Below are 461373 nucleotides of genomic sequence, written 5' to 3'. Positions count from 1 at the left end.
GAGATCAAGGGGACAAAAAAGGGGGCTTATTTTATGGGGTTGTTTGTGAGGCCTGGGACAATTCACCCAAAAGATCAGCGGCCCACCGATAGATATTGTTCTCAGCGACCAAGACTTTTAATCTGGCCATGCGTCGCTTTTGTTCTTCAAAAGGTATCTCAAGGGCGATACGAATTGTCTCGGCGAAGTCGGTTTTGGCATAAGGGTTAAATTGCAGAGCTTCCTGAAATTCGCGAGCGACACCAGCAAACTCGGAAAGGAGAAGAACTCCATCACCCTTTTCCCTTGCCGCCACGAACTCCTTGGCCACCAGATTCATGCCGTCCGACAAAGAGCTTACGATGCAGACTTCCGCCATCCGAAGAAAGGTATAAACGGTCTTTGGGTCATGGTGTTCCTTGAAAAAAATAACCGGTTTCCAAGCGCCTTCTGCATGCTTCCAATTAACCTGATCGACCAATTTCTCAACCTCCGTGACAAAGTCTCGATAGCGCGGAATGTGGATTCTGGAGGGGGCGCCCAACTGGACAAAGCTGATTTTTGTCTTATAGGCTGGATATTTCTCAAAGAATCGGTCGATTGCCCCCAGCCGTTCCGGGATCCCCTTGGTGTAATCCAGCCGGTCGACGCTCACGACGATCCGCGTGGTCCCAAGCTCCAACTGTTCCCTAAAGCCAAGTGACTTTTGCTGAAACTCTTCCTCGGTGGAAATCTTTCTCTCCGCCCATGGCTGAATGCTGATTGGGAATGGTTTGACAAGCGTGGCCCCCTTGTCATGGAGGACCGCGAAACGGTCCCACTCGATTCGGACCGGCAGGAGACTGTTCACCGTGTCAAAAAAATTGTTGCAATAGGATTGGAGATGGAATCCGACAAAGTTCGCTCCAAGCATTCCTTCCAGAATCTCCCTCTTCCAGGGACAGACCTGAAAGATCTCCGGTGTCGGCCAAGGGATGTGCCAGAAGAGGCCAATGATCGCATCGGGACGCCGCTGCCGAATGAGCTTTGGCAATAGCGTGAAATGATAATCTTGCACCAGGATGAACGGCCTCGTTTTGCCGAATTCCCGGACCACGGCATCGGCGAATTTCTCGTTGACCTTCTGGTAGGTCTGCCAGTCTTTTTCCTCAAATTCCGGGCGATAGTTGGTGAGATGGCAGAGGGGCCAGAGCGCCTCGTTGGAGAATCCGTAATAATACCCCTCTTCCTCCTCCCGCGAGAGCCAGATCCTCTTGAGTGTGTAGCAGGGTGACTCGGGAGGAACCAAAACCTTTCCCTCCCGATCCACCGTGTCGCGGTCACCATCTCCGGCCCCATGGGCGATCCAGAGGCCGGAGGTTGCCCGAAGTACCGGATCCAGCGAAGTTACCAGTCCGCTGGCCGGGATGATGACCTTGTGCCGACCTTGCTCTTTCACATGCATGTACGGTTCACGGTTGGAGACGACGAGGAAGGGCCTGTCTCCGAAATGGGTCACGGCATGGGCCTTCAGTCGGGCCGGCGTCCACAAGTTATTTGCCTGTTTCTCCTGAGAAACATCGCGAGCCGTCTCCTTGGCGGCACGGAGCCTTGCCGTCAATTTTTCTACCTCGCGGGTGACCGGTTTTAAGAGAGATTCCGTAGGTAGAGGCAGAGATTCGCTCGGTTCCTTTGCTGACCTCATCCAAGACAAGACCTGTTGCACCGATCTCTGGAAAGAACGCCGCGACAGAAAATAGGTGAGTGCCGAGATGAAAATAGCCAGAATCGCCAGGGTAAGAGTGGTCCAGGTCATGGCAGACAGGACCCGTTTGTCAATATAGGAGGCCTCGTGAACGACAGCGAGCGTACCGACAAAATCTCCTGATCGAATTTTAAGAGGAAAAATGAGGGTATGAAGCATCATCCCTTTTTCATCACGCGTGAGTACCTTTTCCTTCTGATCTGTGACGACTTCTTGTATTTCCGGGTCTTCACAGGCCTTGAGGTCAGCAAGGGCGGCCGATCGAGCGACCAGTTTTCCATCAAGACCACAGACCATGATCCCCATGGTCCTCCCTTGTCCGGAAAGTCTCTCTGCCAGGTCTTCTTCATCGGGTGTTGGTGGATTCCGGATGGCGCGCATCGCCCCGACCGAGAGACTCCTGGCGATCACCCGGGCGCGACGATCGAGATCGTCGATCAATTGAGTTCGTTCCCGCGTGACCCGAAAATAGGAAAAGAGAATCAACCCCACAAAGAGAACACCGACGACCGGAAAAAGAAATTTGACAAGAGTCTTCTGCATAAAGATCATTTGTACGCTATCCTATCTGTTTCGTATGAACCGTCCGGATCGGAAACGGGATTTCGATTTTCTCTGTTTGATAACGCTCGTGCAATCGTTTGACGAATTCGTGCTTGATCAAGTACTGGTCGACGAACTCCTTGGCCCGCAGGATGACGGTAAAATTAATGCTGAAATCCGCAAAGGTGTGATAACGGATAAAGGGTTCAAACGCTGGCACCCCCCCTTGCACTTCTTTCAACACCTCTCTGGCAACGTCGATGGTCACACGTTCCACCTGCTTTAGGTCGGACTCATAGCTGACCCCCACCTCGACAAGAAAGGACATTTCTTGTTCCGGCTGGTGAAAGTTAGTGATGATCGTCGAGGCCAATTTGGCATTGGGGACAATAATCATGTTGTTCGGAAGAGCCCGGATCGTCGTGTTACGCCAATTGATGTCGGTCACATAACCCGCCTCTCCCGAGTCGAGTTGAACATAATCGCCGGGTCGAACCTGTCGCGAAACCAGGATATGAAGGCCCGCAAAGAGGTTGGCCAAGGTCTCTTGCAGCGCCAGGGCAACCGCCAAACCGCCAACTCCCAAGGCCGTGAGGATCGGTGTGATCGATATTCCGAGTGACTGCAGAATGACCAAAATTCCGATGGCCAGAACGGCCACCCGCGCCAAATTGGTAAAGATGGATGTGGAGGGTAAAGCCCCTTTCCCTTTTCGTGAGTACAGTTCAACAAGGCCGACGGCTATTTTGGCCAAGGCCAGGGTGACAATAAACATGGACAAAACGAGCAGGGCCTTCTGCAGAAGAGGCGCCATTTTCAATGGGATCGGAAGATACAGAAACGCCAGATAAAAACCACCGACCGCAAAAAGTGCGATGGAAAATCTTTCGGCGACTCCAACGATGATGTCATCTCCTTCCCACGGCGTTGTGCCTGCAAATCTTTTGAACCTTGCAAGCACGACCTTCTTAAAGAGAACACCGGCAACAAGCCCGCTGACAAGATAGACGAGGGGATAAATCCACTGGATCCAGTTTAAGTTTTGCATCACCATAAACCTTTCAAGAAGGGAAAAATCTGTCAACTCATCCTTGACTCAAGAGACTCGCCGTATTGATCACCGCCATGTGCGAGTACGCTTGGGGGAAATTTCCCAAGAGCTCACCCGTCTCCGTGTCGATATCCTCGGAGAGTAAACCCAAATGGTTGGCATGCGAGAGGATATTTTCAAAAAGAAGATGGCCTCGTTCCTTCTCGCCGATCGTATAAAGGGCTTTAGCGAGCCAGAGGGAGGCAAGGATAAAGGCGTTTTTCGGTTTCCCAAAATCGTCGGCGTTGGTGTAGCGGAAGGCAAGACCGTTTTGCATCAGCGATTTCTCGCACCGGCCGACCGTGGCGATCCAGCGGGGATCGTCCTTCATCAGAAAGCCATACTTTTCCATGAGCAACAGGCTGACATCCAGATGTTCGGAACCGTAAGATTGCGTAAAGCTCCCGATGGACTTGTTCCATCCCTTTTCCTCAATCTCTCCCCGGATCTGGTCGGCAATCGGCCTCCAATTGGAAACGGCATAACCCTTTCCCAACTTTTGGGCAATCTTGATCCCGCGATCCAGCGAAACCCAGGAGAGGACCTTCGAAAAGGTGAAATGGGCTTTCCGGTGCCTGAATTCCCAGATCCCGGCATCCTGTGTCATCCAGTCCCTTGCGGTTGTGTTGACGAGGAATTTGACCAGCGACCAGACCTCATCCGGCATCTTTTCGAATTCGTAGTGGAAGTAGTAGAGATAGAGGGTGTTCATGATCTCGCCAAAAATGTCGTTCTGTTGCGTGTGACAGGCATTGTTACCAATCCGCACGGGGCCGGAGTTTTTATATCCCTTGAGATGACTGAAGGTTTTTTCCTCGAGGTCGGTTCTCCCGTCGATTCCGTAAACGATCTGGACCTTCATCTGCTTGCTCTCCAAGAGACGCAGGAGGAATTGGATAAAGGCGCGCGCCTCTTCAAAATGACCGATCCCCTTCAAGGCCTCCAACATAAGGGAGGCGTCGCGGAGCCAGCAGTAGCGGTAGTCCCAGTTACGCCCGCCATGGAGGATCTCCGGGAGGGAGGTGGTTGGCGCGGCGATGATCGCCCCCGTTTCTTCATAGGTCATCAGTTTCAGGACCAACGCCGACCGGAGAACCGTTTCGGGATAGAGGCCTGGCAAGCGGCAATGGCCCGACCAGGTCTCCCAGTAGGTTTTCGTCTTTTCAAACATCTCGTGGGCATAGGCGAGCGTGGGGGGCTCAATCTTTTCATGGTAGGTGAGGAGGAAAAACTCTTCTCTCCCGAGTGTTACTGGTCCCCCTTGCAAAATCTCTTTTAAGGGGAGGCTGGAGTAGAGGAAGAGGCTTTCGAGGCCGCTGGAGGCGGTGATGACCGACTCTCTCTCCCGAACGTTTGTCTCGCCTCTGGCGTAGTTCATTTTGGGGTGAAAGGAAACCTTGAGCAGAGGCCGGCCGCGAAGGGGCTTCAAGATTCTGATGATTTCGACAGGCCTCCGGTAGTCTGCCCCCTCGCGGTAACGAGGCATGAAATCGAGCAGGGCGAATGCGTTCTCGCCGTCGTCAAACTCCGTTTGGAGAATGTTGGTTTGGGGCACATAGACCTGCGAAATCTTTGCGGTGCCGACGGGAGAAACATGGAAATGGCCCCCTTGAGCGTCCAGAATCCTGGCGAAGGCCGAGGGGCTGTCGAAATTCGGGAGGCAACACCAATCGATGCTCCCATTTTTATCAATCAGGGCAGAAGTTTTACAATTGCCGATGATACCGTGGTGCATAAAGTTATTTCCCCTGGGCCATCTCCTGGATCCGTTTCTTGATTCCATCACGAACGATGCGAATTCTTTTTTTCAACTCTTCGGAACTTCCGGGTTTTACCACTGGGTCCTGAAAGTGCCAGAGGACTTTTTGTTTTGCCTGAATCTCCTGAACAGCTTCCCATGCTGGTTCCGCCAGGACAACCACAAGATCAAAAAAAATATCTTTCATCTCCGTGAGTCTCTTCGAATATTGCCCGGAAAGATCAACGCCAATTTCTTGCATGACCTCAACGGTGATCCGATTCAACTCACCAGGATAAAGGCCGGCACTCGTTATTGAAAATTTCCCCGGGAGGAACGTATGGGCCAGCCCCTCTGCCATTTGACTCCGACAGGCGTTGTATTCGCACACGAAGAGGATTTTCACGGGGGGGAGAATAGCAGGGTGATCAATAGGTACAAGGGAAAAAGGAGGTACTACTTAAGCGGCCTTTCGCGTCAGGTGATTGACCCTTTTTTCGAGGGTGGTGATCTTTCGGGACAGTCGGACCACCTCATTCTGACTCGGGATGCTGAGGATGGAGAGCACCTGGGCCTTCGTCTGCCGGGCGGTCAGCTTGGCCCGGGCCAAGAGATCACTCCCCTGTATTTTTTCGACGATCTCACCCAGGTTCCTTTTGGCTTCACGAACGATCTTATCACCGCTCAGCTCTCTCAAAGGCAGGAGTTCAAGTTCGTGGGCCCGGTCGAGGATCTCTTCACCGACACGGCGGACTTCCCTTTCCAGACCATCGTAGATTTCACCGGCATGGACCCGGTTGGCTAGCTCTTCCAGATTCTGGCGTAACCCAGAAACGACTTTTTTCTTGGGACTCATGAGTCACCTTCCTTTCTAAGAACAACCTAACACGACGCGTTAGGGGGCGTCAATAGAATTTTACGCGACGCGTTAACTATTTTATAACTTATTGAAAACACTTAATTTATCTCTTTTATGCGAAGCTGGATAACACGATTGCCATTCCACTCATTCCATTCGGGGGTGTAGGTTACGTGGCACAATGGCTGTGTGGGGATCTCCCCCCTGTAATTAAAATGGATGCTGTCTAAGGTGATGTTGTCCTGGCAGAGGATCATTTTCAGGTGGTTTTTACCAACGATTTTGGCTGATCGGATAGTGACTGAAGAAGTCCTGAAAACCGGTTCGGGGTTGCCATAGCCGAATGGTTCCATCGCCGCGAGTTCTTCGATCAACTGTGGGGTGAGGTCGGAGAAGGGTAAAGAGAGATCGACCCGGTGCCCTGATTTCCCGTCCAGTTTTTTTAGTTTTTCAATCGAAACCTGGCTGAATTGATCGAGAAAAGGTTGAAGATTTTGTTTCTTTAAGGTCAGGCCGACAGCCGCTTTATGTCCCCCCCATTTATCCAGGAATGAAGAACAATCCAGGAGACAATCATGCAGGTCAAAACCCCGGATCGACCGACCGGACCCTTTCACATCGTTTTCTCGGATGGTGAGGACTAACGCCGGCCTCGCGTATCTCTCCGTCAGGCGGGCGGCAACAATCCCCAGAACCCCCTCGTGCCATCCCTCCCTGGCAAGGGCGATCCCCGCCCCATCAGAAGGAGGGCGAGCCTCCAAAAGTTCTTCAGCTTCTTGAAGAATCCCTTCTTCAATCTCTTGTCGCCGACGGTTGATCGACTCCAGTTGTCGGGCCAGGGCGCCGGCCCTTAAAAGATCGTTGGTGGTCAGGAGTTCTAGCGAAAGGGAGGCATCTTCCAGACGCCCGGAGGCATTCAACCGAGGGGCCAGACGAAATCCAATATGACCCGTTGATAATGAGGCTTCTTTCAGCGAGGCCTCCTCCTTTAATCTTTGAAGGCCGATCCGGGAGCTGTTCGAAAGGACCTTTAGACCTTCTCTCACCAGGAGACGATTGACCCCGATCAAGGGGACGATGTCGGCGACGGTTCCCAAGGCGACCAGATCAAGATAAGGGATGAGCGGCGATTCCAGGGGAGGGGAGCCGGGCTGGCGCAGTGAGGCCCGGAGGGCGGCCACCAGGTAAAAGGCGAGTCCCGCAGAACAGAGAGGTAGTTGTCTGGCTTCGTCCCTCTCCTTTTTTGGATTGATCAGGGCGATCGCCCCCGGATCGGTCTCCGGCGTTTCATGGTGATCGAGGATGATGACATCAATCCCTTTTTCTTTCGCAAATCGGATCGGTCCTTCGGCCTTTGTCCCGTTGTCGATCGTGATGAGGAGACGACCTCCTCCGTCAGAGACTTTGTGGATCACCGGATGACTCAGTCCATAACCGTCAGTGAAGCGGTTTGGAAGGAGTGGAGAGACATCACCCCCCTGGGATTGCAAAAAGAGTTGAAGGATCGCCGTTCCGGTCACCCCATCCACATCGTAATCGCCAAAGAGAAAGATTTTTTCCCGGTGTGAGAGGGCCTGACGGATCCGGGCAACCCCCTTCTCCATATCGGGCAGGGAAGAGGGGGGCGGGAGATTTCTCAAACTGCCGTAGAGGTAACGACTGATCTCTTCGGCGGTGCGGAAACCGCGGTTGAAAAGGAGTTGGCAGACTGTTCGACTTAAACCTGTCTTTTGGGATAGACCCTGAGGGTCCTCGGGGATCTCTGTCAGGCCTGTTTTCTTGCCTGCCACCAGACCTCCAGGCGCGGGACCCATTTTTTCAGGAAGAGGTAGACAGGACTGGCGACAAAAATGGTTGAATAACTCCCGGCCACCACACCGATAATCATGGCGAACCCGAACCCTTCGATCTCCCCCTCTCCGAAGAGGTAGAGGATGGTTACAACAAAGAAGACGGTCAGGCTGGTGATAATCGTTCGGGAGAGGGTTTCGTTGATGGAGAGATTGACCAGTTCCGGAAGCGGCATCTTCGGGTGTTTTTTTAAATCTTCGCGCACCCGATCGTAGATGATAATGGTGTCATTCACGGAGTAACCGATAATGGTGAGGAGTGCGGCAACCGTCGTGAGGGTAAATTCCCGGCCGGTCAAGGCAAGGCCGCCGACTGTGACGAGGACGTCATGGATCAGGGCGATGATCGCACCGGGGGCAAAGTAGAAGTCGAACCGGTAACCGATGTAGATCAGGATCAGGAGACAGGCGACGATCAAGGAAAGCTGCCCTTTTTTACGCAGTTCTTTTCCAGCCTTGGGACCCACCGCATCCTCTTGTTCCAAGGTGGCCGAGACCCCCTTTTGCTGAAATGAGGCCTGAACCCTTTTTGACAGCGCTTCGATGGCGATCCCTTCTTTTTGCTGGAATTTCAGGGCGAACCGGTTTTCCTTGTCGGGACCGACCCGTTGGATGGTAAAATCACCCAAGAGTGCGTCACCCAGGAGTTTGGGATCCAGCAAGGAACGGAGCCTCTCTTCAGAGAGAGCCTCGGTGAAACGGTACTGGAGTTTGATCCCGCCGGTAAAGTCGGTGCCATAGTGGAGACCTCTGTAAAAGGTCAGGAAGAGGGAACCGGACACAAGGATGACGGAGAGGGTGACAAAGAACCGCTGGTAACGGATGAAGGGAAACGATGTCAGGCGGAAGTTCATGTCAGATGCTCACCTTGGCGTTTTGTCCTCGAGTCGCCCAGTCCTGAAAGACCCTGGTGACGACAATCGCCGTAAACAGGGTTGTCAGGATGCCGATCATCAGGGTGACGGCGAATCCCCGGATCGGGCCGGTGCCAAATTGGTAGAGGACGAGCCCCGAGAGGAGGGTTGTCAGGTTGGAATCAACGATGGCGCTCATCGCATTTTGATAGCCGGCCCCCACGGCGGCCTTGGCCATTTTTCCTGCCTGCAACTCCTCCTTGATCCTTTCAAAAATAATCACATTCGCGTCCACCGCCATACCGATGGTCAGGACAATGCCGGCAATACCGGGAAGGGTCAAGGTCCCTCCAAAGAGGGTCAGGGCCGCTAAAACAAAAAGGATATTCAGGAGCAGGGATAGATTGGCATAGAGACCGGAGAGCTTGTAGTAAAAAATCATGAAGAGGATGACAACCAGGGCGGCGGCCAACGACGAACGGACCCCCTTCTTGATGGAATCCAGCCCGAGTGAAGGGCCAATGACGGTCTTGGTCAATTCCTCCAGTCTTGCCGGAAGCGCCCCTTCGCGGAGGACAAGCGTCAGATCTTCGGCCTCCTTCAGCAGGGCGTTATAATTGCCCCAACCGAGGGTGATCTGGGCCTCGCCGTTCGGGATCTCGCTCTGGATGACCGGGGCCTTGGTGACATTGCCATCCAGCAGGATAGCCAGTCGCCCCTTGATATTCTGTCGCGTCAGGTCGGCAAACAGCTTTGTCCCCAGATTATTGAAGGAGAGACTGACGTACGGTTCATTGTTTTGGATATTGACTTGGGCGTTTCGGAGCATATCACCGGTGATCTCCGCCTTCTTTTTGAGAAGATAAGGGGTTCCCCCGACCGTCTTTCGGGTAATCGGATCAACCTGAATCTCAAAGGCGACTTCGGCATCGGCAGGGATCTTGTTCTTGAGGGTTTCATTGATTTTTTCCACAATCTGTCGTGAGAAACCTTCCGGGAGATTGAGTTGCGAACGGACTTCAGAAACCGATTTCTGGAGTTCGGCTGTTGAAACCGTCTCATCCACCATCTTGAATTCCAGCCGCCCGGCCTTCTTGATGATTTCTATGGCCCTCTCCGGATCTTTAATTCCGGGGAGTTCGATGGCGATCTTGTTGCCTCCCAGGCGTTGGATGGTCGGTTCCGCCACCCCATACCGGTCGATCCGGTTCCGTACCGTTTCAACGGCCTGACGGAGTGTCTGGTCATGCAGGTTCTTTTGATACGCCTCGGAGAGGTGGTACGTCAGCGTCGTGGCCGCCTCCGTTTCAAGCGTCAAGGTTTCACGGTACTGTTCCTTGAGATACTCTTTGACCTTCACCCGATCCGGTTCGTTCCGGGCCTCGAGAAGGAGACGAAGCGGCTTGTCCTGACGGTCAACCTGGGTGAGTCCTTCTTTTTCATCGTAGTTGCGTCGGATTTCCGAGGAGATCAGATCAACCCTGTTGGCAAAGGCCTCGTCCAGTTTGACCTCCAGTTCGAGGTAGATCCCCCCCTTGAGATCAAGTCCAAGGTTAATCTGCTGGTCCGGAAATAATTTAAAATACCAGGGGTGCAGGAGGCCGTCTGGCGCCTCTTTCTTCTCCTTGAAATTTCCGAAGGTGGGAATCAGGAGGTAGATGGAGAGGAGGGTGGCTGTGGCAATGGAATAGAGTTTCCAGCGCATCTATTTGGAAGACTCACCCCTGGGTGAATCACCCTTGAGTGAATCACTCTTGGGTGAATCACCCTTGAGCCGGGCGATCTGTGCCTTTTCTATCCGGATCCGGATGTTTTCGGCAATCTCCAGGGTGACGGTATTGTCGGCGAGACCGTGGACCCTGCCATGGATCCCGGAGGTGGTGACCACCTCATCCCCCCTCTTGATCTGGCTCAGCAACGCCTTGTGTTGTTTCTGCTGTTTGGCCTGGGGACGGATGATGAGGAAATAGAAGATGGCAAAAACAAGGATCATCGGGACAAACATCCCGAGGGTCCCTCCAGGACCTGCTTTTGTTGCCGGTGTTGGGGAACTACTGGTTTGGGCGAGGGCTATACTTTGCATAAAACTCCTTTTTGAATTGAGAGTACCTGTTTTCTTCGATCGCCCGCCGGATCCTTCTCATCAAATCCAGGTAGAAATGAAGGTTGTGGATCGTGTTGAGACAGGGCGATAAAATTTCCTTCGCCAAGTATAAATGGCGCAGGTAGGCTCTACTATACTTTTTGCAGACGGGGCAAGAACAATTTTCGTCAATCGGACGGGGGTCTTCGCGGTACTGGGTCTGTTTGATCTGGATCGGGCCGGAAGGGGTAAAGAGCTGGCCGTTTCGGGCGTTGCGTGTCGGGATCACGCAATCAAACATATCGACCCCCCAGCCCACTGCCTCCACAATATCTTCAGGAAGCCCCATCCCCATGAGGTAGCGTGGCTTGTCGGCCGGCAGGAGAGGGGTGATTTCACTCCCGATCGTGTAGCAAGCTTCTTGGGGTTCGCCGACAGAGAGCCCTCCCAGCGCCAGGCCGTCAAACGGGTGTGAGGCCAGTTCGTCAAGACAGTTTTTTCGGAGATCCGGGTAAAAACCCCCCTGGATGATGCCAAAAAGCAAAGGACGGTTTAAAAATCCCCCTGTTTCCCCCTTTGACAAAGGGGGACGGAAGGGGGATTTTGCAATCAGCGATTTCTTTGCCCATTCCAATGAGAGGCGCATCGATTTCTCCGCCTCTTCCCGTGTGGCCGGGTACGGGGTGCATTCATCCAGCACCATCGCGATATCACTCCCCAACGCCTCTTGAATTTCAATTGCCCTTTGTGGCGTTAGAAAATATTCATCCCCATCAATATGAGATTGAAAACAGACGCCCTCCGGCAGGATTTTACGCCTGAGGGCCAGACTAAAAACTTGATAGCCTCCGGAATCGGTCAGGATCGGTCGTTGCCACCCCATGAACTGGTGAAGCCCCCCCAGCTTTTCCACAACCTTTTCCCCCGGCCGGAGCATCAGGTGGTAGGTGTTTCCCAGAATGATCTCGGCCCCCAGCGCTTCCAACTCCTCCGAGGTTACCGCCTTGACGGTGGCGGCGGTCCCGACCGGCATGAAGACAGGGGTTGCAATCGTGCCGTGGGGAGTTGTTATTTCTCCCCTCCGGGCTTGGGTGGTTCTCTCCTTATTAAGGAGGCGGAAGGGGGGCATCGGTTTGCACTTGATTTCACAGCTGGAATACGATTTCAATGATTACTTATGACTTCCCACCTGAAGGCCGAGAGCTTTGATCCGGGCCAGATTCATCGGAAGAGCTTTGGTTTGAAGGAACAGATTAAGGGGCAGCTGACGAAGGATTATTACAGCGATATCGTTTCCAAGATCCAGGCGGCCGGGAACCTCTGGACTGCCGGGGATCTGACTTTTCATCTGGCCAGCTCTTTTGGTTTTTGTTACGGTGTCGATAGAGCGGTGGATCTGGCCTATGAGACGCACGAGCGTTTTCCGGATAAAAAAATCTACCTGACTGCGCAGATCATTCACAACCCCCGTGTCAACAATAACCTCCAGAAGATGGGGGTTCGTTTCCTGACAGACTACGATGAGGTGGCGAAAGAGGATGTCGTGGTGCTTCCCGCCTTTGGAGCGACCGCTTCACAAATCCGAAAACTGAAGGAAAAAGGATGCATCTTGGTGGATACCATCTGCGGGTCGGTCCTGAATGTCTGGAAGAGGGTGGAGAGTTATGCCGAGGAGGGATTTACTGCGGTGATTCATGGGAAGGTTTATCATGAAGAGACGCAGGCAACCAGTTCCCGGGTTTTGGCCTACCCCAACGGGAAATATCTGGTGGTTTTGAACATGCCGGAGGTGGAGACTGTTTGTGACTACATTCGTCGTTCAGGGGATAAGAAAATATTTCTCCAAAAATTTGCCAAGGCGGTCTCCCCAGGGTTTGATCCAGACCAGGACCTCCGGCGTGTCGGTGTTGCCAATCAGACCACGATGCTGATGAGCGAATCGCTGGCGATTGCCGATCGATTGAAGGAAGCGATGGTGAAGAGGTACGGCGAAAAACATGTCCATGACCATTTCAGGAATTTTGATACCATCTGCAGCGCCACTGAAGACCGTCAAAATGCGATCCTGAATCTCAAAAAGGAAAAACTGGATCTCATGGTCGTCATCGGCGGCTACAATTCCAGCAACACGAATCATCTGGCCAAGATGGCCTCCTCCTTTGTGACCACGTATCATATTGAAGACGCCGATTGTCTTGTTTCCCCCCAGGCGATCCGCCACAAACCGTTTGGCCAGTTTGAGACTGTCATGACTGAAAACTGGCTCCCGTCAGGCCCTCTTCAAATCGGCATTACCTCCGGTGCCTCCACCCCCAACCAGGTGATGGGGGAGGTGGTGGAAAAGGTCCTTTCTTTTCGTCAGTCCCTTTAAAAAAAGGCAACTTTAGCCCGGATCTTGCCGAGAATAGGGGTGTATGGGCCAGCAATTCCCCTGTCTTCAGGACCGCCGCATCCAACGCGATGACGATTTTCCGATCCGGCTGACCTATGTTGGGCGGACAAAAGAGGGAGAGTTTCACTACTCCCGCATAGAACCTTCCCGAACGAAGAAGTCGGAGCCTTCTCCTCCCTACGATCTCTATATTAGGGTAAAAGAGGGGCGGCTCACCTACCGCTTGGAAGACAAGGTCGGGATTTTCAAAAACCTTCCAATTTGCCGTACTGCCGTCATTCTCCCGAATAATATCCTGATCTCAGAACAGCGGGAGGAGGGGGAATGTTATAGTCCCGCGGTGACGATGGTAGAAGAAGGGGTCACCCTTGTCTTTGGTGAGGTCTCAGCGCCTGAAAATCCCCCAACCGCCCAGTGCGCGCTTGATCCCAACAATCCTCCCAAGAGGGCGAGTCTCTTTTTTACCGACCCTCAGTGTGTTGCGGTCTGTTCCTCTTCTGAAACTCCCCGCCCCTAGATAATGAGCATGCAATCCCCGTAGGAGAAGAGCCGGTATTTTTCGCGGATCGCTTCTTCATACGCCTTCAAGATAAATTCCCTTCCGGCAAAAGCGGAGACCATCACGAGGAGTGTGGAACGGGGGCGGTGAAAATTGGTCAGGAGGGCGTTGACGATCTGAAACCGGAAGCCGGGGGTGATGAAGAGGTTTGTTTTTATCGCCGGGGCAAGAGCCCACGACTCCAGTGCCCGGACGGTGGTGGTGCCAACCGCGATGATCCTTCGGCCTTCTTGTTTGGCCCGCAAGACGGCGTCAGCCGTTTCTTCGGGGATCTGGTATTCCTCCCCATGCATCGGGTGATCCAGGATATTTTGTGTCCGGATCGGTTTATAGGTGTCATGGCTGATATGGAGTGTCAGAAAGGCCTGTTGCACGCCGTTCTCTTTTAGTTTTTGCAGAATCTCCCCCGTGAAGTGAAAACCGGCCGTGGGGGCTGCCTTGGAACCGGGGACAGAGGCATAAACGGTTCGGTACCGTTGAGTGTCCTCGTCGGTAAAATCGGTCCGATGTTTTCGTTTGATATAAGGGGGTAGGGGAGGAACCAATCCTCCCTCAAAGGGGACGAGATCGGCCTCCGCATTGTTCATCACCAACAGGTCTCCCTTTTTGAAAAATTGGGGGACCCCACGAAACGAATGGTGGGACCAACGCCGGTCTCCCCGATCAAGAACCATGAGGTGGGAATCATCCCTTTTCTCAAGCGGTTTTTGCGCCACGGATTCCTTGGGGAAGTGATAGTCAAAAAGGGAGAGATCCATCATTCGAAATCAACCGGGGCTCTCTGCCATGGTTGAATCACCGCCTGAGGGTAGTAGAATTTCAGGATCTCGGAGTAGGGGAATCCCCGTTCCGCCATCCCTTTGGCCCCCCATTGACAAAGCCCGACCCCATGGCCGGAACCATGCCCGGAGAAAATATAGGCCTCTTCCTCTTCTTTGAAGTCGAACCAGCTGCTTTTAAGTCTTTGGTAGCCGACGGTACGTCTGAAATCGTTGGCGGTGATCAACCGGCTTTTGCCGTTTTGTCTGATCGAGAGCTGTTGTACACGACCGGCGGGGTCCCTGTTTTGAATGGTCAGAGTCATTGTTTCTTTGCCCTCTTCTCCTTCGGTTTCAAATAACAACGGGGTGATCTCTGCCTTCGGGATTCTTTCTTCCCAACTGAAATTCGGGCAGGCCTTGCAGTAAGGGTCTTTGATCGGTGCCGGCAGTCCCGAGTCAAGTCCTCCCCAAACTGAAGAGGCGGCCTCGGTTTGTCCCCCGCAACAGCTGTGGTAGTAGGCGGGGATGAGACCGGCCTCCGGCGTTGGCATCTCTCCGGAGGTAAGGACCTCTCCGGCCGTCTCGGCCACCGCCTGCCGGAATCTTTTGGAAACCTTGGGTGAAGGGTGACCCTTGGAGGGGTTTTTAAAGACCTGATCTTCCACAGTGGTTTCCAGGTCATAGAGTTCGCTTCGCGGATTTGATCGACGGTAGAGGGCATAGGTCCGGGCCGCTACCGCTTGGGCCTTGAGCGCCTCTATCGGCCAGTCCTCGGGGACCTCTCCGGCCAGGACACCCAGAAGGTAATTTTCCAATTCAATTTCAAGGACTTGGAGGGGCTCTTTCTCCACGGCGACCCGAAGCAGGATAGACTCTCTCTTCAAAGGGGAGGCACAGGCGGCAACCAGTACCAAAAGGATCGCCAGTCGGGTCAGGTATGGGGGGATCGGAAGCACCGGGGCACCCTATCATGGTTGTTTGGAGTTATCAATAAGATGACCTTCTGCGTCATCAATTGACAAAGCCCCCTTTTTCCCCGATAGTCATCGGCTATGTCCAGAAGGCCCTCCGTAGAGACGAAGATCATACTGGGGGTCGCCTTGTTTTTAGCCATTTCCCTCTTTGTCTTGGCGGAACTTTTGCTCTATCCGGGGTTTCATCTTGCCGAACGGTTTGGCAGGATTGGTTTTATCCTCCTCTTTTTCTTTTCCTTCTCCCTTTTTACGGTGGTGGCTCTCTTCTTACTGACCTATTGGTTTGTGACCCGTCCTCTGGGGACCTTGATGTCAATTATGCAGACGGCGGAGGAAAAGGATTTTCTGGTACGCGCCCCTGTCCTCTCGGAAGACCTCATCGGCCGGCTCTCCCGTGTTTTTAACCGGCTCATGGAGCGGATGACCACCCTGGATGTCATCAAACTGGAGACGGAGAGAAAATTGATCCAGGTGCAGGAGGAACTAAAGTATCAGGAGGTTTTGGAGGAGAAAAACCGGCGTCTGACTCTCCTCTATGATATTGCGAGGGCGATCAGTGCCACCTTGGAATTTGAAGAACTCATTCATGTCCTGACCGACGTTATTGCGAGAAGGCTTGGCTTCAAGGAGTTCGCCATCCTCCTCTGGAATCCCAAAAAGGAGGTCTTGATCGTCCGAACCACCTTTGGTTTTAAAGAAGAGGTCAAACTCCAGGACATGACCTTCAAACTGGGGGAGGGGGTGAGCGGGATGGCCGCCTTGACCAAGGAGATTATCTACATCCGTGATACCAAAAAGGATCCCCGTTATCTTCATTACAAGGGGCAGAAGAAGGAGGATGGTTCCTTTGTCTCAATCCCCCTCCTCTTTAAAAACAATCTGGTGGGGGTCATGAATTTCTCACGGCCCGGTGTCAACCAGTTTTCGGACGAGGAGAGGGAAATGCTCCAGGCGGTGGCGAGCCAGATTGCGGTTGCCCTGATCAATGTTGATCTTTATGCCAGAACCAAGGATCTCTCGATCAAGGATGAACTGACGGATCTGTACAACCGTCGTTATCTCCAACAGATCCTTCCGATGGAGATCAAACGGGCCAAGCGATTCTCGCGCCCTGTCTCCATTTTGATGGTCGATATCGATTCCTTCAAGAAGTACAATGATGCCTACGGCCATCTGGAGGGGGATGTTGTCCTTCGGGAGTTTGCCAGGCTTCTGCGTGAAAACCTGCGCGAGGTAGATGTGATCATCCGTTTCGGGGGGGAGGAATTTTTGGTCCTTCTGCCGAATACGAACCGGGAACAGGCCTTGACAGTTTCTGATAAACTTTTGGGGTGGGTCCGCCAGCATCCGTTTCCGAACCGACAAACGCAGCCGACAGGACATTTTACAGTGAGTACCGGACTCTCCTGTTATCCCGAGGATGCCCAATCGGCCGACGATCTGGTCGACCATGCCGATGTGGCCCTCTACCAGGCGAAGGGACAGGGGCGTGATCGTGTGGTGGCGTATACGGAGTTTACGAAGGGTGAGTCACCCAAGGGTGATTCGCCCAATGGGGTATCACCTAAGAGTTCTGTTTCAGCTTGAGCCCCAATTTTTCCATCACCTTCTGCATATCCTCCCAAACCGGTTTTTTCATGTTTGGGTTCCGCAACAGAAAGGCGGGATGGTAGGTCGGCATCAGGGAGACCCCCTGCCAATTAAAGAAACGGCCGCGCAGTGAGGTGACCCCCTGTTGGGTTTCCAGGAGCGTTTGGGTTGCCGGATTGCCCAAAGTGACGATGACCTTGGGACCGATGGCCAAGACCTGTTTGATGAGGAAGGGGGAGCAGGTGGCGATCTCATCCGGTTCCGGGGTCCGGTTATTGGGAGGACGGCATTTAACAACGTTGGCAATATAGACATCGCTTCTTTTCAGCCCCATCGCCTCAATAATTTTAGTCAGCAGTTGCCCGGCACGACCCACGAACGGTTCCCCCTGGATATCTTCATCATGCCCCGGCCCTTCACCGATGAACATCAATGCGGCACTCGGGTTCCCGGTACCAAAGACAATCTTGGTCCTCCCTTGAGAAAGTTTACAGCGGGTGCAGTCGCCGATTTCCTCACGGATCTTGACAAGAGGAGTGCCCTTAAAAACGGTTTTTTCTTGGCGGGGGATATGGGTCATGCCAGAATCCTTTAAAGCCTGCAGATTTTTCTTGAGTGCCTTGATCACGAGGGATTTAGGGGACAGGGAATCCATTTGAGTTTTCCTTCCTTGGGGACTATGGTTAATCAACCATAAGTATTTCTAACTGTTAGCAGAAATAACTATACCTGCTAACAGTTGAAATGCTGTACCATCCCCGGCATGATCTTTTTGGCATTAATGCTGTTTTTTCTCTTTCCTTTGAGCGCGTACGCCTGGGGGCCGATTGCCCACCTGGACTACGCCCAGGAGGCCTTAAGACAGATAGCGATTCTGGCCCCTTCCGTCAAGGAAGTCCTTTCACTGTGCCCGAAAGATTTTCTCTATGGGGCCCTGGCCGCCGATATCACGGTCGGGAAGAGTTATGTGGACACCATTTATAACTGCCACAGCTGGAGGGTTGGTTTTCAGATCCTCAAGGCGGCCAAAAACCAGGCCCAGAAGGCGGCCGCTTATGGCTATCTGGCACACTTGGCGGCGGATATTATCTCCCACAATTTCTTTGTCCCTTACCATACCTTGAAGAGTTTCCGGACACGGACCCTGGGGCATGTTTATTGGGAGATGCGGTTCGATGCCAAACGCCCAAAAAAGGTCTGGGCCTTAACCCGCGAAATCGGCAAAGGGGATTTTTCGGAGGATGACGCACTCTTTCAGGGGATGATTAGGAGAACCCTTTTTTCCTTCCGGACCAACAAAAGGATTTTTAACAGTATCCTGACCCTTCACCGGATCCGGCACTGGCAGGGGATGATGGCGAGGATTGACCGGCGGTCCCGGTGGGCGCTGACCGATGCCGATGCGAAAGAATTCCGGGGACTGGCCGTCCAGGCAGTAATTACCTTTCTGACCCGTTTGGAGAAGGCCCCCTGCACCCGTGTGGATCCTACCGGCAAGGAGCGGATCGCCTATGCCTCAAGGCTGAGGCGACAGATGAGGAGAGATTATTTACGCGGGAAATCGACAGAAAAAGAGGCGGTCCACTTTTTGGCCTTGGCCAAGAGACAACTACGCGAAGGGATTTATAATCGGCATGCCACGCTTCCCGAGTGGACCGCCTAGCGTCTTGCTGGCGAAGCACTTCCTCGGAAACTCTGTCTCAGGGCGTTGACAATTTCCTGGGAGGGGACGATCGCCCGATTTCGTTGGCTCCCGGAGGAGAGAATGGTTCTGGCATCCGTGGAGATGGTTGGCATCATTGTTGAGGCCGGGAGTGTCGGGGGTTGTGTGATAACCGGAGCGACAAGAGGGGTGGCGCCGGCAGGATAGGTTATGTTGCTGGCGGCCACGACAAGCCCGTTGTCATCCCGGTTTTCGGCAAAGACGATAAAATTATGTCCCTCTGCGAGAGGGGTTGGAAGAAGAACCGTTGCCTGGACCGGATTGGACTCCGGGCTTACCTGCACTTGGGCGTCAGGGGGCAAGCTGTCAAAACGGAGATGAACGGTATCCCCCTGGTCCGGGTCGTAGGCGTTGATGGTTACCGGAGTGGATCCGCTGGCCGGCGGAGGGACGATTTCAATGATCGGGGGATGATTGGGGACCGCTTTTTCCTCTGAGACGGTCTCATTTTCTGTCTTGATTGGCATACAGAGTCCTTCAACACACTCAAGACCATCGCCGCAGGTCACGTTGTAACAAGGGTCCCCTTGGGCCTCGGTCTTGGTATCTTCCCCGCGCGGCAGACTGGCCGGGATCGAAAGCGGAGGGGCATCCGAACCGCCTCCTTTGGGGGAACAACCGAGGACTACCGAGCCAATGGCTGTTAGGAAGGCGATGGTTAAAAAGAGCCTTAATGGATGACGATGCATAAAACCCCCTTACCTTACTGAAGGTAGCAACCTTTGTGCCAAGGCAGTGAATCATATTTTATGAGTTAAATCAATAGGTTGAATTAAAGGAGTAGACGCCATTCTCTCTCATTTTGAGAGAGAATTCTCATTTTGAGAATCTTTTTGAAACGGCCTGCAGGATCTGTCGGGCGAGCCTTTTTTTAGGAGTGAGTGGAAAAGGGGTTGTTGAATTTCGTGACAAAAGAATGGCGCTATTTTTTTCGTCCTCAAAACCGGAATGAGGTCCCCCTACTTTGTTAACGACCATCAGATCACAATTTTTCTTTTTCATCTTGGCCCGGGCGTTCGGGATCAGTTTTTCAGTTTCAGCGGCGAAGCCGACCAGAAACTGATTTTTCCTCTTTTTCCTGCCCAACGCCTCAAGAATATCTCGTGTTGGGACGAGAGAGAGGGGCCATCTTTTTTTAATTTTTAATTTCCTATGGGAGATTCTTGCCGGACGCCAGTCGCTCACGGCCGCGACCATAAAGATGAGTCTGGCCTGATGGTATTCTTTCATTACGGCGCGATACATCTGGTTTGCCGTGGTGACAGGGATTAATTTTATTTTTTGGTCCAGCATTGGAATCAACGATATTGGCCCGGAAATCAGGGTGACTCTGGCCCCAAGCCCTGAGGCCTCATTGGCGATCGCGTACCCCATTTTCCCCGAAGAGGGGTTGGAGAGGAAGCGGACAGGATCCAGGAACTCACGCGTTGGCCCGGCGGTGACCAGAACCCGGAGACCTTTGAAATAATTATTTGATCTTACTGATTTTAGGTGTGGCAAGGGTGGTTCACCCAAGGGTGATTCACCCAGAGAATTTCTCGATTTCACGGATGATCTCTTCCGGTTCCGGAAGACGTCCTTTCCCCTCATAACCACAGGCCAGGGACCCTTCCGCCGGTTCCAGGAGATGGTAATGAAATTTTTTGAGCCTCGTGACATTTTCCTGGACGATCGGGTTTTCCCACATACGCAGATTCATCGAGGGGGCCAAAAAAACAGGGGCCTCTGTCGCGGAGACAATGGTTGTGAGGAGATCATCGCAGATCCCGTGGCTGATCTTGGCCAGGATATCAGCCGTGGCTGGGGCAATCAGCAGAAGATCGGCCTTATCAGCCAGTGCGATATGACCGATCTCACTTTCTTCGGTGAGGCTGAAAAGATGGGTGCCGACTGGATGACCCGAGAGGGTTTGGAAGGTCATCGGGGTGACGAACTCCTGGGCCGCCTTGGTCATCACGACAAAGACCTCCGCCTCTTTTTCACGGAAACGGCGGACCAGATCGCAGGCCTTGTAAGCGGCGATCCCTCCGGAGACACCGAGCAGGATCTTTTTTCCTTTAAGAAGCATTTTTATCTTCATCCCACAGTTGTCTCTAACGGTCAAGTATGGTAAACCCCCACCCCATGCTGACTTTGGAGGAGAAGAGGGAACTCCTGCAGGTTGCCCGACAGACATTGCAAGATTATTTTGAAAATAAAAAACTGACGGCTGTTTCTCCTTTGGAATCTCTGAAGGAAAAAAAGGGGGCCTTTGTCACCCTCCACCATGAGGGGAAACTCAAGGGGTGCATCGGCCATCTTGCGGCTGACGAGCCGCTATTCCTTGTCATCCAGAAGATGGCGATTGCCGCAGCGACGGGGGACCCTCGGTTTCCACCTGTTTCTCCAGAAGAGCTTTCGGCGATGGATATTGAGATTTCCGTTCTCTCTCCCTTTCAGGAGATTCATTCTGTGGAGGAAATTGTGGTCGGTCGGGATGGGTTGTACGTGGTGCAAGGTCCTCGCCGGGGATTGCTCCTTCCACAGGTGGCCACAGAGTGGGGGTGGGATCCGGAGGCCTTTCTGGCACAAACCTGCGTTAAGGCGGGATTGCCTCGGGAGGTCTGGAAAAAGGGGGGGGTCCTGATTTTTTCCTTTACAGCGGAGGTTTTTGGAGAAAAAACAATCCAGGAAGAAAAGAAATCATGACACCTCGAGAACGCTTTTATAAAGCGCTCCTTTTTATCGGAACCGTGATCTACTATGTTGGTGGGTATCTTGTTGTGAACTATCTCAGTTTTCAACGGGGTGTCTTTCATGACGTGATGCTGCCGGGTGAAGATAAAATCCCCTTTATCCCCTGGTTTATTTTTGTCTATGTCTCGAGCTATCTCGTTATCATCTACCTTTATCTTAGGATCCAGAGTCTTTCCTTCTTTCAGAGGGCCATTTTGGCTTTTTTGATCTGTGTCACGATTCATCTGACAATCTTTGTCCTTTTTCCCGTCCGTTATAACTTGCGTCCCCTCATTAACCCGGAGGTCTCCTGGTTGATGGAGATCATGGATTTTTACTATTGGTTGGACCTGCCTTATAATTGCTTTCCGTCACTCCATGCCTCCAACGCCTTTTTGGTCTACCTCCTTATTAAGAAATACGGGGGAAGAGAGGCCTGGTTTATCGGGACTATGGCGGTGCTGATCACGATCTCCATTGTTCTGGTCAAACAGCATTACATCCTGGATGCCGTTTGCGGAATCCCCGTCGCCTTTGTTTCCCTCTGGCTGGCCTTTTTGAAAAGACCTCAGGAATCGACCCAAAAGGCTTTTTCCACTTGACGCGACAGGCTTGAGGCCGCTAGTTAAGGAGATATTTTTATGGAATACAAAACCGTTCCTGAGTTGTTGGCCTCCTTAAAAGATTGTCTCAAGATCCAGTCGGCGCAAAACGTCCAAATTTTGTCTCGGAAAAACCTCCATCAAAAATTGATTGATGATCTTGTCTGGAATGCCGTTTTCAATGTCGATCAGGAATTAAAAAATATGACGCGCGCCCTGATCCGGAATATTGCCAGGGCGGCCGGCGTTTACCCCGCCTCCATCCAGAGTTTGTATGAGGCAATCGGTCAAGGCAAGGTCGGTCATTTTACAACACCGGCCATTAATATCCGGGGCCTGACCTATGATCTGGCAAGGACGATTTTCAAGGCGCAGATAAAGAAAAAAGCGTTCCCGGTAGTCTTTGAGCTGGCCCGTTCCGAGATGGGGTACACCTTTCAGACACCGGCGGAGTATGCCACCTGTGTCTTAGCGGCGGCGGTGAAAGAGGGGTATAAAGGGGCGGTTTTCATCCAGGGGGACCATTTTCAGGTCAGCGCGAAAAAATATGCTAAAGAGCCAGAATTTGAACTTCAGGCGATTCGTGGTTTGATTGACGAGGGGATCGCTTACGGATTTTTTAACATTGATATCGATACCTCGACCCTCGTTGATCTCTCCCAGCCGACAGTGAAGGAACAACAACGGGTCAACTTTGAACTCTGCGCCGATTTCACAAATTACATCCGTCAACGAGAACCGAGAGGGGTGACCATCTCCGTCGGCGGTGAAATTGGTGAGGTTGGCGGGAAAAACTCGACTGTTGAAGAGTTTGAAATCTATATGGAAGGGTACAAAGAGACCCTTGCCAGGGAAAACAGCAAGGCCAAGGGTGGTTCCCCCAAGAGCGATTCGCTCAAGGGTGGTTCACCCAAGGGTGCGAAGGGGATCACAAAAATTAGCGTGCAGACAGGGACCTCTCACGGGGGGATCCCTCTGGCCGATGGGACCGTGGCCAAGGTCAAGATCGATTTTGATGTCTTGAAAAATATCGGTGCGGTGGCGCGCAAGAAGTATGGAATGGCTGGTGCGGTCCAGCATGGGGCCTCAACCCTGCCGGAAGAACTGTTCGACAAATTCCCCGAGGTGGGAGCGACCGAGATCCACCTGGCGACCGAGTTCCAGAACATGATCTATAACCATGAACTCTTCCCCGAGGCGTTAAAGCAGGAGATCTACTCCTATCTCCGAAAAGAGATGGCAGGAGAAAAAAAGGAGGGGGAGACCGAGGAACAGTTTCTCTATAAAACGCGCAAGAAGGGGTTCGGTCCCTTCAAAAAGCAGATCTGGTCTCTTCCTGAAAAAACCAGGGGTGGGATCATGGAAAAACTCCAGGCCAAGTTTGAATTCCTTTTTGACAAACTGAATGTCTCCGGTCGTGAAGCGGAGGTGGCGAAGTTTGTCAAAATTGCCGATATCCCACTGCCGCTTCCCAATAGCCTCCGCCCGGCGAGTTAGTTCAATTCCTTCAAAGCCTTTTCGATTCGGTCCAACCCCTTCTGGATGTTTTCCATCGAGGTGGCATAGGAAAGGCGGATATGTTGATCGGCGCCGAAGCCGCTTCCCGGGACCAAGGCGACGAGCGCCTTCTCGAGAAAATAATTGGCGAGATCATCGGAGCCATTGATGGTCTTGCCGTTATATTTTTTGCCGAAATAGGCAGAGATATTCGGGAAAACATAAAAAGCCCCTTGGGGATTGGTGCAGGTCACCCCAGGGATCGAGTTAAATTTGTTGACGATATAATCACGCCGTTTCTTGAATTCGGCGACCCAACTTTTCAAGAAATCCTGAGAGCCATTATACGCCTCGACGCAGGCCCATTGGGTGGCGGCATTGATATTGGTTGTGACCTGTCCCTGGACCTTGGTCATCGCCTGGATAATTTCCTTCGGGCCGGCGGCAAAACCCATCCGCCAACCGGTCATCGAATAGGCCTTTGAGGCCCCGTTAAAGGTGATGGTCAGGTTTTTAATCTTTTCGTTGAATGAGGCGATGCTGACATGGCGGAAGCCATCGTAAACGATCTTTTCGTAGATCTCATCCGAGTAACAGATAATATTGTGGCGGACGAGGACCTCGGCAATCACCGCCAGTTCTTTTTCACTGTAGGCCGATCCGGTCGGGTTGGAGGGGGAATTCAGGATAAAGACCCTTGTTTTTTTAGTGATCGCCTTTTCAAGCTGCTCCGGTGTGACACGGAACCCGTCTTTTTCAGAAGTGGCCAGGATGACGGGGGTGGCTTCATTCAGGAGGACCTGATCAGGGTAACTGACCCAGTAAGGAGCCGGGATGATAACTTTATCGCCTGCTTCCAACAACACCTGGCAGGCGTTGTAAAGGGCATGTTTGCCGCCGGCAGAGACGATGATTTCATCACGGGAGTACGTGAGATGATTGTCCCGCTTTAATTTGGCAATGATCGCCTCTTTGAGTTCGTTGATCCCACCGACGGCGGTATATTTGGTCTTTCCAGCCTTCAGAGCACGGATCGCCGCCTCCTTAATAGGTTCCGGGGTGTCGAAATCCGGCTCACCGGCGCCGAAGCCAACGACATCAATCCCATCAGCCTTCATCTGTTTAGCCTTGGCGTCAATCACAACGGTGGGTGACGGTTTGATCTTGTTGACACGCGCGGCCAGTTTCATTTCGGTCCTTTTTTTAGTTTTTTTAAAGCCTTTTCAACCAGGGGGGGAATCATCTCATTGGCGGAACCCCCCAGAAAAACGATCTCTTTTAAAAGAGAAGAACTCAAGTGCGAAAATTGTGATTCAGTCATCATAAAAACCGTTTCAATTTCGGGGGCCAATTTCTTGTTGGCGAGCGCCATCTGGCATTCATATTCATAATCGGTGATATTGCGGAGCCCTCGGAGCAGGATCGTTGCCTTTTTAAAACGGGCATAGTCGACGAGCAACCGGTCCTCAAAGGTGTCAATCTCGATGCCGCTCCTCCCCTTGAAAATCTCTTGGAGCATGGCGACCCGTTCAGGAGCCGTGAAGGTTGTTTTTTTTGAAGAATTGACCGCAACGGCGACGATCACCTTGTCGAAGAGTTTTAAACCCCGTTCGATGATGTTGATGTGACCGTTGGTAGGCGGGTCAAACGAACCGGCGCATAAGGAAGTTTTAGGCATATTTCAGAAAAGTAATATTCGTTTGTCCGTAACGGCGCTCATCCGTGATCTGCAATCCCTCCGGAGGAACCACCCCTTCCCGCGGCGAGTGTTCTACGATGATCATCCCCCCCGGAGCAAGGGTTTTCTCACGGGCCAAAAAACGGAGGGTGGTGTTGACCAACCTCTGGTCGTAGGGGGGATCGACAAAGATGAGCGAATAAGTATGGTCATTTTTTAATTTTTTGAGACCCCAGGGAATTTCCGCCTTTACAATTTGGCAAGAGGCCTCCGTGCCAGTCCGTTGGCTGTTTTCACGGATCAGTCGCAAGGCCTGAGGTTCATTGTCCACAAAAGTGACCCATGCGGCACCGCGTGAGAGGGCCTCAATGCCGATATTTCCGGTTCCGGCAAAGAGGTCCAGGACGCTTGTCCCCTCGATATCCCCCAGAATGTTAAAAATCGCTCCCTTCACCTTGGCTAGCGCCGGCCGGATCTTGTTGTTCTTCGGTTTCTTGAGGGATCGCCCCTTTGCTTGACCTCCAAGGATCTTCATCGGTCCGGTTATAGTTGAAAAAAAGGGGTGAGACAAGGTTCATTGACACTTTTGAATAGAAATCCTAAAGGTTATCCTTAATATGAAAAAAGCGGTTCTCTTGCTGATCGGTTTTCTTGTTGTCCCGCTGTTTGCTCAGGCCTCCGATTACCTTTACAGAGGGAGGGTGGAATTTATCAAGATTGAGGGGGCGGGCAAAAAGATCCTCAAAAAGCAGACTCTCACCCATCCCCATCACTTTGACGATAATCAAATGAGGGGAATACTCTCGGCGATCAAGTTCAGCAAGAAGGCAATTATCATGAAGAGTGTCGACAGAGAGCGGCTTTTCAATGATAAGGCGGTGGAATTCCTGCTCCCTTACTTTATTCGCGCCTTTGACCAGATGAACGAAAAGGAACTCTTGGCCTTTGCCTACATTGATCAAAACCCGAAATTCCTGATCCGGAACGACCGGCTGACAACCGCCAAGATGTTTGTGGAAGGGGGAAAGCTCCATATCCGGTTTTCCAAACTTTATGCCAAACTTCTGGGGGATTACCAAAGGAAGGGCTCAGAACACCTGATCAACGACGCCCGGGGGATCAATGTTTCCCTGGAGTACGGTCCCGGTGTGGAACCTTCCGCTGAGGGGGAGGAAGAGATCACTCTCAATCTCGCCTATGATTTCACCAAAGACCCGCCGGCTCTGATTGCAGGGACCGATAAAGATAAGAAAAATAAAAAGGGAAAGGGCGCAGAAAAAAAGAAACCGGAAAGTCAGCCGACAACCCCAGCCCCTAAAGCAGAAGCAGGCAAGACTCCTCGGGAACGGTTAAAAGAACTGGATCACCTGCGGAATGAAGAACTGATTACGGATAAAGAATATCGGGAGAAGAGGCGAGAGGTTTTGAAAGACTTGTAGTTATATCAGCCTTCCTAAAGTCTATTCTATAAGTATTCTATTATAAATATAAGTTTATAATTTTATTGACATTTATTATATTTTATCTATTCTAAATAGATGCCGAAAGCACCCGTTGTGAATCAACAATTGGCCTACAAGAAACTCCTGACACATTTGTCTCAATCGGGGCCATTGAAGGCTAAAAACCTCTGTGAGGTCCTCAGCATTAGCCAGCCCGCCTTCTCTCGACTGATTGCTTACGGTCAAGGCCCTATCATTCGTATCGGTCGTGGGCCTCAAACGCTTTATGCGTGTCATCGGCTTGGCAGTTGGGGCGATCCCAAGATTCCCATTTGCCTTATCGATGAGCAGGGAACACTCAGCCGCATAGCCACTCTACACCCAATTTCCCCAAAAGGTTTCTATCTGGAGTCGCACACTGAAACACTCTCGACTAAAATCTACGAACACCTCCCATATTTTTTTGAGGACTTACGGCCTTCTGGTTTTTTAGGTCGGCTTGTTCCCCGACTTTATCCGGAACTGGGATTCCCAAATGATATTTCTATTTGGACAGACGATCATTGCCTCGTTTATCTGGCTCGTTGCGGCTGGGATCTCATTGGAAACTTTATTATCGGAGAGAAATCTGAACAGGATTATGTAACGAACCTTATAGAGAGGACGGATGTCGTCGATGACTCTCTCCGTGAAGAACATTATCCGCATGTTGCCGAACTTGTCTTGTCTCAAGGGATACCAGGCTCATCAGCCGCGGGAGAGCATCCCAAATTTCTTTCCATTCGCAAAACAAAAAACGGATTACTTCCCGTCATTGTAAAATTTTCTCCCCCCGTTGTAGATGCGGTCAGCCAACGGGTAGCTGATTTACTTGTTTGCGAATATATAGGACATGAAGTTTTGAGAAAATACGGGAAAGCGGCTCCTCAATCTTGTTTAATAAGAGGTGGTGGCCGGCTCTTTTTGGAAGTAGAACGTTTTGACCGAAACAGATCAGGAGGCCGTTTTGGAGTTGTATCGCTACGTGCGCTGGATCTTGAGTTTGTTGGTGCACTTAAGTCGTGGCCGGATACGGCAAAGTCATTGTTTAACAAAAAAATAATTGATCAGGCCGCCTATCAAGAGATTGTTTGGCTTGATCTGTTTGGCAAGTTAATTGGCAATTCCGACAGGCATCATGGCAACATCTCTTTTTTCTGTAACGGAGAAGAAATCGCCGGCCTGACGCCGGTCTATGACATGCTCCCAATGATCTATGCGCCTCAACAAAATCAATTGGTCAACAGAACCTTGATTCCAACCCCTCCAAGATCAGACGAAATGCCTGTATGGAACGATGCCTTGTCCGCCGCTCGCTATTTTTGGGATCAAGTACAACACCATTCGATGATTTCAGAGGATTTTAAGAAATTGACTGCTAGCAACGAGTCAATTTTAAGGGATTTCTAATTCCCGGTGGAGGTGGGTCAGTTTCTCGCAACCGTTTCGCGTAACAAAAACCACATCTTCAATCCGGATCCCGCCGCGGTCCGGATAGTAAAGCCCCGGTTCCACCGTGACCACATTTCCCTTTTTTAATTTTTCAGAAAGTCGACTGATCCTGGGTGGTTCGTGGATTTCTAACCCCAAGCCGTGACCGGTCGAATGGATATACCCTTGAGGTTGCCCATTCACGGTTTTTGTCGGGAAACCTCTTTTATCCAAAACATCACAGACCGCTTGATGGACCTTCGCGGCCTCAACACCATGGCGGATTAATGGAAAAGCTGCCTCCTGGGAGGCCTTGACCGCGTCATACATCGCCTTCACAGCCGGTGAGGCCTTTCCTTTGATGACAGTGCGCGTGATATCTCCGTAATAACCTGTTTTTTGGGAACGGGGAAAGACATCCATCACAATCGGTTCATTCGGTTTTAAAGGGCCAGTTCCGGTGCAATGCGGATCGGCCGCCTGTCGACCCGAGGCAACAATCGTTTGTTTGGGAATGAACCCGTTTTCAAAGAGATTCGTATCAATGATTTTTCTTAAGAGTTCGGAAGTCACGATCGTACCGTCATGCACAATCCGGTTTTTGCGGATCCGACAAGAACGGAGGAAATCTCTAGCTTTTTCGATCGCCTGTTCAGTGGCTCGGAGGGAGGCCGTAATTTTTCTTTTTTCCTCCTGGGTCTTGATCGCCCTCCCTTCGAAAAAAGGGCCCTCCTTAATAGTGATCTTGTATCCTTTCTTTTTTAACTGATTGACGGTGCCCACCCCCATGTAAAGGGGGACGAGGAGGTTTTTGATGCGGAACTTTTTAAAAACGCGGTCGAGGGAACCGATTGCTGAAAGGGACAGAACCTTGTCTACGGCCGCCTCCTTCTTGGCGCGCGAGTACTCCAGATCGGAGGCGACAAGGAATTTCTTCCCGCGCCATTCAAAGTAGATGATCGGGTCCGGTACGAAAAAATCGGTCGCCCAAAGAAGGTCGGCGTTGGTTTCAGAATCGGCGATTAGGAGTTTGGCGACAGACACCCTCTCAACCTATATCTTTCCCTTTTGACTTTCAACGGTTCATTCACTATGGGTACAGGCGATGCCGGAGGTTGATCAGACGACCCTTCCCAAGGTTTACGAGCCTCATGAAGTGGAAAAAAAGTGGTACGCCTTCTGGCAGAAGAAGGGGTACTTTCATGCTGATGCCTCGTCAAAATCCCCGCCGTTTTGCATGGTGATCCCTCCTCCTAATGTAACCGGTTCGCTCCATATGGGGCACGCCCTGAATTCAACCCTGCAGGATATTGTTTGCCGTTATAAGAGAATGAAGGGGTTCAACGTCCTCTGGCTCCCGGGGACCGACCATGCCGGGATTGCGACGCAAAATGTTGTGGAGAGGGAGTTGGCTAAAGAGGGGAAGAGGCGGCAGGATCTGGGGCGGGAAAAATTCATTGAACGGGTCTGGCTCTGGAAACAAAAATATGGCCGCGAAATTTTAACCCAACTGAAACGGCTCGGGACCTCCTGTGATTGGGAGCGGGAACGTTTCACGATGGACCTCGGCCTTTCCAAGGCGGTTCGTGAGGCGTTCGTCACTCTCTACGAGGAAAAACTGATCTATCGGGATAAATACCTGATCAACTGGTGCCCCCGTTGCCGGACCGCCCTTTCGGATCTTGAAGTCGAACACCAGGAGATGGAAGGGCAGTTGTGGTACATCAGGTATTCCAGCGAAATCGTCGTAGCGACCACACGCCCCGAAACAATGTTGGGGGATACCGCGGTTGCGGTGAACACCTCGGATGAAAGATACCAGAAGTTGATCGGCCAAAAAATTCTCCTGCCGATTGTCAATCGAGAGATCCCGATCATTGGGGATCATCGGGTCGACCGTGAGTTTGGAACCGGTGCCGTTAAAGTGACACCGGCCCACGATTTTAACGACTTTGCCCTCGGGAACGACCACAAACTCCCACGGATCAATATCTTTACTGAAGATGGGCATATGAATGAAGGAGCGCTACATTTCAAAGGACTCGACCGCTTTGAATGCCGAAAAAAGATTGTTCAGGAACTGGAAGAAAAAGGATTTCTCGAAAAGATCGAAAAACACCGGCACAATGTGGGGCATTGTTACCGATGCCGGACGGTGGTGGAGCCGTATCTTTCCCTGCAGTGGTTTGTAAAAGCAAAACCTCTGGCCGCCCCTGCCATGGAGGCGGTGAAGAAGGGGAAGACCCGTTTTATCCCTGAGAACTGGCAGAACACCTATTTTGTCTGGATGGAAAATATCAAGGATTGGTGCATTTCGCGCCAGATCTGGTGGGGGCATCAAATTCCGGCCTGGTATTGCGAAAATGAAAAGTGCCCCGTTATTGTGTCTCGTGAAGACCCAAAGCAATGCCCCCATTGTGGCAACACCAAACTGGAACAGGACCCTGATGTCCTCGACACCTGGTTTTCCTCCGCCCTCTGGCCCTTTTCAACCCTCGGCTGGCCGGAGAAGAGTGTTGAACTTAAAAAATTCTACCCGACCGCCCTCCTGGTCACCGGTTTTGACATCATCTTTTTTTGGGTCGCCCGGATGATGATGATGGGGTTGAAGTTCATGGGGGAGGTCCCCTTTAAGGAGGTCAACATTCATGCCTTAGTTCGGGATATTCAGGGGCAGAAGATGAGCAAGTCCAAGGGAAATGTGATTGACCCGCTGACCGTGATGGACCAGTTTGGCACCGATGCCTTCCGGTTTACCCTTGCCTCCCTTGCGGCTCAAGGGCGGGATATCAAGCTCTCGGAAAAAACCATTGAGGGGTACCGGAACTTTGCGAACAAGATCTGGAATGCCTCCCGTTTTGCCCTGATGAATTTGGGGGAAAAGGTCGGACCGGTGGATGAATCACCCTTGGGTGAACCACCCTTGGGGCTTTATGACCGATGGATTCTTCACACCCTTGATTATTTAACAGTACAGGTTGATCGAGCCTATCAGGAGTACCGGTTTGACGAAGCGGCGCACCTCCTCTACGACTTTTTCTGGCACGATTTCTGTGACTGGTATCTGGAATTTTCAAAAACGGAGAGCCACCAACCGGTCTTGCGTTTTGTTTTGGAAGAAGTTTTGAAACTCCTCCACCCGATCATGCCGTTTATTACAGAAGAGCTCTGGCAGAGGTTGAAGACAGAGGGAGAGAGTCTGATGACGGCCTCGTTTCCCAAGGCTGGCCACTACCGGTTTGAGAAGGAATCGGCCGAGGTAGAACACTTAAAAGAGGTCGTCACCGCCATCCGGACCATCCGGAGTGAAAACCGGATTAATCCCGGGGCGGCTATTCCGGTTGTCCTTTCTGCTTCAGGAAAGGGATTGTCCGCTATTTTACAAAATCATTCCAAAGTTATTGAAAGGCTGGCTCGGGTTTCGACACTCAAGGTTACAACAGAGAAGGTTAGTTCAAAAGGGATGGCTCACGAGAGTGGCGCTGGTTTTGATGTTTTTATTCCGCTGGAGGGGTTGATCGATTTTGAGAATGAAAGAAAACGTTTGGCAAAAGAAATCGGAAAACTGAAACAGGAAGTCAATGCGATTCAGAACAGACTAGCCCAGTCTAATTTTGTCAACAATGCCCCGCCGGAGATTGTGGCCCAGGAGCGCGAAAAGGAATCCCTCGTTCGTGTCAAACTGGCCAAGTTTGAAGAAACCTTAAAAAATCTAGCATGATGTCCGTCTTTTTCAGGAGAACGGGTGGCGAGGGTCGGGTGCCCGGCCGAGCGGAACGGGTGAGCCCGGTTGGGCGGAAGGGTGAATCACCCAACCCGAGACAGGACCCGTTCTTTGGGTTGCTGATTGTTTTCTTATTCGTTGTTGTAGGTGTTGCCTCCGCTACTATCCCAACTAAAATCGGGAAGGAAATCATGATCGCCTCCGACCACAAATTGGCCGGAAAGGCAGGGCTGATTATCCACGAAAAAGGGGGGAATATCATTGACGTGGCGGTTGCTGCCTCTTTTGCCATTTCCGTGGTGAAGCCATATTCCACTGGGATCGGCGGAGGTGGTTTTCTCCTTTATTATGATGCCGATTCTCAAAAAACTCATGCCTTTGATTTTCGCGAAAGGGCCCCTCGCAAGGTGACCCGTACGATCTACCTTCACCAGGGAAAACCGATTCCTGAATCCCACCTGGGCCCTCGAGCCGTGGCGGTGCCGGGGGTTGTAGCCGGGTTGGTTGAAATCCATCAACGTTTCGGCCGACTGCCTCTTGCGATCGTCATGGAACCGGCGATCCACCTCGCCGACGAGGGTTTTTTGGTTTATCCCGATTTTCAGCGGATGATTGAAAAAAAGAAAAAGTGGATAGAAAAAGATCCAGCCCTCAAAGATGTTTTGATGCCGAATGGGAAGGTCCCCAGAGTGGGGGAACTGTTTTTACAGAAAGATCTCGCCCAGACCTTATGTTTCATTGCCAACGAGGGGGCTCGGCCGTTTTACGAAGGGGTGATCGCTCGGAAAATCGATTCCTGGATGCGCCAACAGGGGGGGCTCATGAACCTGCAGGACCTTCAGCACTATCGGGTCAAGGAAAGGGAACCGGTTTCGGGGGAGTACCGGGGGTACCGGATCGTTTCGATGTCTCCCCCTTCCTCGGGGGGGATTCATATCCTTCAGATGCTCAAGATGTTGGAGGCATTTCCTCTGGAGCAGATGAAACCGAAAAACCCCGATTTTTTACATCTCTTGGCGGAGGTCATGCGGCGGGCCTATCGTGACCGAGCGGTTTATCTGGGGGACCCGGATTTTTTCCCTGTGCCCCAAAAGAGACTCTTGTCCCCTGATTATATCCAGAAGCAGTCGGCATCCATTGATTTGACAAAGGCAACAGACAGTCAGGAGATTCCGTTATCTCCCATCGAATCCCACGGGACCACCCATCTGAGCATCGTTGATAGAGCCGGCAATGCGGTGGCCACAACGCAGACAATTAATACCGGTTTTGGGGCGTTGGTGATGGTGCCCGGTACCGGGATTATCCTGAACAACGAAATGGATGATTTTTCCATCGCCCCCGGTGTCCCCAACCAGTACGGACTTGTCGGGAGCGAGGCGAATGCGATTGCCCCCGGCAAGACCCCCCTCTCCTCCATGTCCCCAACCCTGGTTTTCAAAGAGGGCCATGTTGTCTTGGCGGCCGGGGCCCAAGGGGGTTCCCACATTATTACCGGGGTCCTGCAGATGCTTCTTCAGTATTTTGATTTTCGCCGCCCGATCGGCCAGGCGGTCGCAGCCCCTCGTATCCACCATCAATTCCTGCCGGATGAGATTCTTTTGGAGAAAAAATTGTCGACTCCTAAAATACTCTCTTCCCTCAAAAAGAAGGGGCATTCTTTGGACCCGTGGGAGGACCATGGGGCGAATGTGAACGTGGTGGTGTCTCAGGGAGGTCAGTTGACCGGGGTGACTGACCCTCGGGGCACCGGCAAGCCGGTGGGGCAATAAACTCTTAGAGGGCAAAACCGATAGTGATATAAAGGATAAAACAGACCGCCCCGATGGCGGCCGCGTACGGGATCTGCGTCCGGATATGTTCCACATGGTCCGTATTCGAGGCGATGGAAGAAAGGACCGTCGTATCGGAGATCGGTCCGCAGTGGTCGCCAAAAGCCCCCCCCGCAAGAACCGCCCCGGCGACGATAAACGGGTCCATCCCGGTTCCGAGGGCCAGAGGGACGGAGACCGGCATCATGATCGCCCAGGTCCCCCAGGAGGTGCCGGTGGCGAACGACATCATTGCCCCGATCAAAAAGGTGATCGCCGGGAGCCAGCTGGCGGTGAGGTAAGGTTTCAGTGTTTCAATCAAAAATACGGCGGTTCCCAGTCCCTCGGGCGCCTTGGCCTTCATAATATCCCCGAGCGTGACCGCCATCACGATAATGATCGCCCCGATGATCGCCGCCTTGCCCCCCTCAATCGCGATGTCCATAAATTCGGTAAAGGTCATCAACTTCTTGGAGACATATTTTACCAGGGCGGAGAGGATCCCCAAGGCAAAGGCGAGGTTCATTACCTGGAGTGAATTAATGGAAATCTTGGGGAGTACCGGGTACCACTTGGCGTAATAATTGTTCCACATTCCCAGAATCAAAAGCGTAAAGACGGATACCAATAGGGGAAGAAACATGTCGGACGTATCTCCCTTCCGGGCCATCTCCTTGGAAGCCTCTTCCGCCTTCGGATCGATCATCGGTTTGGAATTTGGTTTATGGATCAGCCCTTCCTCCTTCACCCGTTTTTCAGCCCCCTTCATCGGTCCAAAATCGGGGATCACCTTGAGAGAGAGGAGGAGGACAAACAGGATCATCCCCCAACAGTAAAAATTATAAGGCATCGTCTGGACAAACCCTTGCAGGCCGTTGCCGGCACCGACCGACGGGATGTTTTCTTCAACCAGCACGGTCATGTAGGCGATCCAGCCGGAGACCGGGAGGAGTGCCTTGGTCGGGGCGGACATCCCGTCGCAATAGAAGGCCAGTTTTTCGCGGGAGATCTTCATCCGGTCGAAGATCGGCCGCATCATCGTCCCGGTGACGAGAATGCTGAAATAGGCGCTGGTAAAAATTGAAAGCCCGATCAACCAGGCGGTGAGAAGCGCCCCGACCTCTGTTTTGATCCGCTGGGTTGCCTTTTCCGCAAAGTGGAGGGCCCCACCCGATTTATCCAGAACGGTAATTAGCGAACCGAGGAGGATGATGCTGACCAATAGATCTCCACGGCCCGAATTTTTAGCAATGCCGAACCCCTCCAATGTGGGTGAGGCAGCATGCCCTGCGATCGTTCCCAACGTATTGGGGATGGCGTAGAGCAGAGAGTGGAAAATTCCGTTTACCCTATAGTCAATGATCCCGGCGCAAATGGCGAGCCCGACGAGCAGTGACTCGATGACCCGTTTGGTCCAGAGGGCAAGGGCCACCGTGATGACGATCGGCAGGAGTGACAGCCAACCGTAGTGGATAATCAAAGGGAGTGATTCAGGCATGAGACCGCCGACTACACTAAAACCCTTTTCGATGCAACTTTATTTGCCGCTGGTTAACGCCACGGGGGGGGAATACAAGAGGCAGGGGGCTCTTCCGGCAACTCACAGTCAAAGCGGTACCGGATCGCGGCCGTTTCAAGAGGGTCCAGCGGTTTGTTGGGATCATACATCGCCGAGTCACTGGATCGGTAGAAGAGCGGGCCTCTGTTCGGGTCGGAACCAAAGTAGAGACAACCGGCATCCTGAAAATAATCCTCGGGGTTGTTTACGCCAAGTTTCATGGCCCAAGCCCTTCCCTCTTCGGGACTGGTGGCACAGTGGGGCCAGCCAAGTGGCGAACCGAGCGCCTGTTCCACCTCCGGCCGCCGGAGAAGCTCTGTCAGCAGATTGACTCGCACCGTAGGGATCGGTCCGGAGAATCCTGATTGTTGGGCTATTTCTTCCAGCGGCTCCTGGAGATCGAGGAGTTCCAGCAGATCATAATCCCTGTCAAGAAGGGCGAGGATACTTCCCATGGCGGGGAGGTATTTCCCCCTCTTGTGAAGGTCCTCCTGATAGAGGTCGACAAGATGCCCCGCCGCGTGTGGGAATTCGTGACCGGCGTAGGTCTGGACCTCGTGAGGGGTCAGGTCTCTCTGGCCCGCGGCAACGGCTGGCGGGATTGGGAGATAAATACGGGCCGAGCGGAAGCGGTGGAAGAGGTCCTCAGCCAACTGTCTGAAATTGACCGCACCCAGGACGATGGCTTTCAATCTTTCAGGGTCTGAAAAGAGATTCTCAGGATTGGAGAGAACCGCATCCCGTACCCCTCTGGCATCCAGGGAGGCATAAAGCTGGGCCGGGAAAACAGCCTGCAACTGCTCAACACTGCTGATATCAAACCATGTCCCTTGGGGACGGCACTCCGTGTTCAAGAGATTGACAAAAATCAGGTGGTCCATGGCCGGTGCGGTGACCCCCTCGTAGGTCTGGAGTGCCGCCTCGATCCGGGCATCAGCGGTGTCAATACCATTGGGTGAATCACCCTTGGGTGAACCACCCTCCGCCGCAGAACACATCTCACTCGCCCCTCGGGTCAGCGGTTCTCCTCTTCGAGGCCACCAGAGCCAGAATTGGAGCCGGGCCCGGTTTTCAGGACTGTCGAAGGGGGCTGTCTCCAAAATTCCTCGTGCCTCCTCCCTCGGATCGGCGATGATCGATTGGGCGATCGCTACGGCCCTCTCCCTGGTGAACCAATGTGTTGAGACATCAAAGTTTGTTGGGACAAAGACGACGTTGAAGCGGCCGGAAAGAAATTGATCGTAGGTCTTTTGGTCGGGGCCCACCGGGATAAGGTTGCCCCGGGCCGGAATGATTTCCGCCTTTGGTTCTCTCCGCAAGATCCCTACTGGATTAGCGCACGACATGCGCCGCAATCATCGGCCTTGAAGACAAAAGGTTGCTTGCAAAATGGCTCCGGGTGCCGCTATGGTTGATTAATTAAAAATTAATCAACCATAAGTATTTCTAATCCCCTACGGGGATTGAAATGCTATAAGGTAACCCTGTGTCATTCCTTAAACTTTTTGCCATTTTTCTCCTCTCTGGCCTGATCGTTGCCGGGGCCCTGTATCTGGCTCTCCTTCCGATCACCTCCTTTCGCTTTGTCAATCCCGGCCGAACCGCCCTGATGATGGAGCGTGGGGGGAAGGTCGATCAGGTCTGGGTTCCGCTGTCACGGATTTCAACGAACCTTCGCCGGGCCGTGGTTGTGGCGGAGGATGGCAACTTTCTCAATCACCACGGGATCGATTTTCAGGAACTCAAGGCCTCGTTTGAAAAGAACATGAAAAGACAGCGGTTTGCCCGGGGCTTTTCCACCCTCACGATGCAGCTGGCCAAGAATCTCTACCTTTCACCACAAAAGACATTGTTGCGGAAGACGCTCGAAGTCCTGATCGCCTTGAGGATGGAACAGATTCTTTCCAAGGAGAGGATTTTGGAGCTCTACCTGAATGTTGTAGAATGGGGGGACGGGATCTATGGTGCCGAGGCGGCGGCCCGTTATTATTTCCAAAAACCAGCGTCCGGTCTTTCCGCAGGGGAATCGGCCTTTCTGGCGGCGATTTTGCCCAATCCGCGGCGCTGGGGAGACTGGCCCCCGAGTCCTGCCGTCCGACGTCGTCAACAAGTCATCTTGACAAGACTGGGGATTGGGGAGAAGCCGGTTACCAAAACAGCTCCCCCGGAAGAGGCCCCGGAGATTCCGGAATTGCCGGAGGAGGAAAATGGTGTTGCCACTGAGGATCTTGCTCCTGGAGGGGGACCATGACTGACCGGATCCAAACCTTGATTGACTTGGCCCTGCAGGAGGATATCGGGAGTGGGGATATCACCACCGACGCGCTTTTTGGAGCGGAGCCGATTCAAAAAAAGGGGATTATCTTGGCCAAACAGGATTTGGTTGTCTCTGGACTAGAAATCGCACGACGGGTTTTTGCCGTCGTTGATCCGACTGTCGCTTGGAAGGAGTTGTGTCATGACGGGCAGGGGGTCAAGGGGGAGACAGTACTGGCCGAAATTTCGGGCAAGATCCAAAGCCTTCTCAAGGGAGAACGAACCGCCCTCAATTTCCTCCAGCACCTCTCCGGCGTTGCTACGTTCACGCGTCAGTTTGTGGAGAAGGTCAAAAAATATCCGGTGCAGATTTTGGATACGCGAAAAACAACCCCCGGTTTCAGGGCCCTGGAAAAGCATGCGGTTCGAGTGGGGGGAGGGAAAAATCACCGGCTGGGGCTCTATGACCGGTTCCTTATCAAGGATAACCATCTTCAAGGCTGTTCACTCGCTGAGGCGATTGGCAGGGCCAAGGCGAAAAATCCCAATAAAGTACCGGTCGAAGTGGAGATTCAATCAATCACTCAGATTGAAGAGGCGATTAAAGCTGGTGCCGACATTTTACTTTTGGACAATTTTTCCCCAAAGGAATTAGAAAAGGCGGTCTCCCTTGTCGCGGGCCGGGTCAAGACAGAGGCCTCCGGTGGTGTGACGCTGGAAAATGTCGTTGATTACGCCAAGAGCGGCGTCGATTTTATTTCAATCGGGGCGCTCACCCACTCCGCCCCGGCGGTGGATATAGCATTTGAAATTGAAAGTTAGGAGGGGATGCGAGCCTTCTTTAAAACCTCTTCGGCCAGCGCCTGATAGTTTTCAGCGCCGGTGGAGGAGGGGGCGAAGCGGAAGACCGGTTGTCCTTCCAGCTGGGCCTTGTTCAGGGCGGTGTTGACGGCAATCATCGTCTTGAAAATCTTGCCGTTAAAATGCTTCTTCATGTTTTCTGCAATCAGGTCATTCATCGTGACGTTGCGGCCATCGACACGGGTGAAGAGGACCCCCAACATCTGCAGTTTCTTGTTCAATCGTTCATTAACCGTCTCCAGCATCTCCAGGAGATCGGCAACCCCTTCAAAGGCGAGGACGCTCATCTCGCACGGGACAATCGCGTAGTCAGAGGCGACCAGGGCGTTGACGGTCAGGTTGCCGAGGGAAGGGGGACAATCAAAGAGGATCAGGTCATGATGGGTCCGCGCCGTTTCCAGGGCCGATTGCAAAATAAATTCCTTGCCGATCTTGGTGGAAAGGATGTTTTCTGCCTCCATCAACGCCTTGTCACCCGGGGTCAGGAAGAAATTTTCCAACTCCGTTTTGGTGATCGCCTCCATCACCTCCCCCTTTTTGGAGGTCAATACCTTGGAAAGGGGGGTGTACTCGAGGCCGTCCGGGATCAGGGAGCCGAGTGATTTTTCCACGTGGCCTTGTGGGTCCAGGTCGACGACCAGCACTTTTTTCTTGTAAAAACTGGCGAGCGCCGCCCCAAGGTTAACAGCGGTGGTTGTCTTGCCAACCCCTCCTTTTTGGGAACAGATGGCGATCGCCTTGGCCCGTTTGTTTCCCTTTTCGTACTTCGCCCCTTCGACCGCGATCAATTCTTTCAATTTCTCCGCGAGTGACATGATACCCTTGGGACTATGGTAAAAGGGTTGCCTTTTCAAGCGGAAAATAGGAGCGGGAAGGGGATGATTTCCGTCTATCTCCATATCCCCTTTTGCGAGGTCAAATGCGGCTATTGTGACTTCTACTCCCTCCCGCGCGGGCATGAGGATTGGGACCTGCAAGGGGAATACGTGGAGGGTCTCCTTCAAGAGATCCGGTCCCGTTGTTCGGGTCTTGGAAAAAGGAGGTTGAAAACCCTCTTTTTGGGGGGAGGGACCCCCTCTCTCCTGCACCCCAGCCTCCTGGAAAAAATTTTGAAGGGATTGACCGAGTTTTTCGATTACTCTTCGACGACAGAAATCACTTTTGAGGCGAATCCGGGGACGGTCGGTGAGGAGAAGCTTCGCGATTTTCGTTCGCTCGGGATGAACCGGATTTCGTTCGGCATCCAGTCATTTCAGGATCGGTTTCTCAAGGTATTGGGGCGCTATCACCGGGGGCAAGACTCCCTTCGCGCGGTCCAGGAGGCGCGGGCCGCCGGTTTTGAGAATATCAATATCGACCTGATCTTTGGTCTGCCGGGGCAATCGATGGCTGACTGGAGGGAAGATTTAAAAATCGCCGCTTCGTTGGAGACGCCGCATCTCTCGGCCTACAATCTCACGATTGAGGAGGGGACGCCTTTTGCGAAATTATACCCTATAAAATCCCCTCCCTTGATGGGAGGGGATGAAGGGGAGGGTGGCCCAAGGATCACCCTCTCCCCAACCCTCCCCCATCGAGGGGGAGGGGACAAAGGAGACCTTCCCTCCGAAGAGGACCAGGTCCGGATGTTTCAAGAGACGCGGGAGTTTTTGGCAGAAAAAGGTCTCCAGGCTTATGAAATCTCCAATTTTGCCCGACCGGGATCGGAGTGCCGCCATAATTTAAATTACTGGGAGTATGGGGAGTATCTGGGGTTTGGGGTCAGTGCCGCGTCGTTTATCAATCGACAACGCCGCACCAATGTTCGTGACCTGAAACTTTACCTGGCGGGGGAGTGGGAAGGTTCTACCGAAACGATCTCGCCCCAGCAGGCGATCGGGGAGTTTCTATTCTTGGGACTTCGGCTCCAGGAAGGGATCTTGAAAAAACGGTTTGAATCCCTCTTTCAAAGAGGCGTTGAGGAAGTCTACCCCGATCTCCTGAAAAAATGGGTCGCCCAGGGGCTTCTCTCTTCTACCGAGGAACGGCTGGTGTTGACGCCAAAAGGGGTTCTTTTTGCCAATGAGGTCTTTGTTGATTTCCTCCCCTGATTGGTTTATCCCCATCGTTCATGGAACATCGAGACAGGTCCAAATTTACCCGTGAGGCTAACGCCGCTTCCAAGTTAGGAGGGCTGGAAAAAGGGGGGACTCCTTTAGAAAAAGAGCCCCCCGCAGAACCCTCCAAGACCGAAGAGTTGAAAAAACAGTTGGCCGAGGCCGGGGACAAGTACCTCCGTTTGGCGGCCGAGATGGACAATCTCCGGAAACGGGCTGATCGGGAGCGGGAGGAATTATTGAGGTACGGCAACGAACGGCTCTTGAAAGAGATTCTTCAAATCAAGGATCACCTCGAACTCGCCCTCCAACATAGCGAGGGGGTTTCTGATATCAAGGTTTTGCGGGAGGGGGTCCTCCTGACCGAAAAGGAACTGGACAAGATTCTGAAAAAAGTGGGGCTCCACCCCGTCCCGACAGTGGGGGAGCAGTTCGATCCGGCGATCCATGAGGCGATCAGTCAGGAACCAACGACGCAAGCGGAACCAGGAACGGTCGTTCGGGAATATCAAAAAGGATACCTCTTTCATGAAAAACTCCTTCGGCCGGCCAAGGTGAGTGTGGCGGCCGCACCTTCGCAGACCGCACCTCACGAGGTGAAAAACGAAAAAAATCCTGAAAAGTAGCCTTGCCTTGGTCGCCCTCCTTGGACTCGTTTCCTGCGGAGGCGGAGGGCCGGTCGGGCCGCGGGCCAAGTACGCCGCCGAGGTGACGCCAGCTGTCGAACGAGAATACCGGCAGGCCGAAAGGATCTATCAGGTCGGCAACTATTCCGAGGCGGCCGGCCGTTTCCAATCCTTCATCGACAAATACCCGTACAATCGCCTGACCGACCGGTCGTATTACCGGTTGGGGGAGATCTATCTGCACTCCAACCAGTTCTCCGAGGCGCTCAGGTTTTTTGAAAAGGTGACCTCCCGTTCTTTTGATCCTGATCTGGGGCCACAGGCGATGTATAAGGAGGCGGTCTGTCACACCCGGATGAAGGAGTATGGGGAATCGAAGACGGTTCTCCGTAAAATTCCACACAAGTATGCCAATGTCCGGCTTCGTATCCGAATTGGTTCTCTCTGGATTGAGGACGCCAAACAACTGGGAGAGGCGGAGAACGAAAAGAGCTTGGGTTTCCTGAACCTTTATGACGCCTATAAAGACTCGTCCTTTTCCGGAAAAGTTGGCGGGGCCCCGTGGATTGTTGAAAAACAGGAGGTGGTCGATTTTGTTGAGAAATGGGTCAGGGAGGGGAATGAGGACCCCGACCGTTTGCAGGATTGGGCCAAAAATTTTTCAGGGAGGCCGGTTGGTGGGGTGATCCTCTGGAAACTGATTCAGACCCACAATACTAAGGGAAATTATGCCAAGGCCAAAAGTCTCGCCCAAGAATTTGCCAAGACCTATCCGAAACATGAGTACCTTCCGCTGGTTCGTTCCCTGCTGTCGGAGACGGAAAAAAGGACCGGGACCGGTGATGAGGTGGTTATCGGTGTCTTGCTCCCCCTCTCCGGCCGGTTCAGCGTTGCCGCCGAGTCGGTGTTAAGGGGGCTGGAGTGTGCCGCCGGGGTCTTCGATCCTTGTGAGGTGACGGTTCACTCTGCGAACAGTGTCCGATTGATAGTCCGCGATTCAGGCGAAGGGGAAGCCGAAAAGGCAGTCGGCCAACTGCAACAGTTGGTGGCTGAAGGGGCGGTGGCCGTTGTCGCCCTTTTGATCCGGGACGAAACCGAAACGGTAGTCCAGGAGGCCAATCGTCTGGCAGTTCCCTTGATTGCCCTCTCCCCCCGGGAGGCGGTTTCCTGGGGCGATTATGTCTTCAGGAATTTTCTCACCGTTTCGGAACAGGTGGCGACTATCGTTCAATACGCCTGTAGCCGGAAAAAGGTCGGGACCTATGCCATTCTCTACCCGGAGACACCAGTCGGGAAGGAGTTTGAGAAAAACTTTGCCGAACAGGTGAACGAGTGCGGCGGCAAGGTTGTAACCAAACAATCCTACCTGCCGGACACCACTGATTTCATGACCCCCCTCCGGAACCTCAAGATGGGGGTGACCCATTACGGTTTGGGCTCCGGCTACGGGTTTCAGGCCCTTTTCATCCCGGATACCTATAAGAATCTCCTTTTGATTGCGGACGCGATGCGGTTCGTGGAGATGAAGGGACTCCTCCTCCTTGGCTCCGCTGGGTGGGATCACCCCTCACTGGCCGCTGGCGACAACGAGCTGTTGACCAATGCCGTTTTTCCGGACGGGTTCTTTATCCATGCCTCCAGAAAGGCGACTCATGAGTTTACCGATTCCTTCAAGGCGGCCTATGCGATGGACCCGACCTTTTTGGAGGCGTATGCCTATGACTCCCTCAAGATAATCCTCGCTACCACAAAGGGTGCTTCACCCAAGGGAAGGTTTGTGAGGGAAGAGATCAAGGATTTTTTGAGCCGGCTTAAAGATTTTTCGGGGGCCACCGGTATGATCACCGCTGAAAAGGGGGGGGAGCTGAAAAGGAAGCTTTTTCTTTTGACCCTGGCCGACGAGGGGATTCGGGAAGTCGAGTGAAAAGGACAATCGCCTCAATCGGAGGGGAGTTTGCCTTCATCCGGAAGATTGCGGCTGGTTTGACGCCGAGGGGCAGTCTTAAGGTTGGGATCGGGGATGACTGTGCCGTTATCCGATCCGGCTCTCGGGATCTCCTCCTGACCACTGACATGCTAGTGGAGGGGGTGCACTTTCGGAGAGAGTGGACTTCCCCTTACCAGTTGGGGCGTAAGATTCTTTCTGTCAATCTTTCGGACATTGCGGCGATGGGGGGGAGGCCGTTGTACACCCTTTTGGCGGCGGCGGTTCCTCCCCGGACGCCTGTTTCCTTTTTGGACGAGCTACTCCGTGGATTCAGGGCTGTCGCCCGGAAGTTTGGAGTACAACTGGCCGGTGGGGATACCAATGCCACTCCGGGCGGGATGGTTTTTTCGGTGACGGTTGTTGGCCAAACTCTCGCCCCACCGGTCCTTCGTTCAGGGGCGAAGGCAGGGGATGATATCTATGTGACAGGTCCCCTTGGCCGTTCGGCACTGGGATTGGCACTCTTGAAAAAGGAGAATCGTTTTAGAGGGCGCCATGAATATCGCTCCTGCCTCCGGGCACATCTCGATCCAGAACCGCGCATTGCCGAAGGGGCCTGGCTGGCCCGGCATCGGATTCCTCACGCAATGATCGATATCTCGGATGGTCTTCTTTCGGATCTTCGCCATATCCTGAAGGCCAGTCGCGTTGGGGCGGTCTTGGAATGGGAGAAAATCCCCCATATAAAACGGTTTGAAACCCTGGCCCGGAAATGGTCTCTTTCCACCGAGAGACTCCTGCTCACCGGCGGTGAGGAGTATGAACTCCTTTTCACCGCCCCCCCCCGTTATCGAACGGTTTTAAAAAGGTTTTACAGGATTGGGAATATCACAAAAACCATTGAAAATATTGAGATTATTGGTTTAAAAAAAGGGGTGAGCCCCCCCCCTGTTTTAGGGTATAATCATTTCTCATCTCACCCATGACACCGCCGATAACCAATAGCCTCCTGGTGATATTCCTTCTTCTGGGGTTTTCCAGCTTTTTCTCCATGGCGGAGACCGCCCTCTTCTCACTTTCATCGCAACAGGTCCAGAAGATGATTCAATCGAAGGTCTTGGGAGCGAACCTGATCAAAAAATTTCAGTCTGATCCGAAACAGGTCCTGACCGCCATCCTTTTGGGCAACGATCTGGTCAATATTGCCATCTCCATCCTGGCTACCGAGATCCTGGTTCCTTATTTCAAATTCCTCGACAAGACCCTCTTCTTCCTGATCTCAGTCGGGTTGACCACCTTTGTCATCCTCCTGTTTGGTGAAATTGTCCCCAAAAATATTGCCATTCGTGCCGCCTCTCTTTTGGCCCCACTCATCGTCTTCCCCTTGCAGATCTTTCTCGTAGTGACGCGTCCGATCAGAAAGGTTCTTGTCTTCATCGCCGATCGGATCAATCTCCTTTTCGGGGTCACGATTCATGGTGGGCGCCGGATGATCATGGAGGAAGAATTCCGGGCCTTGGTGACCATGGGGGAAGGGGGAGGGGTTGATCCCCTGGAGAAGAGGCTCATCGACAACCTGTTCAAGTTTTCCGAGAGAAAGGTCGGTGATCTGGGGCACCCTAGAGAGCAGATTGTCTCGTTTCCCGTTGAGACCAGCCTGGAGGCTGTTTTGTCGGTCCTGAAAAAGAGACGTTTCTCCAGAATCCCTGTCTATGAGGGGACGAAACAGAATATCATCGGTGTTTTGTACATTAAGGATCTTTTAACGCTTCAAAGAGATTCGGGGGCCTCGGGTGGATCACCCTCAAGTGGAGCACCCTCGGGTGGCACATCCTTCTCGCTCCGTCGTTTTCTCAACCCCCCCTTATTTATCGATCCGGGTCTCTCCGTGAAAGATTTGTTGAGGGAATTTCAGAGCAAAAAGATGCATATGGCCCTTTTGAAAGAGCAAGACAACCTGGTGGGGCTGATTACGATGGATGACCTGCTTCGCTACCTATTGGGGGTTTCATGACCTGGGTTCTGGTGATTACCTTCTTTTTGATCTTCCTCATACTGGAGGGGTTCTTCTCCGGTTCGGAAATGGCGATGGTTTCCTGTGACAAGATCCGCCTTCGTCACGCGGCGACGCTCGGTTCCCGATGGGCCCTGATGGCACAGAGGTTTGTTTCCGAACCCGAGTTTCTTTTTTCAACCACCATTGTGGGGACCAATCTCTCTGTGGTGGCCAACACGTTCCTCATCACTTTTTTCATTCATCAACGCTGGGGGGCGGAATACGAATTCCTGACACTCCTCCTCTCACCGGTCATCCTGGTGTTTGGAGAGCTTATTCCCAAAAGCCTCTTCCAGAACAGGGCGGATCTGTGGATCACCAGAATCAGCCTGCCGTTACGGTTCTTTTCATACCTCCTGTACCCCTTTGTCGTTTTCTTCTCCAGACTCACCCGCCTCCTCCTGGGGAAGGTGGTTGAGGAAGGCCGTGGTGGAGGATCCCTTTCGCGGGAAGAGCTGAAGGATCTTTTGAATATGGGGGAGGCCAAGATGCTCATTTGGGAGAGGCGGCTTCTGTTTCGCCTCTTCAATTTTACCGAGATTCGCGTGGAGAAGGTCATGACCCCTCTCTCCCAGGCCTATGCCATCAAGAGCGATGCGACGGTTGCCGAGGTCATGGCGGAGCTCTCCGAGGAGGGGTATTCCCGGGTTCCTCTCTATGACAAGAGGGTCCATAACGTCATCGGCATCCTGGAAACCTCCGAACTCCTTTTCTACTCGGATAAGAACTTTCCCGTGAGCCAGATGATGAGGCCCCCCTTTTATGTTCCCTCTTCTATGCCAGCCGGGGAACTCCTCCAGATTTTTCAGAAGGAGGGGAAAAACATTGCCATCGTGGTGGATGAATTCGGGGCCACCATCGGTCTGGTCACCCTGGAGGATCTTGTCGAAGAAATTGTGGGTGAAATTGAGGATGAGTATGATGAGGAGACCCCGCTCATCCAGCGGATCGGTCCAAAACAGCACCTGCTTTCTGGCCAGGTCCGTCTCAAAGAGATCGAGGAAACACTGCACATCACGCTGCCTCCGGGAAATTACGAAACACTGAACGGATTCCTGCTCGCCTCTTTTCACCGGATCCCCCAGCAGGGGGAGATCCTCCACCATGGCGAATTAAACTTTATGATCAAGCGATCAACGGCGAGGAGCATCCTCGAGGTTATCCTGGAAGAAGGATGATGCCCCCCGAAAATGAATCACACCCCACATTGGTGATTGATCGTCTGGCTTATGGTGGCTACGGTGTTGGCCGCCATGAGGGGCGTGTGATTTTTGTCCCGTTCGGTCTCCCGGGTGACACCCTTCGAGTGTCCATTTTTAAAGACCAAAAACGATATGCCTATGCCGCCATCCAGGAAATTGTCAGCCCTTCGCCGGATCGTGTCGCCGCCCCCTGCCGGCATTTTTTCACCTGCGGCGGTTGTCAATGGCAACATCTCCCGTACGAAAAACAGCTTTATTGGAAACAGGAAATTCTCAAGGAAACCTTGGAGAGATTAGGAAGGATCAAAGAACCCCCGCTACTCCCGATTATTCCATCACCCAAAGTGTGGCACTACCGGAATCGAATCCAACTGAACGTCGGGGACAAGGGTGCTTCACCCAAAGGGGAGATCGGTTTTTACAGGGCCGATGGGGAGGGGGTTGTTGCGATTGAAGAGTGCCCGATTGCCGATGAACGGATCAATGCGACGCTGAAATCGATCAACCCCCGTGAGATTCGCAAAAGGGGGTGGCAGGTGGAGTTGATGGTGGATGAGGAGGAGGGGAGTGTGCGGTTGGAGACCGGCAAGGGGGCCTTTTCGCAGGTCAATAGCGAACAGAATCAAAATCTTGTCTCTGCGGTGGTTGGATTGATGGCTGTTCGGGAAGGAGAGGAGGTCTTGGAACTCTTTGCCGGAAATGGCAATTTCAGTTTTCCGCTTGCGGCACAAGGGGCCAAGGTGACGGCGGTGGAGCAGTCGCCGGGGGAGGCGATTTCCGTCTCACAGGTCCCTCGTCATGAAGTTCGGTTCATTTATAACCGGGTGGAAAAAGTAATGAGAGACCTTGTCCGACAGAAAAGAAAATTTGATTCTCTCCTTTTGGACCCGCCGCGAAAGGGGGCAAAGCTGATCCTTTCAGAGATTGTTTCACTGGCCCCCCGGAAAATTGTTTATGTCTCCTGTTTCCCGCCGACACTCGCCCGCGACTTGCAATTCCTGACCCGCCACGGCTACCGCCTCGAAAAAATCCAACCGATAGACATGTTTCCACAAACATACCATATCGAATCAGTTTCTTTATTGCAGAAAAACTAGGGTCGCACTATAGGTAAATCATGCCTCAACGCTCCGGTGGTGACCGCTTCGGGATGCATCGTGTTTTTTCTCCTCGGGGATCTCTTCCCCAGGCCGCTGAAAAGGTAGACCCTGCGCTCCCCCTCTACGACAACGAAATTTTAATCGATGTGGAAACTTTAAATATCGATTCAGCCAGTTTTCACCAGATCAAGGCGGAGGTAGGGAAGGATCCAAAAAAAATAGCTGAAAAAATCCGGGGGATTGTGGAGAGACGTGGCAAGATGCACAATCCGGTGACGAATTCGGGCGGGATGCTGTTGGGGACGGTTAGGGAGGTTGGGAGGAAATTAGAGACGGGTGGCGAGGGTCGGGCGCCCGGCCGAGCGGAACGGGTGAGCACGGCTGGGCGGAACCCGAGACAGGACCCGTTCCCAAAAGTAGGTGACAGGATTGCGACTCTCGTTTCGCTCACGCTGACCCCTTTATTCTTGAAAGAGATCAAACAGGTTTTTGTGGAGAAGGAACAGCTCTCTGTCTCCGGGCATGCGATTCTTTTCGAATCCGGTGTTTTTGCCAAGATGCCGGCTGACATTCCGGAACCGATCGCCCTGGCGGTGCTGGATGTCTGTGGGGCGCCGGCGACGGTCCCACGGATTGTCAAAAAAGGGGATACCGTTGTGGTCCTGGGGGCGGGCAAGGCGGGGATACTTTCTCTCTATGAGGCCAAAAAAAAGGTGGGCAAGAGCGGCTTTGTCTTCTGTCTTGAAAAAAATAGTGAATCTCTGGCGCAACTTGAAGACTGCTCCTTTGTCGATGAGGGGATCTTGGTGGATGCCCAGGACCCTGTGGCGGTTTATCAAAAAGTTCGGGCCATCACCAAGGGGAAGATGGCGGATGTGGTGATCAATACGGCGAATGTTCCCAAGACCGAGATGGCAGCCATCCTCGCCAGTCATCCTGGCGGGCTCGTCTATTTTTTCAATATGGCGACGAACTTCCAGGCGGCGACCCTTGGGGCTGAAGGGGTCAGCCATGATGTCCGGTTGATGATGGGGACCGGGTACATCCCGGGCCATGCCGAGTTGGCATTGAACATCCTTCGTGAATCGCCGGAGGTTCGGGGTTGGTTTGAAAGACGACTCAGTTAACGATTTCCTTTTTTTGCGGCACCTAACGCCGCCTCCTTCATCATCTCTCTCTTTTTGGGATCAAACCAGTCCTTCTGGATCTGCGGGGAGAGGGTATGGAGCGGGTCAAAATAGAGGAAAAATTTTCCCGGTTTGACGGAAGGGGCGGTGTAAACAGAGATGCCGGTCTCACGGTCATAGCATTCGTAGCTGTGGATCGCCCGTTTGCCACCGCCGCCCGGGGCATCAACGACAAACGTCGGTGTATTAAAACCGGCGGTTGACCCACGGACCTGTTTTTCGATCTCAAGCCCGGTTTTGAGAGAGGTCCGAAGATCTTCCACCCCGCGCACCAGGTCGTGCATATAGACATAGTACGATTGAACATTAATAAAGGAGAGTCGGCGGGCGAGCAGGACCATCGTTTCGCTCGAGTCATTGACCCCACGCTGGAGGACCGCCTGGTTCCGAACAATGATCCCGTCTTCCATGATTTTCCCCATGACCCTTTGGGTGATTTCTGTGATCTCTTTGGGATGGCTGAAGTGGGTATGAATGCAGACCTCAGTGTGCTGTTTCCGCCCTCTCCGAACCATTTCCAGGACCGTTTCGTACCAATCCGGGTCCGAGAGAACCTTCATTGGCATAATGGCCAGGCCCTTTGTGGCGATCCGGATTCTGCGGATTTGAGGCATGGCGAGTAGCGTTTCGCAGATCAGACGAAGCCGGACCGGAGAAAGCATGTAGGCGTCACCGCCAGAGACGACGATATCCTCAAGCTGTGGCTGGCTCCGGATGTAGTCGAAGATTTTCCGGTAACGGAGTTCATTTTGGGTCATCGCCACCTTCTCCACCTCGTCCGTATCCAACCCGACGGCGTAACTGCGGGTACAGTAACGGCAATAGACAGGACAGGTATCCAGTGCCAGGAAGAGTGCCTTGTCCGGGTACCGGTGTGTGAGACCGGGGACGGGGGAATCTTCCTGTTCATGGAGGGAATCGAGGTTCAACTCCGGATGATCGGGGAGCAGACGGCTGGCTAAGGGGAGGAACTGAAGTCGCAACGGGTCCTGATAAGGGTTGTTCCAATTGATGAGACTCATGATATAGGGGGAGATGCGAATCGCCATCGGTGCCCTGTGAAATCCTTTCGCCAGATCTTCATAGAATTCCCGGCAGACCATCTGGCGAAGGGTGTCCAGCACCTGGGCTACGCTCGTAATGGAATGTTTGAGTTGCCACTTATGATCGTTGAATGTTTCTGCCGAGATATCGGCATAGGCGGGGATCTGCCGCCAAAACTCACCGCCAAGAAGTTGCCGATGGGAAAGGTCTAAAGTCACTAGGGGGAATCTTAATGGAATTTGTTGATTAAATAAAGAGAAACAGTTAAAAAGATTCTCCATGTCCCGTCTGAATCTGGATCGTGATAAAATTGAATCCTGCCACCATGTGGCTCGGCAAATCACCCGCCAGGTTCAGGAATTTATCAACCGCCACACCACCGTTTCTATCGAACGGGCGACCCTTCGCTTCCTGGGGATTGAGGAGGCGATCAAATCGATGCCGGTGGTCAATCTGATCGTTGACCGTCTGCCGAAGGAAAAACTGGCCTTGGGGATCTCCACCTGGTTTGGCCGCGCCTTGGCCCATCACCGTTCCAGTTCTCCTTTGAGTCTTGCCCTGCGGATTGCCGATGGCCGGGTCAATCTTGGAGAAACACCGGAGGTCCCTTTTGAGCGAGTTCAACAGGTTCTCCAGAGTGCGGTCATCCGGGGCCTGCGCCGATTGGATGGTGCCCGTGAGAAACGGCAAAAGGTGATCGACCAAACCAAGAGAGAAGATCGGCCCCTGAAATACCTGATTGTCGCGACCGGCAATATTCATGAGGATGTGGAACAGGCCAAGTCGGCTGTCCTTCAAGGGGCCGACTGCATTGCCGTCATCCGCTCCACGGCACAAAGTTTGCAGGATTATGTCCCTCATGGGGCGACAACAGAGGGGTTTGGCGGGACTTACGCGACGCAGGAAAATTTCAGGATCATGCGAAAGGCATTGGATGAAGTAGGGGAGAAGATCGGGCGCTACATCCGGTTGACCAACTATTCCTCCGGACTTTGCATGCCGGAGATTGCCGTTATGGGGGCGTTTGAAAATCTCGATTTTTTATTGAACGATGCCATGTACGGAATTCTCTTCCGGGATATCAATATGAAGAGGACCTTCACCGACCAGTATTTTTCACGCCTGGTGATTGCCCGCGCCGGGATTATTATCAACACCGGCGAGGACAATTACCTCACCACGGCGGAGTCGTACCGGGCCTTCCCTCAGGTCTTGGCCTCCCAGTTTATCAATGAGCAGTTCGGGCTCTTGGCCAATCTTTCCGAAGAACAGTTGGGGCTGGGGCATGCCTTTGAAATGGACCCGACCCTCGAAGACGGTTTTCTCTACGAGATTGCCCAGGCCGAAATGGTCCGGGAGATTTTTTCGAAGTCACCGGTCAAGTACATGCCGCCGACACGACACAAGACTGGCGACATCTTTTTTAGCCATACCCTGGATGCCCTCTTCAATCTGGTCGGGGTCATGACTCATCAGGAAATCCAGTTGTTGGGGATGGCGACCGAGGCGATCCACAACCCGTTTTTGCAGGACCGATTTATGAGCCTAAAAAGTGCCAACATTATTTTTAACAATGCCCGACATCTGGGGGATGAAATCTATTGGAGCCCAAACGGTAAGGTGATCCGGCGGGCCCGGGCGATGCTGGAGGAGACTCATACTCTCCTCAAGAAGGTAGAACAGTGCGGTCTGATGAAGGCGATTGAAAACGGTCTCTTTGCCAACATGTCTCGTGCCGTTGAGGGAGGGCGTGGTCTTGACGGTGTGGTACGGCAGGATCACCACTACTTTAATCCGGTTTGGAAGGCGCTGGAAAAGAAACAGACCCCTGATGAGGATGAAGCCAGAGTGGTTCACCCCAGGGGAGTTCCCGCGAGGGCCGAAGGAGGAGGGGCGCCGAGGAAACGATTTAGGGGGAGGCGACACCATGGCCGCTGATCCGAAAAATTTGAAACCTTATGGGGACCATCTGGGGGATGGTGGGGTTCAGGTCAGTTTTACCCTGCCGGTCCCTCCCTCCGATGCCGCCAAGGAGGCGGCGCGTCTTTATGCCGAAAAGATGGGGCTGGAAAAGGTCCAGGTGACCTGCATGGAGGGGATCGGTCCCGAGTTCACTTTCTTTGTCGTCTATGGGTTTTCAAAACTGACGATTAATTTTGATAAAATTATTGTCCCGAAGATGGAGATCCCGCGACTCACGCACAAGGAGATCGAAGAGGTTGCCCACCAAAAATTGGGGTGCTCCACCCCAGGGTGTTCCACCCAAGGGCGACGGATTGTTGTGATCGGCGGCACCACCGGCTCCGATGCCCATACGGTCGGGATCGATGCGATCCTTTCGATGAAGGGGCTGGCGGGGGACAAGGGGTTGGAATCGTATTCCTGTTTTGAGGTCCACAACCTCAGGGCCCAGGTGGATAATAAGGTATTGGTGGAGCAGGCGATGAAACTCAAGGCGGAGGCGATTTTGGTTTCTCAACTAGTGACACAGCAAGACCAGCATATTAAAAATTTAAAGGAGATGCTGAAACTTCTTAAGGAGGTGAAGAACAGGGCGCTTCTGGTTGTAGGAGGGCCACGGATGACCCACAAGATTGCACATGAGATCGGGTTTGATGCCGGTTTTGGTCCCGGGACCAAACCCTCAGAGGTGGCCAGTTTTATTGTTCATGAACTGATCCGGAGGCAAAAAGATGGGCAAGAAAAAAGCAAAAGTCGGCTGGAAGGCAAAGGTCCGGGTGCCTCTTCGAAAAAAGGACGCTCACTATTCGGGTGGCTTGGTGGCGGGGGCGAAGATTCTTGAGCTCTTTGGGGATGCGGCGACCCTGCTTTGTCTTCGCGAGTCGGGAGGGAAGAACGAAGGACTCTTCCGGGCCTACCAGGAGGTGGAGTTCCTCGCACCGGTCTACGCCGGTGACACCGTTGAAGCGACCGCTACGATTGTCCGGATTGGCAACAGCTCACGGACGATGAAGTTTGAGGCGTATAAGTTTGGTCGCCCTAAGAAATTAGTGACACGGGCGATCGGGACGGTTGTGGTCCGTTAAGGAAGCCGGTTTTTGACCCATTCGAAAAACCGCTCAGTCTTTTGCGCAAAGGCAAAGGCCTCTCTTTCCGTAAAACGTCTCGGTTCATATTCAATCTGGTGTTTTTCGTTCAAAATTTCAGAAAGCCGGGAGGCGTTTTTCCGGTCCTCCTGGTTTTCTGAAACAGCATGGATGAGAAGAGCCACGGCATCCTGATGAAGTTTACTGGAACTTCTTTTTCCTGTCAGAAAAACGGTCAAGGCATCACTGGCACTGATCGCCGCATGAACACCGTTCAGCAAAACAGCATCCCATTCCTGGTCTTGAAGACAAAGATTCATGGCGTTATAAAATTGGAGTGCCTTTCCCCAATAGTTTTTGAACTCACTCTTGGGAAGAGTGGTGGTGCTTATCTTTTTGGCGGCCATAGTCTAATACCTCCATGAGTGGGAGACCTGCAAGGCTCCGCCCCTCCTTGACGACATTACGGATCAAGGGGTCCTTTTGTCGCACCTTTTCCCGTAACTCGTTGACGGTCATCCGTTTAAAACTGGCAAAATTACCATAGGCCCGGACAATCCTTTCTGCAAAAGGGGCAGGGTTTGGGAGCTTCCCTTTTTCAGGATCGATCAGGAGAAGGTCGATATCACTTTGAGCGGTTTCTTCTCCCCTGGCAACGCTTCCATAAATAATCACCGCAAGAGGTTTGGGGTTGAGAGATTTAAGAATTTTGGCCCCCAGTTGTTTCAAGAGGTTGCCTTCAAACTGAAGCAAGGGGTGGATAACTTCCTGAACAAGGATGTGGGAAAGGTTCAGTCGGTAAAGATGGGACCTCCCGGCAATCGATTCGGTTAAGACCCCTTGGGCCACAAGCTCTCTCACGACCTGTTGTATTTTGAAGGAAGAGGTGGAACAGAGAACGCCCAAGGCCCTTCCTGAGAGTCCCCCTCTGTTTTGGGAGAGAACAGAAAAAAGACGGATCTTGATGGGGTCGGCCAGCAGTTTTTCAATGATATTTTTAAATTCCATATGATATATTAATATACCATATAGAAAGGCCTGTCAACCTAAAAAAACTGGTTATGCCGGCGATCGGGACGGTTGTGTTGAGGTAACGGACTCTTCTGCCGGTTTTTCTTCTTTCAAGTGTCTATTCAGTGTAAACCAGTTGATTGGAAGTTCCTCCTTGTCATGAAAATGAAGCCAGAGGAGGACGACGTTCCCGACGGTAAACACCATCATGGACAGGTTGCCGATGATCACCGCGGGGAGGAAAATACCGGCCAGAATAAAAGACGAAGAGAGGGAAAGGATGTAGGCGATCGCGACCATCGCCTTTTTAAAATGAACTTCGATGCCGATCGTCCTTTGCGGTTCCGGGTACCAGTGGATCAGGTCGCAGACCTTCATCAGGAGTGATTGAAACAACAAAAAGAGAAAGAGCCACTCGGGTACCGTCAACCCCTCTCTCCAGTGAAAAAGTTGCAGGAGGATGACGGCCTCAACAACCCCCAAGGTCTCCAGGAACCGGACAAAACCGCTGGATCGATTGAAGAAAAAACGGAGCATCAGGGCCAACCGCGTATCATTTTGGGGTTGCCTTTGTAAAGCGAGAAGGACTAGCCTGCCTAAAAAATAGGCACCCTTATGTTTCTGGCTTGGGAAAAAATCGTTAACAGTCTTGCCGATGGGATCCTTGTGTTGGATGCGGCACGGAAGGTGGTTTACGGTAATTCCATGGCGGCCCGTCTGGCTGAAAGAGAACCGGCGGCGATTCCGGGTTTGTCTTTCTCCGAACTCTTTTCCGAAAAACCGGTGATTCGCGAGCCGGTAGAGCGGCTCCTTGAAAAGATGAGTTCCGGCAGTGTGCGTGATCTTTCCTGGCTTTCTGCCAGCGGTCACCCTTTCTTTTTTGATATCCAGGTCTCTCCCCTCTGGGAAGAAAAGGGTGAGTCACACAATGGTGTGTCACCCACGGAGGCCTTTTTTGGCTGGACGCTGGCATTTCAGGATATCAGCCCCTTAAAAAAACTGGAGGAGCAGAAAAGAAAGGTGGATCGGCTGGCGCTCATGGGGACGATCGCCGCCGGCCTGGCCCACGAGATCCGAAACCCGCTCTCCGGCATCAAGGGGGCGGCCCAGCTGATTTCCCGCCACAGTACGGGGAACAAGTTGAAAGAATTTTGTGAGATTATTTTGAGGGAATCAGAACGGGTCAACCGTTTGGTTGGGGATCTTCTGGATTTTGCCAATCCGAAGGAGATGGCGATGGGGGCCGTCAATATTAATGAAATTCTGGACAGGGTTTTAAAACTGGAAGAGAAAAATTGTCGTGTCTCCAAAGTGACGGTCATTCGGGAGTATGACCCCAGCCTTCCCTTTGTTTGGGGAAATGCCGACCGGCTGATACAGGCCTTTTTAAATTTTGTGAAAAATGCGGCCGAGGCGATGCCAAAAGGAGGGACCCTGCGGGTGGTTTCCAAGATGATGACCGATTATCGGATTCGCCGTGAGAACCAGACCAGTACACGGATGGTGGCGGTGGAGATCCACGACTCCGGTGTGGGGATCCCTCCGGAGAATCTGGACAAGGCGTTTACCCCCTTTTTTACGACGAAGAAAAGTGGGAGTGGTTTGGGACTCGCGATTTCCCAAAAAATTGTGCATGAACAAAAGGGAACGGTGCAGATTAAAAGTGTCCTTGAAAAGGGAACGACGATTGCTGTCACCTTGAGAGTGGCCCATGACTCTTGAAGGAAAATCAAAAAAGATCCTCGTGGCCGACGACGAAGAGAGTGTCAGGATCATTCTCAGCAACGCCCTAACGGCACGAGGGTATGAAGTCCTCCTTGCCGAAGATGGCAAAAAGGCGTTGGCCGTTCTTTCCAGTCAGGCCTGTTTTGCCGGCCTTGTGGATCTCCGGATGCCCGAACTCTCCGGTCTTGAGGTCCTGGATCGGACGCGCACCCTGCCCAACCCGCCGCGCCTGATTATGATTACAGCCCAGGATACGATGAAAAATGCCGTTGAGGCAATGAAACGGGGGGCCTTTGATTATGTCGCCAAGCCGTTTGACATTGAAGAGATCGAGATCCTGGTCGAAAAAGCCTGGAAAATTCAGTCGCTCGAGGAAGAGGTTGCCCAACTCCGAGAGGAGGTGAAGGAGAAGCACGATCCTGGCCGTACACTCATCGGGCAGGGCCGGCCGATGAAGGAGATTTACAAGATTATCGGTAAATTATCGGCTAATGACGTGACGGTTCTGATTCAGGGAGAGTCCGGAACCGGCAAGGAGCTGATCGCCCGGGCGATTCACCAGAACAGCCTGCGGGTCCGGAAATCGTTTGTGCCGGTCAATGTCGCCGCCATCCCCCGCGACCTGCTGGAGAGTGAACTGTTCGGTTACATCCGTGGGGCGTTCACCGGTGCCGAGAGGGACCATGCCGGCTATTTTGAGGAGGCCGAAGGAGGAACCCTGTTTTTGGATGAAATCGGCGATATGCCGGTTCCTCTCCAGGCCAAATTGCTTCGAGTCCTTCAAGAAAAGGTGGTTCAACGTGTCGGGGCGGCCGTCGGGGTGCCGGTTAATGTCCGGATCATCGCGGCCACCCATCAGAATCTGGAAAGACTGGTGAAGGAGAAAAAGTTCAGGGAAGACCTCTATTACCGGCTCAATGTGGTTCCGGTCAAAATTCCTCCCCTCCGTGAGAGGCGTGAGGATATCCCGGTTCTTGCCGATTTTTTTGCCCAGAAGTTCTCCGAGGAACTGGGGACCGGAAAGAAAAAGATTTCCAAAGAGGCTATTCGGAAGATGCAGAAATATGACTGGCCCGGTAACGTGCGTGAACTGGAGAATATCATCAAGCGAGCGATGGTCTTGAGCCCCTGGACCACCATTACTCCGGAAGTGGTGGAACCGTTCATGGCCGATACCCTGGGTTCGGCGGATATGGATGAGATTGCCCTGGAAGAGGTTGTCCGAAAGAAGCTCTCCTCCTTCCTTGCCAAATGGGGGTCGTATGATATGGAGGATCTCCATCCCCTGATCATGAAACGGGTGGAAAAACCGCTCCTTGAACTGATTTTGGAGAGAAGCCGGGGGAACCAGATCCGCGCCTCCCGGATTTTGGGGATCAACCGAAACACGCTCCGGAAAAAGATAAAGGAGCTCAAGATCGAACCCCCTTTTGTCAAAAAAAGGGAAGTTGAGGATTAAAACATGGAATCATTCGTCGGGAGTCTTTCTCTTTATTCGTTGATGATCTCGGTGTCTGTTTTTAGTGGCAGTCTGATCCCGCTGGCGCTTTCCTGGACCAAGGATCATCTTCCGGTCTTTCTCGCCTTTTCCGCCGGTGTCATGCTGGGGGCAACCCTCATGCATCTTCTGCCGGAGTCCTACGAGTTGATGGGTAAATTCTCTTCCTTCTGGGTCTTGGCCGGTTTTCTCTTTTTCTATACCTTTGAAAAATTCGTGACGGTCCACATTTGCGAGGCGCTCGATTGCGAGGTCCACTCCATGGGGATCACCGCCATCCTTGGACTTTCAGTTCACGCCCTGGCGGATGGGATCGCCCTGGGTTCCGGACTTCTGGTTAGCGGCTTGGGGTTGATTGTTTTTCTGACAATCTTCTTTCATAAACTCCCGGAGGCCTTCGCCCTGACCTCGATCTTGATCCATGAAAAATACCCCCGTTCCCGTATCGTCCTGTTCAATCTCCTTCTTGTCGTCATGGTTCCGTTGGGGGCCTTGCTGGTTCGCGGGCTTGTTTCTTCCCCAAATTCAGCCACTGCTGGAACAGCCCTCGCTTTTTCGGCCGGGACGTTTTTGCATATTTCCCTTTCTGACCTTCTGCCGGAGGTTCATAAGTACGCGACACGCCGGAATTCCATCTTTGTCGGTTTTTTAATGGGGTTGACAGCGATGTTTATTTTGTTTCGGGTGATGCACTAAAAAATGAAGATTCAAGGATTGTATACCATCGTCGATAACTCCCTCACACCGCAATATTCTCACCTCTGGCTTGCCGAGCAGTATTTGAAAGGGGGTGCCCGGACCCTCCAGCTGAGAGACAAGAAAGGCCCCCCCCCTTTTGAAACGGCCCGTCAAATCATGGCTCTGAAGAAGAACTATGATTTCACCTTTATTGTGAACGATTACCTGGAAGTGGCCCTGGAGGTGAAGGCGGATGGCTGGCATGGGGGGAAGGACGATCTCCCGATCATCGAGGCCAGAAAACTACTGGGACCGGAAAGGATCATCGGGTATTCTTCCCATTCTCTGGAAGAGGCGCTGGTGGCTGAACAGAACGGGGCAGATTATGTCGCCTTCGGCGCCATTTTTCCAACAACTACAAAGCAACCCGGTCATCCGATACAAGGGTTAGAAAAACTGCATGAGGTCTGCCGACAGGTCAAAGTGCCGGTTGTGGCGATCGGCGGAATCCATCGGGTGAATGTTGACGGTGTGATTCAGGCGGGGGCGAGTGCCGTCGCGATGATTTCCGGTTTGACGAAGGCCAAAGATATTGCCGAAGAGGTGGCGTGGTATGTTCAAAAGATCGGGTAGGGGCGTACGGCCGTACGCCCTTACATTTTTATTCCTGATTGTTTCCTGCCGTTGCGGGAGTGAGGCGACCTCCCAATCGCAGGTTATTCTGACCAATAGTCAAAGCTCCTTCACGGTGACCGTTGAGGTTGCTGACACCGATGCCAAGAGGAGCCAGGGGTTGATGTCCCGAACCAGCCTGGCCGCGGATGCCGGGATGTTGTTTGTCTTTGACCAGGATGTCGCTGAAACTTTTTGGATGAAAGATACCCCCCTCCCGCTGGATATTATTTTTATCGGGAGTGATCTAAAGATTATTTCGATTGCTAAAAATACGACCCCATTCTCGGAGGCGTTGATTTCTGCGGACGCCCCGTACCGATACGCCCTCGAGGTTAATGCCGGATTTTCGGAATCTCACCAGATTACGGTGGGGAATGGGATTGTATTGAATCTTTGAAAAATCCCCCTTAATCCCCCTTTGTCAAAGGGGGGCAGGGGGGATTTCATTATGAGACAGCAACCAACATTATTGTCGATTGCCGGCTCGGACCCTTCCGGCGGTGCTGGTGTTCAGAGAGACCTGACTGTCTTTCACGACCTGAAATTTAGGCCCCTTTCGGTGATCACCGCCCTCACGGCGCAAAATGAAAAATCATTTTTTTCGCTGAATCCTGTCTCTCCGGAAATTTTGGAGGACCAGCTTCTCGCCGTGGAGACTCAAAAAATCTCAGGGATCAAGATCGGGATGTTGGGGACGGCGGCGATTGTTGAGAAGCTAGTCTCGTGGTTGAAAAATTGGAATGGTTCGACAGGCTCACCATGTCCAGATAGGAGTAAAATGGACACCCTGAGCTTGTCGAAGGGTGAAATTCCTATTGTCCTTGATACGATCTTTCATTCGACAACCGGTGGGATTCTTTTGGACGACGAAGGGATCGCGCTCCTTCAGGAATCCCTCATGCCTCTGGCGACGGTGGTCACCCCGAATTTAAGCGAGGCCTCACGACTGATCAATCATCCGGTGACAAACCTGAAAGAGATGAAAAAGGCGGGCGAGATGATCCTCTGGTCAATGAAGCGGGGGGCGGAGGAGGAAAAGGAGCAGGCGGTCCTGATCAAAGGAGGGCATCTTGATGGGGCGCCGACCGATCTTCTTTTTGACGGGAAAAAGTTTGTGACGATCAAGGGAAAGAGGCTCCCAGGTTCCCTCCACGGCAGTGGTTGTCTTTTGTCCTCCGCCCTGACGGCAAACCTTGCCTCCGGTTTTTCTTTTGAAGAGTCGGCCCGCCGGGCGCGGCGGTACCTCAACCGGTTTTTTTCTTGTACGCCTTCATCAAGCGGGTTGTGACCGGCCCAGGGGTTTTTCCGATTTCCTTTCTATCAATCCTTCGAACCGGTAAAATCCCTTTGAGGGAACTGGTGATAAAGACCTCATCGGCCCCGAAGAGTTCCTTCCGCGAAACGGGACAGGTTCGGGTGGGGATCTTCAGCCGTCGGCCAATTTTAAAAACTTTTTGACGGGTAATGCCGTCCAAGAGCCCCTCGGAAAGGGGAGGGGTGATGAGCCTTCCATTTTTCACAAGGAAGATGTTGGAGGAACTGCACTCGGTGACCCGGCCAGCCTTGTTCAGGAGGATCGCCTCGTGGGCCTTCTTTCGTTTCGCCTCCTCGGCCGCTTTTTCTTTTGTCTGGCGTGGCAATGTCTTGTGGGATGATCGCAGTGGTGAGTCATTCTTTACGGAGCGGGCGATGATAAGTTTGGCCCCTCTTTGATAGAGGGAAGGAGGAAAGAAATGGTGAGGTTGCAGGGTCACTCTCACCTTGGCTCGCTCAATACCAAAGTGACGGGCAGAGCGGAGGAGTCGGGTCAAGTGCTCCTTGAGGAAAAGGATCTTTCCCTTGCGGAATTGAAGTGTTTCAAAAAGGGTCGGTATCATCGGTCTAGCGCCCTCATGATCCCCGAGGCCTTGGCCAAAGTTTCCTGGTACTCCGCTTCCGGGTCAGAATCGGCGACAATCCCTCCGCCGCTATGAAAAAAGGCGTTTCCCTCCTTTAGGGTGAGGGTCCTGATCGCGATATTGAAGTGGGCCGACTGATCGTCCCCAATAAATCCGATGGCGCCGGTATAGACCCCGCGGGGGACTGTTTCCAGCTCGCGAATAATCTCCATCGCCCGGATCTTGGGGGCCCCGGTAATCGAACCTCCCGGAAAACAGGCCTTGAGGCAATCGACCGCATCTTTCCCTTCTTCAAGCTCCCCTTCAATCGTGGCTACCAAGTGATGGACATTAGAAAAAGATTCGGCACGGTAGAGTTCGCTAACCTGAATAGACCCTTTTTTACAGACCCGCCCCAGATCGTTTCGTTCAAGATCGGTGATCATCAAGAGTTCCGCCCGGTCCTTCCGGCTCATGACCAACTCCTCTTTCAGTCGGGCATCTTCTTCCGGTGTTTTCCCTCGGGGCCGGGTCCCCTTGATCGGACGGGTGGTGACAAGTAGGGGCGCACCGCCGTCTGCCCTTACCCTAAGAAACAGCTCAGGGGAGGAGGAGAGGATCTGAAAATCACCGCCGTTTAAGTAAGCGGCATAAGGGCTTGGACTGACCTCTCTCAACCGGAGGTAGAGGTCCCATGGGTCGCCCCCGTACTTCGTTTGGAAACGCTGAGAAAGATTGACTTGGTAACAATCACCGGCGGCGATGTAATCTTTTATCTTCCGGATCGCTCTCAGGTATTCTTCATGGGTAAAGTTAGAGAGGAAATCAATTTTATCCCCCCTCCCTTGATGGGAGGGGATGAAGGGGAGGGTGACCCCGCGATCACCCTCACCCTGACCCTCTCCCATCGAGGGAGAGGGGGCTGTTTTAAGAATTTCGGTGATCTGAGATTCGTGGTTTTCGGAAAAGACGAACATCTTTTTTTGAAGATGATCAAAGCAAATCCCCTTATCATAATAACCGAGTAAACAAGGAGGGAGCGAATCTTTTTGAGGCATAGGTTGAGGGATCCGTGTTTCCAAAAGGGGATAAAGATCGTACCCCAGGTAACCGACCCAACCGCCGCTAAAGGGTGATTCACCCAAGGGTGATTCACCCAAGGGAAAATTTAAATTTTTATCCTGGTGGTTTGTTTTTAAATATTTTTTTAGGAGTGGAAACGGATTTTCCCGGATGACCTCTTTTGGTTCAAAAACGATCAATGAATAACGCCCGAGCCCGCAAGAATCGAGCAGGATTGAAAAGGGTTGATCTTTAAAGAGGGGGAAGATAGAGCAGGGGTCGCAGTAAGGGATTTCTTTAACAGACATGAGGGGGATCCAAACATGGTGAGGCGAGGGAAGTCAATGGCGGCTCTGGCGGTCCTTTTCTTTTTGGCCTCCGGTTTTTCAGCCTTGGCACAGGACGAAGGGATTGTTCCCATGAAAAATCCACCGCCGCACACCTTGCATCTCTATTGCCTTTCTACCGGCCGGTTCAGGGCCAATTATGCACAGATGGTCGCTGGCGGTCCCTGGAAACCGGTGGAGCCCCCCGTCCCCGTTTATCTGATCCGTCACCCGGCCGCCTGGATCCTCTTCGACGCCGGTTTTGGGACAAAAACAAAAGAGGATTTTCTCTCTTTTCCGGAAAAGCTGATTCCCTTTTTCCTCAAATTTGACTGGAGGCCTGAGGATTCGGTGGTCTCACAATTAAGACAGATCAATCTTTTCCCGGACGACATCCGGTTTATCCTCCTGTCGCACCTTCATAGTGATCATGCCGGCGGGATCCGTGATTTCCCGAGGGCGACCGTTTTTGTCTCCCAGTCTGAATGGGAGGCGGCGCAGGGGGGGCATTGGTCTAATTTCCGTAAAGGGTATATCGCCTCCCAGTGGGAATCGGAACGGAGGCGGATCGCCCCGATCAATGATAAAGTAACGCCGCCGTACCAAAATTTTGAACATGCCCATGACCTGTTTGGCGACGGTTCGATCATCCTGATCCCGACGCCGGGTCATACCGCTGGCCACTGGTCGCTCCTCCTCAATTTTCCATCCGGCAAAAGCATGCTCCTGACTGCGGATGCCGCTTGGACCACCGAGAACTATCAAAAACCGGCCCGCCGCGGTTTTTTTGCCCGTTATCTAACCCAACATGATGAGGCCAAGGAGTGGGAGAGCCTGGGTCAGATCCGAAAATTTACTGAGAACAACCTCGAGGTCATGGTGATCCCCGGCCATGACCCTACCCTCTGGCCTTCGCTCAAAAAATTCCCAGAGTATTATGAATGATGAACAAGGGATGAAAGTCGCCCTTCGGGAGGCCGACAAGGCGGCCCGAAAGGGGGAGGTCCCGATCGGTGCCGTAGCTGTCTATCAAGGTAAGGTTTTGGCCTGTGCCCATAACATCCGGGAGAAAACCTTGGACCCCGTCGGGCATGCCGAGATCCTTCTTTTAAGAAAAGCGGCCAGAAAACTAAAAAGTTGGCGGATGCCGGGATTGGAAATTTATGTCACCCTGGAGCCCTGCCTGATGTGTCTCTCCGCGATGCATCAGGCCCGTGTCTCCCGTGTCTTTTTTGCGGCACCCGACCCGAAGGCGGGGGCCTGCGGGTCGGTCTGGCCGATGCATCGAGACCCTTATTTTCAGAAGATGCCGGTCATCGGTGGCGTTCTGGCACCCGAGGCCCTTCGACGACTCCAGATTTTTTTTAAAAAATTAAGAACCAGACCGGTGCCTGGTACAAAGAGAATGGCTGGTGCCAGGCACGCGTGAAAGTCGTTGAAGAATGAAGAGATTTTATAGACAGAACACCCTTGACTCAATAGGTTTTTCCTGAAAAAGAAGGACCCTCAAGTGAACAAAACGCCAAGGCTGGATTGTGAAACCTGTAAGTCCCGTATCTTGGGGGTCCTCTGTTCCCTTGAGGGGGAGTCCCTTCATGAATGCGACCAGCACAAGACGACCAATTATTATAAAAAAGGGCAGACCATTTTTTATGAGGGAAACCAGGCCTATGGCCTGTATTGTGTTTTTACCGGCCGGGTGAAGCTCTACAAGACAGGGATCGACGGGCGCCAGCAGATTGTGAGGATCGCCGGCCCGGGGGCCCTTCTGGGGTATCGTTCCCTCTTTGCCGAAGAACCTTACCATGCCACGGCGGAGGCGCTGGAAGAGGCGACGATCTGCTGCATCGACAAAAATGCCTTTTTCCCGTTAATTTCAAAAAATCCGGAACTGGCGGTGAATCTCATTAAAAAGCTGGCCAAGGAACTCCGGCAGGCGGAAGATCTGGCGACCAGCATCGCCCAGCGTTCCGTTCGTGAACGGATGGCGGAACTCCTCCTGATCCTGAAAGAGACCTATGGGAAAACGGTTAAGAAGGGGATACAGATCGACCTCAAACTCTCCCGCGAAGAGATGGGGGAGATGATCGGCATCACGCAGGAGACGGCGATCCGCCTCCTCTCCGAATTTAAAAAAGATGGGCTGATCGATGTTCAGGAGCGGGAGATCACCATCCTTGACCCGAAGGCACTTCTCGAAACCGCCCGGATTGAAGTCTAGAGCAAAAATGCTCTGAGGCCTGATCATAATCATATTTTTTCCTGCGTCTTGTCATTTTCCATTGAGGGCTGATTTCCTACCCTCAGGGGTATGCAGGAGGAAACCCTTCTTTCGCTCAAGACCCACTGGAACGAACTCTTAAAACAGGGACAGCCGCTTTCTTTTCGGAAAGGGCAGGTCCTCTTCTACGAAGGGCACATCCCCTACGGTCTCTTCATTGTTCAATCAGGGAAGGTTCGTTATACCAGGGAGAGCGGTTCCTGCCGTGCAGAACACCACGTTTCTTCTTCAGAGGGGGAGGTCCTGGGGCTCTCTCATTTCTTCGAGGAGAACCCCTACTGTTGCACCTGCACCGCCTCCCAGAATTGCCAGGTGGTCTTTATCTCCAAATCGCAGTTACTGCCATACTGCTAACCGGTTCCAAAATGATTTACAAATGATGAGAATCATGATCTTACCTGATTGAAATCATTTTTTTGGACGGGGCATGAGGTAGTTTTACCGCGTATTCTACCGAGGTTCGTTTTGCGATGAAACGTTTCAACCTTATTATTATGAAAGGGGGGGTTATGAGGACAAGCCTGAAAAGAGTGCTTCTCGGGTTCGGACTGGCCATCTTTATCTTGGTGGCCGGAGTCTTCGAGAATGAGGCCCATGCGATTCCCGCCTGGGCGCGGCGGTATAGCGCCGACTGTTCCATGTGCCACACGATGATTCCCCGGCTCAATCCGATGGGGCACAAGTTTCGAAGGTTGGGGTACCGGATGCCGGACGAGTTTGACAAGCAGGAGTCGGATCTTTCCTGGGATGAGATGGCCAAGATGACGAATTATTTTTCTGCCAGGGGTCGGGCGAGGGTCAACTTTCAGAAGACCGCGGGGGCCAAGGCTGATTTTGACTTTGAAATGCATGATGTGACCCTGTTTTACAGCGGTCCGGTGTCGCGAAACGTGGCTTTCTTCTTTGAACTTCCCTTCGAACCGGAAGAGGGGCATGCCTTTTTGGAGGTCGGTTCCATCCATCTTAACTTTGGAGGGTCGGATAGTTTCTTCTTTTCACGGGTGGGTCAGTTTCACCAGTTTTCACGGGTAGGCTACGGGGGATTGGATCGTCCGATAGGTCTGAATAATCCCCGTGTTTTTGACGTTCGGGTCAACGGCTTCCGGCCGCGTCATGACGGGGTAGGGGCCGAGGCAGGCTATTCTTACCATAATTTTACAGGGCTCGTCCAGGTGACCAATGGTCTTGAAGCGGCAGGGGGAAGCGTTCTGGATAATGAAGATCCGAACAACCACAAAGATCTTGCGGCCCTGTTGGAGTACATGATTCCGGAGAGCGATGGCAGTGTCTCTCTTCTTTATGTTTACGGACGGGCTCCGAATCCGGTTAACGACAAGGGGGTGGATGTCGCCGGCGCTGCCAATACCAAGTACCACCGTGCCTATCTTTTTGGCGATTACACCTTTGATTCTATCGGACTCAAGCCTCTTGTGGGCGTGGGAATGGGGTTAGATAACCAGTTTGTGAGCGGGATCGGTTCCGCCACGGCCGCCTTGGTCTCCGCTGACAACAGCTTCTCCTGGTTTTCCTTCCTGGAGCTGGACCAGAGAATCAAGGACAACCTCTATGCGGTGGTCCGTTTTGATTATGACGATGTGACCAACAAGGCGGAGGCCGGGGGGACTTCCAAAACCTGGATGGGAACAGGGGGGATTGCCTGGTCTTTCCAGAAATTCCTGAGGGTCTCGGCGGAGTATCAGGCCACGGACAGCTCGGTTCAAAATATGGCCCACCAACTCCGGGCGGAGACGCAGCTTAATTTCTAGTTGTTGGTGATTAACCGTGGTTTTCAAAAGGAGGCGATTTATGGAGAAGGCGATAGTTTTGGCCGGTGCCGTCCTGCTCTGGTCGGGGATGGTCTGGGCCGATGGGGCGGCGGTTTATCAGAAGTGCAAGGGGTGTCACGGGGCGGAGGGGAAGGGGAATGCGGCGATCAAGGTCCCCGCTTATGACACTTCCAAATCCGATGCTGACATGATCAAGGTGATCCATGAGGGAAAGGGGAAGATGCCTTCCTACCATGGCAAGCTGACCGATCCGGAGATTGCTGATGTGGTCAAGTATATTAAAGGCGGTTTAAAATAGTTTTTTGGCTTAAGGAAGTTCGGGCAGGAGGGGTTATGAAAAAAGCATCCGCGGTTTTTGCGGTTCTTGGTTTCTTCATGGTGGTCGGGTTTGTTTATGCGGATGGGGCGGCGATCTATCAGAAGTGCAAGGGGTGTCACGGGGCGGAGGGGAAGGGGAACGCCGCCATGAAGGTGGCCCCTTTTGACACCTCAAAGTCGGAGGCCGATCTGACCAAGGTGATCCATGGGGGAAAGGGGAAGATGCCTTCCTATAAGGGTAAACTAACCGATCAGGAAGTGGGGGATGTGGTCAAGTATATCCGGACATTGAAATAGAAAGGTTGTAGTGAAGGGCCTCCGTGGCAGGATCATTATCGGGGTAGGGGTGGTATTAGCGATGGTTGTGGGGGGCGGGTTCTACCGTTCCTACGATTACGTTCAGCACGATGCCCGCTTCTGCCAGTCGTGCCATATTATGGAGACGGCCTACAAAAAGTGGTCGACTTCTCCCCATCATCTTGTTACTTGTCACGAGTGTCATCATCAGTCTCTTTCGGCCAGTGTTCATCAGGTTTGGTTTTATTTGACGAAAAGGCCCCGGCAAGTCGTTCATCACCCCGAATTAGATCACAAGGTTTGTGCCCAGTGTCACTTAAGCCAGGATCCCCAGTGGAAATTAGTTGGGGAGACCGCAGGGCACAGGGTTCACTTTGAAAAATTAAGAATTGATTGTTTGGACTGTCATATGGGCGGTGTTCATGAATTTCTGAAACCCACTGATTCCTGTCTCAACTGCCACCCCGATAAGACAGAGGGTCTTGGGAAAAAGATGGCCTTCATCCACTGCACCAGCTGTCATAACTTTCTCGCCAAGAGGGAAAGTCTGTTGCCTAATCGAGAGACCTGTCTCGAATGCCATCAGAAAATTGGCATGGGGTCCCATCGAAGGATGAAAAAAGACGCCGCCTGTACGGAGTGCCACAAACCTCACCTCTGGAGGGTTCAATGAAAAGGTTTCTGTTGGTCCTCTCGCTATTTTTAATCTGTCGGGCCCTCCACGCCTCTCCGGAGCTCGCCAAGGAGGGATTCACCTCGGCGAAAGTTTGCGGGGAGTGTCATGTCGCGATTTATGAAGGATGGAAGGAATCGATGCATGCCAATGCCGTCACTGACCCTGTTTTTTACCCAATCTTTCTGGAGACCTCACGGCAGACAGGTGGCCAGACCGATTTCCTCTGTCTTTCCTGCCATGCCCCCACCGTGCGGCAGACGCGTGATACCCATCTGACCAACCCGATCACCCTGGAAGGGGTCACCTGCGATTTCTGCCACAGTGTCACGGAGTCCAAACCAGGGGCGGCCGATCCCTTGACGGTCGTGATCGGCAAAAAGAAATGGGGGCCGTTGAAAGGAATCACCTCCCCGGCCCATGAGGTCTCTTATTCCGATCTCTTCGAACAGTCTCGCCTCTGCGGCAGTTGCCACGAGTATACCAATAAGAATGGAGCCCCCCTCTTTGAGACCTTTTCGGAGTGGCAAAAAAGCCCGCAGGCCAAGGGTGCTTCACCCAAGGAGGGAAAAACCTGTCAGTCCTGTCATATGCCCCCGCTCAAGGGGCTTGTAGTTCCCCCACGGGTGAAACCGACACAGGAAATTTACATCAACAGCCATGAGGCGGCGGGGGGGCACTCGATTGAACAGGTCCGGAAGGCGGTGACCTTGAGGATCGGTGAGAGTCGGCGGGAGGGGGACAAGATCCACGCGACTGTTTATCTGGAAAATGTTGGGAGCGGTCATAAGGTTCCGACCGGGATGCCGACGCGGAAACTTGTTTTGCGCCTGCAGGCCTTTGTCGGGGGGGCCCCGCTCTATGCTGCGGAGCGGATCTTTCAAAAGATTCTGGTAGACAAGAAGGGGGAGGTCATCACCAAGGATGCGGACCTCTTCCTCAAGGCGGTCAAGGTCTCCCAGGACAACCGGCTGGAACCGGGAGAGGTCAGGGCGGAGGATTTTACCTTTTATGCCCCGGAAGGGAAGAAGATTGAAATCCGGTTAAGTCTCTACTATTTATACCAGCCAAGGATTATCCACGAAACGGAGATGAAAGTTATTCTTGGCGAGGAAAAGACCACCCTTCCCGAGAAATAAAAAGATTCTATGGAAACCTTTTTAAAAAAAAGGAGACGATTTCTCCATTACTGTCTCGGTTTCCTAGGGACGATCTTTGCCGGCGGCCTCCTCTACCCTGTCTTTTCCTATCTGCAACCTCCCTCCCGAAAGAAGGGGGGGGATATTGTCAAGATTCCGCTGAGTGAGCTCCCGCCGGGGGGGATGAAACGTTTTCATGTCCGAGGGATCCCTGCCGTGGCGATCAACTCCAAGGAGGGGTATGCCGCCTTTTCACTCGTCTGTTCCCACCTCGGTTGTCTGGTGACCTGGGAAGGGGGCAAAAACGAATTCTTGTGCCCCTGCCACGGCGCCAAGTTTGGTTCCAATGGATCGGTCTTGTCTGGTCCTCCTCCCAAGGGGTTGGAGCGTCTGAACGTGGAAGTCAAGGAAGGGGAGATATGGGTTTCTTAAAGGGGATTTTTTTGATGGTTCTGACCCTGATAGTCTTGGGCGAGGGGAGTCTTTTTGCCGAAGAAACCAAAACGGAGTCTGTCTGTATCTCCTGTCATCAGGCGATGGGGGATAAGCTAGCCGTTCCGGTAACCCTGTGGGAGGAGAGCATCCACAAAAAGATGGGGAACACCTGTGAGGGGTGCCATGGCGGCGATCCCGGCGATGAAGGAAAGGCGATGGACCCGGCCTCCGGGTTTGTGGGGGCTCCTAAGCCAAACCAGATTGCGGAATTTTGCGGGCGTTGCCATGTGGGGGTCAAGGAAAACTACATGAAGAGCGCTCACTATGCCGCTTCTCTCCACGGCACCGGACCAAACTGTGTTACCTGCCACCACAGCCACGATGTCCAGAAGGCCTCGTTGGAGCTGATTGCCGAACCGCTCTGCTCCCAGTGCCACAGTTTTAAAAATGCCCAGAAGATCAGAAAAGCCTTTGTCTCGGCGGAGCTGGGACTCCAGGAGAAGAAAGAGACGATTCGTTATGTGGAACGGCGCGGGATGCCGGTCAAGCGTCTGGAGGAAAAACTGTTCTCGCTCCGGAACTCGCTCCATCAGATGACCCACACGCTGGACCTTCCAGAAATTCAGGTCAAGACGACCGGTGTCTTGAAGGAGCTGGGGGAGATGGAGGGGGAGATCGAGGCCTTCAAGAAAAAAATCCACACGCGGTGGTGGGTGGGGAGCCTTTTTGCCGGCTTTTTAATCCTCCTTATTGTTGTCTTGATCCTGCTTTTAAAGAATTATGAGGAGGAAGATCAGTGAGAAGGGTGATTCACTCAAGAGCCTTCAATATCTTTAAAGGGTGGCTCGCCACCTCGGCGCCGATCCCCGGTGAATTTTTCGAAAAGGTCTCGAGCGAACCGGTTCCTCATCACCTCAAGAGATGGTGGTTCTGCCTGGGGGGGACGCCGGCCTATCTCTTCATTATCCAGGTGGTGACCGGGATCCTGCTCACCTTTTACTATGTGCCGGATCCGGGGCATGCCTATGAGAGCGTTCAGCATATCACCTACGACATCTCCTTTGGCTGGGTGATCCGGAGCATCCACAAGTGGTCCTCCCAACTGATGATCATTGCCGTTATCCTCCATGTCATGAGGATCTTTTTCACCGGGGCCTACCGGAAGCCGCGCGAACTGAACTGGATGTTCGGTTGCGGGCTCCTCTTCTGCACCTTGGGTTTTGGATTCACCGGCTATTCCCTGATCTATGAACAGCTCTCCTATTGGGGGGCGACCGTGGCGGCCAACATCACCCAGAATGTTCCCCTGATCGGAGAATACCTGGCCCGTTTTATGAGGGGAGGGGATTCGGTCGAGGAAAATACGCTGACACGGTTCTTCATCTTTCACATCGCCCTGTTGCCGCTAACGATCACCCTGCTGCTCACAATGCATATTGCGCTCATTCGCTTGATTGGGGTCACCGAATACCAGTTTGAGGAGGACAAGGGGAAACCGAAAAAACATTTTCCGTTCTTTCCGGATCACTTCCTGATGGAAACAATTATCGCCCTCTTCATCGCCCTCCTTCTCACCTTATTGGTTGTCTTCTTCCCGGCCGGCCTAGGGCCGCCGGCCGACCCGTTCCTGACGCCGCAACATATCAAGCCGGAATGGTATTTTTACTTTACCTTTCGGTGGCTCAAACTGACCTCGTTGCAGGTGGGTGTCCTGGGGACCGGTGTTGCCGCGATGGTCCTTCTCTTTTGGCCGTTTATTGATCGGTTCCTCGTGAAAAAATTTCCCGGGAGGGATCTTTCCATTTTTCTGGGGGTCATCGGGGTGATAACCCTCCTTGTCCTCACCATCTGGGAGGCGCTCGTTTAGATGTTATCGCTCAACGCCAAGAGACGGGTTGTGGGGGCCTTGACGATCCTCTTTTTGGTTTCGCTCCTTGTTGTGGCTTATCTTGAGAGTCGGCATGCCTTATGATCAGGATCATCCCCTTCACTGACAGGTATCATAGTGATCTAGTTTCTCTCCTTTAGATTAGAGTTCAAATCCTGACAATGAAAACGGCACTTTTCAAAAAGCGGTGGGGGATCTTTGTTGCCTTGGGGCTTCTGCTCCTGATCGTGGTTATTCTCCTTCTCCGATTCCGAGGGGTCTCTCAGCCGATCGCCTTTAATCACAAGGTCCATGTGGCCGGTCTCGGGCTCGATTGTACCCATTGCCATGTCGGGGTGGAGACAACCCCTTTCGCCACCTTGCCCACGGCCGAGATCTGTCTCGGTTGTCACAGCACCCCTCTCTCCCAAAACCCTGAAGAGGAAAAGGTCCGCCTCTATGGAGAAGAGAGGGGAGAGATTCCGTGGCAGAGGCTGACCCGTCTGCCGGACCATGTCTACTTCTCTCATCAACGGCATGTCACGTTTGGCAAAGTTGCTTGCGAAGCGTGTCATGGCAAGATGCCGGAGAGGGTGACGCCCCCTTCACGGGCGCCAGTGGAGCTTTCAATGGATGATTGTCTTGGCTGTCATCGGCAGAAGGGGGCCTCGGAGGATTGTATTTTATGTCACCGATAAAAAAGACGCGAGCCCCTGAAGGTGGTTTTACCCGCAGGGATTTTTTGAAAAATGCCACTCTCAGCTCTTTTTTTCTGATGCTGGCGCAGTCGGGTCTCTTGACCGCCGCTGTCCTCAAGGAGATCGAACAGGCGATTGAACGGGGGGAGGAGAGCTGGGTGACCTCCGTTTGTCAGCTCTGTCCCGGCTCTTGCGGGATCCGTGTCCGCAAATTTGGTTCCTGGCCTGTGTCGATTGCCGGCAACCCCCTCCATCCGGTCAATCGGGGGACCCTCTGCCCCAAAGGGGTGGCGGGGATTTTATCCTTTTACGACCCGGACCGGATCCGGCAACCATTAAAACGAGCCGGTCACCGAGGTGAGGGGAAATGGCAGGAGATCTCCTGGGAAGAGGCGATCGCCGCGGTGACGGAACCGCTCGCCCGTCTCCGCCAAAAAAAGGAATCCCACAAGGTGGGAATCCTCGGGGGACGTTACCGGGGACTGATGCGGACCCTTTTTGATAAATTCCTCGAGGCGTACGGTTCCCCCAATTATTTTGATAACAGTTTTGCGACCTGGCAGGGGCCCGTGGAGGCGATAGAAAAGAGTCACGGCCTCTCGGCAGAACCGACCTATGCCCTTGAAAAGGCAAAAATCCTTTTCTCCTTTTCGGCGCCGCTTCTCGAGGCGGGTCGTTCCCCGGTGGAAAATCTTCGGGGGTGGGCGACCTTGCGCCGGGGCGACCCGGCTTCTCGCGGAAGGGTCGTTCATATCGGCCCACACCTTTCGGTAACAGCGGCCAAGGCGGATCTCTGGGTCCCGATCCAGCCGGGGACGGAAGGACTGCTCGCCCTGGGGTTGGCGGCGATCCTCCTGAAGGAGGGGCTCTATGACGGTCTGTATCTCGGAAGCCACAGCAGTGGTTTCAATAATTTCAAAAACACCATCCTGGAAAATTACCCCCCCGAAAAAATGGCGGAGTTAACCGGTGTTCCGATCGACACCATCATCCGTCTGGCGCGCGAATTCGCCTCCGCAAAACCGGCCATTGCCGTCTGCGGCCGCCTCGAACCGAAAGACCAGCTGGCGATCCATACCCTGAACGCCTTGGTCGGGAGCATCAACGTCCCCGGTGGTGTCCTCATCCCCCAAGAGGCCGACTATTGGGTGAAGCACCAAAAATTCCAGCCGGTCGTCAGAAACGCCATTGCCCAGTTAGAACTCCTCTTCTTTTATTACACCAACCCCCTTTTCTCAAACCCACAGGGTGATTCACCCCAGCCGGAAAAAATGCGGGAGACGCTTGACAAGATCCCGCTTCTTGTCAGTTTTTCCCCCTTCATGGACGAGACCACCGCTTACTCCGACCTCGTCCTGCCGGATCACCACTTTTTGGAAAGGGATCAGGATTGCCCCGCCTCCACCATGCAGGGATTCCCATTTGTTGGTCTCTCCCAACCGGTTCGTCCCCCACTCTACAAGACCCGGCACACAGGGGATCTGATCCTGCAGTTGGCAAAGAGGCTCGGAGAACCGGTATCCAGCGCCCTTCCTTGGGACCGCTTTCAGGATTTTCTCAAAGAGGGGCTCAAAAATATATACGATTCCCAGAGGGGGGATCTCTTTGGGACCTCCTTTGAATCTTCATGGACCTCCCTCCTCGCTCGTAGCGGCTGGTGGTCCCCCTCTTACCAGAGTCTTGAGGATTTTGAGAAAGGCTTGAAGGAAAAAGGGGGATGGTGGGACCCATCCTACACCTATGAGGAGTGGGGGAGGGTCTTTGCGAATCCGGAGGGGAAGTTTGCCTTTGCGACCGACTTGCCTCCGGCGGTTCCCCCTAAAAGTCGGGACGATTTTCCACTCACCCTCCAGGCTTATCCGCTGATGGCCCTTACCGGGGGGAGGAACGCCGGACAGGCCTGGCTTGCCGATATCGCCGGGCCACATCTCCAGATCGGCTGGAAGAGCTGGGCCGAGATCCATCCGGAGACGGCGGCACGGTTCGGGGTCAAGGATCGGGAAATGATCTGGGTCGAGTCCCCGGTGGGACGGATCAAGGTGGTTGCGAAGGTCTACGAAGGGGTTCACCCGAGGGTGGTGGCGATGCCGTTCGGGTTCGGTCACACGGCGATGGGGCGTTATGCGGCAGGGATCGGGGAGAATGTCCGAAAAATTCAGGAGGGTGATTGGGCAACCGCAGAGATGCCACGTGAGAGGATCACGGCGGTGAAGATCTACAGGGTTTAGGTAGGGGCGGGGTCACCCCGCCCGTACAAGGAGGAGATTGTGACTCGGTGGGGAATGGTGATTGATCTCGATAAATGTACCGCCTGTCAGGCCTGCGTGGTGGTCTGTCAGTCGGAGAATAATGTCGCTCCCCCCACCCCGCAGTTGCACGAACAGGGACGGTCGATCCATTGGCTCCGTCTCCTTCCGATGAAGGAAGGGGAGTACCCGCATCTCCGGCTTCGACTCCTTCCCCTCCCTTGTCAGCATTGTGATCGCCCTCCTTGTACCAAGGTCTGTCCCGTCTCCGCCACCTACAAGAGTGAGGAAGGGATTGTAGGACAGATCTTTGCCCGTTGCATCGGTTGCCGGTATTGCACCACCGCTTGTCCCTACACCGTCCGGGAGTTTAACTGGCGGAACCCGCAGTGGCCGGAAGAGATGCGCCCGATGAAGAACCGTGATGTCTCGGTTCGTCCAAAAGGGGTTGTTGAAAAGTGTACCTTTTGTTCCCACCGGCTTCAGAAGGGGAGGGAAAAGGCCCGCGTGGAGGGGAGAGAGATGATCTCGGAGGATTATCTCCCCGCCTGTGTTGAAATCTGTCCCTCCCAGGCGATGTTCTTTGGGGATCTCGATGATCCAAAAAGCGAGGTCTCCCAACTGGTCCGTAGCCGACGGGCCTTTCGCTTGATGGAGGACCTCGGGACGGAACCGAAGGTAATTTACCTGACTGAGGGGGGTGTCGAATGAAGACGAACGAGATGGATCTCGTCCTCCTCAAGCCGGTGTTGGAGACGACCCGCCGGTTCTGGATCACGGCCGGCATCCTCTTTTCGGTCTGGTTGGTCGGCGTTGGGGCCTACCTCTACCAATTTTTTGGGGGACTCGGGGTGACCGGGCTCTCCCGCCCGACCTATTGGGGGCTCTACATTACCAACTTTGTCTTCTTCATTGGGATCTCTCATGCCGGGACCTTGATCTCCGCCATCCTCCGTATTGCCCAGGCGGAATGGCGTCGTGCCATCACGCGATCAGCAGAGGTGATTACCGTGATGGTCCTCCTCTTTGGTGTCGGGAATATCTTGATTGACCTGGGCCGCCCCGACCGTATGCTGAATGTACTCCGTCACCCGCACTTTACCTCGCCGCTCCTCTGGGATGTGACGAGCATCACCTGCTATCTCACCGCCTCCTGCATCTACCTGTACCTTCCCCTGATTCCGGATATCGCCCGGCTCCGTGATTGCGGCCTCAAGTGGCCGCGGTTTTACCGAATTTTGGCCCTCGGCTGGCAGGAGACACCCCGGCAGAAGCGGATTCTGGAGGTCTTGATCTCCATCATGGCCGTCGTTGTGATCCCTGTGGCGATTTCGGTGCACACGGTCGTCAGCTACGTCTTTTCCATGACGATCCAACCGATGTGGCATTCGGCCATCTTCGGCCCCTATTTTGTCGTCGGGGCTATTTTTTCAGGGATTGCCGCCTTGATTATCGCGATGGCCATCATCCGGAAGGCCTACCATCTGGAAGAGTACCTGAAAAAAATTCACTTTAACTATCTGGGGATTCTCCTTCTGGTGATGAGCCTGCTCTGGTTTTATTTCACCTTTTGCGAACACTTAACCGTCTTTTACGGCAACGAGCCGCGGGAGATGGAGATCTTTCGTTCAAAACTGTTCGGTCCTTACGCCTTCTATTTCTGGACGATGGTGGTCTGTTGTTTTATCGGTCCCCTGATTATCCTGGCCAACCGAAAAACCAGGACCGTCTCGGGGACTGTTATCGCCTCTGGCCTAGTGACTATCGGAATGTGGCTGGAGCGTTTCACCATTGTCGTCCCGAGTCTTGTTAATCCACGCCTACCCTACACCATGGGGCGCTACCATCCGAGCTTGGTCGAGCTGGCGATCACCGCCGGCTGTTTTGCCGCCTTCATCCTCCTTTATATGATCTTTACCAAGATTTTTCCGATTGTTTCCATCTGGGAGATTGAAGAAGGACGGGAGAGTTCACTCCAAGAGGTTCATGAACGGGTGAAAGGATACCTGCCGGGTGCAGAAGAACCGAGTCTCAGTGGGAGGGAAGGGTGATGAGTTATCTTTGTCTCTTTATTTGTTTGATTGTTCTTTCTCCTCTGACTGCCTTTGGACAGCCAAGTTTCCCGAATAATCCAGCGGAAGGGGCGCGGCTCTTTTCGGAGAAAGGGTGTTTCCGGTGCCATGCGATCCTGGGGGAGGGGGGGCATGTCGGGCATGACTTGGGTCGTGTCGACATCGGCGGTTCCCAGTTGGCCATTGCCGGTGACCTCTTAAACCATGCCCCGACGATGAATGCCAAGATGGCAGAGATGAAGGTCATCTGGCCAAGGCTGACAGGGGCCGAGGTGGAAAGTCTGGTGGCCTACCTTTACTATGTTCATTACTTTGACCAGGCCGGGAATACGGTCCGCGGGGAAAAGCTCTTTTCAGGCCGCGGTTGTCACTCTTGTCATTCTTCCACAGGTAAGAATGCTTCGGCCCCTCCCCTGGCCGCCTTTCCGCGGGATCTCTCCCCCATTTTTCTCGCCAAGGCCCTCTGGAACCATGGCCCCTCGATGAAGGCCGCGATGGCCCAAAGGGGAATCTCTTGGCCAAAATTTGAGGGGACGGAGATCATGGACCTCGTGGCCTATCTCAAAGGGGCGGCACGGGGGGAAGCGGTCTCCTACCACGCCCCCGGTAATCCAAATGAGGGAATCAAGGTTTTTCAGAACAAGGGATGTGTTCGTTGCCACGGTAGCGAAGCCGGCGCCGCCCGGATCGATCTTTCCGAACGCTCTCGCGGGTTGAAAAAGAGCCTGACACAGGTGGTTGCCCGGATGTGGAACCATGCCCCCGATATTTTTGGCCGGATGCAAGAGGTCCGGATGGCGGTTCCCCGGTTTACTGAAAAGGAGATAGCGGATCTTGTCGCCTCCCTCTACTTCCTGAACTACTTTGACCCCCCTCCCGATTCAGCGGCCGGTCAGAAGCTCTTTTCTCAAAAGCAGTGTTCCGTTTGTCATTCAGCAGGGGGTGGGGCGCAAGGGGTCGGCCCCGATCTGTCGGTCACCCGGAAGGCCTCGTCGGTGATGGAAATGGTCGCCTCGATCTGGAACCATGCCCCTTTCATGCAGTCGCTGATGAAGGAAAAGAATATCCCCTGGCCAAAATTCGAGGAGAACGAGTTAAACTACCTGCTGGGGTATCTCCAGTATGTGAGGAGTTCTACTCCTCCTGCAAAGCCTTAAAAATCATCACTGACAACGGTTCTCTTGGCCGAGGTAACCGTCTTGGGCATACTGATCCCACCGATGTAATTCCCCGCCAGTTTCAGATTGGGACAATTTTTTAAATTCTCCTCCAGGGCTTTTAAGATTTTACCGTACCCCAAATTATATTGCGGGATTGCCTGATGATGGCGGCGCAGATGGATTAAAATTGGTTCAGCACGAAGATCGAAAATCTGCTGGACCTCGTTCAAGATAATGGCTTTGACACGGTTTTCATCCTCCTGAACCAGCTCTCTCTGACGGGCGCCACCGGCATAGACGGTGAGGTAATGGTGTCGCTTGTCGGGGAACAGTGAGGGAAAACTGCCGGAGTTCCACAAGACACCCAGGATTTTCCTTTCTTCGGAGGAGGGGATCAGGATCCCGAAGCCGTCAAAGGGGTAGTTTTCACTTTGAGGAACCTTCAGATGGATCGTAATGACCGGGGCGTAATCAATCGCCGACAGGGGGGCTGCGAGACCGGCAAAGTTTTTCTTGAGAAGGGGTGCGGAAACATAGGCAGGGGTGGTGAGGTATAACCTGGAGGTCTCGTACTCCGCCTTGTCGGTGACCACCCTAAATTTGTTTCCATCGGGGGAGATCTCCTGAACTTTTTCGGAGAGACGGATCTTTTCATCCCCGACCTGCTTTAAGAAACGGTGAAAGATTGATTCAAGCCCATTTTTGAGCTGGTAGGATTGGGGTGTCGTCCTGGCTGTTTTGCGTTGGCTAATCAGGTACCGGAGGAGCGACTCTGATTTTCCCTCCGCCTCGGCCATTGTCGGGAAGGCTTGGGCGAGCGAGATCTTTTTGGCATCGCCGGCAAAGATCCCGGAGACGAAGGGATCGACAAAATAGTCGGCGACTTCACGGCCAAAATGCCTTTCAAAAAAATCCCAGGCTGATTCTTCTCCGGAGGGTCGGGGAGGGGTGTAGAAAAACTCCCGTAAAAATCGAAGCCGGCCTCCAAACGTCAACGCCTTTGTGGTCAAGATCTCCGGCGGTTTTGAAGGGAGTTGGGTAATCTTCCCTCTCTTAAGGATAAATCTCTTTTTTGAGGAGCGGGACGGTTCCAGGATTTCTGGTCCCAGGCCGAGCAGTTCTAGTAATTCAAGAATTTCCTCTGTCTGGTTGGTGAATGAGTTCGGCCCAAATTCGTAAGAAGCCTCGGGGGTCATTTTAGTTTCAATCTTTCCCCCGAGTCTCGGGGCCGACTCGAGGAGCAGGAACTCAGCCGATCTTTTCCAGAGGTGGGTGGCGATCGTGATGCCCGAGAGCCCGCCGCCTATAATGAGATTGTTGATCTTCACGGCACGCCGTTAGTCCCATGACAGGTAGCGCAAGAGGCGATTCCGTCACTCAAAGCCTGGTCATGGATGGCGTCGATGTCGATCGGGATCCCTGTCCGGTTGATCCGATGGATATTTTCCAGGTTGTGGCAGAGGGTGCAGTCGGACCGCCCCCAGCCGGCCTCATGTTCCCCCTCGGTCAGGACCAACCCCTGATCGGTCGACAGGAGGTTGCCATAATTCTCCCCTTCATTCACAGGACTCCCGCCGCAGGCCATCAATAGAACGATGAGGCAGAAAACGACAGAGCAGGAATGGGTTCTCTCCCTCATCTATTCGAGTTCCCCCTTCCCGAGTGGCAATCCTGGCAGAAATTCACCAGGTGGCAGGCATCGCAACGGTGTGGGTTGGCCCGCGCCTCGATCGAATGAAAGAATTTGAAATTCCGGCGGTGCATCCTCTGCTGAATGGTATCCCGCCTCTTGTGGCAGTTGATGCAGAAAATCGCATTGGCATGACATTGGGTGCATTCGGCCGGGTTCTGCTGGGCGAGCGTCTTGTGTTTGTTCAGCCAATCCATCTTATGGCTGGCCGGCTTTGGAAAGGGTGTTCCACCCGAACCAGTTTTATGGCAGACGTTGCAATCATTGTTTCCGGGGAGGGGGGGGTTAGGGTTGTTGTGACAGGTGTGACAGCCGAGACGGTTTATTTTTCTCCGGTCGGTGTAAGAGTCCGGATCGGCGTGGCAGGTTTCGCACGGGATCACCCCCTCAAACATCGGGGTATGCATCTCGTGGTCAAAGAGATCAAAGGGGTGAAATTTTTTCTTTCTGGCTTCGGCGGACAGAGAAAATGAGAGAAAGAAGATTAGAAGGAAAAATAAAATAGGTTGTTTATGGTTCGACAGGCTCACCATGTCCGGACACCCTGAGCTTGTCGAAGGGTTAATTGAACCGGTAATCAATTTTAAACGACCCCCGTGTGTCTTTGTTGAAAAGATTATTCTGGTTAAACTCAAATCCGCCGGAAACGGTCAACCCCTTGACGACCTCATACCCTGTCCAGGCGATCGTTGAAAAGGCGTAATCGTTGTCATTGGTCACTTTTTTGTATTGACTGTAGTCCACGCCAAGATCGGCAGTCCACTTCTCCGTGAACTGTTCCTGCCCGAAGAAGCGGATCCCGTGCACCTGCCCCCCAAAACTCTTGGCAAAATAATAACCGGGCCCAAAGGTGAACCCGATCGTATCGATATTGATCTCCAGCGAGGTATCGAGAAGGTGCCCATTTTTGCGGATCCCTTCCTGGATCGCGACACTCTGGTAGGCATAGGTCTCCACAAAATCAAGCCAGCCGGGGACGAGGGTCACGGTGGAAGAGAAACGGCCGCTAATGAGTCCCCCCTTGGTAAAAGTGCCAAAAATAGTCCGCCGGTCGTACTTCCGGTTAATGTCGTAGTAGTCGAACTCGGCATTCAGCGCGAGCCGGTGGGAGGGATAGATGTCCACCCCGGCCGTCCCTGAGTTGACCGTCTTGCCTGTCGCATCGTACTCAAAGAGGCCGTAGATCATGGGGGAACTCTTGACATTGAAACGATGTGAGATGTTGAGGCCGGTAAAGACCTGGTCGTTTTGAAGATCGGAGAGCTGAATGCTATTCTTTCGCCAGGCGACATGGAGGGCGCCGCGAGTACCGCCAAGGTCCCTCAGGGCGAGGGAGAGACCGGTCAAGAGGCCGTCATCCTTGTTGAAATCCCCCCTTTCCACACTCCTGGGGATGCCGCTGTAGAGGGTTACGGCGAGGGGGTCGATGGCGGTGAGTGTCAGGCGGATCGCATCGAGTGTCTCGACAGAAAACCCCTGATTCACAAACTGCCGGCCGAAATCGATCTTGAGCGGCTCCGTCGGGTTGATATGGAGGACCGCCTGGTAGAGGTCGTAATCGTTTATTTTTTGATCGAAGTCGCGGAAGAGGCGCATGTTTGTTTCGGACGAGAGTCGCCAGGAAGGTTGGGCGACCGCAAAGCCGAGGTAGCCATTGATCGGGACCTCCGTCTGGCCTTCCGAATTTTTCCGGACCTGGCCGAGGAGAGAAGAATCGATATGAAAATCGGCCGATTGCCCCGATAGTGGGAAGAGGAGAAAAAGAGTGAAGGGCAAAACAATGTTTTTAAAACTACTCATCGAACTCATCGCAACGGCCGCGGTAATCCCTATAGCAGTCTGTTGTAAATGTCCAACTCTGTTCGGTCATCTCATTACCGACAAGATCCTTGATACCCGCCTGGACGGTAACCCGGTATTCTGTATCAGAATTCAAAGGGTGTCTCCCTCGTCCGGAGGGACGAGTGATCGTCATGTAGATGGTTCGGTTGGTACAACAGTCATAGCTACTGGGAAAGGTTCCCCAAGAGGGGACCGATACCCCCGACACCGTTCGCAGGAGGAGGCTATTCAGCCGGACACTCGACGGATCCACCGGTTCATTGAAGGTGACAGCGATCAACTCCAGATCGAAGGAGACACCGATCGCATTGGTCTCCGGGCTTCTTGAGGCAATACTGGGAGGGGTCGTATCCGTCCTGAATCTCCAGGTGACCCCGCCCAACGGCCTTCCCCACCAGTCGGTGACGGCGGTCGTCAGCCGAGCTTCGTAATTAATTCCCCGGAGTAAACGAGCCGCGGGATTGAGCGTTGCCGTCCGGCACCAGTTGCTACTGCAACTGACACTGGCGGTCAGAGGAGACCCGTCGGGAGTCAGGTCGTCACGGAGTTTGGTCAGGGTGAAGGTTTCTCGATGAACGGTATCACTCCTCATCGATTTATCAAAACGGACCACAACATCCGTGTCGAGTAATATATTTTCTTGTCCCGGGGAAGGGGTTTTTTGGGTTACGGTCGGGGGGAGGCCGTTATCCGCCTCGGAAGGGGTGGCACAATCAGGAACAGGGGTTACGGCGGTCCCGGCCCCATGACAAAGGACGGCACATGTCGAGGAAGAAGGATCCTGTGTCTGGAAGGAGCGATACCCCTCGTAGTGGCAAGAACCCTCCGTTCCCCCGCCACAGGAGGCCCGGATCGCCGCGAGAGGGGTGGATCGGTCAGGGGGGTTGCCAGCCGCATCCACAAAGAGTGGGGAATTACCAAGAAGAAGAAAGAAATGTCCCAAACCGGTCACGTTTCTTCGATTGGTTGCCGGGTTACATTCGATGACCGGTTCCCAGGGGAGACCGTCATACACCCTGTGGGGATAGACCCCATGCCCCTTAAGGCTCGGATCGGCTGGGTCATGGCAGGTTTTGTAGCAGTCCGATCTCGTCGCCAACGAATCTCGGGTGTCCGTTGCGGAGAAGCTGACAAAGTCCCCATGGCACCTCTGGCAGGGGATATCAGCCGAGATGGCGGTCAGTCCGGCAATTCGGGAAAAATACCGCCCATGCCCCTCCTTCTTCCAGGCCCTCCCCTCCACCCTTCGATGGGTAATCCCTGCCGGATGACAGCCGATACAGGTTTTTCCGTTAAGGACGGTATCGTAATTCAGTCCATGGCAGGAGGCGCAGGGGTTGGGATCTCCCGCGGCATCCCTCCGGAGGAAGGTCTGGGCATGGATGGCCCCCCTTCCGGGGGCAACCCACTGAGGATCGGTATGCGGGTAATCGGGATGCCCCGGGTGACAGTCAAAACAGGAGACCCCGGAGGCGCCTCCTGTGTAGTCGGGGCGGCCGTGACAGGTAACGCCACAGGAGCCCAGGCCATTCATCTTAAGAAAATTGCCATGGACTGTTTTCTCCCTCCATCCTGGAGGATGGGGGTAGGCGGGGTGACAATCGAGGCATCTTCTTTCGCCGAGGGGACGATCGTAGTTATTCCCGTGACAACGTTGACAATCCGATTCCTTATGCTCTCTCAATTTCTGGCGGAAACGAGGGGCATGGTTGGCACCTGTCTCGGGCGCTACCCAATTGAGGTCAGTATGCGGGTATTCGTGGCAACCGGAACAAGAAACCCCGGAATCCCCCCCCTCAAAATTGAAACCGTGGCACTCCGTGCCGCAATTGACTTTGCCAAACGCGAGCATCGTCAAACCATGTTTTGAGGGCTCCCTGTATCCCGGAGGATGGGGGTAAATCTTGTGACACTTCAGACAGGAGACCCCGCTGATCCCCCCCAGCAGGTCCTTGCCATGACAGCTCTGGCAGGCCAATCGGGCTCCAAGAAAGGCCTTGCCATGTTTTTTCGGGCTGGGCCATTGGGGAGGATGGGGCCAAAAGGTGTGGCATAAGGTACAGGAAATCTTCGAGAGCCCCCCTTGCAGGTCTGTCCCATGACACTGGGTGCCACAGGCCTGTTTTCCCTCCTTGAGGACTAAGGCCCCATGGGTACTGACCCAGTCCTTGGCGTGCGGTTGATACTTGTGGCAGGAATGACAGGCAGGGGCAGACCCGGGTGGTGGTGACGATGACAAGGCCTGAAGATCGGGATTCTCCTCCTTGTGGCAGTTAAAACAGGCCTGTGGGCCAAACTTGAGGGCCCAATCCCCATGACTGTCGGCCTGTGACCAGTTTTCAGGATGGGGAAAAAGGTTGCTCGGGAGCTCTCCCCCCGCCGACGGCAGAGGAATACCCCCTTGATCCGGGGAGGCCCAATCTATTTTCCGTTCCGCACAGGCGATGACCCAAAAGAGGAGGCTGCCCCAGAGGGCGATTTTGATAACCTGCCTTCCCTGCCGCTGATGGAGGGCCACTAAAGGTTTATCTCCTTGAACACCAGTCTACGGGATTACCGGTTTTTTTCTTATGACTCATGTCACCTGAGGGGATGACCTTTATCATGCCATTTTACCAAATATAAAGCGAGCATAGAAGCGTCATGTTTCTCATTGTTGAGAAAAAACTCTTTTCATCGACGACCTTCCTCATGAGGGTCTTGGCGCCAGACCTTGTCCGGAGCGGTCAGCCGGGCCAGTTTGTGATGGTTCGTTTGAGGGAGGGGGGGGAGCGGATCCCGCTCACGATTGCCGATTTTGACCGCAAAAAAGGGATCGTGACGCTCGTCGTCAAGGTCGTGGGGAGGACGACCGGGGAGATGGCGGCACTCCCGGAAGGGGGGGGCCTGCAGGACCTGATCGGGCCGCTCGGTTCACCAACGTTGATTGAAAAAAGGAAAGTTGTTTTTGTAGGGGGAGGGCTGGGGGTCGCCCCCCTTTTTCCGGTCTTGCGCGGTTTCAAGGAGGCCGGGTCGGGGACAACGACAATTATTGGATTCCGTTCCAAGGCGGATTGTTTTTGGCTGGATCGCTTTCAGAAATACAGCGATCACCTTGTGGTGATGACGGAGGATGGGAGTTTCGGCGAGAAGGGGACGACGGTCGATGCCCTCCGAAAGGTTTTATCTCGCCCCTCCCTGCCAAATGAGGTTTTGACGATTGGCCCCCTCGGGATGATGCAGGCGGTGGCCGAGGTGACGCGGCCCCTAAAAATCAAGACCATCGCCTCGATGAACCCGATCATGGTGGATGGAATCGGGATGTGCGGTTCCTGCCGGGTGACGGTGGATGGCAAGGTGTTGTTCGGTTGCGTGGATGGCCCGGATATGGATGCCCACAAGATCGATTTTGAGGAGCTCAAGACGAGACAAAAGCGTTTTTGCGTCGAAGAAGAAAGCTCGTGGAAGAGGTATCAGGACGACTGCGCCCTTGAAAAAGGAAGGGTGAAGATTTCTGCAAAAAATCGACGAGTCAAATCACTGAATCTCCACCGCTTGCCGATGCCCGAGGCCCCGGCAGAGTCTCGCAGGAACAATTTTGGCGAGGTCAACCTTGGTTACAGTTTGGGGATGGCCCAGCTGGAGGCGGAGCGGTGTCTCTTTTGCAAAAAACCGCTCTGTGTCCCCGGTTGCCCGGTCGGGATCGATATCCCCGGGTTCATCCGTCAGATCCAGGAGGGGGATCTTGAAAAGGCCTATACCATTTTAAAACAATCCAATCCGCTCCCGGCGGTTTGCGGAAGGGTCTGCCCGCAGGAGACCCAGTGCGAGATACGGTGTGTGGTTGGCAAAAAAGGGGAACCGGTCGGGATCGGTTTTCTGGAGCGGTTTGTGGGGGATTGGGGGTTGGAACAGAAGACCTCACCCGGTCCGCTGGAGGCGGACCACCCTCTCCTTAGTAAGGAGAGGGTCAGGGAGAGGTCTGATCACGCGGTGGCTGTTGTCGGCTCCGGTCCCGCCGGGATCGCCTGCGCCCAAGACTTGGCGCGTGCTGGTGTTGCGGTCACCATCTATGAGGCGCTTCACACCGCTGGTGGCGTTTTGACTTATGGAATACCGCCGTTCCGGCTTCCGAGAAAAACGATTGAACAGGAGATCAAGACTCTTCAAGAACTGGGGGTCCGACTGGAGTTGAATACCGTGATCGGCAAGATTTTCACCATTACCCAGCTGATGGGTGAGAAAGGATTTTCCGCCATCTTTATCGGGACAGGGGCCGGCTTGCCAAAGTTTATGGGGCTCCCCGGCGAACACCTGGGCGGGATCATGAGCGCCAATGAGTTTCTCACTCGGGTCAACCTGATGCATGGCTACGAAGGGGCCGACACCCCTGTCGGGATGGGGCAGGAGGTGGTGGTGATTGGGGCAGGGAATACCGCCCTTGATGCGGCGCGGATCGCCCTTCGCCTCGGGGCACGACAGGTTTCGATAATCTACCGGAGGACCGAACGGGAATCCCCGGCACGGGTGGAGGAACTCCGTCATGCCAAGGAGGAGGGGGTCGTTTTTCGCTGGCTGACCAACCCGATCCGATTTTATGGGGATGAGAGGGGTAGGGTCAGGGAGATGGAATGCGTCGAAATGGTTTTGGGAGAACCGGATGAATCGGGCCGCCGGTCACCGCAACCGAAACCGGGGAGTCGGTTCCGAATACCGGTGGATACGGTAATCTATGCGCTGGGGACGGTTTCGAACCCGATCATCAGCCGCTCTGCCCCTGAACTCAAAACCAATCCCCGCGGCTATCTTGAGATTGATGACAACGGGATGACCTCAATGCCTGGTGTCTTTGCCGGCGGGGATATTGTGACCGGCGCCGCAACCGTCATCCTGGCCCTGGGGGCGGGACGGAAGGCGGCCAAGGGGATACTGGAATATCTTGGGCTCCAAAAACAATCGAAGGAGGGAAGCCATGGCCTCACAATGCCCGCAGTGTCACCAGCCGGTGGATGAGGATATCATCTGCTGTGCCGGTGTCGAATTTCAATGGAAGTGTCTTTCCTGCCAGAAAAGGACACGCGGCTTTGTCCTTCCGTTTGGTCTCTGCCCGCTCTGCAATGGGCGGTTGGTCCAGGTTGAAGAGAGGTCAAGAAACTCGGATGAACGTTTTCTTATCCTGCAGGAGGCGGTTCAAATCGAGGTCTCCGCCTATCACTTTTATAGACATCTTGCGGAGGCGGTCGATGATCCGAAGACGAGTGACTTTTTCGAAAATTTTTCAATCATGGAAAAAGACCATGCCCGGGAATTGATAGAAAAGTACCATATCCATCTGGGGGACGAGGTCTATCAGGAGACGAACCGGCCGCTCCCGCAACCTTTCTTTGACGAGCTTTGTTTTTTTGCCGATACAGGGGATCTCTGCAAGCTCTACAATTGTGCCTTGACACTCGAGCACAGGACTTATCATTTCTTTCGCAACAGGGCGGCCTCCCTACCGGAGGGGAAGGAAAAGGAGCTCTACCTCGAACTGGCGGCGGAGGAAAAAGACCACATCGCCCTCTTGGAATCCGAGAGGGATAGAAGAAAGGAAGTTTCATGAAATTAACAATCAAGGACCAACGGACCGGGAAGGAGTACGAGGTGCCGATTGCGAACGGTACGATTGAGGCCAAGGTCTTGAATGAGATGGGTCTCCTGGTCTACGACCCGGCTTTTTTTCACACTGCCTCCTGCAAAAGTTCCATCACCTATATTGACGGTGACAAAGGGATACTCCTTTACCGGGGGTACCCGATCGAACAATTGGCGGAGAGGAGCCAGTTTCTGGAGGTCGCCTACCTCTTGCTCAAGGGGCAGCTCCCGACAGAACCGCAGTTGATGGCCTGGGCGAACGAGGTGACCAAGCATACGATGGTCCATGAGAACTTGAAAAAGTTCATGGATGGTTTTCTTTATGATGCCCACCCGATGGGGATGCTGGTTAGCACGCTTGCCGCTCTTTCCACCTTTTATAAGGATGCCAAAAATATCAAGGAGGCCGCCTCCCGTCATTTACAGATGATCCGTTTGATGGGGAAGATGATCACGCTGGCGGCCTACAGCTACCGGCATAGTATGGGGCTTCCCTATATCCTTCCGGATAATGATCTGAGTTATGCCGGGAATTTTTTGAACATGATGTTCAAGATGACGGAGTCTCGTTATACCCCGAACCCGGTTTTGGAAAAGGCGCTCGATCTTTTGTTCCTGCTCCATGCCGATCATGAACAAAATGCCAGCACCACCGTTATCCGGAGTGCCGGGTCTACCCACCCGGACCCCTTCACCGCCGTCTCCGCCGCCGCCGGGACCTTGTATGGTCCGTTGCATGGTGGGGCGAATGAGATGGTCCTGGTGATGTTAAAACAGATCGGTTCTGTGGACAAGATCCCTGCCTTTATCAAGAGTGTCGTTGCGGGTGAGAAAAGACTGATGGGGTTTGGTCATCGTGTCTACAAAAATTTTGACCCCCGTGGGAAAATCATCAAAAGAATGGCTTATGAAGTCTTTGGGGTGACGGGGCGCAATCCTTTGATTGACATTGCCCTCGAATTGGAGAGGATCGCCCTTCAGGATGACTACTTTGTTAAACGGAAGCTTTACCCGAATGTCGATTTCTACTCGGGGCTTATCTACCAGGCGATGGGATTTCCCGTGGAGATATTCCCGGTCCTCTTTGCCATCGGGAGAACTCCGGGATGGCTGGCCCAGTGGGAGGAGATGATTCTCGATTCGGAACAGAAGATCGCCAGGCCACGGCAGATCTATACGGGGGCTCTCCAACGGGATTATATTCCCATTCATGAAAGGTGAGGCTCCTTCGTGGGGTTTCTTCAAAAAAAACTTCTCTCCCGTTTGACGAAGGGGGAAACGATCGATCTCCGTGCCGATGGCAAGGCGGGGAGTGGTCTCGTGATGATCCTTCAGGCCTTTGCCGAGGCGGTCTCTCTCGAAGGGACCTATCAGGTCCAGGAGTGGCCTCTCTTCAGCTCGGCCAGGAAAGGGGCTAACGTTCGTGGTTTCCTGAGGATCGCGAAGGGGGAGATCCAGATGACCTGCCAGATCGAAAGACCCCACGTGGCCCTTCTCCTGAGCGAGAAGACCGGAGAGGAACTGGATTTTGCGAGCGGCTTGTCGGAAGGGATGTTTGTTGTGAACAGCGAACGGTCCCCTGAAGAGACGGCCACCTTCTTTCGGCTCTCTGGAGAAATTTATACGATTGCCGCCAACCGGTTGGGTCTGGAATATCTGGGGCATTCGATCCCGAATATTTCCGTCCTGGCGGCGTTGCACAAGGCGCTCCCCTTGGTCTCTGACGACACAATGAAGACGGCAATTCGCCATATCAACGAGAAGAGAAGACTCCCCGAAAAAATTATCCAGGCCAATGAGCGTTGTTTTACCGCTTCCCTCCAGGAGGTTCAGGATAGAGAACTGGTTCGCAAAGAATTGGACCACCCCCTCCCTGTCTTTGACAGGTACGAGGATTATCCCACCGCCGCGCAGAGCCGCCTCCGGACCAGTTTTTCCAACAAGACCGCCAACTATGCCAGGGCCGGGAGGCGACTGGTCTTCCGTGACCCGACCGATCGTTGCACCGGTTGCAGTCTTTGCATTGTCAATTGCCCCGAGGGAATTATCCGGTTTGAACCGGACCCAAAACGGGGGGTTCGGGTGACCGGCGCGGACACCAATCAGTTTTGTAAACTCTGCCGCGAATGCATCGAAGTCTGTCCCGTCGATCTCTTTGACGAAGTCGGGATTGAGGCGTTGACATGAGGCCGACTGAAGAACTCTACGGATTGTCGTTTCCCCATATCATTGATCTGGATCAGGTCAGGAAGAGGCATCACCCGCTGTATGACCGGCAAGAAAGGGTGCAAATGGATGGGAATACCGCCTCGGCCACGGCGGCCCTGCAGTTTTGGCGTGCCGTCCTCTATGCCGGTTTTCCCATAACCCCTTCGACCAAGTGGCTGGAGACGGTTGCCTCCCTGGTGAATGCCGGAAAATTTGTGGTGGAAGAAAACGGCCGGAAGGTGAGCACCAAAAGAGTCAAACTCCTGGAGGCGGAACATGCGGTGGCGGATTATCTGGTGGGAGCAGCCGCCGCCTGTCGCGAACTGATTTTTATGACCGCCACCTCGTCGGTCGGGCTCGACCATATGACAGAGACGACCAAGTCTCTGGGGGCGAGCGGTCTGGGAAACGTCATGCTGGTCAACGTCTACCGGGCCACCGCCAACTTTCCGATTTGCATCGAAGGAGACCCCTCAGATGCCTTGTCCCACCGGGATGATGGCTGGATCCAGGTCGTTTGTCGCGGCAAACAGCAGATCTACGACACCATGATCCAGTTGCCGGTGGTCGGGATGGACCCCGAGGTGATGATCCCGACGATGCCCGGATTTTACGGCCTCAAGGACAGTCACCGGAGCGAGCCGTTTTGGGTCGAACCGGACCGGAAGATCCATGAGTTTCAGGACGGTTTTTTGCCGAAACAGTGTCCTCTGCCAGGGTTGATTGGCGGAGAAACAGCGATGGGGAATATCGTGACGAGCGCCCACTTTCAGGGATTCAAGTGGGAACAGAAAAAACGGATGGATCAGGTTTTGGCCAGGTTTCTGAAGGTAGGGAAAAAATTTGAGCAGGAGTTTTCCCGGCCGGGTCTTGTTCCTTTTGAAAGTTATTTTATGGAGGATGGCCCGTCGCGTGTTATCGTGGCGATGGGTCCGGATGCCGGGACCGCCTACGAGGTGATCCAAAAAAAGAGAAAGGGAGGGGAAAAACTGGGGCTCGTGGTGATCCGGCTCCTGACCCCGTTTCCTTCAGCCCTGCTTCGGGAGTTACTCCAGGGGTCGGCAGAGGTGGGGGTGGTCAACAACGCCTTTCATTCCGAAAGAGGGCACTTGACCACCCTTGTCTCCGAGGCGTTGAACAGTCTTCCGATCAAGACCACCGGTTTTTTTGCCGGGCTGGGTGGTGCGGATATTTCAGTCGGTTCCTGGGAGAAGATGATCGAACTCCTCCCAAAGATGAAGGTGGGAGAGAGCTGCTTTGTCCATCAAGGGGAAGCCCTGTGACAGAAAGAAAAAAAATCCCTTACAAAGAAATGGCGGAGAAGGAAAGTTGTTTTCGCCCCGGCTCGACCCTCTGTGTCGGTTGCATGGAGTCGATCGCCTTTCAGAACATCGGCCGGGCGACCGATAACGGGATCAAAACCATCTACACCCTGGGGACCTTTTGCGGGGAGGTCTCGACCCTCTACTGGCCGGATGTGATCGCCTGGGGGAGGGGGGATGAATCGCCGAAAGAGTTTTCCAAATCATTTTCGATCATCCATAACGTTTTTGAGTCGGCGCCAACGGTGGCGGAAGGGATCAGGGATACCGCCGACCTGCTGACAGACCTTGGAGCATTGAAACAGCCGGTTCAGGTCGTTTCAAACTCGGGAGATGGCGGGGCCTTGGTGATTGGCCTCCGTTCCCTCCTCCATACGATCCAACGGCGTTCACGGATCACCATTGTTGTGCTGATCAACGAATTTTTTGCCAACACCGGTTTTCAGTATGCTGTCACCGCAACCCCCTATGCCGATACCGCCACAACCCCCTCGGGGGATTTTATTCCGGGGAATTTGAGCGAGCCGATCAACCATATCGGCCTTGCCTTGATGGCGGGGGCCGGTTTTGTGGCGCAGGTCTCTCCCGCCTTTCCGAAGGAATTCACCGAGGCCTGTGAAAAGGCGCTCGCCTGTCCGGAGACGGCGGTGATTTTTGTTCCTTCCCCCTGCATCACCGGTTGGAAATATGAGGAGGGGAGAACCGTGGAGCTGGCCCGGCTCGCCTCCGAGACCGGTCTCTTCCCCACCTTTATCAAGGAGAAGGGGAAAGAGGGTTTTTTAAAACATGTCTCGCTGGACCCAGCCCGCCGGACGCCGGTAACGCGATTTCTATCACCGCAACGCCGGTTTCATCACCTGGTCCGTGAAGGGAAGGGTGATTCACCCAAAGGCGGAGAACCGGTGGTTATTGAAGGGCGGGAAAAGGAGATTGCTTCCATCCAGCAGTGGGTGGACAAAAACCTTAAAATCCTGAAGTGCCTGACGACCTGGGATGTTTAAATTACTTTCCCGGCTCGGACGGGGGAGTACCCATCGGTGCCTCACCCATAGGTGGGTGTTGCCACATCCCTGATCCTGTCCCCGGCCGGGCGCAACTCTTCTGGTAGCAGAGGTAGCCCAGACAGAGGATCGAAAGGAGCGAGACGATCACGACAAGGCCGCCGAAAAACTTTCCGGTCTTCTTGCAGAAAAACTCGGTCCCACAGGCCTTGTTGAGGAGAAGAAGCCCCGATACCAGGGCGATCAGGTTCAGGGCGATGGCGGCATGGGCGCCAGAAGCAAAATGAGACGGCATCATCATAAGTCCTCCCTTTTTAGCGGGGGCCCCGTACGACCTTCGGTCTCCGATGGCCCCCGTACCCCCGCGTTCGTGCCGGCTTTAGCCGGACACTCACTTTAGACAAGCCACCTCATAGCATAAGAATTGCCGGATGTCGAAAAAAAATAATGGTGAGTAAAATAGTATGATTAAGATCATGGCCTCTGGTTTCCTTCCTCTATAAGGAAGGGGCCATGCTTCATTGGCTTCCCGAAAATATCTCTACCTACGGCCACCGGATTGACGGGATCCTTCAGGCAATCGCCTGGATTGTCGGGGTCTGGTTTCTCCTTGTTGAGGCGGTCCTCTTCTATTTTTTGATCCGTTACCGGCGCAGGCCCGGTGTTTCGGCCACCTATCAACCAGGGACAAAATGGAGGCCGCTCCTCTGGCTCCTGGTCCCAGCCATTCTGATCCTCGGTTTTGATCTGGGGATTGATTTCATGCAGGGCCCGGTCTGGACGGAGATCAAACAGTCTCTGCCTCAACCGGATCAAACGATCCGGATCAAGGGGCGCCAGTTTGTCTGGGAGTTCACGCATCCGGGGCGGGACGGACGGCTCGATACCGCGGACGATATTCTGGCGACCAATCAACTGACCGTTCCGATCAACACAAAAATCCAGTTTGAACTCCAATCGGCCGATGTCATTCACAGCCTCTGGATCCCTAACTTGAGGCTCAAGCAGGATGCCGTGCCGGGGAGGACGATCCCTGGTTGGTTTGAGGCGACTAAAGAAGGGACCTTTCCGGTCGCCTGTGCGGAGCTTTGCGGGAGCGGTCATGGGGTGATGAAGGGGGAGATGCGTGTCCTGAATGCGGCCAATTACCAAAAATGGCTTGAAGAGGAGACAAAAATTGGATCACGCTAAAGAAAGTTTTTGGAGGCGCTACGTTTTCTCTGTCGATCATAAGATGATCGGCAAGCAGTACCTGATCACCGGTCTCCTGATGACGCTCGTCGGCGGGTTTCTTGCCTTTTCCTTCCGGCACCAACTGGCCTGGCCGGGGGAATCGGTGCCGCTCATCGGCCCGATCGGACCGGATCAATACAACGCCTTCGTGACGATGCATGGGACCATCATGGTCTTCTGGGTCGCGATGCCGATCCTCCTTTCCGGATTCGGCAACTTTCTCCTCCCCCTGATGGTTGGGGCCCCCGACATGGCGTTCCCACGGCTGAATGGGATGTCGTACTGGGTCTTTTTCTTGAGCACCGTGGTCCTGATCGCCTCCTTCTTTGTCCCGGGAGGGGCCGCCTCCGGGGGGTGGACCAGTTACCCGCCGCTCTCTGCTGAACCGGGATACACCGGTGTCTTCTGGGGTGGTCATCTCTGGATCCTGGCGGTGGCGCTGGAATTTACCTCGATGCTGATGGGGGGAATCAATTTTCTGACCACGACGATCAGCATGAGGGCCAAGGGGATGAGTTTTTTCCGCCTGCCGATCTTTGTCTGGATGATCAATATCGCCTCACTCCTCTTCCTGTTTTCGGTCGGACCGCTCATTGCCGGGGCGTTGATGTTGCTTGCCGATCGTCTACTCGGCACCGGTTTTTACCTCCCGGCCTCCGGCGGGGACCCTCTTCTTTTTCAACACCTCTTCTGGTTTTTTGGTCATCCGGAGGTGTACGTCCTGCTCCTCCCTTCCCTGGGGATCCTGGCTGAAATTTTTCCCGTCTTTTCAAGAAAACCGCTGTTTGGTTACAAGGCGATTATTTATTCAACCATCGTCGCAGGAATTTTGAGTTTTCTCGTCTGGGCCCATCATCAGTTTATCAGTGGTATTGATCCAAGGCTTGCCGCCCCTTTTAGTGTCACCACCATCCTGATCTCCGTGCCGTTTGCGATCATGCTGTTTGCCTTCATTGCGACGCTCTGGCGCGGTTCCATCCAGTTTTCAACAGGGATGCTCTTTGCACTTGGGATGATTGCGGAATTCATGGTGGGGGGGGTGACCGGAATTTTTAACGGCTCTTCCGCGGCTGATATCTACCTGCACGATACCTACTTTGTTGTAGCCCATTTCCACTTTACCCTTTTCCCGGTGACCTTTTTGGGGGCGTTTGCCGGGATCTATTACTGGTTTCCAAAAATGGTTGGGCGATTTTTAAACGAGACCTGGGGGAAGGTCCACTTCTGGGTCACCACGCTTTCCTTCAATGTGGTTTTTCTCCCGATGTTTGTGATGGGGCTCGCGGGGCACCAGCGGAGGATCTTTGATCCAACCCTCTTTGACTACCTTCAGAAGCACCAATACCTGCACGTGATTGCGACGATCGGGATGATGGTGATGTTTGCCGGGCAGATTCCTTTTGTCATCAATTTTGTCGTGAGTCTCTTCCGCGGCCGAAGGGCGGATCGGAACCCTTGGTCTGCGGCGACGCTTGAATGGGTGGCTCCCTCCCCACCGGGGCACGGCAATTTTGATACAGAACTTCGGGTGGTCCGGGGTCCTTATGAATACAGCCTCCCCGGCCAGCAGAAAGATTGGTTGGGGCAGACCGAGTAATATGAATGAACAAAAAAACAGATGGGGGGTGTCGGGGGGAGAGCGGTATCTCCCACCGACTTTAGCCAGGGTCGGGCTTTGCCCGCCCTGGCGAATGGGTATCTGGTGGTTTCTCGGTTCGGAAGTCGTGGTCTTCGGGGGGCTGATCGCCTCCTACATCCTCTATCGTTTTCATCATCCGGAATGGGGGGTGGAGGCGGCGCATACCCTCTCTTCCATCGGGGCGATCAATACCGTTGTCCTGCTGACCAGTAGCTTGACGATGATTCTTGCCCATCACCGTGTTGAAGGGAAAGAGCTTGCGGGGGCCATCCGATTTTTGGGCGTTACCATTTTACTGGGCTGTCTCTTTCTCGGGTTTAAAAGTTACGAGTATCACCACGAAATCAAGAACGGTTTTGTCCCGGCCAGAAGTCTCTTCTGGTCTTTTTATTATCTGATGACCGGCCTTCACGCCCTGCACGTGATCGGCGGGCAGGTCGCAAACCTGGTCGTCTGGCAGGGGTTAAGAAAGGGACGGAGTCTTCACAGGATTGAGTCAGTCGGGATTTACTGGCACTTTGTGGATGTTGTCTGGATCTTTCTGTTTCCACTCCTCTACCTGGCTTCTTCGGGAGGGGTCCGATGACCGAGAAATTTCTTGTCACCATCTGGGCCGCTCTTTTAGGGTTATTGGGGGTGAGCCTGGTTCTGGGGCATCTTGGCAACGTTTTTTTGGCGACCGTTTTGATCTTTACCATTGCCATTTTTAAGGCGTGGCTGGTGGGGGCCTATTACATGAGGCTTAAAGAGGAGCCTCGTTACATCTTGTGGATCCTTTTAGGGGGGGTCGGGCTCATCGTGATTCTCTATTTCACGCTGGTTCCGGATATCATCCATGTCTACGGACGATAGATCGACAAAAATAGCCATGGCCTTCTTTCTGGCGGCGGAGGGGATGTTCTTTGCCGGTTTGATCAGTGCCTATTGGGTTTTAAGGGCCCAGTTTATCTCATGGCCGCCGATGGGACAGCCTCGTCTTCCAATCACTGTTACCGCCGTCAATACTGTTATCCTCTTGCTCAGCGGTCTGGCGATGGGGCAGACCGGCGCGGCCTTGAAGCGGGGAAACCTTGCCGGGTTGGTCTGGTGGTTGGGGCTTTCAGCGCTGGGGGGGCTCTTCTTTTTGGGGATCCAGGGGTACGAGTGGATTCAGCTGATCCGGTTTGGGTTGACCACCGCCCTGAATATTTACGGAGGGACCTTTTATATCATTGTGGGGGCCCATGCCGCTCATGTCATGGCGGCGTTAGCTGTTTTACTGGTTGTCTTTTTCAGGGCGGTGTATCGTCGTTATTCGGCACTAAACCAGGCAGGGGTCATTGCCGCCCGGATGTTCTGGATTTTCGTCGTCCTTGTCTGGCCGATCCTTTATGCGCTCCTCTATTTTTAGCATCCTGTCTCTTTTCTTTCCTGCCCTCGCGTTGGCCTGCCCCTCCTGTTACTGGGCCGATGCCCGGAATCTCTGGGCCTACTACGGGAGCACAATCCTGATGAGCCTCTTGCCACTCCTCCTTCTCGGCGTTCTCGGGTGGTGGGTTTATCGGTTGATGAAGTAATATCATTTAAAATAAACCACTTCCACGCGTGCCTGGTACAAATGACCCTCGTGGTGCCAGGCACGCGTATAACGCATTAAAATATAATGTTTATTTGGAGAGTCCTAGTCGACGCGCGAAACTTTCCGAGCCGATATAAGCTGCTTTGCTAAATTCATGTTTTTTTTGATCTTCGCCGGGAAGGATCATGGTCACAAAATTTTTATAGTTTTCTTGCCTTATTTTGTCTTTACTTCCCAAAGCTAAGTAACTGACATGTGAATCGAGTATGGAATTGGGTTCTCCAAAGGCATAAAATCGATAACCACCCCATTGCCAATTATCCGGTTTCTTGATGATTCCCGCACGAATAGGGTTTCGATCCATGTATCGCATAAGGCTCAAGGCGTATAAGTCTGTTTGCACAGGGATGCTTGTATAGCGGTCCAGCCAGAAATGACCTTTCCTATTCTTGCGCTGATTGTAGTCCTTGGCATAGTTCCAATTAATGAGGTGCATTGTCTCTTGGAGAGGAGTCTTCTCAGAAGGCTGGAGTAGCAGATGAACGTGGGAATTCATGAGGACATAATTATAGAGTTTAAAGCGATGCCTCTTTTTAAAAAAGGAGAGGGTGTTTAAATACCTTTCAAAATCTTCCTTGGTTTCAAAATGAAACGCCTCATTATTACAGCGGACAATAATGTGATAATGAAGTTGGTTTTCCTGAATTCGTGGTAGTCTTCCCATGCCAAAGGTATAAGCAAACTACATGCCAAGTTTTTTGAGCACGGAAGTCTGAAGAAGTAGTTCGATTTTCGTACTGACAGTTCGATTTTAGGACTGTTAATACCTTTGCTGATCAATATGTTTAAAGCGTGCCAGGCACCGGGTATTTTGCCAAGTCTTATGAGGTGGTTTATCTCAGTAGTTAGCGCTCCCTTTTATTTGGGACCGGCTCTTTTTCTCGCCCCATTTTCTTATCCAGCGGCGATGGGATTGATGAAGAGATGGGTTTCGCTTCAACTCCATATTTTTAAAATACAGGTTCACGTGGAAGACCGGAATCAGGGGGTCTACAACAATCCGCCATATCTTTTTGTCCATTTAAATCAGGCGAGTCTCATTGAGGTGTTGCCCTACGTTGTAGCGATGCCGGTTCCTTTCCGGATGTTTATGAATATCGGATATGTCCTTTTACCTTTTGTGGGTTGGCTTCTTTGGCTTTTAGGAGGGGTGGCGATCTTTCGTCAATGGCGTTGGCAGGCTTTGAGAGGATTGAAGAAAACTGCCCGTCGTATGCGTCGAGGGATGAATTTTGGAATTTCCATTGAAGGGCAGAGAAGCCGGGATGGTCAGTTACAAAGGTACAAAAAGGGTGCCTTGATTCTGGCGAGAGAGGCAGGGGCGACCCTTGTTCCATTAGTGATGCGAGGGGCGAGAGAACGATTGCCATTTGGAGAGTGGCGTGTTCGCCCAGGATCGGTTGAAGCCGTTTTTGATCAAGTAATCACTCCTGTAGAAATCGCTTCCTTGGATAATGAAACCCTCCTTCACCGCTTGAAAACAATAGCCGAAAGAGAGACCCACTTTTAACAGTAAATTTTTCTACTATTTTTCAATATGTTACACGCGTGCCTGGTACAAATGACCCTCGTGGTGCCAGGCACCGGTGTTAGCTCTTGATCCCCTTTGCAAAGATTTGCAACGTCTTCGTGTAATCCCCAGGCTGGATTGCGACTTCAATGAGGGAAAACCGGTCAGAGCGATGGGCGGTTTGCAGGGCTTCCTGGAATTCCTTGGGTGTCTTGACGGAAAAACCGTTTCCTCCCCAGCCGCGGGCCATCTCAGCATACGGCCAGTTGGGGATCTTGTTGTACCCTCCTTCTGGGAGAAACGGCTCCAGCATCCCCCATCGGTTGTTATTGAGAAGGATGACGATCGGGTTGATCTCGTAGCGGGGGCATTGGGCCAACTCCGTCCCTGTCATCTGGAAGGCCCCATCACCAACAAGGATCAAGGGCCTCTCGCCGGTTCCAATCTGAATTCCTATTCCAGAAGGGACGGCGAACCCCATCGTGGTATAATAGGCGGGGGCCATCACCCTTTTAGCGTTTAATTCGTAAGAGATAAAAAGAGAGTCTCCTGTGTCGGCCACAACAATCATCTGTTCCTGGGTCTTAAGAAAATAATTAAGGTGATCAATCACCTGCCCAACGGTAATCGGCCCATTCCCTGTGGGAGGGGGGGCAATGTCAGGGGGGGGTATTTTTTCAAAATGCCGGGCCTTCTGTTGGACAGGGCCTTCTAGAATTCGATCCAGAACTTTTTCGAGAGGGGCATTTTCGTACTTGTGGTGCTGTATTTTAACCTCTCGGCCGAGGCAGAGCATCACATTCTTTGGATCGACATCTTTCAGGCGCACCGCCATGTTTGTATCTGTGAGGATAACCCCCAGCATGAAAAGACAATCCGATTTCTCGACGGTTTCACGCACCAAAGGAGGGCAGGCGGCGCCGAGGTAGGTGCCAAGGTATTGGGGATGGTCGTACGGGTAAGTCCCGCGGGCGAGGAATGTGGAAACCACCGGGATGCCCCACTGCTCTGCAAACCGGACCACTTTACCGGCCAATTTTTTGCGATGGACCTCAATGCCGACGACCAAAACCGGTTTTTTGGCCCGGCTGAGCCGGTCGCCAATTTCGTGAGCCGCTTCTGTCACCGCCTCCTCATTAACCGTCAGGAGAGGCCTCTTTTTTTCTGTTGGGACCCGAATCTCTTGATGGATGGCCCCTCGGGGGATCTCCAGATAGACCGGTTTCATGTACTGGAGAGTGCATTCAAGGGCGTGGTCAATTTTTTGCGCCGCTGTGGCAGGATCGTCCAGAACGGCGGCGTATTGGGTGACCTCTTCAAAAATTTTTAACTGGCTTGAGGGGGATTTGACCTGGTGATGGACCAGGATGCTTGCCCTTTCTTTTTCTTCCCGACTCGGTCCACCGCTCAAAACAAGGAGAGGGGCCATTTCTGCATAGGCACAGGCGACCGGATTGAGGACGCTTAGACCACCTACCCCATAAGTAACGCAGACAACCCCCAGTTTTCCGGTGGCTCGCGCGAAAGCTTGGGCTGCAAATCCAACACCTGGCTCCGTGGAGAGGGGGATGAATCGAAACCCATTGGTCGTCTCCAGTTCGTGACAGAGGTCTAGAATGTAGTCACCGGGGATCCCAAAAAGGGTAGAGACACCGAGTTCTTTGAGGGACTGGGTGAGATAGTTGCCCAAGGTTGTCATGAGGCTCCCATTATCAAAGGATTTTGAGTCAGGTCAAGTTGAGATCCTGGGCCTGTCTTGTCTGACATCTTTGAGCGTTGTCTCTTTGGCCCAGCGGAGGAGCCTCCCTTTCATCCCTTTCCATTGGTTGTGAAGGAGACAGGGGTTCTTCTTGGGGCATTTTTTCCAGCCGAAGAGGCAGCGATTCGATTCAAACTCGGAACCGACGGCGGCCAGAATCTCGGCAAAACTGATTTTGGAGAGGGGACGCGTCAAGAAAAACCCCCCTCCGCGGCCGTGCCTCGCTTCGAGGAGCCCTGCCTTGACAAGCTGTCTCATCACCTTGGAGAGAAAGGCCGGAGGAACATGGGCCTTTTTGGCAAGATCCCTGGCCCGAAAAGGGCCGCGGGATCTCTGGACCGCCATCTCCGCCATGACACGAAGGGCATATTCAGCAGTTTGCGCCAAGAGCATGTTTTCAACCTAGAAGTTTTTTTATCCCCCTCAACTGATCACAATCATGTTGAGAACTGATTCTCATCATTACCGCTGTTTGAATGATTATCATAATAGATATCATCATCCATTATTACCAGGATCTTGTGTCAACGAATGGGGGAAAGATCAAATGAAACGGATCGACAGGCGTCAATTTCTCAAGATGGCAGGGGCTGGCGGGGTGGCGACCGCCTTTCTTTCCTCTCAGGCCTATTCCTTCCTGAAACCGATTGTTGGGGTGGACAATCCGCTGGAGTTCTACCCCAGTCGCGATTGGGAAAAGGTCTATCGGGATCAGTACCGGTATGATTCCTCTTTCACCTTTGTCTGTTCCCCCAATGATACCCATGCCTGCCGGGTCAGGGCCTTTGTCCGGAATGGTATCCTTGTCCGTACAGAACAAAACTATGATGTCCAGCGGTATTCCGATCTTTACGGCAACAAGGCCTCCCCCAATTGGAATCCGAGGATGTGTCCCAAGGGGTATACGCTGGCCCAACGGATGTACGGGCCGAACCGGCTCAAAGACCCGCTAGTGCGAAAAGGGTGGCGTGAATGGGCGAAAGACGGTTTCCCCTACCTGACACCGGAGTTGAAGAAAAAATATAAATTCGACAGTCGTGGGAGCGATCAACTGCAGGTGATCTCCTGGGATGAGGCGTTTGATCTGGCCGCCTCCGGGATGATTGCGATTGCCAAGATGTATGATGGTCCGGAAGGATCGAAGCGGCTTGCCGAAGAAGGGTACGTTCCTGAGATGGTCCAGCGGATGGAGGGGGCCGGGGTTCGGGCCCTTAAATTCCGCGGCGGGATGGGACTCTTGGGCGTCATCGGCAAATTCGGAATGTTCCGTTTCTCCAACATGATGGCGCTCGCCGACAGTCATATCCGGGGGGTTGATGAAAAAGAGGCGAAGGGGGGACGCAGTTGGGACAATTATACGGAACATGGCGATCAGGCCCCCGGTTATCCTTTTGTCCACGGCCTTCAGACATCCGATTGCGATTTCAACGACCTTCGCTTCACCAAACTGCATATCCAGTGCGGCAAGAATCTGGTGGAAAACAAGATGCCGGAATCCCACTGGTTCATCGAATCGATGGAACGCGGCGCCAAGGTGGTGACGATCACCCCCGAGTACAGCCCGCCGGCGACTAAATCGGATTACTGGATCCCGGTCCGCCCTGCCTCGGATACGGCCATCTTTTTAGGTGTTGCAAAGATCTTGATGGATCGGAAGATGTATGACGCCGACTTCGTCAAACAGTTCACCGATCTCCCGCTCCTGGTCCGGACAGACAATTTAAAACGCCTCCATGCCTCCGAGATTTTTGCTGGTTATCAGTCAGGACTCAGGGAAGAGGGGGCCAGTTTTAAGGAACAAGGGCTGAAAAAAGATCAATACGAAAAGTTGGGGGACTTTGTCATTCGCGATGCCTCGAATGAATTTAAAGCGGTAACCCGTGACGATGTCGGAGGGCATCTGAAAGAAAAGGGGATCGATCCGGTTCTGGAATGGAAAGGGGCCGTGAAGCTAGTGGATGGCACAACTGTCGAGGCGATGACCCTCTGGGAGGCGTATAAAATCCATCTGAAAGATTACGATCTCGACTCCGTTGCCGAGATCACACAGGCGCCGAAGATGCTCATCGAACAACTGGCCAAGGATTTTGCCACCATCAAACCGGTAGCGATTCATATGGGGGAGGGGATCAACCACTGGTTCCATGCGACCGAGGTGAATCGGTCCACCTACCTGCCGCTCATGCTGACCGGCAACATCGGGAAAAACGGCGCCGGTTCATTCACTTGGGCTGGCAATTACAAATCGGCAAATTTTCAGGCCTCTCCAGAGACTGGCGCGGGGCTTGGGGTTTGGGTCGCCGAAGATCCATTTCACTCCGCGCTCGATGCCGGCACTCCGGGGAAAAAGGTGCCGGTCAAGAATTATGCCCTGGATGAAGGGGCTTCGTACTGGGCGCATGGCGATCATCCCCTGATTGTTGAGACGCCAAAGTTTGGTCGCAAGATTTTCACCGGTAAAACCCATATGCCGACGCCGACAAAGGGGATGTGGTTCACCAATGTGAATCATATCAACAACTCCAAGTGGGCCTATCAGGTCATCAAGAACGTCCTGCCGACCTGCAACATGATTGCCGTGACCGACGTCGAACTGAACGGCACGATTGAATACTGTGACATCGCCTTCCCGGCCAGCTGGTGGGCGGAGATCGAAAACTATGAAGTCACCTCTTCCTGCTCCAACCCGTTCCTCCAGACCTGGAAGGGATCGCTCAAGCCACCTCTTAACACGAAAGATGATGTGACCATACTGGCCGGTGTGGCCAAGAGGATGGGGGAGATCTTTAAGGACAAACGGTTTGAGGATTACTGGAAGTTTGCCCTGAACGGAAAGACGGAGGTGTACATTCAAAGACTGCTGGATGCTTCGTCAACTCTGAACGGTTACCAGTTCAAGGATATTATCGCCGGCAAATATGGGGAACCGGGGGCGGCGCTGATGCTCTTTCGGACCTACCCGCGCGTTCCTTTTTGGGAACAGATCCACGAAGACAAACCGTTTTTTACCGATACCGGGCGCCTCAACAGTTACTGCGATATTCCAGAGGCGATTGAGTACGGGGAGAATTTCATCGTCCACCGCGAAGGGGTGGAGGCAACGCCGTACCTTCCCAACGCGATTGTTTCGTCGAACCCGCTCGTCCGGCCGGAGGACTATGGGCTTTCAAAAGAGGAGATGGAGGCGGAGGCCCGTCATGTCCGGAACGTGAAAATGCCCTGGAGTGAGGTCAAGCAAACGAAAAACCCGCTTTGGGAACAGGGGTTTCATTTTTACTGTGTGACGCCAAAGACGCGCCACACTGTTCATTCCCAGTGGTCGAATGTGACCTGGAACCGGGTCTGGGCTTCCAATTTTGCAGATCAGCTCCGCGAAGATAAACGACAGCCGGATGCGGCCGATCACCAGGTCCATATCAATCCCCAGGCGGCGAAGGATTTGGGGATCAACGATGGGGACTATGTCTATGTCGATGCCAACCCGGCCGATCGTCCCTACATCGGGTGGAAGAGGGAAGACCCGTTCTACAAGGTGGCGCGGCTGATGCTCCGGGCGAAATACAACCCGGCCTACCCGTATCATGTGGTCATGATCAAACATGGGACCTGGATTGCGACTGAACGGACCGTGAAGGCCCATGAAACACGCCCCGACGGAAGAGCCCTGTCCGAAACCGGTTATCAGGCCAATTTCCGCTACGGTTCCCAGCAGAGCATTACCCGTGAGTGGGCGATGCCGATGCATCAGACCGACACCCTCTTTCACAAGGCCAAGATCGGCCAGAGGTTTATTTTTGGAGGAGAGGCGGACAATCATATGATCAACACCGTCCCCAAAGAGACGCTTGTTCGGGTGGTGAAGGCGGAAGATGGCGGACTTGGCGGGAAGGGGAAGTGGGAAGGGGCGACGACCGGTCATACGCCAGGGGAAGAAAACAGGGAGATGCAGGTCTATCTGGCAGGCGGGTTTGTGAAAAAGGGGTAACCATGGCTGAAAAAGAGTTTGAAACCGAAGATCCGTTTGAAATGGTCCAGGCCTTTTTGGAGGCACCGGCCGATGACCGGTTTTACGAGGAGATGACCCGGACCTTTGTTGAGGAATACCTGATGATGGGGTGGGATGATGAGGAGGTTTTCTCTCTTTTTAAAGATCCCTTTTACCGCGGAACGCATGATGTCTTGAAAAAGAAGGGGGAGGAGTTTGTGAAAAATATTATTCATGAGGTGAGAAATGGCTAAGGTTTACAACTGGCAGATCGGGCGCGAGATGGATTACCCGTATGAAGGGGTCCATCCCAAAAGACAGTTTGCCGCCGTCTTCAATACCAATCGATGCATTGCCTGTCAGACCTGCTCGATGGCCTGCAAGTCCACATGGACCTTTTCCAAGGGGCAGGAATATATGTGGTGGAACAACGTCGAGACAAAACCGTACGGCGGCTACCCTCGAAACTGGGATGTGAAACTCCTCTCAATGCTGGCCAAGGCGGACCCCAGCGGACAAAAAACCATCTTTGAAGCAGCCCCAGAGGGGCAAAACGTTTTGGGGTATCTTCCCACCGATCGTGAATGGAAGGCCCCAAACCTCTACGAGGACACATCGACCAAATACAATTCGGGAGGTCCGCTCGGTCTTTCCGGGGAAGGGGTCAGTCTCCCTGAACATAAGGCCTGGTTTTTCTATCTCCAGAGGATTTGTAACCATTGCAGCTATCCAGCCTGTCTTGCCGCCTGTCCAAGAAAGGCGATCTACAAAAGACCGGAAGACGGGATTGTTCTCATCGATCAGGAACGGTGCCGCGGCTATCGCAAATGTATGGAGGCCTGCCCCTACAAAAAGCCGATGTTTAACACCGAGACCCGTGTTTCGGAAAAATGCATCGGCTGTTACCCGCGCGTGGAAGGGAAAGACCCGTTGCTCAAAGGAAAGAGGATGGAGACCCGTTGCATGTCCGCCTGTGTCGGACAGATTCGCTTGCAAGGGCTTGTTGATCTGAATCAGGACGGGTCTTGGACGGAAAATCGCAAGAGCCCCCTTTATTACATGATCAAGGTGGCGAAGATTGCATTGCCGCTCTACCCGCAATTTGGAACGGAGCCGAACATTTATTATATCCCGCCGCGCTGGGTCCCAAAGGCCTACCTCCACCAGATGTTCGGCCCCGGTGTGGATGGGGCGATTGACAAATACCTGGCACCCGATCGGGAACTGCTGGCAGTCCTCCAACTCTTTCGTCGAAGCCAGGAGATCATTTTTCGCTACGAGATTGAAGAGGGGCCGAAGGTTTATGAAAACTTGATCCATGGAAAACCGTTTACCTTGTACAACGATACGGTCATCGCCTTTAGTGAGGATGGGAAGGAGATTTTCAGAACGACCGTCGAGGAGCCGGTTCATATTCGGCCCAAGGAGAGAACCAATGCGGTCTAACTTTTTAAAACTTTTTTCAATCCTTCTACTCTTTGGGGAGATGACCGCCTGTGCCAAGGTAAAAATGGATCCGGAGGCGGAGGGCCAAATCACAAAACTGGAAGCCCAGGGAGATCTGATTTTGGTGAAACGGATCCAGGAGACGGTGCCGATCGATCCCTTCGATGCGGCCTGGCAAGAGGCCAAGGCTGTGACCATCCCCCTCGGTCCGCAAATCTCTGTGTCTCCCCGTTCCGCTGGGGTGAATCACCCTGATGGGGTGAACCACCCCTATAAGAAGTTTGACCTGACCGTCAGGGCCCTTGGCAACAATAAGGAGGTCGGTCTCCTCCTTTCCTGGAAGGATGCCACGGTGGATGACCGGGAGAGTGGTGTCACCCTTTTTAGGGATGCGGTTGCTGTCGGATTCCCGATGAATCACGACGGGTCTCCCCTTCCTTATATAGGGATGGGGAATCCAGGGAACCCTGTCAATATCTGGCACTGGAAGGCATCTTTGGAGGCTCCGGACGGGCCAAACCCGATCCTCCGCAGCGATCTGCTTGAGGCCGGTTATCCGATTAATCACCGAACGGGTGAAGAGGCTGGTAATCCAAAATCGATCTCTCGAAAGGCAGATTACGTGGAAAATCTGCTCGCCGAAGGGTTTGGAACCCTGACCTCGACCCCGTCCGAGGGGCTGATGGGGCGTGGCCTCTGGAAGAATAATGAATGGCAGGTGGTGATCAAGAGACCGAGGAATCCGAAAGGGTCAGCGGTGGCTTTGAGCAAGGGGTTTGTTCCGATCACCTTTGCCGTCTGGGATGGGGCGATCAGTGAGAGGAACGGGATGAAGGGGCTCACCCGATGGCGGTTCCTCCGGTTCGAGGGAGAAGCGGTTCCGAAGAGGGCCCTTCAAAACCTGGTCATCGATTCGATTCCAGGGGCCAATGCCTCCCGAGGAAAACAGCTCACAGTCGATCTAGGGTGTGTTTCTTGTCACAACCTGCCATTGAGTCCCGCGACCAATGTCGGTCCTGACCTGACCCACGCCGGGATGATCCATCGTATTGAATACCTCCTGGAGTCGGTGAAAAATCCGAATGCCGTTATTGTCCCCGCCCCCGGTTACTACGATCCTAAAACCTTGACGTCCACGATGCCGTCGTTCGGTGACCAGGTCCCGGACAAGGATTACAATGATATTGCCGAATACCTAAGGAGTCTCCAATGAAGAGTGATTCACTCAAAGACGAGGCCTTAATCTATAAAATTCTTTCCTCTGTTTTTCACACCCCGGACGATTTGTTCCTTCGAGGATTGAGTGAGACCGCTCTCTTTCGCAAGGCGCTCAAAGGGGCGTCGCTCAAATCACTTCAGGCGGAGCATACGCGTCTCTTCTCGCTGACCGTGGCTGGCGGAATTACCCCCTATGAAACCGAATATGGTCACAAGGATATCTTTTTCAAGACACAGCGAATGGCCGATATCGCCGGGTTTTACCGCGCCTTCGGTTTTGAGGTTGCCGACTCGGCCCACCAGCGGGTGGATCATATCGGCGTCGAGCTGGAGTTTATGCACTGGCTTAGGCTCAAGGAGAAAAGGGGCGAGGAAAAAGGATTGCCTCAACAGGCCGAGTTATGTCGGGAGGCGGCAGAGAAGTTTATGACCGACCACCTTGGACGCTGGGGCTCGTTTTTTGGGAGTCAGACGGCCGAGTCGGCCCAGCACCCCTTTTATCGTGAAGTGGGCCATCGGCTGGCACAGTTTGTGGAGTCAGAGTGTCGGCGTCTGGGTGTCACGCCGGAAAGGGTGATTCACCCAAGGGTCATTCACCCTGGAGTCACCGGCTGGAGTCCTGACCCAACCATTTCATCAACGCAATTTGAATGTGGAGGATGCCAAGATGTCTCCTGAAAGGGTGCTTCACCCAAGTGTGACCGATTTTTTTGCAAAAGATCACGACCGCCTGGATCTTCTCTTCAAGAATTATCGGGAGATGAAGAGGACAAATAGGGGTGAGGCCAAGAAGAACTTCGTGCAATTCAAGTTTGGCCTGCAAAGACATATTATCTGGGAGGAAGAGATTCTTTTTGCGATTTACGAATCAAAAACCGGGATGAGGGATGTCGGGCCGACGGCCGTGATGCGCAAAGAACATCGCCTCATCGGTCGGGCGCTGGAGGCGATCCATGGCAAGGTCGGGCAGGGGAATCCGGATACGGAAAAAGAAGAACAGGATCTGCTCGATCTCTTAAGCCCTCACAATATCAAGGAGGAAAAAATCCTCTACCCGGCGATCGATAGTGTGATCAGTCCTCAGGAGCTCTCTTCTGTCTTTCAGAAAATGGAGTCTTTGCCGCCGGAGCGGTATGAAAAATGTTGCTAAGGGTGATTCACCCAAGGGTGGTTCACCCGAGGAGGTTTTATGCGTTTAGGACCATGGGAGATTGCGATCATTGTGGGGGTGCTGATTCTTATTTTCGGCCCGAGCAAACTCCCCGCCCTGGGAAAGGGGCTCGCTGATTTCTTAAAAAATTTCAAGGGGGGGATGAAGGAGGCCGAGAAGGAGACAAAGGAGATTAAGGACCAGTTAAAACTTTAAAATGTTTCTGATCTTGTCCCCCTAAACCCCTCGACTTCGCTCGGGGCATGGGGAACGGGACGGGGCGATGTTGGAAACGGCATCGCCTCCCGATGTAGGGGCAATCGATGAATAGCCCTTGCTGAATTGGAAAAGAGCCTATGATTACCGCCAATGAGGCACATAAAATCATCCTTGAGAATGTTGTCCCCCTTGGGGAAGAGGCGTTGTCATTGTGCCAAACGCTGTTCCGACGGCTCGCCTCGCCCATTTTTGCCCCAATTTGTCTCCCGCCTTTTACTCATGCCGCTATGGATGGTTTCGCAGTGCGTAGCGGCGATACAAAGGCGGCTTGTCTCTCCTCGCCGGTCTCGCTCGAAGTAGCCAACACGGTTGGGGCAGGTCCTGTAAGGGCGACCGGCCGGTCGCCCTTACTTTCGAACCAAGCCGTTCGAATTATGACGGGGGCTCCTCTTCCAGCAGGAGTGGATGCGGTTGTTCCGTTCGAGGAGGCCCAATCCGAGGGGAAAAGTTGCCGTCTCTTTAGGTCTGTTGTTCATGGCGATAACGTCCGCAAGGCGGGGGAGGATGTTTTAAAAGGGCAAAAGATTTTGGAAGTGGGTGAGCGGATCACCCCCAGGACCATTGCCCTTCTTGCCTCTGTTGGGATTCAAAATATTTCTGTCTTTCGTCAACCCCGGGTGGCGATTATTTCCACCGGCAGTGAGCTTGTCGAACCGGGGCGTCCGCTTTGTGATGGAGAAATTTATAATAGCAACGGTCCTGCCCTGATCTCTTCTCTTCAGGAGATAGGGCTTGAACCGGCTGTGGTCTCGAAGGTGTCTGATATCGAGGAGGATCTGGCCCAAACAATCCAACAACAGTTGAAGTATGATGTTTTGATCACCATGGGAGGGGTCTCCGCTGGTGACTACGATCTGGTTCCCAAGGTTCTTCAAAAGCTGGGGGCCAGGATCCTTTTTCATAAAGTGGCAATCAAGCCTGGGAAGCCGTTACTTTTTGGAACCAGAGGTAAAACGGTTGTCTTTGGTCTTCCGGGTAATCCAGTTTCTGCCTACATGGTCTTCGACCGGTTTGTAAGGCCAGCCCTTCTCAAGATGATGGGGGCCCGCCAACCTTTTCGCGAGAGGAGGGTTGCCGAGGCCGAGGAAGAACTGGCCGGGACGAAAGGAAAGGAAGATTATCTACGTGGGGTCGTCAACTATATTGGGGGACACTACCTCGCCCGGTCAGCGGGGGTTCAAGGGTCGGCAAGGCTTCTGCCGCTCGCCAGGGCAAATGCGACGCTGATCATCCCGGCCTCCCAAGAAAAAATTCATAAAGGGGAGTCGGTTGAGATCGAACTCTTGGAGGGGGAGCGATGAAGATCAAACTGCTTTTTTTTGCGACGCTCAAAAATCGGTTTCGGTCGGAAGAGGCAACTGTCGAGATTGATCGACCCTGTCCCGCCCAGGAGCTCTTTCTCAGGCTTTTTAGTGATCGTTCCGAGGCGGGACGGTTTCTCCCGTCAACCCGTTTCGCCGTCAACTGTGAGTATGTGCCGTCGGAGACGCTGGTTCACGATGGTGACGAACTTGCGTTTATCCCCCCGGTGAGTGGAGGCTGAAATGATTGAGATCACAGAAAAGCCGATCGAGGTCTGGAAACTGTTTCAATCGGTCGCCACGAAGTCGGCGGGCGCCATCGTCCCTTTTATCGGCACCGTTCGTAGTGAGGATGGTATTGAAGGACTGTTTTACGAGGCGCATCGATTGATGGCAGTTCGTGAGATGGAAAAAATCGTACAATCGGCAAAAGAAAAATGGCCCATTGAAAAGATTGCTGTTGTTCATCGAATCGGGTGGGTGCCGGTGGGGGAGGCGTCTCTGGTTATTGCCGTTTCCTCTCCCCATCGAAGGGAGGCCTTCGAGGCCTGCCAGTTTATCATTGATGAAATCAAAAAAGGGGTTCCGATCTGGAAAAGTAAGGAGAAAAAATATGCCCAAAATTTCTGACGTGACCGGCGTCATTCTGGCAGGTGGCAAATCATCCCGCTTTGGCTCCAACAAGGCGTTTGCCCTTTTCAAGGGGCGGCCTCTTATCGAAGGAATTTTGGAGGTGATCGGTTCGGTATTCGGCGAAATTCTTTTGGCCACCAATACCCCCGAAGTTTACACTCATCTTCAGTTGTGCCAAAAGACGGGGCCGCTGACGGGGCCCCTGATTATACAAGACGAGGAACCGGACCAAGGGCCGCTTGGGGGGATTTTTGCCGCCTTCCGCCATACCACCAACTCCAGGATCTTTGTTGTCGGGTGTGACATGCCGCTCCTTGATCCGGCGGTGATCCGGCAGATCGTTGCGGTGGAGGATGAAATCGAGGCGGTGATCCCTTGGGTGAAGCACCCCCATCATCATGGAGAGCCGCAGTACCTGATGGCCCTCTATTCGCGGCACGTTTTACCTCACGTCTGTCATTGTCTTAAAACGGGAAAACTTTCGATGAAGGAATTTTGCACCCAGTTGACTCAGGTCAGGTGGTTTCCTGTCGAGGGGGATTCCTGTCTGAGTGTGAACAGGCCTGAGGATTTGAAATTATTGGAGGAACGGCATGCTGATTGATCGTTTTGCCAGAAAGATTGATTACCTCCGTCTCTCCGTGACAGAGCTTTGTAACATCCGATGCTCCTACTGTATGCCGCTTGAGGGTGTTGTGCGAGCCTGTCATGAGGAGATCCTTTCCTTTGAAGAGATTATCCGGTTGGCGAGAATCCTGGCCGGTTTGGGGATCCGGCGTATCCGGTTGACCGGGGGGGAGCCGCTCGTCAGAAAGGGGCTCCCTGAATTGGTGAGAGAGCTCAAGGCGATTCCGCAGATCGAAGAAGTTCTGCTCACAACCAACGGGATTCTCCTCGCGCCACTCGCCAAAGAATTGAGAAAGGCCGGCCTTAAAAAGGCGAACATCCATCTGGATAGCCTCGATCCCGAAATTTTTAGAAAGATTACCCGATGGGGAAATCTTGGGGATGTCTTGAAAGGGATCCAGGAGGCAAGACGGGTCGGTCTTTCACCGATCAAGATCAACATGGTGGTTCAAAAGGGGATCAACGATGGTGAGGTCGAGAAACTCCTTGAATTTACCGCGCGGAATGAACTTGTCCTCCGTCTGATCGAACTGATGCCGATCGGACCGGCCCGACAGCTGGCACCGGGGCTTTTTGTTCCCTTGGAAGAGGTGAAGAAACGCCTCAGGCAGAGGTTCACCTTAATCCCCTCAACGGAACGGGTGGGGAGTGGCCCTGCGGTCTATTATAAGGTGGGTGAATTGGGGACGCTGGTCGGTTTCATCAGTCCGGTGTCCGAGCCGTTCTGTGGCAGTTGCAACCGGGTCCGGATCTCCAGCGACGGCCGATTTCAGGATTGCCTCGCCTATGACGGTTCTTTTTCCCTGCGGGACTTTCTCCGCAATGAAAATTTTACCGACGAGGGAATTGCCAATGAGGTTGTTTCTCTCTTGCAGGGGAAAAGGGAAGGGCACGACGGTTTTTGTCAAAGCGATGGGGAGCGGACCCCCTGCATGTTTGGGATCGGGGGATGACTGAAAGGAGGGTTTTATGATCGACATTTCGGAAAAGATTGAAACACTCAGGACAGCGATCGCCGAATCGAGAGTTTTGGCCAGACAGGAAACGATCGCGCGGGCGGAGAGAGGAGAAACCCCCAAAGGGGATGTTCTTGATGTGGCCCGTGCGGCCGGTGTCATGGCGGCCAAGAAGACCTGGGAATTAATCCCCTACTGTCACCCGCTACCCCTGGATTACGTCGGCATCCGGTACGAATTGGGTGATGGAAAAATTATTATCAGGACGGAGGTGCGGACTGTTGGCAAGACCGGTGTTGAAATGGAGGCGCTGACAGCGGCCTCTGTGACCGCGCTCACCATTTATGACATGCTCAAAGGGATTGATAAGGAGGTCGTCATCGGCGAGACCAGGCTTCTGGAAAAACATGGAGGGAAGAGCGACTTCAAAGAAGAGTTCTTAAAACCGCTCTGCGCCGCTGTCCTGGTGACCTCTGACGGCGTCTCGTCCGGGAAAAAGGAGGACAAATCAGGGAGGATCATTGCGGAGGAGGTACAAAAATTTCCGGTCACTGTTCGACATTATGAGGTCGTGCCGGATGATAAGACCGAGATCCGGAGAAAACTGCTCGGCTGGACGGAGGAGGGGATCGATCTGATCCTGACAACCGGTGGCACCGGTCTGGGGCCGAGGGATCTGACCGTGGAAACGGTGCGTGAATTGATCGAACGGGAGGTTCCGGGGATTGCGGAGGCGATCCGTTCCTACGGCCAGCGGCGGACCCCCTATGCGATGCTCTCAAGAGGGGTTGTTGGCGTGCGCGGCAAGACACTGCTGATAACACTCCCCGGTTCTTCGCGCGGGGTGAAGGAATCGATCGCCGCCGTTTTTCCAAACGCCCTCCACATTTTTAACATGATGAAAGGGGGAGGGCACTGATGGAGCTCTGGATCGTTCTTGTTCCTCTATTCTTTCTGACCGCCCTGATTTATTCCATGGCCGGTTTCGGCGGTGGCTCTACCTATCTGGCCCTGCTCGCTTTTTTTTCGGTTCCTTATCAATCCATGCCGCAGACGGCGCTACTCTGCAACCTGGTGGTGGTTTGCGGGGGTTGTTGGTTTTTTATAAAAGGGGGACATTTTTCGCTGCGACGAGTCCTGCCGTTTGTGGTGAGTTCGATCCCGATGGCTTATTACGGGGGAACAGTCCCGATAGGGAAAAAATTGTTTACCCTCCTTTTGGGGATTTCCTTAGCCGTTGCCGCTTTGCGAATGCTTTTATCCGGGTACTCTTTTGAAAGACGAACAGAACTCTCTTGGCGAAACGCCTGGGTTACGGGGATTCCGATCGGTGCTGTTTTGGGTTTTTTTTCAGGCTTGGTCGGGATCGGAGGGGGGATCTATCTTTCCCCGCTTCTGATGATTCTCGGATGGGCCGATTCCAAAGAGGCCGCCGCGGCCGCCAGTTTTTTCATTCTGGTTAATTCCATGGCCGGCCTGATCGGGCAGTTTTCAAAAAGCGGACTCTCTTTTGAGATCTCGGAGGTTCTTCCCCTGTTGGTTGCCGTTTTTCTGGGGGGGCAGATCGGCAGTCGTCTCGGTTCTCAAAAACTCCCAAGGCTTGCCATCCAAAGGATCACCGCCCTCCTCATCCTGTATATTTCGGGGAGACTCCTTCTCCAAAAATAAGTATCCTTTTCAAAACGAGCCAGTTATTAGGTAAACCACCTTGGTATGAAAAAGATCCCGCGCACCGTTCTCCTGTTGGGCCTGGTCAGTTTCTTCAACGATTTTTCAAGCGAAATGGTCTACCCGTTGCTTCCGGTTTTTCTCTCCAGCCTCCTCGGGGCTGGTCTGGTGGCGCTGGGTCTGATTGAAGGGGTTGCCGAGGCGACCGCCTCCCTTTTAAAAGTTGTTTCCGGACTCTGGACAGATGCGGTAAAAAAAAGGAAACCGCTCATCGTTTCTGGCTATGGGCTTGCCGGGTTGGTTCGGCCATTGATCGGGATTGCCCGTTCGTGGCCGTTTGTTTTTGCCCTGCGGTTTTTTGACAGGGTAGGGAAGGGGTTGCGGACGTCACCTCGTGATGCCCTGATTGCCGATGTCACTCCTCCCGAACAGAGGGGGACCGCTTACGGTTTTCACCGGGCGATGGATCATACCGGTGCGGTGGTCGGTCCCTTGGTGGCGGCCCTCTTGCTGATGATCCCCGGTTTTGGTTTGCGAAAAATTTTCCTTCTCACCGCGATTCCCGGGGTGATCGCACTTCTGATCCTCCTCCTGGGGTTAAAGGAAGATAAAAAAGATTTTACGACGGAGCCGGTTCAACCGTTCAATCTCTCTACCGGGTGGCGGCGATTGACTCCCAATTTTAAATTCTTTTTACTGGTGCTATTCCTTTTTGCCCTCGGTAATTCTACCGATGCCTTTCTGATCCTCCGGTTGTCCAAGGCAGGGGTTACCGCGAGCGGGATTGCCCTTTTGTGGTCCTTGCACCACCTCTTTAAAAGTTTTTCAACCTATTGGGGAGGCCGATTTTCCGACAAAATCGGTCCTCGCCCGATGATCCTTATTGGCTGGATTTTTTATGCCGCTGTTTATTTGGCTTTTGCCGTTTTTCAATCCCCCACGGCGCTTATCACCATTTTTCTGGCGTATGGGGTTTACTTTGGTTTGGTGGAACCGGCCGAACGGGCGCTCGTTTCAAGGCTTGTCCCACCGGAACTCCGCGGGACCGGATTTGGGTTTTATCATTTTGTTGTCGGGATCGCCGCCTTTCCGGCCAGCTTGATCTTCGGCCTTGTCTGGCAGCAGTGGGGCGCGGCCAGCGCCTTTTTGATGGGGGCTAGCCTGGCCTTTGCCGCCTCGGTTTTATTGTTCTTGAGGCCGATACGGGTTTAGCTTTTTCAACAGTTTTTAGTAGCTCCCCTACCTTGGTTTCTAGGTCATCCCCAACCTCCCGGAAAAATTCTTGGGAACGGCCAAAGGGATCTGGGATCTGCCAATGAATGATCGTCTTGGTCTTTACGGCGGGGCAGTAATCACCACACCCCATCGTTACTGCAACATCGAACTCCTTGATGGGGATGTTGCTAACGCCTTTTGAGTAGTGTTTTGAGATATCGATCCCTTTCTCTTCCATAAATTCGACAGCCTCTCGCGCGACAAACCCGGCCGGATTAGATCCTGCGCTGTAAACGATCAAGTCTTCCGGTCCGTAGGCTCGTGCAAATCCTTCGGCCATTTGACTGCGGCAGGCATTTCCGACACAGATAAAAAGGATCGATTTCATTTCTTCTCCTAAAAAACCTGGTTCATCAACCAACCGATCAATAGCACCTGCGGCACGGTCAAGGCGACCATCCAGAGTGAGGTTTTCCACCCTAAATTGGTCCAGACGAGACCGATCTCGGTGTAATCAGTCACCACTCCCCCCATCAAAAAGGTGAAGGTATTGCCAAAGGCCCCGGTCTGCCGGTAAATTTCAAAGGCCAATGGCGCTGATCCTTCGGAACAGACTTCAATGACTGTTGCCGCCGCGAGTGTCAGGAGGAGGCCGGTGAGTGAAGGCCCCAGGTAGGTATGAAAAAGGTGAGAGGGGACAAAGGCACTGATCAGGCCGGCCAGCGTAATCCCCAAGAGAAGCCACCAACCGATCATGTTGGCCATGGCCACCGCCCCTTTGAAGATTTCTCTCGCATCGGAAATGAGGGTCTTGCCATCCCACTGACGTTCCTGCCACCGGCGGTAAAGATCGGTGCGGATCGAAAAATCAGGATCGATCATGGCCGTGTTCTTATTCGTTTCAATCCATCCCCAACGATCCAGGAGTTGCAGGAGAAGACCGGTAGTGATCGCGACTCCTAGGGCGGCACCGATAATCACCAATCCCTTGCCATGAAAAAATCCGATCAACAGGAGTGTCACCGGCAGATTGGCCCAGGGGCTTCCCAGGAGGAAGCTGATGACTGCCGGTCCCGAGGCCCCTTTTCTGTGGAGCTCTATTGCGATCGCCAGGATGCCGTGACTGCAGGCGCTCATCAATACCCCGAGGCCGGAGGCGTAGAGAATGGTTTTCTTGGAAGGACGGGCCAGGATCTTGGAGACATATTCGGTCGGGATATACCGGTCGATGACTCCCGCCAGCAGGAAACCAAAGGCGAGCGCCCACCAGATCATTCGGAGGTAACCACGGAATGACTCCTGAAACGGCCTCAAGGGGGGAAAGACAAACCCGCTACTATAAAGGAGGAGGTCTGCCAGACCGATGAGGAGGAGCTTATTCCCTAGAAAACGTTTTCCCCATCCGGGCGAGGCGGCTCTCGGAGACTCGTGGCAACAGGGGTCACTACTCGGGGACATGCGGAGAGGGAGAGATTCGAACTCTCGATACCCTTTTAGGGTATATCGGTTTTCGAGACCGACGGTTTCAACCACTCACCCACCTCTCCAAAAGCTCTTTTAATATCTTCTTACCTTTCCGCCTAAGGCGGATCCGCCTCTGGCGGACAACCACTCGGCCACCCTTCCAAACTCTCTTCCCATAATCTGCCCGAACGACGAAGGCAAGTTGGAAACAAAAACTTGAGGTTGAAGCCTAATGGTGATTGTAGTATGGTTGATTAACTTTTAGTGAGTACATTTTTGTTAATAAACCATAAGTATTTCTAACTTTTTATCCGCACTATCGTACAAATAAAAAGTTGAAATGCTATAGAAGTGAACCGATGAACAAGCTCACTTCCAAAAAATGCGGTCCTTGCGCCGTCGGGATCCCGCCGCTCCAAAAAGCAGAGATTATCCCTTCTCTCAAGGGGCTCCCGGGTTGGGTCCTTTCGGATGATGAACCTTTCCGCCTGACACGGGATTATCAGTTCACCAATTTTAAAGAGGCGATGGCGTTTGTAAATAAGGTTGCCGCAGTGGCGGAAGAAGAGGGGCACCACCCCAATATTTTGGTCCACGGCTGGAAAAATGTCCGGCTGGAAGTCTATACCCACAAGATCGGTGGCCTGCACGAAAACGATTTCATCCTCGCGGCCAAGATCGGTCAGATTATTTGATCGCCCGTCGGAAATTAAGCCCAGGTCTGTTTTATTTTTCTGAAAAAAGTCCCAGAAAAGGCTTCGTGGCGTATCCGGCCGATGTCGTTTGGCTGTTCAGACTGCTGATCTCAAAAATCGCCTGATAGCTGGAGGAGTCGGCCTTGGCACGCCCCCCCTGGGTGGAGGCATCCAGAACCTGGTAATGTTCACTCCCTGGAAGTGGAACGTTCTCCGTCGCCCGTTCCTCTCTATCCTCCCCCAATTTACAACCGGCCAGAAAAAACAACCCGAGGCAGACTAGAAGGAAAGGGGAACGAAGCCGGTTCATTAGAGGATCTCCATCAACGTAATGCTCACCGTCACGGTATCATTGCTGACGGTTCCCGTTGCATCAGAACTGTGACAGAGCCGATAAGTGGTAGCGTTGGTCGTTGACGGGCTGTCGACAAAGATCGCCGAGGTGCTTCGAAATTCGGTCGCGTTGGTGGTAAAGGTCTTCAGATCCCCCCCGACCTGTGTCGCCCCCCCCGCATTACAGCCGGTCCCGCCGCGCCAGACCTCAAAGACGTTGACCTCATCATCGGAATTATCGGAATCGATGTTGACGCTAATCATTACCAAGATACGACTCGCCGTGCTAACCGGTGTGATGGAGGGGTTGCTATCAGTAATCACCTCATTGGCATCGGTCAAACTTTGGGAGGTGGTATCCGTCACATTCACAATGTTTCCCGGCCGGATGGCGGTCAGTAACGCCCCGTCCACCGCCGGGATCTGGGCCGATCCGTTCAACTGCACAATTTTATCAGCGGTTGTCCCGACATCGACCGCTACATCATCGGCATTGACTACAATCCCGGTCCCCGCACCCACCGCGAGCGTCCCCGACCCGGTAATCGCCCCTCCCGTCAAACCACCCCCCGAATCGACACTGGTCACGGTCCCCGTACCACTGACAGTTGCCCAACCCGGATTGGCCCCGGCCCCGTTAGTTTTCAGAAATTGCCCCGACGTCCCGGCACCCAGTCTTGCCCAGTTGGTACCGTCGTAGTACAGGACATCTCCCTGGGCATCGGAGCCGAGGGCGATGTCGGTACCATCAATCGAATTGTCGGCAACAGTCGGTGAAGAACCGGTCCCGGTCAGATCCCCTCCCCAGGTTGTGGAGGAGACTGAATCGGCTACCGTACAACTCTCCACCGCCCCCGAGGCATTCACTCCTAAAGGATAACTCCCTGCCGCACAGTTCGATCCGTTCGCCGCCAACGCCGTCGCCGTCGAGACATTACTCGTCGTGAGGGCCAAGGTCCCTGTGGAAGAAGGCAGTGTCAGGGTGACATTTCCGGCAACCGTCGCCGGGGGCTGGACCGTCACCGTCTCCGTCCCTGCATCGGTCTCTTCAAAAACGATCGTATTTTGATTGAGATCCAAACCAGCATCCCATCCCGCCCCGACCTTGATTGCCGTCTCGGTCGCCTCGGTATCCCCGGTAATCCCGCTGATGTCCAAACCCTGAACCGTATTCCCGGTGCCACTGTGGTTGGCGTTTGTCAGGTTGAGGTCAAGGGCCGTATAATCATCCGAACCGTCAAAGGCCCCCAGAGTGCTGGTGATATCCAACGGATTGGCAGAACCACCCGCCGCATTCGTACTCGTTGTCGCAATCGTCGAACTGGAACTGATCGCCCCGGTCGTCGTGAGGGAGGTGATATTTTGCAACGCCCCACCGCTGGTAATCCGTATGGTTCCACCGGTCTGGACCGTGCCGGTATTCATGATATTAAAACTGGTATTCCCCAAATCGTTAATCGACCAGTTGCCGCTTCCTGCCGTGAGGGTATCCCCGCTCGCGACCAGAACCGATCCGTTACCACCATCGAGCGTGAGATCCTGACCGGTACCGGAGGAGACGATCACCGCCGAGGTGCCGGAATAGGTCGAACTCAAAATCGTCCCGTTAATCATAACCTGACCATCCTCGCGGACGGCAAACCGACTAGTCTGGTTTCCAAGACTGTCCTGATTGATCACCTCCAGGATGTTTTCCCCATCCGCCATATTCGCGTCGTCATAAAGGATCCGGAGGGCGGTACCGGTGGTAAGCGAACTGTCGGTCTGGATGGTCAGCGCGTTCCCGGTCGTCACCGAGGTCCCATCGATATAGGCAAGATGGGTATTGGTCAGCAAGCTGGTGACATGGAATGGGTACGAGGGGGTCGCTGTCCCGATCCCGACACGGTTATTACTAGCATCCACTTTCAGGGTATTGGTATCGACCGTCAGGTTCCCGCTGTTGGTCAAACTCCCGGAAATAAGCGCTCCGGTGGTGACCACCCCGGAGGTGACAAAACCACCGGCTGTAATCATGCCGAGACTGGTTTCATTCACATTTTTCCGCATAAAGCCGGATGTGTTGGTACTGCCGCCCCCGATTGAATCACAACCACTGCGGGTACAGGTCTTGAACTGGTCGGCTGCCGCATCGTAGAAAAACCGTCCCGCGAAGGTTCCCGGGACACCGGGTCCCAAGAAGAGCTCCGAAACATACGCCGTCCCTTTGGGAAGGATCAGGTTTCCCTCTTCCACCGTCAGGTCCCCATTCCTGGCACCCCCCCCGCCCGAACCACCCCCCGCCGTATTGATGGCGAAGGCGCTATAGGTAAATTTTTGACACGGCTCCAGTTTTTCAAAAGGCTTGTTTTCTTCCTTGAACCAGCTGCAAAGGTAGAGTTGTTCTTCCGTATCGAAGATTTCCGAGGGCAATTCCTCCATGCCGGGAATCGCGTCATCCCCCATCACCACGCTAAAAAAACCGGCCTTGACATCCAGATCGATCGCCCCGGTCGGTTCTCCGACCCCTCCCGACCGGTTGTCGTGGCACCAAAGGTAGGAACCGGCCCCCTTGCCGGCATCGCCCGCAATGCAAAATTTGAAGGAGGCAGGCCCATCGATCAGGACCCCTTGGTCATCCGCGATGAACCCCTGGTAACCGATCTGGATCGGGGGGGAGGCAAAAACTGTTTGAGAACCAAGAAAGAGAATCGCCCCGAAGAACCCGAAAAACACCTTTGGGTGAATCACCCTTGGGTGAATCACCTTTGGCGAGAATGGCCGAAACCGCATCGTCTCTCTCCTCTAAGATACCCTAGAAGCAAGAGATGTGCCAAAGACAACTTAACCCCTCAGTTTTTTGGTATACCCAATTTCATCGAGTTTCTAAACAGTTATAACTATCCAAGATCCTTATGGGTAGTCGAAACCGGGAGCCTCCCCCCAAAAACCGTTGGATTTTTGACGATCACACCATTTTTTTGACTCTCGACCCAATGCGGAAGGGGGGGGATTCGTTCCTCCCCCGTCGTTTCACTCCTCCTCCGGAACCCGGCCGCCCTCGCTGTCGCTCGCCGTGGAGTGAGCCACGGCTCGCTTTTCGTCCACTGGACGCGCTTCGGGTCGGCTTCGAATCCCCCCAACAAAAAAGTCGGCTCGCCCCAAAGGGGGCGCACCGACTTTTGCGGAAGGGGGGGGATTCGAACCCCCGATACGGCTTTTCAACCGTATAACGGTTTAGCAAACCGCCGCCTTCGGCCACTCGGCCACCCTTCCCGCACTACCGCTCATTTAATCCAAACAGTCTTTACGTTCGTAAATTCTAAAATCCCTTCGCGTCCCAGTTCGCGGCCATAGCCGGAACGTTTGATCCCTCCAAACGGAAGACGCGGGTCCGAGTGGACAACCCCGTTGATGAAAACAGCCCCCGCTTCAATCTGGGAGGCCAACCGTTCCGCTTTTGCCAAATCTTTTGTCCAAAGACTGGCCCCGAGACCATACGCGGTTTTGTTGGCCAGCGCAACCGCCTCATTTTCGTCCTTCACCGTGGTCAGAGAAGCGACCGGTCCAAAGGTCTCTTCTTCAAAGGCGCAAATACCGGGACGGACCTCTTCAAGAACGGTGGGAAGATAGAAAAAACCTTTTTTCCCCCATCGCTCTCCCCCGACGAGGACCTTGGCCCCCTGTTTTCGTGACTCCTCAACCTGACGGACCAGATTGGTCAGGAGATCGGCCCTGGCGATCGGACCGATCGTTGTTGTCAGGTCCATCGGGTCCCCGATCTTCTGTTCCTGCACCGCCTCCACCAGCGCCTGCTCAAATTTTTTGGCGATTTTTTCGGTGACCAAAAACCGTTTGGCGGCAATACAACTCTGCCCGGAATTTTGCATCCGTGCGGCAATGGCGGCAGGGATTGCTGTTTTCAAATCGGCATCCTCCAACACGATGAACGGGTCCGAGCCCCCCAACTCCAGGGCCACCTTCTTTAAGTGTTTTCCGGCCAGTGCGGCCACCTGGCTTCCGGCTCGGTCGCTTCCTGTCAGCGAGACCCCTTGAACAAACGGGGATTCAATCAGTCGGGCGGTGGTTTCCAGACTGGCGAAGAGGGAGCAGAAAATCTCTTTCAGACCGGCTTGGGTGAATAATTCTTCAATCGCAATGGCACAGCCGGGGACATTGGGGGCATGCTTGAGAATAATGGCGTTCCCCGCCACGAGGGATGGGACGGCACACCGAAAAACCTGCCAGAACGGAAAATTCCAGGGCATGATCGCCAGAATAACCCCCAACGGGTCGTACCGGATGTAGCTTTTTGAGGCATCGGAGGTGACCTCCTTCGGGTTGAGGTAGTCGGCGGCATGATCGGCATAAAAATCGGTTACCCAGGCGCATTTTTCCACCTCGGCCTCCGCCTGACCGATCGGCTTTCCCATCTCCTGGGTGATAAGGGGGGCCAGACGGGATTTCCCTTTTTTAAGTCCCTGCGCCAGATTTTTAAGGAGGGGAGCCCTCTCTGACAACGGAATCCGGCGCCAACGATGAAACCCCTCATGGATCTCCTCGGCCGCCCTTTCCGCCTCTTTCCGAGGGGTTTCGGGGTAGGTCTTGCAAAGCTCGCCCGTTGCCGGGTTGATTGATTGAAACGGCATCGGGGGTGATCTACAAGCCTTCGTCCTCCTTTTCAATTGAAAAATAACCCTTCTTAGCATACTCGAGAGAGAGGGGCGGATGGCGACGTGAGCCCCCATTAAGGAGGGGTGGCCGAGTGGTTGAAGGCGCTAGTCTTGAAAACTAGAGTACCCGAAAGGGTACCGTAGGTTCGAATCCTACCCCCTCCGCATTTTTTAATTTGCCGGACCTCTTCCTTTTTGTTACCTTCCTAAATAATGCCTCTTTATTGTGCCCGCTACCTCCTGCCGATTGCTGGTGACCCGATTGAAAAAGGGGCCCTTCTTGTGGAGGGAGCCGATATTGTGGCTGTTGGAACCCAGGAAGAATTAATCCGGCGGTACCCGAAAACAGAACAGATCGATTTTGGTCCTGCGGTTTTGATGCCGGGGTTGGTGAACGCCCATGCCCATCTGGATCTGATGACCAGCCGGTTGCAGTGGTCAGAACCCAAGTTCGTCCAATCCATTATCGCCCTGGTCGATTACAAGAAAAACTTGAGTCCGGAAGGACGGCGGGAGTCGATCCAGACAGGACTTGTCCGATCACTCCAATCCGGCACCACCTGTGTGGCGGATGTTGGGGGGTATTTTGATCCGGGGTCTTTGGTGGATGGTCTGGGTCTCCGGCTGGTGGCTTTTTCCGAGATCCTCCTTTCCCAACAGGAGTCAATCCACAAGGTTTTTGAGAGTTCGCTTGATTTTGTGGAGGAGATGAAAGCAGCCGGCTCTCACCGGATTCGTGCCGGTGTGGCGCCGTACGCCCCCTTTATGCTCTCGCGGCATCTTTTAAAGGTGTTGGCCCAGCATGCGATGGAATCGAAGATCCCGTTGCAGATTCATGCGGCCGAATCGTTTGCCGAGATGCAGTTTTTCTACGATTCCAAGGGGGAGGTGGCGGAATACCTCTTTGGTCATGCCGGTTGGGGCAAGAATCTGCCGCCACCGCACCGCAAGACACCGATCGAATACCTCGCCTCCATTGGTTTTCTGGAGGCGGGCCCCTCGCTAGTTGGCTGTCTGCACCTCTCCGAGGGGGATCTTCGGCTGATCCGTCAGGCCCGTTCTTCGGTGGTCCATTGCCCCCGCAGTAATATTGATCTCAAACTGGGAAAGGCGCCGATCCGCAAGATTCTGGATGCCGGGATCCCGGTCGGGCTGGGGACCGACCTCAGTTTCAACCAGGGTTCCCTGAAGCAGGGTTCCATGAAGCATGGGTCGGTCTCCCTTTGGGGAGAGATGAGGGCGGCCTTGGAACTCCATGGTTCGGAAGGGACACCGGTTACCAGTGAGGAGGTTTTGGAGATGGGGACGCTGGGGGGGGCTACCGCCTTGGGTTTAGAAGGGGAGATTGGATCGCTGGAGGCTGGGAAAAAGGCTGATTTTATCGTGGTGGCCGCCAAAGAAAATCTCTCTTTGGGGGAACTACCGGCTTGGTTGATCGGTCATACGCAAGAGGGGAGTGTCAAAGGAGTTTACCTGGAAGGGCGTCCTCTCAAAAGTAGTGACAAGCATGTCTGAAAAGATCGTCGCTACCAATCGTAAGGCCGGTTTTCATTATCACCTTTTAGACAAGTATGAGGCAGGGATGGTCCTCTTGGGGAGCGAGGTCAAATCGCTTCGGGACGGACAGGCGAATCTTGGCGATAGTTATGTGATGCCTAAGGGGAATGATCTTTATCTGGTAAATCTTCATATCAGCGTCTACCCGCCGGCCAATATTTTAAACCATGAACCGCTCCGTTCCCGGAAACTTCTTTTGCATGAACGGGAGATTGATCAAATTTTGGGGAAGATGAAGGAGAAGGGGCTGACGGTCGTCCCGACCAAGATTTATTTTAAAAGGGGCCGGGCCAAGGTGGAGATTGTTTTGGCCAAGGGGAAGAAATTTTCAGACAAGCGGGAGTCACTCAAGAAAAAAGTTCATGACCGGGAGATGGAACGGGGGATTAAGGGAGTGAAGAGGGGCTAGGAGGGTTGAGTCGTCTGTCAATGGCGATCAAGGCCTGGGCGTAGCTGGCGGGGTAACGGGGGATCAGACCAGAAAAAATAGAGAGCAGAACGGCCGCCCTTTTTTCGTAAGCGGCATTGTCCGTCATGTTGTGGAGTCGGAGGAGATTCAGGGCGGCGATGGAGTTTCCGGAAGGGGTAGCGCCGTCGTTAAAATCTTTTTTACGGACGATAAGAGCGGTTTCTGTAGAGGCGCTGAAAAAATACCCGCCGCCTTCAGGATCCCAAAAAAGTTCATCCTGTTTGGTTTGTAATTCTTTAGCCCATTGCCTCCAGTGACGGTCGGCATCGGCTTCATCAAGGTTGAGGAGCCCATGGATCAAAAAGGCGTAATCGACCAATGTCCCGTCAAAGCGGCTCTCCCCCTCGCGCCAACGACGGAGGAGTCTGCCGTCTCGCCAGAGTTGCTGTTCGATGAACCGGGCCGCCTTTTGGGCCGCCTCGAGGTATCGAGACTCCTTCAAAATCGAGTACCCCTGCGCCATCGTGGCGATCATCAGGCCGTTCCAGGAGGTGAGGACCTTGTCATCTTTATCCGGCGGCTTGTGCCTGGATCTCTCTTCCTTGTTCAAACGATAATACTCCCCCTCTTTGCCCACTTGACCGGCGTCTTGCGCTGAATAAAAGCCCCCTTCTGGATCAGTCATTTCTTTCAAAACATAATCAAGTGTCCCGCGGGCAACCTCGGCATAAAGTTTATTTTTGGGTGACACCTCGTTAGGTGACGCACCCTTTGTGACTTGATACGCCTCCAAATAAGTCGATGAGAGAAGGGCGTTGTCGTAGAGCATTTTTTCATAATGGGGTTCATTCCAGTCGGCGCGTGTGGCGTAACGGTGAAAACCACCCCCGATCCGGTCATAGATCCCGCCACTGGCCATCGCCTCCAAGGTTTTGGTGGCGATGGCCAGTGCTTTTTCGTCGCCGGTCCGTTGGTGGATCCGAAGCAAAAGGGAAAGACTCATGCTGTGCGGGAATTTTGGGGGTAGCCCGAACCCCCCATGAACGGCGTCAAAACTCCCGGAGAGTTGGGCCAACGCCTCTTTCAGGAGGCTTTCATCGGGGGGCTGGCATCCCTGGGTGTCACCCCCCTTAATATTACAGACAAGTTTGGCGCTGTCGTTCCCTTCTAAAAATAAAGTCAGTTCTTTTCCGGATTCGATCAATTTATCTGGCTCCTCTCCCCACGCCTCTCCGATCTTTTTCAGGAGTTCTGTAAATTGGGCGCGCCAAAAGAAGGTGCCGCCAAAAAAAGGTTTTCGGTCTGGGGTCAGAAAGACGCTCATCGGCCAGCCGCCGTGACCGGTCAATCCCATGACCGCATCCATGTAGATCTGATCGACATCCGGGTGTTCCTCGCGATCGACTTTGATGCTGATGAAATAGTGATTGAGAACGTCGGCGACTTCCTGCCGCTCAAAAGAATCTTTTTCCATCATGTGGCACCAGTAACAGGTGGCGTAACCGATCGAGAGAAAGATCGGCTTGTTCTGGTCGCGGGCCGCCTGGAACGCCTCCTCTCCCCAGGGGTACCAGTCGACCGGGTTGTCTTTGTGTTGAAGGAGGTAGGGACTCTTTTCTTCGCCAAGCCGGTTCATGAGACGAGTATGGGGAATGGGGGTTGCCAAAGCAATCGCTTTTTGTCTAAGATCCTCCTCACCTTATGGGACTCAAAGAACTCCTGGGGGGCGCTGTCGTGACCACCAAACTCTCCGAGATGGTTGCTTGGGGGAGGAAGAATTCCCTCTGGCCGCTCCCGTACGGGACCGCCTGTTGTGCGATCGAATTCATGGGGACGGTCTCCTCGGTTTTTGACATCTCCCGTTTTGGGGCGGAACTGGTCCGTTTTTCCCCTCGCCAAGCCGATCTTTTGCTCGTGTTAGGAACGATCAACTACAAACAGGCGCCGATCTTGAAACGGATTTATGAACAGATGTGTGAGCCGAAGTGGGTGATCGCCGCCGGGGCCTGTGCCTCTTCCGGTGGTTTCTACAATAATTATTCTGTGCTCCAGGGGATCGATGAAATTATCCCGGTCGATGTTTACGTTCCCGGTTGTCCCCCACGTCCCGAGGCGATCTTAAACGGGATCCTCAAGATCCAGGAAAAGATCGAGGTGGAGGCGAAACGATTGAGAGAGGCCTCGTGAGACCCTTCGTCAGACTCAGGGTGATAGCACTCTTTTTCTTGCTGGTCTCTCCCTTGGTCCGGGCTGGTGACCCTGCCGCTGATGAAAAATTTTTGAGGCTCAAAACCCCTGAGGCCCTGGCTGTCCGGAAAAAGGCAGAAGAGGAGTGGCAAAGGACGGCGACCTTAAAGGGGGATGAGGCCTTGATTCAAAAGGCCCGCGCCCTTGATATTTTGACCCCCTACTTTTATGAAGAGGCGGACGCCAAGTGTTATCGCTACCAACGTCGGTTGTCGGCGACCCCGGCCTGTTTTGAAAAAGAGGTGAAGGGTCTCAATGAAAAATATGGGTCCGGTTCTTTTGAGTATCTGGGGGACCAGATCTTGATCCAGTACACCGGGCTCCACTATCGGCAGTTGCTGGAACAGTACCCGAAAAGTCGTTATCAGGATGAGGCCTCGTTTCGTTTGCTGAGAGGGGGTGAGTTGATCAACAATGATCCGGAGGTCGTTTTTGCAAAGGTCGACAATTGGTTGAAGAAATACCCGAAGTCTCCTCTCGCACCACAGGCCTGGCTCCTCTTGGGTCGTTTGTATGCCGATGGCTGGTATCTTTTCAAGACAAGGACCTTTGTGGCGATCGGCATGCAGGTGGATGACCAGGCTCTTGATGACATGGCGATGCGCTATAAAGGAAAGGGGCTCTGGGCCTTCAAACAGGTGATGAACTTGTTCCCGCAATCAAAAGAGGCGGTGGTGGCCAAGAAGGAATACGATCTGTTGGTCCATGACCAAAACGACGGGGTTTTTTACGGGTTGAGTTACTAATGAACCTCGAACTTCTAGAAAACCAGTTTGGGCCTCTCGAAAAAAGCGAGGCGTTGGGTGATTGGACCCTCCTTGTCCCCAGGGAAAAGAGTCATTCACTCCTTTCCTTTCTCCGGGATACGGAGGGGTATCAGTTTGATTTCTTGATGGACCTCTGCGGTGTTGATTATCTGGGGCGCCAACCCCGCTTTGAAGTGGTCTATCATCTCTATTCCCTGGCGAACAATCACCGCCTGCGGATTCGGGTGGCATTGCCCGAAGAAGACCCGGTGATTGATTCCGCGGTAAATCTCTGGAAGACGGCCGATTGGCAGGAACGGGAGGTCTACGACATGCTGGGGATCCGGTTTACCGGGCATCCACAATTGAAAAGAATCCTTCTGCCGGAGACCTTTGAGGGGTATCCTTTGAGGAAGGATTACCCGATGGGAAAGAGACAAAAAATTCCGGTACCGGTGGAGACCCCTTAATATGGGCCAGACCGCAGAAAAAAAACCACAAACCATGGTTCTCAATATGGGTCCATCGCACCCGGCGACCCATGGGGCGATTCGTATCAATATTGAGCTGGATGGGGAGACGATTGTCCGGGCCCACCCGGAGATTGGCTACCTCCATCGGGCCTTTGAAAAACATTCCGAACATGGGACTTGGACAATGGTCATCCCTTACACGGATCGCCTTAACTACTGTTCTTCCCTCATGAACAATGTCGGTTACTGCCGGGCGGTTGAAAAATTGTTGGGGATCGAAATTCCGGAGAGGGCGGTCTTCATCCGTGTCATCATCTGTGAGTTGTCGCGGATCATGGATCACCTGGTTTGTATCGGGACCTCGGCCGTGGATCTCGGGGCCCTGACCAATTTCTGGTATTTCTTCAATGTCCGGGAAAAAATTTACGACTACACGGAAAAAATGTGCGGCACACGGTTGACAACCGCTTACACACGGATTGGTGGGCTGATGAGGGATCTTCCGGATGATTTTATCAAAGGGATCCGACAGGTCTTGAAAGAGTTGGACAAGGCGATCAAGGAAGTAGCGACTCTTCTGGAGAAGAACCGGATCTTTATTGACCGGACGCGGGGGATCGGCGTTATTTCCAAAGAGGAGGCGATCAGCTACGGTTTTACCGGGCCTTGTCTCCGGGCCTGCGGTGTCCCCCACGATGTCCGTAAAGCGGAACCTTATTACCACTACGATGAATTCGACTGGGAGGTCCCGACGCGGCCGAACGGAGACACTTATGATCGGCTTATGATCCGTTTTGATGAGATGCGCCAGTCGCGGCGGATTATCGAACAGGCATTTGATCGTCTTCCGGATGGCCCGGTGATTGTGAATGATCCCAAGATCGCGCTCCCTCCGAAGGAAAAGGTTTATAACAGCATCGAAGGATTGATGAATCATTTTATGTTGATTATCGACGGGATCAAGCCGCCCAAAGGGGAGGTTTATTCGGCGACAGAGGCGGCGAACGGAGAACTTGGATTTTATATTGTGAGCGACGGTGGGCCGAAGCCATATCGGGTTCGGGTTCGTCCCCCCTGTTTCCCGATTTTTTCCGCCTTTCCAAAACTGGTGGAAGGGGGAATGATTGCGGACGCGGTAGCGGTGCTGGGATCATTGAATATTGTGGTGGGAGAATTGGATCGATAATGGAATTCACGCCAGAAAACAAAAAAAAGGTTTCCGAAATCCTAAAACGTTACCCGGAAGGAAAAGTGGGACGTCAGGCGGCGCTCCTGCCACTCCTCCGACTGGCGCAAGAACAGTTTGGTTTTGTGAGTGAAGAGGTCATGACTTATGTTGCCTCAATCCTGGATATCCCGCCGGCCCAGATCTATGGGGTGGCCACCTTTTATACCCTCTTTAACAAGAAGCCTGTCGGGAAATACCACCTTCAGGTCTGCACGAACCTTTCCTGTTGTATGGAGGGGGCTGAAGAGACCTTAAGTCATCTGGAAAAGAGGCTCTGCATCCGATCGGGTGAAACAACTCCGGATGGGAAGTTTACCCTTTCAGAGGTGGAATGTCTGGCCGCCTGCGGGAGTGGGCCGGTTATTCAGGTGAATGAAGAGTATCACGAAGATTTAAAGACAACGGAGAATGTTGATCGGTTATTGGAGAGATTGAAATAGTTATGGATCTTGTCCTTACCAAAAATTTTGACCTTCCTGATGCCTTCAGTCTTCCGGTCTATGAAGGAAGGGGAGGGTACTCATCCTTAAAAAAACTCTTTTCCCTAAAACCGGATGAGGTAATTGAAGAGGTCAAAAAATCGGGATTACGGGGAAGGGGAGGGGCCGGTTTTTCTGCCGGGATGAAGTGGGGGTTTATCCCGAAGAACAGTGGAAAAGAAACTTATCTTTGTGTGAATGCGGATGAAGGGGAGCCGGGGACCTTTAAAGACAGGGCGCTTCTCCTCAAGGACCCGCACCGTTTGATTGAGGGGACCATTATTGGGAGTTACGCGATCGGTTGTCATACCGCCTATATTTATATCCGTGGGGAGTTTTTCAGAGAGTACAAAATACTGGAACAGGCGTTGTCAGAGGCAAAGGCCAAGAGGTATCTGGGGGAAAATATCTTGGGAAGCGGTTATGATCTGGAGATCTACACCCATCGCGGGGCGGGGGGCTATATCTGCGGTGAAGAGACGGCGCTCATTGAATCTCTGGAAGGAAAAAGAGGGTACCCCAGGATCAAGCCGCCGTTTCCGGCGATTCAGGGCCTGTTTGGTTGTCCGACGGCGGTCAATAATGTGGAGACCGTTTGCGCCCTTCCCTATATTATTGAAAAAGGGGCCGGGGCTTACAAAAAGATGGGGACTGAAAAAAGTTCCGGGACAAAGCTTTTCTCTATCTCCGGTCCTGTCAATCAACCGGGGGTCTATGAAGTGGAGATGGGGTTCCCGCTCAGAAAATTTCTTCAGGAGCAGGCAGGGGGATTAAGGCCCGGGAAGATCCTGAAGGGGGTGATCCCGGGTGGTTCCTCGATGCCGATCCTGAATGCCGAAGAGGTGGAGCAGGTGACGCTGGATTACGAGTCGATGAACAAGTTCGGGACCTTTTTGGGGAGTGGCGGGGTGATTGTGATTGATGAGGATTATTGTCTGGTCAAGGCGCTCCGGATCCTGGCCCGGTTTTATGCCCACGAGTCCTGCGGGCAGTGCTCCCCCTGCCGGGAAGGGACCGGATGGGTTCATAAGATTCTTAAAAGGATAGAAGAGGGGGAGGGGAAGGCCTCCGATCTGGACCTCCTTTTGGATATCTCCGACAACATGATCGGGCAGACGATCTGCGTCCTGGCTGATTCAATCGCGATGCCAACCAAGGCGTTCATCACCAAATTTCGCAAGGAATTTGAGGACCACATCTCCCTGAAAAAGTGTCCCAAAACGATAGCTTAAATAGAGTTATAAATTACCCATAATTATTTATCATTATGATAAATAATGGCTTGACCCCTTCCCGGAGTATCGGTATACTACCTTTGTATGTCAGGGTCTATAAAGTGGGTTTTTCTCCTCTTCCTCTCCACCCTATTGCTGACCGGCCAGGTGAGCGGCGGTGGTGGTTGTGGGGGGACGGTCGGGGATGGGAGTGAGGAGACCCAGGCCGCTGGTTCCGGGGGTACCGATACCGATAATGACGGCGTCGCCGATTCCGAAGAGGGGACCAGTGGGGTGGCCGCAATCACCCTTGCCGTCACCGGGACCTCGATCACCCCTTCCAATACCGACGGGAGTATTACCGCAACCACAGGGCTGACCGCCCAGGTCTGTTTCGATCAGACAATCCAGAGTGGTTTTTTCCTGGTGACGACCGCCGCCTCCGTCCAGTTGACCTGTGGTGCCACAACGGCGACTTCCGGGGCCGCGGCGGTTGACGGAACAAATAGTCGGTGTGTGAACTACTCCGGCTTTACGGTGACCCTCCCGACCGGGACGGCCGGTTGTACCTTGAGCCTCACCCATACCGACAAGCCATCGAATGTGACGATCAACGATCAATCCGGTAATGCCACGACTGCGGGTGCCAATCTGGATACCTTCGGCACCGACGGAACCGCGCCGACCTTTGCGGGGGCCACTTCAATCGCGGATAACGGGGAGGGTACCCGGGCCCAGTGTCCTCTGACCTGTTCCTGGTCTGTGGCCTCGGATAATATAGGCGACGCTTCCGGGATCATCTATAGCGTCTATGCGGCAGTGAGTGCCGACTCCGACTGTAACGATGCCGCCGATCTCACCGCTGTATTTGGTGCCACCCCCACGACGGTGACAGGGACGACCTCGGCTGCAGTAACTGTCGATGGCGGCGGCGCGTCGGTCCCTTGGGTCTGTTGTGGTGTCCGGAGCCAGGACCCGTATGGCAATGGGGAAAGCAATACCGTTCTCGCCGGGGGTTCGATCACCTGTCCCTTGCTCTAAAGTTTCAAAACTCGTAGGTCCCTTAAATAGGCTTGACGCTCCCCCGTTTCCCCGCTATTTCCCTCCGAGCTATTAGGAAAAATTCGGTTGGGGGGATATGCCCAAGGTTACCATTGACGGCCAAAATCTCGAGGTTCGGGAAGGGACGAATCTGATTGAGGCGGCCCGCCAGGCCGGTATTGAAGTCCCCCACTATTGTTACCATCCAAAACTCTCGGTTGCCGGCAACTGTCGTATGTGTCTTGTCGAGATCGAGAAAAGTCCGAAACTACAGATCGCCTGCAACACCAAAGTCGCCGAGGGGATGGTGGTTCATACCCGAAACACGAGGGTTGAAAAGGCCCGCCGTTCGGTCCTTGAGTTTATCCTGATCAACCACCCGATCGATTGCCCCGTTTGCGACCAGGCGGGGGAATGCAAGCTTCAGGAGTATTACATGAAGTATGACCAGTCCTCCTCCCGTTTTCCGATTGAAGAAAAAGTCCACAAGGAAAAGGCGATCGATCTGGGGCCCTGGGTGATGCTCGATATGGAGCGGTGCATCCTCTGCAGCCGGTGTGTCCGTTTTTGCCAGGAGGTGGCGGAAGAGGAGGAACTTTGCATCGCCGAACGAGGCGATCATTCCGTCTTGACCGCATTTCCAGGGAAGAAGTTGGAGAACCCTTATTCGGCCAATGTGGTGGAGGTCTGCCCCGTCGGGGCGCTGACCAACAAGGATTTCCGTTTCAAGTGCCGCGTCTGGTTTCTGGAAAGGACCGAATCGGTCTGCCCCGGCTGTTCCATGGGGTGCAATATCAACATCGATCAGCATGAGGGGAAGATCTACCGCTTGACCCCGCGGGTCAACGAAGGGGTGAATGAGTGCTGGATGTGTGACGAGGGGAGGGTGACTTATAAGCCGGTGAATCAGGAAAATCGTTTGCGGTTTGCAAAGATCAAGGAGAAATTTGTCTCACCGGATGAGGCGCTCCGTTCCATTCGTGAGATGATGACCGGTGTCGACCCAACGCTCGTTTGCGGTATCGGTTCGGCCCAGTTTACCAATGAAGACAACTACGCCCTCATGAGGTTTTTGAAAGAGTGCGGCGTCGCCCATTTCTTTTACCACCGTTCTGAACCGCAGAATCCTTCCTCCGATGATTATTTGATCCAGGCCGACAAGAATCCGAATACCACGGGAGTTACGGCCCTTGGTTTTAAAGAGATCGGTGGGGATCGTCGTTTCAAGATCGTTTTTGCCCTGGGCCCCCTCTCGGAGGAGAAGTTGAAGGGGATTACGCTGGAAAAACAGAGAAAGGTTATCGTTTTTACGGCGTGGGATGAAAATCCCCCCTCACCCCCCTTTGTCAAAGGGGGGCACGAGGGGGATTTTGCCGACATTGTCCTGCCGGTTCCAACATTTGCTGAAACGGACGGGACCTTCACCAACTGTCAGGGAAGGGTGCAGAGGATCCGGCCGGCCTTCCCTCCGCGTGGAGAGGCACGACCGGTCTGGCAGTGGCTCTCTCACCTGACCCGTTTCCTGGAGAGACCGGTCCCCTCCTATGACACCGCGAGGGGGCTCTTTTTGGAGATGACCCAGGACAGTGCGGCCTTCAAGGGGATGGATTATGAGAAGATCGGGGGTCAGGGGATGTTGTTGAAAAAATAAATGGAAATTCTATTTTCACTGTTAAAAATTATTATTTTTCCGATGCTGGTGATCAGCCTGATCCCTCTCCTGATCTGGATGGAGCGGAAGGTCTCCGCTTACATCCAGGATCGCCGTGGTCCGAACAGGGCCTCTATCTTTGGGGTCCGGTTGTGGGGAATGATCCATAATATTGCCGATGTCATTAAACTGTTGACCAAGGAAGATATTATTCCGGCGGGGGCGAACAAATTTTACTTTGTTTTGGCCCCGGCGATCCTGATGTTTGTCTCTTTTGTGGCGGTGGCGGTGATTCCCTTTGCCGATTCCGTTTATTGGGAGGAAGGACAAGTTATCTCCATGCAGCTGGCTGACCTGGATGTGGGCCTCCTCTACATCCTCGCCATCAGTTCTCTGGCCGTCTACAGTATTATGCTGGCTGGCTGGTCCTCCAACAACAAATATTCGTTTTTGGGGGGTCTCCGGGCCTCCTCGCAGATGATCAGTTATGAGATTGCGATGGGGCTTTCCGTTGTGGCCCTGTTCATGATCTCCGGTTCAGTCGGCTTAAACGAGATTGTCCGGGATCAGGGCCCCCTGCCCTGGCATTGGAACTTTTTCAGGCAACCGCTCGCCTTTTTTGTTTTTCTGGCCGCCTCTTATGCAGAGACCAACAGAACCCCTTTTGACCTGCCCGAGGGAGAGTCGGAGATCGTTGCCGGCTATCATGTGGAGTATTCCAGTATGAAGTTTGCGATGTTTTTCATGGGGGAATATGCCGCGATGGTGATCGCCTCCGCCGTGGCGGCATCGCTTTTTCTGGGGGGCTGGCAGGTGCCGTTTCTTTCAACCGAAAATCTTCGATCGATGGCCCCTGTCTTCCTCCATCCGTCTTTCTTTGCCGCTGTTCTTCAGATGACCACTTTTCTTGCCAAAATTCTCTTTTTCTGTTTCCTCTTTGTCTGGGTCCGGTGGACTCTTCCCCGTTTCCGGTACGATCAACTGATGAGTTTTGGATGGAGGGTCATGCTCCCGCTGGCGCTTCTCAACATCCTGGCGACCGGCGGGTTCATGATTGCGTGGTATTGATGGAGACATTTTTCTTCTATCTCTTTGCGCTGGTGACTTTAGGGGGGGCGATTGGGGTGATCGCCCTTCCCAATACCCTTTCTTCCGCCATCAGCCTGGTCGTGAGCCTCTTTGGCCTCGCCGGTCTTTATGTTCTCCTCCAGGCCCATTTTGTGGCGGCGATGCAAATCCTCCTGTATGCCGGGGCGATCATGGTCCTTTTTGTCTTTGTGATTATGCTATTGAATCCCGGGCGGAGAATGGTTGTCGGCCGCCTCCCCTTTATGGCGCTCATCGGGATCCTGGTGGGGGCGTATCTGGCCGTGGTCATGGTCTTGAGGATGGTCGGTCTGGCGGACCCACAGGTAACACTACCTCCTTCTTTTGGTTACCTCCGTCCGTTGGGGGAAATCCTTTTTTCCATCTATCTCGTCCCTTTTGAGGCGGCGTCGTTTCTCTTGCTGATTGCCATTGTTGGCGTGGTGGTGTTGGGAAAGGAGAGGTTTTCCCAATGATGACCCATTACCTTATTTTGAGTGCCTTGCTCTTTTCTGTCGGTGTTGTCGGTGTCCTCTGCCGTCGCAACGCCCTGGTGATTTTTATGTCGGTGGAGCTGATGTTGAACGCCGCCAATCTTGTCTTTCTGACCTTCGCCCGTTTTCAGGGGAACCTCCACGGACAGGTGGCGGCCTTTTTCGTGATGGTCGTGGCGGCGGCGGAGGTGGCGGTGGGACTCGCCATTCTGGTCAAGGTTTTCAAGGATCGTGAGACGGTGGATCTGAATGAGATCTCGTTCATGAAGGGGTGATTCACCCCACGGGTAATTATGGAATCACTTATTTTAGGTATCCCGCTTTCGCAAATTGTCTGTTGGATCCCCGGTCTTCCGTTGCTGGGAGCGATCATCAACGGGCTCCTGTCGCTCTTTGCCGTTCGCCGCAAAAGGGGGGTTCCGCGATCACTCGTTTCCCTGTTCGGGGTTGGTTTTCCCCTGCTCGCCTTCGGCCTCGCCCTCGTTGTCTTCTTCCTCTTCAAAGAGATGGCGATCGGCGAAAAGGTCGGGCCTCTCTTCCCCTGGATGGAGGTTGGCCGGTTAAAGATAGAGTTCTCCTTTTTCATTGATCGTCTCTCCCTGGTGATGATCCTCGTCGTGACCGGGGTTGGTTCCCTGATCCATCTTTATTCAGTTGGTTACATGACCGAGGACCCCGGGTTCAGCCGGTACTTTTGCTACCTCAACCTTTTTCTCTTTGCGATGCTCCTCCTGGTGCTGGGAGAGAGTCTGCCGGTAGTCTTCATCGGGTGGGAGGGGGTCGGTTTGTGTTCCTACCTCCTGATCGGTTTTTGGTTTACCGATGCCGAAAAGGCGACTGCCGGGCTCAAGGCCTTTGTGGTCAACCGGATCGGGGATGCCGGTTTTTTAATCGGGATGTTTCTCCTCTTCAAGGCGGCCGGGAGTCTCAGTTTCCCGGTTTTAGCCTCAAGGACCGATCTGTTGGCCCCTGTGGCGACGATCGCTTGTCTCGCCTTCTTTGCGGGTGTCTGCGGAAAATCGGCCCAGATTCCTTTGTACGTCTGGTTGCCGGATGCGATGGCCGGTCCGACACCGGTTTCCGCCCTGATCCATGCCGCAACGATGGTGACCGCCGGGATCTATCTGATCAGCCGGCTTTCATTCCTCTACCTCCTTTCCCCGGTGGCGATGAATGTTGTTGCCTCCGTCGGTGCCGCCACAGCCCTCTTTGCCGCGCTGATTGCCTTGACACAAAGGGATATTAAAAAAGTCTTGGCCTACTCGACGGTTTCGCAACTGGGAATTATGGTGATGGGGGTTGGTGTCGGGGCGTTTGCCGCCGGGATTTTTCATCTGATGACCCACGCTTTTTTCAAGGCCTGTCTCTTTTTGGGGGCGGGGAGTATCATTCATGCCCTTTCGGGGGAACAGGACCTCTTCAAAATGGGGGGGTTGAAGGGGAAGATGCCGGTCACCTTTGCCACCTTTGGTATGGCGTCACTGGCGCTGGCCGGAATTTTTCCCTTCGCCGGTTTTTTTTCAAAGGATGAAATCCTCTGGCAGACCTTTGCCCAGGGCCACAAGATCCTCTGGGGTGTTGGTTTTCTCACCGCCGGTCTGACGTCATTCTACACCTGCCGCGCCCTGGCCCTCGCCTTTTTGGGCAAAGCCCGGGAAAAGTTTCATCCCCATGAATCCCCTCTCTCCATGACACTCCCGCTTGTTTTTCTAGGACTCCTTTCTCTTGTCGGGGGGTGGATCGGGATTCCGGAGGCGCTCAAGGGAGACAATATTTTTTATCAATGGATCGTCCCGGTCTTTGCCTACCCCTCCGTTGTGGAAGGGGCCGGGAAGGGGTCTCACGGGCTGGAACTGATTCTTTCGGTGGTGACGCTCCTCTTTGCCTTTCATATGGGGTTGGTGGCCCTTATCCTCTATTCGCAGAAACTGGGGAGGGTGACACAAATGGCTCGTCGTTTTTTCTGGTTACACCGGTTCTCAGAAAACAAATTTTACATCGACGAAATCTACGAACGTCTTGTCCTGAAACCGCTCCTTTTCATTTCCGATAAAATCCTCTGGAAGGGGACCGATGAAAAGGTGATTGACGGGCTTATGGTCAATGGTTCGGGCCAGGGTGTCCGGCTGGGGGGGCAGATCTTGTCGCTCCTGCAGACCGGACGTTTGCAGAATTATGCCTTATTCTTCGGGATTGGGGCAATCGTACTGATTGCTTATTTTGTATTATGAACTTTTTTATGACCCATCTGCTTTCGTTTCTTGTCTTTTCCCCGCTCTTGGGGATTCTCCTCCTTTTGTTTATTCCCAGCGAGAAGACAGGTCTCGTCCGGCGGATCGGTTTTCTTTCTTCCCTCATTCCATTTTCCCTTTCCCTCGTGCTTTACAGCCGCTTTCCGGATTTCTATCCGCTTGATTCTGTTTTTACCTTCAAGGAGTTGTCTCCATGGATCCCGTCATTGGGGATCTATTACAGGCTTGGCGTTGACGGGATCAGTCTCTTTTTGATCCTGCTCACCACACTCCTTGTACCGATAGTCCTGGCCGCTTCCTGGACCGATACCCAGCGCAGAGTTCGCGAGTATTTCATTTTTTTCCTGTTGCTTGAAGTAGGGATGATCGGCGTCTTTGTGGCCCTGGACCTCTTTCTCTTTTATATCTTTTGGGAGGTGATGCTGGTCCCGATGTATTTCTTGATCGGGATTTGGGGAGGGGAGAGACGCCTCTACGCGGCAATCAAGTTTGTCCTGTACACGATGGTTGGGTCTCTCTTGATGCTGGCGGCGATTTTGTATCTCTACTTTGCCGCCGGGCACTCGTTTAATCTGACGGATTACCTCAATCTTTCTCTTCCGGTTTCATCGCAAAAATGGCTTTTTGGGGCCTTTGCCTTGGCCTTTGCGATCAAGGTTCCCCTGTTTCCCTTTCACACCTGGCTTCCGGATGCGCATGTGGAGGCGCCGACCGGTGGCAGTGTGATCCTGGCTGGTGTCTTGCTCAAGATGGGGACCTACGGACTCCTCCGGTTTGCCTTTCCCCTTTTCCCGGCGGCCGCCTCCTATTTTTCACCGCTCCTGATTGCCTTGGCCGTAATCGGAATTCTCTACGGGGCGCTCGTGGCGATGGTCCAGACTGATATTAAAAAACTGGTTGCCTTTTCTTCTGTTTCGCACATGGGATTTATTGTCCTTGGCCTGGTGGCCGGGACGCCCGAGGCGGTTTCCGGCGCGGTCCTTCAGATGGTCAACCATGGGCTTTCCACCGGGGCCCTCTTTCTTTTGGTCGGGATGATTTACGAACGGCGGCATACCCGTAAAATTGAAGATTACGGGGGGCTCGCCTCTCTCCTTCCCTGGTTTACCACCGCCTTTATTATTGTTTCTCTTTCTTCAATCGGGCTTCCGGGGACAAACGGGTTTATCGGTGAATTTCTGATCCTGCTCGGGACATTCCCAACACACCCTCTGGCGGCGAGTCTTGCGACGCTAGGGGTCATCCTTTCCGCTGTTTATCTCCTCTGGATGATCAAGAGGGTTTTCTTTGGTGCCCTCCAACATCAGGAGAACAAGGCCCTTCAGGATCTTTCCTGGCGCGAGGTGGGGCTCTTGTTGCCGATCCTCCTCCTCATTTTTCAAATCGGTCTAACCCCTTCCGTCTATCTCCGCAAAATTGAACCGGCGGCCAAGGTCTGGGGGCTTGCCAAGAAGGGGGTTCCGGAGGTGATGGTGCGATGAGTCTCTGGCTCCTTATTATTGCCAAGGCGTTGGTTCCCTTCCTGGCCCTTTCGGGGGCCGGTCTTGTGTTACTCCTCTTTGCGGCCTTTTTACCCCGGCAAAAGGGGGTCCTCTTTTTTGCCCCTACCCTGGTTGCGATTGTTGGGACTTTTGTTCTTGCCTGGCAGGCCTGGTTGAGCGGTTTTCCGCTGGAAAGCGGCATGGTCCTCTCGGACAAGATCGCCTACGCCTTTGATCTTGTCTTCCTGATCGCTACCTTTTTGGCCCTCCTCCTTTCCAGAGAGACGGAAGAGGGGAGTCGTCAGGGGGGAGAGTACTACGTGCTGATCCTCTTTGCGACAGCGGGGATGATCTTGATGGCCCATAGCGGTGACCTGCTTCTTCTATTTATCGCCCTCGAGATCATGAGTATCGCCGCCTATATCCTTGCCGGTTATAGCCGAACTCTTAAGTCCTCTGAGTCGTCGATGAAATATTTCATTTTGGGGGCTTTCGCCTCCGGTTTTTTACTGTATGGGATCGCCCTTATCTACGGAGCGACCGGGACGACCGATTTCAGGATGATTGCTGAGGGGGTCAACCCGAGCCAAGGGACTTCCCCCGACCCGTGGTTGATCCGGCTCGGGATCGCCCTCCTCCTGATCGGGCTCGGTTTCAAGGTGGCCGCGGTTCCTTTCCACTTCTGGACGCCAGATGTCTATGAAGGGGCGCCGACCCCGATCACCGCCCTGATGGCCTCCGGGGTTAAGGCGGCCGGGTTTATCGGACTGGTCCGTTTGGCGATCGCCTTTGCCCCCTACCCGCAGATCCCATGGACCACGGTTATTTCAGCGCTCGCCATCTTGACGATGACGGTGGGGAATCTGGTCGCCTTGAAACAGAGCAACATCAAAAGGATGTTGGCCTATTCCTCGATCGCCCATGCCGGTTACGCCCTTGTAGGGCTCGCAGCCTGTCTCAACAACGGCCTGATCCGGGAAGAGGCGTTGGCCTCTGTCTTCTTTTATATGGTGGCCTATTCGTTGATGACGATCGGTGCCTTTGCTGTGGTTGTGGCAGTCGGACGAAAAAAAGGGGATGTTCAGAGTGAAACAGTTGAGGAGATCGGGGATTATGCTGGTCTTTCCGAATCGCACCCACTCTTGGCCGCGGTCATGGCGCTCTTTATGATCGCCTTAACCGGCATCCCGCCGACGATCGGTTTTATCGGCAAGTTTTATCTCCTCCGGGCCGCTGTGGAATCAGGACTGATTGGCCTTGTGGTGATGGCGGTCCTCAACAGTGTGGTCTCCGCTTTTTACTATTTGGGGGTTGTTTCGGTGATCTACTTTAGGAAGGAGCAGGGGTGCTTCACCCAAGGAGAATCGGTTGCCCCAATCTCCACCCCTCTCCTGATTGCCCTTGGGCTCACCGGTGTGGCGGTCGCCTACCTTGGCCTTTTCCCTGAGGAACTCTTTGCCTTGGCAAGACAGTCGTTTCAGGCGGCGGTGTTTTGAATCAGGAATTTTTCGGCCTCAATAACAAACTCCTCTACCTTTTTGAGAGTAATTGGGTTAGTTCTTTTTTCATGCCACCTTCTTTCCCTCTTTACGAATATTTAAAAGAAGCGGTTCCATGCCTTCAAGAAAGTCTTTCTGACTGATCACTATTGTTGAGAAGAGAACAGGGCGATCCCTTCCAAAGGTAGCCTCATAGGCAAGCTCAAAGACCGTATTGCTGTCATGCTCCCGATTTTCAATCGGATGGAGGACGATCAGAAGATCCACGTCGGAATCTGCTCTTTGGTCCCCTCGGGCCCAGGAGCCGTAGATCCAGAGTGAGGCGAACCGTTTCCCGAACCTCTTTCTCAAACCTTCTAACAACCGGTCAAGACAGTCCTGCCAGGGGAATTCCGTTTCAGAAATTGGTCTTGATTGTGAGAGCCAGTTGTCGACCGCTTCACGATCGAAACGCCAACTCCTCCCCAGTTTAACGGCCGGGATCTTTTTCTTTTGGGCCAACTGGTAAAGAGAAGAACGGCTTCTTTTAAGGTGAGAGGCCGCCTCCTCAAGGGTCATCCATTGTTTCATAATAGATATTATTAAATAGTAGTAAATAATAGTCAATAGTAATTAAACTCCTTGAATTCCCCCCTTTTTTGGGGCATAAGATCCTTAGGATGTCCAAAAAGTCCCCATCCGTCTGGGTTTTTTCCACCTACTTTGCCGAAGGGTTCCCTTACATGGTGGCGAAGGTCCTCTCCTTCGTCTTTTTCACCGATGCCGGGGTGCGGGAGGCCTGGCTCGGGTTTTTAAATTTTTTAGGGATCCCCTGGAACCTCAAATTTTTGTGGTCGCCGTTTGTGGACCTGGTCGGTACCAAGAAGGGCTGGATGCTCAAGGTTCAGTTTTTGCTTTCGATTTTTATGTTTATTCTGGCCTTCCTCGCGGGATTTTATCATAGCCATCCCTCCAATAGCCTCCTGGCCGCCATCGCCTTTGTCTTTTGTGCCCTCGCCTTTCTGGGGGCAACCAACGACATCACGATTGATGGCTATTACATGGAGGGGTTGACCGACAGGGAGGATCAGGCCGCCTATTCGGGGCTACGGACCTTGGCCTACCGGGTGGCGGTGGTCTACTCGCGTGTCGTCCTGGTCGGGTTGGCGGGGGTGGCCAACTGGTTTTGGGGGTTTGGGGTTGGGGCCGTTACGATGCTCGCGTTTTTTCTCTTCCACCGGTTTTTTCTGCCTGTTGTTGAGGTCCAGAGAGGTGAAGGGAAAAAGATTAATTTCGGTGACGCGTTTCGTTCTTACCTGAATCAGGAAAAAATTGTTTTGGTCCTCTGTTTTGTGGCGACCTATAAATTAGGAGACGAAATCCTGTTTGCGATGAACACCCCGTTTTTGATGCGGGAGCTTTTAGTCTCCAAGGTTCAACTGGCCTGGCTCTCTGGCGCAGTTGGAGCCGCCTCAACCGTTATCGGTTCGCTGTTTGCCGCCTGGTGGATCAAAAAGAGGACACTCAAAAAAGCGATCTGGCCGCTGACCCTTTTGATGAACATCAACATTTGGGCGTATGTAGGCTTGGCCTATTTTAAACCGTTGGCGACGACATCCACCGGGATAACACTGATCGCCCTGGTCCATGGTTATGAGCAATGGGCGGCCGGTCTCGGCGGAACGGTCCTGATGATCTACCTGATGCGGCTTTGTAAGGTGGAGTTCAAGGCGGCTCATTACGCGATCGGGTCGGCCATCATGTCACTCGGCTCTACGTTTATCGGCGGGTTTGGCGGCTTTCTCGTGGAGGCGTTTGGTTACACCACCCTTTTTATCCTCGGTTTCCTGGCCTCCATCCCCTCGATGCTGATGCTCGTCTGGATCCCTCTCCATGAAGAGGAGTGATTGGGCACCCTTCCTCTTTTTAAGTTGCTTATTATAACAGAAATGGTATAAACTATATATGTACGTTCGGGTGATTCCTGTTGCAGCGCGGGAGATAGAGTCTGAGTCCCAGGAACTGAAGGAAAGCATTTATGAAAAAGAAACGGCGTTTTTTGAGTCTAGATGAATTTGGCAATGCCATCGGTCTGAGTGCCCTAGACAAAGCAGTCGTCCGGCAAAAAAACCGAATGATTGATTGTCTTAAGGTTGCTCGCCTCAGAAAGGGTCTCTCTCAAGGTGAATTGGCAAGAAGGCTTGGCACGAAACAACCGGCGATAGCCAGGATGGAAGCAGGTTGTGTTGGTGAAGTAAGTTTTGACTTCCTTATTCGGGTTGCGCTAGCGCTCGGAGTCCCTCTCGAAGTAGTCTCTACAAGGAAGGCCGCTTAAAGACCACCCGCCGGCAGGTTAAATGAAAGGACGCCATTTTCGGTTTCCAAAAAGAGGGTAGCGTCATAGTAAAAATAGCTTTTAACAAAAGCGGCCGCTGTTGGGGCAAACCGGGAATAAAAGGGGCGAGAGACGTCGTTGCCATCACGATCTTCCCAGTGGTAGAAATAGTCCCCGTCATCAACAAGTTTGAATGAATCGCTAGCCCAAAGCTCAATATGGTTGTTCTCATTTTCCCAAGCAATAGAGTCTGGGGAGGAGTAGAAGCTGTCGATCCTGAATGAACTGGGCCACCCTTCAATCGGTTGTTCTTCTGGAACAGAGACCCCTGGGGCATAGGATTGAAATTGGTGTACAAATTTTGTTCTTATCTCGATCCCATCCAGAGGGTTATCATCTCTGATAATAGCGACAGAATCTCTTGGCAATGTCCTCGAGAGAAAGAATGCCTCACCGGGATCACTCAGGGATCTGATCATATCCTCCGGAGGAGGTAGTGACGTCAGCGGATCAAGAATTTCCCTCAGGGAGTGATAGGGAGTTTCAACGCCGTCGATAAGCCGTGTTGTTGCCATAACGAACCTCCTTGCTAATTTGACTGCAGGTATCATCGGTGAGGACTTGTTTAAGTTGCCTGATTTTTAGTCTTAATTAGGGGTTTACAAACCCAAAAGAGCTCCTATATTAAGGAGGTATGGTGATCTATGACCTCCAATGCCCGTTGGGGCACAAGTTTGAAGGCTGGTTCCCAAGCCCTGAAGCGTATGAAAAACAAAGGGAAGGAAGCCTTTTGACCTGCTCTGTCTGTGGGATCCAGGATGTCGCCAAGGTCCCGAGTGTGATTCACACAACGGCGAGTCAGGTACACACCTCTAGGCTGGAGACCGTGCGTGAAGGTGCTTCACCCAAGCCACCTGTTTTAAAAAAGGGGTCGCAGAACCCCCACCCAACCATTATGAATGTCGATCCGGTTGTCGTCCTCAAGGCGGTCCAGCAGTATGTGAAGACTAATTTTAAGGATGTGGGGAACCAGTTTACCGAGGTGGCGACACGGATGACCAAGGGGGAGACCCCCCACGAAAATGTCTATGGGACCGCTACACCGGATCAGTGTGACCGGTTGGAAACAGAAGGGGTCCCATTCTTTCTCTTCCCCACACTCCCTGAAGAGTTCGAGAATTAAGGGAGATTCACCATAAACTTGAACCATCCTGTTATCATCACCGCCGCGCTGGTTGGTGCGGAATTGTCCCGCAGGGAGACCCCCACTCTTCCGTTGACCCCCGAAGAGATCGGTGAAGCGGCCCATCTCGCCTGTCAGGCCGGGGCGGCAATTATCCACCTCCATGTCCGCGATAAAAAGGGAAGACCAACACTCGACCTCAAGGTTCTGAAACAGGCTATTGTTGAAATCTGCAAGCGGTGCGATCCGGTGATTCAGGTCTCGACCGGCGGGGCGGTGGGGGATCCCTTTCCAAAAAGGATCGGAGTCCTGGAGAGCTCTCCGGAGATGGCCTCCCTCAATATGGGGACGATGAATTTCGGTGATGATATCTTTTCAAACCCGATCCCGTTTATCCATCAACTGGCGGGTCAAATGAAAAAGAAAAAAATCGTTCCAGAGATTGAGATCTATGACCTCTCCCAGATAGAGCTCGCCTGTTCGATGATTGAAGGGGGACTGATTTTGAAGCCGGCCCACTTTCAATTTGTGCTGGGGGTCAAAGGGGGATTGGCGGCCACGGTTGAAAACCTAAAACTTCTGGTTTCCCGTCTTCCTGCGGGTTCCACCTGGACCGTTGCGGCGGTCGGGCGTCATCAGTTCCCGATGGTGGAGGAGGCGATCCGTCTGGGAGGATCGGTCCGTGTCGGTCTGGAGGATAATATCTATCTCGAAAAAGGGGTCTTGGCCAAGGGAAGTCATGAACTGGTTGAAAAAGCGGTTGCCCTCGTCCGGAAGTATGATAGAACGGTAGCCTCTTCCGTAGAAGCACGGAAGATCCTATGCCTGGGATCGGAATAGTCCTCAATCCTCATTCAAAAAAAAACCGTCAGCAGCCGGAAAGGATGAAGCGGATCGCCTTCATCGTGGGGGAAAAGGCCTCCTGCGCCCAGACCAACGATTTTAATGATATTGAACGGGTGGCTAAAGGATTTAAAGAACGGGAGATCGACATCTTGGGGATCAGCGGCGGGGATGGGACCAATCACAGGACGTTAACGGCGTTCTTGAAGGTTTATGGTGAAAAACCACTCCCCAAAGTTACTTTCTTGCGTGGCGGGACCTTGAATACGATTGCCGCAGGGTGCGGGATTTATGGAAGCCCCGAAAAAATCATCGCCAACCTCATCTATAAGTACCATGAGGATGAACCATTCGAGATCAAACGAGTTCGGATGATGAAAATCAACGGGCATTACGGTTTCATCTGGGGGTGTGGGGTTATTTATCGTTTTATGGATGATTATTACAGCGATGTTCCTGTCTCTCCGGCCAAGGCGGCAAAGACCCTTTTCAAGTCGATCGGTTCGGCAATTGTTAATGGGCCTTACGCCTGCAAGATGTTTGAACGATTTGGGGCCCAGGTCCGGGTGAACGGCAGGGAGTGGTCTTACAAAAACTATTCGGCCCTCTATGCGGCCTCCGTCCCTTACCTGGGGCTCAGTTTCAAGACTTTTTATCTTGTTGATAAAGAAGCTGACTCTTTTCATGCCATCGGTTTTTCCCTGCCCCCCCGTAATATCTTGCCTTATGTCCCTCTGATGTTTTTGGGAAGACCCTCGGGGTGCCCCAATCTCTTGGAAGAACCGGCGCAAAAGATGGAGATGGTCTTTGAAGAACCGATCCCTTACACCATTGACGGGGATATGCACTCGCCTGTTTCCCAGATCACACTGTCCACCGGTCCCCAACTGGAGGTGATTGTCCGATGAGTCTTTCCCGTTTGGCAATCGGGCTCATGAGTGGGACCTCGGCCGACGGGATTGATGCCGCCCTGATTGAGATCTCGGGAAAGGGTGATTCACCCAAGGGACAACAGCTCAAGGTGAAGTTGGTCAGTTTTCAGGCTAATCCTTTCCCTCAACGGCTTCAACAGAGGATTTTAAAAACAGCGCAGTCGAAGACTGTCCCTCTTCAGGAGGTCTCCCAGCTCAATTTTTATCTGGGGGAGCTATTTGCCGAGGCCGCGGTAAAAATCTGCAAGAAGGCCGGGGTTTCACGGTCCAAGGTTTCCGTGATCGGTTCCCATGGGCAGACGGTCTGTCACCAGCCAGAACCGAGGCGTGAGGGACGGTATCTTCTCCGTTCGACCCTGCAGATTGGCGAGCCGTCGGTGATCGCGGAGCGGACCGGAATCACAACGGTCGCCGATTTTCGTCCACGAGACATTGCCGCCGGAGGGCATGGGGCCCCCCTGACACCCTACTTTCATTACCTGCTCTTCCATCACCCTCGCCGTTCCGTGGCGGTCAACAATATCGGCGGGATCAGCAACCTGACCTTCCTGCCGGCAGGAGGGACGATCGACAAAATTCTGGGTTTCGATACGGGACCGGGGAATATGGTGATGGACGGCATCATCTCAAAAATTTCCAGGGGGAAGAAAAGCCATGATGAAGGGGGAAGGGAGGCCAAAAAGGGGCTGATCGATCTTAACCTGGTGGCCCGTCTTCTCCATCACCCTTATTTTCGCAAAACCCCTCCCAAGACGACCGGGAGGGAGGAGTTCGGACAGGATTTTGTCGATCGGTTTTTTAAAGAGGCCGGGCGGCGTCATCTAAAGCCTGCCGATATGCTGGCAACCGTGACTGCTTTTACTGCCGTCTCGATTGCGGAGGGTTACCGCCAGTTTGTGCTGAAAAAAAATAATAAATTAGATGAGATCATTTTTTGCGGCGGTGGTGTTAAAAACAGGACATTGATGGCGATGATCCAAAGAGAACTGGAAGGGGTGACGATCAGCACCTTTGAAGATTATGGCCTGGACAGCGGCGCGGTGGAGGCGACCTGTTTTGCCGTTTTGGCGGATGCCACCCTCCATGGCTGGCCGGCGAATATCCCTTTAGCCACCGGGGCCTCCCGTCCGGTCGTGTTGGGGAAAATCATCCCAGCCTAGAGGTAAGATAGTTTGATCAATCCCTTGGACAAATCCTGATCTGCCTGCCGGTAGCGTTCAATCGTCCCAAGGTCCATCCAGTAACCGTCATAAGGGAAGCCGTAGATCTTCTGCCCCTCCCGGAGGGCTGGCCGGTAGGCGTCGTTAATAATGCAGGCCTCTTTCCCTTTGGGAAGAGTGGAGAGGAGTTTGGAGCTGAGGATATGCACACCGGTAAACATCATTGCTCCTTCGGGAACCTTGTCGGTAGAGGCAGGATTTTCAACGATTTCCAGGATCCTATTTTTCCGGTCTGACTGAATATAACTATAACTGGAACCTGCCTCCCGTTTCCTTAAAACCATGGTGGCGATCCCTTTCTTCCGCCTATGGAAGGAAAGCAATTCTTTCAGATTGAGGTCGATGAGAATGTCACTATTCATGACGAGGAATGGTTTCCCTTCGAAAAAATCTTCCACCTTTTTGATGCCACCCCCTGTCCCGAGGATGGCATCTTCATACGAATAAATTATTCTGACGCCGTAACGGGAACCGTTTCCCAGTTCCTCCTGGATCATTGTCCCGAGGTGGTGCAGGTTGATCAGTATTTCGAGAATGCCATGTTTTTTCAAAAGTTTGACCTGGTAGACGATCAAAGGGATCTGATTAACCAAGATAAGCGACTTGGGTGTCTGGAGAGTGAGCGGCTGAAGGCGTTTGCCAAGGCCGGCGGCGAGGATCATCGCCTTCATTTTAGGAAAATTCGGGGACATATTTTTTTAAGAGTTCAAAAAACTCTCCCAATGATTTTTGTCGGGTAAACGCCTCCTTCACGTAGGCCAGAGAGGCAGGGATGGACGGCAGAAACCCTCTGTTCCCCTTGACCCTGTCAATATAGACAAAACGGCCGGCATCCTTCAGTTTCCTCTGGATCGTGACCCAGTCGAACATCATGCGGAGGGAGGAAAAATCGAGGGAAACGGTCTCTCCCCGTTTTTCAAGGTAATCGTGCAAAAGCTCGTCGACCAGATCCGGTTCAAGGACGATGTAGGAGTCACGGAGGAGGGCGACCAGATCGTAAACCATCGGTCCGATGAGGGCGTCCTGGAAATCGAGCAAGTAGAGTTTCTCACGATGGATCATCAGATTCCGGCTCTGGTAGTCGCGGTGAGTAAAAACGGTTGGCATCTTTGTCAGGACGGAGGCGATCTGCCGCCGGTATTTCTCGAAGAGGGAAAGATCGGAGGCACCTATTTTCCTGTTGAGGCGAATTTCTATTCCATATTCGCGAAAGTGGTCCAGCTCCCAGTTGAAAAGAGTCTCGTCAAAGGAGCGTTGGAAGGCGATGCAACGGCCCTTTTCGGAGGCCTGCCTCGCCTGCGAGTCAAGGCGGGTTCGTCTTTGCATTTCCACCAAGAGGTCAATCGCCTTCTTGTACCAGGATTCCTTTTCCTTGGGTTTTAGAGAGACCCTCTTTTCCAGGGTCTCATCCCCCAAGTCTTCGAGGATAAGAAACCGGTTTTTAGAATCATAGTGATGAACCTGGGGGACAGGGAGGCCAAGCCCACCCAAGTAGCGGGCGATCTCCAGAAATGGAAGGTCTCGCGGTTTTTCCCTCAAATTTGTAATCTCCTCCGAGACGCTGGCCTGGCCTGCCGGGAGTTGCATCACGATGAAGGTTTTTCCAGGGCCCAGGTTAGCGCGGAAATAGGTTCGGTACGAGGCGTCGCCATGTAGTTTGGTGAGTTGCCATGAATCGGCTTTTTGACCGAATTTCTCCTCAAAGAATTGTCGGAGCTGTTCTTTCATCAGGGAAGAATCGTGATCTTAAGATCGCTGTTAGTGTTGTTTCCAAGGACAGAGAGGGTAACCCCCTGTTCCCCATCGGGGAGGTCGTTGGGAATGGTGACAGTCAACTTCTCAGCGGCTCCCTCAACAGTCCCATCATTCAGCCCGTAGCTTGAGCCGTTGACCGACCTATTTCCGAGGATGACCGTATTCTCCGCCGGGGCAATGGAGAAACCATTCCCATAAAGTGTGAGCGTTTCTCCGCGGTGGAGGCTTTGGGGATCCACCTTTTTCAGGATTGGGGGGGTCTGGCTGACGATGGTTTCAGGGAAGTCGTCCCCGGCCTCACAGGAGGTGAAGAGACCAGCGGCCAGGAGGGGGATGAGGAGGAACCGTACCATTTTTTCAAGATCTTTTCGGCCGGTTTCCCCTTGGGGGTATAATTGGGGTCTTGCAGGCCTCCGGCCCCGTACCAATTCCAAAAATAAACGCCGCCAAATGTGGGGTAATTGTGCCATGCCTGAAAAAAGGCCTCGTAACAGAGCGCCTGTTCCTCTACATCAATAGCGTCAGTCCGGGTGTAATCCCAAGGGTAGATGCTTGTCCCGTCAATGGAAGGGTAACCGATCTCGGTGAAGATGATTTTTTTACCCTGTTTTTTTTGCCAGTTCTCAAGAGACCTTTGTATCTCCTTCCAGCGGCCCACCAGTCCGGCCAAGGTCGGGTTCTTTACAGCGCTGAGCTCGTAGTAGCCGGTTAACCCCAGATAGTCAAGGGCGGACCAGAATTTCACCGGTTCATAGTGGTCCCAGTTAGCGGAATAGATCAGTTTTCCAGAATAGCGGGACCGCACCTCCCCAATCAATTTCAACCAGAACGTCTGCTCTCCTTCCAGGGAGCAGAGCTCGGATCCGACAGAAAAGAGTTCTACTTTTCCTTCTGAAGCCAGTTTGGCGTAGTGAAGGATGAACCGGCGGTAGTTTTCAAACCAGCGTTCCTTATCAGCAGGTTTGAGTGTTCCTCTCCATTGTTTGGGTTCCCGGTGCTCCAGCCGGAGGATCGGAAAGAGAAAAACCTTCAAACCGGCGGCATGCGCCTGGCGGATAGTCTGTCTTAATCGTTCATCGGGAAAGGTTTGAAAATCGCCCTGCCGGACGGTCTTGGAGTAGATCTCGCTGGCCGTGACATTTTTCTGGTACCAGGAGACGACGAGGGAGACCGATTGACCGCCGACCGCCTTTATCTCCCGAAGGTGACCGGAATAATCGTAATAAGGCTCCTTATAGAAGAGCCCGAGGGCCACCCCTTTTTGGTAGGGAGTGGCTGTCATCGGTATCAGGACCATTACGAGGATCAGTAATGTTTGTTTCATCAATTAGCGGTGGTTTTGTATGGTGTGGATCTTTTCGGAAAGAGGAAGGGGGTAAAATTGACGGACTTCAAGAAGGAGATCATAAAGCGAAGAGGGGTGCCGTTTGATCAGGAGCGCGGAGTAGCGTCTGGCCAAACGATTGGCGGTCTCGTACCGTTCTTTTTCTTCGGCGCTGAGGTGAGGCAGGAGTGAATAATTTTCGAACAACGATTCCGGCAGATCGCGGGCCTCTTGTTGTTTTTCCTGCCCCTGGAGGAAGAGGGAGGACAAAACAAATTTGTCAATCTCCCCCTGGAGTTCCAATTCCAATGGGCGGACCGGTCTCTGTTCTGAAACGCGTTGCATCAGGAAGACAAAATGACTGACCCCTTCCGCGGCGGTGCAGAAATCGCTGAAGTTTCTTGAGTGGACTTCTTTCCAGGGGTCATTTTTTTCAAGATTGGCCAGAACCCGCTGGTCTATAAAAAGGGCCAGTTCCAGATTTTCGGACCGTTGGTAAATAAAAAGGACCTCCTCCGTTTTAACCTGGCCTCGAACCGCTTCTGAATGGGTCAGGAAACGGGAGATATCCACAATATGGGGGAGGGAATAAACCTTTTCCAGCGTCTGTTGGAGTCTTAAAAGGGTGTCCATTTTATTGGCTGATTTTATAACCCCCCGCCCGGTAAGGAATGATCCCTTCCTGATGGAGCCGTTCGAACGCCCTTTCGCTCCCGGTCTTCAGCCAGGTTTCATAGAGGCGGAGGATATCAAGATGAGATTTGAGTGTGCTCTCCTCACTTACTTCCGAGAGGACGTCGACAAAAAACAGAAATTTTTCGGCCAATTCGAGAAAAATATCGCGCAGGGCTCGTGGCGATTTGGGGGCCTGTGACAAGGTTTGATAGGCAGATCCCCCCATCTTGATGTAGTAGTCGATATCGACCAGCTGACGGGAAAGGCTGTTCGGGAAAAAACCGGCAATGTAGAGGGAAAAATCACCCATCTTTTTAAGGATAGTGACCTTGGAGGTCTGGTCGGCATCAAAGGCCCGCTGGAGCATTAGGGCGAGCGGCTCTTCTTTAAAGGTATCCGACCTGTTTTCATAAACCTTCTCGGTCTTCAGGAAATCTCTGAGGAGATTGACAAGGTAAAACTCGGCCTCCTTCGTGGCGACGACCTTTTGTCGACCGATCGCCTTTCGTACAAGCTCGTAAAAATACTCCTGCAGGCTCGTGACGGCGTCAATCTTCTCTTTCTCGCGTTGTGTCATACTGATATTGTCAGTATACCATGAATGGCAGGGGGTGGCAATCTAGCTAAGAAGCGTAAGAAGCTACCCTAAAGCGTCAAAATTCTTTTAAAAATTATGCGATGGATCAGAGTGAAGCAAGCTTTCCTGCGAAATAGAGTGGGACGCTGGCCAATTGGCGGGTTTTGGAAAATGGGTTTGCGGACAATTTGATGGCGACCGATGGTGAATATTTGATTATAAATTGCTGAAGGCTTTTGGCCTGGGTCCTGTGCCCAGCCTTTACCTCCACAGGAACAATGACGTTATTCCTGTACATTAAAAATTCGATTTCGGAATTTCGTTCAGTCCATGAGTACAAATCACCCACACCAGAGGCCAACAATTCCTGTGCGACAAAATTTTCGGCCAGATATCCCTTTGTGATGCCGTAATCCTGTTCCAAAATGGACTGAATCGGAAGATGCAACATGGAACCAAGAACCCCAACATCAAAAACAAACAGTTTGAACAAGTTGTTTTTGCAAAAAGCTTTCAGGGGAATTTCGGCCCTATTGCAAATGGATACTTTGATGATGAGGCCGGCATTTTCAAGCCAGTCGATGGGACCCTGTAAATGGGCAAAACTTTTCTTTCCCGGAATGACATGGTTAAAATGATACCTCTTTGTGGAGGCGTCCACCTGGGCGGACAATTGGATTGGAATATTTTCAAACACAGAAACAATATGAACCGAATTGCTCTTGCCGGAATGCTTTGCAAAGTCCTTACTGAAACTGTCCGTCAGAATCTTTTGCATTCTTCGGACTTCGTCAAATGCAGCCGGCTTATTTTCTTTGCCTGCAAGGTAGGTTAACACCACCTGCGGCATGCCTCCGGTCACATAGTAGTTTAAAAGCTCCCGCCACAATTGTTGATGGGCCATCCCGGCAATGGGATGATCGATGGAGGCGTTATCGTAGGCCTCCACCAACATCTTGTTTTCACCCGCTTCTAGAAATTCCCGAAAATTCATTGGAAAGAGATGCAGAAAATCGACTTTCCCGACGGGAAAGGATTCTTCCGACAGTTTTATCCCAAGAAGGGATCCGGCTGAAACGAGGGATAGTTCTGGCATTCTTTCGCAAAAATATTTTAACGAGGTCAACGCCTTTGGGCATTCCTGAATCTCATCAAAAAAAACGAGGTCCTCCCTGATATGGATCGGAGTTTTTTGGATATAAGACAGTTCCTCAATAATCCTTTTTGGGTCGAAGTTCTTTTCAAACAGGGAATGCATTTCCCTATTTTCTTCAAAGTTGAAGGTGTGGCATTTTTTAAAATGGCTCTTTCCGAATTCAGTGATAATAAAGGTCTTGCCAACCTGTCTGGCCCCTTGGAGGATCAATGGTCTTCTTTGGCCGTTTTTCAGCCAGCTTTCTAATTTTAAGGTGATATTTCTTTTCATGGTTGAATAGTACATAAAACAGATACTTTTTGCAACGTTTTTTTCTCAACATCGTGTCTAATCAGGAGGCAAACGACAAAAGGTCTCTCTCGTAGAGTCTTTTCAGAAGGGTTAAGGCCTCATGGACGAGGGTTTCATCGGGAATATCAGGACAGGCGGCGCCGAGCCTGTCCAAGGCCTCTCCTATCGTTGTCGCGTGATCGGCGAGGAGGATTTTTAGAAAATTTGACTCTATCCGGTTCAATGTCAGGCCGCTGGATGACTGAAGGCGAGGACTCATGACCACCCTGGCCTCGGCCAGAGGGAGGTCTTCGTACCGAGCCAGTTGCATGGCGCGCGACGTTGATTGACTCTCAATGGGGAAAAAGGCCTCCGCCCTGATTCCGTCACGAAGGAGTTTTGCATAGATCGTCTTTTTAACGAGGCAATCGACCGACTTATCTTCTTCCCGACTCAGAGGGCAGCCGCTCCGGCAGAGGCGCTGATAGGGGCAGACCTCGCACTCCGGATCGACAGGTCGTGATCCATAGAGGAATTGTCTTTTGGCCACAATCTTTTCAAAATTCTCCTCAAACCAGTTTGCAAAGATTCCGGGCTCGCCGTAATTCTTGTTGCAGGAGTAACAGTTCCCTTCGATGTCGAACTCGTAAAACTCGCAGTTGTTCCCGTCATGCATGCAAAGGTCGGGCATGAAGGCCTGGAGGTGTTTGATGTTCCGGCTTTCATAAAGCCAGTCTGCAAATGTTTTATTTTCCTCCGCGGAAAGGCCGAATCCGTGCTCGCCCAGTTTAAAGGTCAATCCCTGGACAACCGGTTTTACGGACTCAACCCAGAGGCCAAAGTCCTGCAAATGTTTTATCGTCAGAGGAGTGATAACGGAGAGAAGCCCCACTTCAAAGTTGTACCGTCGGAGCGTCTTGATATTGTCCATGACCCGGTCCCAGGTGTCATTCCTCTGTGGGTTATGAATCGAAGCGCTTCCATCGATGCTGATTCCCACAAAGAGCTGGTTGGGATCTCCAATAACCTCGAGAAGTTTGTTCAGGTAGGATTCTGTAAACCTTGTCCCGTTGGACTGGATGCGAACCTGGTTTCTGGTTGTCTCCCGGAAGATTTGAATGACCTCTCCCAGGGCCTTTGCCGAGAGAATACTGGGCTCTGCCCCATGAAGAGTGATGCTTTCAAAGGGAAATACTTCTTGCCGGATTTTTTCAGAAAAGCGCCGGGCGGAGGTGACCGCTTGGCTGTCGTAGTTCGCCTGATGATTTTTATTATATTCCGGAACATAGCAGTAGCGGCATCGCAGATTACAGACCTTACTGACGGCAAAGTAGCAGTGCATATCGCGTTAGATGCCTACCCGGAACAAAGGTTTTTGACATGACGAAGATCATGCAGACTTTTGTTCCAGTATGGCATCCAAGCCTGGAGAGGGAGGGAATATGGACAAAAAGAAACTGCTGGTTTCAGCACTGACGGTTGCCGGATTTCTGGCGACCAGTTATGCCGCAAAGACAGGATCGCTAGCCTTCGCTGGTGACAAACCGGCCCAGGGGAGTGAGGCGAAAAAGGAAGAGGGCAAGAAGATGAAGCAGGGTTCTTGTTCTGGTGGTTCTTGCGGGGCCGCAAAGGACAAGAAAAAGGAGGAGGCCAAGGAAGGGAAGGAAGGCTCCTGCGGTGGGATGAAGGATAAAGGAAAGACCGACAAAAAGGAGTCGGGTAAACAGGGTTCCTGCACCGCAAAGAAGTGATTGAGTTTTTCGGATTGAAGGAGTTAAAAAGGCCCTTGGGGGGTTATCCAAGGGCTTTTTTTCGGGGACTATTTTACAAAAATACCATCTAACTCTATGAAGGAAGAGACAACCCTCTTGGAGGGACTGAAAAAAGGGATGGAGTCGGCCTATCGGGGGTTGGTCGAAGGGTACAGCGACCGACTCTTCCGGATCATTAGTCGTTTTGTGCGAAACCCAGAAGAGGCAAAAGAGGTATTGCAAACAGTATTTCTGAAGGTGATCGAAAATATCCAAAAGTTTGAGGGGAACTCGTCGCTCTACACCTGGCTTTACCGGATTGCGGTGAATGAGGCCCTGATGAGGATTCGTAGCCAGAAGCCGAGGCGGGAAATCTCGTGGGAAGAGGTTCTCCCCCACTACGAGGATGGGATTCGGACCTTTGAGGTTCCCGATTGGTCAAAGTTGCCCGACCAACAGTTGGCCGATCGGGAGCTACAATTATTTGTCCAAGAGTCTGTTGCAGAGCTTTCCGAAGACTTGAAGGCCGCTTATCTTCTCAAAGATGTTGAACAACTTTCGGAGGATGAGGTTTGTACCATCTTGGACCTGACCAAACCGGCGATGAAGAATCGGGTTCATCGTGCGCGGTTATTCTTGAGAAAAAGGATTGAGGAAAGATATGTCCGTTAAAACAAAATTCATCCGGGCGATGTTTGCCATGATGCATCTTCCGACTTGTGAGGAGGTCGAGCAATTTGCCTACGACTTTTTGGAAGGAGCCTTAGATTCATCGACCATGAAGGTGGTGGGGCGACACCTCAAGGCGTGTAAGAATTGTCAGCGGTTCATCGCGGCCTATCGCAAGACGGCCTCGTTGGGGAAAACGTTTCAGAAGCCGTCGCTCGATCCGGAATTCAAAGAGAAACTGTTTGAGTTTTTAAGTCATCAAGGAGGACGACCATGAGTTCTATTCAGGAATTTTTAATCCCATTGAGTGTCGCCTTCGTTTGCGGAATGATCTTGGGACTGGAACGGGAGATGTCGCACAAACCGGCCGGACTCCGCACCCAGGTCCTTGTGAGCCTGGGGACGACCCTGTTTATTATTTCTGGACAGTTGTTTGGCGGAGAGGTGGTCCGGCTTGCCGCCAATGTGTTGACCGGCTTGGGGTTCTTAGGGGCCGGTGTCATCTGGCAACAGAAGGGAAATGTCCGGGGACTCACGACGGCGGCACTCATCTGGGTCAATGGGAGCCTCGGTGTCGCGATCGGTTTCCGACAGTATACCTTGGTGGCATTCGGAGTCCTGCTCACCCTCGTTGCCCTGCGGTTGTTGGGATTCGTTGAGGAAAAAATAAAAAGCAAGTGTCGCGTCTTTCGTTATGAGGTTGTCACAAGAGAGAACGAAAAGGTCTTGGAGGTGATTCAGGAGGCCTTGAGCCGCTGTCATTTTCAAGAAGACCCGCTCACCTTTGAAAAAGGGGCCGATGCGGTCACGGTTCGTTTCGCCTTTTGTAACCCGTCGTTACGGCATCAGGAGTTCGTCGAAAGACTTCGCAAAATGACCGATGTCCTTGGGGTCAAAACGGAATGACTGGTGAAAATCACCGCTTAAGATTTCATGATTTTTTTCACCGCGGCTGAAATATTTCCCAGACAACAGGTCCCTTGCGGGTTGACAGCCTCGCACCGACAGTTACCAGCTTTTATTTGCGCCATTAAAAAATCCGGTATTGTTGTCTTCCCTGTTTTTTTGATCTCCTGTTCGATATCCTGCCTAAAAATATGAAAACAGTAACAGATCGGTGAAGAATCATACCTCTCTTTCACGGGAGATGCCGGAGTTCGGCCTCTCTCCTTCTCGGCAACTTCACAAACTCCATTGGCGCATTTTTCTTCCATTTTATTCCTTATGGGGTGATCAGATGTGGCCCGATCAAAAAAATCGCCGTCAATGCTATCGAAATCCACAAGAGAACCTTTGTCCATTTCTGACTGGTCGGGCTACAGAGCTTCAGATTTTCGCAAGCAGGCTGTTTTCTCCCATAAACCAGATAAAATGCTGTCCCCAGCAGGATGATGGTCAGAACCATGAAATACTTTTGATAAGGGACCAACACTGTTGCAAATCCGACAGTCCCCGTGAGTCCAATCAATAAGAGTGGCAAGGCACAACAAGAGCCAAAAAAGGCGGCTACACTGGCCCCAACAGCGGCGATGCGTGATAGTTGCATAAAGTCCCCCCTCTCTACCATACTTTGATGCCGTCTCTCAACTTTCGTCTCGAAGGAACCAAAATGATATGTTTTTCTGGATTACCGCGATATAGACCTTCTTCCCCGGTGTGAACCCGCTCTACTCGCCGACCCCCTCCTAGCATTTTAGGAGCCCTTCAGAAAGCCACCTTTGGAGGTATTGCGTTACAACAGTCGTTGCCTTGGCAGGCCCCATTTTTTTAGTTATGGAGGCGCACAATTCTGCAAAAGAGGCCCTTCGTTGGATCTGGCGCAACATTTTATGTTCCAAAGGGGCGATAGAACGATAGTAAACCTTGAAATGATGCCGCCAGAGGGCGAGCCGAACCGGTTTCTTCTTCAGGGGAATCCACGTTTCATGAATCTTATCCACCGGCCATGGAGAAGCGATCATCTGAAAAGAAGGGACCAGCGCCAACCGGAGCCGCGGCCATTCGGTTGGGTTTAGTTTTTGTAACTCTTCTTGGGTGAGTGGGATTGCATCGGGGGCATCAAAGGTGGTGAGCAGGGCCTGTTCGAATCGGGCCAGATCACTCAGGAACGGAAATTTTTTGTACCGGTTCTTTTTAAGAAAAGCGGGGAATTTTTGACCGGCGTAACGGAGCGAGTAGTGGGTCGAAGGGTGCTTATAAAGGTAGCGGGTGATCAGGTTGTGAAAGCCGGTTTCTCCAAGGAGTTTTAAAATTCCGGGAAAGTCTTCCTTCAGGCTGTCCCGGATCCGGTAAAAATACATATTGGCATAAATGTCCAGACGGTTGGCAGCAGAGAGACGGTGGTCTCCATGGATCGGAAGGACAACCCTGGAATTTTTCTGGAGCGCTTTAGCGACGCCGTCAGGCGCTCTGATGAATTTCCAGAGGAGTCGCTGTGTCGTCTTGAGAGATGGTTCGGGCTGGTGCCTCATTGAAGGTGAGATACATTTTTTTCGCCTTCTTGGCCACCTCAAAAAGTTTGGGGAAGGGGGGGATATGATCGTCCCACTCAACCAGTGTGGAAACCGGTCCAAAACGGCGGATCGCCTGTTTATAGAGACCCCAGACCTCCGGCTTGATCGGGTGATCATGCGTGTCGAGCAGGTGGGTTCCTTTATCGCTATGACCGGCCAAATGGTACTGTTTGACCCGATCGACGGGGACAGCATGGAGATATTCTTGAGGATCAAAGGAGTGGTTTACCGCGCTGACGTAGATATTATTGATATCGAGCAGGATAAAACAGTCCGCTTCCCTGGCAACGGAAGAGAGAAATTCCCATTCGGTCATCGTGGAGTGGGTAAACTGCAGGTAACTCGAAACATTTTCCAAAAGGAGCGGTCTTTCCAAAAAGTCTTGGACCATTTTGACCCGACGGACGACGTGGTCTAACGCCTCTTCATTGTAAGGCAGAGGCAAGAGGTCGTGGGCATTGTGGCCGCCGGTTCCAGTCCAGCAGAGGTGGTCCGAGATCCATTGGGGTTGGACCCGTTCGGCGAGTGACTTTAGATTTTTGAGATAGACTTTATTGAGAGGGTCAGTGGAGCCGATAGAAAGCGAGACGCCATGCATGACGACCGGGTAACGCTCTTTGATCTGGTCCAAAACAAAAAGGGGCCGGCCTCCGGGCACCATGTAATTTTCTGAAATGACCTCAAACCAATCGATGGGAGGTTCATTCTTGAGAATGTAACCATAGTGTTTTGTCCGAAGACCGACCCCAAACCCCAAGAACGGGAGATCCTTCGCTTCGCTCAGGATGACCCCGCCTTGCGAGGTCATTTTTTCATCTTGGCCTTGGCGGCGTCGCATTCGGCCTGAGTCATCATCATGAACCCTTTTCCTTTGCAACCGTTCTTCCCGCCGCAACCGTGATCGACCCCTTTGCATTCTCCCTTCCCCTTGCACTCATTGCCCCCTTCGCAATGGACCTTGGCCGCCTTGGTATCACTCTTGGACTCTTCAGCTAAGACTTTACCGGAGATAAATAACCCGGCGACAGCGGTGGCGACCAGCGCCCCAGCGAGCTTCTTGTTTTTCATAAGACCCTCCCGAAAAAATTTGAACGAGGGCCAACCCCCATGATCGGCCCTCTCTATTTGAATGCCGATGCTTTATATCAGCTTTTCGAGGGGAGACAAGAAAAATCTAAATCCTCTGCTTCTAGTGGTGGACTAAGGGGTAGACAACAAACCCAAGGATCGCGGCGGCCAGAACGATCAGCGGCTCCTTGATCTTTTTGGTTCTAAAAAGAAGAGTCACCGTCACGATTGCGAGTAGGGCCGTCGGCATATCGGAAATCGATTTTCTTCCCAAAATGATCACAGCCCCTGCAATCGCTCCTGTGGCGGCGGCAGTCACCCCCGCCACAAAGGCCGCGATGTCGGGCCGTTTCCCATATTTCTTGAAATAGGGCGCCGGAATGATCGTAAACAGATAACAGGGCAGAAAAGTGGCGAGGGCCGCCAGACTGGCCCCCGTAAAACCAGCCACGAGAAAGCCGATGAATCCCACGGTGATCACGACAGGCCCCGGGGTAATCATGGCGACGGCGACCGCGTCCAGAAACTGTTTCACCGTGAGCCACTGGTACTCATTGACCACGCCGCCGTATAAAAAAGGAACGATTGCCAGACCACTGCCAAAGACCATCGCCCCCGCCTTGGCAAAGAAGCTGACAATTCTCAACAACGTGTCGTTGTTGGCAGGCGGAGTCCCGATGAGGAACGGAAACAAGAACGGTGGGATAAATCCACAAACGGTTCTTGTGAATTTAAAAGATGTCGGCGGTTCTTTGATCAGCCAGGCCAGGATCCCGGCGCCCAGGAAAAGCAAAACAGTTTCCGTCTCTGTGGCGATCGTCACCACGGCGGCAACCAGATAAATCAGCCAGAGGAGTTTGTCTTTCCCGATCGTTTTACGGGTCAGTGTGTAGGCGCTGTGGGCGATGATACCGATGACGCTCGCCCCAACACCGTAAAAGACCGCCTGCATCCAGTTCAAGCCGCCGTAGATTTTATAGGCCAATCCTAAGGCGACGACCATGAGAAAGGAGGGAAGCACGAAGGCGAGGCCCGTAAGTGTGGCCCCCAAGATCCCATGGTTGATGTAGCCTAGATAAATTCCCAGTTGAGCGGCAAGAGGCCCCGGTGCCAACTGCGCCAGAGCCAACCCTTCTTTATAATCGTCTTGAGAGACCCAGCGCCGTTCTTCCACCAGATCCCGGTGCATATAACCAACCAGCGCGACAGGGCCTCCGAACCCGATGGCGCCCAAACGGAGAAAATAGAGGACCAGTTGCCTGAGGGTGTAATTTTGCTTTTCCGTAACTACGACCTCTTTTCAAATCTCCACTTCCCCTTCAAAGACCGTTTCGGCCGGGCCGATCATCTTGACATGGTTGGTGGTGCGGTCCCATTCGATCTCCAGTTTTCCTCCCTTGAGGTGAACGGTGACCTTCCGGTCGATAAAGCCATTCAAAACGCCGGCTACCGCTGAGGCACAGGCGCCGCTCCCGCAGGCGAGCGTTTCCCCGGCCCCTCTCTCCCAAACACGCATCTCCATCGCCTCACGGTTCAAGACCTTGACAAATTCGATGTTCGCCCTCTGCGGGAAAAGGGTGTGCCGTTCCAGGAGCGGCCCATATTTTTCTACCCGGAAGGAGCTGATATCCTCCATAAAGATAACGGCGTGAGGGTTCCCCATCGAAACGCAGGTGATCCGGAACTCCTTTCCTTCCACCCTGACCGGCCGGTTGATGGCACGGCCCGAGAGATTCACCGGGATTAATTTCCCCTTCAGGATCGGTTCCCCCATATCGACAAGAATTCTATTTTTTCCAACGACCTTTACCTTTTGCAAACCGTTGCCGGTTTCGATTACCAGTTCTTTCTTGCTGGAGAGTTTCTTTTCCGCCACGAAGCGGGCGAGCGCCCGGAGGCCATTGCCGCACATCCCGACCTCTCCGCCGTCGGCGTTGAAGATCTGCATCCGGAAGTCGGCCCTGCGGGATTTGGTCAAAATTAAAATCTGATCGGCGCCGATCCCGTACCGACGGTCACAGAGTTCACGCGCGGTGACCTTGGGGTTGGGCAGACGGGACGTAAGGCCGTTGATAAAAATAAAGTCGTTGCCCAACCCATGCATCTTGGTAAACGGCAGTTTCATCTCAAAAACCTCGGGACATGCTCGCCGCGGAGCAGGTCTTTATACTCTTCCCTCTGCCGGATGATAAAAAAATCGTTGCCATGCACCAACACCTCGGCGGCGCGTGGACGGGAATTGTAATTGGAAGACATCACAAAGCCATACGCCCCGGCACTCATGACCGAGAGGTATTCTCCGGGAGTGACCGCGGGGAGGGGACGCTCTTGGGCCAGAAAATCCCCCGACTCACAGACCGGGCCGACGACATCCATCTTCTTTTTGGCCCCTCCCTTTCTGGAGACAGGCCAGATTTCATGATGAGAACCGTAAAGAGAAGGGCGGATCAGGTCGTTCATCCCGGCATCCACGATCACAAAATCCTTCGGGCCCTGTTTTTTGCGATACAAGACTTTAGTCAACAACACACCGCTATTGCCGACGATGACGCGCCCCGGTTCAAGAAGGATGGTGCCACCAAGCCCCCCGAGTTCCTTTTTCATCGCCTTTCCGTATTCCTCCGGAAGCGGCGGCTTCTCGTTGGCATAGGGGATCCCCAGGCCACCGCCGAGGTCGAGAGTGTCAATTTTGAATCCTTGATGGCGAAGATTTTTTACCAGCTTGGAGACCTTTTTCAGCGCCTCGACAAAGGGACCGACTTGCGTGATCTGGGAACCGATATGGGTGCTGACCCCCTTTATTTCAAGAAAGGGGAGGGAACGGCTCTTTTGATAAAGGAGAAGACTGGTCGGAAGCGAAACGCCAAACTTGCTTTTTTTCAGACCGGTTGCGATATAGGGGTGCGTTTTCGGATCAATCTCCGGATTGACGCGGATCGCAATGGGGGCCTTTCTCCCCAGCTCTTTGGCGACTCTGTTCAGGGTGATCAATTCTTCCTCAGACTCCACATTAAAGAGGAGGATTCCGGATTGAAGAGCCTGCTTCATCTCGGAGGCGGTTTTTCCGATTCCCGAATAAACAATTTTATTGGCAGGGATCCCGGCCGTCCGGGCCCGGAAGAGCTCGCCGCCGGAGACAATATCGGCCCCTCCCCCCCTCTTGGCAAAGAGGCGGAGGATTGCGAGGTTTGAATTCGCCTTGACGGCGAAACAAATCAGATGGGGTAGATCGGCAAACGCCTCTTCAAAGACATCAAAGTGACGGGTGAGGGTGGCGTTGCTGTAAACATAACAGGGGGTTCCTGCTTCCTCGGCCAGTTTTTTGAGCGGGACCTCTTCGCAATAGAGTTCTTTGCCATGGTACTGAAAGTGGTGCATAATATTTCATGGTTCGACCAAGCTCACCATGCCCCTATAATTCTAGAAATAAAGGACACCCTGAGCCAAGTCGAAGGGTCACCTCAAATTCTTCTCTAATCTCCGAATTTCGTTTTTGACCGCATCCGGGGCAGTTCCACCGACAACCCTTCTTCGGGCAATCGCTTTTTCGGGTGTCAGAAAACTCGCTACCTCCGGCCCAAACTTCGGTGAAAATCTTTTCAGTTCCGGCAATGCCAAGTCTTCCAGGGTTTTTTCTTTGGAAAGGCAATAACGAACGACCTGCCCGACAATCTCATGGGCCTTTTTGAACGGGACCCCTTGGGTGACGAGGTAATCCGCCATATCGGTGGCGAGGAGGAAGCCATCCTCGATCGCCTCTCTCATCCGTTGCGACGAGGTTTTCATCCGAGTCATCAGGGCCCGAAGGAGGTCCATACAGTCGATCACCGTATCAAAAAGGTCGAAGAGCGGTTCCTTGTCCTCCTGCATATCCTTGTTATAGGCGAGCGGTAGCGATTTCATGATGGTCAACAGCGCCATCAGATGGCCATAGACCCGTCCCGTTTTTCCGCGGATCAATTCCGGGACATCGGGATTGATCTTCTGCGGCATCATGGAGGAACCGGTACAGAACGATTCCGGCAGACGGATAAAACCGAATTCGGCCGAAGACCAGAGGATCAATTCCTCCGAGATCCGTGAAAGATGGCTCATCAGGAGGGAGGCGACGGCGGCCGACTCAATGGCAAAATCCCTGTCGGAAACGGCATCGAGGCTGTTGTGGCAGAGATCGAAAAACCCAAGTTCTCTCGCCACCCGCAGACGGTCGATCGGAAAAGTTGTTCCTGCCAACGCCCCGGCACCGAGCGGCAGGGAGTTAACCCTTTTGAGACAATCCTGGATCCGCCCCTTGTCCCGTTCCCACATCTCAATGTAGGCGAGCAACCAGTGGGAAAAGAGGATCGGTTGCGCCCTCTGCAGGTGGGTGTAGCCCGGCATCATGATGCCCAAAGACTCTTTGGCCCTCTTGAGGACAGCCCTCTCCAGTTGGATTAAGGATTCCCGCATCTCCAAAAGCCGGTCGCGGCAGTAGAGCCGAAGGTCGAGTGCTACCTGGTCGTTCCGGCTCCGGCCGGTGTGGAGTTTCCCTCCCAATGGTCCAATTTTCTTGATGAGGGCCTGCTCAATATTGCGGTGGACATCCTCCAGATCGGTTGAAAATCGGAGCCTGCCGGAATGGACCCCCTGCAGGACCTGATGGAGCCCCTTTTGGATCTTCCGGACCTCGGTGGGGGTTAACACCTTGGCCCTCCCGAGCGCTCGGGCATGGGCCAAAGACCCCAAAATATCGTAGAAATACAACCTTTTATCGAAATCGATGGAGGCGGTGAAATCAAGGGCGAGCGGGTCCAACCGTTCTTTGAAACGACCGCTCCATTTTTTGGGTGATGAAGGCATAGGGAAGCGCAAACTACAGTCATCGGTCGGTCTTGTCAACTAAAGGTCGTTTGCAAAACCGCTTGACAGGAGCGGGCAACTTTCGCATAATGGCGGATATCAGCTGGTGAATCCCACGAACTGACCTGGTTGGAATAACGAAGAGAGTAGAGCGATTTTCACCCCTAAACATTTCATTTCATGACAGGCCGAAGACCCCATCCCTCAGCGCATCGTTCTCTCAGCAAAGACCACCCGAATAACCGGTCTTTCGAGGAGATCAGTGCGGATGAAATCGTGACCACCCCCCCGGAAAACAGAGGGGATGTCATGAACCTCAAGGACCTCAAGCAGAAGAAGATCAATGATCTGATTGAACTCGCCCATTCGTACGCCGTCGAAGGAGCGGCCGGGATGCGGCGCCAAGAACTGATCTTTGCGCTCCTGAACGCCCAGACCGATAAAAACGGGATGATCTTTGGTGAGGGGATTTTGGAAATCCTGCCGGATGGTTTTGGATTTCTGCGTTCTCCCGATTACAACTACCTTCCCGGTCCGGATGACATCTATATTTCCCCTTCACAGATCCGCAAGTTCAATCTCCGGACGGGGGATACCGTTTCTGGGCAGATCCGGTCGCCAAAAGACACGGAGCGGTATTTTGCGCTTCTGAAGGTGGAGCACATCAATTTTGAAGACCCGATCGTGGCGCGGGACAAGATCCTTTTTGATAACCTGACCCCGCTCTACCCGAACCAGAAATTCAAGCTGGAACATGCCCCCAAGAATTATACGACCAGGATTCTTGACCTGTTGACACCGATTGGCAAAGGGCAAAGGGCCTTGATTGTGGCGGCCCCGAGGACCGGCAAGACGATGATGCTGCAAAATATCGCCAACGCAATCAGCGCCAATCATCCGGAATCGGTTCTGATTGTCCTGTTGATTGATGAGCGGCCTGAGGAAGTGACCGACATGCAACGATCTGTCAAGGCGGAGGTGGTTTCTTCCACCTTTGATGAGCCGGCTTCCCGCCACGTGCAAGTAGCAGAAATGGTTATTGAAAAGGCCAAACGTCTCGTCGAACACAAAAAGGACGTGGTGATCCTGCTCGATTCGATTACCCGTCTCGCCCGTGCCTATAATACGGTGGTTCCTCCCTCCGGAAAGATCCTTTCCGGCGGCGTCGATTCCAATGCCCTCCACAAGCCAAAGCGGTTTTTCGGGGCAGCCCGGAATATTGAAGAGGGGGGGAGTTTGACCATCATCGGCACGGCCCTGGTCGATACCGGTAGCCGGATGGATGAGGTTATTTTTGAAGAGTTTAAGGGAACCGGCAACTCAGAGATCATGCTCGACCGGAAGCTGATGGAAAAACGGATCTTCCCCTGTATGGATGTGAATAAATCAGGGACCCGAAAAGAAGAGTTGCTCCTCGCTGAGAACGTTTTGAACCGCGTCTGGATCCTGCGCAAACTGCTTGCCCCGTTGAATGTCGTCGATTCGATGGAATTCTTGACCGACAAGATGGAACATACCAAGACCAATCAAGAGTTCTTGGATTCGATGAGTCAATAATTTTATTTCCTAAAAACCGCAATCCCGTTGGCCACCCCGGTATCCCCCGCAAAATGGTAGGTGAAGGAAGAGGTGGTGAGGTAGAGTTGTGTCGAACCGCCGCCATCCAGGTTCAGCGCATACGAGACGCCCAAGCCTCCCTTGTTTTCTTTACGGGCCACCAATTGGGCCAGGTCTTGGGTCTCTGTAATCGTAGAGCCGGTGACCGCCAGGATCACTTTATTATCAGGGGTGATGGCTACCAGGGAACGACGTGACGGGATCGCTTCCTTGAGGCGGGGAATCGTTCCGTTGACGACGAGCCGGGGCCCTGTCTGCAAGGCCATTTCAGTGGTTGGGTTTATACCGAAATCCCTACGGTGGGTAATGAACGGTTTCCCCCCCTCCATCAAGAAAACCCCCCATTCCGTATTTCGCACAGTCTGGATCAGTTTTTTATTCTGAACGAGAAGACCCAGTGGTTTGGCGCTTTCATCAAAAAAACTTCCGTTAATGACAAGTAACGCCCCACTTTTTTCGGAAAATTCACGAGCTGTTAGTTTGGGAGAGCTGTAATCGGAGGCATTGACCAGATCAAACCTGAAATTTTTAGGATCGATCCGAAAGGCATGAAGGGTAAATTGTGTGCTAAACTCCCCCTGTTTTGTATCGATCCGGAGGTATTCGATCCCCTCTTCTATCTTTTGCCAGGGAGGGGCCGCTTCAGAACAGGAGGGTTGACCCAAGAAACAAATAAAAAGAAAAAAAGACTTGAGAATTTTTTTCATCATTGAAATGTTTTAGCGGACCTCGGCCAACTGGACATCCACACTCATGCCGTTTGAGAGCCCTTCTCTTTCCGAGACAACGACGACATCCTCTTCCTTGAGCCCCCGCGTGACAGTGATGAGATTGTCCCTTTTCTCCCCAATGTTGATGGAAACCTTCTGGAGGGTCCGACCGTCAAAGCGGTAGACGTACTTTGTCCCCCCTTCTTCCCAGACGGCATCGGCCGGGATGTAAGATATCTTGATGGGACGGTTTGTGACGATAGAAACCTCGGCCGACTGTCCCGGCTTCAGGTTGCTGTCATCATTGGCCATGGTTGTTTTGATCTCCATCATCCGGGCCTCGTTGATCTCAGGACCGATCATCTGGACTTCTGCCCCGAATTCCCGGCCGGGGATGGCGTCAAAATGGGCCTTGACCGGTGTTTCTCGGGTCATAAAGTCGACGAACTCCACAGGGAGCTGAAAAACGAGCTTGATCGGGTTGAATTTGATGATTTCGACGATGCTGTCCCCCTTGTTCGCCAGGGAGCCTTCCGTGGCACTTTTTTTGGAGACAAGACCATCAAAGGGGGCGGCGACGACAACGGTCGGGTTTTCAATCTCCTCTAAAAGTTTGATCTCTTCCCTGGCCCGTTCCAGGGTGGCCCGCGCATGGGCGATTCTGTCATCCAGACCGGTGAACAGGACCTCGGCCATCTTTCCTTCTTCAATCAGTCTTTCCTTGTTTTGTTGCAGGTGGTTGTAATCGCTCACAGCGGTCTCCGCTTCTTTCAGTTCCGCCCGGACAAAATCGAGACGCTGTTTATGCTTTTCATCGGCAAATCGGACAAGGTTCTCCCCCTGGTTCACCTTCTGGCCTTCTTCGACAAAGATTTTTTCAATCTTGACCTGTCGGTCTGCCTTGACCTCAAGCCGGTCGATCGGTACCAAACGACCGGTTGTCTTCATCTTCATATTGGTTTCTTCGGTCAGGACCCTCACCACCATCACCCGCGGTTTTTCATCCGTCTTCTTTTTGAGAAGACCCCCTTTTTCGGGCATCTCAGTCCGGAAACAGCCGGAAGAAACAAAAAGGAGGGCCAAAAACCAAGCCCTTGAAAGGAGACTTCCCATGGCCCTCCATTATAGAGGGAGTGACCTAAAAGGCAAGGAGATTTAAGAGGTTATCAGGTAAGGGGTGGGGGGCTTTTGTCTTGACGTCCTTGGAAGGGCGATGTTAGAAAGCGCTCTCCTCATGGAAAAGATTGTTTCCCTGGCCAAAAGAAGAGGGTTTGTTTTCCAATCCAGCGAGATCTATGGTGGCCTGAACGGTTTCTGGGACTACGGTCCGATCGGGGTCGAACTCCGGAAAAATATCAAGGACTGTTGGTGGCGGCAGGTTGTTCAGGAACGGGATGACGTGGTGGGGCTGGATACCTCGATCGTCGCCCACCCCCAGACCTGGGTGGCCTCGGGCCATGTGGAAAATTTTACGGATCCAATGGTCGATTGCAAGAAGTGCCATCGCCGTTTTCGCACCGATGAGATTAGCAAAAAAACATGCCCTGAGTGTGGTGGTTCCCTGACGGAGGCCCGGAAGTTCAACCTGATGTTCAAGACCCATGTTGGCGCCGTGGAAGAGGATTCCTCTATCGCCTATCTCCGTCCGGAGACCTGCCAGTCCATTTTCACCCAGTTTAAAAATGTTGTTGTCACCAGCCGGCAGAAGATCCCGTTCGGGATCGCCCAGATCGGAAAATCATTCCGAAACGAGATCACCCCGAGGAATTTTATCTTTCGCTCGCGGGAATTCGAGCAGATGGAAATGGAGTTTTTTGTCAAGGCCTCGGAGTCTGCTCATTGGTATGAATACTGGGTGGAAGAGCGGTTTCGGTGGTTTCTCGCCTTGGGGGTTCGCAAGGAAAAGTTGAGGAAGAGGGTGCATGCCAAAGAGGAATTGGCCCATTATGCCAAGGGGTGTACCGATATTGAGTACGAATTCCCCTTTGGCTGGTCGGAGCTGGAAGGGATTGCCGACCGGGGGGACTGGGATCTCTCGCAACATATGAAGGTTTCCGGCAAGGATCTTTCTTATTTTGATGAAGAGACGAAGGAAAAATTTACCCCTTGTGTGGTGGAGAGCTCGGTCGGTGTGGACCGGACCTTTCTGACTATCCTTGCGGATGCCTATCATGAAGAGATGGCCCGAACAGGGGAGGGGGGAGAAGAGGCGCGGGTGGTCCTGCGGTTTTCCCCCAGGGTCGCTCCTTACAAGGTGGCTCTTTTTCCCCTTTCCAAAAAACTGGGAGGACCGGTCAGGAAGTTGGCCCACGAACTCCGTCGCCATCTAGCCACTGATTATGATGAGGTTGGGAGCATCGGCAAACGGTACCGGCGGCATGATGAGATCGGGACCCCTTATTGCCTGACCTATGACTTTGATTCGGAAAAAGACCAGAAAGTGACCCTTCGGGATCGGGACACGATGAAGCAGGAGAGGATCGAGATCTCCCAGGTCCGGGATTACTTGGAAGATCAATTGAAGGAGGGAGTCTGATGAAGGAACAAAATTGGGTCTATTTTTTTGGGGGGGGGAAGGCGGAGGGAAACGGCCGGATGAAGGATCTCCTGGGGGGTAAGGGGGCCGGTCTCGCTGAAATGACTCTCTTGGGAATCCCGGTCCCGCCCGGTTTTACACTGACCACTGAGGTTTGTACCTCTTATACCGAAAAGGGGGGAGAACTTCCGGCAGGGCTCGAAAAAGAGGCGAGGGAAAAACTTGAGAAGGTGGAGAAGATCATGGAGGCGACATTTGGGGACAGGCACAACCCGCTCCTCGTCTCCGTCCGTTCCGGGGCCCGTGTTAGCATGCCGGGGATGATGGATACCGTTTTGAATCTGGGGCTCAATGATGAAACGGTTCAGGGACTGGCAGAAAAAACAGAAAACCCACGCTTTGCCTACGACAGCTACCGTCGTTTTATCCAGATGTATGCCAATGTGGTCTTGGGGCTGGACAGCCGAATTTTTGAGCGGTTGCTGGAATACAAAAAAGAGTTACGGCCTGTCAAACTGGATACGGAGTTGACCGCCGCCGATCTCCAGGGGTTAGTGCAGGATTACAAGAAAAAGATTGAGGAGTCTGGCAAACTGTTTCCGCAGGACCCGTGGGTCCAGTTATGGGAGGCGACGACGGCTGTTTTCCGCTCGTGGAACAACAAGAGGGCGATCGAATACCGCCGGATTCATAAAATTCCAAATCACTGGGGGACGGCGGCTAACGTGCAAGCGATGGTCTTTGGCAACATGGGGGAGGACTCAGCCACCGGTGTTGCCTTTACGCGGGATCCCTCCACCGGGGAGAAACGGTTTTTTGGGGAATACCTGATCAACGCCCAAGGGGAGGATGTTGTGGCCGGGATCCGGACGCCCAAGGCCCTGAATCAGACGACTGATTCCCTGGAAAAGACGATGCCGGAGGTCTATCAGGAGCTGACAAAAATTTATCAAAAACTGGAAAAGCATTACCGGGATATGCAGGATATTGAATTCACCGTTCAGAAGAGAAGGCTTTGGCTCCTCCAGACCCGAAACGGGAAACGGACAGCGCCGTCAGCAGTCAAGATTGCGGTGGATATGGTGAGGGAAGGGTTGATTGATGAAAAGACCGCGATCCTCCGGGTGGAACCTTCCCTGTTGGATCAACTTCTCCACCCGATGATCGATCCGAAGGCCTCTAAGAAGGTGCTGGCCCGCGGGCTTCCGGCATCGCCGGGGGCGGCGGTTGGCTCGGTGGTTTTTACGGCCGATGAAGCTCAAGCGGCGGCGGAACTTGGTGAAAAAGTGATCTTGGTTCGTCTGGAAACCTCACCGGAGGACATCCATGGCATGCATGCCGCCGTCGGGATTTTAACGGCGCGGGGGGGAATGACAAGCCATGCGGCTGTTGTTGCCCGCGGGATGGGGAAATGCTGTATCGTCGGTTGCGGCGAAATGGATCTGAATGTCGATAAGGATCAGTTCACCATCGGTTCTACCGTTGTTCGAAAAGGGGAAACGATCACGTTGAATGGAAGCAGTGGTGAGGTGATGCTGGGGGTGGTGCCGACAATTTTACCGGAACTCTCCAGTGATTTTGCAACCCTGATGGGGTGGGTGGATAAAGTCCGGCGTCTCAAGGTCCGAGCCAATGCCGACACGGCGACCGATTCTCGTGTGGCGCGTAATTTTGGGGCGGAGGGGATCGGGCTTTGCCGCACGGAGCATATGTTTTTCGAACCGGACCGGATCGAGGCGGTCAGGGAAATGATTCTTGCGGAAGATGAGGGAGGACGCCGGAAGGCGCTGGCCAAGATTCTTCCGATGCAAAAAGGGGATTTTTTGCAAATTTTCGAGGTGATGGCCGGTCTTCCAGTGACGATCCGTCTTTTGGACCCTCCCCTCCACGAATTTTTGCCGCATACGGGTGAGGAGATCGGCCTCCTTTCCAAAAATATGGGAGTCCCGGTGGAAAGGCTTAAGGCCAAACTGGAGTCACTCCGGGAATTCAACCCGATGCTGGGTCATCGCGGGTGTCGTTTGGGGATCAGTTACCCGGAGATTTATGAGATGCAGGTGGTGGCGATTATGGAGGCGGCCTGTGAGCTGGTTCAGAGGAAAGGGCTGTCGGTGAAACCTGAGATTGAGATCCCGCTGGTCGGGCATGCGAGTGAGCTTCAGGTGTTGCGTAATATTTGCCGCAAGGTTGCCGATCAGGTGATGGCTGGCAAAAGGCAGAAGATTGACTACAAGATCGGGACGATGATCGAACTCCCCCGTGCCGCCATGACCGCGGATGAAATCGCCCCGTTTGCCGATTTTTTCTCCTTCGGGACGAATGACCTGACGCAAACGACGCTCGGTTTCAGCCGGGATGATGTCGGCAAATTTCTGCATGACTATCTGGAACAGGGTTTGCTGGATGGGGATCCTTTCGTTTCGCTGGATCTCAAAGGGGTGGGTGTTCTGATGCAACTCTGTGTGGACAAGGCAAGGGAGATCAAACCAACCCTGGAGGTTGGGATCTGTGGGGAACACGGGGGGGATCCGGTCTCCGTGGAGTTTTGCCACCGGATCGGTCTGAACTATGTCAGTTGTTCCCCCTATCGTGTCCCCGTGGCCCGGCTTGCTGCCGCCCATGCTGCCTTAAAGGAGACCTCTGTTGCGGAAACTCTCAAAGCCGATTAGCTTCCTATTTCTTCTCTTGGCCGGGTCCGCTTGCACCGAAACCCTCTTCACCAAGATTGGCGACCAGGTTGCCTCGCCGACTGCTGTGGCTGTTGATCCTGCCGGCCTCCGGGCCTATCTTGTCAATTCCAACCAGCGGCTCAAGTATCTGGACACAACCGTCATGGTCCTGAATATCACCAATCCGCAATCACCCACCCTTATAAAAACGGCCGCGATCCCCAATTTTTCGGGGCAGGCCTCTCTGGATCTGGCTCAAAAAAGACTCTATGTCCCCAACCGTCTTTCGGAAGACAACCTGGATCCGGACGACCGGCTCCTCCAGATCAATCTGGACGAAGGCTCGCCGGATTTTCTCTCCGTCACGGAACTGGCCTCGGGGGACAGCCCCTTCGGGATTGCCTGTTGTGATACCGGGGGTCGTTTCTATGTGGCGACGAACGGCGGGGCCCTGTTGCGGTACGATCCAGCCGGGAATCTTGCCACCTTTACCAGTCTCCAGTTTAGTGTGGACCTCTCCTCAGGGGAGACTGTGGAGGGGAAAGGGGCCTCGGAGGTGGCCTTGATTGGAGACCAGGCCTTTGTCACCACACGGGGAGGGGAGATTTTTGTCGTGAACCTTGCGGAACTGGGAGGCACGACCCAGTCTCTGGATTATGTGATCACCAGTGAAACAGAGGATTTCAGGGGGATTGCGACCAATGGAAAACTTCTCTACGTGGCCGATGGCAATTTTGACAATCCTTCCCTTTTGGTGATTGACCCTTCCGATCTGAAACCGTCCGATTCGGTGGCGACGACCGAAGTGGCTTTGAGCACGGTTGTGAAGCAGACGATGCCGCTCGGTCAATCGACCGATGAGGTCTTGAGTAATCCCAACGAGGTTGTTTATTTTGATGCCCGCAAGGAGGTCTACGTCTCTGATCTTGGGAAGAACAATATTGTCGTCGTGAATGTCCTCACTGGGGAAATAGCGGCAACCCTTAATTTAAACAGTAATGGTTTTGTTTCGGACCAACCGTTCGGTCTGGCCCCTTTTAGCCTGGGGGGGACCGATTATCTCTATGTCACAAACCTCGCCTCGGACAACCTTCTGGTTGTTGATTTGGCCACCCGTACCGTCGTTGGGAAATACCCTTAAGGGTGAATCACCCAAGGGCGAATCGCCCTAGCTTCTTGCCAAAAGGACAATCCCTGTGACCGTTGTCAGAATACCGACCACTTTGGTGATCGTTATTGTCTCCCTGAAGAAAAAGATCGAGAGGGTTGTGGCAATAAACGGCGAAGCCGAGATCAGTGTTGAAACCACGGAGACTTCCCCCATCTTGATGGCGGCAAAGTAGGCGTAGAGACTTCCGATCCCGCAGAGGGAAGAGAGGACGATCCAGAATAGGGTTTTTGGGGCCAGATGACTTATTTCTTTCAGGTCCCCGGTCATTCCGGCGATGAGTCCATAACCGACGAGCAGTATCCCCATCCGGACGACAAGGAGGGAGAGGGCCCGGGTCCCCTGCATCGCCATCTTGTCGAAAAGGGGGGTCACCCCCATCAACACCATGGTGACCAGTGACAGGTAAACAGGTTTCATAGAACCTCCTTGGGTGAATCACCCTTTACAAATAAGGCCCCTTTATGCTAAATAGTCAATAACCTTAATGAAAATAAGACGCCTCTCCATGGTCGGGTTCAAATCGTTTGTCGACCCGACAACGGTCTCCTTTGATTCTCCGATCACCTGTGTTGTCGGGCCGAACGGTTGTGGGAAATCGAACATTGTTGATTCCATCCGCTGGGTCATGGGGGAGATGAGTGCCAAGAGCCTTCGCGGAAAATCGATGGAGGATGTGATCTTTGCCGGGTCGGAGTCCCGGGCCCCTCTGGGGATGGGGGAGGTCTCGCTCACCTTTTCCACGGAGGACGGCCTTGTCCCGGTGGAGTATGCCAGTTTTTCGGAAATTACCGTAACCCGTCGTCTCTTCCGATCGGGGGAGAGTGAATATCGGATCAACAATACCCAGTGTCGTCTGAAGGATATCATTGATCTCTTTTTGGGGACCGGCGTTGGTCACAAGGCCTACTCGGTTATTGAACAGGGAAAGATCGATTTTGCCATCAATGCCAAACCGGAGGATCGGCGACTTCTGATTGAAGAGGCGGCGGGGATTTCCAAGTTTAAACTTCGCAAAGAAGCAGCCCTGCGCCGGATGGAAGGGACCCGGCTGAATCTCACACGGCTTGCTGATATCCTGACCGAGGTCAGGCGCCAGATCGTCTCCCTCGATCGTCAGGTCAAGAAGGCGGAAAAATTCAAGGAGGTCAAAAACAGGCTCCGCGAGCTGGAGGTCCTGTTGGCGGCCGCCAAGTTGAGGGAGATCAACCGCGAGGTTGGGGAGCTGGAGACCTTGCTCACCGACTGGCAGGGGCGGGAAACCGAATCGGGAGCCAAGGTCGCCTCTTTTGAGGCCAACCTGGAGACGCGTCGTCTTTCGCTCACCGAACAGGAACAAGAGCTTTCGCAGTTGCAGGAAAAAATCTACGAAGTCACCAACCAGATTCAGCTTTTGGAGGCCAAACAGGGGTTTCAGGAGAAAGAAACTCAAAATATCCAGAAACAGATTGAAGGGTGGCTTGCTGAAATTGCTCAGGCCAAAGAAAGACTCCTGACGCTCGAGACGGAAAAAGAGGGGGAGCAGGAGGAGATCACCACCATTCTTGCCGAGGAAAAAGAGGTCACGGAACAGAGGACCACGGCAGAAGCGGAATGGAAAAGGCTTTCCGAAGAGCAGGTTTCTTTGCAGAGACAATTGGAGGAGGAAAAGGGGCAACTGTCCCTTTCCTTGAGGGAGATGGCGACGGGGGAGAGCCGCAGGGAGGGGCTTGAGGGGCGGAGGATTGATTTCAAGGCGCGGATGGCACGGCTTGAGGCGGAGATTTCCGAGATCGGTCACCACTGCGCCGTGGTGCAGGAGCGGGTTCATGAGGTCCGTCGTGTCCTGGAACTCAAGCGTCAGGAACAGGGGCAGTTTACAGGCCAGATTAACGATGTGAAGAAGGCGTTGGTGACGGAGCGGGAGGCTCGTGAACTGGCAGAGATGGAGCTTGTTCAAAAGAAGGAAGAGATGGTTTTAAGACGCTCACGACTCAAGTCTTTGGTGGATCTTGAGAGAAATTTTGAGGGGTATCAGGAAGGGGTGCGATCGATCCTCCGGGCCCGCAAGACGGAGGGAAAAATGGCGGGAATCATGGGGGTTGTTGCCGATTATGTGGAATCCCCTCCGGAGTACGAGACGGCGGTCAGCGCCGCCTTGGGCGAAAAGTTGCAATCGATCATCGTGAAGAGTCATGAAGAGGGGGTCGATGCGATCTCCTACCTCAAGACCGAGGGGCAGGGACGTTCGACCTTTATCCCGCTCGGGATCCGGCATACGGAGAACGATTCCTTCCCACGCCACGAGGAAGGGGTGATCGGTCCGATGCTGGAGTTCATCCGGGTGAAAGGGGATTTTGAGAAATTGGGTTCCTATCTCTTTGGGGATTTTGTCCTTGTTGATGATCTGGCCAGGGCCCTTTCCCTCTGGCGGTCCAATGGTCACAAGAAGACGCTCGTGACGCTCGATGGTGAAGTTGTGGATCCGCATGGGGTTGTCAGCGGCGGACGCGGGGGAGATTCCGGCAAGCTGATTTTGGAGAAAAAGCGGGAGATGCAGGAATTGAGAGGGGAAATTACCGAAATTGAGGCCGAGGCGGATTGGAAGGAAGATGTTGCCAACCAGAAGGCGGCCAAGGTCTCTTCCCTTGAAATCTCCCTGGAGAACGCTCAGCGGGAGTTTTATGAAGTCGACAGGACGATCGGGGCGTTGGAAAAAGATCTGTCTCATGAAGAGTCCGAGGTTTCCCGTTACCTTGAGAGGAAGGCGGTGCTGGAAGGGGAACACCGTCAGCTGGGCACCGAGATGGCCGCCGTCGAAGAGGAACTGAGGCGTTGTTCAAACCAGAAGGGGGATCTGGCTACCGTCAAGGATCAGAAAGAGACGGCGATTCGTGATTTGCAGGAGCACCTCAAAGAAATCACTACCGCGGTGGAACAGCAGGGACTCACCCTGACCAATCTCAAGGTTCGGACAGCAGCCGTTACGGAAAAGAAGGGGCATCTTGAAGAGGGACTCAAGAGGGTGGAGGGGGGGCGTCACGACCTTCAGGAGATTCTGGACAAAAGGTTGTCCGAGATTACCGGTGCCAACCAACAGCTGGTTTCTCTCAAAATGGAAATGGAGGCGGACAATACCGGTCTGTCGCAGCAACGGGTCTCCCTGGAGGAGTTGCGCGGCCATTATGAGGAAAAGAAGAAGGGGTTTGAGATCCTCCTGGAAGAGCAAAGAGGGGAGGAACTCTCGATGCGGGATATCCGCAAGGAGTATGATCTGGCACGGAGCCATACCGGTGACCTGAAGGTCACCTTGACCCAGATGAAATCGGAACGGGAGCATATCACGGGCCAGATGCTGGAAAGATATGCCGTTCATCTTGCGGAAGGGGAGCTTCCTCTCGTTCCGGAGGGGTTCGAGGCTTCTATCACCTCTGCTGAAGCGGTGGAGCTCAAAGACAGGATGGATAAAATGGGGGATGTCAATCTGGGGGCGATCCCTGAATATGAAGAGTTGAAGAATCGTCACGATTTTCTTTCCAGGCAGTATGAAGATCTGGAGAAATCGCTCGATGCCCTGCAAAAGGCAATTTCGCGGATTAATCAGGCAACTAAAAAGCGGTTTGAGGAGACGCTGGCCCTGGTTAATGAGAAATTCCAGGTCCTCTTTCCCAAGCTGTTCAAGGGGGGACGGGCCGAACTCTCACTCACTGATCCGAATGATCTCCTCACCAGCGGCGTGGAGATCATGGTCCAGCCTCCGGGCAAGAGACTCCAGCACCTTTCACTCCTCTCCGGTGGGGAGAAGGCCCTTTCCGCAACGGCCCTTGTCTTTTCCATCTTCCTCGTCAAACCGTCTCCTTTCTGTATTCTGGACGAGGTCGATGCCCCGCTCGATGAAGTCAATGTCGGTCGATTCCATGAATTGATCCGCGACCTGACCGGCCGAACGCAATTCATCCTGATCTCCCACAACAAACGGACGATGGAGATGGCCGATACCCTCTATGGAGTAACCATGGAAGAGCCGGGCACTTCCAAGATTGTCTCTGTTAAATTAGACTAGAAAATAGAGTTCGTTAAGCGAACGCGGGAGAGTCTTGTTCTTCCTGGCGTGACTCATCTCTTTGACCATTCCTGTTTTGTCCCCCGTCCTGCCGATGACCGTCTCGGTTACCTGGACTTCGTGCAGGAGGTCTGATTCGTGCCTCCCCCTTGCCGGAAGAAGGGAGGGATGGGGCATTGGCCTGGGTCAGATAAGGCCTTGATGAGGCAATTGACCCTTGCAGGATTGCGGCAGGGGGGACCTCGTTGGTCACCGTGCCTGGGATGCCATCCCTGGCTCGGTCTTTCCCGCTCAAACCTGACAGGGCGACGAGGGGAAGTCTCTCTGGCGTTCCCTCTTTCCTTCTTGCCTCGACTCGGGACTCATCCAGCCACCGTTCAAAAATTTTTCTCAAATCAGAATCCCGAATAGCTGTGACAAAATTACCCCCCTCCTCAAAAGGGTTGCTGTTGCCCGATACGGCAGAAAGGGTGTTAGCCGGAACGATCGGTTCTCCGCGTTGGTCTGGAGAAACTCCAGGGGTTGAGGGAGTCGATGGGTTGGTGACAACTCCGGTCCGCCTTGCCGCCGCCGGTTCCTCTCCTGCAAGAATTGAGGCAATGACTGCGGGTGAAGTTTTTCCTGTTTCTACTTCTGCGAAGGATCTTAGCGCTTCGATCGCTTGTCGATCAGTCTCCCCGATTGGGGTGGCTTTAACAGAGGCCACGGAGAGGATCGTTTCCTGGGGGAGAGGGGTTCCCTTCAGTACTGGTGCAGGACTTGTGGATTCGGCAAGCATTGTTTCGTTGGAGATCGGTTGGCTTTCGACCCTGTCATTGGGGAGGGGCAATCGGTTTTCCGACGAGGCAACGAGCGGTTCTTGAAGCTCCGGATGTTGCAACTCAATCTCATCCAGCTGGACCCGAAGGGCGGCGATTTCATTTCTTGCCGCTGTTTGATCCGGAGGGGTTGTTGCTTCGAGGTAGGCGACAACCTCGCGTCCCTGTCGAACCATAATTTTAGCGGCATCTTCTTCAATGAGTCCGGCTCGGATCGCTGTTAACTGATCCCTTGGGTCCATTGTAGAAACATAAAGATCATAACGTTTAGCTGGTTTTGGTTCGGGGGTGGGAAGAAAACAGGCGAGGGGGATTTTGGTAAATTCATCGATGCTCACCAGCGCGGTTTCTTCCGAACAGACCGCCTCACTCGGGTCAGAAAAACTTTGTTCAGTATCGTAGGTAGCTTCTAATGAGGCAGGAGATTCGTTGATTCTGCTGCAGTCCGACATATATTAAGGAGGCTCTCCCACCCCTATTATCGTTGAGGCCCCGGGGAAGGTTTCGGTTTTTTTGATGATCTTCGAATAAAAAAGTGATATTAAATGGCAAGGAGACGGTTTTTGTAAAAAGGCCATTTCTTTCAACAGGTTATGATCGAACAACATTTTTCTCTCATCGTCTTTCTCGGGGCCCTCGCGATCTTTCTTTACGGGATGAAGATAGGTCGAATTGGCCTGCAACTGGCCGGTGGGGAACGGCTCCGGGCGATGATCGCCTCGCTCACCGAAAACCGGTTTTATGGTCTCGGGGTTGGTGCCCTGACTACCCTGATCCTTCAGTCCAGCACCGCCATGACTGTTATGCTGGTCGGGCTTGCCAGCAGCCAACTGATCACCTTGGCCCAGGCGATGGGGGTCATTCTTGGGGCCGACGTTGGCACGACGCTGGTGGTCTTCCTGCTCTCCGTCAGGAAAATTGCGGAATATGCCCTTTTGATCCTGATTGTGGGTGTCCTGATTGACCTGATCGGCAAGAAAAAAAGGACCCGTTATGTCAGCATGATCTTTTTGGGATTCGGGTTCGTCTTTTTCGGGATGAACCTGATGACCCAGGCGATGGCCCCTTTGAAGGAAAACCCCTGGGTTGTCCCGTTCTTTGATTTTCTCTCCCGCTACCCCCTGTACAATTTCATCGCGGCGACCGTTTTCACGGCCCTTGTCCAGTCCAGTGCCGCCACGATAGGTCTTGCCATGGCGCTGGCCTTTGGAGGGACCCTTTCTATCGAGGCGGCTGTCCCGATCATTTTTGGGGCCAATGTCGGGACCTGCGTCACCGCCTTTATTGCGAGTCTCGCGGGAGGAAATACGGAAGGGAAGAGGGTCGCCTGGGCCCACCTTATTTTTAAGGTCGGCGGGGTTTTGGTCTTTGCCCCGTTTCTCGTTCCATTCCTGGAATTGATCCGACAGGTCAGTCCTTATATCTCCATCGGTCCGCCGAATGTGGCGCGGGAACTGGCCATCGCCCATCTCGTTTTTAACGGGGTTGTTGCGATCCTCTTCCTCCCCTTCATCCGACAGGGGGTCTGGATTGTTCAAAAACTTTTTCCAGCGACGGAAGAGGACAAGAAGAAGAAATTCGGACCCAAGTATCTGGACCCGACGGCGCTGGAGACACCGCCGCTCGCCTTTGCCCATGTGAAGAGGGAGGTCTTGAGGATGGCGGATATCGCCTACGAAATGTTCCGGGGCATCCCTTCCGTTTTTGAGAGGAATGATCTGGACAAGATTGATGATCTGGAGGCGATGGATGATCATCTGGATCTTTTGAACAAAGAGGTGAAGTTTTATCTGGCCAAGATTTCACAAGGGATGTTGTCGGATAAGGAATCTGTTCTGGAACTCAATTTTTTGGCCATGGCGAGCGACCTCGAGGAGATTGGTGACATCATCAACAAGCATTTGATGGAACTGGCCGAGAAGAAGATCAGAAAGGGGAGGGAATTTTCTGAGGAAGGCTGGGCAGAGATTAAGGACTTTCATGCCAAGGTCTCGGAGAATTTCGATCTGGCGATTTCCGCCATAACAACGGGGGATGAGGCAATGGCCCAAAAGGTTCTTCGGCATGATGCCCATCTTCGTGACGTGGAGAGGGAACTCCGTCAGGCCCACCTGAACCGGCTTCATCAAGGTTTGAAGGAAACTTTTGAGACCAGTTCTATTCACCTGGACATTTTGGCCAATTTTCAGAGAATTAATGCCAAGATTACTGCCATTGTGACCCATGCCTTTCCCCAAAAAGATTTATCGTTTTGAGACAGTTGGATCGACCAACGAGGTTCTCAAAGAACTGGCGCGAAAAGGGGAACCGGAAGGGACGATTGTCGTTGCCGATTGTCAGACGTCTGGTCGAGGGCGTGAGGGGAGGGTTTGGGAATCCCCGGCTGGCAAGAATCTCTATTTTTCTATCCTTCTGCGACCGGAGATCCCGGCTGAACTGGCCCCGCAATTGACGGTGATGACCGGCAGGGCGCTGGCTGATTTTCTCAAGAAGGAGATCCCGATAGAGGTCACCCTCAAATGGCCGAACGATGTCTACTATCAGGGGAAAAAACTGGGGGGGATTCTTTGCGAGTCAGAAATGAAGGTAGGGGCGCATCACGATCTGCCCCTATTGGATTTTGTTGTGATCGGTATCGGATTGAACGTGAATAGCACACTTGACGATTTTTCCGATGAGTTGCAAAAAACGGTCACCTCTCTATTCTTGATCACAAAAAAAGAATTTGATCGAGAAAAACTCCTCAATCATTTTCTTGTTTCAGAGGAGCTGTCGAAGGGCTGGATGGACAATCTCCCCGTTTGAAATGTTGATCCCTTTTTGAAGGGAAGGATCAGTCTGGCAGGCCTCTTCCAGGCCGAGTGAGGTTATTTTTTTAAGGTAGGGAAGCGTCACCGAAGACAACGCCTGTGTTGCTGAACGGCCGGCGAGTGACGGGATGTTCGTGACCGCGTAGTGAAGAATGCCATCGACCCTATAAACGGGGTTGGCATGGGTTGTCGGGTGTGTGGTGGCGATGCACCCTCCCTGGTCCACAGCAACATCGACGATCACAGAACCCGGTTCCATCGAGCGGACCATCGGCCGGGTTACCACCGTGGGGGCCTTTTTGCCTGGGACAAGGACCGCTCCAATCACGAGGTCTGAATACCTCACGGCCTCCGCGATCATCTTTGGGTCAGAAAGATGGGTCGAAAGACGTTCGGGGTAGAGATTTTGCAATTTTAGCTTTTCTCTGGAAAGATCAAAGGCGGTTATCCGGCCGCCGAGCCCATGGGCCATTGCCAGGGCGTTGCGACCGACGATCCCGAGGCCAAGGATGGTGACCTTTCCCAAAAATTTTCCATGAATTCCTGAGAGCAAGATCCCCTTACCGCCAAGATCCTTGCGGAGATAATTAGCCCCGATAACGGCGGCCAGCTTCCCAGCCGCCTCACTCATCGGGGCGAGGAGTGGGAGCGATCCATCCGGGAGCTGGACTGTTTCGTAACCGATAGCGGTTATCTTTTGTCGGCAAAGAGAGTGGGTCAGCTTCGGGTCTGCAGCAAGATGCAGAAATGTAAATAAAATTTGACCGCGCCGATAAAAATGGACCTCCTGAAGGCTTGGTTCCTTGACCTTCCAGATCAGGTCAGCTTTTTTATAAATTTCGGCCTTTTGAGAAATGATTTTTGCCCCGGCGGAAAAGTATTCCTTGTCCGAAAAACCGCTCCCCAGACCAGCCCGTTTCTCCACAAGGACTCTCTGCCCATTCTGCACAAGTTCCCTCACCGCTTCCGGGGTGCCGGCGACCCTGTTTTCACCAATTTTTGTTTCTTTGGGGATCCCGATCAACATTCTCTTTCAAACGATTCCTTTAAGTAGCGAGCTTTGCTTGGTTTTTGATTCTATCGAACGCCCCTTTTTTAGCAACCTTTTTATGGCCAAAGACGATATAAGGGCCGCTGTGAAAAGATGCTTTGCCCAACAGTCTTGGCGCGTTTTCTTTTTCCTCCTTTTTGCAACGCTCCTTCTCGCTCAATGTGACGATGGTGATGACCTGCTGGATCAGGTTCCGCAACCGAGCGTCACCGCCTTTTCCATCAATAACGCCTCCGATTTGATTGGTGGCCCTGCAGCCCAGGGGGCGTTGGGTGACTTTCTGCTCAAGAATAACAAGATCCGCGTGATTGTCCAGAATGGTGGGCGGACTGCGGGAATCAATCTCTTTGGAGGGAATATCATTGATGCCGACCGGACGAGGGACCCGAAAAAGGAATCGGGCAAGGACCAATGGGGGGGGATGATCCCTCTCCTCAACAGGGAATGGACGGTCAATTATTTTTCGTTTGAAGTTGTTTCTGACGGGAGTGCAAATACCCCTCTTGTTTTGAGGGCTACCGGTGCGATGGATGTCCTGGACTCCCTGAAGGGGGATCAGATTACCAACGCCGTCAACCTGCTGGAAGAGACCGATTTCAAGGCGCCGTTTCGACTCTCGGATGTTAACGATCCTTTTACCTTTTCCAGCCTGAAAGACCTCTCCCTTTTCGTCACGACGGACTACCAGATCAATCCCGGTGAGGAGTTTGTGACGATCAAGAGCTCAATCTTTAACGAGGGAGAAGAGCCGGTATCCCTTCCTGTGGGGGATCTTCTGCTTCCCTCTGGAGAGCTGGAAACACTTTTGCCAAAATCCGGTTTTGCCGGTTCGGCCGTTTTGGATTCAGCATCAGCCCTCTTGTACGGGGCGACCAACAGGCTTTCGAATGTCTCTTATGGATATTTCTATGACCCGGCGGTCTGGCAAAAGGCGAGTGGTCTGGCGGTGGATGGTCTCCAGACTGTTTATCTGAAGGACGGGGTTCCCGACCTGTTACGGCCCAGTGGGGTCTCATCGGTTTCGGTTCCGCCCCAAGGGGCTTTGGAGATTGTTCGGCATTTTGCTGTCGGAACGGGGGATACCGGTTCAGTCCTTTCAATCGGTCTTGTCGCCCTCAAGATTCCGAATACGGCGGTATCGGGTCGTGTTGTGGACTCCTCGGGACAGAAGGTTGAGGGGGCGTTGGTCGCTTTTCTCGATGAGGAAACCGGCGGGACTGTTGCTGTCTTCAAGACCGCTTCCGATGGGCAATTCGGCGGATTGCTTCCCAACGGGAGTGATGACCGTTCGCGACATTTTGGTTCAGGGAGATACCGGATCCGTGTTGAAAAAGAGGGATACCGTGGGGGGGTTGTTGATAACGGTCAGGAATTTGCGGGGAGCTGCAAAAACCTGGCAGAGGAGACCGATCGGGTTGACCTTGGGTCAGGAGCTGTTCAAGATATTGAATGTACGCTAGGGGTTTCTGGAACCGTTGTGATCAATGGCGTTGTGGAACGGATCTCGGGGGGACTTATCCCCACCAATGCCCGTCTCACGATTGTCGGTAAAGATCCGTCTCCCTCTCAGGGGATTTTCCACGAAACAGCGGGCCACCCCACCCCGTATGGCATTGTTGGCACCCACCTGATCAACCCCAATGGAACGATTGACCTGACACAGCAGGCGCAGTTTTCACTGGAACCGGGAAGCTATCTTTTTGTCTTTTCCAAGGGGACGGAATACACCCTGGATCTGCGGTCGGTGACCATCGAGGCTGGCAAGAGGACGCCCCTGACGGCGGTGCTTGAGCGGGCCGTTGGAACTCCCGGATTTATCGGCGCCGATCTCCATACCCATTCCCTGAAAAGTCCCGGTTCGCACCTTTCTTCAGATCTGCGGCTCCTCAGTGCGGCCGCTGAGGGGTTGGATCTTGTCGTCCTGACCGATCGGGACTCCCTCACGGACCCTTCCTCTTTAAAGAAATCGCTGGAGCAGGCGACCCTTCTGCCCAAACAGAAATTAGCCGTCGGCACCGGTCAGGAAATTGCGTCCTTAGTCGGTCGTCTCGGGACTTTCCCGATGACGGCTCAGCCTCTGCTCGCTACAGGGGGTGCTTATGACGGTACGTTGACCACAAAAGATCAAATTTCTCCCAAACCGGATCGGGTCAAATCAATGGCCGAAATCATTTCTGATCTGAAGGCCCTCGAGGGGGAACGATTTGTTCAGATTCATCAAGTGATGGATCCTGCCCAAGGACTGTTCTCTCTGACCCGACTTTTGACCACTCCTGGCTTTGGTCAACCGCTGGCCAGTTTTGCCGATCCGATCCATTTCCGTCTGGAGCCGAACACCAATAACCAGGGGGATTTTGTGGCCCCGTTTCCGTACGGTACGTCGAGCGCCTTTGCAAAAGGGTTTGATGGTATCGAGATTGTGACCGGGTTGCAAAGTGGTGTTCATGGTTGGGATGACTCCTTCAATTTTTTCCGGGCAACGACGCTCCCGACCTGGTTCAACCTCCTTAATTTAGGTCTTGTGGTGACGGCGACGGGGGGTTCTGATTCGAAGGGGTTGCTTCGGGACCCGATCGGATGGCCGAGAAGCTATATCGCCTCCGGTGTTGATCCCGCTGATCATCAAGGGACTGCTGATGATCTCAGCATGACCGATATCGCCCATAATCTGAAGGGGCACAAGGTGGTCATCTCGGCAGGTCCTTTTCTTCAGGTCCATGCCTCGAGCGGTAAAGTACGGGGAGAGGTGGGCGATCTTTTAGCGTTGACGCCCGGTAGTCTCGTGAATCTGGAGATCAACTTTGAAACGCCGGTCTGGGCCGAAGTGGATACCGTCGAGATTTTCGTCAATACCAACCCAAAACCGGCCGCAACCAGTGGCCTCCAGGCTGGCAGGGGAATTATTGATCCCGCCACTCTTTCACCTTATACCCAAGGGGCGGCGAGTTTTGCTAATGAAAAGGCACCCCAGTACCAATACAGCCCCACCTATCTTTTTAGCACTACCGATCAGTCACTTATACTGGAAGGGAAGTTGGGCAGTGACGGGAAGGTCATTGCAAAAAAAGGAACGGTGACCCAGACGATTACGATTAGTCAGGATTCCTGGATTGTTGCGATGGTTCGTGGTTCTGGCGGCACCCGGTCACTCTTCCCCTTGGTTCCGGTTGGACTGGATTCCGCTAAAATCCCGTTCGACACCGATTTTTTCACCAGGATCCCGGGGACTGTCGATGCAATCGGCGGCATCCCGGCCTTCGCCATTGCCAACCCGATCTTTGTGGATATTAACGGTGACACCAACAACGATGGCGAACCGTTCGAAGGGATCTCTATTCAGAACGGCTCCTCTCCCCTCGTTAATCCTTAGCCTTCTTATTTTTCCACGTCTTCTTTTTTGCCGGTTTCTTCTCATCCAGGGTAAAGCCGCGGACACCCGCCGTTCCAAAGGTATCTGTGGCTGAGGGGGTGATCAGGCTCTTCGTTGTTTTCTTTTTTTCTCCTCCAAAGACAGACAGTGTGGGTAAGAGAAAAGTAACGATGACTGCAGAGATGATGAGACTGTGACAGTTCATAAAACCTCCTTTATACACTATAGTGTTAACGTCATCCCCTCGCGGGCCAAACATATTTTTTGCTTCTTTTTTTGGATTTTTTTTTCAAGTTTTCCTAATATTTTGTCATCATGAGCCGGGTCGTGGTGAAAAATAACAAGGTGTTTAGCCTCCACCTGGCGTGCCAGTTTCAAGAGATCGCTGATGGAGGAATGACCCCACCCTTTGTGAGAGGCGTATTCCTGGTCCAGGTATTGTCCGTCATGGATCAAAAGATCAACACCCTGGAGATTCCGGATAAGGGGTGATTCATTCTTCACTGTGGTGTGATGACGGAAACGGGAGAGTGGCTCCCGGTCGGTGATGTAGGCGATCCTTTTTTTGGAGGGAAGGGTGATGAAGTAACCGAGTGTCATGCCGGGGTGGTTCAGGCGAACCGATTCGATAGTGAAAGGGGGGATGGTTCTCCTTTGGTTGATGGTTCTGAAAAAGAGGGAGGCCGGCATTTTGTCCAAGGGGATGGGGAAAAACTCGCGGGCCAGGAAGCTGTTCAAGAGTTGATGGAGACCCTTCCCCCTCCCGCCCGGTCCGTAGAGGTAGAGCCTCCTTCTTTGATAGAGCGGTTTAAAGAAGGGGAGGCCGCAGATATGGTCCATGTGACAGTGGGTGATGAAGAGGTGGATCTTTTGCCTCTTTTTGGCCTGTTCCTTTCCCAACGGGTGGAGTCCGGTCCCGGCATCCAGGATCAGCGTCGTTTCGCCAGAGGTGACCTCGAGGCAAGAGGTGTTGCCGCCGTAGAACCCCGTTTTTTGGCCCGGAACAGGGATAGAACCGCGGACCCCCCAAAACCGGATTGTTGTTTTCATCGGTTAAAACCAGCCCCTTTTTTTGAAAAAAGCGTACAGCCCGACCCCGGAGGTGATCATCAGCCCCAGAACGATGGCGAGGCCTAACGGGTGTTCACTCCCCGGCAGGGGGACGTTCATCCCGTAGATGCCAGCGATCAACGACATCGGCAATGTGATCGAGGCAAAAAGGGTCAGGACCTTCATCGTTTCGTTCATTTTTTGAGAAAGGGCGGCGTTATAGGCATCCAGCGATCCGGAAACCAATTCTCGGAGCGATTCCAACTGCACGGTAGCAATCTGGGCATGGTTGTAGACGTCTCCCAGAGACTGGCGGCAACTCTCCGAGATAACCGGGATCTTGCGCCCCGAAAGGCGCATCAGGATATCTCTTAAGGAAGAGACGGTTCGTTTGAGGGTGATGATATTTCTTTTGAGGTCCAAAATGCGGGTGTTCAACTTTTCGTTAAAGGCAATATGGATCTGATCATCAATCGCTTCGGAGGTTTGATCGATGGTGCGAAGCATTTTGCCATAATCGTCAACCAGATTGTCCAGGACGAGAAAAAGCATGAATCCCGTCGTTTGGGCGAAACGGAACTCACGGGTGTAAGTGGCATTAAAGGCCTCGAGGGCCGGTATCGGATCCGGAGCGACTGTCAGACAGTAACGGGGGGTTAGATGGAGCATCAGGCGGCGGGCTCCAGCCGGTTCCTCTCCCTCGCGCGGCGGTAACCAGTAATAGAGGGTTAGGGTGATATGGTTTTCTGCCTCTGTCAAATCGGGGAGCGACTCCACAGCGGTCAGTTCACCGACCAGCTCCTCGGACAGGTCCAGTCTGGCCCTGGCTTTTTCCAACAGGGCTGATTCCAGCGAGTTGAGATGGATCCAGTAAATCTCCTCTGGTTTTTCTGTTTTAAAAGAAAAGGAGTCCAGCGGTTCTTTTTTGATTTCGCGGGTGGTTAGATTAAAGGTAACTGCCTGTGTTGGAAGAGAAGCCATGGAGCCCTACCTTTATAAAGAAGAACAGAGACCGGGTCAATCAGGAAGAGCAGGATCAGCCCTTCCACCCGGTAACCTCATAGATCTTGACACTCTGTTCCTTCCCCTTCACCTTCACCTCATCTAAGGTACGGGCGATTGCCTTCTCCCGGATCCGTTCGTAGGTAAATTCACTGACGATCAGTTCGGTGTGGTAAGTCTTGTTGAGCGATTCCAGCCGCGAGGCCAGGTTCACTCCATCCCCGATGACCGTGTAGCTCTGGCACTTCTCCGAGCCGATGTTCCCCACCGTGATCGGAGCGGTATTAATCCCGATCCCGATCTTGAGGAGTGGTTTCCCCTGACTTTGCCAGCGGGCCCGGATCTCCCCCACCTTCTCTAACATCGCTAAGCCGGCACGGACCGCCTTGGCGGCATGGTCTTCTGTTTTTACCGGCGCCCCCCAAAAGGCCATGACCGCATCCCCGATAAACTTGTCGAGTGTCCCTTGGTGCTGAAAAACGATATCGACCATCGCCGTGAGGTATTCATTCAACAGGGCGACAACCTCATCCGGCTTTAATTTTTCAGAGAGGGTGGTAAAATCACGGATGTCGGAAAACAAGACGGTGAGGGTGGCATTCTCACCCCCCAGTTTGAGTCCTTCGGGATGGTTCAGGAGTTCTTTTAGGACATCCTCCGTGAGGTATCTGGCAAAGGCGTTCCGTAAAAACCTTTTTTCGCGGCCGGTGGTAAAGTAGTTCCAACTGATCAAGGTGGCGGCATTGACGAGGAGAACAGTTTGCGTCAGGGCGATCGGGACCCAAAGCCCTGACTTTTGAAAGGCAAGAATCCCGCAAGTTGTCGCCAAAATGCTGGCGAGCGCCGTGACCAGCAGTTCTTTGAGGGGTGATTGGGCCATCACTATCCCCAAGCCTGCCAGCAGGGGAATCAGGAGGACGAAGAGGATGACGGCGGGGGGAGGGGCCCGTCGGATAAAGTCACCATGCCAAAGGTTGGAAAGAGCGGTGGCGTGGATCTCCACGCCCGGATAAACAGGGGAGTAGGGATTGGCCCGGAGGTCGAAGAGCCCCGTGGCGGTGACACCGATGAAGACGACCTTGTCCTTGAAGAATTCAGACGCCTGTTCGTGCAATCCAGCCTCAGGGCCCCCGCTCTTCCATTCCTCGCGGGCCTCAAGGATCTTGTCCGCCTCAATATAGGGAAAGGCCCCCTTGGGTCCGTACCAGTGGAGGTTGAAGGTCCCGTTTTTGAGGAGAGGGATCTTTTCAGGCTGGATCTGAAGAGAAAGTTGTTGGGCGACACCGAGGGCCAGGCTTGGGTAGGTTTTCCCCTCGGAGTGATAGAGGTGCTGGTAACGTCGTGTTGGACCGTCGGGGTCGGCGGAGAGGTGGACGCCACCAATGCCAGCCGAGGCCTTGAAAAGGGAGGCAAAGGGGAAAAGCGGTTTTCGATTCTCGGGAAAGTCGGCGGCCAGGACGACTTTTCCGGCCTTGTGGACCTGATCCACAAAGAATCGGTCTCCCTGGGGGTCCTTGGCATTCCTTTCAGGATACAGGATGTCTATCCCGATGGCCCGAACACCGATCGCCCGGAGGTATTCCACCATTTCCCCCATGACCCGGCGGGGCCAGGGCCAGCGGCCATATTTCGGTTCCATCGCCCGGAGGGCGGTATCGTTGATGGTGACAATCACGATGGAAGGGTCCGCCTTGACAGACCGCGGGATATTCCTGAATTCCGCATCCAGGATCTTTCGTTCCATCAGGTGGAGCCAGGCCCCGGCGTTGCGGGGAGATCCGTAAAAAAGAAAGAGAAAAAAAACAGAAAAGAAAAGGGAGAGGAGACCTGCCAAGAGGATCTTTTTTCCCTTTTCCATTTTGGTCTTAGATAGTATAGTCACCCCGTTCTTTCAATGACTTTAATGACGCCCCTTCGGCACAAAAAAGAAGAATACGGCTCCACGATCCTGGCGCTGACCCATTCCTTTTTCCAAACGGTCATTTTTGTCACGATGACCTCGATCTATCGGCTCTTGGGATTTCGCAAAGAGGAGGTGACACTGCATCATGCCGAGGTTTTTCTCGTATCCACGACACTCCTTCTCTCCTCTCTGATCGCCCTTTCACAGATCGTTTTGTGGCTCGGTTGGGTGGTGGTTGTTTTGGGAAATTTACGGATTATCCAGATCATCAGCTTGAACCTGATGACACTCATGTTTGATTTTACGCCGACGGGGGATCCCTCGATTGCGGTGAAGAGGGCCCGCTGGCATCTGGTCGCGATCGGGTTTTCGTTTATTGATGCGGTGTTGTCATTCGCCTTTATGTACCAGTTTTTCGACCAGCGGTACCAGATTTTGAACAACCACTTCCCCAATTTTTTCCATTACGTCTACTACAGCGTGATTACCATTACTACTACCGGTTACGGGGATGTCTTTCCGGTGGTGCTTCTGGGTAAATTTATCGCGATGTACGAGGCCTCGGTTGGTCTCTTCTTCCTCGTCTTCCTGGTGTCCGGCGCGGTGGGACGACTGCAAAAACATGTTTAATTTTTTTTGTTTTTCATCGCCTCAATCAAAATCTTGGCGATTTCGGGACGGGAAAATTCTGGTGGGGGGAGTTCGCCGCGGGAGAGGAGTTCACGGACCTTGGTGCCGGAGAGGATGACGCGGTCTTCGGCGGCATGCGGGCAGGTCTTGTTCGAGGCCATCTCTTCGCATTTTTTACAGAAGAAACTGTGATCAAAGAAAAGTGGGGTGATACCAATCTCCTCCGCAGTAAACTCGTCAAAAATAAAGTGGGCGTCGAAGGTGCCGTAGTAGTTTCCGACGCCGGCATGATCCCGCCCGACGATAAAATGGGTGCAACCGTAATTTTTACGGATCAGGGCGTGAAAGATCGCCTCGCGCGGCCCGGCATACCGCATTGCCGCCGGATTGACCGCCAGGACGACACGATCCTTGGGGTAATAATTCTGGATCAGGAGTTCGTAACACTTCATCCGGACATCAGCTGGGATGTCATCTGATTTGGTTTCTCCCACAATCGGGTGGATCAAAAGTCCGTCGCAAACCTCAAGGGCTGACTTGGTCAGGTACTCATGCGCCCGATGGATCGGGTTCCGGGTCTGGAAGGCGACCACCCGCCGCCACTTTTTCTCTTCAAAGATTTTACGGAGCTCAGCCGGATCTTTGCGATAGTCTGAAAAATCAGGGTAGGCGACACGGTTGAGGACCTCCACCTTTCCAGCCAGAAAAACCTCCCCCTGTTTTTTGATGGCGGCGACACCGGGGTGGGACTCCTCTTTGGTCTTGTAGACCTTTTCCGCCTCCAACTCCTTTTTGGCGAGGTATTTCTGTTCGAGGAGGAGGAGGGCGAATGCGGTCCCCGCCTCATCGGTCAAGACGACCGGCTTGTCCAGAGGGTACCGGGCCGCCTCCTCTTTGGTGGCCGAGAGGGTGACCGGGATCGTCCAGGGGAGTCCATTGGCGAGTCTCATCGTGTCGACAACGGAGAGGTAGTCTTCCTCTCCCATGAACCCTTCAAGGGGGGAGAGGGCCCCGCAGGCGATCATATCGAGGTCGCTCTTTTCACGGTCGGTCAGTCGTTTTTGGGGGAGTGAGGGGATCAACCTCATCCGGTCTTCCCGCTCACGGCCAGCCAACGCCCTATTGACGAGCTTTCCCCCATGGGGAGGGATCGGTATTTTCATGATCGTGGGTTCTGTCATATTTTTGGCAACTTGTCCATGGTTAAGCCGATGAAGGCGCTAGCTGGGGGTATCGAATGGGCTTTCAGGGTATTCCACCCAAGGGGGCAGGCGGGGGTCCGGTACTTTATTGCTCTGAGGCCTTTGATCCAAAGGACCCCCAAGATCTTACCACCCTTGAGTCTCCTCCCTCTTGGTCTGAAGAGAGACCCGAGGACCAGATCACCCCGGCCTCTCTGGAAGAGGCGATCGGGATTGGTTACCGGCAAAGGGGTTTTGCGGCCCAGGATGAGGCGATCCGTGCGGCCGAAGAAACGGTTCAGGGGGCTCAAGACAGCTATTTTGCCCTCGTCCGGCGGTCCTCTGAATATTCTACTTTTGATCGTCGCCTTCTTGCCGCGGCGGCACGGTTACACCAGGCCGAGACCGAACTCGCCCATTTCCAGAAAGATCGCCGGGGGACGATGACGGAGCTGGTCCGCTCTGTTTTTTCACAAGCCGCCCAAAGACCTGTCTCCGAAGAAGAAACTGAAGAAGGATTCACCGCCGCGACCTATGAACGGGTAGCGATCGGTTTTGAAACCGTCGGCGAAAGGCCGGAGGCCCGGCATTATTATACAGCGGCCAGCCGTGTTGCCGAGACGATGGCGGGCAGGGCCTTTTATCAGGTCCAGGCCTTGGCGCAACTGGATGAGGAGGAACTGGCCGATCACCGTGGTGAAATCGCCCGGATGTTCGACAGCCGTCTTCCGGCCCTGAAGGCCCTCGTTTTGAAACAGGAAGGGAGTGACAGAAACATCGGGGAAGACCTGGCCGCGACGACCGCCTTTCTCAGTCGGCTTCGGCAGTCGGGGAGTGTCGAGGAGGCGCTGGCGATCGAGGCCGATTTTCAAAGGGCCAACCCGCGGGCCCATACCGCGGCCTTGAACAACCTGTCTGGTAATCACCAAAATCCTTACACCCCAGAGGTTTCGATCGAGGAGCTGAAGAATGCTGGCTATGACCTAACCCACGATCTCTCGTTACCCCCTGGCTCCCTCTGGGAGGTTCAAAAGGGGCGCGCCGAGGCCTTCCGTCTCCTCCACCGGATCGACGGGAAAGGTTCTTCCAAGGGTGGTTCACCCAAACGCCTCTTTGAAACAGGGGAGCGTTTTGACAGGATGGTTCGCGAGCGTCTCAGCGAAACAAAAGGCCGCCTGCCGGTCGGCGAGGCGTACCTCTATGCCACTCTTCTGGGGGAGATGCTTATTGCCGCCACCGTCCGGGGAGGCAGTTTTGAAAAACTCCTGCAGGAGAATGAACGGGAAGCCCTGGACCGGCAGGCGGCCTTGTACGCCAACCGGGTCAAAACAATCGGGGAACAACTAAGACCTTATGAAACCGGAAAAACCGGTAAGGGTGTGTCACACAATGGTGTGTCACCCAAGGGTGCTTCGCCCGACCCCGTCTATGAAATGAGGGCTTCCTTGGAGATGCGGCTCGAGTTTGACGGCCGGATGGCCCGTCACCTCTACCCGGAGGCGCTTGATGAAGCCCTCCCGTACCTGATGCAGGTTCACGGCGATTCCGCACGCGTCCAGGATCGTCTGGCGGTGATCGCCGCCCTGTATCCCGATCATTTTGACAGAGGTTGTCTTGTGGCCGGTCTTGATTTTTCAGAAACCGAGGCGGGTCGGGAGGCCGCCTCGCGGGAAGAGGCGATGTTCCTGACCACCGGTGGGTATGAGGAGATACTCTACTCCATGGCGGCCGGTGTTGGTGGTGGTGCGGCCGGGTGCGGTGTTGCCGGTTTTATCGGCGGCGCGGCCGGCTTCTTCGCCCCTATTCCGGGAGGGATGGTTGGCGGCGCGGCCGGGGGTTGCAAGATCGGCGCTGTTGTAGGGGGTGGCGCTGCCGCCGCAGGATTGACCTATTCCCGTGTCCGTGGAAAAGTAGAAGCCCATCAGGAAGAGATCGCCGCGGCCCTACAGGCGGGGGTCTCCCAGGTTGGGCGTCGTGAAGCGGAGAGTTACCGGCTGGCCTCTCGTCTGACGGTCGGTCTCAACAGCCTCTGGGGCCTTCCGTTGGGAGGGGTGGGGGCGGAGGCTGTCAGGGTCGGGTTGCGTCTGGCCGGTAATACGGTTCGTCTGACGAAAGGAGCCCTGATGGCGCTGAGTAGCACACCCCTGGCTGTGGAAAGGGGGGCCTTGGATCTTGGGGCGTTGGGACTGGCCTCTCTCGCCTCTCTTCCGCGGGGAACACAGGCGATGATCGCTGGCGGCACCTTGCTCAGCGCTGACTATCTGGCGATCGATGAGGTCAGCCTGGAGGGGGTCCAGTGGGGGGCTGATTACCATATCGATACGGTCGTCGGGCTCGCCGGGACCCTCCTGTTTGGTGCCGGTCTTGGGTCGCGTCTCTTTCAGAGCCGGGAGTTTGAAAAAAGATTTTACCAGTTCCTTGTTGAAGGACGGCCGCAGGTGGCTACCAATCCGGCGCTGTACAATGGTTCGCTCTGGGCCAGGGTCTGGACGGAGGCAGGACTCCTTGTCGAGGGGGGTGGCACCCTTCAATGGGCCGGCTTTTCCACGAAAGAGGGGGTCAAGAGGACGCTGGGGGCCCCTTTCAATGCGTTGTTCCAGCCCCTGGAGCGGTGGAGCGTTCCGGTCCTCGCGGCTGATTTTACCGTGGCCCAGTTTACCGATACGGAAGGGTGGGATGATTCCCATGGCATCCGTCGGACCCCCCACTTGAGTATTGTGGGGGGATTGGCCCTGGCCTTGGCCGGCGGCAATCGGGCGGCGATCCGCCTTTTTGGAATCCATCCGGAGGCCCAACGTTTCTACTTTGCCCTCGACCGCTTTCTGGATATGTACATGTTGCACTCATCGGGCAATACCAATTTTCTCGAGGCCGACTGGTACCGGGTCGGGATGAAATATGTCAGCGGCTGGGGGGTTGGCCAGGTCCGCGGTAACATGCTTCGCTTTGCCCTCGCGCGGGCTTATGGGAACCGTTTCCTGGAAGGGGTTCGCCTCGAGATAGGCAACTGGAGAGGCCCCCTCCGCCGGCTGTCTGAGGTGGGTGAGGCGGAGAAGAGCCTTCATGCCAAGTTGCTGGAGGCGAGCGACCGTCTCCACTGCCGGGTGAGGCTCGATCGTTCCGGGGCCTTGATCCGGGAGGATGGAAAGATCCTGACCGGTCTGACCCCCGCGGAGAAAGAGGCCCTGGTGGCTGTTGTCAATGAAGGGCGGGTACCGGGCCATCGGGTGGCCAATTTTGAGGCGCTCTTTCACGGGGGGGCCGGGAGCCTTCTCCTGGCGGCGAGCCCTATTCTTAACAAAAGGGGGATCGCCGCCTTTTCAGTTCTTCATGACACGGTGATTGGAACCACTTATGATTATGTGCGCGGTGAGTATCTCCTCTTTGGTGACGGGGCGGGGTATGCCCTCTGGACCCTCCTGCGGTCGATCTCGATCCTTCCGGTCCGGACATTCCTCAAGATCCGGTTTGGCTGGCACAGCGGCGCCGCCGTGGCCATTGATCAGTTCCCCCGGATGACGATTGACCCTTACTTTACCAACTGGACAAGGCTCTACGCCGGCGCCGGCCTCTGGTGGTCGCATTACGACGACCAGGCGGTTGCGCCGCAAGATCTCGGGGCCTTTCTGGCTTTCCATACCGGCAATGACTATTGGGCGGCCAACGGGATCGATTCCTGGAACCGGAATCACTTTCCACTAAACGCGTTGCCCGGTCTGGGGGATCCGGAGGAACCGGTGGTGGACACCTTTGCCGATGGATACCGCCTGTTGACGGAAAAACTGATGAAGGGAAACCTGGACAGGGATTCCATGGAAATGGCGGACATCCTGGTTTCTGAATTGATGGATGAGGCAAAAGGACGGATCGCTGAGAAGCTAAATGGAGTCAGTCTCCCCCACAAGGTGGCAGGGAACGGGCAGACGGTCGTTGAGCATGCCGAGGTCTATGCCGCGGTTGCTTGGGCGGTCCGCCAAGCCAAGGGTGGTTCACCCAAGGGTGGTTCACCCAACCCGGATGCCTTCAGCGAGACCTTCAGGCGCCACGGTTCCTGGATTGAAAAGGTCTTGGGGGAGGAGAAGCCGGCAACCCCTGCTGATGTTGCCAGACTGGCGACGAAATTTGGGGAGTTCACCTGGTTTGGCGAGAAGTTAAGAATGATCCCGGGGGTCGGTCCCTCTATGCCGACCTGGCCGGAGGGGCGTTCCAAGGGGTATGACCTGACACAGGGGGATATGGTTCTCTTTAAGGAGTAGGGGCCGCCCCTACTTGTTATTTTTATGTCGATGGGTCGTCGGTGTTGCGTTCCAGAGGAGACCGGCAATCAGCGCGGCGGCGCAACCGGCCCCAATCCAGTAGCCAAATCCCCCAGCCCAGCCGTAGTGATCCAAAAACCAGCCGGTCCCGACGCCGGAAAGGCTCGCCCCGGCATAGCCGAAAATACGGGTGAGTCCGATTGCCGAGGAAGCGGCCTTGCGCGAGGCAAAGTCAGCGGCAAAGACCCCCTGCAGGAACTGCGGGATGTAGATCCAAAAACCGATCATCGCGATGGCGATACCATCGACCACCGGCCGGCCGGCCGGGTTGACGTAGAAAATCACCAGTCCGATGACCGAAAAAATAAAACCGACGCAACAGATCGGACCACGGCGCCCTTTGGTCCATCGGTCGGAGATAAGACCACCGATGATCGGACCGGCGATCCCGGCAATCTCAAGAAGGCTCACCACGATCCCGGCCTTGGCGATCTGGCTCCCCTTTTGCTCCACGAGGAACTTGGTCGCCCAGTCGAAGGCACCGAACCGGACGATGTAGAGGAACATATTCATCAGACCGATCATCCAGATGTAATGGTTGTTGAGCACCCGGTGGAAAAGGATCTGACGGACCGTCTCCGGTTCGTCGGTCACCTCCGTGCCATCCTTGTTCAGCTCAATGTCGTTACGAAACTCCGCAATATTCGGAAGCCCCATCGACGGGGGGGTGTCACGGAGCCGGTTCCAGAGAAAAAAACCGGTGACGATACAGAGAGCGGCCGGGACGTAGAAACTGGAACGCCAGCCGTAGTGTTGAATTAAATAACCGGCCAGGATCGCAATGACCGCCCCACCGACCTGGTGGGAGATATGCCAGATACTCCAGGTGAAACCGCGCTCCGAGACGCTGTACCAGTTGGCAAGCAGTCGGGCACAGGGGGGGAACCCCATCGCCTGGACATAACCATTGATCCCCCAGAAGATGGCGAGGGCCCAGAGGGCCGAACTCATCCCGAAAAAGATGTTCATCAGCGCGGAGAGGAAAAGACCGACCGCCATAAAATAACGGGGGTTTGCCCGGTCGGCGATGATTCCGTTCACAAAACTGCCGATACCGTAGGTCACATAAAGGAGAGAGCCCAGGATCCCCAGTTGCGTGTTGCTGTACCCGAGATCGGACGACAGCGCGGGGAGGGCGATCGAGATGTTCTTGCGGCAGAAGTAAAACAGGGCGTAGCCGACAAAGAGCGAATACATGACCCGCCGCCGCCAGTATTTGTATTTTTTCTTGATCTCCTCGGAGTCGGTGATGCGCGGGGCCGGAGGTTGTGTCGCGAGGGCGTGATAGATCTCTTCCAGAAGCATGGGGCCTTCTAATCGGTCTCTCCGAAAAATTCAAGTCAGATTCTGACTTGTCAGATTCTGATCCCCAGAAGCGGCCACCAGAGGCGGGCGGTCGCCATCAGGGCGAGCCAGGAGATCAGATCCATCAAGAGGGCGGGGAGGACAATATCCTTGATCCGGAAATACCCGCCGGAAAAGGCGAGTGCCATAGCCGGGGTGCTGATCGGGAGGGCATAGCCGAGTCCGGCGGCCGAGGCGACGGTGTAAACAATGATCTTTGGGTCGATCCCGACGGTGGGGGCGATCGAGAGCCCCAGCGGCACAAGAATCGCCACCACAGCCGAATTGCTCAACGCCTCCGTCAAGAGGAGAGAGACGAGTGAAAGGAGGGAGACCAGAAGCCATGGGGAGCCGAGGTGCGGAAGGACCTGGGTTTTGACCAGCCAGAGACCGGCGCCGGTTGAGTTCAAGATTGTACTGAGGCCGATGGCGCCGCCGTACATCAGGATAATTCCCCAATCCACATTTTCCTCCAGGTCTTTCCACTCCACCACCCGGAACATGAAGAGGAGGACAACCACCAGGATTGAAATCGTGGCCATCCCAAACCGGTTCCCCCAGAGGGTCCATCCGACGATCGCCCCGACCACGAGAAGCGCCAGGAATTTCTCCTCCAGAAGCGGACGGCCGCATTCGCGGAGCTTGGTGGTGATCAAGTCATCGGCGTTGGCCACGGAATCAACATCAATAGTATAAAAACGGGTCAAGACAAGATACCCGGCAAGAAAGGTGATCAGGACGACCGGAAGGACCGCCGAGGTCCATTGGAGGAAGGTGATGGTCTCCTGTCCCGCTTCCTGTAGCATCCCGACCGCCAGCGGGACGCGTCCCCCTCCGAGCATCGTGGCAATTCCGCCGATGATGCACCCCCAGGCCATCGCCAGAAAGAGGAGTCTCCCGTAGGAGCCACCGTAGGGGATGAACTGGAGTGTCCGGGTGATGACGAGGATCAGGGGAAACATCATTGCCGCCACCGCGTGCTCGCTCATCACAAAGGAGAGGAGGGCTGACGCCGCCATGATTTGCAGGAGGAGTCTTTTGGGGGAGTGACCGGCGCTCCGGAGAAGGAGGAGGGCGATCCGGGTCGAGAGCCCTGATTTCAGCAAAGCCGCCGCGAGGATGAAAACGCCCAGGATAAAAAAGACAGGCTCCGAACCGAAAAAACTAAAGGCCTGTTTCGCCGGCATCACCCCCATCAGGACCGGGGCGATCAGGGAAAAAAGGCCGGTGATCGGGAGCGGGAGGAGGTGAAAGACCCAGAGGACAAGACAGGCCAGAAAGACCACCAGCGCCCGGAACCCCTCGAGCGAAAGTCCTTCGGGGGGAGGGGATTGATAAAAATGGTACAGGCCATACCCGAGGAGGAGATAGACCGGGAAACGCCACCAGCGGGAGGCGATGACGACCGGGAGTGGGCGCGTATCGATCTTGACCTTCATGGGGCCGGGACCTCCCGGACCCTCAAGTGCCTCCGGAGACTGGCCAGCCCCAGCGTGACAATCCTTCCGAGCGAGGTCTCGTAAAAATTCTGGAGCGCCAGGGGATAACGGGCCGGTTGATCTGAGAGAAAACGCCCTTCCAGCGGCGTTAGGATGACATCTCTCTGCTGAACCCAGTGGGGGTTCAGACCGGTTTGGGTCAGTTTTTCGAAGAGGCGGGCGTAGAGTCCTTGAATCTCCTGCGGGGTGATTTTCCACCGGGAGGAGAGCGGGCTTCCGTCAAGGGGGGGGAAGTAGACAAGGATCGGCACAACCCCTTTGCCGATCAGGAGGTCGATCCTCTTTTGAGTCTCTTCCAACGGTTCGAATCCGATCACCAGGTGGGAGAGAACCGCCCCTGCAGGGAAGATTTTGGCGGCCTGCTCGAGTGCCTTCCAGTGAAGGTCCCTCTGTTCCTGGAAGGTGGCCGGCCGGGTCTCATCCGGATTGAAAAAATCCAGGTCGTAGTAAAGGGCATCCACGCCAATGGCATAGGTTTTGTCGATCCATTCGAGGGAGCGGGGGAGGGCCAGGTCGAGGGAGATGAGGATGTGGAGATGTTTCCGCAGTTCGACAACCCAGGGGGTGAGCCATTCGACACCACCGTCGTCTGAGGTGACACGTCCCGAAGAGAGGTTCACAAAATCGCACCGTTTTTCCTCAAGCACCATTTCAATCGCCTCGACAAGGTCTTTCTTGGTGAAGGGAGGGTGTTCATTGAGGGCCTTGGTCGAACCGCAGTAGCGGCAGGAGAGGCCGCTCAAGCCAAATCGGCAGGGCCCTTTGGGGTGGACGGCAATCAACCCTCCGTGGACTGTGAGGATTTCCTTGATGGCAAGACCGGAAGAGGTTTTTTTCTCATACGCCTTGAGGGGAGGGGTCCACTGCACCGGAATGGTCTCCCCATTTTTTTCGAGAAAGAAGCGGTTATTCCTGTTGTGGAGGGAGTAGGGGGATCTCTCCTGGAGGTGGATGCTGACCGCCAGTTTTTCGGGAAGGGTGAGATGCACCAGACCGAAAGGGTTTGCCAGCGGCTGGAAAAGACCCTCACCCGGCCGGATCCCATAGGCCATCAACTCCAACTTCAGGACCGCTGGATTCATCGGGCCTGGCCGCCGGCAATGGCCGGGATGATGGAGACCTCATCCCCCTCCTTGACCGGTGTCGTTTCTCCCTTCAGGAAGCGGACATCTTCGTTGTTCACATAAAAGTTGATGAACCGACGAAGCGTCCCTTTTTCGTCATAGAGTCTTTCCTGGATTCCGGGAAACTGCCGGTCAAGATCGGCCAATACTTCCTTGACACTCGTTCCTTTGGCCAAAACCTCTCCTTTATTGCCGGTCAGCTTTTGCAACGGTGTAGGGACTCGAACCTTGATACCCATGATAGAATCCTCCTTTTAATTTTGGACAAATAGTTTCTTTGACTCATCCCAACAATACTCTTTCATCTCCTGGAACTTCCCTTTTGAGACGGAAACAACAATATAACTCACTCCCGGAATCATCGGTTCCCCCCACGGGGCGGCGACGAGGCTGTCTTCCTCCGAAAAATAGGCCTCATGATCGGTATGCGAGTGCATGATCCCCTTGATCTCTAACTCCTGTGCGGTAGCACCGTCAAAGATTTTTTGCTGTTGGGCCGGATCCATGAGGTAGGCGGTCCTGGCGGTCCGGGGGTAGGTTTCCGGGTGCCGGGCATGCATTTCATCGTAAATATTGCGGCAAGGATAGTAGTGGCTCGCGGTCTTCTCATTTTTGGAACCAACCAGCAGGCCGCAGGTCTCATTGGGATATCCTTGTTCGGCATGACGGATGATTTGGTTCCAAACAGGATGGGGGATAGTCAACATATCATTCCCCCAAATACCGGCTGCCATGATCCGGGAAAAGGGTGACGATCTGCCCCTCCTTGAGGGTCTCGGCAATCTTCAAGGCCCCCAGCATTGCCGCCCCTGAGGAATGACCGACGACAAGCCCTTCTTCTTTGGCCAATTGCAGGCAGAGTTCATAAGCAGGTTCCGTCGGCAAGAGAAACTTTCCATCCAGCTCCTTTTCCTTGTAGATGCCGGGGACGATCGCCGATTCCATATGTTTGAGCCCCTCCAGCCCATGCAGGGCATGATCCGGTTCCACGGCGAATATTTTTACTTTTTTATTGTAGTCCTTGAGGCGTCGTCCCGTCCCCATGATCGTACCGCTGGTTCCGATGCCGGCGACAAAGTGCGTTACCCCTCCTTCCGTCTCTTCCCAGATCTCAACACCGGTGGTTTCATAGTGGGCCTGGGGATTGACCGGATTGTTGTACTGATCCGGCATGAAATAGTCCCTTTTGTGTTCCGTGTAGATTTTTTTGGCCAAACGGATCGCCCCGTCGGAACCTTCCATCGGGGAGGAGTAGGTGATCTTCGCGCCGCAGGCGGTAACCATCTCCCTCCGTTGCCGGCTGACATTCTCAGGCATGACCAATTCTGCTTTGTAGCCGAGGGCCGCTCCGATCCAGGCGTAGGCGATGCCGGTATTGCCGGAGGTGGCATCGATAATTGTTTTGTCCCGGGTCAGGAGTCCTCTGCGGATCCCCTCCCGCAACATCTTCAAGGCAGGGCGGTCCTTGACAGAACCGCCCGGATTGAAATATTCCACCTTGGCGAAAATTTTCACCTTTCCTTCACGGACCGCCTTGATGCCCTGCCCCAACTTTCGGATCCGAACAAGGGGTGTCCCCCCGACACGTTCTGTGATCGATTCAAGCTTCATCATGGAAGTTAAGACTCCACCACTGTCATCTCGATCGGTTCCACCTTGAGTCCCCGTTTTTTAAAATAGGCGAAGGCCTTCTGGATCTTTTCCTCAGGTCCTTCCATCTCCACCGCCATCAGGCCGATCTTCTCGGAAACCGAGGCGGACCGGATATTGAACCGGACCTTGTAATGGTCGTACATGTCGCAGATGATCGCCTCCTTCGTCTGGGAGGCCGGGAAGGTCAGGTAAACCTTCCGTCGAACCGTTTTTTTTGTTTTCATAGCCCACTCCCTCCTTGTTTAAAGCTGTTTGTAGAGCCGGTCAAATTCGTCAATCGTCGGGCCGATCAGGTACGGTTTCCCTATTTTCCCAGCCACCGCCTCCTGGGTCTTGAGACCGTTGCCGGTGATGCAGAGGGCCAGCGACTCCTCCTTTTTGATCCGTCCCTGGCGGATCAGTTTTTGGGCAACCCCCAAGGTAACCCCTCCCGCCGTTTCGGCAAAAACCCCTTCGGTTTCGGCGAGCAGTTTCATCGAGGCGACAATTTCCTCATCGGTCACATCTTCTCCCCAGCCGCCGGAATCCCGCATCGCCTGCATGGCGTAGAAACCATCGGCTGGGTTGCCGATCGCGAGTGACTTGCAGATTGTATTCGGCCGGACCGGTTTGAAGAGGGTTGCCCCCTCCTTGACCGCGGTAGTGATCGGGGCGCAACCGCTCGCCTGGGCCCCGAAGACCCGGGTAGGGGTGTCTGGCGTGAAACCAAGATTGTGAAATTCATGGATCGCCTTCCAAATCTTGGTGATGAGGGAACCTCCGGCCATCGGGACAACGATGTTGTCCGGCACCTTCCAGCCGAGCTGTTCCATCAGTTCATAGGCAAGGGTTTTCGACCCCTCTGCGTAATAGGGACGGATGTTGATATTGACAAAGGCCCAGTGGTATTTGGCACCGATTTCACTGCAGAGCCGGTTGACCTCATCATAGGTCCCCTTGATGCCGATCAGATGGGTTCCGTAGATCATCGTTCCCAGGATTTTCCCCTGTTCCAGGTCATGGGGGATAAAGATGTAGCTGGCAAGGCAGGCGGCGGCAGCGTTGGCGGCGACGGAATTGGCCAGATTTCCGGTGGAGGCGCAGGCGACCGTTTTGTAATTAAACTCCTTGGCCTTGGAGAGGGCCACAGAGACCACCCTGTCTTTAAAGGAGAGGGTGGGGAAGTTGACGGCATCATTTTTGATATAAACCGCTCTCATCTTGAGGGCCCGGGCCAGATTGGGGGCCTTGATCAAGGGGGTAAAACCGACCTGCCGGCCGACCGTCGGCTCCCCGTCAATTGGCAGGAGTTCCCGGTACCGCCACATGTTCTGTTCGCGTCCTTCGATGACCTTCCGGGTCAACTCTTTCCGGATGGCGTCGTAGTTGTAGGAAACTTCCAGGGGACCAAAGCAGTACTCACACACATGGATCGGTTCTTTGGGGTATTCCGTGTGGCACTCGCGACATTTGAGACCCTTCGTGAAGCTCATGGAAGGCCTAACAGACTACTGACAAGAGGCCTCTTTTGTAAAGGCTGTATTTTCTTCAAAAAATATGCGATAGAGGAAGGGTCCGACCATGCGGAAGAACCTCCTTTGTCTCTTTTTTATAATTCTTCCCACACTCCTTTATGGAGCGACGTTTGATCCTTCTCTCCGTTGGTCCACCCTGAAGACGGACCACTTTGCCATCCATTTTCATGAAGGGGAGGAGGCTCTCTCCCAAAGGGCGGCCTCTTTATTGGAAGAGGCGTATCAACAGTTGGGAGCGATCTTTGGGGTCTATCCCTGGGGGAAAACGCAGGTTGTCATCGTGGACAATCATGACCAGGCCAACGGCTTTGCCACGGTCCTCCCTTATAACAGCATCCTCCTTCGGGTGGTTCCCCCTTCGCCGGAGACGGCGCTGGGGTATTATGACGACTGGCTGAAGGAGCTCGTCTTTCACGAGTACACCCATATCCTGCACCTGAACGATGTTGGGGCCCCGATGAAGGGGTTGAAGTTTCTCTTCGGCAAGATGATTGCGCCCAACGGTCTGACTCCCACCTGGGTTGCCGAAGGGATCGCCTCTTTTTTTGAGACCGAGATGACCGGGGCGGGGCGGGGGCGGGCCAGTTTTTCCGAGATGCTTCTCCGGACCGACACCCTCCACGGGAAGTTCCTGAACCTCGACCAGATGGCCGGGACCCAGTATGACTGGCCCGGGTACCTGGCGGGATACCTCTATGGGGTGAAATTCTGGCAGTTCCTTTCCGACAAACAGGGGAAAGATAAATTAATCAAATTCTCCCACAAGTACGGCGCCTCCCCCCTCTTTTTTGGTCTCAGCAACAAGGCCTGGCGTGCGTACGGCAAGACGTTCCGCACCCTTTGGCGAGAATGGAAGGCAGAATTGGAGAAGAAGTATGCCGACCAGAAAAAAATCCTGGAGGCCGAGGGTCTGCGAGAAGGGGAACCGGTTGTCACCGGGAAAGACAGTTATCTCCATCCCTCCCCCTCTCCGGATGGTCAGAGCCTTATTTACCTGGAGGAGTCGGTCCATCGGGCCCCCTCCATCCAGAGTCTCGTTTTGGCAACGGGGGAAAAAAAGAGGGTGGTGTTAAAAAAGAGCGCCTCCGGATTTCGTTTTGAGCCGTCAGGCCGGAGGGTTGTCTTTTCGAGTCAGGGGCTGGTGAAGCGGTATTCCTATTTTGAAGATCTCCATACGATTGACCTCGAGACCGGGAAATCGGAACAGCTCACTCAAGGAAAAAGGGGAAGGGATCCCGATTTTTCACCGGACGGCAAGAGACTCGTTTTTGTTGTTCAGGAAACAGGGCGTTCTTCTCTCGCTTTTTATGACCTGGCCTCAAAAGAGACAGCTATTATCTATGAAGGACAGATGGCAGAACAACTGGACACCCCCCGTTTTTCTCCTGACGGCAAGCGGGTGGCTCTCTCTATCTGGAAGGGTGGTTCACCCAAGAGGGGAAAAAGGGACATTGCCATTTTTGATACAGATAAGAAAATTTTTTCGCCGGTGACGGATGATCCCGCGATGGAGACCGGTCCGGTTTGGGACCCTGACGGTTCTTCGCTCTATTTTTCTTCTGACCGGAGCGGGATTGCCAATATCTACCGGCACACGTTCAAGACGAAGAAAACGGAAAAAATCACAAACGTTTTGACAGGTGCCTTCTCACCGACAGTTTCCGCAGACGCGAAGAGTCTTTATTTCCAGTATTACCATGGACGGGGGTATGAGATACGGAAAATCGCTCTAGGAGAAAGTAGGGACGGGTTGATCGGCAGCTCTCGCAGGCCCGATTCACGAAAGCCTTCTAAGGACAATCGGGCCGAGAGTGCAGATAACGGTTTCGCGGCATTTGAGCGAAACCGATTATCGGTGCCAGACAACCCGTCCCTACTTTCTCCACCCAAACCCTATTCCCCCTGGGGCCCCTCCCTCCTGCCGCACTACATCATGCCGAACGCCCTCTATCTGGACGGTTCACTCTTTGTGTCGGCGATGATCGGTTCTCATGATCCCTTGGAGCGGCATTTCTGGTTCGGGGGGCCGACCTACCGGACCGATGCCCGATTTATCGGGTTTAACGCCGATTATTTCTACAACCGCTGGACCCCCTCGTTTTTTACCGGGGCCTCGCGGTATGCGGTCAATTACGGGGATATTTTCAGGATCGGGTCCGACTATTTTGAACAACGCTGGCGCGGACACAGTGGGATCCGGATCCCTCTGGATGGTGCGGGATCGCACCGGACCTCGGTCTCCTACTTTTTTGAGGGTCGGGACAACCTCTCCACAATCCCGACAGGGACGGCGGTCCCGACGGAGGGAAGGTATGCCGGCCTCCACTTCCAGTACAATTGGGATACGCGGGGACAAAAATTTTATCCGGCCTCCATCAGCCCGGAGGGGGGACATCGCCTCAACATGAATTTTATGTTGACCGATGAGGTCCTGGGTTCCAAGGCTGGCCTGGAACAACAGCTCTTTTGGGGGGAGGAGCGGCTTTTTCTCCCCCTCCCGTGGCAACACCATGTGATAGCCCTTCGGTCGGCCGGTGGCATCGCCCTGGGGGACCAACTTTTTCAGGGCAACTTTGGCCTTGGTGGGGCGATCGGTGAGGGGTTTCTGACCGGCACCTCCAGTCGTGTCTTTTCCCTCCGCGGCCTTCCCCTCGTGACCTTTTCCCGTGACCGGGCGATGGTTATCTCGGCAGAATACAGGGTCCCGCTCTTTCGTCTCCAGAGGGGGCTGGGGACCTTGCCGCTTTTTCTCAATAGTGCCCACCTGGGACTCTTTGCCGATTATGGAGATGCCTGGAACAAGGATCAAAAAACAGGCGGTTTTGTCGATTTCTTCAAGGACTTCCTCCTGGGGGTCGGTGCCGAACTCCGGGGAGACTTTGTCATCGGGTATCATATCCCGGTGACCGGCCGGTTGGGGTATGGGATTATTGTTGTCAATCAGGCCCGCGTCGCCGGCCTGACCGATCCGATTCTGGGCAGTAATATCAAGAATGGCGTTTTGATTCTGGAACTGGGGACCTCATTTTAATAATTCATTTTGGCACTTCTTAAGGGGGTGGGGGTGCCGCCGACCAGTTTCCTGAACTCCTCGGGGTCGGTAGCGTGGCCTTTCGCCTCTTCGAGGGAGACAACCCCTTTCTTGACCAGTTGGGCCAACGCCTGATTCATCGTTTGCATCCCGGATTCCGCTTGGCCAACCTGCATCGTTGCCGGGATCTGATGACTCTTGTCTTCACGGATCAGGTTCCTGACGGCAGAATTGGGGATCAGGATTTCCATTGCCAGGATCCGGCCTCCGCCGATCTTCGGAAGAAGAGTCTCTGTTAAAACCGCCTCCAGGATAAAGGAGAGCTGGGTCCTGACCTGTGCCTGTTGATGAGGGGGGAAGACGTCAATGATCCTGTTGATCGCCTGGGCCGCGGTATTGGTATGGAGAGTGGCAAAGACAAGATGCCCTGTTTCTGCGGTGGTGATGGCGGCGGCGATGGTTTCCAGATCCCTCATCTCCCCGATCAGGATCACATCGGGGTCCTGACGGAGGATGTACTTCAGGGCTGTCTTAAAATCCTCCGTGTCCTGACCGATCTCCCTCTGATTCACGAGCCCTTTTTTGTGGGGGTGGAGGTACTCAATGGGATCTTCGATGGTCATGATATGATCGTGCCTTGTTTCATTGATAGATTCGATCATGGAGGCGATCGTTGTCGATTTGCCGGAACCGGTCGGGCCGGTGACGAGGATGAGGCCGTGCGGTTTGGAGATCAGTTGTTGCACAACAGCCGGGAGACCGATCTCCTCCATCGAGGGAATTTTAGCCGGGATCCTCCTCAAGGCCGCGGCGAGATTCCCTTGATCGTGGTAAAGATTGGCCCTGATCCGGGAGGCCCCCATGGAAAATGAAAAATCGAGCTCATTCCTCGTTTCAAGATCCTTTTTTTGTTTTGGCGTTAACAGGGAGTGGCAAAGATCTTTCACGGAATCCGGTGTGAGCACCGGTGCTTCTAGCGGGACAAGATGACCGTCAATCCGAATCTGCGGCGGACTCCCCACCACAAGATGGAGGTCCGACCCCCTTTTTTCTTCAAGGAGGGTGAAGAGCTCAGCCGAGGTGGGAAGAGAAGCCATCTCCCTGAATGATAACATGAAAGAAAGAGACCAGCCAACCTTAATTGACCTGTCCCTTGAGTTCCAGTATAATAACCTATTGAAACTCCGGTAATTTTTAAAATGCAGACCGAACCGAGCTACAAGATGTTGGATGGGATGGGGGGGGACCTGGTGGTTGCCGGGCTCGTCACGCCGGAGCAGTTGGCCGTTGCCAAGGTCAGTCAGGAAGACCTGGGGGTCGATTTGGCCCAGATCCTTATCCAAAAAAAATTCGTTACCGAAGAACAGATCCTCCAATTTCTCAGCCAGGCACTCCATATCCCCTTTGTCTCTCTCGCGGAGACAACAATTTATCCGGAGACGGTCAAGAGGGTCCCGCTCGCCTTGGCCAAACGTTATACCGTTTTCCCCCTCCGTCAGGATGGGGAGAAAATTGTTGTGGCGATGGCCAATCCTTTGGAACTGGCCGCCTTGGATGACCTGAAGGCGGTTCTCCATGCGGAGGTTGACCCTGTTCTCTCTTCCAGGGGGGAAATCCTGGAGGCGATAGACCACTACTACTCCAGCGACTGGCGGCGGGAGGCCTCTGAAAAAGGCGATTCGCCCAAGGGTGTGTCACACAATGGTGTGTCACCCAAGGGCGATTCGCCCAAGGGTGTGTCACACAATGGTGTGCCACCCAAGGGATTGTCGGATCTGGAGGTCATCGGGATTGGAGATGATGAGGGGATGACCGGTCTCTCTGAAAAATTACAGGAGATCGCCTCCGGGCCAAAAATTGTGGCCTCTGTCAACCAGATGATCAGTCGTGCCTATTCCGAACGGGCGAGCGATATTCATATCGAACCGGTACAGGATTCGCTCCGGGTCCGTTACCGGATTGACGGTTTTCTGGAAGAGAAACAAGTCCTGCCCCGTCCGATGCATCTCCCGATTATTTCACGAATCAAGATCATGGCCGGCCTTGATATCGCCGAAAGGAGGATCCCCCAGGATGGCCGGATCCGCATCAGTCTCCTGGGGAACAGACTGGACTTAAGGGTCTCCACCTACCCGACAACCAAAGGGGAAAAGGTGGCGATCCGGCTCCTCTCCAAGGAGAATCTGATCACCATTGAGGACCTCGGTTTTAGCGAGAAGGACCGGAAACTTTTTTCGGAACTGGTCGCCAAGAGTTATGGGCTTTTTCTGGTCACAGGGCCAACAGGATCCGGCAAGTCGACGACCCTCTATGGGGGTCTCTTGCGAATCAATTCCCCGGAAAAAAATATCGTTTCCATTGAGGACCCTGTGGAAAGCGAGATTCCGGGGGTCAATCAAGCCCAGGTCAACCCGAAGGCGGGGATCACCTTTGCCACCGCCCTCAGGGCTATTTTGCGTCAGGATCCGAACGTGGTGATGATCGGAGAGATTCGTGACGCCGAAACAGCGGACATTGCGGTGAGAGCCGCGATGACAGGGCATATGGTCCTCTCGACACTCCATACCAATACGGCGTCGGGGGCCTTGTCGCGGCTTCTGGATCTGGGGGTCGAATCCTTCCTCCTCTCTTCGGCCCTTGTCGGTATCCTGAATCAACGGCTGGTCCGGAGAATCTGCACCCATTGTCGTGAAGAGGTTTCAATAGACAAAACCCGTTTAGGCCCCTGGGTCAAGCTTGTGAAAACAGCGTTTCGGGGGCAGGGGTGTTCCCATTGCCGGATGACCGGTTACAAGGGGAGGGTTGGCCTCTTCGAACTGGCACCGATCAATGATGTTATCAGAGACCTCATTTATCGCAAGGCCTCCGATACGGAAGTCAGGGACCAACTCCGCAAGATGGGGGTGAAGGATATCCGCGAGGATGGCTTTGAAAAGGTCAATGCGGGGATGACAACCCTTGAGGAGGTTTTGAGGGTCACCGAGGAGGTGGTGTGACCGTCTCTGATTTTACCTATCGGGCGAGAGACCCTCGCGGCCTCCTGATCGTTGGGCAGGCCAAGGCCGAGAGCCGGGAGGAACTGGAATCAAAACTGGCCTCCCAGGGGCTGATCCCGATCCAGGTCAGGAAGAGGAGTCTGAGGTTACCCTTGGGTGATTTACCCTTCCGCTTTGAAAAAGCCAAATTGTGGGATCTGATCTGGAACCTGATTTATCGTGTCAGCCTTGAAGAGTTGATTGTCTTTACCCGGCAACTCCAGATGCTGGTCAAGGTCGGGATGGGGATGGAGGAGATTTTTGGGATTCTGATCGGCCAGACAAAAAACAAAAAGCTGAAAGCCGCCCTTTCCCAGATCCAGACCGATGTCCAGGCCGGGTCATCTCTCTCCAAGGCATTGTCCAGACACCCAAGGGTCTTCAATGAGGTTTATGTCAACATGATCATGGCCGGTGAGGAGGCGGGACTTCTGGATAAAGTCCTGCTGGATCTCACGACCTTGCTGATGAAAGAAAATGAAATCCGGTCGGGGGTCAAATCGGCGCTCCTTTACCCGAAGATCGTTTTTGGGGCGTTGGTGCTGGCTATTGTGGTCTTGATGATAGCCGTTGTCCCCAGGTTTGCCCAATTCTATGCGACCTACAAGGCAGAACTCCCACTGGTGACCCGTTTGTTGATCGGGGCCAGCAACTTTGTCACCGAATACTGGGCCCTGGCACTTCTCATCACCGGTGTCGGCCTTTTCCTCTTTTATCGTTATAAAAGGACGGCCAAGGGACGACTCACCCTCGACCGTCTCCGGCTCAAACTGCCGATTTTCGGCCCCCTGCACCTGAAGATTGCCAGCTCCCGCTTTGGTCATATCTTTGCGGCCCTCTACCGGAGCGGTCTCTCAGTCACAAGGGCCCTGGAAGTAGTCGGGGGGACCCTGGATAACCACCTCATCTCGAGAGAGATCCTCAACCTGAAGAGTGAGATCGCCATCGGAAAGACCCTCTCCGAGGCGATGAAAAAATCCCCTTATTTTTCAACAATTTTTATTGAGACCACCGCCGTCGGTGAAAAGGCAGGGGCCTTGGATGAGATGCTGGAGGGGTTGTCAGCCCACGATGATATAGAAATAGCCTATACAATCAAGAACTTAACAACTCTTTTGGAGCCGATGATGCTGGTCTTTATCTTTGGGGCGGTCGCCTTTCTGGCCCTCTCCATCTTCCTCCCGATCTGGAACCTCTCGTCAGTAGTCCTCCCGCATTAAAATAGCAATAAATTGACAATATTTAATAACCCATCTATAATTTCAAATTGATAAGGAGGTGTGTATGAATAGACTTGTCTCAGGGCGTAGGCGACGTGAGAAGGGGTTTACGCTGATTGAGTTAGTCCTGGTGATCGCTATCCTCGGGATCTTGGCGGTAGCGGCCCTTCCCTCGTTCATCAATATCGTAGGGAATGCCGAGACCTCAGCCCGGGACGGTGTTGTGGGTGCGGTCAGGGCGGGGATTGCCAATCAACGGGCGCTGAACGTGGCCCAGGGTGGTGCGGGAAACCCCCCGGCGACACTTGATCCAGCCGGTAATGCCGCCTGTGGTACGGCAAACCGTTGTTTCACCGGCGTCCTGCAGCAGGGGGTTGAGGATGGGCGGTGGGCCAAGAATGGGCTCGCCTACACCTATACCCCAACAGGGGGCGGTGCGGCCGTTACCTTCACCTACACCGCGGCGACAGGGACCTTCCAGTAAGAGAAGGGGGTGATCCAAGGGTATGACCTCAAGGCCTCGAAAGATGTCGGGGTTTACCCTGATCGAGCTGGTCCTGATCCTCTTTCTGGTCTCCCTCCTGGCCCTCGTTGTTGAGATCCCGACCCTTTCCAATCAGCAGGCCTTGCAATCGGCGGCCCTGAAGGTCCGGATGGATCTTCGCAAAACCCAGCAACTGGCGATGACCAGCGGGGTCAACTGCGGGATCAATTTTTTTCAGGATGGGACTTATACGGTCTATCAGGGGGGGGTTGGGGTTGCGGCGATCGATCCCCTGACGGGGGGTCCTTATCAGGAGAACCTCCCGGTCCGCTTCAGGAACGTCTCCATCCAGTCCCCCTATCAGGTCGAATTTGATCCGGTAGGCCGCCCGGTGATCGGCGGCGGCGGGACGTTGACCCTTCTGAATGGAGGGACAACCAGGCCAGTCCAGATTATTGCCAATACGGGGGCGATTAATCTGCCATGAAATTAACAGGCCCGAAATCAGCTGGTTTCACCTTCATCGAGGCGATATTGGTCGTTGTGATTCTGGGGTTTGGCCTTGTCGGCCTGATGACCCTCTATTCGAACATTTTTACAACCTCTGTTGTCACCGACCAGACCCTGACGGCGACCTACCTCGCCAATGAAAAATTAGAAGAGCTGATTGCCCAGAGGGAGTTGAACGGTTATGCCTCCCTGGCTACTGGGACAACAACGGAGTCACCGGTTGCCAGCTTCCCCAATTTCAACCGGACGACGGTGGTCAGTTTTATCACCCCTTCCGGAAACAGCTTTATCCCTTCAGGAGTCGATGTCGGTTACAAACAGATTGCCGTGACGGTGACCGGTTTTGGCCAGAGCCGTCTGGTTCTCACCTTTGTGACTAATTGGGTGCCTCTATGAGAAAAAGGGGGAATCAGGGATTTGGGTTATTGGAGACCATTCTGGTGATCGCCGTCATTTCCGCAATTTTTGCGGTGACCGCCGAACTCCTCCTCCGCGGGTTATCTGCCTACCAGCTGGTCAGTTCCCGTCAGGATATCCTTGAACGGGCAGAGCTGGCGATGGATCGGATGGTCCGCGAAATCCGTTTATTGGGGATCTCCAGTTTTCAGGGTCCCCTCGGTGGGACAACCCTCACCTTCAGGGACACCACCGGCACCGTGACCAATTTCTCCCTGAATGGTAATACCCTTTCCCGAGGCAACGATTCCCTGGCGACAGGGATCTTTAGTCTCAGTTTCAGTTATTGGGACAAGAACGGGAATTCAACCAATGCCGTATCCAAAGTGCGGAGGGTTGCCATTGGCTTGACACTGATGCCGAATGACAGTCAGACCAATAATATAACCCTGCGGTCTCAGGTTTTTCCGAGGAACTTTGTTTATGGGAATTTTCAATAACGAGCGTGGTGTTTCAATCATCGCGGCCGCCGTGACCCTGGCAATCCTCAGCCTCTTTGGTCTGGTGGTCAACTATACCCTGGTTCATAACAGTTCCCTGGTGACCAATGCGGTGCAGTACGACGAGGCCTTTTATATTACGCAGGCCGGCATTGAGTATGGTCTGAAAAAGGTGGGGATGGGGCAGTCTCCGGTAGTCAACCCGCCGGGACTCACCTTTGGCAACGGTTCTTTCACCATCGGGCAGAGTGGCAGTCTGATGACGGTGACCGGGACGGTGGGGACGCGCACCAGTATTCATACCGTTCAGATTGTCACCCAGGCGGATTGTGCCGCACTGGATGTTGAGGATGCCGAATGGAAAAACGGTCAAAATTTGATCCAGCATGTTACTGTTGAAAAAGAATGTTCCGAGCTTTCACAGATTGTAATTGATAAGGTGATCGTGGAGTGGACCTTGCCGCAATCTTCCGAGCATCTGACGAACATCAAGATTGAGAATACGAACAATTCCTTTTTACCAACGGGGATTCAATCCGGCGGATTGGCCGAGCTGGTTGACGAAGCGATCACCGGGGGAGGTCGTGCCATTTTTAACGAGATTGGGTTTGACACCGATCTTCGGGGAAGAACCTTTACACTCACCGTGGTGATGGCGGATGAATCAATGCTGACCGGAACGTTTCTGCCGGAGGATTAGGATTGTAACTCGGGGCAATTTCTATATCCTTCAAGAATTTCAGGATTCGCCAACGCCTCGGTGTTGGTGACCGGTTCTCCATGGATCAGGCGGGTGACTGCCAGTTCCACCTTCTTCCCGCTGATCGTGTAAGGGACCCCTCGAACAGCAATAATTTTTGCCGGGAGATGCCGGGGGGTTGTTGTCTCCCGGATCGTCTTTCTAATCTTCTCCTTTAAGGGATCATCGAGTTGGACCCCCTGGACTGGGACAACAAACAGGATGATCCTCACATCGTTTTGCCACCGTTGCCCGATCACAAGACTGTCGGCAACCTCGGGGATTGTTTCTACCTGACGGTAGATCTCGGCCGTTCCGATCCGAACACCCCCCGGGTTTAGCGTCGCATCGGAGCGCCCATAGACAATAATCCCTTTTTGAGGGGTAACCTCGATGAAATCACCGTGGTGCCAGACGCCGGGGAATTTCTCGAAATAGGCCCCTTGATACTTTTTCCCATCAGGATCGTTCCAGAAGAAGACTGGCATGGAGGGGAAAGGAGCGGTACAAACCAGTTCCCCCTTTTGACCGATGACGCCCTTCCCATTTTCGTCCCAGGCCTCGACCTTCATCCCGAGCCCCGGACACTGGATCTCGCCGGCATAGACTGGCAGACAAGGGTTCCCGAGCATGAAGCAGGAGATGATGTCGGTGCCGCCAGAGATAGAGGCTAAAAGCAGATCCTTTTTGATATTCTGATACACCCACTCAAAGTTTTCTACGGAGAGCGGTGAACCGGTGGAGAGGAGGGTTTTTAGTTTTTGTAAGGGCGTCCGCCTGAGGCGGACGCCCTTACTTTTTCCAGGGGTGATCCCGGCCTGTTGGCAGGCGGTTAAAAACTTGGGGCTTGTTCCAAAGATGGTTATTTTTTCCTGGTCTGCCATCTGCCAAAGGGCATCGAGATTGGGGAAAGAGGGGCTCCCATCATAGCAGACGATTGTAGCCCCAACGGCCATTGAACTGACAAGCCAGTTCCACATCATCCAGCCGCAGGTGGTGAAAAAGAAAATCGTATCCTCTCTTTTAAGATCGGTATGCAGGGCCAGCTCTTTGAGATGTTGCAGGAGTGTCCCGCCAGCCCCATGAACGAGGCACTTCGGTTTTCCAGTGGTCCCTGAAGAATACAGGATGTAAACCGGGTGATCGAAGGGGAGAGGGGTGAAATCGATTTCGACCGCCTTGTTATCGATAAATTCGTTCCATGACACAAATCCCCCCGTTCCCCCCTTTGTCAAAGGGGGATGAAGGGGGATTTTTTCCCCGACAAAGGGAATGACGATCGTTTTTTGTAGGGAGGAGAGTTTTGGAATAATGGTTTCCAAACGGGCCATGAGATCATGTCGTTTCCCGTTGTAGGTGTACCCATCGACCGTAAAAAGAACCTTTGGTCCGATTTGTTGAAACCGATCCAGAACCCCCTGCACCCCAAAGTCCGGGGAACAGGAGGACCAAATAGCCCCCAGACTGGTCGCGGCCAGCATCGCCACAATCGACTCCGCACAATTAGGAACATAGCCGGCTACACGGTCACCAGTTTTAACGCCGGCTTTTTTCAGGGCCGAGGCACACCGAGCCACTTTTTGATACAATTCCTTGTAAGTGATCGTTTTCCTCTCTCCACTCTCTTTGATGGCGATCAGGGCTATTTGGTCATCTCGGTAGCGGAGGAGGTTTTGTGCAAAGTTGAGCCGGGCACCAGGGAACCACTCCGGTCGGGGGACCCCCTTCAGGGGTCTCTTTTCCCCGATGACCTGTCGGTAGGGAGTGGACGCCTCAATTTTGAAAAATTGCCAGAGGGATTCCCAGAATGGAGCGGTCTCTATGACCGACCAGTGATGAAGCTCGGCGTAAGAACGGAATTTTAAGTTTTTTTCTTTATCAAGAAATTGAAGATAAGAGGTGAAGTTGCTTTTTTCGACTCTCTCAGCGGTTGGGGTCCAAAGGGGGGAGACCATGATGGCTGCTACGTTTATCATTAGTTAGAGTTTAGAGGCAAATAAAAATGTGTAGATTTTAGGCTTGTAATTAAATAGCCAATTGGCTATAGTTACTCAGATGCGGGTGTCGTTTTATCTTTCGGCTTCGGGGAGAAGTCCGGTTGAAGAGTTTATCTGGTCCCTTCCAAAACCGGATCAAGCCCGCTTCGCAGATGTCTATAACGGCATTCGGGAGTTTGGCCTTCACTGTCCACGGGTTACTTTCAAACAGCTTCGTGGGAAGCTCTGGGAGGTTAAGTTCCAGGCTTCGAGAGGAGGGTATCGCATCTGTTACGTTATGATCCAAGGGGATAGCATGGTGTGGCTTCATGCCTTTAAGAAAACGACACAGAAAACACCACTCCGCGATTTCGAACTCGCGGAGAGGCGATTAAAGGAGGTTTTATGAAACCAAGAAAACAAGCCTACAAGGTAGCAGATTCTTTTTTTGAGCGTCTGCTCAAAGATCCCGAAATTAGGTTTCACTATGAGGAAGAGCGGGCCAAGACGTCAATCGCTATGGTGGTTAAGGCGGTGCGCATCCGAGCCAGACTCACCCAAGCCCAGCTCGCCAGGAAGATCGGTACGACACAGAGTGTGATCGCGAGACTCGAGGGGGGTGGTGACTGCCGGGTTCCGTCGCTCTCCCTCCTAGCTCGTATTGCGGTAGCCTGTCACGGGGAGCTCGAATTCGGGTTTAAGTTCAAGAGGGCGGCTTAAAGTTGATATAAACTATGATATCCCGTATTGCACATATACTAACGCGCTTCAGCATGCGTTGGATGCCCGATTCTTTTGTCATCGCCATTATTCTTGCCCTTAGTACGGCCTTGTTGGTGTGGGGTACAACGGCGTCTACCTTTCTTGATATTGTTCGGTATTGGGGGGATGGCTTTTGGTCCCTCCTTTCTTTTGCAATGCAGATGTGCCTCATGATTATGAGTGGTTACGTTTTGGCAACCTCTCGTCCTATTCGGCTCTTCCTTGAAAAGATAGCTGCCTTGGTGAGAACTCCACGATCAGCGGTTGGTCTAACAGCGTTTGTTTCAATGTCTCTTGGTGCGATTAATTGGGGGTTAGGGCTGGTAACCAGCGCCATTCTTGTCCGAACTATTGCGAAGTCAGCGGCTCAACGAGGAGTTAAAGTTGATTATCGTTTGCTTGTTGCTTGTGGTTATTTAGGGATGGCTACCACATGGCACGCAGGATTATCTGCATCAGCGCCGCTCCTCATGGCAACTCCTAAAAATTTTCTGGAGAAGGACTTTGGTCTCATTCTTACATCGCAGACAATCTTTCATCCATTCAACATATTTCTTCTCATTGTTACCATCTTGGTTCTTACTTTCATGGCAAGTCGTTTGCACCCTCCTGAATCAGAAACGTGGGTTGAAAATCTGATTGGAAATGAACCAACGGGAGGGCATGAAGAGATTGGAAGAGTTTTGTCCCCTGCCGACCGGATTGAAAATAGTTGGCTGTTTAATTTTGCCGTTGGTGGGATTGGATTAATTTGGTTAGTCGATTACTTTTGGCGGCAGGGAGCGGCATTAACTTTAGACGTTGTTAATTTCGTGTTTATTACGCTGGCTATTTTATTTCATCGGACCCCACGGTCATTTTTGAGAGCGTGTGAAGAAGGAGGACGTTACCTTTGGGGTGTTGTCATTCAGTTTCCGCTATACGCCGGTATTTTCGGCATGGTCAAATTTTCAGGGTTTCAAGATGTGGCAGCTTCTGCAATTTCTCGGATCGCCACGGTTGATACTTTTCCTTTACTCAACTATTGGTATTCGGGTCTTTTAAATTATATCGTTCCCAGCGGCGGTTCTAAATGGGCTATTGAGGCACCTTATGTTCTCCAGGCGGCAAAGCAATTAGGGGTGTCTCGGGGGCTCACCGTTCTTTCTTATGCTTGGGGAGATATGATGACAGATGCGATTCAACCTTTTTGGGCTATCCCATTACTCGGAATAGCGAAGGTACGGTTTTCAGAGATTATGGGTTACTTGTTGATGTTTTTTATCGTTTATGTGATTTTTGTGTCGCTCTCTTTTGCAATAGTTCCCTATCTCAACCTGTTTTAAAGGATCAATCGCGGAAGTTGATAAATTGCAAGGGGATTGGAAAATCAAAACCGCGCACCGTCTGGATGACCCCCTGAAGGTCGTCTCTTTTTTTCCCGGAGATACGAACCTTATCGCCATCGATCGAGGGTTGCACCTTCAGCTCGAGCTCCTTGATCTTCCGGACGAGTTCTCTCGCCCGGTCAGTGTCGATACCGTTGACGAGCTTGATGGTGCATTTGAGCGACTGCCCCCCTGCCGGTTCGATCTTGCCAACCTCAAACGACTTCAGGCTGATACCGCGCTTGACAGACTTGTTTTGAAGGATATCGATCAACGCCTTCATCTTGTAATCGTCATCCGAGAGGAGATGAATTTCGTCTTTGTCCAGATTGATCTCGCTCTTGCTCCCTTTGAAATCGTAGCGAGTGATAATTTCCTTTCGGGTCTGGTTGACGGCGTTGTCGACCTCCTGTCTATTGATTTCGGAAACGATGTCAAAAGAGGGCATTTCTTCTCCTTTAAGGTTTGACCGGATAGACCTTGAATGTCCCCAATCCGACTGCGACCAGTCTTGTCCCTTCAAAGACCTTTGCCTCTGTGGTGATCGTGCTCTTTCCACGGAAGAGCACCGAGGCATTGGCCCGGATCGCATCCCCGACCATCAGAACCTCCAGAAAATTAACCTTCATCTCAATCGTGGCCAACAGCTCATTCTCTTTCAAGGTGCTGCAACTGGCCGCCCCCATCGCAAAATCGATGAGAGAGGCGACAACACCACCATGGGCGCGCGCCGCAGGGCTCAAGTGCTTTTCTTTCAAAGTGAGGGTCGTTTCGGCATACCCCTCTTCGATCTTCTCCAGGTGATAACCGAGAAAATCGCCGAAGTGATCCTTTTCGTTAAAAACTTTTCGAATGTCCCTGATCACAACAATGAAACCCCCGTCATTTCTTTCGGTTGATCAATCCCCATCAGCTTGAGAATGGTGGGTGCTATATCACAGAGTCTTCCCCCTTGGCGAAGCAATTTTTTTCCTTCCTTCCCCTGGTATTGGGAATCGATGAGAATAAAAGGGACCGGGTTGAGAGTGTGTTGGGTGTGCGGTTCTCCCTTGTCATCCACCATCTGTTCACAATTCCCATGATCAGCGGTGATGATGAGACTTCCCCCCTTTGCCAAGACCGCCTTGGCAATCGGACCCAGACAATCATCGACCGTTTCGACAGCCTTGATAATGGCGGGGGCTATAGCGGTATGCCCCACCATATCCGGATTGGCAAAATTAAGAACGATAAAATCAGGGCTGTCGCCCGTTATTTTTTTTAAAACCTCTTCGGTTATTTTTCGAGCTGCCATTTCCGGGATCTGATCATAGGTCGGGACCTGACGGGGGGAGGGGAGCAGGATCCGTTCCTCCCCGGGAAAAATCTTTTCTTCTCCGCCGTTAAAAAAATAGGTGACATGGGCATATTTCTCAGTTTCGGCAATGCGGAGTTGCTTTAAACCGCCGTCCGCCAGGACTTCAGGGAGGATTTTCTTCGGGACCTCCTTGGTAAAGGCGACCGGCAGTTTAAAGGTGGCATCGTAGGCCATCATGCAGGCAAATGTTGAGAGTTTCGGATGATCTTTAAACTCAGGGCCCCGTTCGGCTGCGCCTCCGATGGCCCCGAACCCCGCACTCGGACTAGCTAAGCTAGATCCTCGCTTAAACTCCGGGTCTGTTAAGGCATGGGTGATCTGCCGGGCCCGGTCGGCCCTAAAATTAAAGAAGATCACCGCATCGTTATCCCTGATCCGGCCGACCGGAGTTGTGTCCGGGTGGCAGAGGACAATCGGTTTGACAAATTCATCAGTTTCCCTACGGTCATAGGCCGCCCTGACTGCCCCGATTGGAAAATATTCCTTCCTCCCCACGCCGTTTGTCATCGCCTCATAGGCCGCTTCGGTTCTATCCCATCTTTTATCCCGATCCATCCCCCAGTAACGCCCCATCAGTGTCGCCACCTGGCCAATCCCAACTGATTTTAATTTCTCGCTCAACCGTTGTATAAAATCAACACCGCTGGTTGGCGCCGTATCCCGCCCATCCATGAAACAGTGGATGAACAGTCTTTTGATCCCCTCCTTCTTGGCAAGATCAATCAGCGCAAACAGGTGGTCGATGTGGCTGTGGACCGCCCCGTCCGAGAGGAGCCCGATCAGGTGCAAGGCGGACCTGTTTTTTTTGGCTGCATGGATCGCCTGGAGGAAGGCAGGGTTTTTAAAGAAAGAACGGTCGCCGATCGCGGCATAAATCCTGGAAAGCCCCTGATAGACAATCCGTCCGGCACCGATCGTCATATGGCCGACCTCGGAATTTCCCATCACCCCCTCGGGGAGACCGACCGCAGGGCCTGATCCTTCAAGCGTTGTCCATGGGTAGTTTTTTAAAAATCCGGAATAGTTCGGCAGTTGAGCCATCGCCAGGGCATTGGATTCTTTTGTTTCCCTGACCCCCCAGCCGTCCAGAATGATGAGGACCAGCGGCTTCATTATTTCAGATTAAACTTCACCCGTTTGGCATCGCTCCAGAGTCTTTCGAGGTCGTAAAATGATCTCTCCTCTTCGTAAAAAATATGGGCGACCACGTCACCATAATCCAACAGAACCCAGTGGCCGTGAGTGTACCCCTCAGAGCCGATCAGCTGGATTTTTTTCTTTTTGAGGGTCTCTTCGATGTTGTTGGCGATGGCCTGGACCTGCCGGTCTGACGACCCGCTGGCGATCACGAAGAAATCGGTGAAGGAGGTCAGTTCCCGAAGATCAAGGACGGTGATCTGCTCCGCTTTTTTGTCGTAGGCCGCCTGGGCCATAAGACGGGCGGTTGTTCGGGTCTGGGTTTTATTCACGCGTTTGTCCGCTTCCTCTCACGATGAATTTGGTGGTGGTCAATTCTTCCAACCCCATCGGGCCGAAGGCATGGAGCTTCGTTGTCGAGATTCCGATTTCAGCCCCTAGCCCAAGTTGCCCGCCGTCGTTAAAACGGGTTGAGGCGTTATGAAGGACAACGGAGGACTGCAATTCATTCAAAAATGTTTCCGTACTTTGCGGGTCTTGGCTGATAATCGACTCTGTGTGACTGGAACCATATTTTCGGATATGGGCGATGGCACCGGGCAGATCTGGGACCACGCGTATCGAAAGGATCAGGTCGAGGTACTCGGTCGACCAATCCTTTTCACTTGCCGGCTTGAGACCTTTAAGAATCTTTCGTGTGGTGGGACAGCCCCGGATTTCAACCCCGGCCGAACGGTATCTTTCAATCATCCGGGGGAGGAATTGGGGGGCAATCTCCTTGTGAACCAAAAGTGTTTCCATCGCGTTGCAGACCCCCGGTCGCTGGACCTTGGCATTGAAGGCAATATTTTCGGCCATCGCCAGATCGGCCGATTGATCGACAAAGATGTGACAAACTCCCTTGTCATGTTTGATCACCGGTATTCGTGAGTGTTCTGCCATCCATTTCATCAAAGCTTCACCGCCGCGTGGAATCACCACATCAATCCATCGGTCCTGCCGGACGAGGATCTCCATCGCCTTCCGGTCGGTGGTTTCAAGAATCTGCACAATCTCTGGATCAAGCTTGTGGGAAGAAAGAACCTCCCGAAGAATCCTGGCGAGGGTGATGTTGGAGTGAATCGCCTCGGAACCGCCCCGGAGGATGATGGCGTTGCCCGATTTGAGACAGAGCCCGGCGGCATCAACGGTGACGTTGGGGCGTGATTCATAAATGACTGCCACGACTCCCAGAGGGATCCGCACCTTTGAGACCTGCAGTCCGTTCGGTCTTGTCCATTTTTTAACGACCTCGCCCACCGGATCAGGGAGGGAAGCAACCTCTCTTAAGCCCTGGGCCATCTCGTGGGTCCGTTTGGTGTTCAATCGGAGACGGTCGATCAATGCCGGGGAGAGTTTCTTTTTTTCTGCAAAACGAAGATCCTTGGCATTGGCCTCCTGGATCCTCTTTTCGGAGGCCAGGAGCTGGTCAGCCATCTTGTTCAGGAGCCGGTTCTTGAGTTCTGTCCGGAGAACGGCAGCGGTCTCAGAGGCTTTTTTGGCCCTTTGGGCTATTTTTAGGATCTTGTTTTTCACGAAAATCTTTTTGTGAGGAACAGGGTCCCCACGATTTCCCCATTGATGACCTGCCTCATGATCCCTTTGGTTTTTCCATTAGCGATCAGTGTTGGGATTCCAAAACGACCGGTCAGTTTAGCCGCCTGGATCTTTGTCTGCATCCCGCCAATACTTGTCGCTCGTGAAGTTCCAGAGGCCTTCCCCTCCGTTTTTTTATTAATGCCTTGAACGGTGGTAATCAGTTTGGCGTCGGAAAATCGGGAAGGGTCCCTGGTATAAAAACCGTCCTGGTCCGTCAGGATGATCAGAAGATCGGCCTCGGCCAGTATGGCGACATGGGCGGCCAGGTTGTCATTGTCCCCAACCTTGATCTCCTCCACGACGACTGAATCGTTTTCATTCACAATCGGCAGAATTTTGTGTTTCAGGAGTTTTTTGAGGGTATGCTTGGCATGGAGAAAACGTTTTTTATTCTCCAGATCATCACGAGTAATCAGGATCTGGCCGACCTGAACCTTGGCGCGGGCAAAAAGTTTTTGGTAGGCCTGCATCAGGATCGGCTGACCGACGGCGGCACAGGCCTGGAGTTCGCTGATTTCCTTGGGTCTCCGGCCATACCGGAGTTGATGAACCCCTGAGGCAATCGCCCCCGAGGAGACGAAGACAACCCGAACCCCTTTTTTTAAAAGAAAAAGGATCTCTTGGGTCACCCGTTTTAAGAGGGCAGGGGAGAGCGAGCCCCCCTTGCCGGCAAGGATACTGGTGCCGGCCTTCACGACGACGGTTTTAACTTTTTTTAGTTTTTTTCTTCCCATAGAAAATTTCTTCCAACCGTTTTAAAAGGGGCTTAACCCCTTCTCCCACCTTTGCGGAGAGCGGGAAAACTTCGTACCCCTTCTTTTCAAAAGACTTCCGGACATCATAGAGGTCTCTTTTGGCCTCTGGCAAGTCGATTTTTGTGAGGAGGACGATCCTCTTTTTCTCGGCGACCAAAGGGTTGTAGGTTTTCAGTTCTTTTTCAATCAGGTTGAAGCGGTCTAGCGGGGGTGAGGATTGGTCGGAGAGATCAACCAGATGGATCAGGAGTTTGGTCCGTTCGGCATGGCGCAAGAATCGAAAACCGAGGCCGCTTCCCTCACTGGCCCCTTCAATCAATCCGGGGAGGTCAGCAATGATGATCCTAAGATGATTAGCCAACGGGACCATCCCCAAGACCGGGATCTTTGTTGTAAAAGGGTAATCGGCAATGGTGGGGTGTGCCGAAGAGATGGATGAGAGCAGCGTTGATTTGCCGGCGTTGGGAAGGCCCAGGAGGCCGACATCGGCCAGAAGTTTCAGCTCAAGAAATAGTTCTTTCTCTTCACCGGCGGTTCCTTTTTCTGCTGTCCGGGGGGCACGGTTGGTATTGGAAAGGAAGGAGGCGTTCCCCCGTCCCCCTTTGCCCCCCTGCGCAATGAGGATCTGTTCGTCCGGTTTGTCCAGATCGGCCAGGATATTTCCTTCTCCCCCCTTGACAAGGGTGCCGACTGGAACACGGATGATCAGATCCCGGCCACTGGCGCCATGCTTGTCTTTCCCCTGACCGTTCGCCCCCCGTTCGGCCTGGAAATGGCGTTTGTACTTGAAGTCGAGGAGGGTAAAAAGACCGGGGTCCGCCTTAAAAAAGAGACTCCCGCCATGACCGCCGCTCCCGCCATTGGGTCCGCCGCGCGGGACATACTTTTCCCTGCGGAACGAGACACACCCATTCCCCCCGTCACCCGCCCTGAGCGAAATTTTAGCCTCGTCGATGAATTTCAAGCCGGAAGGACAGAGACGCGGCGCTTTTCACCAGCCGCTTCGTACTTAACAATACCACTCACCTTGGCAAACAGGGTCCAGTCACGGCCGACACCGACGTTCTGCCCCGGCAGGATGCGGGTCCCCTTTTGCCGGACGAGGATGGAGCCGGCAGGGATCGTCTCCCCTGCAAAGACTTTAACCCCGCGTCGTTTGGCCTGACTATCGCGGCCGTTTGAGGAGGAACCGCCCCCTTTTTTGGTGGCCATGTTACGACTTAATCTCCGTTATTTTCACAGTGGTAAAATGCTGACGATGACCGACCGTTTTTTTAAACCCTTTGCGCTTCCGGAATTTCAAGGAAAGGACCTTCTTCCCGCGACCTTGGGTCATCACTTCACCGATGACCTTGGCCTTGGCAAGGGTCGGGTTTCCGATGAATGACTCCCCCTCACCCCCCACCATGAAGACCTTATCAAAGGTAACCTTCTTCCCCTCTTCCTGGGGGAGTTTTTCGACCTGTATCAGGTCCCCTTCAGAGACCCGGTATTGCTTGCTTCCTGTCTGAATCACAGCGTACATAGGAGGGGGGCTTTAATCATTTTCCGCCTTGCTTGTCAACTCTCGAAAATGTCGAACTGTTCAAGGTGGTAATCCTCCCGTCCCTTGACAGAGGCCTTTTTGCCGGTCGCTTTTTGCCATTCTTCCAGCCCCTGGGACTCCTCGTCCGCCAGCAGGGCGGCGACCGAGGGGTGGACCTGAACGGTGACCACCTCTTTCCGGAAGTCGGGGGAATTTCTTTTGAGTTCTCTAAAGATCTCATGGCAGACGGTCAGTTTGCTCTTCAGGTACCCCCTTCCCTCGCAATAAAAACAGGTTTCTGTGAGGAGTCGGCCGAGGCTCTCGCGGGTCCTCTTTCGGGTCATCTCCACGAGCCCCAAGTCGGTGATCTTGGTAATGGTGGTCTTCGCCCGGTCGGCCTGAAGGACCTCTTTCAAGGTCTGGTAAACCTTGTCACGGTTGGTGTGGCGTTCCATGTCGATAAAGTCGATGATGATGATCCCGCCGATATCCCGCAGGCGGAGCTGGTAACTGATCTCCTTTGCCGCTTCGAGGTTTGTTTTGAGGATGGTGTCTTCGAGGTTCTTCTTGCCGACAAACTTGCCGGTATTGACGTCGACAACGGTCAAGGCCTCAGTCTGGTCGATGATGAGATACCCGCCCGATTTGAGCCAGACTTTTTTCCCCAGGGCGCGGGAGATTTCAATTTCGATCCCGAAGGTATCGAAGATCGGTTCGGGCCCCTGATGAATTTCCACCACATGTTTCATCCGGGGCATGAAGCTCTCGATGAAATCCCGGACCTTTTTCCCCTCGGCCTCCGAATCGATGACGACACGGTCGACATCGGGGGTGAAGAGATCACGGATCGCCTTCAGGACGATCCCCAATTCGCTGTGGATCAAGGCTGGCGAGGGGCTCTTGTCTTTCTTATTGCAGACCTCCTTCCAGAGGTTCTGGAGGTAGTCGACATCCTGTTGCAGGTCTTTGAGACTGGCCCCTTCGGCCATTGTCCGGACGATGAGTCCCCCTTCTGCGGGGCGGATCTTTTCGAGGAGGTGACGCAAACGGGATCGCTCGTGATCATCACCGATCCGTCGGGAGATGCCCAGGTGATTGACGGTCGGCATGAAAACCATGAACCGTCCCGGAAGAGAAACATGGCTGGTGAGCCGGGCCCCTTTGGTGCCGATCGGGTCGCGGGCAATCTGCACAAGGATATCCTGCCCCTCTTTGATCAACTCTTGTATTTGCGGGATCCGGCGTTTTCGTCTTCTTTCCGGCTGTAGTTTTACGGAAGCTTCTTCGCCATCCTCATTCGTCCCTTCGACCTCGTTGAAACTGGCCAGTTCCGGGACGATATCGGTGACGTAGAGAAAGGCCGTCCTCTCCAGGCCGACATCCACGAAAGCGGCCTGCATCCCGGGGAGAACCCGGACGACCCTGCCTTTATAGATATTGCTGACGTACCCCGCCTCGCGGGATCGTTCTATGTAGAGTTCAGTAATGGTGCCGCCCTCCAACCGGGCGACACGGGTCTCCGTGGGGGAGACGTTAATGACCAGCTCGCTTGCCATGCAAAACCTCTTTTTGTAATTTTCAAAACCTTCGAAATCATGACCATAGATTTAAAAAATTGATCAAAATTAGTTAGTTAAAACGAAACCGCCCAACTATAGGCAATCTTGCTCGAATTGGCAAGGGATTATCTGTCGTACTCCAGTGAGGCTTGGGACGAGGTCAGTTCTCGAGTTTTAGTCCAGACTCCCTCCTCTTTTTTAAAAAGTTGGAGGTGGAGCCTCGCCTGCAGGGTTTTGAATTCGGCCTGCTCTTTCCGATCAGCGGTTTGATACGGGAGCCTGGCAAAACTGTTTTCCTCCGCCTCCAAATCACCCACCAGGTAAAATTTTCTGTTTTTGGCCTCAAAGTGCCAATGATCCGGGGCGATGTTGTTTTTATTTTTGAGCCAATGGTGGGGGAGGTTGAAACGATAATCCTCATGACCGATTCGCAGGACCATCGCCGTCAATAAGGGGGCCTCTTTTCTTTGGAGTGGGGCCGGTGTCGCCGCGATCTCAAAGAGGGCCTCGTTGTTGTCGAACTGGTTGGCAAAACCCCAGAGGTAGGAAGGGTGGGGCTCATTCCCCCAGGCGTGGGACTGTTGCCCGACGGCGTTGGAAAGGGTGAAGGTTTCGTTACCCAGCCGGAGCCTTCCGTTAAAGCGGAGCAACGGATTGGGGGTCAGTATTTTTGTCCTTGGGAAAGGGAGACTATAAAGGAGGCGGGGCAATGGGAGAAAACCCTCTTCGCAAGGTTCCCAGCTGAGATCCCATTCCATTTCTTGGCCTTTCTCTTTGAGAGAGGCCCGGCAACCGTTGTGAAATATCGCCGACCCGCCAATCTGGAGGAAAAAGAAATCCTGTTCCCTCATGACCTTGTGGAGAGGGAAGTCATTCTGAAGGACAGTGTTCTTGAGACCCCTGAGATCAAAGAAAACCCCCCAGACCGACCCAACCGGTGCTTCTTTTTCTGAGGTCAGTGTATATCGTCCCAGAAAGGCGAACCGTTTTTCAGGGTCTCGCAATTCAAAAAAGAAATTTTCGTAAAATGGTTTTTTTGAAAAATCCCAGCGGATAATATTATCTTTTTCCGAGGTCATACGATACACCCGACCAGATCATACGGGTCGGCGCTGGTAATTTCAACAGTGATGAATGGGTTTTTTGTAGGGGTGTGATTCATCACGCCCTTTCCTTTTAATTTAACAACCCCATCGATCTCCGGCGCCTGATTTTCAAGCCGAGCGTGATTTTTCTCACGGATCGCTTTTAGACTCTTGCCGATCAGGGCCCTGTTTTTCTTCAAGCTGATTTTTTGTTGGAGTTCCATGAGGGCCCCTTTCCTCTCTTTTTTGACCGAATCCGGGACTTGGTTTGGAAGCAGGGCCGCTTCGGTCCCTTCCTCGATGGAAAAGGCAAAAACCCCAACCCGCTCCAGTTCCGCCTCCCTGATAAACCGGCAGAGCCCCTCAAAATCTTTGTCTGTCTCACCGGGATAGCCGACAATAAATGTCGAGCGGATCGTCATCTGGGGGATTTCTTTCCGGAGCCGCTCAATGATGCTCCAGATGTAACGGGAGTTGGATCCCCGATGCATCGATTGTAAGAGTCGATCGCTACTATGCTGGAATGGAATGTCGATATACTTGCAGAGGGTCGGAGTTTCTTTAAAAATGGAGACCAGTTCGTCCGAAAAGCGGAGCGGGTAGGCGTACATCAGCCGGAGCCAGTGATCCCCTTCGATCTTTCCCAGTTCCCTCAATAATTTTTCAATCGTTGTCCCATTGTGGAGGTCATTCCCGTAGTCGGTAGTGTCTTGGGCGATCAGCGAGATCTCTTTCACCCCTTGATTCAGGAGATTTTCGACTTCCTTTCTAATGTCCGGGATGGAACGACTCCTCTGACGTCCCCTCAGTTTGGGAATAATACAAAAAGAGCAGGTGTGGTTACACCCCTCCGCAATCTTGACGTAGGTCGAGACCCGGTCAGTCAAGAGGCGCGGCATCGCCGCTGTTGGGATGTAGAGCGGCTCATGGATGTAGGCCCTTTCGGGTAATTTTTCTGAAATGAGGTTGCCGAGTTTTGCATAATCATCGGTCCCGATCAAGAGATCGGCTTCTTTAAGTCCCTTGGCCAGCTCTTGGCCGTACCGTTGGACGAGGCAACCGGCCACGACCAGCTGGGCCCCCTTCTTTTTCTCTTGCCCCAGTTGAACCACGGTTTCGATCGATTCACGGGAGGAGGCCTCCAGAAAACCGCAGGTGTTGACGACGACAACATCAGCTTCCGTTTTATCGGTCGTGACGGTATACCCCTTGGTGAGGAGACTGCCGATCATGATCTCGGAGTCGACGAGATTCTTGGGACAGCCCAAGGATTCCAGATAAACCTTTTTTTCCATAAAGATTAAAAAAGCGATTGTTGTTGCGGCGGTTCGGGGTCTTTCCAGTTAATTTTTACAGGGAGGCGGTGGAGTCCATCCTTGGATTGATAAAAGACCTCCCCATTTTTTTTGCCGTACTCGTAGATCTCACGGGTCAGCCGGACATCGTCGAGGCAATAGGCCTTGAGTTTATCCATTTCGCCGTTCCGGAAATAGGCAATCGCATCCAACCCTTTGCCGCTTTTGCCAACCCCCAAGGTCGCCTGAGCGACTGACTCAAGGCTGACCCGATGGCCCAAAATCTTTTCTAATTCATCCATGATGTCTAGGATCGGCAATTTGGCCGGGTCGATTTTCAGGTAGGGGGCGAGGACTGGGAAATCAAAGCGGCGGATATTAAAACCGATAATTCGTGAGGTTTTTTGGAGTTCGTTTTCCAGTTCAGGGATCTCTTTTTCCTCAAAGATCTTGAACTGGTTTTTTTCGTAAAAGTAGGTCCCAACCACGGAGACACCCAGGAGGTGGAAATTATTCCGTCCCCCCACTTCATCGAAGGTCTTTTGCGTCTCCAGGTCGAGAACGATCTGATCGGCCGGCATGGTTACCCCTTAAAGAGCGATCCAAGCCTATTTTAAGGAAGGGGGCAAGCGCATTTTGTAGGGGCAAGGCGGCGCCTTGCCCCTACTTGGGGATCATTTCTCTCATGTCGGGCGGGAGAGGCGCCTCCACAAAGAATTCGCGGCCGGTTTGGGGATGACGGAACCGAAGGGAGGTGGCATGGAGACAATGCCGGCTTTTTTCGGTACCGGGTACGTGGGTAACGGGTTGATTTTTGTAGATTTTATCCCCAACGACCGGGTGTCCGATGGCGGCTAAATGGGCACGAATCTGGTGACGACGGCCGGTTTTGATCCGGATTCGGAGCCACGTGGACGGGTCCTGTCTCAGGTTCCGCCCAGCCGTGCTCACCCGTTCCGCTCGGCCGGGCGCCCGACCCTCGCCACCCGTCCTCGTGGCTTGAACCGGTTCATAAAAAGTCACGGCCGATTGGGCCCTGTTCCGGACCGCCTCCTTCTTGTTCCGGTAAACCTTTACCCGTTTTGAACTTTTTGGGTCCGAGCCGATCGGAAGGTCAATTTCCCCCTTTGCCAAAACCTTACCCCAGACGAGTGCGAAGTATTCTTTTTGAACCTGATTACGGCTGAAGAGTTCCCTCATGGCCTCCCAGCATTTTTGATTCCGTGCGATGACGACAAGACCAGAGGTGTCATTATCCAGGCGATGAACGGCCCCTTGATCGGGGAGCAAAAGGATTTCGGGGTATTGTAAAGCGATCAGAGAGGTTGTGGTTTCACCAACCCCTTGTGTTGGCAATCCGGCCGGTTTGTTGACGATCAACAGGTCAGGGTCTTCGTAAAGGATGGGGATCTCCGGATTCATCGATAATGGATATCGATCCAATGGGTGACGATATTGCTGGCGGCATGGAAGAGCGTGGAGGCGAGGATCGAACCGGACCGTTCACGGAGCCACCCAAAAAGGAGCGCCGGGAAGAAGATGGCAAAATGCCACCACTGGACCGTAATAAAACTGTGGGAGGTGGCAAAAATGAGCGCGGTGAGAAACCATGCCGGGCCCACCGCCGTTCCCAGAATCCTCCATTTTTTTTCGAAGTGACGGTTGAGAAAGGATTGCAGCCATCCCCTGAAAAAAAATTCCTCCGGAAGGGCAACGAGAAAGACCTGAAACAGGCCAAAGGTGAGTGGTTGCGGGAAGGAAGCCTCATGAAAAGACATTTTCATGAAAAGTGTGTCGTAAAAATGGGCCGCGACAACAAAGACAGGGAAAACCGCCAAAGAAGTGATGAAGAAGAGTGTAATCGCCCGACGCCATTCATCCTCGGCGTTATAGAGAAAATCGACAGGGGACTTCCGGTACCACAGATACCCCAACGGGAGGTAGACGAGGGTCATCGCCGAGAGGAGGGGGAGGAGGCGGGAGATCCAGGGGATACCCCGGTTGAGGTAAAGTAGTTTGAGAAGGACCAGCGCTACGACAAAAAGAAGGGCGGCCTCAAGGATTTCCTTTTTACGCGAAGTCATGCAATCCTTTCTTCTTTAGGGTGGTGTAAAGAATCAGGCCCAGGATGAAGAGCGGGATCCCCATCAACTGGCCGGTGGAGAGGGTGTCGTTGAAAAAGAGGATGCGATCGGTGTCCCCTCTTAGGAATTCGATAAAAAAGCGGGGGACAACCCAAAAAAGGATCATCAGTGAGGCGGTTTGTCCCTCAAATCGGCGGTGTTTGTAAACCCAGTTGATGCCGAGAAAGAGGAGGATGGCGTGAATCAGCGAGAGGATCTGTGTGGGGTGGAGGGGGAGATCGGGATAATAGTAAAAGGCGGTTGAATTTGGGTTCGTGAAGCGGATTCCCCACCAGAGTTCGGTCGGTTTCCCATAGCAACAACCGGTCATCAGGCAGGCGATCCGAACAAAAATCTTGATAACCGGCATGGCGGCGGCGGCCATGTCAAAGTAAGGCCAGAAAGGGATCTTTCGGACCTTCAGATAAAGGATCAGGGACAATGGGACGGCGATGAAGGCCCCCCAGGAGACAAACCCGCCGCGCCAGAAGTGGAAGACCCGGATCGGGTCGTTCCAATAATAGGCGGGATTTTCGACAAGGATATGAAAAATCCTCGCACCGAGAATGCCGAAGATCATCCCCAGGATTCCGAAGTCGATCGCCACCTCGGTTTTTAGTTTTTCTCTTTTGCAAAGAAAGTAACCGCAAAAGGCACAGGCTAGGATGGCCACCATGATAAAAAAGAAAAAAGAGGGAACCCGGAATGAACCTATCGTGAAGAGGATCGGTCGCATGAATCACTCCCGGTTGAAGCCTCTTTCCTGAAGGTGAAGAGGGCAAAACCAACAACGGCCAGCGTAATGGCGCTGTCGGCGACGTTGAATGCCGGCCATTCGAGGAGAAAATGCAATCGGAATGAACCGAACTGCCAGTGTATCATCTTATCGTACCAGTGGATTGAAAGAAAGTCGACCACCTCGCCTCGGGCGAATCGGTCCCAGAGATTCCCGATCGCCCCGCCAAGAATGAGGGAGAGACAAACATAGGGGAGAAGGTGTTTTTCCTTCAATCGGGTATAGTAAAGGATGATCAGAAGGATCGCAACCAGGGAGAGGATGCAAAAGAAGGGGTGGCGAATTGATTCCGGCATCCCCCTGAAAATACCGAAGGCGGCCCCCTTGTTGGTGACATGGACGATATCGAAAAAATTCGGGATGATCGGGATGGAATCCCTCTTCACCAAAGATTGCACCACCCAGGCCTTGCTCCACTGATCCAGAAGGAGGATGATCGGGACGATCAGGAGGATTTTATATTTATTGATCAACGGAGTACCTCGCGACACCGGTCACACAAGAGTGGGTGTCCCGGATTTTTGCCGACCGAGGTTCGGAACGCCCAGCAACGGGCGCACTTTTCCCCTTCGGCCTTTTCAACGGTGACAAGAAGGTGAGGGATCTCGGTGCTTTTGTAGAAAACCGTTCCTGGAGCGGGGTTTTCAAGGGGTGTCTGGCTCCGGGTGACCTGCGAGACGATCAACAGATCGGGGAGCATTTTTTCAAAATTCTGGAGAAGGGCCTCGGTCTCATCCTCGGCTGAGAGGGTGACCCGGGCCTCCAGGGAGTTGCCGATTACCTTGGCTTGGCGGGCCATCTCCAACCCTTTGGTGATCTCGCCCCTCACCCGCCAGAACCGGCTCCATCGGTCCCCCAGCGCTTCATCGATCCATCGGGACTGGCTGGTGGGAAAACGGGAGAGGTGGACCGAGGCCTCCCCACCCTTCCAGGGGGGGATTTTGGCCCAGATCTCGTCGGCGGTAAAGGACAACACAGGGGCGATCAGGCGGGAGAGGGTGGTGATGATTTCAAAGAGTGCCGTCTGCGCGGCACGGCGATCCGGACTCGTTTTGGCAAAAGTGTAGAGACGATCCTTCAGGATATCGAGATAAAGACTGGAGAGGTCAACGGTACAGAAACGGTTCACTTCATGAAAGATCAGGTGAAAGGCAAATTCTTCGTACCCCTGTCGGGTCCGTTCAATCAGCTTTTGGGTGGTATGCAGGGCCCAGCGGTCGATCTCCCAGAGGGAATCGGCCGAAACCTTGTCCTGGTCCGGGTCGAAATCGGAGAGATTTCCCAAGATGAAGCGGGCGGTATTCCGTATCTTGCGATACGCCTCGGCCAGTCTTTTGATGATTTCATCCGAGATCCGGATGTCACCCCGGTAATCTTCCGCCGCGACCCAAAGGCGGAGGACATCAGCCCCATTATTCTTCAACATCTTGTCGGGCGGGAGATAATTTTTGGCGGATTTGGAATATTTTTTCCCTTCTCCGTCGACGACAAACCCATGGGTCAAGACTGTTTTGTAAGGAGGGACACCCCGTGTTCCCAAAGAGGCGAGCAGTGAGGAATGGAACCAACCCCGGTGTTGGTCGCTCCCTTCCAGGTAAAGATCGGCCGGGAAGGAGAGCCGTTTTTCGGCAACGGCGGCAAAGCTGACTCCGGAATCAAACCAGACATCCAGAATATCTTCTTCCTTCCTCAAATTTTTTCCATGGCACCGGGGGCAGTCGGTCCCCGGCGGCAGCAGTTCCTCAGTTTTCTTGTCGAACCAGATATCGGTCCCTTCCTTTTCAAAGAGAGAGACGATCCTGTCGATTATTTTTTTGTCCTGCAGGATTTGGCCGCACCCTTCGCAGGTGAAGGCAACGATTGGTACACCCCAGCTCCGTTGCCGCGAGAGGCACCAGTCGGGTCGGTTTTCGATCATGCCGTAGATTCGTTCCCTTCCCCACGCCGGCACCCAATTGACTCCGCGGATCGCCTCCAGGGCCTTGCCACGGAGATCGTTGTGGGAGAGCGAGAGGAACCACTGTTCCGTGGCCCGAAAAAGGACCGCTTTTTTGCACCGCCAGCAATGCGGGTAGGGATGAGAGAAGTTTTCCTCCTTGACGAGGGCGTTTTTTCCCTGGAGCAGGTCCACAATTTTTTTATTGGCCTCAAAGACAAAAAGCCCTTCCAGTTCTTTCAGGCCGGCCTCTTGGGTAAACCGTCCACGGGCATCAACGGGGGTCAAGAGGGGGAGATTGTAGTTCTTGCCGATTTCAAAATCTTCCTCTCCGTGCCCCGGGGCGGTGTGGACGCAACCGGTACCGGCATCCATGGTGACATGATTTCCGAGGATGATAAGAGACTCCCGCGGCAGAAAAGGGTGATGACACTTTTTCCTCTCCAATTGTTTGCCGGAGAAACGCTCAATGACCTCCGGTTCCCCTTCGAGGTCCAGGGTCTTCATGAAGTTGGTGGCAAGGGACTTGGCCACAATGAAAATTTCTCCGGAAACTTTGATGGCGACGTAATCATAATTGGGGTGGAGCGCGACAGCCAGGTTGGCTGGGAGGGTCCAGGGGGTTGTCGTCCAGATAACGAGTGAGGCTTTTTGCCCGGTCAATTTTGGCAGGCTGGCCTTGGCCTCATCGGTCAGCGGGAATTTGACGTAGATTGAGGGGGAAGAGACCTCTTCGTACTCAATCTCGGCCTCGGCCAAGGCGGTCTGGCAGGAGGTGCACCAGAGGACCGGTTTTTTTCCCTTGTAGACCGACCCCGCGGCGACAAATTTGCCAAACTCCCTCGCAATCGTCGCCTCGTAATCAGGGCTCATGGTGATGTACGGGTTGTCCCAGTCGGCCAGCACCCCGAGTCGACGGAACTCCTCTTTTTGAAGGGTGACGTACCGTGAGGCGTATTCGCGGCAGGCGCGCCGGATATCCCCTTTGCTCATTGTTTTCTTTTTTGGCCCCAGTTCTTTGTCGACCTGGTGCTCAATCGGGAGGCCGTGACAGTCCCATCCCGGGATGAATGGGGATCGAAAGCCATTCATATTTTTATATTTGACGACAAAATCTTTGAGGATCTTGTTTAAAATATGACCAAAATGGATATTACCGTTGGCATACGGGGGGCCGTCATGGAAGGAAAAAAACTCTCCTTTTTTATTCTTTTCCAAGATTTTTTGGTAGAGGGAGCCTTCCTGCCATTTTTTGAGGAGTAAAGGCTCCCTGTTGGCAAGATCCGCTTTCATGGGAAAAGCGGTCTGAGGGAGATTCAGGGTCGATTTATAGTCCATTATTGACGAGAAAAGGCTATTCCTGGAGCCCGATATTGGTTACCTGGATGTCATCCGAGCGGAGGAGATCAGCCATCCGGGCCAGCACCTTCTTTTCAACCCGACCAGATGATTTGAGGTTGGGGACAATGCTGCGGGGTTGGGCGGTAATCGTTACCTCCGATTTTCCCTCCCGTTCTCCGATCTCGACAACCAGCTGGTAATAGGCGCCGACGGTTCCATAGTCCGGACGGCCGAACAGTTCCACGTAATGGGAGTCGATGGAGGTGGAACGCCAGCCTGTTTTCAGCGTCCGTTTTTCCTGGTTATCATAGGCGATCTTGTAACCCAGGGTCTTCAGGACCTCCTTGGCGGCAGTGTAGGTTTCCTGCTCGGAGGCCGGAAAGGCCTGGCTGACCGGGTCGACTGGCCGATCCTTGCCGTAGATGAGTGGCTTGGTACACCCTGCCAGTATCAGGATGCCAGCCAGAAGGGCGAGGGTTTGTTTCTTCATACAGATCTCCTTTTTTTCAAATAAATAGAGTAGATAATCGCGGCCGAAATCAAGAGACCACTGATCAATTGGGAGGTCGAAAGGATTCCGGGGATAACAAATCCGCGAATCGCATCCCCTCGAAAGACCTCTAACACCGACCGGCTGATACCGTACAGGACCACGTAAGAAAGAAAGATCTGTCCCGTGAATTTCTTCCGGCGGCGCAAGGCAATCAGGATCAGGAACAGGGCCAATTCAGCGGCTGATTCCATCAGTTGTGTCGGGTAGAGCGGGATCCCAGCGGGGGCTAGCGATGTGCCATTATGGGGGAAGGTAACAGCCCAGAAATGGCTTTCGGTGACGGGGCGTCCGTAACAGCAGCCGGCGGCAAAACAGCCCAGTCGCCCGATGGCGTGCCCCAAGGCGACCCCCGGCGTGAAGAGATCAGCAACCACCAGGAACGGGGTCTTTTTTCTCTTGGCATAGTAGAGGCTGGTGCCGATGGCGGCAATCAGGCCGCCATAAAAAACAAGCCCCCCCTCCCAGATTTTCAAGATATCCAGGGGGTGGGAGAGGTAACGGTCGTAATCAACAACAATATAAAGGACGCGGGAGCCGATAATGGCGGCAACCACGATATAAAAAGAGAGGTCAAAGACGAAATCGGGGCTTAGGTTAACTTTTTTGGCCTCATGGGCGGACCACCAGATGCCGGCCAGAAAGGCGGTGGCGACGAGAAGGCCGTAGGTGTAAATCGGGATCTCATGGGAGAGGAATGGGAGCGGTATCTTCAGCAGAATCGGCAACATGCGGAGGATCCTAGTGGACCGGTTTTGGGTTGTAAAGGAGATTTAAGGCGCTGTTTTCTTCTGGAGGATCCAGCCGGAGAGGGGGGCGCCGCCGGAGCCCTGGAGGGTGATCTGTTTTGAGGGTTTCGCAACCTGGATCATCTGTGTTGTGGTGGGGCTCAATTTCAGGGAGAGGGGAAAGGCGATCCCTGGGGTCACCGGAGGACCTGTGAGGATTGTCCCCCGGCTGTCCGGTGGGGCACAGATCAGGCAGACGCCGGTCGGCAGTCCGGTCTGGGGATGATCCTTTTGGGCCTGGTAATTGAAACGGGAATCGGTGCTGAGACCGGTGTTCGTGAGAGAGAGTGCCGCCGTCCAGGTGTTGTAAAATTCGGGGAACTCGTCAAAGGCTTCACTGGTTCCGGCAAAGGACTTTTCAAGGTTGGCCACACCGGTCTCTTTATTGGTGACGAGATTTCTCAAGAAGGCCTCGCCGTCGGCGCTCTGTTCGTAGAGATAACGGAGGAAGAGGTAGCCACAGCCTCGTGCGGCCAGGCCCGGACTCCCTGACCCGACCAAGGATGTCTTGGAGAGCGAGTTCAGGCAGATTTTAACGCGACTGAAATTTTCCAGGGGAAAGCCGGTTAAGTCTTCGAAGAGATGGGCCTTCCATTCTTCAACGGAGGCGATCTCGACGCTCCCTTTTTGCACCAGGACCCGCTGGTTGAAGCTGATCATATGTTCATATTCGTGGGCGAGCACGCCAGGAAGGATCTGGTCGACCACAAACGAGACGGAGAGCGAGTTTCCAAATTTGCCGTCCGGGTCGGGGACGAAGGTATAGAAAATTTCCTGGCAGTTGGAACCGGACCCTGAGGTGCAGACTAAGTCTCCGGGATAGAAGAAACCGGTGACCATCCCTCCGGTACTGGCCATCCGGTTGATCACCGGGGTCATCAGGATCGTGATATGCCCATCTTTATTGACGTCCGACTCCGAACCGAGGACCTTTCGTTCATACGGGACGGCCACCGCTTCATAGTCATAGGCGAGCCTCTTGATGTCCGCGTCGGTCAAGGCCGAGGGGGTATCCAGATCAACGTAAACGTAAACAGTGCTACTGATGTAGCGCAGTTTGGCCTTCACCATACTGTACTGGCTGAGGGAAGAGAGCGAAGAGAGGACATTGAAATAGTTGATCGAGCCGAGTGTCGGGGCCGAGGGGGGATAATATTGAGCGGCCTGAAGGTTGGAGAAACCTCCCTCCTGAACAAGGGTGGCCATCTCTTTTTCGGCATCACGCAGAAGCCGGTGAAATTCTTCTGCTGTCGAGGCCTCTTCCAAGGCCCGGTCGGAGAGGTCGATTGTTTCCGCGGTCAGGGAGGAGAGAGCGGCGCTGTCGCTATTCATCGTGACGGAGACCGCCTGGTCCGAGACGGTTGAGGAATTGATGATCAGGAGGTATTGGTCATTGGGTTGTCCCCCTTCAAAATTAAGGACTGCCTGGTTGTCCTCCGAAAACGCCAGCGGTTGGACATCCCCCAGGACCAGATTGGCAATGGTATTGTTTCCATCACTTTCTGTCTCACCGGCGCCGGCGGAACTGCTGTTGAGGATGGAATCTTCACTGCCGCAACCGGCAAGAAAGGTGAGGAGGAGGGGGACCAGGATTCTTTTGAATGGGGGAGGGATAGATCGCACACCCTCCTATTTTGCAATCCGAGTGCCAGATACCTAACCCACCCCCACTTTTAAAAATTACTGATAATAATCATGGTGTTGAACTTATAGAATAATTTTTATAGGGGATTAATAAATTAAAAATGATAAACAAAAATGGGTCTAATTTAACCCTTTTATAGGGATCATTCTGTTTTCTTTTTTGATTTTAACAGGTTAGAGCGTCAAAAAAGCGATAATAAAAAATCAATTTTGACGCAATAGGACAATATCTGTTTTCTTTAATGATTCAATGTAGTTATTCACTGGTGAGGATCTCAAAGATCATTCCCATCGCCTCATTCTTGTAGGTGACGGCGTGAAAGTCTTCCAGGTTGGGATTCCCACGGATGAAGATATCGAAGGTCTGGGTGTAGCCGATCGGGACGGTATGCGGGTATTCCATCAAGCTCTTTTTTTCCTTGGGGAGGTCCGACCAGACCTTAGGGTCCTTCAGGCGGAGACTGTTTGTGGCCTTCAGTTTTCGACCGTTGAGGGTCTCAATGACCCATTTGTCTTTGATGGCATCCATCGGGATCGGGTCCATTGAGTTGTTGGTCAGGCTGACGATGACGATCTTGTACCCTGGCATCAGTTGGTCGAGGGAGGGTTCGTAACGGGCCTCGATCGTAATACCGTAAGGGGTCATCATGTAGCCCGACGGGCCGGAGATCTTTGTGGGCCCTTGAGACCGTTGCGAGCTCCGGCTGGGGACGCAACCGGAAAAAAGAACTAACATTAAAACAACAACAGGCTTCTTAAGCATGGGAGCCTCCAAGTTTATCGACAATCTTATCGGCAAAATGACAACTGGCCCAATGGCCTGGGAGCCACTCCTTGAAGGGGGGCTTTTCGGTGCGGCATTGAGCCTCCCTATAAGGACAACGGGTATGAAAGGGACAACCTTCGGGAATCTCCGTGGGAGAGGGGACCTCTCCGGTCAGGAGGGTTCGTTTTCGCCTCTTCTCCGGATCAGGGATAGGAATCGCCGCAACCAGTGCCTGGGTATAAGGATGGAGCGGCCTGGCTAACCCTTCGGCCGGAACCAGTTCCACAATTTCCCCCAGGTACATGACAGCCACACGATGGGAGAGCATTCTCACCAGTTTGAGATCGTGGGAGACAAAGAGGTAGGAGAGATGGAGCTGTTTTTGAAGATCCCGCAGGAGGTTGACAATCTGGGCCCCCACCGAGACATCGAGGGCCGATACCGGTTCGTCGGCAATCACCAATTCCGGAAGAAGGGCCAGTGCCCTGGCGATCCCGATCCTTTGCCTCTGCCCCCCGGAGAACTCATGAGGGTAACGGTCAAGATTGTCGGCGGCCAACCCGACCGTGGCCAGGAGTTTTTCCAGTCTCTCTCTTTTTTCCTGGCGGCGGACCATTTTGTGGATCACCAGAGGTTCGGCAATAATCTCACCGACGGTCATGCGGGGGTTCAACGAGGAGTAGGGGTCCTGAAAGATCATCTGGATATGGCGCCGGAAGGGACGCATCGCCTTGAAAGAAAGCGGGGTCAGATCGGTCCCTTTGAAAAGGATTTGTCCTGAATCAGAAGGGATTAATTTCAGGAGGGCCCTCGCGAGTGTTGTCTTCCCGCAACCGGATTCACCGACAAGCCCCAGGGTTTCACCCGGCTGGATTGACAAGGAGACGCCGTTTAAGGCCTTGACCGACCTCTGAACTCGCGAGAACAGGCCGCCCCGGACCGGGAACCGTTTGACCAACCCTTTTACTTCTAGCAGGGGTGTTACACCCAAGGGAAGTGACACCGTACCTTATTTCCTTTCTTGCCGGTTGGTTTCTCTTCTAACTCCGGTTCTTCCTGACGGCAACGATTTTCGACCTTTTCGCAACGGTCCTGAAAAGAACAACCGGGTGGTAGTTTGGAAAGATCGGGGACAGTTCCGGGGATCACCTGTAGCCGTGATGGGCCCTCGTTCCATCGCGGGATAGCCCCAAGGAGGGCCTTTGTATAGGGATGCCTTGGGTTCGCGAAGATCTCCCTCGTTGGTGCGCTCTCGACGATCTTGCCGGCATACATCACCATCACCGTTTCCACCGTTTCCGCCACCACCCCCAGGTCGTGGGTGATCAGGATCAAGGCCATCCCCAGTTTTTTCTGCAATTCTTTCAAAAGTTCCAGCACCTGGGCCTGGATGGTCACGTCGAGGGCCGTTGTCGGTTCATCGGCGACCAACAGTTCCGGCTGACAGGCGAGCGCCATGGCGATCATCCCCCTCTGCCGCATCCCCCCGGATAGTTCATGGGGGTAGCTTTTGGCCACACGGATCGGATCCGGAATCCCGACCAACCGGAGCGATTCCAGCATCTTTTCCCTTCCCTCCGGAGAGGGGCATTTTTGATGAATGGCGATCGCCTCTTCGATCTGGTTGGCGATGGTAAAAACCGGGTTCAGGCTCGTCATCGGTTCCTGAAAGACCATCGCGATCTTCTGGCCTCGGATCTTTCTCATCTCTTCCTCGGGGAGTTTGAGGAGATCGGTGGAGTTGTTCATCAGGATCTTTCCGCCAATGATCTGTCCCGGCGGAGAGACCAGGCGGAGGAGGGAAAGGGCGGTGACCGATTTTCCGGAACCGGATTCTCCGACGAGGCCTAAAGTTTGCCCGCGGTTGATTGTAAAACTGACGTCATCGACCGCCTTGACGGTCCCGCGGGAGGTCAGAAAATAGGTTTTGAGATTTTCAACGGTTAATAATGGTTCCATTACATTTTCAACCTCGGATCAATGGCATCCCGGAGTCCCTCCCCAACCAGGTTGTAGGCGGTAATTGTTATAAAAATGGCCAGTCCCGGGAAAAGGGTCAACCACCAGGCGATGTCAATAAAATCCCTCGATTGAGACAGGATCTCCCCCCAGGAAGGGGTTGGGGGCTGGACGCCAAAACCGAGGAAGGAAAGGCTCGATTCGATCAGAATAGCGGACGAAACCCCGAAGGTGGCCGAGACCAGAACTGGCGCCAGGCTGTTGGGCAGGATATGGCGAAAGATCAGTCTCAGGGCACCGGCTCCTGTGGCCTTGGCGGCAATAACGAAATCCTGATCGCGGAGTTTTAGAAATTCGCCGCGGACCAGTCTCGCAATGCCGGTCCAGCTCGTGATCCCGATGACGATCATGATATTGATGAGTGAAGGGCCGATAAAGGCGAGGACGGTCAGGATCAGGAAAAATGTGGGGAAGCAGAACATCACCTCGATGAGGCGGGAGATCAGCATATCGACCCACCCCCCAAAGTAGCCGGCCAGGGCGCCGAAAATAACACCGATGATCACGTAGAGGGCCACGGCAATAAAGCCGACGGAGAGAGAAACCCTGGAGCCATAGATCATCCGGGAGAGGACATCGCGCCCCTCTTCATCCGTGCCGAGCCAGTGGTCTACCGAGGGGGGGAGGAGGATGGAATTCAGATCATACTCCGTGGGGGAGTAAGGGGAAAGGGAGGGGGCCAGAAAGGCCAGGAGGAAGAGGAGCCCGATAAAGATGAGCCCCACCACCGCCAGCCGGTTTTTCTTAAACTGATCCCAGACGAGAGAGGTGGTGGATTCTTTTTTCATGACTGCCTTCTTTCAAAACTGATGCGGGGATCGACCATCACGTAGAGCAGGTCGGAGATCAGGATGCTCAAAAGTGTGAGAAGCGCCTCGATGGCGGCGATCGCCATGACGGTGGGGTAGTCGCGCGAGAGGACCGCCTCAAACCCCAATTTCCCCATGCCGGGGATGGTAAAAATCTGTTCCACGATGACACTGCCGCCAATGAGACCGGGCAGGAGTGTCCCCATCAGGGTGATCATCGGGATTAGGGCGTTCCGTACCGCATGTTTCCAGACAACCCACCTTTCGGGAACCCCCTTGGCGCGTGCGGTCCGGATGTAATCCTGGCGGATCACCTCCAGGAGTTGGGCCCTTGAGAAACGGGTCATGAAGGCAAACCCTCCCAGCGTGAGCGTTATCACCGGGAGGACGAGGTGCCAGGAGGCGTTGCCGATCTTCCCCCACCAGGAGAGTTGTTCGATCCCTCGTGAAAAGAGACCAACCACCGGGAAGAGGTCGAGGTATTCTCCACCGCCGACAAACATGATCAGGATCATCGCGATCCAGAAGGAGGGAAGAGAATAAAGGATAAAGAGGAAGAGTGTGATGATCTTGTCGGTTCGGCTGTCCGGCCGGACGGCGGAGAAGACCCCCAAGGGGATGGAGATCGTATAAATGAGAAAGATCGAAATAAGATTCAGCAAAAGTGTGATCGGCAACGCCTCGCCAATCTTTTTCAGGACAGGGCGATGGTCTTTATACGATTCCCCAAAGTCGAATGTGACAATCCTTTTGAGCCATTGGAGGTACTGGACCGAAAATGGTTTATCGAGACCGTAGAGTTTTTTTGTCTGTTCGATGACCTCCCGGGAGACCGTTTCGCTCTTGATCCCCTCACCGCCGAGTTGTTGGATCTTGAGGGAGACCGGATTTCCCGGCGCAAGCTGGATGATCAGAAAGGTAACGAAGGTAATCCCCAAAAACGTCGGGACGATCAGAAAAAAACGTTTTAGGAGGTAGGCCAGCACGTTGAACTGACAATCTAATCAAAGATCCTCTGGATCACAAAGGTTTTTTTGCGGGCCTTCACGGCCATTGTGGGAATGGATTTGGAGCCGCCGGGCCAGGAGAGTTTGAGGTCGTAGGTCCCTTCGGGAAGGGCGAAACGCGCCACCTGAAAAGAGCGGGGAAGTGTGAGCCAGGAACGAAGATCGGCACGGTTGGTCGCCAGAACAAGAACACCCAAAAAAATTCCAAGGTCCCGATCCACCTTTGTCCCAACGGCGACGGCGGCCCCTTCTTTGACGGCCAGTCTGGCAAGACCGCGCGCGATCATCCCCCCCTTTTGATCGGCTAAGGTTTTCTTCGCCGCTTCATCGACCCGGTAGAGGGGGGTTGTTTGGGCCAGTTCTGTTTTATCTGTGGGTGACACACCCTTGGGTGAAGCACCCTTGGGTGAAGCACCCCTGAAGACAGAAACCAGCACGGGGTTTTTCAAATCCTTCGGGTATCTCGGCAATGGAAGAACCTGAAGATTTATCTCTTCTTCGGTCGATTCCTTTTCAGGCACGACCCCTTCTTCTATCAGAAGGATGACCTCTCCCTGATCCGGAGGGAGGGGCCGGTAATCCTGTCTGAACAATTTTTGCCATCGGGCCTTTTCATTCAGGAATCCAAACAGCGTGGCCCCCTTCAGGAGATCCTGGGGGAGGGAAGGGAATGAGGGGACTATCTTTTGGGTGGTTTTGTAATCGATGTAGGCATCATTGAGTTTGCCATTGGCCTCCCAAACCAATCCTGAAAGGTAGGTGGCAAAGGCGTTCCTTAAATAACTCTTGGAATTATCCTTAAAGAAGTCTGAAAATTTTGTGTGGACCCGACGGACTTCCACCAACGCCTCATCCGGCTCACCTAACCCGAGGTAGTTGAGGACTTGGAAGAGGTGCATCAGCAATCGTTCAAAATCCTCTCCTTTATAGGGGATCAGGTTGTCATTGGTGACAAGCGAGGCGGTTTTCGCCAGTACCTGCGGGCTGTTCATCGCCTCCGAGAGTCGGATCGCCTCCTCGAAGGTTTTTAAACTTTCCTGGTAGCGACCGGCGGTGTGGAGGATGACAGCCTGATCCATCAGGTAGAGAAGACGATCCCGGTGGGGTGGTTTCTGTTGCTGGTACCACTTCAGGGCCTTCTCAGGATCCCCCCTCTGGAAGGAGTGGCGGGCGCCTCGCGATTGATGGACATACCCGCCTCCACAGGCAGTCATGGACAAAGCAAGGAGTAGGGTTACCGCGAGCCGCAATTAAAATCCGGTGAATTTTTTGCGGAACTTCTTCTTGATCTCGACCTCATCGGTCCAGGCAATGATATTGGTGGCCAGGTCGGTCATTTCCAGGGTCGCCTTGTAATAGACGATCTCCTGGCGCCCGACCGGTTGTTTGATCGCCGAGATATTGCCGGAGATCAGGTAATCGGCGCCAACCTGACGCCCCCTCTTTTTGGCGGTTTTCTGGTCGATAAAATCACCGGACTGGTATTCGACCTCTTCTTTCACCGCAGGGCGAAGGCTCTCATTGACGAATTTTATCTTTTTCGATTTGAAAAGGGCGGTTCGGATTTTGTCCGAGAGCGATTTCATATCGATATGCTCGTCGGTGGAATTGGTGATCAGGCTCATCATGACCGTTGGGGAAGCGGCAGAGGCGGCGATTCGTTCATCAGCCAGGAGTGACTCAGTCAGCTTTTCGGCGATCTGCTGGAGATCCGCCTCCACAAATTTGTCGCTCCTTAAGATCACCGTATTGGCCGGGATATAGGCCCCCTTGGCATACTGTCGGCCACAGGCGGTCAAAAAGGGAAAAGTGACCAAACAAAAACCAATAATCAGTCGTTTCATAAGACCTCCTTGGTGGTGGGGAAACTAGCGACTCTTTTTATCTTTGTCTAGGGTGTTTCTTGATGGGTTTCTTGATAAGCGCGGAGACCGTGAAGGGCATGCATCATCGGTGCGAATAGGTCGGAATAGGTAGGTTCTTCCGGTGTGTAGGTTCCTGTTGTTTTAGCGGCCTCGGTGAATCGGGAGATTTCCTCCACCTCTCTTCTGCGGAGATCAGCAGAAACAATATTCTTGATGAGGTAGGCAAGAACACGGACGGCCCTTTCACCACGACGTTCCATGGTGGGGGTCCTGTGGGATCGGATGTAACTGTCTGTTCGGTAGAGCAGTTCCACAGCATGACCAAGTCGTGCTATCAAGATGTTTAATTTGGGGATGGAATTCATATCCCCGCGATGAAAGTCAGAGACCAATGTTTCAAGATTCGTACCCACCTCTCTCAGGTGAGCATCGACATCGAGCATTTTTTCAAAGTCGTTCCGAAATGAAATCTGAATTGACGAGCCATCGGGTGATGTAAAAGATTTTCCCTCTCCCCAGAGATCGGTGAGCTTGTAACCATAAATGTGTATTTCTGGGTATCGGTAGGCCAAGACAGAATAGGCGTCCAAGAGATGAATCGCCGCTTCAAAGTTTTCTTTGGCACGAACATCGATGTAATTAGCTATGGAATCTTGCGCTATGGCTGCCACAGTGACGGCACGGCCACTACTGGGGTCTTGGATAGGTAGGGGGCGATTGGGATTGTCCTCAAACTGGGCGGCAAAGATGAGACTCCAGGCAGGATTATTATCCTGGGTCCCTTCTGGAAAGGTTTCATTAGGAATAAAAAAGTCTTTGTGTGAGCTATGAATAAATCGTTCATAAACGTCAGGAAAGGAAAATTGAGACATTCGGAGGCCTCTTCTAACCACTTCACTTAAACGACTGATGTCAGATTCAGCAGCATTGGCATGCAGAGAATTACGAAAACGCCCACTGGATTGATCAAAACCACTCCTCGCCGTGAGTTCAACCCAATTTCGAAAGTAACGATTCTGCGGTCCTAACCCAAGGGCCCCATGATAGGCCATGCTAGTCAGTCTTTCTCGAGGAAATTTTTTAGTCTCCTCAGAGGAGACCGCAAAGTTTTCGTAGGTCGTTGTGACCTGGTCAATGGCGGCTCCCGTTTCCTCAAAAAGGGTGTCACGACAGATGGCATCGACAAGATTAGGATCGAGACGATCCTTATAGGGAGCGTCCATATGAAGGAAGCTGTAGACCTGTATACGATCAGCAAAGCAGAGTGCTGCAGCAATGAACCGTCTTTCCAAGTTTTGCGAAGCCCTTATATCTTTTGCGAGAAGACTGCTTTGAATCTCCTCCCATTTTGGAATTCCTGGAGTGTAGTGATCCGCTCCGAGTGCCGATAAAGTGGTGTCGTAATCTTTTTTGGTGAAGTGGGCGGTGGAAGCTCTTGATTCATTGAGCTCAGCCATCCGCCGGAATATTTGTAAGCTGGGGTCGATGTCCTTAGCGCGAATATCTGTAGCCATTCTTTCTCCCATGACTCGTGAGTGTTGGAACAGGGTTATTATCGCAAAAAATTAGGAAGAGTTGCTTGAAAAGGGTGATTCACCCAAGCAGGCTCCAAAGAAGGTGTTATTCCAGCTCTAAGACGGGCCGAACCGTCCATTCCAGAGGATCAACACCGGCGGGATAGACCTGGACATTCTCGAACCGCCGGTCGAGGGCGAGCAGGTGAGGGCTGGCGTAGAGAAAGGTATAAGGTTGTTCCTCATCCACGATCTGATGGAAACGACGGTAGAGGTTGGCCCGCTTTTGTCGGTCGAACTCCCGCCGCCCCATTTCGATCAGGGTGTCGGCCTCCCTGTTTTCAAAACCGACGAAGTTGGATCCTTTCACCGCCTGGGAAGAATGCCAGACCTGATACGGGTCCTGCTCAAAACCAAAGACCCAACCCAGGGTGACCGCATCAAACTTTCGGTCGTCTAAGTTTTTGATGAAGAGGGCCCACTCCAGTTTTCGAATCTCCATGTCGATCCCGACCCCGGCAAAGTCTTCCTTGAGAATAGTCGCGAGCCGTTCGGCGAAACGGCGGCCTGAAGAGATGAGAAACTCAAAACGAAAAGGGACCCCATTTTTATCCAACCACCCGTCGTGATCCGTATCCCGCCACCCAGCCTGGGCGAGCAACTCCTTCGCCTTGTCCGGGTCATACGGAATCGGTTCGATTTGAGGGTTGTAATCAAGAGAGTCGACATACGCCGGGCCGGTGACCACTCGGCCGAGGCCAAAATTGAGTTTTTCCAATATCTGTTGACGATTGATCAGAAAGGTCATTGCGCGACGGACCCTTTTATCCTTAAAGAAGGGTTTTTTATTGTTCCAACCGATGAAACTATAACCGGGAGTGGTATACGATCTTTTCTCAAACCGGTTGTTAAAACGGGAGGAACCTGTCTGGCGCACCCACTGGATCGGACGAAGTCCGGCGAAATCAAGCCCTCCTTTTTTGAGCACTTGAAGGGCGACTGTATCTTCGGCCACAATTTCGAAGTCGATGCCGTGAAGGGCCGGCTTCTCTCGCCAATATCCCTCGTTGCGGGCAATCCGGATCCGATCACCGGTTTTCCAGGAGAGAAAGCGAAATGGGCCGGTGCCGATCGGGGTCCGGTTCAGGGGATTCTTGTTAAAGTCGGTTCCCTGGTAAAGGTGCTTGGGGATGATCGGGATCGTCCCGGTAAACTCCAGCGCCAGAAAGTACGGTTCTCTGTAGGTAAACCGGACAACAACGGGAGAGAGTTTTTCGACCTTGAGAATATCCTTGTAATACACCTTGAGATGCGGGTCGTCGACCGCCGGGTCCATGATTTTTTCAAATGAATAAAGGATATCGTCGGTGGTAAAAGGGGTGCCGTCATGCCAGAAGACGTCGTCCCTTAAGGTGTAGGTGAACTGCCGGTGATCGGGTGAAATCTCCCACCGGGTTGCCAGTTTTGGCCTCCAGGCGAGGGTGGCATTATCTCTTTCAATCAAGGTTTCATAGATGAAGTTATCTATCGTTCCGGCATAGGCATCGGTAGCCAGGATCGGGTTCAAGGTATCCGGTTCAGCACCGAGGTGCCAGATCAGGATGGAAGGGTCTTTCGGGACCTGAAAGTGGCAGCCCGTGAGCAGGATCAAAAAAAGGCTAAAAAGTGTCGATTTGTTCCGCATCAGCCGGGAGATCGATTTGAAATATTTTTGGTTTTAACGGAGGGTTCAGCTCGATGCCATCCAATTCAACGATAAGACTTCGGTGCGATTTCCAGAAGATGATCTTCAATTTCTGGGGAACCGGTCTGTCATGAACCGTTGTCCATTCCAGGAACCGGATCTCCAGGGAGGGGAGACGGGAACTATCGAGTGCGAGAAACTGCAATGGCCTCAAGGTCTCCGCATCGATTCGGATTCTTTGCCCCTCCTCCTCAAGAAGAAAGATCTTCCCATTTTTGATCAGGTTGATTTGATAGTCCGTTTCGTCGTGCAACGGGAGTACCCCGGCCAGGAGCGGGACCATGACCTCCGGGTCGAGGGGGAGTTCCAGGTATTTTGCAAAAAGCCCCTCCTCGGCCGTTCCCTGGACGTACTTTTTTTCCTGGGGCCAAAAGAGAGTGGCCTGAATTCCGTTAGAGACAACCTGACTCAGCAATAAACCAAAGTCGTTGGTGGTATCGATCCGGAATGAAGCCGGGAGCAAAAGGAGGATAACCCTGTCGGCGGAGGGGCTGAAAAACCCCCCTCCTGAACGGACCTTGAGAAGGGCCTTAAGCCCCTTGATCTCCCGCTGTGCCTTCTGTTCCTTAAAGATCTCCTGGAGCGAGGTGCGATGGGAGGGCCTTTTCACGGCCGAAAGAGAGGTTTGGTGAGAACCACAGCCGACGGCGAAAAAGAGGATCAGGAAGGCAAGGAGGGTGCTAAGGCTGTGACTTGATCTTTTCAATCTTTTCCCGGAGCCGTTCTATATCCCTGTTTTTATCCTGGTCCAACTCTTTCTTTTTTGAAAGAAGCCCCAGCGATTCTTCAAAATAACGCAGGGCGATCTCTCTCCGGCTTTTTTTCAGGTACAGATCCCCCAGATGCTCGACAATCGCCGGTTCCTGCGGGATCAGTTGGTAAGCCTTCCCAATGTAGAGAAACGCCTCGTCAAATTTCCCCTTTCGGAAGTAAACCCACCCAAGGCTGTCGGTAATATAGCCGTCTTCCGGCTTGAGTTCCAGCGCTTTCTTCACCAATTTCTCGGCCTCGTCCAGGTGGATCCCTTTTTCGGCATAGGTGTACCCGATAAAATTCAGGGCATGGGCGTTGTCGGGGGACAGTTTCAAGACCCGCCTCATCGCCTTGATTGATTTTTTAAACTCCCCCGTCTTGTCGTAGAGAATCCCCTGGGCGTAAAGGAGGCGTGATTTGTCTTTTACCCGACCAATCCCTTCCTCCAAGACCCTGATGGCGGCAAGGTTTTCTCCACGATCCCTGTATATTTCTGATAAATATTCGTAGAATTCACTGATCTCCGGTCTTTTCTTCAGGGCCTCCCTCAGGATCTCCATCGCCTCCTCCTCCTTTTTGGTCTGGACATGGAGGTAGGCCCGGTGGAGTCCGGCCTCCTTATAAAAATCGCCGGAAGCGGGTATTTTGCCGAATTCACCGAGGGCCTCTTGGATCATCCCCCTGTTTTCATAGATGACCCCAAGGTAGTAGGTGATCTTGTCGAAATTGGGATAATCTTTGAGGATGGATTGGAAGTGACTGATTGCCTCTTTGTAAAATTTTAGTTCATATTGGAGAAGTGCCAGCCGGAGCCGGAGTGTAATCTCCGAAGGATTTTTCCGCACCGCCTCTTGGAGGACCTTCAGGGCCTCCCGTTTTTTTCCTTTGGCGAGGTCAATGTCGATAATGGCTGCGAGGGCCTTGGTATTGTCCGGCTCGATCTTCAGGATTTCGCGATAGGTATCGACCGCCTTGAAAGGCTGGTTCATGAAATGAAAATAGAGGGAGGCCCTGAAGAAAAGGGCATTGGTCTCCTCCGGATTCCTGCGATGGTAGGCCTCCAGCACCGTGAGGGCCCGGTCAAAATTTTTCAATAGGGCCAGTTCCTGGGTCAGGAGCAGGACTGTTTCCTCCGAATCCGGTTTTTCCTTGGTGGCTTTTTGGAAGTAGTGAGCCGCCAGGGGGTGATCCCCTTCCGCCGAGGCGATTTTACCCAGCAGGAGCAGGGTCTCTACGGCATGAGGGTTTTCCGCCTCCAATTGTTTGGCGATCTCTTTGGCCTTGTTGAGCTCTCCCTTGTCGCCCAGTAGCGAGGCCTTCTGGAAGAGCAGGGTTTTGTCCCCCGGTTTTTGGCCTAAAGCTTTTTCCAGGTATCGGGTGGCCTCTTTGGCCGAACCGCCGTTAAGAGAGATCTGATAGAGGAGGTAAAAGAGTGTAGTTTTTTCTTCGTTGGGAGGGCTCGCTAAAAGCCGGACAGGGCTGAGGAGCATCCCGAGGACCAGTAAAAAGGTGAGGAGTGGCATTTCTTCCTCTATTTTAGCATTGTTAGGAAGGGGGGGTCAAGAGCAGGCAAAACTCTTTGTTCCCCTCAGGGCCGGTGAGTGGGGATTCGGTGACCCCGCAAGCTTTCAGGTTGAGGGTGGAGGCCAAGGCGCGGATTTTTTCAATCACCTGCCGGTGTTTTTCAGGTTCGCGGACGACCCCCTTTTTGCCGACTTGACCCTTGCCGACTTCAAAGTTTGGTTTAATGAGTGCCACAATACTCGGACATGGTGAGCGTGTCGAACCATGACTCGCTAGTATTTCCTTCACCTTCGGCAACACCAGTGTGAGTGAGATAAACGAGACATCGATCACCGCCAGATCAATCGATTCCGTGACTTGATGTCTGTCCCAATAACGGATGTTGGTCCTTTCAATAACAACCACTCGGGAGTCGGTTCGGAGTTTCCAGGCGAGTTGTCCGTAGCCAACATCGAGGGCATAGACTTTTTTCGCCCCCCGTTGGAGGAGACAATCGGTGAAACCGCCGGTGGAAGCCCCGACGTCGAGGGCAACGAGGCCAGTGACATCCAGATTAAAGTAATCGAGGGCATGCGCCAGTTTGATCCCGCCGCGACTGACAAAGGGGTGTTCTTTAGTTGCGTCTTTGGATAATGTAACTTGCGATTTCACGCAGGGCCTGAGCCTCGTTGCCAAAAGGGCGTAATGCCTCATGGGCCGTTTCAATCAGTTCTTGGGCCTTCTTTTTGGAGGCGGCCAGCCCCAAGACGGAGGGGTAGGTGACCTTTTTATTTTTGGCGTCCCCTCCGGCATTCTTCCATTCTTTGTTCTCCCACCCCTCGACATCCAGAATATCATCGGCGATCTGAAAGGCGAGCCCTATCGCCTGCCCAAACCGGGAGAGCGCTTCAATCTGTTCCGGTGTCCCACCGCCGACCTTGCCTCCGGTGACGACAGCCACCTGCAGGAGTTTTCCTGTTTTGTGCCGGTGGATATTTTCCAGTTCTGCCGCCCCAACGTCTTTCCCCTCAAATTGCAGGTCCAGCATCTGCCCGCCGGCCATCCCTTCAAAACCGGAGGCGAGCGAAATATCACTAATCACATCGACCAAGATGGCGGCTGAAATTCCTATTTCCCGCCCCTTTTGGGAAAGAATCCGAAAAGCCTCGGTGAGCAGGGAATCTCCCGCAAGGATCGCGGTCGCCTCGTCAAACGCCTTGTGGGCGGTGGGGCGTCCGCGGCGAACGTCGTCGTTATCCATTGCCGGCAGGTCGTCATGGATCAGGGAGTAAGTATGGATCATCTCCAGGGCACAGCCAACCGGCAGGGCCCGCTCCATTTTTTCTCCGCAGGCTTCACAAGCGGCAATGGCGAGGATCGGACGGACCCGCTTTCCCCCCGCCATCAGGCTGTACCGCATTGCTTCTTTCAGACGATCCCCGGGCGCGGCAGGGAGCCACCGGTCCAGCGTTTCATCGACGAACCTTCTTTTTTTATCCAGATATTCTTTAAGGGACATTATTCTTCTTCCGATTCAAACGGCTTGATCGATTTTTTTCCGTCTCTGTCTTTGATCAATATTTCAATCTTCTTTTGGGCCTCGGAGAGTTTTTCTTCGCAAAATTTGGAGAGTTTCATCCCTTCTTCAAACGCCTTAAGGGAATCCTCCAGCGAGGTTTCTCCCTCTTCCAACTTCTGGGCGATCCCCTCCAGTTTAGCCAGCGCCGTCTCGAATTTTTCAGGGCCCTTGGCCATGGCGGGAGGGTCATAACGCCCCATGCCCCTTCTAGTCAACCGTCAAAAGCCGTGGGCTAGAAGCCTCTGGCTTTTTCCCGATACATCGGTCTACATTCCTCCCCATGATACAACTCTACCAGTATGAGGTCTGTCCTTATTGTTGCAAGGTGAGGGCTGTTTTGGATTACAAAAAAATCCCTTACCAAAAGATTGAGGTCAATCCAATGACCCACGACGAGCTAGCCGGTTTCCCGGAGGCGGTGGCGCACGACAAAGTCCCCGTTTTGGTCGATGAGGGGCAGGTGGTGGTGGAGTCAAACGAGATCATCCGCACCCTGGACCGGAAATTTCCAGAAAGGCCGATTTTTTCTGAGTTAAAATCTGCCGAGCAGGCTCGGTGGATGAATTATGCAGATGAAGAGCTGGTTCAAATCCTTCCCGCCAATATCTACCGCAACTTTTTTGAGGCGCTCGGTTCTTTTCGTTACATCACCAAGGTTGGTAAATTTCCCCGGTGGAAGCGGTACACCCTCGCCCTCGGCGGGGCTGTGGCGATGACCATTGTGGCGCGCAAAGGGATGAAGAAGCGCGGCATCACCGACCCTCGTCAGGCGCTTTGGACCGTTTTGGAAAAGTGGGAGGAGGGACTCAGTTCCAAAAAATTTATGGGGGGTGAGGCGCCGGATGTTTCCGACCTTGTCTGCTACGGGGTTTTGAGCAGTGTTCGTGAGATGAAGGTCTGGCCCTTTATCTCCCGCCAGAAAAAATTATTGGATTGGTTCGAGAGGGTGCGGTCAGAAATACCACAGCAGTGAGGCTTGGGCCCCCATCGAATGGGCTTGAAGGCTGGCACCGCTTGATCGGATATCGGAGAAGTGATAAATAAATTCAGGGCTCAAGGCAAAACGCTTGCCGAGCCGGAATTCATACCCTGCCGCAAAATCAGCCCCGAAAGAGACGTCACTACTGGCTGAAACGGTGACTCCGGATGCAGAGGCAGAGGCGGTGGAAACGCTGAAACCAACCCCCGGCCGGATATAAAAATTGGAAACAGGAAACCACTGCACGGCAAAAGAAGAGTTATAAATCGAAAAATTGACATTGCCATCCTTGGTATAGATAAAGGAGCCATCGTACATCAGCAGAATATCCTCCGTGACCCCCCCGCCGATTTTGAAGTCGCCCAGAAAGTCGGCGCGGGTATCCGTGGCGCCGCCACCGCGGGTATGAAGCATACCGCCCCCCAGACCAAACCCGATCAAAAACCCTTTTCGGTCTTTATTCCCATTTTCTAATTCACCTGCCCCAGCGTGAGTGGCAACGCCAAGAGAGCTGATCACAAGGGCAACAGCGAGAAGAGTTTTTTGAAATCGCATGGGGAGTCTCCTTTTTCCTGATGTTTAAGTTCCAGCACGACTAACTATGGGACCGGCCGGAGGTTGTCAAGAAGGGCTTGCTTTACCAAGCAACCATTGGGGAGAGGGGACGAGAAAGGGGGTATGGGTTACCCGATGAGAGTGCCAACTGGCAGTGCCCCTGTGCCAAACAGTCCGGCACCTGTTCCTACAGGACCGGCCCGGGTTTTAAGACCCAATGTTCCGGCATGGAGCAGACCGGTGGTAGAGGAATCGGTGGAAAGATTGGCCCGTTTGGAGGCGGGGGGTGTCGCCCGCGGTGCCGGTTTCCGCTGGCTTGGGTGGCTCACCCGTTGGGCCGGGCCTCTCAGTCTGGCCGCCCCTTTTGTGGAATTTGCCCGTGATGCCCATCAATATGCAGCGATTTACGAAGAGGCTGAACGCGAGCGGTGGCTGACCACCGTCTTTGCCTCTCCGATGATTGAGGAATACCCCCCCACAACATTGGTGCTGTCTCCCGCAATGCCGAAGCTTGTTCCGGAACCGCTTTTTGTAGAAAAGAAAGGGGTGCCTCTTCCACCCGCGAGTGGAAATCAAGTGGCCCGTGCCAGTGCGGATGCGCCTCCTGCGGCCCCTTCGTCCGATCCTGTTTTTGACGAGCTGGACAAACTGCGAGCCAAAAAAGAAAGAGATGGGAAACCGTTTGATCTGCGAAAGGTAACCCCGGAGATGATTGCCCGGATGACCCCTGCGGAGCAAATCGCTGTGGCCCGAAACTGTTTTGAGGCCTACCGGGCCAAGGCGATAGAACTCTTTCACGCCTTGATGGCCTCTCAAAATCCCGAGGAGTGGCAACAAAGATGGACCGATTTCAGGACGGAAACGGATTATCTGCTGGCACTGGATAAAATCCCTGGCACGTCGGAGGTGGCGACCCTCTACCGCAGTATTTTTTATTCAATGAAACCATTTGCCAAAGTGGCTCAGACAGCGGAAGCGGTTCGTGTCCTTAGGGAACGAGGTGTGGAGAGGGGTGAACCGTATTCTTGGGACGATGCCCGGGCATTGCTTCGGGGCGCGGCCGATTTGGAGACACAGGTGCGACACCGATGGTTGAAAACCGGTATTTTTTACGAGGCAACCCCCGGGTACCATGAACTGGCGGCGAATATTTTCCGTTTTTTGATGGGGAACTTTACCGTTTGTACCCCGCTACCGGATGGGAGCGGCTATCTTTTTTCCGGACTGATTCCGGCGATGAAAAGGACCTATGGGACGAACCCCAATTTTTGGCCCCCCTGGCCGAATGTCGATCTTAATTTGGGCGTTCCTTTAGATATGCTTGGTTGGTCCCACCAAATCCGGACAATCAAAGACGATTCCGGTGCCTTTCGGGATATCGAGTTTAGGCTGACTTTCAAGAAACCGTAGAATTTATCAAGCAACCGTTTGGGAGAGGGGACGAAAAGGGGGTATGGGCTCTCCACCACCGTTTGTGACCGCAGTCACCTTCCCGCGAAAGACACTGGTTTTCTACTACCGCGATCAGGTCCCCCGGGCCGGGGTTGAGCGCCAGATCTATTTTTTTGACAAAAATGGGAACCAACGGCTGGATGACGGCGACGTCAAGCTCTCGATCATTGCGGGAAGCCCCGAGCCGGGAGCGGCACCGGAGGGTTCAACACGACAGGTGATGGAAGACGAGTACCTGCAGAGGGGTCCTGTCTCGCGGGAAGACTTGAGGATGTTTGGCAAGGGAGTGAGTCGGCTTTTTAAGGAAGCCCGGGAGGAGAGAGGTCGTGTCCTTAGTTTTATCCGGGCGAGGTCAGAGGGAAAATGCCAGGCGCTGGTCCCTCCCAAAGAAGGGGAGCCTTCTTCTGCGGAACAGCGGTTTATCTGGAGCGATGCTACTTTTGATCCCCCATTTTCCATCAGTACCACCCGAGCGACTCCGGAGAACCGTTACCGGTCCGGCGATTTTAAGGGTCTTCCCAAGACGGAGATTGTCGATTTAAGTCGTAGCGACGGCAAGGCCCCGGCGGTCCAGGTCGACCCGGGCCGGTGTTGGAACGCCTCATCCCTCGGTTTTGAAAATGTCAGAGGTTTGATCCGTGGTGCCGAGGTCTCTATCGATACCGGTACTGGTGATTATTCGGGGACGGTGATCGCCCCCGAAGAGGTTGTCCTTAAAACCCTGGGGCTTCAGGATGACGATCGTTTCAATGTCTCATACAGCCCGGAGAGCGGGGCCTCCCGCCTCCATGTCGATCTGGAAGCGCCACGAAAAGTCCGCAAACCAAAATAAAAAGTTTAATTGGTGCCTGGCACCACGAGGGTCATTTGTGCCAGGCACGTGTATAACTTATTGATAAATATAGTATTTAACTATACTACGACTATTAATAGTCGTATTATATTGACGGTGTATTGTTGCATGGATTAGAATAGCAGTTGTGAATAACAAGTTAAACGTATTCTCAAAATTCGCAGTTTTTGGAGTGGTTGGGAGGGATCAAGTTAAAAATGATTTGCCTATGGTGCGAGCACTGGCACGTGATGGGGTGGTGAGAAAGGCCTGCAAAAAGGGGAGAGTTTTTTACGAATTGACCGAACAGGCGGTTTCTCTTTTGGAAGGGTATCGCCATAAGCTTTTGGCAGAGGCACAATTGAACTTTCAACTCTATCCGCGTCGCTACTTATTCTACACAGCTCTTTTAGAAGATTTGAGATTTTTGGATACCTCTAACCCGGATGCCAGCAGTTTTCAATTCTTGGGAGATTGGCGATTGAAAGAACCACCGTTGGTGTCTCAGCTTCAGCTATCGCAACGGCGATTTTACGAAAAAATGGGACTGGTATGACAAAAAAGAAATTGGAACAAATCGGTGTCGCTACATTGCCGGCTTTGTTTGAAAAAATTGAAAAAGTCTTGGCCAGAGAAGGGCTGAAAATCAAAATCATTGTTTTGGGAGGGTTGGCGATTATTGCCCAAGGATTTCGGGACAGGGCTACTTTGGACATTGATATTGCTCCAAGCTCGGATGCTCAGGTTTTTGAGGCTGTTTGCAATCAACTGGCTATTCCCGTCGATATCGTTACTTTGGCAACAACAGTCGATTTCAAGAGTGTGGTAACTCACAACATCTTTACAGGCAAATATCTCACGATGGATGCTGTTACAGCACCGGACCTCATCAAATTAAAACTGGAACGTTTTTATAAACAGGATCCGGATGATATCTATGCAATTCTTGCAAAGACAAAAATGCCCTATGAGGATTTCAAGGCACTTGTTTTAGAGATGTTTCCCGATTTTATTGGAGATCGGCAAAAACTGATTCTATCGGCCGAGATCGTGGTGGAGCGAATATTTCCGGAACAAGTAGGGGATTTTAAGATGGCCCCTAAATCGAGCGACAGTTTTAATAAGGGACAAACACAATGAGCTCAGAAAATGAGGGCAAAGCCTATCAAGAAATGGAAAAAGCCCGATTGTTTGATCGGGTGATTGGTCAATCGACGAAGATCCATCAGCGGTATGAAGAAATTTGGTCTCGTGTGAGGCCTCATTGGATGGATTCGAATCTCACCTTTAATCTTTACGAAGGCGACCGACACCCTGACTACAAAAAGCGGTTTGAAGAAGGGATGAAAAACTCACCTCATAAAGAGGATATTGAAAAGGCTGTGAACCAAGCCAACATTTCTTGCCTGACCCTCACCTTTGATAAAGCCAGATTTATGATAGAAATTTCTAAGAAAGTTTAATTGGTGCCTGGCACCACGAGGGTCATTTGTGCCAGGCACGCGTATAACTTGTTGATAAATAATTAGAAATTAATCTTGACCACCCCCGCCTCGGCGGAGCCGTCGTGGAGTTGGATATTCAGCAGCTCCTCCTTTTTGAGGCCCTGGGCCTTTTTGAGGGGGAGGGGGGATCCTTTGCGGGTTACAATCGCATAGCCGCGGGCGAGGATCTTTCGGGGGCTCAACCCCTCCAGATGGCGTCTGAGGCCGGCAAAGTTTTCCCGCCTGATCTCAAGCCCATGATTTGTTCCAGCAATCAGTCTTTCTGTTGTCTGGTCCAGCCGGAGTGCCAGTTCCGCCAGTCGCCGTGAGGGATCCCCCAAGAGGTTCGTCCATTGGCGGACCTGGAGTCGACCGTTTTCCAAGGTCTGCAAGATCGCGCGGCGAAGCCGGTTTTTAAGTTGTCCTGTCGTTTCTTCGAGTTCCTCTTTAACCGGAACGGCCAGTTCGGCCGCGGCGGACGGGGTTGGGGCCCGCAGATCCGCGACGAAATCGGCGATCGTGAAATCAGTTTCATGGCCAACGGCAGAGATAATAGGGATTTGCGATTCGAAGATCGCCCGGGCGACGACCTCTTCGTTAAAGGCCCAGAGGTCTTCGACCGACCCGCCGCCGCGGCCGGCAAGGATCAGGTCAATCCCTCTCTGTTGGTTCAATTCCCGGATCGCCTGGGCGATCTCGGGTGCTGCGTTATCTCCCTGGACCGGGACGGGGGCAACCAGGATCTCGATATTCGGAAAACGACGTGTCAGAATAGTCAGCATATCCCGGATCGCGGCCCCTGTCGGCGAGGTGACAATCCCGATTTTTTTGGGGAGAAAGGGGAGCGGTTTTTTGTGGGCCGGGTCGAAGAGCCCTTCCGCCTCCAGCTTCTTTTTCAGCTGTTCAAAGGCGAGCTGCAGGGCACCGACCCCCTTTGGCTCCATATGCTCTGCGATGATCTGGTATTCGCCGCGTGGCTCGTAGACCGCAACCCGGCCGAAACAGATCACCTCAAGGCCATCTTCCGGCCTGAACTTGAGCCGACTGTTCGCCCCACGGAACATCACTGCCCGTATCTGGGCGGTCGCATCTTTCAACGAAAAATAAAAATGCCCCGAGGCGGCGGGACGAAAGTTTGAAATTTCTCCGGTGATGCAGATCTCCGGGAAGTTCGATTCCAGCAATTCCCGGATCTGCCGAGTTACCTCGGTGACCGTAAAAATCTTTGGGGTGATGTCGGAAAAGTCCCGGGGGGCGAGTGGCATGAGAGAGGCTTAACAGGGAAGGGGGAACGGGACAATCGAAAAAATCAGGCCGCCTTGACGATCCGAAGGCGGCGGGCGGGGTCTTTTTCCAGAACTTTCATGATCTTGGCATCATTTCGTGTCTTGCGGATCTGACTGTAATCTTTGTCCACCAGATCACGGCTCATGGTGATGCCGTAGGCGGCAAGAATTTTGGAAACCTCGCCAAAGCGGGAGAGGATGGTATTGCGAACGGAGGTGAAACCGTGGCTGGCCGCCTTCGCCCGGTCCCAGAACGACATCGGGTTCATCCCAAAAAAGAGGGAATCGTCGTCGTGGGGCTCGATCAGGATGAGATCCCCCTTAAAGTTGGGGTCAACGCGGATCTGATCGATGAAATACCGGATGCGTGTATGCAGAATCGTCCGGAAGACCTGATTGAGAATCATCAAGAGGCCGTGGGAGGAAAGATACCGGTTCTTGGCGACATAGCGCCCCTCCTCTTTAAGGTACTGTAACATCAGCTTGTTGGAGTAGGGACGGAACGGGTTGTAGCAGATGATCAATTCCGCTTTCTTCTGGATCGCAACATCCATGTTGGTCGTTCGCCGGACGGCGCCATCGGTATAATCAACTCCCTGAATCCGAACCGGCTTGTAAAGGAGGGGAACGGCAGTGGATGCCTGGACCGCCTTTGAAATGGTTACGTCATTTTTTTCGTCCGGTCCAAAGATCACCCTCTCTGCGGTATCCAGGTTCGTAGTGACCACATAGAGGGACTTGCCCCGTTTCTTTTTCATTGCCGTGAAATCATTGGGTATCCGGTTTCTCTTCATGTTCTTCCGGAGGTATTTTTCCAAAGGGCCGTTGTCGAAAAATCCCGAAGGGATCATCTCCCATAAGGAGGGGATCTCCAAAAGACGTTTTTGCAATATCTCCTTCAGGTTGGGTGAAGCACCCTTGGGAGGGCGTTGGAACAAGGGAGAGGCCAAACGGGGGAGGTAGGCAAGACTTTGGGTGAAGAAACGCAAGGGGCGTTCGGCAAATTCCAGCCAGTTGGGTTGATAGATATGCCATGGGGAGAGCTGGCTGAAGAGTTTGGAGGAACCGTCCAGGCTTTTCAGCATCTCTTCCGGCGTGATTCCGCCGGCCAGCGCGGCGGCGAGAAAACCACCGGCCGAGGCCCCGACATAGATGTCAAAGTCGGTGACTTTGCGGTTGACCAGGAAATCGTTTAAGGCCTTGAGACCGCCGACCTTGAAGGTCCCGCCGGTAATGGCACCACCGGCAAGGACAAGGGCAATTTTGGGATTCGGTTTCGGGCGGGAAAGATCACTCTTTTGGACGATCGTCAGGCCCATTCAGTTGCCCTCAACTCTAACAACGCTTCGCGTCAAAATCAAGGAAAATCAGCTCTTTTTTAAGGAAAATCTATTTTTCCAGTTCGGCGAGTCTCTTTTTGGGACCAGGGATTTTTTTATTGTAGCGAAGGGCTGTTTTGTATTCCTGGATCGCCTGGGCCTTCTCATTCTTCAGTGCGGCGATCTCACCACGGTAAAAATGGCCGGTCGCCAGCCACTGATTCTGCCGGCAGTCCTGAAAAAAGAGGTCCAGTTCGCGAGAGGCCTCATCCAAGTTTTTTTGCTGCCGGACCCCGTTGATTGCCAGATGCAGATGGGTCTTGGTGATCGCCGGGTCAATTGCCAGGATCTGGCGGAATTCTTTTTCAGCCATGTCAAATTTCTTCTGGTGCGAGAGGGTGCTTCCATAAAGGGTTTTCAAGATGATGTTTTGTGGGACCTGTTGCAGGAGTTCCTCCAAGAGCGAGAGGGCCTCTTCCTCTTTTTTTTCTTCGACATGGATGAAGGAAAGGGCCATCGTGGCGAGGATTGGGGTAAAGTGGCCATGGTCCATGGCGTTGTGGACCGCGGCGATTCCGATCGTTCGACGATCGGCAAAGAATGGGAGGAACCAGAGTCGTTTGGTAAAAACGCTCCGCCAGTATTCATATAAGCCGATTCCCAGATCGGCATCGGCAAATTGGGGGTCGCTGAATTTGGCCTTCCTCAGGAGACGGATCGCCATGACCCCGTCATTCAAGCCCCCCCACCAGTCCCCCCGGTGGGCCTTGTCAAATCCGGAGACCCCCAGGGCTCCGCCGGCCACAAGGAGTTCCCAAGGGGAGGCGCTGTTACTATTGTAGATTTTGACGGCCCGTTTTCTCCCTTCCTTCTGCCATGGCTCGTAATTCTGTTCGAAACGAAAATCGAAATTTTCAAGGTTTTGCACCTGGTAAAGGGACATCATGGCAAAGTAGCCAAGAAGGTTATCGGGATAATCCTGAATCATCTGACGAAACATCTTTTCCGCTTCTTGGTATTCCCTTTTGATCAAGAGGTCTCTCCCGACAACAGCCAACTGTTGTTGGAGGGGGATGGGGAATGAGGCGGCGATTGCGGAGGGGGAATTACCCCAAGGTCCAACAGCTTGGAAAATGAGGAATAAAAAAAAGACCGATTTTCGAAGAGACACGAGGGTGATTGTAAAAGTGCTTCCTTGGACTTGTCAAACTTTTTCCCGATTGCGCTGGCTCTCCAACGGCGGTATACTTCCCCCAGTTTCATGAAAGACCTGAAACTTTCCCTGCTTCTGATTGAAGAGTGTGAAAAAGATTGTGACCGTGTTCGTCAAAATATCCTGAAGAATCTGCCAGAGGCCTCGTTACTGATCAAAAAAAATATCACCGAATCCCTCCGCCTCCTTGAAAAAGGGGGGGTTGATCTTATCCTCACGAACCATCGCCCGCCATCGATCGATAGCTTCGCGCTTCTCCTGAGGCTTCATGAAAGGAGACTCAGGACTCCGGTGGTCCTGATCGTTTCCGACGGGAATGAGAAGATTGCAGCCGAGGCGATTAAGCAGGGGGCCTATGATTACCTCACGCAGGAGGAAATTCAAACGGTTTCCCTGGGGCATATTGTGTTGACAGTCTTGGAGCGCAAAAGATTAAGGGACGAGATCGAGGTGACGGCGCAAAAACTGAAGGATCTGGCGATCCGCGACGGGCTGACCGATCTGTACAACCACCGGTATTTTTATGAAATGGTGACCAACGAATTTGAGCGTTGCCGGCGTTACCATCACCCCTTGTCCCTGTTGATGCTGGATATCGATTACTTCAAGTCGGTGAATGATACCTACGGCCACCGGGCGGGTGATTACGTCCTTACCCACATTGCCGGACTGCTCCGGCAATCCTTCCGAAGTGTGGATTGGGTGGCCCGTTATGGTGGCGACGAATTTGCTGTTATTCTCCCGGAGACCCCCTTGTCTCAGGCGATGATGCTGGCCCACCGGATCCGGAAGAAGATCGAGGCCCACCCTTTTTCACCCCCGCCGGGAGAAGTGGTCTTCTACCTGACGGTGAGTATCGGTGTTTCCTCGCTCTCCGAGGGGGCCATGACCAAGGATGACCTGATCGCCTTTGCGGACAAAGGGCTCTATGAGGCCAAGAGCCGGGGGCGTGGGACGGTCTGCACCCACAAGGATGCCCGCTCCGAAATGCCCGTGACGATCAATGCCAGGGCGTTGTCGGAACTGGTCGGCAAGATTCACGAGATCACCGAGGAGGTCAAAAAGGGATACCTCGAGGCGATTTTCCAATGCCTCCAGCACCTCTCCCTTTCCCAGCAGCTTCTCAATCAACATTCGCTGAAGGTTTCATTTTTGGCCTCGCAACTGGCCGAACGCCTTTCGCTGGCAGAAGCGGAGATTGGCAAGATCCGTTCGGCCGGTCTTCTGCATGATATCGGCAAGGTGGCGATTGATGAGAAGATCCTGGTCAAAAAGGAAAAACTCTCTTCACAGGAATACCAATTATTGCAAAAACACCCGACCTTGGGGGCCCAGATCCTGCAACAAATCCGGTTTGTCGAAACTGAGGTTCCGATGGTCCTGCACCATCATGAACGGTATGATGGTTATGGGTACCCGTCACGCCTCAAGGGGAGCGAGATTCCAACAGGGGCCCGCATTTTGGCCATTGCCGAGGCCTGGGACAGTATGACAAATGATCAACCGTATCGTTCCTGCCTGACGGTGGAACAGGCCCTTGAAGAAATCCGGCGCGGCGCCGGGACGCAATTCGACCCTGATTTCACCCATGTTTTTGTTGAAATGGTCCAGGGAGGTTGATATGTTCCCTCCATGCTGGATCTGAATGACTCCCCGGTTGATCTTACACTCAAGATGATCCGTTTCCGGACGATCAGTCCGGAGGATTGCGGTCTTCAAAAAGAAATCGGTCGATATCTGCAGGCGGCCGGGTTTCAGGTCCGTCATCTTGACTTCGGCAAAGTTTTTAATCTTTATGCCACCTATGGGACCGGTTCCCCCAACATTTGTCTCGTTGGTCACACTGATGTGGTTCCGCCCGGTGATGAAAAGAAATGGTCGACCCCTCCTTTTGAGGGAAAGATTGTCGAAAATCGTGTTGTCGGGCGCGGTGCCTGTGACATGAAGGGGGGGGTGGCCTGCCAGATGGTGGCGGCCAAACAGTTTGTTGAAAAGCGGGGCAAGAATTTCAAGGGGAAGATCAGCCTCGTGATCACCGGCAACGAAGAGACCTCGACGGAAGAGGGGGCTTTGAGTCTGTTGGAGCAGTTGCAGAAAGAGGGGGAAAAGATTGATTATGCCCTCGTTGGGGAACCGACCAATCCCAAGGAATTAGGGGAAGTGGTCAAGCAGGGGAGGCGCGGGATTATTCATGGGGATGTGGTTATCCAGGGGAAGCAGGGGCATGTGGCCTATCCCCATCTAGCCAAAAATCCTCTTCACTGGACCTTAACCTCTCTTGAGAGAATCGTCGGTTTTGACCTGGATGGGGGAAAGCCCAGAGAGGGTTTTCCACCGAGCAATTTACAGATAACCGATCTGCGGATGGGGGCAGGGGCTTACAATGTCATCCCTGGGGAGCTCTCTTTCAAGTTTGCCATCCGTTACAATCCGGCCTGCCACTTTGAAAAAGTTGAAAGGGAGTTCCACCAAATACTGCAGTCTGTCGGCCTGCCCTACAAAATGGGCATCCGCAACGAGGCTACTCCCTTCTTTTCCGAGAGTTCAAAGATGAAGGCTGTTTTAAAAGAGGTGATCAAGAAGGGGACCGGACGCGAACCGGAGTTTAACACAGAAGGGGGGACCTCCGATGGCCGGTTCTTCGCCCAGTTTGGGATCCCTGTGATGGAGTTTGGCCTGGCCGGCGGTTCCCTCCATCAGGTGGATGAATGGGCCCGTATTGCGGACATTGAAAAACTAACGCAGATTTACGAAGATTTTCTCGCCGCTTGGAGTTAGAAGCGGTAGGTTGCCTTGACGAAGAGGATCCGGACATTCCAGGTGGTATCTTCGAAATCGGTGAGGATGTTCACCGAGAACTCCGGTCCCAGGAAGAAGTTGTGAAGGATCTCGTAGTCAAAACCGAGGTCGGGAACCGAGATGTTCATCGCCTTTCCCCCGTTGACATCGAAAACACCACCGAGCCCTAGTCCGGCATACGGTACTAACTCCGGAAGGGGGGGGATATCAAAGTGATAACGGCCTCCCGCGGTGACAGCAAAGGCTGTCGTTCCCCGTATGAGGGTGTCGACGTCCAGCCCGAGGGAGATATCCTCCCAGAGGAAGTACCGGACCCCGGTATTGATATCAAACTGGACCGGGGAGCGAACGGTTAAACCAAAACCACCGCCGACATCAAAATGGCCCTGCCGTGAACTGGACTCTTGAGGAGCCTGGTAACTCCTTTTTGCCTTTCCGGCGGCCGAGCCTGAGGAAGCCAAGCTGACAACGGCCAACACAGCAACAACCGCGAACAATATTTTTTTCATAGTGACCCCCTTGCTAACAAAAAGGAAGCGGTCTGTCAATAAATTCAAACATTGAACCGGAAATAGAAAATATCCCCGTCTTGCACGGTATAATCTTTCCCTTCCAGGCGGAGCAATCCTTTCTCTTTTACTTTTAGTTCGGAGCCGTTGGCGATCAGATCGTCATAATGATAGGTCTCCGCCTTGATGAACCCTTTTTCAAAATCGGAATGGATAACACCAGCCGCTTGTGGCGCCTTGGTCCCGCGGGTAACGGTCCAGGCCCGGACCTCCTGTTTGCCGGCGGTGAAGAAGGTGATCAGGTTCAAAAGTTTGTACCCCTCGCGCGCGAGCCGGTCGAGCCCCGATTCAGAAAGGCCCATTTCCTTTAAAAAAGTGGTTCGCTCCTCCCCTTTGAGCTCTGCAATCTCCGCCTCGACTTTGCCGCAGATCGGGATGGCGACTGTCCCTTCCCTGCGGGCCGCTTCAGTCAGTTTCTTAACCGATGATGAGAGGCCGGTCCATTCTTTCTCCGAGACATTGGCAACGTAGAGGAGCGGCTTGGCCGTGAGGAGAAAGAGATCCCTTAACATCGGTTTTTCCTCGTCACTGAGAGAAAGCGAACGAGCTGGTTTCCCCTCGTTCAGGGTTGTTTTGAGACGTTCCAGAAGGGGGAGTTCCGCGATCGATTTTTTGTCGCCGGACTTGGCGGCCTTGCTGGTTTTGCCGAGTCTTTTTTCGACGGTTTCCAGATCGGCCAGGGCGAGTTCCGTATGGATCACCTCCAGATCTCTTAACGGATCGATGGATCCGGAGACATGGACCACGTCGGGGTCTTCAAAACAGCGGACGACATGGACAATGGCGTCCACATTGCGGATATGCCCCAGAAACTGGTTACCCAACCCGGCCCCCTTGGAGGCGCCGGCTACCAGTCCTGCGATATCCACAAACTCAATGGCGGTCGGCGTGGTCTTGTCCGGCTGAAACATCCTGCTCAAGGTCTCCAGACGGGGCTCCGGAAGCGGCACGACACCGATGTTCGGATCGATGGTGCAAAAAGGATAGTTGGCCGCCGCCGCCCCGGCCGCCGTCAGGGCGTTAAAGAGGGTCGATTTGCCGACATTCGGAAGACCGACAATACCGCATTGCAAACTCATTCGGCTCCAGTAACATATTTCCCTTTACTTTCAAGGTTCTTATTTTATAATTTTCCCAACTTTATGGCGGTGAGAAAAAGCTCTTCCGAAGACCATTCCCGCGAAATTTTCGGTCTCTGCTTTTTGGCCATTGGCATCTTCCTGTTGCTCTGTCTCTTTTCCTATCGGGCGAGCGATCCTTCCCTCAACTCTTTGGGGCATTCGAAGACGATCCACAATCTGGGAGGGGTCGTCGGCTCCTATGCCGCCGATCTTTTGGTGACCCTTCTCGGCTACGGGTCCTATTTCCTGATCGCCTCCTTTTTTGTTGTCGCTTTTACCGCGATCGCCTCCAAGAAGGGGATTTTTACCTGGAGCCGTCAGGTCGCCTTTCTCGTTTTTGTGGCCCTTTCGGCACTCTCCTTTCACCTGAAAGGTCAGGAGGTGATGATCGGGGGGAGGCCGCAGGATGCCGGCGGACTGGTCGGCTGGTTTTTGGGGGCGCTCCTGACCCGGACCCTTGGGATGACCGGGACAACCCTCCTGATCTTCTTTGGTGGGCTCCTGACTTTTCTCTGGGCGACCGAGATCCGGGTGATGCGTCTGCTGGCCTTGTTCAAACAGATTGCCTTGATCCTTTCCCAAAGGCTCTCGTCACTCACCTTCTTGGCGATGGCTCGACTGTCAAAGCTCTCTGCCAAATGGCGTCAGCGGTTTATTCAATGGCAGGTCGAAAGAAAGAGGCTTCAAAAAATTGACTTTGGACCGCGCGTTGTGAGGGAACCAACTGTTCAACCGGTGCCGAAACGTGTTGTCAAAGAGAGACTCCCGGTTTCGCCATCCGTGGTTTCCCCTGTTGAGGTTGCCAAAGAGACAAAGCCGCCGGCTTTCACCCCGGAACCAGCAGTGATGGCAGGGTTGGGAACCGAACCCAAAATTCTCCCTCGGGCGGACGCTGATCTCAAAAGGAAAAAACCGGAGCAGATGGAGATCCTCCCGGCTTCCGCGGAGTTTGTCCTTCCTCCCCTCTCTCTCCTGGATTCTGAAGACGGGAGTGACGCGGCACCGGTGATCGATGAGGATTCCCTCAAGCTCAATTCGCGCCTCCTCGAACGGAAACTTCTCGATTATGGTGTGGAGGGGCGGGTCACCGAGATCCATCCGGGACCGATCATCACGATGTATGAGTTTGAACCGGCGCCGGGGGTGAAGGTCAACAAGATTGTCAATTTGGAGGATGACCTGGCGTTGATTATGGGGGGGAAGTCGGTTCGTATTGTCGCCCCGATCCCCGGCAAGCCGGTGGTCGGGATCGAAATCCCCAACAGCAGTCGTGAAACAGTCTGGCTCAAGGATGTTATCGCCCACTCCAAATTTCAGAAAAACGGGTCAAAACTGACACTCGCCCTCGGCAAGGATATCGAGGGGATCCCTTATGTGGCGGATCTGGCCAAGATGCCGCATCTCCTGGTAGCCGGTGCTACCGGTTCAGGGAAGAGCGTTTCGGTCAATACGATGATCCTTTCCGTTCTTTACAAGGCGGCCCCGGAGGATGTCCGGTTCCTGATGGTCGATCTCAAGATGCTGGAGCTTTCCATTTATGAGGGGATTCCCCATCTCCTGTTACCGGTGGTGACCAATCCCAAGAAGGCGTCACTGGCCCTCCGTTGGGCAACGGAGGAAATGGAACGCCGCTACGAACTCCTCTCACAAAAGTCGGCACGGAATCTTGCCGGCTATAACAAGGTGGTTTCCAAAGAAGAAAAACTGCCCCTGATCATGATCGTGATCGATGAATTGGCCGACCTGATGATGACGGCGGCGAACGATGTTGAAAAATCGATCACACGGCTGGCCCAGATGGCGCGCGCGGCGGGGATCCACCTGATCTTGGCAACGCAAAGGCCGTCGGTGGACGTCTTGACCGGTCTCATCAAGGCAAATTTTCCGGCCCGTATTTCCTTCAAGGTTTCTTCCAAACACGATTCCCGAACGATTCTGGATACGGTTGGTTCAGAACACCTCCTGGGGTACGGGGACATGCTTTTTATGTCTCCGGGGACGTCCGGTCTGCTCCGGGTGCACGGTTCCTACGTCTCCGAAACGGAGATGATGAGGATTGTTGAACACCTGAAGAAACAGGGGACACCGCAGTACGATGAGTCGATCCTGAAACCGCGTGAGGGGGAGGAGTCCGGGGGGGAGGGGACTGGGGACAATCTGGAAGATACACTCTATGATGAAGCGCTGTCGCTTGTTTCCCAGACACGACAGGCTTCGATTTCGATGATTCAACGTCGGTTAAGGATTGGTTACAATCGTGCGGCCCGCTTGATCGAACGGATGGAAAAAGAAGGGATTGTCGGGCCGGCCGATGGGGCCAAACCAAGGGAGGTTTATGTTTCAAATCTTGCCCAGACTTAAGATTGGAGGAGCTCTTTTCCTCTCTCTCGTTTTTGTCTCACCAACACTCTTGGCGAAGACCAAGAAGAAGGTCCCAGAAACTGTTCCTGCCGAAAGTTCGCCGGTTGAAACTCAACCAGCCTCCGCCACCGGTACTGCCGGCGTCACCGGCACTGCCGGTCAGCCGGAATCGGCTGTTTCCATGCCGGAATCATCCGGGGCTGTTGAGCCGGCGCCACCGGCGCCGGTAACGGAAAATGAGGGATTGCTTCGTGAGGGGGATATCCCGCGAAAAGTGGAAGAGGCCTACCAGGCAACAGAGAACCTAACCGCCAATTTTGTCCAGAAGACCCGGATGGAAATGCTCGTCGAGCTGGTGATCAAGGAAGGGAAGATGACCTTCCACAAGGGTGATTCACCCAGGGGTGAAGCCGGACAGGCCGGTCGGTGGCTGATTGAATACAAGAAGCCGGAGGCGAAGCAGTATATTTCCGATGGCCACACCTTGTGGGTCTACCGCCCGCAGGATAAAGAGGTTGAGGTCTATGAAAACATCGCCGATCTGGTCTCCCAGGAAGGGCTGGCCTTTCTGGGAGGGCTGGCCAACCTTCAAGCCGTTTTTGAGGCGACCGCCAAGAAAAAACTGCAGGGGGAGGATTATCAATTAACCTTGAGGCCGAAACAAAAGGGTGTGTCACCCAAGGGGAGTTTTAAAAAGATTGTCCTGACGGTCAGGCCGCCGCGGTTTCTTGTCACCGAGGCGATCCTTTATCCGGAATCAACCGAAACAGGGAGCGTGACACGGTATTTCTTTTCTGAGATCAAGACCAACACCCGGCTGAAAACGGATCTGTTCCAATTCAAGCCTCCTGACGGTGTCAAGGAACTGCGCCCCTAGATGACATCGGCATTCCTCTCTCTCTTCTTTCCTCCGCGATGTCTCGCCTGTTCTGTGTCTATCCTGCCTCGCACCAGCTTCTCTATAAAGCTCTGTTTCGATTGCCAGAGGTCCCTCCAGTGGATCCAGCCACCGACCTGCCCGTTATGCGGAGAATCGTTTACCGGGAGGGAGGGGATTCCCCATTTTTGCCCTGTTTGTGAAAGGGAAGGGAAAAAGAGGGGTTTTGATGCCGGCTTTTCAGCTGGTTTTTATCAAGGGTCCTTACTCGCCCTGATCCGGCGGTGGAAATATGATCAGAAGGAGGGGATTGGCCCTTTTCTGACTTCTCTTCTGGGGGAACGACTTCCCTCCTTTTGGCAGGAAACGGCTTTTGACAAAATTGTTCCAATCCCCCTCGCCCCTTCACGGTTGTGCCAGAGGGGGTTCAACCCATCCTGGGTGTTGGCCAAAGGGCTTTCTCGAATTTTTGCGAAACCGGTCGATCCCTTTTTGTTATGGCGTCAGGAAGGGGGCGCGGCCCAGGTCGGCTTGAGCCGTGAAGAGCGGCTGAAGAATGTGAAGAGGGCATTTTACATTTCTCCAGGAAAGAAAGAGGCCTTGAAGGGAAAAAGGGTGCTTCTTGTGGATGATGTTTATACCACCGGGGCGACACTCTCCGAGGCCTCCCGCCTCTTGAAGAAAGAGGGGGCGGAGGCGGTTTCTTTTGTGACATTGGCGAGGACTCCATGAGAAGTCCGGTCACGGAAAAGATGAGGCGGGTGATCCGGAAGATAGCGCTGGAGGCGGGCGCCATCCAGATGAGGCATTTTGGTAAAAAACACAGAATCCGTTTCAAGGGGGAGATCAATCTGGTGACGGAGGTGGATGTCGCCTGCGAGAAAAAGGTTGTAGGGGAGATCCTCAAAAACTTTCCGGATCATGAAATCCTTGCCGAAGAATCAGGACGAAGTGACGCTCGCTCCGATTATTGTTGGGTCATTGACCCTCTGGATGGGACAACGAATTACGCCCATGGCTATCCCCTATTTTGCCATACCGTCGGGCTCACCTATCGGGGAGAGGTCATTTTGGGGGTGGTCTATGAGCCCAATTTAAGGGAATTCTTTTTTGCCGAAAAGGGGAAGGGGGCCTGGCTGAATGGTCGAAGGATTCGGGTCTCGCGGACAGCTCCTTTGAAAAGGGCCCTTCTGGCAACCGGGTTTGCCTATAATATCGGAGAGATTTACAAACGGAGCCTCGCCCAATTTGAGGGTTTTTTGGTGACGGCTCAGGCGGTGCGGCGGGATGGGGTGGCGGCGGTCGACCTGGCCTATATTGCGGCAGGGCGTTTTGACGGTTTTTGGGAAACCGGTCTCTGGCCCTGGGATGTGGCGGCTGGCACCCTCCTTCTGAAAGAGGCGGGGGGTGAGGTGACCGGTTTTGAGGGAGGGCTCTTCGACCTTCAGGCCAAGGAGATCTTAGCTTCTAATGGACGGATCCATCAAGAAATGGTAAAAGTGTTAAAGGATGTCCATCGCGGCTGAACAAGGCCCAAAAGTCCAGCAGGAGATCTACCAGGCCTTTGGACTGATCAAGGAAAAGAGATTGGCAGAGGCCGAAGAACTCCTCAGAAAAGAGATTTCGGAGACAAGCCCCCCGATGGAGACGGCCCTTCTTCATTCGGTACTGGGATTTCTCTACAGGGTAAAAGGGGAGGCGAAGGCGGCCTGGCGCGAGTATGAACAAGCGGAACGACTGATGCCGGGGGACCCGGCCCTCAAGATTATCTCGGCCCGTTTCTTGATCGATGAATTTGCCCAGTATGACACCGCCCTCAAAAAGGCCAAGGAGGTCCTGAAACTGGCCAAAGGCTCCCCCTCTTTTGAACACCAGGCGAGGACAACGATGGGGCTTGCCTGCCTCCGGAAGGGGGACCGAAAGAAGGCGGTGACCTTGTTCAAGGAGATTCTCCAGGAGGGCTTTGAGGGGATGGTGAGTGCGGAGAATATCGACTTTCACCTGGTCGAGGCCTTTATGAAGAGGAACCTGGAGAAACCGCTCTGCCACGAGTTTGTCAAGAAGGGGCTGGCCTTGGCAAGGGCCAAGAATGAGGCCAAAATGATCACCTTTTTGGAGCATCTTTTAGAGGTTTTTGAGCTAGCCCCACCCGTAGAAGTTAAAAATTACACATAATATCAATTAGTTGTAATAAATTACTTGGTGGGATACAGAAAAAGGTGATATTCTACTCCTACATTTATATAAACGATAACAAAGGAGGGTTATTATTATGATTCATCTCCTCAGAGGAGTTAGGGGGCTGGCCCTGGTGGCTGGCCTGTTGGTCTTTTCGGTGGTCGGTTGTGGCGGTGGTGGTGATGACACGACTGACGATACCACAGCCACCGGTGATGGGACATCGACGGGGGCTGTTGCCAACACGTTGGCCCAGAAGACCTACCCCAACGAGTTGTCGGTGACCTCGCCGACCGCTTCGACTTCCTCGACTTCCTCCTCCGTGAGCGCCCTCCAGGCACAGGAATCGTCAACAGAAGAAGTCGAAATGAAACCGCCGGATGAGGCGGCCAAGGATACCAAGAAGATTATCGATGCCTCCAGTGAAGAGAGTTGCACCTTCAAATTTCAGCAGTTTGGCGGCCGGTCGGCCGATTGTTATGGTCCGACAGCTACGGTGAACAAACACCCGAATGCCATCAACGCCCAGGAATCAGGGGATGTCCAGCTCCCTTCGGGGGACTTGGGGATCATGAAGGAGTCCAGCTCCAAAAAGAATGAGGCCTGTGTCGCCTCCAAGGTGAATTCAGTTGTGAGCGAGCTCAAGTCGACGATGGCGATGTTTGTCGACTCGACAGGGATGTTGCCCGCCTTCCTCTGTCAGGCGAAGTTTGACAAGGTGGCCTTGCCGGAACCAGGCAAGAGCGTCGATATCTCAGAATCGGCCAAGAAGGTCTTTGCCCGTGTGGACAAGGATGAAGGAGCTGAGAAGGGGGGCGAAGAAAAGGGAACCCCCCCAGGGGGTGGCGGCGCTCCTCAAGGAGGCGGTGAAAAGAAGGGAAAGAAGGGACTCAGTAGCACGGTGACGATCTCCAGGGATGCCGCTGACAAGAATGGGAGACCGGTCTACACGATTGAAATCTCCGGAACCCATGCTATGGGATCGATGTTGGCCAGGCTCAAGAATATCGCCCTCGATGATCAAGGAACCAGTTATGAAGGACTCCTGCAACTGATGTTTTCTTCTTCCTGGTTTAACGCGGGTGGTGGTTGCTCCTCAGGCACCTCTGGGATGACGGAGGGGCAGTCGATCGTTTATAACCGGACCGGGGATGTCATCAAAGCGGTGGTCCGGAGGGCCCAGTTTTGTGGGACTGCCAAAGAGGCTACCGTCTTTGGCAGCGATGGTCAGATCAACCTCAAGGATAAGGGGTGGGGCAACGACGGGAACTATACCGTCTTTAACGTCAATCTCGCGGACGGTACCGGTAAATTGGTGACCGCTTGGCAGGCCGGGAGTGGTGATGATGCCACCCGTGTCCTGAATGTGGAATCCTCAAAAGGGGCCGATGGAACAACCAGCGGTTGTGGTTATTTCGGCTTTGGTCCTCCGGTGACGGCGACGAGTGGTTTGGGGACGATTACAAAGATGATCTGCAACTGGGCCGGCCCCGGGAACAACCATACCGGCTTGAAGAAGGCGCAGAAGCAGTGTTTTACCAGAAACAGCGACGGGGTCTTTGTCTCCGATGCCAGTAAACTCAGGATCACCTATGCCCCGACGAACTCCTGTGACAAGGTGGCCGGGGATTTCAGCTACACGTTGAATCTGCCCAGCGGGAATACCTCTGTTGCCGCAGGGGATGCGGTGACGAATAATCTGGTTGATATCGAGAGTATGGGTTTTACCGCCCCGGAGGAACCGGCGGTCCCGTAACGGAAGCGATTTTTAGAGGGGGAAGGGGAGTCTTATTTGAGAAAGACTCTCCTTCCCTTGTTTTTTGTGGGTGAAGGAACCGCCAATCTCCCGGACAATTTCCCCAGTCCGATCAATGACCGACGAACGCCCCGCTTTTTCGCCGCTATTTTTGACCCCTATTTCTAGGAACCGGTCTCCTTTCTTAAGCCAAAGATAGAGATGCCCCCCCTCCGGCATTGATTCGATGGAAGAGGTCAGGAGATTACGGAGCGCCTGGGCGAGAGGCCCCGGGGCTATGGGATAGGGGGGCAAGGTTTCATAATCCCGGTGGATCAGGATCTTTCCCTCCATCTGGGGGGAGAGGAGGGCCAGGACCCGTTCCAGGAGATCACGCAAGGAGACCGGGGCACCGGCCTCAGCCTTTGTTGAGGAGAGCAGGCGGATCTCGGTTAAGCCCCTCTGCCCGTCGCGGATTCCCCTTTCCATCTTGTCTAATAATGGATCAATATCGGCAAGAACGCTCTCCAGCCTGTCTTTCCCCTTAAACTGTTCCAGTTGTTTCAGCTCTTCGGAGGAGAGGGTTGTTTTTGTTTTGAGTCGAAGGGTCATTTCTTGGAGGTAGGAGACATAGTCCCGAATGGTGGTGATCTCTCTGGAAAGAAACCCAAGAGGTGTCCCGATTTCCTTCAAGATCCCATCGACAAAGGCGGCCGGGGAAACAGAGCGTTCCAGGGCCAACCAGTCCCTCCGGCTCTTTCTCAAGGCTTGCCAGAGAAAAAAAACGACACCCCCCAGGGCAATAACAACGACGGACAAAATGAAGATCGGCATGGCGACTGTCCGCATATCCTATTTTAAGGATGGAGGAAAGGGTGATTCACTCAAGGGTGATTCACCCAAGGGGGAATCAGAAAAGAGGGACCCAACAGGAGGACCATATCGGTTTCGAAGGCGCTCCCAGAAGCGGTCGGTACAGTGAAGAAATATTCCCGAACCTCCGTAATAAAGGAAAACCAGGGGGCGCCGGTGTAGATCTTCATCCCCCCGCCGATTGTCCCGGCCCCGCGGAAGGAGTTGGAGATGCGGATCGCCCCTCCTCCAATAAGGGTGTAAAAATCGACCTCCCTGATTTTTTTGCCGCTCCGGTAGGCCCCCGGGAGGGCGATCTTAAAGGTTCCCCCGGTCAGGTAAAGATTATTGTCGGTGACCGCCGATCCGAACTCCCCCTTCGGATCGTAGTTGACCCGCGAATAGCCGAAGTCAGCCCCCAACGAGAGGGCATCAGTTAAGTGAACATAGAGTCCGGACCCAACAATAAAGGAGTGGTCCATCTTGTCGCCGAAATATTCCCCGCCAAGGAGGGGGATTTCAAAACGGGTGACCGCCGCACCGCGCCGGTCAAAGTCAAGCTCGGCCGGGATCTCTCCTTCTTCGAGGGCCGAGGAGGTCAACGGGGCGAGCAGGGTGATGAGGGTAAGGATGAAAAGGGACGTTTGGACATGGCGAGCTTGTCGAGCCATTATGATGACGGGAGGTTTGTCTCTTCGAGACCAGCTTCTTGGGTGACAGAGGTGGAGGGAGACCTATTTTTGAGGGCCTGCTTGGCCAGAGTCATCCCAACCTCCCAGGCGGCCCCTGGGAATTTATGGCAGTCAGCCACCACCTCTTCAAACGCCTGGACAAACCGCCGGACCTCTTTTTCACCGATGATCAGTGGAGGGAGGAGTTTAACGATATCGACATTGTGACCGGCGACCTGAGTGAGTATTCTATGCTTACTCATGAGAGGGACAACGATCATCTGCCCAAAGAGTCCTTTGTTTGCCGCGTGGATCATCTTCCAGCCGACCTTCAACTTGAGTGAACGGGGGGGGCCGAATTCGATCGCCATCATCAACCCCTTGCCCCGGACCTCCTGAACCATTTCATACCCTCCGATCGCCTTCTGAAGTGAGGAGAGCAGGTGGGCACCTTGCTTCTCTGCATTTTCAACCAACTTTTCTTCTTCGATTACCTGAAGCGTTGCCAACCCGACCACCATGGCGAGAGAGTTTTTGCCAAAGGTGTTGGAATGGACGACGCAACGGTCCATCCGGGAGAAGATCTTTCTGTAGACCGCATCCCGGTAGAGGATCGCCCCGACCGGGATAAAACCGCCGGAGAGCGATTTGGCCACAGTGACAATATCCGGTTCCAGGCCCCAGTGTTGAAAGGCAAACCACCGGCCGGTCCGTCCCAGCCCTGTCTGGACCTCATCGAGGATCAAGAGAGTCCCATGCTGGCGGCAAAGTTTTTGGGCCTCGGGGAGAAAATGGTCGTCGGGGAGATGCACCCCTTTTCCCTGGACCGCTTCAACGAGGAAGGCGGCAACATCTTTTCGGGACAGTTCTTTTTCTAATCGGACCAGATCATTTCTCGGGATCGCTGTGGCCGGCAAGAGTTCGCCAAAACCGTCGCGGAATTCAGGATTCCCCATCGCCGAAAGCGACCCCAGCGTGAGGCCGTGAAAAGAGTGATCCAGGTGGAGGATCCGTTCTCTCCCCGTGGCGGCCCGGGCGAACTTGATCGCTCCTTCATTCGCTTCTGTTCCGGAGTTTGTAAAGAAGACCTTGTCCAGATGAGGGATCAGGGAGAGCAGTTTTTCAGCCAGGAGGCCGGCCAAAAGCGGGGCATCCATCTGGACCATGCTCGGCAAGTTTAAATCCAGCGCCTCTTTGATAACCGCTTTGATGGTGGGATGACTGCGCCCGATATTGTAGGCGCCGTAACCGGCCAGAAAATCGAGGTAGCTTTCTCCTTTTTCATCGAAGAGGGTACACCCCTCCGCTTTTTGATAGCTCTTATCAAACCCGATTGTCCTCAGGACCCTGACAAATTGCGGGTTGACGGTTTGCGCGAACAGGTCGAGATTTCTTCCCTGGTGTTTTTCCACTAGCTCTTTCACGGAGAACGTCATAGGGAGAAAAAACTATATAAAGGGGCTGTAGATGGCAACAGTGAAGTTGGGTGTTGTTGTGGGGCTTTTCCTCTCGGCGATAGTCTGGGCCGCAGGGCCTCGGGTGAACCACCCTGGGGTGAATCACCCCTGGTGGGAGGATCCGCGTTGTCCTGGTTCGGGGGACCCTGCCCCCCCTATTTTAAAAGCCGACCTGCCGCGCCTGAGCCGGGAACTGGAGGGGCTTCGTGATCAGCAGGGAAGATCCTTTTGGCAGACAACACCCGACCGGGCCCTGGCCCTTTTGGAGATAGTGGATGCCCAGCCTCCGAAGACGAAACTGGAACAGTTTTTTCAGTTGATGTTTCTCATCCAGAAACAGGCTACGGATAAACTGCCCCTGGAAGTAACGCCTCCGGGGATTACCGAGGTGTTATTGGCCGCCAGGGTTTTTAGTGACCCCGCTTTTCCTAAAGAAATTGTGAAGGCGACACTGGCCATGACCGACCGCCAGCGCCCGCCGGTCTACCGTGTTTATTTTGAAAAACCGGAGGTTCGGTTCCCTTTGAATGAGGGGAAGGGGTTTTCCATCTGGCAACAGGGGAAGTGTCAGGTGGCCAAAGAACTTGTTTTTCAGAACGGTTTCTCCTTCCGGCTCCGGAGAGCCAGACATCGGGATAATCTGGTTGTCTATGACTTTGATAAGGTCCAACTCTACGGTGATTTTGGGGCCCGCCGGAAGTTTTTTTCGGTGGATCTTTCCTATGTTGATCTGGAGAAGGTGGAATTTGTTCGTGGGACGGATGAGGGGAAGGTCACGGTTCGGGTCTCAAAACGGGAATTTGATGAACGGAAACATTCGGCCCTGTTCCGTTTTTTGGGAACTTTGATTCCGGATACATCGCGACAGCGGATTGATTGGTAAATTATAGATTCTTGACAAGGACTAATGGTTTTTGAATAAGTAATCCCGCTATGCCTGACACGCCGATCGAAGAATACGCAGTGAGCGAGGCCTGTATCGCCTGCGACGCCTGTTGCAACGATTTTGGGGACGTTTTCAAGATGGATGCGGATCATACCCGGGCGGTGGCGTATGCCCCGGTGGCCAAGGGGAAGTACAACCCCTGGGACATCCTCTATGATTGCCCCGTGGATGCGATCTCTCTGATCAAGGGGGAACTTCCCCCCCCGCCGGCAGATAAGAAGCCGGCCTCTGCTAAAAAGAAGGAAGAGGAAGGCCTACCTTCTCAAGTTCTCACCGACCCCCGTCCTTGGGAGGAACGATGGGCCGAGGTGGCGGGACTCACTGAAAGCGACTGGGAACGGCGCAAGCGTTACGGTTTTGCCGATTACTTTGAAGAGACGCCGGATCAGTTCCTCTTCCGTTTTGCCCTCCCGGAAAAAGTCCCGAATCACCCCTTGAAGTTCAAGTGGAACCTCCCGGACAAGATGCCGGATTACAAGCTCTCCGTTGACTTGAAGGAGCCGACCCTGCTCCGGGTGAAGGCCTGGCTGGAGGACCAGCGGGTCAAAAAACTCTGCGGTGCGGCCAACTCGTTCCCGGATCGCTGGCTTCGTGAGATTCGCCTTTCGCAACCGGTGAAAGGGGTCAGGCAGAACTACAACGCCCAAGAAAAACTCCTCGATGTGGTTATCGATAAGGTCTAATACTTGGCGACGCTAGCCCCTTTAACGGATACCCACGCACATCTCAATTTCCCGGAATATGTTGGGGAAGAAGAAGCTGTTCTTCAACGGGCCCAAGAGGCTGGGGTCGGGATCATCATTAACATTGGTTTGACCGAGAAGGAGAGAGATCCTGCTGATGCGGTCGCTTTGGCCAGACGTTACCCATTCATTTATGCCGCCGTCGGGATCCACCCGCATGACGCGGCCTCCGCCACCCCTGAGGCGATGGCCCATATTGAAAAACTAGCTGGTGATAAAAGGGTCGTTGCGGTGGGGGAGGTTGGTCTTGATTTCTACTACGAACATTCTCCCAAAGAGGTCCAACAAAATGCCTTAAGGCAGTTTATCCGGATGGCCAAAAGATTGAAAAAGCCGCTGGTGATCCATTGCCGCGATGCCTTTCAAGAATTGAAGCTGATTTTTCAGGAGGAAGGGGCTAGCGACGTCGGTGGCGTTCTTCATTGTTACACCGGGGATGAACCGTTTGCCCGTTGGGCGATCGAAAATAATTTCTATATCTCCTTTTCCGGGATCATTACCTTTAAAAAAACGGAAGGGTTGCAACAGGTGGCGAGGGTTTTACAGGAAGACAAAATCTTGGTTGAGACCGATTGCCCATTTCTCGCACCGGAACCGTTTCGCGGCAAAAAAAATGAACCGGCCTATGTCCGCTATACCGCTCAGAAACTGGCCGAGATCCGGGGGGTGAGCCTGGAAGAGATGGCGGCCTTAACGACCCGGAACGCGATTAAATGTTTTCGCTTGCCGATTAAATTTTAATAATCAAGTAGTTAGAGGCGTGCCTGGCACAAATAGGGTGGCTGGTGCCAGGCACGCGTAGAACTAGCTAAAATATAATGATTTTTTATCTGAGCTGCTCAATCTCTCTCAAGAGTTTTTCTGCGTCTTGCTCCTTCGGGGTTTTCTGATAGGCTGTCACGACACTTCGCATGGCGATCCCGGCGGAGTGGAAGCTCTTTTCAACGATCTTGAAAAGCGGACCTAAGTTTTTTTGGAAATCCTTATCCTCGGATCGGACAAAGTCCCCGGCCTGGTCTTCCGGTTTCGGGTATTTGTAGCTGGTGAGGAGGATCGGTTTGGCCAGGAGGCGGGTGAGGTGGGATGTTTCGGAGGAGAGGCGATTACTCCGGTCCCGTAGTCGGATCGCATAATCTTGAACGGTGGAAAATTTTTCCGTCTGGGTGCCGCAGAGGGGGTCAATCAACCTCCCTCGTTTCGTCCAGGTGGTGGTATAATCCTCAAAGAAAAGGTGGAGATTGCTGACCAAACGGCTGATCGTTCCGATGATGGAAAATTTTTCTTTTTTCCCCCATAAGAAATAGGACCGCAGGCCGAGTGAGGCAATCTCCGGGGAAACTTGAGCGGCATGAAACGGCTGGTGAAGATCCTGAAGGTAGTGAAAGGAACTGGCCAGAAATCGCCAGGCCCAGTACTCTTCACCCCAGGAACGGGCGAGCAAGGCGAGGTCATAATAGGTCTGGGCCCTTCGCGAGGCCTGCCCCAGTTGGCGCAATGGGAAACCAAAGGTATCGTTAAAGTGAAACGGGTTGAAGGGAGGTTTTTCAATATGCCGGAAGGCCTGGGAATTAACGCCGGTTCCGGAACCAAACCAGACCTGGTCCCGATAGAAATCAGTTTCTAAATTCTGATCCCGCCCGTCATCCGGATCGATGGAATGAAGCCTTAAAATGGCAACCGGTTTGATCGATCCCCCCATGACCTCTTCGTCAGAAAGGGAGTTCAGGGGGACCGAAGGGTTGATCAGCAAAAATTTTGAAAAATCTTGTTGTGATTGTATCTCCGGTTTTAGTGAGCGAATCTTTTCGAGAAAAGAAGAAATCGGTCGGATGACACAAGGGGTAGAAAGCCCGGTGGGGTCAGCAATCTCTTTCAGGGCCGGTGCCACCATCGCCTGATGGTCATAGTCGCTCCATCCAAGGGCGATTCGCCCAAAGGTGGTGAGGGGGAGGAGAAATAGCAGAACGGCCAGAGGTTTATAAATCATCCCAGATCTTTTTTTCAAATTGTTCACCGTAGAGTTCGTTTAATTCCCAAAGGAGACCAGGGCTGGTGACATTAATCTCTGTCAAATAACCGCCGATCAGGTCAATACCAGTAAAATAGACCCCCTCTTTGAGTAATTTTTTGGCTATCTGTTGGGAGAGCTTTTTTTCTGAAAGGGTGAGGGTTGTTCGTTCCAACGTCCCCCCAAGGTCGGGGCTTGTGATAAACTGACCGGCCGGCGGGACTTTTTTGAGGGCCCCGAGGATCTTGCCGTTCCAGAGGAAAACTCTTTTTTCTCCATCGTTGACCGCCTCCAGGAATTTTTGCGCCATAACCGGGGTTGAAAGGTTTTGAGTCGCCCTGAGCAGAATAGCCTCAGCCTCTGTCGAGGCTATTTCCCGGAATGGTTTGAGGCGTTGGATGCCACGGCCTCCAAAGCTGTCCATCGGTTTGATAATGACCCCTTCTTTTTGCGAACGCCAGAAGGAAATCAGATGGGGCAACTGCGAGGAAACGATTGTGGGGGCGATCCATGGGTTGAAGAAAAAAATCGACATCTTTTCGTTCCAGTCCCGCAAGGCTTCTGGAGCGTTGACTATTTTTACCTTTTTGGGGGCCGCCGAAAGGATGAGAGTGGCGTAATAGTAGGCCATGTTCCAGGGGGGGTCCTGCCGCATCCAGATCTGGTTGAACTCTTTGAGGGAGAATTGTTTTTCGCCGTGAAACTCAAAAAAAGGGGAGTCGGGGAGGACCTTGACCTGTCGGACGAGCGCTGTCGGTTCCCCCTTTTCCATAAACAGTTTTGAAACTTCGCCGTAATAAACGGTATACCCTCGACGGTACGCCTCCAGCATCAGGAGGTGGGTGGTATCCTTCTTAAGGTCATACCCTTCGTAGGGGTTCAGGATAAAAAGAAGTTTCATAAGACAAAAGCCCCTTATCCGGTGTCGGAAAGGGGCTTTGTATAAGACCTTCGGGTGACACACCATTGTGTGACCCACCCTTGATCAAAGCTCTTAGTTTGTCTTTGCCTTGGCCTTCTCTTCGACTTTCTTGGCTTCTTGGCCAGTAGCCTTCTTGGCCTCGTCTGCCTTCACGACATCCTTGGTGGCATCCTTCTTGACGACTTCTTGCTTGACGGCTTCTTTGGCGGCGGCGGGAACCTTGGTTTCTTCAGCCTTGACAGCGCCAGCGACAGAGATTCCGAACAATGCAACGAGCAACAGTGCGGTCTTCTTCATGATCAATTCACCCCCTTCCCTGGAAATTTCACCTTTTCAAGTGTGCGGGGGTCGTACCCCCTTTTGGAAATCTTGTCAAGAGGCCCCCGGAAAGGCAAAACCCCCTTCGATTTCAGGCGATAAGCCTTCAGCGAAGAGGGTTTCATCCTGTTAGACTAGAGAACAGCCTTCTTTAGTTCCTTGCCGGGCTTGAACTTTGGCACATTGGCGGCCTTGATATCGATCTCGGCCCCCGTCTGTGGGTTACGGCCCTTCCGTGCCTTTCTCTTGCTCACGGAAAAGGTCCCAAATCCGGTCAGGGTGATCTTGTCCTTCTTTTTCAGTGACTTGGTGACGTTCGCGGTCACCGAGTTGAGACATTTTTCAGCTACCGCCTTGGAGACCTTGCAGTCCCGGGCGACATAGCCGATTAATTCTGCCTTTGTCATTTGATTTTCACCTCCCCCCTTTTAAAAATTTTACTCGACTGGAACTTTTGAAAAACCGTGGTGGGTTGAAACAGGTTTCGCATTTCTCTCTTCGTCAGTTCGGGCTTTCCCGATTCACCCGCTATCCTCATCACCGACTCCCGCAAGTCTTTGTTAGTCCTACATTTGCGGGCACCATCAACAGCGGGGGCAGGTATAATACTATTCTTCTCGGGGTGTCAAGAATAAAAAATTGAAAGTGAATCTAAAATTGACATTTTCGGTTTCTCCAGCATAATTCGCCATTCTTATGGTTCGTTCCGCCGAAATCGTTCCGGTTAATATCGAAGATGAAATGAGGGATTCCTATCTGGATTACGCCATGAGCGTGATCATCGGGCGGGCGATCCCGGACATCCGTGACGGCCTCAAACCGGTCCATCGCCGGATTCTTTATGCGATGTATCAGGAAGGGCTTCTTTCCAACAAGAGGTACTCCAAATCAGCCGGTGTTGTCGGGGAGGTTTTAAAGAAGTACCACCCCCATGGGGACATGGCGGTTTATGACGCCCTGGTCCGGATGGCGCAGGAATGGAACATGCGCTACCCGCTCATCGATGGTCAGGGGAATTTCGGTTCCATCGATGGTGATCCTGCGGCTGCCTACCGTTATACCGAGGCCCGTCTGACCCGCCTGGCCGAGGAGATACTGGCGGATATAGAAAAGGAAACGGTCGATTTTATTCCCAATTTTGATGATTCCACCCAGGAGCCGGTGGTTCTCCCCTCCAAGGTTCCGAACCTTCTGGTGAATGGCTCTGACGGGATCGCCGTCGGGATGGCGACCAAGATCCCTCCCCACAATCTGGGAGAGGTGATTGATGGTCTGACCGCCCTGATCCAGAAACCGGACACAACCGTCAAGGAGTTGATGAAGATCATCCCCGGCCCCGATTTCCCGACAGGGGCGTTTATTTATGGGAGAGAGGGGATCCGCGAGGCGTACGAGACCGGCAAGGGGATTATCCATATGCGGGCCAAGGCGATGATTGAACCGGTGGCCCGCGGTGACCGGGAAAATATTGTCATCACGGAGATCCCCTTCCAGGTCAACAAGGCCCGTCTTATTGAAAAGATAGCAGAACTCGTGAATGAGGGGAAAATCGAGGGAATTTCCGACGTTCGTGATGAATCGGACAAGGACGGGATGAGGATCGTTGTCGAACTCAAGAAGGGGACGGTTGCCGGTGTCATTCTCAATCAACTTTATAAGCATACGGTCATGCAGTCGACCTTCGGTGTCATCATGCTGGCGATTGTCGGTGGACAGCCAAAGACCCTGAATCTCAGGGAGGCCCTGGTTCTCTTTCTGGACCATCGCAAGGAAGTGGTCAAACGGCGGACCGCCTTTGAACTCAAAAAAGCCGAGGAGAGGGCGCACGTTCTGGAAGGGTTAAGGATTGCCGTTGAACATATCGATGAAGTGATTGCCCTGATCAAGAAGTCCAAGTCTCCGCTGGAGGCGAGAGAGGCGTTGATGAAGAAGTATTCGCTCTCGGAGATCCAGGCCCAGGCGATCCTCGATATGCGCCTGCAGCGGTTGACCGCCTTGGAACGGGACAAGATTCTGGAAGAATATACCGAGGTCATTAAATTGATCAAACGGCTGAAGGAGATCATGAAGAGTGAGAAGCTAGTTTTGGAGATCATTCAGGAAGAACTGAACGAGATCAAAAAAGGGTATGCCGACCCACGGCGGACCGAGATTCAGGGGAAGACCCAGGAGCTTTCCGTGGAAGACCTGATCGCCGAAGAGGACATGGTGGTGACGATTTCCCACTCCGGTTACATCAAGCGAAACCCGATCTCGATCTACCGGGCCCAGAGGAGGGGAGGGAGAGGGAAGGTCGGCATGGAGACCCGGGAGGAAGATTTTGTCTCTGATCTCTTCATTGCCTCGACCCATGGGTATCTCCTCATCTTTTCCTCCCGCGGCAAGGTTTACTGGCTGAGGGTGCATGAGGTTCCTCAGGCGGGACGGACTGCCAAGGGGAAGCCGCTGGTGAATTTGGTTCCGATGGCCTCTGATGAAAAACTGGCCGCTATTTTAACGGTGAAGGAATTTGTGGAGGGGAAATATGTCGTTTTTGCTACCAAGAAGGGGGTTGTCAAAAAGACGGAGCTGATGGCGTATGCCAACCCAAGGGCGAGCGGGATTATTGCCCTGGGGATTGAAGAAGGGGATGACTTAATCGATGCCAAGCTGACCGATGGCACTTCAGATATCTTCATGGGGACCCGTCAGGGGTTGGCGATTCGCTTTCATGAGGATCAGGTGAGACCGATGGGGCGTTCCGCGGTCGGTGTGATCGGTATCCGTTTAGACAAGGGGGATGAGTTGGTCGGTATGGAGGTGATTCGCGAAGGGGCGGCGATCTTGACAGTGACTGAGCACGGTTACGGCAAGAGGACGGAGACGGCGGAATACCGGACCCAAGGGCGCGGCGGGATGGGGATTATTACGGTGAAAACCACCGACAAGAACGGTCTTGTGGTAGGGGTCCAACAGGTGACGGAAGAAGACGATGTGATGTTGATCAGTGACAAGGGGAAGATCATCCGCCTGCCGGTAAAGCAGATTTCAAAAATCGGCCGTAATACCCAGGGGGTTCGACTCATCCACCTGGAAGAGGGGGAGAGGGTCGGCGCCTTTGCCAAACTGGCTGAAAGGGAAGAGGAAGAGGGGTGATCCGGAACACCCTCGGGTTATTCTTGGCCTTGTTTCTCTTCCTGGCCTGTCAAAAAGATTCCCCCCACAAAGAGCTCCTCAGGGCGGAACGACTCCATAACGAAAAGCGATATGCTGAGGAGATTGAGGTTTACCGTTTTCTGATGGATCGTTACCCGCAATCGGCGGAGGCGGTTGCCGGTTCTTTGAGGATTGGGGAGATTTATCAATATTCACTGGCCGATCGTGATCAGGCCCTGAAGGCCTATGCCGAGGTAGCGGAACGGTGGAAGGGGAAGGGGAGAGAGGCCCTCACGGCGCTGGAACGGAGGGCTTCGTTGTTCGAGGCCGAGGGGGACTCCCTCTCGGCGATCGGCGAGTATGAGCGGCTCCTCAGTCAACGATCTGACTCCTCCCGGACCGACTACTATCTGTATCAGCTTTCTTCCTGTTATCTCAAGACCCAGGAATATGCCAAGTCCCAGTCAGCCTTGGTCCGTCTGATCAAGGATTTTCCAAAAAGTGATTGGATCGATGGGGCCTGGCTCGACCTGGGGGAGAGTTTTTTCCTGCAGAACAGGTTTGACAAGGCACTGGAAGCCTATCAGCAGTTGATCAGCAACTTCCCTAAAAGCCCTTACTTGTTGAGGGCTCGGTTCAGTTCCGCCTTGGCCCTGGAAGAGATGGCGGAATGGGACAAGGCGTTGAAGATCTATGAAGAACTTCTCTCGACCTACCCGAATCCGAAGATGATTGAGCTCAAGATTGACAAGCTTAAAGAGAGGCAAAAGAATATGAAGGCTGATCTGCCAAAGGGACAATCACCCTTTGGGTCCACCGGAAGGGGCCGATTCCGGAACCGGAAGTGATTCAGGTGGTTTGGGGGTCTCCTTGTCTGGAAGGTATTTCACCCTGGTTTTCTTCTTGAGATCGGCCAGAAGCTCATCACGGACCGTCCCCTGAATTCTGAAACGGATCCGTGCCTCCGCCTGATCCAGCGGTTCCATCTTTTTCTCCTCCAACACCTTGATCAGGTGAACGCCGTTCTTGCTAGTGATCGGGTCGGAGAGTTCCCCCTCCTTGAGGAGAAGGGCTTTTTCGATCAGGCCCGACCAGCCCCATCCCTCCAGACGCTTGTCACTCAAGGTGACATACCCCAGTGTTCCGCCAATCTTCTTGGTCCGTTCATCTTCAGAGGCCTGTTCCGCAACCTTCTCGAAGGCCTCTCCCTTGCCGAGCCGCTCTTTCAATTTTTGAACGATCGCTAACGCCTGCTCAGCGGTTCGGATTGTCTTCTTGGCCTTCTTTGCCGCCGCCTCTTCTCCCTTGGTGGTGAAGGAAACATAGATATGGGAGAGCTTCAACCTCTCGAATTCATCTTTGTGATTGTCGTAATAGTCGCGGACTTTTTTATCGAGCTCATTATCCAGCGCCGCCTGGGCGACGATCATCTTCTTGTAGAGATCGATTCGGTCGCGGGTGGCCTCATCCCTCTGGAGGTTCCGTCTTAACCCCTCCTGGTAGAGGAGGATTTGTTCGACATAATTTTCAAGAAGTTTCTGTTTCCCCTCGGGGGAACTCATCCGTCCTTTCAGCCGCGGGTTGGCCCGGACGATCTTGTCCAGATCGGCTTCAGTGATCTCTTCCCCCCCCACCTTGACAAGGGTCCTCCCTTTGGAGTGACAACCGGCAAATAAAACAAGAAGCACGAGACCAGAGGCAAAAGATCGGAAAAGAGAGGTCATTGGAAGCCCCCCTACTATAAAGGATCGTTTGGTCTTGTCAAAGAATTTTTCTAGACAATGCTGAAATCAGAAAAATTTTTAGGTTTTTCCCAGAGGACCTCGACTGTTTTTACTTTTGCGGCGGGCGGTCCTTGATGACACCACTCGATCATCTTCTCTACTTTTTCTTCCTCCCCTTCAAGATAGGTCTCCACCTGGCCTGTGGGGAGATTGCGGACCCAGCCGGTCAGTTTCAGACGGAGGGCCTCCTGTTCCGTGCAGATGCGGAAACAGACCCCCTGCACACGGCCAGAGATGATGAGATGGGCACAAACGGAAGGCATGAAGCATTCGTCTAACCCGTTTTCATTCTGTTGCCAACAGTCGTTTTTTCATTTACTCTGCTACGAGTGAAATGCCTCGGCCTCGATTTTGGGGAAAAGACGATCGGGATTGCCGTCAGCGACGATCTCAGCCTGACGGCCCAAGGGGTGACCACCCTCTACAGAAAGAGTCTCAGCCAGGATATGGCGGCGTTGGAACAGCTGGTTAAGGATTATCAGGCCTCGCAGATTGTTATCGGTCTTCCCCTCAACATGAATGGGACGGAAGGGGGAAAGGCGCGGGAAGTCCGGCAATTTATGCAACAGCTGGAAAGACATTTTGGCGATAAGGTGTCGGTGATTCCGTGGGATGAAAGGCTTTCAACGATGGCGGCGGAGAGAGGGCTTTTGGAGGCCGACCTCTCGCGGGCCAAGCGGCGCAAGGTGATCGACAAGATGGCCGCCGTCTTCATCCTGCAGGGGTACCTGGATTCAATAATCACAGACGTCCGATAAGGCTATGAAACGATTTTTTGCCGTGACGATTGTTGGTCTTCTCTGCGGGCTCTTTGTTATCGGGGTTAACATCTATTATTACGGTAATGTGGTGCCGGAGCCTGAGGGGGGGATCGGGGTTGAGACTCATCCTTACGAGGTGGAGGAAGAGAAATATTTCTCATTCGAACGCGGAACCCGCTTGAGCGAGATCATCCGCCGCCTGGAAGAGGGGAAGATCATCCGGGACAGTTTTCTGTTTAAGGTCTATGTGGTGGTGCATTGGGCCGCCTCCAAGATCCGCGCCGGTGATTACCTTTTCAAGCCGGGTCTGACCCCCTCACAGGTATTAGATCTCCTCCTCAAGGGGGATTTTAAGGTTTACGAGATCCGGATCATTGAAGGTTGGACCCTGAAGGAGATCGCTTCCTATCTGGAGGGAATGGGGCTTGTGAGCCAGGAGCGGTTTTTAGCAAAGTGTCGGGATCGGGTCTTCATCCAGTCACTGGGTTTTGAGGCCTCTTCCCTGGAAGGGTATCTCTTTCCGGAGACCTACCGTTCGTACCGGAAGACAACCGAGGAAGAACTGATCCGGAAGTTTGTCAGTCAATTCAAGAGACGATTTGGCCCGGAGCTCCAGGCGAAGGTGCGGGAATTAGAGATGACGGAACAGGCCGTCCTCACACTTGCCTCGATCATTGAAAAGGAAACAGGCCGGAGGGAAGAACGACCGATTATTTCCTCTGTCTTTCACAACCGGCTGAGGGAAGGGATTCCGCTGGCGGCCGATCCCACGGTGATCTATGGGGTTCCCAATTTTAACGGCAACCTGAGAAGGAGTGATCTGGAGACTCCGACCCCTTACAATACCTACCTCTTCAAGGGGCTCCCCCCGGGACCGATTGCCAGCCCCGGACTGGATTCGATCTTGGCGGCCCTCAACCCGGCCCAGACCGAATATCTTTATTTTGTTGCGAAAGGGGATGGGACCCACGAGTTCTCAAAGACGCTGCAGGAACATGAGAGTGCCATCAGGAAATATCAGATTACTCAAAACAGGCCGCTGTGACGTTGCCGATTGTAATAACCTTCCCTTCGGGACTGATGAAGATGGCGCTGATCCCCTCGATCTCCCTGAAAATAGAGGGGGCGCTGGCACCGAGAACGAAGCCGCCGGTTGCCAACCCGTCGGCAAAAACAGCCTCTTCGGCAAAGACGGTAACACTCTGCCAATACCAGGTCGCCTGCTTGGTCTGGGGATCAATGATGTGGGGTCCCCGTTCGTAAGTGCCTGAAGTGGCAACCGCCTGATTGCTCAGGCGAAGATTACAGACTTTTGTGCCCCGGGGGGCGGTTGGGTCCTGGATACCGATCTTCCAGGGGCCGTTGCTATCTTCGCCAGCCGCCTTCAGGTCGCCACCGGCATTCACCAGGGTGTTGTCAAAACCGTTCTTCCGGATGGTCTCTATCATCTTGTCGATAATGAACCCCTTGGCGATTCCGGAGACGCCGATCGTCATCTCCGGTTTTTTCAGGAAAACCTTCGGTCCCTCGGTATCCACAAAAACATCCCGGTAACTGGCATTTTTGTTTTTTGAGGCAAAAGTGATGTCAAAGGCGCCGCGGGTCAGGGCCGAGACCTTGCCGGAAGTCAGAAGGAGATGGACAAGGTCATCGTTCGCCTTGACCCATTTTTTTCCCGCCTGCCGGTTGATCTCACTGACGACGCTCTCTTTTTGAAACTCGCTCAGTTCCCTTTCCAGGCGGCGGGCCTCATTGAATGCGGCCTCCATCGCCTCAAAGGCCTTTGGCTTCTGTTTTGCGTCGGTAGTAATCTTGATGATGACAGGAATATTTTCCATCATCAGTTGTTCTCTGACGAAACGTTGGGGGGAAGGGGAGGCGGTGATCGGGATAAAAAGGAGAGTGAAAAGGATCTTAGACCGCATGGATTTTCTTTGTTGAATTGGGAAATAGGATTTTTTTCAGGTACTGTCCCGTATACGAATGCTTGTTCTGGGCAATCTCTTCCGGGGTCCCCTGGGCGATCACCTCGCCGCCGCCGTCCCCCCCTTCGGGGCCGAGGTCAATCAGATGATCTGCCGTCTTGATCACATCCAGGTTGTGTTCAATGACGACGACCGTATTGCCCGATTCCACAAAACTGTTTAAAACTTCCAGCAGTTTTTCAATGTCGGCAAAATGGAGCCCGGTGGTCGGTTCATCCAGGATATACAATGTCCGCCCGGTCGATCGGCGGGAGAGTTCCTTGGCCAGTTTGATCCTTTGGGCCTCACCGCCGGAGAGGGTTGTGGCCGATTGGCCAAGTTCGATATAGCCGAGGCCGACATCGATCAATGTCTTTAATTTGTGTTTGACGACCGGGATATTTTCAAAAAATTGAAAGGCCTCTTCGGCGGTCATTGAGAGGGTATCCGAGATATTTTTTTGCTTGTAATGGATCTCCAAGGTTTCGCGATTAAACCGTTTCCCCTTGCAGACCTCGCAGGTGACATAGACATCCGGGAGAAAGTGCATCTCGATTCGCAGGATGCCGTCCCCTTCGCAGGCCTCACAGCGTCCCCCCTTGACGTTGAAGGAGAAGCGTCCCGGCTTGTAACCGCGCATCTTCGATTCCGGCAGTTCGGCAAAAAGATCCCGAATCGGCGTAAAAAGACCGGTGTAGGTGGCCGGGTTGGAACGGGGGGTCCGGCCGATCGGTGACTGGTCGATGTTGATCACCTTGTCGATATGTTCCAGTCCGTCGATCGTGTCGCACCGACCGGCCTGTTCCTTGGAATTGTAGAGCCGCTGGGCGAGTCCCTTGTAAAGGGTATCGTTGACGAGGGTGCTTTTGCCGGAACCGGAGACGCCGGTGACGGCGACAAAAAGTCCCAGGGGAAAAGGGACGGTGATATTTTTCAGATTATTTTCTATCGCCCCTTTGATCACCAGTCTCTTTCCATTGGCCCGGCGCCGTTTTTTGGGGAGAGGGATTGCCCTCTTTTTGGAAATGTAGAGACCGGTTACCGATTTCGGATTGTGGGCGATCTCCTGTGGGGTCCCCTGGGCCACGAGGTATCCCCCGTGAACGCCGGCCCCGGGCCCCATATCAATCACATAATCCGCTTCCATAATCGTGTTTTCATCATGTTCGACCACAAGGACGGTATTCCCCAGGTCCCGCAATTTTTTGAGTGTGGCGAGGAGGCGGTCGTTGTCCCTCTGATGCAGGCCGATAGACGGTTCGTCGAGGATGTAGAGGACGCCGACGAGTGATGAGCCGATCTGTGTCGCCAAACGGATCCGCTGCCCTTCGCCGCCGGCCAACGTTCCCGAAGAACGATCGAGGGTGAGGTAATCAAGCCCGACGTTCGCCATGAAGGAAAGCCGCTCGCGGATTTCTTTTAAAATGCGGCCGCCGATTTCAATCTCCTTGCCGGAGAATTTTTGCTGCTGGATCCAGGTGAGACATTTTTTGACCGACATCCGGGTAACCTCGCAGATCGACTGACTGCCGACCTTGATCGCGAGGCTCTCCTTCTTGAGGCGGGCCCCGGCGCAGGTGGGGCAGGGGCGGATATTCATGAACCGTTCGATATCTTCGCGGATCCAGTCGGATTCCGTTTCTTTGTAGCGGCGGGCGAGGTTGGGCACAACCCCCTCAAAGGCGGTGGTATAAAATTGTCGTGCCTCGCCGGTCTGGTAACTGAATTTCAGTTCTTCTTCCCCGGAGCCTCCCAGGAGCATCTCCTGAATCTTTTTGGGGAGATCCTTGAACGGGGTGTTGATGTCAAACTTGTAATGTTGGGAGAGTGTTTCGATCAGTCCCCAGTGGTAATCGGAGGAACGGCCGGACCAGGGGCGGATCGCCCCTTCCCGGAGTGAAAGGTTTTTGTTGGGAACGATCAGGTCCGGATCAAAATACATCTTGGTCCCGAGGCCGTTGCAGTCAACACAGGCCCCGGTGGGGGAGTTGAACGAAAACATCTGCGGCGTGATCTCCGGGTAACTGATCCCGCAATCGATACAGGCAAATTTTTCAGAAAAGAAAAAACTCTCGCCCCCCAGGACTTCCACCTTGGCAATCCCGTCGGCGTAACGGAGCGCCGTTTCCAGCGAATCGGCCAGCCGCTGATCCATTTTTTCCCTGGGTGACACACCATTGTGTGACTCACCCTTCAAGATCAGTCGGTCGACAATCAATTCAACGGTATGTTTTTTCTTCTTGTCCAGTTTGATTTCGTCATCCAGCTCGAAGGTCTCCCCATCGATCTTGACCCGGACAAACCCCTTGGCCTGGAATTCCTTCAGTTCCTTGCTGTACTCCCCCTTCCGGTTCCGGACGACAGGGGCGAGGATATGGATTTTTGTCCCCTCTTTCAGTTTGAGGACCTGATCGACCATCTGGGAAACAGCCTGCGCCGTTATTTTTTTTCCGCATCGGTAGCAGTGGGGGATCCCGAGCCGCGCGTAGAGCAGACGGAGGTAGTCGTAAATCTCCGTGACGGTGCCAACGGTCGAACGGGGGTTGCGGCTGGTGGTTTTCTGTTCGATGGAGATCGCCGGAGAGAGCCCTTCGATGGTATCAACGTCCGGTTTTCCCATCTGTTCCAAAAATTGGCGGGCGTAGGCGGAAAGGGATTCGACATAACGCCTTTGTCCCTCGGCATAGATGGTATCAAAGGCGAGTGAGGACTTGCCGGAACCGGAGAGCCCGGTGATGACGACCAGCTTGCCGCGCGGGATGACGACATCAATATTTTTGAGATTGTGCTGCCGCGCCCCGCGAATGATGAGTGATGCCGGTTCCACGAATCCTCCAGCCTAGTTGAGACAATCCTCTTTTTCAAGAAGCGTTTTTTTAAACCCGCACTATTATCGCCTTCTCCCCTTCGAGGTTGCGAACGAAATTCTAGGAAAAAATCTTGTTGTCAGGGCTGATGGCGTCTGGTATTCTTTTGGCCATGTCGCTACGGTTTGCCATTGATGTGATCCCGGAAGAGGATGGGAAAGGGTATTATGTGGTTGTTCCTGCCCTGCCGGGCTGTTTTTCCCAAGGCAGGACGGTGGAAGAGGCGATGCAAAACGCCAAAAAGGCGATTGCCCTCCATGTTCAAGCCCTTAAAAGACAGGGCGAACTTGTTCCCACACGGGAAAGGACCTTTCATACGGTTATTGAGATTGCCGCTTGAGCCCTCGTCTTCCCCGCATTACGGCCAAAGAACTTATAAAATTACTGAAGAGTCATGGCTTTGTCTGGCATAGTTCCAAAGGATCACACCAACATTTCATTGGCCCCGGCTTGTTGAAGGCCATTCTCAAACAGGCGGGGTTGGAGTGGGGGGAATAATTCCTGGTTGATTGCCGGTTCCTGTCGAGATAGTGATACTCCGATGAATCCCAAGGAACGATTCTTGAACGCCTGTCGGCGGGAGCCGGTGGACCGGCCACCGGTCTGGATGATGCGGCAGGCGGGGCGGTACCTGCCGGAATACCGGGCGATCCGGGAGAAACAGTCGACCCTCCAGATGATGAAGAATCCTTTGGTCGCCTGCGAGATTACCCTCCAGCCGGTCCGGCGGCTCGGGGTCGATGCCGCCATCCTTTATAGCGACATATTGATCGTTCCGGAGGGGATGGGGCTGAAGCTCGATTTTGTCCGGGGGGAAGGCCCCACCTTTGAAGAGCCGTTTCGCGCCGAAGAGGACTTGAAGAGACTTGAAAAGTCGGTTTTCACCCGATGTCGTTTTGTGGGGGAGACGATTCGATTGATCAAAAAAAATATTCCCGCCAATTTTCCGCTCTTGGGTTTTGCCGGGGCGCCGTTTACGGTCGGGACCTACATGGTGGGTGGCGAAGGGGCCCATCATGGTGAAAGGTTGAAAAAGATGGCCGATGAAGAGCCGCTCTTATTTCAGGCGCTGATGGCAAAGGTCACGGAGGGGACGATTGATTACCTGCTCGGTCAGGTCGAGGCAGGGGTGGATGCAATCCAGTTGTTCGATACCTGGGCCGGTTCGCTTTCTCCCGATGAGTACTCTCGCCTGGCACTGCCGTACGAACAAAAAATCCTCAAGGCGGTTCGGGGCGAAAAACTCCCGACGATCCTCTATATTAAAGGAGGGGGACCTCTTTTTTCACGGATGGTCGGCAGTGGCGCCGACGTCTTGGGGATTGATTGGAAGATGAGTTTGACCGAGGCCCGTCGGCTGTCAGCAGGAAGGGTGGCGATTCAAGGGAATCTGGACCCGGCGGTCCTTCTGAAACCGGTTTCAGAAATTGAGACGGCGGTTGAAAAAATGATCGGGGAGTGGGGCCAAGGCCCGGGGTATATCGTTAACCTTGGCCATGGGATCAGGCCGGACGCCCCGGTTGCGCATGCTCAGGCGTTTATCGACGCGGCGAAGAAATTTGGGCCGAGGACGGTTTGATGAAACAAAACTTGACCGATCTGTTAAAAAAATACGACGTTCCGGGGCCGCGGTACACCAGTTACCCGACCGTCCCAGCCTGGACCACTGCCGTCGGGGTGGATGATTATCAGAAAGGTTTGAACGGTTTGAGATCGGGCGAACCTTTGTCACTCTACTTTCATATCCCCTTTTGCGAAAACCTTTGCCACTTCTGCGGCTGTCTCACACTGATTACGAAGAAGCATGATCGTTCGAAGGATTATGTTGATCTCTTGTGTGAAGAGGTAGAACGGGTGACCGCCTTGATCCCTGAGGGGGCGAGAGAGGTGACGCAGTTCCACTTTGGTGGCGGGAGTCCCAATTTCCTTCAGCCTGAGGAATTGAGTCAGGTGGTTCAGGTCGTCCGTAAGAGGTTTCAGCTGTCACCGGGGGCGGAGGTGGCGATTGAAATGCACCCGCGCACCAGCACACAGGCCTTTTGTGATGTCTTGAGGGATTTAGGGTTTAACCGGATCTCGCTCGGTGTGCAGGATCTGGACCCCAAGGTGCAAAAGCTGATCAACCGGAATCAGACCTATGAGATGACGGCGGAGATGGTGACCTATCTTCGAAAACTGGGGTTCGAGTCATTCAACATTGACCTGATCTACGGCCTTCCAGGTCAGTCGATGGAGGGGTGGCAAAAGACGCTGTCACAGGTGGTTGGCCTCCGTCCGGACCGGCTGGCGGTCTACAGCTATGCCCATGTCCCTTGGGTCCGACCGGTCCAGCGTTCCTTTAAAGACAGTGACATCCCGCCGCCCGAGATGAAACTCGCGCTCTTTGAAGAGGCGTATCAAACCTTGACCAATAGCGGTTACCGCCTGATCGGGATGGATCACTTTGCGTTGGAGGAGGATGAACTCTGCCGTGCGCTGGAAGAGGGGACGATCCACCGGAACTTCATGGGGTATTCCACGCGGGCTGACGCCCACCAGATCGGCTTTGGGATGAGCGCCATTTCTTATGTAGGAGGCAACTATTTTCAAAACAACAAAGAGTTGATTCCTTATACAAAGGTTGTTCACGAGGATAAACGGCTGGCGACCTTCCGTGGTTCCCTGCTGAATCAGGATGACCGAATCCGACGCGACCTGATCCGACGGATCATGTGTCAGGGGAAAATTATTTTTAAGGAATTTGAGTCCCAGTGGGGCCTCCGGTTCGGCGATTATTTTGCGGAGGAGCTCCCGGCCCTCAGGACCTTTACTGACGATGGTCTCCTGGTGATCGACGAGGAAGCCATCCAGGTGGAAGGGGAGGGGTTCCTTTTCCTCCGGAACATGGCGATGGTCTTTGACCGTTATCTGCTGGGAATCCAGCAGAAGGCCTTTAATCCTGTTTTTTCAAGGACGGTGTAAAATGGGTTATCTCTGGATCAAGGCGTTTCATATCATCTTTGTGGTGACCTGGTTTGCCGGTCTCTTTTACATCTTTCGTCTCTTTGTCTATCATGTCAAAAACCATCAGGAGCCGGGCATGGCTGCCTCCTTCGGTCTCATGGAAAAGAAACTGTTGGCGATCGTCATTCATCCCTCTTCATTTCTCGTCCTTTTTTTCGGTTTTTGGCTTATCTGGAAAAACCCGGCCGTTATGGCGCAGGGGTGGTTTCGCCTGAAGATGGTACTGGTTATCTTTCTAATCACCTACCAGCTCATGGCGAGCATGACCCACAAGCGTTTCCTGCAGGGGGATTATTTTCTCTCGGAGGCGGCCTGCCGGATTATTAACGAGGTGCCATCGGTCATCCTGATTCTCACGGTGATTCTGGCGATTGTGAAACCGTTCAGTGGAACACTGTTCAGTGGCACACTGTTATGACAGGAATCTTGCTGGTCAATCTGGGGACACCGAGTGCGCCGACAACGAAGGCGGTTCGGCGCTACCTGAAACAGTTTCTTTCCGACCCCCGGGTGATTGATATTAACCCGATCCTTCGGTTTGGCCTGGTCCGCTTTCTCATTTTACCATTTCGATCCCCGCGATCGGCACGGCAGTACCAGAAGGTCTGGACCGCTGAAGGTTCCCCCTTGTTGTGCCGGACCGAGGCCTTGCGGAAGGCGGTTGCTGAAAACCTGGGAGAGGATTACGTTGTGGAAATAGGGATGCGGTATGGCACCCCTTCGATCGAATCCGGGTTGAAGAAATTGATGGAGAAGAAGGTTTCTTGCCTGAAGGTCCTTCCGCTTTTTCCCCAGCAGGCCTCTTCTTCCACCGGTTCCGCGATTGAAGAGTTTTTTCGGGTTGCCGGAAGGCTCCGGCAGATCCCGCCGGTCCAGATCTTGCCGCCATTCTACGATTGTGAAGGGTTCCTCGATAGTTTTGCGGAGATCGGCCGCCCTCTGGTCGAAAAGGCAAGGCCCGATCATATCCTTTTTAGCTTTCATGGACTCCCGGAGAGGCATATCGCCAAGGGGGACCCTTACCAGATGCAGGCCCTTTTTACCGCCCGGGCGATAGCCCGTCGACTGGGCCTCGCCGAGGGGAGCTACAGCGTAACCTTTCAGTCCCGTTTGGGGCGAACCCCCTGGATCAGGCCGTATACCGATCGGACCCTTCTGGATCTGGTCCGGCAGGGGAAGAAACGGTTTTTAGTCTTTTGCCCCTCCTTTGTGGCCGATTGCCTGGAAACCTTGGAAGAGATTGCGATCCGGAATCGCGAGGCGGTCCTGGCCGCCGGCGGCGAGGAGGTTATCTTAGTCCCTTCCCTCAATACCCACCCCCGCTGGGTGGAGACGGTTTGTGATCTAGTAAGATAGTGGTTATTCAGCCGCCGGGAACCGTTTCAGAAGATTGGGGGCGAGGCCCCCCTCAGAGGGTAGTTTTTCATGTCCCCATCGGCTCCCGTTATGGGTCAGGATCAGGATGGAAGGGAACCCTTCCACTCTGTAGTCCCCGACGACAAATTCGTTGGGTTTCAGAAAGGAGACTTCCGGGTGCAGAAATGCCTGGAATGGGAATTCGACCCCGATAAACTGGACCATTCCGGCCAATCCCCGGGCTGCCTCGGTAATAGCCGGCTTCTGTTCTTGGCAGTGGGAACAGTGGCGTGCCCAGACGAAGAGGGCGACAGGTTTTGCTTTATCCATTTTTCCCAATTGTTCCTCAAATGCCCTCTTGCCGAGGACACTGACAAACGGCGCCGGGAGATTGACCGATTCCTCAAGCGGTGTCCCGCCATCAGTCCCGGTTACTTGAGTTGGAGCCTTGCCCCTTTCTGCCGGTCGTGCACAATCGCCGGCATCGGGGGCTCTCTCCTCGGCACACCCCCATACCGACCTGGCAGTTCCCGCCCCCGGAGGCCCCTTTCTTTCATGTCTCGCAATAGCTTCCACCGCCTTCATGTCCACACCATAACCGTCGGCCTTTCTCAATTTCTCCAGGACGGCAGGGTCAAAGGTCCACCCTGGGTGACGCTCGGCAACCTGGAGAAACCGATTGAGCCCTTCTCTTCCCCCGTTGCTCCAATTGTCTTTGATGGATCCCTTCAAACTCTCCCATTCAGAAAAGGTGAGAATATCATCCTTCTCCATCGCCTCTTCGAGCCGTCCCTGAATAACGGTGCTCTCATCATCCGCTTGGGCTAGCAAGACCGGTTGCGGTTTTGGAGCGACAGGGCCTTTGGGGCCGGAACTAGGGGGGGTAGCCATAAGGAACCTCCTTTAATCTTAAGAATAGTATACCTGAATTAAAAGAGGTGTTAAATAGGCAAAATCTCGCGGGCCGCCTGGAGGAGTTTTTTGACCTTTTCCGGTTCATCCGCCTCCGCGTAGAGCCGGAGGAGCGGTTCGGTCCCGGAGGGACGGACCAGGAGCCAGCTTCCATTGGCCAGTGTGTATTTACAGCCGTCCACCTGATTGGTGTTGGCAACCTTCTGGCCGGCCAGGGTCTCGATCTTTTTTGTGGGAAGTTTTGTCCGGACCTTTTCGACCTCTGTCTCGCTTAAGTGCAGATCGTTTCTTTCAAAAAAGTGGGGTCCGACCTCCTGATGAAGTTCACGGATCAGTTCGCCAAGACGTCTTTCGTGATGGGCCATGATCTCGAGGAGCAGAAGGCCGGAGAGCAGGCCGTCTCTTTCATAGAGGTGCTGGCAAATGGCGATCCCGCCTGATTCCTCTCCCCCCATCAGCGGTTTTTCGACCTCGAGGAATTTTTTGCAGATATGTTTGAAACCGATGGCGGTTTCATGGAGCGGAAGCTGGTATTTCCGGCAAAGCTGTTCAATCATCCCTGTCGTTGAAACCGTTTTGACGATACCTCCCTTCCAGCCTCGGACTTCAACAAGGTGCCTCAAGATCAGCGCGAAGATATGGTGGGAGTCGACGAACCGGCCGGTTTCGTCAACCGCCCCAATCCGGTCGGCATCGCCATCGGTCGCCAGGCCGACATCCAGTTTTTTGTCACGGACGGTCTGGATCAACTCTTTTAGATTTTTCTCGATCGGTTCCGGATTCAAACCGCCAAAGGAAGGATTTTCCTCCTGATGGATTTCGGCCAAGTCTTGCTTCAATACCTTGGAGAGAAAACCGGTCCCTGCCCCATAGAGGGGGTCAAAGCCGATCTTCCAGTGGCTTTTTTGGATCTTTTCAAGGGCCACAAACTGTTGCAGGGCGGTAACATAGTCGTTGCCAGGGTCAAAACCGGTGAGGAGCCTCTTTTTTCCGGCCTCTTCCAGATCAAGCATTGAAGGAGACCTCCCCTTTTTTTCGTTCTCTTCGATCTTTGTCTCTACCGCCATCGTTGACTCGGGGGAGGCGGCGCCGCCGTACGACTCCTTGAATTTTACCCCATTCCAGATAGCCGGATTGTGGCTCGCCGTGATTATGACGCCGGCCGTTCCCTTTTTGTCTTTGGTCAGCCAGGCGATGGTAGGGGTGGGGCAAAAGGAGGAGGAGCGTTCTACGAGGAGACTGTTCGCGGTCAGGACAGAGGCGATCGTATTGGCGAACTCCGGCGACTGGAACCGGCGGTCATACCCAAGGATGATGTTGCCGGCCCGTTTTGGGAAAACCCTGTTTTCCTGGACAAGGTCGGCGAACGCCTGGGCGACGCGGGCGACATTTTCAAAGGTAAAATCCCGCCCGATAATCCCGCGCCAGCCGTCAGTTCCAAATTTAATAGACATGTTGGACCATTTCAACCGCCATTCGGATTGCCGCAATCATACTTTGCGGACTGGCTATCCCCCGCCCGGCAATATCAAAGGCGGTACCGTGGTCCGGGCTGGTCCGAATGATCGGAAGCCCCAGAATTATATTCACCCCCTCCTCGAAGTGCAACAGTTTTAGAGGGATCAACCCCTGGTCGTGATACATCGCAATCACCGCATCAAAGCGGCCGTTGGCCGCTTTATGAAAGAGGGAATCAGCCGACAACGGCCCGGCCACGTTTATTTTCTGGCGACACGCCTTGAGGACTGCCGGCTGGATAATTTTTTTCTCTTCCGGGCCAAAGATCCCCCCCTCACCGGCATGCGGGTTCAACCCGGCAACGGCTAATTTTGGTTTCTTGATCCCGAAGTATTTTTTTAGCCAGTTGTTGGTCAGTTCGATTGTCTCAAAAATATTTTTCTCTGTTAAAAGTTTCGGAACTTTGGCCAATGGTTCGTGAATAGTGACGAGGCTTACCTTCAACTGAGGTCCTGACATCATCATCACCACTTTTTTGGTCCCGGTCAGTTCGGCGAGTAGCTCGGTATGGCCGGGGTAGTGGTAACCGGCCTTGTTCAGGTTTGCCTTGCTGATCGGCCCGGTGACGATCGCCGCGATTTTCCTTTGCATCGCCGCCCGCACCGCCTGCCGGATGTAGAGGTGAGACAACCGGCCGCATTCTTTATCGGAAAGGGTTTTTGTCTTCTTCCAGTCAAAAAATTCAGAAGGACCAAAAAGAACCGGCTCACAAATTTTTCGAATCTCCCGTGAGGCAAGCGCCTTTTGAACCACCTCCGGCCCGATCCCCTTCGGGTCCCCCATCGTGATGCCGATCTGTGGTTTTTTCATTGGATAATATCAATGTAGGTCTTTTGGCGGATCTCCTGGAGGTATCTTTTCAGTTCGTCCTGCCCGCGTCTTTCATAGAGGTTCATCTTGGCCTCATTGCTGGTAAGGCGGGGGTTGGCCTTCTGGTATTTTTCAACCTCTTCCTCGGAGACCTTGATCCGCGGGTAAATCACCTGTCCCAAAAACTTCATTTTTTTGACATTCTGGCTGATCTGCTTCTTGTATTGTTCATAGGAAACCCCCTTCTTGGCCAGTTCAGTCTTGAGTGCCTCAGGGGTTGTCTTGTTCTGCGCCAGGATACTGCCGATCGCCTGTGACAGTTCTTCAGAACTGACCGCAATCTGAAGGCTTTTGATCTCGTTCTGGATCAGTTTTTCATCGACCAATTCTTCCAGGATCTCGCCACGGGTCTTTTTTTCCTTGTTGTTCTTGTAGAAAATATCAACGTCGGACGAAGTGATGATTTCGTCCCCGACGATGGCGACAACCTTGTCCACCACCTCGGCTCGGACGAGGAAGGAGGGAAGGGTGCCTAGAACGATCAATAAAAAGGAGAGAAACCTCACTTTCATAACGAATCAGCCTCCGGATGCAGGACCACCGGCACATTTTTCCTCAAGTCGGCCAAGAGTTGCTCCATCAACTTTTTTTCCTTTTCCTCAAGAAGTTTTTCAATGATTGCCTTCTTGGCTTCTTCCAAGGTTGGCTGTTGCGGCCGTCTTTTCTCAACGACCTTAAAGACATGAAAACCATACTCTGAAGGAATCACGGGGCTGACCTCTCCCACAGGGAGTTTGAAACAGGTCTCCTCAAATACCTTTGGAAAAGAGCCGCGCGAAAAAAATCCGAGATCTCCCCCCTTGTCACGATCCGGGCTTTCCGAATACTGTTGGGCGAGCGCCACAAAATTCTCTCCTTTTTTAATCAAGGCCAGGATCTTTTCCGCCTTTTCCCTGGAAGAGACGGTAATCTGCCGGGCCCTGACCTGTTCCGGAACAGCTAACTCGGACCGGCGTTCATGGAAGGCCCGTTGTACCTCATCTTCCGAGATCCTGAGTTTGGGTCTTATCTCCTTGGAGAGCCATTTGGCAAGGATCAATTTCCCCCTTTGACGTTCACGCCAGAGGGAAAGCGAAATTTTGGGGGAGCGGGGTCCCGACTCTTTTAATTTTTCACTCCATTCCTTGTTCGAGATCGTGACCCCTTGACGTTTGGCCTCGCCGAGCAGGAGTTTTTCATCGATGAGTGCCTGAAGGAGCTGTTTTTTGAGAGAGGGTTGTGTTTCGGCGCCGGACTCCTCCTGAATCAGCAAAAATTCAGGGAGGGTTATTTTTTGGTCTCCGATTTCAGCAAGGGCCGGCCCTTCCTTATTCCGGGAACAACCAAATAAACTGAGAAGAGTCAGCGCCAAGAGAGATTTTTTAAAAAAAGACATAGACCCTTTCGTTAACACGTAGCCAGGAGTTGCTTCAAGAATTTTTTGGCCTCTTGAAGGATGGCTGCAGGAGAATCCAGTGGTTTTCTGTAGAAGAGTTGTGATTCGGCAGGGCGAATCGCCCTGAATTGATACTTTTTGGGTTCCTTTTGGATCAGCAGGAGGAGTCTTTCTGGCGAAAGGGGGGTGGTTGGGTCAAAAGAAAAGGCAAATTTGGTCTTGTCGTATCGGATCTCCTTGATCCTTAGTTTCTTGGCAAGGGTCTTGAGTTCACTCAACATCAGGAAGAACTCTGCCTCTTGGGGAAGGCGCCCGAAGCGATCAGCCATCTCATCGGCAATCGTCGAAATCTCCCCTTCATCACCGGCACTCGAAAGTCTCCGGTAGAGGTCGAGACGGAGCGGGGGGTCAGGGATGTAATCATCAGGAAGAAAGGCCGGGATCGGGAAATGCATTTCGGGATCGATTTCTTCTAAAACCTGTTCCCCCTTTATTTCCTGCACCGCCTTTTCGAGGAGTTCGGTGTAGAGATCATATCCCAGCGCCGCCATCTGGCCTGACTGGGCCGTCCCGAAGAGATTCCCGGCGCCGCGGATCTCCAGATCGTACGAGGCCATCCGGAAGCCGGAACCGAGCTCAGAAAATTTTTGGAGGATCTTGAGCCTCTTTCGCGCCTCGGGCGTTAACTCTTCCGCCTCCGGGAGCAAGAGGTAGCAATAAGCCCGGTGGGCCCCCCGTCCGACCCGTCCGCGAAGCTGGTAGATTTGCGCCAGACCGAGGCGGTCCGCATGGTCCATCAAAATGGTATTGGCATTCGGGATATCAATTCCCGATTCGATGATGGTGGTGCAAAGGAGGATATCAAATTCGTGGTGGGAAAAGCGGAGCATCGCCTCTTCCAGTTTTTCCTCATCCATCTCCCCATGGGCGATCTCAATCCGGACCTCCGGTAAAAGGTGGGAGATTCTCTTGCGAACCGTCTCAATGGACTGGATCCGGTTGTGGACGAAGAAAACCTGCCCCTTTCTCCGGAGTTCCCGGAGCAACGCCTCCTTGATGATCGCCTCGCTGAAGGGGGCGACGAAGGTCCGGATGGCGAGCCGGTCGACCGGCGGCGTTTCGATGATGCTGATCGGCCGTATTCCCACCATCGACATGTAAAGGGTTCTTGGGATCGGTGTGGCTGAAAGAGAAAGGAGATCAATATCTTTTTTGAGCTTCTTCAACCTTTCCTTCGCGGCGACCCCAAAACGGTGTTCTTCATCGATCACCAGCAGGGCCAGATTTTTAAACGAGACATCCGGTTGAAGCAGGCGGTGTGTGCCGATCAGGATGTCGATCTTTCCCTCAGCGGTTTCTTGCAGGATCTTTTTCTGTTCCTGAGGAGACCGGAAACGGGAGATCATTTCAATCTGTACCGGGTACTCCTTAAAACGCTCCTTAAAGTTTTCCCAATGCTGGAAGGCCAAGACCGTTGTGGGGACCAGGATTGCGACCTGTTTAGAGTCCTGCACTGCCTTGAAGGCGGCCCGCATCGCGACCTCTGTCTTGCCATAGCCGACGTCTCCCAGAATCAGGCGGTCCATCGGTTTTTCGTTTTCCATGTCGGAGAGGACCTCCTGAATTGCCCGGAGCTGGTCCGGTGTCTCTTCAAAAGGGAAGCTCGCCTCAAACGCCTCGTACAACTCGTCAGGAGGGGAGAAGGCAAACCCCTTGCCGACCGAACGGGCGGCGTGGGTATTGAGGAGCTCCCCGGCGATCGCCTGGATCGCTTTTTTCGCCTTCTCCTTTGTCTTGGCCCACGATTTACTCCCCAAGGTGTCGAGCCTCGGCGGCGGGCCGTCACCCGAGACATACCGTTGAACCTGACTGAGCCGGTAGACCGGGAGGTAAAGTTTGTCCCCCTTGTCGTATTCAATGATGAGAAAGTCACCGGCGATACCGGCAATCTTCATCGGGGTGAGCCCCTTATAAAGACCGATCCCATGATCCCGATGGACGATCGGCGCTCCTTCTTTCAGTTCAGCGAATGAGGAAAAGAAATCAGAGGAGGGTTTCTCGGTCGGCTTTTTGATCTTGGAACCAAAGATCTCCTCTTCGGTGATGAGGACCAGTTTTTCTGCCGGAAACTGGAATCCCCCCGAGAGCTCGCCACTCTTCAGTTCAATCGGGAAGAGGTTGGGAAAGTAGGGGGTGAACAGGTCTCGGAACCGTTTTCCTTGAGCCTCTGTCCCGGCGACGAAGAGGACCCGTTCGGTGAGCGAGAGTTCACCGAACTTTTTAGCAAGAGGGGCCAGTGGCAGTTCTCTCTTTCTATCGTGAGGGATCCGGTTTTTGAAGTCGCTATTGTCTCTCATCCCGAGCGAGATCGTTTGAGACCGTTCGTCCAGGATCTCCAGAGGCTCGATTGGAACCGGCCTCAACCGGGCGATCTGTTGTCCCAGGGCTTCTTCTGTCAGGGCGATTTCGGTGGGAAGAAGCGTCCCTTCCTTTCTTTCGGAGGATTCATAAGCCCTCTTGAGGTCTTCCCAAAACTCCTTCAAGTGATCATTGATCCTTTCCGGATCATCGAGGATCACCAAAGGGTCATCGGGGAGGTAATCAAAGAAACTGGACCTCTTTTCTGAAAGTGATTCCTCATCAACGAGTCCCTCCTTCGGTGGAACCAAAGTGATTTCCGGCAAGGGTCTCGTCGATTTTTGGGACTCGGTTTCGAAGAGACGGATCGATTCAACCTGATCCCCAAAAAACTCCAGTCGGACAGGGTTATCATACAGAGGGGTGAAGAGGTCCACGACCCCTCCGCGAACGGCAAAGGTCCCGCGGCGGGTGACGAGCGTTTCCCGTTCATACCCCCAGTCGGCCATCGTTTCGATCAGGAGGTCTCGCGGGGTTTCTTCCCCCGTTTTGAGGGAGAGCTGTTTTTTCTGGAGCGATTCTCGCGGCGGCAGGTAAAGCGGGAGGGCGGTGATCGGGGCGATCAAGACAAGATTTTCCCGTTTTTGAAGTGCCTGCAAGGCCCGGAGGCGGGCCGCCATCAGTTCCGGGTGAGGGGCGATCCCAAAGTAGGGGAGGGTGTCACGGGCCGGAAAAGGATAAACCTCCCCCTTGCCGGGAGGGTTGAGGAAGAAGCCCAAATCGTTTTCAATCGACGAGGCCTCTTTGCCGCTCGGGGTGATCCAGAGGATTGTCCTTTTCACCTCACGGACCAGTTGTGCGAGCAGATACCCCTTGCCCGCACCGACCACCCCGGTGATCTTGACCGGGTCCCTCCCGTTTTGTATCGCCTCAAAGAGCTGACAGAACGGATTGTGTAAATCCAACCGGCCCCTTATATAAGGTAGGGATCGGTTTAGCAACACAGAGTGTTAGCAACAAAACAGGTGCCTTTGACCGATAATTTGATTATAATTGTAAAATACTATGGCTGTTGATCCTCCCACAAAACCACCGATCTCTCCTTCTCTCTCTCCTGAGGTTAAACCGGCTGGACCTCACGAGGGGGTACCTGCCGCGCCCGTTTCTACAATTCCTGCCGTGAGGATCCAGGATGCCTACCGGCCGACGTTGCCGCGCAGTGTTATTCAGGCCATGCAACGGTTTATTTCCCGACAAGACCGAGGTGGAAATATTGTCGATCTGATCAAACAGAATTTGCCGAAGGGTGATTCACCCAAGGGGGCTTCGACCCCGGAGGCGAAGACCACCTATTCCGTGAAAGAAGGAAAGTTGGTGGCGGTGAACCCGGGGAAGATCCAGAAAGAGGTGAAAGAGGGGGGGGAGAAAGGGGAGGGGCGGGAGCTCTCCTCCTTCGAAAAGATCTTTGTCGCTCGGTTCACCAAGGGGTTGTCGCTGGGGGAAGAGCAACCGTCCGGCCGTCTGGTTTTTGGGAAAAAATCGCAAACGGAATGGTCCACCTTCTTTGAAAAAATGAGCCCCTTTGCCTTTGAAAAAACGGCGACGCTGGAGGGTATTAAGGAGATGATTTTTCGCGGCCTCTTCGGGCAGAGCGTTGTCTCCGATCTCCTGATGACGAGCGGCAAGATGGATAAATTTGCCCGTCTGCTGATGACCTCTGAGGGGATGACGACAACGCTCGCCAATCTCACTCCGGGTGAGGCGATCGCCCCAGGTCTGGTCACGACCGGCAGTGAGGTCACCTACACCGCCCTCTCCCACAAGCCGGTCAAACCGGAGCCGGCCGATCTTGCGGCGCGGGGTGTTGCCCAGGCCAGGGAGCAGATGAATAGTTTCTTAAATATTTCGTCTCAGGCGCAAAATTTGGCCCTGAGGGATCTCAATCTTCAGGAAAAGTATGGACCGGAGAGAACACGGGACCAGGGAGAGATCGTTGGGACTGGAGAACCGCTTCGCAAAAAAGGGGGGCTGTTGTCCGCCCTCTTTGGGCGAAAGAAAAAGAAAGGTTTTGGTTTAGGGGACGACGAAGAGAGTGGCGTTCCCTTTTTTGTCCCCTGGTTTTTGGGACCGGCGAAAAGACGGGATCGCACCATGCCGGGCAAGCCACGATGGTTTATTATCCTGACCTACCTGACCGCGATCGCCGCATTTCTTCTGGCGATCACCTTTGCCTTAAAATTTCTTCTCTAGCCAACCATCGAAGGGCCCAACTGTTTTCCACCAAGGATATGGAGGTGGAGGTGAAAGACCGACTGCCCCCCTTGGGGATTTGTGTTGAAGACGGTCCGGTAACCCGGTTCCGCAATCTTGAACTGGCGCGAGAGTTTTTGAGCAACGGAAAAGATATGGGAGATGAGCGACAGTTCCTTTTCGGAAAGTTCGTTTAGGCCCGTGACATGTTTTTTGGGGATGACGAGCAGGTGGACCGGTGCCTGGGGGAATTTGTCCTTGATCGCGACGACCGTCTCATCCTCATGCACCAACGGCACCGGGATTTTTTTTGCGGCAATCTGGCAGAAAATACAGTCAGCGGTCATTTTTTATAAGTTTGTTTCGGGTCGAATATTTTTTTACCAACGACCTTGATTGTTCCCTTTTCCACTTTTCGAAAAAAACAGCTCCGGTACCCTTCGTGGCAGGCGGCGACCTTCTGGTCCACCTTGATCAGCAGACAGTCCCCATCGCAATCGTAAAAAATTTCTTTCACCTGCTGGGTATGACCGGACTCCTCCCCCTTGACCCACAGTTTTTTGCGCGAACGGGAATAGAAGGTGACGTAAGGGCCGGCAACTGTTTTTTCGAGCGCCTCCCGGTTCATGAAGGCGAACATCAGCACCTCTCCGTTTCCGGCATCTTGAATAATCGCCGCCACAAGGCCTTGATCGTCAAATTTGATTTCCGAGGGAATCATGATTTGTGGGGGGCCACGCAGGCCGCCCCTACATCATTTTTCTACAATTTCAACCGACTGAATCTTGTCGCCGACCGCAATTTTTTTCACGACATCCATGCCGGAGGTTGTCTGGCCGAAGACGGTGTACTGGTTATCCAGAAACGGGGTTGGTGCAAGGGTGATATAAAACTGGCTTCCGGAAGAATCACGCTTCGGGTTGACCTCATCCCCCAGACGCGCCCAGGCCAGGGCCCCTTCAACATGTTTGTGGGGATTCCCTTGAATCTCCGCCTTGACGGTATAGCCGGGCCCGCCGCTTCCATTCCCTTGCGGGTCGCCCCCTTGGATCACAAAATTAGGAACCACCCGGTGAAAGGTGAGGCCGTTGTAGAATCCCCCCTTGGCGAGCTGGATAAAATTGGTGACGGAGAGCGGCGCCTCCTTGGCAAAAAGGTCCAGCTTGATCTCCCCCTTCGCGGTGTGGATCACGGCGGAATATTTTTTGCCTCCGTTGACTGTCGGTTGTGTCGGTGCGGAGAACTTCTTGGTTTGGGCCTCGGTCATGGTCCACGCTCCTGTGAGGGTTAAGAGAACGGCGATTGTTAGGATGAGGTTTTTCATGTCGGCCCTTGTAGCATATTGTTAAGGAAGGGGCAAGAGGGTGAGGTAAATTGTTAAAAAGTGGCTCGTGGTGCCGGCCAGGACAAAAAGATGCCAGATTTCATGAAACCCGAACCGGCCGGGCCAGGGGTTCGGTTTTTCCAGATAGAAAAAGAGGGAACCGACCATGAAAAAGAGCCCCCCCAAGGCCAAACCGATCAGTCCTCTCCACCCTATTTCACGGATGATTGCCGGGAAGAGCGGGACGGAAAGCCACCCCATGATCGTGTAGTAGACCACCAAAAACCACTTGGGGATGTTGGGGCGGGTCGCCTTCAGGATAATCCCGATAAAGGCGGCGACCCAAACGGTGGTGAGGAGAATCCAGCCGGTTCTGTTGCGGAGCAGGATCAGGCAAAAGGGGGTAAAGGTCCCGGCGATCAGGATGAAGATGGCGTAGTAGTCGAACTCTCGCAGGAGGTATTCCACTTTTTCACTCGAATCAATCCCGTGGTGGAGACTGCTCCAGACAAAAAGGTTCAAGAGACCGAAGCCGTAGAAGGTAAACCCAAGAAGGTGCCAGACCTTGCCGGCCATCAAGGCCGGGACGATGAGGAGGGCGCACCCCAAGATAGAAAGAAGAGAACCGGTCAGCGAAATAAGTGTCGCCGCCACCTCGTCGGTGACATGCCGACTCCCATCCTTGCTCAATTTTCTCTCTAGGAGGGGGCGGGTCAAAAATCCCATGAGTGAGAGGTAGTATAAGGCGATAAAATTAGCAACTCGCACTTCGGCCTGCCGAAGAACTCCGAACGACGGAGGTTCCTATGGCAGATGGTGGAACGACACCGGCAAAACCGGCCCCGAAGCTCTATTGCAATCAATACCTGCAACCGGGGGGAAGGGTTGAAATCGAACAGGATTGTACCCTTCCAGCGGGGAATAAGCCTCCGCAGGATATGTACGCCCTGCTCAAGCAGGCGGTGGAACAGAACCGTCTCCGCAAGTTTCAAAAATGGGCCTTTAGTGATTATCCGGTCTTGGCCTTTGAGGACCCGGCACTTGTCAGTCGTGCCAAAACCAAAGGGCATGAATCGGAGAGCTGGATTATTGTCTCTGTGGAAAAGATGGAAGATGGTTCAGAGGCCGTCTTTATGAGTTACTACTACTCAGGGAGTAGCCGGACCTGGGTGATGGACCCGGAACTTCTAAATCCTCTTCAGGAAGCGCTCAAGACTGCCCGGAAGACACTATTGGGGAAAGAGTAGCCCCTTCAGTAGTCAGTCGGACGGATTTCGCAGAATTTTGGTTTCCAGCCTTCAACAAGACTTAGATAGCAGATGGCTGAAAGAATACGGAGATACAGGGGAGGAGTCCTTTTTGGTTTTTCTTCAGCCACCGGTTCAAAGGTGGGGGTGATGGCTGGGCCGAGGTTCCTGCCGGCCAAAATCCTGTTCAGTTCCGCCAAGGCCTCTCTTCCGGTGGGGGCAACGGCACATTCTGTCTTCGATATCCAAAGGTTTGGCGAAGGGACTCCTCCGAAGATGTCTGTGTATTCTTGATATGTTTGACAAGCCTTAACCGGCATGATGCCGGGATTCTCGTCTTGAATTTGGAAGAGTTGCCTTGATTTTTCCCTTCACCAACGCCTCTTTCTGGGCGCGGGTCCAGGTTTTGAGCTGGGCCTCCCGTTTCATGGCGGCTGATCGGGTCGGGTGGGTCTCAGAATAGAGGAGTTTCTTAAAGCCGAAGGCCCGTACGAACTTGGAACCCTTGCCGCTCCGGTGTTCCCCCATCCGTCTTTTTAGATTGGTTGTATAACCAATGTAATAGTGACCGTTGGGGGAACCACCCTTGGACGCTTCGAGGATGTAAACGAAGTAGCGGGTCACGGCCAGTTTTTTAGATGCGGACAGGGACTTTTCTTCCCGCAAGGTATTTTTTGGTATCGGCAACGGTATATTGTTTTTCGTGAAAGATCGAGGCGGCCAGCACTGCATCCGCCTTGCCTTTGACAAACCCTTCGTAGAGGTGTTCCAAGGTGCCGACGCCACCGGAGGCGATGATCGGGATGCCGACCGCTTCACTCACGGCACGGGTCAGTTCCAGATCGTACCCTTCTTTGGTCCCGTCGCGGTCCATGCTGGTCAGCAAGATTTCCCCGGCGCCGAATTCTGCCATCTTTTTGGACCATTCCAACGCATCCAGACCGGTCGGCCTTCGGCCGCCGTGGGTGTACACTTCCCACTTAGACGAGCGGGTGGCGAAGGTCGGGCGCCCGGCCGAGCGGAACGGGTGAGCACGGCTGGGCGGAACCTGAGACAGGACCCGCTCACTCGTGGCGACTTGTTTCGCGTCAATCGCCACCACAAGGCACTGGCTCCCGAACTTTCGGCAGGCCTCGCGCACAAATTCCGGGTTTTCCACGGCGGCCGTATTGATCGAGACCTTGTCGGCGCCGGCATTCAAAAGATCACGGATATTTTGCAAGGTTCGAATACCCCCGCCGACCGTTAAAGGCATAAAAACCTTCTCCGCGGTTTTTTGAACGACATGCAGAATAATGTTTCTCTTTTCGTGAGAGGCGGTGATATCGAGAAACACCAATTCATCCGCCCCTTGGCGGTCATACTCCTCGGCCACGGCGACCGGATCCCCGGCGTCGCGAAGATTTAGGAATTTTGTCCCTTTCACAACACGCCCTTCTTTGACATCCAGGCAGGGGATGATCCGTTTGGTCAGCAAATTTTCAAAGCCTCCTTTAGATCAATTTTTCCTTCGTACAACGCCTTCCCCAAAATCGCTCCTTCGATGCCAATCTCTTTCAATCGTTTCAAATCCTCCAGTGAAGAAATCCCTCCGGAGGCGATGATTTCAATCCCGACCGCCTCCCTCATTTTTTCCAGGGCCTCAAAATTGGGGCCGCTCATCATCCCGTCCCGTTGGATATCGGTGTAAATAATCTGTGTCGCCCCGACCTCTTCGCAATGCTGGGCGAGGGCGATGGCTGTCTGGTCGGAGGTTTCCCGCCAACCTTTCACCGCGACCTTTCCCTCTTTGGCGTCAATCCCGACGGCGACACGATCCGGATACCCTTCGCACAAAACCTGAATCAGGTCCGGGTCTTCAATCGCGGCCGTTCCGATGACAATTCTTCCGGCCCCGAGGGTCAGGTAAATCTCTGCGATCTCTTCGTTCCGAATCCCTCCACCGATCTGTACCGGGACAGAGACCGACTGGAGGATCGCCTCGAGGAATGAGGTATTCTTCGGTTCCCCGGAGAGGGCCCCATCCAGATCGACGACATGAAGCCATTCGGCCCCGGCGGCGACCCATTTTCGAGCCGCCTCGAGTGGGTTGTCAAAATAGACCTTGACCTTTGCAAACTCCCCTTGGGTGAGCCGAACTGCCTTGCCCTCTTTGATATCAATAGCGGGATAAAGGATCACGAGATCATTATAAATTTTTTGGGCCGACTGACAAGGGGTGATTCACCCAAGGTGATTCACCCAAGGTCCTATTAGGGAGGGGAGTTGTAACGCGTCGCATCCTTCAAATAACAATAAATTATTTCTTATTAAGTTTAATTATACATCTTTTAATACTATTAATGATCTTGACAAATCGCTTTTTGATGATTATCTACTCAACGCGTCATTTTTTAGGCAACTGATTTCAACGAATTAACGATAAATGAGGTTGTTAAGGATCAGTATAACGCACAATGTTAAGAAAGAGGTCACGAACCGTATGAGTCCATTCAGGATCAAATCAGGGGTCTTGGTCAGTCGGGTGTCATCCCCTCAGGAGAAATCGGTTGGGGCGCTCTATAACAGCTTTCTCTCCGGCAAAGGGGCGCTCATGATGGAGGGTTTTATACTTTGCCTGTTGCGAAGGCTTCGAGCAATTTAAGGCCTGCCGCCTGACTTTTCTCCGGGTGAAACTGGCAGGCGAAGAGGTTGTCTTTGGCAACGCTCGAGACAAACTCCCCGCCATAGTGAGTGGTTGTGGCAATCACCGATTTTTCTTTTGGAACAACAACGTAAGAATGAACGAAATAAAAATCTGTCCCGTCCTTGATATTTTTTAAAAGAGCATTTTCTTTTTTCTTCTTGATCTGATTCCACCCCATATGAGGAATTTTGAGTGTTGCCGGAAGGCTTAAGCGGACCACTTTTCCTTTGAGGATCCCTAGTCCCTCGTGCCGGCCAAACTCTTCTCCCTCTTCAAACAGGAGTTGAAGCCCCAGACAGACCCCCAAAAAAGGGCGGCCACTGGCAATAAACTCCTTAAGCGGTTCGATCAGGGAAAATTTCTTGAGGTTTGCCATGCAGTCGGCAAAGGCGCCGACCCCCGGCAGTACCAGCCGGTCCGCTGTTTTAATTTTTTTGGGATCCCTGGTGATCTCAACCGTGGCCCTGACCGTTTCCAGCGCCTTGGCAACGCTTCTCAAATTCCCCATGCCGTAATCGACAACGGCGATCATCTACAAACGACCCTTTGTGGAGGCAACTCCCTTGATTCGAGAATCTTTTTGCACCGCTTGTCGGGTAGCACGAGACCAGGCCTTGAAGATCCCTTCAACGATATGGTGTTTGATCCGTCCATACGGAACATTGATATGCAGGTTGACCTGCGCGGTATTGATAAATGCCTCGAAAAAGTGTTCCACCAGTTCCAGATCGAAAGTTTTAATCTTTCCCTTTCGGATCGGGACATTGTAAACAAAGGCCGGCCGTCCTGAAAAATCAATGGTGACAGAGGCCAGGGTCTCATCCATCGGCAACGTGAAAAAGCCGTACCGGGAGATCCCTTTCTTGTCTCCCAATCCCTTCTTGAACGCCTCGCCAAGGACGATCCCGATATCTTCGACCAGGTGGTGGTCATCCACATGGGTGTCGCCGGTCGCCTTGAGTTTAAGGTCAAAGAGACCATGCTTGGTAAAGAGTTCCAGCATATGATTTAAAAAGGGGATCGGCGTTCGGATCGAGTAGCTCCCCTTGCCGTCGAGGTTCAATTCAAGGACAATCGAGGTTTCTTTGGTCTTTCGAGAGACGTTGACTTTTCTCATCGAGATCTCACTCTGACAGATTCGGCGTGACCCGTCAATCCCTCGACGAGGGCCAATTTTTCAATCATCGGTGTGATCTTGGCCAACCCTTGGGCGGAGGCCTCAATCAGGCTGGACGATTTTAAAAAATCACCGACCCCCAATGGTGATGAAAATCGGGCAGTGGCGGCGGTTGGCAGGACATGGTTCGGCCCGGCGGCGTAGTCCCCCAAAGCGACGGGGGAATAGTGGCCCAGAAAAATGGCGCCGGCGTTTTTCACAAGCGGCAAAATTTTTCGGGGGGACCGGGTCATCAAGACCAGATGTTCGGGGGCCAACCGGTTTGCCTTTTCGCAGGCCTCTTTCAGATTTTTCACCCGAAGACAGCGCCCATGATTTTCAAAGGAGGCCTCCAGGATCTTTTTTCGCGGCGACCGGGGGACGGATCGTTCTACTTCCCTTTTTACATTCCGGATCAGCGTTGAAGAGGGGGAGATTAAAATCGCCCTCGCCTCCGGGTCATGTTCCGCCTGACTGATGAGGTCAGAGGCGACCCAGTCGGCGCGGGCCGATTCGTCGGCGATGATGACGACCTCCGTCGGTCCGGCGATCATGTCAATCCCCACCTGACCAAAGACCAGTCTTTTGGCCGTCGCCACAAAAATGTTTCCGGGGCCGACAATCTTGTCCACCTTTGGGATCGATTGCGTTCCAAAGGCTAAGGCCGCCACCGCTTGAGCCCCTCCGATCTTGAAGAGGCGATCGACGCCGGCAAGTTCTGCGGCGATGAGGGTGTAGGGATTAACGACTCCGCCTGGCCAGGGAGAGGCCATGATCAGCTCGTTGACTCCGGCCACCTTGGCGGGGATGCTATTCATCAGGACCGTCGAAGGGTAGGTGGCCCGTCCACCAGGGACGTAGATACCAACTCGGCTGATCGGTTCGCACTTTTGGCCGATACGGATTCCCTCAAGGGTATAACCCCACTGTTTTTTGAAAAGGACTGATTTTTGGTGCTCGTGGAAATGGCGGATCCGTTTGGCCGCTTTTTTTAAGGCCTGTACGATGACAGGGTCGGCTTTTCGCCAAGCCTCCCTCCGTTCCTTGCCAGTGACTTCGAGATGGTGAGATTTTGGGAGCCTGTCAAAACGCCGTGTGTAGCCGATAAGGGCCTTGTCCCCCTCTTTTTGGACCCTGGAAAGGATCTGGAGGACTATTTTTGTAACGGACCGGTTAATATTTCACCTTTACTCGTTTGAGTTTTGCTCCGAGTTTGCGGAGTTTCTTTTCAATCTTTTCGTAACCACGGTCGATATGATAGACACGGTGAATCTCGGTGATCCCATCGGCGGTGAGTCCGGCGAGGATCAAGGCGGCTGAGGCGCGGAGGTCGGAGGCCATGACCGGGGCGCCGGAGAGTTTCTTGGTGCCGCTGACGATCGCTGTCTTTCCCTCGATCTTGATATTGGCCCCCATCCGGATCATTTCCAGGGCATGCATGAAACGGTTTTCAAAAATTGTTTCTGTGATGGTTGAATTCCCTTCGGCAACCGTCATGCAGGCCATAAACTGCGCCTGAAAATCAGTGGCGAAACCGGGAAAGGGGGCGGTAGTGATATCGGCCGCCTTCAGTTTCTTGGGTCCCTCGACCCGGAGCCCTTCCTTTTCCTGTCGGATCTTGACACCCGTCTCGGTCAGTTTGGCGATGAGTGATTCCAGGTCGGAGGAGTGAGTGTTTTCGATCAGAATATTTCCCCCCGTAATGGCGGAGGCCATCATGAATGTGGCCGCTTCGACCCGATCAGGGATGACGGTATGTTCTACACCTCTCAACTCGGGCACCCCTTCAATCCGGATTGTTTTTGTCCCGGCCCCGTCGATTCGAGCTCCCATCTTGATCAACGCATGAGCCAGATCGACCACCTCCGGTTCCTGAGCGGCGTTCTCCAAAATTGTTTCTCCGTCGGCAAGGGTGGCGGCCATCATCAGGTTTTCGGTCCCGGTGACGGTGACGGTATCAAAATTGACCCTTGCCCCATGCAGTTTTTTGGCGGTGGCATTGACGTATCCCCCTTCAATTTCTATCTTTGCCCCCATCTGTTCGAGTCCTTTCAGGTGGAGGTTAATCGGGCGCGCCCCGATGGCACAACCGCCCGGCAGGGAGACCTTGGCCTTGCCGAGACGGGAGAGCAGGGGGCCAAGAGCCAGAACGGAGGCCCTCATCGTCCGGACCAGTTCGTAAGGGGCCTCGTGGCTGTGAAAACCATTGGCGGTTACACAAAAGTCGCCGGTATGATTGATCCAGCCATTTTTTAATTTCATCCCGAAGAATTCCAGGAGTTGGGTTGTGGTTTGGATATCCCGGAGATTGGGGATGTTGTGAAAGGTATTCCAGCCTTCAGTGAGGATGGAGGCAAACAGGATCGGCAGGGCGGAATTCTTGGCCCCGCTGATTTTAACTTTGCCCTTTAGGGGGCGCTCTCCTTTAATAACAATCTTGTCCATCAGCCGTTCTTTATATAAAATTTACCGTTTGGCAATCAGGATCCTATCGATTCCCTGATAGTCCTTTAGAAAGGTCATTTTTGAAAAAGACCAATTCTGTTGTTCCCTTTGAAGGGACTCCTTTTGTTTTTCTCCAATCTCAAGGATGAGAACTCCTTCCGGTTTTAGATAAGAAGCGGCCTTGGCAAGGATCCTGCGGATTATCGCCAGGCCGTCTCTCCCGCCGAGCAGGGCCTCTCTCGGTTCGTAATCCCGAACCTCCGGTTGGAGTCCGGCAAACTCGGTCTCGGCGATGTAAGGGGGGTTAGAAATAATGAGATCATATAAAGGTGTAGGGGCGGGACTTGTCCCGCCCTTTCTTGTAGGAAACAGGTCGGTCTTGATCCATTCAATCTGATTTTCCACCCTGTTCCTCCGAGCATTTCCTCGGGCCAGTTCCAACGCCTTTGCGGAGATGTCGGTTGCTGTGATCTTAGATCTCGGAAGATTTTTGGCGAGGGCAATGGCGATGCAACCGGAGCCGGTGCCTATGTCGAGAATTCGCCAGGCAGGGGATGGATTGGATGGTAGCTCTCGCAGGCCCGATTCACAAAAGCCTTCTGGTTTTAATCGGGCCGAGAGTGCAGATAACGATTTTGCGGCGTCTGAGCAAAATCGATTATCGGTACCAGACAGTCCATCCCCTGCCTGTTGCAATGCCTTTTCCACCAACAGCTCAGTCTCCGGCCTTGGAATCAGCACATCCGGTGTCACCTTTATTTTGAGTCCCCAGAATTCCGTCTCCCCCAGAATGTATTGGAGTGGTTCCCGTTCAGCACGGCGCGCAATCAGCTCTTTAAATCGGGCAAGATTTTTTTCTGAAACTTTTTTATCGTGGCTGGTATAGAGATCGATCCTCCCAATCTCTAACACGGCGGCCAGGAGGAGTTCGGCATCCAGGCGGGGATTCGGGATCCCCTTTTTTTCAAAGTAGGGGGTTGTTTCTTGGAGGAGTGAAAGGATGGTCCACTGGGGGGGTGTCTCAGGCACGCTACTCTTGGGCCGCCTTGAGGGCCTCCGCCTGAAAATAATTTCTGAGAGGCGATATGACCTCTTCCAAATGCCCCTCCATCAGATGGTCCAGTTGGTGCAGGGTGAGCCCGACCCGGTGATCGGTCAGACGATTTTGCGGAAAATTATAGGTCCGGATCTTTTCGCTCCGGTCCCCGGAACCGACCATCGATTTTCTCACCTTGGATTCTGCCTCTTCCTGTTTCTTCTGTTCCATCTCGAGGAGGCGGGCTTTGAGAATCTTCATCGCCTTTGCCCTGTTTTTAATCTGGGACCGTTCATCCCGGCAGACCACGACGAGTCCGGATAATTTATGCGTGATCCGAACAGCGGAATCGGTTGTGTTGACCCCTTGACCGCCAGGGCCAGAGGCGCGAAAGACATCGATCGTCAAATCTTTTTCGTCGATTTGCACATCGAGGTCGTCCGCTTCGGCCAAGACGGCGACGGTGACGGCGGAGGTGTGAATCCGGCCGGAGGTTTCGGTTTTTGGGACACGCTGAACCCGGTGGATGCCGCTTTCATACTTCAAGTCACTGTAGACATTCTGTCCGGAGATGAGGGCGATGACCTCTTTGAGACCGCCGATCCCTGTCGGGCTGGAATCCATCAGTTCCACGCGCCACCCCCGGGTCTCCGCATATTTGGAGTACATCCGGAAAAGGTCGGCCGCGAACAGGGCGGCTTCGTCCCCCCCGGTGCCGGCCCGGATTTCAAGGAGGATATTTTTTTCGTCGTTCGGGTCTTTCGGCAGGAGGAGGAGCTTCAGTTTTTCCTGCACCGCTTCTCTTTTGGTTTGCAACCGGAGCGATTCCTCCTTTGCCATTTTTTTAAGCTCCTCGTCTTTTTCCAGGAGAAGCGTCTTGTTTTCCTCGGACTCTTTCAGAATTTTTTTGTAACGGCGGTAGGTTTCAATCAATTCCTTGAGCGAGGCATGCTCCTTGGAGAGTTTTCGGTATTGGGAGGGGTCGCCAATCACCTTCGGGTCGCTCAGACGTTCTGAGAGTGAATCGAATTTCTTTTCAACCTCGTCTAATTTTTGAAACATTTTATGAGCGGAAAAAGACTAATGTTTTTTGGCTTTCACTTCTGGCTTCTTGGCGTAACGCTTCTGGAACCGTTCCACACGTCCGGCGGTATCGATCAGCTTGTGTTTGCCGGTAAAGAAGGGGTGGCATTTGGCGCAAATGGTGACCGAGATATCCTTGACCGTCGAGGCGGTCTCAATGATGTTGCCGCAGGCGCAGGCGACCTTCACGTCATGATATTGGGGATGAATCTTCTCTCTCATAGAGGAGGGGCCTCTAACATGGGGTTTGGGGCGTGGCAAGGGGGAATTTATTTGGCGACTTTATCCAGATAGGCGAGGATTTGTGGGTCTTCGACGGGTGGTCTCCCTTGGGTGCCGAGGGAATTGAGGTTTGGTGAACCGATCATTTCAAAACGGTCGATGGAGCGTGATTGCTGGGCCATCTGCCCCATGGAGTTTGACTTGACCTCCAGCACCTGGTCCCTGCCGGTGACGGCATCGATAAACCGGCGCAAAAAACTTTGGGGTGGTGATTGGCGAATAGAGGGTGACATACCGTATTATTAACAAAGCAATTTCCATGCCAAAAACACTCTTTTTTGATGTCCGATTGTAGCTACAACTAATTGAAATTAATAGGCTTTATTTTTTAGACAGTTCCGGCTCCGGTTACAGGGAGATTTCTAGGGGGGTCAGGACCCCGAATTGGTACTGTTTGACAACAAAGGGGAACTTCTTGTAGGGGAGGGGGATGTCTGCGGTTCAACTTGTCTTTGAAAGAACCAGGAAAATTGCCTTCTCAAAACATATCGGGGCCTTGGGGTTCGCGGTTCTGATCGGGCTTGGGGCCTCATGGAAGGTTTCTCTTCCTTTCACGCCGGTACCGATTACCGGACAGACCCTTTTTCTCCTCCTTGGGGCCGCTTTCTTGAAGCGATATTATTCGCTCGAAATGGTCGGGTTCTACCTCCTCTTTGGAGGGCTTGGGCTTCCATTTTTTGCCGGTGGGGTCGGGGGGTGGGGTTATTTTACAGGGGCGACAGGGGGGTATCTGATCGGTTTTGTCCTCGCCTCCGCCCTGCTCGGTTTTGGAATCGACCGTTGCCCCAAACGGTGGCAACAGCTTTTGCTTTTCTTCGTTGCGGCCAAGGTCATTTTTGTCCCTGGTCTCCTTTGGCTCAAGCTCTTTTTAAATATCGATTGGGCCAAGGCGATCGCCTTGGGCTTCACCCCGTTTGTGATCGGCGATTTTCTCAAAATTGGTCTCGCTTTTTCCCTCTATTCCCTGCCTTCCTTACGCGTAAAAAACTAGCAACCTTAGGTCCTCCCTGGCGATATTCACTACAACGGGAGGTTTTATGGGCCAAGATGGACCAGTCAGGTCACCAATAAGTACGGGGGTTGAGGTTTCTTCCCTCGGCCTGTCCGCGGAAGCGGCAGAGCAGGTTGCCACAATTGCCAGGGGAGGTCCCACACCCAAGCTGGATACCTTTGAAGAATTTCGGATGGCGCTTGCGGTTCCGGGGGCGAGGGAAAAGGTGGCTGGTGCCTTTGCGATGGCGATTCGGATAGTCCCTCCCCAGATCAGTGATCGGTCTGTCTTGGTACTCGAACAGGGGACCCTCTATCGGTACAGTTTTACTAACAATGCCGACACTAGTTTTCCAAAATATCAGTATACCAGTGTGGCTCGAATGAATCTAGTTACGGGGCAGCAAGAAGAAATTCCGGGTGATTTTCGACCTTGTCAGTCCAATTTTGGCAGGGCGCTCGAGATTGCCACCGATGGAAGAGATGTTTACATCCTGTTTGAAGGGTATCGGACCGGAACCCTTGGGACCCTTGTTGCACGGAATGTTGTCGGCCGTGTCGTTGTCAATGAGAAGCTGGATCGGGTTATCCATATTGTCTATCTGGGAGGCAGGCATTCGATTCCGGAAGATAAAGGCAATGACCCGAAAGGATTTTACATTTCGACCTATATCTATGGAGGGGGTGCCCTGCTTGCCGTGCAAACGAGCCGACCATCCAGTAGCGGGGTGACCGGCATTTCATCCCTTTATTCAGCGGCTATCGATAACGAATGCGGCGCCCCTTAACCGGCCATAGTCAATCCGCCGGAGGCAGAAAGAACTTGACCAGTGATGTAATTGGCGGAGGGGGAACAGAAGAAAAAGACCGCCTCGGCCACTTCAGAAGGTTCCGCGATCCTGCGGAACGGAATTAGATTCACAAACTGCTCCTTGATTTTATCCGGGATACAATCCTTGTAAAGCTGGGTGTCGGTCGGGCCGGGGCAGACGCAGTTCACACTGATCTTATAGCGGGCCGCTTCTCGCGCGAGCGCCTTCGTTAATCCGATAATCCCCCCCTTGGCGGCGGAATAGACAACCCCCCGTAATTGCCCGACACGACCGGCATCCGAAGAAATATTGACGATCTTTCCCCCTCCCTGCTTGGCCATCTCTTTCAGACAGGCATGGCTGACCAGGATGGAGGCCTTGAGGGAGATGTCGAGGACCTTGTCCCAGTACGCCTCATCTTCTTCAATAAAGAAGCTGTCTTTCGACCAACCGATGTTGTTGACCAGGATATCGACTTTTTGCCATTGTTGAACAATAGCTTGCACCGCCGATTCCACCTCGGCCCGCTTTGTACAGTCGGTTTTAAAAAATAGCGCCTTTCCTTTGGTTCGTTCAATGGCGGTAGCGGTTGCGGCGCCGCTCTCCGCATTCATCTCTAAAATGGCGACGGCGGCTCCTTCCAGCGCCAGTTTTTCGGCAACCGCCTTGCCGATCCCCTGGCCACCCCCGGTGACCACGGCAACTTTGTCTTTTAAGACCATGCGGTTGTGGTACAGAAAAATGTTTCTCATTTCAAGCAGAAATGCTAGAGAGCGGATGACTTTAACATGAAACGTCTCACGATCATGCTGGCCAGTGGTTTTGGAGTCGGTTATTCCCCGGCTGGCGGGACCCTGGGTTCTGTTTGGGGACTTCTCCTCTTCACTTGTCTTCATTCCCTTCCTCCTCTGACCTATGTCCTGACGTTAGTGACATTCTTTTTTGTAGCGGTCTTTATTTCTTCCCAGGCGGAGCGGATCTTTGGGGAAAAGGATTCAGGCAAGATTGTGATCGATGAAATGGTCGGGATGATGATCGCTGTTTCCTTTCTCCCCTTTAGTTTTCAAAATCTTATCCTAGGTTTCATTTTCTTCAGGGTTCTGGATATTTTCAAACCGTTTCCGATCAGGGTGCTTGAAAAAAAGTTAGCCGGTGGGTTAGGGGTAGTGATGGATGATGTCGCTGCCGGTCTTGTCGCCAATCTTCTCCTGCGTGCCATCACGCACTGGTTATGAAGATCGAAGTGATCACCATCGGTGACGAAATCCTCTCCGGAAATATTGTTGATACCAATTTTGCCTGGATCGCCGAAAAACTCTGGTCGGCCGGGCATCAACTCCATGGACACAGCTCGGTACGGGATGAGCCGGAAGAGATCAGTCGTGCCCTGCTGGCCGCGGTTGGGCGTTCCGAAGCGGCCTTGGTCACCGGAGGGCTTGGGCCGACGACCGACGACATTACTTTGGAAGTGGCTGCGAAGGCCTTCAGTTTACCGATGGTCATGGATCAAGAGGCGTTGCAAAATATCCGTGACCGGTTTCAGAAAATCGGCCGGGCAATGACCCCCAACAATGAGAAACAAGCCCTTCTGCTGAAAGGATCGCGAGTCATTTCCAATACGATCGGTACCGCCCCTGGTTGTCAACTCCACTATCAAGGAACCGAATTTTTCTTTATGCCTGGCGTTCCTCGGGAGATGAAACAACAGTTTGAAGAAACAGTTTTCCCATGGGTCCAAAAAAATGACAAAGACAAGAGAGGTTTTTACCAGAAGGTCCTGCGTTGTTTTGGCAAGCCGGAGGCAACGATCGGTCATGAGCTGGAGGGGATTGATCTGACGGGGGTTGATCTGGCGTACAGGGTTTCATTTCCGGAAATCCTTCTCAAGGTTTCCGCCTGGGGAAAGAAAAAAGAGGAGATTGCTAAAAAAGTGGGGGTTGTTGAGAAAGAAATTCGAAAAAGACTGGGGCCGACCGTTTATGCAGAAGGGGATGAACCGTTGGGTGAATCACCCTTCGCCAAAGTGGTAGGGGAATTATTGGTGGCTTGTAAGGCAACGCTTGCTGTGGCGGAGTCTTGCACGGGAGGGTTTTTGGCCAGTCTGATTACCGATGTCCCGGGCAGTTCCCGTTATTTTGAGAGAGGGGTGGTGACCTACAGCAATAAATCCAAGACGGAATTGTTGAGGGTCCCGGAGGCGCTCCTCAAGACCTTTGGGGCGGTCAGTTCAGAGACCGCCTCGGCGATGGCTTTGGGGATTCGAAAATCGAGCGGCGCCACTTACGGGATCGGCATTACCGGTATCGCTGGGCCGGAGGGGGGAACGGCGGAAAAGGTTGTTGGGACAGTCTTCATTGGGCTTGCTACTCCTGAAGGGACCGAGGCCAAAGAATTTCACTTCCCGACCAACCGGGACTGGTTCAAGAGGGTCGCGGCCTTCATGGCGCTGGACCTGTTGCGACGGCACCTTCTAAAACTCAGTTGACACCCCAAGGGTCGCGATATACGGGGGAGGGTGAGGGGGACCAGAAAAGGGGAAACTATGCAAACACCAGTCGAATCACCCAACAAAGAAAAGGCGCTTCAGTCCGCGATCAGCACGATTGAAAAACAGTACGGCAAGGGTTCCATCATGCGCCTTGGCAAGAATGAATCGCTGGGTGCCGAAGTGGAATCGGTTTCTACCGGTTCACTGGCCCTCGATGTTGCGCTCGGGATTGGTGGTCTGCCCCGCGGCCGTGTCGTTGAAATTTTTGGTCCGGAATCCTCCGGCAAGACGACCCTTTCCCTCCATGTGGTTGCCTCCGCCCAAAAAAAGGGGGGCGTTTGCGCCTTCATTGATGCGGAACATGCCCTGGATGTGACCTATGCCCGAAAGTTGGGGGTCAAAACGGATGACCTTTTGATCAGCCAGCCGGATACCGGGGAGCAGGCGTTGGAGATCTGTGAGATGTTGGTTCGGAGTGCGGCGGTGGATGTGATTGTGATCGATTCCGTGGCGGCTTTGGTTCCCCGATCGGAGATTGAAGGGGAGATGGGGGATATGCAGATGGGTTCGCAGGCCCGCCTCATGAGCCAGGCGTTGCGCAAGCTGACCGGCTCTGTTTCCAAATCGAAGACCCTTCTGGTTTTTATCAACCAGATCCGGATGAAGATCGGTGTGATGTACGGCAACCCGGAAACAACGACCGGCGGGAACGCCCTTAAATTTTATTCCTCCGTTCGACTGGATATCCGGCGGATCGGTGCGATCAAACAGGCGGAACAGGTGATCGGTAACCGGACCCGCGTGAAGGTGGTGAAAAACAAGATCGCCCCGCCGTTTAAAGAGGTGGAGTTTGATATTATTTATGGTCAGGGGATCTCTCGTGAAGGAGAGCTTTTGGACCTTGCGGAGTCACAGAACCTGATCGAAAAGAGTGGGACCTGGTATTCCTACAAGGAGGAACGGATCGGTCAGGGACGGGAGAACGCCTGCGCCTATCTGAGGGAACACAAGGATATCGCCAACTCCCTCGAAAAGCAGGTCCTGGAGAGATTCGGCATCGCCCGAAAGAGTGAAGGCAAAGAGTCCAAAGAAAAGCCAGAGATCAAAGTCGATTCCAAATCAGAGATCAAGAAAAAGGTGACCGCCGAAGCGAGGGTTTGATCGGTTATCGCCAATTCCGTCTTTGGGGCCATTCGAGCTGGTCTACCCACTTGCCTCAGGTGTGGTAATCAGTTGTTGATTTACGTATTCGAATCAAATACCATATATCTATGGCTCCTAAAGAGAGGTTAAGGACCGTCCGTTTTTCACCCGATGAGGGAAGGCATGTGGATGAATATCTAAATAAAAACAGGTTGTTTGAGAGTTTTTCCTCACTCGCCCGTGTGGCGACCCTCTCATTCATAGAGCAGGGGGAGGCGGTTCAGTTAAACCCGGTTCGTTGGCAGGAACGGAAAAAACCCTCTTTTCTTTGGGACTATGATTTGGGCGAAACGGAGGTGCGGGAGCTACTGGGTCAGCCGGGTCTTTCCGATAAAAAGCGGTGGCTTGTCGAACGAATCTTGACCCAGGCCCGCTTTGACGAGGTCTTTGATTACCTGACACTGGATCAAATCAACCGAGCCCTTCCTTCCCTCCGCCTTCCTTCCAAAATAAGGGAGCGTTGGGACTATGCCCTCAAACGTTGGGGCCGTCATGAATAATCCTGAGATCCTGACCCCTCTCCAAAAAAGGCTTCTTTCGGTCCTCTTTGCCGACGAATGGTTCCGCAGATATTTTTACCTCACCGGCGGGACGGCTTTGACCGCCTTTTATCTCCATCATCGTTATTCTGAAGACCTCGATTTTTTCAGTCACGACGTGGAGCTAACCCCGATCCCTCAGTTGATGGAGGCGGCGGCCAAAAAGTTGGCTGTTTCCGTGGAACGGGTCCAAACCAGCCCCTCCTTCATGCGCTACCTGTTCGGAGGGGAACTGAAGGTGGATGTCGTTGCCGACGTCGGTTTTCGAGTCGGGTCGCCGGAGTTGGTGGGGGATTATATGGTGGATACGATCAAAAATATTGCGGTCAACAAGGTCGGCTGTCTTTTGGGGCGGCTGGATGCCAAGGATTACGTCGATCTCTATCTGATTTTGAAAAAATACCCCGTGGGTGAATCACCCTTGGGTGAAGCACCCTTTGATATTTTTGAACTCCTCTCTTTGGGTCAGAAAAAAGATGCAGGCCTGGAACCTTTTGTTTGGGCCTCTCTTATTACTGATGTAAAAACGCTTACCCTTTTGCCGCGGATGATTACGGAAGTGACTCTGAGTGAGCTTAGAGATTTCTTCCTTTCCCTTCGGGATCAGATCCTTGACAAGATTCAGCCAGAAAAAAAGCGACCATCTAAATCTTAGCAGGATTGGCAATGGTAACGAGGAGCACCGCTCCAACCGCTACCAGCCCTGCCATTTGCGCCGCTTGGGCGTACCGGTTTGCCTGCCAGGCACGACCGGCATCGTTGGCGGAGTCTCTTACCGCGATGGCGGTTTCGGTGAACCGGTTCACTGCATTTTCAACAACATTGCCGAAGCGATCACTAAGACCAAACGATTCGCGGTAGGCAAAGGTGGGTACCACAGATTCCCAAAGAAGACTTCTTTCGATATCAGCGCCGACAGCATCGGCAAGGACCGGCCTGGGACTTGGAGCCGATTCAACAGCAACGGGAGGGGGTGGGGGAGGGCAGTGTCCATCTCGTAACCATTTTTCATATCCTTTGGTTGTCTGGTAGGAGCTGGTGCCATCGTTGTGGAATACCTGATATCCGGTCGCGCTCTGTGCGTCATGTGTGGGAAAAGGTCTGACAGAACTGATCGGCTGGGGTGAAACACTGGCAAGCCAGGTTTCTAGGCTTGCCTGGAGGAGGGGGGGGTTGTTGGCGTCGGCGGCGCCGCCAGCCTCGAGGCCGGGGCCACAGACCCTTTTAAGGATCTCCTCAAACGTCAGTAACGGGGGGACTACCAATCTCATGTTTGATTCTTCGTATTTGGGGGACAAAGGTTGCTTGTTATTTTTCCCGAGAGATTTTTAGGGTTGTTTTTGACCTGCTTTTTAACGTATCTTCCATAAACTAATGAAATCCTCCGAGATTCGGGAAAAGTTCCTCCGGTACTTCGAAAAAAATAGTCATACCCGTGTGCCGTCGGCGCCATTGATCCCCTTGGGGGACCCGACGCTTTATTTCGTTAATGCCGGGATGGTCCCGTTCAAGAACGTCTTTATCGGGCAGGAAAAACGGCCGTATACCAGGGCCGTCTCTTCCCAAAAGTGTCTCCGTGTCTCCGGCAAGCATAATGACCTGGAAAATGTCGGGAGGACCGCCCGGCACCACACCTTCTTTGAGATGCTTGGCAACTTTTCCTTCGGTGATTATTTCAAGAAAGAGGCCTGCCGGTTCGGGTGGGAGTTTTTGACCAAAGAGATGGGTCTTGCGAAGGAAAAACTTATGATCACCATTTATACCGATGATGATGAGGCGGAAGAGATCTGGCATAAAGAAATCGGCGTTCCCAAAGAAAGGATCCGGCGTTTTGGGCAAAAGGAAAATTTCTGGGCGATGGGGGAGAGTGGCCCGTGCGGCCCCTGTTCCGAGATCCACTACGATCACGGAGAAAAACAGGGGTGCGGCAAGAAGAGTTGCACCGTGAACTGTGAGTGCGACCGGTACATGGAGATCTGGAATCTCGTCTTCATGCAATTCAACCGGGATGACAAAGGGAAACTTACCCCCCTGCCGAAGCCGTCGATCGATACCGGCATGGGGCTGGAGCGGCTCGCCTGTGTCGCCCAGGGAAAACACTCTAACTACGAAAGCGACCTCTTCACGCCACTCATCAAGGAGTGCGAAAGACTGACCGGCAAAAAATACGGCAAGGGTGCTTCACCCAAGGGTGATACCGAAACCGATATCTCCATCCAGGTCCTCTGCGATCATATCCGGTCCGCTACTTTTTTAATTGCAGATGGGGTCCAGCCCTCCAACGAAGGGCGGGGGTATGTCTTGCGCCGGATCTTAAGAAGAGCCATTCGTCACGGCAAACTTCTTGGGCAGACGAAACCATTCTTTTACAAACTGGCTGAGGTGGTTGTTCGTGAAATGGGCCAGGCCTATCCGGAGATCCGGGAGCATCGGGAGACGATCGAAAAGGTGATTGAAGGGGAGGAGGAGCGGTTTTTGGAGACACTTGACCGTGGGCTTTCGATGATTGAGGAGGAATTGGCGAAAATCAAGAAGAGTGGTGAAAAGAAACTGGCCGGTTCGGTCGTTTTCAAACTTTATGACACCTACGGTTTTCCGAGAGACTTAACGGAGCTGATTGCGGAAGAGAAAGGTTTTTCGATCGACCGGGACGGTTTTGAAAGTGAGATGGCGAAACAGAAAAAACGGGGGAAGCAGGCCTGGAAAGGTTCTGGAGAGAAGGGAAGTGGAACGGTGTACCAGGTGCTTCTTCAAAAAGAGCGGCGAAGCCGCTTTGTGGGGTACGACCGGTTGCAGTCCCATTCTCCGGTCATGGCGTTGGTTTGTGGAGAAACGATCCTTTCGAAGGTCGCCTCCGGGGAAGAGGTGGAGGTGGTGACAGAGGAAACCCCTTTTTATCCGGAGGGGGGAGGGCAGGTCGGGGACAAGGGGTTGATTACCACAAAAAAAGTTCAGTTACAGGTGGTCGATACCCGTAAACCGGTTGAGGGGATCATTGTTCACAAGGCCGAGGTGGTTGAGGGGACGCTTCAAGAAGGGGATGAGGTCGACCTTGCAGTCGATGCCCCGCTTCGCGAGGCAACCATGGCTCACCACTCTGCCACCCACCTGTTGCATGCGGCGCTCCGTCTGATTTTGGGCAAGCATGTCCGGCAGGGAGGGTCGCTCGTTACCCCCAACCGGCTCCGTTTTGATTTCAGTCATTTTGAGGCGGTCGACCGAAAAAAACTGCAAGAGATTGAAAACCTCGTGAATGAAAAAATCCGGGCCGATCTTGCGGTTACCCACGAACTCTTGGCCTACAAGAAGGCGATTGAAAAAGGGGCGCTTGCCTTCTTTGGGGACAAGTATGGGGATATCGTTCGCACCTGCCGGATGGGGGATTTCTCGATGGAGCTTTGCGGGGGGACCCATGTTCGGGCGACCGGCCAGATCGGTCTTCTTAAAATTTTGTCTGAATCCTCCGTTTCTGCCGGGACGCGCCGGATTGAGGCGGTGGTTGGAGGGGAGGCGCTTGCGTATCTGCGGCAGTTGGAGCTGAATCTGCACCAGGCCGGCCAGTTGCTCAAAAGCAGTCCGGCTGAGGTCGCCTCCCGGATTGAAAGACTGATAGAGCAGGTAAAAAATCTGGAAAAGGAGATCCAAAAACAGAAGGTTCAGGCGTTGAGTAGCCAGCAATCTTCAAACGAGAGAGTGGAAGAAATTAAGGGGGTCAAATTATTGACCGTTCAAACCGAGACGAGTGACGGAAAACTGTTGAGGGATCTTTCCGACAAGGCGATTGGGAAACTTGGTTCAGGGATCGCACTTCTTGTCGGGAGTGGTGAGGGGAAGGGTGATTCACCCAAAACCTCTCTCATTGTCCGCGTTTCTAAAGACCTGACCTCAAAATACGATGCCGGCAAGATTGTGAAAGAGCTCGCCCCGCTGATCGGTGGCTCCGGTGGCGGCCGCCCCGACATGGCTCAGGCGGGAGGAACTGATTCATCCCATTTGGATCAGGTTTTTCAGAAGGTAAAAACCATTTTATAGAAGAGGGTTAAACAAGGAGGGATCTTATGCCAGAAGAAGAGGTCGGTTTCGTCGAACACTGGTTCGGCAATGTTGGGGTTGCGGCGATCAAGGTGACGAATGGCAAGATCAAGGTGGGGGATACCCTGCACTTTAAGGGGCACACCTCTGATTTTCAGGAGCCGGTAGCCTCCATTCAGATCGAACACAAGAGCGTTCCGGAGGCCAAAAAGGGGGACGATATCGGGATCAAGGTCTCGCAGAAGGCCCACGAGCACGACAAGGTTTTTAAGGTAGTCCCGTAAAAGACAGAGGGCTCTTTAATCCTAAAGGCAGTTGGCCCCTTTTCTCTTTTCTATCTCGGAGGTTTTTGTGAAACGGACCGCATCAAAGCCGATTTGCTTGGTCGTGTCCGTTTCATCCGTCAGATCATCGAGCTTGATGAATTCGCCTGTTCCCCCATTGAAGGCGTAACTGCCAAGATCGATCCATTGGTCAAAATAGAGGGATTGATCGATACGACAGGCCTCGGTCGTCTCCCTCAGGCCGTCATCAGGGTTGTCCCTGTGGAAGATTTGATAGAGCGCTTTCTTTGTGTAGGCATGGTTTTTGGGGATAAACGCCTCCACCTTGTAAAAACCATTCTCAGAAACGTTGGGCGTCCAGTCGGCCCAGTTTTGGACGACGGCGGTGGTGGTATTCCCGCTCGCATCAGGCCCATTGTTCCAAGTGTAGAACATGTGGGGGTTAGCCGCGGGGTAACCGATCTTTGCTGAGAGCCAGTAACCTTCATGTTCCGGAGTATCGGAATGGAGATCGAAACCTTCCGAGAGATCATCGATGATAAGAATTCCTTCAGGAAGAGGCTCCTGACGATCAAGAATGGCTTGGGCCGTGCTGAGGCTTATATTGTTTGGGAGCCCTAAAGAGGGATCGGAAGGGTCAAAGATTGCGGGAGAGTAACCGTTCTGTTTGAGATAATCAATAATCTCTGTAATGGCTTCAACAGTTGTTCGTCGCTCGTGGAGTAGAATAACATTATCCGTCTTGATTTCCAGAGTCTTGAAATAATTTAGCAATTCAGTTCCTGTCTTCTTCTGCTTGTCGAAATTCCAGTCCGTTGAATCAACGTCCCAATGAAAAATTGCCATATTAAGGCTGAAGGCGGCTAGTTCTACATTTGTATCGAGCCAACCCGGATCGGAAAATTCACCCTCACCACGTTCGAAAAAGTTTCTCAGAGAGCACCATTTTACCCCCCCCGAACAGGGAGAGGCAACGCGTCCCCCTGGCGCTCGGAAAAGAGAAGGTCCTCCATGAACGTACAACTTGATAAGATAGCGGCGGATTTCTGCAGAGGCGGCTTCCCACTGGTTGTTGTTGACTAAATGGCGAATGGCGGAAACGGCGGCATTCTGGATAAGATTATTGGTCTTTGTTAATTCAGTACGAATCTCTGAGTCAGACTGACCGGCAAAGTTGGCAATATCATGATAGTAGCTATGGTTCCCTATTTTATGCCCATCCAAAAGGAGTTGTGTTACCAGATCGGGAGAAAATTCAATGAGACGGCCGACTTGGAAAAAAGTAGCTGTCACATCTTTTTCGTCAAGTTTTTCGAGTAAGTCAGAAAGGATCCTTTCATCACGTGGCCTCTCGGGTTCACGGTTGATTCCAAAGATCGCATCATCCAGAAATTCTTCAATCTCACCCGAGAAACTGTTTGGTAAAGGACCGTCATCAATAGTGAGGTAAACGTTTCCTTTGACACTGAGGTGAGGTACTGTGAAGTGTGTAATTTTTGTTGTCACTGTTTGATGAATCGTATCAATGGTTATCGGGACTTCTTCTTCATCGAGAAAGAGGATAATATCTTGAGATCCTTTCCCTTCCGGTATTGGCAATTCTTCATAGGGAAGGATGAGGGTTACAGGTTGGGTGAATGTTAATCCATCAGGTTTAAGGACGTAAGCGGGATACCCGCCAACTGCCTTCTCCAGGCTTATTTGGGTATCTGACTGGAGAGCCCCGGCAGGGATGACAAGCGACGCCCCATCCCCCAGCTCGATCGTTCCTCCGCCGGTGGCGGTCACCGGTTCAATCACCGCTGTCGGTTGAAATTCCCCCTCCGGGGTTTCAATCCCAATGTAAATTGCCTCCATCTCCAGAGAGGGTTGCAGGTACCATTGGTTTTGTCCCGGGACGTAGTGGATATTTTTGTCCGGATCCATATCCAGAATCAGCTTGGTAATCTGCCCCGCCCGGATTTCAAACGGGCCGTTTAGTTTAAGGCCTGTCTGAAAACCGCTCGGGATCCGGAGCGGTTGCCACGTACCATCGACCAACACCCTTGGGTTGTCGGCCAGGTGCAGGCGGATCTGTTCATAGGTTCCGACGGCGAGGGACGATTGGGCCAAGACCGCCTCAACACCATCTTTTAAGGTGAGGAGGTCAAAGATCTGCGATCCCTTGCTGATGGTCTGCCACTGGTCATTAGCGGGACTGATTTCTACAAAGGAGACAGGGATCTCCACTTTTTCGATATTCCCCCCCGCTGACGGTTTGTCGTGGAGGGAAACCGACATCTGTCCCCGCGTTTGATCCCATTGATTGTTGAGGAGAGACTCCGATTCAGATCCTTCCCCCGGATTGTCAGAAGAGTCATCGGTGGTGTCGGCGGGACAACCGCCGCAACCGGTCAGGATGAAGCCAAGCAGGACAATAAGAACTTTGGACTTCATCGGTGCGACCCCTTTTTCGGCTTTGCACCGTTCGGGTGGGGTGAACCACCCTTGGGTGAACCACCCTCGCAGAGTTTGAGGTACATCTTGGCGGTCGGGTTGCCGGGGTCCCGTTTTAAGACCTGCTGCCATTCTTGCAGGGCCTCTTTGGATTTTTTGAGGGAATAGAAAGTGACTCCCAACTGGTTCCGCGCCAAGACCGAATGCGGTGTACTCTTAACCGCCTCTGCCAGTTCGGCGAGCGATTCCTTCAAATTCCCGTTTTCCCGATAGGCCACTCCCAGTTTTGTCTTGATGTCGATAAATGTGTGGTTCAAGCCCAGGGCCTTTTTGTATTCGTCGATCGCCTCTTTATAAAACCCGATGCCACGGTAGGTGTCCCCAATGTGGGCATGCATATTGGAGAGTTTTCCCTTGATCACCGGGTCGATGGGGGCGGACGTTTTGGCCCGTTTGGTGATCCGGCCATAGAGGGCCTTGGCCTTTTTATAGTTTCCAAGATCATTATAAAGGACGGCGAGATTGAGGGTGGCCTCTGTGTAATTGGGATTAACCAGCAGGGCCTGTTCAAAACAGTCAATGGCGCTGGAGAACTTGCCATCTGTATGATAGATAATACCGAGCATATTCAGGACATCGGCAAACTTGTGCCCCTGACGAAGGATTTTTAGAAAGTATTGCTCGGCACGAGGGTAGTTTTTGGTTTCATAGTACTGTTTGCCGGCATCGAAGAGTTCTTTGACAGAGGTGTCCATTGCGGTCCTTTTCTAACTGAGTCCCAGCTTGCCGGCAAGCTTTTTTCTAAAACGGCCCGCCGGGTACTTCTTTTCAAGCCCCTCCAGGGCCTCCAACGCCTTCTCCTTCCGGGAGAGTTTGAGGTAAGAACGGCCCAACCAGTAATAGGCCCTTTCATCCAATCCCAGGTCCCCGTACCGTTTGATCACCTCCTCAAAACGGTTGAGGGAGGCAAGATACTCGCCAGTCTTGTAGTAAAACCGGCCGATATAAAGGTGTCTTTTTGCCAGACGCCGCCGCGCCGCCTCCCACTTCTCCCGGGCAACATTGGTGTAGTCGCTCCCCGGGAATTGCCCCAAGACCGCCTCCAGGTAGGCGACCGAATCATCCAGGTATTCCTGGTTCCGGTCAATCGCCTTTGGCGAGGCCTTCAGGTACGAGAGACCGGTCCGGTAATAGACGTAATCGAGCCGCGGGTGGGTCGGGTGAATCTTGATGAAGCCGGCATACGATTCCGCGGCGACGAGGTATTCCTTCTGGCGGAAATAGTTGTCGCCGATATGAATCTCCGATTCAACCGCCTCCGGTGTCCCCGGAAACCGGCTTTTTAAGAGCTCGTAACACTTGATCGCTTCTTCGTAGTCGTTTTTGAGGGAGAGCCCGTCACATTCCATCTTGGCAGAAACAGGGTCGGTTTTCCCGGCGAGGAGTGGTCTCTTGGAACAGGAGATCAGGCCGGTGAGGGCCAGGAACGACAGTAAAAGAGAAATGCGGAAAAACCTTTGAGAAGACACGCCGGGGAGTCTAGGCAATCTGCGGGGATGATTCAATCAATATTTTCTTCAGCTTCCCTTTAACTTTTTCTTCCAGCTGGCGGGCCCGTTCGCGGGAGATCTGGTAGAAGTTGCCGATCTCCTGAAGGGTGAGAGGGTCATCATTCATCAGCCGTTTTTCCACGATGAATCGTTCACGGTCGTTCAATTGGGCGACGGCCTGCTGGACCTTATCTTGAAGAACAGTTCTTTCCTCAGCTCGGGCCAGAGACTCTTCCTGGTTGTCGGCGGAAGGGACCTGGTCCAGGTAGGTGGTCTGGCTGTCATCGCTGAGTGGGGTGTCTAGTGAGAAATCCCGCAAGAATGCCTTTTTTGCCTTGTCCATTTTGTAAAAAAGTTTCCTTTGGGCCTGCGTTGTCCCGATCTTGACAAGGCTCCAGGTCTGCAGGATGAAATTCCGGATGGTGGCGCGGATCCACCAGACGGCATAGGAGATCAGACGATACCCCTTGGCCGGGTCGAACTTCTTGACCGCCTTCATGAGCCCGATGTTCCCTTCCTGGATCAGATCCCCCATCCGGATCCCATAAGAGGCGTACTCATAGGCGATCTTGACGACGAACCGGAGGTTGGAAGTCACCAGTTTATGGGCCGCTTCGACATCCCCGGTTTTTTGATAACGGCTCGCCAATTCGAACTCCTCCTCCTTGGAAAGGAGAGGAAACCGGCTGATTTCAACCAGGTAGGTCGAGAGCGAACTTTGCGGTACCGGCAGATTACGATTCATAGAACTCTCCCTCTTGACTCGCTAAACCTCCCTCAAGTATAAGGACCCCTCATCTTTTTTGTCAAGGGGTGGTTCACCCAAGGGTGCCTCACCCAAGGGTGGTTCACCCAGGGGGGGGTATGGGGGACGAACAACAGCAGGCGATTGATTTTTCCACCTTTGTCTTTTCCTTGGCCGCCTCGGCCCAGATCCAGCTCGGGATGGTTCCGGATCCGACGACCCAGAAAGAGGCGCCGAACCTCCCGATGGCCCGCCAGACGATCGATCTGATCGCGCTTCTTCAGGAAAAGACCAAGGGGAATTTGAGCGAAGAAGAAAACCAGTTGATGGAAGCTGTTTTGCACAACCTGCGTTTGCAGTACGTGGAGCGAACCAAAAAGGGGGTTTCTGGATGAGGGGGCTATTTTCTGCCAAAAGGGTGTTCTTTATCGCCCTGCTAGCGGTGATGACCGGTCTTTTTATCGCCGTCCGGATGGATTGGGTCAGCCGCCTTCGGGCGGTAGAGTACTTCCAGGAGGGGAGCCCTCCCCGACAGATTTCCCCAGAAGGAGTTGCGGCGCCGATCCAATCGGTTGGTTTTAACATCGGTGGTCTTCCCTCCTTTGTGGACCTGGTCAAGAAGGTGAAACCGGCGGTGGTGAACATCAGCACCAGCAAGACCTTCAAACGCCAGCGCCGACCGGACAATTTCCGCCATTTTGGCCCCAACGATCCCTTTGAGGATTTCTTTGACCGGTTTTTTCAGGGACCGGCCGAAAAGACCCAAAAAAGCCTCGGCACCGGTTTTATCATTAACAAGGATGGGCATATCCTCACCAACAACCATGTGATCGAGGGGGCGGATGAGATTCAGGTCACCTTGGCCGACAAGAGAAAACTGAAGGCCAAGGTTGTGGGGAACGACCCGAAGACCGATGTGGCGGTGATCAAGATTGACGGGAAGGATCTTCCCTCCGTGGTGCTGGGAGAATCCGATCGTCTGGAAGTCGGGGAATGGGTGGTGGCGGTGGGGAATCCGTTCGGCCTTGAACTGACGGTGACCGCCGGGATCGTTTCCGCCAAGGGGCGTGTAATCGGGGCGGGGCCTTATGACGATTTTATCCAGACCGATGCCTCGATCAATCCGGGTAATTCGGGAGGACCGCTTTTCAACGCCGACGGTGAGGTGGTGGGGGTCAATACCGCAATTGTCGCCTCGGGCCAAGGGATCGGTTTTGCGATCCCGATCAACATGGCGAAGGATCTTGTCCCACAGCTCATCACCAAGGGGAAGGTGACGCGAGCCTGGTTGGGGGTTGGGATGCAGGATATCACGCCGGAGCTCGCCAAGTCGTTTAGTCTGCCGGATCAAAAAGGGGCGTTGGTCGCCAATGTTTTTGCCAAGAGCCCGGCAGAAAAGGCCGGACTGCAGTCCGGTGATATCATCCGGAGTTTTGATGGGCATGAGATCAATGAATCGCATGAACTGCCGGCCCTGGTGGCCCGGACTCCTGTCGGCAAGACAGTGGCGGTGAAATACCTGAGGGACGGGAAAGAACGTGAAGCTAAAGTGACCTTGGCTGAGATGGAGCAGGGGGAGAAGAATGCCCAGACTGAGAGCGAATCAGAAGGGCTGGGGGTCACCGTTCGGGAGATCATGCCGGAAGAGGCGGTAGAATTAGGACTGGCTCAGGGCAAAAAGGGGGTTTTTGTCGTGAATGTGGACCCCTCAGGGGTGGCGGCGAATGCCGGGATCCGGAGGGGGGACATCATCCTTGAGGTCGATGGCGTCAAGATCAACAGCACGGCTGATTTCAAGAAAGCGGTTCCTGCCAAGGGGGTGATTCGTCTCTTTGTGAAACGGGAGGAGGCGACGATCTTTTTTGCGTTTACGAGATGAGACTAGACTCTTTCTTTCAAAAACTTTTCAATTCTCAAATTAAGCAACTCTGGCTGCTCTTTTGAAGCGGGGGTTTGGTTTTACCAACGCCCCCGTGCCCCCACTGGTTCGTTCGGACAGGCAGAGCCTGATCCTCACTTACGATCGTGATCGCAACCGGAGTCGTTCGTTGAGAAATTTTTCGATTCTCAAATTTAACAATTCCGGTTGCTCCACGAGGGCGGCGTGGGTTCCTTTTTTGACAATCAACAATTCGGAGCGGGGGATCAGCCGGCTCATTTTTTTGGAGATCCAGACCGGGGTGAACTGGTCATCCTCACCGGCGATGATCAAGGTCGGGACCCGGATCTTCTTCAAGACATCTTCGGTGGAATGTTCGTGATAGCTCTTCCAGAGGGTGGAGAAAAAGAGCGGGTCCATCGCGAGCACATGGTTCACATACCGGTCGCAATCTTCATGGCTGATCATCCCGGTGTGCATTACTTTCAAGATGCCTCCGAGAAAAAACGAGGCAGGGTTGTTCAGAAAGAACCGGCTGATCAGGTTTGCTTCTCGCGGGAAATGGATTCCCAGCCAGTAACAGGCCTGAAAGATGTACCGCGAGAGGCGCATGTTATAAAAGGTATCCATCGGGTGGCCGTAGGTCCCAAGGCAAGGGATCAGGGCCCGAACCCTTTCGGGATAACGGCGGTAGAATTCCAGAATCACCTGAACCCCCAGGCTGTGCCCGGTGAAGATCGCCTTTTTGATTTTTAAACGGTCAACCACCGCCTTCAAGTCTTTGACCAGGGCGTCGACGGAGTAATTTTTGATATTTTTATTCAGCCCAGAATGGCCATGCCCGCGATAGTCCCAAGTCACGATTTGATAGGACCCCTTGAAAAATCGTTCCAGATAGACCCAAAAAAAAGTGGAGACCCCAAGCCCGTTGCAACAAATGATCGGGTTTCCTTCACCGACAGAGCGGTAAACGATCGGGGTTTTATCGAAGGAAAAAGTCTTTCCTTCCGTGACAGAGACCTGAGAAGAGAGTCGCCCCCGGCTTCTTTCCGTTACAAATCGCTGGGTGGTTGCCATGCGCCACGAATCTTATAACTCTTGCCAAAGAAGGCAAGGGTGATAAATCCTTGGGTCATGAAAACCGAAATTGACCTCCATGGCCTGCGGTTGGAGGAGGCGGAGGCCGAGGTGATGCGGTTTGTGGATCAGCTCCAGTATCATGGGGAGGCGAGTGGGCGGATCATTCACGGTTTTGGGGTGATTGCCGAAAAATTGCCGCAGTGGTTGCGGAGCTACCCGTATGTCAAAAGTTTTGAGCGCACCCCCTTTAATCCGGGAATGACCACAGTTTTTTTGGAGGCAAGATAGAAAGTGGCTCGAAAGTCCTCTTGCCAGGGATTTACTTTACGAAAGACTTTATGAAAACTTTATGAAAAACAGTTGACTTTATTGAACGCTTTATGGAGACGGACCAACTCATGGAAATACTAAAACTTTCCTCCCCCGCCAAAATTAATCTCCGGCTCAAGGTCTTGGGCCAGCGGCCAGATCGGTACCATGATCTTTCGATGATCATGACGCGGGTTAGTCTGGCGGACGAGATCCAGCTAGAGAAAACCTCCGCAGGGGTTGAACTGATTTCTGAATCCCAAGAACTGCCGGCAGATCGGACCAATCTGGCCTACCGGGCGGCAGAACTCTTTTTTCAAAAGACAGGGTGCCCCGGGGGGATAAAGATTATTTTGAGGAAAAATATCCCGGTTGCCGCCGGGCTTGGCGGAGGGAGTAGTAATGCCGCCACAGTGATTAAGGGGTTGGCCCAACTTTATGATGTTTCACTGGAAGACTCCTCCTGGATCGAGGAGACCAAAAAGTTGGGGGCCGACATCCCGTTTTTTATGAAGGAGGGGCCCCAGATCGCCGAAGGGGTGGGGGAGAGGCTAACCCCCTTAAAAAACTTGCCCAAACTGTCGCTTATTCTAGTGAATCCGGGATTTCCGGTTTCCACGAGGGAGGTGTTTGAGGCGTATAGTTCCCCGTTGACAGGAACCGGCAAGGTTGCTAGCTTGCCGCCGCATTTGGGTGATTCACCCTTCGGCTCTTTGGAAGATCTGCTCCCGTTTCTGGAAAACGACCTGGAGAAAGTGGTTCTCGATCGTTACCCGGTCGTGGGGGAGATCAAAAAGGAATTATCAAAAAGGGGGGCGGCCGCGAGCTTGATGAGTGGTAGCGGGCCGACCGTGTTTGCGGTCTTCAGGGATGAAGAAGGTAGGGACCGTGCGTTGAGACTCTTCGAAGAGAAGAGACCTCCCGCCTGGAAGGTTTTCCCCGTAGAAGTGGCGTTCTGACTACTCGGGGACGTGGACTCGAACCACGATTCTCGCCTTCAAAGGGCGGTGTCCTACCATTAGACGATCCCCGAAAACGAACGAAAGTGTAAAATATTTATGGCACCCTATCAACAATTAAAAATCTTCTCCGGCACCTCGAATCCCGAACTGGCCAAAAAGATTGCCGGTCAGATTGGCGTTCCGTTAGGGAATATGGTGATCCACCGTTTCTCGGACGGTGAGGTCTTTGTGGAGATCGATGAAAACGTCCGGGGGATGGATGTCTTTATCGTTCAATCCACCTCGTACCCGGCGAATGAACACCTGATGGAACTCCTGATCGTCATCGACGCCCTGAAGAGGGCCTCGGCCGACCGGATCACAGCGGTTATGCCTTACTATGGTTACGCCCGTCAGGACCGGAAGGTGCAACCCCGAACGCCGATTACGTCAAAATTGGTAGCTGACCTGCTGACGGCGGCTGGGACCGATCGGGTCTTATCGATCGATCTTCATGCGGGTCAAATCCAGGGTTTCTTCAATATCCCGTTTGATCATCTCTATGCGACGCCGATCTTTCTGGACTATCTGGCCAAGGAGAAGATGACTGAAAATCTTGTCCTGGTTTCACCGGATGCCGGAGGAACGGAGCGGGCCCGGGCGTACGCCAAACGGCTCAATGCGGAGCTGGCAGTGATCGACAAACGCCGGACATCCGCCAACAAATCTGAAGTGATGAACCTGATCGGGGATGTCGAGGGACGGAATGCGATTATTATTGATGATATTGTGGATACCGCCGGCACGTTAACACAGGCGGCGGAGGCGGTGAAGAAAAAGGGGGCCAAGAAGGTGTTCGCGGTCTGCACGCACCCGGTCCTTTCCGGTCCGGCGGTTGACCGGATTAATCAGTCGGTCCTTGAAAAGGTGGTTGTGGCCGACACCATCCCGCTCGGGGAAAAGACAAAGTTGACCAAAAAGATTACCGTGCTTTCGATCGGCAGTTATTTGGGAGAGGCGATCCGGAGGATTCATACCGGCGATTCAGTTTCCGGATTGTTTGTATAATTGAGGATAAAAAAGGAGAGGTTGTTTTATGGAACAGTTGCACCTGCAGGCGTTTGAGAGGGAAAAGGTCGGCAAGTCCGAGGCCCGGAGGCTCCGGGTCAAGGGGCTGGTGCCAGCGGTTCTTTATGGCAAGGGGATAAACCCGAGGTCACTGTCGCTCAAGGGGGAAGAACTGGACAAGATCCTTTCCACCTCGGCCGGGATGAACGCCTTGATCACCTTGAATGTAGAAGGAGATAAGGATGCTCCCCCCAGGGGTGATTCACCCAAGGTTGCCAAGAAGGGGGTGCTGGTTGTCATGTTGAAGGATTATCAGGCTGATATCATCAGCCGCCAACTGACCCATGTTGATCTTCTCAAGGTGGACCTCAAGGAAAAAATTACCGTCATGATCCCTGTCCACCTGACCGGAAAATCACAAGGGGTGGTGAAGGGAGGGTTGATCGAACAGGCGAAGAGAGAACTGGAAGTGAAATGTCTGCCGACAAATATCCCGAACCATATTGAAGTGGATATCACCCCGCTGGATATCGGGGATTCCATCCATATCGATCAGATCCAACTCCCCGAAGGGGTTGAGGCGATCCGGGAGACCAACTTTACCATCGTTGCCATTGTGGCCCCGGCCGCGGAAGAAGTAGCCCCAACCCCGGCCGAAGGTGCTGTCCCGGCCGAGGGAGCAGCAGCTCCTGCTGAGGGTGCTTCCCCCAAGGGTGAATCACCCAAACCAGGCGAAGCCCCGAAGGGTGGTTCACCCAAGGGTGGTGCTGCCCCCAAGGGCCCGGCTCCGGCAGCGGCTAAACCTGAGAAGAAGTAATGGTGGGTCGTCTCAAGGTGATCGTCGGGCTGGGGAATCCCGGACCCGATTACGAAGGGACGAGGCATAATATTGGGTTTGAGATTATTGAAGAGATCGCGGGTGATGCCGGGATCTCACTTAAGGAAAAAAAGTTTGAGGGGGGAAAGGTTCTTTGCGGAAAGGGAGCCGTCGGCGGGCAGGAACTCCTTCTCACCCTTCCCCAAACCTTCATGAATCTCTCGGGAGGGGTGGTCCGGCAGGTTCTGGATTATTACCGTTGGTTGCCGGAGACAATGTTGGTGGTTCATGATGATATTGACCTCCCTTTTGGTTCTTTGAAGTGGGGCTACGATTCGGGCTCGGCAGGGCATCGCGGGGTCCAGTCGGTTATCGAGGCGTTGGGGAGTTCTGCCTTTCACCGGTTGCGGTTCGGGGTGGGAAGACCAAATGGTGATGTTGTCGGTTATGTCCTTAGCCGGTTTTCAAAGGAGGAAAAGGTTCGATTAAACGATTTAAAGAAGGAGTCAGTCAAATTAATTGAGAAGTTTATAAAGGAGAGCAACGATGCGTGAGTATGAGATTGTCTATATCCTGAAAGGGAATCTGGAAGGCCCGGCGGCGGAAAAGATCGGGGAGAAGATCAAGGAACTGGTGGGACGGAACAAAGGGATTCTCTTGGGTCTCCGTTATCTGGGGAAGAAAATGCTGGCCTACCGGATTGAGAAGGAGACGAGAGGGAATTACTATCTTTTGAGCTTTCTCGGGGAAGGGGCCATTATCACCGAGCTGGAGAAGATCTTCCGGTACACCGAAGAGGTGATTCGGTTCCTGACGGTCAAGGTGTCGGATGAGGTAGATGTGGAAAAGCGAAAAAAAGAATTCGAGGCGAAAAAGTTTCAGGAACCGGCTTTCGGTTCCGAGGGGAGTGTCACCCCCCCAGCGGGTCCGTCCTCCAGGGTTGAGACCGCGGAAGAAGGGAGGGCTCGATGAGGCCGACCTACAAGAGTTCTTCCTCGAAGGGGGGGTTCTCCAAAGGGGGTTTTTCCAAGGGGGGCTCCTCCAAGGCCGGTTCGGCCAAGGAGATGGATCCGAGTAAAAAGAAGATGATGGGGACAGGCCGGAAGAAGGCCTGCCGTTTCTGTTCGGACGCCCAGATTATTTTGGATTACAAAGAGCCGAGACTTTTGGGGCCGTTCCTCTCTGAACGGGGCAAGATCGTGCCTCGCCGGATGACCGGCAACTGTGCTTTTCATCAAAAGCGGGTCACCGAGGCCGTCAAAAGGGCGCGGATCTTGGCGCTGATTCCATTCATGGCCGCCCAGCGGTAGAAGATTTTTGTGAATTTTCACTTCTGGCGAAGGCTGGCGTTGATAGTCCTGGGCGGTTTGGCGCTTTATGGCAGCGGCCTTTTTGTCATCTTCACGCCGCTTCCCTTCTTTTATTTCTGGCAGAAAAAAGACCTTTCTTACAACCGGGGGTGGGTCCTCGCCTCCTTTCTCATCTCCGGCCTCCTCCTCTTTTTCTTCTATCACACGCTCCTGCCGGTGGCCTATTATAGCCTGTTTTTCCTGATCGGCATCCTTTTGGCCGAGGTCCTTTTTAAAAATCTGGAAATTGGCAAGGGGTTTCTTCTGGTTCTCGGGGCTGTTTTTCTCTGGAGTCTCCTCCTTCTTGCCGTTTTCTGGTATTGGTCCGGGAACCCGATCCCGGAGTTTCGTGCCTCCCTCCTCTCCCTGGTGGAGCAGGTCCTTTCCTTAAACCAGAAGAAGTCGTCCCTTTCGGGTGAGGAGCTGCTTTTCATGACACAGTACAAGGAGGTCTTTGTGGACCGTTTGATCCGGACCACCCCCTCTCTCTTCTTGGTGAGTCTGGCGACGGTTATCTGGGTGAATCTGGTGATGGCCCGCCGGTTTTTTAGGCTTTCAGGCCATGATCTGACCTCCTGGAAGGTCAATGACAAGGCCGTTTGGGGACTTATTTTCATAGGGATCTTGTATTTTGCCAACGCCTATTCTATACGGATCGGCTGGTTGACCGATGGAGTGATTAACGGCCTCGTCCTCTATGGGATGCTCTATTTTATGCAGGGGATGGCGGTGGTCGCCTCGTTTCTGGGGCGGCGTCCCTCCTCTCTTTTTCGGATGGCGGTCTATTTGGTGATTTTTCTGTTTGTGCAAACCGTCGGTTTTATGGTGATTGGCCTGGGGCTATTTGACATCTGGTTTGATTTTAGGAAGGTCAGAAAGGGGTAATTTATGGAAGTGATCTTGAAGGAAGATATGCCGAATCTTGGCAAGGCCGGTGATATTATCAGGGTCAAGGAGGGGTACGGGAGAAACTACCTCCTCCCCCAGAAGAAGGCGTTGATCGCCGATGAGCAGAATAAGAAACTCTGGGAACAGGAAAAAAAGAAGAGAGAGGCCAAACGGGCAAAAGAGATCGAAGAGGCGAACAATTTTGCGAAAAAATTGGCGACGCTCGTCTGCACGATTACCAAACAGGCTGGCGAAGAAGATAAATTATTTGGCTCAGTGACGGCCATGGATATCGCTCAGGGTCTGGCCAAGGAAGGACTGGCCGTTGATAAAAAATTGATCCATCTGGAAGAGCCGATCAAGCAGTTGGGGTCTTATACGGTGGGTGTGAGGCTTCATGCCGAAGTCACCGCCATGGTGAAGGTGAAAGTGGTGAAGTGATGACTGCGGAAAGGGCCGCCAAACTGGAAATCCTCTCGACGCGGGTCCCGCCTCAGGACCTCGATGCGGAGCAGTCAGTCCTGGGGGCGGTGCTCCTGGAAAACCAGTCGATCAACCGTGTTTTGGAAATCATTGTCCCCGACGATTTCTACAGGGAGTCCCATAAAAAAATCTATCGCGCGATCCTTTCCCTTTTTGAAAGGAACGAACCGGCCGACCTCATTACCCTCAAAGAAGAGTTGATCCGGCAGGGAGACCTTGAGGCCATTGGCGGTGTCGCCACCCTTTCTTCGCTGGTCGACAGGATCCCGACGGCCGCCAATATCAGTCACTATGCCAAAATTGTCCGGGAAAAGTCGATCCTCAGGAGGTTGATCCAGAGCGCGACTGATATTATCACCCAAGGGTATCAGGGGGGAGGGGACGCCGACTGGTTTCTGGATTATGCCGAGAAGAGCATCTTTGAAATTGCCCAGAAGAAAATCAAACAGCCGTTTCATGCGGTGAAGGATATCGTCAAAGACAGCTTCAAGGCGATCGAAAGACTCTACGAACGAAAAGAACTGATCACCGGGGTCCCGACCGGTTTTGTTGAAATTGACCGTCTGACGGCCGGACTTCAGGCCTCAGATTTGATTGTCATTGCCGGTCGTCCCTCAATGGGAAAGACGGCCTTGGCGCTGAACATGGTGGTTCATGCCTCGACGGTGGCCAAAGTCCCTTGCGCCGTTTTTTCACTGGAAATGTCCAAGGAACAGCTGGTGCAGAGGATGCTCTGTACCGAGGCGAGGGTTGATTCTTCCAAACTCCGTTCCGGTTTTTTGTCCGAAAGTGACTGGCCCAAACTGACCCGGGCCGCCGGGATCCTCTCGGAGGCCCCCATCTTTATTGACGACTCTCCGGCTCTTACGGTCCTGGATATGCGGGCCAAGGCAAGGAGGCTCCAGAGGGAGCATGGTTTGGGGCTGGTGATTGTCGATTATCTCCAGTTGATGAGGGGGTATGCCGGGTCCGAGAGTCGTGAAAGAGAAATCTCGGAGATCTCCCGTTCCTTGAAGGAACTGGCCAAGGAACTCTCCGTTCCTGTGGTGGCCCTTTCCCAGTTAAACCGGATGGTTGAGAATCGCAAACCGCCGATTCCGGTCCTGGCCGACCTCCGCGAGTCCGGGGCGATTGAGCAGGATGCCGATGTCATTGCCTTCATCTACCGGGAAGAGGTTTATGACCGGGAGAGTCTCAATAAAGGGGTCGCTGAGGTGATTATTGGGAAACAGAGGAACGGCCCGACCGGGTTTGTGAAGCTGGCCTTTCTTTCTTCCATCACCCGCTTTGAGAATCTGGCCCGGGAGTTTGAAGCGGCGATGCCTCCCCCTGATTTTGAATCGTGACGCCATTAGTTATTGCCACAAGAAATAAGGGAAAACTGGAAGAGATCCGCAAGGCCCTGGCTTCTTGCCCAATAAAAATTCATTCACTGACGGAATTCCAGGAGGTTGGAGAGATCGTTGAAGATTCCCAGACCTTTGAGGGGAACGCACTCAAAAAGGCGAGGGTTGCCTGCCAGGTGACAGGGTCTCTGGCCTTGGGGGATGATAGTGGGCTTGTTGTTCCGACGTTGGGAGGAGAACCGGGAGTGCTTTCTGCGCGCTACGCCCGCCTCGACTCGTCGTCTTTGGCGAGGCGGGCCGGGCCGGCCGCTACTGCTGACGACAATAACAAAAAACTCCTTGACGCCATGAAGAGGATTCCTGTCGAAAAAAGGGGGGCGATTTATGTTTGTGTCTTGGCTCTTGTGCTACCAACGGGAAAGGAGCGTCTGATAAGGGCTACCTGTGAAGGGGTCATTGCGGAAGAACCGAAAGGGGACGGCGGATTTGGCTACGACCCAATTTTTTTCTTGCCAATCTTACAGAAGACAATGGCCCAAATCAGCCTTGAAGAAAAGAATCGGCTGAGTCATCGCGGGAGGGCCTTGGAAGAGCTCAAGAAAATCATCCCCTATTTCTTATAACGCGCTGTTTTATAATGAGTAATACTGCCTTATCGAACGTCTCAGCATTGTTCACAGAGCTGTGGATAACATTTTTTTGAATGTTTTTTATAGTAGTTTCAGGGTGTTGAATTGTTCTCCATCCACAGGCAAAAAAATCGGTTGTTTGTCCGAACGGGGTGTGGTCAAAGCGAACCATCAAGTTTGCTCTTTGAAAAATTATCGTTTAGGGGAAGGTCGTCGAACTGTAACTCTTCCTCCGTCAGGAAGGTGTCTCGAGTCTCTTGAACCTGCCGAGGCCAGGGGACCGTGAGGTCACCCGCAGGCAGGGGAATCCGGAGCCAGGGGGGGCGGGGCATCTGAAAGGGGGAGTTGAAAGCGACAATAAGGTCAGAAAGGAGTTTCCTCCGTGCAAATGGAGGAAATAGGGAACGCCCCGAGGGAAACTCTAAACTCCCTGAATCTTCAGGCCCTTGTGGTCTGGGGAACAAAGGAGAAAAGAGGAAGATCTTGGAAGCAGGATCTCAGGGGTGGGACCGAAGCCCTTATGGGCCAAGGAAATTCCAGGGGAGGACAGGTAACCAAAGGCCGCGGTAATCCTACCGGCCAAAAGTTACCGGCGACGACTGGGTGGCAAAAATCCCTGAAGCTGAGGTACTTTCGGTTAACCAGTCTACGGCTGGCTAGCTGAAAGGAAGCCAACAACAAGAGGGAATGCGGTGCCGAAAGGCATACGGCCTACCGGTCGGGCTTCAAAACTCTAGAGGAACCAAACTTTCCATCCTAAACGATAATTTTATCCCCCTCTCCCTAAAAGGAGAGGGGGATTTTTTTTGGGGGGAAGGGGGCGTTTAAGGAAGAGGAGTGGGCCCGCCTTGCGTCGCCGCAGGCGAGGCAGGCGAGGGGGAGGGCGGAGGCGGCGAAGCAAACGGATTCTGAAAAAGCGCGGCGTATGGAGAGTCGCCGTGGATGAAGATCATTGTTTGATCTGTTATTGTGCCAACGTTGATCCTGATGAGGTCCTCGGCATCCCGCTCCCCCTTTTTTCCGTTATCGGTGTAACTGACGACAAGGGGGATGGTCGATGGTTTCCTGTTTGTAGAGGGTTCTGTCCCTTCTTTTTCAAAATCGTAGTATCCCCCTGTCTTCGGATCAAAAAAATCGGTCACCGCGCAAAATCTGGGGGGCTTTTTCCCATCGGAGATAGCCCGGCAATCTTTCTGTTTCTCCGGAGAGGAGAAATAGGCACCGGCAAAACGGATCAGTTTATCCATCTCGGACAAGGTATATTTGGCGTTGTAGGAGGCGAGGTCGATCGTCACAGGGACCGCCTGGATACCGTGTGAGTCGATGACGAGTTCCGCTCTATCGAAGGTCAGCCTCTTCGGATCATCCGCAAAATTGGTGTCAACGATCCTTAGAAAAGGAGGATTTTCCCCTTGGTTACAAGGGCAGAGGGATTCCTCCAGTTCGATGGAGTCTCCCCTCAAATGGATTTTCTGAAAGGGGAGCCTGTCAATATCGATATCACCAAGGAGCCGTGCCATCTTGTAACCCTTATCGGCAGGAGAAGAGATAAAGTTGTGTAATCTTTATAAAAAATCCGCTGAAATTTTATTTCCCAGGAAGGATGAAAGCGTGTACAATAGAACCTGTTATCGTTTTTCTGACAACTAACCTAAGGGGGGGATTATGAGGAAAGAAAGAACGGTTCTTGTTTGGGTGATCATGGTCTTGGCCCTGATCACTGCCGGGGTCGGCTGTGGGAGTAGCAGTAGTTCGGATGAGACGACAACCACCAACAAAGGGGTCACCCCGTCGGTGACGGTCACCGGTGACAGCCAGTATAACCTTTAACCATTAAAGAGGGGGAAGATCATGAAAAGAATATTGATTGTCCTGGCAGTGGGAGGAGTAGTCTTGGGGATGAGGGGGACGGCGAAGGCGGCCTGTACCGATGCGGCCTCCGTCACGACCTGTACCCAGAGTGAGATGATGTCGCAGGAGATGCCGACCTCCGTCAAGATGTGTTTCAAGTCGGTTGATTTCTGTCCCGTCAAGGATGGGAAGCCGTCGTGCGAGACGGCAGACCGGGATAACCTGTTTACGGCTGCGGATGGGGCCGAGATTGATGTGATGAATCTTGGGAGTGGTCTGGACCTGTCCGGTGTGAGCGGTCTCACCATGGGGAGCCTCCAAAAGAGCACCTCTTACCCTTGTGCCGTGGCCAATGTCTCGCAGATTCTCATGACGACGGCAGGAAGCACCTGTAATATGACAGCGGCTCTTGCTCAGGAAACAGGGGTCTCTGATTTTATGACGAACATGTACATGCGGGGGAGCGATTCTTGTCCCGGGGATACGAACTATCCGTCAACACTCCCGGTCAAGACAAACACGGACACCACAGCCTCATTCAAGTTTAATGTGCAGATGGCGCAAGGAACCCCGCTGTTCATTTTTAAACCGGTCAGTGGGGCCTCTATTGATGAAGGGCAAAGCGGAACGGTTAGCTTAAGTATGTCCGGCGCGGCCCCCAGTGGGGGGATCTATTGCGGGGTGTTCAAGAAGAATGATCCTCAGGAAGGGGGAGGTCCTGACGGCGGTGGGGGGAAGGGGACCAACAATGGGGATGGAACGGCGACTTTCACGCTGAGCCTTGCGGCCAGCAGTGAGGGGGTTGCCTATAAGCAGATCGGCTGTTTTCAGGATGTCAACAACAGTGGCCCCAATACGGGGCCTGATTCATCAGACACGGTTTGTGCCACCAGCGGTTTTTCGCTGAAACTGGGGGAGACCTCGTCACAGACCTGCACCTTCGCGGCGAATCAGCAGGGAGTTCCTTAAGGGAAGTGGTGTTTTGTGAGGGGATCAAGGCGGCCTCCGCCCTAGGCGGAGGCCGCCTTTTTACTGTCGGGGCGCTCGGATTTGAACCGAGGACCCCCTGCTCCCAAAGCAGGTGCGCTACCGGGCTGCGCTACGCCCCGTTAATGTTGCCATCCTAGCAAATTTATCTAAAAATGCAATTTGTGATTGAAACCGAAGGGGGATGGTGTTTAATTGCCCTGAGGGAGGTCCTATGTCAAAATCAGCGCAGCAACTCTTGCAAGAGGCCAAAACGAGGGTCAAGGAAGTGACCCCTCAGGAGGCGAAGGAAAGATTAAAAAAGGGGAATCTCCTCTTCCTCGATGTTCGCGAGCCCCAGGAGGTCGCCCAGGGGAAGATCGAAGGAGCCTTGCCGATCCCGCGCGGCCTTCTGGAACTCCAGATTGAAAAAGTGGTCCCCAACCGCAATCAGGAGATTGTCTGTTATTGCGCCGGCGGTGTCCGCTCTCTCCTGGCCGCCGATACCCTCAAAGAGATGGGGTATGAGAACGTCTCCTCAATGATTGGTGGGTTTAAAAACTGGGTTCCCTAAAGTGGGCTCCCCCTTTGTTGTCGTTCTCACCACCGTTCGATCGAAAAAAGAGGCGAATCGTCTTGCCACGCTCTTTTTGAAAACCAAACTTGTTGCCTGTGTGAACGTGGTTCCCGGGGTGACGTCGCACTATTCATGGGATGGAAAAATTTGCAAGGATACCGAATTTCTTTTGTTCCTCAAGACGGCAAAGACCAAGCTCGCACGATTGGAAAAGGTATTGGTCCAAAACCACTCTTATGAAACTCCGGAGATGATTGTTTTGCCGATCCAGTATGGTTTGAAAAAATACCTGCGTTGGATTGAAGAATCGCTACGTCCGACTCATCAGAAATAGAACAATCAATCCCAGAACCAGAACAACAACGTTGAGGGCAACGGAGTACTGGTGCGCCCGGTGGAATTCCTCGAGGAGAGAGGGTTTGAGCGTCTCCTCGCTGGTCGAACCGAGTTCTTCCTTGAGAGAACGGGCCTTGGGATAAACATTGATGGTGTTATAGACGGTGATGGTGGTCATGATGACGAGGAGCAAAACCCTTCCAATCGGGAAAGGGCTGTCTTTAGGAGGAGCCAAGAGGAGTGTCAGAACGGCGGTGAGCCCGCAGAGGATGCCAATCCTGAAATAGACCGGGAAAAGAAGACTGACCACCTTGCCCCCTTCTTCCTTTCCCATTTTCTTGAAAAGGGTCGGGGCGACTGCCGCCGAGAAAAAGAGGATTGTGCCGATCCAGAGGGCCAGGGAGAGAAGGTGCAGAAAGGAAAACAGCATTAATTTTTGTCCCGTATCTTACGAGTTGCCTTCCGCGGCCGAATATACCATAGAAAAAAGCCAATGGTACCAAATTCTCCGGTGCTTCACTTTTTTCACCTTCTCGGTCTCTGCATCGCCCTGGGAGGGCCGCTCTTCTTTAATTTTATCCTCTACCCCTCACTCAAGTTTCTTCCGGAGAAAAAAGAACGGCACCTCCTACTGGCCCAATTGATCCGTTACTATCACCCCTTTTTCCTGGGGGGGCTTTGTCTGATTTTCCTCTCGGGGGCCTTCCGGTTGACCGACCTCAAGGAGGGGTTGGGGGGTTCCTATTTTGACCAGGTCGGAGGACTCCTGATGTTCAAATTCGGGATGACGCTCCTTATCTTTAACACCGCTTGCATGCAAGCGATCGGGACAGGGCTTAAATATGGTCGGATGGTGATGGGGGTGATCCCGGGTGACGAGGCGACCATAGACCGTTACGCCAAAAAAATATGGCGGGTCTCACTCATCAATCTTTTGCTAATTGCGGGAACCGTGGTCGGGATCTTTTTTATTTCCCGGCGGTAGCAAAAAACTCCTTGGAACCCCTTGGATCCGGTTTCATCGTCTTGGCACCGGGCTTCCAGTTTGCCGGGCAGACCTCGCCGGTCTTGGCGGTGGTCTGGAATGCCTGAATGACCCGGAGTGTCTCCTCCACGGAGCGTCCGACTCCAAGGTTGTGAACGACGGCGTACTGGATCGTTCCTTCCGGATCGATCAGAAAAAGACCGCGGAGGGCAACACCGCCAGGGAGTAGCACACCAAAGTCCTGAGCGATTTTTTTGTTGATGTCGGCCAGCAGGGGGTAGTTGATCTTTCCCAATCCCCCGTCGGTTCTTGAGGTCTTGGTCCAGGCGAGGTGGGAGAACTTGCTGTCCACCGAGCAGGCGAGCACTTCACAGCCGAGCTTCCGGAATGATTCGTAACTGTCTGAAAAGGACGTAATCTCGGTCGGGCAGACGAAGGTAAAATCGAGCGGGTAGAAAAAGAGCACCACCCACTTTCCTTTGTAATCCGCCAGTGAGATCTTTTTGAACTCTTCCCCGACAACCGCCTCGGCGGTAAATTCAGGGGCCTTCTGACCGACTTGTAACATGGTTGTTCCTCCTTTTGGGGTGAGGGGTCCCTATACCAGACCATTTTGGTCGGTGTAAAGTCCCTATTTTTGGCCCTTCCCGCCGGAGCAAAACCAGTCGTAATCGATCAGTTCCTTGATGGTTGGTTTGTCGCCGCAGACCGGGCAGGTGGGGTCGCGGCGGACCTTCATCTCCTTGAATTGCTGGCGCAGGGCATTGTATAGGATTAGTCGACCGATCAATGGTTCGCCGATGCCGAGCAATAACTTGATCGTTTCAATCCCTTGAATGGAACCGATGATTCCGCAGAGGACCCCCAATACCCCTCCCTCGGCACACGATGGGGCCATGTCGGGCGGCGGCGGTTCCGGGTAGAGGCAGCGATAGCAAGGGCCTTGACCAGGGCTAAAGATGGTTACCTGTCCTTCAAAGCGAAAAATGGAGCCATCGACCATCGGTTTTTTGGCAAAGACGCAGGCGTCGTTCAAGAGGTAACGGGTCGGGAAATTATCACAGCCGTTCACGATGATGTCGTAGTCGGCGATAATCTTCATCACATTGTCACGGGACAACTTTTCACGGTAAGGGATCACCCTGGTTTCTGAATTAATACCGGCGATCCTCTTTTTGGCCGATTCCACCTTCGGTCTGCCGACCTCTTCTTCCGTATGGAGGATCTGTCGCTGAAGATTCGTCAGGTCGACGTCGTCAAAGTCGATGATCCCCAGCGTCCCGACTCCGGCGGCGGCAAGGTAGATGGCCGTCGGGCAACCGAGCCCTCCGGCACCGATCAAAAGGACCTTCGATTCGAGGAGCTTGACCTGGCCTTCTTCGCCGACCTCGGGAAGGAGCGTATGTCGCGAGTAGCGGCTACTTTGAGCCGGTGTCAGCCCCTTTTTCCTGGCAACCGGGAGACCGGAGTTTTTCCAGCGGGTAAAACCGCCGGCCATCGAGTAGACTTTTTTATACCCCATCTCCTGCAGTGTTTTTGCCGCGAGCGCCGATCGAATGCCGCCAGCGCAGTAACAGACGATCTCGGTTGACCGGTCAGGGACCTCCTCCTCGATCTGCAACTCCAGAAAACCGCGAGGGATCGTGACCGCCCCCGGCACCAACCCCGCTTCAACCTCCTCCGCCTCACGAACGTCGATCAAAACAATTTTCGGGTTTTCCCGCTTCTTGTCCTGGACCTCGTCGGGGGAGAGTTCTTGGGTCTCCTTTTTGGCCTTTGAAATCAATCCGTCCAATGAAGACATGGAAGCCCCTTACTAAGGAGTATAGCCGACAAAGTCAACGCTTTCTAGTCGGTTGACAGCCGAGCTTTTTATTTCATAGTATCGGAACCTCTTAAAAAGAAAGGGAGCCTCCTATGAGAGTTACCAGGGAAGGGGATTACGGGCTTCGCGCGGTCGTTTATCTGGCCACGACGGCTGGTCGGACGGTATCGGCGGCGGAGATCTCCAAAAAACAGGAGATCCCCCCGAAATTTTTGGTGAGGATCATGCCGAAACTGGTGCGGAAGGGGGTTGTGGTCTCTGTGTACGGTTCGAAGGGGGGGTATCGTCTTTCCCGACAACCGGCGCAGATCAGTTTTCTGGAGGTTCTTGAGGCGATTGAAGGGCCTCTCGTCATGAATGAGTGTCTGGGAGAGAAATGCGATTGTCTCCACGAGCATCTTTGCACGATGAAGAATGTCTGGAAGAATGCCCAGGTGAAACTGATGGATTATCTTGGCAGCGTCACCTTTGACCAACTGAGAGAAGGGATTGCTAGATGAAGGGTGGTTCACCCAGGGGCAGTGCACCCAAGGCTGTGCCTGATGTCGTCCCCGAAAATATCGATCAGGAGATCGATTATTTTGAGGCGATGGTCAAGAAGTTCAGGGCCGGGGAGGTCAGTCAGGACACCTTTCAGAAATTCCGTCTCCAGCATGGCATCTATGGGCAGAGGCAGGAAGGGGTCCAGATGGTCCGGATCAAGATCCCCGGCGGTCTTTTGAATGCCGACCAGATGGAATGCCTGGCCGATCTTGCCGAAACGATCGGTCACAACAACGCCCATATCACCACCCGGCAGGACATTCAGATCCATTATGTGAAATTGGAAAATGTGCCGATGTTGATGAGAAAGCTGGCCGCCGTCGGGATTACCACCCGTGAGGCCTGCGGCAATACGGTGCGGAATGTAACCGCCTCTCCAAGCGCCGGCGTCGATCCCGAGGAAGTTTTTGATGTGACCCCTTACATGGCGGCCTTTGCGGCGCATATGATCCGAAACCCGATTTGCCAGAATCTTGGAAGAAAATTCAAGGTCGCCTTTGACGGCGGTGGGGTGATGACCGCACTGCCGATGCTCCATGAGATCGGTTTCATTGCCTGTGTCCAGAAAGTGGGGGGCCGGGAGAAAAGGGGATTCAAGGTCTACACAGGAGGTGGTCTTGGTTCGAGCCCCAGGGTCGCCAAACTTTTTTACGACTTTCTAGCGGAAGAAGAAATAATTCCGTTTGGGGAGTCAATCATCAGGGTCTTTGACCGGTACGGGGAACGGAAGGTCCGGATGAAGGCGAGGATGAAATTTCTGATTGAAAAGTTTGGGTTTGATCAGTTCAAGAGACTTGTCGAAGAGGAACGGAAGAGCCTGGAAGTTCCTCCGGAATGGAATGAGTATCTCAAACATCTTGATGATTGGGTTGAGGAGCCTCCGAAGATTGATGAAGGCTCTCCCCCTTTGTCAAAGGGGGGTGGGGGGGATTTCTTGGCCTGGAAGAAGACAAACGTCTGGCCGCAGAAGCAAAAGGGATATTCCATGGTTGAGATCCGTCTGACGACGGGAGATATCTTGCCCAGGCAAATGCGTCCCCTGGCACTCCTCTTGCGCTGTTATGCCGGCGGGAAGGTCCGGACGATGGTCCACCAAAATCTCCTGATCCGTTGGGTTCGCGATCAGGACCTGCCCGCTCTCTATGAAGGATTAGAAAAAATAGGGCTGGTCAAAAAAGATGCCCAGACGGTTTATGACATTACCGCCTGCCCCGGGACCGATACCTGCCGTCTGGGGATCTCCTCCTCCATGGGGCTTGCCCGGGTGTTGGAAGAGCGTCTCTATAAGGAGGATGGGGCGATTAATGCCGCCGCCCGCAGTTTAAGGATCAAGATCAGCGGTTGCCCCAATTCCTGCGGGCAACACCATCTTGCAAGTCTCGGTTTTTACGGCGGCGGGATTTCAGTCGATGGCCATGTTGTCCCTGCTTTTCAGCTGATGCTGGGGGGAAGTTTCGGCCGTGAGATGGTGGTTGCCACGCCGATCTGCCAGATCCCCTCCAAGAATATCCCTGAGGCCGTCGTTCGTCTGATCCAGCATTTTTTAAAGAATAAAAAACCGAAGGAATCCTTCAGTCAATATTATGACCATCTTGGAAAAGAAACGATAGTGACGCTCCTCGAGGATCTGACCAAGATTCCCCCTTATGAAAAACGGCCCGATTTTTATACCGATTGGGAAGGAAAAGAAGAGTTTGCCTTGCAGAAGGGGGTGATCGGGGAGTGTGCGGGGCAGACGGTGGCCGATGTTGTCCCGAAGGTCGCAGGTGGCGAGACCTCTTTGGCTACCGCGAAGGCCCTTTTGGGTCATGGAAAATTTGAAGAGGCGGCCGATAAGGCGTACGAGGCGATCGTCAAGGCGGCGGATGGCCTCCTTTATTATCGTCTGGTACAGACCTTCAATGATGTTGAGACGACCCACGAGTTTGAAAATCATTTTGTCAGGACGGGACTGCTCCCGCAGTGGAAAAAATTTCATCAGCAACTCCAGCATCTGCGGAAGGAAAAACCGACCGAAGAAATTGCCGAAAAACTTCTTGAACAGGCCGGCCGGTTTGTGAAAGAGTGCCTCGAGAAGGAACCTGAAGTAGCGGCGAATTCTCCCCGGAAGGGGGCGGTAAAGCCGGCGGTCCCGGATAATCTCTATGTTTAAGGAGCCCTTTCTCAAGGGGGAAGTGGTGATCATCACAGGGGGCGGCACCGGTCTTGGCCGTTCGATGGGGCTCCGTTTCGCGGAGCTGGGCGCCTCGCTGGTTCTGACCAGCCGAAAGAAGGAAAATCTTGAAAAGGCCGGCGCCGAGATGAAACAAAGGGGGGCCCGCTTCGGGCACGCGCCTCAGGTCCTTACCATCCCTTGTGATATCCGCAAGCCGGAAGAGGTCGAGGCAATGGTCGAGAAGACCATGAAGGAGATGGGTCGGATCGATGTATTGATCAACAACGCCGCCGGAAACTTTTTGTGCCCGACCGAGATGCTCTCTTACAATGCCTTCAATGCCGTTGTTGGGATCGTTCTCCATGGAAGTTTCAACTGCACCTTGGCGGCCGGTCGAAAGATGATTGAGTCAGGCCGCGGCGGCCGGATTTTGAGCATCGTTACGACGTATGTTTGGACCGGCTCGGCCTACGTGGTCCCTTCCGCCTGTGGCAAGGCGGGGGTGGCCGCCATGACCCAGTCGCTCGCGGTCGAGTGGGCCCGATACAAGATCCGTCTCAATGCGATTGCCCCAGGTCCGTTTCACACCGAAGGGGCCTGGAAAAATCTTGTCCCCCCGGGGGTTGAAGAAAAGATGCTCCAGCGGATCCCTCTTCGTCGTCTGGGTCGGCACGAAGAACTGGCCGATCTGGCCGCGTACCTCATTTCCCCCTATGCCGCCTATATCAACGGAGAAATTGTGACGATCGATGGGGGAGAATGGCTCCAGGGGGCTGGCCAATTTAACTGGGCGAGCCAGTTGACGCCTGAAGACTGGCAGGCGATGACATCCAGGAAGTGAGGCCTCGTTTTGTGATGGAATCTCCTCATGTTTAAAAAACTCAAAAGGAGATTTGCTAAAGAGATTTCTTTCCGGTTTCTGATCACCTTCCTTTTGGCCGGAGTGGCTCCCCTCGTTCTCTTTCTTTTGGTGATCGTTCTGGTGACCCTCGGGACCAACGAGCCGCTCTCTTTTGCCAATTTTTCTTTTCTCTCCCCTTTCTACAGGCTTGTCATCTTTGTGGTGGTGATCAGCTTGACAACAGCCCTGGCCGTTTATGTTGTTAACAGGAATGTCGCTAGCAGTCTTCTAAGGCCGATTACCCTCCTTCGTGAAAAAGACCGTCAGGTCACCGCCGGCCGGCTGAGAGAGTCGCTGATCCCTGAGGGGGAAATTCCCCCCGATGAGCTGGGGGAAGTCATCCGTGTTCGGAACCGGATGATCCAGCGGTTGGTTGCGGATGAGGAAGAACTTGTTCGCTCTGAACGGTTTGTGGCGATTGGGCAGTTGGCCAGCTCGATCGCCCATGAACTCAGGACTCCCTTTATGGTTTTACAAAATGCTGTTTCCGTTCTCAAGCTTTCCGGCCTCGGGAAGGAGGAAGGAAAAAACAAGGAATATCTGGACATGATTGTCCGTCAGGTGGCCGCTTCTGACCAGATTGTCGAAAATCTGCTCCATTTTGCCCGCGACAAGGAGGCGGTGCCGCAGGTGGTTTCGCTGAACCGCCTGGTGGAGGAGAGCCTCGATCAGGCGAGGCCGCCAATCTCTGTTCAGGTCCTCTGTCATCTGGATCCCGCGACCCCTGTCGTCAACGCCGATCCCGGCCAATTGAAGCAGGTCTTTATCAATCTGATTCTTAATGCGATTGAAGCGATGCCGGAAGGGGGAGGACTGGAGGTCAAGACCCTTTCCGACGGCCCGAGGGCGCTTGTTCAGTTTAAAGACGGTGGGTTGGGGATGACGGAGGAAACGATCTCCAAAATTTTCCAGCCCCTCTTTTCCACCAAGCCAAAAGGGACCGGTCTTGGCCTGACGATCTCCAAACAGCTTTTGGAGAAAAATAAGGGGGAGATCAAGGTCCAGAGCAGTCCCGGCAAAGGGACCCTCTTTGTCCTTTCATTTCAGCGGGCCTGAAGCCGTTTCCAATTTTGTTTTCCTTTTAGCGGGTTCATGCTAGAGACCTCTTCCGTGGCCTTCCGTCCTCTCATTATCGGCACGCGTGGCAGCCCGTTGGCCCTCTGGCAGGCCCACTTTGTCCAGAAGGGTCTTCAGGCCAAACACCTAGGGCTTAAGATTTCCATCAGGGCGATCAAGACCAGCGGCGATAAGCTTAAAAAGGCCTCTTTGGCCAAAATAGGGGGCAAGGGGCTTTTTATCAAGGAGATTGAAGAGGCCCTGCTCGCCGGCAAGATTGATCTGGCGGTTCACAGCATGAAGGATCTCCCGATTGATCTCCCTGATGAACTTCAGATCTTTGGCGTTCTCAAGCGGGAGGACCCTCGGGATGTCTTTGTCTCCAAAAAGTACGATTCGATCCTGGGGCTTCCGCGACGATCGGTGATCGGCACCGGTTCGCTTCGCCGTCAGGCCCAGCTCAAGAATTTCCGTCCCGATTTCAAAATCGTTCCGGTCCGGGGGAATGTGGAGACCCGCCTGCGCAAGATCGGCAAAGGGGGTTGTGACGCCATGATTTTGGCGGCAGCCGGGTTGATCCGGCTCGGTTTCACTGCAAAAATTCGGGAGTATCTCCCGACAACCTTGATGATTCCGGCGGTAGGGCAGGGGGTGATCGGTATTGAGGGAAGGGTGGGGGACCCGGAGGCGGAGTCATTGGCCCGTTCCCTCAATGACCCGGTGACTGAGGCCTGTCTCTTGGCGGAAAGGAGCTTTCTCAAGGAGCTGGGGGGGGATTGTCAATCACCGATTGCCGGTTATGCCGAACCAAACGGCCTGGCGATGGAACTGACCGGGCTTGTGGCCTCTCCCGACGGGCGGGAGTTGATCCGGGATCAGGTGACCGGGTTTGTGAAGGATCCGGTCTCCCTTGGGAGGCAGATGGGGCGTTCGCTCCTGGCCAAGGGGGCCAAGGAAATTTTAAAAAGTTGCCGTGATGAAGAAGAATAAAGGAAAGGTTTGTCTGGTCGGGGCCGGGCCGGGTGATCCGGGACTCATCACGGTGAAGGGGCTCGAATGCCTGAAGAAGGCGGCCGTTGTGGTCTACGATCATCTGGCAAATCGTTCGCTTCTTCAGAATGTCCCCCCCCTGGCAAAAATGGTCTACGTTGGCAAAAAAGGGGCTTTTCATTCGCAATCGCAGGAAGGGATCAATGCCCTTTTGGTGCGGGAGGCCCGTCGCGGCAAAATTGTCGTTCGGCTGAAGGGGGGAGACCCTTTTGTCTTCGGTCGCGGAGGGGAAGAGGCAGAGGCGTTGGCTGAAGCCGGGGTCCCCTTCGAGGTAGTGCCCGGGGTGACGTCGGCCATCGCCGTCCCGGCCTACGCCGGCATCCCGGTGACCCACCGCGATTTTGTCTCGGATGTTGCCTTTGTGACGGGTCATGAAAAGGATGAACAAGGGGCCTCACCTCCGGATTGGAAGGCCCTCGCCAGGATCGGCACGGTGGTCTTTCTGATGGGTTGGAGAAATCTGGCAGAGATCGCCCGAAAATTGGTGGGGGCGGGCCGGGATCCGAAGACACCCACTGCTGTTGTCGAATGGGGGACCCTTTCCCGGCAAAGGGTTGTTGTTGGGACGTTAGCCAGCATTGCTGGAGAGGTGTTTCGGGCCAAGATCAAACCGCCGACCGTGATTATTGTCGGTTCCGTTGTGAATCTCCGCAGGAAAATAAACTGGTTTGAGAAAAAACCGCTCTTTGGCAGGAGGATTCTGGTCACCCGGCCTCGGAGTCAGGCCGGTGAACTCTCCCGACTCCTTTCGGCGGAAGGGGCTGACGTTGTTGAATTCCCGGCGATTGAGATCCGGCCGCCGAAAAATTTTAAGGCGTTAGACAAGGCGATCCGGAATATCCGAAGATTCGATTGGGTTCTCTGGACCAGCGTGAATGGGGTTCAGGCCTTTTTTGACCGTTGGGTTCATCTGAAAAAAGATATTCGGGATCTTGCCGGAATCCGTTTTGCGGCGGTTGGCCCGGCAACGGCCAAGGCCATCGAAAAATTTCATCTCAAGGTGAGTGCCGTTGCCGAGGAGTACAGAGCCGAAGGGCTTCTTCGGGCGATGAGCCGACATCCCCTGAAAGGGAAAACAGTCTTGGTGGCAAGGGCCGAGGTGGCGAGAGTCCTCCTGCCTGAAAAATTAAAAAAAATGGGGGCCAGGGTCACCGAGGTAGCGGCCTACCGGATGAAATTTCCCGTTCATCGGCGAAGAGAACTGGTTCAACTGATGACCAAGCCTCCGATCGACTGTCTTACTTTCGCCAGTTCAGCGACGGTTGAAAATTTTTCGAGATTGTTGGGGAAATCCCATTTTCACCTCGCCAAGAGTATTCCGGTCGCCTCCATCGGCCCCTTGACGACACGAACCGTTCGAAAGGCCGGATTTTCCAGGATTATCCAGCCGCGCCAGGCCACAATTCCTCACCTGGCGAGCGCGATTCTGGACAAATTAAAAAAACAGACTAGGATGGACTGATCCTTATGGCACGTGAAAAAAAAGACCTGTCGGACTTGGCCAACTACAAAAAGTCGACTCACCTGATTCATGGCAAGTTTCATACCGACAAGTGGGAGTACAAACATCATGTCATTCCTCCGATTACCTCCTCGGCCGCCTTCCGTCTGGACACCTCGCAACGGGGGGCCAAGGGGTTCTTTGAATTTGCCTGTGACCATCTCCATAAAAAAAGAGAGGTGCCGATCTACATCTATGACCGTTTGGATGAACCAACGCGGGGGTTGCTGGAAGAAAATCTGGCGTATGCCGAAGGGTCTGAAATTGCGGTCACCTTTTCTTCCGGCATGGCGGCTGTTTCCGCCGCCTGCTGTATTTTACTAAAAGCGGGGGATGAAGTTCTGGCGCATGAGATCCTTTACGGTTGTACTTACAGTCTGCTAACCAACTGGTTGCCGAGGTTTGGAATCAAGACACGTTTTGCCAATCTGACCAAAGATTCGTTTGAAAAAAGGATCACCCCCAAGACCCGTGTCGTCTATTTTGAAACCCCGATCAACCCCAACCTTCAACTGATCGACATCAGGAAGATTCGCGAGGTGATTAACCGGGCCAATGCCAAGCGGGATGAGAGGGAGAGAATCAGTATGGTGATCGACAACACCTTTGCCACACCGTTTTGCCAGAGGCCGCTGGAGATGGGAGCCGATATCGTTGTCCACAGTTTAACGAAGGATATTGGTGGGTTCGGGACCGACATGGGGGGGGCGGTGATGACGTCCGAAAAATATGAAAGCCCGCTCTTTCTGTTTCGAAAAGATTTTGGGGCTGTGATCTCTCCCAAAAGTGCCTGGCCGATCCTTGTTTATGGTCTGCCGACGCTCCAGCTCCGGATGAAAAAACAGGAGGAGACGGCGCTCAAGATCGCCTCTTTTTTGGAAAATCACCCAAAGGTCGCCAGGGTCTCTTACCCGGGGCTCAAGAGTTTTCCGCAATACAAACTGGCCCAGCGACAGATGACCGATTACGAAGGGCGATTTGCCCCCGGGAGTATGATCTATTTTGTCTTGAAGGAGAAGGGTGATTCACCCAAGGGTGGTTCACCCAAGGGTGGTTCACCCACAAAGGGAGGGAACGAGGCCGCAGAGAAGTTTATCGATCATGTGGCCCGAAAGGCCTACACGATTACGCTCGCTGTCAGTCTCGGACAGATCCGGACCTTGATTGAAAATCCGTTTTCGATGACCCACTCGGCCTTGCCGGAAAAAGAAAAAACCAAAAAGGGGATCGAACCGGGGGGGATCCGGCTATCGATCGGTCTTGAGGATGCGGACGATTTAGTCCTTGATCTCAAGAAAGCTTTGACTGTTTGTTAAGATTAATTTCCTTTAAACTCAGGCATCCTCTTTTCAAGAAACGCGGTGACCCCTTCGCGAAAGTCATGGGTCCGGGCCGATTCGACAATCATCTCTGATTCCAGCGAGAGCTGGTTGTGAAGGCTGTTGTGAAAACTGGCGTTCAGGAGTTTTTTTGTCCGGGCGAAGGCCTCTGTCGCCCCCAAAGAAATGATCTCGGCGATGGTCTCGGTTGTTTTTTGAAGATCGGCGGCCGGGACAATTTTATTGATCAAACCCAGGGCGAGGGCCTCTTGGGCTGTCAGGTTCTGGCTCGCCAAAAAAATCTCCATCGCCTTTTTAAGCCCAACATGACGGGGGAGAAAATAGGTGGATCCTCCATCCGGTGAAAGACCGATCCGGCAGTAGGCAAGATTGAACTTCACATCATCGGCGCAGACGACGAGATCACAGGCGAGTGCCAGACTCGTTCCTGCCCCTCCGGCCGAACCATGGATAGAGGCCAAAACAGGCAGAGGGAGCGCCCTTAGTTTTTCAATCATGGTGTGGAGTCGGTCGGGCATCTCTTTGTTGACCGGGGTCTCCGATTCCAATTGGGACCTGAAAAACTTGATATCCCCCCCGGCGCAAAAACAACGACCGCTTCCCTTGAGAACAACCAGACGAAGTCCTTTTTCCTCTTCAGCCTTTTTTACTGCCTGAAACAAACCCTCAATGAGGGCGAGGTTCATCGCGTTGAGTGACTCGGGACGGTTGAGCGTGATTTCGGCGACGGTTCCTTTTCTCTGGTAAAGAACGGCATTGGTTTGATCCATAGAAACCTCCTTAAAGTTCATTTTATTTCATACTTGAGATCTTCGCATCTTTCAAATACGAAAAGACCCTCATGCTCATTGTCCTCAAAAAAGATGCCACCCAGGCCCAGATCGATGAGATCATGGAGAACCTCAAGCGGGCAGGGCACAAGCCCGACTTTCTCCCGGGGTCCGAGAGGGTGGCGATCGGGATCCGCGGGAATACCGGTTACATCGATGAATCGACAATTCCGCCGAATGATGCGGTCAAAGAGATTATCCATGTCACCAAGCCGTACAAGTTGGTCTCGCGGGAATGGAAGGCCGAGGATACCACGGTCAAGTTGCCCCATGGGGCGGTCTTTGGTGGAAAAAACCAACCTGTCATTATTGCCGGTCCTTGCAGTGTTGAGTCGGAACAGCAGGTGGAGGAGACGGCCGAATTTCTTTCCAGGCTGGGGGTCAAGGCGATGCGGGGCGGTGCCTTCAAACCAAGAACCTCCCCCTACGCCTTTCAAGGGAAGGGGGTGGAGGGGTTAAAAATTCTCCAGAAGGGGGCCCACCGGCACAAGATCTCGGTGGTCACGGAACTTTTGCATCTGGAATATTTTGATGAGGTAGTCGCCCATGCCGATATGATCCAGGTCGGGGCCAGGAACATGCAAAACTTTGAGATGCTTCAACGGTTGGGTAAAATCAAAAAACCGGTCCTGCTCAAAAGGGGGATGGCGGCGACGATCGAGGAATTTCTTTTAGCGGCAGAATATATCCTGGCGGGTGGCAATCAGCAGGTGGTCCTTTGTGAAAGGGGGATTCGGACCTTTGAGACCGCCACCCGGAATACGCTCGACCTGAATGCGGTGGCCTATATCAAGGAGGTCTCTCACCTCCCGATCATCGTTGACCCTTCCCATGGGACCGGCAAAAGCAGTTTGGTGCCCCCCCTCTCCCGGGCCGCGATCGCCGTCGGGGCCGATGGGATTATCGTTGAAGTCCACAAGGAACCGGCCAAGGCCCTTTCCGATGGGTACCAATCGCTCAACTTCCGGCAGTTTGAAGAACTGGTCGCCTCACTCCGTTCCGTACCTGCTTAATAACTCTTCGATATTTTTGACGACCACCCGCTGGTTGCCATTATCGGCGATGAAAAGGAGGTTTCCCTCGATCCAGAGGCGTCGGGGCCAGGCGAAGCCGTCTCCGGAGAGCGGTCTGTTCCCGTTGGTGAAGTTCAAGGTCATGTTGTCCTGACCTAGGACCGCAATGGCGCTCGGCCTGTCAGCCGCCGGCTTCTGAAAGACAAGAATCCGGTGGTTTCCACTATCCGCGACGAAGATCAGATTTTTCCAGAAGACGGCCGAATCCGGGAGATTGAGTGAAAAGGCGGTCGGTCGGCCGTCCGGATTGGCGACGCCGATCGTCGCCGTGGGGAGGGCCATCGGGTCTTCGGGGATAGTTTCATAATAGAAGACCCGGTGGTTGGGGGTGTCGCTGATCAGCAAACGTGTCCCATCCGAAAAGGCATGCCTCGGGATATAGAATCTCCCCGAGCCGGTGGTGGTGCAATCCCTTTCCCCGAAGAGGCGGGTGGCTGTAAGAAGCCCCCCCTCAGGCGGGAGGGTATTGAATGATTCCAGACTGAAACCCAAGACCCGGTAGCGTCTTTTGGTGGGGTCGCCTTGGTATTTTCCGGTATCCATCACCCAGAGCTGTCGGCCGTCACTCACCACGGAACTTGGGCTGAACCGCCCGCAGGTCGGGTTGGTCAGGGGAGGGTCGGCCGCGTCGGTCGGACTGGACTGACCGAGGATCTGAGGGGGGCCACTGGGGGCCCCTGTGGTTGGGTCTCTCCCCCAGATGAGGACTCGGTTATTGCCGCCAGCCACATAGATCCGTGAATTATCGGCCGCGACCGATTGGGGAAAAACCATCGTCTCCCGGTTGGGGGAGGCCTCCCCTTGTTGGGAGAGGTCTTTTTCAAAATCCGCCTGTCCCAGGACAAAGGAGGCCTTGGCCCCGGAGAAGAGGGGAATTCCCTTGTAACCGATCACCCGATGGTTTTCCGGATCGGTAATCCAAACCCCTTTCCTGTCGGCCCAGATACCGTGGGCACTGTTGATGAGCGAGGCTGAGGGAAGGGCATGATTGGTTCCACGGGAATCATAACGGGGCTGGCCGATCAGCCCGACGGCCGTGAGGTTATTCCCTTCTTCACAGAGGTTGAACTCGCGCACACTCGAGTTGGCGACAGCCACGAAGAGTCGGCACCCTACAGGAGGCGCTGTCGCGGCGGAAAGCGTCAGGGTCTTGTTGAGCCGGTAGAGGGTTCCTTCCGGGAAAAGGTCCTGATTTTTCTGTGTAAAATTTTCGAAGCCAAGGACCCGGTCTGCCACAGGACAAAGGGGGGTTCCCGTGTCGTTGTTCAGGGGGACATTATTGTCATCAACACACCGAGGGACCTCCGGAGACTGGAGATTGGCTGTGAAGTCGATCGGAAACCGGAGGAGCCGGTGGTTGAGGTGGTCGGAGACCCACAACCCCTCTTCCGTGGCGTAGGCCGAGACAGGGTAGACAAGGGTTGTGGCGTTGGGGATCCCCCTCTCCTTGTCGATGGTGTTGAAGGGGTGTAACCATCGCCCCGCATTATTGGTATTGTTTGTGGTAGGACCGGGTTGACCGATGACGAAGTCGGCTGAGGCGTCGTTCTCCTGCGGGATCTGGTTAAAAATCAGGACCCGGTTGTTCCAGGAGTCGCTGATGATCAGTTTCCCGTTGAAGGTGGAGACCCCATGGGCCGCAAAGAGGCTGTTGGCGGCGGGACCGGTATCCCCGCCCCCCCTGTTCTGGGCGGCTGAGATGAAATTAGCCTGTCCGATCACGACGTCAAAGCCCTGACCGTCTGTTGTGGGCCAGTTTCTCTTGATCAGGATCCGGTGGTTTTCCGAGTCGGTCACAAAGAGCGATCCTGTGGGAGGGTCCACCCAGACCCCGGTGGGACTCCGGAGCGACTTGTTGGTCGGTCCTCCCCCCTGATTTGGCAGATTCCACTGCGGGTTCGGTTGACCGATCACCACGTCGGCCGCATCGCCGTTCTGGAGCGTCTCAAAACGGTTCCAGATCAGGACGCGGTGATTCTTGGTGTCGGCAACAACCACCCTTCGCCCGTCACACCAGACGCCGCGGGGTTCGCTCAATGTCCCCAGGTGAGCGGTGCCGCCGCGGTTGGCCGCCGAAGAATAGAAATCGGTTTGCCCTAAAACAAGATCTGGCTCCCCTTTTTGGATATTATCGCCACACCAGCGGAGGACCCGGTGGTCTCCGGCATCGGCCAGCATGACGCAGACCGTTCCATCCGGTTTCTGGCAGGCAAATGGTTGATAGTAGGTATAACCGATCCCCTTTTGTTTCCCAATATTGGTGCTACAGTTGGGTTGCCCCAGACAGAGGGTGTTGGTCACTTTCAGCGCAAGGGTGGCGGCCTGAATCCCTTCCTTTCCGGGAATGACGAGGGAGTAGATCGCATCCTTGTCCACAGTGACCGTATGGGAGCCTTGGGCCGGGAGCGGAGAGGCGAGGGTTTCATTATCCTTGAGGAGTGAGGCGGTAAATGGTTTTTCGGTTTCCCATTCCAGGGTGACCTCGGAACCTTTCAGGACCTCAATCGTCCTGGCCGTTGAAGAGGGGGAACCGTCGGCGCCGATCAATCTGAATTTGAGAATCCCCCCGGAGTAAGATTGGAGGCCGTTATTTTGTGAATTGCCTTGGGGAGAACTCCCCTCAGGGGTCTGATTATTGGGGGAACCAGAACCCCCCTCTTTTTCGACCGTGACATATTCGACCTCTTTCTCCACACAGGCGGCGAGAAGAAGGCTGACAAAAAGAGTCAAGAGAACCGCTCGGAGGGACATACCTTGCTAGAGATGCAAGAGGGATGCCAGGGAGACGGAGAAACTGACTAAAAAACAGAGTTAAATCATTTGGTTGTAACGAGGAAGAAAGGAGAACCGTTCTCAAAATGAGAATTTTATCAAAATGAGAACAGTCTAACGACGTTCTTCCCGAATTCGAGCCAGTGTATGGACCATAATTTCAGTTCGGTTGAAGAGGCTGGCGGTATCCATAAACTCGATCCTTTGACCCGGCGTGTGGACGCTTCCTCCCTCAACGCCGACGGAATCGAGGGTAGGACAACCGACCGCTTGCGTGATACTGCCGTCCGCGGCACCGGCCTCCGGTTTTTCCACGAAAGGTCTGCCGGTGATCCTCGTCGATTCCCGTGCATAAAGGGCGAAGAGTCCTCTCGCCCTCTCAAAGGCGGTAGCGGTTTCCGGGGTATCCCTTTTGGGAGGACGGTGAAACTGGATGTCCGGTTTGGTCACGACCGGTTTTCCCTCGGCCGTGTGAACGTCAACCTTGGCGACAATTTCTGCCAGGTCTTTCCGGATAAGGGCCTCTTGGGACCGGTTTTCGTAGCGGACCTCAATCAAGGTATCGGCGCAACTGGGGACCGTATTCGCCCCGGTACCGCCGCGACTCCGTCCGATATTAAAAAGAATCCCGCGGTAAGACTTATCTCTCTGGGCCCGTTTTTGATACTCCCTGTTCAGGGCGTCCACTGCTAGTTCGGTGAAATTTCTTTCCAGAATCGCACTGGCCCCTTCTCCCGGTTTGGAGGAGGGGGCCGATTTTCCTTCAAAAAGGAGGCGGATATGTCCGATTCCCTGCCGTTCGATCGCCATCGAATCCCCGGCGTTTCTTTCAAAGACAAAACAGCCGGCCTGGCCGGCCGCCAATCTTTCAATATGTTTCCGGGAATCGAGCGAACCGATCTCCTCATCGCTACCCAGAAAAACGGTTACGTCAAAATCATCCAGAAAGCCCAACTGGTCCAGAGTATAGAGGGTAAAGAGGATGACAACGATCCCTCCCTTCATATCGGCAATGCCAGGTCCCACATAGCGAGGAATACCCGGGTTGTCGGTACCCTGCGGCTCCATCCGGATGAACCCCCCCTCCTCCACCCTTTTGAGGGGGTAGACCGTATCCGTGTGCCCGACCAGAAGGATCGGGATCGCCCCCTCTCGTCCTTTTCGTTTGGCCAGGAAATGGTTGCCAACGGTCCGTTTTTTGGGCTCCGCACGTCCCTGCTCGTCACAGACAAATTCAGCGGGATAATCTTCCGGTCGGATCGTCTGAGTGGTGAATCGGAGCGCCTGGAAAGCGGGATCCAGGGTGTCGATAACATGGCTAACCCCCTCGGGGTTTTCACTGTAAGAAGTTGTTTCGACGAGGGTCCGAAGGTACCGGATCATTTTTCTCCGTGTCTCCGGCTCTGTCAGAATACTGTTGGGGGAGGTTGTTGTTTCGGTCCACCGGTTGTCACTCCCGATCCGGACTTTCTTGACTTCGAGGGTTTCCCTGTTTTCGAAGATCATCTCGGTGGTTCTTCCCGGATTGGCGGTTCGGAACGTATAGCCGGCAAAATCATTCCCGAAAAAGGCGGTTCGGATCGCCCCCAACAACGCCGGCTGGTTGGCGAATAACCTCCCCTGTTCGGCGAGGAGGTATTCTGTCTGAAAATCGATGACTCGGTCTCCGTTTCTATCCATCGAACTGTACTGCTCCGGCGTGGCATCGGGAGGGAGCGGGATGCTGGAAATGGGGACACTCTGATTGATGGTATTCGGCTCACCCATAGGATGGTTTCTGTACCCCCTTAAATCGGAGGATCTGGGAGGAAGTTGCTAGAAAAAGAGGGGTTTCCCCCCTTAAAAAACACAACTTTTGGGGGAGAAAGACGATACAGGGCACGGTGTTATAGCTATGGCCCCACCGACCCCTGCTGATAACGTTGGACGCTGGTTTCTGGCCCAGCTCCCCCCTCCTCCCGCCGGTGAGCTTCCTGAACCGGAAGAGGTGGCCCCTTATCGGGAATTTGAGGGGGCGCCGCCGAAGCCGATTCCCCTCCCCCCTCCTCCCGCCGTACCTCCTCCTGTCTGGAGAGAGACCGCCGACTGGCTCTCCCAGGTGGGGGGGGGTTATGCCCTTGTGGCGGCCGCTTCACGCCGATTCCAACCGAACGGGTATTTTGGCAATTATGCCCGTTTCCGTAACGCCGGTTTCATCGGACTCGGGAGTTTCGGCTGGCAGGCGGGGCATGCCGGATACGAACTCTTTTTTGAAGAGGGGGGGGAAGATCCTGTTTTCAACTACCTGTTGGTTGGGGGGATGGGGCTTGCGGTTATGAACGTCAGCGTCGGTATGGCACGGGAACGGATAGTCCACCGTGTTCTCCAGGGAGGGTTGGCCTTTCCGGATGCGGCAACGGTGGCACAGCTCCGCTACCTGACCGGCACCCAGATCGGTCTTGGGGCTGTCAATCTGGGATTTGACGCCCTGACCGCTACCCACTTGAGGGAGCGGTGGCGTGAGGAACCGGACTGGCAGAACGGGATCGCCCTCGGTATCCAGGCAGGCTCTGTTGTCTTGTTTGGTGTCGGCCGTCACGATCTGGAACGGGCCAAGGTTTGGTTCAAGCGGCGGCAGTCTTGGGATGTCGAGGCGGTCGGGGAGACGGTGGCCCGAAGGATTCTGGCGAGCGGCATCCGGGTCAATGGGGTAACCGCGCAGGATGTCGCCAGTGACCCCTATTATCTGGTGGCGTTGTTTTTGGACCTGGAAGGACTGCCGGAACACCTGACTTACGGTGCGGCGGAGAGGAGCCATGGGCAGGTGATCGGAGGGGATTTGAGCCGGATGCAGGTGGCCCGCCAGATTATTGAGAAAACCGGTCCGGACGGTCGTCCGCTCCTGGGGGTTGTGCAGGACCCGCGGAGTTTCCCTTATGCCGATATGATGCCAGCCGTCTTGAGGCATATGGGGCGGGAGGTCCGGCAAAAAGACCTGGAGAAGGCGGTTCAGCGGGGAGAGTCGGGGCGGTGGTTGCGATGGTTGATTGATGAATATTATGACCAGGCGGTTCTTGCCGGCCTGAGGGTAGGGGAGGAGGTGGAGTTCATGCCGGGCCCGAGCCGTTCGAACCCCGGACATCCGATGGAGATCGACGAGATCATGACGGAATTGATGTCGGCACTGCAAGGCCAGGGGTGGGTGGCAACCCGGTTGCCGGCCAACCCAATCCGGATGGGGAAGGGGTCCAAGGTTTATCTCAATGCCATTGTGAGTTTCCGTGTCGGCGGACACCAATGTCGCATTATTTATTCCCAGGCCTCGGGAAACCCGATCCTCTATGCCTTTGTGGATAACGGTTTTATCAAAATCACCCCCAGAGAACTGGGGCCTGTCGATGACGCCCCGATTACGGTTTTTAAACGGTTCAAGGTGAACCTGAAACAGGCGCGGGCGGTTTTGGCCAGACGCCTGGGAGTTTCTTCGGAAGAGGTGAAGAAGGCCATCAAGGAGGGTACCACCGACTACAATGGTTTCTTAAAGGATCTCTCCGGGAATCTGCACAATTGGAGTTTTCGGCCGACTGAAGGAGCGGCGGGACGTGTTCACTGGGACAGTCTCCGGTATGCGGAAGGGGAGGATCCCGAATATTTCCTGGGGGTTGTCAGGAAGGAGGCCGGAGAGGAACCGGGTGACGGTTCTTTTGCTGATATTGAGCAGGCCTATGTGCAACTCCGTGCCGGGCTTGAAAGACTGGTGGATCCTCGTCCTTTTGTGAACAACGCCTCGCACACCCGTCTTGCCTTGGCACGGGACGGTTTTAGTCCGAATCCCCCCGTGGAACTTGAATTCGGCCGTGATTGGATCGGCGGAATCGAGTTGCTCTATCACGGGATGCGGGCGGGCGGTTTGTATGATGAGCTGATGACAACAACCTATCGTGTTCTTGAAGAGACCGGGGCGTACGGGTGTCACAGAGGGGATTGCATGGCTCATCAGAATCATCTTTCCTTTCCTCCGTCTATCGATCCGGCCGATCCGTCAAAACCTTTTGAACCGGTGGTTCGTGTCGCACGGGCCTATTCACGGTATCGGGCCGATTTAGTGGAGGCCTTTCCGCCGGCCCCCCAGAGATCGATGTATATCTCACCCCCCCGCAAGAGGGAGGCTTCGGCCCTCCCCAAGACGCAAGTAGCGGAGGCCTGGGCCGAGGTGGAAGGACCCTTTTGGAGCCGCTACCCCAACGAGGGGGATGACGATTATTTTGTCCGGATCGGGGAGCGGATCGCCGTCCTTTGGGACCGTCATACGGGGGAGATTAATCTCGACAACATTGTAACCGCCCGTGCCCGAGTGGCGGGTGATCCGAACCCTCAGCTGAAACTGGTTTCCCGCAGTAATCCTCCCCCAACGGTCGAATTCCGGACACGGGATACGCCGGAGAAACTGGTTGTGGGTGCCGATGGGAACCCCGATCTTGTGGTCGATCCGGAGGGACTGGCCTTCCAAAGGCGGGTCTGGGCCGCTTTTTTCCAGGCCGTCTCCTCTGGGAAGACGCTGGAACGGTCCCACCCCTCCCGGGTCGGCATCTCGCGCAAATAAGCCGCAACTTTGAGGCCAAACGGTCGAAAATAGGGACGATTTATAGTGAACGTCCGGCTTTGCCGGCGTGAACGCGGGGGTACGGGGGCCATCGGATCCACCTGAGGCGGAGTACGGGGCCCCCGCTAAAGAGGAGTCCCGATGGCTGATTATTGTGGTCCTGTTGCCCCGAAACCGGTCTTCCCGGAACCGGTGTTAGCCTGCCTGCCGGAAGAGCCTCTTTTCCGCAGTGACGATCTTCAATCGATTGAACCTCTCCCGGATTCCTACCGGCAGGCGGCGATTTCTCCGGCCTTGGGTGGAGCACCCCTTGTTGCCGTCGGTAAAAAAATGAAATCGCTCTGGAGTGGGGTCGCCGGTTTTGGCCGGAAGATCGGCCACGGGTTCGCGAGCCCGGTTAGCGGGCCGACCTCCCGACTGCTCGGTTACGGGGCGCTCTTTTACGGAGCCCCGGGACAGATTGAGGATTTTTGCGGTATCGATCAGGAGAACAATCTGGCCTGGGTCGCCGACCGTGGGGTCTGGTGGCTCGGTGGGGCGGATCTCCTGGCGCGGGGTGAAAAATCGGTGCTGGCAAGAGCGGGGCGTTTTCTCGGGGCCCCGCTTGTCCGTCGTCTTCCCGCGGCGGCGGCGTCGCGGGTCGGTGCCGTCGGCCGCTATGGGGGGAATACCGTCGGTCGTCTCTTTCTGGTGGAAGGGGCCGCCTTGCTGGTCAACGCGGCCTGGGAATCACAAAGCCCCCTCGGGGAAGTTTATACCCCTGCCATCGATGAACATGTCTATCGTTCCCAACAGGCCTGGTTGAGCGATCACCTCTTTTGGTCCTGGCAGAAACCGATCCTCTGGTTTGCCCATCGGGCGATCCCTTCGGTGCATGATGGTCTTTTTAATCACCGGGGGAAACCGGAGCTTTATCAATACGCGCGTCTGGAAGACACACTCCTCCGGATCGGGACAATGGTGCAGGTGGTCCTGCTCGATCTGGCGGACCGCGCAACGATCTATTCTCCTGACCCCCCCGCCCCAGCCGACCTTTTGGACAGACCGGAGGCATTGGAGAAATTATTTACCGAGCTCGATTCCGATCTTCGCTCCTGGGTGATCTCCCTCTGGAAGGCGGAAAACCCCTGGGTGCCGGAGGCGGCTCCTCATCCCGATATTGTGGGAGAAGTCCGTCGGATCTTTGATTATCAGGAAGAAGAAAGAAGGGTAGGTGGGGAGACAAAAAAGTTTGGACAATTGGTGGTGAAGGACAAGGTCCGGTTTGCCGCCTGGGTCCGACGGTTGCCGACCCTTTCTGCCGAAACGGTGATTGTCCCACGAGAGAGGTTTGAAGAGGCCGGCATCCCGCTCGCCCCTGCGGAGGTTTTTCCGCCACTCGTTTCTGTAGAAGGGCTCCCCCCAAAGAAGAAATGGGACGCCTTGAGTTTTGGAGAAATCCATGCCTTGGCGCAATGGGCTGACGGTGTGAGAAGGAACAGGCCGGAGATCGAGGAGCTTTCGAGAAAGATCACCGTTGGGGAACGGACCGGTGTCGCCTCCCTGCAAGGTCAGCATGAAAAAGAGGCGATTGCCTATGCGGCGGCCGCGATGATCCTCTCCTCGTTCCAAGCCTCCTCCCGGATTCCGGGGGGGATTTCTGCCTGGGGGGTGGATCCCTTTAACATCGGGGCCTCCGGGTCCAGTTGGGTGGAAGCGGTTGAGGCCTACGTGCGGGATGTTTTAAGAGAGGATCCCTCTTCCGAAGGGTGCTTCACCCAAGGGTGGCGTGTCCGCTACCCTCTTTTTGCCGGCAGTGCCTGGAAAAAGGAATTTGATCCGTTTTCCGGAGGGGAATCGTTGCCGCGCGGCCAGTTTTTTGTCCCCTCTCCGATCGGTTGGAGTCTGACCGATCCCCGTCGTGCGGAGAAAGATTACGAAATCTTTTTGGTCCCCGGCGGCGAAAGGGGGAACCTATTCGCCCATTCCGCCCTTTTCCTGGCCGGACTCGGTCCTTCGGAACCGTTGGAAGAGAGTCTCGAAAATCTTTCGGAGGATTTTAAAAAAAGGTCGCGGTCGGCGGTCCACCGTTCGGTGACGGATCAGATCATCCGGATTGGCCTCAATCTTGAGGAGGATGCCGCCGGTCTCCTGGAGCAAAGAGAAGCTTCTTCCCAGGAGGAAGCCGGGTATCAGGCCTTCCGGAGGCAGGTGGAAAGACCCCTGGCGATCAGTCAGGGAAGCGGGCAGGTTTTTGAGGAAGGGCCGGATCAGGGGGCCCTCTTTTTGACCCACCTCCGTGCCCTGGTGACGTTTGCCGCCAGAGAAGGGATCGAAACCGGTTCCCTGGGGGACTGGATCGATCGCTACACGGGGGAGGTGGTTCCAAGACTGGCTCCCCTTGTGGCGTTGTATAGCGGCATCACTGAATCGGCGGCGACCCCCGGCATTTATGATCAGGAGATTTTTGGTGGAAAACCGCTCTCACCCGAAGAGCTGTTGCAGGAGGAGTTCGCCACCTGGTTTCTCCTCAATTCCCCCGAGGGGGCGAACAACGGCCTTTGGTTGATGGAGCGGTTGGAGGAGATCAGGCCTTACGCAATTGACTCGATGGAGGCCAATCGTGTCGTAAAATCGCTCGGTCGCTGGGAAGAGGTGACGTTGACCGCCTGGGTTGTCCTCGAATTTGAAAAAATGGGGGTCTCGACTTCCGTTCCCTTGACAGATACCGGTATTCCGGAAGAGGTCCTGACCCGTCTGGAGGCTGTTGAAAAAACCCCGACAGGGAGCTGGAGATTGAGGGAAGGGCACCCCCGCGTCAGAGAGGCGCGGGCCTTTGTCGAGCGTATCCGGCACGATTTTGCATTGGTCGAGAAGGCGTTGTTGCCCGATGCCGAAAAGGCCGGTTTCAAGACGGTCCCGGAGGCGTATTCCAGTTTGATGAGGCCGCAGTTGGTGCTCGTTGAAGCGAGATCGGACCAGGTGGACAAAAGACTCTTTCTGCTTTTGAACCGTTATCTGGCGCTGTCCAATATCGTTCATGGGCTCGCCATCCCGGAGACGGGGAAATAGACACAACTTTCCAAAGGAGACGGCGATAAGCGACCCCGTATGACCCCCCCTGTCGTTTTAGATCGTGTCAGTCGGTGGTTTTTGGGAGAGGCGCATGCGGATTCCCTCCCCAAACCGGAATTTCCGGAACCAGCCCCGGTCCCCCCTTACCCCGGCTACGAATCGTTCCCTCCTGCAAAGCCGTCAGTTGTCGTCAAAAAGGAACCGGCCGGTATCAGGGCCGTCGACCTGATTGCCACCGGGGCGGTTGGTTACAGTGTGCTGGGGGCCGGGTATCACCGGTTTCGTCCCTACGCGGACTATCGTGCCTTCCGAAACGCCGGATGGATCGGGATCTCTGGGCTCCTCTGGCAAACCGGACGGGCGGCTGAAGAATTGATCTTTGAAGAAGGGGGGCCAGACCCGGTTCTCAATTGGCTTTTGTTGGCGACGATGGGGACAGCGGCGATGAATGTCGGGGTCGGGATCGGGAGAGAGAGAATCCTGACTGGGATGGCGAAGAGAGGGGTTCTTTTCCCCGAGGCGGCAACAGTCCGTCAGATCAAGACGCTTGCCTATACCCAGGCGGGAACCATCGGGGCGAATCTTGCCCTGGATGCCGTGACCGCGACCCATCTTCATGAAAGATGGCGTGAGGAGGCATCGCTGGAGACCGCCTTGATGCTGGGTCTCCAGGGGGGAGCTACACTCCTCTTTGGCGTCGGGCGGCGCGATCTGGAGCAGGTGAAACTCTGGGCCCGACGGCTGGATAATCGTCATGTCGAGGCGGTCGGTAAAGCGGTTGCGGAGAGGATTATCAGAAGCGGGGTTGTGGTCGACGGGGTGACCGCCCAGGATCTGGCGAGCGATCCATTTTGGCTGACGGCCCTTTTCCTTCATGCCGAGGGGTTGCCGGAGCATTACACCTGGCGTGCCGCGGAGAACAGCCGTGGCAAGAGCGAAGGAGATTTTGCCTCGCAACTCGTTGCGCAAGAGATCATGAACGGGACCGGACCGGATGGGCGTCCTCTGCTGGGTGTCTTGAACGACCCGCGCAGTTTTCCACCGGAGGAGACCCTGCAGGCGGTTTTAAGGTCGATGGGACGGGAGGTGACGACACAGGACTTTCAGGCGGCGGCCCAACGCTGGGAGGCGGGACGCTGGCTCAGATGGCTGACGGAGAGCTACTATTCGTCGCGTGTCGTTGGCTTGAACCAGCGATCCGGCCTGGAGGTGGAGGCGATGCCGGGACCGAGCGTTCTCCATCCGGGGACCACCATGGAGATGGATGAACTCCTGTCCATTGTTGCGAAGGGACTGGAGAGGGAGGGAAGAACGATCCGGCTGAAAGAAACCGGACCGGTTCCGGTAGGGAAGGGGGTCAAGGTTTACGTCACCGCCGACTACCATTTTCCCGTGAATGGAAGGGATTTCCGTGTCATCGTCCATCAGGGAACGGGAGACCCCTTGCTCCTTGTCTATGAAATGAATCGGGGGGAAAGGAGATTGTTGGATATTGATGTCTTGCAGGGGGGGGAGGTCGATAACGCCAGGGAGGTTGTCTGGCAACGCTTTGAGACCAATCGGAGGCATGCGATTGAGGAACTGGCCGACTATTTAAGGGTGAAACCGGAAGAGGTGGAGTCGGCGATGGGGAGCGGCCGGGTCAGTCTGGAAGGAAGCCTCCGTGACTTAAACAACAGTTTTCATCCCTGGCATTTTGTGAAGGAAGGGGAATCGAAAGGACGCATTTTCTTGAGTCCCCTGCAAGATGCGGGAGACCCTTATTTCCGGGGGGAATACGACACCTTTGAGGAGGCCTATTACGCCCTCCGGCAATCGATGGAGACGGAGCCGAGGAATCTCCAAACCGATCTGAGGTATGACGGGATTGTCATTCAGGAGGGGGATGCGGCGGTCACGATCGATTTTACCTGGGAGACCCTTTGGGCGATTGAGCTGATCTATCATGACATCAAACCGGGCCCTCTTTATGACGCGATCGTGAGAGACAGTGTCGAAGCCCTTTCACGGGCGGGGGCCTACGGGACCAGCCGTGGGGATTGCACCGCGGCCCAGGCGCATCACTCCTTTACGCCGCGTACGGAGGATGGTTTGGATACGGAAGAATCGTTTGTCCCGGCGGTCCGGGTGGTGAGAAGGTTTTTAGAAAATTGGGACCCTCTGGTCGCCGCCTTCCCCCCCGCTCCCCAACGGCGGAGGTATATCGCCCATCCGCGGGTGCCTTCTCCGGAACAGTCGCAACTCCCCCTTTCTGTTTATGAAGGGAAGGCGCTTGGTGAGATCATGTCGCCTCGGTGGGACCCTAAACCTGGGGAGACGGACGAGGCGTATTTCGTCAGGATCGCCCGCAGGGTCGAAGTCCTCTGGCCGCGCCACTTCGGGGCGATCAATCTGGATAATCTGATCAAGGCCCGGGCCAAGAGCCGGTTGGCCCGGGGAGTGGAAGGCCCTCACACAGCCGAGTTAAGCGACCTCTTGCATATTACCAACGGGCTCAGGCCTCCGCCGACAGTTGAATTCCGTGTCCCCAATACACCGGAGAGGATGACGAAAGGTCCCGATGGCAACAGGTATCTGGCGATCGACCCGGAGGGGGTCAATTTCCAGAGAAGGGTCTGGGCCTCCCTCTTTCATGCCTCCGCCAACGGCTGGCCTCTTTCTTCACCGATCAGGTAGGCCATCAGAGGAATCTTCTCCTTTGTGAGGACAAACGCGTGAGGGCAAAGTTTAAGAATCTCCCGTTGTTTGGCGGTCGGGTCTCCCGCTGATTTAAGCTCAAAACCGCATTCCTCAAAATAGAAATCGACCTCGGACTGGCTCTTTTCGCTGTAGAGGTAGCTTACTTCGGGAGGGTCAATCCAGCGGGTCATCTGGGTCAAAAAGGCGCATTCGTCCAGTCTTAAAGGGGGGAGCGATTCGTCGTACAGGCGTCTCAGATTCCAGCCGATGGCGGCAAAGACGCGAGCCATGAAGGGGTCCAGCGGATAGATCTTCTTTAACTTTGAGGGGAGAAATTTACCCCTTTGCAGATCGTATCGGGGGAGAACGCGGATCGAAAAATGGTCTTCCTGGATGTTGAGGAGGGTCTTGATCGTATTGGCGCTTTGGATATCGGTCCCTTTCTTCAGTGATTCGTAGCCGACGCGGCTGTTTAAAGTTTCGCAGAGTCTCCGGGCAAGCGAGGAGAGACTCCTCTCCGGTGTTCGCATCTTTGACCAACTCCCCAGTATCCAATCGACATAGACTCTCCAAAGGGTGTCCGGGAGATTCCCGTTCTTGTGAAAGGTGCCGACCGCTTTCGGGACCCCCCCTGTCAGGCAGTAGCTTTGCCAAAAGGGAGACCAGTCCACCCTCTGCTCGCCCAGCCACCGCTGGTTGATATGTTGGAAGTTGATCTTCCGGTAGGGGATGGTTTCATCCCGGTGAAAAAAATCCATGAATTCCCGGAAACTCCAGGGGCGTGCAAAGACGGTTTTCCCTTCGCCACGCCTTCCCGGAAGGCGCTCTCCACTTTCGATCAAATACCTTGCCTCGCTCCCGGTGCACCAGATCCGGCATTCTTTGAGTCGTCCCTCGGAGTGAAGGGATCTGAGGGCAAGATGCCACCCCTCCACCTCCTGAACCTCGTCAAGGACGATCGTTGTCTTTCCGGCGATGAGACCGAAGAGGTGCTGGTAGAGGTCGGTCTTGTTCAGGATGGCGGAACAGTCGGTAAAGAGAATCGTTTGAGAATCCTCCAGTTGCGAGAGAAAGAGCTTGAGTGAGGAGGTCTTTCCTATCTGTCGGGGGCCATAAAGGAGCGAGATCGATCCGAAAGGGGTTTTGAAGATCCTCAAGTCAACTGATGATTTTTTGAATAGATCCTCTTTCCCCCAGATTGAAGAGGCCTCAGCGACAGAAATATCGCCATCTAATATATTAATATTATTAGACTCTTTTTGATTTATAAAAAACCTCATCAGAGATGAGGATAATATTTTAATAACGGTATGTCAAGACGGATGCCTAATCCCGCAACCTTTTTGAGGGGACCGCGATACCGGTTCGGCCTATGGCTTCCCCTCGAGAGGTTGATGCGGGTCCTTCCGATCCGGTAGGCCAGTGGTTTTTGGCCCCGGGATCCGGCTCGGCCCTGCCCGAGCCTCCTTCCGTTCCCACTTATTCAGGGGCTGAAGAGTCTCCAAACACTCTCCTCTCTCCTTCCACAAGGGTGCTTCACCCAAGGGTTGAAAAAAATGGGTCCACGTTTGTTTCCTCGGTGGATCTTCTCTCTCTGGGAGCGTCCGCTTATGGGATGACGGGGGCGCTTCTTTATCGGGCCCACCCCTATTTTCAGAGTGCCGGTTTCAGCCGGGCCAGTCGATTTACCGCCCCTTTTGCCACCCCCATTGCCTTCCGCCGGGTTGCGTATGCCGGTCTCGCCGGTATCGGCTGGCAGAGCGCCCGTTCCGGGGTGCGACTGGTTACGGGTGAGGGGACCGAAGAGGAAAGAGAATGGGACCGGCTGGTCATGGTGGGGGCCGCCCTGGCCCTGGCCAACATCGGTGTCGGGGTCGGTCGCGAAAGGATTTTGGCCCGCCTACGTCAGGGGGATATCATTTTTCCGGATGCCGCCACCACACGTCAGATCCGGGCGCTCTACACGGCCCAAATGGGACTTTTGGCGGCCAACAGCTACGTAGATACAGTCGCGCTCACGACCCTCCGAGGGGAGTGGGTGGACGATCCCTCTTACGAAAAGGCGGTTTTGATCGGGTTGCAGGGAGGTTCGGCCTTGGCCTTCGGTCTTCGTCGGCATGATTTTGAAACAGCGGGACGACTCTTCCGGCGTGGCATGGTCAGGGGAACCGATGTCGAAATCGTCGGGGAACGGGTTGCCCAACGGTTGTTGGCCAGTGGTATCGAGGGTGTTCAAAGAGTCGCGGGGGACCCTTACTACCTGACCGCCCTTTTTCTGGATGCCGAAGGGTTGGGTGGATCACCCTGGCCCGAACATTTTACCTACCGGGCGGCGGAAAGAAGCCGTGGGTCTATCGAGGGGGATTTCCGGTCGCAGGAGACGGCACGACAGGTTGTGACACGGCGTGAAGAACTTCTGGGGTTGGCCAGCGATCCCTCCGGTTTTCGCTATCGGGAACTCCTGCCGGCGGTCCTCCGGCATATGGGAGTCGAGGTCAAGAAAGGGGATCTGGATGAGGCGATCCATCGGGGGGAGGCGGCCCGTTGGCTTCGTTGGCTTGTGGGGGAATACTACCCGCGTGCGGTTGCCGACGGTCAACGCCTCGGGGAAGAACTGGAAATTATGGCGGGGCCGAGTCGTTTGAATCCGGGTGAACCGATGCGGATCGGTGAGGTATTGGATACGTTGACGGAGGCCTTGACCCGCGAAGGCTGGGCTGTAGAGAAACAGCCGTCGCTCCCGATAGCGGTTGGTCGAGAGGTGAAGGTTTTTCCAAACGTCGTTCTCGATTTTGAACTGCGCGGCGACCGGTTCCGGATCCATTTTTCCCAGGCCTCGGGAGACCTGGCGATCCTGGTCTACCGAAACGGACGATTGATGGAGGGGATAGAACCGGTCGAGCGAGGAGCGGTGGAGGATGCCGCGGTCACCGTTTTTAAGAGGCTCAAGTTGAATCTTCGCCATGCCCGCGAGGCGTTGGCCTCGGAATTGGGGATCCCTGTGGAAGAGGTGAGGGAGGCGATCCGGAGCGGTCAAAGACAGGAATTCGGATTCTTCAAGGAACGGAATGGGGCCCTCCATATCTGGTCGTATCAAAGGAGCCGGGTTCATCTCGAAACCTTCCGTTACGGTAACGGTGTGGACCCTGATTATTTTACCGGCCGTTTTGATTCCTTTGAAGAGGCGTATCGGTCATTCCGGCATGGGATGGAAACCGGCGTCGATCCGAGACCGCTTGTCGATCGGGCCCCTTATACCCGTCTTGTGGCGAGACGGGATGGGGTGGAGTTGGGGGTTGATCTGACCTGGGAGCTGAATTGGGCGATCGAGGTGATCTACCATGGCCTTCGGGCCGGGGGTGTCTATGACGATTTCCTCCGGGTGACCTATCGGGCGCTGGCCGAGTCCGGGGCGTACGGCAATTCGCGCGGCGATTGTGTCGCCTTGCAGACCCATGCCGGGATGCCGCTCGTGACCCGTGACGGGATCCGGACGGACGAGTCGTTTGACCCGGCGATCCGTATCCTCCGGGCCTATGGAGAAGATCGGCCGTTTCTTGTCGAGGCGTTTCCGCCGGCCCCTCAAAGGAGGATGTATATCGCCCCCCCGCAAAAGAGGGAGGCCGCCCCGGAACTGACGCCGGCGGAGAGGACCTCTGCGGCATGGGATGAAGTGGCGAGCCCTTTCTGGAATCGGCAGCCGGGAGAGACGGAGGCGGACCATTTTGTGAGGATTGCTGAGCGTTATCGGAGCCTCTGGCCGCGTCATGTCGGGGAGATTAATCTGGATAATTACGTCACAGCCCGGGCCGGAAGGCAGGGTCTGGGAGATGGTTTTCATCTTTCAAAAAGAAATTCACCGATCCCCACGGTGGAATACCGCACAACCGATACCCCTGAAAAGGTTGTTATCGGGCCCGACGGACAACCGACCCTCGCGTTCGATCCGGAGGCGGCCGAACTCCAACGACAGATCTGGATCTCCCACTTCTATGCCTCGGTGAACGGATTGCCCCGCCGTCCTTAAAAGAGCTTTCTTGCATTGTTTTTGTAAAAATCGTAACTAAGCGCGCGGTGGTGACTCTCACGCAAATTGAGGAGGCCCGCAAACGGACCCGCGATGCCATCTATTATTCCCCGCTCGCCTCCTCCGAGGTCTTGAGTGAGGCCTCCGGCAACCGGGTGTTTGTCAAACTGGAAAATCTGCAGATGACTGGTTCTTTCAAGGAACGGGGGGCGTTAAATAAGATGCTTGCTCTTTCACCGGAGGAACGGGCGCGTGGTGTCTTTGCGGCGAGCGCCGGGAATCATGCCCAGGGGGTTGCCTACCATGCCCGCCGTTTGGGGATCCAGTCAACGATCGTAATGCCGTCCGGGACCCCCCTCATCAAACTGACCTCCACGCGCGGTTACGGCGCCCATGTTATTTTAAACGGCCCGACCTATGACGATGCCTATCGGGAGGCGCGCCGGCTTTGCGATCAGGCGAAAGGGGTTTTCATCCATGCCTTTGACGACCCGGATATTATTGCCGGGCAGGGGACCTGCGGGTTGGAAATCCTGGAGCAGAATCCGGAGATCGAGGCTGTGGTTGTTCCGGTGGGCGGTGGCGGGTTGATCGGCGGCATTGCGCTCGCGGTCAAACAAAAAAAACCAAAAATCCGTGTGATCGGTGTTCAGTCGGCCGCGGTTCCTTCCATGATTGAGGCGGTCAGGCAGGGGAAATGTCCGGAACTCCCCCCGGGTCAAACGATGGCCGATGGGATTGCGGTCAGAAAGGTCGGTGAACAGACGCTCCCGTTGGTCCAAAAATATGTGGATGCCATCGTGACGGTTGATGAAGAGGAGATTGCGAATGCGATTCTTTTTCTTTTGGAAAGGGAAAAAACCGTGGCGGAGGGGGCCGGTGCTGTCGGTGTCGCCGCCCTTTTGCAAAAGAGGACCGATCTTTCCGGCAAAAAAGTGGCGGTGGTTGTTTCGGGGGGGAATATCGATGTCAACATCCTTTCCCGGATTATTGAAAAGGGACTCGTGAAGGACGGCCGCCTCGTTAAGTTGAGGATTCTCGTTTCCGATCGGCCCGGCGGGCTTTCTGGATTGACGCGTCTGATTGCCGAATCCCGTGCGAATATTATGGAGATCGTCCATAACCGGGCCTTTGCCGATGTTGGTTATGCGGAAACGGAGGTCGCGGTGACTCTGGAAACCCGCGGGCCGGAGCATGTCGAAGAGATTATCGGGAAACTCCGGCAGGGGGGCTACCGGGTGACTCAAGACATCTAGATAAAATTTCTTTTTCGATTTTTTTCACCACCTCGCGCGTCGTTTGAACGGAAGAGAACCCCTTTTTTAGGCAGGTTTTCCAGAAAGTATCATCCCCCTGGAAGGTGGTGAGAAAAAGGGCCCGCAATTCCGGCGATTTTTCATCCGCAAAGTAGCCGTGCCATCCTTTGCCGCGGGCAGTTTTTTCGATCCATTCCCCGTTCATCCCCTTTTTAGCCTGGGCAAAAAAGGTGTGGCTGTCCTTGGGGACGCAAAAAATATGGGGGGCGGTCTCAAAGGTAAAGGGGTTGGGGAGGGCTGACCGGACCTCCTCCGGCACCGGTTTTTCAGACATTGCCACAAGGCGGGCCTGCCTCGCCTGCGAGTCAAGGCGGGCCGGTTTTTCCCAATAGTAACAATCCCCCAACTGTTTTTGGCCGGGAAAAGAACCGTTTCTGATCAAACGAACAATGTTCGCAGCCTCTTCCGGTTTCTTCAGTCGAAGGGAGTAGTGCATCCCGCTCACACCGCTCCAATAGGCGGGGCTTTCGAAAGAGTAGTAACGGTCCTTCTTGGCAACATCCCAGGTCTTGTCGAAAAGGTACCCGACCCCCTTTTTCTCGTTAAAGGCAATCATGCCGGATTCGATCAGAAACTTTTCCAGAAAAATCTCCTTTTCCATAAAAGCAACACCATGGTCGGCCGTCAAAATGAGTGCGAGGGGATTCCCGTTTCGGGTTTTATCCAGGACCTCGTTCAGTTTCTCCAGCATCCTGTCGGCCATTTCAAAGCTGAAACCAACCCCCCGGTTTTCATGCTGGGCGGTGTCGGTCGTGATCAGGTGGAGAAAAAGGAGGGAATGATCCTTGTCCCCTTCGCGGATCATCCGTTCGACCGATTCGATCCCTTTTCTTAAGTTGAAGAGATCCAGAAAAAAACGGAGGGCGACCCGCGGGGGGAGAGGAGAGACGGCGGGGCAGTTTTGTTTTACGCGGGAGACCGTTTCGATGAACTGCGGGTAGAATTTTTCGGAGTCGATTTGCGATAAAAGCGGGAGGATCAAGGGGCGGAGGCTTCTTTCGGTGCAGAGGACCTCGCTTGCTTCTGGACCGACGACGCTTTGGCCGTGCAGGAGTTGGGCGTATTCCTCCAGGGAAAAGGAGGAGTGATAGAAGAACAAAGATTGTTGACTTCGGAAAGGGGGGGCCACCTGATCCGGCAGGAAAATTTCTGGGATCGAGAAGCGGGGGTCGTGGGTTCGGGGGCCGGAGGTGGAGGGCCAAAAGACGGTCCCGACGTTAAAATTTTGCAGAATCACTTCGGGAGGGTGGATCTCCTCGTAAAATTCCTTTCGCTCGCTGGCCTGAAACGAAACCATCTTGTAACCGCGCCCCGGAACCGGTTCGGCAAAATAGTTTCCGACCAGCCGGTGGTCGCGCGGCTGTTTGCCGGTCAGGAGACTCGCATGATTCGTGTTGGTGATGGAGGGAAAGACCGGGGCGATGCCATTTCTTTTGTAGAGTACCCCCGGCGATTGAGAAAGGTTTCTTAAAAAGGGAAGGTCCGGCGCTTGAAAAAAAGAGCGGGAGTCCTTTTGTGCATAGTGGCGCAGGACTTTTTGATTCAGCTCAGGGGAAAGCCGGTTCGCCCCGAAACCGTCCAGACTCACGATGACGATAATGGTTTTGTCAGCGGCCGGAACCAGGACGGGCCAGAAAAGAAGGATCGCTAGAGAAAGAAATAATCTTTTCACGTCTCGGCCGATTGTAGCGAGCCGGGATCGGTTGTCCAGTTTATTCGTCCTCGGAAAATCCTGTTGCGCGTTTTGAGGAAAATATCTTATAGAAGGGTATGCCTGATTTTCAATACTTTGACGGCGTGCCGCCGGTTTTTGCCGACGACTCTCTTGACCACTTTGCCGTTTTGAAGAGGCTGGGAGAGACGACCTTGATCCGGGTCCAGGGGAAGGATTCGTCCCGGGCCGTCTTTGTCTCGACCCTTCAACATGGCAATGAGGACAGCGGCTGGAGGGTTTTGCGGGATTTTTTGAAGAGGCCGCCGAAAGATTACCCCTGGGACCTCTATTTTATGATTGGCAATGTCCCGGCCGCCCTTTGGGGGAATCGGTATGAACGACGCGTGGTCCCGCCGGAGGGTGAGGATATGAACCGTTGCTGGGATGTCGCAGAGACCACGCCGCTCAAGAAGACGGCGGGTGCCATCCTCCGATTTTTAAAGACCAAGAACCTGATTGCCAGCCTCGATATCCACAATACCACGGGGGTGAATCCCCCTTTTGTCGTTGTGACGGAGGAGGATCCGGACCGGATCCAGATCGCCTCTCACCTCTCGGGTGTCGGGATCTTTAGCCCCCTGACCGGCTGTCTCACCACCGCGATGGGGAAGTTTTGCCTCGCTTTCACGATGGAGTGCGGCCAGCGAATGCTGGAGTCTTCGAAAAAGGCGGCGGAGCAGGCGCTTCAGACATTTCTCAAGATCTTTGCCAAAGGGCCACGGCCGGCTGTGGAGAAAAAGCCGGTCAAGATTTACAAGGACTTGATCCGGGTCCTGATTCCCAAAGGCTTCCCGATCGGCGTCGAGGGGGCGAAAGAAAATGAAACGCCGGGTCCGCGGGATTTTCTGATCCCGAAGGGGTTGGATCTTTACAATTTCAGAAAATTGCCGGCCGGGACGGTGGTGGGGAGACTCCGTTCACCGGAAGTCTCGTTTCCCTTCCTCATGAAAGAAGACGGGAGTGAAAAGGACGTCGCCTCAGACTACTTTTACCAAGAAGGGGTTACCATCAAAAGCAAGGTTCCTTTCACGCCGGTCATGATGTCGCTCTCCGAACGGGCGATCCACATCGATTGCTTCTTTTATCTGGGGGAAGATTCCAAGACGGTTTCTTAACGAAGGACACGCCCGAATTGGTTGGCGTAGAGGACAGAGGCCAGGATCACCTGAGCGGCGCGACGGCCGTCTTCAATATCCCAATATTCTTCCTCCGTATGGATCATGTTGGCCCCGATGCCGACAAGAACCGTTGCCCCGTTTCTCTCCGGAACGAGGGTGTTGACGTTCGACCCACCGAAGGTCGGGATAAATCCGGGGAAGGGGATCCCGGCGAGGCCGTAGGCATTCCGGACCACCGAGAGGGCGGGGTCCCCGGTGGGGAGTTTGTAACCGGACATCAGTTTTCCACCGGTTAAGTAGTCCAGCTTTGCCGTTGCCCCGTAGCTCCCGGCGACCGTCTTCAATGTTTCCTCCCACTCTTTTCTTCGGGCCTCTGTCCGGTTCGGGTCTGCTGACCGTAACTGCCAACCATTGGGCCAGTTCCCCTCAAGTGTGCTGTCGGATGCCGGAAGGATCTGATTCACCTGAAGAAGGACCGTCTCGTTATCCCCCAGGAAATTGTTGGAACGAAGATCCATATGGCCGAGCGCCTCCGCCAGGATCGCAGAAACATTGCCAGCTGTGGGTAAAGCGTTCTCAGTCCCTTTAAGTAGGATTACCTTCGCCTTTTTTCCATCTTTATTGCGTCGGCTGGCGAGTTCTGCTTCATCATTGGCGATCTTTTCAATCTGGGACCTAAGGGCGGCGATCGCCTCGGGGGAATTTCCCTGGAGTTCAAAATCGATCACCGCATAATTGGGGACCTGATTGCCGTTGGGACTGACGACCCCTTCTTCAGCAGACCTTTCTTTTGCGAGTGAACCTCCCTGAAGACGGAAGAGGGCCCGCACGTCGCTTCGGTCCCCGACGCTCCCGTCCGCATGAACCCCTGCTTTTTTAAGGGTCTGAACCGTGAGGCCAATCGCCGAGATCCCCTGTCTTGAATAGGCAGTATGTTGCTTCGCCCCGACAAAGGCCAGACGGAATCTCTCTGTGACCGGAAGAGGAGGGGCTGTGAGTAATTTTGGTTGGTCCAGTTTGAGGTGACCGACAAAGATATCCGGCGCCGCATCGTTGACATCGGTCGTCATGAGACTATCGGCCACAAGGGCAATATCCCCCACCTTATGATGGTCGGCCAGGAAATGGGCCCCCGTCTGGTTTCCCTCCTCCCCGACCAAACCGGTAATGGTGATCCCGTCGTGGTTGATCCTTCTTTCTTGAATCAGTTTGATGACGTGGTAGATCTCGGCAAAGCCGGCGGCATCATCGGCTCCGAGCGGTGTCTTCCCGTCGGTGTGCAATCGTCCCTTTGTTTCAATAACAGTCTTGCCGGCATTCGGGACACGGTCGAGGTGGAAGGAAAAATTATAGGAGGGCAATGGGAGATGGGGGATGTGGGGATTCGTCGGGGGGATAAAGGCCACGACGTTCCCGGAATTGGGCATCACCTCACCGCAGGCAAAATCTTTCTGTTTTTCGGGAGGCAAGGCCCCCAGTTGTTCGAGCATTGTATCCATCCTCGCCTCGACGCCAATTTCTCTAAATTTCCGAATGACGTATTCGGCGAAGGCCCTTTCCTGACAACTCTCCGAAGGGATCGCCAAGGCCTCTTGGAGGGTCGCCTTGATCGCCTCTGCGCTCAATTCCCCAAGGAGATTGAGATTGAGAGAAGGTGCCGCCTTGACCCCCTTCCCTTTTTCATAGACCCTTCTTTCGGGGGTGACACGGGACGGTTCAAAGACAAGAAGGTCTTTGGCCTTTCGTCTCAGGGCTGCCTGTTCCAGGGATCCGGCGGACCATTCAGTCGGTTTGCCGTTATAGAAAAGTTCCCCCGGTTCCGGGTTGCCGTCCCCGTCGTCCTTCCACTCATACGGTTGACTGGCGAGTTGGGCGGCGGCATTGAACTGGGCAGCGGTGATGGCAACGCTCCTGACTTCTCCTGGTCCGGCCATATTACCTCCTTAAGGTACCCTTGGATGATCCGGATCAACGAAATCAAAATAGACTCCGCCATCCTCTATATCTGTTGAAACCAAGGTATACTCATCCGACCAAACCACGGCATATCGAACTCCATTCCAAACCAACTGTGCAGCACTATTCACTGCCGAATTGACAGTTATGGCAATGGGATCACCAAGCTTTTGCCCTTCGGCATTGATGCGAATAAAATAAAGTCTTTTGTCATTTTCCCTCCAAACTAAACCGTATTCGGTCCCGTTCCACACAAGGGAAGGCTCAAACGGATAGCGATGAGCTCCATCCGTAATCTGCACGGCGTTACCGATTACCTTACCCTCGGCATCCAACCTTGCAAAGTAGATCTCCCGACTGCCGCTTGACTCAGCCGCCCATGCCACCCCATATTCGCTACCTGTCCAAACAAGAGACGGCACTCTGGGAGCAACAGTATTTTTGGTGACAGGGACCTCTTCACCGATTTTACTGTCATCGCCGATTTTACGACCATGACCGTCGACCCTCGCAAAATGAATCGCCCGATTTCCATTTTGTTCCTCTGCCCAGCTGAGCGCAAAATCCGTTCCATTCCAGACTAAAGATGGAGGTCCAAGATCCTCTGTACTTTGCGCAATCGGTGTGAGCCTCTCATCGTAATGAATTCTGCGTCCACTACCACTTGTTAATACAAAATAGAGAGAATGATAGTTTTGTAAGGCTCCGCCCCTGTCTAAGCCTTCGCCTTCGGATGACCAGCTGATACCATACTGGCTAGGATCGATCATGACCGCAGAGACCCCAGAAGTTTTCCCACTCTTACTCACTAACACCTTGTGAGCTGGATAACCTAGACCGGGTTCATCCATGATATTTCCCCTGCCATCTATTCGAAAGGGCATAAAATAGAGTTTTGTTATGTTATCTTCTAATCTGGTATACTCCCCCCAAATCAAACTATATCCATCGCCCGCCCATAAAAGGATTGCGGAAGAGATCATTACTCCCTCGCTATCTGTTAATTGCAAATCATCCTTAGCGGGATTTCCTTCAGTAGAAAGATCTCTCCGGATTATTTTGTTCCCCTGAGCGTCGATCCTGGCAAAATCAACATGGTAATAATCCTCGTAATGCTCCGCGTAATGATCCTCATAATGATCATCCTTCACTCCGCTAATCCAAACGACAGCGAACTCCTTGCCCGTCCAAACCATGGAGGGAGTGAAGTTCGGCTGACTATTGTTGGAAATTTTCCTCCCAGATTTTTCCGGAGGTGGGATTGTCTCTGGGGCACAGGCACACCCCCAAACAGCCGGAGCGCCAGTTGCCCTTGCTTCGAAGGCAGGTCCCTGTTTTGAGGCCTCCGATGACGGAGGGATTTCGGTGTAGGTGTCGCCTGCCGGAACTTTTTCAACTAGAATCCGGTTTCCATCGACTTCAATACATTGTTCTGTTTGCGGGGTTTGCCCAAAACCGTACAGGGTCATTCCCCATTTTTCGCAAAGCCAACCGCTAATACCTTCCACTCTTTCATATGAAGTTGCGCTTCCTCTCACCTCTCCTGGTCCGGCCATAAAACCTCCTTATTCTTCAATGACTTTCACGCGTGCCTGGCACCAATAGGGGGGTCTGGTGCCAGGCACCGGTCTACGGTTCGCCGTCAATAAGTCTGATGCCGCCCTCATCGGCCACGGGTGGGGATGGTTGCTAAGAAAATGGGGGGTACAGATGGTACCAGGTACCTTTTGGCCAAAAGGTACCCGGTACCTTAGGGTGTTTAGGCAGTGGAAGCAGAAACGGCATTGGCGACTTTATCGGTGCTCATCGGATCGGGATGATGCGAGCGTCCCTCGCAAGGTCTCGTCTTCCGGTTTCCAAGGTTCTTTTTCCCGATTCAACATCGAGTGGCCTGGCTGTTGTTCCGTTGTTAGTGGTGAGAAGGGCGGCGGCCTGTGTAACCTCTGCGGTGACGAGAGTCATTTCCATCCCCCGGCTGACCAGCAATGCCCCGACATCGCGGGCCAGCCTGTCGAGGGGGGTGCCGTTCAGGCCAAAATCAGGGAAGGGTTGATCGGTTGTTGGGAGAAGTCTCAGAACATCGGCTCGTGAAGTCGGTCCCGTTTCGCCAAAGGTGGCAATGAGGCCAGCCCCTGTTTCCGGGGGGAGTTGACCGACAAAAAGGGGCCAGACCTCCGGAGGGTAGGGGAGGTCGAGTTCCTCAGGGCCGACGGAGCTGTTTGAAATCCTAAAGGCTTCAGGAATATAACTCCTTGCCCGAGGGACAGAGTTGGCGGTCTGTAAACGCAGTGCGGTGACCGCTTGATTCAGACGGGTTTGGTAACCGGTCATCTGGACGGAGGTGTCTCCTTCTTTTCGAAGTTTGCGTGTCGCCTCGGAGAGATTGTCAGTGGTCAAGAAGGCGCGGATCGCCGCCTGCCACTGAGGAGGAAGAAGGGCAATCTGGCGTTCCAGAGTTTTATCATCGTTAACAAGAAAGGAACCGGTGAGCCACCAGCGCCGTGCCTTCCGAATGACTTCTTCTCGCGTATCTTCCCCTTTTCTCCCGGCCTGTTTGCGGCGGATGCTGTCGATGTGAGCCTTCGCTGTGAGTCTTGAAATGCCCAAGACCTCGCCGATCTCCGGCTGGTTGGTCGCCCCGTTTTCAATCGCTTCTACGACTCGCTGTTCCGCCGGTGTCAGAAAATCAAGGGCATCGGCTCTTTGAAGGGTTCCCAAAATTTCGGCCCGGACCAATGCCTGTTCTACCTCCGCAATGGGAAGCACCACCCTGACCGCCTCTTCTCTGGCGACAATCCGTGCATTGGTGATTGAGTTTTTAACCGTTGCCCGTGCCGGCTCTTCGAAGGAGTTGGGGACGTCGACCGGTTGGGCCCCTTCTTGCTGAGCCTCAACAATTCGCCTTAGGTAGGGATTGCTTCGTCCCTCCATTCTTTGCAAAACGGTGGCAAATCGACTCTCATCCATATCGGGGATGCCTGTGTGTTCCAACCGGACAAAGTCCCTGTAAAAGTTAGTCCAATTGTCTTCATCACCATTTCCTCTCAGTGAAACCAGTTTGCGTTGCGCGCTGTCGAACCAGTATCGGAGATTGTGATCCGTGGTGTTTCTCAGACGACGGACCTCTTCAAAGGTGTGGCCTGCGAGGAGGAGGTTAACAATAGTCCGTTCATTCTCGGTTAAACTTTTCAACTCTTTTGGTGTGAGCGGATCAAAACTGTGTGTCAAGGCGCCGAGAACCAGACGACCCCTGACTTCCCTCGGGAGGATCTCAGGTGAAAGCCGTCTTCGATCGATTTCATAGATTTTGTAGGTTCCTTTCGGTTGTTCGGTTTCTTGAGCGGCCTTGAAGGCACCGGCCAATGCCCTTTTTTCAGTGTCGTTCAGACCCAGCAGGGTGGCACGATCCTGAGTGGGTTGTAGCGCCTCTTCCTGTTCAGCCAGTCTCCGGTTCGTTGTTTGACGGAATCTCACTTCGGTATCTCTAAGGAGTCTTTCGATAAAGTCAGACCGGTGGAGATCCACATCATTGTGGCTGACGATCATGATTCCCGAGGGGAGGATTTCGACGACACGTTCGCTGAAAATGGGAGTTTCAAGTGTTGTCTGCCTTCCCGTGTCTCTTTCATCAAGAATGACCAGACTCCTCATACCGGGGAGGGTGCCGGGGATGAAGGTCATCAGGCGCGTCCCTTCCCCGGTACTGGTGTAATATTTAATCGCCACAGGCACGCCTTCGACAACCTCGTCTAGTGCCTGACGGCGTCGGTATTCCAAAAGGAGTTTTTCATAAAATGTGGCGGCAACCGCCTTGTATCTGGGGTCACTGGTGGTGTGGAACCTGTCCCGGTGGATCTCGCCGATAGAAGGGATTTCAGTCTCCCTCATCCGGAAGGCAACGGAGGGACGGATCGGGTCACCCGCATAAGCCCGGTTGCCGATGGTGATAACAACGCTGTTGGTGGTTCCCATCCCCAGCCCTGCATTCAGGCGAGTTCGTATGACCTGCGCCAGCCCCCCCTGTTGAAAAACGGGGGCCCCCTCTTCATCCAGAGGGACGAGCCCCGGGTTCAGGAGACTGACCATCGCGACCTGTCCCCCGGAAGGGAAGCCGGCAACCCTGACACGGTAGATTTTGATCAGCAGTTCCGCTCGAAAGGAGTTGCGGTGAGAGGTTTTCCGAGATTGCGTCATGACCCAGCCCTGTCTCTGAACCGAATCGAGCCCGGTTACGGTGAAACCGTGGCCGTTTTCAAGAAAGGAGAGGTCTTTTCGTTCAAAATCCCCGGCCTGTTGGACAGAGACTGGATCATTGGGCTCTTCCGAATCAATCCCGACGACATGGAAGAATTTGACCCCCATCTCGTCTTTTTCGACGTCAACGGATCGTTTGGCCTTATTGGAGTTGCCCCCTCGTTCAAGGGCCCGAAATTTGAGGATCGTTGCTGTACGATCAGGAGGAGTTGCCGTCTCGGCAGCTCCTGCGGGACCGGTCTGATCAAAAACAACCGTCTCCCCGGTGGCCAAGGTCGCGCCATAGGCCGGCGCCGGGGAGGTTCTATCAATGGAATCAGAGCCAGCCATAATTGGTGGACCTTTATCGGCAGTGAGCGGGAGAGGTTGTGCCCAAATTAACGCCTTTTCCTTGACGGGAGAGAGCGGCTTATGTTACCAAAACCAGACCTTTTTTATCAGATTGGGTAACAGGAAGGGAAAACTTTTGAATTCCTCAATCTACGGTTGGCATCTCCCCCCCAATGTTTCGGCCCACGGGGCGGCGATTGATCAGTTGATCCATGTCGTCCACTGGTTCATGATTGCGCTTTTCATCGGGTGGGGGATTTTTCTCCTTTATACCCTTATTCGGTTCCGTGAGCGCCCCGGTCGCACCGCCAGTTACGAATCGGCCAAGAGTAAACTGCCAAAACTGGTTGAAATCAGTGTTGTCCTGTTTGAGGTATTCCTTTTAATTGGACTCTCAATACCGATCTGGTCGAAGGTCAAAAACGAATTTCCGCCGGCGGCCGACTCGCTGGTGGTCCGGGTGGTGGCCCAGCAGTTTGTCTGGAACATCCATTACCCGGGGCCGGACCGCCTCTTTGGCAAGAGTGATCCTTCCCTGATTAGTGACAGCAACGCCCTGGGGATTGATTGGAATGATCCCAATGCCAAGGATGACATCGCCTCGATCAACCAGTTTCATTTCCCCGTGAACAAGCCGGTGATTGTTTATCTTTCGTCCAAGGATGTGATCCACAGCTTTGCGATCCCGGTCCTTCGGGTCAAACAGGATGCGATCCCCGGGATGAGGATCCCTGTCTGGTTTGAAGCGGTGCAGACAGGCCAGTTCGAGATCGCCTGCGCCCAGCTCTGCGGCGTCGGGCATACCCTCATGAAGGGGTACGTCAGTATTGATACGCCGGAAGAGTTTGAGAATTGGGTGAAGGAGCAGGAGGCGGCAAAGAATTTGTAGTAACGCCCCGTGAGGGGGAGTGAGGAGAGAGATGAGTCATTCAGAACACCAGAGTTTTTGGCAGAAGTATATTTTTTCCGTCGATCATAAGGTGATCGGTTGCCAGTATGCGTTGACCGGACTGGTCTTTTTATTTTTCGGTTTTTGCCTGATGATGCTGATGCGCTGGCAGTTGGCCTTTCCGGGGGAGCCGTTGCCGGTCATCGGAGGCCTCTTTAGTGACACCACGATGCCGGGTGGGGTGATGTTGCCGGAGTTTTACAATTCACTGGGGGCGATGCATGGGACGATCATGGTCTTCCTGGGGGTTGTGCCGCTGGCGGTCGGTGGGTTTGGCAATTATCTGGTCCCACTCCAGATCGGGGCGCCCGATATGGCCTTCCCCAAGCTGAATGCGGCGAGCTACTGGTGTTATTTCGTGGGGGGGGTTGTCATGTTCGCGAGCTTTTTTGTGCCTGGCGGCGCGGCCAATTCCGGATGGACCTCCTACCCGCCTCTCTCCGATATTGCGACGATGGGACAAACCTTCTGGCTCTTCGGGATGGTGGCGCTGATTACTTCGTCGCTTTTGGGTTCGGTCAATTTTATTGTGACGATCGTTCATCTCCGGGCCAGGGGGCTTTCGTTTTTCCGTCTGCCATTTTTTGTCTGGGCCCAGTTTGTGACTTCTTTTCTCCTTCTGCTCGCCTTTCCGCCGCTGGAGGTGGCCGGTGTCTTGCAGTTGATGGACCGGCTGGCCGGAAGCAGTTTCTTCCTGCCAAGCGGTCTTGTCATTAGTGGAACACCGTTGGGGGTCAGCGGGGGAGGGAGCCCGCTCCTTTGGCAACACCTCTTCTGGTTCCTGGCCCACCCGGAGGTTTACGTTTTGATCCTGCCGGCGATCGGGATCGTGACCGAGATTATCGTGAACAACACCCGAAAACCGCTCTATGGCTACAAAACGATGGTCTATTCCGTCCTCTTTTTAGGGTTCATGTCGTTTGTCGTCTGGGCCCATCATATGTTCATGACCGGGATGGGGACCACGATGAGCAATTTCTTTCAGGCGACGACGATGATTATTTCCATCCCCTCGGTTGTTATCTTGACGGTTTTGATTTTGACGCTCTGGGGTGGTTCTATCCGATTCACGGTCCCGATGCATTTTGCCTTGGCCTTTCTCCCGATGTTTGCGATCGGCGGTTTGACCGGTTTACCGTTGGGGCTGACCGCCTCCGATATTCCCCTTCATGACACCTATTATGTGATCGGCCACTTTCACTATGTGGTGGCGCCGGGGACACTGCTTGCCCTCTTCGGCGGTGTTTACTATTGGTACCCGAAGGTGACCGGACGGATGATGAACGAAAAATTGGGGAAGATCCACTTCTGGGGATCCTTTTTGTGTCTCAACGGGATTTTTATGCCGATGTTTATCCAGGGGTTGGCTGGGGTCTCACGGCGTCTTTACATGCCAACAGTTTATGCCCATGCCGAGGCGGTGCAGGGGACTAACGTCTTCATGTCATACTCGGCCTGGATTCTGGGACTCGTTCAATTGATTTTTATCTTCAACTTTTTCAGGAGTCTCAAAAAGGGAAAGAAAGTGGAGTCCGATAATCCGTGGCAGGCGACGACCCTTGAATGGGCGACACCAACGCCTCCTCCTCATGGCAACTTTTTGCAGGAGCCGGAGGTCTATCGGGGGCCTTATGAATACAGTCCGCCGGGGCGAACGGAAGATTTTTGGCCGCAGAATGAGGAGAAATAAATGACGACAGCAATCATTCACCATATCGATCAACCCCACCCAATGACAGGGATGACCAATTCCAAGTTGGGGATCTGGCTCTTTTTGGCCTCCGAGGTGATGCTCTTTGGGGCGCTTTTTTCCACCTACATCCTGCTCCGGACCGGGGCTGAAAGCTGGCCGCACGGTTCCAGTCTTTTGAATGTCCCGCTCGCGACATTGAACACGATGATTCTGATCACCTCCAGCGTCACGATGGTGATGGCCTGGGCCTCCCTCATGATGAACCGTTTTGGTCGGTATCGTCTTTACATGGGGTTGACCGTTCTTCTGGCGCTCGGTTTTCTGGTGGTGAAGGGGTTTGAGTACGGAATGAAGCTGGAACACCATATCACGCCGGCGACCTCCACCTTTTACGCGATCTATTTCACCATGACCGGTCTGCACGGTCTGCATGTCCTGGGGGGGATTCTCGTGAATGGTTATTTTCTCTTCCCGGGGAGCCGTCTCTGGAAGACAAACCCGAAGCAGTTTACCGGCAGGGTGGAGGCGGCCGGGTTGTACTGGCACTTTGTCGATTTGGTCTGGATTTTTTTATTTCCCGTGTTGTATTTGTTGTAAGGAGGACGTTATGTCTCACGATGTTGCCGAGATTCAAAAGCATGTTCGCCTCTACGTGACCGTCTTTGCCGCGCTGGCGGCGTTTACGGTGGTCACGGTCGGGGTGAGTTATCTTCACCTCAGCACCATGCCGGCGATTATTTTAGCCCTCACGATTGCCACGATTAAAGGGTCACTGGTCGCCTGTTACTTTATGCACCTGATCTCCGAGAAAAAATTGATCTTTATCGTCCTGGCCGTGACACTCCTCTTTTTTGTCCTGCTCCTTTTTATTCCCTCTCTGACTGAAGGGGAGGCAATTTTTAAGAATCTCCGCCATGTCTCTTAAGGCGTTTCATATTATTTTTATTACCATTTCAGCTCTGCTGGCGATCGGTCTCACCTTTTTTGGTCTCCGAGGGCCCCATTATCTTTTTGCGGTTGGCTGTGGCCTGCTTTTGGCCCTGATCCCTTACAGCTTTTGGTTTATCAAAAAGACCCGGAAGATGATGGCCCTGCTTCTGATCGGCTCTTCTCTTCTTGTCCCGGTTCCGGTTTGGGCCTGTACGGTCTGTTTGGGAGATCCCGATTCGCCGCTTTCCAAAGGGGCGAAGATGGGGGTTCTGGTCTTGGTCGGGGTGGTTCTCTTCGTGTTGGGGGGGATCTCCGGCGTCGCCTTTTCCTGGTGGCGGCGGTCGCGGGCGAAATAAATTGCGCCCCTACATTCTAAACTGTTTCCAATTGGCTGGTCTCTTCTCCAAAAAGGCGCTCATCCCTTCTGTGGCCTCCGGGGAGCCGTATAATTTTTCGAGGTCTTTGAGCCCCCTCTGAATTCTCGGCAGGAGGCCATCATAAAGGCTCTTCCTTGCCAGCCGCAACGCCTGCGGGCTCCGGTTCAAAAGTTCTTGGCAGAGGTCGGCCACCGTTTTATCCAGCTCCGCCTCCGGGACGCAAAAGTTAATAAGCCCGATCTCCGCGGCCTCTCTGGCGGGGTACTGTTTGTTTACAAAAGTGATCTCACAGGCCCTCTTGATCCCGACTAAAAGCGGCAGGATCTGGGTCCCCCCCCAGAGCGGGGCGTTTCCCACCTTGGGGCCGACCTGTCCGATCAACGAACGATCACTCGCCACGGTAATATCGCAAAAGATCTGGATTTCGTTTCCGCCCCCGAGGCAGTAGCCATTGATCCGGGCGATGATCGGTTTGGGGGAGGTGAGGAGCCTCTTTGTCAACCGGCCGAGTTTCGCGACAAAAAGTTTTCCCGTCTTTTGATTGAGGGTACTCATTTCACTGATATCGCCACCAACCGAGAATGCTTTAGAACCGGATCCGGTGATGACGATCACCCCGACCGACCTCTCCTTGAGGGCCAGGGCCAGACCCTCTGTCAGTTCCGAAATGGTCTGCCCCCGAAAGGCGTTCATCTTATCGGGGCGGTTGAGGGTGAGGGTGGCGACGCCGTCTCGGGCCTGGTAGAGGATGTCGGTAAAGGGTTGTATTTTCACTCCTCCAATTGAAACTTGACGCTAGCAGAGATCTATGTTTTCTTTCAAGGAAATTTATGTCCGAATTTGTTAAAGTGTTGCCCTCGAATGAAATCCCGGCCGACAGTGGCCGTGTGGTGGAGGTGAAGGGAAAACAGATCGCCCTCTTCAACGTGAACGGCCAGTTTTGTGCCATTCAAAACAACTGTCCCCATCGCGGTGGGCCGTTGGGGGAAGGGGATCTCAACGGAACCGTCGTGACCTGTCCCTGGCATGGGTGGGAGTTCGACGTCACGACCGGCGTTTCCCCTGTCAATCCGGCCGCCTCTGTCAAAAAGTTTAATTGTAAAATTGAAGGGGCGTCTGTTTTGGTCGATCTGGACTGAACCGGCCTGAATTCTTTAAATACCTCAAAAAATCAGCAACTTTCCATTTTTCCTGACGAAATCAGGGAAGGTCTATGGTGGATTGCACCCAACCGAACGGTTTTTGGGATCATGCCTATTGCTACGGTGATATCGCCCTGAGCGCCGTTTTAGGCCCGGCTGAGGCGATCCGCAGCCGGTTATTTCGTGAGTGGCATGCAGTGATCAACCCGGGGATCGTTTACTACTCCCCCCAGTTTGGTTCGACGGCGGATGCGTTTATTCCTGATGGTTACAATCTTGAGACCGCGGTCACCAGGGTCCAGGCCTATTATCCCCAGGCCCATCGCCGTTTTCTGGCCCAATATGTCATCCGTGGGGCGGCTTTTGCCACTGATGTCTTGGCCGGATTCAAGGCGATGGATCGCCTGTCTTACGGAGAGTCTCAAACGGAAGGGACCGTCTTTCAGGATGGTCTTTACCTGGCCCAGGCCTTCGTCGGCATGATGGCGGTAACGCATCCCTCGCGTTTACAGCAGGCCTTTTGGGGAGACGCCTCTCTTCTTATCGGGGGGGTGACGCTGACCAGCAACGCCGGTTCTCTTCGTTCGGTCTGGCAGTATGAAGGGGGGTGGAATTCAGAGACCGTTCGTCAACTGGCACCCCACCTGACGTTGACGGCCATGAACTTTGCCTTGGGGGGGGGATTTCAAAGAGACCGAAGGGCCTTTTTGGCCAGGGATCGGCAGAATCGGGCCAATCTGAAAAATCCGGCCCGAAGCGGCTGGTACATGGGGGTGAGACAGGTTCCGGAGACCACGGTTGTGGATTATGCGCGTGAAGAACTGCCCGGAATCCCGGTCTCTCGTCTGCCGGCTTCTGTCAAAACGGTCAAGGTGGAAAATACCCGGTACGGTCTTTTTGACCATCTTGACGGAGCCGAACACGAAGTGGGCTACATTGAGATTCATCAGCCGATTTCCCCTGCTCGCGAAAGACTGGGCCGCCCCGAGATCACGGTGGAGATGTTCCCCCGGTATCTGGACCAGAACCGCCTGGCCCGGGCGAGGGCCTCTCTTTTGCACCATCAGCCGGCTGTACTTTGGAACGGCTGGTCCACCCAGACCACCAATCCCTTTATCAGCTCGTCGGCATCCTACCAGAGATCTCTGCCTCCCGGTTGGCGGGTGAGTGCCGCCGTTCTTAAATCGGAATGGACACACGATGCCCTTACGGGCCAGCCGTTTTTGGCCAATAGCCCGATCAAGTACGTCGGGCCGGACCATCGCTATCACCTGGATCGGGCAAAAGGGGTTGTTAGGCGAGGCACTATTTTTCAACAGTACATCACCGGTCCCCTCTTGAACGCCAGGGATTCTATCAACGATTATCGGACGCTCTTTGCCTATTTGAGGGAAACGAGACGTGTCTATTTTGGCCTTGTCTCCCACCCTCAACGACCGACCCCTTTAAGTCGTTACACCCGTGTGATGGCGGATCGGCCGGGGTCACGCCGAGCTATCCCAAAACCGGCGTGGTGGTGGGAACGTTGGAAACAGTACGGAGGGGATGCCCCTCCCGAAGCGGGCAATTGGCAAAGACTGCCGACTCGTGAATTCCTGGCCTCGCAGAGAGTCAGAAAAGGAACTTAAAGAAAGAGCAACCTTTGATTTTTATTGCCGAAAGAAGGTGCGGGACAGTGAAAAAGGAGTTCTATGGTTAATTGCCTTTCTCCCACCGGTTGGGAGGTTTCCTATTGCCGTACCACCCAAAGCGATCTGCCCCAGTACGTTGCTGCTTCCGCAACGGCCGCAGAAATCGTCCGTAGCCGTTATTTCTCCATGGGCGATTGGCAGACACACTACGGTGTGCATGTCTATCGTCCCCGGTGGCGGTTTGAGATTCGGGCAGATCTCCTGAATCCTGGAAGCGGTTCCCTACCCACCCCCTCTGCCGAGAGCGCCTCCGTTGTGGGGATGAATTTCCTGCCGCAAGCCCGCGTCCGTGCGGCCGCCCATAACACCCTGCGCGCGGTTGGGGCGCTGACACACCTCTATTTTGGGGCCCATTCGGCCTCCAGGCTTGCCATGGGGGATTCACGGATTGAAGGAACCCGCCTGACCGATACCCTTTTTATGAGTCAGGCCTTTGTGGGTCTCCTGGCCGTTGTCCATCCGGAACGTCTTGAAAGAGGGGTTGCGGCCCACGTCAGCGCATTTATCGGTATTGGGGGTTTGATGGTCTCGGGGGAGGATTTTGCGCAAGCGATTACCTACCGGGAAACCGATTCAGAATCGTTTCGGCAGTACACCAACCAGATCGCCCTCATGGCGGCGAGTTACGCCTTCGGTGTGGGGGGAAGACCTTTGCCCTATCAGGACCGCCTGACCGGGAGAATGCGGCGTGGGGCCTATCAGCAGTTGAAAGACGACGGGGCTACACGGAGTTTGATTGACCGGCAGGCTCTCCGCGAGGCCGAGTGGCGGCTGTCCGGTTCGGTCCGTCTTGAAAGCAGGTTCCTGACCCGCTATCACCGCCCGGCGATTTTAACGTCGCGGACGCCTCGCGGTCAGGCTTATGTGGATGTTGTTGATTCTACCTATGTCGGTTTTGACACTGTTTACGATTGGCGCACCGGGACCGGCCACCTCACGAGGATCGGCAGTTTTGAGGTCCACCAGCCGGTTCGTCAAAATAATTCGGGTGCCCATGAGACGATTGACCTTCCGGATGTGACCACAAGGATTGAAAACCGGCTCCAGGGCCGAAATTATGCCCCGAGACTGAGGCAGGAGGTCGCCAATCTTCCGAATTCTCCGATTGAGGCTGGGTTCTACGCCCATGCCGCCAATGCCCCGGCCCTGGTTGGCACAGGCGACGGTTATCATCGCCAGGTCTGGGGGACGCGCAATCCCCGTTTGCGACAGGCCGCTTTTGTGAGGGCCTGGCAGTTCGAACCGGATCATCTAACGGGAAAGGCTGTCCGCCTGACGCGGCCGATGGTGGCTGTCAGACCGGATCATCGCGGCAATGTCAACAGTATGGCCAGCCTTGATTACTGGTTTGGTGATATCTGGACTCCCTCCTTCTGGCGCGGGACGGCCCGGAATCTAGTGGATTCCTTCCGGTATCGTGCCCGCCTGCGCAAAAAGGTGGCCGCGGCCGGTCTCCATCACGGTTATGCGGATCACCCCCAGGTGACCACCCCCCGTTTTCTTGGAGGGAGAAGGGAGGCCTTGCTCCGCGAACAGGAGACACAAACGGCCCTTTTTAGGGAGCAGGGATTACAGCCCGGAAACCCGAACGTCAGGTGGCTCTCCGGGGTCCCTCCCGCACTCAGGAGTCAGCCCCAAATCTCCCCGACAAGACATCTCCTGGAGATGCGTCAGGTAAGAATCCGGGAGGCGGCCGAGGCGACGGGGATCCCTCATCTTTCGACAAAACAGTACCTCCGGTTTGTGAGGGAGGCGGAGACTTATGGGGTGCGCCAGAGGGACTACCATTCGCTGGTTCGGGAGCAGGGGGGGGATATGAGGGCTGTCCGTCAAAATCTGGCAGGGTTTAAGGCCGATGCGGAGAGCCACCGGATCCCCTTAAGGGATTATATGGCTGTGCGTCAGGGGGCCGCCCAGCTTGGGACAACGATCCCCGATTTCTTGCCGGAGTACCGGCGGATCAATCGCCGGTTGTTCTCGGCCCATGGGGAAGGGGAAATCCTTTCCGTGGAGCAGTATGTGACGGTGGTCAGAGGAGCGAGGCAGGCCGGACTATCAACGGGGGACTATCTTGTCCGGGAGGGAAGACTCACACCGGCCCAACTCGAAAGGCCCTCTTCTGTGGGGGGAGAAGGAGGGGGAGATTCCGGAGCAGGATAACGCTTATGGGATGCGAATCGGTTGACAATCGGTGGCATACGGTCTGTAACTGGGCCCCGCAGATAGGGACGGCGGCGGTGACTTTTGCCGAGGCGGCACGCAGTCGCTGGTTTTACCGGGATTACTTCATTCACCACCGGGGGGTGAGTGTGCATATCCCGCGTCCCGGTATTACCGTTGTGCCGGGGAGTCGACAGGATTTTCTCCCTCCGGAACACCCTGTTTTCCATCGCGGCACAGTCGAGGGGATGGCGTACTACCCGCGCGCCCTCTGGAGAAATGCCGCACATTACGGTGTTCGTGGCGCCGGTCTTGGCCTGGATCTCTTTTTTGGCCAGCAGGCCGCGAGCCGTCTTGTTCATGGAGATTCAAAGATTGAGGGGACCGTTTTCTCCGACGGGTTTCTGATGGCCCAGGGCGCCGTTGGGGCGATGGCCGTGATCGGACCTTCCCGTTTGAGCCGGGCCTCCGCGGCCCAGACGTGGGTTCCTCTCTTTGGAGTTTTGGGTCTGATGGCCTCAGGCCGGGATATCCGGACCGTCATCGAATATGAGGATTGGGATTCCGAGCAGGCCCGGATGACCGCCTCTCACCTCTTGCTTCTCGGTTTGAACTATCTGATGGGGGTCGGGTTCCGCGAGGGGACCGCCCGGGCCCTCGGGAAGGATCGCAGAAATCTGCAAAATGCCAGTGCCGGTCAGGTGGAAGGGCGATGGACGGTGAGAACGGTCAGCCTGGCCAGGAAGGAAGAGAAAGACTGGTTACCCCATCTGGTCGATCCGCATCATGTGACGCGGGGACCGATCCGGACCTCTGAGACCCTCCTGGCGGTTGAGGATGTGAACCGCCAGGGGATTGTTGGTTATGCGGGGCTTGTGACGATCCACCGCCCTCAACGCCCCGGGGCGATCCCCCAGGTGACTTTCGTGATGGAAAAAGACTTTCAGGCCCTTGGCATCCTTCCCCGTTTGAGAACGCACCTTCTCCGGGATCCGACCTATGGTCCGATGCTCCGGCGGGGATGGGATTCGCATGTCGCCACCCCTTTTCTGCAACGGGAAGCGTATGACCGCTCCCTGACGGGAACCGGTATGCGCCGCTCAGCCTGGTTTGAAGCCCATTATTGGGAGGGAGATGTCTCCGGACAGACGGTGCTGATGAACAGGGCTTGGGGGATTTTTCGGCCGGACCATCGCTTTCGGCCACCGTGGGTGGCGGGTCGGGATACCGTGGGGCAAGGCGGAGCGCGCTATCTGTCAGGGACGTTTCGCAATCTGCGGGATACGGTAGGGGATACGGCCGCTCTTTATCGAAAGATCAGGAACACACCGCTCGCCTATTTCGGCAATACCGGCCATCCGCAACTCCAGGGTTCGCGGTGGTGGAGGCGGGCGCGGTGGAGTGAGCGGCCGGGTGCCACCAATGCCACCCCGATGGAACCGCTCCCGGCCTATATTGATCGTTCACCGGGGGCCGGTGATGCGCATTCCATGCCGACGAGGGATTATTTGAAAGCCATAGCGGGAAGGGAGAGGGGTTCGGTTTTTTAAAGAACTTTTGTGAAAAGGGAGGATCATTATGGGGGTCTATGAAGCAGTGACTCTTGCGGTTGGAGCGGCTGTGACCGCTTCCCCTGGAGACGCATCAAGGTCGGGGGAGGCCAGGCCCTTGCCGCTGGATGCGGGACTGGTGGCACAGGCAGATCGTTTTGTGGGCGCTGAATCAAGACAGTTTGAGATCCTTGATTTCATGCGGCGGGTCGTTGATGTTAACACGCATCCTTCCAACAGGGAGGGTATTGCCTCGGCAGACAGGGCCCTTATTCTCGAGTTGGAAAGACTGGGGTTTGTCAAACGTGTTGTCCTCAGTGGAACGCAGAAGGCGATTCCCCAGTGTCGGGGTGACAAGCTGGAGACAAGTATCCCGGTCGTGGGCAATCATCTTTATGCCTACCGGCCGGGGAAAGGACCTCATCCCCTGGATATCGTTATTGTGGCCCATATGGATACCGTTTTTGACCCGGAGAATCCGTTTCGGGACTTTACCTCGCAGAAAAGGGATTCTGTCCACCTGGTAACCGGACCCGGTGTGGCTGATTCCAAGGGGAGCCTGGCGGTGGCCCTTTTTGCCCTGAAGACGCTTGATTTTTTGGAAACACCGGAGGGGGAGAATGTTCTGGATGGTTTTAACACCACTCTTTTTGTCAACGGCGACGAAGAAGAGGGGTCTTTGGATTCGAGCCGCATTTTCGAAAGGCTGGCCCGTGGAGAGAGGGCTGACATCAAGGCCCCTGTCGAGGTCAAAGACTGGCCCCGTGATGTTGACTGGAGCCCGCGGGGCAGACCTCAGGCCTGTCTTGTCTTTTCCTACAACAGCGAACCTGGGAAAATGGCAACGGTCAAGGGGGGCGTTGGCAAGGGTCTCCTCGCCTGGGAAGGGGAGTCCACCCACCCGAAAAACTTTCCCCAAAAAGGGGTCAGTGTTGTTCCTGAGATAGCCTGGGATTTGACAGCGATTGACGGGATGAACTATCCGGATACCGGCGTTTCTGTCGTGGTGGGGCAGGGGGAGTGGGGTGGGGCCCGTAATAGTGTCCCCGGATGTGGTTTTGCCAAGGTAGACATCCGCTTCAGTGACAAAGAGTTGGCCCAGAGGGTGGCTGATTCCATCCAACGGACCGTTGCGACACCACAGACGGTCAATCCCAACGGTCGTCAGGTTCGTGGCTTGGCCCGTGTTTTTCTGCATCGACCTCCTTGGAGGGGCGGCCCCGAGACAGAACGCCTTTTTGATCTGTACCGTGATTCTTACAGGGACGTTGCCCGGACCCATGGGCCCGAATTGGCCCCTCAAGAAGTGGTTCGGGAAGGTCAGAAAGAGGTTGTTTTCACCCCGGTCAATGATCTCGCCATGGGGGAGGTTCGTTCGGGGAACGATGCCAACCTTCTTGGGTACTATGGTTGCCCCACCCTGGACGGTTTGGGACTGGTCTCTGTGGGGGTGCATAGCGAGCGCGAGACGACAACCCTTGAGTCCCTCTGGCATCGGACGATGACAACGGTCCGTTTCCTCCTCCAGTTACGGGCCCAGAGAAAGGAAGGTCGGTTGTAGGCATGGGGATCCGGGTTGAAGAAAAGGCGGTCGGTCCTCTCAGAGCGGCTCTCGCGAGCGCCCCTGAGCCTGTTGTTCGGAGTTTTGCGCCGGCCTTTGGTGACGGGGTTCTGGAGATCCGGGAGGTGACAAACCTCCTTGTCTTCCAGGACAGGGCCGTCAGCTTTATGCGTCTTTTGGAAGGACGTTTCGGTCCCACGATCGAGGCCTCCGAAGTGCCGCGAATCCCCCCTTTTATTCGTGACACAGTTGCCAGCTTGTCAAGACAGGCGGCCCTCCCCTCTGATACGCCGAGCGGCAAACCGTTCTATTGCCGGAGGCCGGTTTCTTTTGGGGTACCGGAATCTTCTCCGGATTTGGCGGTGTCCCAACAAGCGGTTTCCCGGCTGGAATCATCGGGCATTGCCTACTATCGGGATCACTTTCTCGTGGTTGATGACAAATCCAATGATATTTTTGTCTTTAATCAGGCCTTGTCCCTGGTCGCCGTGGTCTCTGGAGGGGCCTTTGGCCGGGATGTTCGTAAATTTGAGGACATTGCTGTGGAGGATGACTGGATCTACGTTGTCGGGGATTATGCCAACAAAGGAAAAGGGAAGGGGGCTGTGGAGAATCACAGCCTGGGATTCAAATTCAGGTTTTCTCCGGGGGATGACCCCACCGCTTGGGCCATTATGGAGAGTGAACCATTTTATCTCCTACTGGATCCCTCCTTGGGGTGGGACCGGGATCCGGAGAAAAACGGGCTCAAAGTGGAAGGGCTTGCGGTGCACAACGGGCTTCTTTATCTGGGGGTGCGCGTCAGCGCCGTTTCCACCCGTGATTTGCAGATTTTGAAGGCCTTGCCAGCCACGGCGGAACGACAGGGTGGGGTCCTTTTGGAACCTTATCTTCCTCCCTTTCCAACCGGGGTGATTGCCTCTCTCCCGGATCGCCCCCTGCAGCTTTCCTCCCTTCAGATAGACCATGGCTCCGGGGATATGTTTATCCTGCTCTCGGCGGCGAGTAGTTCCCAGTGGATGGATTTGAATGAAACGCCCGCGGAACGTTTTGTAGGCAACCGTCTCCTGCGCTGGAATCTCAACTGGTCCTTTCGTTCCAAAAGACCTGAGGTGGTTTCAGAGGTTTTTCATACCGGCTCCAAGGCCGAGGGGGTCGCCCTGGGTCCTTTGTTTCCGGACGGTCATCGCCGTGGGGTTCTGATTGTCTATGACAACGATGTAGCCCTCACCGGGTGGCCCAGTCAGTGGAGTTTTTGCGAGATCCCCTGGCCGTTGTAAGCCCCTATTTTGGCGGGTGGCGCTTCGTACCGGAAAAGGCATAAAGCCGCTTGAGGCCGGCAACATCCCTGATGTAACCGGCTGTCCTGAAGAATTCGGTCCGTTTTCCGTTCACGATTTCAACTTGCCCACGGGTCTCGGAGAGCAGTCTTTTGGCCTCCTCTGTCACTGTGTCAGTCTCACCGAGGGCCTCCTCAATCCGGTCCAGATCCTCTTCGATCCTGTCCAGAGAAGGGTGCTGACCGCCGATCCAGATTGCCTGACCCACTCTTGTGGTGAGACGGCGCAACAGATCTCCACCGGCCGATTCATCCATCCTGCGCCTCGAGGCATCGTCCCTTCCTGTTTCGAGCTCACCCCCTAATATCCGGATATGGGTCTGGATCCTGTTGAAGGCGGTTCTTGTTGTTGAGGGAGAGGCGGCGGCGAGTCTTTCAATCTGTTCCTTGAGCGAGACGAGGGCCGCTGAAAATTCGTTTCGGGAACGTTCCGGGTTTGTCTTGTGGATCAGCCTGTCGTAGTGGTCAATGCGAGGCGCCAATTGCTCCCTCTTCCGGGGTGAGGCCGAGGCCCATTCCCGAATCAACGCCCCTTCATTCATCGTGGGGGCCGCCCTTTCCTGGTTCTTGATCGTGATGGGCTGGTAGGCGGGAAGATTGGTGGCATAAACAATCGCAAATGTTGAGGGAATATGTCCGGTGGCGGAGCGGTAGATGGTATCAAAGGCGGTGGCCGGGATCGGGGTGACCCAGGAACGGAAAAATTCGGCCAGGAGGACCTCTTTCTGGGTGTACCCCTGGGCCAGGCGGGTTGCGGTACTGACGGTTGAATTGGACAGGCCTGTGAAGGCGAGGTTTGTGCCGAAGGCCATCGCCCGCGGGGGATTCAAGAAGAGGGGAATCGCCCGTGTCCCCGAGGCCACGGCGATAGCGGCGCCATCGGCCATTCTGGAAACAAAACTATTCTCAAAATTGACAAAACTCTGGCCGAGGGGACGACGGACGAGATTGACGGCGCCAATCAGGGCCAGCATTGCCCCTCCCCCGAAAAGAAGGGTGTCCTGAAGCGGGTCTTCACTTTCTTGATAGACAAGGCGTTCGGCCGCTTCAAAGGCCTGAAGGCCGCCATAGATACCGGTCCCGACGGTGACAACCCGGCCAAAATTCCTCCAGGCCCCGGTCCGGGCCTGACGAATAGCCTCTGTCTCCTGGGCATCAAAACGGATGACCTGTGTGGTGAGGGCCTGGGGGGATCGGGCTAGTTTTGTAAAACTTTTTTCATTGTTCGTAATGAGGGATGGATTTCCGGTCACAGCGGCCAGACGAGCCTTCATGGTGGCCTCATCCAATCCCGGTTCCAGGGCCGTGACAGCGAGTTTCGCAAAGGCTTCAGGATTTGTGCGGGAAAGGGTCAACAACCGGTCCCGGACATTCACAAAGACCCTTCGGCTTCTGAGGATCTGATGCCCCCCGAAACCGGTAACGGTCAGACCGGCCCCCGTCCAGGCGGCCTCTCTGTAAAATTCCCCGTCTGTCTGATATTCTTCTCGAGCCAATCGGGAGGCCCCCTGGATGCCGCGACCGACCACGGCGATGCCGCCGACCGCGGCCCCAAACCGGCCAAGACTCCTCACTCCCTGACCCATATTGTTTCCGACCCACCGGGCCGCTGTACCGGCATAACCGGGGAGAGAGGTACTGCGCGTGACGGCCCAGCCTCCTGCCCTGTCAGCGGCCAGACCCAGGGAGGAAGCCGCTCGGGTCAGCCCCCTTTCGTAGGTCGGGATGATCGCCCCGTTGCGGGCCACTCTTTGTCCCATCCGGTCATAGATGTTGGCACTCCACCAGCTGGCCTTATTCGTTGCCCAGGTGGTGGCAATGGCGTAGTGGGGTCGCAGGGCCATTTCACTCTGCAGGATAGACCAGTTGGCCTGTTCCGTCATGACGCGTGTCCAGTTGTAGTGGACGTCGTCTCCCTGTTCGGCCCGCATGGCGCCCATGCCGTCGCTGATCTGACGGGCCCCGGCATAGGTCAGGGCAAAGACGGCTGTCCAAACGGCGGTCTCGGAATGGGGGAGTTTGCCCCCCCCCGGTTTTTTCCGGTAATTGAAATACCAGCCGGCGAAGCCCATACTCAAGGCCGCCGCACCAGCCATCCGGTCAGCCCACTCCCGGTCAAAGAAGAGGTTGGGATCCTCCGTCATGGTGGGATAGGTTTTTCCACCGGTCCTGGCCTCGGCGGCCCTTGGGTAGTTTAAGCCGACAAGTTCTTCGGGGGGGGCTGTAAAAAGGTAACGGAAGGCAGTTGTGTTGAGGATAGGATCCCAAAAACCGATTTCTTCACCCGGTTTGAATCGGTCTGTTTCCACCCTGAAATTGGCGATATCGAAAGGGGTATAACGAGTGCCCCGGAAGTAATCGTCGGGATGGGTGACGGCGTCGGCCCAGTTACGAGGGTCTTGGGCCAACTGATACCGGGCAATGGCCCAAAAAGAGCCGAGGAACAGGGGGATCCCCACGGCGGGATGTATGGAAGGAAGGGGCCTGTTGAGCCAGGCAGGGATGGCCATCAAAAATCAATCTCCTTTAAATAGGTTCTATCTCCTGGATATTCTCGCCTTTTCTCCTCAAAAGTTGCCTCTTAAATTCTGACAGGGAAACGGGGCCGACCTTGTTCCTAAAATAAGGGTTCAAAAAGCAACTTGTCCTCGGGAAAACCGATAATACTGTTAAGAAAGGGGCCTTCCGTTTGACATGAACGATATTCCCAGAGACCAGATCCCCCCGTGGCTCTCCTTTTTTCACCTTATCGCCCTGGGTCACAATCCGACGGCCCTGGAACGGTCTGATTACGACACCCTCCGTGAGGCCTATGCCGGGCAGGGAATTGATGTCAGGAATCTTCCCTCTTATGAGGAGATTCAGCGAGCGTTCGAAGAGGCCCAAAGAACCCGGTACACCAATGCCGATCGCCTCATTGAATTGAACCGAAAAATAGGCCGGGATCTTGTTTGCCGTGGGGGGCCCGATCAGGCCGCCCGATTTTTTGGTCCGGAGGTCCTCCGACAGGTGGGTCCCGCCTGCGAAGATCTTTTGGAACAGGTTGTTCCACAACCGGTGAAGAGTCTATCCCGACCGGTTGGCCGGGAAATAGACCCCGAGGGGGTGGCTGTTGTGGTCGGCACAGGGGGAGCCCTTCTTTTTCTGGTCTGGAAAGGGAGACGCCTGGGTGACGCCGCCACAAAAGGGACCGAGTGGGTGGCCAGACGTTTAAATTCTCCCGTTGTCTCCCGATTTGCGGAACAGGTTGTCAAAGTGCCCCCCTCCCTGGCTCCTGCCGGGGCCGGTTTTTGGGCCGCGTGGGGTCACCGGTTGAAGACGGCCTGGAATATCGTCAGTCATCCGCGTCTTCTTTTCAGGACGGCCGGTGTCTTTGCCGCTGTGGGTCTTGCCAATGAGGCGACAAGAAAAACCCTGGGTTACAAAGACAATGGCCTGACTGATTCCGTGGTGACCGTGGTCTGGTACGTCAACGGATTCAACATGGCTATCCGCCCTGACCGTTCTCGCCTGCTTCGGCTGGCACGGTTTGCCGTCAATGAAACAGGTCTTGCCTCGGTGGGAACGGCTGTTTCCACACGTCTTGCCGTGGCGACGGGAGGGCGGTTGATGGCGGGTCGTTTGCTGGCAGGGGCAGGGACGGGGACTTTGGTTGTTATGGGGGCCGACATGCTTGCAGTCCCCATTGTGGAAAAGGGAGTTCGCCGGTTTGCTAATCTCCCCGATACGACACGACCGATTGAGGATCAACTGGTTATGGCAGAACGGAGGGATCAGAGGGTCTGGTCCGATTGGATGGCACCATGGCCTTATGCGATCGAGGCCGCCCACTTTCTGGCCCCCGGTTCGGCAAATCTCGCCCAACGGTCCGATTTTGACTGGTTGTACACCTATTTCCGGTACCAGGATCTTTTGGGTCGCCTCGGCGCCCGTCTTCATGAAGAGGCGGTGGGGATGGCTGTTTCCCGCTCCCTGGCCGAGAAGAAAAATCCGGAGGTGGTCGTCGATTATGATCACCTGAAAAGGGTGGTGGAAGATCCCGAGCAAGGGGGGGGCTTGTGGCCCTGGCTCCGTCAAATGCTTGAACAGCCGATTCCTTATCAGCGATGGGGGCAGTATGATCCTCAAGAATATGGTTATGAAAATATTTCCGGTCTCCTTGCCGAGGCCATCGCCTGGGACGAAACGAAAGGCCTAATTGTGGTCAAAAACGACTGGGCCTTTCGCCAATGGGTGGATTCATTGCCGGTGCCCGGCAAGGCGCGGGAGACCCTCGACTGGCATCAGCTTCAAAAAAGGGGATTCAGGCCCATTTACCTGATGGCCGATGAGATTGGTGAACTCGGGAGGAGGGGAAAGGGGAAGGGGCGTCCCCTGACCTTGGGGCAACTGCATGAAGCGGCCCGAAGGCTGGATGCCTTCATGGCAAAACCCGGGACTGCGGAAAAGGTTCTGGAGATCATCTCTCTCATGGCCGAGGGGAAAAAGCCTGAGGAAGGGCGCTACGCCCAGGAAGAGGTCTACAGCGCCACCGAGCTATGGTATGTCAATCAGGCCCTGGATACCCTCTACCGTTCGGCAACAGGGGTGAGGCCCAGTCTCCTCGATCAGGAATGGCGCCGCCCCCGAAAACTCGCCGATCGGGTGGTGGATCTGGCCAACAATGCCTTTGGTTTTCCAGGTGGTACTGAGTCCTGGAAGGACCATATTCTGATCCTGCAGGAGGCGCTCCTGGATCCTTCCGATCCTGCCGCGACTCCTTATGGCCCCGCCGTCGGCTGGGTTGAGATGCCGAACGGTTATGGGATGATTTATGAAGGGGCCGTTCATCTTCTGGAGACGCCGGTCCGTCAATTGTGGATGGACCAGTCGCCGGCCTATGCCTACAAACTTTTTGAGACAATTCCCTTTCGGAAGATGATCCCGGCGACCCTGTCGCGACTTCAATCTGAAAGAGACCGCCTGCGTGAAGGAACCCGAAAAACTATTGCCGAGATTGAAGCGGCCGTTCGTGACAACCGGGAGAGGATCCGGGACGACGCGGAGACAAAAAAAGAATTTGCGATTGATGAGAAGACCCCTGAAGAAGAGGCCCTGTATCGTGTCTATCGGGGGATGGCCGGAAGTTCCTTCAATAACGGCGATCTTTTTGGGCAGACTGTTCTGAAGGCCGCGGCTCTGGGTCTGGATGGGGGGCTTGTGTTGGCCTGGGAAAAACGCCTCACGGCGGAACAGATGGGGGAAGTTGTGTTTCAGACCAGAACCATGGCCCGTCTTTCAAAAAGGGGCTTGGGCGAGTCTGCCTTCAAGAGGGAAAACATCACCGATGCCGAGATCGAGTTTGAGACCTATGCGGCCTTGAGTGCCCAGCCTGTTTCTCCGGAGTCATCCGATATTTTAAACCGGTATTATTTCAACCACCTCCTGGAAAAGGCTGAGGCCTTTGGCCTGGAGACGGGAGAACTGGGTCTTCTGGAAAGGCGTTGGCGCGCCCTTCACCTTCTGGCCCAGTTGCCGACGGGGTCTTATTTGAGCGACATTCCCCCGGAGGCACGCTCGGTTGTCAGGGACCGTGATCTCAAAGAGGGTCTTGTGGTGTCTGATGAGAAGGGGGCGATTATTCTGAACCAAAACTCGCCGGAGGTTCAGGTGATGCAGGCCCTTTATGGGAAACTGAAGGGAGAGACAGATCGGCTTCAGGCCCTGCTGGCCACCATTGAAAGGCGGGCGGGGATTCCCCTCGAAACGCTCCATGATCAAGAGATCAGGAATGCGGCGGTCCGGGAGGGGATCCCTCTGACGGAGGAACAGCTTCAAGATCCCCCCGAAAATTTGATGACCTTGACTGTCGGGATGTATCCCACCGGTGTTGTGGCGACCACTCTGGCCTTGCTCCAGCACCACGAACACTTCCGATTTTTAGGCCTTTCTCCCGAAGGGGAACAAGAGTAGAGAGAGTTCCCTTGACCTTGGAGTCAAAATCATTCATAGCTTGGCGAAATTAGGGAGAGGGCACGATGCCAAAATTTAAGGAACTCAATCCGTTCGTCCTGCTCTGCGCCATCATTCTCCTGATGGCCGCTCTGAGTTACGTCATTCCTGCCGGCAAGTATGAAAGGGTTCAGGAGCCCCAGTCCAAGAGGACGATTGTTGTTCCGGGGAGTTTTACCTACACGGAAAGATCCCCAGTGCCGGTAGCTGACATCTTTCTTTCCATTCCGAAGGGGATGGTGGCGGCCGCCGTCATCATTTTTGGGATCTTCCTTGGGGCCGGGGCCTTTCGGGTCCTGGAAGATATCGGGACGGTCAACGCCTCCATTTATGCCTTGGTCAAGAAGGTACGGGGGAGTGAGGTCTGGATGATTCCGATCGTGATGCTCGCCTTCGCCCTGGCCGGCGCCTTGGCCTCGATGGCCAACGCCGTGATTGTTTTTATCCCGTTGGGGCTTGTGATCGCCCGCTCCCTCAAGTTTGATCCGATTGTCGGCCTCGGGTTGACCTATCTCGGTTGTTACGCCGGGTTTAACACCAGCCCGGTGGTCCCGACCAGTGTCGGGATCGCCCATCAGATCGGGCAGATTCCGATCTTTTCCGGGGCGGTGGTCCGTTCGGCCGTCTGTCTTTCCACAGTTCTGGTGGCGATCCTTTATGTGGCCCGTTATGCGGCCAGGACGCGGAAGAATCCGGCCCGTTCCCTGGTGGCGGACCTCAACATCCACTATGATTTTGATATCAATCTGGAGGCCTCCCGCCCGATGAACAAGAGGGACTGGGGGGTGTTGCTGGTGACCGCCCTCTCGATCGCGGCCATCGTCTACGGATCGGTTCAGTTCCAGTGGGACCTTTTGGAGATTGCCGCTGTCTTTGTGGCGATGGGAATTGTGACCGGGATCGTCGGTGGTTTCGGGCCGAACCGGATCGCCACCAGTTTTATGAAGGGGATGTCGGGGATTACCGGTGGGGCACTGATTACCGGTTTTGCCTATGCGATTCAATATGTCCTTCAAAAAGGGATGATCATGGATACGATCATCCACGCCCTTTCCCAGCTATTGGTCGGCCTGCCGATCTATCTGGCGGCGATCGGCATGTATGTCGCCAACTGTTTTACCGCCCTGTTGATTACCTCCGGGAGCGGGCAGGCGGCGGCGGTGATGCCGATCATGTTTCCGATTGGTGACCTGATCGGCCTCACGCGGCAGGTTTCCACCCAGGCCTTTTTGTTTGCCGACGGGTTCATGAACGGGATTTCTCCCGCCTCCGGCGTCCTGATGGCCTGCCTCGGGATCGCCAAGGTTCCCTTTGGGCGATGGGTCCGGTTTTATTTTCCCTTGTTCGGCTTATGGAGTCTGATTGCCGTGGTGACGCTTGTTTTAGGAATTAAATTCCACTGGGGACCTTAATAGGGGGCCTGGTTAACGCTTTTTGAGGTATCTTTCCAGCCCCCGGACGTAGTAATTCCGCTCGTTGGTAGCCACGTTATCTCTCTCCCGGATGGCGTCGAAGAAGTCATTCCGGGTCCGGCTCACCCATCGGATCTCTTCCCTCATCCCCTTCAAAAGGGTCTCCTTGTCCCTCTCTTCGGACTGGCGGCGATCTCCCAGCTGTTCTTCAAGACGGCCGATCTCGGCCTCGATTCGGTCCAGCGTCGGGTGTTGTCCCCAGAACCAGAGCGCCTTGCCGGTCTGTGTGACGGCGCGCCGGACAACATCCCCAGCCGCCTGCGGGTCGGGGAGGCCGGTCTCCAGTTCTTTTTGAAGCGACAGGGTCTGGTCGTAGATCCGGTTAACCCCCAGTTGACAACGATTGTCATGGCAAAGGGTGTGAAACCGGGCCGCGCTCTTTTCCAGGCGGGACAAGGTTTCGCTGAATCGGTCCCTTGTCCTCTGGAGGAGACTTACCCTCACCCCTTCATCAGTATCCTGAATCGCCGTTGCCAATCCCTCTTTTTCTTCAGGGGTGGCGGAGGCCCAGCGCCGGCTGAGGCTGGCGTAGTTCATCGAACCGGTCTGGCGGGTCTGGTTGACGGCGGTGATGATCTGGTAGGCGACGTTGGACCAGACAAGGGATTGGAAGGTCGAGGGGGCCCTCCCCGTGGTTGACCGGTAGTAACCGTCGTAGATGGTTCCGGGGAGCGGCGTGACGAACGACCGGCCAAACTCGGCGATCAAAACATCCAGGTCGTTATACCCCTGAAGCCCCCGGAAGAGGGTGTTGACGATGCCGTTCCCCAGGCCGCGCCACCAGAGGTAACCGAGCATGTAACCGGATCTTTGTGGGGCCGCCAGCAGGAGGCTTGTTGTCATCGTGGCGGCGACCGCCCGTTCTCCACCAATGGTGGTGGCGACAAAGACGTTGTCCCGGAGTCCCGGCCACCGGTTAAAGAAAGGGGCCCTGGTGACATTGGCGGCCAATGTCACCCCGGTGAAGACACCGGCCGTGCAGAGGGCGGTGTCCGTAATCCAGTCACCATTTTTTGCCTCCCTAAAACTGTCGCTGGAGATGAGCCGTTCTGCCGCTTCAAAGCCTTCATAAACAACAAGGGCGCCAAGCCCCCAGAGGACAAGACGGCTTGCCCCGACAAATCGTTCTCCGTTCCGGCTGGCCCTGACCAGCGCCGCCTCACCGTTATCGAGGTAGAGGAGGGTATTCGTCAGGGCCGCCGGTCTTCGGGCCAGTTCCGCCATTTTTGCCGGGTTATTGGCAAAAGCGGTAATGGCCGCCGGTTCGTTGGCAATCCCGGCGATCTCGGCGAACCGTGCCGGGTGGGTTGTTGCCATTGTTCTTAGTTCCAAGACAATCCTGTGGATCGGAAAAACGGTTTTGCTCTGCAGGAATTGACGAACACCGAGACCAGCAGTGCCGGCCCCCAGGACGGTCAACGCCGCCTGTTCCCTCATCTCGGCGGTGGTTTCGTATTCGCCGCGGGCCAGGTGCGAAGCCGCCTCTCCCCCTTTGTAGACAACATAGGCCCCTCCCAGGATCGCCCCCGCCTTGACCGTTTTTTGCACCCCCGGACTCAAGGCGGCCATTCGTTGACTGATCCAGGTCTCGACCGGATAGGCCGGGGCGGTCGCCGCCGCTTCCCCCGCCTTGTTAAACATCCAGACATTAATCCTGGCGGCCCAGTCGAGGGCTACATGGGTGGACCACGCATTCCAGGGGCGCAACGCCCACTCCGCCTCCTGGACCGTAAAGTTGATATCGGCGGGGTTCCACCGGCTCATGTTCCAGGTTGCCTCATCCCCATAACGGAGGCGGGCCGCCCCGGCCATATCGCTTACCGCCCGGGCCGCCGCATAGGCGCCGGTATAGTAAACAGTCCAGTAAAGGGTTGGTTGGAGCGGCAGTTTTTGTTCTCCGGCCTCGCCAGGAATTTTGCGCCATTGGGTGAAGAGGCTGACCGCCCCGATCCCGGCCGCCGCCACCCTGAGGGTTGGGACTGCCACAGCACGGACGCCGGAGCTGTTTAAGGGATGATAATTCTGGCAGGCGAGCGCCTTTTCCGGATTGAGCGAGATTTTACCCGCCAAGGCGCTCTCACACTCAGCCGATTTCAGGTAAAAGTCGCGGACGAGAGGAGGGTCATACCCGTTTCTCTGAAACTCTTCCCACCCGATTTCGTGAGGCCCTGGCAGGGGAGAGCTGTTGAGGTAATCAATCGGGTGCTCGGCAAAATCAACCAGGGTATGGGCCGGGTCCTTGCTAAAACCGAGGCGACTATAGCCGGCAAGGCTGGTGAGGGCCCCCGAATAGGTAGCCCAGGGGGCGATCGGGGGATAGACCGGCAGGTTGTAAAATCCGGGAGGCGCCATTTGAATTGTCAAACCCCCCCTCTTTTCGGCCGGTTTGGCAAAAAGTTGCTCCCTTAAATGAGCAACTTTGGCCTGTTTTCTCCGATAATACCTCCGAACAACAGGGCTAAAATGGCTGATTTTGAACGACGATTGATAGACCCCAGGCTTCCCCTATTCTTGGGGATCGCCTATCGGAATAAGCCGGATACCTTGGAACCTCGGGACTATGAAGAGGTCTTGAGAGAGTACCGGATTGATTCCACAAAAACGCCTCTCCCTTCTTATGAAGAAGTTGTCGGGGCCCTTTGGGTGGGAAAGATGGACGGGGAATGGAAAAGGGCGTTGGCCCTTCAGGAGAGACTTGCCTCGCTCACCGCCTGTCAGGGGGAGGCGACGATGGCGGTCCGGATCTACGGGATGACCCCAAAGACAGTTGCCTCCCTCTGTTCGGGGAAAAAGGTTGATCCAAGGGGTGTTGCCTTGGTGACAACATCAGTCGTTGGGACGCCGATTGCCGCTTATGGGATCCACCGCCTGATCGGGTGGGCCGGCGAGAGGACGGCCGGCGTTTCAAAAGCCCCCCTCTGGCAGAGGTTTTCCAGAGACGTCCTGCAACCGATTCCCAGAAGCCCGGGAACTCCTTCAACACCGGTGGATCCTTCCCTCCCTTTTGGCGAGCGTTGGGCCCAACGGTTGAAAAATTTTGGGAAACGCTGGGCAGGGCGTTTCCGGACCGCAGGCCGTTTTGTCACGACGCCGTCGCAACTCGCCAAGGCCCCGCCGTTTATGGCCCGCGGGGTTGGTGTTTTTACGATGGTTGGTTGGGCCGATGAGGCAACGCAAAACGCCTTGGGACTGGAGAGCGGTGGGCTGGCGAGCAGTCTTTCTACCTTTCTCTGGCAGACCAATGGTTTTATCATCACCTTTGCCCCGCGGCATTCCCGTCTCCTCCGTTTGGGAGGGTTCGCCGGGCGGGAGGGATTGGGAGTTGTGGCTGGCCGGACCGCCTTGGCCCCTATCGCAGCCGGAGCGGCAACAGGACTGGGGGTCTTGGTCTTGGCCGATTACGGGGCGGAAGGGTTTCTATTTGATGGCGGTCCCTCATGGCTTCCGAGCCTCCGGTGGCAACCGCTGGAGGGGGGAACACTCCCGATCGAGGATGAGATTGTCGATGATTTTCTTAAGCGTCGTTATTCGCGCTTCCCCTACAGACTGAATCCGTTGGGCTGGCTTGAGGTCGGAGCCCGCCGGGTTGACAAGTTCCTTCTCACCCACCTTTATTACCGGTCCAACCAGTGGTCCGCCGATTATCTCTATCGCTACTACCGTCATTACAGCGATCTTGTGAGAATCGGGAGTTGGTTTAACGAGCAGGTGGCGATGACGGCGGCGGCTCAAGGGCTAGCGGGGGAGCCGTTTGACGAGGCTGGTTTTTTGAAGAGGTTGGTCAGTGATCCGCAGGAACAGGCCTTCCTGCAACCGATCATTTTAAACTTGCTGGCTCATCCGGTCCCTTACGCCCGCGGCCGGGCTCATCAACTTTTTGGGACCGATCAGGAATCGCTGGGGATGCCGGATTACTCGAGACTCCTTCAAGAGGCGGTCTCCTACGACGGCTCCAAGGTTTATGTTAAAGATGAGGCGGCCTTTAAAAAGTGGGTGGATGCCCTGCCTGTACCGGTCGTCAATCCCCCGCCGGTCAGTTTTGAGGATTTGCAAAAAAGGGGATTTCAGCCGACCTTCATGCCGGGTTCTTCGAACCATCCCCTGACATTCGGGGCCCTTTACAAATCGGCCAAAAATCTGGAAGAGGCGAAGAGGGAGTTTCCGGAAATAGTGGAGGTGGCGGCGCTCCTTGCCGGTGGGCAGGAACCGGATGCCCGGAAGTATCCGCCGGAGAAGGCGGACAAGATTGTCTCCTTGGGGAGGCAATTCTACCGTACCGTTGGGGCGATTGATGCCCTCTATTTTTCAGCAACCCTTCAGCCCCCCCAATTCCTGGACCGACAGGGGAGACGGCCGACCCGTCTTGAGGAAAGGGTGGCCTCCCTGGCCGTTCAACTCTTTGGCTTTTCCGAAAACAGGACGGAGTGGCAAAACCGGGCGCCGGTGACGGTGATGGTCCCCGGCGATTCGGCACACCCCGAGAGGATGACCGCCGGTCCCGTGGTCGGCTGGGTGGAGCTGACTGGAGACAGGGAGGCGGTGAGAGAACCGGTCCATCTTCTCACCACCGACAGCCGGAATATCTGGTTGATGACGACGCCGGGTTATCTCACGAATCTTTACGGGGAGGTTCCGTTTGCCTCAAGGAGAGACTATATGCCGGAAAAAATTGAGAGGAAAAAGGAGGAGATTCGTTCCGGATTTCGGCGGGCGCTCTCCCGGATTGAAGAGGATGTGGAGCGGCTTTATGCCTATGCCGGAACGAATCCGGAGATCGGTGATAAGGTCAGGGGGAAGGATGAGGAAGAGACCCTTTATAATATTTATAAGCAGATGGCCGGTCCCATGGGACAAGGAGAAAGGTTTGCCAGTGTCGTCAAGGGGGCGGAAGAGATCGGTTTGGAGACCGGTGTCGTCGGGCAATGGGAAGAGAGGCTCGCCGGGGAATTTGAGGCGGAGAGGAGTCGTCTTGGAGGAGAATTGAAAAGAGAGTTGGGCCGGTTGGAACGGCAGGTCCGCTCCCGTGCCCGCGGGAGATCAGGAGAACAATTGTACGAGGCCTACAAAGAATCGGCCCTGGATCGACGGTTGAACGGCGAGGACCAGATTGGCCAGTTGGTCAGCAGTGCTATCGGTATCGGGTTAGAAACAGGGGATGTCGGTCGTTGGGAACGTCGTCTGACAGAAGAAATGATCGATAACATTGTGACGACGATCAGAGAAGAGGCGCGAGAGGCCAGGAATGACCCCAATCTGGGGATCGATCCTTCCAAGCCTCAGGATGAGGTTCTGTTTGAGATGTATTTGGTAAAATCCCAGGACCCGAATGAAGTGCGGTTTTTTGCACACCAGTTGATGAAAGGGGAAACCTATGGTCTTGATCTGAAGGGGTTGGGAGAGTGGGCCCACCGCTGGCGGGCGATCCAGGTGGTCCATCAGATCGAAAATGGGGTCTATCTTGCCAACATTCCGGAAGAGGGGCGAGCCCTTGTAGCGATGGGAGACTTGAGAATTGGGTTGGTGCATGAGGGGCTGGCCGGGGTTGAGATTACGGATTCACCGGTAGTTCAGACCGCCTCTTCTTATCTCCAAAAATTGAGGAGTGATTGGGACCGGTTTCCAAAAGGGTCCGAAGAGCGTTTCGCCCTGTCGGCGCATCTTAATCTTTTAGGACTTTCCTTTCCCGAGTAAACTCGCTATACGCTAGCTCCCGATGACGCTCACCGAAGAATTCCCGCAAAATTTTTCCTGCCGTCGCTGTCGCCGAAGTTTTCTCCCCCTCGACTGCCGGATCATCTCCAACATGTTTGCCGGAAAGGTGAATCTTTCCTGCCCGCGTTGCCGGAGGAGACTCTTTACGTTCAGTATCAAGGATTGGTACGAAAAATATATCCAGACTCCGGAGTCCCCGCCCGCCTCCGAGAGAAAAATAGACTTAGACTGAAAATTCTGGTATTGTTCCCCGCATGAAGCGGTTTTTGACAAGACCCCGCACGATCTTTTGGGGGCTGATCTCCCTTCTTCTCTTGATCATTATCCTTCAGAACGTCGAGCCGACGCCGGTTGATTTTCTCTTTTGGTCGCTCCCGGCCACCCCAAAGCTCCTTCTCATCTTGATTTCGATGGCGGCCGGCTCCTTGCTCACCCTGCTCCTCTCCTGGGAGATCCGGAGGATCCGTGGCAAGAGAGGCGAGGGGACACCGCCTTAAGCTATTTTGTGATATGGGTGTGAACCAGCTCCTGCCTCTGTTGCTTTAGATTTCTCTCCAACTGATGGAGATGATGGTGGAGCTTCTTCGACTCCGGCGTTGTCCGGATATGCCCATTGGTCCATGAGGCATGCACCACCTGGCCGAGTTCTTTACTCAGTTTGGCAATCTTCGATTTGAGTGTCTGGATGTTCATCTCCAGATGGACCACGTGGGCCGTCTTCCCGGCAACGTAGCCGGCCTGTTTGGTCCCTTCCTTGAGGTAGGCTACCCCCTTGTGAACCACTTTTCCTATTCTCTTCCGGATGATTGCCCAATCTTGCTTCCGCATATCGACCTCCTTATTATATAGAGTAGGATATCAAAAATGAGACACCCCTCCAACCTATTTTCTAGGAAGTTTGTATAACATATTGATTTATATCTATTTTTTTGATGATAAGGCCGTTGTGACCATTCCCTTAAAGCGAATCGCCTCCTGATTTTTGGGATCAATCGCGAGCGCCTTGTCAAATTGTTGGAGGGCGGCGGTCGGGTCCTGCATCGCAAACAGGACCATCCCCATATGGACCAGAGACTCAACGCTCTTGGGATTTATTTGCAAGGCCTCATGCGCCATCCGGAAGACGTTTTCGAAATCCTGTTGTTGCAGGTAAATATGGCCCAGCCTTTCGCGTGACCGGATGTCGCGGGGGTTTTGGGCGACTTTTTCTTGCAAGGTCTTTAGTTCTCCTTCGTTAATACTACCGATGCTTCCCATCGGACCAGTTTTGCCGGCGGAAGGACCCATCGGTATTTGATTATTGCGAGGTTTGATCCCTCCGATCAGTGTGACAAGCACGCCACCGACAAAGGCGCACAAGAAAAGGATGAGTGCCATTCGAGATAAGAATGGGGAATGTTGACGACGGTCGAGAAGGGCCAAGGTGAGTGCGGCGCACAAGAGGGCGAAGACGCCAACCAGGCCCAACATTGTTCCAGAAAGAATCACGATGTTTTTTCCTTTCTAGTCCGGCTCACAATGAGACCGGCACCCACTAAGATAAAGAGTGCGGGGAGGACCCAGACCAAAAGATTCATCCCCTCCGCCTTTGGTTGAAGGAGGGCCCACTCGCCGTAGCGTTCTTCAAAGTATTTCAAGATTTCCTGGTCGGTTTTCCCCTCGGCCACCTGGGCCCTGACAAGGGTCATCATCTGTTGCGCCAGTTCTGCCGGTGACTCCGCGATGGAGACCCCGCGGCAGACAGGACAGCGGAGTTGCCGGCCCAGTTGGTTGGCGCGACTCTCTTGTTCGGGGGTTAACTGTGCAGCGGCGTGGGCCATGGAAAAGAAGAGTATAAAAAACACTAGAATAAGTCGGTTCATTTTAGAAGCCTCTCGATCTCCCTCATAAGAATGTCTGGGGTCAATGGTCCGGCCTGTTTGTAGACAATCCGCCCCTGCCGGTCAATGAAGAAGGTTTCTGGAACGCCGCTGACTCCGTAGTCAATCGCTGTCCTTAACGAGGGATCCAAAAGAATTGGCGCCGCTGGGCCGAACTGTTTGACGAACTGACGGGCATTTTCAGGTTTGTCTTCGTACAAGATGGAATAAAAAATAACTCCTTTGGAGGTATAAAGATCAATAGCCTCACGGATGACCTGGTGTTCCTGGATGCAGGGGCCGCACCAGGTCGACCAAAAGTTTAGGATGACAGGCTTGGGCGAATCGCCCTTCCCCGGAGGCTCGTGCAGGCTCATTCTTTTTCCATCCAGACTCTCCAATTCAAAATCGGGGGCTGTCTTCTCAATCAACACGGAGGGAAGGTCTCTGGGATTACGCGTCAGGCTGAAATAGAGAAGATAGAGAGAAGGGATCAGGATCAGAAAAAAGAGGACAAGGCGTTTCATAGAAAGAGTGCGAGGAGGCCTCCCAGCATCACGAAGATCCCTCCGATCCAGATCCAGACAACCGCCGGTGTGATAAGGGCACGGATCGCCGCCTTGGAACCGTCTTTTTCAAAACTGGTGAGAGTCAGATAGATATCCCCCAGAAGGGTTGACCGGATGGCGGGACTCCCGATCGGTTGTTGGGAGGAGGGATAAAAATTCATCTGCGGTGTGAGAGTCGTCAGAAAGCGACCTTCTTGAGAGATCGCGACGATCGCCTTGATCTCAAAACGCTGGGGCGCCTGTTCGGCGGTCATCTTTTCCAGGGTCAAGGTATAAGGTCCGATCTGGCCCGATTCTCCGACCTTCAGGGAAAATTCCTGGCTTTTGTCATACAGGGATGAAAGGGCGACAGCGACGATGATCATCAGGGCCCCCAGGTGAGAAATGAAACCACCGTAGCGTCGGGGATTGCTTGTCAGGAGTTGGGTCCAAGAGACCTCCCGTCGGACAACACGGACAACTTCAAAGACCATGACCAAAAAGGCGAAGGTGGCCAGAAAGAGGATGATCACGAGCCCCGGGTTTTGCCCGCCAAGAATAAATGAGATGATGGTAACGACGCAGGAAACGACAAGCGGCCAGCGAGCCAGGGTGATAAAAGGACGGAGCATCCCCTTTTTCCATGGCGTGATGATCGCAATCCCCATGACGAGGAGAATCATCCCGACGATCGGCACCGTCATCTGGTTGAAGTACGGTTCCCCCACGGAAATCCGCTGCCCTTTGATCGCTTCCACAACAAGCGGGTAGAGGGTTCCCAGAAAGACAATAAAACAAAAACTGACAAACAAAAGATTGTTGAAAAGAAAGAGGGTCTCCAGGCTGAAGAGGCTTGGGTGAATCACCCTTTCCGTTCTTGTCGGTTGTTTAAGGCGTGGTGCCCTCCAGAAAAGAAGAAAGAGGGAAAGGGTCAGAAGGATCCCGATGAAGACCAGAAAGTAAGGCCCCACATGGGATTCGGTGAAAGAGTGGACACTATCGAGCACACCGCTCCGTGTGAGAAAGGTCCCCAGCAGGGTGAGCAGAAAGGTCATCATGGCCAGCGTCAGGTTCCAGCCCGGAAGCATTTTTCTCTTTTCGTAAACGATGAGGGAATGCACGAGCGCCGTACCAGAAAGCCAGGGCATGAAACTGGCATTTTCTACCGGGTCCCAGGCCCAGTAGCCGCCCCAACCGAGGACGGCATAGGACCACCAGCCGCCGAGGACGATCGCCATCGAAAGAAACGACCAGGCAAAAAGGGTCCACCGCCGGACTAACGATACCCAATAGTCTTGAAGGTCAGTTTCGAGGAGAGATCCGATCGCAAACGCGAACGGGATCGTGAATCCGATATACCCTATATAAAGGAAGGGGGGATGGATCGCCATGAGCCAGTGGTTTTGTAGAAGCGGATTTGGGCCAGGCCCGTTTTCTGGGGCAGGAATGACTGGAAGGAATGGGTTCGCCGGTTGGGCGAGAAGGAGAAAGAAAAAGAGTTGGATAAAAAGGATGACCAGACCGGCCCATTGAAAGATCGCCTCCTCCCTCTCTCTATAAAGGTAGAGGCAGACGGCAGAGTAGGTGGTCAAGATCCATCCCCAAAAGAGGATCGATCCCTCCAGAGAACTCCAGAGGGAGATGGCGCTGATCCACCGGGGGGTCTCGACGGCCCCGACATGGGCGACGTAACTGACGCCAAAGTCATCCGAGAGAAGGGCGTAGACCATCGCCAGGTTGGCGACGGTCATCAAGATAAAATTACCGTAAACGGCGGCCCGTCCCCAACCGGCAAGGTTTGCCGACGGACTCCGTTGCGCCGCATAGAAAAGGATCATGCCGAAAATGGCAAGGCCGGCGGAAAGACCGATGCAACTGTTGCCAAGTGTAACGATGGGGCTCATTCAATCTTTCCCCTCTCCCCTTTGTCCCTCGGCAGGGACTTCGCCGCGTCGGGGAGAGGGTGAGGGGGAGATTAGCTGTTTGTAAATCTGCTGTGGCATCTTTCCTTCTGGGGGGGGACGGTATTCGTTGCCGTGTTTCACCATCAACCGTTCCGCATAAAAGCGATGATCTTTTTGCAACGCCCCTTCCACAACGACACCGATCCCTTCCTGAAACATCTGTGGCGGGGTAGTGTTGGTAAAGACCGGGATGCGGCTTGGTTTTTCATCGGTAAGGATGAAATGGATCTGGGTCCCTTCCACCCGGACCGAGCCGCCATCAACAACCCCCCCGACACGGATCGGATTCCCGACCGCGCCGTCTCCTTTTTCTAAAAGTTCGGTGGGGGTCACAAAGTAGACAAGATTTTCTTCCAATCCCCCCCACAAGGCATAACCCAGTGCCCCGGCGATCAAAATTCCGCCGCCGATCATCGCCTTTTTCATCGGAATCCCCGCAGGCGAAACCAGAGTGACAGAAGATAGGCCGAAAAAACGATCCAAGTCAGTCCATAGGCGGCCCCGACAAATTCCCAGCCCCCCTCGATCATAAGCTGCCTCCCGGTGGTTTTGACTCGGCTTCCTCCCGTGCGGCCCGGTGACGGGCGAGCTGCACCCTCCAATAAACAAAGAAGAGGGCGATACCCAAAATAGCCAGCGCGTTCAACCGGAGCGGCAGGATCATTTCCGGCGCCATCGTTTGGGGACTCGACTGGACCTGGTGCAGACTCCGCCACCATTTGACGGAAAGATAGACGATCGGAACGTTGATGTAGACGAACAGCGAAAGGATGGAACCGATTTTTGCCCGGGTGATCGGATCCTCCAGAAAGCGACGGAAGAGCAGGACGCCGGCGTAAAGAATGAACAGAACGGCGGTGGCGGTCAAGCGTGGATCCCAGGTCCACCAGATCCCCCAGGTTGGTCTCCCCCAGAGGGACCCCAGCGCCAGTGCCAAACCGGTGAGAACGAGCCCCACTTCCGTAACCCCCTCATTCCAGAAATCCCACTTTTGCTTTTTGCTGATCAGATAGAGGAGGGAGAAGACAAAGCTTGCGGTAAAGAGGAGCATTGCATTCCAGGCGGAGGGGACATGGACAAAAAGAATCCGGTAGATATCCCCCATCATCCGGTCCGGCGGCGCAATCTTCAACCCCCAATACTGGGCAAAGGCAAAAAACAAAACAAGGATGACAGTGATTATTTTTAGTCTCATCGTTGACCCTTCGACTTTGCTCAGGGTGTCCCTGATTCGCGGACATGGTGAGCTTGTCGAACCATCATTGGTCGAGCAGTGTTTCGATCGTGAGAAGAGATACCAAAAGAAAAACAATGTCAAATAGTGTCAATAGTTTTAGCCAGGCGACCTGTTGGCCGAAGAGATCATGGGCCAGGGTCAGTTCCGTGACCTTGACCACCGCCAAAAGCAGGGGAATCAGCATCGGAAAGAGGAGAAGCGGGAGCAGGAGTTGGCCGCCGCGAAAGTGGGTGGTGAGGATGGCGTAAAATGTTCCCAGACTGGAAATCCCAAGACTTCCCAGAAAGAGGATCGTGACCAGTGCTGGGGAAAGTTGGATGTCGTAAAGAACCGCCATCGGCAGAAGGAGGGCCAGTTGCAGAAAGAAGACAAAAAAGAGGTTGGCCAACATTTTTCCAAGGTACAAACCCCTCGGGTCCGTTCCCAAAAGGAGAAGTCCTTCCCATTGCCCCTCTTCCATCTCCCGCTGGAAGGAATGTTCGAGGGCGAGGAGTGAGGAAAAAAGGATAGTCAGCCAAAAAAGGCCGGCCGCCATTTTGCGCATCAGATCGGGCTGGACACTCAAGGCAAAACTAAAAAGGAGCAGTAAGAGAAGACCGAAGAGAAATACGGAGACAAAACGGCTTTTATCGCGGTATTCGATCAAGAGATCTTTTTCCAAAATGGCGAGAGCTTGGCGGAGGAGTGATTTCATGGCAGAAAATTCCCTCCCTGGAGGGTCAGGCTCCGGTCGACATGGCGGAGGGTTTCGTCATGGTCATGGCTGGCGATCAGGATCGTTTTTCCTTCTTGGCGCCATCCCTCGATCAAGGAATTGATCACCTCTTTGCCAGAACGATCGAGGCTCGGGTACGGTTCGTCCAGAAGGATTAATTCCGGATTGCCGATCAGTGTTTTGGCCAGCATCAACCGTTTTTTCATCCCTTCAGAAAACTCACGCACCCATTTGTTTTTGGCCGGGAGGATTTCCAGTTTTTGCAAATACCCTTCCAGATCGTTGTCGGTGAATGAAAAACCCCGGAGTCGGGCGGCGAACCGGAGGTTTTCCAGGGCGGTCAATTCTCCATAAAGCTGTTTTTCGTGAGAAACGAGCCGGACTTTTTTGCGGATTTCCCCCCTTTGTTTCTCCGAGTACCCCAAAACGAGGAGGGTCCCGGTTGTCGGGCGGAGGAGGGTGGCGATCACCTTCAGGAGGGTCGATTTTCCGCAACCATTCGGGCCGAAGAGGGCGATCGATTCCCCCCTTTGAACGGTCAGGTCCAGGTTGGCAAGGACCCAGTTGCGTCCGAACCGTTTGCTGAGACTGTTTAATTGGACCGCTTCTTCCATAGACCTGTTTTGTGCCCCCGGCAGGATTTGAACCTGCAACCCTTTCGGGATATGGTTCTAAGCCATACGCGTATCCCAGTTCCGCCACGGGGGCAAAAACTTTTTGTTTTGTAGCAGTGGTTTAGGGGGGTGACAAGGGAAAACAAAACCTATTGCCCGACCCCTTTGGGTCGGTAGTGAGGGTAAGATTCCCAAGTTTTTTTATCGACCCAGTCCTTGTCGGTGGTTGAGAAATCCCCGAAATAGGCCTGGAGGAGGTAGTTGGCGAAATCAGTAAGGGTGACTTCCTGACCTGGGTTGGGCCTATTTGAGGTGAAAAGGAGGCCTTGGCCGGTCTTTTTATCCAGTACCTCTTGGCGAATGGCGAGGAAGTCACCGTGGTTCAGTAATCTTGCGGCACAGAGGAGCCCGAAGGCAACCTGTTGGGGGTCGTCGCTACCAAGAATCTCATGAATCGTCTTCATGTCAGAGGGAACCAGTTTTGCCAGAAGAGGGTCAAAATCAGTAGTCGCGAGATTGCCCAAAAAGAACCCCCCATTAAAATGGCTAATTCTAAAGCGCTTGAGGTAGGTGGTGCGCACCTGAGGGCCTCCCTCTTCCATCAACGCCTTTGAAAGCTCTCTCCTGGCATAGACAGAATCGAGACGATTAAAGCTGTCAATGAGGAACAACCGGTCCTCATCACTCAGGCCGGGAAGCTTCAGCCATTCTTCAAAGTGTGGGATGGAGGGGGCGTTTTTTACCTTCCAGCGGATCATCCCTTTGTTGTTCCAGATTTGTCCAAGCGTTGCGACAGGGGGAGAGGATTGTCCGGAGGGATCCGGATTGAGGACGATCGGCTCCGTTTCGGTCGCCGGTTTTGGTTCCTCTTGAACGCGTGGCAGGATCAGAAGTCCCGCTTCCACAAGGGATAGACCGATATCCTCCACGGAGATTGTCGGTTCGCACACATCCTTTGGGCAGTCTCTCTGGGAGATGTACCAAAACACGTCGGGGAAGATCGGTTTGTTCCGGAGGGAGACGAAACCAAACTTGCCTTCAACGTCATAATAATTGTATTCGTCTTTTACTAGGGCCCTGCGGATCTCCTCCAGTTTGTTACGGACAAGGAACCCCGCTTCCTCGGCACTGACCACCCGGCTTGAAAGATCGATCGGTTGCGGTTTTCCTTTTTCCGGGCCGAGGAAGGTGGTGTAAAAGTCCCTTATCTGTTGGGCTGAAACTGCTTTAGGAGGAGGCATAGTGTACCGGCCTTTTCGGTAGCGGGCAGGGTTTGTTGCTTGGAAAATCTACGTTCCGATCTGTTGTTTCCTTGCCAAAAACTCTCGCCCCTTGCCGATGTCGGTATTGATCGGCACCTTTTGGGCGCAGAGGGGGCAAAAAGGTTCATCCCAGGCCTCGAGCTTGAGGTTCACCAGGGTGAACAGTTCAGGAACATTACCGATATCGGAGGGCTTGACCCCGCCACGGTTGCAGAGGGCGCCGACCCCAATGATATCACCGCCGACAGCCCTTGTGGCCTCGACCACCTTTTTTACGGAACCACCGGTATTGAGGACATCCTCCACGACCAGAACCTTTTTCCCCTGGATCAACTTGTCGTACCCCCGTTTGATAACAAAGGGTGATTCACCCGAACCTTCTCCCCCTTCCATTTTTTCCGCATAGACCCCGAGGACTTCCCGTCCGGTCAGTTCGCTCAAGTGGTGGGCGACCCATTGAGAGAGAATCACCCCGCCGACAACAGGGGCGATGACTACCTCCACACCGGAGGCGGCGAATTTTTTGGCGATCGTTTGGCAGAGGAGCGACGTCTCCTGAGTATGCGGGTAGACGGCATCCTTGTTGACATAGGCAGTGCCATGTTTGCCGGAGGTGTAGACGATATGACTTCCGGTGATGACCGCCTTGGATTTGGCCAGGATTCTCAAGACCTCTTGTTCTGTCAGCATGATAATTCCTCCAAGATTTTTTTGACGGCATCCACCGGTGTTCCGATCTCCGGCGGCGGATTCGTGATCGGGCGACCGATCACCAATGCCGTGGCCCCCGCCCGGGTCGCCTCCGCCGGGGTCATCACCCGTTTTTGGTCATTCTTTGAGGCCCAGACCGGTCGGACACCGGGGGTGATTTTTGCCAGACCCCGCAACAATTTTTCCCCTCCGAGGGGTGCCAATTCCTGCGGGGAACAGATAATACCGTCAACGCCGGCCTCTCTGGCATCCAGAGCCAGTTGCAGAACCTTGGCGGAAGGGGTGTCGCCAAAGATATGCCGGCAGGTTTTTTCATCGATGGCGGTGAGAACGGTGACCGCCAAGACAGCAGACTTCCCCTTGTTCGCCACAGCGGCCCTCATCGCCTCAATCCCGGCGGAGGCATGAACATTGAACATCTTGACCCCGAGTGAGGCGACCGCCTTGGAGGCGGCGCCAACCGTGTTGGGGATGTCGTCGAATTTGCCGTCGAAAAAGATCTCTCCACCGAGGTTGTGGATGAATTTCACCACCTGTGGCGCCCCGGCGGTTGTAATCAACTCCAGGCCGGCCTTAAAACAGCCAACATAAGGGGCCAGCATGGTGACAAGGGATTTTGCCCGGTCGAGGTTATCGACATCCAGCGCGACGATGATTTTTTCTTCCGGGTTCATACTGTGGGCCGTGCAGGGATCGAACCTGCGACCCGATGATTAAGAGTCATCTGCTCTACCAACTGAGCTAACGGCCCAACTTTATCAAACGCGCCTGGCAGGATTTGAACCCGCGACCCCCTGGTTCGAAGCCAGGTGCTCTATCCACTGAGCTACAGGCGCACGAAGGCCAACCCATCTATAATTTTGGGGCCGGACTGTCTAGAGTTTTCTTTTGTTCCGATTGACTTTCGGCGTTTTACTCCGATATAAATCCCCAAACTTATGGCGGTGACAGTCAAGAAAATAGAGGATCTTAGCCCGATCAAGAAAAAAATGGAGGTCTCCCTCCCGACGGAAGAGGTTACCTCGGCGCTGAATCAGGCCTACCAGAAGATCCAGCAAAAGGCGCATATCAAGGGGTTCCGTCCGGGAAAGGTCCCCCAATCAGTTCTGGAGCAGTATTACAAACCGGATGCCGAAGAGGGGGCGCTCCGGGAACTGGTGAACAAGAGCTATCCCGAGGCGCTGACTGAGGCGGGTCTTCTTCCGGTTTCCCCGCCAGAAATCCAGGTGAATGAGTTTGGGGGTGAGAAGGGGCTTCACTATCTGGCCACTTTTGAAGTCCGGCCGGAGATTGAGGTTCGGGGGTATGACGGTCTCAAACTGACACAAGACAAGTTAGGAGTGGAGGAGAAAGAGGTCCAGGAGAGACTCGAATTCTTAAGGGAACGGGCGGCCCGGCTGGTCCCTGTGTCCGATTCGAGAAAACCAAAGGCCGGTGATGTCGTCACCATCCACTATGCCGGTTTTGCCGGAGAGCGAAATTTTACCAATGGTATCGTCAAGGACTATGTGGCGGAACTGGGGAAAGGATATCTGCTGGCCGACTTTGAAAAGGAACTGTTGACCTTTGATAAGGGGGAGACCCGAAAGATCAGACTGAAACTTCCCGCCGACTTTCCGGAAAAAACCTTGGCAGGTCAGGAGGTGATCTACGAAGTCACCCTGGGTGACCTCAAGGAAAAGATTTTGCCGGAACCAAATGATGAGTTTGCCAAGGACTTGGGCCCGTTTCAAACTTTGGAAGAGATAAAAACAAGGATTCAAAGTGATGTCCAGAAAGAGAAGGAACATCACGGGCGGGCCCAGCTCAAGGAACAAATTGTCGAAAAACTCCTGGAAAAGAACCAGTTCCTGGTTCCGGAGGGGATGATCCATGGCGAGCTGGAGGCGATGTGGCGGAGTTTCTTGAACTATCTCCAGAACCAGGGGATCCCTCAGGAAAAATCTGGAGTGACGCTGGAAGAGTTCTTCGCCAAGAACAGGGATGTGGCGATCAAAAGGGTTCAAACCCTTTTGCTCTTTGAGGCGGTGGCCAAGAAAGAAAATATTTCTGTAAGTTCTGACGAGATCCAGAAAAAGTTTGAGGAGATGGCCCCGGCGGTCAAGCAGTCCCCAGAGAGCTTACGGAAGATGTATGAGGGGAGAGGCCTGATCACCCCCCTCGAAGAATCACTCCGTGCTGAAAAAACCCTTGATTTTGTTCTAGGTACAGCTAAAATCAAAATGAGGAGTTAGTTGTCAGTTTTCAACGCGTCACGTCACAAAAGGGAGGTTCCACTCTTTTAATGATCATTCCTCCGCAGGCCAATCTGATCCCGATGGTGGTTGAGCAGACGAATCGGGGGGAACGGGCCTATGACATCTACTCGCGCCTTCTCAAAGACCGGATCATCTTTATCGGTTCCCCCATCAACGACGAAGTTTCCAATCTGATCATTGCCCAACTCCTCTTTTTGGAATCAGAGGATCCGGATAAAGAGATCCACCTTTATATCAACTCACCGGGCGGTTCGGTGACTTCAGGGTTGGCCATTTACGACACTATTCAATACATCAAGCCGGATGTCTCGACCATCTGCATGGGGCAGGCGGCCTCCATGGGGGCGTTGCTTCTTGCCTGCGGCACCGTTGGCAAGCGGTTTTCCCTTCCGCACGCGAGAATCCTGATCCATCAGCCGTTGGGTGGCTTTCAAGGGCAGGCGGCTGATATTGATATCCAGGCTCGTGAAATTCTGCGTCTCCGAGAGGAGTTGAACAGCGTTCTTGCGAAACACACGAAGCAGCCGTTAAAAAAGATACAGTCCGATACCGACCGCGACTTTTTTATGAGCGGCGCCGAGGCCAAAGAGTACGGGATTATCGATGAAGTGGTGACCTTCCGGGACAAAGGGGGCAAGAAGATGGAGATTGTTCCGAAGGCCCAGAAAGGTTAAAATCAACTTATGGCGAGAGGGTTTGACGATCCATCCAGTCTTTCCTGCTCTTTCTGTGGAAAATCCCAGAAAGAGGTTCGCAAACTGATTGCCGGGCCGACGGTCTATATTTGTGATGAATGCATTGACCTTTGCAATGACATCATCGCCGAAGAGAACGCTCGGGCGACCCAGATGGTTTCCCGTTCCACCGTTCCCAAACCGGTTGAAATCAAAAAAGTCCTGGATGAGTATGTGATCGGTCAAGAGAGGGCGAAAAAGGTCCTTTCCGTGGCGGTTCACAATCATTATAAGAGAATCGAGTCAAAATCATTTGCCCCCGGCGATGTGGAGCTTCAGAAAAGCAATATCCTCCTGATTGGACCGACCGGTTCCGGCAAGACCCTCCTGGCCCAGACGCTGGCCAAAATTCTGAATGTCCCTTTTACGATTGCCGATGCAACGACGCTGACGGAGGCCGGTTATGTCGGTGAGGATGTCGAGAACATCATCTTGAATCTCCTCCAGGCGGCCGATTACGACAAGGCCAAGTGTGAAAGAGGAATCGTCTACATTGACGAGATTGACAAGATCTCGCGAAAATCAGACTCTCCTTCCATCACTCGTGACGTCTCCGGGGAAGGGGTCCAGCAGGCGCTCCTGAAGATCATCGAAGGAACGGTGGCTAATGTTCCGCCCAAGGGGGGGCGCAAACACCCCCAGCAGGAATTCATCCCGATTGACACGACGAACATCCTTTTTATCTGCGGCGGTGCCTTTGTCGGTCTGGATGACCTGATCGCCAAGAGGGCCGGTTCCAACAAGATGGGATTTGGTTCCGACCCCCAGAGCAAAAAGAATCGGAATGTGGGTGAACTTCTGGGGGATGTCCAGACGGAGGATCTGCTCCGGTTTGGTCTCATCCCGGAATTCATCGGGCGTCTTCCGGTCATTGCGACCCTTTCCGAGCTGGATGAATCGGCCTTAATCGAGATCCTGACAAAACCGAGAAATGCCCTGATCAAGCAGTATCAAAGACTCTTCGAATTCGAGCGGGTCAAGCTCAAATTCACCCCGGCGGCCTTGACCGCCATCGCCCGCGAGGCGATGAAAAGAAAAAGTGGGGCCAGGGGCTTGCGCGCCATCCTGGAGACGATTATGTTAGATATCATGTATGACATCCCCTCAAAGAACAATATCAAGGAAGTGGTGATCAACGAGGAAGTGATCCTGAAGAAGCAGGAGCCGCTGGTCGTCTACGAAAAGAAGGCGGAGTCGGCTTAAATTATAAAAAGGAGAGCCCATGTTCGGAGATAATCCTGAGGGCCCGAAAGACCCAAAAAAGGGTGATTCACCCAAGGGTGAGTCACCCAAGGTGCCGGAAAAGGTGAGTGCCAACAACTACCTTGTCCCTTTGCTTCCCCTTCGGGATATCATCGTCTTCCCGCATATGGTGGTCCCCCTCTTTGTCGGGCGTGAAAAGTCGATCAATGCCCTGGAAGAGGCGATGAGCAAGGAGAAGGATGTTCTCCTGGCGGCCCAGGTGAACGCCAAGACCAATGATCCGAAAGATGAGGATATTTACAAGGTCGGGACCTTGGGGACGATCATTCAGCTCCTTCGTCTGCCGGATGGAACGGTGAAGGTCCTGATTGAGGGAAAAAGACGCGCCCGGATCAGGCGATTTGTCCCGAACAACAACTTTTTTCTGGTCGAGGTGGAAGAGGTCTATGAAAACCGTGAGGTGACGGTTGAGACCGAGGCGCTCATGCGGAGTATCAAGACGGCCTTTGAGACCTACGTCAAGCTGAATAAGAGGATCCCGCCGGAGATGCTCTCCTCGGTGATGACGATTGATGATCCTTCGCGCCTGGCCGACACGATTGTGGCCCATCTCCAGCTGAAATTGCCCGATAAGCAGAAAATCATGGAGATTGAAAACCCTGCCGAACGTCTGGAGCGGCTCTACAAGCAGATCCAGTCCGAGATTGAAATCCTTCAGGTGGAAAGGAAAATCCGGACCCGCGTCAAGAAGCAGATGGAAAAGACGCAGAAGGAATACTACCTGAACGAACAGATGCAGGCGATCCAGCGCGAGCTGGGAGAAAGGGACGAGTTTCGTAGTGAGCTCCAGGAGTTGGAAGAAAAGATCAAGAATAAAAAAATGAGTGCCGAGGCGACCAAAAAGGTCAAAAAAGAGTTCAAGAAACTGAAACTGATGAGTCCCATGAGTGCCGAGGCGACAGTCGTGCGGAACTATATCGATTGGATCCTGGGTCTGCCCTGGTATGAGATGACCGAAGACAAGCTTGATCTCAAGGAAGCGGAACGGATCCTGGAGGAAGATCATTACGGTTTGAAGCAGGTGAAAGAGAGGATCCTGGAGTACCTTGCCGTCCGGAGTCTTGTGGACAAGATGAAGGGACCGATCCTCTGTTTTGTCGGGCCTCCGGGGGTTGGGAAGACGTCGCTAGCCCGTTCGATCGCCCGATCGACAGGGCGGAAGTTTGTCCGTTGTTCCTTGGGCGGGGTTCGTGATGAAGCGGAGATCCGTGGACACCGCAGGACCTACATTGGGGCCCTGCCCGGAAAGATTATCCAAAGCATCAAAAAGGCCGGTTCCAGCAATCCGGTTTTCCTCCTCGATGAAGTCGACAAGATGAGCATGGATTTCCGTGGCGACCCATCAGCCGCCCTGCTGGAGGTGTTGGATCCTGAACAAAACAATACCTTCCAGGACCATTATCTGGATCTGGATTACGACCTGACCCATGTGATGTTCATCACCACGGCCAACACCCTGCACGCGATTCCTCCCCCCCTCCAGGATCGGATGGAAATTATCCGGATCCCCGGCTATACGGAGCAGGAAAAGATCCATATCGCCAAGAAATACCTGATCAAGAAGCAACGTGAGGCGCATGGCCTGACGGAAAAGAATCTGGAGGTTGCGGAATCGGCGATCAAGGGGATTATCCAGCGGTATACCAAGGAGGCGGGTGTCCGCAACCTGGAGCGTGAAATTGCCACCGTCACACGAAAGGTGGCGAAAGAGGTGGCCGAGAAGGGGAGGGATCTTCATGTCCGCGCCACCGGTTCTTCCCTGGAGAAATACCTGGGGGTTTACAAGTTCCGTTACGGGGTCATGGAGGAGGCCGATCAGGTCGGTCTAACGACCGGTCTCGCCTGGACAGAGTTTGGCGGGGAGCTTCTGACCACGGAAGTCACTGTCATGCCGGGCAAAGGGAAATTGACGGTGACCGGAAAATTGGGGGAGGTGATGCAGGAATCGGCGCAGGCGGCCCTTTCTTACGTCCGTTCTCGTGCAGAACAGATGGGACTTTCCCGCAATTTCTATCAACGGGTGGATATTCACGTTCATGTGCCGGAGGGGGCGGTCCCGAAGGATGGCCCTTCCGCCGGCATTACGATGGCGACTACACTCACCTCGGCCCTGCTCAAGATTCCTGTCCGGAAGGATATTGCGATGACCGGGGAAGTGACCTTGCGCGGCCGTGTCCTGCCTATTGGCGGCTTGAAGGAGAAAGCCCTGGCGGCCCATCGTGGCGGGATCAAGACGATCATCATCCCGAAGGAGAACGAAAAAGATCTGAAGGAGATCCCCAAGAATATTTTGAAGGACCTCAAGATCATCCCGGTCGAACATATGGATGAGGTCCTGAAACAGGCGCTCGTTCTCAAGGACCCGGATTCCCTCTTCAAGAAAAAGGAGTCGGATCTCACCCATCCTGACGACTTCCCTGTAGCCCCGCCGACCTCATCAGCTCCCGGCGGCAAGCCTTCCACTCGTGGACTCGTAATGTAATGCTTGGGCAGTTAGCTCAGCGGTAGAGCACCTCGTTTACACCGAGGGGGCCGTAGGTTCGATCCCTACACTGCCCACATATTGTTTTCAAGATAGGGGATCGAACGGCAGCGAACGCGTCCAGTGGACGATAGCGAGCCAATTCCGGCGAGCGGCAGTGAGCCGCCGACGCCCTGAGCCGTCGTTTACAATGCCTTTAGGCGAAGGGCGATCCCTACACTGCCCATAAACATTGTGCCCAAAGTATTTATGGGAAGAAATAACTCAAGCCACCCTTGCCTCATCCAGCACATCCAACACCACATGGACATTGTGGCTCATGGCATGGATAAACTCTTCCATTTTAGTAATGCTGGGAACGGCGCGTGTCTGTTCATATTGCGCGTAGGCATTTTTTGAAACACCGAGACGGTCGGCCACTTCTTGAAGGCTCAATCCATGTTTCGCCCGCTGGTTTTTAAGCATCAGGGCGATCAGATATTTGTCATCGTCAGCCTCTTTTGCTCGCAACACAAACTGATTATCAGGGAGTGGGTTGACAGTAACGGCGATTTTTTTTCGATCCACCAATAATTCAACGGCCTCCCGAATCATTGCCAAGGCATCCTTTTTAGATTTTCCCTGCGTATAAACATCCAGGGCCGGAACACAAACCGCCCAATACTTTCCCTCCTTTAACAATTTTCCTTCGAATTTGACACACATAATGTACCTCCTGTTATTTTTTTATCACCGTGTTTTTCTCCGCTTTTCTAAGAATACCCCTCGCAGTGAATTCGTTAATTTCTTTGTGGCGAGGCACCGGTACCGTATGCTCACCGTTTGTCCAAATCTCATGGTTGCCCCCTTGCCGCAATAACCACCAACCGAGACGTATCAACTCTGCTTCCAGGTCCCTCTTTTTCACAAATGAGAGTGTACATTTATATATGTACGATGTCAATTAAAAATATTTTTGCCTGGCGAGACCTACCTGCCCATATAAGACAGCCGCAAAGCGGCGTTGAGAAAGAAGATTAATTCTAAATCAAACAGCTACGGCAATATATTCAGCAAACGCTAAAGATTCAGGAATCGGTTCGTTGTCCTCTTTCAAGCCTTTAACGTGCATTTCAATGGCTTCATGAATATTTTTCTCAACCTCTTCTCGCGTTGAGCCTGTTGCGACACAACCAGCCAAATCCGGCGAATAGGCTGAATAGGCATTTTTTGTTTTTTCAATAATCACTAGAAAACGGTTCATTTTTTTGCCTCCTTCAATTGCGCTTGTTTCAAAATACTGTTCAGAGTCCCTGGAGCTAAATTGGCATTTTGAGAATGCCCCGCAATAGTAACCCTTCCTGACTTAGCAGGGTGTTTATATTGCTGATGACTTCCTTTCGTTGCTATCAAATACCACCCGTCTGATTCAATCAATCTTATTATATCACGAACCTTCATAATCCATCCACTTATAACTATATCAATAAATTTGAGCAAGACCTCTTATCAGTGCTCCCTTTTGATCTCAAACAGTTCTCCGTCCGTCGCCACGGTCACCTCGTTTACACCGAGGGGGTCGTAGGTTCGATCCCTACACTGCCCACATATTGTTCAGATCTCCTTCTTGATACGAGTCGTCTTCCCGTCTGTTTCCACGATAACAGCACCGTTTTTATCCGTTCGATAAACAGGTATTCCTCTCTCCCTATACCTTTCCAGGACCTCTGGTCTTGGAAAATGAAACGGGTTCTTCCAGCCGACGCTGATGACGGCCAATTGAGGTTTCACAAGCTCCAGAAAAGGAACAGAACTGGAGCTGTTGCTCCCGTGATGGGGGACCTTGAGGATGGTACTTTGAATTTTATTCCCTTGGGTGAACCACCCTTGGGCGAATCGCCCTTGTGCCGCCAGAAACGCCTCCCCTTTTTTCTCAATATCTCCGGTGAGCAGAAAAGAAACCTCACCAAAGGTCAGCTTGAAAACCAGTGAGTTGTCGTTGATCGACCGGTGTCGGTCGATAAAAGAAGGGTAGACGATCTCCACCCGGACCCCTTCTTCGGTGAACGGCTTTTGAAGGCTCGCGACCTGACGGACCGGAATCCCTTTTTGGCGAATTTCCTCCATGAGGGTGGCAAAGGTAAAATGGGGGAAGGTCGCCTCAGTCATCCAGACCTCCCCGACGGGAAGAGTCTTAACAATAGCTGCCATGCCGCCGTAGTGGTCTGGATGGGGGTGGGAAAGGATGATTTTGTCCAGATGATAGATCTTCTGCTGGAGGAGGTAAGGGAGCAGAACATTTTCTCCCATGTCAAAGGGTTGTTTTTCGGGGGAATCGGGCGGGATAATATACCCCCCCGCATCAACAAGCCACTTCTTCCCATGAGGGAATTCAACAAGGGTGGCGTCTCCTTCACCGACATCCAAAAACGTGAGCCTTAAATCTTTTTGAAAATAGGAAGCGGAGAAAGGGTGAAGAACGAATGAAATAAAAATCAAAAAAGAGATGCTGGCCGGCCAGAGCCGTTTCCTCTCAATCAGCCCCCAGCCCAGTAAAAAAAGAAAAAGATAGAAGAGGCAGAGTTCGGTATTGGTCAGAGAGACAGGCCAGACGAGGGATTTCATCCCAGGGGAAACCAGACTGAGTGTTTTCAGGAAGATCTCTGAGATCTTACCGCTGATTTGCAGGAGGGGAAGCCCGGCTCCTGGAAAGGGGAGGCCGAGGAAGGCGCCCAGAAGGGCGGGTGGCAGGATTCCAAAACCGACAAAAGGAATGGCCCAGAAATTACAAAGGAGTCCCGCCAAAGAGAATGTTTTTGAGAAACCGCTGGCCAGGGGGGCGGTCATCAGAAGAGTGGCGAGGGAGATCAGCAGGTATTTCAGGAAACGGTTTCTTTTTGACAGAGATTCGGTGGTCAGGACAAATGTCAGGCCGATCATCGCCAGAAAAGAAAGCTGGAAGGAACGCTCAAAGAGGAGCTCCGGGTCCCAGGCGAGCAACAGAAGAGCGGCGGCGGATAAGGTATTCCACGGCTCCTGCTCTTTGGATATCAGAAGACTCAACAGATAAAGCCCCACCATGATTCCGGCTCGGGAGGCCGAGGGGGGAGAGCCGGCCAAGAGGACATAAAAAAGGACCGGCAGGAAGCTAAGGCCCGCGGCCATCTTTTTTGTCGGGAGCTGGAGTGTGAGTCGGTAGGAGCGTCGGAGCAAAAAGAGCCCGATGAAAAACAGGGTTGTCGCGACCATGCCGACATGAACGCCGGAGATCGAAAGCAGGTGGGTGAGACCGAGCCTCTGGAATATCTCTTCCGTTTCTTTTGAAAGGGAGGACTGGTCACCGATGACAAGGGCCCTGAGGAGGGCGCCGGCCTCCCCTTGACTCGACTCCGCGATGAGGCCCTGGATCTTGGCCCTTGTTTCCCCGATGGTTTGTGTCAGGGGGTTCTTTGAAGCACCATTCTGCATAATCATGATTTGATCGGGACCGGAGAGGAATCCTGTCGCCTGGATCCCTTTTCTCCTGAGAAACCGGGCGGTGTCAAAACTTCCGGGATTGTGGAACGAATGGGGTTCCTTGAGCCGGGCCTGAAAAATAATCGTGTCCCCCGGAAGGAAGGGAGGGAGGGCACTCAATGTCTTGGATTCTGCCGAAAGCTGGATGGTCCCCTTGAGTTCTTTCCAGTGATCTTGCTGTTTGACACGGAAGAGGGAGACTTCCATCTTTGTCCTTTGCAGACGTGAGGGACGAATTTCACGAAGGGTTCCCTGAAAGACGTTCTTTTCTGAGCGCTGGATAATCTCGGCCAGTTGTGAATCGAGAGGTGGATCAAACCGGAAGAGGGCGATCACCCCGCCGAGTCCAAAAAAGAGGAGGATCAAAGCGACAGGTTTTAGTTTCTGAGACAGTTGAATGGCAAGAAAGACAAGGGCAATCAGGATGAGGAGGCCAAAGAAGAAAAAAACGGCGAAGCCGTCAGCCGTGATGATCCCTGTTGCCAGGGACAGGGTCGGCATCAGGAGTGGTCGGCTCTCCCAGGAGTTTATCAATCTCTGCAATGAGATCCTCGACGACATCTTCCACCTTGTCAAAATCGGTGTTCCCAGGAGCCCCGTTTTTTATGGAAAGCAGACGGTTTCGAAGCCCCTTCAGAAACTTGCGGGCCTTTTCCGTTTTCCTCAGGCGATAGAGCGCCAAAAAGGAACGGATATTGACCCCGTTCAATATGAATTGACCATCTTGGAGCTGCCATTTCAAGCCAAAGATTTTTTCATTGTAGGCCTTCTTCATCTTGCCCAGGATCCTTTCAATCAGGGCATCGATCAGGGCAGAGAACTTGGCAAAACCGATCACTTCCTTGGCAGAGGTGCCAATTTTTCTTTTATAGTCGGCAAGCCCTTCCGCGATAGCAATCCAATAAGAAATCCCTGCGTTCTCATCCGCGATGAGTGCGGCGACATCGTGACCGTCAACGTAGACTCTTCCATGATTAAAGGTCCACCGCTGCCCTTCACGAACAAAGGTCAACCGGCTGTCGGGGATATATTGGGGTTCCGGCGGTCTGGGAAACTCGATCTCCGGACGACGAATGAGTGAATTGTCAACGGGACGGTTCTTCACCTGAAAAACTATACCCTAAGAGGGGCTTTCGAGGCGAGCACTTTTTGAAGGGAGTCGCTGTACTCTTTCTGAAATATTCTTCCTTGTCCGGAGGTGGAGAGAATTTTCTCAAAGTTTTTGAGGAAGGCAATCTGGTCTTTATCCAGTTCCATATTTTGAATATTATGCCCCTTGTAGAAAATCTCTCCTCGGGTCTTGTCAAAGTGGAGTGAGGCGACCTCATCGCTGGCAATAAAGGTGTAGGTGACCCGGTTGCCAAAACTGACCAGTTGCCCTTTTTGAAGCTGATCCAGGGAGGGGAGCTTGGGTGAACCACCCCTGGGTGACACACCATTGGGTGACACACCCTTGGGCGAAGCGCCCTTGGGTGACAATTCGGCGGGGGTGAGAGGGACCGCCTTTAATTCCTCCTTGTTTCCAGTGGACATAAAACCCTCACCCTGTCATAAAAGCATTTCGTATGCCAAAGATGCCGGGGGAGGCGATTCTTTTAAGTATTTGATATTATTGTTTTATTTGTTATTTCGATAAACCGGACTGTTTCTCAAACTGAGAAATTTATCAAATTGATAACCTCAAAATGAGAATAGGCGGGAAGAAAGGGACAAGGAAGAGGATTCGAGAGGGGGTGGGGACCCCTTTTCAGAAGGAGGTTTGGGAGGCCCTTTTGGCCATTCCCAGGGGGGAGACCCGTTCTTACCGATGGGTTGCCCAAAAAATCAGCCGGCCGAAGGCGGTCCGGGCGGTGGCCAATGCCTGTGGGGCAAACCCTTATGCCCCGGAAGTTCCTTGCCATCGGGTGATCTGTTCGGATGGCCAATTGGGGGGGTATTCGCGAGGGATCGCCTTCAAGAAGCGCCTGTTATGGCAAGAGGGGATTTTTTTTTCGTAATTCCTGGACTTTTTCGACGACCTTTTCGATGACGTGATCAATCTCCTCTTCCGTTGTGAACCGCCCCAGTCCAAAACGGACTGAACCTTTAATCCTTTCAGAGGAAAGCCCCATCGCCCTCAGGACGTGGGAAGGTTCCGCCTTGGCCGAGGTGCAGGCGGCCCCGGAGGAGACGGCAATGTTCGGCAGGCCGGCCATCAACGCCTCCGCGTCAATTCCCTCAAAGCTGACGTTCAAATTTCCGGGGAGCCGCTCCGTTGTCGGGGGGCCGTTTAGAACAACCCCCTCCAATCTTTGGGTGAGTCCTCGGAATAGTTGATCCCGCAGTCTCTTCAGTCGCCTGGCTTCTGTTTCCATTTCGTTCCCCGCAATTTCGAAGGCCTCCCCCATCCCAACAATCAAAGGGACCGGCAGTGTCCCTGAACGAAAGCCCCTTTCATGCCCACCCCCATAGAAGAGAGGGAGGGGCCTCACCCCTTTTCTCAGGTAAAGGGCTCCTACGCCCTTCGGCCCGTACACCTTATGGGCTGATAGGGAAAGGAGATCGACCCCCATCGACTGAACAGTGACAGGAATCTTCCCGCACCCTTGAGCGGCATCGATATGGAGAAGAACCCCCTGTTTCCTGGTTATTTTGCCGATTTCAACGGTGGGGTGGAGGGTGCCTACCTCATTATTGGCGGCCATCAGGGAGACAAGGATTGTTTTCTTGGTAAAAGCCTTTGTGAGATCATCCAGGTCAATCATCCCTTCCTGATTCACCGGAAGGGTAGTGATCTTGAATCCCCTTTCTTGGAGGTAACGGCAGGGGTCCAAAATAGAGCTGTGTTCTGTAGAACAGGTGATCAGATGATCACCCTTGGTCTGATAAGCGGTGGCAATGCCAATCAGGGCAAGATTGTTGGCCTCGGTTGCCCCGCTGGTCCAGACAATCTCTTTGGTGCTGGATTGGATCGATTGAGCGACCTGTTCCCGTGCCTTTTCCACAGCCCCTTCCGCCTTCCAACCGAAGAGATGACTTTTGGAGGCGGCGTTCCCGAAATTTTCGCAGAAGTAAGGCTCCATCCCCCTGAAGACCCGCGGGTCGACCGGGGTTGTGGCATGGTGATCGAGGTAGATAGGCCGAAGGTTCTTCAACTGCTTGCGGCAGGGCAGGCGGTCGCGAGCTTTTTGATGCAGATGACCTGCACCTTGGCGTTAAGATGGGTGTTGGCACCGTTTCCGGAGCGAAGAGTGAAACTAAACTCCGCCGGACTGCCGGTGACCAGAGATTTCGCCTCGGTCTTGGTGGAAACGGCCTTGCTATTGGCATCATAGACGGTGAGGTCCGCCTCACTCATCAGCCCGATCTCCGAAAACTTCTTGCCGGCATCATTGCCAGAAACGGTAACCCGGAGTCTTGTGCGGTAGGCGTTTCCGCCGCTTTCAATACAGGCCTCCCCCCGGTAGGTTCCGGCGGAGGGGAGACCGCCACTCACGTCACTGCCGGTAAAACCGAACCCTGACCGGCAAATGGCGAATGTTCCCTGGTTCGGCGCCATACCGCCTGAAAAATAGGAGGAGAGGTTCTCCTCAAACGTGTTGTTCTCTCTCCGTTCGTTCGATCCCGTAATGGCTGTCGGATCCCAGGCCCCTTCCAGGCCGCAAATCACCGGGATGGAGTTGTCATCACTATAGACCCTGTGAATGTGGAGCACCGACGTGGCATTCGTGACGGTGGAGAGAAAGGTGGTGTCGGCAGGGAGGGTGTCCCGATCCGAACAGGGGGAGACGTCCGGAAAATCGGCGCTGGTCAGGGTCGGTTGGGTGCTGCCGCTTCCCCCGCTACCGCCATTCCCACTGCCGTCACTGGAACCGTCATCCGAAGTACTGCTGGAACTACTGCATCCCCCGTTAATGGCAAGGGGGCCGAGGATCAAAAACGCCAGGAGAACGGTTGAGAGTCTTCTCTTCATAATCCCTCCCACCCCTTAAGGGTTCTTTAACAATAGGGACAACCGGTGGCGCTGACGACGAGCGCCAGCAACATTCCTCTTTTAAGCCATTGTCTCATTCGTTGCATTCAAGGCTCCTTATGGTATCTGGGACTATGCCTTTTCTCCGTCAATGGCAACGCCAAATTTTTTTCCTTTCCGCTGTCTTTCTTCTCATCTCATCAATCTTCCTGGGTCGCCTCCGGTTTGACAAGGATCTCGAGAATCGTTTCCTGCCGGAGGACCCGGCCTGGTCCGCCCGGCAGTACGAGAAGAGCCTCTTTGGGGGTGGGGAAGAGGTTTTTCTGTTGTCTGAATGGGAAGGGACCATTTCCCCTCGGGAACTTTTGAGAAAGACGGACCAATGGAAGGAGGAATTGTCTCTCATTCCCGGTGTCTCCAGGGTTATTTCACTGTTTGACCTCCCTCCACTCAGGGAAGAGCCTGACAAGGCGGTGACCCATCCTTTTGCGAGAAAGAATTTTTTGAAGAAAGATGGCCGGGGGACCGTCTTGGTCTTATCCCTGGAGAGCGGCCTTGAGAAATCGGCGAAAGGTCAGGAACTTCTCCAGCTCTTGGAGGATTGGATTGACCGTCAGGAAGGCCCTTGGCGGATGGCCCTTGCCGGGGCGCTCCCTTTTCAGGCGCGTGCCGTCAGGGAGGCCCACCGGGAGGCGATTTTTATCGGGGGTCTTGTTTTTCTCCTTCTCACAGGACTTCTGGCCTGTTTCTTTCGTTCTTGGAGGGGGGCGCTCCTGGTTGTTCTGGCCGGTCTCTTGAGCATTACCGCCACCTTTGGATTGGCCGGTCTCTGGGGAACGGCGCTCAACCAGTTTGCCCTGATTATCATCCCTGTAATTCTGGCTGTGGGGCTCCTGGACCATGTCCATCTTTTTTTCGGCTACAGTCTCGCCCGGGAAGAAGGGATGTTGCCGGAAGAGGCCTTGGGCCGGCTTTACGCCGAACTGGCGGTCCCCTGTTTTTGGACCTCCTCGACGACGATCGCTGGTTTTGCGGCACTCCTGGTCAGTTCTGTCTCCCAGATCCGCCAGTTTGGGGCCCTCGGGATGCTCGGAACCGCCGTCGCCTATCTCGTTTCCTTTGGGTTCCTCCCTTGGCTTTTGTTCCGGTTCGATTTCAGAAAAAGGCCGGCGGTTTCACGGCGCCTACAGGAGTTCCTGAGGCCGCGAAGACCGGTCTGGGTGGTGGCTTGTGCCTTATTCCTGATGGGGGCCGCCCTCCCTGGAGTCTTGAGGGTACGGGTGACCCCCGACTTTCCGAACCTTTTCCGCCGCCATCACCCGATCACCCATGAATTGGAGCGGATCGAACGGGAGTGGGGTGGGTTGGCCACCATTTCGTTTCTTCTGACGCTGAAGGAAGGGATTGAGCCGAGTGATCCCCGGCTCATTGAAAGGCTCCGTGATTTTTCATCCCTCCTTGCCGGGAGGGAGTTGGTGACCGCCGTGGTCTCGCCGCTCGATTTTCTAACAGCGGCCGCTCAGAATCACCAAGGGACCCTCGGTTCCCTCCCGTTGCAAGAAGAAAAGGGGACCCTCTTCCCGGACTGGTTGAATCTCAAGGAGCGAACCTTGAGGGTTGTGGCCCGGGTCAGGATGATGCAGCCGGAGAAATTTCCCTCTCTGGCGAGTGACCTTTATGGGTTCCAGAAAAACCTGGCCGATCTTTTTCATGTCCGGTTGACCGGCTGGCCCCTCCTTTTTAAAAACCTGGAATACCGGTTGCTGGACGAAATGGGGGCAGGGTTCCTCCTCGCCCTGGCGGCGATCGGCCTGCAATTACTCATAGCCCTTCGCTCCGTTCGTCTCTGGCTCTTGGCGCTGATCCCCAATCTGGTCCCACTGACGGTCGTTTTTGGCGTTCTCGGGTGGTCAGGCCACGGATTCAGCTCAGGGCTTTTATTAGCCCCGGGGATCGCTTTGGGTCTTCTGGCGGATAATACGATTCATTATTGTTTTCGCCTGCGGAGGGGGATGAAGGCCACCGGATCGCTTGCCACGGCGATGGAGGAGACGATCCACAAGGCCGGTCTGCCGATGGTGTTGACGGCGCTGGTTCTGGTTGTTGGGTTTTCAGCGCTTTTTCTTTCCGTCTTTCGAGGCAACCAGATCCTGGCGGCGGTGATTATCGCCGTCGTTATCCTTGGTCTGGCGGGCGATCTGATTTTATTTCCTTCTCTCCTGCTCCTCTTTAAAGGGGCTAGACGAATCTTCTGAATGTTGTTACTAGAAGGGGGATGAAGACGCGACAGGTGCAGGTGGTTGTTCCTGCGAGTACCGCAAACCTCGGTCCTGGGTTTGACTGTCTGGGACTTGCCCTGTCTCTTCATAATACGATTGAGGTTGAACTGTCTGATCAGGACCAGAAGGTGGAAATCACCGTTGAAGGGGAAGGGGCCAACCTCCTCCCTCGCGATAATAAGAATCTGATCCTTGAGTCCATCAGTATCGTTGCCGGCGATGGTCTGAAAAACAGAGGCCTCCGGATCAAGGCCGCGAGCAAGATCCCTCTCTCTTCCGGTTTGGGGTCGAGCGCGGCGGCTACCGTGGCTGGCCTCGTTGCCGCCAATGCCTTGTTTGAAACAAATCTCAGTCCGGAAGAATTATTGTCTATCGCCGCGGAGAAGGAAGGGCACCCTGACAACGCGGCGGCGGCGCTTTTCGGAGGTCTTGTTGCCGTCAGTGGGGACGGCAAAACGATTCACCTCGCTGAATTTGACATCGCCCCATTACAAGTGGTTATTGCCCTCCCAGCCCTTCAGTTGAGCACCGTCGAGGCGAGGAAGGTTTTGCCGAAACAGGTTTCTTTGAAGGATGCGGTGGCCAATATGGGCGGTTCCATTTTTGTCCTCAAGGCGCTTGAGACGGGTGATTTTGACCAACTTCGGTGGGCGATGAAAGATCGGTGGCACCAACCGTATCGAGAGCTGCTCATCCCCGGGTTTCATGAGGTCTCGGAGGCGGCCCTGAAAAATGGGGCGGCGGCGGTTACCTTGAGCGGCGCGGGGCCAAGTCTTGCCGCCTTTGCCCCGGAAGGTCACCAGAAGATCGCAGCGGCGATGGCCTCCGCCTTTCAGGCGAAAGGGATCAGTTGTCGGACATTCATCCTTCCGGTGGATCAGAAGGGGGCGCAGGTCAAGCTGTTGTAGACGCCTCGCAGAATCGTCGGACCGCTTCAAAAAACGTTTCCAGCCCCCAGTAAAAACCTTCCACCGGGATCCGCTCATTGTGATTGTGAAACAGTTTGGTAAAGACGAGTCCTTCAGGAAGTCGGATCGGCGCGAATCCATAGGTCTTGATCCCCAGTTTCTGATAATAGGTCGCGTCGGTAAAACCGGTCATCAGGTAGGGGACTGCCATGCTCCCCGGATCTCTTTCCTCCAGCACCGATTTCAGTGTTTGAAAGAGGGGGGTCGATATCGGGGTTTCGTTGGCATCTGTTGTTTTGAGGATTTCAAGGGTGTACCCCGGTCCGATCCGGTTTTTCACTTCAGTCAGAAAGGATTCCGGGGATTGCTCGGGGAGGATACGGCCGTCCACGACAACGGCTACTTCAGAAGGGATCACGTTCACCTTTTGCCCTCCCTCCAACATGGTTGGGGCGGCAGTGTTGTGGAGGGTGGCGACAAAAAAACGGGCGGTGTTCCGGTCCGGAAGGATTTTCAAGAGCCAGTCGCCGTAAGGTCGAGCAATCATTTTGAGAACGAGAGAGGCCGGCAGGGCGAGTCCTCCTGCCAGCGTTCGGATAAAACCCTCGGCAACCGGGTGGGAGTGACGGGGAAGAAACTGCTCATGCAGTCTCTGGATCGCTTGGGCCAATTTGACGACCGCCGAATCTCCATAAGGGACGGAACCATGACCCGCCTCTCCATGCGCCTTGATCTTGAACCAAACGAGGCCTCGTTCCGCCACTTGAATCGGATAAAATCGTTTTTTGCCGGAATAGATAGTGAAGCCCCCCACTTCGTTCAAGGCATATTCCGCACGGATCAAGTCGGGGTGTTCTTCAACGAGGTAACGGGAGCCTTTGTCGCAACCGGCCTCTTCATCGGCGACCGCGGCCCAGATCAGGTCCCGGTTTAATTTCAACCCCAAACGTTTGACGAGGAGCAGGGTCATCAGGCTGTAGACCGCCATATGTTTCATGTCGATCGTGCCGCGCCCCCACAAATACCCATCCGCTATCTTTCCCTCAAAAGGAGGGACCTGCCATTTGTCTTCTTCGACCGGAACGACATCGAGGTGTGATGACAGGAGCAGGGGGCCCTCGGACCCTTTTGGGGCGGGGAGCCGCGCTACAAGACTGGTCCGCCCCGGTTCGGGGGCAACCGTTTGGTGTTCGATCCCTTCTTTTTTGAGGATTGAGGAAATAAAATCCGTCGCGATGACCTCGTTGCCGGGGGGATTGATTGTCTTGAGACGGATCAACTGCTGAAAATAGCCCAAGGCCTCCTGACGGATCTTTGCCTCATCCTGCATCTTTCTTCTTTAAGAATTTTCTGGATGAAAGGCAAAAGGATTTACAACATCCCCAATTGGAGTCTTGCCGCCTCGGACATCATATCCGGTTTCCAGGCAGGGTCCCAGACCACGTTGACTTTGGCCGTGGTGACCCCGGGAACCGATTTTATTTTTGTCTCCACCTCGGGAGGGAGGGAACCGGCGACAGGACAGGCCGGAGAGGTGAGTGTCATCTCCAGGACCACTTCTCCTGCGGGGGCGACATCGATATTGTAGATCAGTCCCAGTTCATAAATATTGACCGGGATCTCCGGATCGAAACAGGTCTTCAGGACCTCGATGATATTTTCCCGGATGTCGTCAGGGTTAGTGAGAGGGTTCAAGTCCATCGTTTGTCCCCTCATTCTCAGTTGAGACAAGGTCCTTCTTGTTATCCAGCGCCGCTTTAAAGGTGTGCCAGGCCAGACTGGCACATTTCACCCGTGCGGGAAATTCCCTCACCCCGGAGAAAACGGCCAGCTTCCCCAATTTTTTCGAAACCTCTTCTGGGGTGAACCACCCCTTACCAGTGACCATTTTGTGGAAATATTCAAAGAGGAGTTCGGCCTTTTCCTTTGTCTTTCCTTTGAGGGAGTCGGTCATCAGAGAGGCAGAGGCCTTGGAGATGGCGCAACCGGCCCCTTCAAAACTGATGTCACGGATCAGGTCGCCATCCATTTGCAGATAGATATTGAGGTGATCGCCGCAGAGCGGGTTGTACCCCTCGGCATGGTGGTTGGCCTTGGGGAGTTTGTGGCAATTACGGGGCTTCTTGTTGTGGTCCAGGATGACTTCCTGATAAAGATCGGCCAACTCGTTCATTTCGTTCATTAACCAAACACCTCCCTCACTTTTTTGAGTCCCTTGATGAAGAGGTCAATTTCTTCTTTCGTATTATAAAAGGCGAGTGAGACACGGGCCGTGGCTACTACCCCCAATCGATCCATCAACGGCTGAGCGCAGTGATGGCCGGTCCTGATGGCGATCCCTTCCTGGTCCAGAATGGTGCCGATGTCATGCGGATGAATCCCTTCCATGGTAAAGGAGATGACCGAGGCCTTTTCCTGGGCAGTCCCTATCAGTTGGAGAGCGGGGATTTTTCTCAATGCCAGCTCCGCATATCGGAGTAGATCCATTTCATGTTTCGTCGCTGCCTCGAAATCAATCTCACTGATGAATTGAATGGCGGCCCCCAGACCGACGGCGCCGGCGATGTGAGGAGTCCCCGCCTCAAACTTGTAGGGGAGGGTGTTGTAGGTTGTTTTTTCAAAGGTGACCGTACGGATCATATCCCCTCCTCCTTGATAAGGAGGCATCTCCTCCAGAAGTCGGGCCTTGCCGTAAAGAACCCCGATCCCTGTTGGCCCGTACAGTTTGTGGCCGGAAAAGACGTAAAAGTCACAGTCGAGATCTTGAACATCAATCTTGAGATGGGCAATCGCCTGAGCCCCATCAACAAGAACAGGGGTCCCCTGTTGATGGCACCTGCGGATGATCTCTTTGACCGGATTGATGGTTCCGAGGACGTTGGACATTTGAGTGACGGAGACTAACCGCGTTTTTTTGGTCAGGAGTTTGTCCAGTTGACCCGGCAGCAGTTCCCCCTGATCATTGATCGGCAGAACCTTGAGTTTTGCACCGGTTGCTTCACAGACGATCTGCCAGGGGACAATATTCGAGTGATGTTCCATCGCGGTGATCAGGACCTCGTCCCCACTCTGGAAATTTTTTCGTCCGTAACTCTGGGCGACCAAGTTGATTGCCTCTGTCGCGCCCCTCGTGAAGATAATCTGGCTGGATTGGCCAGCATTGATGAAAAGCTGGATCTTGGCCCGTGCCTCCTCGTAGGCCTCCGTGGCCCGTTCTGAAAGAAGATGGACCCCACGGTGGATGTTGGAATTGTCCACCGAATAAAACTGATGGAGCGTCTCAATGACCGCCTGTGGCTTTTGAGCGGTGGCGGCGTTATCCAGATAGACCAGCGGCTTGCCGCGGATTTTCTGCTTGAGGATCGGAAATTCTTCGCGAATCCGTCGCAGGTCAAACAAGGGAGAACGGACAAAGGCTGTATTGGATGATTTCATGCCGAGGTTCCCATCGGAAGGGTTGTTAACCGCTCATGGATGATCTGTTCCAGCTTGTGTCGGAACGGCATCATCTTGATGGAATCGACAATTTCCCTGGCGAACGCGTTTGTCAAAAAGCTCTTTGCCTCGCTGGCCCCGAGGCCTCGGCTACGGAGATAAAAGATGGCGTTATCGTCCAACTGACCGATGGTCGCTCCATGGTTACATTTGACGTCGTTGGCCAGGATCTCAAGCTGGGGTTTTGTGTGGATGACTGCATCCTCGGAGAGGAGGAGATTCTTGTTGGTCTGGCGGGCCTCAGTTTTTTGGGCGTCGGGCCGGACAATGATCTTTCCATTAAAGACCCCCTTCGCATGCCCGTCCAGGATCCCTTTGTACAGTTCACGGCTGGTGGCATGAGGTCTCCTATGGTCTACGGTGGTGTGGTGATCGACATGCTGTTCTCCCCGGACCAGGTAGAGACCATTGAGAGTTCCATCGGCCCCTTCCGCCTCCAGAGTTGTCGCGATATCATTCCTGGTGAGCAGGCCGCCGAATGAAAAGGAATGGGAGGCCAGGTGGCTGGATCGTTCCTGATGGGCTTGGATGTTTCCGATGTGGAAGGCCTGTTCATCTTCCAGTTGGAGTTTGATGTGATCCACAATGGCATTGTCGGCCGCAAAAATCTGGGTGACGGTATTGGTGAGGTACTTTCCCCGGCCGATGTAGGTTTCCACCAGTGTGACCTGGCCCCCCGGTTCCGCGATGATGATATTGCGGGGTTGGGAGAGGAGCGGTTCAACTCCCGGCGTTGTTAAAAAAATCAGATGGATCGGGGTGACGACAATCTGTCCCTTGGGAACCAGGACGAAAGCACCATCCTTGATGAAGCCAGTGTTAAGGGCTACAAAGGGAGGGGATTCGTTTTGATCCGATTGTTGGGCAAGATAAGGTTGAATAAGATCAGGGGCCTTGGCCAAGAGTGAGGCAAGATTGGTGACAACAACCCCCTCTGGCAGATCTCCCTTCGGGAGTGAGCCCAGTGAAGACAACTCCTTTGAATAATCCCCATTGATAAAGACAAGCCGGATCTCTTCAGGGGTCCCCAAGGTCAGCGTTTTTAAAGTGGCGGCTGAACCGTTGATCTTACTGCCGGTTCTCCTGGTGAACGGATGATTGGCAATAGGGTCAGTGCTCGTGTAACGCCATTCTTCCTGGCGTGTGGTTGGAAAACCGCACGAGGCAAAGCGGGCCATCGCCTGCTTTCGGGTTTCTGCAAGCCACGCCGGCTCGTTTCCCCCGATTTCCTTTTGGAGTTGCTCAAACTCACCCAAGTATTTTTCAACCGTTTTTGTCATAAGACTCCTGATTCAATCCAGGCGTACCCTTTTTCTTCCAGTTCAAGGGCCAATCCCTTGTCTCCAGATTTTACGATCCGGCCATCAGAAAGGACATGGACAAAGTCGGGGATGATGTAGTCGAGGAGCCGTTGGTAGTGGGTGATCACCACAAAGGCCCTGTCTTTGCTCCGAAGGGCGTTCACACCGTTGGCGACAATCTTGAGGGCGTCAATGTCCAGTCCCGAGTCGGTTTCATCAAGGATCGCCAGTTTCGGTTCCAGGACCAGCATATGAAAAATCTCGTTCCTTTTCTTTTCCCCTCCCGAAAACCCCTCATTGACCGGCCGCTTCAACAAGCCTTCGTCCATATTAACAAGTTTTATTTTTTCTTTGACCAGTGTCAGAAACTCCATGGCGTCCAGCTCCCCCTGACCACGGTGCTGGCGTACGGCATTGAGGGCGGCTTTCAGAAAATAGGTGTTTCCGACACCTGGGATCTCCACAGGGTATTGAAAGGCGAGAAAAATCCCCTCGCGGGCCCTCTCTTCAGGGACCATCTTGAGGATCTCTCTTCCTTCGTAGAGGGCGGAGCCTTTGACGACCTCATAAGTTTCACGGCCGGCTAAAACTTGGGCCAGTGTGCTTTTGCCGGAACCGTTGGGCCCCATAATGGCATGGACCTCGCCCGCCTTGACCTTCAGGTTGAGTCCTTTCAGGATTTCTTCTCCCGCTATTTTGACGTGAAGATTTTTGATTTCCAACATTCTAATATCCCTTTCTTTACCCGACTGAACCTTCCAGACTGACCCCTAAGAGCTTCTGGGCCTCGACCGCAAATTCCATCGGCAGTTCTTTCAGGACCTCCTTACAAAAGCCATTCACAATCATGTTGACCGCATCTTCGGTGGAAAGCCCCCTCTGACGGCAATAGAAAAGCTGGTCTTCACTAATTTTTGAGGTAGAGGCCTCATGTTCCATTTGGGCCGATTTATTGTGAACCTCCACAGAGGGAAAGGTATGGGCGCCGCAATGGTCTCCCATCAAAAGTGAATCACACTGCGAATAGTTTCTGGCCCCCGTGGCACTCTTTGTGATTTTGACCATGCCGCGATAGCTGTTTTGTCCATGGCCGGCCGAGATCCCTTTTGAAATAATGGTACTCTTCGTGTTTTTACCGATATGGATCATTTTGGTTCCGGTATCGGCCTGCTGGTAGTTGTTGGTGACCGCCACGGAGTAAAACTCGCCGATAGAGTTGTCTCCCTGCAGGAGACAGCTCGGATATTTCCAGGTGATGGCGGAACCGGTCTCGACCTGTGTCCAGGAAATTTTGGAATTTCTTCCGGCGCATTTACCCCGTTTGGTAACAAAGTTATAAATGCCTCCTTTGCCTTCTTTGTCACCGGGGTACCAATTCTGGACGGTGGAGTACTTGATCTGGGCATCGTCCAGGGCGATCAGCTCAACAACAGCGGCATGGAGCTGATTTTCGTCCCTGATCGGGGCGGTACACCCTTCCAGATAGCTGACGGAAGCCCCCTCGTCGGCGATAATCAGGGTCCTCTCAAACTGCCCGGTATTGGAGGCGTTGATCCGGAAGTAGGTTGAGAGTTCCATCGGGCAGCGTACCCCTTTCGGGATGTAACAGAAGGAACCATCGGAAAAGACCGCCGCGTTCAAGGCGGCATAGAAATTGTCGGTGGTTGGGACGACAGACCCAAGGTACTTTTTGACCAGATCGGGGTGATTCTGAACCGCCTCAGAAAAAGAACAGAAAATGATCCCTAGTTCGGAGAGTTTTTCCTTAAAAGTTGTGGCAACCGAGACGCTATCAAAGACGGCGTCTACGGCAACACCGGAAAGCCGCTTCTGTTCCTCAAGCGAGATCCCGAGTTTTTCAAACGTGGCCCTCAGTTCCGGATCGACCTCACTCAAGTTCTTGATTTGCGGTTTTTTCTTGGGGGCGGAATAATAACAGATCGCCTGATAGTCGATCGGAGGGTGGTGGATATTGGCCCAATCCGGTTCTGTCATTGTCAGCCAATGACGGTATGCCTTCAGCCGGAAGTCGAGCATGAAAGAGGGCTCGTTTTTTTTCTCGGAGATCAGGCGGATGACTCCTTCGTTCAGACCTGGCAGGATGGTGTCTGACTCGATAGTGGTGACAAAACCGTACCGGTAGTCACCCTCTGTCAGGTTTTGTAAAATTTCCGCGCTCATTTTTCCCCCTAAAACGATTTTCCCGCCAGATCGGCCATCGAGGTCTCGGACAGAAGTTGGTGGATTTTATGATTCAAGAGATCAAACGGATTTTTGATCGTACAATCGTTCCACTGCGGGCAGGAGGTCTTTTCTTGTTTGAAACATTCAGCAACGGCCAGGGGACCATCGAAGACCTCCACCAGGTCGGCAAGGCTGATATCCTGTGCCCTTTTGGCAAGGAGGTACCCCCCTTTGATCCCATAGGTTGCTTTAATAAAGCCCTTGCCGGCGAGAGATTGCATGACTTTGGCGAGGAGTGGAAAGGGGATATGGTACGCCTCGGAAATCTCCCGGGCACTACTCAGGCCTTCTTCCCCCTTCAGGACCATATGCTCCACCGCCAACAGGGCATACTCCGTCTTTTTATTGAACCGTAGCATAAAATAAGACTATTTCAGTCCCATTTAGCTGTCAATAGCCTATTTTAGTAGTAATTCTAGAGGCTTGCCTTTAGAGTTTTCAGGAATTGATTGTTTTCTTCAGGACTCCCTACGGTCACACGAAGGCAATTCTTCAGGTGGGTCTTATTACTGACATCACGGATGAGGATCCCTTGGGAGAGGAGTTTTTGCTCCAGTCTTTTTGAATTTTTGGTCCGGAAGAGGAGGTAGTTGGCGCTGGAGGGATAAACAGTAATCCCCACAAGCCTCTGCATTTCCCTCAAGAGTTGGTTCCTTTCCTGAATGATCGTTCTGGCTGTTTCTTGGACCACTTCCGGGTGATCGAGAAGGGTTTTGGCAATCGATACGGAGAGGGCACTGACACCAAAGGGGAGCAGGACCTTGCGGATCTCCCGCGCCACTTCTGGATGGCAAAGGGTGTAGCCCAAACGGGCCCCGGCCAACGAATAAGCCTTGGAAAAGGTCCTTAAGAGGACCAAGTGTGGGAAACGGCGGAGATGGGGGAGGAGCGTCTTGCCTGAAAACTCAAAATACGCCTCGTCAATCACAACGAGCGAAGAACTTTTTTTAAGAATCGCCAGGATTGCCTCTTCCGGAAAGAGATTGCCGGTTGGGGCGTTCGGGTTGGCCAGAAACACAACCGACGGTTTTGTCCTTTTCAAGGTTTTTAGAAAACGATCCAGCGGGAGAGAAAAGTCATCTTGCAGGGGAACAGTGACCACTTTTCTTCCCACCATTTTCCCGACAAGTTCGTAGAGGGAAAATGCCGGTGTTACTGTTAGTAACGGGAGGTTTTTATTGGCAAGAATCGCCAGTTCCTGGATCAGGATGTTCGAGCCATTGGTCACCACGACCCCTTTGGGGGGGTGGTTCCATTTATCGGCCAGTCGCCCGCAAAGGTCGTCCAGATAGGGGAGGGGATATCGGTTCCAGGGGAGTTCCCGCAGGTGTTCCAGGATTTTTCCCTTGAGGGCCAAGGGGACGTCGTAGGGGGACTCGTTTTGGTTCAGCTTGATCGCATGGGCCGGTTGGTGGAGCTCGTAGCCGCGGATTTTTTTTAATTCGGGACGGAAGTAAGAGGGCATAGAGAGAGCCGGGGTTTAGAAATGCGGGGACGACGGGGCTCGAACCCGCAACCTTCGCCGTGACAGGGCGACGATCTAACCAATTGATCTACGTCCCCAACCGCTAAAAATTATCGGATTCCTTAATGGGTCTTGGCCCATTTGTCCAGTTTTAACTTCCTCCGAGGTCTTCCCAGGACTTCACCTTCCAGCCGATAGTTTTTTTGCGGGCCAAAAGGTTGACTTTGTGGACCCTCTCTCCCTTGTTAAGGATCACAAAGGCTTCAATTTCAGCGATCCCTTTTTGGATCTCATGGATATCCCCCACCTCCACCTTGGAAATCTTGAACTGGCCGAAGTCGGACTCCTTGTATTTGTGGCCATAGCGGGTGAAAAACTGATGGACCATCTTTTGGGCCCTCTTGGGAGAGGGGACCCTCTGGACACACCCTTGGGTGGCACCCCCTGCGATAACCACCAGGCAGACCAGAAAGATGAGGGGGAGATTTTTTTTCATTGTGGGGAAGAGGTTAACCCGATTCAACTTTTGACTGCAAGTTCTATTCTGTTTTTGCCATTGCCATTGGGGGAAAAGATCTCCTATAACGTAGAAACGCTGGAAACCGATGGGACCCCGCAAACGCGAAACCTGGAAAACTCGTTTAGGGCTGGTGCTGGCGATGGCCGGGAGCGCCGTTGGGCTCGGCAACTATCTCCGCTTTCCGGTGCAGGCGGCACAAAACGGCGGCGGCGCCTTCATGATCCCGTATTTTTGCGCGCTCATCTTTCTCGCGATGCCGCTGATGTGGTGCGAATGGGCGATGGGACGGATGGGGGGAGAAAAACACCATGGCACGACCCCCGGCATCTTTGCCCTCTTGTGGAAACATCCGGCGGCCAAGTACATTGGGGCTATCGGTGTCTTATTGCCGCTGGCGGTCAGCTTTTACTATGTCTACATCCAATCCTGGACACTGGCGTACAGTTTCTTTGCCCTGACTGGAAAATATGCCGGGATCACCTCGCGGGAGGGGATGTCGCAATTTCTCTCCGCCTACCAGGGGATCGATTCAGCTTGGGGGGTGAGCGGGCTCGCCTATCTCTTTTTTCTCTTGAGCATGGTCTTAAATACCTGGATTCACTACGGCGGCATTCAAAAAGGGATCGAACGGGCCGCCAATTGGGGGATGCCGGTTTTGATCCTTCTCTCCGTTCTTTTGACAATCCGGGTGCTGACTCTCGGTTCCCCCGATCCGGTTCACCCGGAAAACAGCGTCTGGAACGGGATCGGTTTTATCTGGAATCCAGATCTCTCCCAGTTGCGGAATGCCAAGGTCTGGCTCGCCGCCGCGGGGCAGGTCTTTTTTACATTGAGTGTCGGTTTTGGGATGATCCATGTCTATGCGAGCTACATGAAGAGTCGGGACGATGTCGTGGTGACCGGTTTTTCGACAACGATGGTGAACGAGTGGGGGGAGGTTATTTTGGGAGGGACGATTGCGATCCCGATCGCCTACGCCTTTTTCGGGCCCCAAGGGACCCTGGAGGTTGCTCAGGGGGGGGCGTTCAACCTCGGTTTTGCCACGATGCCGGTGGTCCTGCAACAACTCCCCTGGCAGACCGCCCTTGGCACCGCCTGGTTTTTCCTCCTCTTCATTGCGGGGACTCTGTCGCAGATTTCACTCACGCTACCGCTCATCACCTTTTTGGAAGACGAATTGGACTGGGATCACAAGAAGGCGGTTTTGACGACCTCCCTTCTCGTCTTTTTGGCGGCGCATATCCCGATCCTGGGGCTCCGGCACGGCGCTCTGGACGAGATTGATTTCTGGGCCGGGACCTTTGCCGTTTCCCTCTTTGCCCTCGTGGAGACAATCCTGTTTATCTGGGTCTTCCGGCCGCAGAGGGCCTGGGCAGAGATCCACAAGGGGGCGCAGGTGACGATTCCCAAGTTTTTTCTGTTTGTCTTAAAATTTATCACCCCGACCTACCTTTTAATCCTGTTTTTGGTCTGGTCGATTCAGCAGGGGCCGGCGGTTCTTCGGATGGATGGCGTTTCACCGGCGGATATCCCCTGGCGCTGGGGGGCCAGGCTCCTGCTCGTTACCTTTTTGGGAATCCTGCTACTCCTGATCCAGAAGGTCTGGAGTAAACGAAAGGAGGGGGTATGACTCCCTTAGGCTGGATTTTTCTGATTGTCTCCTGGGGCGTGCTAACCTGGTTCACCGTCTGGTGTTTCATCAAGATCTTCAAGGCCCCCTTTTCGTCCTCCGATCAGGGACCGTTTAGTACTTCCTAAATGCCGAGTTTTCTATTGTGCTTATTATAGGATTATAGGGCATCCCATGGCATACAGTAATCCCGGTCAGACAACTGAAAAAAACGTTCTACCGGCGCCAGAACCAATCCCGGTTGGATATTCAGATGCGGGTAGGTCTTGCGAAATGCATTAAGGCCGCGGAGATCTGCGCGACCGGGATTGCTTTTGGCCTTGATCTCGACGGGAAAAACTTTTCCGTTCCATTCCAGTATAAGATCTGCTTCCGCACCGCTGTGCGATCGCCAATGGTACAATACCGGGGCGGTTCCGAGCAACCGGCACTGTTTTCGGATCTCCCCGATAACGGCTGTTTCGAATAACGCTCCCCAGAGCGGATGACCGGCGATAGCTTCGGGGGAAGAGATCGCCTGCGAGAAACAGGTCATCCCCGTGTCACTGATATATCCCTTCGGTTTCAAGCTGGTTTTTTTTACCGCATTTCCCGAAAAGGCGGGAATTTCAAACCACTGAAAAGTAGCCTTTAGAAGACCCACCCAGCGGCTCGCTGTTTGTGGTGTGACACCCAACTCCCTTCCCAATTGGCTCGTATTGATCTCCTGTGCCGTGAGAGCCCCGCAGAGACGGAAAAAACGCCCGAAAAGTTGCAAGTCCGTGATTTCTGCCATCTGGCGGATGTCTCGTTCTACGTAGGTTCGTTGGTAGGCGCCGTGAAAATCGGGCAGAAGAGAAAGCGGCAGGAACTGCGCTTCTGGGAGAAACCCGCGCCACAGCTGTTCAAAAAGGGACCGTTTCAATATGACGCGATCAAAGGACGGGTGTTCCTCGTCTTTTTGTTCCAGCCATTTCGGAAGCCAACCCTTTTGTGGAATCCCGCCAATTTCAGGGAGGTTGAACCCCTCCAGATCCAGAAAGGCGGCACGTCCCGCCAGACTTTCCGAAAGAACCTTCATGACACTCCACTGTTGCGAGCCGGTCAACAGATACTGTCCCGGCAACCGATTTTTCTCCAGCAGACGCTTAATGGCCCCCGCCAACTCCGGTACGTATTGCACTTCATCCAAAATGACCGGTGGTTTGCGATTGGCCAGAAAAAGGTCCGGATCCTGGCGGGCATTCTCAATGTCAATGACCGGATCAAACACAACCCGGGGCAACTTTGGGAAACAGTGCTCCAGAAGGGTGCTTTTGCCAACCTGTCTGGCACCGCTCACCACGACAACCGGGAAATGCTGAAAAAGAGTTTCCAGCCTTCCCTCAAGCTGTCGGACGATATAGGGGTGACCTTGAGGCATAACTAACCCTATTATAGATGATTAGATCATTAAAAATCAAGAAAAATACTAGGGATCGACTGTGGGCGCGACAGGGATCGAACCTGTGGCTTCCACCGTGTGAAGGTGGCACTCTACCGCTGAGTTACGCGCCCTTGAGTAAGGGCCGTTCTAGTGGCTTTGTGTGGGAATGTCAATTCGGAGAAGGGGGTTTCTTGTAGAGGGCGGTCTTTTTCGTGATCTCGACGAAGTCGAGGAATTGGACATTTTGCCGGCTCAGGATCTTCTTGAGTAGGCGAAGGAATCCCCGGAACCCACAGATCGCAATGACCGAGGCCGGGTTCAAGAGAACATCCTTCGTCTTAATAACGCCAGTAACCATAATTGGGCTCCTACCTAGGTAGTAAGCAATCGGCATACCAAGAGCCCTTATTTTTTAACTAGCTGGAATTAAAAAGGATTGTTGAATCCCAGAGAGAAGAGATGCGTCAAAATGGTGACGCTTCTCCTCAAAAAGGGCATTTTTTTGACAGGAGTTACGGAACCTGTTCGGCTTCCGGGGATTCCAGGGTAGCCAAACGGTTTCCGAATCCTGCCGGGACTCTCAGTGTGGATCCTTCAGGAAAATAGCGATTCTGGCTGAAAAGGGTGGCGGATAAGGCAGGGTTGAGTTCTCTAAGCCTTTCCGTTGAAATATCCAGAACCTGAGCCAATTCGGGGAGCGTCATCGGTCTCCTAAAAGTGGCGAGGTCATACTGGAAGGGGGGCTGAATCGGAAGATTGCCAAAATAATGTTTGTAGTTATTGAAGACATGTCTTGCCGCCAGAAACGAGGGGTAGAAATTGCGTGAGGCGAAGCCATAGGAAGGGTTTCGATACCGTTTGATGATTGTGGCGATCTCCCTGGTTCCCAGTTTTTGAATGGCATCCTGCAGACGGCCGCTACCGGTGTTGTAAGCATTGATGGCGAGAGGCCATGTCCCAAGATCCTGAAAATTGCGGATCAAGTGCCTGGCCGCGGCATGGGTGGAGAGGATCGGATCGTACCGTTCATCCACGAGCGGGCTGACATTCAGACGGAAGATCCTCGCGCTCGAGGCCATGAATTGCCAGATCCCGGCCGCCCCCACCTTGGAATAGGCGTTGACCTGGAACATCGATTCGACAAAAACGAGACGAGTAAGGTCCTTGGGGAGTCCGTACCCTTGGAATATATTTTCAATCTCAGGCAGGTAAAGGCCGGAGGCCTGGACCCCGGCGACAAATTTGTCTTTCTGGCCTGTCTGTGTCCGAAGGTTGTCGGCCGCCTCCGGGTCCAAGGTTTTTTCCAGCTGTTTTAGTTCTTCTTTAATATGAGATTCCCGAAGAGATTTTTTTTCAATTGCTGAAAGGTTTGGATCATTGGAAATCTGGGAAAAGTCGAGTACCTTGTAGATGATCCCTAAGTTTTCTTGATCATGAAAGACGACCTGATCCTTGTCGTATTGGGCGTAGATCCTGGTCCAGAAGTTGACGGCATTCTCCAGCCCTTTTGGGACTACAGGCTCTAAAGGGGGAAATGAACCAGGGGTGTCGATATTTAAATTGGCCCGAGGGGCGATCGCAACTCGGCCTTTTTTGGGGATCTCTTTGTATCGTTTGATCGGAAGGGGTGCGCGAGGGGGTTCGTTTTCGATGGTTTTTACCAAAGGCTCTGCCTCCGGAGGGGGAGAGGGGGCGACCTCTGGTGCCGAAGGTGGGGGTGGAGTAACGATTTCGTTGACCGCAGGGCCTGTTTGAGTCGGCAGGTAGTGTTTAAAAAGGATAGGAAACGAAACAACGATACCGGCGATCAAAAAACCATGAATAATCCTGCGGCTCATCGGGAACACTCTTTAGAGGGAACGGTTATAATCGGCGACGGCCTGCAATATTTTTTCCTCAGCCCCAACGACGGCCCCTTTGGGTCCCTGGAAATCATTGACAAGAATGGAAAAGGCAAAAGGCCTGTTTTCCACGACCAGGTATCCGGAAAGGCAGTGGACAAAGGCCAGCGACCCTGTCTTGGCCAGGACATGGCCCTTTAATGAAGACTTCCGGTATCTCCTCTTCATGGTGCCATCGACTCCACCGATACTCAAGGAGGAGATATAAGAAAGACCGTAGTCCCGGTTTTGATAGGCATGGGCCAGTGTCTGCACCAGCTGTGCCGCCGAAAAGCGGTTTTCCAGGGAAAGGCCGGAACCATTTTCCATGATGTACGAATGGGGGGGGATTCCAATTTTGGCCAGATAGTCTTCCATGACTCTCAACCCATTGGCCGTTGTTCCGGGGGCCGAAGACTTAACGGCACCGAGGATCTTGACCAGTTGTTCGGCGATGAAGTTGTTGCTGAATTTGTTGAGCTTGCGGATGATCTCGGACAGGGGAGGGGAACGGTGTTCATATAAAAGAGCGGCATTTTCCGGAACAACGGCGAGACGGGCCTCCCCCAAGACCGGTATCCCCGCCTTTGCCAACGCCTCTTTGAAGACCTGACCGGTTGCGAGGCCGGGGTCCAGATCGTTCTGGAGTGGTGATCCTTCTTCGTCATAGGCCGGATTCATCTCGTCCCCCACGGTCGTTGCTTTTTGCAAAGCGACACCCCGGTTAAGATGCCGGAAATGACGGTTGAAGTTAAAGGAGAGGGCCCCTGTCAGGACACTGTAGAGACGTCCCGAGGCCTCTGAAAAATAGGTCATTTTGGAACGGCGGTCAAAAAAGGAGGTATCGACCAGGAGGTTTTGCTGAACGCCGCGGAGACCCAAGGTGGCCAGTTGCAGGACGATCTTTGACACCTCCTCGGTGATCAGGAGCGGGTCGCCGTACCCCTTGATCCAGAGGTTGGAGGCCCATCCTTCCTGAACGGAGTCGGCGTAGAAACGGGTCGGCAGGGTATAATCGGGACCCAAGGCGTCGAGTGCCGCGGCGGCGGTGACCAGTTTGATATTGGAGGCCGGATTTAAAAGACGCCCGGCCCCTTCTTCGAAGACAACCTCAGGCCCGCTTTCTCCGAGGGAGACTATCTGAATCGAAACCGTGGACTTTTTGAGCCTTGTCTCAAGAATAGTCCTGATATTTTTTTGAAGGCGTTCCTTGGGGGAATCACCCTTCGGCGATAGCGGTGATGCCAGGAGTGTCTGGGTAAAAAGAGCCGTTATTAAAAACAGGATAAAAGGATTGAATATTTTTCTCACCACCTTGGAACCATTATAGGCTTAAGGGCGCACACTGTCAATTTTGCCTTTAAATTTTGTTAGAGATGGGTTAGAGACGTCTGATGTCCGATATTGGAAATCTCATCATGGTTGGTTTGGAAGGGCTCTCCCTCCTTCACGAAGAGGAAAGATTTCTTTCCATGGCCAAACCGGGCGGGGTGATCTTCTTCTCCCGCAACATGGAAAACAGGCGCCAGATCCAGAAACTGATCCGCAGTCTGAAAAGGGTGACCGGGAGAAAGGACTTGTGGGTTGCGATCGATCAGGAGGGAGGGCGTATAAACCGCTGGCGGAGCGGTTTTGGACTCCTCCCCTCCGCTGAGGAGATGGGGCAGGAACTCAAAAGAACAAAGAAGGGGGGGTTGATTACCGATACCGCCCGGAAAATCGGCAAGGATCTCAGGGCGCTTGGTTTCAATCTTGATTTTGCCCCTGTCCTGGATGTCCTGACCAGTTCCGTCAATACGGTCATTGGGGATCGATCCTTCGGGAAAGATCCTGAGTGGGTCTCGAAGGCCGGAATCCTTTTTATGAAGGGGTTGGAGAGCCAGGGGGTGATGGCTTGTGGAAAACATTTTCCGGGTCATGGGGGGACAGTGGCTGGTCCTCAGGGGGATTCCCACAAGGAATTGCCGACATTGACCAGTGATCTCCAGCGTCTCAAAAAGGCGGAGTTGGTTCCCTTTGCCAGGGCGATCAAGGCCGGTATTCAGGGGATCATGACGGCCCATCTCCTTCTCCCCAAGGTTGATTCTCAACTCCCCGCCTCTCTCTCGGCGCAATTTGTCACCAGGATTCTGAGGGAACAGATGAAGTATAAGGGGGTTATTTTTACAGATGACCTCTTGATGAAGGGGGTGACGAATCATTATTCCCTGGGGCAGGCGGCCCAGCTGGCCATTCAGGCAGGGACAGATCACCTGTTGATCTGCCGGTATGTGAATGCCGCCAGTCAGGTCTATGATGCCCTCAATCATCGTCTGGCCTCCGAAAAAGGGGGGATCTTCGAGGGGCAGGTCAGACAGGCCTTGGTCCGGATACAAAAGGTGAAAAAGAGGTTTGGGTGAGCGACCCTTGGGTGAATCACCCTGAAATTGAGGTCTTGGGTCTCCAGTTTCCCTCCAGGAAAATCCCTCCAAGGGGCTAGACCATTAAAAGTAGCTTTGTTTTCAGTGGGTTATATTGCTCATGGAAGGCCTTATTTTGGCATATGGATTGCTTTAGAGAGGGGTGGAGGGATAGGTTTCATTTATGGGTGCCAAATTAGGTCCAGAAAACAGGTTCGAGGCCCAGCAAAGGGTGAATCTCAACAAGGCTGATGTAGGGGCTACTGTTGCTGTTATTCCACTGGTCCCTCTCCCGACGGATATGTCGGTTGTCACCCCTCCTGCTGACAAAGCGGTCCAAAGGGAGAGACAGGCTGAAGCGGCACGACGGACTGAAGCGGCTGGAGTAGAACAAAGGCTTGATGATCAACGAACTCTCGCTTCCCTGCGTCCCAATCCAACCGGTGAATCGGCCTTTGTTAAGGATCGGGGGGATGATGCCGCTCGTTATCTAAATCGCCTGGAGCAACGTCGGAGTGATGCCAAAGGAGATGAGAAAAGGGCTCCAGCGTTGGCAACCGCCAGAGATATTCTGCGTAACACCCCCCCTCTCCCGAGGGCCCCGGTTGTTCCTCCCAAAACTGTTGCTGAGCCCCCCGCCAATTTTCTTGTCCGGCTTTTCCGATCGATCGGGTTTGGAACCCCAAGAGCCACCGGTACTCCCCAACCGGGTGTTCCCGGAGCGGAGGGAGTCCCAGCCTCTCCCGAGGCCCAGTTTGCACAGGCCTCTCTGACGCCACGAACCGGTTTGGCGATCCCCCAGGCACCAAGGAGTCCTGGTGCCCCTGCTGGCACGGAAGGGAGTGTTGTCATTACCCATTTTTCAGGCCCTGATGATGCGGCCAATCCAGCGGCTTATCAAAACGCCTGTCAGATGACGGCTCGATTGGGGGCCCTGACGGCACCTCCGTCACAGAAATTACCAGTTCGTGACAATGGGTTACCCAAAGGGGAACCTGTCTCAAACCATGGAGAGGGGCGCGTTGTCGTTGCCGAGGTCAAAACCTTGCGAGACTTGAGGACTCGGGGTTCTGACAAGGCAACCCGCAATGGAGGCGGCGCTGTTTCTGGTCGTGGTGAACGGAGCGAATCCAGTAGTGATCTTGAAGAAGAGCTTGCGGTTCTCTCAAGAGGTGGGATTGATTTCGCCTAGGATCTTCAGCAATTTCCCTTTTTGATCCAACTTGGCCAATTCTTCGTAACCCCCGATCAGTTCGTCACCGATAAAAATCTGAGGGACTGTCCTGAAACCTGTGCGATCGACAAGGTCGTCAAATTGGTCATCCTCAGAGACATCGATCTCCTCAAAAATTATTTTTTTTCGTTTAAAAAGATCCTTGGCCATCCGGCAATAAGGACAGAGACGAGTTGTATAAACGGTTACTTTTTTCATTTTTTGAACCAATAAAATGAACGAGACCGCCTAGCCTCGCGGTGTCTTTTAAGCCCTTCCCGGTCAATTGTAAAGAGGCGACTCGATTCTTCAGGGGGGATCGGGTGGAAGACTCCTGTCGGGTCGGCAGGGTTGGCCATGCCGCCAACGCCGCAGGTCCAATCGCCGTCGCGGGTCTTTCCTTCCCCCCAATCACTGATCGCGACGACAGAGGTCAACTCGAAGGCACGGGCGACGGCGAGGCTGTGCCAAAGGGATCGAGCCGCCACCGGGCCATGTTCTTCACTGACCGATTCGGCAACAATAAAAAGGAGGTCCGGGGGTTCTTGAAGACGGTTCAGGAGACGGCTGTCCCAGGCATCGGCGCAGATAACGACAGCCCCTCTCCATCCCCTCCAGGAGAACTGGCATAGTCCAGGGACCCCTTTAATCCCCTGTTTGACCTCAGGTCCATAAGGGTTGTTTTTAAAGTAGCGACCGATGATTTCCCCGTCAGGGTCGGCGACAATACCGGTGTTCACCTTTTTCCCATGCCAATCGGTGTGAAGGGATCCGCCAATCACACAGGCCCCACTCATGGTGGCGATCTCCCGGATGAATCTTTCATAACCGATTCTGTCCTCTGTTCGGAAGAAGAGTTCCGGAAGGACCAGAAAGGAGGCCTCCGTTTTCTGCACAAGCCTTTTTGGAACCATTTCCAGGAGTGTTGTCAGATTGTGTTGGTGATCCTCCCTTTTGAGGGTGGGTTGCAGGATCTGGAGGAGACAGTGATTCATTCGGAACGGTCCTTAACTATTCCATTGAAAACAGGCAAGCCCTTCTATAGGATTCCTGCCAGTGACACCGAATACCCTTCTTTTGATCGTTCTCGTCATCGGCGCTGTCGGTATTTTCCTTGCTCTGTTGCGTTTCCGATCCAGGGGAGATGAAAATCCACTTTTGCTCCTGCAACAACAGTTGGACGGATTGAGGCAGGAATTGAGGCTGAGTTTGGAGGGGGTTGGAAGACAGGTCAACGATCGTCTTCAGGACCAATCCAAGGTCTTGGCTGAATCGGGGAAAAGCTTAAATGAGAGACTCGATAATGCCGCCAAGGCGTTTGTCTCTCTGAATAATGAACTGGGCCAACTTAAGGAAGGTTCAAAACGGATTCTGGAGGTCGGGAAGGATATCGCGTCGCTTCAGGAAAGTCTTCGCGCCCCGAAATTTCGCGGGGGGTTTGGGGAATTTTTTTTGGCGGATCTTCTCGGGCAGATCCTCCCTTCAGAAAATTTTCAGCTCCAGTATGCCTTCAAAAATGGTGAAAGGGTGGATGCCGTTGTCTTTTCGCAGGAGGGGATTATCCCTATCGATTCCAAATTTCCGCTGGAGAATTTCCGCCGGCTTGTGGCCTCTCAGACCGAGGAGGAGAAAAAAACGGCACGCAAGGATTTTGTGGGGGATGTGAAACGCCATATTGACAGCATCAGTGATAAATATATCTGCCCGGACGAGGGGACGCTCAATTTTGCCCTGATGTACATCCCGGCGGAGAATGTTTATTACGAAACCATTATCAAGGATGAGAATGGAGGGGTCTTGAGTTACGCCCAGTCCAAGAGGGTTTTTCCTGTCTCTCCCAACAGCTTTTATGCCTATCTCCAGACGATTGCGATCGGTCTTCGGGGGATGAAGATCACCTCCTGGGCGCGGGAGTTGGATGCCCGGATTGAAAGGCTCAAAGGGGACTTGACCCGTTTTTCAGAGGAATTCAGTCAGATCGGGACCCACCTCAAGAATGCCCGCGGGAAATTTGAGACGGCTGAAAAACGCCTGGACCAGCTTGGCGAACGATTAGACCAGATCGTTTTGCCGGCGGAAGAGGGGACGAAGGCACTTCCTTTGAAGTCAGTGAAATCCTGAAACCAATGCCCATCGAAAAGAGCCAAAAAACTATCTTTGCCGTATCCGATGCCACCGGTGAACTGGCGCTCTCTGCCTCTGTGGCCGCCATCCGTCAGTTCAGCCAGCCGAATGTGACGATTGCCCGCCGTTCCAAGGTGGCCACACCGGAAAACATCGCCCGCGTGGTCATGGAGGCGCATGAAAGCGGCGGCCTGATCATTTTTACCCTTGTCTCCCCCTCTCTCCGGGAACTTTTGAAAAACCAATCCGATCAGGCTGGCGTGGTGGCGATTGATCTGATGGGACCGGTCTTGGACAAGCTCTCCGAATACCTGCAGACAACCCCCTCAGACCAGCCGGGCCTCAAATACCAGTTAACCAATGAATATTTCCGCCGGAACGAGGCGGTTGAATTCGCCGTCAAACATGACGATGGTCTGGGACTGGATACACTGGGGCAGTCGGATATCATCCTTGTTGGGATATCCCGGACATCCAAAACCCCCCTTTCCATCTATCTTTCGTATCGTGGTTATAAGGTGGCGAATATCCCGATTGTCAACAATGTCCCTCCCCCCCCGGAGCTCTTTGCAGTGGACCGCGGGAAGGTCGTCGGTTTGACCGCTTCTCCCGAAAAACTAGTGGCGTTCAGGGAGCTCCGGTTGTCCAAAATGGGGCGGCCGATGTCGGAAAATTATGCGACGGTGGATCATATCCGTTCGGAACTGATCTATGCCCAGAAGATCTTTGCCCAGCTTGGGAATTGTCCCATCATTGATGTGACCGCCAAGGCGATTGAAGAGGTGGCCAGTGAAATCCAGAATGTCTTGGGGAAATAATTAATGCGCTACCAAACGGCGCGGATCGGTTCCAGGGCCTGACAGATCGTTACCTCATCCCCCCTTTTTAAGGTGTAGGAGAAGTGAGGGCCGTCAAAGTAGAGGGCTCCATTTTTCATATTGCTGATGAGGCCGGCTTTTTCTCGTGATCCAAGGATTCCTTTAAGCAGTCGAAATCGTTTTTTTTCTTCTTTATAAAGTTCCCTGACGACGTACTGAAATTTTGTCGAGGAAAGTGGGAGTTTTCGCCCTCCGGCGGAAAGCGTGGCCGCCGTCGAACCGGGGGATGGCGAGAACCAGATTCCGGAACTCTTTTGCTCCTCCCGTCGTGGCCCGATTTTGAGAAGGTAGCGGCTGGTATCGGCCGGACTGCGATTGGTAAAAAGGATGTCGTTTAATGAAAGAGGGCCGACCCTTCGGCCATTCACCTTGGCCTGGAGGCGGTGAAGGGGCTTGATTTTTGCCTTGTCTTCCCGAAGACGCCGTATCTTTTCAGAAAAATTCCCGGCCTGGGTTCGGCAGTAATAACCAACCGAGGCGGTTGGTGTTGAGTTGACCCCCATGAGGAGCCCACCCCGGAGGAAATGAGAGCTTTCCAGAAAGGTGCCATCCCCGCCAATGGTGATGACCAGGTCATAAGAAGGGAGGGGACGAAGGTGGTAGCGGAGCCTGACATCATAACGAATCCCCAGCGCCTTGAGGTCCTTTTTAACGGAGAGCAGGGTCTCCATGTGACGGTCATGGGTTTCCTTCGACTGCCAGAAGGCGACATTTTTTTTCCTGAGGAGCCGGATAAAATGTTCATCTTTGCTGTCCAACGCATGCCGTTGATAGGAGCTCTTCTTGTAAACGAGGAGAACGCGGTTGATTTTCACGCTCTATGGCCTATAACGGCGGGAGGAACGAGGCAACTATGAAAATAGCCCTTTTTGGCGGTGCCTTTGATCCCCCCCACAGGGGCCACGTCGGGATTGTGGAACACCTTTTGGAAAAACGGTTTGATCAGGTTTGGATCATCCCTTGCTGGCGTCACCCCTTGGGGAAGAAATCGCTCCCTTTTTGGAAACGGTTTCGGCTCTGCCGGCTGGCCTTTCGCCCTTTTGGGAAAAAAGTTCGTCTTCAGGATATTGAACGGAGGCTCCATCTTGACCGTTCCTGGACGGTGGAGACCCTCCGTTATTTGTGCCGAAAATACCCGCGACAGGAGTGGACCTTGGTGATCGGGGAGGATAATTACCAAAAAAGGGGGGAGTGGCGGGGGTTTGAAGAGATCGAAAAACGGGCTACTCTTTACAGGATCCCCCGGGGTCCCTCCTCCTCGATTCCCGATGTTTCCAGCACGGAGGTGCGTCAAAAGGCGGCCTTGGGAAGGGATTTGACAGGGCTGGTTCCTGACTCGGTGTGTCGTTATCTTGGGCAACATTCAATTTATTAAACGAGCAACCTTTTGTAAGACCTCACCGATAAAAAGGGTGATGATGTCAGGCAAGATCTTCAGGGGGATCCGTCCTCTTTTTTACCTTCTTTTGGTTTTGGTGACCCTCGGCGGTTGCTCGGGGGGAGGGGATAACCCTTTCCAGTTTGGTCCTGGTGGTCCGGAAGGATCCGGAAGTGAGGGGCCGCGCACCGTTGACAACAAATGTGCGGTCGATGAAGACTGTAACCCCGGGGAGAGTTGTGATGTCGTCACCGGTCTTTGTTTTCTCTCACAAAAATCAAAGTCAGCCGCCTGCCAGGCCGATGCGGATTGTGCCTCGGGTGAAGTTTGTGATCTCTCCACGGGAGAGTGTCGTGCCCCGAAAACGACCTGCCCGGGGGTCAGTTGTGATGCCGATCACTCACTCGATACCACGACCTGTACCTGTGTCAGTACCTGTGCTGTCAATTTTGAGGCCACCCTGGTTCTCAAGGGGGACAGTCCAGTCGCCGACAAGTACGATATTCCCGCGGCCTGCAGGGATTACTTTTTGGATCCCGACGAAGGCAATTACGACCCCAGTATCCATTCGGACCTCTTTTGTTGTGCCAACCCGCCCAATCCGGTAACAGACCACCGTTATGGCCACAAGACCTGTGTGGAAACGCCAGGGCAAAAGAGGGTCAACACGCTCCAATATTTTCCCGACGGGCCGGTCAAGCTGAAATTTGATCTCTCCGACCCGGCTCGTTGCCGCGTCTTTTTAGAGGCGAAAGATTTCCCCAATTATAATGTGGCAAATACGGCCCTGGATGCGGTTTTACAGATTGATGCGGGTCAGGGAGAAGGGGATTTTAGCGGTCTGACGGCCCAGGGGACATGCGTTGAAGAGGGAGGGTCCATCCGGATTGAGAATCTCAACGGCCTTCATTTCCGCGTCCGTTTTTACAATGCGGTCAATGCCCAGGAGATTGCTGATCTTAATTTCAATCCCTTTACGGATACCAGAATTTTTGGAAGCCCTCAGGCTGTTCCTCCCTTTGAAGATGACCCCCAGACACCGATTGCCGACCCGAGTGGTTTGAGTCTCACCACCGGTTCGGCGACAATCCAGCCCGGGGTTCCTCCGCCCGGTCTGAATGAGAGTCCTGTCGGGCCGGTAACAACTACCGGTTCCCCCCTTCGCTATGATGCCGGAACGAATACAAGCCATTTGAAGATTGTGACAGGGGTGCCGATTTCCAACCAGAGTGCAGGACCTTTTGGGGGCCAGCTCTATTCAGAACTAGGGGGGGCCGCCCTCGCGGCCGATATCGAAGGGAATGTGACCACCCCCAATGGTGAACCGGTCACCTCACTGGCCGATATCCGGGCGAGTTGTGGTTCCGGAGAGCAACCGCCAACTCCTCCGCAATTGGCCCTTTCTGTCAAACATTCATGGCCGGCGAGTGGAAGTTCTGCGGAAGGGGAGGAAGGGGTTTCGCTCACAGGAAATTCCAGCCAGGGTTTCGCGGGCACGACTACCTTTAAGATTCATCCCTATCGTGCGCGTGAAGAGGAAGCCGACGTCAACCCGTATTATAACAATGCGGATGTCCGTAGCCGTTTTGAGATTCAGGAAATCGTTGTCATCAAAAATGAGGCGACTGCCGGCAATCTTTCCCTTCAGCCGGTGATCACCCCTGCCGACGGGGCTTTCCAGTTGGCAGGGACGCTCGCGGCCACCGAACTCGCGCCGGGCGAGTCAATTCCTGTTCCAATTGTCTTCAAACCGACGGAGGGGATTTCTGGTTGCAATGCCTCTGGTTCGTGTGAGTCTCTCTTCACCCTCTCGGGCAACCGGTTGACATTGACCCTTAAAGGGACCGGAAGTGCCCGGGCCGGGAAACTGGTCCTCTCCGAGGTGAACAAAGAGACACCGCCTCCTCCCAGTTGCCTTAATTCGGAATATGGTTCTGATTGCGGGGCGGTATCACCGGTGCCGGTTGCGGCTAATGACAGGACGGATTATGGCCGGGTGTTGCAAAATAGTTGCCGGAGCAAGGTGTACCGGGTGGCCAATCTGGGTGTCCTTGACGCCGGGGCGATTTCTTTACCCCTGTCTGACGCCACCGGCTTTTTTACGCGTGGCCAGATCAGGCAGGCGGACCCTACCTCCAGTCCGCCAAGGGTTACTTTCCAGACCGCCCCGGCGATTAGTGGCTCCCAAATTCAGGCGGTCAGGCCGACTCCGGACCGGGATGTTTTCTTTTACCTTCGTTATTGCCCGACCTCTGCGGGGGCCTCGGATACCCATCAATCCCAGTATTCGGTCAGTTCCAATACGGGAGGGTTTTCCTTTAACATGAAGGGGGTACGGGATGCCCAGACCGATGCCGTCACGCATATTTATATCAGTGATTTTCATTCCTTTGCGGACGCTACCTGTGCCAATGCCCCCAAACCGGCCGATCTGATCGCCCCCAACGGTCGTTGCCTCTACAAGGTTCAAGGGGCGTCGGCTACCGAAGGGGATTTCAGCCTCCGTTCCGACAGCACTGTTCGCGACGTTTACCTCGTGAACGGGAAGGCGAGTGCTGGTGCGGACAGCCTTCATGTGACAACGGTGCCCGCAACGTCTGAAGGCGATTTCGATTTTACCAAGAATGCCGGTTTGCCAGCCTCTTTTGATCTCAAACCATGTACAGAGCAACCGGGATCGGGCGGTTCACGCTGCCTCAGTACGGTTCGTTGTACAGAGGCCGGCGCGGCCGCTTGGTGCAAAAAGGTGGGGACGGTCCAATTCAATTATGATCCAGGGGTTTCCTTTGCCATCAAGAATAAAAACCTTGTCTTTCAGGCAACCTCACTCCGGTCTGCCGGAGCGGCCAACTTTACGGCACACCTGAAGGGGGCGATGGGGGGACCCAATGGTCCAGGGACGCTTCATGTCGGTCGGATCTTTGCCGGATTCGCCCCCAAGCTTGCCAATGCGGTTGGGATTGCCTCTAGCGTTACACCAGGACAAGTGGCCAAGGCCCGTCTGAACGGTTTACCCGGGACACCCGATGCCGCTATCGACCGATTCGCCATTGCCGTGACTGTCAATCCGGCCGCCGGGGAGATCAGTATCCCTGGGGTGAACACCCCTGTCCCTGCCGATATTTCCCAGAGGAGCCCCAGCGGGATCAGTCTCTTTAACGCCCCCGGTTCTTCAGAGAGCACCAGCGAGTTTCTCTACTCCTTCCAGTGCCATACCTCCAACTGCCGGTACTTTTCGGCCTATCTGGCCAAACGCTGCCTCTTGTACAATGACGGGGCTTGCGTTCTGGATAACAGCACTCCTCCGGATGCCAGTTATAACAACGGTTCCCGGGGTTTTTATGGGTCCTACAGTGGCGGGGATACCCCTGTCCAGGCCCTCCACCCGATAACACGGGCGAACGATCTCCGGAACTCGCTTTCCAACGCCGATGCCACATTGAAAGGTTTTTATGATCCGGTGACCGGAGAGATGACCTTCAAGAACAACGCAACCTTGCGTCTCTTTAGCCCGGATACGCCCCTTTTCAGGACCCGTCGTGTCCCGGATGCCGATGTGACGGTTGAAATCTCTCTGACGACCGAGTGTGTTGATCCTTCCCTCGTCCCCCGTCTCTCGACCCTGAGGAGGGAATTCTTCCCGCTCAATACCGGTGCCCAAACGGGCCGTTTTGAAAGAGGGGTGGATAGTTCCATCCTGAATCCGGTGGTGACCAACAGCATTATTAATTCCACCGATGGTCTCTCTTACTATGGGCCAAATCCGCTCCCTCCCTATGTGGCCGGTGCGGAAGGGGGCGTCCCTTCGCAATGCGCCTCGGGGACACTCCATGGCCGCAGGATGTGGGCCGGGACCGATCATGCCGCCAATATTGATAACACAGCGACCCTCGACAAGGTACGGCCGGCCCGAGATACGGACCCCCTGAACCCGGCGACCAACCGGTTTGCCGGGCCCAATTTTGACTTGGCCGGGATCGGTTTGATGAGAGGGAACCAGAACGAGGCGAGTAACAGCGTCATTTATCTGATCATCAAGGCCTGCCTTGGAGGCCCCAATGAGGCTCCAGGGAGCAACGCGTCATGTCAATAATTTTGAGGGCAACCTTTTCATGAGGGTACCGATAATTCTGAGTAGAGGGGGGAAGTTCAATGGGCAATGAGTTCAATTTAGGGGGGTGTCTCCTGGGTGCTGCCGGGGGGGCCGCCTTGACTTGGGAGACAGGTCCTGGTGTCCTTGCCGGGATTGGGGTTGGTTGTGCCTTTGGGGCAATGGCTGTCAAGTGTGGCGACGACAAGGTTGAAGAGACCGGTCTGCCTCCGCACCCGGAGCCTTCTGCCAGAGACAGAGATCCCAATGTTGGTGTTGATCGTTCTGAGGACCCGACGACAGGTCCGGCGGCAACCCGTCAAGCCAATGATTATCAGTCTTTTACCCTTTTGATCCAAGGGGGAGATCCTGCGGCGGCCCAGCAGTTTGATGTGACCAATCTGGCCTATGCCAGCGCCGACTCCGGCGGTCTTGCCTTCTCCGGCGTTGCCCGGTGGCATGCCGCCTGTCTCCCGCAAAATGTGGCCGACACGACGCTCAGTCATATTAAGGAGCTGAAAGACGAAGCCCAGGAAATCAGGAGTAACCCGGATGCCAACGAAGAAGAACGGGCCAGGGCTCAAGAACTTCAGGATGAGGCTGAGGCCTTAGAGGTGGAGGCGAGCCTCCTTCAATCCAAATCAACGGAACAATTGTTTGTCAGCGGGACCCTTGTCAATGGGGTTCTCGACGGATTAACACTTGAGGATGTCGATGGCCGTTGCGTTTTTTCCCTGTATCAACAGGAAGGGGCTTTGACGGTTTGTCAGGCGAAGGGTGATTTCACCAATGAGGTTTCTGTGGATGATGATGCCGCCTGCCAGGTCGGCCCGGTCGAGCTGTCAGAGGATTCAGGATCGGCCAGCATGGTCAATCCGGATGGGTATACGGCAACCGTCACCGTTCATCGGTATCGGGGGGATCACTAAATGGGTTGGCCTTGCGTTCAGAGACTGGAGTATAGCGGCGGTGGTTTCATGAGAGAAACCGCGGCCGGTTTTTTTGGTTCGATGGCAGGGTCCGAGGCCAAAGGAAATGCCACCGTTGCCGCGCTTACCGAACCTGGATTTATTCCCGTTGATATCGGTGCCAGGATTGGCAGTTGTGAAGAGAGGACCGGTTTTGATGTTCGGCTCCAGGTGAAACCGGGGGGGGACCTCAGTTCCTTCCCTGTGACCGATCGGAGGGGCAATATCCGTGGCCTCGAGGCTAAACCAGAAATCCGGGGCGTCTTGGGATCGAACCGGGCCACCCCAGTGGGGAATTTTAGAGGTATCGTTCATCTGGACGGGACCGACTCGGCACGGCTCGCCTGGGGGGCGTACCGAACAGAGGTAGGAGACACCGGGGTTGTCTCTGCTATGCTTAGTTCTGGCTATCAGTTGAGGGGGCCCGAACTAGGTGGGGTTTCTCCCTACGTGGGGGCTGAACTTCTCACCGAAACTCCCATCCGGCATGCGGATGCCCCTTATGCGGACCGGCTTCCCACTCGAGACACTACTTTTATGTTAACCGCGGGTGGTGATTTCAACGCTGGTCAAGCGACTGAAGCGGCAGGGAAGAGGGGAGGGGTCCTCAGTTTCAGGGAACTCTCCCATCTCTACGCCCGGTCGCTGGTTTCTGCCATGGTGGTGCATCGGGTAGCCCAAGGGGTCGCGGACACACGAGAGATCGGCGCCTTTGCCCCCGACGCCTCTAAATTAGCCGTCCTTGAGGGAGTTCTCGCCAGCCGCCCCGGGGTTGAGGCGGAGTTAGAGGCGATGGAAGGGAGCTGGGAGGAGGGTCGGCTGGTTACCTGGGCTGTTGTTGGGGTCAAAAACGGGGCCCAGATTGTTTATGGGCTTGCTTCAGACGGCCCAGCGGCTGATGCCGCGTTAGCTCAGGCGGTACCGGTATTTGCCGGCGGTGTTGCCGATGTCATCACTGGGGGTAATAACAAACATGCCACCCGCCTGACCGTTTTTGGGGCGGCTGTTGTGGCGGTGGCCGTCGCTGAAGGAGACCACAGAAATTATGATGCGGCGATGATCGGTGCGACGGGCGCTCTGAGCGCCGTTGCCCTTGAATATGCCAAAGACGGGGTCATTTACGTTTGGAAAAAGGTTTCGGAATAACGAGGCATGAGATCTACTATGAAAAAAAGATTCTACAGTTTGACTGTTATCCTGGTGGTC

Annotated in this window: 438 protein-coding genes, 12 tRNA genes, 3 pseudogenes and 1 riboswitch (1 of these 454 cut by a window edge); of the genes and pseudogenes, 229 read left to right on the top strand and 224 right to left on the bottom strand. The window is 53.7% G+C overall.

Annotated elements, in window-relative coordinates:
- Window positions 1–31: 31 nt before the first annotated feature.
- From HYS22_05215 to tgt, 10 genes are all read right to left on the bottom strand, one after another.
- On the bottom strand, window positions 32–2266 hold the full coding sequence (locus HYS22_05215) for a trehalose-6-phosphate synthase (GenBank protein MBI1909549.1): 2235 nt from the start codon (window positions 2264–2266) through the stop codon (window positions 32–34).
- Between the two features lie 16 nt (window positions 2267–2282).
- Window positions 2283–3314, bottom strand: coding sequence for a mechanosensitive ion channel family protein (locus HYS22_05210; GenBank protein ID MBI1909548.1), 1032 nt, complete (start codon window positions 3312–3314; stop codon window positions 2283–2285).
- A 37-nt stretch (window positions 3315–3351) separates the two neighbouring features.
- A complete protein-coding gene (locus HYS22_05205; GenBank protein MBI1909547.1) occupies window positions 3352–5091 on the bottom strand; it encodes a glycoside hydrolase family 15 protein in 1740 nt (579 codons plus the stop codon).
- 4 nt (window positions 5092–5095) lie between these two features.
- Window positions 5096–5500 (bottom strand): arsenate reductase ArsC, encoded by a 405-nt coding sequence (locus tag HYS22_05200; GenBank protein ID MBI1909546.1) that lies wholly within the window; start codon window positions 5498–5500, stop codon window positions 5096–5098.
- 54 nt (window positions 5501–5554) lie between these two features.
- On the bottom strand, window positions 5555–5950 hold the full coding sequence (locus HYS22_05195; protein MBI1909545.1) for a hypothetical protein: 396 nt from the start codon (window positions 5948–5950) through the stop codon (window positions 5555–5557).
- A 101-nt stretch (window positions 5951–6051) separates the two neighbouring features.
- Window positions 6052–7743 carry a single-stranded-DNA-specific exonuclease RecJ gene (gene recJ, locus HYS22_05190; protein ID MBI1909544.1) on the bottom strand — a complete coding sequence of 564 codons (1692 nt, stop codon included), beginning with the start codon at window positions 7741–7743 and terminating at the stop codon, window positions 6052–6054.
- Complete coding sequence (secF, locus tag HYS22_05185) at window positions 7719–8657, bottom strand: protein translocase subunit SecF (GenBank protein ID MBI1909543.1); 939 nt, start codon at window positions 8655–8657, stop codon at window positions 7719–7721. Before secF ends, recJ begins: the two co-directional genes overlap by 25 nt.
- Window position 8658: 1 nt before the next feature.
- Window positions 8659–10362: a protein translocase subunit SecD gene (secD, locus tag HYS22_05180; GenBank protein MBI1909542.1), complete on the bottom strand. Its 1704-nt coding sequence runs from the start codon at window positions 10360–10362 to the stop codon at window positions 8659–8661.
- Entirely contained in the window at window positions 10363–10662 is a 300-nt protein-coding gene (yajC, locus tag HYS22_05175) for a preprotein translocase subunit YajC (GenBank protein MBI1909541.1), read from the bottom strand.
- Between the two features lie 46 nt (window positions 10663–10708).
- Complete coding sequence (tgt, locus tag HYS22_05170; GenBank protein MBI1909540.1) at window positions 10709–11869, bottom strand: tRNA guanosine(34) transglycosylase Tgt; 1161 nt, start codon at window positions 11867–11869, stop codon at window positions 10709–10711.
- A 48-nt stretch (window positions 11870–11917) separates the two neighbouring features.
- Here tgt and HYS22_05165 point away from each other — a divergent pair, with 48 nt between their 5' ends.
- Both HYS22_05165 and HYS22_05160 read left to right on the top strand, forming a co-directional pair.
- Window positions 11918–13111 carry a 4-hydroxy-3-methylbut-2-enyl diphosphate reductase gene (locus HYS22_05165; GenBank protein MBI1909539.1) on the top strand — a complete coding sequence of 398 codons (1194 nt, stop codon included), beginning with the start codon at window positions 11918–11920 and terminating at the stop codon, window positions 13109–13111.
- Between the two features lie 43 nt (window positions 13112–13154).
- On the top strand, window positions 13155–13649 hold the full coding sequence (locus tag HYS22_05160; GenBank protein MBI1909538.1) for a hypothetical protein: 495 nt from the start codon (window positions 13155–13157) through the stop codon (window positions 13647–13649).
- Here HYS22_05160 and HYS22_05155 read toward each other — a convergent pair.
- Together HYS22_05155 and HYS22_05150 are read right to left on the bottom strand one after the other, a co-directional pair.
- Window positions 13646–14449: an S-adenosylmethionine:tRNA ribosyltransferase-isomerase gene (locus HYS22_05155; protein MBI1909537.1), complete on the bottom strand. Its 804-nt coding sequence runs from the start codon at window positions 14447–14449 to the stop codon at window positions 13646–13648. The genes HYS22_05160 and HYS22_05155 overlap by 4 nt on opposite strands.
- Window positions 14449–15408, bottom strand: a complete 960-nt coding sequence (locus tag HYS22_05150) for a SpoIID/LytB domain-containing protein (GenBank protein ID MBI1909536.1) — start codon at window positions 15406–15408, stop codon at window positions 14449–14451. The genes HYS22_05155 and HYS22_05150 overlap by 1 nt, the downstream gene beginning before the upstream one ends.
- Before the next feature lie 96 nt (window positions 15409–15504).
- Between HYS22_05150 and HYS22_05145 the strand changes: the two genes are divergently transcribed.
- Window positions 15505–17013 (top strand): diguanylate cyclase, encoded by a 1509-nt coding sequence (locus HYS22_05145; GenBank protein MBI1909535.1) that lies wholly within the window; start codon window positions 15505–15507, stop codon window positions 17011–17013.
- On the opposite strand, the gene HYS22_05140 is transcribed toward HYS22_05145, so the two are convergent.
- Window positions 16991–17671, bottom strand: a complete 681-nt coding sequence (locus tag HYS22_05140) for a uracil-DNA glycosylase (GenBank protein MBI1909534.1) — start codon at window positions 17669–17671, stop codon at window positions 16991–16993. The two genes, HYS22_05145 and HYS22_05140, sit on opposite strands and share 23 nt — an antisense overlap.
- Window positions 17672–17779: 108 nt before the next feature.
- Between HYS22_05140 and HYS22_05135 the strand changes: the two genes are divergently transcribed.
- The gene (locus HYS22_05135) at window positions 17780–18679 is read left to right on the top strand and encodes a zinc dependent phospholipase C family protein (protein MBI1909533.1); all 900 of its coding nucleotides are present in this window, start codon (window positions 17780–17782) and stop codon (window positions 18677–18679) included.
- Here the strand turns inward: HYS22_05135 and HYS22_05130 are convergent.
- Together HYS22_05130 and coaBC are read right to left on the bottom strand one after the other, a co-directional pair.
- Entirely contained in the window at window positions 18676–19428 is a 753-nt protein-coding gene (locus HYS22_05130; protein MBI1909532.1) for a hypothetical protein, read from the bottom strand. The genes HYS22_05135 and HYS22_05130 overlap by 4 nt on opposite strands.
- Window positions 19429–19555: 127 nt before the next feature.
- Window positions 19556–20807: pseudogene (gene coaBC, locus HYS22_05125) on the bottom strand (bifunctional phosphopantothenoylcysteine decarboxylase/phosphopantothenate--cysteine ligase CoaBC).
- Window positions 20808–20863: 56 nt separating this feature from the next.
- Here coaBC and amrA point away from each other — a divergent pair.
- Genes amrA through HYS22_05110 form a run of 3 tightly spaced genes read left to right on the top strand, consistent with a single transcriptional unit; the run spans window position 20864 to window position 23553 of the window.
- Complete coding sequence (amrA, locus tag HYS22_05120) at window positions 20864–21427, top strand: AmmeMemoRadiSam system protein A (GenBank protein MBI1909531.1); 564 nt, start codon at window positions 20864–20866, stop codon at window positions 21425–21427.
- Window positions 21424–22056 carry a phosphatase PAP2 family protein gene (locus HYS22_05115; protein MBI1909530.1) on the top strand — a complete coding sequence of 211 codons (633 nt, stop codon included), beginning with the start codon at window positions 21424–21426 and terminating at the stop codon, window positions 22054–22056. Before amrA ends, HYS22_05115 begins: the two co-directional genes overlap by 4 nt.
- A gap of 39 nt (window positions 22057–22095) precedes the next feature.
- The gene (locus HYS22_05110; protein ID MBI1909529.1) at window positions 22096–23553 is read left to right on the top strand and encodes a class II fructose-bisphosphate aldolase; all 1458 of its coding nucleotides are present in this window, start codon (window positions 22096–22098) and stop codon (window positions 23551–23553) included.
- On the opposite strand, the gene HYS22_05105 is transcribed toward HYS22_05110, so the two are convergent.
- From HYS22_05105 to rsmD, 3 genes are read right to left on the bottom strand one after another with little or no spacing between them, the layout of a single operon-like run.
- The gene (locus HYS22_05105) at window positions 23550–24743 is read right to left on the bottom strand and encodes a pyridoxal phosphate-dependent aminotransferase (protein ID MBI1909528.1); all 1194 of its coding nucleotides are present in this window, start codon (window positions 24741–24743) and stop codon (window positions 23550–23552) included. The genes HYS22_05110 and HYS22_05105 overlap by 4 nt on opposite strands.
- Window positions 24740–25231 (bottom strand): pantetheine-phosphate adenylyltransferase, encoded by a 492-nt coding sequence (gene coaD / locus HYS22_05100; GenBank protein ID MBI1909527.1) that lies wholly within the window; start codon window positions 25229–25231, stop codon window positions 24740–24742. The genes HYS22_05105 and coaD overlap by 4 nt, the downstream gene beginning before the upstream one ends.
- Window positions 25224–25766, bottom strand: a complete 543-nt coding sequence (gene rsmD, locus HYS22_05095) for a 16S rRNA (guanine(966)-N(2))-methyltransferase RsmD (GenBank protein MBI1909526.1) — start codon at window positions 25764–25766, stop codon at window positions 25224–25226. Before rsmD ends, coaD begins: the two co-directional genes overlap by 8 nt.
- Window positions 25767–25848: 82 nt before the next feature.
- On the opposite strand from rsmD, the gene HYS22_05090 reads away from it, so the two are divergent.
- A complete protein-coding gene (locus HYS22_05090) occupies window positions 25849–26670 on the top strand; it encodes a hypothetical protein (GenBank protein ID MBI1909525.1) in 822 nt (273 codons plus the stop codon).
- A gap of 99 nt (window positions 26671–26769) precedes the next feature.
- Window positions 26770–28122: a type II toxin-antitoxin system HipA family toxin YjjJ gene (gene yjjJ / locus HYS22_05085; protein ID MBI1909524.1), complete on the top strand. Its 1353-nt coding sequence runs from the start codon at window positions 26770–26772 to the stop codon at window positions 28120–28122.
- Here the strand turns inward: yjjJ and HYS22_05080 are convergent.
- Window positions 28108–29187, bottom strand: coding sequence for an aminopeptidase P family protein (locus tag HYS22_05080; GenBank protein MBI1909523.1), 1080 nt, complete (start codon window positions 29185–29187; stop codon window positions 28108–28110). The two genes, yjjJ and HYS22_05080, sit on opposite strands and share 15 nt — an antisense overlap.
- Before the next feature lie 61 nt (window positions 29188–29248).
- Between HYS22_05080 and HYS22_05075 the strand changes: the two genes are divergently transcribed.
- Both HYS22_05075 and ggt read left to right on the top strand, forming a co-directional pair.
- Complete coding sequence (locus HYS22_05075; protein ID MBI1909522.1) at window positions 29249–31864, top strand: valine--tRNA ligase; 2616 nt, start codon at window positions 29249–29251, stop codon at window positions 31862–31864.
- 38 nt (window positions 31865–31902) lie between these two features.
- Window positions 31903–33639, top strand: a complete 1737-nt coding sequence (gene ggt, locus HYS22_05070) for a gamma-glutamyltransferase (protein ID MBI1909521.1) — start codon at window positions 31903–31905, stop codon at window positions 33637–33639.
- Between the two features lie 4 nt (window positions 33640–33643).
- Here the strand turns inward: ggt and HYS22_05065 are convergent, their stop codons facing one another.
- Together HYS22_05065 and HYS22_05060 are read right to left on the bottom strand one after the other, a co-directional pair.
- Entirely contained in the window at window positions 33644–35176 is a 1533-nt protein-coding gene (locus HYS22_05065; protein MBI1909520.1) for a hypothetical protein, read from the bottom strand.
- Between the two features lie 53 nt (window positions 35177–35229).
- Window positions 35230–36555: a hypothetical protein gene (locus HYS22_05060; protein MBI1909519.1), complete on the bottom strand. Its 1326-nt coding sequence runs from the start codon at window positions 36553–36555 to the stop codon at window positions 35230–35232.
- 167 nt (window positions 36556–36722) lie between these two features.
- On the opposite strand from HYS22_05060, the gene mtgA reads away from it, so the two are divergent.
- Both mtgA and nadC read left to right on the top strand, forming a co-directional pair.
- Entirely contained in the window at window positions 36723–37487 is a 765-nt protein-coding gene (gene mtgA, locus HYS22_05055) for a monofunctional biosynthetic peptidoglycan transglycosylase (GenBank protein MBI1909518.1), read from the top strand.
- Window positions 37484–38314: a carboxylating nicotinate-nucleotide diphosphorylase gene (gene nadC / locus HYS22_05050; GenBank protein MBI1909517.1), complete on the top strand. Its 831-nt coding sequence runs from the start codon at window positions 37484–37486 to the stop codon at window positions 38312–38314. Before mtgA ends, nadC begins: the two co-directional genes overlap by 4 nt.
- Here nadC and HYS22_05045 read toward each other — a convergent pair.
- Window positions 38311–39168 (bottom strand): ParA family protein, encoded by an 858-nt coding sequence (locus HYS22_05045; GenBank protein ID MBI1909516.1) that lies wholly within the window; start codon window positions 39166–39168, stop codon window positions 38311–38313. The genes nadC and HYS22_05045 overlap by 4 nt on opposite strands.
- Window positions 39169–39231: 63 nt before the next feature.
- On the opposite strand from HYS22_05045, the gene hemW reads away from it, so the two are divergent.
- From hemW to HYS22_05005, 8 genes are read left to right on the top strand one after another with little or no spacing between them, the layout of a single operon-like run.
- On the top strand, window positions 39232–40443 hold the full coding sequence (hemW, locus tag HYS22_05040) for a radical SAM family heme chaperone HemW (protein MBI1909515.1): 1212 nt from the start codon (window positions 39232–39234) through the stop codon (window positions 40441–40443).
- 20 nt (window positions 40444–40463) lie between these two features.
- The gene (gene grpE / locus HYS22_05035; GenBank protein ID MBI1909514.1) at window positions 40464–41075 is read left to right on the top strand and encodes a nucleotide exchange factor GrpE; all 612 of its coding nucleotides are present in this window, start codon (window positions 40464–40466) and stop codon (window positions 41073–41075) included.
- A gap of 7 nt (window positions 41076–41082) precedes the next feature.
- Window positions 41083–42999, top strand: a complete 1917-nt coding sequence (locus HYS22_05030) for an ABC transporter substrate-binding protein (GenBank protein ID MBI1909513.1) — start codon at window positions 41083–41085, stop codon at window positions 42997–42999.
- Window positions 42996–43988 carry a thiamine-phosphate kinase gene (gene thiL / locus HYS22_05025; GenBank protein ID MBI1909512.1) on the top strand — a complete coding sequence of 331 codons (993 nt, stop codon included), beginning with the start codon at window positions 42996–42998 and terminating at the stop codon, window positions 43986–43988. Before HYS22_05030 ends, thiL begins: the two co-directional genes overlap by 4 nt.
- Window positions 43985–45016 (top strand): HlyC/CorC family transporter, encoded by a 1032-nt coding sequence (locus tag HYS22_05020; protein ID MBI1909511.1) that lies wholly within the window; start codon window positions 43985–43987, stop codon window positions 45014–45016. The genes thiL and HYS22_05020 overlap by 4 nt, the downstream gene beginning before the upstream one ends.
- Entirely contained in the window at window positions 45013–46236 is a 1224-nt protein-coding gene (locus HYS22_05015; GenBank protein MBI1909510.1) for an HlyC/CorC family transporter, read from the top strand. Before HYS22_05020 ends, HYS22_05015 begins: the two co-directional genes overlap by 4 nt.
- The gene (locus tag HYS22_05010) at window positions 46233–47357 is read left to right on the top strand and encodes a class I SAM-dependent RNA methyltransferase (GenBank protein MBI1909509.1); all 1125 of its coding nucleotides are present in this window, start codon (window positions 46233–46235) and stop codon (window positions 47355–47357) included. Before HYS22_05015 ends, HYS22_05010 begins: the two co-directional genes overlap by 4 nt.
- Window positions 47358–47377: 20 nt before the next feature.
- Complete coding sequence (locus HYS22_05005) at window positions 47378–48487, top strand: L-erythro-3,5-diaminohexanoate dehydrogenase (protein MBI1909508.1); 1110 nt, start codon at window positions 47378–47380, stop codon at window positions 48485–48487.
- Here the strand turns inward: HYS22_05005 and HYS22_05000 are convergent.
- Entirely contained in the window at window positions 48484–49872 is a 1389-nt protein-coding gene (locus HYS22_05000; GenBank protein MBI1909507.1) for a KamA family radical SAM protein, read from the bottom strand. The genes HYS22_05005 and HYS22_05000 overlap by 4 nt on opposite strands.
- Here HYS22_05000 and HYS22_04995 point away from each other — a divergent pair.
- Genes HYS22_04995 through HYS22_04985 form a run of 3 tightly spaced genes read left to right on the top strand, consistent with a single transcriptional unit; the run spans window position 49871 to window position 52638 of the window.
- On the top strand, window positions 49871–51529 hold the full coding sequence (locus tag HYS22_04995) for a D-lysine 5,6-aminomutase subunit alpha (protein MBI1909506.1): 1659 nt from the start codon (window positions 49871–49873) through the stop codon (window positions 51527–51529). The two genes, HYS22_05000 and HYS22_04995, sit on opposite strands and share 2 nt — an antisense overlap.
- On the top strand, window positions 51519–52394 hold the full coding sequence (locus HYS22_04990) for a cobalamin B12-binding domain-containing protein (GenBank protein MBI1909505.1): 876 nt from the start codon (window positions 51519–51521) through the stop codon (window positions 52392–52394). Before HYS22_04995 ends, HYS22_04990 begins: the two co-directional genes overlap by 11 nt.
- Window positions 52285–52638, top strand: a complete 354-nt coding sequence (locus HYS22_04985; GenBank protein MBI1909504.1) for a 3-aminobutyryl-CoA ammonia lyase — start codon at window positions 52285–52287, stop codon at window positions 52636–52638. Before HYS22_04990 ends, HYS22_04985 begins: the two co-directional genes overlap by 110 nt.
- On the opposite strand, the gene HYS22_04980 is transcribed toward HYS22_04985, so the two are convergent.
- From HYS22_04980 to HYS22_04970, 3 genes are read right to left on the bottom strand one after another with little or no spacing between them, the layout of a single operon-like run.
- Complete coding sequence (locus HYS22_04980; protein MBI1909503.1) at window positions 52635–53045, bottom strand: HEPN domain-containing protein; 411 nt, start codon at window positions 53043–53045, stop codon at window positions 52635–52637. The genes HYS22_04985 and HYS22_04980 overlap by 4 nt on opposite strands.
- A complete protein-coding gene (locus tag HYS22_04975; protein MBI1909502.1) occupies window positions 53002–53646 on the bottom strand; it encodes a nucleotidyltransferase domain-containing protein in 645 nt (214 codons plus the stop codon). The genes HYS22_04980 and HYS22_04975 overlap by 44 nt, the downstream gene beginning before the upstream one ends.
- Before the next feature lie 51 nt (window positions 53647–53697).
- Window positions 53698–54186 carry a hypothetical protein gene (locus HYS22_04970; protein MBI1909501.1) on the bottom strand — a complete coding sequence of 163 codons (489 nt, stop codon included), beginning with the start codon at window positions 54184–54186 and terminating at the stop codon, window positions 53698–53700.
- A gap of 78 nt (window positions 54187–54264) precedes the next feature.
- Between HYS22_04970 and HYS22_04965 the strand changes: the two genes are divergently transcribed.
- The 6 genes from HYS22_04965 to HYS22_04940 are packed head-to-tail and all read left to right on the top strand — an operon-like array spanning window position 54265 to window position 59513.
- Entirely contained in the window at window positions 54265–55371 is a 1107-nt protein-coding gene (locus tag HYS22_04965) for a PAS domain-containing protein (GenBank protein ID MBI1909500.1), read from the top strand.
- A complete protein-coding gene (locus HYS22_04960; protein ID MBI1909499.1) occupies window positions 55361–56833 on the top strand; it encodes a sigma-54-dependent Fis family transcriptional regulator in 1473 nt (490 codons plus the stop codon). Before HYS22_04965 ends, HYS22_04960 begins: the two co-directional genes overlap by 11 nt.
- 3 nt (window positions 56834–56836) lie before the next feature.
- Complete coding sequence (locus HYS22_04955) at window positions 56837–57568, top strand: ZIP family metal transporter (GenBank protein ID MBI1909498.1); 732 nt, start codon at window positions 56837–56839, stop codon at window positions 57566–57568.
- Between the two features lie 3 nt (window positions 57569–57571).
- Complete coding sequence (gene thiE / locus HYS22_04950; protein MBI1909497.1) at window positions 57572–58183, top strand: thiamine phosphate synthase; 612 nt, start codon at window positions 57572–57574, stop codon at window positions 58181–58183.
- Entirely contained in the window at window positions 58164–58622 is a 459-nt protein-coding gene (locus tag HYS22_04945; GenBank protein ID MBI1909496.1) for a DUF192 domain-containing protein, read from the top strand. The genes thiE and HYS22_04945 overlap by 20 nt, the downstream gene beginning before the upstream one ends.
- 51 nt (window positions 58623–58673) lie before the next feature.
- Complete coding sequence (locus HYS22_04940; protein ID MBI1909495.1) at window positions 58674–59513, top strand: hydroxymethylpyrimidine/phosphomethylpyrimidine kinase; 840 nt, start codon at window positions 58674–58676, stop codon at window positions 59511–59513.
- Here HYS22_04940 and HYS22_04935 read toward each other — a convergent pair.
- Complete coding sequence (locus HYS22_04935) at window positions 59470–60102, bottom strand: aminotransferase class IV (protein ID MBI1909494.1); 633 nt, start codon at window positions 60100–60102, stop codon at window positions 59470–59472. The genes HYS22_04940 and HYS22_04935 overlap by 44 nt on opposite strands.
- Window positions 60099–61472, bottom strand: a complete 1374-nt coding sequence (pabB, locus tag HYS22_04930) for an aminodeoxychorismate synthase component I (protein MBI1909493.1) — start codon at window positions 61470–61472, stop codon at window positions 60099–60101. Before pabB ends, HYS22_04935 begins: the two co-directional genes overlap by 4 nt.
- Before the next feature lie 15 nt (window positions 61473–61487).
- Between pabB and HYS22_04925 the strand changes: the two genes are divergently transcribed.
- From HYS22_04925 to HYS22_04845, 17 genes are all read left to right on the top strand, one after another.
- The gene (locus tag HYS22_04925) at window positions 61488–62435 is read left to right on the top strand and encodes an MBL fold metallo-hydrolase (protein ID MBI1909492.1); all 948 of its coding nucleotides are present in this window, start codon (window positions 61488–61490) and stop codon (window positions 62433–62435) included.
- On the top strand, window positions 62428–62919 hold the full coding sequence (locus HYS22_04920; protein ID MBI1909491.1) for a nucleoside deaminase: 492 nt from the start codon (window positions 62428–62430) through the stop codon (window positions 62917–62919). Before HYS22_04925 ends, HYS22_04920 begins: the two co-directional genes overlap by 8 nt.
- Window positions 62920–63000: 81 nt before the next feature.
- The gene (locus HYS22_04915) at window positions 63001–63711 is read left to right on the top strand and encodes a Crp/Fnr family transcriptional regulator (protein ID MBI1909490.1); all 711 of its coding nucleotides are present in this window, start codon (window positions 63001–63003) and stop codon (window positions 63709–63711) included.
- A gap of 90 nt (window positions 63712–63801) precedes the next feature.
- Complete coding sequence (locus HYS22_04910) at window positions 63802–64125, top strand: cyclic nucleotide-binding domain-containing protein (protein ID MBI1909489.1); 324 nt, start codon at window positions 63802–63804, stop codon at window positions 64123–64125.
- A gap of 155 nt (window positions 64126–64280) precedes the next feature.
- Window positions 64281–65537 carry a hypothetical protein gene (locus HYS22_04905; protein MBI1909488.1) on the top strand — a complete coding sequence of 419 codons (1257 nt, stop codon included), beginning with the start codon at window positions 64281–64283 and terminating at the stop codon, window positions 65535–65537.
- Between the two features lie 40 nt (window positions 65538–65577).
- Window positions 65578–65856, top strand: coding sequence for a cytochrome c (locus HYS22_04900; protein ID MBI1909487.1), 279 nt, complete (start codon window positions 65578–65580; stop codon window positions 65854–65856).
- Window positions 65857–65933: 77 nt separating this feature from the next.
- Window positions 65934–66173 carry a cytochrome c gene (locus HYS22_04895; protein ID MBI1909486.1) on the top strand — a complete coding sequence of 80 codons (240 nt, stop codon included), beginning with the start codon at window positions 65934–65936 and terminating at the stop codon, window positions 66171–66173.
- Window positions 66174–66183: 10 nt separating this feature from the next.
- Window positions 66184–66846 carry a NapC/NirT family cytochrome c gene (locus tag HYS22_04890; GenBank protein MBI1909485.1) on the top strand — a complete coding sequence of 221 codons (663 nt, stop codon included), beginning with the start codon at window positions 66184–66186 and terminating at the stop codon, window positions 66844–66846.
- Window positions 66843–67985: a hypothetical protein gene (locus tag HYS22_04885; protein MBI1909484.1), complete on the top strand. Its 1143-nt coding sequence runs from the start codon at window positions 66843–66845 to the stop codon at window positions 67983–67985. The genes HYS22_04890 and HYS22_04885 overlap by 4 nt, the downstream gene beginning before the upstream one ends.
- Before the next feature lie 9 nt (window positions 67986–67994).
- A complete protein-coding gene (locus tag HYS22_04880) occupies window positions 67995–68417 on the top strand; it encodes a Rieske 2Fe-2S domain-containing protein (GenBank protein MBI1909483.1) in 423 nt (140 codons plus the stop codon).
- On the top strand, window positions 68405–69220 hold the full coding sequence (locus HYS22_04875) for a cytochrome c3 family protein (protein ID MBI1909482.1): 816 nt from the start codon (window positions 68405–68407) through the stop codon (window positions 69218–69220). Before HYS22_04880 ends, HYS22_04875 begins: the two co-directional genes overlap by 13 nt.
- A 5-nt stretch (window positions 69221–69225) precedes the next feature.
- Window positions 69226–70287, top strand: a complete 1062-nt coding sequence (locus HYS22_04870) for a cytochrome bc complex cytochrome b subunit (GenBank protein MBI1909481.1) — start codon at window positions 69226–69228, stop codon at window positions 70285–70287.
- 182 nt (window positions 70288–70469) lie between these two features.
- Window positions 70470–70985: a cytochrome c3 family protein gene (locus tag HYS22_04865; GenBank protein MBI1909480.1), complete on the top strand. Its 516-nt coding sequence runs from the start codon at window positions 70470–70472 to the stop codon at window positions 70983–70985.
- Window positions 70973–73213, top strand: a complete 2241-nt coding sequence (locus HYS22_04860) for a molybdopterin-dependent oxidoreductase (GenBank protein ID MBI1909479.1) — start codon at window positions 70973–70975, stop codon at window positions 73211–73213. Before HYS22_04865 ends, HYS22_04860 begins: the two co-directional genes overlap by 13 nt.
- Window positions 73214–73267: 54 nt before the next feature.
- Window positions 73268–73942, top strand: coding sequence for a 4Fe-4S dicluster domain-containing protein (locus HYS22_04855; GenBank protein MBI1909478.1), 675 nt, complete (start codon window positions 73268–73270; stop codon window positions 73940–73942).
- The gene (gene nrfD / locus HYS22_04850) at window positions 73939–75282 is read left to right on the top strand and encodes a polysulfide reductase NrfD (GenBank protein ID MBI1909477.1); all 1344 of its coding nucleotides are present in this window, start codon (window positions 73939–73941) and stop codon (window positions 75280–75282) included. Before HYS22_04855 ends, nrfD begins: the two co-directional genes overlap by 4 nt.
- On the top strand, window positions 75282–76460 hold the full coding sequence (locus HYS22_04845) for a c-type cytochrome (GenBank protein MBI1909476.1): 1179 nt from the start codon (window positions 75282–75284) through the stop codon (window positions 76458–76460). The genes nrfD and HYS22_04845 overlap by 1 nt, the downstream gene beginning before the upstream one ends.
- Here the strand turns inward: HYS22_04845 and hemG are convergent.
- From hemG to HYS22_04820, 5 genes are read right to left on the bottom strand one after another with little or no spacing between them, the layout of a single operon-like run.
- Window positions 76457–77791, bottom strand: a complete 1335-nt coding sequence (gene hemG, locus HYS22_04840) for a protoporphyrinogen oxidase (protein MBI1909475.1) — start codon at window positions 77789–77791, stop codon at window positions 76457–76459. The genes HYS22_04845 and hemG overlap by 4 nt on opposite strands.
- Complete coding sequence (locus tag HYS22_04835) at window positions 77788–78102, bottom strand: hypothetical protein (GenBank protein MBI1909474.1); 315 nt, start codon at window positions 78100–78102, stop codon at window positions 77788–77790. Before HYS22_04835 ends, hemG begins: the two co-directional genes overlap by 4 nt.
- Window positions 78099–78686 (bottom strand): hypothetical protein, encoded by a 588-nt coding sequence (locus HYS22_04830; GenBank protein ID MBI1909473.1) that lies wholly within the window; start codon window positions 78684–78686, stop codon window positions 78099–78101. The genes HYS22_04835 and HYS22_04830 overlap by 4 nt, the downstream gene beginning before the upstream one ends.
- 28 nt (window positions 78687–78714) lie before the next feature.
- A complete protein-coding gene (locus HYS22_04825; protein ID MBI1909472.1) occupies window positions 78715–79929 on the bottom strand; it encodes a hypothetical protein in 1215 nt (404 codons plus the stop codon).
- Between the two features lie 16 nt (window positions 79930–79945).
- Window positions 79946–82513 (bottom strand): Ig-like domain-containing protein, encoded by a 2568-nt coding sequence (locus HYS22_04820; GenBank protein MBI1909471.1) that lies wholly within the window; start codon window positions 82511–82513, stop codon window positions 79946–79948.
- Between the two features lie 125 nt (window positions 82514–82638).
- Here HYS22_04820 and gltA point away from each other — a divergent pair.
- From gltA to HYS22_04795, 5 genes and pseudogenes are all read left to right on the top strand, one after another.
- Window positions 82639–85576, top strand: a pseudogene (gene gltA / locus HYS22_04815) (NADPH-dependent glutamate synthase).
- Window positions 85573–86829 carry a citrate synthase gene (locus HYS22_04810; GenBank protein ID MBI1909470.1) on the top strand — a complete coding sequence of 419 codons (1257 nt, stop codon included), beginning with the start codon at window positions 85573–85575 and terminating at the stop codon, window positions 86827–86829. Before gltA ends, HYS22_04810 begins: the two are co-directional and overlap by 4 nt.
- 9 nt (window positions 86830–86838) lie before the next feature.
- Window positions 86839–87795 carry a 2-oxoacid:acceptor oxidoreductase family protein gene (locus HYS22_04805; protein MBI1909469.1) on the top strand — a complete coding sequence of 319 codons (957 nt, stop codon included), beginning with the start codon at window positions 86839–86841 and terminating at the stop codon, window positions 87793–87795.
- Complete coding sequence (locus HYS22_04800; protein MBI1909468.1) at window positions 87792–89099, top strand: hypothetical protein; 1308 nt, start codon at window positions 87792–87794, stop codon at window positions 89097–89099. The genes HYS22_04805 and HYS22_04800 overlap by 4 nt, the downstream gene beginning before the upstream one ends.
- A complete protein-coding gene (locus tag HYS22_04795) occupies window positions 89096–90139 on the top strand; it encodes a hypothetical protein (GenBank protein ID MBI1909467.1) in 1044 nt (347 codons plus the stop codon). The genes HYS22_04800 and HYS22_04795 overlap by 4 nt, the downstream gene beginning before the upstream one ends.
- Window position 90140: 1 nt before the next feature.
- Here the strand turns inward: HYS22_04795 and HYS22_04790 are convergent, their stop codons facing one another.
- Entirely contained in the window at window positions 90141–90440 is a 300-nt protein-coding gene (locus HYS22_04790; protein ID MBI1909466.1) for a hypothetical protein, read from the bottom strand.
- Window positions 90441–90652: 212 nt separating this feature from the next.
- Between HYS22_04790 and coxB the strand changes: the two genes are divergently transcribed.
- The 6 genes from coxB to HYS22_04760 are packed head-to-tail and all read left to right on the top strand — an operon-like array spanning window position 90653 to window position 94567.
- Window positions 90653–91330, top strand: a complete 678-nt coding sequence (gene coxB / locus HYS22_04785) for a cytochrome c oxidase subunit II (protein ID MBI1909465.1) — start codon at window positions 90653–90655, stop codon at window positions 91328–91330.
- Entirely contained in the window at window positions 91275–92969 is a 1695-nt protein-coding gene (locus HYS22_04780) for a cbb3-type cytochrome c oxidase subunit I (GenBank protein MBI1909464.1), read from the top strand. Before coxB ends, HYS22_04780 begins: the two co-directional genes overlap by 56 nt.
- A 1-nt stretch (window position 92970) precedes the next feature.
- Entirely contained in the window at window positions 92971–93597 is a 627-nt protein-coding gene (locus HYS22_04775; protein ID MBI1909463.1) for a cytochrome c oxidase subunit 3, read from the top strand.
- On the top strand, window positions 93594–93863 hold the full coding sequence (locus tag HYS22_04770) for a cytochrome C oxidase subunit IV family protein (GenBank protein MBI1909462.1): 270 nt from the start codon (window positions 93594–93596) through the stop codon (window positions 93861–93863). Before HYS22_04775 ends, HYS22_04770 begins: the two co-directional genes overlap by 4 nt.
- Window positions 93847–94401: a heme-copper oxidase subunit III gene (locus HYS22_04765; protein ID MBI1909461.1), complete on the top strand. Its 555-nt coding sequence runs from the start codon at window positions 93847–93849 to the stop codon at window positions 94399–94401. The genes HYS22_04770 and HYS22_04765 overlap by 17 nt, the downstream gene beginning before the upstream one ends.
- On the top strand, window positions 94382–94567 hold the full coding sequence (locus tag HYS22_04760; GenBank protein ID MBI1909460.1) for a hypothetical protein: 186 nt from the start codon (window positions 94382–94384) through the stop codon (window positions 94565–94567). The genes HYS22_04765 and HYS22_04760 overlap by 20 nt, the downstream gene beginning before the upstream one ends.
- Before the next feature lie 90 nt (window positions 94568–94657).
- Here the strand turns inward: HYS22_04760 and HYS22_04755 are convergent, their stop codons facing one another.
- Entirely contained in the window at window positions 94658–95293 is a 636-nt protein-coding gene (locus HYS22_04755) for a transposase (protein ID MBI1909459.1), read from the bottom strand.
- 252 nt (window positions 95294–95545) lie between these two features.
- On the opposite strand from HYS22_04755, the gene HYS22_04750 reads away from it, so the two are divergent.
- A complete protein-coding gene (locus HYS22_04750) occupies window positions 95546–96139 on the top strand; it encodes a 1-acyl-sn-glycerol-3-phosphate acyltransferase (GenBank protein MBI1909458.1) in 594 nt (197 codons plus the stop codon).
- A gap of 79 nt (window positions 96140–96218) precedes the next feature.
- On the opposite strand, the gene HYS22_04745 is transcribed toward HYS22_04750, so the two are convergent.
- On the bottom strand, window positions 96219–97838 hold the full coding sequence (locus HYS22_04745) for an indolepyruvate/phenylpyruvate decarboxylase (protein ID MBI1909457.1): 1620 nt from the start codon (window positions 97836–97838) through the stop codon (window positions 96219–96221).
- 33 nt (window positions 97839–97871) lie between these two features.
- A complete protein-coding gene (locus HYS22_04740) occupies window positions 97872–98285 on the bottom strand; it encodes an Rrf2 family transcriptional regulator (GenBank protein MBI1909456.1) in 414 nt (137 codons plus the stop codon).
- Window positions 98286–98445: 160 nt separating this feature from the next.
- On the opposite strand from HYS22_04740, the gene HYS22_04735 reads away from it, so the two are divergent.
- The 15 genes from HYS22_04735 to HYS22_04665 all read left to right on the top strand — a co-directional run bounded on the left by HYS22_04735 (window position 98446) and on the right by HYS22_04665 (window position 112373).
- Complete coding sequence (locus HYS22_04735) at window positions 98446–101883, top strand: molybdopterin-dependent oxidoreductase (protein MBI1909455.1); 3438 nt, start codon at window positions 98446–98448, stop codon at window positions 101881–101883.
- 2 nt (window positions 101884–101885) lie between these two features.
- On the top strand, window positions 101886–102137 hold the full coding sequence (locus tag HYS22_04730) for a hypothetical protein (GenBank protein MBI1909454.1): 252 nt from the start codon (window positions 101886–101888) through the stop codon (window positions 102135–102137).
- Complete coding sequence (locus tag HYS22_04725) at window positions 102130–103329, top strand: 4Fe-4S dicluster domain-containing protein (GenBank protein ID MBI1909453.1); 1200 nt, start codon at window positions 102130–102132, stop codon at window positions 103327–103329. The genes HYS22_04730 and HYS22_04725 overlap by 8 nt, the downstream gene beginning before the upstream one ends.
- Window positions 103319–104542, top strand: a complete 1224-nt coding sequence (locus tag HYS22_04720; protein MBI1909452.1) for a c-type cytochrome — start codon at window positions 103319–103321, stop codon at window positions 104540–104542. The genes HYS22_04725 and HYS22_04720 overlap by 11 nt, the downstream gene beginning before the upstream one ends.
- Window positions 104539–105225, top strand: a complete 687-nt coding sequence (locus HYS22_04715) for a molecular chaperone TorD family protein (GenBank protein MBI1909451.1) — start codon at window positions 104539–104541, stop codon at window positions 105223–105225. The genes HYS22_04720 and HYS22_04715 overlap by 4 nt, the downstream gene beginning before the upstream one ends.
- A complete protein-coding gene (locus HYS22_04710) occupies window positions 105215–105697 on the top strand; it encodes a hemerythrin domain-containing protein (GenBank protein MBI1909450.1) in 483 nt (160 codons plus the stop codon). The genes HYS22_04715 and HYS22_04710 overlap by 11 nt, the downstream gene beginning before the upstream one ends.
- Before the next feature lie 39 nt (window positions 105698–105736).
- Entirely contained in the window at window positions 105737–105913 is a 177-nt protein-coding gene (locus tag HYS22_04705) for a twin-arginine translocase TatA/TatE family subunit (GenBank protein MBI1909449.1), read from the top strand.
- Window positions 105907–106032, top strand: a riboswitch (molybdenum cofactor riboswitch). It overlaps the preceding gene by 7 nt.
- A gap of 21 nt (window positions 106033–106053) precedes the next feature.
- Window positions 106054–107277 (top strand): molybdopterin molybdotransferase MoeA, encoded by a 1224-nt coding sequence (locus tag HYS22_04700; protein MBI1909448.1) that lies wholly within the window; start codon window positions 106054–106056, stop codon window positions 107275–107277.
- Window positions 107274–107519, top strand: a complete 246-nt coding sequence (locus HYS22_04695; protein ID MBI1909447.1) for a MoaD/ThiS family protein — start codon at window positions 107274–107276, stop codon at window positions 107517–107519. The genes HYS22_04700 and HYS22_04695 overlap by 4 nt, the downstream gene beginning before the upstream one ends.
- Window position 107520: 1 nt before the next feature.
- Window positions 107521–107907 (top strand): molybdenum cofactor biosynthesis protein MoaE, encoded by a 387-nt coding sequence (locus HYS22_04690; protein MBI1909446.1) that lies wholly within the window; start codon window positions 107521–107523, stop codon window positions 107905–107907.
- Complete coding sequence (locus HYS22_04685) at window positions 107891–108514, top strand: molybdenum cofactor guanylyltransferase (protein ID MBI1909445.1); 624 nt, start codon at window positions 107891–107893, stop codon at window positions 108512–108514. Before HYS22_04690 ends, HYS22_04685 begins: the two co-directional genes overlap by 17 nt.
- Window positions 108504–109490 carry a GTP 3',8-cyclase MoaA gene (moaA, locus tag HYS22_04680; protein ID MBI1909444.1) on the top strand — a complete coding sequence of 329 codons (987 nt, stop codon included), beginning with the start codon at window positions 108504–108506 and terminating at the stop codon, window positions 109488–109490. Before HYS22_04685 ends, moaA begins: the two co-directional genes overlap by 11 nt.
- A gap of 16 nt (window positions 109491–109506) precedes the next feature.
- The gene (locus HYS22_04675; GenBank protein ID MBI1909443.1) at window positions 109507–110412 is read left to right on the top strand and encodes a bifunctional molybdenum cofactor biosynthesis protein MoaC/MoaB; all 906 of its coding nucleotides are present in this window, start codon (window positions 109507–109509) and stop codon (window positions 110410–110412) included.
- Window positions 110412–111161, top strand: coding sequence for a sulfite exporter TauE/SafE family protein (locus HYS22_04670; GenBank protein ID MBI1909442.1), 750 nt, complete (start codon window positions 110412–110414; stop codon window positions 111159–111161). Before HYS22_04675 ends, HYS22_04670 begins: the two co-directional genes overlap by 1 nt.
- Window positions 111162–111206: 45 nt before the next feature.
- Window positions 111207–112373 (top strand): MFS transporter, encoded by a 1167-nt coding sequence (locus HYS22_04665; protein ID MBI1909441.1) that lies wholly within the window; start codon window positions 111207–111209, stop codon window positions 112371–112373.
- On the opposite strand, the gene HYS22_04660 is transcribed toward HYS22_04665, so the two are convergent.
- The 3 genes from HYS22_04660 to HYS22_04650 form a co-directional block, all read right to left on the bottom strand.
- Entirely contained in the window at window positions 112318–112764 is a 447-nt protein-coding gene (locus HYS22_04660) for an arsenate reductase ArsC (GenBank protein MBI1909440.1), read from the bottom strand. The genes HYS22_04665 and HYS22_04660 overlap by 56 nt on opposite strands.
- Window positions 112765–112772: 8 nt before the next feature.
- The gene (locus HYS22_04655; protein ID MBI1909439.1) at window positions 112773–113834 is read right to left on the bottom strand and encodes a permease; all 1062 of its coding nucleotides are present in this window, start codon (window positions 113832–113834) and stop codon (window positions 112773–112775) included.
- Window position 113835: 1 nt separating this feature from the next.
- Window positions 113836–113923, bottom strand: a tRNA-Ser gene (locus HYS22_04650).
- 276 nt (window positions 113924–114199) lie between these two features.
- Between HYS22_04650 and HYS22_04645 the strand changes: the two genes are divergently transcribed.
- Window positions 114200–114535, top strand: coding sequence for a 4a-hydroxytetrahydrobiopterin dehydratase (locus HYS22_04645; protein ID MBI1909438.1), 336 nt, complete (start codon window positions 114200–114202; stop codon window positions 114533–114535).
- A gap of 31 nt (window positions 114536–114566) precedes the next feature.
- Here HYS22_04645 and HYS22_04640 read toward each other — a convergent pair whose 3' ends face one another.
- The 4 genes from HYS22_04640 to HYS22_04625 form a co-directional block, all read right to left on the bottom strand.
- A complete protein-coding gene (locus HYS22_04640; GenBank protein ID MBI1909437.1) occupies window positions 114567–114845 on the bottom strand; it encodes a hypothetical protein in 279 nt (92 codons plus the stop codon).
- Window positions 114845–117640, bottom strand: a complete 2796-nt coding sequence (locus HYS22_04635; GenBank protein MBI1909436.1) for a hypothetical protein — start codon at window positions 117638–117640, stop codon at window positions 114845–114847. Before HYS22_04635 ends, HYS22_04640 begins: the two co-directional genes overlap by 1 nt.
- A 392-nt stretch (window positions 117641–118032) precedes the next feature.
- Window positions 118033–118123 (bottom strand) — tRNA-Ser (locus HYS22_04630).
- A gap of 11 nt (window positions 118124–118134) precedes the next feature.
- The gene (locus tag HYS22_04625) at window positions 118135–119496 is read right to left on the bottom strand and encodes an NAD-dependent succinate-semialdehyde dehydrogenase (protein ID MBI1909435.1); all 1362 of its coding nucleotides are present in this window, start codon (window positions 119494–119496) and stop codon (window positions 118135–118137) included.
- A gap of 102 nt (window positions 119497–119598) precedes the next feature.
- Between HYS22_04625 and HYS22_04620 the strand changes: the two genes are divergently transcribed.
- From HYS22_04620 to smpB, 3 genes are all read left to right on the top strand, one after another.
- A tRNA-Ser gene (locus HYS22_04620) sits at window positions 119599–119685 on the top strand.
- Window positions 119686–119733: 48 nt separating this feature from the next.
- Window positions 119734–121035 (top strand): amidohydrolase family protein, encoded by a 1302-nt coding sequence (locus HYS22_04615; GenBank protein ID MBI1909434.1) that lies wholly within the window; start codon window positions 119734–119736, stop codon window positions 121033–121035.
- Window positions 121028–121486, top strand: coding sequence for an SsrA-binding protein SmpB (gene smpB / locus HYS22_04610; protein MBI1909433.1), 459 nt, complete (start codon window positions 121028–121030; stop codon window positions 121484–121486). The genes HYS22_04615 and smpB overlap by 8 nt, the downstream gene beginning before the upstream one ends.
- On the opposite strand, the gene HYS22_04605 is transcribed toward smpB, so the two are convergent.
- Window positions 121464–123122, bottom strand: coding sequence for a thioredoxin domain-containing protein (locus tag HYS22_04605; GenBank protein MBI1909432.1), 1659 nt, complete (start codon window positions 123120–123122; stop codon window positions 121464–121466). The two genes, smpB and HYS22_04605, sit on opposite strands and share 23 nt — an antisense overlap.
- A 65-nt stretch (window positions 123123–123187) precedes the next feature.
- Here HYS22_04605 and nuoB point away from each other — a divergent pair, with 65 nt between their 5' ends.
- The 14 genes from nuoB (at window position 123188) to HYS22_04535 (ending at window position 137374) form a co-directional block, all read left to right on the top strand.
- The gene (nuoB, locus tag HYS22_04600; protein MBI1909431.1) at window positions 123188–123673 is read left to right on the top strand and encodes an NADH-quinone oxidoreductase subunit NuoB; all 486 of its coding nucleotides are present in this window, start codon (window positions 123188–123190) and stop codon (window positions 123671–123673) included.
- Window positions 123674–123693: 20 nt separating this feature from the next.
- Window positions 123694–124479, top strand: a complete 786-nt coding sequence (locus tag HYS22_04595; protein MBI1909430.1) for a hypothetical protein — start codon at window positions 123694–123696, stop codon at window positions 124477–124479.
- Window positions 124479–124949: an NADH-quinone oxidoreductase subunit C gene (locus HYS22_04590; protein MBI1909429.1), complete on the top strand. Its 471-nt coding sequence runs from the start codon at window positions 124479–124481 to the stop codon at window positions 124947–124949. Before HYS22_04595 ends, HYS22_04590 begins: the two co-directional genes overlap by 1 nt.
- A 1-nt stretch (window position 124950) precedes the next feature.
- The gene (locus HYS22_04585) at window positions 124951–126138 is read left to right on the top strand and encodes an NADH-quinone oxidoreductase subunit D (protein ID MBI1909428.1); all 1188 of its coding nucleotides are present in this window, start codon (window positions 124951–124953) and stop codon (window positions 126136–126138) included.
- Entirely contained in the window at window positions 126138–126620 is a 483-nt protein-coding gene (locus HYS22_04580) for an NAD(P)H-dependent oxidoreductase subunit E (GenBank protein MBI1909427.1), read from the top strand. Before HYS22_04585 ends, HYS22_04580 begins: the two co-directional genes overlap by 1 nt.
- A gap of 2 nt (window positions 126621–126622) precedes the next feature.
- Entirely contained in the window at window positions 126623–127891 is a 1269-nt protein-coding gene (gene nuoF / locus HYS22_04575; GenBank protein ID MBI1909426.1) for an NADH-quinone oxidoreductase subunit NuoF, read from the top strand.
- 87 nt (window positions 127892–127978) lie between these two features.
- Window positions 127979–128914, top strand: coding sequence for a hypothetical protein (locus HYS22_04570; protein MBI1909425.1), 936 nt, complete (start codon window positions 127979–127981; stop codon window positions 128912–128914).
- Window positions 128915–129011: 97 nt separating this feature from the next.
- Window positions 129012–130565, top strand: a complete 1554-nt coding sequence (locus HYS22_04565) for a (2Fe-2S)-binding protein (GenBank protein ID MBI1909424.1) — start codon at window positions 129012–129014, stop codon at window positions 130563–130565.
- Entirely contained in the window at window positions 130566–131633 is a 1068-nt protein-coding gene (gene nuoH / locus HYS22_04560) for an NADH-quinone oxidoreductase subunit NuoH (protein MBI1909423.1), read from the top strand.
- Entirely contained in the window at window positions 131633–132127 is a 495-nt protein-coding gene (locus HYS22_04555) for an NADH-quinone oxidoreductase subunit J (GenBank protein ID MBI1909422.1), read from the top strand. The genes nuoH and HYS22_04555 overlap by 1 nt, the downstream gene beginning before the upstream one ends.
- Window positions 132127–132420 carry an NADH-quinone oxidoreductase subunit NuoK gene (nuoK, locus tag HYS22_04550; GenBank protein ID MBI1909421.1) on the top strand — a complete coding sequence of 98 codons (294 nt, stop codon included), beginning with the start codon at window positions 132127–132129 and terminating at the stop codon, window positions 132418–132420. The genes HYS22_04555 and nuoK overlap by 1 nt, the downstream gene beginning before the upstream one ends.
- An 18-nt stretch (window positions 132421–132438) precedes the next feature.
- Window positions 132439–134376, top strand: a complete 1938-nt coding sequence (gene nuoL, locus HYS22_04545; GenBank protein ID MBI1909420.1) for an NADH-quinone oxidoreductase subunit L — start codon at window positions 132439–132441, stop codon at window positions 134374–134376.
- Entirely contained in the window at window positions 134373–135878 is a 1506-nt protein-coding gene (locus HYS22_04540) for an NADH-quinone oxidoreductase subunit M (protein MBI1909419.1), read from the top strand. Before nuoL ends, HYS22_04540 begins: the two co-directional genes overlap by 4 nt.
- Window positions 135875–137374 (top strand): NADH-quinone oxidoreductase subunit N, encoded by a 1500-nt coding sequence (locus HYS22_04535; GenBank protein MBI1909418.1) that lies wholly within the window; start codon window positions 135875–135877, stop codon window positions 137372–137374. The genes HYS22_04540 and HYS22_04535 overlap by 4 nt, the downstream gene beginning before the upstream one ends.
- A gap of 69 nt (window positions 137375–137443) precedes the next feature.
- Here HYS22_04535 and HYS22_04530 read toward each other — a convergent pair whose 3' ends face one another.
- Window positions 137444–137947 (bottom strand): helix-turn-helix domain-containing protein, encoded by a 504-nt coding sequence (locus HYS22_04530; protein MBI1909417.1) that lies wholly within the window; start codon window positions 137945–137947, stop codon window positions 137444–137446.
- An 89-nt stretch (window positions 137948–138036) separates the two neighbouring features.
- On the opposite strand from HYS22_04530, the gene HYS22_04525 reads away from it, so the two are divergent.
- Window positions 138037–139263 (top strand): hypothetical protein, encoded by a 1227-nt coding sequence (locus tag HYS22_04525; GenBank protein MBI1909416.1) that lies wholly within the window; start codon window positions 138037–138039, stop codon window positions 139261–139263.
- A gap of 131 nt (window positions 139264–139394) precedes the next feature.
- Window positions 139395–139691, top strand: coding sequence for a helix-turn-helix transcriptional regulator (locus HYS22_04520; protein MBI1909415.1), 297 nt, complete (start codon window positions 139395–139397; stop codon window positions 139689–139691).
- Here the strand turns inward: HYS22_04520 and HYS22_04515 are convergent.
- Window positions 139688–140266 (bottom strand): hypothetical protein, encoded by a 579-nt coding sequence (locus HYS22_04515; protein ID MBI1909414.1) that lies wholly within the window; start codon window positions 140264–140266, stop codon window positions 139688–139690. The two genes, HYS22_04520 and HYS22_04515, sit on opposite strands and share 4 nt — an antisense overlap.
- A 119-nt stretch (window positions 140267–140385) precedes the next feature.
- Between HYS22_04515 and HYS22_04510 the strand changes: the two genes are divergently transcribed.
- The 4 genes from HYS22_04510 to HYS22_04495 are packed head-to-tail and all read left to right on the top strand — an operon-like array spanning window position 140386 to window position 143809.
- The gene (locus HYS22_04510) at window positions 140386–140874 is read left to right on the top strand and encodes a DUF1178 family protein (protein ID MBI1909413.1); all 489 of its coding nucleotides are present in this window, start codon (window positions 140386–140388) and stop codon (window positions 140872–140874) included.
- Between the two features lie 18 nt (window positions 140875–140892).
- The gene (locus tag HYS22_04505) at window positions 140893–141714 is read left to right on the top strand and encodes a 3-keto-5-aminohexanoate cleavage protein (GenBank protein MBI1909412.1); all 822 of its coding nucleotides are present in this window, start codon (window positions 140893–140895) and stop codon (window positions 141712–141714) included.
- Entirely contained in the window at window positions 141696–142625 is a 930-nt protein-coding gene (locus HYS22_04500; protein MBI1909411.1) for a hypothetical protein, read from the top strand. The genes HYS22_04505 and HYS22_04500 overlap by 19 nt, the downstream gene beginning before the upstream one ends.
- Window positions 142622–143809, top strand: a complete 1188-nt coding sequence (locus HYS22_04495; protein MBI1909410.1) for an anhydro-N-acetylmuramic acid kinase — start codon at window positions 142622–142624, stop codon at window positions 143807–143809. Before HYS22_04500 ends, HYS22_04495 begins: the two co-directional genes overlap by 4 nt.
- Here the strand turns inward: HYS22_04495 and HYS22_04490 are convergent.
- The 8 genes from HYS22_04490 to HYS22_04455 all read right to left on the bottom strand — a co-directional run bounded on the left by HYS22_04490 (window position 143806) and on the right by HYS22_04455 (window position 150968).
- Window positions 143806–144540, bottom strand: a complete 735-nt coding sequence (locus HYS22_04490) for a nucleotidyltransferase family protein (protein ID MBI1909409.1) — start codon at window positions 144538–144540, stop codon at window positions 143806–143808. The genes HYS22_04495 and HYS22_04490 overlap by 4 nt on opposite strands.
- Before the next feature lies 1 nt (window position 144541).
- Window positions 144542–145597 (bottom strand): phosphotransferase, encoded by a 1056-nt coding sequence (locus HYS22_04485; protein ID MBI1909408.1) that lies wholly within the window; start codon window positions 145595–145597, stop codon window positions 144542–144544.
- A complete protein-coding gene (locus tag HYS22_04480) occupies window positions 145597–145863 on the bottom strand; it encodes a hypothetical protein (protein ID MBI1909407.1) in 267 nt (88 codons plus the stop codon). Before HYS22_04480 ends, HYS22_04485 begins: the two co-directional genes overlap by 1 nt.
- A gap of 5 nt (window positions 145864–145868) precedes the next feature.
- The gene (locus HYS22_04475; protein ID MBI1909406.1) at window positions 145869–146948 is read right to left on the bottom strand and encodes a hypothetical protein; all 1080 of its coding nucleotides are present in this window, start codon (window positions 146946–146948) and stop codon (window positions 145869–145871) included.
- Between the two features lie 3 nt (window positions 146949–146951).
- Window positions 146952–147581: a hypothetical protein gene (locus tag HYS22_04470; protein MBI1909405.1), complete on the bottom strand. Its 630-nt coding sequence runs from the start codon at window positions 147579–147581 to the stop codon at window positions 146952–146954.
- Window position 147582: 1 nt separating this feature from the next.
- Window positions 147583–148200, bottom strand: coding sequence for a hypothetical protein (locus HYS22_04465; protein MBI1909404.1), 618 nt, complete (start codon window positions 148198–148200; stop codon window positions 147583–147585).
- Between the two features lie 106 nt (window positions 148201–148306).
- Window positions 148307–149626, bottom strand: a complete 1320-nt coding sequence (locus HYS22_04460; protein MBI1909403.1) for an ATP-binding protein — start codon at window positions 149624–149626, stop codon at window positions 148307–148309.
- Between the two features lie 61 nt (window positions 149627–149687).
- Complete coding sequence (locus HYS22_04455) at window positions 149688–150968, bottom strand: radical SAM protein (GenBank protein MBI1909402.1); 1281 nt, start codon at window positions 150966–150968, stop codon at window positions 149688–149690.
- Window positions 150969–151038: 70 nt separating this feature from the next.
- Here HYS22_04455 and HYS22_04450 point away from each other — a divergent pair, with 70 nt between their 5' ends.
- The 4 genes from HYS22_04450 (at window position 151039) to HYS22_04435 (ending at window position 152952) form a co-directional block, all read left to right on the top strand.
- A complete protein-coding gene (locus HYS22_04450) occupies window positions 151039–151377 on the top strand; it encodes a hypothetical protein (GenBank protein ID MBI1909401.1) in 339 nt (112 codons plus the stop codon).
- Between the two features lie 96 nt (window positions 151378–151473).
- On the top strand, window positions 151474–152049 hold the full coding sequence (locus HYS22_04445; GenBank protein MBI1909400.1) for a sigma-70 family RNA polymerase sigma factor: 576 nt from the start codon (window positions 151474–151476) through the stop codon (window positions 152047–152049).
- Window positions 152039–152323 carry a zf-HC2 domain-containing protein gene (locus HYS22_04440; protein ID MBI1909399.1) on the top strand — a complete coding sequence of 95 codons (285 nt, stop codon included), beginning with the start codon at window positions 152039–152041 and terminating at the stop codon, window positions 152321–152323. The genes HYS22_04445 and HYS22_04440 overlap by 11 nt, the downstream gene beginning before the upstream one ends.
- Window positions 152320–152952 (top strand): MgtC/SapB family protein, encoded by a 633-nt coding sequence (locus HYS22_04435; GenBank protein MBI1909398.1) that lies wholly within the window; start codon window positions 152320–152322, stop codon window positions 152950–152952. Before HYS22_04440 ends, HYS22_04435 begins: the two co-directional genes overlap by 4 nt.
- A 17-nt stretch (window positions 152953–152969) precedes the next feature.
- Here HYS22_04435 and HYS22_04430 read toward each other — a convergent pair whose 3' ends face one another.
- From HYS22_04430 to argH, 9 genes are all read right to left on the bottom strand, one after another.
- Window positions 152970–153260: a hypothetical protein gene (locus HYS22_04430; protein MBI1909397.1), complete on the bottom strand. Its 291-nt coding sequence runs from the start codon at window positions 153258–153260 to the stop codon at window positions 152970–152972.
- An 8-nt stretch (window positions 153261–153268) separates the two neighbouring features.
- Window positions 153269–153592, bottom strand: coding sequence for a mercury transporter MerT (locus HYS22_04425; GenBank protein MBI1909396.1), 324 nt, complete (start codon window positions 153590–153592; stop codon window positions 153269–153271).
- Between the two features lie 139 nt (window positions 153593–153731).
- Window positions 153732–154517 (bottom strand): putative DNA-binding domain-containing protein, encoded by a 786-nt coding sequence (locus tag HYS22_04420; GenBank protein MBI1909395.1) that lies wholly within the window; start codon window positions 154515–154517, stop codon window positions 153732–153734.
- Window positions 154447–155367: a DUF692 domain-containing protein gene (locus HYS22_04415; protein MBI1909394.1), complete on the bottom strand. Its 921-nt coding sequence runs from the start codon at window positions 155365–155367 to the stop codon at window positions 154447–154449. The genes HYS22_04420 and HYS22_04415 overlap by 71 nt, the downstream gene beginning before the upstream one ends.
- Window positions 155364–155627, bottom strand: a complete 264-nt coding sequence (locus HYS22_04410) for a hypothetical protein (GenBank protein ID MBI1909393.1) — start codon at window positions 155625–155627, stop codon at window positions 155364–155366. The genes HYS22_04415 and HYS22_04410 overlap by 4 nt, the downstream gene beginning before the upstream one ends.
- Window positions 155628–155748: 121 nt before the next feature.
- Window positions 155749–156882, bottom strand: a complete 1134-nt coding sequence (locus HYS22_04405) for a chromate transporter (GenBank protein ID MBI1909392.1) — start codon at window positions 156880–156882, stop codon at window positions 155749–155751.
- A gap of 45 nt (window positions 156883–156927) precedes the next feature.
- Window positions 156928–157746, bottom strand: coding sequence for a diaminopimelate epimerase (locus tag HYS22_04400; GenBank protein MBI1909391.1), 819 nt, complete (start codon window positions 157744–157746; stop codon window positions 156928–156930).
- Window positions 157747–157748: 2 nt separating this feature from the next.
- Window positions 157749–159005, bottom strand: a complete 1257-nt coding sequence (lysA, locus tag HYS22_04395; protein MBI1909390.1) for a diaminopimelate decarboxylase — start codon at window positions 159003–159005, stop codon at window positions 157749–157751.
- 78 nt (window positions 159006–159083) lie between these two features.
- Complete coding sequence (argH, locus tag HYS22_04390) at window positions 159084–160466, bottom strand: argininosuccinate lyase (GenBank protein MBI1909389.1); 1383 nt, start codon at window positions 160464–160466, stop codon at window positions 159084–159086.
- Between the two features lie 309 nt (window positions 160467–160775).
- On the opposite strand from argH, the gene rho reads away from it, so the two are divergent.
- Window positions 160776–162023 carry a transcription termination factor Rho gene (gene rho / locus HYS22_04385; GenBank protein ID MBI1909388.1) on the top strand — a complete coding sequence of 416 codons (1248 nt, stop codon included), beginning with the start codon at window positions 160776–160778 and terminating at the stop codon, window positions 162021–162023.
- A gap of 2 nt (window positions 162024–162025) precedes the next feature.
- Here the strand turns inward: rho and HYS22_04380 are convergent, their stop codons facing one another.
- Both HYS22_04380 and HYS22_04375 read right to left on the bottom strand, forming a co-directional pair.
- Complete coding sequence (locus HYS22_04380; GenBank protein MBI1909387.1) at window positions 162026–162793, bottom strand: phosphodiester glycosidase family protein; 768 nt, start codon at window positions 162791–162793, stop codon at window positions 162026–162028.
- A gap of 9 nt (window positions 162794–162802) precedes the next feature.
- Window positions 162803–163906 (bottom strand): efflux RND transporter periplasmic adaptor subunit, encoded by a 1104-nt coding sequence (locus tag HYS22_04375; protein ID MBI1909386.1) that lies wholly within the window; start codon window positions 163904–163906, stop codon window positions 162803–162805.
- A gap of 121 nt (window positions 163907–164027) precedes the next feature.
- On the opposite strand from HYS22_04375, the gene HYS22_04370 reads away from it, so the two are divergent.
- The 3 genes from HYS22_04370 to HYS22_04360 are packed head-to-tail and all read left to right on the top strand — an operon-like array spanning window position 164028 to window position 169139.
- Window positions 164028–165329, top strand: coding sequence for a glycine--tRNA ligase (locus tag HYS22_04370; GenBank protein MBI1909385.1), 1302 nt, complete (start codon window positions 164028–164030; stop codon window positions 165327–165329).
- Complete coding sequence (locus HYS22_04365; protein MBI1909384.1) at window positions 165329–167998, top strand: pyruvate, phosphate dikinase; 2670 nt, start codon at window positions 165329–165331, stop codon at window positions 167996–167998. Before HYS22_04370 ends, HYS22_04365 begins: the two co-directional genes overlap by 1 nt.
- Window positions 167973–169139, top strand: coding sequence for a hypothetical protein (locus HYS22_04360; protein ID MBI1909383.1), 1167 nt, complete (start codon window positions 167973–167975; stop codon window positions 169137–169139). The genes HYS22_04365 and HYS22_04360 overlap by 26 nt, the downstream gene beginning before the upstream one ends.
- A 27-nt stretch (window positions 169140–169166) precedes the next feature.
- Here HYS22_04360 and HYS22_04355 read toward each other — a convergent pair whose 3' ends face one another.
- On the bottom strand, window positions 169167–169586 hold the full coding sequence (locus tag HYS22_04355) for an EamA family transporter (GenBank protein MBI1909382.1): 420 nt from the start codon (window positions 169584–169586) through the stop codon (window positions 169167–169169).
- A gap of 67 nt (window positions 169587–169653) precedes the next feature.
- On the opposite strand from HYS22_04355, the gene smc reads away from it, so the two are divergent.
- Complete coding sequence (smc, locus tag HYS22_04350; protein MBI1909381.1) at window positions 169654–173208, top strand: chromosome segregation protein SMC; 3555 nt, start codon at window positions 169654–169656, stop codon at window positions 173206–173208.
- A gap of 13 nt (window positions 173209–173221) precedes the next feature.
- Here smc and HYS22_04345 read toward each other — a convergent pair whose 3' ends face one another.
- Window positions 173222–174478, bottom strand: coding sequence for a hypothetical protein (locus HYS22_04345; protein ID MBI1909380.1), 1257 nt, complete (start codon window positions 174476–174478; stop codon window positions 173222–173224).
- A 141-nt stretch (window positions 174479–174619) separates the two neighbouring features.
- On the opposite strand from HYS22_04345, the gene HYS22_04340 reads away from it, so the two are divergent.
- Window positions 174620–176281 carry a Na/Pi cotransporter family protein gene (locus HYS22_04340; protein MBI1909379.1) on the top strand — a complete coding sequence of 554 codons (1662 nt, stop codon included), beginning with the start codon at window positions 174620–174622 and terminating at the stop codon, window positions 176279–176281.
- Window positions 176250–176831: a biotin--[acetyl-CoA-carboxylase] ligase gene (locus HYS22_04335; GenBank protein ID MBI1909378.1), complete on the top strand. Its 582-nt coding sequence runs from the start codon at window positions 176250–176252 to the stop codon at window positions 176829–176831. The genes HYS22_04340 and HYS22_04335 overlap by 32 nt, the downstream gene beginning before the upstream one ends.
- Here HYS22_04335 and ald read toward each other — a convergent pair.
- Window positions 176787–177863 (bottom strand): alanine dehydrogenase, encoded by a 1077-nt coding sequence (gene ald, locus HYS22_04330; GenBank protein ID MBI1909377.1) that lies wholly within the window; start codon window positions 177861–177863, stop codon window positions 176787–176789. The two genes, HYS22_04335 and ald, sit on opposite strands and share 45 nt — an antisense overlap.
- A 109-nt stretch (window positions 177864–177972) precedes the next feature.
- Here ald and HYS22_04325 point away from each other — a divergent pair, with 109 nt between their 5' ends.
- Window positions 177973–181257: a hypothetical protein gene (locus HYS22_04325; GenBank protein ID MBI1909376.1), complete on the top strand. Its 3285-nt coding sequence runs from the start codon at window positions 177973–177975 to the stop codon at window positions 181255–181257.
- Here HYS22_04325 and HYS22_04320 read toward each other — a convergent pair.
- From HYS22_04320 to HYS22_04305, 4 genes are read right to left on the bottom strand one after another with little or no spacing between them, the layout of a single operon-like run.
- Window positions 181247–181462: a hypothetical protein gene (locus tag HYS22_04320; protein ID MBI1909375.1), complete on the bottom strand. Its 216-nt coding sequence runs from the start codon at window positions 181460–181462 to the stop codon at window positions 181247–181249. The genes HYS22_04325 and HYS22_04320 overlap by 11 nt on opposite strands.
- A 17-nt stretch (window positions 181463–181479) precedes the next feature.
- Window positions 181480–182307, bottom strand: a complete 828-nt coding sequence (locus HYS22_04315) for an MBL fold metallo-hydrolase (protein ID MBI1909374.1) — start codon at window positions 182305–182307, stop codon at window positions 181480–181482.
- Between the two features lie 3 nt (window positions 182308–182310).
- Window positions 182311–183288 carry a magnesium transporter CorA family protein gene (locus tag HYS22_04310; GenBank protein ID MBI1909373.1) on the bottom strand — a complete coding sequence of 326 codons (978 nt, stop codon included), beginning with the start codon at window positions 183286–183288 and terminating at the stop codon, window positions 182311–182313.
- A gap of 55 nt (window positions 183289–183343) precedes the next feature.
- On the bottom strand, window positions 183344–185167 hold the full coding sequence (locus tag HYS22_04305; GenBank protein MBI1909372.1) for an adenylate/guanylate cyclase domain-containing protein: 1824 nt from the start codon (window positions 185165–185167) through the stop codon (window positions 183344–183346).
- Window positions 185168–185212: 45 nt separating this feature from the next.
- Here HYS22_04305 and HYS22_04300 point away from each other — a divergent pair, with 45 nt between their 5' ends.
- Window positions 185213–185842, top strand: a complete 630-nt coding sequence (locus HYS22_04300) for a two pore domain potassium channel family protein (protein ID MBI1909371.1) — start codon at window positions 185213–185215, stop codon at window positions 185840–185842.
- Here the strand turns inward: HYS22_04300 and sat are convergent.
- The gene (sat, locus tag HYS22_04295; protein ID MBI1909370.1) at window positions 185839–187005 is read right to left on the bottom strand and encodes a sulfate adenylyltransferase; all 1167 of its coding nucleotides are present in this window, start codon (window positions 187003–187005) and stop codon (window positions 185839–185841) included. The two genes, HYS22_04300 and sat, sit on opposite strands and share 4 nt — an antisense overlap.
- 74 nt (window positions 187006–187079) lie before the next feature.
- On the opposite strand from sat, the gene HYS22_04290 reads away from it, so the two are divergent.
- The gene (locus tag HYS22_04290) at window positions 187080–191279 is read left to right on the top strand and encodes a hypothetical protein (GenBank protein ID MBI1909369.1); all 4200 of its coding nucleotides are present in this window, start codon (window positions 187080–187082) and stop codon (window positions 191277–191279) included.
- 9 nt (window positions 191280–191288) lie between these two features.
- On the opposite strand, the gene HYS22_04285 is transcribed toward HYS22_04290, so the two are convergent.
- Genes HYS22_04285 through HYS22_04250 form a run of 8 tightly spaced genes read right to left on the bottom strand, consistent with a single transcriptional unit; the run spans window position 191289 to window position 198431 of the window.
- The gene (locus HYS22_04285) at window positions 191289–192644 is read right to left on the bottom strand and encodes an MFS transporter (GenBank protein MBI1909368.1); all 1356 of its coding nucleotides are present in this window, start codon (window positions 192642–192644) and stop codon (window positions 191289–191291) included.
- 50 nt (window positions 192645–192694) lie between these two features.
- Entirely contained in the window at window positions 192695–194122 is a 1428-nt protein-coding gene (locus tag HYS22_04280) for a DASS family sodium-coupled anion symporter (protein MBI1909367.1), read from the bottom strand.
- The gene (locus HYS22_04275; protein MBI1909366.1) at window positions 194119–195264 is read right to left on the bottom strand and encodes a radical SAM protein; all 1146 of its coding nucleotides are present in this window, start codon (window positions 195262–195264) and stop codon (window positions 194119–194121) included. Before HYS22_04275 ends, HYS22_04280 begins: the two co-directional genes overlap by 4 nt.
- On the bottom strand, window positions 195261–195545 hold the full coding sequence (locus HYS22_04270) for a MoaD/ThiS family protein (GenBank protein MBI1909365.1): 285 nt from the start codon (window positions 195543–195545) through the stop codon (window positions 195261–195263). The genes HYS22_04275 and HYS22_04270 overlap by 4 nt, the downstream gene beginning before the upstream one ends.
- Before the next feature lie 15 nt (window positions 195546–195560).
- The gene (locus HYS22_04265) at window positions 195561–196013 is read right to left on the bottom strand and encodes a M67 family metallopeptidase (protein ID MBI1909364.1); all 453 of its coding nucleotides are present in this window, start codon (window positions 196011–196013) and stop codon (window positions 195561–195563) included.
- A 1-nt stretch (window position 196014) separates the two neighbouring features.
- Complete coding sequence (locus HYS22_04260) at window positions 196015–196917, bottom strand: cysteine synthase family protein (GenBank protein ID MBI1909363.1); 903 nt, start codon at window positions 196915–196917, stop codon at window positions 196015–196017.
- An 8-nt stretch (window positions 196918–196925) separates the two neighbouring features.
- Window positions 196926–197183: an NIL domain-containing protein gene (locus HYS22_04255; protein ID MBI1909362.1), complete on the bottom strand. Its 258-nt coding sequence runs from the start codon at window positions 197181–197183 to the stop codon at window positions 196926–196928.
- 18 nt (window positions 197184–197201) lie between these two features.
- Window positions 197202–198431, bottom strand: coding sequence for a threonine synthase (locus HYS22_04250; GenBank protein MBI1909361.1), 1230 nt, complete (start codon window positions 198429–198431; stop codon window positions 197202–197204).
- Window positions 198432–198519: 88 nt separating this feature from the next.
- Here HYS22_04250 and HYS22_04245 point away from each other — a divergent pair, with 88 nt between their 5' ends.
- Window positions 198520–201504 (top strand): PD40 domain-containing protein, encoded by a 2985-nt coding sequence (locus HYS22_04245; GenBank protein ID MBI1909360.1) that lies wholly within the window; start codon window positions 198520–198522, stop codon window positions 201502–201504.
- Here the strand turns inward: HYS22_04245 and HYS22_04240 are convergent.
- Window positions 201501–202601, bottom strand: a complete 1101-nt coding sequence (locus tag HYS22_04240; protein MBI1909359.1) for a type IV pilus twitching motility protein PilT — start codon at window positions 202599–202601, stop codon at window positions 201501–201503. The two genes, HYS22_04245 and HYS22_04240, sit on opposite strands and share 4 nt — an antisense overlap.
- 102 nt (window positions 202602–202703) lie before the next feature.
- Between HYS22_04240 and HYS22_04235 the strand changes: the two genes are divergently transcribed.
- The 7 genes from HYS22_04235 (at window position 202704) to HYS22_04205 (ending at window position 208349) form a co-directional block, all read left to right on the top strand.
- The gene (locus HYS22_04235; GenBank protein MBI1909358.1) at window positions 202704–204500 is read left to right on the top strand and encodes a type II/IV secretion system protein; all 1797 of its coding nucleotides are present in this window, start codon (window positions 202704–202706) and stop codon (window positions 204498–204500) included.
- Window positions 204497–205759: a type II secretion system F family protein gene (locus HYS22_04230; GenBank protein ID MBI1909357.1), complete on the top strand. Its 1263-nt coding sequence runs from the start codon at window positions 204497–204499 to the stop codon at window positions 205757–205759. The genes HYS22_04235 and HYS22_04230 overlap by 4 nt, the downstream gene beginning before the upstream one ends.
- Before the next feature lie 64 nt (window positions 205760–205823).
- Complete coding sequence (locus tag HYS22_04225) at window positions 205824–206243, top strand: prepilin-type N-terminal cleavage/methylation domain-containing protein (protein MBI1909356.1); 420 nt, start codon at window positions 205824–205826, stop codon at window positions 206241–206243.
- Window positions 206244–206265: 22 nt separating this feature from the next.
- On the top strand, window positions 206266–206730 hold the full coding sequence (locus HYS22_04220; GenBank protein MBI1909355.1) for a prepilin-type N-terminal cleavage/methylation domain-containing protein: 465 nt from the start codon (window positions 206266–206268) through the stop codon (window positions 206728–206730).
- Window positions 206727–207149 carry a prepilin-type N-terminal cleavage/methylation domain-containing protein gene (locus tag HYS22_04215; GenBank protein ID MBI1909354.1) on the top strand — a complete coding sequence of 141 codons (423 nt, stop codon included), beginning with the start codon at window positions 206727–206729 and terminating at the stop codon, window positions 207147–207149. Before HYS22_04220 ends, HYS22_04215 begins: the two co-directional genes overlap by 4 nt.
- Window positions 207146–207649: a hypothetical protein gene (locus HYS22_04210; protein MBI1909353.1), complete on the top strand. Its 504-nt coding sequence runs from the start codon at window positions 207146–207148 to the stop codon at window positions 207647–207649. Before HYS22_04215 ends, HYS22_04210 begins: the two co-directional genes overlap by 4 nt.
- Window positions 207633–208349 carry a pilus assembly PilX N-terminal domain-containing protein gene (locus tag HYS22_04205; GenBank protein ID MBI1909352.1) on the top strand — a complete coding sequence of 239 codons (717 nt, stop codon included), beginning with the start codon at window positions 207633–207635 and terminating at the stop codon, window positions 208347–208349. The genes HYS22_04210 and HYS22_04205 overlap by 17 nt, the downstream gene beginning before the upstream one ends.
- Here HYS22_04205 and HYS22_04200 read toward each other — a convergent pair.
- On the bottom strand, window positions 208346–210343 hold the full coding sequence (locus HYS22_04200) for an acetoacetate--CoA ligase (GenBank protein MBI1909351.1): 1998 nt from the start codon (window positions 210341–210343) through the stop codon (window positions 208346–208348). The two genes, HYS22_04205 and HYS22_04200, sit on opposite strands and share 4 nt — an antisense overlap.
- 106 nt (window positions 210344–210449) lie before the next feature.
- Between HYS22_04200 and HYS22_04195 the strand changes: the two genes are divergently transcribed.
- From HYS22_04195 to HYS22_04185, 3 genes and pseudogenes are all read left to right on the top strand, one after another.
- Window positions 210450–210773 (top strand): type II toxin-antitoxin system RelE/ParE family toxin, encoded by a 324-nt coding sequence (locus HYS22_04195; GenBank protein ID MBI1909350.1) that lies wholly within the window; start codon window positions 210450–210452, stop codon window positions 210771–210773.
- Window positions 210770–211084 (top strand): helix-turn-helix transcriptional regulator, encoded by a 315-nt coding sequence (locus HYS22_04190; GenBank protein MBI1909349.1) that lies wholly within the window; start codon window positions 210770–210772, stop codon window positions 211082–211084. The genes HYS22_04195 and HYS22_04190 overlap by 4 nt, the downstream gene beginning before the upstream one ends.
- Before the next feature lie 5 nt (window positions 211085–211089).
- Window positions 211090–212451, top strand: a pseudogene (locus HYS22_04185) (short-chain fatty acid transporter).
- A gap of 4 nt (window positions 212452–212455) precedes the next feature.
- On the opposite strand, the gene HYS22_04180 reads toward HYS22_04185, so the two are convergent.
- The 35 genes from HYS22_04180 to xseB form a co-directional block, all read right to left on the bottom strand.
- Complete coding sequence (locus HYS22_04180) at window positions 212456–212941, bottom strand: YajQ family cyclic di-GMP-binding protein (GenBank protein MBI1909348.1); 486 nt, start codon at window positions 212939–212941, stop codon at window positions 212456–212458.
- Between the two features lie 10 nt (window positions 212942–212951).
- Complete coding sequence (locus tag HYS22_04175) at window positions 212952–213359, bottom strand: PaaI family thioesterase (protein MBI1909347.1); 408 nt, start codon at window positions 213357–213359, stop codon at window positions 212952–212954.
- Complete coding sequence (locus tag HYS22_04170; protein MBI1909346.1) at window positions 213356–214963, bottom strand: 2,3-bisphosphoglycerate-independent phosphoglycerate mutase; 1608 nt, start codon at window positions 214961–214963, stop codon at window positions 213356–213358. The genes HYS22_04175 and HYS22_04170 overlap by 4 nt, the downstream gene beginning before the upstream one ends.
- Window positions 214963–215283, bottom strand: coding sequence for a ribosome silencing factor (gene rsfS, locus HYS22_04165; protein MBI1909345.1), 321 nt, complete (start codon window positions 215281–215283; stop codon window positions 214963–214965). The genes HYS22_04170 and rsfS overlap by 1 nt, the downstream gene beginning before the upstream one ends.
- A 28-nt stretch (window positions 215284–215311) precedes the next feature.
- Window positions 215312–216568: a glutamate-5-semialdehyde dehydrogenase gene (locus tag HYS22_04160; protein ID MBI1909344.1), complete on the bottom strand. Its 1257-nt coding sequence runs from the start codon at window positions 216566–216568 to the stop codon at window positions 215312–215314.
- A complete protein-coding gene (gene proB, locus HYS22_04155; protein ID MBI1909343.1) occupies window positions 216559–217359 on the bottom strand; it encodes a glutamate 5-kinase in 801 nt (266 codons plus the stop codon). The genes HYS22_04160 and proB overlap by 10 nt, the downstream gene beginning before the upstream one ends.
- On the bottom strand, window positions 217331–218344 hold the full coding sequence (obgE, locus tag HYS22_04150) for a GTPase ObgE (protein ID MBI1909342.1): 1014 nt from the start codon (window positions 218342–218344) through the stop codon (window positions 217331–217333). Before obgE ends, proB begins: the two co-directional genes overlap by 29 nt.
- The gene (gene rpmA, locus HYS22_04145) at window positions 218341–218592 is read right to left on the bottom strand and encodes a 50S ribosomal protein L27 (protein MBI1909341.1); all 252 of its coding nucleotides are present in this window, start codon (window positions 218590–218592) and stop codon (window positions 218341–218343) included. Before rpmA ends, obgE begins: the two co-directional genes overlap by 4 nt.
- 1 nt (window position 218593) lies before the next feature.
- On the bottom strand, window positions 218594–218905 hold the full coding sequence (rplU, locus tag HYS22_04140) for a 50S ribosomal protein L21 (protein ID MBI1909340.1): 312 nt from the start codon (window positions 218903–218905) through the stop codon (window positions 218594–218596).
- A 35-nt stretch (window positions 218906–218940) separates the two neighbouring features.
- On the bottom strand, window positions 218941–220461 hold the full coding sequence (locus HYS22_04135) for an Rne/Rng family ribonuclease (GenBank protein ID MBI1909339.1): 1521 nt from the start codon (window positions 220459–220461) through the stop codon (window positions 218941–218943).
- A gap of 128 nt (window positions 220462–220589) precedes the next feature.
- Complete coding sequence (locus HYS22_04130) at window positions 220590–221543, bottom strand: hypothetical protein (protein ID MBI1909338.1); 954 nt, start codon at window positions 221541–221543, stop codon at window positions 220590–220592.
- Window positions 221540–222844, bottom strand: coding sequence for a 30S ribosomal protein S12 methylthiotransferase RimO (gene rimO / locus HYS22_04125; protein MBI1909337.1), 1305 nt, complete (start codon window positions 222842–222844; stop codon window positions 221540–221542). Before rimO ends, HYS22_04130 begins: the two co-directional genes overlap by 4 nt.
- Window positions 222845–222849: 5 nt before the next feature.
- Complete coding sequence (locus HYS22_04120; GenBank protein ID MBI1909336.1) at window positions 222850–223425, bottom strand: ribonuclease H-like domain-containing protein; 576 nt, start codon at window positions 223423–223425, stop codon at window positions 222850–222852.
- Between the two features lie 82 nt (window positions 223426–223507).
- Window positions 223508–224266, bottom strand: coding sequence for an RluA family pseudouridine synthase (locus tag HYS22_04115; protein ID MBI1909335.1), 759 nt, complete (start codon window positions 224264–224266; stop codon window positions 223508–223510).
- Entirely contained in the window at window positions 224263–224928 is a 666-nt protein-coding gene (locus HYS22_04110) for a CPBP family intramembrane metalloprotease (protein MBI1909334.1), read from the bottom strand. The genes HYS22_04115 and HYS22_04110 overlap by 4 nt, the downstream gene beginning before the upstream one ends.
- On the bottom strand, window positions 224915–225703 hold the full coding sequence (locus HYS22_04105; protein MBI1909333.1) for a prolipoprotein diacylglyceryl transferase: 789 nt from the start codon (window positions 225701–225703) through the stop codon (window positions 224915–224917). Before HYS22_04105 ends, HYS22_04110 begins: the two co-directional genes overlap by 14 nt.
- The gene (gene lspA, locus HYS22_04100) at window positions 225679–226254 is read right to left on the bottom strand and encodes a signal peptidase II (protein MBI1909332.1); all 576 of its coding nucleotides are present in this window, start codon (window positions 226252–226254) and stop codon (window positions 225679–225681) included. The genes HYS22_04105 and lspA overlap by 25 nt, the downstream gene beginning before the upstream one ends.
- A complete protein-coding gene (gene ileS / locus HYS22_04095) occupies window positions 226233–229037 on the bottom strand; it encodes an isoleucine--tRNA ligase (GenBank protein MBI1909331.1) in 2805 nt (934 codons plus the stop codon). The genes lspA and ileS overlap by 22 nt, the downstream gene beginning before the upstream one ends.
- A 16-nt stretch (window positions 229038–229053) precedes the next feature.
- On the bottom strand, window positions 229054–229530 hold the full coding sequence (locus HYS22_04090; protein ID MBI1909330.1) for a hypothetical protein: 477 nt from the start codon (window positions 229528–229530) through the stop codon (window positions 229054–229056).
- The gene (gene lgt / locus HYS22_04085) at window positions 229527–230321 is read right to left on the bottom strand and encodes a prolipoprotein diacylglyceryl transferase (protein MBI1909329.1); all 795 of its coding nucleotides are present in this window, start codon (window positions 230319–230321) and stop codon (window positions 229527–229529) included. Before lgt ends, HYS22_04090 begins: the two co-directional genes overlap by 4 nt.
- Window positions 230322–230363: 42 nt before the next feature.
- The gene (locus tag HYS22_04080) at window positions 230364–232001 is read right to left on the bottom strand and encodes a hypothetical protein (GenBank protein MBI1909328.1); all 1638 of its coding nucleotides are present in this window, start codon (window positions 231999–232001) and stop codon (window positions 230364–230366) included.
- Between the two features lie 277 nt (window positions 232002–232278).
- The gene (locus HYS22_04075) at window positions 232279–232785 is read right to left on the bottom strand and encodes a hypothetical protein (protein ID MBI1909327.1); all 507 of its coding nucleotides are present in this window, start codon (window positions 232783–232785) and stop codon (window positions 232279–232281) included.
- A complete protein-coding gene (locus tag HYS22_04070; protein ID MBI1909326.1) occupies window positions 232778–233779 on the bottom strand; it encodes an ATP-binding cassette domain-containing protein in 1002 nt (333 codons plus the stop codon). Before HYS22_04070 ends, HYS22_04075 begins: the two co-directional genes overlap by 8 nt.
- Window positions 233770–234747, bottom strand: a complete 978-nt coding sequence (locus tag HYS22_04065; protein ID MBI1909325.1) for an ABC transporter ATP-binding protein — start codon at window positions 234745–234747, stop codon at window positions 233770–233772. Before HYS22_04065 ends, HYS22_04070 begins: the two co-directional genes overlap by 10 nt.
- Entirely contained in the window at window positions 234747–235595 is an 849-nt protein-coding gene (locus HYS22_04060; protein ID MBI1909324.1) for an ABC transporter permease, read from the bottom strand. Before HYS22_04060 ends, HYS22_04065 begins: the two co-directional genes overlap by 1 nt.
- Window positions 235592–236602 (bottom strand): ABC transporter permease, encoded by a 1011-nt coding sequence (locus HYS22_04055; GenBank protein MBI1909323.1) that lies wholly within the window; start codon window positions 236600–236602, stop codon window positions 235592–235594. Before HYS22_04055 ends, HYS22_04060 begins: the two co-directional genes overlap by 4 nt.
- A 14-nt stretch (window positions 236603–236616) precedes the next feature.
- Window positions 236617–237837: a hypothetical protein gene (locus tag HYS22_04050; GenBank protein MBI1909322.1), complete on the bottom strand. Its 1221-nt coding sequence runs from the start codon at window positions 237835–237837 to the stop codon at window positions 236617–236619.
- Window positions 237838–237873: 36 nt separating this feature from the next.
- Window positions 237874–238467 carry a penicillin-binding protein activator LpoB gene (lpoB, locus tag HYS22_04045; GenBank protein MBI1909321.1) on the bottom strand — a complete coding sequence of 198 codons (594 nt, stop codon included), beginning with the start codon at window positions 238465–238467 and terminating at the stop codon, window positions 237874–237876.
- A gap of 47 nt (window positions 238468–238514) precedes the next feature.
- The gene (locus tag HYS22_04040) at window positions 238515–239945 is read right to left on the bottom strand and encodes a hypothetical protein (protein ID MBI1909320.1); all 1431 of its coding nucleotides are present in this window, start codon (window positions 239943–239945) and stop codon (window positions 238515–238517) included.
- A 163-nt stretch (window positions 239946–240108) separates the two neighbouring features.
- Complete coding sequence (locus HYS22_04035) at window positions 240109–241686, bottom strand: peptide-binding protein (protein ID MBI1909319.1); 1578 nt, start codon at window positions 241684–241686, stop codon at window positions 240109–240111.
- Window positions 241661–242452, bottom strand: coding sequence for a DUF4292 domain-containing protein (locus HYS22_04030; protein MBI1909318.1), 792 nt, complete (start codon window positions 242450–242452; stop codon window positions 241661–241663). Before HYS22_04030 ends, HYS22_04035 begins: the two co-directional genes overlap by 26 nt.
- Entirely contained in the window at window positions 242427–244022 is a 1596-nt protein-coding gene (locus HYS22_04025; GenBank protein ID MBI1909317.1) for a tetratricopeptide repeat protein, read from the bottom strand. Before HYS22_04025 ends, HYS22_04030 begins: the two co-directional genes overlap by 26 nt.
- A 22-nt stretch (window positions 244023–244044) precedes the next feature.
- Window positions 244045–244716 (bottom strand): TlyA family RNA methyltransferase, encoded by a 672-nt coding sequence (locus HYS22_04020; protein MBI1909316.1) that lies wholly within the window; start codon window positions 244714–244716, stop codon window positions 244045–244047.
- The gene (locus HYS22_04015; protein ID MBI1909315.1) at window positions 244637–245521 is read right to left on the bottom strand and encodes a polyprenyl synthetase family protein; all 885 of its coding nucleotides are present in this window, start codon (window positions 245519–245521) and stop codon (window positions 244637–244639) included. Before HYS22_04015 ends, HYS22_04020 begins: the two co-directional genes overlap by 80 nt.
- Window positions 245521–245757 carry an exodeoxyribonuclease VII small subunit gene (gene xseB / locus HYS22_04010; GenBank protein MBI1909314.1) on the bottom strand — a complete coding sequence of 79 codons (237 nt, stop codon included), beginning with the start codon at window positions 245755–245757 and terminating at the stop codon, window positions 245521–245523. Before xseB ends, HYS22_04015 begins: the two co-directional genes overlap by 1 nt.
- 104 nt (window positions 245758–245861) lie before the next feature.
- Here xseB and HYS22_04005 point away from each other — a divergent pair, with 104 nt between their 5' ends.
- On the top strand, window positions 245862–246554 hold the full coding sequence (locus tag HYS22_04005) for a glutathione S-transferase N-terminal domain-containing protein (protein ID MBI1909313.1): 693 nt from the start codon (window positions 245862–245864) through the stop codon (window positions 246552–246554).
- On the opposite strand, the gene HYS22_04000 is transcribed toward HYS22_04005, so the two are convergent.
- Window positions 246534–247115: a hypothetical protein gene (locus HYS22_04000; protein ID MBI1909312.1), complete on the bottom strand. Its 582-nt coding sequence runs from the start codon at window positions 247113–247115 to the stop codon at window positions 246534–246536. The two genes, HYS22_04005 and HYS22_04000, sit on opposite strands and share 21 nt — an antisense overlap.
- Before the next feature lie 135 nt (window positions 247116–247250).
- Between HYS22_04000 and HYS22_03995 the strand changes: the two genes are divergently transcribed.
- From HYS22_03995 to HYS22_03975, 5 genes are all read left to right on the top strand, one after another.
- Window positions 247251–248525: a hypothetical protein gene (locus HYS22_03995; GenBank protein ID MBI1909311.1), complete on the top strand. Its 1275-nt coding sequence runs from the start codon at window positions 247251–247253 to the stop codon at window positions 248523–248525.
- Between the two features lie 43 nt (window positions 248526–248568).
- Window positions 248569–249399, top strand: a complete 831-nt coding sequence (locus HYS22_03990) for a hypothetical protein (GenBank protein ID MBI1909310.1) — start codon at window positions 248569–248571, stop codon at window positions 249397–249399.
- A 148-nt stretch (window positions 249400–249547) separates the two neighbouring features.
- Entirely contained in the window at window positions 249548–249955 is a 408-nt protein-coding gene (locus HYS22_03985; protein ID MBI1909309.1) for a hypothetical protein, read from the top strand.
- Window positions 249952–250539 carry a hypothetical protein gene (locus HYS22_03980; protein ID MBI1909308.1) on the top strand — a complete coding sequence of 196 codons (588 nt, stop codon included), beginning with the start codon at window positions 249952–249954 and terminating at the stop codon, window positions 250537–250539. The genes HYS22_03985 and HYS22_03980 overlap by 4 nt, the downstream gene beginning before the upstream one ends.
- On the top strand, window positions 250536–250862 hold the full coding sequence (locus HYS22_03975; protein ID MBI1909307.1) for a hypothetical protein: 327 nt from the start codon (window positions 250536–250538) through the stop codon (window positions 250860–250862). Before HYS22_03980 ends, HYS22_03975 begins: the two co-directional genes overlap by 4 nt.
- A gap of 62 nt (window positions 250863–250924) precedes the next feature.
- Here HYS22_03975 and xseA read toward each other — a convergent pair whose 3' ends face one another.
- The 3 genes from xseA to HYS22_03960 form a co-directional block, all read right to left on the bottom strand.
- On the bottom strand, window positions 250925–252148 hold the full coding sequence (xseA, locus tag HYS22_03970; GenBank protein MBI1909306.1) for an exodeoxyribonuclease VII large subunit: 1224 nt from the start codon (window positions 252146–252148) through the stop codon (window positions 250925–250927).
- A gap of 44 nt (window positions 252149–252192) precedes the next feature.
- Window positions 252193–253488, bottom strand: a complete 1296-nt coding sequence (locus HYS22_03965) for a patatin-like phospholipase family protein (GenBank protein MBI1909305.1) — start codon at window positions 253486–253488, stop codon at window positions 252193–252195.
- A gap of 70 nt (window positions 253489–253558) precedes the next feature.
- On the bottom strand, window positions 253559–254659 hold the full coding sequence (locus HYS22_03960) for a hypothetical protein (protein ID MBI1909304.1): 1101 nt from the start codon (window positions 254657–254659) through the stop codon (window positions 253559–253561).
- A gap of 90 nt (window positions 254660–254749) precedes the next feature.
- On the opposite strand from HYS22_03960, the gene HYS22_03955 reads away from it, so the two are divergent.
- A complete protein-coding gene (locus HYS22_03955) occupies window positions 254750–256321 on the top strand; it encodes a diguanylate cyclase (protein ID MBI1909303.1) in 1572 nt (523 codons plus the stop codon).
- Window positions 256322–256333: 12 nt separating this feature from the next.
- Entirely contained in the window at window positions 256334–257479 is a 1146-nt protein-coding gene (gene dapE / locus HYS22_03950; protein MBI1909302.1) for a succinyl-diaminopimelate desuccinylase, read from the top strand.
- On the opposite strand, the gene HYS22_03945 is transcribed toward dapE, so the two are convergent.
- On the bottom strand, window positions 257476–258009 hold the full coding sequence (locus tag HYS22_03945; protein MBI1909301.1) for a hypothetical protein: 534 nt from the start codon (window positions 258007–258009) through the stop codon (window positions 257476–257478). The genes dapE and HYS22_03945 overlap by 4 nt on opposite strands.
- A 44-nt stretch (window positions 258010–258053) precedes the next feature.
- Window positions 258054–259148, bottom strand: coding sequence for a redox-regulated ATPase YchF (gene ychF, locus HYS22_03940; protein MBI1909300.1), 1095 nt, complete (start codon window positions 259146–259148; stop codon window positions 258054–258056).
- Between the two features lie 63 nt (window positions 259149–259211).
- Between ychF and HYS22_03935 the strand changes: the two genes are divergently transcribed.
- The 6 genes from HYS22_03935 (at window position 259212) to HYS22_03910 (ending at window position 266362) form a co-directional block, all read left to right on the top strand.
- Window positions 259212–261551: a DNA translocase FtsK 4TM domain-containing protein gene (locus tag HYS22_03935; GenBank protein MBI1909299.1), complete on the top strand. Its 2340-nt coding sequence runs from the start codon at window positions 259212–259214 to the stop codon at window positions 261549–261551.
- The gene (locus tag HYS22_03930) at window positions 261526–262428 is read left to right on the top strand and encodes an outer membrane lipoprotein carrier protein LolA (protein MBI1909298.1); all 903 of its coding nucleotides are present in this window, start codon (window positions 261526–261528) and stop codon (window positions 262426–262428) included. Before HYS22_03935 ends, HYS22_03930 begins: the two co-directional genes overlap by 26 nt.
- Window positions 262429–263160: a ComF family protein gene (locus tag HYS22_03925; GenBank protein MBI1909297.1), complete on the top strand. Its 732-nt coding sequence runs from the start codon at window positions 262429–262431 to the stop codon at window positions 263158–263160.
- Window positions 263157–263954: an inositol monophosphatase gene (locus tag HYS22_03920; GenBank protein ID MBI1909296.1), complete on the top strand. Its 798-nt coding sequence runs from the start codon at window positions 263157–263159 to the stop codon at window positions 263952–263954. The genes HYS22_03925 and HYS22_03920 overlap by 4 nt, the downstream gene beginning before the upstream one ends.
- Window positions 263938–264603 carry a hypothetical protein gene (locus HYS22_03915; GenBank protein MBI1909295.1) on the top strand — a complete coding sequence of 222 codons (666 nt, stop codon included), beginning with the start codon at window positions 263938–263940 and terminating at the stop codon, window positions 264601–264603. Before HYS22_03920 ends, HYS22_03915 begins: the two co-directional genes overlap by 17 nt.
- A 97-nt stretch (window positions 264604–264700) precedes the next feature.
- On the top strand, window positions 264701–266362 hold the full coding sequence (locus HYS22_03910) for a hypothetical protein (protein MBI1909294.1): 1662 nt from the start codon (window positions 264701–264703) through the stop codon (window positions 266360–266362).
- 12 nt (window positions 266363–266374) lie between these two features.
- On the opposite strand, the gene HYS22_03905 is transcribed toward HYS22_03910, so the two are convergent.
- The 3 genes from HYS22_03905 to HYS22_03895 are packed head-to-tail and all read right to left on the bottom strand — an operon-like array spanning window position 266375 to window position 269300.
- The gene (locus tag HYS22_03905; protein ID MBI1909293.1) at window positions 266375–267190 is read right to left on the bottom strand and encodes a hypothetical protein; all 816 of its coding nucleotides are present in this window, start codon (window positions 267188–267190) and stop codon (window positions 266375–266377) included.
- A 35-nt stretch (window positions 267191–267225) separates the two neighbouring features.
- Window positions 267226–267864, bottom strand: coding sequence for a hypothetical protein (locus HYS22_03900; GenBank protein ID MBI1909292.1), 639 nt, complete (start codon window positions 267862–267864; stop codon window positions 267226–267228).
- Window positions 267864–269300, bottom strand: coding sequence for an aspartate aminotransferase family protein (locus tag HYS22_03895; protein MBI1909291.1), 1437 nt, complete (start codon window positions 269298–269300; stop codon window positions 267864–267866). Before HYS22_03895 ends, HYS22_03900 begins: the two co-directional genes overlap by 1 nt.
- A 31-nt stretch (window positions 269301–269331) precedes the next feature.
- On the opposite strand from HYS22_03895, the gene HYS22_03890 reads away from it, so the two are divergent.
- Genes HYS22_03890 through HYS22_03880 form a run of 3 tightly spaced genes read left to right on the top strand, consistent with a single transcriptional unit; the run spans window position 269332 to window position 271751 of the window.
- Window positions 269332–270204 carry a hypothetical protein gene (locus HYS22_03890; GenBank protein ID MBI1909290.1) on the top strand — a complete coding sequence of 291 codons (873 nt, stop codon included), beginning with the start codon at window positions 269332–269334 and terminating at the stop codon, window positions 270202–270204.
- Window positions 270205–270254: 50 nt separating this feature from the next.
- Window positions 270255–270950 carry a ferredoxin gene (locus HYS22_03885; GenBank protein MBI1909289.1) on the top strand — a complete coding sequence of 232 codons (696 nt, stop codon included), beginning with the start codon at window positions 270255–270257 and terminating at the stop codon, window positions 270948–270950.
- A 3-nt stretch (window positions 270951–270953) separates the two neighbouring features.
- Window positions 270954–271751: a TatD family hydrolase gene (locus tag HYS22_03880; protein MBI1909288.1), complete on the top strand. Its 798-nt coding sequence runs from the start codon at window positions 270954–270956 to the stop codon at window positions 271749–271751.
- An 85-nt stretch (window positions 271752–271836) separates the two neighbouring features.
- Here HYS22_03880 and HYS22_03875 read toward each other — a convergent pair whose 3' ends face one another.
- From HYS22_03875 to HYS22_03860, 4 genes are all read right to left on the bottom strand, one after another.
- On the bottom strand, window positions 271837–272997 hold the full coding sequence (locus tag HYS22_03875; GenBank protein ID MBI1909287.1) for a hypothetical protein: 1161 nt from the start codon (window positions 272995–272997) through the stop codon (window positions 271837–271839).
- Complete coding sequence (gshB, locus tag HYS22_03870) at window positions 272987–273919, bottom strand: glutathione synthase (protein MBI1909286.1); 933 nt, start codon at window positions 273917–273919, stop codon at window positions 272987–272989. Before gshB ends, HYS22_03875 begins: the two co-directional genes overlap by 11 nt.
- A gap of 93 nt (window positions 273920–274012) precedes the next feature.
- Window positions 274013–274237, bottom strand: coding sequence for a hypothetical protein (locus HYS22_03865; GenBank protein MBI1909285.1), 225 nt, complete (start codon window positions 274235–274237; stop codon window positions 274013–274015).
- A 155-nt stretch (window positions 274238–274392) separates the two neighbouring features.
- The gene (locus HYS22_03860; GenBank protein ID MBI1909284.1) at window positions 274393–274665 is read right to left on the bottom strand and encodes an HU family DNA-binding protein; all 273 of its coding nucleotides are present in this window, start codon (window positions 274663–274665) and stop codon (window positions 274393–274395) included.
- 289 nt (window positions 274666–274954) lie between these two features.
- Between HYS22_03860 and gyrA the strand changes: the two genes are divergently transcribed.
- Together gyrA and HYS22_03850 are read left to right on the top strand one after the other, a co-directional pair.
- The gene (gene gyrA, locus HYS22_03855; GenBank protein ID MBI1909283.1) at window positions 274955–277393 is read left to right on the top strand and encodes a DNA gyrase subunit A; all 2439 of its coding nucleotides are present in this window, start codon (window positions 274955–274957) and stop codon (window positions 277391–277393) included.
- The gene (locus HYS22_03850; protein ID MBI1909282.1) at window positions 277390–278241 is read left to right on the top strand and encodes a tetratricopeptide repeat protein; all 852 of its coding nucleotides are present in this window, start codon (window positions 277390–277392) and stop codon (window positions 278239–278241) included. Before gyrA ends, HYS22_03850 begins: the two co-directional genes overlap by 4 nt.
- On the opposite strand, the gene HYS22_03845 is transcribed toward HYS22_03850, so the two are convergent.
- The gene (locus tag HYS22_03845; protein ID MBI1909281.1) at window positions 278194–279117 is read right to left on the bottom strand and encodes a peptidylprolyl isomerase; all 924 of its coding nucleotides are present in this window, start codon (window positions 279115–279117) and stop codon (window positions 278194–278196) included. The genes HYS22_03850 and HYS22_03845 overlap by 48 nt on opposite strands.
- Before the next feature lie 50 nt (window positions 279118–279167).
- Window positions 279168–279440 (bottom strand): acylphosphatase, encoded by a 273-nt coding sequence (locus tag HYS22_03840; GenBank protein ID MBI1909280.1) that lies wholly within the window; start codon window positions 279438–279440, stop codon window positions 279168–279170.
- A gap of 66 nt (window positions 279441–279506) precedes the next feature.
- Here HYS22_03840 and ruvX point away from each other — a divergent pair, with 66 nt between their 5' ends.
- A complete protein-coding gene (gene ruvX / locus HYS22_03835; GenBank protein MBI1909279.1) occupies window positions 279507–279935 on the top strand; it encodes a Holliday junction resolvase RuvX in 429 nt (142 codons plus the stop codon).
- 4 nt (window positions 279936–279939) lie between these two features.
- Window positions 279940–280983 (top strand): endolytic transglycosylase MltG, encoded by a 1044-nt coding sequence (gene mltG, locus HYS22_03830; protein ID MBI1909278.1) that lies wholly within the window; start codon window positions 279940–279942, stop codon window positions 280981–280983.
- Here the strand turns inward: mltG and HYS22_03825 are convergent.
- A complete protein-coding gene (locus HYS22_03825) occupies window positions 280961–281863 on the bottom strand; it encodes an FAD:protein FMN transferase (protein ID MBI1909277.1) in 903 nt (300 codons plus the stop codon). The two genes, mltG and HYS22_03825, sit on opposite strands and share 23 nt — an antisense overlap.
- Window positions 281853–284729 carry an excinuclease ABC subunit UvrA gene (gene uvrA / locus HYS22_03820; GenBank protein MBI1909276.1) on the bottom strand — a complete coding sequence of 959 codons (2877 nt, stop codon included), beginning with the start codon at window positions 284727–284729 and terminating at the stop codon, window positions 281853–281855. The genes HYS22_03825 and uvrA overlap by 11 nt, the downstream gene beginning before the upstream one ends.
- A 152-nt stretch (window positions 284730–284881) precedes the next feature.
- On the opposite strand from uvrA, the gene HYS22_03815 reads away from it, so the two are divergent.
- Genes HYS22_03815 through hemH form a run of 6 tightly spaced genes read left to right on the top strand, consistent with a single transcriptional unit; the run spans window position 284882 to window position 289128 of the window.
- Entirely contained in the window at window positions 284882–285109 is a 228-nt protein-coding gene (locus HYS22_03815) for a type II toxin-antitoxin system HicB family antitoxin (protein ID MBI1909275.1), read from the top strand.
- Window positions 285106–285267 (top strand): type II toxin-antitoxin system HicA family toxin, encoded by a 162-nt coding sequence (locus tag HYS22_03810; protein MBI1909274.1) that lies wholly within the window; start codon window positions 285106–285108, stop codon window positions 285265–285267. Before HYS22_03815 ends, HYS22_03810 begins: the two co-directional genes overlap by 4 nt.
- Before the next feature lie 43 nt (window positions 285268–285310).
- Window positions 285311–286348: a uroporphyrinogen decarboxylase gene (hemE, locus tag HYS22_03805; GenBank protein MBI1909273.1), complete on the top strand. Its 1038-nt coding sequence runs from the start codon at window positions 285311–285313 to the stop codon at window positions 286346–286348.
- Complete coding sequence (hemN, locus tag HYS22_03800) at window positions 286348–287730, top strand: oxygen-independent coproporphyrinogen III oxidase (protein ID MBI1909272.1); 1383 nt, start codon at window positions 286348–286350, stop codon at window positions 287728–287730. Before hemE ends, hemN begins: the two co-directional genes overlap by 1 nt.
- Before the next feature lies 1 nt (window position 287731).
- Entirely contained in the window at window positions 287732–288190 is a 459-nt protein-coding gene (locus tag HYS22_03795) for a CopD family protein (protein MBI1909271.1), read from the top strand.
- Complete coding sequence (gene hemH / locus HYS22_03790) at window positions 288187–289128, top strand: ferrochelatase (GenBank protein ID MBI1909270.1); 942 nt, start codon at window positions 288187–288189, stop codon at window positions 289126–289128. The genes HYS22_03795 and hemH overlap by 4 nt, the downstream gene beginning before the upstream one ends.
- 3 nt (window positions 289129–289131) lie before the next feature.
- Here hemH and HYS22_03785 read toward each other — a convergent pair whose 3' ends face one another.
- The 6 genes from HYS22_03785 to mfd are packed head-to-tail and all read right to left on the bottom strand — an operon-like array spanning window position 289132 to window position 297126.
- On the bottom strand, window positions 289132–290019 hold the full coding sequence (locus tag HYS22_03785; GenBank protein ID MBI1909269.1) for a hypothetical protein: 888 nt from the start codon (window positions 290017–290019) through the stop codon (window positions 289132–289134).
- A 50-nt stretch (window positions 290020–290069) separates the two neighbouring features.
- A complete protein-coding gene (locus HYS22_03780) occupies window positions 290070–291494 on the bottom strand; it encodes a phosphoglucomutase/phosphomannomutase family protein (protein ID MBI1909268.1) in 1425 nt (474 codons plus the stop codon).
- Window positions 291484–292368, bottom strand: coding sequence for a 4-hydroxythreonine-4-phosphate dehydrogenase PdxA (gene pdxA, locus HYS22_03775; GenBank protein MBI1909267.1), 885 nt, complete (start codon window positions 292366–292368; stop codon window positions 291484–291486). The genes HYS22_03780 and pdxA overlap by 11 nt, the downstream gene beginning before the upstream one ends.
- On the bottom strand, window positions 292365–292940 hold the full coding sequence (locus HYS22_03770; protein ID MBI1909266.1) for a SurA N-terminal domain-containing protein: 576 nt from the start codon (window positions 292938–292940) through the stop codon (window positions 292365–292367). The genes pdxA and HYS22_03770 overlap by 4 nt, the downstream gene beginning before the upstream one ends.
- A complete protein-coding gene (locus HYS22_03765) occupies window positions 292937–293803 on the bottom strand; it encodes a peptidylprolyl isomerase (protein ID MBI1909265.1) in 867 nt (288 codons plus the stop codon). Before HYS22_03765 ends, HYS22_03770 begins: the two co-directional genes overlap by 4 nt.
- A gap of 11 nt (window positions 293804–293814) precedes the next feature.
- Complete coding sequence (gene mfd, locus HYS22_03760) at window positions 293815–297126, bottom strand: transcription-repair coupling factor (protein MBI1909264.1); 3312 nt, start codon at window positions 297124–297126, stop codon at window positions 293815–293817.
- 100 nt (window positions 297127–297226) lie between these two features.
- Between mfd and HYS22_03755 the strand changes: the two genes are divergently transcribed.
- Window positions 297227–298411: a hypothetical protein gene (locus HYS22_03755; GenBank protein MBI1909263.1), complete on the top strand. Its 1185-nt coding sequence runs from the start codon at window positions 297227–297229 to the stop codon at window positions 298409–298411.
- Here the strand turns inward: HYS22_03755 and HYS22_03750 are convergent.
- The 4 genes from HYS22_03750 to HYS22_03735 all read right to left on the bottom strand — a co-directional run bounded on the left by HYS22_03750 (window position 298408) and on the right by HYS22_03735 (window position 300461).
- Window positions 298408–298758 (bottom strand): histidine triad nucleotide-binding protein, encoded by a 351-nt coding sequence (locus HYS22_03750; protein MBI1909262.1) that lies wholly within the window; start codon window positions 298756–298758, stop codon window positions 298408–298410. The two genes, HYS22_03755 and HYS22_03750, sit on opposite strands and share 4 nt — an antisense overlap.
- Window positions 298755–299132, bottom strand: coding sequence for a phosphoribosyl-AMP cyclohydrolase (gene hisI, locus HYS22_03745; GenBank protein MBI1909261.1), 378 nt, complete (start codon window positions 299130–299132; stop codon window positions 298755–298757). Before hisI ends, HYS22_03750 begins: the two co-directional genes overlap by 4 nt.
- A 33-nt stretch (window positions 299133–299165) precedes the next feature.
- The gene (locus HYS22_03740) at window positions 299166–299678 is read right to left on the bottom strand and encodes a peptidylprolyl isomerase (protein MBI1909260.1); all 513 of its coding nucleotides are present in this window, start codon (window positions 299676–299678) and stop codon (window positions 299166–299168) included.
- 78 nt (window positions 299679–299756) lie between these two features.
- On the bottom strand, window positions 299757–300461 hold the full coding sequence (locus HYS22_03735) for a hemolysin III family protein (protein ID MBI1909259.1): 705 nt from the start codon (window positions 300459–300461) through the stop codon (window positions 299757–299759).
- 80 nt (window positions 300462–300541) lie between these two features.
- On the opposite strand from HYS22_03735, the gene HYS22_03730 reads away from it, so the two are divergent.
- Both HYS22_03730 and HYS22_03725 read left to right on the top strand, forming a co-directional pair.
- On the top strand, window positions 300542–300982 hold the full coding sequence (locus HYS22_03730; GenBank protein MBI1909258.1) for a hypothetical protein: 441 nt from the start codon (window positions 300542–300544) through the stop codon (window positions 300980–300982).
- Between the two features lie 72 nt (window positions 300983–301054).
- Window positions 301055–301276, top strand: a complete 222-nt coding sequence (locus HYS22_03725) for a hypothetical protein (GenBank protein MBI1909257.1) — start codon at window positions 301055–301057, stop codon at window positions 301274–301276.
- A 15-nt stretch (window positions 301277–301291) separates the two neighbouring features.
- On the opposite strand, the gene HYS22_03720 is transcribed toward HYS22_03725, so the two are convergent.
- The 11 genes from HYS22_03720 to HYS22_03670 form a co-directional block, all read right to left on the bottom strand.
- Window positions 301292–301714, bottom strand: coding sequence for a GIY-YIG nuclease family protein (locus HYS22_03720; GenBank protein ID MBI1909256.1), 423 nt, complete (start codon window positions 301712–301714; stop codon window positions 301292–301294).
- Window positions 301617–302459, bottom strand: a complete 843-nt coding sequence (gene hisF / locus HYS22_03715; protein ID MBI1909255.1) for an imidazole glycerol phosphate synthase subunit HisF — start codon at window positions 302457–302459, stop codon at window positions 301617–301619. Before hisF ends, HYS22_03720 begins: the two co-directional genes overlap by 98 nt.
- Window positions 302453–303163 (bottom strand): 1-(5-phosphoribosyl)-5-[(5-phosphoribosylamino)methylideneamino]imidazole-4-carboxamide isomerase, encoded by a 711-nt coding sequence (hisA, locus tag HYS22_03710; protein MBI1909254.1) that lies wholly within the window; start codon window positions 303161–303163, stop codon window positions 302453–302455. Before hisA ends, hisF begins: the two co-directional genes overlap by 7 nt.
- Window positions 303164–303588: 425 nt before the next feature.
- Complete coding sequence (gene hisH / locus HYS22_03705) at window positions 303589–304200, bottom strand: imidazole glycerol phosphate synthase subunit HisH (GenBank protein ID MBI1909253.1); 612 nt, start codon at window positions 304198–304200, stop codon at window positions 303589–303591.
- Entirely contained in the window at window positions 304201–304785 is a 585-nt protein-coding gene (gene hisB / locus HYS22_03700; protein MBI1909252.1) for an imidazoleglycerol-phosphate dehydratase HisB, read from the bottom strand. It lies immediately after the preceding gene.
- Window positions 304782–306002, bottom strand: coding sequence for a histidinol dehydrogenase (gene hisD / locus HYS22_03695; GenBank protein ID MBI1909251.1), 1221 nt, complete (start codon window positions 306000–306002; stop codon window positions 304782–304784). Before hisD ends, hisB begins: the two co-directional genes overlap by 4 nt.
- Window positions 305998–307269, bottom strand: a complete 1272-nt coding sequence (murA, locus tag HYS22_03690; protein ID MBI1909250.1) for a UDP-N-acetylglucosamine 1-carboxyvinyltransferase — start codon at window positions 307267–307269, stop codon at window positions 305998–306000. The genes hisD and murA overlap by 5 nt, the downstream gene beginning before the upstream one ends.
- Window positions 307270–307290: 21 nt before the next feature.
- Window positions 307291–308298, bottom strand: a complete 1008-nt coding sequence (locus tag HYS22_03685) for a peptide chain release factor N(5)-glutamine methyltransferase (protein MBI1909249.1) — start codon at window positions 308296–308298, stop codon at window positions 307291–307293.
- A gap of 1 nt (window position 308299) precedes the next feature.
- Window positions 308300–309367, bottom strand: a complete 1068-nt coding sequence (prfA, locus tag HYS22_03680) for a peptide chain release factor 1 (GenBank protein MBI1909248.1) — start codon at window positions 309365–309367, stop codon at window positions 308300–308302.
- Between the two features lie 18 nt (window positions 309368–309385).
- Window positions 309386–309610, bottom strand: coding sequence for a 50S ribosomal protein L31 (gene rpmE, locus HYS22_03675; GenBank protein MBI1909247.1), 225 nt, complete (start codon window positions 309608–309610; stop codon window positions 309386–309388).
- Between the two features lie 47 nt (window positions 309611–309657).
- Entirely contained in the window at window positions 309658–309903 is a 246-nt protein-coding gene (locus HYS22_03670) for a hypothetical protein (protein MBI1909246.1), read from the bottom strand.
- A 197-nt stretch (window positions 309904–310100) separates the two neighbouring features.
- On the opposite strand from HYS22_03670, the gene HYS22_03665 reads away from it, so the two are divergent.
- Window positions 310101–310661: a biotin transporter BioY gene (locus HYS22_03665; protein ID MBI1909245.1), complete on the top strand. Its 561-nt coding sequence runs from the start codon at window positions 310101–310103 to the stop codon at window positions 310659–310661.
- Between the two features lie 46 nt (window positions 310662–310707).
- Complete coding sequence (locus HYS22_03660; protein MBI1909244.1) at window positions 310708–311448, top strand: hypothetical protein; 741 nt, start codon at window positions 310708–310710, stop codon at window positions 311446–311448.
- On the opposite strand, the gene HYS22_03655 is transcribed toward HYS22_03660, so the two are convergent.
- Entirely contained in the window at window positions 311445–312194 is a 750-nt protein-coding gene (locus tag HYS22_03655) for a 3-oxoacyl-ACP reductase FabG (GenBank protein MBI1909243.1), read from the bottom strand. The genes HYS22_03660 and HYS22_03655 overlap by 4 nt on opposite strands.
- A gap of 66 nt (window positions 312195–312260) precedes the next feature.
- Between HYS22_03655 and HYS22_03650 the strand changes: the two genes are divergently transcribed.
- From HYS22_03650 to HYS22_03630, 5 genes are all read left to right on the top strand, one after another.
- Complete coding sequence (locus tag HYS22_03650; protein MBI1909242.1) at window positions 312261–312707, top strand: phosphatidylglycerophosphatase A; 447 nt, start codon at window positions 312261–312263, stop codon at window positions 312705–312707.
- Window positions 312704–313957 carry a competence/damage-inducible protein A gene (locus HYS22_03645; GenBank protein MBI1909241.1) on the top strand — a complete coding sequence of 418 codons (1254 nt, stop codon included), beginning with the start codon at window positions 312704–312706 and terminating at the stop codon, window positions 313955–313957. Before HYS22_03650 ends, HYS22_03645 begins: the two co-directional genes overlap by 4 nt.
- A gap of 57 nt (window positions 313958–314014) precedes the next feature.
- Window positions 314015–315121 carry a recombinase RecA gene (gene recA / locus HYS22_03640; protein MBI1909240.1) on the top strand — a complete coding sequence of 369 codons (1107 nt, stop codon included), beginning with the start codon at window positions 314015–314017 and terminating at the stop codon, window positions 315119–315121.
- 110 nt (window positions 315122–315231) lie between these two features.
- On the top strand, window positions 315232–315663 hold the full coding sequence (locus tag HYS22_03635; protein ID MBI1909239.1) for a hypothetical protein: 432 nt from the start codon (window positions 315232–315234) through the stop codon (window positions 315661–315663).
- The gene (locus HYS22_03630; GenBank protein ID MBI1909238.1) at window positions 315632–316357 is read left to right on the top strand and encodes a nucleotidyl transferase AbiEii/AbiGii toxin family protein; all 726 of its coding nucleotides are present in this window, start codon (window positions 315632–315634) and stop codon (window positions 316355–316357) included. The genes HYS22_03635 and HYS22_03630 overlap by 32 nt, the downstream gene beginning before the upstream one ends.
- Here the strand turns inward: HYS22_03630 and HYS22_03625 are convergent.
- Window positions 316347–316973, bottom strand: a complete 627-nt coding sequence (locus HYS22_03625; GenBank protein ID MBI1909237.1) for a hypothetical protein — start codon at window positions 316971–316973, stop codon at window positions 316347–316349. The two genes, HYS22_03630 and HYS22_03625, sit on opposite strands and share 11 nt — an antisense overlap.
- A gap of 103 nt (window positions 316974–317076) precedes the next feature.
- Here HYS22_03625 and alaS point away from each other — a divergent pair, with 103 nt between their 5' ends.
- Together alaS and HYS22_03615 are read left to right on the top strand one after the other, a co-directional pair.
- On the top strand, window positions 317077–319734 hold the full coding sequence (gene alaS, locus HYS22_03620; protein MBI1909236.1) for an alanine--tRNA ligase: 2658 nt from the start codon (window positions 317077–317079) through the stop codon (window positions 319732–319734).
- A 26-nt stretch (window positions 319735–319760) separates the two neighbouring features.
- Complete coding sequence (locus HYS22_03615) at window positions 319761–320018, top strand: translation elongation factor-like protein (protein ID MBI1909235.1); 258 nt, start codon at window positions 319761–319763, stop codon at window positions 320016–320018.
- Between the two features lie 21 nt (window positions 320019–320039).
- Here the strand turns inward: HYS22_03615 and HYS22_03610 are convergent, their stop codons facing one another.
- Genes HYS22_03610 through HYS22_03595 form a run of 4 tightly spaced genes read right to left on the bottom strand, consistent with a single transcriptional unit; the run spans window position 320040 to window position 324749 of the window.
- Entirely contained in the window at window positions 320040–322454 is a 2415-nt protein-coding gene (locus HYS22_03610; GenBank protein ID MBI1909234.1) for a DUF4382 domain-containing protein, read from the bottom strand.
- Window positions 322451–323209 (bottom strand): tetratricopeptide repeat protein, encoded by a 759-nt coding sequence (locus HYS22_03605; GenBank protein MBI1909233.1) that lies wholly within the window; start codon window positions 323207–323209, stop codon window positions 322451–322453. The genes HYS22_03610 and HYS22_03605 overlap by 4 nt, the downstream gene beginning before the upstream one ends.
- 12 nt (window positions 323210–323221) lie before the next feature.
- Window positions 323222–323983, bottom strand: coding sequence for an outer membrane protein assembly factor BamD (bamD, locus tag HYS22_03600; protein ID MBI1909232.1), 762 nt, complete (start codon window positions 323981–323983; stop codon window positions 323222–323224).
- Window positions 323984–323993: 10 nt separating this feature from the next.
- The gene (locus tag HYS22_03595) at window positions 323994–324749 is read right to left on the bottom strand and encodes a sigma-70 family RNA polymerase sigma factor (protein MBI1909231.1); all 756 of its coding nucleotides are present in this window, start codon (window positions 324747–324749) and stop codon (window positions 323994–323996) included.
- Between the two features lie 119 nt (window positions 324750–324868).
- Between HYS22_03595 and HYS22_03590 the strand changes: the two genes are divergently transcribed.
- Window positions 324869–325144: a DUF1844 domain-containing protein gene (locus tag HYS22_03590; protein MBI1909230.1), complete on the top strand. Its 276-nt coding sequence runs from the start codon at window positions 324869–324871 to the stop codon at window positions 325142–325144.
- Between the two features lie 50 nt (window positions 325145–325194).
- Window positions 325195–326628 (top strand): DegQ family serine endoprotease, encoded by a 1434-nt coding sequence (locus HYS22_03585; protein ID MBI1909229.1) that lies wholly within the window; start codon window positions 325195–325197, stop codon window positions 326626–326628.
- 138 nt (window positions 326629–326766) lie between these two features.
- Here the strand turns inward: HYS22_03585 and HYS22_03580 are convergent, their stop codons facing one another.
- Entirely contained in the window at window positions 326767–327705 is a 939-nt protein-coding gene (locus HYS22_03580; GenBank protein ID MBI1909228.1) for an alpha/beta hydrolase, read from the bottom strand.
- A gap of 57 nt (window positions 327706–327762) precedes the next feature.
- On the opposite strand from HYS22_03580, the gene HYS22_03575 reads away from it, so the two are divergent.
- Together HYS22_03575 and HYS22_03570 are read left to right on the top strand one after the other, a co-directional pair.
- Window positions 327763–327996, top strand: a complete 234-nt coding sequence (locus HYS22_03575) for a Smr/MutS family protein (protein ID MBI1909227.1) — start codon at window positions 327763–327765, stop codon at window positions 327994–327996.
- A 110-nt stretch (window positions 327997–328106) separates the two neighbouring features.
- Complete coding sequence (locus HYS22_03570) at window positions 328107–328976, top strand: 4-(cytidine 5'-diphospho)-2-C-methyl-D-erythritol kinase (protein ID MBI1909226.1); 870 nt, start codon at window positions 328107–328109, stop codon at window positions 328974–328976.
- A gap of 3 nt (window positions 328977–328979) precedes the next feature.
- Here the strand turns inward: HYS22_03570 and HYS22_03565 are convergent.
- Window positions 328980–329050 (bottom strand) — tRNA-Gln (locus tag HYS22_03565).
- Window positions 329051–329075: 25 nt separating this feature from the next.
- Here HYS22_03565 and HYS22_03560 point away from each other — a divergent pair.
- From HYS22_03560 to rdgB, 9 genes are all read left to right on the top strand, one after another.
- Window positions 329076–330026, top strand: a complete 951-nt coding sequence (locus HYS22_03560; protein MBI1909225.1) for a ribose-phosphate pyrophosphokinase — start codon at window positions 329076–329078, stop codon at window positions 330024–330026.
- Between the two features lie 28 nt (window positions 330027–330054).
- Window positions 330055–330843: a 50S ribosomal protein L25 gene (locus HYS22_03555; protein ID MBI1909224.1), complete on the top strand. Its 789-nt coding sequence runs from the start codon at window positions 330055–330057 to the stop codon at window positions 330841–330843.
- Window positions 330843–331397 carry an aminoacyl-tRNA hydrolase gene (locus tag HYS22_03550; GenBank protein MBI1909223.1) on the top strand — a complete coding sequence of 185 codons (555 nt, stop codon included), beginning with the start codon at window positions 330843–330845 and terminating at the stop codon, window positions 331395–331397. The genes HYS22_03555 and HYS22_03550 overlap by 1 nt, the downstream gene beginning before the upstream one ends.
- The gene (rpsF, locus tag HYS22_03545) at window positions 331390–331815 is read left to right on the top strand and encodes a 30S ribosomal protein S6 (GenBank protein MBI1909222.1); all 426 of its coding nucleotides are present in this window, start codon (window positions 331390–331392) and stop codon (window positions 331813–331815) included. Before HYS22_03550 ends, rpsF begins: the two co-directional genes overlap by 8 nt.
- A 92-nt stretch (window positions 331816–331907) precedes the next feature.
- Window positions 331908–332153 (top strand): 30S ribosomal protein S18, encoded by a 246-nt coding sequence (locus HYS22_03540; GenBank protein MBI1909221.1) that lies wholly within the window; start codon window positions 331908–331910, stop codon window positions 332151–332153.
- A 9-nt stretch (window positions 332154–332162) separates the two neighbouring features.
- Window positions 332163–333077, top strand: coding sequence for a DUF2232 domain-containing protein (locus tag HYS22_03535; protein MBI1909220.1), 915 nt, complete (start codon window positions 332163–332165; stop codon window positions 333075–333077).
- Window positions 333078–333080: 3 nt separating this feature from the next.
- Window positions 333081–333521, top strand: coding sequence for a 50S ribosomal protein L9 (locus HYS22_03530; GenBank protein MBI1909219.1), 441 nt, complete (start codon window positions 333081–333083; stop codon window positions 333519–333521).
- The gene (dnaB, locus tag HYS22_03525; GenBank protein ID MBI1909218.1) at window positions 333521–334909 is read left to right on the top strand and encodes a replicative DNA helicase; all 1389 of its coding nucleotides are present in this window, start codon (window positions 333521–333523) and stop codon (window positions 334907–334909) included. Before HYS22_03530 ends, dnaB begins: the two co-directional genes overlap by 1 nt.
- Window positions 334906–335532 carry an RdgB/HAM1 family non-canonical purine NTP pyrophosphatase gene (rdgB, locus tag HYS22_03520; protein ID MBI1909217.1) on the top strand — a complete coding sequence of 209 codons (627 nt, stop codon included), beginning with the start codon at window positions 334906–334908 and terminating at the stop codon, window positions 335530–335532. Before dnaB ends, rdgB begins: the two co-directional genes overlap by 4 nt.
- Before the next feature lie 830 nt (window positions 335533–336362).
- Here rdgB and HYS22_03515 read toward each other — a convergent pair.
- Window positions 336363–337058, bottom strand: a complete 696-nt coding sequence (locus HYS22_03515) for a hypothetical protein (protein MBI1909216.1) — start codon at window positions 337056–337058, stop codon at window positions 336363–336365.
- Between the two features lie 145 nt (window positions 337059–337203).
- Here HYS22_03515 and HYS22_03510 point away from each other — a divergent pair, with 145 nt between their 5' ends.
- Together HYS22_03510 and HYS22_03505 are read left to right on the top strand one after the other, a co-directional pair.
- Window positions 337204–337368: a hypothetical protein gene (locus tag HYS22_03510; GenBank protein ID MBI1909215.1), complete on the top strand. Its 165-nt coding sequence runs from the start codon at window positions 337204–337206 to the stop codon at window positions 337366–337368.
- 21 nt (window positions 337369–337389) lie between these two features.
- Window positions 337390–338358 carry a hypothetical protein gene (locus tag HYS22_03505; protein ID MBI1909214.1) on the top strand — a complete coding sequence of 323 codons (969 nt, stop codon included), beginning with the start codon at window positions 337390–337392 and terminating at the stop codon, window positions 338356–338358.
- Between the two features lie 66 nt (window positions 338359–338424).
- Here HYS22_03505 and HYS22_03500 read toward each other — a convergent pair.
- A tRNA-Pro gene (locus HYS22_03500) sits at window positions 338425–338498 on the bottom strand.
- Between the two features lie 92 nt (window positions 338499–338590).
- Between HYS22_03500 and HYS22_03495 the strand changes: the two genes are divergently transcribed.
- Together HYS22_03495 and HYS22_03490 are read left to right on the top strand one after the other, a co-directional pair.
- Window positions 338591–338929 carry a rhodanese-like domain-containing protein gene (locus HYS22_03495; GenBank protein MBI1909213.1) on the top strand — a complete coding sequence of 113 codons (339 nt, stop codon included), beginning with the start codon at window positions 338591–338593 and terminating at the stop codon, window positions 338927–338929.
- A 1-nt stretch (window position 338930) separates the two neighbouring features.
- Window positions 338931–339266, top strand: a complete 336-nt coding sequence (locus HYS22_03490) for a divalent-cation tolerance protein CutA (protein MBI1909212.1) — start codon at window positions 338931–338933, stop codon at window positions 339264–339266.
- On the opposite strand, the gene HYS22_03485 is transcribed toward HYS22_03490, so the two are convergent.
- A complete protein-coding gene (locus tag HYS22_03485; GenBank protein ID MBI1909211.1) occupies window positions 339243–339698 on the bottom strand; it encodes a DUF4149 domain-containing protein in 456 nt (151 codons plus the stop codon). The genes HYS22_03490 and HYS22_03485 overlap by 24 nt on opposite strands.
- A gap of 63 nt (window positions 339699–339761) precedes the next feature.
- Here HYS22_03485 and HYS22_03480 point away from each other — a divergent pair, with 63 nt between their 5' ends.
- Window positions 339762–340253 (top strand): hypothetical protein, encoded by a 492-nt coding sequence (locus tag HYS22_03480; protein MBI1909210.1) that lies wholly within the window; start codon window positions 339762–339764, stop codon window positions 340251–340253.
- On the opposite strand, the gene HYS22_03475 is transcribed toward HYS22_03480, so the two are convergent.
- Both HYS22_03475 and moeB read right to left on the bottom strand, forming a co-directional pair.
- Window positions 340237–340821, bottom strand: a complete 585-nt coding sequence (locus tag HYS22_03475) for a peroxiredoxin (protein ID MBI1909209.1) — start codon at window positions 340819–340821, stop codon at window positions 340237–340239. The two genes, HYS22_03480 and HYS22_03475, sit on opposite strands and share 17 nt — an antisense overlap.
- 63 nt (window positions 340822–340884) lie before the next feature.
- Window positions 340885–342057 carry a molybdopterin-synthase adenylyltransferase MoeB gene (moeB, locus tag HYS22_03470; protein MBI1909208.1) on the bottom strand — a complete coding sequence of 391 codons (1173 nt, stop codon included), beginning with the start codon at window positions 342055–342057 and terminating at the stop codon, window positions 340885–340887.
- 113 nt (window positions 342058–342170) lie between these two features.
- Between moeB and HYS22_03465 the strand changes: the two genes are divergently transcribed.
- Genes HYS22_03465 through HYS22_03435 form a run of 7 tightly spaced genes read left to right on the top strand, consistent with a single transcriptional unit; the run spans window position 342171 to window position 350600 of the window.
- Complete coding sequence (locus tag HYS22_03465) at window positions 342171–342578, top strand: Rrf2 family transcriptional regulator (protein MBI1909207.1); 408 nt, start codon at window positions 342171–342173, stop codon at window positions 342576–342578.
- A complete protein-coding gene (locus tag HYS22_03460; protein ID MBI1909206.1) occupies window positions 342575–344773 on the top strand; it encodes a nitrite reductase in 2199 nt (732 codons plus the stop codon). The genes HYS22_03465 and HYS22_03460 overlap by 4 nt, the downstream gene beginning before the upstream one ends.
- A complete protein-coding gene (locus HYS22_03455; GenBank protein MBI1909205.1) occupies window positions 344766–345617 on the top strand; it encodes an SDR family oxidoreductase in 852 nt (283 codons plus the stop codon). The genes HYS22_03460 and HYS22_03455 overlap by 8 nt, the downstream gene beginning before the upstream one ends.
- A gap of 27 nt (window positions 345618–345644) precedes the next feature.
- Window positions 345645–346733 carry a hypothetical protein gene (locus HYS22_03450; GenBank protein MBI1909204.1) on the top strand — a complete coding sequence of 363 codons (1089 nt, stop codon included), beginning with the start codon at window positions 345645–345647 and terminating at the stop codon, window positions 346731–346733.
- Between the two features lie 36 nt (window positions 346734–346769).
- Window positions 346770–347723, top strand: a complete 954-nt coding sequence (gene hemC, locus HYS22_03445) for a hydroxymethylbilane synthase (GenBank protein ID MBI1909203.1) — start codon at window positions 346770–346772, stop codon at window positions 347721–347723.
- Window positions 347710–349245: a uroporphyrinogen-III C-methyltransferase gene (gene cobA / locus HYS22_03440; GenBank protein ID MBI1909202.1), complete on the top strand. Its 1536-nt coding sequence runs from the start codon at window positions 347710–347712 to the stop codon at window positions 349243–349245. Before hemC ends, cobA begins: the two co-directional genes overlap by 14 nt.
- Window positions 349246–349250: 5 nt before the next feature.
- Entirely contained in the window at window positions 349251–350600 is a 1350-nt protein-coding gene (locus HYS22_03435) for an aminotransferase class I/II-fold pyridoxal phosphate-dependent enzyme (GenBank protein ID MBI1909201.1), read from the top strand.
- Between the two features lie 2 nt (window positions 350601–350602).
- On the opposite strand, the gene HYS22_03430 is transcribed toward HYS22_03435, so the two are convergent.
- Entirely contained in the window at window positions 350603–351394 is a 792-nt protein-coding gene (locus tag HYS22_03430) for an enoyl-CoA hydratase/isomerase family protein (protein ID MBI1909200.1), read from the bottom strand.
- A 71-nt stretch (window positions 351395–351465) separates the two neighbouring features.
- On the opposite strand from HYS22_03430, the gene aroF reads away from it, so the two are divergent.
- Window positions 351466–352467, top strand: coding sequence for a 3-deoxy-7-phosphoheptulonate synthase (gene aroF / locus HYS22_03425; GenBank protein MBI1909199.1), 1002 nt, complete (start codon window positions 351466–351468; stop codon window positions 352465–352467).
- On the opposite strand, the gene HYS22_03420 is transcribed toward aroF, so the two are convergent.
- On the bottom strand, window positions 352444–355278 hold the full coding sequence (locus tag HYS22_03420; GenBank protein MBI1909198.1) for a hypothetical protein: 2835 nt from the start codon (window positions 355276–355278) through the stop codon (window positions 352444–352446). The two genes, aroF and HYS22_03420, sit on opposite strands and share 24 nt — an antisense overlap.
- A 135-nt stretch (window positions 355279–355413) precedes the next feature.
- On the bottom strand, window positions 355414–357066 hold the full coding sequence (locus HYS22_03415; GenBank protein ID MBI1909197.1) for a M20/M25/M40 family metallo-hydrolase: 1653 nt from the start codon (window positions 357064–357066) through the stop codon (window positions 355414–355416).
- A 127-nt stretch (window positions 357067–357193) separates the two neighbouring features.
- Here HYS22_03415 and HYS22_03410 point away from each other — a divergent pair, with 127 nt between their 5' ends.
- From HYS22_03410 to HYS22_03400, 3 genes are all read left to right on the top strand, one after another.
- Entirely contained in the window at window positions 357194–359881 is a 2688-nt protein-coding gene (locus HYS22_03410; GenBank protein MBI1909196.1) for a hypothetical protein, read from the top strand.
- 141 nt (window positions 359882–360022) lie between these two features.
- Complete coding sequence (locus HYS22_03405; protein MBI1909195.1) at window positions 360023–362932, top strand: hypothetical protein; 2910 nt, start codon at window positions 360023–360025, stop codon at window positions 362930–362932.
- 39 nt (window positions 362933–362971) lie between these two features.
- Complete coding sequence (locus tag HYS22_03400) at window positions 362972–365611, top strand: hypothetical protein (GenBank protein ID MBI1909194.1); 2640 nt, start codon at window positions 362972–362974, stop codon at window positions 365609–365611.
- Here the strand turns inward: HYS22_03400 and HYS22_03395 are convergent.
- Window positions 365566–366894, bottom strand: coding sequence for an ATP-binding protein (locus HYS22_03395; protein ID MBI1909193.1), 1329 nt, complete (start codon window positions 366892–366894; stop codon window positions 365566–365568). The two genes, HYS22_03400 and HYS22_03395, sit on opposite strands and share 46 nt — an antisense overlap.
- A 92-nt stretch (window positions 366895–366986) precedes the next feature.
- Here HYS22_03395 and HYS22_03390 point away from each other — a divergent pair, with 92 nt between their 5' ends.
- Together HYS22_03390 and HYS22_03385 are read left to right on the top strand one after the other, a co-directional pair.
- A complete protein-coding gene (locus HYS22_03390) occupies window positions 366987–369641 on the top strand; it encodes a hypothetical protein (protein MBI1909192.1) in 2655 nt (884 codons plus the stop codon).
- Window positions 369642–369688: 47 nt separating this feature from the next.
- Window positions 369689–370897: a threonine ammonia-lyase gene (locus HYS22_03385; GenBank protein ID MBI1909191.1), complete on the top strand. Its 1209-nt coding sequence runs from the start codon at window positions 369689–369691 to the stop codon at window positions 370895–370897.
- Here the strand turns inward: HYS22_03385 and HYS22_03380 are convergent.
- Window positions 370848–372629 carry an alkaline phosphatase family protein gene (locus tag HYS22_03380; GenBank protein ID MBI1909190.1) on the bottom strand — a complete coding sequence of 594 codons (1782 nt, stop codon included), beginning with the start codon at window positions 372627–372629 and terminating at the stop codon, window positions 370848–370850. The genes HYS22_03385 and HYS22_03380 overlap by 50 nt on opposite strands.
- Window positions 372630–372727: 98 nt before the next feature.
- Between HYS22_03380 and HYS22_03375 the strand changes: the two genes are divergently transcribed.
- On the top strand, window positions 372728–373786 hold the full coding sequence (locus tag HYS22_03375; GenBank protein ID MBI1909189.1) for a succinylglutamate desuccinylase/aspartoacylase family protein: 1059 nt from the start codon (window positions 372728–372730) through the stop codon (window positions 373784–373786).
- On the opposite strand, the gene HYS22_03370 is transcribed toward HYS22_03375, so the two are convergent.
- The 3 genes from HYS22_03370 to HYS22_03360 all read right to left on the bottom strand — a co-directional run bounded on the left by HYS22_03370 (window position 373783) and on the right by HYS22_03360 (window position 380329).
- Window positions 373783–375723 carry a hypothetical protein gene (locus tag HYS22_03370; GenBank protein MBI1909188.1) on the bottom strand — a complete coding sequence of 647 codons (1941 nt, stop codon included), beginning with the start codon at window positions 375721–375723 and terminating at the stop codon, window positions 373783–373785. The genes HYS22_03375 and HYS22_03370 overlap by 4 nt on opposite strands.
- Window positions 375724–375732: 9 nt before the next feature.
- Window positions 375733–377301, bottom strand: coding sequence for a hypothetical protein (locus tag HYS22_03365; protein ID MBI1909187.1), 1569 nt, complete (start codon window positions 377299–377301; stop codon window positions 375733–375735).
- Between the two features lie 247 nt (window positions 377302–377548).
- On the bottom strand, window positions 377549–380329 hold the full coding sequence (locus HYS22_03360; GenBank protein ID MBI1909186.1) for a response regulator transcription factor: 2781 nt from the start codon (window positions 380327–380329) through the stop codon (window positions 377549–377551).
- A 136-nt stretch (window positions 380330–380465) separates the two neighbouring features.
- On the opposite strand from HYS22_03360, the gene HYS22_03355 reads away from it, so the two are divergent.
- From HYS22_03355 to HYS22_03335, 5 genes are read left to right on the top strand one after another with little or no spacing between them, the layout of a single operon-like run.
- Complete coding sequence (locus HYS22_03355) at window positions 380466–381218, top strand: cytochrome c oxidase subunit II (protein MBI1909185.1); 753 nt, start codon at window positions 380466–380468, stop codon at window positions 381216–381218.
- 31 nt (window positions 381219–381249) lie between these two features.
- Window positions 381250–382968: a cbb3-type cytochrome c oxidase subunit I gene (locus HYS22_03350; GenBank protein MBI1909184.1), complete on the top strand. Its 1719-nt coding sequence runs from the start codon at window positions 381250–381252 to the stop codon at window positions 382966–382968.
- 42 nt (window positions 382969–383010) lie between these two features.
- Complete coding sequence (locus tag HYS22_03345) at window positions 383011–383568, top strand: cytochrome c oxidase subunit 3 (protein ID MBI1909183.1); 558 nt, start codon at window positions 383011–383013, stop codon at window positions 383566–383568.
- Between the two features lie 10 nt (window positions 383569–383578).
- Window positions 383579–383896 (top strand): cytochrome C oxidase subunit IV family protein, encoded by a 318-nt coding sequence (locus HYS22_03340; protein MBI1909182.1) that lies wholly within the window; start codon window positions 383579–383581, stop codon window positions 383894–383896.
- Window positions 383886–384257 carry a hypothetical protein gene (locus HYS22_03335; protein MBI1909181.1) on the top strand — a complete coding sequence of 124 codons (372 nt, stop codon included), beginning with the start codon at window positions 383886–383888 and terminating at the stop codon, window positions 384255–384257. Before HYS22_03340 ends, HYS22_03335 begins: the two co-directional genes overlap by 11 nt.
- Window positions 384258–384266: 9 nt before the next feature.
- Here the strand turns inward: HYS22_03335 and HYS22_03330 are convergent, their stop codons facing one another.
- On the bottom strand, window positions 384267–385052 hold the full coding sequence (locus tag HYS22_03330; GenBank protein MBI1909180.1) for an enoyl-CoA hydratase/isomerase family protein: 786 nt from the start codon (window positions 385050–385052) through the stop codon (window positions 384267–384269).
- A gap of 56 nt (window positions 385053–385108) precedes the next feature.
- Between HYS22_03330 and HYS22_03325 the strand changes: the two genes are divergently transcribed.
- The 6 genes from HYS22_03325 to HYS22_03300 all read left to right on the top strand — a co-directional run bounded on the left by HYS22_03325 (window position 385109) and on the right by HYS22_03300 (window position 393662).
- Window positions 385109–385417, top strand: coding sequence for a Rieske 2Fe-2S domain-containing protein (locus HYS22_03325; protein ID MBI1909179.1), 309 nt, complete (start codon window positions 385109–385111; stop codon window positions 385415–385417).
- A 74-nt stretch (window positions 385418–385491) separates the two neighbouring features.
- Window positions 385492–387048 carry a hypothetical protein gene (locus HYS22_03320; GenBank protein ID MBI1909178.1) on the top strand — a complete coding sequence of 519 codons (1557 nt, stop codon included), beginning with the start codon at window positions 385492–385494 and terminating at the stop codon, window positions 387046–387048.
- A gap of 63 nt (window positions 387049–387111) precedes the next feature.
- A complete protein-coding gene (locus HYS22_03315) occupies window positions 387112–389271 on the top strand; it encodes a hypothetical protein (protein MBI1909177.1) in 2160 nt (719 codons plus the stop codon).
- A gap of 5 nt (window positions 389272–389276) precedes the next feature.
- Entirely contained in the window at window positions 389277–390821 is a 1545-nt protein-coding gene (locus tag HYS22_03310; GenBank protein ID MBI1909176.1) for a hypothetical protein, read from the top strand.
- A 28-nt stretch (window positions 390822–390849) separates the two neighbouring features.
- On the top strand, window positions 390850–392382 hold the full coding sequence (locus tag HYS22_03305) for a M20/M25/M40 family metallo-hydrolase (GenBank protein ID MBI1909175.1): 1533 nt from the start codon (window positions 390850–390852) through the stop codon (window positions 392380–392382).
- Between the two features lie 2 nt (window positions 392383–392384).
- Window positions 392385–393662, top strand: coding sequence for a hypothetical protein (locus tag HYS22_03300; protein MBI1909174.1), 1278 nt, complete (start codon window positions 392385–392387; stop codon window positions 393660–393662).
- A 4-nt stretch (window positions 393663–393666) separates the two neighbouring features.
- On the opposite strand, the gene HYS22_03295 is transcribed toward HYS22_03300, so the two are convergent.
- Window positions 393667–396231: a hypothetical protein gene (locus tag HYS22_03295; protein ID MBI1909173.1), complete on the bottom strand. Its 2565-nt coding sequence runs from the start codon at window positions 396229–396231 to the stop codon at window positions 393667–393669.
- Between the two features lie 184 nt (window positions 396232–396415).
- On the opposite strand from HYS22_03295, the gene HYS22_03290 reads away from it, so the two are divergent.
- A complete protein-coding gene (locus HYS22_03290) occupies window positions 396416–399673 on the top strand; it encodes a hypothetical protein (protein MBI1909172.1) in 3258 nt (1085 codons plus the stop codon).
- A 65-nt stretch (window positions 399674–399738) separates the two neighbouring features.
- Window positions 399739–401124: a YfcC family protein gene (locus tag HYS22_03285; protein MBI1909171.1), complete on the top strand. Its 1386-nt coding sequence runs from the start codon at window positions 399739–399741 to the stop codon at window positions 401122–401124.
- 12 nt (window positions 401125–401136) lie between these two features.
- On the opposite strand, the gene HYS22_03280 is transcribed toward HYS22_03285, so the two are convergent.
- Complete coding sequence (locus HYS22_03280; protein ID MBI1909170.1) at window positions 401137–403536, bottom strand: hypothetical protein; 2400 nt, start codon at window positions 403534–403536, stop codon at window positions 401137–401139.
- A 111-nt stretch (window positions 403537–403647) separates the two neighbouring features.
- On the opposite strand from HYS22_03280, the gene HYS22_03275 reads away from it, so the two are divergent.
- Genes HYS22_03275 through HYS22_03265 form a run of 3 tightly spaced genes read left to right on the top strand, consistent with a single transcriptional unit; the run spans window position 403648 to window position 407393 of the window.
- Window positions 403648–406875: a hypothetical protein gene (locus HYS22_03275; GenBank protein ID MBI1909169.1), complete on the top strand. Its 3228-nt coding sequence runs from the start codon at window positions 403648–403650 to the stop codon at window positions 406873–406875.
- Between the two features lie 22 nt (window positions 406876–406897).
- Window positions 406898–407128 (top strand): hypothetical protein, encoded by a 231-nt coding sequence (locus HYS22_03270; GenBank protein MBI1909168.1) that lies wholly within the window; start codon window positions 406898–406900, stop codon window positions 407126–407128.
- 22 nt (window positions 407129–407150) lie between these two features.
- Window positions 407151–407393, top strand: a complete 243-nt coding sequence (locus HYS22_03265) for a LapA family protein (GenBank protein MBI1909167.1) — start codon at window positions 407151–407153, stop codon at window positions 407391–407393.
- A 1-nt stretch (window position 407394) separates the two neighbouring features.
- On the opposite strand, the gene HYS22_03260 is transcribed toward HYS22_03265, so the two are convergent.
- The 15 genes from HYS22_03260 to HYS22_03190 form a co-directional block, all read right to left on the bottom strand.
- Window positions 407395–407724 carry a hypothetical protein gene (locus tag HYS22_03260; GenBank protein ID MBI1909166.1) on the bottom strand — a complete coding sequence of 110 codons (330 nt, stop codon included), beginning with the start codon at window positions 407722–407724 and terminating at the stop codon, window positions 407395–407397.
- Between the two features lie 93 nt (window positions 407725–407817).
- A complete protein-coding gene (locus HYS22_03255) occupies window positions 407818–408384 on the bottom strand; it encodes a hypothetical protein (protein MBI1909165.1) in 567 nt (188 codons plus the stop codon).
- On the bottom strand, window positions 408381–408758 hold the full coding sequence (locus HYS22_03250) for a cytochrome c-type biogenesis protein CcmH (GenBank protein ID MBI1909164.1): 378 nt from the start codon (window positions 408756–408758) through the stop codon (window positions 408381–408383). The genes HYS22_03255 and HYS22_03250 overlap by 4 nt, the downstream gene beginning before the upstream one ends.
- Window positions 408755–409282 (bottom strand): redoxin domain-containing protein, encoded by a 528-nt coding sequence (locus HYS22_03245; GenBank protein MBI1909163.1) that lies wholly within the window; start codon window positions 409280–409282, stop codon window positions 408755–408757. Before HYS22_03245 ends, HYS22_03250 begins: the two co-directional genes overlap by 4 nt.
- The gene (locus HYS22_03240) at window positions 409279–411207 is read right to left on the bottom strand and encodes a heme lyase CcmF/NrfE family subunit (GenBank protein MBI1909162.1); all 1929 of its coding nucleotides are present in this window, start codon (window positions 411205–411207) and stop codon (window positions 409279–409281) included. Before HYS22_03240 ends, HYS22_03245 begins: the two co-directional genes overlap by 4 nt.
- Window positions 411208–411693: a cytochrome c maturation protein CcmE gene (locus HYS22_03235; GenBank protein MBI1909161.1), complete on the bottom strand. Its 486-nt coding sequence runs from the start codon at window positions 411691–411693 to the stop codon at window positions 411208–411210.
- Window positions 411694–411793: 100 nt separating this feature from the next.
- A complete protein-coding gene (gene ccsA, locus HYS22_03230) occupies window positions 411794–412462 on the bottom strand; it encodes a cytochrome c biogenesis protein CcsA (GenBank protein MBI1909160.1) in 669 nt (222 codons plus the stop codon).
- 64 nt (window positions 412463–412526) lie between these two features.
- Complete coding sequence (locus HYS22_03225) at window positions 412527–413198, bottom strand: heme exporter protein CcmB (GenBank protein MBI1909159.1); 672 nt, start codon at window positions 413196–413198, stop codon at window positions 412527–412529.
- Window positions 413195–413833, bottom strand: coding sequence for an ABC transporter ATP-binding protein (locus HYS22_03220; protein ID MBI1909158.1), 639 nt, complete (start codon window positions 413831–413833; stop codon window positions 413195–413197). The genes HYS22_03225 and HYS22_03220 overlap by 4 nt, the downstream gene beginning before the upstream one ends.
- Window positions 413834–413845: 12 nt before the next feature.
- Window positions 413846–413927 (bottom strand) — tRNA-Leu (locus HYS22_03215).
- Between the two features lie 55 nt (window positions 413928–413982).
- Entirely contained in the window at window positions 413983–415074 is a 1092-nt protein-coding gene (locus HYS22_03210; protein MBI1909157.1) for a hypothetical protein, read from the bottom strand.
- 48 nt (window positions 415075–415122) lie between these two features.
- The gene (locus tag HYS22_03205) at window positions 415123–415782 is read right to left on the bottom strand and encodes a phosphoribosyltransferase (protein MBI1909156.1); all 660 of its coding nucleotides are present in this window, start codon (window positions 415780–415782) and stop codon (window positions 415123–415125) included.
- Window positions 415779–416480: an orotidine-5'-phosphate decarboxylase gene (pyrF, locus tag HYS22_03200; GenBank protein MBI1909155.1), complete on the bottom strand. Its 702-nt coding sequence runs from the start codon at window positions 416478–416480 to the stop codon at window positions 415779–415781. The genes HYS22_03205 and pyrF overlap by 4 nt, the downstream gene beginning before the upstream one ends.
- 4 nt (window positions 416481–416484) lie before the next feature.
- Window positions 416485–416557, bottom strand: a tRNA-Lys gene (locus HYS22_03195).
- A 12-nt stretch (window positions 416558–416569) separates the two neighbouring features.
- Window positions 416570–416642: transfer RNA gene (locus tag HYS22_03190), tRNA-Arg, on the bottom strand.
- A 102-nt stretch (window positions 416643–416744) separates the two neighbouring features.
- On the opposite strand from HYS22_03190, the gene tig reads away from it, so the two are divergent.
- The 5 genes from tig to HYS22_03165 all read left to right on the top strand — a co-directional run bounded on the left by tig (window position 416745) and on the right by HYS22_03165 (window position 422620).
- Window positions 416745–418040, top strand: a complete 1296-nt coding sequence (gene tig / locus HYS22_03185; GenBank protein ID MBI1909154.1) for a trigger factor — start codon at window positions 416745–416747, stop codon at window positions 418038–418040.
- 50 nt (window positions 418041–418090) lie between these two features.
- Window positions 418091–418738 (top strand): ATP-dependent Clp endopeptidase proteolytic subunit ClpP, encoded by a 648-nt coding sequence (gene clpP, locus HYS22_03180; GenBank protein ID MBI1909153.1) that lies wholly within the window; start codon window positions 418091–418093, stop codon window positions 418736–418738.
- Window positions 418739–418747: 9 nt separating this feature from the next.
- Window positions 418748–420001 carry an ATP-dependent Clp protease ATP-binding subunit ClpX gene (clpX, locus tag HYS22_03175; GenBank protein ID MBI1909152.1) on the top strand — a complete coding sequence of 418 codons (1254 nt, stop codon included), beginning with the start codon at window positions 418748–418750 and terminating at the stop codon, window positions 419999–420001.
- Window positions 420002–420020: 19 nt separating this feature from the next.
- Window positions 420021–422543 (top strand): endopeptidase La, encoded by a 2523-nt coding sequence (lon, locus tag HYS22_03170; GenBank protein ID MBI1909151.1) that lies wholly within the window; start codon window positions 420021–420023, stop codon window positions 422541–422543.
- 5 nt (window positions 422544–422548) lie between these two features.
- Window positions 422549–422620, top strand: a tRNA-Val gene (locus tag HYS22_03165).
- A gap of 187 nt (window positions 422621–422807) precedes the next feature.
- Here HYS22_03165 and HYS22_03160 read toward each other — a convergent pair.
- From HYS22_03160 to HYS22_03145, 4 genes are all read right to left on the bottom strand, one after another.
- Window positions 422808–423248 carry a type II toxin-antitoxin system HicB family antitoxin gene (locus HYS22_03160; protein MBI1909150.1) on the bottom strand — a complete coding sequence of 147 codons (441 nt, stop codon included), beginning with the start codon at window positions 423246–423248 and terminating at the stop codon, window positions 422808–422810.
- A gap of 13 nt (window positions 423249–423261) precedes the next feature.
- A complete protein-coding gene (locus tag HYS22_03155) occupies window positions 423262–423450 on the bottom strand; it encodes a type II toxin-antitoxin system HicA family toxin (protein MBI1909149.1) in 189 nt (62 codons plus the stop codon).
- A 120-nt stretch (window positions 423451–423570) separates the two neighbouring features.
- Window positions 423571–423786 (bottom strand): type II toxin-antitoxin system HicB family antitoxin, encoded by a 216-nt coding sequence (locus tag HYS22_03150; protein ID MBI1909148.1) that lies wholly within the window; start codon window positions 423784–423786, stop codon window positions 423571–423573.
- On the bottom strand, window positions 423783–423983 hold the full coding sequence (locus HYS22_03145) for a type II toxin-antitoxin system HicA family toxin (GenBank protein ID MBI1909147.1): 201 nt from the start codon (window positions 423981–423983) through the stop codon (window positions 423783–423785). The genes HYS22_03150 and HYS22_03145 overlap by 4 nt, the downstream gene beginning before the upstream one ends.
- A gap of 60 nt (window positions 423984–424043) precedes the next feature.
- Here HYS22_03145 and HYS22_03140 point away from each other — a divergent pair.
- Window positions 424044–424128: transfer RNA gene (locus HYS22_03140), tRNA-Val, on the top strand.
- Between the two features lie 8 nt (window positions 424129–424136).
- Here HYS22_03140 and HYS22_03135 read toward each other — a convergent pair.
- From HYS22_03135 to HYS22_03125, 3 genes are read right to left on the bottom strand one after another with little or no spacing between them, the layout of a single operon-like run.
- Complete coding sequence (locus HYS22_03135) at window positions 424137–426539, bottom strand: DNA internalization-related competence protein ComEC/Rec2 (protein MBI1909146.1); 2403 nt, start codon at window positions 426537–426539, stop codon at window positions 424137–424139.
- On the bottom strand, window positions 426499–427143 hold the full coding sequence (locus HYS22_03130; GenBank protein MBI1909145.1) for a hypothetical protein: 645 nt from the start codon (window positions 427141–427143) through the stop codon (window positions 426499–426501). Before HYS22_03130 ends, HYS22_03135 begins: the two co-directional genes overlap by 41 nt.
- 8 nt (window positions 427144–427151) lie before the next feature.
- Window positions 427152–427571, bottom strand: coding sequence for a hypothetical protein (locus tag HYS22_03125; GenBank protein MBI1909144.1), 420 nt, complete (start codon window positions 427569–427571; stop codon window positions 427152–427154).
- Between the two features lie 152 nt (window positions 427572–427723).
- Between HYS22_03125 and HYS22_03120 the strand changes: the two genes are divergently transcribed.
- The gene (locus tag HYS22_03120; protein ID MBI1909143.1) at window positions 427724–428035 is read left to right on the top strand and encodes an MGMT family protein; all 312 of its coding nucleotides are present in this window, start codon (window positions 427724–427726) and stop codon (window positions 428033–428035) included.
- Here the strand turns inward: HYS22_03120 and HYS22_03115 are convergent.
- A complete protein-coding gene (locus HYS22_03115) occupies window positions 428006–429172 on the bottom strand; it encodes an aminotransferase class V-fold PLP-dependent enzyme (GenBank protein MBI1909142.1) in 1167 nt (388 codons plus the stop codon). The two genes, HYS22_03120 and HYS22_03115, sit on opposite strands and share 30 nt — an antisense overlap.
- On the bottom strand, window positions 429169–429990 hold the full coding sequence (locus HYS22_03110; GenBank protein MBI1909141.1) for a hypothetical protein: 822 nt from the start codon (window positions 429988–429990) through the stop codon (window positions 429169–429171). The genes HYS22_03115 and HYS22_03110 overlap by 4 nt, the downstream gene beginning before the upstream one ends.
- Before the next feature lie 134 nt (window positions 429991–430124).
- On the opposite strand from HYS22_03110, the gene HYS22_03105 reads away from it, so the two are divergent.
- Both HYS22_03105 and HYS22_03100 read left to right on the top strand, forming a co-directional pair.
- Entirely contained in the window at window positions 430125–432245 is a 2121-nt protein-coding gene (locus HYS22_03105; GenBank protein ID MBI1909140.1) for an MMPL family transporter, read from the top strand.
- Window positions 432246–432265: 20 nt separating this feature from the next.
- On the top strand, window positions 432266–433177 hold the full coding sequence (locus HYS22_03100) for a homoserine kinase (GenBank protein ID MBI1909139.1): 912 nt from the start codon (window positions 432266–432268) through the stop codon (window positions 433175–433177).
- Here the strand turns inward: HYS22_03100 and HYS22_03095 are convergent.
- The 11 genes from HYS22_03095 to HYS22_03045 form a co-directional block, all read right to left on the bottom strand.
- Complete coding sequence (locus HYS22_03095; protein MBI1909138.1) at window positions 433164–434507, bottom strand: M20/M25/M40 family metallo-hydrolase; 1344 nt, start codon at window positions 434505–434507, stop codon at window positions 433164–433166. The genes HYS22_03100 and HYS22_03095 overlap by 14 nt on opposite strands.
- 41 nt (window positions 434508–434548) lie before the next feature.
- Entirely contained in the window at window positions 434549–434878 is a 330-nt protein-coding gene (locus HYS22_03090) for an SUF system Fe-S cluster assembly protein (GenBank protein ID MBI1909137.1), read from the bottom strand.
- Window positions 434856–435350 carry an SUF system NifU family Fe-S cluster assembly protein gene (locus tag HYS22_03085; GenBank protein ID MBI1909136.1) on the bottom strand — a complete coding sequence of 165 codons (495 nt, stop codon included), beginning with the start codon at window positions 435348–435350 and terminating at the stop codon, window positions 434856–434858. Before HYS22_03085 ends, HYS22_03090 begins: the two co-directional genes overlap by 23 nt.
- Before the next feature lie 8 nt (window positions 435351–435358).
- Window positions 435359–436612, bottom strand: coding sequence for a cysteine desulfurase (locus HYS22_03080; GenBank protein MBI1909135.1), 1254 nt, complete (start codon window positions 436610–436612; stop codon window positions 435359–435361).
- Window positions 436609–437952 carry a Fe-S cluster assembly protein SufD gene (gene sufD, locus HYS22_03075; protein MBI1909134.1) on the bottom strand — a complete coding sequence of 448 codons (1344 nt, stop codon included), beginning with the start codon at window positions 437950–437952 and terminating at the stop codon, window positions 436609–436611. The genes HYS22_03080 and sufD overlap by 4 nt, the downstream gene beginning before the upstream one ends.
- Window positions 437949–438698 (bottom strand): Fe-S cluster assembly ATPase SufC, encoded by a 750-nt coding sequence (gene sufC, locus HYS22_03070; GenBank protein ID MBI1909133.1) that lies wholly within the window; start codon window positions 438696–438698, stop codon window positions 437949–437951. The genes sufD and sufC overlap by 4 nt, the downstream gene beginning before the upstream one ends.
- Before the next feature lie 16 nt (window positions 438699–438714).
- Window positions 438715–440154, bottom strand: a complete 1440-nt coding sequence (gene sufB / locus HYS22_03065) for a Fe-S cluster assembly protein SufB (protein ID MBI1909132.1) — start codon at window positions 440152–440154, stop codon at window positions 438715–438717.
- Window positions 440155–440162: 8 nt separating this feature from the next.
- Window positions 440163–440576, bottom strand: a complete 414-nt coding sequence (locus HYS22_03060; protein ID MBI1909131.1) for an Rrf2 family transcriptional regulator — start codon at window positions 440574–440576, stop codon at window positions 440163–440165.
- Window positions 440577–440632: 56 nt separating this feature from the next.
- Complete coding sequence (gene hisC / locus HYS22_03055; protein ID MBI1909130.1) at window positions 440633–441682, bottom strand: histidinol-phosphate transaminase; 1050 nt, start codon at window positions 441680–441682, stop codon at window positions 440633–440635.
- A gap of 24 nt (window positions 441683–441706) precedes the next feature.
- Window positions 441707–441780: transfer RNA gene (locus tag HYS22_03050), tRNA-Asp, on the bottom strand.
- A 53-nt stretch (window positions 441781–441833) separates the two neighbouring features.
- Window positions 441834–442178 carry a hypothetical protein gene (locus HYS22_03045; protein ID MBI1909129.1) on the bottom strand — a complete coding sequence of 115 codons (345 nt, stop codon included), beginning with the start codon at window positions 442176–442178 and terminating at the stop codon, window positions 441834–441836.
- A 109-nt stretch (window positions 442179–442287) separates the two neighbouring features.
- Here HYS22_03045 and HYS22_03040 point away from each other — a divergent pair, with 109 nt between their 5' ends.
- Window positions 442288–443832, top strand: coding sequence for a sodium-dependent transporter (locus tag HYS22_03040; protein MBI1909128.1), 1545 nt, complete (start codon window positions 442288–442290; stop codon window positions 443830–443832).
- A 160-nt stretch (window positions 443833–443992) separates the two neighbouring features.
- Here the strand turns inward: HYS22_03040 and HYS22_03035 are convergent, their stop codons facing one another.
- From HYS22_03035 to dacB, 5 genes are all read right to left on the bottom strand, one after another.
- Window positions 443993–445234 carry an ATP-binding protein gene (locus HYS22_03035; protein ID MBI1909127.1) on the bottom strand — a complete coding sequence of 414 codons (1242 nt, stop codon included), beginning with the start codon at window positions 445232–445234 and terminating at the stop codon, window positions 443993–443995.
- Between the two features lie 62 nt (window positions 445235–445296).
- Window positions 445297–445368 (bottom strand) — tRNA-Val (locus HYS22_03030).
- 38 nt (window positions 445369–445406) lie between these two features.
- Window positions 445407–445595, bottom strand: coding sequence for a hypothetical protein (locus HYS22_03025; GenBank protein ID MBI1909126.1), 189 nt, complete (start codon window positions 445593–445595; stop codon window positions 445407–445409).
- Between the two features lie 154 nt (window positions 445596–445749).
- Window positions 445750–447075: a lytic transglycosylase domain-containing protein gene (locus tag HYS22_03020; GenBank protein ID MBI1909125.1), complete on the bottom strand. Its 1326-nt coding sequence runs from the start codon at window positions 447073–447075 to the stop codon at window positions 445750–445752.
- Window positions 447076–447087: 12 nt separating this feature from the next.
- Window positions 447088–448431, bottom strand: a complete 1344-nt coding sequence (gene dacB / locus HYS22_03015; GenBank protein MBI1909124.1) for a D-alanyl-D-alanine carboxypeptidase/D-alanyl-D-alanine-endopeptidase — start codon at window positions 448429–448431, stop codon at window positions 447088–447090.
- An 80-nt stretch (window positions 448432–448511) separates the two neighbouring features.
- On the opposite strand from dacB, the gene nagZ reads away from it, so the two are divergent.
- Together nagZ and HYS22_03005 are read left to right on the top strand one after the other, a co-directional pair.
- Window positions 448512–449516, top strand: coding sequence for a beta-N-acetylhexosaminidase (nagZ, locus tag HYS22_03010; protein ID MBI1909123.1), 1005 nt, complete (start codon window positions 448512–448514; stop codon window positions 449514–449516).
- A 184-nt stretch (window positions 449517–449700) separates the two neighbouring features.
- The gene (locus HYS22_03005) at window positions 449701–450708 is read left to right on the top strand and encodes a hypothetical protein (protein ID MBI1909122.1); all 1008 of its coding nucleotides are present in this window, start codon (window positions 449701–449703) and stop codon (window positions 450706–450708) included.
- Here HYS22_03005 and grxC read toward each other — a convergent pair.
- Both grxC and HYS22_02995 read right to left on the bottom strand, forming a co-directional pair.
- A complete protein-coding gene (gene grxC / locus HYS22_03000; protein ID MBI1909121.1) occupies window positions 450682–450948 on the bottom strand; it encodes a glutaredoxin 3 in 267 nt (88 codons plus the stop codon). The two genes, HYS22_03005 and grxC, sit on opposite strands and share 27 nt — an antisense overlap.
- Window positions 450945–451724, bottom strand: a complete 780-nt coding sequence (locus HYS22_02995; GenBank protein ID MBI1909120.1) for a carbon-nitrogen hydrolase family protein — start codon at window positions 451722–451724, stop codon at window positions 450945–450947. The genes grxC and HYS22_02995 overlap by 4 nt, the downstream gene beginning before the upstream one ends.
- Before the next feature lie 61 nt (window positions 451725–451785).
- Between HYS22_02995 and HYS22_02990 the strand changes: the two genes are divergently transcribed.
- Together HYS22_02990 and HYS22_02985 are read left to right on the top strand one after the other, a co-directional pair.
- Window positions 451786–452850: a DNA recombination protein RmuC gene (locus HYS22_02990; GenBank protein ID MBI1909119.1), complete on the top strand. Its 1065-nt coding sequence runs from the start codon at window positions 451786–451788 to the stop codon at window positions 452848–452850.
- A gap of 5 nt (window positions 452851–452855) precedes the next feature.
- Complete coding sequence (locus HYS22_02985) at window positions 452856–453671, top strand: kinase/pyrophosphorylase (GenBank protein ID MBI1909118.1); 816 nt, start codon at window positions 452856–452858, stop codon at window positions 453669–453671.
- Window positions 453672–453679: 8 nt separating this feature from the next.
- Here the strand turns inward: HYS22_02985 and HYS22_02980 are convergent, their stop codons facing one another.
- Window positions 453680–454546, bottom strand: a complete 867-nt coding sequence (locus HYS22_02980) for an NAD(+)/NADH kinase (GenBank protein MBI1909117.1) — start codon at window positions 454544–454546, stop codon at window positions 453680–453682.
- Between the two features lie 38 nt (window positions 454547–454584).
- Between HYS22_02980 and HYS22_02975 the strand changes: the two genes are divergently transcribed.
- The 5 genes in view from HYS22_02975 to HYS22_02955 are tightly spaced (at most 59 nt apart) and all read left to right on the top strand, a layout consistent with a single transcriptional unit that may run on beyond the window.
- The gene (locus tag HYS22_02975) at window positions 454585–455106 is read left to right on the top strand and encodes a nicotinate-nicotinamide nucleotide adenylyltransferase (protein MBI1909116.1); all 522 of its coding nucleotides are present in this window, start codon (window positions 454585–454587) and stop codon (window positions 455104–455106) included.
- Between the two features lie 40 nt (window positions 455107–455146).
- A complete protein-coding gene (locus HYS22_02970; protein ID MBI1909115.1) occupies window positions 455147–459202 on the top strand; it encodes a hypothetical protein in 4056 nt (1351 codons plus the stop codon).
- A gap of 59 nt (window positions 459203–459261) precedes the next feature.
- A complete protein-coding gene (locus HYS22_02965) occupies window positions 459262–460128 on the top strand; it encodes a hypothetical protein (GenBank protein ID MBI1909114.1) in 867 nt (288 codons plus the stop codon).
- Window positions 460129–461313 (top strand): hypothetical protein, encoded by a 1185-nt coding sequence (locus HYS22_02960; GenBank protein MBI1909113.1) that lies wholly within the window; start codon window positions 460129–460131, stop codon window positions 461311–461313.
- A gap of 18 nt (window positions 461314–461331) precedes the next feature.
- On the top strand, window positions 461332–461373 hold the 5' end (the start) of the coding sequence (locus tag HYS22_02955) for a hypothetical protein (protein ID MBI1909112.1). 4134 nt of this gene lie beyond the right edge of the window; only the first 42 of its 4176 coding nucleotides appear in the window; its start codon is at window positions 461332–461334; the stop codon falls past the right edge of the window.

This window comes from Deltaproteobacteria bacterium, assembly GCA_016177765.1.
In the GTDB taxonomy this organism is placed as follows: domain Bacteria; phylum UBA10199; class UBA10199; order JACPAL01; family JACOUP01; genus JACOUP01.
The sequence above is the reverse complement of the archived record's forward strand: the minus strand, read 5'-3'. Positions and strand labels throughout refer to the sequence as shown.

Bases quoted from the DNA above. Each gene is read 5' to 3' on its own strand.
- HYS22_03755 (MBI1909263.1), top strand. From the start codon at position 297,227: ATGGCTGTTGATCCTCCCACAAAACCACCGATCTCTCCTTCTCTCTCT.
- sufB (MBI1909132.1), bottom strand. From the start codon at position 440,154: ATGAGCGCGGAAATTTTACAAAACCTGACAGAGGGTGACTACCGGTAC.
- hisB (MBI1909252.1), bottom strand. From the start codon at position 304,785: ATGAGAAAAGTCAACGTCTCTCGAAAGACCAAAGAAACCTCGATTGTC.
- HYS22_04025 (MBI1909317.1), bottom strand. From the start codon at position 244,022: ATGCCACTCCTCACCTTTTTACTGGTCCTCGGGATGCTCCTCAGCCCT.
- gshB (MBI1909286.1), bottom strand. From the start codon at position 273,919: ATGAAACTTCTTTTTATCCTGAACCCCTACGAAGGGTATGACCTTAAG.
- HYS22_03655 (MBI1909243.1), bottom strand. From the start codon at position 312,194: ATGGTCTTAAAAGACAAAGTTGCCGTGGTCACCGGGGGTGGCCAGGGG.
- HYS22_03250 (MBI1909164.1), bottom strand. From the start codon at position 408,758: ATGAACCGACTTATTCTAGTGTTTTTTATACTCTTCTTTTCCATGGCC.
- HYS22_05065 (MBI1909520.1), bottom strand. From the start codon at position 35,176: ATGCCTGAATCACTCCCTTTGATTATCCACTACGGTTGGCTGTCACTC.
- HYS22_03585 (MBI1909229.1), top strand. From the start codon at position 325,195: ATGACCGGTCTTTTTATCGCCGTCCGGATGGATTGGGTCAGCCGCCTT.
- grpE (MBI1909514.1), top strand. From the start codon at position 40,464: ATGGAACATCGAGACAGGTCCAAATTTACCCGTGAGGCTAACGCCGCT.
- HYS22_04455 (MBI1909402.1), bottom strand. From the start codon at position 150,968: ATGCACTGCTACTTTGCCGTCAGTAAGGTCTGTAATCTGCGATGCCGC.
- HYS22_03370 (MBI1909188.1), bottom strand. From the start codon at position 375,723: ATGGCCGGACCAGGAGAAGTCAGGAGCGTTGCCATCACCGCTGCCCAG.
- HYS22_04640 (MBI1909437.1), bottom strand. From the start codon at position 114,845: ATGAACCGGCTTCGTTCCCCTTTCCTTCTAGTCTGCCTCGGGTTGTTT.
- HYS22_04730 (MBI1909454.1), top strand. From the start codon at position 101,886: ATGGCTGAAAAAGAGTTTGAAACCGAAGATCCGTTTGAAATGGTCCAG.
- HYS22_05140 (MBI1909534.1), bottom strand. From the start codon at position 17,671: ATGGATTCCCTGTCCCCTAAATCCCTCGTGATCAAGGCACTCAAGAAA.
- HYS22_03915 (MBI1909295.1), top strand. From the start codon at position 263,938: ATGTCCATCGCGGCTGAACAAGGCCCAAAAGTCCAGCAGGAGATCTAC.
- HYS22_04920 (MBI1909491.1), top strand. From the start codon at position 62,428: ATGAATGATGAACAAGGGATGAAAGTCGCCCTTCGGGAGGCCGACAAG.
- HYS22_04490 (MBI1909409.1), bottom strand. From the start codon at position 144,540: ATGAAGGCGATGATCCTCGCCGCCGGCCTTGGCAAACGCCTTCAGCCG.
- HYS22_04090 (MBI1909330.1), bottom strand. From the start codon at position 229,530: ATGAAGAAACAAACCCTCGCCCTTCTGGCTGGCATCCTGATACTGGCA.
- HYS22_03765 (MBI1909265.1), bottom strand. From the start codon at position 293,803: ATGTCTTTTTTTAAAAAATCTCTCTTGGCGCTGACTCTTCTCAGTTTA.
- HYS22_03020 (MBI1909125.1), bottom strand. From the start codon at position 447,075: ATGAGCCGCAGGATTATTCATGGTTTTTTGATCGCCGGTATCGTTGTT.
- HYS22_04450 (MBI1909401.1), top strand. From the start codon at position 151,039: ATGGCATCCAAGCCTGGAGAGGGAGGGAATATGGACAAAAAGAAACTG.
- HYS22_04925 (MBI1909492.1), top strand. From the start codon at position 61,488: ATGGTGAGGCGAGGGAAGTCAATGGCGGCTCTGGCGGTCCTTTTCTTT.
- sat (MBI1909370.1), bottom strand. From the start codon at position 187,005: ATGAAAATACCGATCCCTCCCCATGGGGGAAAGCTCGTCAATAGGGCG.
- HYS22_03650 (MBI1909242.1), top strand. From the start codon at position 312,261: ATGAAACGTCTCACGATCATGCTGGCCAGTGGTTTTGGAGTCGGTTAT.
- lgt (MBI1909329.1), bottom strand. From the start codon at position 230,321: ATGTTGCCGATTCTGCTGAAGATACCGCTCCCATTCCTCTCCCATGAG.
- rpsF (MBI1909222.1), top strand. From the start codon at position 331,390: ATGCGTGAGTATGAGATTGTCTATATCCTGAAAGGGAATCTGGAAGGC.
- proB (MBI1909343.1), bottom strand. From the start codon at position 217,359: ATGGGAAGAAAAAAACTAAAAAAAGTTAAAACCGTCGTCGTGAAGGCC.
- HYS22_03080 (MBI1909135.1), bottom strand. From the start codon at position 436,612: ATGAAATCATCCAATACAGCCTTTGTCCGTTCTCCCTTGTTTGACCTG.
- coxB (MBI1909465.1), top strand. From the start codon at position 90,653: ATGCTTCATTGGCTTCCCGAAAATATCTCTACCTACGGCCACCGGATT.
- HYS22_04655 (MBI1909439.1), bottom strand. From the start codon at position 113,834: ATGTCCCCGAGTAGTGACCCCTGTTGCCACGAGTCTCCGAGAGCCGCC.
- coaD (MBI1909527.1), bottom strand. From the start codon at position 25,231: ATGCCTAAAACTTCCTTATGCGCCGGTTCGTTTGACCCGCCTACCAAC.
- HYS22_04220 (MBI1909355.1), top strand. From the start codon at position 206,266: ATGACCTCAAGGCCTCGAAAGATGTCGGGGTTTACCCTGATCGAGCTG.
- sufC (MBI1909133.1), bottom strand. From the start codon at position 438,698: ATGTTGGAAATCAAAAATCTTCACGTCAAAATAGCGGGAGAAGAAATC.
- rplU (MBI1909340.1), bottom strand. From the start codon at position 218,905: ATGTACGCTGTGATTCAGACAGGAAGCAAGCAATACCGGGTCTCTGAA.
- HYS22_04215 (MBI1909354.1), top strand. From the start codon at position 206,727: ATGAAATTAACAGGCCCGAAATCAGCTGGTTTCACCTTCATCGAGGCG.
- HYS22_04700 (MBI1909448.1), top strand. From the start codon at position 106,054: ATGATTACCGCCAATGAGGCACATAAAATCATCCTTGAGAATGTTGTC.
- mltG (MBI1909278.1), top strand. From the start codon at position 279,940: ATGAAACGATTTTTTGCCGTGACGATTGTTGGTCTTCTCTGCGGGCTC.
- HYS22_03975 (MBI1909307.1), top strand. From the start codon at position 250,536: ATGAGCTCAGAAAATGAGGGCAAAGCCTATCAAGAAATGGAAAAAGCC.
- HYS22_04580 (MBI1909427.1), top strand. From the start codon at position 126,138: ATGGAATTCACGCCAGAAAACAAAAAAAAGGTTTCCGAAATCCTAAAA.
- HYS22_04845 (MBI1909476.1), top strand. From the start codon at position 75,282: ATGAGTTATCTTTGTCTCTTTATTTGTTTGATTGTTCTTTCTCCTCTG.
- HYS22_04970 (MBI1909501.1), bottom strand. From the start codon at position 54,186: ATGCTCCGTTTTTTCTTCAATCGATCCAGCGGTTTTGTCCGGTTCCTG.
- HYS22_03670 (MBI1909246.1), bottom strand. From the start codon at position 309,903: ATGTCACCCTCTATTCGCCAATCACCACCCCAAAGTTTTTTGCGCCGG.
- HYS22_04690 (MBI1909446.1), top strand. From the start codon at position 107,521: ATGATTGAGATCACAGAAAAGCCGATCGAGGTCTGGAAACTGTTTCAA.
- HYS22_03360 (MBI1909186.1), bottom strand. From the start codon at position 380,329: ATGGCTGGCTCTGATTCCATTGATAGAACCTCCCCGGCGCCGGCCTAT.
- HYS22_04435 (MBI1909398.1), top strand. From the start codon at position 152,320: ATGAGTTCTATTCAGGAATTTTTAATCCCATTGAGTGTCGCCTTCGTT.
- HYS22_04710 (MBI1909450.1), top strand. From the start codon at position 105,215: ATGTCTCCTGAAAGGGTGCTTCACCCAAGTGTGACCGATTTTTTTGCA.
- HYS22_03885 (MBI1909289.1), top strand. From the start codon at position 270,255: ATGCCTGACACGCCGATCGAAGAATACGCAGTGAGCGAGGCCTGTATC.
- HYS22_03540 (MBI1909221.1), top strand. From the start codon at position 331,908: ATGGATCCGAGTAAAAAGAAGATGATGGGGACAGGCCGGAAGAAGGCC.
- HYS22_03875 (MBI1909287.1), bottom strand. From the start codon at position 272,997: ATGATTTATAAACCTCTGGCCGTTCTGCTATTTCTCCTCCCCCTCACC.
- HYS22_04535 (MBI1909418.1), top strand. From the start codon at position 135,875: ATGAGTCTCTGGCTCCTTATTATTGCCAAGGCGTTGGTTCCCTTCCTG.
- HYS22_03060 (MBI1909131.1), bottom strand. From the start codon at position 440,576: ATGCTACGGTTCAATAAAAAGACGGAGTATGCCCTGTTGGCGGTGGAG.
- HYS22_04810 (MBI1909470.1), top strand. From the start codon at position 85,573: ATGAAATTAACAATCAAGGACCAACGGACCGGGAAGGAGTACGAGGTG.
- HYS22_02965 (MBI1909114.1), top strand. From the start codon at position 459,262: ATGGGCAATGAGTTCAATTTAGGGGGGTGTCTCCTGGGTGCTGCCGGG.
- HYS22_04310 (MBI1909373.1), bottom strand. From the start codon at position 183,288: ATGGCTTCTCTTCCAACACAGGCAGTTACCTTTAATCTAACCACCCGC.
- HYS22_04705 (MBI1909449.1), top strand. From the start codon at position 105,737: ATGCGTTTAGGACCATGGGAGATTGCGATCATTGTGGGGGTGCTGATT.
- HYS22_03635 (MBI1909239.1), top strand. From the start codon at position 315,232: ATGGCTCCTAAAGAGAGGTTAAGGACCGTCCGTTTTTCACCCGATGAG.
- HYS22_04555 (MBI1909422.1), top strand. From the start codon at position 131,633: ATGGAGACATTTTTCTTCTATCTCTTTGCGCTGGTGACTTTAGGGGGG.
- rpmE (MBI1909247.1), bottom strand. From the start codon at position 309,610: ATGAGAGAGAAGATTCATCCCCAATATCATGACGTGAAGGTCGCCTGC.
- HYS22_04510 (MBI1909413.1), top strand. From the start codon at position 140,386: ATGGTGATCTATGACCTCCAATGCCCGTTGGGGCACAAGTTTGAAGGC.
- HYS22_04065 (MBI1909325.1), bottom strand. From the start codon at position 234,747: ATGGAACCATTATTAACCGTTGAAAATCTCAAAACCTATTTTCTGACC.
- HYS22_04945 (MBI1909496.1), top strand. From the start codon at position 58,164: ATGTTCAAAAGATCGGGTAGGGGCGTACGGCCGTACGCCCTTACATTT.
- ileS (MBI1909331.1), bottom strand. From the start codon at position 229,037: ATGGACTATAAATCGACCCTGAATCTCCCTCAGACCGCTTTTCCCATG.
- HYS22_04255 (MBI1909362.1), bottom strand. From the start codon at position 197,183: ATGAAAACAAAAAAAACGGTTCGACGGAAGGTTTACCTGACCTTCCCG.
- HYS22_04895 (MBI1909486.1), top strand. From the start codon at position 65,934: ATGGTGGTCGGGTTTGTTTATGCGGATGGGGCGGCGATCTATCAGAAG.
- HYS22_03495 (MBI1909213.1), top strand. From the start codon at position 338,591: ATGTCAAAATCAGCGCAGCAACTCTTGCAAGAGGCCAAAACGAGGGTC.
- clpP (MBI1909153.1), top strand. From the start codon at position 418,091: ATGATCATTCCTCCGCAGGCCAATCTGATCCCGATGGTGGTTGAGCAG.
- rpmA (MBI1909341.1), bottom strand. From the start codon at position 218,592: ATGGCCACCAAAAAAGGGGGCGGTTCCTCCTCAAACGGCCGCGATAGT.
- HYS22_04880 (MBI1909483.1), top strand. From the start codon at position 67,995: ATGGAAACCTTTTTAAAAAAAAGGAGACGATTTCTCCATTACTGTCTC.
- HYS22_03575 (MBI1909227.1), top strand. From the start codon at position 327,763: ATGAAAACCGAAATTGACCTCCATGGCCTGCGGTTGGAGGAGGCGGAG.
- lpoB (MBI1909321.1), bottom strand. From the start codon at position 238,467: ATGAAACGACTGATTATTGGTTTTTGTTTGGTCACTTTTCCCTTTTTG.
- pyrF (MBI1909155.1), bottom strand. From the start codon at position 416,480: ATGAACCCGGAAGAAAAAATCATCGTCGCGCTGGATGTCGATAACCTC.
- prfA (MBI1909248.1), bottom strand. From the start codon at position 309,367: ATGTTTCAAAAATTAGACGAGGTTGAAAAGAAATTCGATTCACTCTCA.
- HYS22_04475 (MBI1909406.1), bottom strand. From the start codon at position 146,948: ATGAAACAAACATTACTGATCCTCGTAATGGTCCTGATACCGATGACA.
- HYS22_04675 (MBI1909443.1), top strand. From the start codon at position 109,507: ATGATCGACATTTCGGAAAAGATTGAAACACTCAGGACAGCGATCGCC.
- HYS22_03740 (MBI1909260.1), bottom strand. From the start codon at position 299,678: ATGACCGAGGCCCAAACCAAGAAGTTCTCCGCACCGACACAACCGACA.
- sufD (MBI1909134.1), bottom strand. From the start codon at position 437,952: ATGACAAAAACGGTTGAAAAATACTTGGGTGAGTTTGAGCAACTCCAA.
- HYS22_05115 (MBI1909530.1), top strand. From the start codon at position 21,424: ATGACACCTCGAGAACGCTTTTATAAAGCGCTCCTTTTTATCGGAACC.
- HYS22_05005 (MBI1909508.1), top strand. From the start codon at position 47,378: ATGCCTCAACGCTCCGGTGGTGACCGCTTCGGGATGCATCGTGTTTTT.
- HYS22_03510 (MBI1909215.1), top strand. From the start codon at position 337,204: ATGAGGAAAGAAAGAACGGTTCTTGTTTGGGTGATCATGGTCTTGGCC.
- HYS22_04790 (MBI1909466.1), bottom strand. From the start codon at position 90,440: ATGATGATGCCGTCTCATTTTGCTTCTGGCGCCCATGCCGCCATCGCC.
- HYS22_03395 (MBI1909193.1), bottom strand. From the start codon at position 366,894: ATGAGGTTTTTTATAAATCAAAAAGAGTCTAATAATATTAATATATTA.
- HYS22_03725 (MBI1909257.1), top strand. From the start codon at position 301,055: ATGGCTGAAAGAATACGGAGATACAGGGGAGGAGTCCTTTTTGGTTTT.
- HYS22_04625 (MBI1909435.1), bottom strand. From the start codon at position 119,496: ATGCCGTTTCAATCAATCAACCCGGCAACGGGCGAGCTTTGCAAGACC.
- HYS22_04240 (MBI1909359.1), bottom strand. From the start codon at position 202,601: ATGGCTTCTCTTCCCACCTCGGCTGAGCTCTTCACCCTCCTTGAAGAA.
- HYS22_04955 (MBI1909498.1), top strand. From the start codon at position 56,837: ATGGAATCATTCGTCGGGAGTCTTTCTCTTTATTCGTTGATGATCTCG.
- HYS22_04430 (MBI1909397.1), bottom strand. From the start codon at position 153,260: ATGGAAGAAAAATGCGCCAATGGAGTTTGTGAAGTTGCCGAGAAGGAG.
- hemN (MBI1909272.1), top strand. From the start codon at position 286,348: ATGAAACAAAACTTGACCGATCTGTTAAAAAAATACGACGTTCCGGGG.
- HYS22_03280 (MBI1909170.1), bottom strand. From the start codon at position 403,536: ATGGCGCCTCCCGGATTTTACAACCTGCCGGTCTATCCCCCGATCGCC.
- HYS22_04770 (MBI1909462.1), top strand. From the start codon at position 93,594: ATGACCGAGAAATTTCTTGTCACCATCTGGGCCGCTCTTTTAGGGTTA.
- HYS22_04245 (MBI1909360.1), top strand. From the start codon at position 198,520: ATGCGGAAGAACCTCCTTTGTCTCTTTTTTATAATTCTTCCCACACTC.
- nadC (MBI1909517.1), top strand. From the start codon at position 37,484: ATGACTGACCGGATCCAAACCTTGATTGACTTGGCCCTGCAGGAGGAT.
- moeB (MBI1909208.1), bottom strand. From the start codon at position 342,057: ATGTCTTCATTGGACGGATTGATTTCAAAGGCCAAAAAGGAGACCCAA.
- HYS22_05000 (MBI1909507.1), bottom strand. From the start codon at position 49,872: ATGGAGAATCTTTTTAACTGTTTCTCTTTATTTAATCAACAAATTCCA.
- HYS22_04835 (MBI1909474.1), bottom strand. From the start codon at position 78,102: ATGAGGGAGAGAACCCATTCCTGCTCTGTCGTTTTCTGCCTCATCGTT.
- HYS22_04110 (MBI1909334.1), bottom strand. From the start codon at position 224,928: ATGACTTCGCGTAAAAAGGAAATCCTTGAGGCCGCCCTTCTTTTTGTC.
- HYS22_04315 (MBI1909374.1), bottom strand. From the start codon at position 182,307: ATGAAAACAACAATCCGGTTTTGGGGGGTCCGCGGTTCTATCCCTGTT.
- tig (MBI1909154.1), top strand. From the start codon at position 416,745: ATGGCGGTGACAGTCAAGAAAATAGAGGATCTTAGCCCGATCAAGAAA.
- xseA (MBI1909306.1), bottom strand. From the start codon at position 252,148: ATGCCACTCGCCCCCCGGGACTTTTCCGACATCACCCCAAAGATTTTT.
- HYS22_04445 (MBI1909400.1), top strand. From the start codon at position 151,474: ATGAAGGAAGAGACAACCCTCTTGGAGGGACTGAAAAAAGGGATGGAG.
- HYS22_04415 (MBI1909394.1), bottom strand. From the start codon at position 155,367: ATGACCTCGCAAGGCGGGGTCATCCTGAGCGAAGCGAAGGATCTCCCG.
- HYS22_04530 (MBI1909417.1), bottom strand. From the start codon at position 137,947: ATGAAACAATGGATGACCCTTGAGGAGGCGGCCTCTCACCTTAAAAGA.
- thiE (MBI1909497.1), top strand. From the start codon at position 57,572: ATGAAGATTCAAGGATTGTATACCATCGTCGATAACTCCCTCACACCG.
- HYS22_04660 (MBI1909440.1), bottom strand. From the start codon at position 112,764: ATGAAATCGATCCTTTTTATCTGTGTCGGAAATGCCTGCCGCAGTCAA.
- hisH (MBI1909253.1), bottom strand. From the start codon at position 304,200: ATGATCGCCGTTGTCGATTACGGCATGGGGAATTTGAGAAGCGTTGCC.
- HYS22_04520 (MBI1909415.1), top strand. From the start codon at position 139,395: ATGAAAAAGAAACGGCGTTTTTTGAGTCTAGATGAATTTGGCAATGCC.
- HYS22_04585 (MBI1909428.1), top strand. From the start codon at position 124,951: ATGGGCCAGACCGCAGAAAAAAAACCACAAACCATGGTTCTCAATATG.
- HYS22_04050 (MBI1909322.1), bottom strand. From the start codon at position 237,837: ATGACTGCCTGTGGAGGCGGGTATGTCCATCAATCGCGAGGCGCCCGC.
- HYS22_04910 (MBI1909489.1), top strand. From the start codon at position 63,802: ATGCAGGAGGAAACCCTTCTTTCGCTCAAGACCCACTGGAACGAACTC.
- HYS22_04830 (MBI1909473.1), bottom strand. From the start codon at position 78,686: ATGGTGAGCCTGTCGAACCATAAACAACCTATTTTATTTTTCCTTCTA.
- hisC (MBI1909130.1), bottom strand. From the start codon at position 441,682: ATGCCCTCTTACTTCCGTCCCGAATTAAAAAAAATCCGCGGCTACGAG.
- rsfS (MBI1909345.1), bottom strand. From the start codon at position 215,283: ATGGCCCAGGCGGCCTACGACAAAAAAGCGGAGCAGATCACCGTCCTT.
- HYS22_03825 (MBI1909277.1), bottom strand. From the start codon at position 281,863: ATGCGGTCTAAGATCCTTTTCACTCTCCTTTTTATCCCGATCACCGCC.
- HYS22_04645 (MBI1909438.1), top strand. From the start codon at position 114,200: ATGAACAAGCTCACTTCCAAAAAATGCGGTCCTTGCGCCGTCGGGATC.
- HYS22_03925 (MBI1909297.1), top strand. From the start codon at position 262,429: ATGACATCGGCATTCCTCTCTCTCTTCTTTCCTCCGCGATGTCTCGCC.
- HYS22_04800 (MBI1909468.1), top strand. From the start codon at position 87,792: ATGAGGCCGACTGAAGAACTCTACGGATTGTCGTTTCCCCATATCATT.
- HYS22_05215 (MBI1909549.1), bottom strand. From the start codon at position 2,266: ATGCAGAAGACTCTTGTCAAATTTCTTTTTCCGGTCGTCGGTGTTCTC.
- HYS22_04270 (MBI1909365.1), bottom strand. From the start codon at position 195,545: ATGGGTATCAAGGTTCGAGTCCCTACACCGTTGCAAAAGCTGACCGGC.
- HYS22_03335 (MBI1909181.1), top strand. From the start codon at position 383,886: ATGTCTCTTAAGGCGTTTCATATTATTTTTATTACCATTTCAGCTCTG.
- HYS22_03660 (MBI1909244.1), top strand. From the start codon at position 310,708: ATGGGCCAAGATGGACCAGTCAGGTCACCAATAAGTACGGGGGTTGAG.
- HYS22_03605 (MBI1909233.1), bottom strand. From the start codon at position 323,209: ATGGACACCTCTGTCAAAGAACTCTTCGATGCCGGCAAACAGTACTAT.
- HYS22_04000 (MBI1909312.1), bottom strand. From the start codon at position 247,115: ATGCGATTTCAAAAAACTCTTCTCGCTGTTGCCCTTGTGATCAGCTCT.
- lysA (MBI1909390.1), bottom strand. From the start codon at position 159,005: ATGCACCACTTTCAGTACCATGGCAAAGAACTCTATTGCGAAGAGGTC.
- HYS22_04765 (MBI1909461.1), top strand. From the start codon at position 93,847: ATGTCTACGGACGATAGATCGACAAAAATAGCCATGGCCTTCTTTCTG.
- HYS22_04460 (MBI1909403.1), bottom strand. From the start codon at position 149,626: ATGAAAAGAAATATCACCTTAAAATTAGAAAGCTGGCTGAAAAACGGC.
- HYS22_04290 (MBI1909369.1), top strand. From the start codon at position 187,080: ATGGGCTTTCAGGGTATTCCACCCAAGGGGGCAGGCGGGGGTCCGGTA.
- hemW (MBI1909515.1), top strand. From the start codon at position 39,232: ATGATTTCCGTCTATCTCCATATCCCCTTTTGCGAGGTCAAATGCGGC.
- HYS22_03270 (MBI1909168.1), top strand. From the start codon at position 406,898: ATGACGCTCACCGAAGAATTCCCGCAAAATTTTTCCTGCCGTCGCTGT.
- HYS22_03365 (MBI1909187.1), bottom strand. From the start codon at position 377,301: ATGGCCGGACCAGGAGAGGTGAGAGGAAGCGCAACTTCATATGAAAGA.
- HYS22_04750 (MBI1909458.1), top strand. From the start codon at position 95,546: ATGAAGAGATGGGTTTCGCTTCAACTCCATATTTTTAAAATACAGGTT.
- HYS22_04685 (MBI1909445.1), top strand. From the start codon at position 107,891: ATGCCCAAAATTTCTGACGTGACCGGCGTCATTCTGGCAGGTGGCAAA.
- HYS22_04380 (MBI1909387.1), bottom strand. From the start codon at position 162,793: ATGATGAAAAAAATTCTCAAGTCTTTTTTTCTTTTTATTTGTTTCTTG.
- rsmD (MBI1909526.1), bottom strand. From the start codon at position 25,766: ATGAAGATCCTTGGAGGTCAAGCAAAGGGGCGATCCCTCAAGAAACCG.
- HYS22_03770 (MBI1909266.1), bottom strand. From the start codon at position 292,940: ATGAAAGTGAGGTTTCTCTCCTTTTTATTGATCGTTCTAGGCACCCTT.
- nagZ (MBI1909123.1), top strand. From the start codon at position 448,512: ATGTCCGATATTGGAAATCTCATCATGGTTGGTTTGGAAGGGCTCTCC.
- HYS22_04780 (MBI1909464.1), top strand. From the start codon at position 91,275: ATGCGGCCAATTACCAAAAATGGCTTGAAGAGGAGACAAAAATTGGAT.
- HYS22_03095 (MBI1909138.1), bottom strand. From the start codon at position 434,507: ATGCAGGATGAGGCAAAGATCCGTCAGGAGGCCTTGGGCTATTTTCAG.
- HYS22_04365 (MBI1909384.1), top strand. From the start codon at position 165,329: ATGAAGGAACAAAATTGGGTCTATTTTTTTGGGGGGGGGAAGGCGGAG.
- HYS22_05015 (MBI1909510.1), top strand. From the start codon at position 45,013: ATGACCTGGGTTCTGGTGATTACCTTCTTTTTGATCTTCCTCATACTG.
- HYS22_03815 (MBI1909275.1), top strand. From the start codon at position 284,882: ATGTCGCTACGGTTTGCCATTGATGTGATCCCGGAAGAGGATGGGAAA.
- HYS22_04495 (MBI1909410.1), top strand. From the start codon at position 142,622: ATGAGTCTTTCCCGTTTGGCAATCGGGCTCATGAGTGGGACCTCGGCC.
- HYS22_04855 (MBI1909478.1), top strand. From the start codon at position 73,268: ATGGTGATTGATCTCGATAAATGTACCGCCTGTCAGGCCTGCGTGGTG.
- HYS22_03160 (MBI1909150.1), bottom strand. From the start codon at position 423,248: ATGTGTGTCAAATTCGAAGGAAAATTGTTAAAGGAGGGAAAGTATTGG.
- HYS22_04885 (MBI1909484.1), top strand. From the start codon at position 66,843: ATGAAAAGGTTTCTGTTGGTCCTCTCGCTATTTTTAATCTGTCGGGCC.
- HYS22_03135 (MBI1909146.1), bottom strand. From the start codon at position 426,539: ATGCCGACCCTGTCCCTGGCAACAGGGATCATCACGGCTGACGGCTTC.
- HYS22_03100 (MBI1909139.1), top strand. From the start codon at position 432,266: ATGAAGACGCGACAGGTGCAGGTGGTTGTTCCTGCGAGTACCGCAAAC.
- HYS22_03505 (MBI1909214.1), top strand. From the start codon at position 337,390: ATGAAAAGAATATTGATTGTCCTGGCAGTGGGAGGAGTAGTCTTGGGG.
- HYS22_04755 (MBI1909459.1), bottom strand. From the start codon at position 95,293: ATGGGAAGACTACCACGAATTCAGGAAAACCAACTTCATTATCACATT.
- HYS22_03405 (MBI1909195.1), top strand. From the start codon at position 360,023: ATGGCTGATTATTGTGGTCCTGTTGCCCCGAAACCGGTCTTCCCGGAA.
- HYS22_03040 (MBI1909128.1), top strand. From the start codon at position 442,288: ATGGGACCCCGCAAACGCGAAACCTGGAAAACTCGTTTAGGGCTGGTG.
- HYS22_04540 (MBI1909419.1), top strand. From the start codon at position 134,373: ATGAACTTTTTTATGACCCATCTGCTTTCGTTTCTTGTCTTTTCCCCG.
- HYS22_04180 (MBI1909348.1), bottom strand. From the start codon at position 212,941: ATGCCCTCTTTTGACATCGTTTCCGAAATCAATAGACAGGAGGTCGAC.
- HYS22_04115 (MBI1909335.1), bottom strand. From the start codon at position 224,266: ATGAATCCGGAGATCCCCATCCTTTACGAAGACCCTGACCTGTTGATC.
- xseB (MBI1909314.1), bottom strand. From the start codon at position 245,757: ATGGCCAAGGGCCCTGAAAAATTCGAGACGGCGCTGGCTAAACTGGAG.
- HYS22_03435 (MBI1909201.1), top strand. From the start codon at position 349,251: ATGGCACGTGAAAAAAAAGACCTGTCGGACTTGGCCAACTACAAAAAG.
- pdxA (MBI1909267.1), bottom strand. From the start codon at position 292,368: ATGAAAAAACCACAGATCGGCATCACGATGGGGGACCCGAAGGGGATC.
- HYS22_04720 (MBI1909452.1), top strand. From the start codon at position 103,319: ATGCGGTCTAACTTTTTAAAACTTTTTTCAATCCTTCTACTCTTTGGG.
- HYS22_03375 (MBI1909189.1), top strand. From the start codon at position 372,728: ATGCCTGATTTTCAATACTTTGACGGCGTGCCGCCGGTTTTTGCCGAC.
- gyrA (MBI1909283.1), top strand. From the start codon at position 274,955: ATGGTTCGTTCCGCCGAAATCGTTCCGGTTAATATCGAAGATGAAATG.
- HYS22_04035 (MBI1909319.1), bottom strand. From the start codon at position 241,686: ATGCGGAACAAATCGACACTTTTTAGCCTTTTTTTGATCCTGCTCACG.
- HYS22_02985 (MBI1909118.1), top strand. From the start codon at position 452,856: ATGCCCATCGAAAAGAGCCAAAAAACTATCTTTGCCGTATCCGATGCC.
- hisI (MBI1909261.1), bottom strand. From the start codon at position 299,132: ATGATTCCCTCGGAAATCAAATTTGACGATCAAGGCCTTGTGGCGGCG.
- nuoK (MBI1909421.1), top strand. From the start codon at position 132,127: ATGACCCATTACCTTATTTTGAGTGCCTTGCTCTTTTCTGTCGGTGTT.
- HYS22_05130 (MBI1909532.1), bottom strand. From the start codon at position 19,428: ATGCATCGTCATCCATTAAGGCTCTTTTTAACCATCGCCTTCCTAACA.
- HYS22_04260 (MBI1909363.1), bottom strand. From the start codon at position 196,917: ATGAAGCTTGAATCGATCACAGAACGTGTCGGGGGGACACCCCTTGTT.
- HYS22_04120 (MBI1909336.1), bottom strand. From the start codon at position 223,425: ATGCCGGCCGATCAGATCGTTCTCGACCTGGAGACGCAAAAGACCTTC.
- HYS22_03345 (MBI1909183.1), top strand. From the start codon at position 383,011: ATGACAGGGATGACCAATTCCAAGTTGGGGATCTGGCTCTTTTTGGCC.
- HYS22_04500 (MBI1909411.1), top strand. From the start codon at position 141,696: ATGCCTGGGATCGGAATAGTCCTCAATCCTCATTCAAAAAAAAACCGT.
- HYS22_03515 (MBI1909216.1), bottom strand. From the start codon at position 337,058: ATGGCACGGCTCCTTGGTGATATCGATATTGACAGGCTCCCCTTTCAG.
- HYS22_03350 (MBI1909184.1), top strand. From the start codon at position 381,250: ATGAGTCATTCAGAACACCAGAGTTTTTGGCAGAAGTATATTTTTTCC.
- HYS22_03595 (MBI1909231.1), bottom strand. From the start codon at position 324,749: ATGAATCGTAATCTGCCGGTACCGCAAAGTTCGCTCTCGACCTACCTG.
- HYS22_02995 (MBI1909120.1), bottom strand. From the start codon at position 451,724: ATGAATCACTGTCTCCTCCAGATCCTGCAACCCACCCTCAAAAGGGAG.
- HYS22_04425 (MBI1909396.1), bottom strand. From the start codon at position 153,592: ATGCAACTATCACGCATCGCCGCTGTTGGGGCCAGTGTAGCCGCCTTT.
- HYS22_04635 (MBI1909436.1), bottom strand. From the start codon at position 117,640: ATGCGGTTTCGGCCATTCTCGCCAAAGGTGATTCACCCAAGGGTGATT.
- HYS22_04135 (MBI1909339.1), bottom strand. From the start codon at position 220,461: ATGGCAAGCGAGCTGGTCATTAACGTCTCCCCCACGGAGACCCGTGTC.
- amrA (MBI1909531.1), top strand. From the start codon at position 20,864: ATGCTGACTTTGGAGGAGAAGAGGGAACTCCTGCAGGTTGCCCGACAG.
- HYS22_03845 (MBI1909281.1), bottom strand. From the start codon at position 279,117: ATGACCTCTCTTTTCCGATCTTTTGCCTCTGGTCTCGTGCTTCTTGTT.
- HYS22_04250 (MBI1909361.1), bottom strand. From the start codon at position 198,431: ATGAGCTTCACGAAGGGTCTCAAATGTCGCGAGTGCCACACGGAATAC.
- HYS22_04015 (MBI1909315.1), bottom strand. From the start codon at position 245,521: ATGTCCCTTAAAGAATATCTGGATAAAAAAAGAAGGTTCGTCGATGAA.
- HYS22_04905 (MBI1909488.1), top strand. From the start codon at position 64,281: ATGAGGACAAGCCTGAAAAGAGTGCTTCTCGGGTTCGGACTGGCCATC.
- nuoL (MBI1909420.1), top strand. From the start codon at position 132,439: ATGGAATCACTTATTTTAGGTATCCCGCTTTCGCAAATTGTCTGTTGG.
- HYS22_03965 (MBI1909305.1), bottom strand. From the start codon at position 253,488: ATGGGCCTGACGATCGTCCAAAAGAGTGATCTTTCCCGCCCGAAACCG.
- HYS22_03325 (MBI1909179.1), top strand. From the start codon at position 385,109: ATGTCCGAATTTGTTAAAGTGTTGCCCTCGAATGAAATCCCGGCCGAC.
- HYS22_03210 (MBI1909157.1), bottom strand. From the start codon at position 415,074: ATGCCTCCTCCTAAAGCAGTTTCAGCCCAACAGATAAGGGACTTTTAC.
- HYS22_04980 (MBI1909503.1), bottom strand. From the start codon at position 53,045: ATGGCCGCCAAAAAGATAAGCACCACCACTCTTCCCAAGAGTGAGTTC.
- lon (MBI1909151.1), top strand. From the start codon at position 420,021: ATGTTCGGAGATAATCCTGAGGGCCCGAAAGACCCAAAAAAGGGTGAT.
- HYS22_04370 (MBI1909385.1), top strand. From the start codon at position 164,028: ATGGAAAAGATTGTTTCCCTGGCCAAAAGAAGAGGGTTTGTTTTCCAA.
- HYS22_03785 (MBI1909269.1), bottom strand. From the start codon at position 290,019: ATGGCTACCCCCCCTAGTTCCGGCCCCAAAGGCCCTGTCGCTCCAAAA.
- aroF (MBI1909199.1), top strand. From the start codon at position 351,466: ATGCTCATTGTCCTCAAAAAAGATGCCACCCAGGCCCAGATCGATGAG.
- HYS22_05135 (MBI1909533.1), top strand. From the start codon at position 17,780: ATGATCTTTTTGGCATTAATGCTGTTTTTTCTCTTTCCTTTGAGCGCG.
- HYS22_04935 (MBI1909494.1), bottom strand. From the start codon at position 60,102: ATGATACCGACCCTTTTTGAAACACTTCAATTCCGCAAGGGAAAGATC.
- rho (MBI1909388.1), top strand. From the start codon at position 160,776: ATGAACCTCAAGGACCTCAAGCAGAAGAAGATCAATGATCTGATTGAA.
- HYS22_03980 (MBI1909308.1), top strand. From the start codon at position 249,952: ATGACAAAAAAGAAATTGGAACAAATCGGTGTCGCTACATTGCCGGCT.
- HYS22_03795 (MBI1909271.1), top strand. From the start codon at position 287,732: ATGGGTTATCTCTGGATCAAGGCGTTTCATATCATCTTTGTGGTGACC.
- HYS22_05165 (MBI1909539.1), top strand. From the start codon at position 11,918: ATGACTTCCCACCTGAAGGCCGAGAGCTTTGATCCGGGCCAGATTCAT.
- HYS22_02975 (MBI1909116.1), top strand. From the start codon at position 454,585: ATGAAAATAGCCCTTTTTGGCGGTGCCTTTGATCCCCCCCACAGGGGC.
- HYS22_03570 (MBI1909226.1), top strand. From the start codon at position 328,107: ATGGAAATACTAAAACTTTCCTCCCCCGCCAAAATTAATCTCCGGCTC.
- HYS22_03530 (MBI1909219.1), top strand. From the start codon at position 333,081: ATGGAAGTGATCTTGAAGGAAGATATGCCGAATCTTGGCAAGGCCGGT.
- HYS22_05110 (MBI1909529.1), top strand. From the start codon at position 22,096: ATGGAATACAAAACCGTTCCTGAGTTGTTGGCCTCCTTAAAAGATTGT.
- HYS22_03090 (MBI1909137.1), bottom strand. From the start codon at position 434,878: ATGGACTTGAACCCTCTCACTAACCCTGACGACATCCGGGAAAATATC.
- secD (MBI1909542.1), bottom strand. From the start codon at position 10,362: ATGCGCTGGAAACTCTATTCCATTGCCACAGCCACCCTCCTCTCCATC.
- HYS22_03590 (MBI1909230.1), top strand. From the start codon at position 324,869: ATGGGGGACGAACAACAGCAGGCGATTGATTTTTCCACCTTTGTCTTT.
- HYS22_05010 (MBI1909509.1), top strand. From the start codon at position 46,233: ATGATGCCCCCCGAAAATGAATCACACCCCACATTGGTGATTGATCGT.
- HYS22_05145 (MBI1909535.1), top strand. From the start codon at position 15,505: ATGTCCAGAAGGCCCTCCGTAGAGACGAAGATCATACTGGGGGTCGCC.
- HYS22_03420 (MBI1909198.1), bottom strand. From the start codon at position 355,278: ATGTCCCTCCGAGCGGTTCTCTTGACTCTTTTTGTCAGCCTTCTTCTC.
- secF (MBI1909543.1), bottom strand. From the start codon at position 8,657: ATGAACTTCCGCCTGACATCGTTTCCCTTCATCCGTTACCAGCGGTTC.
- HYS22_04285 (MBI1909368.1), bottom strand. From the start codon at position 192,644: ATGCTTCTGGAAGAGATCTATCACGCCCTCGCGACACAACCTCCGGCC.
- HYS22_03235 (MBI1909161.1), bottom strand. From the start codon at position 411,693: ATGAAAAAGGCGATGATCGGCGGCGGAATTTTGATCGCCGGGGCACTG.
- HYS22_03920 (MBI1909296.1), top strand. From the start codon at position 263,157: ATGAGAAGTCCGGTCACGGAAAAGATGAGGCGGGTGATCCGGAAGATA.
- HYS22_04615 (MBI1909434.1), top strand. From the start codon at position 119,734: ATGCCTCTTTATTGTGCCCGCTACCTCCTGCCGATTGCTGGTGACCCG.
- HYS22_03455 (MBI1909205.1), top strand. From the start codon at position 344,766: ATGTTTAAGGAGCCCTTTCTCAAGGGGGAAGTGGTGATCATCACAGGG.
- HYS22_05155 (MBI1909537.1), bottom strand. From the start codon at position 14,449: ATGGATCTCTCCCTTTTTGACTATCACTTCCCCAAGGAATCCGTGGCG.
- HYS22_03860 (MBI1909284.1), bottom strand. From the start codon at position 274,665: ATGACAAAGGCAGAATTAATCGGCTATGTCGCCCGGGACTGCAAGGTC.
- ccsA (MBI1909160.1), bottom strand. From the start codon at position 412,462: ATGAGACTAAAAATAATCACTGTCATCCTTGTTTTGTTTTTTGCCTTT.
- hemH (MBI1909270.1), top strand. From the start codon at position 288,187: ATGACAGGAATCTTGCTGGTCAATCTGGGGACACCGAGTGCGCCGACA.
- HYS22_05160 (MBI1909538.1), top strand. From the start codon at position 13,155: ATGGGCCAGCAATTCCCCTGTCTTCAGGACCGCCGCATCCAACGCGAT.
- HYS22_04760 (MBI1909460.1), top strand. From the start codon at position 94,382: ATGCGCTCCTCTATTTTTAGCATCCTGTCTCTTTTCTTTCCTGCCCTC.
- HYS22_03410 (MBI1909196.1), top strand. From the start codon at position 357,194: ATGGCCCCACCGACCCCTGCTGATAACGTTGGACGCTGGTTTCTGGCC.
- HYS22_04900 (MBI1909487.1), top strand. From the start codon at position 65,578: ATGGAGAAGGCGATAGTTTTGGCCGGTGCCGTCCTGCTCTGGTCGGGG.
- smc (MBI1909381.1), top strand. From the start codon at position 169,654: ATGAAAATAAGACGCCTCTCCATGGTCGGGTTCAAATCGTTTGTCGAC.
- HYS22_03555 (MBI1909224.1), top strand. From the start codon at position 330,055: ATGGAACAGTTGCACCTGCAGGCGTTTGAGAGGGAAAAGGTCGGCAAG.
- HYS22_03645 (MBI1909241.1), top strand. From the start codon at position 312,704: ATGAAGATCGAAGTGATCACCATCGGTGACGAAATCCTCTCCGGAAAT.
- HYS22_04590 (MBI1909429.1), top strand. From the start codon at position 124,479: ATGAACCTCGAACTTCTAGAAAACCAGTTTGGGCCTCTCGAAAAAAGC.
- HYS22_03125 (MBI1909144.1), bottom strand. From the start codon at position 427,571: ATGTCCACTGGAAACAAGGAGGAATTAAAGGCGGTCCCTCTCACCCCC.
- ychF (MBI1909300.1), bottom strand. From the start codon at position 259,148: ATGAGTTTGCAATGCGGTATTGTCGGTCTTCCGAATGTCGGCAAATCG.
- HYS22_03750 (MBI1909262.1), bottom strand. From the start codon at position 298,758: ATGACCGCTGACTGTATTTTCTGCCAGATTGCCGCAAAAAAAATCCCG.
- HYS22_04515 (MBI1909414.1), bottom strand. From the start codon at position 140,266: ATGGCAACAACACGGCTTATCGACGGCGTTGAAACTCCCTATCACTCC.
- HYS22_04470 (MBI1909405.1), bottom strand. From the start codon at position 147,581: ATGGACACCCTTTTAAGACTCCAACAGACGCTGGAAAAGGTTTATTCC.
- HYS22_04320 (MBI1909375.1), bottom strand. From the start codon at position 181,462: ATGAACTGTCACAGTCTCATCATCTCTGCAGTCATCGTTACTTTTCTC.
- HYS22_03895 (MBI1909291.1), bottom strand. From the start codon at position 269,300: ATGACGTTCTCCGTGAAAGAGCTAGTGGAAAAACACCAGGGAAGAAAT.
- HYS22_03935 (MBI1909299.1), top strand. From the start codon at position 259,212: ATGGCGGTGAGAAAAAGCTCTTCCGAAGACCATTCCCGCGAAATTTTC.
- HYS22_03220 (MBI1909158.1), bottom strand. From the start codon at position 413,833: ATGGAAGAAGCGGTCCAATTAAACAGTCTCAGCAAACGGTTCGGACGC.
- yajC (MBI1909541.1), bottom strand. From the start codon at position 10,662: ATGTTTGTCCCGATGATCCTTGTTTTTGCCATCTTCTATTTCCTCATC.
- rimO (MBI1909337.1), bottom strand. From the start codon at position 222,844: ATGGAAAAAAAGGTTTATCTGGAATCCTTGGGCTGTCCCAAGAATCTC.
- HYS22_03400 (MBI1909194.1), top strand. From the start codon at position 362,972: ATGACCCCCCCTGTCGTTTTAGATCGTGTCAGTCGGTGGTTTTTGGGA.
- pabB (MBI1909493.1), bottom strand. From the start codon at position 61,472: ATGTCTGTTAAAGAAATCCCTTACTGCGACCCCTGCTCTATCTTCCCC.
- HYS22_03300 (MBI1909174.1), top strand. From the start codon at position 392,385: ATGGGGATCCGGGTTGAAGAAAAGGCGGTCGGTCCTCTCAGAGCGGCT.
- HYS22_04205 (MBI1909352.1), top strand. From the start codon at position 207,633: ATGGGAATTTTCAATAACGAGCGTGGTGTTTCAATCATCGCGGCCGCC.
- HYS22_04605 (MBI1909432.1), bottom strand. From the start codon at position 123,122: ATGAACCGGCTTGGCGAAGAAAAGAGTCCCTACCTCCTTCAACACAAA.
- HYS22_03035 (MBI1909127.1), bottom strand. From the start codon at position 445,234: ATGCCTCAAGGTCACCCCTATATCGTCCGACAGCTTGAGGGAAGGCTG.
- HYS22_04715 (MBI1909451.1), top strand. From the start codon at position 104,539: ATGAAGAGTGATTCACTCAAAGACGAGGCCTTAATCTATAAAATTCTT.
- HYS22_03475 (MBI1909209.1), bottom strand. From the start codon at position 340,821: ATGTTACAAGTCGGTCAGAAGGCCCCTGAATTTACCGCCGAGGCGGTT.
- HYS22_03320 (MBI1909178.1), top strand. From the start codon at position 385,492: ATGGTGGATTGCACCCAACCGAACGGTTTTTGGGATCATGCCTATTGC.
- HYS22_04940 (MBI1909495.1), top strand. From the start codon at position 58,674: ATGAGACAGCAACCAACATTATTGTCGATTGCCGGCTCGGACCCTTCC.
- nrfD (MBI1909477.1), top strand. From the start codon at position 73,939: ATGAAGACGAACGAGATGGATCTCGTCCTCCTCAAGCCGGTGTTGGAG.
- cobA (MBI1909202.1), top strand. From the start codon at position 347,710: ATGAAGAAGAATAAAGGAAAGGTTTGTCTGGTCGGGGCCGGGCCGGGT.
- HYS22_03085 (MBI1909136.1), bottom strand. From the start codon at position 435,350: ATGAACGAGTTGGCCGATCTTTATCAGGAAGTCATCCTGGACCACAAC.
- HYS22_03465 (MBI1909207.1), top strand. From the start codon at position 342,171: ATGAGAGTTACCAGGGAAGGGGATTACGGGCTTCGCGCGGTCGTTTAT.
- HYS22_03145 (MBI1909147.1), bottom strand. From the start codon at position 423,983: ATGAAGGTTCGTGATATAATAAGATTGATTGAATCAGACGGGTGGTAT.
- HYS22_03295 (MBI1909173.1), bottom strand. From the start codon at position 396,231: ATGGCCATCCCTGCCTGGCTCAACAGGCCCCTTCCTTCCATACATCCC.
- HYS22_04130 (MBI1909338.1), bottom strand. From the start codon at position 221,543: ATGACCTCGGAAAAAGATAATATTATCCGCTGGGATTTTTCAAAAAAA.
- HYS22_03995 (MBI1909311.1), top strand. From the start codon at position 247,251: ATGAGAGTGCCAACTGGCAGTGCCCCTGTGCCAAACAGTCCGGCACCT.
- HYS22_04040 (MBI1909320.1), bottom strand. From the start codon at position 239,945: ATGGCTGAGCTCAATGAATCAAGAGCTTCCACCGCCCACTTCACCAAA.
- HYS22_03460 (MBI1909206.1), top strand. From the start codon at position 342,575: ATGAAGGGTGGTTCACCCAGGGGCAGTGCACCCAAGGCTGTGCCTGAT.
- HYS22_03840 (MBI1909280.1), bottom strand. From the start codon at position 279,440: ATGCCTTCCGTTTGTGCCCATCTCATCATCTCTGGCCGTGTGCAGGGG.
- nuoB (MBI1909431.1), top strand. From the start codon at position 123,188: ATGGGACTCAAAGAACTCCTGGGGGGCGCTGTCGTGACCACCAAACTC.
- HYS22_04210 (MBI1909353.1), top strand. From the start codon at position 207,146: ATGAGAAAAAGGGGGAATCAGGGATTTGGGTTATTGGAGACCATTCTG.
- HYS22_04340 (MBI1909379.1), top strand. From the start codon at position 174,620: ATGATCGAACAACATTTTTCTCTCATCGTCTTTCTCGGGGCCCTCGCG.
- HYS22_04020 (MBI1909316.1), bottom strand. From the start codon at position 244,716: ATGAGGCATTACGCCCTTTTGGCAACGAGGCTCAGGCCCTGCGTGAAA.
- HYS22_03120 (MBI1909143.1), top strand. From the start codon at position 427,724: ATGAGAATAGGCGGGAAGAAAGGGACAAGGAAGAGGATTCGAGAGGGG.
- HYS22_04975 (MBI1909502.1), bottom strand. From the start codon at position 53,646: ATGGAATTTAAAAATATCATTGAAAAACTGCTGGCCGACCCCATCAAG.
- HYS22_03610 (MBI1909234.1), bottom strand. From the start codon at position 322,454: ATGAAGTCCAAAGTTCTTATTGTCCTGCTTGGCTTCATCCTGACCGGT.
- HYS22_04860 (MBI1909479.1), top strand. From the start codon at position 70,973: ATGTCACCGATAAAAAAGACGCGAGCCCCTGAAGGTGGTTTTACCCGC.
- HYS22_05205 (MBI1909547.1), bottom strand. From the start codon at position 5,091: ATGCACCACGGTATCATCGGCAATTGTAAAACTTCTGCCCTGATTGAT.
- HYS22_03910 (MBI1909294.1), top strand. From the start codon at position 264,701: ATGATTCATCTCCTCAGAGGAGTTAGGGGGCTGGCCCTGGTGGCTGGC.
- HYS22_03990 (MBI1909310.1), top strand. From the start codon at position 248,569: ATGGGCTCTCCACCACCGTTTGTGACCGCAGTCACCTTCCCGCGAAAG.
- HYS22_04375 (MBI1909386.1), bottom strand. From the start codon at position 163,906: ATGGGAAGTCTCCTTTCAAGGGCTTGGTTTTTGGCCCTCCTTTTTGTT.
- HYS22_03550 (MBI1909223.1), top strand. From the start codon at position 330,843: ATGGTGGGTCGTCTCAAGGTGATCGTCGGGCTGGGGAATCCCGGACCC.
- HYS22_04960 (MBI1909499.1), top strand. From the start codon at position 55,361: ATGACTCTTGAAGGAAAATCAAAAAAGATCCTCGTGGCCGACGACGAA.
- HYS22_03340 (MBI1909182.1), top strand. From the start codon at position 383,579: ATGTCTCACGATGTTGCCGAGATTCAAAAGCATGTTCGCCTCTACGTG.
- HYS22_04525 (MBI1909416.1), top strand. From the start codon at position 138,037: ATGTCCAAAAAGTCCCCATCCGTCTGGGTTTTTTCCACCTACTTTGCC.
- HYS22_03240 (MBI1909162.1), bottom strand. From the start codon at position 411,207: ATGAGCCCCATCGTTACACTTGGCAACAGTTGCATCGGTCTTTCCGCC.
- moaA (MBI1909444.1), top strand. From the start codon at position 108,504: ATGCTGATTGATCGTTTTGCCAGAAAGATTGATTACCTCCGTCTCTCC.
- clpX (MBI1909152.1), top strand. From the start codon at position 418,748: ATGGCGAGAGGGTTTGACGATCCATCCAGTCTTTCCTGCTCTTTCTGT.
- HYS22_03315 (MBI1909177.1), top strand. From the start codon at position 387,112: ATGGTTAATTGCCTTTCTCCCACCGGTTGGGAGGTTTCCTATTGCCGT.
- HYS22_03580 (MBI1909228.1), bottom strand. From the start codon at position 327,705: ATGGCAACCACCCAGCGATTTGTAACGGAAAGAAGCCGGGGGCGACTC.
- HYS22_05195 (MBI1909545.1), bottom strand. From the start codon at position 5,950: ATGAGTCCCAAGAAAAAAGTCGTTTCTGGGTTACGCCAGAATCTGGAA.
- HYS22_04745 (MBI1909457.1), bottom strand. From the start codon at position 97,838: ATGACAACCTTGGGCAACTATCTCACCCAGTCCCTCAAAGAACTCGGT.
- HYS22_03720 (MBI1909256.1), bottom strand. From the start codon at position 301,714: ATGCAGTGCTGGCCGCCTCGATCTTTCACGAAAAACAATATACCGTTG.
- HYS22_04670 (MBI1909442.1), top strand. From the start codon at position 110,412: ATGGAGCTCTGGATCGTTCTTGTTCCTCTATTCTTTCTGACCGCCCTG.
- nuoF (MBI1909426.1), top strand. From the start codon at position 126,623: ATGGATCTTGTCCTTACCAAAAATTTTGACCTTCCTGATGCCTTCAGT.
- HYS22_03955 (MBI1909303.1), top strand. From the start codon at position 254,750: ATGAAAGACCTGAAACTTTCCCTGCTTCTGATTGAAGAGTGTGAAAAA.
- HYS22_03480 (MBI1909210.1), top strand. From the start codon at position 339,762: ATGGTACCAAATTCTCCGGTGCTTCACTTTTTTCACCTTCTCGGTCTC.
- HYS22_05210 (MBI1909548.1), bottom strand. From the start codon at position 3,314: ATGCAAAACTTAAACTGGATCCAGTGGATTTATCCCCTCGTCTATCTT.
- HYS22_04570 (MBI1909425.1), top strand. From the start codon at position 127,979: ATGTCAGGGTCTATAAAGTGGGTTTTTCTCCTCTTCCTCTCCACCCTA.
- hemE (MBI1909273.1), top strand. From the start codon at position 285,311: ATGAATCCCAAGGAACGATTCTTGAACGCCTGTCGGCGGGAGCCGGTG.
- HYS22_05075 (MBI1909522.1), top strand. From the start codon at position 29,249: ATGCCGGAGGTTGATCAGACGACCCTTCCCAAGGTTTACGAGCCTCAT.
- HYS22_04355 (MBI1909382.1), bottom strand. From the start codon at position 169,586: ATGAAACCTGTTTACCTGTCACTGGTCACCATGGTGTTGATGGGGGTG.
- HYS22_04225 (MBI1909356.1), top strand. From the start codon at position 205,824: ATGAATAGACTTGTCTCAGGGCGTAGGCGACGTGAGAAGGGGTTTACG.
- HYS22_04995 (MBI1909506.1), top strand. From the start codon at position 49,871: ATGTCCCGTCTGAATCTGGATCGTGATAAAATTGAATCCTGCCACCAT.
- HYS22_03225 (MBI1909159.1), bottom strand. From the start codon at position 413,198: ATGAAATCACTCCTCCGCCAAGCTCTCGCCATTTTGGAAAAAGATCTC.
- grxC (MBI1909121.1), bottom strand. From the start codon at position 450,948: ATGAAAAAAGTAACCGTTTATACAACTCGTCTCTGTCCTTATTGCCGG.
- HYS22_03930 (MBI1909298.1), top strand. From the start codon at position 261,526: ATGTTTCAAATCTTGCCCAGACTTAAGATTGGAGGAGCTCTTTTCCTC.
- tgt (MBI1909540.1), bottom strand. From the start codon at position 11,869: ATGCCCCCCTTCCGCCTCCTTAATAAGGAGAGAACCACCCAAGCCCGG.
- HYS22_03285 (MBI1909171.1), top strand. From the start codon at position 399,739: ATGCCAAAATTTAAGGAACTCAATCCGTTCGTCCTGCTCTGCGCCATC.
- HYS22_04235 (MBI1909358.1), top strand. From the start codon at position 202,704: ATGCAGACCGAACCGAGCTACAAGATGTTGGATGGGATGGGGGGGGAC.
- HYS22_04985 (MBI1909504.1), top strand. From the start codon at position 52,285: ATGGGCAAGAAAAAAGCAAAAGTCGGCTGGAAGGCAAAGGTCCGGGTG.
- HYS22_03045 (MBI1909129.1), bottom strand. From the start codon at position 442,178: ATGAAAAAAAATCTCCCCCTCATCTTTCTGGTCTGCCTGGTGGTTATC.
- HYS22_04865 (MBI1909480.1), top strand. From the start codon at position 70,470: ATGAAAACGGCACTTTTCAAAAAGCGGTGGGGGATCTTTGTTGCCTTG.
- HYS22_04465 (MBI1909404.1), bottom strand. From the start codon at position 148,200: ATGACACAACGCGAGAAAGAGAAGATTGACGCCGTCACGAGCCTGCAG.
- HYS22_04440 (MBI1909399.1), top strand. From the start codon at position 152,039: ATGTCCGTTAAAACAAAATTCATCCGGGCGATGTTTGCCATGATGCAT.
- HYS22_03905 (MBI1909293.1), bottom strand. From the start codon at position 267,190: ATGCGGACAGTCGCCATGCCGATCTTCATTTTGTCCGTCGTTGTTATT.
- HYS22_03275 (MBI1909169.1), top strand. From the start codon at position 403,648: ATGGCTGATTTTGAACGACGATTGATAGACCCCAGGCTTCCCCTATTC.
- HYS22_05020 (MBI1909511.1), top strand. From the start codon at position 43,985: ATGACACCGCCGATAACCAATAGCCTCCTGGTGATATTCCTTCTTCTG.
- HYS22_04335 (MBI1909378.1), top strand. From the start codon at position 176,250: ATGCCTTTCCCCAAAAAGATTTATCGTTTTGAGACAGTTGGATCGACC.
- HYS22_04275 (MBI1909366.1), bottom strand. From the start codon at position 195,264: ATGAATCCAGCGGTCCTGAAGTTGGAGTTGATGGCCTATGGGATCCGG.
- HYS22_03890 (MBI1909290.1), top strand. From the start codon at position 269,332: ATGGCAACAGTGAAGTTGGGTGTTGTTGTGGGGCTTTTCCTCTCGGCG.
- HYS22_03485 (MBI1909211.1), bottom strand. From the start codon at position 339,698: ATGCTGTTTTCCTTTCTGCACCTTCTCTCCCTGGCCCTCTGGATCGGC.
- HYS22_03780 (MBI1909268.1), bottom strand. From the start codon at position 291,494: ATGTCTATTAAATTTGGAACTGACGGCTGGCGCGGGATTATCGGGCGG.
- HYS22_04735 (MBI1909455.1), top strand. From the start codon at position 98,446: ATGAAACGGATCGACAGGCGTCAATTTCTCAAGATGGCAGGGGCTGGC.
- HYS22_03415 (MBI1909197.1), bottom strand. From the start codon at position 357,066: ATGGGTGAGCCGAATACCATCAATCAGAGTGTCCCCATTTCCAGCATC.
- HYS22_04485 (MBI1909408.1), bottom strand. From the start codon at position 145,597: ATGAAAGAACAGCTCCGACAATTCTTTGAGGAGAAATTCGGTCAAAAA.
- smpB (MBI1909433.1), top strand. From the start codon at position 121,028: ATGTCTGAAAAGATCGTCGCTACCAATCGTAAGGCCGGTTTTCATTAT.
- HYS22_03900 (MBI1909292.1), bottom strand. From the start codon at position 267,864: ATGGCTCGACAAGCTCGCCATGTCCAAACGTCCCTTTTCATCCTTACC.
- HYS22_05105 (MBI1909528.1), bottom strand. From the start codon at position 24,743: ATGAAACTGGCCGCGCGTGTCAACAAGATCAAACCGTCACCCACCGTT.
- HYS22_04305 (MBI1909372.1), bottom strand. From the start codon at position 185,167: ATGGAAAAGGGAAAAAAGATCCTCTTGGCAGGTCTCCTCTCCCTTTTC.
- HYS22_03430 (MBI1909200.1), bottom strand. From the start codon at position 351,394: ATGGATCAAACCAATGCCGTTCTTTACCAGAGAAAAGGAACCGTCGCC.
- HYS22_04345 (MBI1909380.1), bottom strand. From the start codon at position 174,478: ATGTCGGACTGCAGCAGAATCAACGAATCTCCTGCCTCATTAGAAGCT.
- HYS22_04060 (MBI1909324.1), bottom strand. From the start codon at position 235,595: ATGAAAAAAGAATCCACCACCTCTCTCGTCTGGGATCAGTTTAAGAAA.
- HYS22_05045 (MBI1909516.1), bottom strand. From the start codon at position 39,168: ATGTCACTCGCGGAGAAATTGAAAGAATTGATCGCGGTCGAAGGGGCG.
- argH (MBI1909389.1), bottom strand. From the start codon at position 160,466: ATGCCTTCATCACCCAAAAAATGGAGCGGTCGTTTCAAAGAACGGTTG.
- HYS22_05090 (MBI1909525.1), top strand. From the start codon at position 25,849: ATGAAAAAAGCGGTTCTCTTGCTGATCGGTTTTCTTGTTGTCCCGCTG.
- HYS22_04665 (MBI1909441.1), top strand. From the start codon at position 111,207: ATGAAAAAGATCCCGCGCACCGTTCTCCTGTTGGGCCTGGTCAGTTTC.
- HYS22_04565 (MBI1909424.1), top strand. From the start codon at position 129,012: ATGCCCAAGGTTACCATTGACGGCCAAAATCTCGAGGTTCGGGAAGGG.
- HYS22_03615 (MBI1909235.1), top strand. From the start codon at position 319,761: ATGCCAGAAGAAGAGGTCGGTTTCGTCGAACACTGGTTCGGCAATGTT.
- HYS22_03390 (MBI1909192.1), top strand. From the start codon at position 366,987: ATGGCTTCCCCTCGAGAGGTTGATGCGGGTCCTTCCGATCCGGTAGGC.
- HYS22_03630 (MBI1909238.1), top strand. From the start codon at position 315,632: ATGCCCTCAAACGTTGGGGCCGTCATGAATAATCCTGAGATCCTGACC.
- HYS22_04300 (MBI1909371.1), top strand. From the start codon at position 185,213: ATGACGCCCCTTCGGCACAAAAAAGAAGAATACGGCTCCACGATCCTG.
- HYS22_04695 (MBI1909447.1), top strand. From the start codon at position 107,274: ATGAAGATCAAACTGCTTTTTTTTGCGACGCTCAAAAATCGGTTTCGG.
- HYS22_04190 (MBI1909349.1), top strand. From the start codon at position 210,770: ATGAAACCAAGAAAACAAGCCTACAAGGTAGCAGATTCTTTTTTTGAG.
- HYS22_03290 (MBI1909172.1), top strand. From the start codon at position 396,416: ATGAACGATATTCCCAGAGACCAGATCCCCCCGTGGCTCTCCTTTTTT.
- alaS (MBI1909236.1), top strand. From the start codon at position 317,077: ATGAAATCCTCCGAGATTCGGGAAAAGTTCCTCCGGTACTTCGAAAAA.
- HYS22_04990 (MBI1909505.1), top strand. From the start codon at position 51,519: ATGGCCGCTGATCCGAAAAATTTGAAACCTTATGGGGACCATCTGGGG.
- HYS22_03665 (MBI1909245.1), top strand. From the start codon at position 310,101: ATGTCTGCGGTTCAACTTGTCTTTGAAAGAACCAGGAAAATTGCCTTC.
- HYS22_03310 (MBI1909176.1), top strand. From the start codon at position 389,277: ATGGGATGCGAATCGGTTGACAATCGGTGGCATACGGTCTGTAACTGG.
- HYS22_04965 (MBI1909500.1), top strand. From the start codon at position 54,265: ATGTTTCTGGCTTGGGAAAAAATCGTTAACAGTCTTGCCGATGGGATC.
- yjjJ (MBI1909524.1), top strand. From the start codon at position 26,770: ATGCCGAAAGCACCCGTTGTGAATCAACAATTGGCCTACAAGAAACTC.
- hemC (MBI1909203.1), top strand. From the start codon at position 346,770: ATGCTAGAGACCTCTTCCGTGGCCTTCCGTCCTCTCATTATCGGCACG.
- HYS22_03560 (MBI1909225.1), top strand. From the start codon at position 329,076: ATGGCACCCTATCAACAATTAAAAATCTTCTCCGGCACCTCGAATCCC.
- HYS22_04265 (MBI1909364.1), bottom strand. From the start codon at position 196,013: ATGTTGACTATCCCCCATCCTGTTTGGAACCAAATCATCCGTCATGCC.
- HYS22_03245 (MBI1909163.1), bottom strand. From the start codon at position 409,282: ATGAAACGCCTTGTCCTCTTTTTTCTGATCCTGATCCCTTCTCTCTAT.
- HYS22_04005 (MBI1909313.1), top strand. From the start codon at position 245,862: ATGATACAACTCTACCAGTATGAGGTCTGTCCTTATTGTTGCAAGGTG.
- HYS22_04200 (MBI1909351.1), bottom strand. From the start codon at position 210,343: ATGGTCTCCCCCCTTTGGACCCCAACCGCTGAGAGAGTCGAAAAAAGC.
- HYS22_03305 (MBI1909175.1), top strand. From the start codon at position 390,850: ATGGGGGTCTATGAAGCAGTGACTCTTGCGGTTGGAGCGGCTGTGACC.
- HYS22_04410 (MBI1909393.1), bottom strand. From the start codon at position 155,627: ATGAAAAACAAGAAGCTCGCTGGGGCGCTGGTCGCCACCGCTGTCGCC.
- HYS22_03110 (MBI1909141.1), bottom strand. From the start codon at position 429,990: ATGAAGAGAAGACTCTCAACCGTTCTCCTGGCGTTTTTGATCCTCGGC.
- HYS22_02970 (MBI1909115.1), top strand. From the start codon at position 455,147: ATGATGTCAGGCAAGATCTTCAGGGGGATCCGTCCTCTTTTTTACCTT.
- HYS22_03005 (MBI1909122.1), top strand. From the start codon at position 449,701: ATGGGTGCCAAATTAGGTCCAGAAAACAGGTTCGAGGCCCAGCAAAGG.
- dnaB (MBI1909218.1), top strand. From the start codon at position 333,521: ATGACTGCGGAAAGGGCCGCCAAACTGGAAATCCTCTCGACGCGGGTC.
- HYS22_03260 (MBI1909166.1), bottom strand. From the start codon at position 407,724: ATGCGGAAGCAAGATTGGGCAATCATCCGGAAGAGAATAGGAAAAGTG.
- HYS22_03730 (MBI1909258.1), top strand. From the start codon at position 300,542: ATGGCAGATGGTGGAACGACACCGGCAAAACCGGCCCCGAAGCTCTAT.
- HYS22_04280 (MBI1909367.1), bottom strand. From the start codon at position 194,122: ATGAAGGTCAAGATCGATACGCGCCCACTCCCGGTCGTCATCGCCTCC.
- murA (MBI1909250.1), bottom strand. From the start codon at position 307,269: ATGGACAAGATTGTTATTAAAGGAGAGCGCCCCCTAAAGGGCAAAGTT.
- HYS22_04105 (MBI1909333.1), bottom strand. From the start codon at position 225,703: ATGCGACCGATCCTCTTCACGATAGGTTCATTCCGGGTTCCCTCTTTT.
- HYS22_03150 (MBI1909148.1), bottom strand. From the start codon at position 423,786: ATGAACCGTTTTCTAGTGATTATTGAAAAAACAAAAAATGCCTATTCA.
- HYS22_02960 (MBI1909113.1), top strand. From the start codon at position 460,129: ATGGGTTGGCCTTGCGTTCAGAGACTGGAGTATAGCGGCGGTGGTTTC.
- dapE (MBI1909302.1), top strand. From the start codon at position 256,334: ATGCTGGATCTGAATGACTCCCCGGTTGATCTTACACTCAAGATGATC.
- HYS22_03105 (MBI1909140.1), top strand. From the start codon at position 430,125: ATGCCTTTTCTCCGTCAATGGCAACGCCAAATTTTTTTCCTTTCCGCT.
- HYS22_04075 (MBI1909327.1), bottom strand. From the start codon at position 232,785: ATGCTTAAGAAGCCTGTTGTTGTTTTAATGTTAGTTCTTTTTTCCGGT.
- ald (MBI1909377.1), bottom strand. From the start codon at position 177,863: ATGTTGATCGGGATCCCCAAAGAAACAAAAATTGGTGAAAACAGGGTC.
- nuoH (MBI1909423.1), top strand. From the start codon at position 130,566: ATGGAAATTCTATTTTCACTGTTAAAAATTATTATTTTTCCGATGCTG.
- HYS22_04875 (MBI1909482.1), top strand. From the start codon at position 68,405: ATGGGTTTCTTAAAGGGGATTTTTTTGATGGTTCTGACCCTGATAGTC.
- HYS22_04420 (MBI1909395.1), bottom strand. From the start codon at position 154,517: ATGAGGCACCAGCCCGAACCATCTCTCAAGACGACACAGCGACTCCTC.
- HYS22_03025 (MBI1909126.1), bottom strand. From the start codon at position 445,595: ATGGTTACTGGCGTTATTAAGACGAAGGATGTTCTCTTGAACCCGGCC.
- recA (MBI1909240.1), top strand. From the start codon at position 314,015: ATGCAAACACCAGTCGAATCACCCAACAAAGAAAAGGCGCTTCAGTCC.
- HYS22_04725 (MBI1909453.1), top strand. From the start codon at position 102,130: ATGGCTAAGGTTTACAACTGGCAGATCGGGCGCGAGATGGATTACCCG.
- HYS22_04775 (MBI1909463.1), top strand. From the start codon at position 92,971: ATGAATGAACAAAAAAACAGATGGGGGGTGTCGGGGGGAGAGCGGTAT.
- HYS22_03735 (MBI1909259.1), bottom strand. From the start codon at position 300,461: ATGGGATTTTTGACCCGCCCCCTCCTAGAGAGAAAATTGAGCAAGGAT.
- HYS22_03450 (MBI1909204.1), top strand. From the start codon at position 345,645: ATGTTTAAAAAACTCAAAAGGAGATTTGCTAAAGAGATTTCTTTCCGG.
- HYS22_03865 (MBI1909285.1), bottom strand. From the start codon at position 274,237: ATGAAGAAGACCGCACTGTTGCTCGTTGCATTGTTCGGAATCTCTGTC.
- HYS22_03945 (MBI1909301.1), bottom strand. From the start codon at position 258,009: ATGAAAAAAATATTGTTCGCGGTTGTTGCTGTGTTGGCCGTTGTCAGC.
- HYS22_03265 (MBI1909167.1), top strand. From the start codon at position 407,151: ATGAAGCGGTTTTTGACAAGACCCCGCACGATCTTTTGGGGGCTGATC.
- HYS22_03625 (MBI1909237.1), bottom strand. From the start codon at position 316,973: ATGAGATTGGTAGTCCCCCCGTTACTGACGTTTGAGGAGATCCTTAAA.
- HYS22_04170 (MBI1909346.1), bottom strand. From the start codon at position 214,963: ATGAAGCCGCTGGTCCTCATCATTCTGGACGGCTGGGGGGTCAGGGAA.